Annotated in this window: 428 protein-coding genes, 2 tRNA genes, 1 rRNA gene, 3 pseudogenes, 4 riboswitches and 3 other annotated features; of the genes and pseudogenes, 342 read left to right on the top strand and 92 right to left on the bottom strand. The window is 44.0% G+C overall.

Translation table 11 applies throughout. The features are described 5' to 3' along the window. The first annotated feature begins 114 nt into the window (after nt 1-114). From EUAN_RS02145 to EUAN_RS02130, 4 genes and pseudogenes are all read left to right on the top strand, one after another. Nucleotides 115-915 (top strand): tyrosine-type recombinase/integrase, encoded by an 801-nt coding sequence (locus EUAN_RS02145; protein WP_071061145.1) that lies wholly within the window; start codon nt 115-117, stop codon nt 913-915. A gap of 428 nt (nt 916-1,343) precedes the next feature. After that, nucleotides 1,344-1,868: pseudogene (locus EUAN_RS02140) on the top strand (recombinase family protein); the annotation flags it as partial. 92 nt (nt 1,869-1,960) lie between these two features. Then, entirely contained in the window at nt 1,961-2,188 is a 228-nt protein-coding gene (locus EUAN_RS02135) for a DUF2164 domain-containing protein (RefSeq protein WP_071061143.1), read from the top strand. A 195-nt stretch (nt 2,189-2,383) separates the two neighbouring features. Next, nucleotides 2,384-3,382: an ornithine cyclodeaminase family protein gene (locus tag EUAN_RS02130; RefSeq protein WP_071061142.1), complete on the top strand. Its 999-nt coding sequence runs from the start codon at nt 2,384-2,386 to the stop codon at nt 3,380-3,382. A gap of 136 nt (nt 3,383-3,518) precedes the next feature. Here EUAN_RS02130 and EUAN_RS02125 read toward each other — a convergent pair whose 3' ends face one another. Together EUAN_RS02125 and EUAN_RS02120 are read right to left on the bottom strand one after the other, a co-directional pair. Continuing rightward, a complete protein-coding gene (locus EUAN_RS02125; RefSeq protein ID WP_169817315.1) occupies nt 3,519-6,023 on the bottom strand; it encodes a hemoblobin-interacting domain-containing protein in 2,505 nt (834 codons plus the stop codon). After that, a complete protein-coding gene (locus EUAN_RS02120; RefSeq protein WP_071061140.1) occupies nt 6,013-7,278 on the bottom strand; it encodes a hemoblobin-interacting domain-containing protein in 1,266 nt (421 codons plus the stop codon). Before EUAN_RS02120 ends, EUAN_RS02125 begins: the two co-directional genes overlap by 11 nt. Nucleotides 7,279-8,005: 727 nt before the next feature. Between EUAN_RS02120 and EUAN_RS02115 the strand changes: the two genes are divergently transcribed. The 4 genes from EUAN_RS02115 to EUAN_RS02100 all read left to right on the top strand — a co-directional run bounded on the left by EUAN_RS02115 (nt 8,006) and on the right by EUAN_RS02100 (nt 10,249). Further along, nucleotides 8,006-8,311, top strand: coding sequence for a CD3324 family protein (locus tag EUAN_RS02115; RefSeq protein ID WP_071061139.1), 306 nt, complete (start codon nt 8,006-8,008; stop codon nt 8,309-8,311). Nucleotides 8,312-8,373: 62 nt separating this feature from the next. After that, nucleotides 8,374-9,033, top strand: coding sequence for a FusB/FusC family EF-G-binding protein (locus tag EUAN_RS02110; protein WP_071061138.1), 660 nt, complete (start codon nt 8,374-8,376; stop codon nt 9,031-9,033). 257 nt (nt 9,034-9,290) lie between these two features. Then, nucleotides 9,291-9,914 carry a DUF3885 domain-containing protein gene (locus EUAN_RS02105; RefSeq protein WP_071061137.1) on the top strand — a complete coding sequence of 208 codons (624 nt, stop codon included), beginning with the start codon at nt 9,291-9,293 and terminating at the stop codon, nt 9,912-9,914. Between the two features lie 47 nt (nt 9,915-9,961). Continuing rightward, entirely contained in the window at nt 9,962-10,249 is a 288-nt protein-coding gene (locus EUAN_RS02100; protein ID WP_071061136.1) for a DUF5316 family protein, read from the top strand. A 150-nt stretch (nt 10,250-10,399) separates the two neighbouring features. On the opposite strand, the gene EUAN_RS02095 is transcribed toward EUAN_RS02100, so the two are convergent. Together EUAN_RS02095 and EUAN_RS02090 are read right to left on the bottom strand one after the other, a co-directional pair. Next, entirely contained in the window at nt 10,400-10,831 is a 432-nt protein-coding gene (locus EUAN_RS02095; protein ID WP_071061135.1) for a hypothetical protein, read from the bottom strand. Between the two features lie 227 nt (nt 10,832-11,058). After that, complete coding sequence (locus tag EUAN_RS02090) at nt 11,059-11,850, bottom strand: nuclease-related domain-containing protein (RefSeq protein WP_169817314.1); 792 nt, start codon at nt 11,848-11,850, stop codon at nt 11,059-11,061. 179 nt (nt 11,851-12,029) lie between these two features. On the opposite strand from EUAN_RS02090, the gene EUAN_RS12915 reads away from it, so the two are divergent. The 3 genes from EUAN_RS12915 (at nt 12,030) to EUAN_RS02080 (ending at nt 15,106) form a co-directional block, all read left to right on the top strand. Next, nucleotides 12,030-12,158 (top strand): hypothetical protein, encoded by a 129-nt coding sequence (locus EUAN_RS12915; RefSeq protein ID WP_281182069.1) that lies wholly within the window; start codon nt 12,030-12,032, stop codon nt 12,156-12,158. A 278-nt stretch (nt 12,159-12,436) separates the two neighbouring features. Continuing rightward, a complete protein-coding gene (locus EUAN_RS02085) occupies nt 12,437-13,222 on the top strand; it encodes a hypothetical protein (protein WP_084655658.1) in 786 nt (261 codons plus the stop codon). 717 nt (nt 13,223-13,939) lie between these two features. After that, entirely contained in the window at nt 13,940-15,106 is a 1,167-nt protein-coding gene (locus EUAN_RS02080) for an iron-containing alcohol dehydrogenase (protein WP_071061131.1), read from the top strand. Nucleotides 15,107-15,289: 183 nt separating this feature from the next. Here EUAN_RS02080 and EUAN_RS02075 read toward each other — a convergent pair whose 3' ends face one another. After that, a complete protein-coding gene (locus EUAN_RS02075) occupies nt 15,290-15,613 on the bottom strand; it encodes a hypothetical protein (RefSeq protein WP_071061129.1) in 324 nt (107 codons plus the stop codon). 234 nt (nt 15,614-15,847) lie between these two features. Here EUAN_RS02075 and EUAN_RS02070 point away from each other — a divergent pair, with 234 nt between their 5' ends. Continuing rightward, nucleotides 15,848-17,446 carry a methyl-accepting chemotaxis protein gene (locus EUAN_RS02070; RefSeq protein ID WP_169817313.1) on the top strand — a complete coding sequence of 533 codons (1,599 nt, stop codon included), beginning with the start codon at nt 15,848-15,850 and terminating at the stop codon, nt 17,444-17,446. 67 nt (nt 17,447-17,513) lie between these two features. Here EUAN_RS02070 and EUAN_RS02065 read toward each other — a convergent pair whose 3' ends face one another. Beyond that, a complete protein-coding gene (locus EUAN_RS02065) occupies nt 17,514-17,906 on the bottom strand; it encodes a nucleoside deaminase (RefSeq protein ID WP_071061125.1) in 393 nt (130 codons plus the stop codon). A 31-nt stretch (nt 17,907-17,937) separates the two neighbouring features. Continuing rightward, nucleotides 17,938-19,272 (bottom strand): MATE family efflux transporter, encoded by a 1,335-nt coding sequence (locus EUAN_RS02060; protein ID WP_071061123.1) that lies wholly within the window; start codon nt 19,270-19,272, stop codon nt 17,938-17,940. Nucleotides 19,273-19,407: 135 nt separating this feature from the next. Here EUAN_RS02060 and EUAN_RS02055 point away from each other — a divergent pair, with 135 nt between their 5' ends. From EUAN_RS02055 to EUAN_RS02040, 4 genes are read left to right on the top strand one after another with little or no spacing between them, the layout of a single operon-like run. Continuing rightward, nucleotides 19,408-20,286, top strand: a complete 879-nt coding sequence (locus EUAN_RS02055) for a LysR family transcriptional regulator (RefSeq protein ID WP_245674419.1) — start codon at nt 19,408-19,410, stop codon at nt 20,284-20,286. A 48-nt stretch (nt 20,287-20,334) separates the two neighbouring features. Beyond that, nucleotides 20,335-20,997 (top strand): DUF2953 domain-containing protein, encoded by a 663-nt coding sequence (locus EUAN_RS02050; protein ID WP_071061119.1) that lies wholly within the window; start codon nt 20,335-20,337, stop codon nt 20,995-20,997. 39 nt (nt 20,998-21,036) lie between these two features. Further along, entirely contained in the window at nt 21,037-21,423 is a 387-nt protein-coding gene (locus EUAN_RS02045; RefSeq protein WP_071061117.1) for a GerW family sporulation protein, read from the top strand. A 47-nt stretch (nt 21,424-21,470) separates the two neighbouring features. Continuing rightward, nucleotides 21,471-23,288: an adenine deaminase gene (locus tag EUAN_RS02040; RefSeq protein ID WP_071061238.1), complete on the top strand. Its 1,818-nt coding sequence runs from the start codon at nt 21,471-21,473 to the stop codon at nt 23,286-23,288. A gap of 69 nt (nt 23,289-23,357) precedes the next feature. On the opposite strand, the gene EUAN_RS02035 is transcribed toward EUAN_RS02040, so the two are convergent. Continuing rightward, nucleotides 23,358-24,662: an ATP-binding protein gene (locus tag EUAN_RS02035; protein WP_071061115.1), complete on the bottom strand. Its 1,305-nt coding sequence runs from the start codon at nt 24,660-24,662 to the stop codon at nt 23,358-23,360. 149 nt (nt 24,663-24,811) lie between these two features. On the opposite strand from EUAN_RS02035, the gene EUAN_RS02030 reads away from it, so the two are divergent. Further along, nucleotides 24,812-26,818: a methyl-accepting chemotaxis protein gene (locus EUAN_RS02030; protein ID WP_071061113.1), complete on the top strand. Its 2,007-nt coding sequence runs from the start codon at nt 24,812-24,814 to the stop codon at nt 26,816-26,818. A 52-nt stretch (nt 26,819-26,870) separates the two neighbouring features. On the opposite strand, the gene EUAN_RS02025 is transcribed toward EUAN_RS02030, so the two are convergent. Further along, nucleotides 26,871-27,395 (bottom strand): 3-isopropylmalate dehydratase small subunit, encoded by a 525-nt coding sequence (locus tag EUAN_RS02025; protein WP_071061111.1) that lies wholly within the window; start codon nt 27,393-27,395, stop codon nt 26,871-26,873. Between the two features lie 16 nt (nt 27,396-27,411). Continuing rightward, nucleotides 27,412-28,698, bottom strand: coding sequence for a 3-isopropylmalate dehydratase large subunit (locus tag EUAN_RS02020; RefSeq protein WP_071061109.1), 1,287 nt, complete (start codon nt 28,696-28,698; stop codon nt 27,412-27,414). Between the two features lie 181 nt (nt 28,699-28,879). Here EUAN_RS02020 and rbr point away from each other — a divergent pair, with 181 nt between their 5' ends. Further along, nucleotides 28,880-29,419: a rubrerythrin gene (gene rbr / locus EUAN_RS02015; protein ID WP_071061107.1), complete on the top strand. Its 540-nt coding sequence runs from the start codon at nt 28,880-28,882 to the stop codon at nt 29,417-29,419. Nucleotides 29,420-29,456: 37 nt separating this feature from the next. On the opposite strand, the gene EUAN_RS02010 is transcribed toward rbr, so the two are convergent. Together EUAN_RS02010 and EUAN_RS02005 are read right to left on the bottom strand one after the other, a co-directional pair. After that, entirely contained in the window at nt 29,457-30,014 is a 558-nt protein-coding gene (locus EUAN_RS02010) for a hemerythrin domain-containing protein (RefSeq protein ID WP_071061106.1), read from the bottom strand. A gap of 86 nt (nt 30,015-30,100) precedes the next feature. After that, nucleotides 30,101-31,225, bottom strand: a complete 1,125-nt coding sequence (locus tag EUAN_RS02005; RefSeq protein ID WP_071061104.1) for a DUF4317 domain-containing protein — start codon at nt 31,223-31,225, stop codon at nt 30,101-30,103. Nucleotides 31,226-31,375: 150 nt separating this feature from the next. Between EUAN_RS02005 and EUAN_RS02000 the strand changes: the two genes are divergently transcribed. From EUAN_RS02000 to EUAN_RS01970, 7 genes are all read left to right on the top strand, one after another. Continuing rightward, the gene (locus tag EUAN_RS02000) at nt 31,376-32,113 is read left to right on the top strand and encodes a polyphosphate polymerase domain-containing protein (RefSeq protein WP_071061102.1); all 738 of its coding nucleotides are present in this window, start codon (nt 31,376-31,378) and stop codon (nt 32,111-32,113) included. A gap of 5 nt (nt 32,114-32,118) precedes the next feature. After that, the gene (locus EUAN_RS01995; protein ID WP_211266247.1) at nt 32,119-32,790 is read left to right on the top strand and encodes a DUF4956 domain-containing protein; all 672 of its coding nucleotides are present in this window, start codon (nt 32,119-32,121) and stop codon (nt 32,788-32,790) included. Between the two features lie 25 nt (nt 32,791-32,815). After that, nucleotides 32,816-34,075, top strand: a complete 1,260-nt coding sequence (locus tag EUAN_RS01990; RefSeq protein WP_071061100.1) for a carbohydrate-binding domain-containing protein — start codon at nt 32,816-32,818, stop codon at nt 34,073-34,075. Nucleotides 34,076-34,165: 90 nt separating this feature from the next. Beyond that, on the top strand, nt 34,166-36,670 hold the full coding sequence (locus EUAN_RS01985; protein WP_071061098.1) for a PAS domain S-box protein: 2,505 nt from the start codon (nt 34,166-34,168) through the stop codon (nt 36,668-36,670). Between the two features lie 162 nt (nt 36,671-36,832). After that, complete coding sequence (locus tag EUAN_RS01980) at nt 36,833-38,272, top strand: extracellular solute-binding protein (RefSeq protein ID WP_071061234.1); 1,440 nt, start codon at nt 36,833-36,835, stop codon at nt 38,270-38,272. A 12-nt stretch (nt 38,273-38,284) separates the two neighbouring features. Next, the gene (locus EUAN_RS01975; protein WP_071061097.1) at nt 38,285-40,387 is read left to right on the top strand and encodes a diguanylate cyclase domain-containing protein; all 2,103 of its coding nucleotides are present in this window, start codon (nt 38,285-38,287) and stop codon (nt 40,385-40,387) included. Between the two features lie 75 nt (nt 40,388-40,462). After that, entirely contained in the window at nt 40,463-40,831 is a 369-nt protein-coding gene (locus EUAN_RS01970; RefSeq protein WP_071061095.1) for a winged helix-turn-helix transcriptional regulator, read from the top strand. A gap of 72 nt (nt 40,832-40,903) precedes the next feature. Here the strand turns inward: EUAN_RS01970 and EUAN_RS01965 are convergent, their stop codons facing one another. Both EUAN_RS01965 and EUAN_RS01960 read right to left on the bottom strand, forming a co-directional pair. Then, nucleotides 40,904-41,602, bottom strand: a complete 699-nt coding sequence (locus tag EUAN_RS01965; protein ID WP_071061092.1) for a lysoplasmalogenase family protein — start codon at nt 41,600-41,602, stop codon at nt 40,904-40,906. 20 nt (nt 41,603-41,622) lie between these two features. Then, the gene (locus EUAN_RS01960) at nt 41,623-42,852 is read right to left on the bottom strand and encodes a Fic family protein (RefSeq protein WP_071061090.1); all 1,230 of its coding nucleotides are present in this window, start codon (nt 42,850-42,852) and stop codon (nt 41,623-41,625) included. A gap of 817 nt (nt 42,853-43,669) precedes the next feature. On the opposite strand from EUAN_RS01960, the gene EUAN_RS01955 reads away from it, so the two are divergent. Beyond that, nucleotides 43,670-44,821: an HNH endonuclease domain-containing protein gene (locus EUAN_RS01955; protein ID WP_071061088.1), complete on the top strand. Its 1,152-nt coding sequence runs from the start codon at nt 43,670-43,672 to the stop codon at nt 44,819-44,821. A gap of 205 nt (nt 44,822-45,026) precedes the next feature. On the opposite strand, the gene EUAN_RS01950 is transcribed toward EUAN_RS01955, so the two are convergent. Both EUAN_RS01950 and EUAN_RS01945 read right to left on the bottom strand, forming a co-directional pair. Continuing rightward, nucleotides 45,027-45,428 carry a 23S rRNA (pseudouridine(1915)-N(3))-methyltransferase RlmH gene (locus tag EUAN_RS01950; RefSeq protein WP_071061086.1) on the bottom strand — a complete coding sequence of 134 codons (402 nt, stop codon included), beginning with the start codon at nt 45,426-45,428 and terminating at the stop codon, nt 45,027-45,029. Then, nucleotides 45,425-46,288, bottom strand: a complete 864-nt coding sequence (locus EUAN_RS01945) for a damage-control phosphatase ARMT1 family protein (RefSeq protein ID WP_071061084.1) — start codon at nt 46,286-46,288, stop codon at nt 45,425-45,427. The genes EUAN_RS01950 and EUAN_RS01945 overlap by 4 nt, the downstream gene beginning before the upstream one ends. 133 nt (nt 46,289-46,421) lie before the next feature. Here EUAN_RS01945 and EUAN_RS01940 point away from each other — a divergent pair, with 133 nt between their 5' ends. From EUAN_RS01940 to EUAN_RS01930, 3 genes are all read left to right on the top strand, one after another. Then, nucleotides 46,422-47,378 (top strand): methyl-accepting chemotaxis protein, encoded by a 957-nt coding sequence (locus EUAN_RS01940; RefSeq protein WP_071061082.1) that lies wholly within the window; start codon nt 46,422-46,424, stop codon nt 47,376-47,378. A gap of 24 nt (nt 47,379-47,402) precedes the next feature. Next, complete coding sequence (locus tag EUAN_RS01935) at nt 47,403-49,151, top strand: glycosyl hydrolase (protein WP_071061081.1); 1,749 nt, start codon at nt 47,403-47,405, stop codon at nt 49,149-49,151. Nucleotides 49,152-49,488: 337 nt separating this feature from the next. Next, nucleotides 49,489-50,856 (top strand): uracil-xanthine permease family protein, encoded by a 1,368-nt coding sequence (locus EUAN_RS01930; protein WP_071061079.1) that lies wholly within the window; start codon nt 49,489-49,491, stop codon nt 50,854-50,856. Nucleotides 50,857-50,894: 38 nt separating this feature from the next. On the opposite strand, the gene EUAN_RS01925 is transcribed toward EUAN_RS01930, so the two are convergent. Next, nucleotides 50,895-51,857: a helix-turn-helix transcriptional regulator gene (locus EUAN_RS01925; protein ID WP_071061077.1), complete on the bottom strand. Its 963-nt coding sequence runs from the start codon at nt 51,855-51,857 to the stop codon at nt 50,895-50,897. Nucleotides 51,858-52,042: 185 nt separating this feature from the next. Between EUAN_RS01925 and modA the strand changes: the two genes are divergently transcribed. The 3 genes from modA to EUAN_RS01910 are packed head-to-tail and all read left to right on the top strand — an operon-like array spanning nt 52,043 to nt 54,244. Then, complete coding sequence (modA, locus tag EUAN_RS01920; RefSeq protein WP_071061075.1) at nt 52,043-52,846, top strand: molybdate ABC transporter substrate-binding protein; 804 nt, start codon at nt 52,043-52,045, stop codon at nt 52,844-52,846. Nucleotides 52,847-52,856: 10 nt separating this feature from the next. After that, entirely contained in the window at nt 52,857-53,528 is a 672-nt protein-coding gene (gene modB / locus EUAN_RS01915; RefSeq protein WP_071061073.1) for a molybdate ABC transporter permease subunit, read from the top strand. A gap of 2 nt (nt 53,529-53,530) precedes the next feature. Continuing rightward, nucleotides 53,531-54,244, top strand: a complete 714-nt coding sequence (locus EUAN_RS01910) for an ATP-binding cassette domain-containing protein (protein WP_084655656.1) — start codon at nt 53,531-53,533, stop codon at nt 54,242-54,244. Here EUAN_RS01910 and EUAN_RS01905 read toward each other — a convergent pair. The 3 genes from EUAN_RS01905 to EUAN_RS01895 all read right to left on the bottom strand — a co-directional run bounded on the left by EUAN_RS01905 (nt 54,241) and on the right by EUAN_RS01895 (nt 58,241). Then, complete coding sequence (locus EUAN_RS01905) at nt 54,241-54,825, bottom strand: metal-dependent hydrolase (RefSeq protein WP_071061071.1); 585 nt, start codon at nt 54,823-54,825, stop codon at nt 54,241-54,243. The two genes, EUAN_RS01910 and EUAN_RS01905, sit on opposite strands and share 4 nt — an antisense overlap. A gap of 117 nt (nt 54,826-54,942) precedes the next feature. Continuing rightward, nucleotides 54,943-56,631, bottom strand: coding sequence for a methyl-accepting chemotaxis protein (locus EUAN_RS01900; protein WP_071061231.1), 1,689 nt, complete (start codon nt 56,629-56,631; stop codon nt 54,943-54,945). A 128-nt stretch (nt 56,632-56,759) separates the two neighbouring features. Beyond that, nucleotides 56,760-58,241 carry an FAD-binding oxidoreductase gene (locus EUAN_RS01895; protein ID WP_071061069.1) on the bottom strand — a complete coding sequence of 494 codons (1,482 nt, stop codon included), beginning with the start codon at nt 58,239-58,241 and terminating at the stop codon, nt 56,760-56,762. Nucleotides 58,242-58,360: 119 nt separating this feature from the next. Here EUAN_RS01895 and EUAN_RS01890 point away from each other — a divergent pair, with 119 nt between their 5' ends. Further along, the gene (locus tag EUAN_RS01890) at nt 58,361-59,230 is read left to right on the top strand and encodes a CPBP family intramembrane glutamic endopeptidase (protein ID WP_071061067.1); all 870 of its coding nucleotides are present in this window, start codon (nt 58,361-58,363) and stop codon (nt 59,228-59,230) included. 19 nt (nt 59,231-59,249) lie between these two features. Here the strand turns inward: EUAN_RS01890 and EUAN_RS01885 are convergent, their stop codons facing one another. Beyond that, nucleotides 59,250-60,776 (bottom strand): HD domain-containing phosphohydrolase, encoded by a 1,527-nt coding sequence (locus tag EUAN_RS01885; protein ID WP_169817312.1) that lies wholly within the window; start codon nt 60,774-60,776, stop codon nt 59,250-59,252. A 191-nt stretch (nt 60,777-60,967) separates the two neighbouring features. On the opposite strand from EUAN_RS01885, the gene EUAN_RS01880 reads away from it, so the two are divergent. Further along, nucleotides 60,968-63,124, top strand: coding sequence for a DNA topoisomerase III (locus EUAN_RS01880; RefSeq protein WP_071061063.1), 2,157 nt, complete (start codon nt 60,968-60,970; stop codon nt 63,122-63,124). A 38-nt stretch (nt 63,125-63,162) separates the two neighbouring features. Here EUAN_RS01880 and EUAN_RS01875 read toward each other — a convergent pair whose 3' ends face one another. Then, nucleotides 63,163-63,822 carry a hypothetical protein gene (locus tag EUAN_RS01875; RefSeq protein ID WP_071061061.1) on the bottom strand — a complete coding sequence of 220 codons (660 nt, stop codon included), beginning with the start codon at nt 63,820-63,822 and terminating at the stop codon, nt 63,163-63,165. Nucleotides 63,823-64,013: 191 nt separating this feature from the next. Here EUAN_RS01875 and panB point away from each other — a divergent pair, with 191 nt between their 5' ends. The 5 genes from panB to EUAN_RS01850 all read left to right on the top strand — a co-directional run bounded on the left by panB (nt 64,014) and on the right by EUAN_RS01850 (nt 68,610). Further along, the gene (gene panB, locus EUAN_RS01870; protein ID WP_245674418.1) at nt 64,014-64,862 is read left to right on the top strand and encodes a 3-methyl-2-oxobutanoate hydroxymethyltransferase; all 849 of its coding nucleotides are present in this window, start codon (nt 64,014-64,016) and stop codon (nt 64,860-64,862) included. Next, the gene (panC, locus tag EUAN_RS01865) at nt 64,862-65,713 is read left to right on the top strand and encodes a pantoate--beta-alanine ligase (RefSeq protein ID WP_071061059.1); all 852 of its coding nucleotides are present in this window, start codon (nt 64,862-64,864) and stop codon (nt 65,711-65,713) included. The genes panB and panC overlap by 1 nt, the downstream gene beginning before the upstream one ends. A 2-nt stretch (nt 65,714-65,715) precedes the next feature. Further along, complete coding sequence (gene panD, locus EUAN_RS01860) at nt 65,716-66,099, top strand: aspartate 1-decarboxylase (protein WP_071061057.1); 384 nt, start codon at nt 65,716-65,718, stop codon at nt 66,097-66,099. A 20-nt stretch (nt 66,100-66,119) separates the two neighbouring features. Beyond that, the gene (locus tag EUAN_RS01855; protein WP_071061056.1) at nt 66,120-67,301 is read left to right on the top strand and encodes a GTP-binding protein; all 1,182 of its coding nucleotides are present in this window, start codon (nt 66,120-66,122) and stop codon (nt 67,299-67,301) included. A 448-nt stretch (nt 67,302-67,749) separates the two neighbouring features. Continuing rightward, complete coding sequence (locus tag EUAN_RS01850; RefSeq protein WP_084655653.1) at nt 67,750-68,610, top strand: DMT family transporter; 861 nt, start codon at nt 67,750-67,752, stop codon at nt 68,608-68,610. A 42-nt stretch (nt 68,611-68,652) separates the two neighbouring features. Here the strand turns inward: EUAN_RS01850 and EUAN_RS01845 are convergent, their stop codons facing one another. Next, nucleotides 68,653-69,867, bottom strand: coding sequence for an MFS transporter (locus EUAN_RS01845; RefSeq protein WP_071061054.1), 1,215 nt, complete (start codon nt 69,865-69,867; stop codon nt 68,653-68,655). 89 nt (nt 69,868-69,956) lie between these two features. On the opposite strand from EUAN_RS01845, the gene EUAN_RS01840 reads away from it, so the two are divergent. The 3 genes from EUAN_RS01840 to EUAN_RS01830 are packed head-to-tail and all read left to right on the top strand — an operon-like array spanning nt 69,957 to nt 73,786. After that, on the top strand, nt 69,957-70,457 hold the full coding sequence (locus tag EUAN_RS01840; RefSeq protein ID WP_071061051.1) for an FUSC family protein: 501 nt from the start codon (nt 69,957-69,959) through the stop codon (nt 70,455-70,457). A gap of 12 nt (nt 70,458-70,469) precedes the next feature. After that, nucleotides 70,470-70,970 (top strand): flavodoxin domain-containing protein, encoded by a 501-nt coding sequence (locus EUAN_RS01835; RefSeq protein WP_071061049.1) that lies wholly within the window; start codon nt 70,470-70,472, stop codon nt 70,968-70,970. Further along, on the top strand, nt 70,967-73,786 hold the full coding sequence (locus EUAN_RS01830; protein ID WP_071061048.1) for a phosphodiester glycosidase family protein: 2,820 nt from the start codon (nt 70,967-70,969) through the stop codon (nt 73,784-73,786). The genes EUAN_RS01835 and EUAN_RS01830 overlap by 4 nt, the downstream gene beginning before the upstream one ends. Nucleotides 73,787-73,829: 43 nt before the next feature. Here the strand turns inward: EUAN_RS01830 and EUAN_RS01825 are convergent, their stop codons facing one another. The 4 genes from EUAN_RS01825 to EUAN_RS01810 form a co-directional block, all read right to left on the bottom strand. After that, on the bottom strand, nt 73,830-75,425 hold the full coding sequence (locus EUAN_RS01825; RefSeq protein ID WP_071061046.1) for a complex I subunit 5 family protein: 1,596 nt from the start codon (nt 75,423-75,425) through the stop codon (nt 73,830-73,832). 11 nt (nt 75,426-75,436) lie between these two features. Further along, entirely contained in the window at nt 75,437-76,267 is an 831-nt protein-coding gene (locus EUAN_RS01820; RefSeq protein WP_071061044.1) for a deoxyribonuclease IV, read from the bottom strand. Nucleotides 76,268-76,338: 71 nt separating this feature from the next. Next, the gene (gene ric / locus EUAN_RS01815; protein ID WP_071061042.1) at nt 76,339-77,058 is read right to left on the bottom strand and encodes an iron-sulfur cluster repair di-iron protein; all 720 of its coding nucleotides are present in this window, start codon (nt 77,056-77,058) and stop codon (nt 76,339-76,341) included. Nucleotides 77,059-77,106: 48 nt separating this feature from the next. Then, nucleotides 77,107-77,598, bottom strand: a complete 492-nt coding sequence (locus EUAN_RS01810) for a methylated-DNA--[protein]-cysteine S-methyltransferase (protein WP_071061040.1) — start codon at nt 77,596-77,598, stop codon at nt 77,107-77,109. Between the two features lie 139 nt (nt 77,599-77,737). Between EUAN_RS01810 and bioF the strand changes: the two genes are divergently transcribed. The 5 genes from bioF to bioA are packed head-to-tail and all read left to right on the top strand — an operon-like array spanning nt 77,738 to nt 82,428. After that, a complete protein-coding gene (gene bioF, locus EUAN_RS01805) occupies nt 77,738-78,922 on the top strand; it encodes an 8-amino-7-oxononanoate synthase (protein ID WP_071061037.1) in 1,185 nt (394 codons plus the stop codon). After that, nucleotides 78,915-79,655, top strand: a complete 741-nt coding sequence (locus EUAN_RS01800) for an alpha/beta fold hydrolase (RefSeq protein WP_071061035.1) — start codon at nt 78,915-78,917, stop codon at nt 79,653-79,655. The genes bioF and EUAN_RS01800 overlap by 8 nt, the downstream gene beginning before the upstream one ends. Continuing rightward, the gene (gene bioC, locus EUAN_RS01795) at nt 79,652-80,461 is read left to right on the top strand and encodes a malonyl-ACP O-methyltransferase BioC (RefSeq protein WP_071061033.1); all 810 of its coding nucleotides are present in this window, start codon (nt 79,652-79,654) and stop codon (nt 80,459-80,461) included. The genes EUAN_RS01800 and bioC overlap by 4 nt, the downstream gene beginning before the upstream one ends. Nucleotides 80,462-80,465: 4 nt before the next feature. Beyond that, nucleotides 80,466-81,080 (top strand): dethiobiotin synthase, encoded by a 615-nt coding sequence (gene bioD / locus EUAN_RS01790; RefSeq protein ID WP_071061031.1) that lies wholly within the window; start codon nt 80,466-80,468, stop codon nt 81,078-81,080. Continuing rightward, complete coding sequence (bioA, locus tag EUAN_RS01785; protein WP_245674417.1) at nt 81,055-82,428, top strand: adenosylmethionine--8-amino-7-oxononanoate transaminase; 1,374 nt, start codon at nt 81,055-81,057, stop codon at nt 82,426-82,428. The genes bioD and bioA overlap by 26 nt, the downstream gene beginning before the upstream one ends. A 36-nt stretch (nt 82,429-82,464) precedes the next feature. Here the strand turns inward: bioA and EUAN_RS01780 are convergent, their stop codons facing one another. Continuing rightward, the gene (locus EUAN_RS01780) at nt 82,465-83,487 is read right to left on the bottom strand and encodes a branched-chain amino acid aminotransferase (protein ID WP_071061029.1); all 1,023 of its coding nucleotides are present in this window, start codon (nt 83,485-83,487) and stop codon (nt 82,465-82,467) included. A 74-nt stretch (nt 83,488-83,561) separates the two neighbouring features. Next, entirely contained in the window at nt 83,562-84,632 is a 1,071-nt protein-coding gene (locus tag EUAN_RS01775; protein WP_071061027.1) for an XdhC family protein, read from the bottom strand. A 134-nt stretch (nt 84,633-84,766) separates the two neighbouring features. Here EUAN_RS01775 and gloA point away from each other — a divergent pair, with 134 nt between their 5' ends. The 11 genes from gloA to EUAN_RS01720 all read left to right on the top strand — a co-directional run bounded on the left by gloA (nt 84,767) and on the right by EUAN_RS01720 (nt 94,015). Next, nucleotides 84,767-85,156 carry a lactoylglutathione lyase gene (gene gloA / locus EUAN_RS01770; protein WP_071061025.1) on the top strand — a complete coding sequence of 130 codons (390 nt, stop codon included), beginning with the start codon at nt 84,767-84,769 and terminating at the stop codon, nt 85,154-85,156. A gap of 1 nt (nt 85,157) precedes the next feature. Then, a complete protein-coding gene (locus EUAN_RS01765) occupies nt 85,158-87,695 on the top strand; it encodes a RyR domain-containing protein (protein ID WP_071061023.1) in 2,538 nt (845 codons plus the stop codon). Nucleotides 87,696-87,751: 56 nt separating this feature from the next. Then, entirely contained in the window at nt 87,752-88,510 is a 759-nt protein-coding gene (locus EUAN_RS01760) for an exodeoxyribonuclease III (protein WP_071061021.1), read from the top strand. A 19-nt stretch (nt 88,511-88,529) separates the two neighbouring features. Further along, nucleotides 88,530-89,333, top strand: a complete 804-nt coding sequence (locus tag EUAN_RS01755) for a GNAT family N-acetyltransferase (protein WP_245674427.1) — start codon at nt 88,530-88,532, stop codon at nt 89,331-89,333. A gap of 28 nt (nt 89,334-89,361) precedes the next feature. Next, on the top strand, nt 89,362-90,039 hold the full coding sequence (locus EUAN_RS01750; RefSeq protein WP_071061018.1) for a uracil-DNA glycosylase: 678 nt from the start codon (nt 89,362-89,364) through the stop codon (nt 90,037-90,039). A gap of 10 nt (nt 90,040-90,049) precedes the next feature. Beyond that, a complete protein-coding gene (locus tag EUAN_RS01745; RefSeq protein ID WP_071061015.1) occupies nt 90,050-90,763 on the top strand; it encodes an MBL fold metallo-hydrolase in 714 nt (237 codons plus the stop codon). 180 nt (nt 90,764-90,943) lie between these two features. Continuing rightward, nucleotides 90,944-91,336 (top strand): OsmC family protein, encoded by a 393-nt coding sequence (locus tag EUAN_RS01740; protein ID WP_071061013.1) that lies wholly within the window; start codon nt 90,944-90,946, stop codon nt 91,334-91,336. A 50-nt stretch (nt 91,337-91,386) separates the two neighbouring features. Further along, nucleotides 91,387-91,731 (top strand): DUF1622 domain-containing protein, encoded by a 345-nt coding sequence (locus EUAN_RS01735; RefSeq protein ID WP_211266246.1) that lies wholly within the window; start codon nt 91,387-91,389, stop codon nt 91,729-91,731. Nucleotides 91,732-91,790: 59 nt separating this feature from the next. After that, nucleotides 91,791-92,384, top strand: a complete 594-nt coding sequence (locus tag EUAN_RS01730) for a hypothetical protein (RefSeq protein ID WP_071061010.1) — start codon at nt 91,791-91,793, stop codon at nt 92,382-92,384. A 36-nt stretch (nt 92,385-92,420) separates the two neighbouring features. Next, on the top strand, nt 92,421-93,086 hold the full coding sequence (locus EUAN_RS01725; RefSeq protein ID WP_143000696.1) for a hypothetical protein: 666 nt from the start codon (nt 92,421-92,423) through the stop codon (nt 93,084-93,086). 29 nt (nt 93,087-93,115) lie between these two features. Then, nucleotides 93,116-94,015, top strand: a complete 900-nt coding sequence (locus tag EUAN_RS01720) for a sigma-70 family RNA polymerase sigma factor (protein WP_169817311.1) — start codon at nt 93,116-93,118, stop codon at nt 94,013-94,015. Nucleotides 94,016-94,030: 15 nt separating this feature from the next. Here EUAN_RS01720 and EUAN_RS01715 read toward each other — a convergent pair whose 3' ends face one another. Then, on the bottom strand, nt 94,031-94,948 hold the full coding sequence (locus EUAN_RS01715) for a DsbA family protein (protein ID WP_071061004.1): 918 nt from the start codon (nt 94,946-94,948) through the stop codon (nt 94,031-94,033). 57 nt (nt 94,949-95,005) lie between these two features. Continuing rightward, complete coding sequence (locus tag EUAN_RS01710) at nt 95,006-96,592, bottom strand: ABC-F family ATP-binding cassette domain-containing protein (RefSeq protein WP_071061002.1); 1,587 nt, start codon at nt 96,590-96,592, stop codon at nt 95,006-95,008. A 181-nt stretch (nt 96,593-96,773) separates the two neighbouring features. Between EUAN_RS01710 and EUAN_RS01705 the strand changes: the two genes are divergently transcribed. Continuing rightward, a complete protein-coding gene (locus EUAN_RS01705; RefSeq protein WP_071060999.1) occupies nt 96,774-98,666 on the top strand; it encodes an ABC-F family ATP-binding cassette domain-containing protein in 1,893 nt (630 codons plus the stop codon). A gap of 24 nt (nt 98,667-98,690) precedes the next feature. Here the strand turns inward: EUAN_RS01705 and EUAN_RS01700 are convergent, their stop codons facing one another. Next, on the bottom strand, nt 98,691-99,359 hold the full coding sequence (locus EUAN_RS01700; protein ID WP_071060997.1) for a Crp/Fnr family transcriptional regulator: 669 nt from the start codon (nt 99,357-99,359) through the stop codon (nt 98,691-98,693). A gap of 100 nt (nt 99,360-99,459) precedes the next feature. Here EUAN_RS01700 and EUAN_RS01695 point away from each other — a divergent pair, with 100 nt between their 5' ends. From EUAN_RS01695 to EUAN_RS01675, 5 genes are all read left to right on the top strand, one after another. Next, entirely contained in the window at nt 99,460-99,942 is a 483-nt protein-coding gene (locus tag EUAN_RS01695; RefSeq protein WP_071060995.1) for a permease, read from the top strand. Next, nucleotides 99,942-100,463, top strand: a complete 522-nt coding sequence (locus tag EUAN_RS01690) for a permease (RefSeq protein WP_097678044.1) — start codon at nt 99,942-99,944, stop codon at nt 100,461-100,463. The genes EUAN_RS01695 and EUAN_RS01690 overlap by 1 nt, the downstream gene beginning before the upstream one ends. A gap of 130 nt (nt 100,464-100,593) precedes the next feature. Then, nucleotides 100,594-101,259, top strand: a complete 666-nt coding sequence (locus EUAN_RS01685; protein WP_245674416.1) for a PHP-associated domain-containing protein — start codon at nt 100,594-100,596, stop codon at nt 101,257-101,259. 97 nt (nt 101,260-101,356) lie between these two features. Beyond that, the gene (locus EUAN_RS01680; RefSeq protein WP_071060989.1) at nt 101,357-101,749 is read left to right on the top strand and encodes a hypothetical protein; all 393 of its coding nucleotides are present in this window, start codon (nt 101,357-101,359) and stop codon (nt 101,747-101,749) included. 2 nt (nt 101,750-101,751) lie between these two features. Then, entirely contained in the window at nt 101,752-102,108 is a 357-nt protein-coding gene (locus EUAN_RS01675; RefSeq protein ID WP_071060987.1) for a winged helix-turn-helix domain-containing protein, read from the top strand. Between the two features lie 4 nt (nt 102,109-102,112). Here the strand turns inward: EUAN_RS01675 and EUAN_RS01670 are convergent, their stop codons facing one another. Continuing rightward, nucleotides 102,113-102,562, bottom strand: coding sequence for a GNAT family N-acetyltransferase (locus EUAN_RS01670; protein ID WP_071060985.1), 450 nt, complete (start codon nt 102,560-102,562; stop codon nt 102,113-102,115). Between the two features lie 178 nt (nt 102,563-102,740). On the opposite strand from EUAN_RS01670, the gene EUAN_RS01665 reads away from it, so the two are divergent. Together EUAN_RS01665 and EUAN_RS01660 are read left to right on the top strand one after the other, a co-directional pair. Next, nucleotides 102,741-103,385, top strand: a complete 645-nt coding sequence (locus EUAN_RS01665; RefSeq protein WP_071060983.1) for a flagellar brake protein — start codon at nt 102,741-102,743, stop codon at nt 103,383-103,385. An 85-nt stretch (nt 103,386-103,470) separates the two neighbouring features. Continuing rightward, nucleotides 103,471-103,995, top strand: a complete 525-nt coding sequence (locus EUAN_RS01660; protein WP_143000695.1) for a LiaF transmembrane domain-containing protein — start codon at nt 103,471-103,473, stop codon at nt 103,993-103,995. A 20-nt stretch (nt 103,996-104,015) separates the two neighbouring features. Here the strand turns inward: EUAN_RS01660 and EUAN_RS01655 are convergent, their stop codons facing one another. Next, the gene (locus tag EUAN_RS01655; protein ID WP_071060979.1) at nt 104,016-106,352 is read right to left on the bottom strand and encodes an HAD-IC family P-type ATPase; all 2,337 of its coding nucleotides are present in this window, start codon (nt 106,350-106,352) and stop codon (nt 104,016-104,018) included. A 165-nt stretch (nt 106,353-106,517) separates the two neighbouring features. Between EUAN_RS01655 and EUAN_RS01650 the strand changes: the two genes are divergently transcribed. The 3 genes from EUAN_RS01650 to EUAN_RS01640 all read left to right on the top strand — a co-directional run bounded on the left by EUAN_RS01650 (nt 106,518) and on the right by EUAN_RS01640 (nt 110,195). Further along, nucleotides 106,518-106,844, top strand: a complete 327-nt coding sequence (locus tag EUAN_RS01650) for a hypothetical protein (protein ID WP_071060977.1) — start codon at nt 106,518-106,520, stop codon at nt 106,842-106,844. A gap of 88 nt (nt 106,845-106,932) precedes the next feature. Continuing rightward, entirely contained in the window at nt 106,933-109,335 is a 2,403-nt protein-coding gene (locus tag EUAN_RS01645; protein WP_245674415.1) for a Lon protease family protein, read from the top strand. A gap of 14 nt (nt 109,336-109,349) precedes the next feature. Next, nucleotides 109,350-110,195: a phytoene/squalene synthase family protein gene (locus tag EUAN_RS01640; protein ID WP_211266245.1), complete on the top strand. Its 846-nt coding sequence runs from the start codon at nt 109,350-109,352 to the stop codon at nt 110,193-110,195. Between the two features lie 8 nt (nt 110,196-110,203). Here the strand turns inward: EUAN_RS01640 and EUAN_RS12745 are convergent, their stop codons facing one another. Continuing rightward, nucleotides 110,204-111,346: a copper amine oxidase N-terminal domain-containing protein gene (locus EUAN_RS12745; RefSeq protein WP_211266244.1), complete on the bottom strand. Its 1,143-nt coding sequence runs from the start codon at nt 111,344-111,346 to the stop codon at nt 110,204-110,206. Between the two features lie 150 nt (nt 111,347-111,496). Between EUAN_RS12745 and EUAN_RS01630 the strand changes: the two genes are divergently transcribed. After that, nucleotides 111,497-112,399, top strand: a complete 903-nt coding sequence (locus EUAN_RS01630) for a tRNA 2-thiocytidine biosynthesis TtcA family protein (RefSeq protein WP_071060973.1) — start codon at nt 111,497-111,499, stop codon at nt 112,397-112,399. Here the strand turns inward: EUAN_RS01630 and EUAN_RS01625 are convergent. Next, nucleotides 112,396-113,109 carry an RluA family pseudouridine synthase gene (locus EUAN_RS01625; RefSeq protein ID WP_071060971.1) on the bottom strand — a complete coding sequence of 238 codons (714 nt, stop codon included), beginning with the start codon at nt 113,107-113,109 and terminating at the stop codon, nt 112,396-112,398. The two genes, EUAN_RS01630 and EUAN_RS01625, sit on opposite strands and share 4 nt — an antisense overlap. 376 nt (nt 113,110-113,485) lie before the next feature. Here EUAN_RS01625 and EUAN_RS01620 point away from each other — a divergent pair, with 376 nt between their 5' ends. Together EUAN_RS01620 and EUAN_RS01615 are read left to right on the top strand one after the other, a co-directional pair. Then, the gene (locus EUAN_RS01620; protein WP_071060969.1) at nt 113,486-114,823 is read left to right on the top strand and encodes an AAA family ATPase; all 1,338 of its coding nucleotides are present in this window, start codon (nt 113,486-113,488) and stop codon (nt 114,821-114,823) included. A 17-nt stretch (nt 114,824-114,840) separates the two neighbouring features. Further along, the gene (locus tag EUAN_RS01615; RefSeq protein ID WP_071060967.1) at nt 114,841-115,734 is read left to right on the top strand and encodes a hypothetical protein; all 894 of its coding nucleotides are present in this window, start codon (nt 114,841-114,843) and stop codon (nt 115,732-115,734) included. Here EUAN_RS01615 and EUAN_RS01610 read toward each other — a convergent pair whose 3' ends face one another. Next, on the bottom strand, nt 115,735-116,829 hold the full coding sequence (locus EUAN_RS01610) for a protein-glutamate methylesterase/protein-glutamine glutaminase (RefSeq protein ID WP_097678040.1): 1,095 nt from the start codon (nt 116,827-116,829) through the stop codon (nt 115,735-115,737). Nucleotides 116,830-117,026: 197 nt separating this feature from the next. Beyond that, nucleotides 117,027-117,133: riboswitch (SAM riboswitch) on the top strand. Nucleotides 117,134-117,210: 77 nt separating this feature from the next. Between EUAN_RS01610 and EUAN_RS01605 the strand changes: the two genes are divergently transcribed. The 27 genes from EUAN_RS01605 to hemL all read left to right on the top strand — a co-directional run bounded on the left by EUAN_RS01605 (nt 117,211) and on the right by hemL (nt 140,151). Beyond that, nucleotides 117,211-118,491, top strand: coding sequence for an O-acetylhomoserine aminocarboxypropyltransferase/cysteine synthase family protein (locus tag EUAN_RS01605; RefSeq protein WP_071060966.1), 1,281 nt, complete (start codon nt 117,211-117,213; stop codon nt 118,489-118,491). A gap of 16 nt (nt 118,492-118,507) precedes the next feature. Beyond that, entirely contained in the window at nt 118,508-119,647 is a 1,140-nt protein-coding gene (locus tag EUAN_RS01600) for a trans-sulfuration enzyme family protein (RefSeq protein ID WP_071060964.1), read from the top strand. Nucleotide 119,648: 1 nt separating this feature from the next. Further along, the gene (locus EUAN_RS01595; RefSeq protein WP_071060962.1) at nt 119,649-120,815 is read left to right on the top strand and encodes a MalY/PatB family protein; all 1,167 of its coding nucleotides are present in this window, start codon (nt 119,649-119,651) and stop codon (nt 120,813-120,815) included. Nucleotides 120,816-120,941: 126 nt separating this feature from the next. Next, entirely contained in the window at nt 120,942-121,976 is a 1,035-nt protein-coding gene (locus EUAN_RS01590) for an HD-GYP domain-containing protein (RefSeq protein WP_084655649.1), read from the top strand. A 78-nt stretch (nt 121,977-122,054) separates the two neighbouring features. After that, nucleotides 122,055-123,110 (top strand): HD-GYP domain-containing protein, encoded by a 1,056-nt coding sequence (locus EUAN_RS01585; protein ID WP_071060958.1) that lies wholly within the window; start codon nt 122,055-122,057, stop codon nt 123,108-123,110. A gap of 42 nt (nt 123,111-123,152) precedes the next feature. Further along, nucleotides 123,153-123,944, top strand: a complete 792-nt coding sequence (locus EUAN_RS01580; RefSeq protein ID WP_071060956.1) for a CHAD domain-containing protein — start codon at nt 123,153-123,155, stop codon at nt 123,942-123,944. 69 nt (nt 123,945-124,013) lie between these two features. Then, a complete protein-coding gene (locus tag EUAN_RS01575; protein WP_071060954.1) occupies nt 124,014-124,526 on the top strand; it encodes an adenine phosphoribosyltransferase in 513 nt (170 codons plus the stop codon). Nucleotides 124,527-124,570: 44 nt separating this feature from the next. Further along, nucleotides 124,571-124,760: riboswitch (cobalamin riboswitch) on the top strand. A gap of 104 nt (nt 124,761-124,864) precedes the next feature. Further along, nucleotides 124,865-125,602, top strand: a complete 738-nt coding sequence (locus EUAN_RS01570) for an energy-coupling factor ABC transporter permease (RefSeq protein ID WP_245674414.1) — start codon at nt 124,865-124,867, stop codon at nt 125,600-125,602. Further along, entirely contained in the window at nt 125,592-125,888 is a 297-nt protein-coding gene (locus EUAN_RS01565) for an energy-coupling factor ABC transporter substrate-binding protein (RefSeq protein ID WP_071060952.1), read from the top strand. Before EUAN_RS01570 ends, EUAN_RS01565 begins: the two co-directional genes overlap by 11 nt. Next, nucleotides 125,851-126,552, top strand: a complete 702-nt coding sequence (locus EUAN_RS01560; protein WP_071060950.1) for an energy-coupling factor transporter transmembrane component T family protein — start codon at nt 125,851-125,853, stop codon at nt 126,550-126,552. Before EUAN_RS01565 ends, EUAN_RS01560 begins: the two co-directional genes overlap by 38 nt. A 12-nt stretch (nt 126,553-126,564) precedes the next feature. Then, nucleotides 126,565-126,936, top strand: coding sequence for a sirohydrochlorin chelatase (locus EUAN_RS01555; RefSeq protein WP_071060948.1), 372 nt, complete (start codon nt 126,565-126,567; stop codon nt 126,934-126,936). Continuing rightward, nucleotides 126,927-127,550: a precorrin-8X methylmutase gene (locus EUAN_RS01550; RefSeq protein WP_071060946.1), complete on the top strand. Its 624-nt coding sequence runs from the start codon at nt 126,927-126,929 to the stop codon at nt 127,548-127,550. The genes EUAN_RS01555 and EUAN_RS01550 overlap by 10 nt, the downstream gene beginning before the upstream one ends. Then, a complete protein-coding gene (gene cbiD / locus EUAN_RS01545; protein WP_071060944.1) occupies nt 127,547-128,611 on the top strand; it encodes a cobalt-precorrin-5B (C(1))-methyltransferase CbiD in 1,065 nt (354 codons plus the stop codon). Before EUAN_RS01550 ends, cbiD begins: the two co-directional genes overlap by 4 nt. Then, the gene (gene cbiE / locus EUAN_RS01540) at nt 128,611-129,198 is read left to right on the top strand and encodes a precorrin-6y C5,15-methyltransferase (decarboxylating) subunit CbiE (protein ID WP_071060942.1); all 588 of its coding nucleotides are present in this window, start codon (nt 128,611-128,613) and stop codon (nt 129,196-129,198) included. Before cbiD ends, cbiE begins: the two co-directional genes overlap by 1 nt. Next, a complete protein-coding gene (gene cbiT / locus EUAN_RS01535) occupies nt 129,185-129,739 on the top strand; it encodes a precorrin-6Y C5,15-methyltransferase (decarboxylating) subunit CbiT (protein ID WP_071060941.1) in 555 nt (184 codons plus the stop codon). Before cbiE ends, cbiT begins: the two co-directional genes overlap by 14 nt. Continuing rightward, entirely contained in the window at nt 129,736-130,398 is a 663-nt protein-coding gene (cobI, locus tag EUAN_RS01530; RefSeq protein ID WP_071060939.1) for a precorrin-2 C(20)-methyltransferase, read from the top strand. The genes cbiT and cobI overlap by 4 nt, the downstream gene beginning before the upstream one ends. Beyond that, nucleotides 130,395-131,150, top strand: coding sequence for a precorrin-4 C(11)-methyltransferase (cobM, locus tag EUAN_RS01525; protein ID WP_071060937.1), 756 nt, complete (start codon nt 130,395-130,397; stop codon nt 131,148-131,150). Before cobI ends, cobM begins: the two co-directional genes overlap by 4 nt. Then, nucleotides 131,147-132,124: a cobalt-precorrin 5A hydrolase gene (locus tag EUAN_RS01520; RefSeq protein WP_071060935.1), complete on the top strand. Its 978-nt coding sequence runs from the start codon at nt 131,147-131,149 to the stop codon at nt 132,122-132,124. Before cobM ends, EUAN_RS01520 begins: the two co-directional genes overlap by 4 nt. Then, entirely contained in the window at nt 132,117-132,836 is a 720-nt protein-coding gene (gene cobJ, locus EUAN_RS01515; RefSeq protein ID WP_071060933.1) for a precorrin-3B C(17)-methyltransferase, read from the top strand. Before EUAN_RS01520 ends, cobJ begins: the two co-directional genes overlap by 8 nt. After that, a complete protein-coding gene (cobK, locus tag EUAN_RS01510) occupies nt 132,833-133,552 on the top strand; it encodes a precorrin-6A reductase (protein ID WP_071060931.1) in 720 nt (239 codons plus the stop codon). The genes cobJ and cobK overlap by 4 nt, the downstream gene beginning before the upstream one ends. Further along, on the top strand, nt 133,549-134,733 hold the full coding sequence (gene hemA, locus EUAN_RS01505; protein WP_071060929.1) for a glutamyl-tRNA reductase: 1,185 nt from the start codon (nt 133,549-133,551) through the stop codon (nt 134,731-134,733). The genes cobK and hemA overlap by 4 nt, the downstream gene beginning before the upstream one ends. After that, nucleotides 134,730-135,362: an NAD(P)-dependent oxidoreductase gene (locus EUAN_RS01500; protein WP_169817310.1), complete on the top strand. Its 633-nt coding sequence runs from the start codon at nt 134,730-134,732 to the stop codon at nt 135,360-135,362. Before hemA ends, EUAN_RS01500 begins: the two co-directional genes overlap by 4 nt. Continuing rightward, nucleotides 135,340-136,206: a hydroxymethylbilane synthase gene (hemC, locus tag EUAN_RS01495; protein WP_071060925.1), complete on the top strand. Its 867-nt coding sequence runs from the start codon at nt 135,340-135,342 to the stop codon at nt 136,204-136,206. Before EUAN_RS01500 ends, hemC begins: the two co-directional genes overlap by 23 nt. A 10-nt stretch (nt 136,207-136,216) precedes the next feature. Further along, entirely contained in the window at nt 136,217-137,680 is a 1,464-nt protein-coding gene (cobA, locus tag EUAN_RS01490; RefSeq protein ID WP_071060923.1) for a uroporphyrinogen-III C-methyltransferase, read from the top strand. 12 nt (nt 137,681-137,692) lie between these two features. Further along, complete coding sequence (locus EUAN_RS01485) at nt 137,693-137,896, top strand: hypothetical protein (protein ID WP_071060921.1); 204 nt, start codon at nt 137,693-137,695, stop codon at nt 137,894-137,896. 15 nt (nt 137,897-137,911) lie between these two features. Next, a complete protein-coding gene (hemB, locus tag EUAN_RS01480) occupies nt 137,912-138,886 on the top strand; it encodes a porphobilinogen synthase (RefSeq protein WP_071060919.1) in 975 nt (324 codons plus the stop codon). Further along, a complete protein-coding gene (hemL, locus tag EUAN_RS01475) occupies nt 138,883-140,151 on the top strand; it encodes a glutamate-1-semialdehyde 2,1-aminomutase (protein ID WP_097678039.1) in 1,269 nt (422 codons plus the stop codon). Before hemB ends, hemL begins: the two co-directional genes overlap by 4 nt. A 26-nt stretch (nt 140,152-140,177) precedes the next feature. Here hemL and EUAN_RS01470 read toward each other — a convergent pair whose 3' ends face one another. Beyond that, the gene (locus tag EUAN_RS01470; protein ID WP_211266243.1) at nt 140,178-140,729 is read right to left on the bottom strand and encodes a nitroreductase family protein; all 552 of its coding nucleotides are present in this window, start codon (nt 140,727-140,729) and stop codon (nt 140,178-140,180) included. A gap of 144 nt (nt 140,730-140,873) precedes the next feature. Here EUAN_RS01470 and EUAN_RS01465 point away from each other — a divergent pair, with 144 nt between their 5' ends. The 8 genes from EUAN_RS01465 to EUAN_RS01430 all read left to right on the top strand — a co-directional run bounded on the left by EUAN_RS01465 (nt 140,874) and on the right by EUAN_RS01430 (nt 152,616). Then, nucleotides 140,874-141,146 carry a hypothetical protein gene (locus EUAN_RS01465; protein ID WP_071060913.1) on the top strand — a complete coding sequence of 91 codons (273 nt, stop codon included), beginning with the start codon at nt 140,874-140,876 and terminating at the stop codon, nt 141,144-141,146. An 89-nt stretch (nt 141,147-141,235) separates the two neighbouring features. Then, entirely contained in the window at nt 141,236-142,564 is a 1,329-nt protein-coding gene (locus tag EUAN_RS01460; protein WP_245674413.1) for a glucose-6-phosphate isomerase, read from the top strand. A 23-nt stretch (nt 142,565-142,587) separates the two neighbouring features. Then, nucleotides 142,588-144,471: a 1,4-alpha-glucan branching protein GlgB gene (gene glgB, locus EUAN_RS01455; protein ID WP_245674412.1), complete on the top strand. Its 1,884-nt coding sequence runs from the start codon at nt 142,588-142,590 to the stop codon at nt 144,469-144,471. Between the two features lie 19 nt (nt 144,472-144,490). Beyond that, nucleotides 144,491-145,660, top strand: coding sequence for a glucose-1-phosphate adenylyltransferase (locus EUAN_RS01450; protein WP_071060909.1), 1,170 nt, complete (start codon nt 144,491-144,493; stop codon nt 145,658-145,660). Between the two features lie 31 nt (nt 145,661-145,691). Then, entirely contained in the window at nt 145,692-146,813 is a 1,122-nt protein-coding gene (glgD, locus tag EUAN_RS01445; protein ID WP_071060908.1) for a glucose-1-phosphate adenylyltransferase subunit GlgD, read from the top strand. Between the two features lie 13 nt (nt 146,814-146,826). Continuing rightward, entirely contained in the window at nt 146,827-148,260 is a 1,434-nt protein-coding gene (glgA, locus tag EUAN_RS01440; RefSeq protein ID WP_071060905.1) for a glycogen synthase GlgA, read from the top strand. Nucleotides 148,261-148,270: 10 nt separating this feature from the next. Then, a complete protein-coding gene (locus EUAN_RS01435; protein WP_071060903.1) occupies nt 148,271-150,700 on the top strand; it encodes a glycogen/starch/alpha-glucan phosphorylase in 2,430 nt (809 codons plus the stop codon). Further along, nucleotides 150,700-152,616 carry a glycoside hydrolase family 13 protein gene (locus EUAN_RS01430; protein WP_211266242.1) on the top strand — a complete coding sequence of 639 codons (1,917 nt, stop codon included), beginning with the start codon at nt 150,700-150,702 and terminating at the stop codon, nt 152,614-152,616. The genes EUAN_RS01435 and EUAN_RS01430 overlap by 1 nt, the downstream gene beginning before the upstream one ends. Nucleotides 152,617-152,649: 33 nt before the next feature. Here EUAN_RS01430 and metH read toward each other — a convergent pair whose 3' ends face one another. Next, complete coding sequence (gene metH, locus EUAN_RS01425) at nt 152,650-156,258, bottom strand: methionine synthase (RefSeq protein ID WP_211266241.1); 3,609 nt, start codon at nt 156,256-156,258, stop codon at nt 152,650-152,652. 376 nt (nt 156,259-156,634) lie between these two features. On the opposite strand from metH, the gene EUAN_RS01420 reads away from it, so the two are divergent. From EUAN_RS01420 to EUAN_RS01375, 10 genes are all read left to right on the top strand, one after another. Continuing rightward, a complete protein-coding gene (locus EUAN_RS01420; RefSeq protein WP_245674411.1) occupies nt 156,635-156,874 on the top strand; it encodes a FeoA family protein in 240 nt (79 codons plus the stop codon). Next, a complete protein-coding gene (gene feoB, locus EUAN_RS01415; protein WP_071060897.1) occupies nt 156,871-158,733 on the top strand; it encodes a ferrous iron transport protein B in 1,863 nt (620 codons plus the stop codon). The genes EUAN_RS01420 and feoB overlap by 4 nt, the downstream gene beginning before the upstream one ends. A 106-nt stretch (nt 158,734-158,839) precedes the next feature. Then, entirely contained in the window at nt 158,840-159,799 is a 960-nt protein-coding gene (locus EUAN_RS01410) for an ABC transporter ATP-binding protein (RefSeq protein ID WP_071060895.1), read from the top strand. Continuing rightward, entirely contained in the window at nt 159,783-160,973 is a 1,191-nt protein-coding gene (locus EUAN_RS01405; protein ID WP_071060893.1) for an ABC transporter permease, read from the top strand. Before EUAN_RS01410 ends, EUAN_RS01405 begins: the two co-directional genes overlap by 17 nt. A 100-nt stretch (nt 160,974-161,073) precedes the next feature. Next, nucleotides 161,074-162,426, top strand: a complete 1,353-nt coding sequence (locus tag EUAN_RS01400; RefSeq protein WP_071060891.1) for an 8-oxoguanine deaminase — start codon at nt 161,074-161,076, stop codon at nt 162,424-162,426. A 50-nt stretch (nt 162,427-162,476) separates the two neighbouring features. Continuing rightward, on the top strand, nt 162,477-163,226 hold the full coding sequence (locus EUAN_RS01395; RefSeq protein ID WP_071060889.1) for a GntR family transcriptional regulator: 750 nt from the start codon (nt 162,477-162,479) through the stop codon (nt 163,224-163,226). 249 nt (nt 163,227-163,475) lie between these two features. Then, nucleotides 163,476-165,113 (top strand): MBL fold metallo-hydrolase RNA specificity domain-containing protein, encoded by a 1,638-nt coding sequence (locus EUAN_RS01390; RefSeq protein WP_071060887.1) that lies wholly within the window; start codon nt 163,476-163,478, stop codon nt 165,111-165,113. Nucleotides 165,114-165,128: 15 nt separating this feature from the next. Then, entirely contained in the window at nt 165,129-168,647 is a 3,519-nt protein-coding gene (mgtA, locus tag EUAN_RS01385) for a magnesium-translocating P-type ATPase (protein ID WP_084655645.1), read from the top strand. A gap of 99 nt (nt 168,648-168,746) precedes the next feature. After that, nucleotides 168,747-170,099 (top strand): rhodanese-like domain-containing protein, encoded by a 1,353-nt coding sequence (locus EUAN_RS01380; protein ID WP_071060884.1) that lies wholly within the window; start codon nt 168,747-168,749, stop codon nt 170,097-170,099. 19 nt (nt 170,100-170,118) lie between these two features. After that, nucleotides 170,119-171,888 (top strand): aminopeptidase P family protein, encoded by a 1,770-nt coding sequence (locus tag EUAN_RS01375; RefSeq protein ID WP_245674425.1) that lies wholly within the window; start codon nt 170,119-170,121, stop codon nt 171,886-171,888. A gap of 53 nt (nt 171,889-171,941) precedes the next feature. Here EUAN_RS01375 and EUAN_RS01370 read toward each other — a convergent pair whose 3' ends face one another. Further along, nucleotides 171,942-172,310 (bottom strand): iron-sulfur cluster assembly scaffold protein, encoded by a 369-nt coding sequence (locus EUAN_RS01370; protein WP_071060882.1) that lies wholly within the window; start codon nt 172,308-172,310, stop codon nt 171,942-171,944. A 178-nt stretch (nt 172,311-172,488) separates the two neighbouring features. Here EUAN_RS01370 and EUAN_RS01365 point away from each other — a divergent pair, with 178 nt between their 5' ends. Genes EUAN_RS01365 through EUAN_RS01345 form a run of 5 tightly spaced genes read left to right on the top strand, consistent with a single transcriptional unit; the run spans nt 172,489 to nt 175,761 of the window. Then, the gene (locus EUAN_RS01365; protein WP_071060880.1) at nt 172,489-173,307 is read left to right on the top strand and encodes an Mrp/NBP35 family ATP-binding protein; all 819 of its coding nucleotides are present in this window, start codon (nt 172,489-172,491) and stop codon (nt 173,305-173,307) included. 11 nt (nt 173,308-173,318) lie between these two features. Beyond that, nucleotides 173,319-173,711 (top strand): NifB/NifX family molybdenum-iron cluster-binding protein, encoded by a 393-nt coding sequence (locus tag EUAN_RS01360; RefSeq protein ID WP_071060877.1) that lies wholly within the window; start codon nt 173,319-173,321, stop codon nt 173,709-173,711. Nucleotides 173,712-173,729: 18 nt separating this feature from the next. Then, nucleotides 173,730-174,545 (top strand): 4Fe-4S binding protein, encoded by an 816-nt coding sequence (locus EUAN_RS01355; RefSeq protein WP_071060875.1) that lies wholly within the window; start codon nt 173,730-173,732, stop codon nt 174,543-174,545. A 2-nt stretch (nt 174,546-174,547) separates the two neighbouring features. Continuing rightward, a complete protein-coding gene (locus EUAN_RS01350) occupies nt 174,548-175,399 on the top strand; it encodes an ATP-binding protein (RefSeq protein ID WP_071060873.1) in 852 nt (283 codons plus the stop codon). Nucleotides 175,400-175,401: 2 nt separating this feature from the next. Continuing rightward, nucleotides 175,402-175,761 (top strand): NifB/NifX family molybdenum-iron cluster-binding protein, encoded by a 360-nt coding sequence (locus tag EUAN_RS01345; RefSeq protein WP_071060871.1) that lies wholly within the window; start codon nt 175,402-175,404, stop codon nt 175,759-175,761. A gap of 57 nt (nt 175,762-175,818) precedes the next feature. On the opposite strand, the gene EUAN_RS01340 is transcribed toward EUAN_RS01345, so the two are convergent. The 4 genes from EUAN_RS01340 to EUAN_RS01325 all read right to left on the bottom strand — a co-directional run bounded on the left by EUAN_RS01340 (nt 175,819) and on the right by EUAN_RS01325 (nt 180,994). Further along, on the bottom strand, nt 175,819-176,604 hold the full coding sequence (locus EUAN_RS01340; RefSeq protein ID WP_245674410.1) for an acyl-CoA dehydratase activase: 786 nt from the start codon (nt 176,602-176,604) through the stop codon (nt 175,819-175,821). A gap of 4 nt (nt 176,605-176,608) precedes the next feature. Continuing rightward, nucleotides 176,609-177,760 carry a double-cubane-cluster-containing anaerobic reductase gene (locus EUAN_RS01335; protein ID WP_071060867.1) on the bottom strand — a complete coding sequence of 384 codons (1,152 nt, stop codon included), beginning with the start codon at nt 177,758-177,760 and terminating at the stop codon, nt 176,609-176,611. A gap of 125 nt (nt 177,761-177,885) precedes the next feature. Further along, a complete protein-coding gene (locus EUAN_RS01330; protein ID WP_071060865.1) occupies nt 177,886-179,034 on the bottom strand; it encodes a double-cubane-cluster-containing anaerobic reductase in 1,149 nt (382 codons plus the stop codon). Nucleotides 179,035-179,155: 121 nt separating this feature from the next. Continuing rightward, nucleotides 179,156-180,994, bottom strand: a complete 1,839-nt coding sequence (locus EUAN_RS01325; protein ID WP_281182068.1) for a molybdopterin-containing oxidoreductase family protein — start codon at nt 180,992-180,994, stop codon at nt 179,156-179,158. Nucleotides 180,995-181,333: 339 nt separating this feature from the next. On the opposite strand from EUAN_RS01325, the gene EUAN_RS01320 reads away from it, so the two are divergent. After that, nucleotides 181,334-182,191: a C39 family peptidase gene (locus tag EUAN_RS01320; RefSeq protein ID WP_211266240.1), complete on the top strand. Its 858-nt coding sequence runs from the start codon at nt 181,334-181,336 to the stop codon at nt 182,189-182,191. A gap of 51 nt (nt 182,192-182,242) precedes the next feature. Here the strand turns inward: EUAN_RS01320 and eam are convergent, their stop codons facing one another. Beyond that, nucleotides 182,243-183,514 carry a glutamate 2,3-aminomutase gene (eam, locus tag EUAN_RS01315; protein WP_071060860.1) on the bottom strand — a complete coding sequence of 424 codons (1,272 nt, stop codon included), beginning with the start codon at nt 183,512-183,514 and terminating at the stop codon, nt 182,243-182,245. 179 nt (nt 183,515-183,693) lie between these two features. Between eam and rlmD the strand changes: the two genes are divergently transcribed. From rlmD to EUAN_RS01270, 8 genes are all read left to right on the top strand, one after another. Continuing rightward, nucleotides 183,694-185,052, top strand: coding sequence for a 23S rRNA (uracil(1939)-C(5))-methyltransferase RlmD (gene rlmD / locus EUAN_RS01310; protein ID WP_071060858.1), 1,359 nt, complete (start codon nt 183,694-183,696; stop codon nt 185,050-185,052). Between the two features lie 257 nt (nt 185,053-185,309). Then, nucleotides 185,310-185,747: a BREX-3 system P-loop-containing protein BrxF gene (gene brxF / locus EUAN_RS01305; RefSeq protein ID WP_071060855.1), complete on the top strand. Its 438-nt coding sequence runs from the start codon at nt 185,310-185,312 to the stop codon at nt 185,745-185,747. Between the two features lie 22 nt (nt 185,748-185,769). After that, on the top strand, nt 185,770-189,447 hold the full coding sequence (locus tag EUAN_RS01300) for a DUF6079 family protein (RefSeq protein WP_071060853.1): 3,678 nt from the start codon (nt 185,770-185,772) through the stop codon (nt 189,445-189,447). Nucleotides 189,448-189,457: 10 nt separating this feature from the next. Further along, nucleotides 189,458-191,995 carry a DNA methyltransferase gene (locus tag EUAN_RS01295; RefSeq protein WP_071060850.1) on the top strand — a complete coding sequence of 846 codons (2,538 nt, stop codon included), beginning with the start codon at nt 189,458-189,460 and terminating at the stop codon, nt 191,993-191,995. A gap of 27 nt (nt 191,996-192,022) precedes the next feature. Then, nucleotides 192,023-194,698, top strand: a complete 2,676-nt coding sequence (locus EUAN_RS01290) for a DEAD/DEAH box helicase (RefSeq protein WP_071060848.1) — start codon at nt 192,023-192,025, stop codon at nt 194,696-194,698. A gap of 1 nt (nt 194,699) precedes the next feature. Further along, nucleotides 194,700-196,166 (top strand): PglZ domain-containing protein, encoded by a 1,467-nt coding sequence (locus EUAN_RS01285; protein ID WP_071060846.1) that lies wholly within the window; start codon nt 194,700-194,702, stop codon nt 196,164-196,166. Further along, nucleotides 196,159-196,866 (top strand): hypothetical protein, encoded by a 708-nt coding sequence (locus tag EUAN_RS12740; protein ID WP_211266239.1) that lies wholly within the window; start codon nt 196,159-196,161, stop codon nt 196,864-196,866. Before EUAN_RS01285 ends, EUAN_RS12740 begins: the two co-directional genes overlap by 8 nt. Before the next feature lie 204 nt (nt 196,867-197,070). Next, nucleotides 197,071-197,319: a hypothetical protein gene (locus tag EUAN_RS01270; RefSeq protein ID WP_071060844.1), complete on the top strand. Its 249-nt coding sequence runs from the start codon at nt 197,071-197,073 to the stop codon at nt 197,317-197,319. Between the two features lie 29 nt (nt 197,320-197,348). Here EUAN_RS01270 and EUAN_RS01265 read toward each other — a convergent pair whose 3' ends face one another. Both EUAN_RS01265 and EUAN_RS01260 read right to left on the bottom strand, forming a co-directional pair. After that, complete coding sequence (locus EUAN_RS01265; protein ID WP_281182070.1) at nt 197,349-198,287, bottom strand: IS3 family transposase; 939 nt, start codon at nt 198,285-198,287, stop codon at nt 197,349-197,351. A gap of 37 nt (nt 198,288-198,324) precedes the next feature. Next, nucleotides 198,325-198,657 (bottom strand): hypothetical protein, encoded by a 333-nt coding sequence (locus EUAN_RS01260; RefSeq protein WP_071060840.1) that lies wholly within the window; start codon nt 198,655-198,657, stop codon nt 198,325-198,327. Nucleotides 198,658-198,753: 96 nt separating this feature from the next. On the opposite strand from EUAN_RS01260, the pseudogene EUAN_RS01255 reads away from it, so the two are divergent. The 12 genes and pseudogenes from EUAN_RS01255 to EUAN_RS01205 all read left to right on the top strand — a co-directional run. Next, nucleotides 198,754-199,278: pseudogene (locus EUAN_RS01255) on the top strand (transposase); the annotation flags it as partial. A gap of 410 nt (nt 199,279-199,688) precedes the next feature. After that, the gene (locus EUAN_RS01250; protein ID WP_071060838.1) at nt 199,689-201,206 is read left to right on the top strand and encodes an ApeA N-terminal domain 1-containing protein; all 1,518 of its coding nucleotides are present in this window, start codon (nt 199,689-199,691) and stop codon (nt 201,204-201,206) included. 298 nt (nt 201,207-201,504) lie between these two features. Continuing rightward, nucleotides 201,505-201,702, top strand: coding sequence for a DUF2281 domain-containing protein (locus tag EUAN_RS01245; protein WP_071060836.1), 198 nt, complete (start codon nt 201,505-201,507; stop codon nt 201,700-201,702). Continuing rightward, nucleotides 201,692-202,036 (top strand): type II toxin-antitoxin system PemK/MazF family toxin, encoded by a 345-nt coding sequence (locus EUAN_RS01240; protein WP_245674409.1) that lies wholly within the window; start codon nt 201,692-201,694, stop codon nt 202,034-202,036. The genes EUAN_RS01245 and EUAN_RS01240 overlap by 11 nt, the downstream gene beginning before the upstream one ends. Nucleotides 202,037-202,218: 182 nt before the next feature. Next, nucleotides 202,219-202,374 carry a hypothetical protein gene (locus tag EUAN_RS12555; RefSeq protein WP_169817305.1) on the top strand — a complete coding sequence of 52 codons (156 nt, stop codon included), beginning with the start codon at nt 202,219-202,221 and terminating at the stop codon, nt 202,372-202,374. Between the two features lie 215 nt (nt 202,375-202,589). Next, nucleotides 202,590-204,050, top strand: coding sequence for a DUF262 domain-containing protein (locus EUAN_RS01235; protein WP_071060834.1), 1,461 nt, complete (start codon nt 202,590-202,592; stop codon nt 204,048-204,050). After that, complete coding sequence (locus EUAN_RS01230) at nt 204,040-206,064, top strand: DUF262 domain-containing protein (protein ID WP_071060832.1); 2,025 nt, start codon at nt 204,040-204,042, stop codon at nt 206,062-206,064. The genes EUAN_RS01235 and EUAN_RS01230 overlap by 11 nt, the downstream gene beginning before the upstream one ends. Before the next feature lie 200 nt (nt 206,065-206,264). Then, on the top strand, nt 206,265-207,182 hold the full coding sequence (locus EUAN_RS01225; protein WP_071060830.1) for a DUF5655 domain-containing protein: 918 nt from the start codon (nt 206,265-206,267) through the stop codon (nt 207,180-207,182). An 18-nt stretch (nt 207,183-207,200) separates the two neighbouring features. After that, on the top strand, nt 207,201-208,559 hold the full coding sequence (locus EUAN_RS01220; RefSeq protein WP_071060828.1) for a PD-(D/E)XK nuclease family protein: 1,359 nt from the start codon (nt 207,201-207,203) through the stop codon (nt 208,557-208,559). Between the two features lie 137 nt (nt 208,560-208,696). After that, complete coding sequence (locus tag EUAN_RS01215; RefSeq protein WP_071060826.1) at nt 208,697-209,035, top strand: winged helix-turn-helix transcriptional regulator; 339 nt, start codon at nt 208,697-208,699, stop codon at nt 209,033-209,035. Between the two features lie 150 nt (nt 209,036-209,185). Continuing rightward, on the top strand, nt 209,186-209,821 hold the full coding sequence (locus EUAN_RS01210; RefSeq protein WP_071060824.1) for a flavodoxin family protein: 636 nt from the start codon (nt 209,186-209,188) through the stop codon (nt 209,819-209,821). A gap of 106 nt (nt 209,822-209,927) precedes the next feature. Further along, nucleotides 209,928-210,434, top strand: coding sequence for a DUF1643 domain-containing protein (locus tag EUAN_RS01205; RefSeq protein WP_071060822.1), 507 nt, complete (start codon nt 209,928-209,930; stop codon nt 210,432-210,434). 84 nt (nt 210,435-210,518) lie between these two features. Here the strand turns inward: EUAN_RS01205 and EUAN_RS01200 are convergent, their stop codons facing one another. From EUAN_RS01200 to EUAN_RS01190, 3 genes are read right to left on the bottom strand one after another with little or no spacing between them, the layout of a single operon-like run. Continuing rightward, nucleotides 210,519-211,619, bottom strand: coding sequence for an HNH endonuclease domain-containing protein (locus tag EUAN_RS01200; RefSeq protein ID WP_084655641.1), 1,101 nt, complete (start codon nt 211,617-211,619; stop codon nt 210,519-210,521). Between the two features lie 40 nt (nt 211,620-211,659). Next, complete coding sequence (locus tag EUAN_RS01195) at nt 211,660-211,998, bottom strand: type II toxin-antitoxin system PemK/MazF family toxin (RefSeq protein ID WP_097678037.1); 339 nt, start codon at nt 211,996-211,998, stop codon at nt 211,660-211,662. After that, nucleotides 211,998-212,237 carry an AbrB/MazE/SpoVT family DNA-binding domain-containing protein gene (locus EUAN_RS01190; RefSeq protein ID WP_071060816.1) on the bottom strand — a complete coding sequence of 80 codons (240 nt, stop codon included), beginning with the start codon at nt 212,235-212,237 and terminating at the stop codon, nt 211,998-212,000. The genes EUAN_RS01195 and EUAN_RS01190 overlap by 1 nt, the downstream gene beginning before the upstream one ends. A gap of 238 nt (nt 212,238-212,475) precedes the next feature. On the opposite strand from EUAN_RS01190, the gene EUAN_RS12550 reads away from it, so the two are divergent. Both EUAN_RS12550 and EUAN_RS01185 read left to right on the top strand, forming a co-directional pair. Further along, nucleotides 212,476-212,649 (top strand): hypothetical protein, encoded by a 174-nt coding sequence (locus tag EUAN_RS12550; protein ID WP_169817304.1) that lies wholly within the window; start codon nt 212,476-212,478, stop codon nt 212,647-212,649. Between the two features lie 203 nt (nt 212,650-212,852). Continuing rightward, nucleotides 212,853-213,224 (top strand): hypothetical protein, encoded by a 372-nt coding sequence (locus EUAN_RS01185; RefSeq protein WP_211266237.1) that lies wholly within the window; start codon nt 212,853-212,855, stop codon nt 213,222-213,224. A 73-nt stretch (nt 213,225-213,297) separates the two neighbouring features. On the opposite strand, the gene EUAN_RS01180 is transcribed toward EUAN_RS01185, so the two are convergent. Then, complete coding sequence (locus tag EUAN_RS01180) at nt 213,298-215,037, bottom strand: ABC-F family ATP-binding cassette domain-containing protein (protein ID WP_071060812.1); 1,740 nt, start codon at nt 215,035-215,037, stop codon at nt 213,298-213,300. 333 nt (nt 215,038-215,370) lie between these two features. Between EUAN_RS01180 and ahpC the strand changes: the two genes are divergently transcribed. The 11 genes from ahpC (at nt 215,371) to EUAN_RS01125 (ending at nt 229,169) form a co-directional block, all read left to right on the top strand. After that, nucleotides 215,371-215,934 (top strand): alkyl hydroperoxide reductase subunit C, encoded by a 564-nt coding sequence (gene ahpC / locus EUAN_RS01175; RefSeq protein WP_071060810.1) that lies wholly within the window; start codon nt 215,371-215,373, stop codon nt 215,932-215,934. Between the two features lie 198 nt (nt 215,935-216,132). Next, nucleotides 216,133-217,146 (top strand): Wadjet anti-phage system protein JetD domain-containing protein, encoded by a 1,014-nt coding sequence (locus EUAN_RS01170; protein WP_071060808.1) that lies wholly within the window; start codon nt 216,133-216,135, stop codon nt 217,144-217,146. Then, nucleotides 217,137-218,651 (top strand): replicative DNA helicase, encoded by a 1,515-nt coding sequence (locus tag EUAN_RS01165; RefSeq protein WP_084655639.1) that lies wholly within the window; start codon nt 217,137-217,139, stop codon nt 218,649-218,651. The genes EUAN_RS01170 and EUAN_RS01165 overlap by 10 nt, the downstream gene beginning before the upstream one ends. Then, nucleotides 218,638-219,375, top strand: coding sequence for a DUF6063 family protein (locus tag EUAN_RS01160; RefSeq protein ID WP_071060804.1), 738 nt, complete (start codon nt 218,638-218,640; stop codon nt 219,373-219,375). The genes EUAN_RS01165 and EUAN_RS01160 overlap by 14 nt, the downstream gene beginning before the upstream one ends. Continuing rightward, the gene (locus tag EUAN_RS12140; RefSeq protein ID WP_084655638.1) at nt 219,375-223,814 is read left to right on the top strand and encodes a coiled-coil domain-containing protein; all 4,440 of its coding nucleotides are present in this window, start codon (nt 219,375-219,377) and stop codon (nt 223,812-223,814) included. Before EUAN_RS01160 ends, EUAN_RS12140 begins: the two co-directional genes overlap by 1 nt. Before the next feature lie 75 nt (nt 223,815-223,889). Then, a riboswitch (TPP riboswitch) is annotated at nt 223,890-223,995 on the top strand. A gap of 71 nt (nt 223,996-224,066) precedes the next feature. After that, on the top strand, nt 224,067-225,251 hold the full coding sequence (gene cytX / locus EUAN_RS01150; RefSeq protein WP_071060802.1) for a putative hydroxymethylpyrimidine transporter CytX: 1,185 nt from the start codon (nt 224,067-224,069) through the stop codon (nt 225,249-225,251). Beyond that, nucleotides 225,224-226,045 carry a hydroxyethylthiazole kinase gene (gene thiM / locus EUAN_RS01145; RefSeq protein ID WP_071060800.1) on the top strand — a complete coding sequence of 274 codons (822 nt, stop codon included), beginning with the start codon at nt 225,224-225,226 and terminating at the stop codon, nt 226,043-226,045. The genes cytX and thiM overlap by 28 nt, the downstream gene beginning before the upstream one ends. Continuing rightward, nucleotides 226,032-226,673 carry a thiamine phosphate synthase gene (gene thiE, locus EUAN_RS01140; protein WP_071060799.1) on the top strand — a complete coding sequence of 214 codons (642 nt, stop codon included), beginning with the start codon at nt 226,032-226,034 and terminating at the stop codon, nt 226,671-226,673. The genes thiM and thiE overlap by 14 nt, the downstream gene beginning before the upstream one ends. Then, nucleotides 226,628-227,320, top strand: coding sequence for an HAD family hydrolase (locus EUAN_RS01135; protein WP_211266236.1), 693 nt, complete (start codon nt 226,628-226,630; stop codon nt 227,318-227,320). Before thiE ends, EUAN_RS01135 begins: the two co-directional genes overlap by 46 nt. Beyond that, nucleotides 227,313-228,104 carry a bifunctional hydroxymethylpyrimidine kinase/phosphomethylpyrimidine kinase gene (gene thiD / locus EUAN_RS01130; RefSeq protein WP_084655637.1) on the top strand — a complete coding sequence of 264 codons (792 nt, stop codon included), beginning with the start codon at nt 227,313-227,315 and terminating at the stop codon, nt 228,102-228,104. The genes EUAN_RS01135 and thiD overlap by 8 nt, the downstream gene beginning before the upstream one ends. Before the next feature lie 93 nt (nt 228,105-228,197). Beyond that, nucleotides 228,198-229,169 (top strand): FUSC family protein, encoded by a 972-nt coding sequence (locus EUAN_RS01125; RefSeq protein ID WP_071060797.1) that lies wholly within the window; start codon nt 228,198-228,200, stop codon nt 229,167-229,169. Nucleotides 229,170-229,226: 57 nt separating this feature from the next. Here EUAN_RS01125 and EUAN_RS01120 read toward each other — a convergent pair whose 3' ends face one another. Continuing rightward, on the bottom strand, nt 229,227-230,153 hold the full coding sequence (locus EUAN_RS01120; RefSeq protein WP_071060795.1) for a stalk domain-containing protein: 927 nt from the start codon (nt 230,151-230,153) through the stop codon (nt 229,227-229,229). 200 nt (nt 230,154-230,353) lie between these two features. Here EUAN_RS01120 and EUAN_RS01115 point away from each other — a divergent pair, with 200 nt between their 5' ends. From EUAN_RS01115 to EUAN_RS01065, 11 genes are all read left to right on the top strand, one after another. Further along, a complete protein-coding gene (locus tag EUAN_RS01115; RefSeq protein ID WP_071060793.1) occupies nt 230,354-230,716 on the top strand; it encodes a response regulator transcription factor in 363 nt (120 codons plus the stop codon). 15 nt (nt 230,717-230,731) lie between these two features. Then, nucleotides 230,732-231,889 carry a HEAT repeat domain-containing protein gene (locus EUAN_RS01110; protein WP_071060791.1) on the top strand — a complete coding sequence of 386 codons (1,158 nt, stop codon included), beginning with the start codon at nt 230,732-230,734 and terminating at the stop codon, nt 231,887-231,889. Then, nucleotides 231,876-233,291 (top strand): glycosyltransferase family 2 protein, encoded by a 1,416-nt coding sequence (locus EUAN_RS01105; RefSeq protein ID WP_071060789.1) that lies wholly within the window; start codon nt 231,876-231,878, stop codon nt 233,289-233,291. The genes EUAN_RS01110 and EUAN_RS01105 overlap by 14 nt, the downstream gene beginning before the upstream one ends. Before the next feature lie 12 nt (nt 233,292-233,303). Further along, nucleotides 233,304-236,516 (top strand): hypothetical protein, encoded by a 3,213-nt coding sequence (locus EUAN_RS01100; RefSeq protein ID WP_071060787.1) that lies wholly within the window; start codon nt 233,304-233,306, stop codon nt 236,514-236,516. A 15-nt stretch (nt 236,517-236,531) separates the two neighbouring features. Beyond that, entirely contained in the window at nt 236,532-238,067 is a 1,536-nt protein-coding gene (locus tag EUAN_RS01095; protein ID WP_071060785.1) for a family 16 glycosylhydrolase, read from the top strand. A 96-nt stretch (nt 238,068-238,163) separates the two neighbouring features. Beyond that, nucleotides 238,164-239,996: an NAD(P)-binding protein gene (locus tag EUAN_RS01090; protein ID WP_071060783.1), complete on the top strand. Its 1,833-nt coding sequence runs from the start codon at nt 238,164-238,166 to the stop codon at nt 239,994-239,996. Beyond that, complete coding sequence (locus EUAN_RS01085) at nt 239,990-241,747, top strand: NADH-dependent [FeFe] hydrogenase, group A6 (RefSeq protein WP_071060781.1); 1,758 nt, start codon at nt 239,990-239,992, stop codon at nt 241,745-241,747. The genes EUAN_RS01090 and EUAN_RS01085 overlap by 7 nt, the downstream gene beginning before the upstream one ends. Continuing rightward, nucleotides 241,744-242,712: an ABC transporter substrate-binding protein gene (locus tag EUAN_RS01080; RefSeq protein WP_071060779.1), complete on the top strand. Its 969-nt coding sequence runs from the start codon at nt 241,744-241,746 to the stop codon at nt 242,710-242,712. Before EUAN_RS01085 ends, EUAN_RS01080 begins: the two co-directional genes overlap by 4 nt. Then, nucleotides 242,702-243,445, top strand: coding sequence for an ABC transporter permease (locus tag EUAN_RS01075; RefSeq protein ID WP_169817303.1), 744 nt, complete (start codon nt 242,702-242,704; stop codon nt 243,443-243,445). The genes EUAN_RS01080 and EUAN_RS01075 overlap by 11 nt, the downstream gene beginning before the upstream one ends. Nucleotides 243,446-243,449: 4 nt before the next feature. Further along, nucleotides 243,450-244,142, top strand: coding sequence for an ABC transporter ATP-binding protein (locus tag EUAN_RS01070; protein WP_071060775.1), 693 nt, complete (start codon nt 243,450-243,452; stop codon nt 244,140-244,142). Between the two features lie 113 nt (nt 244,143-244,255). Further along, nucleotides 244,256-245,971 carry a methyl-accepting chemotaxis protein gene (locus EUAN_RS01065; RefSeq protein ID WP_084655632.1) on the top strand — a complete coding sequence of 572 codons (1,716 nt, stop codon included), beginning with the start codon at nt 244,256-244,258 and terminating at the stop codon, nt 245,969-245,971. On the opposite strand, the gene EUAN_RS01060 is transcribed toward EUAN_RS01065, so the two are convergent. Further along, nucleotides 245,968-247,968 (bottom strand): HD domain-containing phosphohydrolase, encoded by a 2,001-nt coding sequence (locus tag EUAN_RS01060; RefSeq protein WP_071060771.1) that lies wholly within the window; start codon nt 247,966-247,968, stop codon nt 245,968-245,970. The two genes, EUAN_RS01065 and EUAN_RS01060, sit on opposite strands and share 4 nt — an antisense overlap. Nucleotides 247,969-248,151: 183 nt before the next feature. Here EUAN_RS01060 and EUAN_RS01055 point away from each other — a divergent pair, with 183 nt between their 5' ends. Continuing rightward, on the top strand, nt 248,152-249,210 hold the full coding sequence (locus tag EUAN_RS01055; protein WP_071060768.1) for an EAL domain-containing protein: 1,059 nt from the start codon (nt 248,152-248,154) through the stop codon (nt 249,208-249,210). Continuing rightward, nucleotides 249,207-250,097 (top strand): metallophosphoesterase family protein, encoded by an 891-nt coding sequence (locus EUAN_RS01050; protein ID WP_071060766.1) that lies wholly within the window; start codon nt 249,207-249,209, stop codon nt 250,095-250,097. Before EUAN_RS01055 ends, EUAN_RS01050 begins: the two co-directional genes overlap by 4 nt. Here EUAN_RS01050 and EUAN_RS01045 read toward each other — a convergent pair. Further along, nucleotides 250,094-250,306 (bottom strand): helix-turn-helix domain-containing protein, encoded by a 213-nt coding sequence (locus EUAN_RS01045; RefSeq protein ID WP_071060764.1) that lies wholly within the window; start codon nt 250,304-250,306, stop codon nt 250,094-250,096. The two genes, EUAN_RS01050 and EUAN_RS01045, sit on opposite strands and share 4 nt — an antisense overlap. Before the next feature lie 10 nt (nt 250,307-250,316). Further along, entirely contained in the window at nt 250,317-250,799 is a 483-nt protein-coding gene (locus EUAN_RS01040) for a DUF2975 domain-containing protein (protein WP_071060761.1), read from the bottom strand. A 204-nt stretch (nt 250,800-251,003) separates the two neighbouring features. Between EUAN_RS01040 and EUAN_RS01035 the strand changes: the two genes are divergently transcribed. From EUAN_RS01035 to EUAN_RS01020, 4 genes are all read left to right on the top strand, one after another. After that, nucleotides 251,004-253,016 carry a methyl-accepting chemotaxis protein gene (locus tag EUAN_RS01035; RefSeq protein WP_071060759.1) on the top strand — a complete coding sequence of 671 codons (2,013 nt, stop codon included), beginning with the start codon at nt 251,004-251,006 and terminating at the stop codon, nt 253,014-253,016. Between the two features lie 108 nt (nt 253,017-253,124). After that, complete coding sequence (locus EUAN_RS01030; RefSeq protein WP_071060758.1) at nt 253,125-254,057, top strand: ABC transporter ATP-binding protein; 933 nt, start codon at nt 253,125-253,127, stop codon at nt 254,055-254,057. 1 nt (nt 254,058) lies between these two features. Further along, on the top strand, nt 254,059-255,114 hold the full coding sequence (locus tag EUAN_RS01025; protein ID WP_071060756.1) for an ABC transporter permease: 1,056 nt from the start codon (nt 254,059-254,061) through the stop codon (nt 255,112-255,114). Beyond that, entirely contained in the window at nt 255,101-256,231 is a 1,131-nt protein-coding gene (locus EUAN_RS01020; protein WP_071060754.1) for an ABC transporter permease, read from the top strand. The genes EUAN_RS01025 and EUAN_RS01020 overlap by 14 nt, the downstream gene beginning before the upstream one ends. Before the next feature lie 71 nt (nt 256,232-256,302). Here the strand turns inward: EUAN_RS01020 and EUAN_RS01015 are convergent, their stop codons facing one another. Beyond that, nucleotides 256,303-258,474 carry a YhgE/Pip domain-containing protein gene (locus tag EUAN_RS01015; protein WP_071060752.1) on the bottom strand — a complete coding sequence of 724 codons (2,172 nt, stop codon included), beginning with the start codon at nt 258,472-258,474 and terminating at the stop codon, nt 256,303-256,305. After that, nucleotides 258,461-258,997 (bottom strand): Rrf2 family transcriptional regulator, encoded by a 537-nt coding sequence (locus EUAN_RS01010; RefSeq protein ID WP_071060750.1) that lies wholly within the window; start codon nt 258,995-258,997, stop codon nt 258,461-258,463. Before EUAN_RS01010 ends, EUAN_RS01015 begins: the two co-directional genes overlap by 14 nt. A 458-nt stretch (nt 258,998-259,455) precedes the next feature. On the opposite strand from EUAN_RS01010, the gene EUAN_RS01005 reads away from it, so the two are divergent. The 11 genes from EUAN_RS01005 to EUAN_RS00955 all read left to right on the top strand — a co-directional run bounded on the left by EUAN_RS01005 (nt 259,456) and on the right by EUAN_RS00955 (nt 270,535). Then, nucleotides 259,456-260,637, top strand: a complete 1,182-nt coding sequence (locus EUAN_RS01005) for a cation:proton antiporter (protein WP_071060748.1) — start codon at nt 259,456-259,458, stop codon at nt 260,635-260,637. Nucleotides 260,638-260,717: 80 nt separating this feature from the next. Beyond that, nucleotides 260,718-261,968, top strand: a complete 1,251-nt coding sequence (locus EUAN_RS01000) for a 4Fe-4S binding protein (RefSeq protein WP_071060747.1) — start codon at nt 260,718-260,720, stop codon at nt 261,966-261,968. A 41-nt stretch (nt 261,969-262,009) separates the two neighbouring features. Further along, nucleotides 262,010-262,121, top strand: a riboswitch (TPP riboswitch). Between the two features lie 96 nt (nt 262,122-262,217). Continuing rightward, entirely contained in the window at nt 262,218-262,514 is a 297-nt protein-coding gene (locus EUAN_RS00995) for a thiamine-binding protein (RefSeq protein ID WP_071060745.1), read from the top strand. Further along, entirely contained in the window at nt 262,483-263,256 is a 774-nt protein-coding gene (locus EUAN_RS00990; protein WP_071060743.1) for an ABC transporter permease, read from the top strand. Before EUAN_RS00995 ends, EUAN_RS00990 begins: the two co-directional genes overlap by 32 nt. Before the next feature lie 12 nt (nt 263,257-263,268). Then, nucleotides 263,269-264,258: an ABC transporter substrate-binding protein gene (locus tag EUAN_RS12415; RefSeq protein WP_071060741.1), complete on the top strand. Its 990-nt coding sequence runs from the start codon at nt 263,269-263,271 to the stop codon at nt 264,256-264,258. A gap of 21 nt (nt 264,259-264,279) precedes the next feature. Then, the gene (locus EUAN_RS12410; RefSeq protein ID WP_071060739.1) at nt 264,280-265,023 is read left to right on the top strand and encodes an ABC transporter ATP-binding protein; all 744 of its coding nucleotides are present in this window, start codon (nt 264,280-264,282) and stop codon (nt 265,021-265,023) included. A gap of 71 nt (nt 265,024-265,094) precedes the next feature. After that, nucleotides 265,095-265,700, top strand: coding sequence for a class I SAM-dependent methyltransferase (locus EUAN_RS00975; RefSeq protein WP_071060737.1), 606 nt, complete (start codon nt 265,095-265,097; stop codon nt 265,698-265,700). A 52-nt stretch (nt 265,701-265,752) separates the two neighbouring features. Beyond that, entirely contained in the window at nt 265,753-266,163 is a 411-nt protein-coding gene (locus EUAN_RS00970) for a molybdenum cofactor biosynthesis protein MoaE (protein WP_071060735.1), read from the top strand. A gap of 17 nt (nt 266,164-266,180) precedes the next feature. Then, nucleotides 266,181-267,026 carry a metallophosphoesterase gene (locus EUAN_RS00965; protein WP_211266235.1) on the top strand — a complete coding sequence of 282 codons (846 nt, stop codon included), beginning with the start codon at nt 266,181-266,183 and terminating at the stop codon, nt 267,024-267,026. Between the two features lie 178 nt (nt 267,027-267,204). Continuing rightward, nucleotides 267,205-267,975: a stalk domain-containing protein gene (locus EUAN_RS12840; protein WP_071060731.1), complete on the top strand. Its 771-nt coding sequence runs from the start codon at nt 267,205-267,207 to the stop codon at nt 267,973-267,975. 163 nt (nt 267,976-268,138) lie between these two features. Further along, nucleotides 268,139-270,535, top strand: a complete 2,397-nt coding sequence (locus tag EUAN_RS00955; RefSeq protein ID WP_071060729.1) for a sensor domain-containing protein — start codon at nt 268,139-268,141, stop codon at nt 270,533-270,535. A 41-nt stretch (nt 270,536-270,576) separates the two neighbouring features. Here the strand turns inward: EUAN_RS00955 and EUAN_RS00950 are convergent, their stop codons facing one another. Further along, the gene (locus EUAN_RS00950; RefSeq protein ID WP_071060727.1) at nt 270,577-271,014 is read right to left on the bottom strand and encodes a bis(5'-nucleosyl)-tetraphosphatase; all 438 of its coding nucleotides are present in this window, start codon (nt 271,012-271,014) and stop codon (nt 270,577-270,579) included. 119 nt (nt 271,015-271,133) lie between these two features. On the opposite strand from EUAN_RS00950, the gene EUAN_RS00945 reads away from it, so the two are divergent. From EUAN_RS00945 to EUAN_RS00885, 13 genes are all read left to right on the top strand, one after another. After that, nucleotides 271,134-271,532: a hypothetical protein gene (locus tag EUAN_RS00945; protein ID WP_071060725.1), complete on the top strand. Its 399-nt coding sequence runs from the start codon at nt 271,134-271,136 to the stop codon at nt 271,530-271,532. Nucleotides 271,533-271,621: 89 nt separating this feature from the next. After that, a complete protein-coding gene (locus EUAN_RS00940; protein ID WP_084655631.1) occupies nt 271,622-272,224 on the top strand; it encodes a helix-turn-helix domain-containing protein in 603 nt (200 codons plus the stop codon). A gap of 28 nt (nt 272,225-272,252) precedes the next feature. After that, nucleotides 272,253-273,020 (top strand): 4,5-DOPA-extradiol-dioxygenase, encoded by a 768-nt coding sequence (ygiD, locus tag EUAN_RS00935; RefSeq protein WP_071060723.1) that lies wholly within the window; start codon nt 272,253-272,255, stop codon nt 273,018-273,020. Nucleotides 273,021-273,143: 123 nt separating this feature from the next. Next, nucleotides 273,144-273,443 (top strand): ArsR/SmtB family transcription factor, encoded by a 300-nt coding sequence (locus EUAN_RS00930; RefSeq protein WP_071060721.1) that lies wholly within the window; start codon nt 273,144-273,146, stop codon nt 273,441-273,443. Between the two features lie 5 nt (nt 273,444-273,448). Next, complete coding sequence (locus tag EUAN_RS00925; RefSeq protein ID WP_071060719.1) at nt 273,449-274,453, top strand: permease; 1,005 nt, start codon at nt 273,449-273,451, stop codon at nt 274,451-274,453. Nucleotides 274,454-274,481: 28 nt separating this feature from the next. Next, entirely contained in the window at nt 274,482-274,715 is a 234-nt protein-coding gene (locus EUAN_RS00920; RefSeq protein WP_071060717.1) for a thioredoxin family protein, read from the top strand. 163 nt (nt 274,716-274,878) lie between these two features. Next, complete coding sequence (locus tag EUAN_RS00915) at nt 274,879-275,196, top strand: ArsR/SmtB family transcription factor (RefSeq protein WP_071060715.1); 318 nt, start codon at nt 274,879-274,881, stop codon at nt 275,194-275,196. 2 nt (nt 275,197-275,198) lie between these two features. Then, on the top strand, nt 275,199-275,531 hold the full coding sequence (arsD, locus tag EUAN_RS00910) for an arsenite efflux transporter metallochaperone ArsD (protein WP_071060713.1): 333 nt from the start codon (nt 275,199-275,201) through the stop codon (nt 275,529-275,531). A 19-nt stretch (nt 275,532-275,550) separates the two neighbouring features. Beyond that, a complete protein-coding gene (gene arsA / locus EUAN_RS00905) occupies nt 275,551-277,302 on the top strand; it encodes an arsenical pump-driving ATPase (protein WP_071060711.1) in 1,752 nt (583 codons plus the stop codon). Between the two features lie 99 nt (nt 277,303-277,401). Further along, nucleotides 277,402-278,478: an ACR3 family arsenite efflux transporter gene (arsB, locus tag EUAN_RS00900; protein WP_071060709.1), complete on the top strand. Its 1,077-nt coding sequence runs from the start codon at nt 277,402-277,404 to the stop codon at nt 278,476-278,478. After that, the gene (locus EUAN_RS00895) at nt 278,475-278,885 is read left to right on the top strand and encodes an arsenate reductase/protein-tyrosine-phosphatase family protein (protein WP_071060707.1); all 411 of its coding nucleotides are present in this window, start codon (nt 278,475-278,477) and stop codon (nt 278,883-278,885) included. Before arsB ends, EUAN_RS00895 begins: the two co-directional genes overlap by 4 nt. Nucleotides 278,886-278,986: 101 nt before the next feature. Further along, nucleotides 278,987-279,619, top strand: coding sequence for an ABC transporter ATP-binding protein (locus EUAN_RS00890; RefSeq protein WP_071060705.1), 633 nt, complete (start codon nt 278,987-278,989; stop codon nt 279,617-279,619). Nucleotide 279,620: 1 nt separating this feature from the next. Further along, on the top strand, nt 279,621-280,394 hold the full coding sequence (locus EUAN_RS00885) for an ABC transporter permease (RefSeq protein WP_071060704.1): 774 nt from the start codon (nt 279,621-279,623) through the stop codon (nt 280,392-280,394). On the opposite strand, the gene EUAN_RS00880 is transcribed toward EUAN_RS00885, so the two are convergent. Beyond that, nucleotides 280,389-281,297, bottom strand: coding sequence for a LysR substrate-binding domain-containing protein (locus tag EUAN_RS00880; RefSeq protein WP_071060702.1), 909 nt, complete (start codon nt 281,295-281,297; stop codon nt 280,389-280,391). The two genes, EUAN_RS00885 and EUAN_RS00880, sit on opposite strands and share 6 nt — an antisense overlap. Nucleotides 281,298-281,408: 111 nt before the next feature. Here EUAN_RS00880 and EUAN_RS00875 point away from each other — a divergent pair, with 111 nt between their 5' ends. Then, nucleotides 281,409-282,416 carry a YeiH family protein gene (locus EUAN_RS00875; RefSeq protein ID WP_071060700.1) on the top strand — a complete coding sequence of 336 codons (1,008 nt, stop codon included), beginning with the start codon at nt 281,409-281,411 and terminating at the stop codon, nt 282,414-282,416. Between the two features lie 109 nt (nt 282,417-282,525). On the opposite strand, the gene EUAN_RS00870 is transcribed toward EUAN_RS00875, so the two are convergent. Both EUAN_RS00870 and EUAN_RS00865 read right to left on the bottom strand, forming a co-directional pair. Further along, nucleotides 282,526-284,226, bottom strand: coding sequence for a methyl-accepting chemotaxis protein (locus EUAN_RS00870; protein ID WP_071060698.1), 1,701 nt, complete (start codon nt 284,224-284,226; stop codon nt 282,526-282,528). Nucleotides 284,227-284,313: 87 nt separating this feature from the next. Beyond that, a complete protein-coding gene (locus EUAN_RS00865; RefSeq protein ID WP_211266233.1) occupies nt 284,314-285,117 on the bottom strand; it encodes an ion transporter in 804 nt (267 codons plus the stop codon). 132 nt (nt 285,118-285,249) lie between these two features. Between EUAN_RS00865 and EUAN_RS00860 the strand changes: the two genes are divergently transcribed. The 14 genes and pseudogenes from EUAN_RS00860 (at nt 285,250) to EUAN_RS00805 (ending at nt 294,972) form a co-directional block, all read left to right on the top strand. Continuing rightward, nucleotides 285,250-285,684: a MarR family winged helix-turn-helix transcriptional regulator gene (locus tag EUAN_RS00860; protein ID WP_071060696.1), complete on the top strand. Its 435-nt coding sequence runs from the start codon at nt 285,250-285,252 to the stop codon at nt 285,682-285,684. 24 nt (nt 285,685-285,708) lie between these two features. After that, nucleotides 285,709-286,314, top strand: coding sequence for a nitroreductase family protein (locus EUAN_RS00855; RefSeq protein WP_071060694.1), 606 nt, complete (start codon nt 285,709-285,711; stop codon nt 286,312-286,314). 12 nt (nt 286,315-286,326) lie between these two features. After that, complete coding sequence (locus EUAN_RS00850; RefSeq protein WP_071060692.1) at nt 286,327-287,028, top strand: pirin family protein; 702 nt, start codon at nt 286,327-286,329, stop codon at nt 287,026-287,028. A gap of 149 nt (nt 287,029-287,177) precedes the next feature. Next, nucleotides 287,178-288,020: a nitroreductase family protein gene (locus tag EUAN_RS00845; protein ID WP_071060690.1), complete on the top strand. Its 843-nt coding sequence runs from the start codon at nt 287,178-287,180 to the stop codon at nt 288,018-288,020. Between the two features lies 1 nt (nt 288,021). Then, nucleotides 288,022-288,468, top strand: coding sequence for a MarR family winged helix-turn-helix transcriptional regulator (locus EUAN_RS00840; RefSeq protein ID WP_071060688.1), 447 nt, complete (start codon nt 288,022-288,024; stop codon nt 288,466-288,468). Between the two features lie 14 nt (nt 288,469-288,482). Continuing rightward, a complete protein-coding gene (locus EUAN_RS13110) occupies nt 288,483-288,614 on the top strand; it encodes a thioredoxin domain-containing protein (RefSeq protein WP_281182067.1) in 132 nt (43 codons plus the stop codon). Nucleotides 288,615-288,626: 12 nt separating this feature from the next. Beyond that, nucleotides 288,627-288,944, top strand: a pseudogene (locus EUAN_RS00835) (peroxiredoxin family protein); the annotation flags it as partial. Between the two features lie 97 nt (nt 288,945-289,041). Continuing rightward, nucleotides 289,042-289,599 carry a hypothetical protein gene (locus EUAN_RS12735; RefSeq protein WP_211266232.1) on the top strand — a complete coding sequence of 186 codons (558 nt, stop codon included), beginning with the start codon at nt 289,042-289,044 and terminating at the stop codon, nt 289,597-289,599. A gap of 33 nt (nt 289,600-289,632) precedes the next feature. After that, nucleotides 289,633-290,319, top strand: a complete 687-nt coding sequence (locus tag EUAN_RS12730; RefSeq protein WP_211266231.1) for a sensor histidine kinase — start codon at nt 289,633-289,635, stop codon at nt 290,317-290,319. Next, a complete protein-coding gene (locus EUAN_RS00825; protein WP_071060684.1) occupies nt 290,316-291,155 on the top strand; it encodes a response regulator in 840 nt (279 codons plus the stop codon). The genes EUAN_RS12730 and EUAN_RS00825 overlap by 4 nt, the downstream gene beginning before the upstream one ends. A 147-nt stretch (nt 291,156-291,302) precedes the next feature. Then, nucleotides 291,303-292,775 (top strand): alanine/glycine:cation symporter family protein, encoded by a 1,473-nt coding sequence (locus EUAN_RS00820; protein WP_071060682.1) that lies wholly within the window; start codon nt 291,303-291,305, stop codon nt 292,773-292,775. A 184-nt stretch (nt 292,776-292,959) separates the two neighbouring features. Next, on the top strand, nt 292,960-293,484 hold the full coding sequence (locus EUAN_RS00815; protein ID WP_071060680.1) for a CarD family transcriptional regulator: 525 nt from the start codon (nt 292,960-292,962) through the stop codon (nt 293,482-293,484). 135 nt (nt 293,485-293,619) lie between these two features. Then, on the top strand, nt 293,620-294,108 hold the full coding sequence (locus EUAN_RS00810) for a DUF2798 domain-containing protein (protein ID WP_071060678.1): 489 nt from the start codon (nt 293,620-293,622) through the stop codon (nt 294,106-294,108). 81 nt (nt 294,109-294,189) lie between these two features. Next, nucleotides 294,190-294,972, top strand: a complete 783-nt coding sequence (locus EUAN_RS00805; protein WP_071060676.1) for a hypothetical protein — start codon at nt 294,190-294,192, stop codon at nt 294,970-294,972. Between the two features lie 36 nt (nt 294,973-295,008). Here EUAN_RS00805 and EUAN_RS00800 read toward each other — a convergent pair whose 3' ends face one another. Beyond that, nucleotides 295,009-296,604, bottom strand: a complete 1,596-nt coding sequence (locus tag EUAN_RS00800; protein ID WP_211266230.1) for a potassium/proton antiporter — start codon at nt 296,602-296,604, stop codon at nt 295,009-295,011. A 168-nt stretch (nt 296,605-296,772) separates the two neighbouring features. Here EUAN_RS00800 and EUAN_RS00795 point away from each other — a divergent pair, with 168 nt between their 5' ends. From EUAN_RS00795 to EUAN_RS00775, 5 genes are all read left to right on the top strand, one after another. Then, entirely contained in the window at nt 296,773-297,867 is a 1,095-nt protein-coding gene (locus EUAN_RS00795; RefSeq protein WP_071060672.1) for a S1C family serine protease, read from the top strand. Nucleotides 297,868-298,047: 180 nt separating this feature from the next. Next, nucleotides 298,048-299,466: a DEAD/DEAH box helicase gene (locus EUAN_RS00790; protein ID WP_071060671.1), complete on the top strand. Its 1,419-nt coding sequence runs from the start codon at nt 298,048-298,050 to the stop codon at nt 299,464-299,466. A gap of 35 nt (nt 299,467-299,501) precedes the next feature. Then, nucleotides 299,502-300,248, top strand: a complete 747-nt coding sequence (locus EUAN_RS00785) for a GGDEF domain-containing protein (RefSeq protein WP_071060669.1) — start codon at nt 299,502-299,504, stop codon at nt 300,246-300,248. Nucleotides 300,249-300,273: 25 nt separating this feature from the next. After that, nucleotides 300,274-301,452 carry an iron-containing alcohol dehydrogenase gene (locus EUAN_RS00780; protein WP_071060667.1) on the top strand — a complete coding sequence of 393 codons (1,179 nt, stop codon included), beginning with the start codon at nt 300,274-300,276 and terminating at the stop codon, nt 301,450-301,452. A 12-nt stretch (nt 301,453-301,464) separates the two neighbouring features. Further along, nucleotides 301,465-301,932 (top strand): HD domain-containing protein, encoded by a 468-nt coding sequence (locus EUAN_RS00775; RefSeq protein WP_071060666.1) that lies wholly within the window; start codon nt 301,465-301,467, stop codon nt 301,930-301,932. A gap of 36 nt (nt 301,933-301,968) precedes the next feature. On the opposite strand, the gene EUAN_RS00770 is transcribed toward EUAN_RS00775, so the two are convergent. Next, a complete protein-coding gene (locus EUAN_RS00770) occupies nt 301,969-302,820 on the bottom strand; it encodes an undecaprenyl-diphosphate phosphatase (protein WP_071060664.1) in 852 nt (283 codons plus the stop codon). Between the two features lie 158 nt (nt 302,821-302,978). On the opposite strand from EUAN_RS00770, the gene EUAN_RS00765 reads away from it, so the two are divergent. The 7 genes from EUAN_RS00765 to EUAN_RS00735 all read left to right on the top strand — a co-directional run bounded on the left by EUAN_RS00765 (nt 302,979) and on the right by EUAN_RS00735 (nt 311,181). After that, complete coding sequence (locus EUAN_RS00765; RefSeq protein ID WP_071060662.1) at nt 302,979-303,470, top strand: hypothetical protein; 492 nt, start codon at nt 302,979-302,981, stop codon at nt 303,468-303,470. Between the two features lie 244 nt (nt 303,471-303,714). After that, nucleotides 303,715-305,058 carry a uracil-xanthine permease family protein gene (locus EUAN_RS00760; RefSeq protein WP_211266229.1) on the top strand — a complete coding sequence of 448 codons (1,344 nt, stop codon included), beginning with the start codon at nt 303,715-303,717 and terminating at the stop codon, nt 305,056-305,058. An 82-nt stretch (nt 305,059-305,140) separates the two neighbouring features. Then, nucleotides 305,141-308,221 (top strand): EAL domain-containing protein, encoded by a 3,081-nt coding sequence (locus tag EUAN_RS00755; protein ID WP_084655628.1) that lies wholly within the window; start codon nt 305,141-305,143, stop codon nt 308,219-308,221. Between the two features lie 99 nt (nt 308,222-308,320). Then, complete coding sequence (locus EUAN_RS00750; protein WP_071060660.1) at nt 308,321-308,737, top strand: MarR family winged helix-turn-helix transcriptional regulator; 417 nt, start codon at nt 308,321-308,323, stop codon at nt 308,735-308,737. 2 nt (nt 308,738-308,739) lie between these two features. Then, entirely contained in the window at nt 308,740-309,414 is a 675-nt protein-coding gene (locus EUAN_RS00745) for a YczE/YyaS/YitT family protein (RefSeq protein WP_071060658.1), read from the top strand. Nucleotides 309,415-309,484: 70 nt separating this feature from the next. Beyond that, nucleotides 309,485-310,537 (top strand): inorganic phosphate transporter, encoded by a 1,053-nt coding sequence (locus EUAN_RS00740; protein WP_071060657.1) that lies wholly within the window; start codon nt 309,485-309,487, stop codon nt 310,535-310,537. Nucleotides 310,538-310,551: 14 nt separating this feature from the next. Further along, nucleotides 310,552-311,181 (top strand): DUF47 domain-containing protein, encoded by a 630-nt coding sequence (locus EUAN_RS00735; protein ID WP_071060655.1) that lies wholly within the window; start codon nt 310,552-310,554, stop codon nt 311,179-311,181. Between the two features lie 20 nt (nt 311,182-311,201). On the opposite strand, the gene EUAN_RS00730 is transcribed toward EUAN_RS00735, so the two are convergent. Together EUAN_RS00730 and EUAN_RS00725 are read right to left on the bottom strand one after the other, a co-directional pair. Next, nucleotides 311,202-312,446, bottom strand: a complete 1,245-nt coding sequence (locus tag EUAN_RS00730; RefSeq protein ID WP_211266228.1) for an MFS transporter — start codon at nt 312,444-312,446, stop codon at nt 311,202-311,204. 30 nt (nt 312,447-312,476) lie between these two features. Beyond that, nucleotides 312,477-314,033, bottom strand: coding sequence for an ABC-F family ATP-binding cassette domain-containing protein (locus EUAN_RS00725; protein WP_071060652.1), 1,557 nt, complete (start codon nt 314,031-314,033; stop codon nt 312,477-312,479). 123 nt (nt 314,034-314,156) lie between these two features. Here EUAN_RS00725 and EUAN_RS00720 point away from each other — a divergent pair, with 123 nt between their 5' ends. The 10 genes from EUAN_RS00720 to EUAN_RS00675 all read left to right on the top strand — a co-directional run bounded on the left by EUAN_RS00720 (nt 314,157) and on the right by EUAN_RS00675 (nt 325,196). Then, complete coding sequence (locus EUAN_RS00720; RefSeq protein ID WP_071060649.1) at nt 314,157-314,762, top strand: TetR/AcrR family transcriptional regulator; 606 nt, start codon at nt 314,157-314,159, stop codon at nt 314,760-314,762. 82 nt (nt 314,763-314,844) lie between these two features. Next, complete coding sequence (locus EUAN_RS00715; RefSeq protein WP_211266227.1) at nt 314,845-315,546, top strand: ABC transporter ATP-binding protein; 702 nt, start codon at nt 314,845-314,847, stop codon at nt 315,544-315,546. 2 nt (nt 315,547-315,548) lie between these two features. Further along, nucleotides 315,549-318,152 carry an FtsX-like permease family protein gene (locus tag EUAN_RS00710; RefSeq protein WP_071060648.1) on the top strand — a complete coding sequence of 868 codons (2,604 nt, stop codon included), beginning with the start codon at nt 315,549-315,551 and terminating at the stop codon, nt 318,150-318,152. A gap of 18 nt (nt 318,153-318,170) precedes the next feature. After that, nucleotides 318,171-318,839 (top strand): M48 family metallopeptidase, encoded by a 669-nt coding sequence (locus EUAN_RS00705; protein WP_071060646.1) that lies wholly within the window; start codon nt 318,171-318,173, stop codon nt 318,837-318,839. A 1-nt stretch (nt 318,840) separates the two neighbouring features. Then, nucleotides 318,841-319,707: a DUF4349 domain-containing protein gene (locus EUAN_RS00700; RefSeq protein ID WP_071060644.1), complete on the top strand. Its 867-nt coding sequence runs from the start codon at nt 318,841-318,843 to the stop codon at nt 319,705-319,707. Between the two features lie 70 nt (nt 319,708-319,777). Next, on the top strand, nt 319,778-320,671 hold the full coding sequence (locus EUAN_RS00695; RefSeq protein WP_245674408.1) for an ABC transporter ATP-binding protein: 894 nt from the start codon (nt 319,778-319,780) through the stop codon (nt 320,669-320,671). Further along, nucleotides 320,652-321,767, top strand: coding sequence for an ABC transporter permease (locus EUAN_RS00690; protein WP_084655626.1), 1,116 nt, complete (start codon nt 320,652-320,654; stop codon nt 321,765-321,767). Before EUAN_RS00695 ends, EUAN_RS00690 begins: the two co-directional genes overlap by 20 nt. A gap of 12 nt (nt 321,768-321,779) precedes the next feature. Continuing rightward, nucleotides 321,780-322,784 carry an ABC transporter permease gene (locus EUAN_RS00685; RefSeq protein ID WP_071060643.1) on the top strand — a complete coding sequence of 335 codons (1,005 nt, stop codon included), beginning with the start codon at nt 321,780-321,782 and terminating at the stop codon, nt 322,782-322,784. Nucleotides 322,785-322,796: 12 nt separating this feature from the next. Further along, nucleotides 322,797-323,000 (top strand): hypothetical protein, encoded by a 204-nt coding sequence (locus EUAN_RS00680; protein WP_071060641.1) that lies wholly within the window; start codon nt 322,797-322,799, stop codon nt 322,998-323,000. Between the two features lie 15 nt (nt 323,001-323,015). Further along, complete coding sequence (locus EUAN_RS00675; RefSeq protein WP_211266226.1) at nt 323,016-325,196, top strand: family 10 glycosylhydrolase; 2,181 nt, start codon at nt 323,016-323,018, stop codon at nt 325,194-325,196. A gap of 39 nt (nt 325,197-325,235) precedes the next feature. Here the strand turns inward: EUAN_RS00675 and EUAN_RS00670 are convergent, their stop codons facing one another. The 3 genes from EUAN_RS00670 to EUAN_RS00660 all read right to left on the bottom strand — a co-directional run bounded on the left by EUAN_RS00670 (nt 325,236) and on the right by EUAN_RS00660 (nt 328,421). Beyond that, complete coding sequence (locus tag EUAN_RS00670) at nt 325,236-325,898, bottom strand: ATP-binding protein (protein ID WP_071060640.1); 663 nt, start codon at nt 325,896-325,898, stop codon at nt 325,236-325,238. Nucleotides 325,899-325,993: 95 nt separating this feature from the next. Then, a complete protein-coding gene (locus tag EUAN_RS00665) occupies nt 325,994-326,626 on the bottom strand; it encodes a GGDEF domain-containing protein (RefSeq protein WP_169817301.1) in 633 nt (210 codons plus the stop codon). A gap of 211 nt (nt 326,627-326,837) precedes the next feature. Next, nucleotides 326,838-328,421 (bottom strand): sensor domain-containing diguanylate cyclase, encoded by a 1,584-nt coding sequence (locus EUAN_RS00660; RefSeq protein WP_071060636.1) that lies wholly within the window; start codon nt 328,419-328,421, stop codon nt 326,838-326,840. Between the two features lie 118 nt (nt 328,422-328,539). On the opposite strand from EUAN_RS00660, the gene EUAN_RS00655 reads away from it, so the two are divergent. The 6 genes from EUAN_RS00655 (at nt 328,540) to EUAN_RS00630 (ending at nt 333,549) form a co-directional block, all read left to right on the top strand. Continuing rightward, nucleotides 328,540-329,112 (top strand): class I SAM-dependent methyltransferase, encoded by a 573-nt coding sequence (locus EUAN_RS00655; RefSeq protein ID WP_071060634.1) that lies wholly within the window; start codon nt 328,540-328,542, stop codon nt 329,110-329,112. Between the two features lie 24 nt (nt 329,113-329,136). Beyond that, the gene (locus EUAN_RS00650) at nt 329,137-329,700 is read left to right on the top strand and encodes a pyridoxamine 5'-phosphate oxidase family protein (RefSeq protein WP_071060632.1); all 564 of its coding nucleotides are present in this window, start codon (nt 329,137-329,139) and stop codon (nt 329,698-329,700) included. A 20-nt stretch (nt 329,701-329,720) separates the two neighbouring features. After that, nucleotides 329,721-330,842: a site-2 protease family protein gene (locus tag EUAN_RS00645; RefSeq protein ID WP_071060630.1), complete on the top strand. Its 1,122-nt coding sequence runs from the start codon at nt 329,721-329,723 to the stop codon at nt 330,840-330,842. Nucleotides 330,843-330,911: 69 nt separating this feature from the next. Continuing rightward, nucleotides 330,912-331,826, top strand: a complete 915-nt coding sequence (locus EUAN_RS00640; protein ID WP_071060628.1) for a nitroreductase family protein — start codon at nt 330,912-330,914, stop codon at nt 331,824-331,826. Between the two features lie 75 nt (nt 331,827-331,901). Beyond that, the gene (locus EUAN_RS00635) at nt 331,902-333,191 is read left to right on the top strand and encodes a stalk domain-containing protein (RefSeq protein WP_071060626.1); all 1,290 of its coding nucleotides are present in this window, start codon (nt 331,902-331,904) and stop codon (nt 333,189-333,191) included. A 34-nt stretch (nt 333,192-333,225) separates the two neighbouring features. Continuing rightward, nucleotides 333,226-333,549: a carboxymuconolactone decarboxylase family protein gene (locus EUAN_RS00630; RefSeq protein WP_071060624.1), complete on the top strand. Its 324-nt coding sequence runs from the start codon at nt 333,226-333,228 to the stop codon at nt 333,547-333,549. A 59-nt stretch (nt 333,550-333,608) separates the two neighbouring features. On the opposite strand, the gene EUAN_RS00625 is transcribed toward EUAN_RS00630, so the two are convergent. The 3 genes from EUAN_RS00625 to prxU all read right to left on the bottom strand — a co-directional run bounded on the left by EUAN_RS00625 (nt 333,609) and on the right by prxU (nt 335,811). Continuing rightward, a complete protein-coding gene (locus EUAN_RS00625; RefSeq protein WP_071060622.1) occupies nt 333,609-334,739 on the bottom strand; it encodes a DEAD/DEAH box helicase in 1,131 nt (376 codons plus the stop codon). A 137-nt stretch (nt 334,740-334,876) separates the two neighbouring features. Further along, a complete protein-coding gene (locus tag EUAN_RS00620; RefSeq protein WP_071060620.1) occupies nt 334,877-335,125 on the bottom strand; it encodes a GlsB/YeaQ/YmgE family stress response membrane protein in 249 nt (82 codons plus the stop codon). Nucleotides 335,126-335,199: 74 nt separating this feature from the next. Continuing rightward, nucleotides 335,200-335,811, bottom strand: coding sequence for a thioredoxin-dependent peroxiredoxin (prxU, locus tag EUAN_RS12540; RefSeq protein WP_245674422.1), 612 nt, complete (start codon nt 335,809-335,811; stop codon nt 335,200-335,202). 281 nt (nt 335,812-336,092) lie between these two features. Here prxU and EUAN_RS00605 point away from each other — a divergent pair, with 281 nt between their 5' ends. The 4 genes from EUAN_RS00605 to EUAN_RS00590 are packed head-to-tail and all read left to right on the top strand — an operon-like array spanning nt 336,093 to nt 343,654. Continuing rightward, nucleotides 336,093-336,665, top strand: coding sequence for a hypothetical protein (locus EUAN_RS00605; protein WP_071060616.1), 573 nt, complete (start codon nt 336,093-336,095; stop codon nt 336,663-336,665). A gap of 22 nt (nt 336,666-336,687) precedes the next feature. Next, entirely contained in the window at nt 336,688-337,146 is a 459-nt protein-coding gene (locus tag EUAN_RS00600) for a hypothetical protein (RefSeq protein WP_071060614.1), read from the top strand. Nucleotides 337,147-337,162: 16 nt separating this feature from the next. Next, on the top strand, nt 337,163-342,481 hold the full coding sequence (locus EUAN_RS12530; RefSeq protein ID WP_071060612.1) for a hypothetical protein: 5,319 nt from the start codon (nt 337,163-337,165) through the stop codon (nt 342,479-342,481). A gap of 45 nt (nt 342,482-342,526) precedes the next feature. Continuing rightward, nucleotides 342,527-343,654, top strand: a complete 1,128-nt coding sequence (locus tag EUAN_RS00590) for a zinc ribbon domain-containing protein (RefSeq protein WP_071060610.1) — start codon at nt 342,527-342,529, stop codon at nt 343,652-343,654. Nucleotides 343,655-343,730: 76 nt separating this feature from the next. Here EUAN_RS00590 and EUAN_RS00585 read toward each other — a convergent pair whose 3' ends face one another. Beyond that, entirely contained in the window at nt 343,731-345,455 is a 1,725-nt protein-coding gene (locus EUAN_RS00585; RefSeq protein WP_071060608.1) for a methyl-accepting chemotaxis protein, read from the bottom strand. 334 nt (nt 345,456-345,789) lie between these two features. Between EUAN_RS00585 and EUAN_RS00580 the strand changes: the two genes are divergently transcribed. From EUAN_RS00580 to EUAN_RS00540, 9 genes are all read left to right on the top strand, one after another. Then, nucleotides 345,790-347,154, top strand: a complete 1,365-nt coding sequence (locus tag EUAN_RS00580) for a glutamate synthase-related protein (RefSeq protein ID WP_071060606.1) — start codon at nt 345,790-345,792, stop codon at nt 347,152-347,154. Nucleotides 347,155-347,246: 92 nt separating this feature from the next. Beyond that, the gene (locus tag EUAN_RS00575; protein WP_071060604.1) at nt 347,247-347,639 is read left to right on the top strand and encodes a bacteriohemerythrin; all 393 of its coding nucleotides are present in this window, start codon (nt 347,247-347,249) and stop codon (nt 347,637-347,639) included. 173 nt (nt 347,640-347,812) lie between these two features. Further along, nucleotides 347,813-349,753, top strand: a complete 1,941-nt coding sequence (locus EUAN_RS00570; RefSeq protein WP_245674407.1) for a chemotaxis protein CheA — start codon at nt 347,813-347,815, stop codon at nt 349,751-349,753. An 11-nt stretch (nt 349,754-349,764) separates the two neighbouring features. After that, entirely contained in the window at nt 349,765-350,250 is a 486-nt protein-coding gene (locus EUAN_RS00565; RefSeq protein WP_071060600.1) for a chemotaxis protein CheW, read from the top strand. An 18-nt stretch (nt 350,251-350,268) separates the two neighbouring features. Next, entirely contained in the window at nt 350,269-351,948 is a 1,680-nt protein-coding gene (locus EUAN_RS00560; RefSeq protein ID WP_071060599.1) for a methyl-accepting chemotaxis protein, read from the top strand. Between the two features lie 30 nt (nt 351,949-351,978). After that, entirely contained in the window at nt 351,979-352,794 is an 816-nt protein-coding gene (locus tag EUAN_RS00555; RefSeq protein ID WP_071060597.1) for a CheR family methyltransferase, read from the top strand. A 4-nt stretch (nt 352,795-352,798) separates the two neighbouring features. Beyond that, nucleotides 352,799-353,833: a protein-glutamate methylesterase/protein-glutamine glutaminase gene (locus EUAN_RS00550; RefSeq protein ID WP_071060595.1), complete on the top strand. Its 1,035-nt coding sequence runs from the start codon at nt 352,799-352,801 to the stop codon at nt 353,831-353,833. A 74-nt stretch (nt 353,834-353,907) separates the two neighbouring features. Further along, complete coding sequence (locus EUAN_RS00545) at nt 353,908-356,817, top strand: sensor domain-containing protein (protein WP_071060593.1); 2,910 nt, start codon at nt 353,908-353,910, stop codon at nt 356,815-356,817. After that, nucleotides 356,807-357,493 (top strand): nitrite/sulfite reductase domain-containing protein, encoded by a 687-nt coding sequence (locus tag EUAN_RS00540; protein WP_245674406.1) that lies wholly within the window; start codon nt 356,807-356,809, stop codon nt 357,491-357,493. Before EUAN_RS00545 ends, EUAN_RS00540 begins: the two co-directional genes overlap by 11 nt. A 41-nt stretch (nt 357,494-357,534) precedes the next feature. Here the strand turns inward: EUAN_RS00540 and EUAN_RS00535 are convergent, their stop codons facing one another. The 8 genes from EUAN_RS00535 to EUAN_RS00500 all read right to left on the bottom strand — a co-directional run bounded on the left by EUAN_RS00535 (nt 357,535) and on the right by EUAN_RS00500 (nt 362,391). Beyond that, on the bottom strand, nt 357,535-359,025 hold the full coding sequence (locus tag EUAN_RS00535; protein WP_169817300.1) for a complex I subunit 5 family protein: 1,491 nt from the start codon (nt 359,023-359,025) through the stop codon (nt 357,535-357,537). 122 nt (nt 359,026-359,147) lie between these two features. Beyond that, a complete protein-coding gene (locus tag EUAN_RS00530; protein ID WP_211266225.1) occupies nt 359,148-359,501 on the bottom strand; it encodes a cation:proton antiporter subunit C in 354 nt (117 codons plus the stop codon). Next, nucleotides 359,494-360,177 carry a hydrogen gas-evolving membrane-bound hydrogenase subunit E gene (mbhE, locus tag EUAN_RS12125; RefSeq protein ID WP_084655623.1) on the bottom strand — a complete coding sequence of 228 codons (684 nt, stop codon included), beginning with the start codon at nt 360,175-360,177 and terminating at the stop codon, nt 359,494-359,496. Before mbhE ends, EUAN_RS00530 begins: the two co-directional genes overlap by 8 nt. Nucleotides 360,178-360,180: 3 nt before the next feature. Next, the gene (locus EUAN_RS00520) at nt 360,181-360,708 is read right to left on the bottom strand and encodes a Na(+)/H(+) antiporter subunit B (RefSeq protein WP_071060589.1); all 528 of its coding nucleotides are present in this window, start codon (nt 360,706-360,708) and stop codon (nt 360,181-360,183) included. Continuing rightward, nucleotides 360,689-360,997, bottom strand: a complete 309-nt coding sequence (locus EUAN_RS00515; RefSeq protein WP_071060587.1) for a cation:proton antiporter — start codon at nt 360,995-360,997, stop codon at nt 360,689-360,691. The genes EUAN_RS00520 and EUAN_RS00515 overlap by 20 nt, the downstream gene beginning before the upstream one ends. Next, nucleotides 360,997-361,260, bottom strand: coding sequence for a monovalent cation/H+ antiporter complex subunit F (locus EUAN_RS00510; RefSeq protein ID WP_211266224.1), 264 nt, complete (start codon nt 361,258-361,260; stop codon nt 360,997-360,999). The genes EUAN_RS00515 and EUAN_RS00510 overlap by 1 nt, the downstream gene beginning before the upstream one ends. Before the next feature lie 20 nt (nt 361,261-361,280). After that, nucleotides 361,281-361,763, bottom strand: a complete 483-nt coding sequence (locus EUAN_RS00505) for a Na+/H+ antiporter subunit E (protein ID WP_071060583.1) — start codon at nt 361,761-361,763, stop codon at nt 361,281-361,283. Between the two features lie 130 nt (nt 361,764-361,893). Next, the gene (locus tag EUAN_RS00500) at nt 361,894-362,391 is read right to left on the bottom strand and encodes a hypothetical protein (protein WP_071060581.1); all 498 of its coding nucleotides are present in this window, start codon (nt 362,389-362,391) and stop codon (nt 361,894-361,896) included. Nucleotides 362,392-362,591: 200 nt separating this feature from the next. Between EUAN_RS00500 and EUAN_RS00495 the strand changes: the two genes are divergently transcribed. Further along, entirely contained in the window at nt 362,592-363,176 is a 585-nt protein-coding gene (locus EUAN_RS00495) for a nitroreductase family protein (protein ID WP_084655621.1), read from the top strand. Here the strand turns inward: EUAN_RS00495 and EUAN_RS00490 are convergent. After that, complete coding sequence (locus tag EUAN_RS00490) at nt 363,153-363,455, bottom strand: DUF1294 domain-containing protein (protein WP_071060579.1); 303 nt, start codon at nt 363,453-363,455, stop codon at nt 363,153-363,155. The genes EUAN_RS00495 and EUAN_RS00490 overlap by 24 nt on opposite strands. A gap of 142 nt (nt 363,456-363,597) precedes the next feature. On the opposite strand from EUAN_RS00490, the gene EUAN_RS00485 reads away from it, so the two are divergent. The 11 genes from EUAN_RS00485 to EUAN_RS00435 all read left to right on the top strand — a co-directional run bounded on the left by EUAN_RS00485 (nt 363,598) and on the right by EUAN_RS00435 (nt 373,932). Continuing rightward, entirely contained in the window at nt 363,598-364,341 is a 744-nt protein-coding gene (locus EUAN_RS00485; RefSeq protein ID WP_071060576.1) for a peptidylprolyl isomerase, read from the top strand. A gap of 358 nt (nt 364,342-364,699) precedes the next feature. Continuing rightward, nucleotides 364,700-366,160, top strand: a complete 1,461-nt coding sequence (locus EUAN_RS00480; protein WP_071060574.1) for a uracil-xanthine permease family protein — start codon at nt 364,700-364,702, stop codon at nt 366,158-366,160. A gap of 88 nt (nt 366,161-366,248) precedes the next feature. Continuing rightward, complete coding sequence (locus tag EUAN_RS00475) at nt 366,249-367,409, top strand: metallophosphoesterase (RefSeq protein WP_071060572.1); 1,161 nt, start codon at nt 366,249-366,251, stop codon at nt 367,407-367,409. Continuing rightward, complete coding sequence (locus EUAN_RS00470) at nt 367,406-367,768, top strand: hypothetical protein (RefSeq protein WP_071060570.1); 363 nt, start codon at nt 367,406-367,408, stop codon at nt 367,766-367,768. The genes EUAN_RS00475 and EUAN_RS00470 overlap by 4 nt, the downstream gene beginning before the upstream one ends. 76 nt (nt 367,769-367,844) lie before the next feature. Beyond that, complete coding sequence (locus EUAN_RS00465; RefSeq protein WP_071060568.1) at nt 367,845-368,702, top strand: response regulator; 858 nt, start codon at nt 367,845-367,847, stop codon at nt 368,700-368,702. After that, nucleotides 368,702-369,154, top strand: coding sequence for a chemotaxis protein CheX (locus EUAN_RS00460; protein ID WP_071060566.1), 453 nt, complete (start codon nt 368,702-368,704; stop codon nt 369,152-369,154). Before EUAN_RS00465 ends, EUAN_RS00460 begins: the two co-directional genes overlap by 1 nt. 102 nt (nt 369,155-369,256) lie before the next feature. Next, the gene (locus EUAN_RS00455; protein WP_084655619.1) at nt 369,257-369,796 is read left to right on the top strand and encodes a TDE2712 family protein; all 540 of its coding nucleotides are present in this window, start codon (nt 369,257-369,259) and stop codon (nt 369,794-369,796) included. A gap of 109 nt (nt 369,797-369,905) precedes the next feature. Further along, nucleotides 369,906-370,742 (top strand): CvfB family protein, encoded by an 837-nt coding sequence (locus tag EUAN_RS00450; RefSeq protein WP_071060565.1) that lies wholly within the window; start codon nt 369,906-369,908, stop codon nt 370,740-370,742. A 13-nt stretch (nt 370,743-370,755) separates the two neighbouring features. Next, complete coding sequence (gene ilvA, locus EUAN_RS00445) at nt 370,756-371,979, top strand: threonine ammonia-lyase (protein ID WP_071060563.1); 1,224 nt, start codon at nt 370,756-370,758, stop codon at nt 371,977-371,979. An 11-nt stretch (nt 371,980-371,990) separates the two neighbouring features. After that, entirely contained in the window at nt 371,991-372,548 is a 558-nt protein-coding gene (locus EUAN_RS00440) for a DL-endopeptidase inhibitor IseA family protein (protein ID WP_071060561.1), read from the top strand. A 22-nt stretch (nt 372,549-372,570) separates the two neighbouring features. Further along, the gene (locus EUAN_RS00435; RefSeq protein WP_071060559.1) at nt 372,571-373,932 is read left to right on the top strand and encodes a GTP pyrophosphokinase; all 1,362 of its coding nucleotides are present in this window, start codon (nt 372,571-372,573) and stop codon (nt 373,930-373,932) included. A 15-nt stretch (nt 373,933-373,947) separates the two neighbouring features. Here the strand turns inward: EUAN_RS00435 and EUAN_RS00430 are convergent, their stop codons facing one another. Then, on the bottom strand, nt 373,948-374,259 hold the full coding sequence (locus tag EUAN_RS00430) for a DUF6506 family protein (protein ID WP_071060557.1): 312 nt from the start codon (nt 374,257-374,259) through the stop codon (nt 373,948-373,950). Between the two features lie 121 nt (nt 374,260-374,380). On the opposite strand from EUAN_RS00430, the gene EUAN_RS00425 reads away from it, so the two are divergent. From EUAN_RS00425 to trpB (EUAN_RS00355), 15 genes are all read left to right on the top strand, one after another. After that, the gene (locus EUAN_RS00425) at nt 374,381-375,025 is read left to right on the top strand and encodes a carbonic anhydrase (RefSeq protein WP_169817299.1); all 645 of its coding nucleotides are present in this window, start codon (nt 374,381-374,383) and stop codon (nt 375,023-375,025) included. After that, nucleotides 375,025-375,264: a GIY-YIG nuclease family protein gene (locus EUAN_RS00420; protein WP_071060556.1), complete on the top strand. Its 240-nt coding sequence runs from the start codon at nt 375,025-375,027 to the stop codon at nt 375,262-375,264. Before EUAN_RS00425 ends, EUAN_RS00420 begins: the two co-directional genes overlap by 1 nt. A gap of 75 nt (nt 375,265-375,339) precedes the next feature. After that, nucleotides 375,340-376,275, top strand: a complete 936-nt coding sequence (locus tag EUAN_RS00415; protein WP_211266223.1) for a 2-thiouracil desulfurase family protein — start codon at nt 375,340-375,342, stop codon at nt 376,273-376,275. Between the two features lie 80 nt (nt 376,276-376,355). Beyond that, a complete protein-coding gene (locus tag EUAN_RS00410; protein WP_071060554.1) occupies nt 376,356-377,060 on the top strand; it encodes a metallophosphoesterase in 705 nt (234 codons plus the stop codon). A 1-nt stretch (nt 377,061) separates the two neighbouring features. Further along, nucleotides 377,062-377,526, top strand: a complete 465-nt coding sequence (locus EUAN_RS00405) for an NfeD family protein (protein WP_071060553.1) — start codon at nt 377,062-377,064, stop codon at nt 377,524-377,526. A 2-nt stretch (nt 377,527-377,528) separates the two neighbouring features. Then, entirely contained in the window at nt 377,529-378,464 is a 936-nt protein-coding gene (locus EUAN_RS00400; RefSeq protein WP_071060551.1) for an SPFH domain-containing protein, read from the top strand. 67 nt (nt 378,465-378,531) lie between these two features. Further along, complete coding sequence (locus EUAN_RS00395; protein WP_071060549.1) at nt 378,532-379,248, top strand: lysophospholipid acyltransferase family protein; 717 nt, start codon at nt 378,532-378,534, stop codon at nt 379,246-379,248. Between the two features lie 72 nt (nt 379,249-379,320). Beyond that, nucleotides 379,321-379,695, top strand: coding sequence for a large-conductance mechanosensitive channel protein MscL (gene mscL, locus EUAN_RS00390; protein ID WP_071060547.1), 375 nt, complete (start codon nt 379,321-379,323; stop codon nt 379,693-379,695). 77 nt (nt 379,696-379,772) lie between these two features. Next, nucleotides 379,773-380,074: a binding site (T-box leader), on the top strand. A gap of 45 nt (nt 380,075-380,119) precedes the next feature. Next, nucleotides 380,120-381,556 carry an anthranilate synthase component I gene (gene trpE / locus EUAN_RS00385; RefSeq protein ID WP_071061163.1) on the top strand — a complete coding sequence of 479 codons (1,437 nt, stop codon included), beginning with the start codon at nt 380,120-380,122 and terminating at the stop codon, nt 381,554-381,556. After that, the gene (locus tag EUAN_RS00380; protein WP_071060545.1) at nt 381,557-382,123 is read left to right on the top strand and encodes an anthranilate synthase component II; all 567 of its coding nucleotides are present in this window, start codon (nt 381,557-381,559) and stop codon (nt 382,121-382,123) included. It abuts the gene before it with no gap. Nucleotide 382,124: 1 nt separating this feature from the next. Further along, nucleotides 382,125-383,138 carry an anthranilate phosphoribosyltransferase gene (trpD, locus tag EUAN_RS00375; RefSeq protein WP_071060544.1) on the top strand — a complete coding sequence of 338 codons (1,014 nt, stop codon included), beginning with the start codon at nt 382,125-382,127 and terminating at the stop codon, nt 383,136-383,138. Then, nucleotides 383,135-383,893 (top strand): indole-3-glycerol phosphate synthase TrpC, encoded by a 759-nt coding sequence (trpC, locus tag EUAN_RS00370; RefSeq protein ID WP_071060542.1) that lies wholly within the window; start codon nt 383,135-383,137, stop codon nt 383,891-383,893. The genes trpD and trpC overlap by 4 nt, the downstream gene beginning before the upstream one ends. Continuing rightward, on the top strand, nt 383,893-384,510 hold the full coding sequence (locus EUAN_RS00365) for a phosphoribosylanthranilate isomerase (protein ID WP_071060540.1): 618 nt from the start codon (nt 383,893-383,895) through the stop codon (nt 384,508-384,510). The genes trpC and EUAN_RS00365 overlap by 1 nt, the downstream gene beginning before the upstream one ends. 1 nt (nt 384,511) lies before the next feature. Then, complete coding sequence (gene trpB, locus EUAN_RS00360) at nt 384,512-385,699, top strand: tryptophan synthase subunit beta (protein WP_071060538.1); 1,188 nt, start codon at nt 384,512-384,514, stop codon at nt 385,697-385,699. A gap of 15 nt (nt 385,700-385,714) precedes the next feature. Further along, nucleotides 385,715-386,902, top strand: coding sequence for a tryptophan synthase subunit beta (gene trpB / locus EUAN_RS00355; RefSeq protein ID WP_071060536.1), 1,188 nt, complete (start codon nt 385,715-385,717; stop codon nt 386,900-386,902). 46 nt (nt 386,903-386,948) lie between these two features. Here the strand turns inward: trpB (EUAN_RS00355) and EUAN_RS00350 are convergent, their stop codons facing one another. Beyond that, nucleotides 386,949-388,865 (bottom strand): GGDEF domain-containing protein, encoded by a 1,917-nt coding sequence (locus tag EUAN_RS00350; protein ID WP_071060534.1) that lies wholly within the window; start codon nt 388,863-388,865, stop codon nt 386,949-386,951. Between the two features lie 122 nt (nt 388,866-388,987). Here EUAN_RS00350 and trpA point away from each other — a divergent pair, with 122 nt between their 5' ends. From trpA to EUAN_RS00325, 5 genes are read left to right on the top strand one after another with little or no spacing between them, the layout of a single operon-like run. Continuing rightward, the gene (gene trpA, locus EUAN_RS00345) at nt 388,988-389,779 is read left to right on the top strand and encodes a tryptophan synthase subunit alpha (RefSeq protein ID WP_071060532.1); all 792 of its coding nucleotides are present in this window, start codon (nt 388,988-388,990) and stop codon (nt 389,777-389,779) included. 11 nt (nt 389,780-389,790) lie between these two features. Continuing rightward, nucleotides 389,791-390,348, top strand: coding sequence for a class IV adenylate cyclase (locus tag EUAN_RS00340; protein ID WP_071060530.1), 558 nt, complete (start codon nt 389,791-389,793; stop codon nt 390,346-390,348). Nucleotide 390,349: 1 nt separating this feature from the next. Further along, entirely contained in the window at nt 390,350-391,741 is a 1,392-nt protein-coding gene (locus tag EUAN_RS00335; protein ID WP_071060528.1) for a TldD/PmbA family protein, read from the top strand. A gap of 1 nt (nt 391,742) precedes the next feature. Then, complete coding sequence (locus EUAN_RS00330; protein WP_071060526.1) at nt 391,743-393,086, top strand: TldD/PmbA family protein; 1,344 nt, start codon at nt 391,743-391,745, stop codon at nt 393,084-393,086. 1 nt (nt 393,087) lies between these two features. Further along, nucleotides 393,088-393,891, top strand: a complete 804-nt coding sequence (locus EUAN_RS00325; RefSeq protein ID WP_071060525.1) for a linear amide C-N hydrolase — start codon at nt 393,088-393,090, stop codon at nt 393,889-393,891. A gap of 37 nt (nt 393,892-393,928) precedes the next feature. On the opposite strand, the gene EUAN_RS00320 is transcribed toward EUAN_RS00325, so the two are convergent. After that, nucleotides 393,929-394,306 carry a LapA family protein gene (locus EUAN_RS00320; RefSeq protein WP_071060523.1) on the bottom strand — a complete coding sequence of 126 codons (378 nt, stop codon included), beginning with the start codon at nt 394,304-394,306 and terminating at the stop codon, nt 393,929-393,931. Nucleotides 394,307-394,563: 257 nt separating this feature from the next. Here EUAN_RS00320 and EUAN_RS00315 point away from each other — a divergent pair, with 257 nt between their 5' ends. The 8 genes from EUAN_RS00315 (at nt 394,564) to EUAN_RS00280 (ending at nt 408,235) form a co-directional block, all read left to right on the top strand. Then, nucleotides 394,564-395,766, top strand: a complete 1,203-nt coding sequence (locus tag EUAN_RS00315) for an argininosuccinate synthase (RefSeq protein ID WP_071060521.1) — start codon at nt 394,564-394,566, stop codon at nt 395,764-395,766. An 11-nt stretch (nt 395,767-395,777) separates the two neighbouring features. Further along, the gene (gene argH, locus EUAN_RS00310; protein ID WP_071060519.1) at nt 395,778-397,094 is read left to right on the top strand and encodes an argininosuccinate lyase; all 1,317 of its coding nucleotides are present in this window, start codon (nt 395,778-395,780) and stop codon (nt 397,092-397,094) included. 122 nt (nt 397,095-397,216) lie between these two features. Then, a complete protein-coding gene (locus EUAN_RS00305) occupies nt 397,217-397,945 on the top strand; it encodes a DUF881 domain-containing protein (protein WP_169817298.1) in 729 nt (242 codons plus the stop codon). Nucleotides 397,946-398,082: 137 nt separating this feature from the next. After that, nucleotides 398,083-400,443, top strand: a complete 2,361-nt coding sequence (gene ppsA / locus EUAN_RS00300) for a phosphoenolpyruvate synthase (RefSeq protein WP_071060517.1) — start codon at nt 398,083-398,085, stop codon at nt 400,441-400,443. A 122-nt stretch (nt 400,444-400,565) separates the two neighbouring features. Further along, nucleotides 400,566-403,355 carry a cation-translocating P-type ATPase gene (locus EUAN_RS00295; protein ID WP_071060515.1) on the top strand — a complete coding sequence of 930 codons (2,790 nt, stop codon included), beginning with the start codon at nt 400,566-400,568 and terminating at the stop codon, nt 403,353-403,355. A gap of 11 nt (nt 403,356-403,366) precedes the next feature. Next, on the top strand, nt 403,367-404,542 hold the full coding sequence (locus tag EUAN_RS00290; protein WP_071060514.1) for an exonuclease SbcCD subunit D: 1,176 nt from the start codon (nt 403,367-403,369) through the stop codon (nt 404,540-404,542). 1 nt (nt 404,543) lies between these two features. Beyond that, nucleotides 404,544-407,699, top strand: a complete 3,156-nt coding sequence (locus EUAN_RS00285; protein ID WP_071060512.1) for an AAA family ATPase — start codon at nt 404,544-404,546, stop codon at nt 407,697-407,699. A 17-nt stretch (nt 407,700-407,716) separates the two neighbouring features. Beyond that, on the top strand, nt 407,717-408,235 hold the full coding sequence (locus EUAN_RS00280; RefSeq protein ID WP_071060510.1) for a GNAT family N-acetyltransferase: 519 nt from the start codon (nt 407,717-407,719) through the stop codon (nt 408,233-408,235). 49 nt (nt 408,236-408,284) lie between these two features. On the opposite strand, the gene EUAN_RS00275 is transcribed toward EUAN_RS00280, so the two are convergent. Genes EUAN_RS00275 through EUAN_RS00265 form a run of 3 tightly spaced genes read right to left on the bottom strand, consistent with a single transcriptional unit; the run spans nt 408,285 to nt 410,768 of the window. Next, complete coding sequence (locus EUAN_RS00275) at nt 408,285-409,079, bottom strand: MetQ/NlpA family ABC transporter substrate-binding protein (RefSeq protein ID WP_071060508.1); 795 nt, start codon at nt 409,077-409,079, stop codon at nt 408,285-408,287. A 17-nt stretch (nt 409,080-409,096) separates the two neighbouring features. Next, complete coding sequence (locus tag EUAN_RS00270) at nt 409,097-409,759, bottom strand: methionine ABC transporter permease (RefSeq protein WP_071060505.1); 663 nt, start codon at nt 409,757-409,759, stop codon at nt 409,097-409,099. Further along, nucleotides 409,752-410,768, bottom strand: coding sequence for a methionine ABC transporter ATP-binding protein (locus tag EUAN_RS00265; RefSeq protein WP_071060503.1), 1,017 nt, complete (start codon nt 410,766-410,768; stop codon nt 409,752-409,754). The genes EUAN_RS00270 and EUAN_RS00265 overlap by 8 nt, the downstream gene beginning before the upstream one ends. A 358-nt stretch (nt 410,769-411,126) precedes the next feature. Here EUAN_RS00265 and pyrB point away from each other — a divergent pair, with 358 nt between their 5' ends. The 8 genes from pyrB (at nt 411,127) to EUAN_RS00225 (ending at nt 417,616) form a co-directional block, all read left to right on the top strand. Then, a complete protein-coding gene (pyrB, locus tag EUAN_RS00260; protein WP_071060501.1) occupies nt 411,127-412,050 on the top strand; it encodes an aspartate carbamoyltransferase in 924 nt (307 codons plus the stop codon). Further along, nucleotides 412,051-412,485 carry an aspartate carbamoyltransferase regulatory subunit gene (locus tag EUAN_RS00255; RefSeq protein WP_071060499.1) on the top strand — a complete coding sequence of 145 codons (435 nt, stop codon included), beginning with the start codon at nt 412,051-412,053 and terminating at the stop codon, nt 412,483-412,485. It begins immediately after the preceding gene. Between the two features lie 2 nt (nt 412,486-412,487). Next, nucleotides 412,488-413,693, top strand: coding sequence for a dihydroorotase (locus tag EUAN_RS00250; protein WP_071060497.1), 1,206 nt, complete (start codon nt 412,488-412,490; stop codon nt 413,691-413,693). Next, nucleotides 413,690-414,550, top strand: coding sequence for an orotidine-5'-phosphate decarboxylase (gene pyrF / locus EUAN_RS00245; RefSeq protein WP_071060495.1), 861 nt, complete (start codon nt 413,690-413,692; stop codon nt 414,548-414,550). The genes EUAN_RS00250 and pyrF overlap by 4 nt, the downstream gene beginning before the upstream one ends. After that, complete coding sequence (locus EUAN_RS00240) at nt 414,540-415,280, top strand: dihydroorotate dehydrogenase electron transfer subunit (RefSeq protein ID WP_071060493.1); 741 nt, start codon at nt 414,540-414,542, stop codon at nt 415,278-415,280. The genes pyrF and EUAN_RS00240 overlap by 11 nt, the downstream gene beginning before the upstream one ends. Then, complete coding sequence (locus tag EUAN_RS00235) at nt 415,273-416,181, top strand: dihydroorotate dehydrogenase (protein WP_071060491.1); 909 nt, start codon at nt 415,273-415,275, stop codon at nt 416,179-416,181. Before EUAN_RS00240 ends, EUAN_RS00235 begins: the two co-directional genes overlap by 8 nt. 5 nt (nt 416,182-416,186) lie before the next feature. Beyond that, nucleotides 416,187-416,768, top strand: a complete 582-nt coding sequence (pyrE, locus tag EUAN_RS00230; protein ID WP_071060489.1) for an orotate phosphoribosyltransferase — start codon at nt 416,187-416,189, stop codon at nt 416,766-416,768. Between the two features lie 101 nt (nt 416,769-416,869). Further along, nucleotides 416,870-417,616 carry a patatin-like phospholipase family protein gene (locus EUAN_RS00225; RefSeq protein WP_071060487.1) on the top strand — a complete coding sequence of 249 codons (747 nt, stop codon included), beginning with the start codon at nt 416,870-416,872 and terminating at the stop codon, nt 417,614-417,616. Nucleotides 417,617-417,619: 3 nt separating this feature from the next. Here EUAN_RS00225 and EUAN_RS00220 read toward each other — a convergent pair whose 3' ends face one another. Next, the gene (locus tag EUAN_RS00220) at nt 417,620-417,913 is read right to left on the bottom strand and encodes an ArsR/SmtB family transcription factor (RefSeq protein WP_071060485.1); all 294 of its coding nucleotides are present in this window, start codon (nt 417,911-417,913) and stop codon (nt 417,620-417,622) included. A gap of 98 nt (nt 417,914-418,011) precedes the next feature. On the opposite strand from EUAN_RS00220, the gene EUAN_RS00215 reads away from it, so the two are divergent. The 6 genes from EUAN_RS00215 to trhA all read left to right on the top strand — a co-directional run bounded on the left by EUAN_RS00215 (nt 418,012) and on the right by trhA (nt 423,621). Continuing rightward, nucleotides 418,012-418,800 (top strand): TraX family protein, encoded by a 789-nt coding sequence (locus EUAN_RS00215; RefSeq protein WP_084655613.1) that lies wholly within the window; start codon nt 418,012-418,014, stop codon nt 418,798-418,800. Between the two features lie 38 nt (nt 418,801-418,838). Further along, on the top strand, nt 418,839-420,104 hold the full coding sequence (locus tag EUAN_RS00210; RefSeq protein WP_071060483.1) for an O-acetylhomoserine aminocarboxypropyltransferase/cysteine synthase family protein: 1,266 nt from the start codon (nt 418,839-418,841) through the stop codon (nt 420,102-420,104). 70 nt (nt 420,105-420,174) lie between these two features. After that, complete coding sequence (locus EUAN_RS00205; RefSeq protein WP_071060481.1) at nt 420,175-420,594, top strand: DMT family transporter; 420 nt, start codon at nt 420,175-420,177, stop codon at nt 420,592-420,594. Nucleotides 420,595-420,606: 12 nt separating this feature from the next. Then, entirely contained in the window at nt 420,607-421,056 is a 450-nt protein-coding gene (locus EUAN_RS00200; protein WP_071060479.1) for a DMT family transporter, read from the top strand. A gap of 94 nt (nt 421,057-421,150) precedes the next feature. After that, the gene (locus EUAN_RS00195) at nt 421,151-422,932 is read left to right on the top strand and encodes a bifunctional homocysteine S-methyltransferase/methylenetetrahydrofolate reductase (protein WP_245674405.1); all 1,782 of its coding nucleotides are present in this window, start codon (nt 421,151-421,153) and stop codon (nt 422,930-422,932) included. A 47-nt stretch (nt 422,933-422,979) separates the two neighbouring features. Further along, nucleotides 422,980-423,621: a PAQR family membrane homeostasis protein TrhA gene (trhA, locus tag EUAN_RS00190; protein WP_245674404.1), complete on the top strand. Its 642-nt coding sequence runs from the start codon at nt 422,980-422,982 to the stop codon at nt 423,619-423,621. A 37-nt stretch (nt 423,622-423,658) separates the two neighbouring features. Here the strand turns inward: trhA and grxC are convergent, their stop codons facing one another. Then, nucleotides 423,659-423,931 carry a glutaredoxin 3 gene (gene grxC, locus EUAN_RS00185; protein WP_071060476.1) on the bottom strand — a complete coding sequence of 91 codons (273 nt, stop codon included), beginning with the start codon at nt 423,929-423,931 and terminating at the stop codon, nt 423,659-423,661. A gap of 194 nt (nt 423,932-424,125) precedes the next feature. Here grxC and trpS point away from each other — a divergent pair, with 194 nt between their 5' ends. From trpS to EUAN_RS00165, 5 genes are all read left to right on the top strand, one after another. Further along, complete coding sequence (gene trpS / locus EUAN_RS00180) at nt 424,126-425,127, top strand: tryptophan--tRNA ligase (protein ID WP_071060474.1); 1,002 nt, start codon at nt 424,126-424,128, stop codon at nt 425,125-425,127. A gap of 22 nt (nt 425,128-425,149) precedes the next feature. Further along, nucleotides 425,150-425,683, top strand: a complete 534-nt coding sequence (gene pgsA, locus EUAN_RS00175) for a CDP-diacylglycerol--glycerol-3-phosphate 3-phosphatidyltransferase (protein ID WP_071060472.1) — start codon at nt 425,150-425,152, stop codon at nt 425,681-425,683. Between the two features lie 51 nt (nt 425,684-425,734). Continuing rightward, nucleotides 425,735-425,938: a binding site (T-box leader), on the top strand. 44 nt (nt 425,939-425,982) lie between these two features. Further along, a complete protein-coding gene (locus EUAN_RS12525; RefSeq protein WP_169817297.1) occupies nt 425,983-426,150 on the top strand; it encodes a hypothetical protein in 168 nt (55 codons plus the stop codon). A gap of 17 nt (nt 426,151-426,167) precedes the next feature. Further along, nucleotides 426,168-428,798 (top strand): valine--tRNA ligase, encoded by a 2,631-nt coding sequence (locus tag EUAN_RS00170; protein WP_071060470.1) that lies wholly within the window; start codon nt 426,168-426,170, stop codon nt 428,796-428,798. 19 nt (nt 428,799-428,817) lie between these two features. Further along, on the top strand, nt 428,818-430,128 hold the full coding sequence (locus tag EUAN_RS00165) for a bifunctional folylpolyglutamate synthase/dihydrofolate synthase (protein ID WP_245674403.1): 1,311 nt from the start codon (nt 428,818-428,820) through the stop codon (nt 430,126-430,128). An 8-nt stretch (nt 430,129-430,136) separates the two neighbouring features. Here the strand turns inward: EUAN_RS00165 and EUAN_RS00160 are convergent, their stop codons facing one another. Further along, nucleotides 430,137-430,667, bottom strand: coding sequence for a DUF4364 family protein (locus EUAN_RS00160; RefSeq protein ID WP_071060468.1), 531 nt, complete (start codon nt 430,665-430,667; stop codon nt 430,137-430,139). Nucleotides 430,668-430,753: 86 nt separating this feature from the next. On the opposite strand from EUAN_RS00160, the gene EUAN_RS00155 reads away from it, so the two are divergent. Further along, nucleotides 430,754-431,440: a 4Fe-4S double cluster binding domain-containing protein gene (locus EUAN_RS00155; protein WP_071060466.1), complete on the top strand. Its 687-nt coding sequence runs from the start codon at nt 430,754-430,756 to the stop codon at nt 431,438-431,440. On the opposite strand, the gene EUAN_RS00150 is transcribed toward EUAN_RS00155, so the two are convergent. Next, nucleotides 431,441-432,337 carry a phosphatidylserine decarboxylase gene (locus EUAN_RS00150; protein WP_071060464.1) on the bottom strand — a complete coding sequence of 299 codons (897 nt, stop codon included), beginning with the start codon at nt 432,335-432,337 and terminating at the stop codon, nt 431,441-431,443. 119 nt (nt 432,338-432,456) lie between these two features. Between EUAN_RS00150 and EUAN_RS12520 the strand changes: the two genes are divergently transcribed. The 26 genes from EUAN_RS12520 to EUAN_RS00025 all read left to right on the top strand — a co-directional run bounded on the left by EUAN_RS12520 (nt 432,457) and on the right by EUAN_RS00025 (nt 457,667). Then, nucleotides 432,457-432,618: a hypothetical protein gene (locus tag EUAN_RS12520; RefSeq protein ID WP_169817296.1), complete on the top strand. Its 162-nt coding sequence runs from the start codon at nt 432,457-432,459 to the stop codon at nt 432,616-432,618. Nucleotides 432,619-432,717: 99 nt separating this feature from the next. Then, the gene (hpt, locus tag EUAN_RS00145) at nt 432,718-433,242 is read left to right on the top strand and encodes a hypoxanthine phosphoribosyltransferase (RefSeq protein WP_211266248.1); all 525 of its coding nucleotides are present in this window, start codon (nt 432,718-432,720) and stop codon (nt 433,240-433,242) included. Nucleotides 433,243-433,485: 243 nt separating this feature from the next. Further along, complete coding sequence (locus EUAN_RS00140; RefSeq protein WP_071060461.1) at nt 433,486-434,241, top strand: class I SAM-dependent DNA methyltransferase; 756 nt, start codon at nt 433,486-433,488, stop codon at nt 434,239-434,241. A 107-nt stretch (nt 434,242-434,348) separates the two neighbouring features. Beyond that, nucleotides 434,349-434,549, top strand: a complete 201-nt coding sequence (locus tag EUAN_RS00135; protein WP_071060459.1) for a cold-shock protein — start codon at nt 434,349-434,351, stop codon at nt 434,547-434,549. A gap of 154 nt (nt 434,550-434,703) precedes the next feature. Next, nucleotides 434,704-435,597: an Hsp33 family molecular chaperone HslO gene (gene hslO / locus EUAN_RS00130; RefSeq protein ID WP_071060457.1), complete on the top strand. Its 894-nt coding sequence runs from the start codon at nt 434,704-434,706 to the stop codon at nt 435,595-435,597. Nucleotides 435,598-435,638: 41 nt separating this feature from the next. Continuing rightward, nucleotides 435,639-435,714 (top strand) — tRNA-Phe (locus EUAN_RS00125). 12 nt (nt 435,715-435,726) lie between these two features. After that, a tRNA-Cys gene (locus EUAN_RS00120) sits at nt 435,727-435,801 on the top strand. Between the two features lie 393 nt (nt 435,802-436,194). After that, nucleotides 436,195-436,962, top strand: coding sequence for a DUF6873 family GME fold protein (locus EUAN_RS00115; protein WP_071060455.1), 768 nt, complete (start codon nt 436,195-436,197; stop codon nt 436,960-436,962). Continuing rightward, nucleotides 436,959-437,744 (top strand): sporulation protein YtxC, encoded by a 786-nt coding sequence (ytxC, locus tag EUAN_RS00110; protein WP_071060453.1) that lies wholly within the window; start codon nt 436,959-436,961, stop codon nt 437,742-437,744. Before EUAN_RS00115 ends, ytxC begins: the two co-directional genes overlap by 4 nt. 23 nt (nt 437,745-437,767) lie before the next feature. After that, complete coding sequence (locus tag EUAN_RS00105; RefSeq protein ID WP_071060451.1) at nt 437,768-439,117, top strand: glycerophosphodiester phosphodiesterase family protein; 1,350 nt, start codon at nt 437,768-437,770, stop codon at nt 439,115-439,117. Nucleotides 439,118-439,194: 77 nt separating this feature from the next. Then, nucleotides 439,195-439,794, top strand: coding sequence for a DUF445 domain-containing protein (locus EUAN_RS00100; protein ID WP_071060449.1), 600 nt, complete (start codon nt 439,195-439,197; stop codon nt 439,792-439,794). 221 nt (nt 439,795-440,015) lie between these two features. Then, on the top strand, nt 440,016-440,525 hold the full coding sequence (infC, locus tag EUAN_RS00095; protein WP_245674421.1) for a translation initiation factor IF-3: 510 nt from the start codon (nt 440,016-440,018) through the stop codon (nt 440,523-440,525). Nucleotides 440,526-440,548: 23 nt separating this feature from the next. Next, a complete protein-coding gene (rpmI, locus tag EUAN_RS00090) occupies nt 440,549-440,743 on the top strand; it encodes a 50S ribosomal protein L35 (RefSeq protein ID WP_071060447.1) in 195 nt (64 codons plus the stop codon). 25 nt (nt 440,744-440,768) lie between these two features. Further along, a complete protein-coding gene (gene rplT / locus EUAN_RS00085; protein ID WP_071060445.1) occupies nt 440,769-441,119 on the top strand; it encodes a 50S ribosomal protein L20 in 351 nt (116 codons plus the stop codon). 91 nt (nt 441,120-441,210) lie between these two features. Beyond that, on the top strand, nt 441,211-442,590 hold the full coding sequence (locus EUAN_RS00080) for a TrkH family potassium uptake protein (protein ID WP_245674402.1): 1,380 nt from the start codon (nt 441,211-441,213) through the stop codon (nt 442,588-442,590). Between the two features lie 22 nt (nt 442,591-442,612). Continuing rightward, complete coding sequence (locus EUAN_RS00075) at nt 442,613-443,263, top strand: potassium channel family protein (protein WP_071060443.1); 651 nt, start codon at nt 442,613-442,615, stop codon at nt 443,261-443,263. Continuing rightward, nucleotides 443,263-444,078, top strand: a complete 816-nt coding sequence (locus tag EUAN_RS00070; RefSeq protein WP_071060441.1) for a TrmH family RNA methyltransferase — start codon at nt 443,263-443,265, stop codon at nt 444,076-444,078. Before EUAN_RS00075 ends, EUAN_RS00070 begins: the two co-directional genes overlap by 1 nt. A gap of 34 nt (nt 444,079-444,112) precedes the next feature. Next, nucleotides 444,113-444,333 (top strand) — a binding site (T-box leader). 57 nt (nt 444,334-444,390) lie between these two features. After that, a complete protein-coding gene (gene pheS / locus EUAN_RS00065) occupies nt 444,391-445,413 on the top strand; it encodes a phenylalanine--tRNA ligase subunit alpha (RefSeq protein WP_071061148.1) in 1,023 nt (340 codons plus the stop codon). A gap of 16 nt (nt 445,414-445,429) precedes the next feature. Continuing rightward, nucleotides 445,430-447,835: a phenylalanine--tRNA ligase subunit beta gene (pheT, locus tag EUAN_RS00060; protein ID WP_071060439.1), complete on the top strand. Its 2,406-nt coding sequence runs from the start codon at nt 445,430-445,432 to the stop codon at nt 447,833-447,835. 105 nt (nt 447,836-447,940) lie between these two features. Beyond that, complete coding sequence (locus EUAN_RS00055) at nt 447,941-448,465, top strand: cell division protein ZapA (protein ID WP_071060437.1); 525 nt, start codon at nt 447,941-447,943, stop codon at nt 448,463-448,465. A 14-nt stretch (nt 448,466-448,479) separates the two neighbouring features. Then, nucleotides 448,480-450,921 (top strand): U32 family peptidase, encoded by a 2,442-nt coding sequence (locus EUAN_RS00050; protein WP_071060436.1) that lies wholly within the window; start codon nt 448,480-448,482, stop codon nt 450,919-450,921. A 14-nt stretch (nt 450,922-450,935) separates the two neighbouring features. After that, nucleotides 450,936-453,311 (top strand): endonuclease MutS2, encoded by a 2,376-nt coding sequence (locus tag EUAN_RS00045; RefSeq protein ID WP_071060434.1) that lies wholly within the window; start codon nt 450,936-450,938, stop codon nt 453,309-453,311. An 11-nt stretch (nt 453,312-453,322) separates the two neighbouring features. After that, nucleotides 453,323-453,775, top strand: coding sequence for a 2-thiouracil desulfurase family protein (locus EUAN_RS00040; protein WP_071060431.1), 453 nt, complete (start codon nt 453,323-453,325; stop codon nt 453,773-453,775). A 15-nt stretch (nt 453,776-453,790) separates the two neighbouring features. Next, on the top strand, nt 453,791-455,491 hold the full coding sequence (argS, locus tag EUAN_RS00035; protein WP_071060430.1) for an arginine--tRNA ligase: 1,701 nt from the start codon (nt 453,791-453,793) through the stop codon (nt 455,489-455,491). A 52-nt stretch (nt 455,492-455,543) separates the two neighbouring features. Beyond that, nucleotides 455,544-456,680: a DUF4097 family beta strand repeat-containing protein gene (locus EUAN_RS00030; protein ID WP_071060428.1), complete on the top strand. Its 1,137-nt coding sequence runs from the start codon at nt 455,544-455,546 to the stop codon at nt 456,678-456,680. 9 nt (nt 456,681-456,689) lie between these two features. Further along, complete coding sequence (locus EUAN_RS00025; RefSeq protein WP_071060427.1) at nt 456,690-457,667, top strand: hypothetical protein; 978 nt, start codon at nt 456,690-456,692, stop codon at nt 457,665-457,667. A gap of 13 nt (nt 457,668-457,680) precedes the next feature. Here EUAN_RS00025 and EUAN_RS00020 read toward each other — a convergent pair whose 3' ends face one another. Further along, on the bottom strand, nt 457,681-457,875 hold the full coding sequence (locus EUAN_RS00020) for a hypothetical protein (RefSeq protein ID WP_071060426.1): 195 nt from the start codon (nt 457,873-457,875) through the stop codon (nt 457,681-457,683). A gap of 108 nt (nt 457,876-457,983) precedes the next feature. On the opposite strand from EUAN_RS00020, the gene EUAN_RS00015 reads away from it, so the two are divergent. The 3 genes from EUAN_RS00015 to EUAN_RS00005 form a co-directional block, all read left to right on the top strand. After that, entirely contained in the window at nt 457,984-459,744 is a 1,761-nt protein-coding gene (locus EUAN_RS00015) for a B12-binding domain-containing radical SAM protein (protein WP_071060424.1), read from the top strand. After that, nucleotides 459,732-460,850, top strand: a complete 1,119-nt coding sequence (locus tag EUAN_RS00010; protein ID WP_071060423.1) for a tetratricopeptide repeat protein — start codon at nt 459,732-459,734, stop codon at nt 460,848-460,850. The genes EUAN_RS00015 and EUAN_RS00010 overlap by 13 nt, the downstream gene beginning before the upstream one ends. Before the next feature lie 407 nt (nt 460,851-461,257). Next, nucleotides 461,258-461,373, top strand: a 16S ribosomal RNA gene (locus tag EUAN_RS00005); the annotation flags it as partial.

The raw sequence follows: 461,373 nt of genomic DNA, 5'->3' as shown, positions 1-461,373 counted from the left end.
AAAAATATATAAAACACAAACACCATAATCTGAGATTGTGGTGCCGTTTGCCTAAATATAGTATATAATAGAGATATTTAGAACCTAATATTTCGATATATGGGAGCTGAAAAAATGGAAAACCTACGCGCTTACAGGGAAGAACTGCTGTGCAGGGAGCTCTCTGAAAGCACTATAAGGGAGTATCTAAAGGACGCCCAGGACTTTCTGGAGTTTGCAGACGGGGATGAAGTCTCTATGGAACTGCTTATCCAGTACAAAAGAGAGCTATTAGACAGTTTCAAGCTGTCCACGGTGAACAACAAAATCACTATAGTAAACAACTACCTGAAGTTTTGCGGCCTTAACCTTAAGCTGAAGCAGGAGAAGCAGCAACGGAAAACTTCGCTGGACAACGTGATCACGGAAAGGGAGTTTCAAAGACTTATAAGGGCTGCGGAGAATCTGAAAAAGACAAGACTAAAGTATATAATGCTGACCCTATATTATACCGGCATGAGGGTGTCGGAGCTGAAGTTTCTGACAGTGGAAACGTTTAAAAATGGCTATATGGAAGTCAAAAGCAAGGGGAAACACAGGGATATCCCGCTTTCTGAAAATCTTGTAGAAGAACTCGGTTATTATGTAAACTCGGAATGTATAGAATCAGGTACAATATTTCGGACTTCAAACGGACATCCACTAGATAGGTCCAATATATTCAGGCAGCTGAAGGAAATAGCCAAGTTCGCCGGAGTCAGCGAATGCAAGGTCTACCCTCATAGCTTCAGACACCTTTTCGCTAAGCAGTGGCTGCGTCACAACAACCAGAACGTGTTGGAACTTGCAAATATTCTTGGGCATAGCTCTCTTGAGACTACGAGGATCTACACTACGCTGTCGATTGAGGAGCAGAGGGAGACTATTAGGTTTTGATCCTATAGATAGAAATGATTAGATAGGGAGGTGCTGTAAATGAACAGTATTGACCATACAATTAATTATAGCAGATATGCCATGTGGCCGTGTGTCAAAACATAGTGTCGCAATATACAGTCTAAAATGTGGTGCAGATGCTCCTACAAGTGTTCAACAAAATAACTCTTTTCCTAGACACTTGGCCACACCTGTAAAACCAGAAACAAAATCCATCATCGAAGGCGCCGGATGATCAAAAATAAGCATCCCGTCGCCTTCTCTTTCGGCACATAGTGTCCATGAAATTCACTTAACCATTTCGCTTTCAGATGATAGAGTTAAACCACAGAAAGAGAGGGAGTAATCGGATGATAAGGGCTTATGTGAGATGCAGCACGAACGAGGATAGGCAGGATCTGGAAAGATAGGTCAGGGAACTCAGAAAGCAGCACAATATCGACAGGGTCTACAAGGAGTATATCTCTGGAAGCAATTTGAAGAGGGAGCAGTACAGTTTGATGCTAGATGAGCTACAAGAAGGCGACACAATACTGGCGACCGAGGTCTCGAGACTGTCGAGGAGCACCAAACAGTTTATAGAGCTGCTGGAGCTTGTGAAGGAAAAAGGACTGAGGCTGGTGGTGGGCTCCCTGACGATAGACTGCCGGACGAATGGCAAAATGGACATAATGACTGAGATGACACTCAAGATAATGAGCGTTTTCTCCGAACTCGAGAAGCAGATGATATCCGAGAGGGTCAAGTCCGGGATGGAGAACGCCAGGGCCAAGGGCAAGACGCTGGGCAGACCAGCCACAACAGCGGACGACATACCCTCTAAGTTTATGGAGACCTACAAACTGCACAGTGCGGGGAAGCTCAATGTGACTGACCTTTCCAGGCTGAACGGCATGAGCAGGACCACGGTATACAAGTATATAAGTCTTATAGAAGAACAGCTAAAAAATTAAAGAGATTAAACTTTTATTCTATACTTAAACTCAAGAGGTGAAAGTCGTTTAAATCATTAGGATTTAAAATCGGGCTTTAAAGGAGGGATTTCATGAAGAATAAGATCGAATTTTCAAAGGAAGTGAAGGCAGGTATGGTTTCAGCCATAAAGAAGTATTTTGCGGAAGAGAGAGACGAGGAGCTAGGCGACCTGGCCTCGGCTTTGATTCTGGATTTCATAACGGAGAAGCTGGGTCCGGAGTTCTACAACCAGGGCGTTTATGACTCTTACAATTATATGAGCGAGCGGTGCGAAGACCTCCTGTCCATCCAAAAATAGATGAACTCATCCTAATGGGGAAGATTTAAATATGTAGTGCAATAAGTGCTATTTTGAAGCGATTTATGCATTTTATGATATGGCTGGGGTGTTTTCCATCTAGCTATGGGGTTTTAGAAAGCTGTTCGGATCACCGGAATTGAAACTAGGAATGAGTAGAGCACTGCCACAAATATAGAAAGGAAGTGTGCATATATGAAGATTGTGATTTTGAAAGAAGAAGATATTCGAAAGGTATTTACCATAAAAGATGCCATTCAGGCAGATAAAGATGGCTTGGAACTTTATTCAAAGGGTGAAAGCGACATACCCCTTAGAATAAATATAGATATTCCAAAGGAGGAAGGACAAAGCCTGTATATGCCTGGATATGCAGCAGGAGCCAAGGCTCTAGGAGTTAAGATAGTGTCTGTATATCCAAACAATGTAGAAAAAGGTTTAGATTCTTTATCATCGACAATGGTTTTGATCAATGAAAGTACAGGAGAAGTATGCTCTATAATGGACGGATCTTATCTGACAAAGATAAGAACGGGAGCGGTTTCAGGTGCAGCCACTGATATATTGGCTAGAAAAGATTCAGAAATTTTTGCTCTCTTGGGAACAGGAGGGCAGGCCGAAAGTCAGCTTGAAGCTGTTCTTACAGTAAGAGACATTAAAGAAGTCAGGGTTTTCGATGCAAATAAAGAGAGATCTCAGGAATTTGCAAGTAGAATGGCTGATAAATTTGCGGATGTTTTTGGCGTTAAAATTATTGTAGCTGATAGCTCTAGTGAAGCGGTAGCCAATGCTGACATTATTACCAGTGTTACCACAGCAAAAAAACCAGTATTTGACGGGAAATTAATAAAAAAAGGTGCGCATATTAATGGAGTGGGATCATACACTCCTGAAATGCAAGAGATTGATGACTATATTCTATTAAATGCAGATAAGGTATATGTAGATACAAGAGATGGTGTTCTAAATGAAAGCGGTGACTTCATAGTACCTATGAGACAAAATAAATGTACAGAAGACATTGTAACTGGAGAACTTGGAGAGGTAATTATGGGAGAAGTTCCTTCTAGAGAGAGCGATCAAGAGATAACTTTCTTTAAGACAGTTGGGAGTAGTGTACTGGACATCGTGACCGCAAGAAGGATTTATGAGAAAGCAATGCAAAAAGGTGTAGGGCAAACTATAGAGTTTTAAAATGGATGGTATTCCATGTATAAATACAGAAAAAGTAGGGTAGCCCCTAGTATGGCCGCCCTATTTTAAGCGCGAATAAGGGCCTCTCAAGAGGCCCTTATTTTTACATTTATACTCAAATACTCTATTTATATCGCTATCTATTGACTAACTTAGATTCCACCAGTAGATTCTTAATCGCTTGTGCTGCCTCTGCATAAGTTAGGTTTGACTTCGGCGAAATTGTTGTAGGGGTAGTTCCATTAAGTACATTTGCTGAGAGCACCGCCTGCACATAAGTTTTTGCCCAACTCCCTACCTGATTGTAGTCTGAATAGCTTTTATATCTGTTTGTATCTGTTCCTTCAAGCTTTGTTATATTCATTGCCCTTTGATACATGGCCATTGCTTCTTCTCTTGTAATTATCGCATCTGGCCTGAAGGTTCCATCTGGATATCCTGCCACAATTTCGTATTCATTAGCAATCAGAATAGCAATTGTCCTATCTCCTTTTGCACTGACATCCTTGAACTCGTTTTCATGCTGAGAACCCTCTCTATAAATACCCAACGCTCTTACAATGTACTCTGCAAAGTCTGCTCTTGTAATTGCTTTATCTGGTTCAAATGTTTCTGGATTGAATATGACAAGTCGCGATGCCATATCGTTGACTACATCTTTTGACCAATGTTTCTCTACAGATTCTACAGTAATTGGATTCGAGATTACAGAGTAGTTCGAATTTGTCAGCGATTTCAGCTTTGCGTACCACTTACCTTCCTTTTGGAATATTTCCGTTGGGACATGGCTGTAGGTGCCGTCCTCATTAAATACAATACCTGTTGTGATCTTGCTTGGATCAACATCTGCAGGAATTTCCATTACCCTCTCTACGTAGTTAGAAAATTTACCTATATTCACATATTCAGTTTTTCCTTCTGAGTTTGTAGTCTTTGCTACTATCTCAAAAGCAGTTGGTGGAAATAATATTGTAGCCCCATTTTTCGTGGCTACTTTGTTGTACTTGGCCACAACTGAATCGTCAAGCTTTGCAATTTTCACTTCAATCTTAATGTCTCCTAATGATGTTTCTTCTATCCCAAGCTCTTTAGCTGCGTTTGAAATAGTTAGTTCTTTTGTAGGGATAGTGTATTCTAATCCATTATGTTTGATTGATACATCAAATGTATTAGTTTCGAGCTGTTTAACTATATCTCCTGTTAGTTCGAAGTTTACTATGTCTGATCTAGTGTCTGCAACCGGCACTTGGAATACATTTTGTTGTCCTGTTTTATTGTTTCTTACAGCCTCATCAATCTTACTTTGAATAACTTTGTTGTTTACTGTTACGTTTACTGCTAATTTGCCGTTTTCTGTTGAATGTAATTCTGTTCCTGCGCTTATAGTTTCTCCGTTTACCACTATATTCACAGATCCTGTAGGTGCTGTTGTTGATGAACCCCCGCCTCCACCTGAACCACTCGGAGGCGTAGTTGAAGGCAATGTCACTGTTGCGCTTGTTACCTTAGCTAGTCCTGTTGCGGTAAAGCCTATCTGTGCATTACTTACCCTAGTTGCATTAGTTGCTCCAAGGTCCGTAAACGTCGCTATACCACCTGTAACAGTAGCTGTAGCAGTCCCGGTCAATGTCCACGTTCCACCGTCTTCCTTAGCTGCTGTTACGACTGTCGTACTATCACTGGTACATATATTATCATAAGTATCCTTAAGCATTATAATTGGTTGTTGTACAAATTCTCCGCCATTGTTTGCAGGGGCTGTAATATTTTGATCCACAACCATTTTTGCGACTGCCCCGTGCTCGATAGTTTGAGATACTGTAGAGTTCCCATATCCTGATGCCGAGATCACAACATTTCCAGTACCCGGTGTTCTGAGGTATGTGTTGCCTGAAACACTTGGTTTCAAAGTCACTTTGCCGCTTGACACAGTGTACTGGCTAGCATCCAGTGCGTTCCCGTTATAGCTTACGCCTGTAATCGCACCTTCAAATGTCGCATCTGATGCAAAGGTGATTTCCAAGTCATTATCTACACTGTTTGATGTTGTATCAGCTGTAAGTACCTTTGCCGAGTTTTGTGGAATAGTGAATACCGAGCTGTCAATGGTCTTAATTCCACTCGTAAAGGTCACTTTTCCGTTTCCTGATGTTGTCAACGTACATGTAAGGTCACTAAATGTAGCTGTTCCAGCTATCGCAGCTTTGGTTGTAGTTCCTCCTATGCTCCAAGAGCCTGTACCGCTCTTTGCTGTTGCCACTACATTTGCTGTTGATGAAACTCCTGTCGTACAGTAGTTTCCATACTGGTCTTTTAATTTCACTATCGGCTGAGTTGAAAACGCATCTCCGCTTGACGTTCCTGGTACAGGTTGAGTTGTCACCTCAAGCGTTTCCACTGTTCCCGCTTGTATAGTTTGGGATACTGTAGAATTGCCATATCCCGATGCCGAAATCACAACGTTTGCAGTACCCGGCGTTCTGAGGTATTCATTTTCCTCAACACTTGGCTTCAAAGTCACTTTACCGCTTGACACAGTGTACTGGCTAGCAGTCAATGCATTGCCGTTATAGCTTACACCTGTAATCGCACCTTCAAATGTTGCATCTGGTGTAAAGGTGATTTCCAAGTCATTGTCCACGCTGTTTGATGTTATCAGCTGTAAGTACCTTTGCCGAGTTTTGTGGAATAGTGAATACCGAGCTGTCAATGGTCTTAATTCCACTCGTAAAGGTCACTTTCCCATTTCCTGATGTTGTCAACGTGCATGTCAGGTTGCTAAATGTTGCTGTTCCAGCTACTGCACTTTTAGTTGTAGTTCCTCCTATGCTCCAAGAGCCTGTACCACTCTTCGCTGTTGCCACTACATTTGCTGTTGATGAAACTCCAGTTGTACAGTAGTTTCCGTACTGATCTTTCAATTTCACTACCGGCTGAGTTGCGAACGCACCCCCGCTTAATGCTCCAGGTACTGGCTGGGTTGTCACCTCAAGCGTTTCCACCGTTCCCGCTTGTATAGTTTGGGATACTGTAGAGTTCCCGTATCCTGATGCCGAGATCACAACGTTTGCAGTCCCTGGTGTTCTGAGGTATGTGTTGCCTGAAACGCTTGGCTTCAAAGTCACTTTACCGCTTGACACAGTGTACTGGCTAGCAGTCAATGCATTGCCGTTATAGCTTACGCCTGTAATTTCACTTTCAAATGTTGCATCTGGTGCAAAGGTGATTTCCAAGTCATTATCAACGCTGTTTGATGTTGTATCAGCTGTCAACGCAACAGTTGACATAACCGGGTCAGCAATCTGAATTGCCCCTATACCTGCTGTTACATCTGTTGCACCTGGTGTATTTGAAGAAATTATTACTTGGTCTACATTTTGGAATATAGATTCTGTCAGTCCATTAAGTCGGTCAAACTGGCTCGGCATACCTCCATCATCTAGTGTTAGATTAACTGTGCCTTGAGGATATCCATCCCGAATTCCTTCAACATAAACCGCATCTTCCATCATATTGCAATTATTAATATATGCAGAATTAAAGCTAAAGTTGCTGCCGTCTCTACTCTTGATGACAATATAATTATATGTGTAAGTTGGAACATCAGAAGGTGTTATAACGTTCTGGAAGTCAAGGTAGATAAACTTACCAATAGGGTTGATTTTATCATTGGACCCAAAAATATCAATATCAATACCTGGAATATCTGATGCTGCAACATCCCCAGCTTGTCCATCGGTTATAACAGGTCCTGTTTCATATTCATCAATTCCTGTAAAGTTAATCGTTCCTGAAATAGCATATGAAAAGCTTGGAAAAATCATAGAGCTTGCCATAAAAATAGAGAGCAGATAGTTCAATACTTTGATTTTCTTAAAAAGAATACGTTTTCCCATAACTTACCTCCTTAAATAAAGTTTTATTTAATCCTAATATAACTCTTTAGAACCTCCTTACCTTAAAACAAAAACACGATACTGTTAAATATATGTATAACTAGAAGCTGTTCGGTAACATTTGTCCATTTTACTTGCCTGAAACCTGTATAAACCGCTCCTTCATATGTATAAGTATATAACAAAAAGCAGTTTTTATATAGAAAAATATATGCTTCAACACTTTCCTGATGATATAGCTTTATTGCTTATTCTAGAGTCTATGTAGATAAATTTCTACATTGTTACAGAGTGTTTGCGCTATTCTATTGATAGACTTTAATTTAAACTAAAAGCTCTATCAATAATTACCTAGAAATGTCTTTTTCTCCAGGTACCCTGTCAATACAATTCCGTCGCTGTCTTCTAACAGCTTTAGAGATTGGGGATAATATAGATAGTTATCAGTTGCTATTTCATATGTTTGCCATTTTCAAAACACCAAGAAGAAATCAAAATCTACTGATATCCCTCTGGTATAATATAATTGAAATTAAATATTGGGGGGTGTTTTTATGAATGTTCTATATAAATTCAAATTTAAATCGATTTGCTCCTGCAAAGATTACCATAAATCAGCTATGATTTGTTAGGAGCCTAGTCTTTTTAATTAGCTGTATATGGGCTTTTGACACATAGCTTTTATAATCTTTGCTTTAAGACTTCATTAAATCGGAGGAGCAAGGAAATGAAATATGTAAAAGCAAAAGATGTGCTGCCAAAAGACATACTCGAGATGGTGCAAAAGTATGTGGACGGAGAGTACTTATATATCCCGAGGAAAGATATGAATCGCAAAGCTTGGGGCGAAAAGAGCGGTGCCAAAAATATTCTACAAGTCAGAAATTTAGAAATCTATGAAAAATACTCTTCAGGGACTACTGTAGATGAGCTATCTCAGGAATACTATCTATCGAGAAAGAGTATATGGAGAATAATAAGCCAAGCAAAGCATCTATTCTCGAAAACAAAGCAGAACCGTTCTAGGGATTGAAATCCAGATCCACAAGGTGATATGATTTCAATTGAGCGAAAAGAAAAGAGAGGATAGATTAAATGAACAGTTTTATAGAAAAACACCGCTATAATTATATAAAAAAATGCCTACAAAATTTGAATAGTGCGTTCAGAACTTCTGTAGATGAAAATATCATCAATGTAACTAAGGCACATCTGAATGAAAAGATACTGTCTGCTTTCGAAAACTTGACTGAGGATGAAAAGGAGATTATTGATATAACAAAAATAAGTGATCCTCTGCATATCGATACGTACTTGTCTAGACTAGACAAGTACACATTCGGTATGAAAAGTGTGACAAAGTCCCAGCTTTTAAAGGTATTCAAAAAAGAGAAGAAACTCCATATCCCTGACTTAGAAACACTTGAAGCCAAGAAGGTATATCTAGGCTGGACCGATAATTCTACTAGAAAGATGTTTATAGCCTACGACATAGATGGAGTGCTTCTAGGCATGACTTGCCGTATAATAAGCCAAAAAAATACAAACTCTTATGTATGTGCACTCTGTAACTATGTGGGAAGAGATGGCGAAGTTATATCTGTCTCGCCTGTATGTAAAACTAGGGAGTCAGGAAGGGACACTTACAAATCCATTGGAATCAGTATATGTAAAAATAGTGATGAATGTAATTCGCGAATTTCATCTATTGAAAGACTTGAAGATATATTGAAAACAGTGAATGGCATTGAGTAGGAGTATCATTCATTTAGACATAAAAAAGACACCGAGAGGTGTCTTTTTTTACAGCTTAGAGCGAGAGTTAGCGCAGGCAAAATAGATCGACTGACTTTTAAGGTTTAGATGAGCCGAGGACCATACTGCTTTTAAATCCCCCTATTGCCTTTGTATGGAAAATACGTTATGGTGTAGTTAGCTTGCACAAATGCTTTTTATTAAGCGCGCAATGATTAAATAATGTGTATCAGTACATTAAAGGCGGTGACTTAAAGTTGATTAAAGAGCAAGTGACCAAAGAGCTAAATCTAATAGGATTGAAGTCGCTTAATCCCCCACTCTTTTATAATGCTGAATATGGTATTCGCTTTGAAATAGGAGTAGGCAATGTCTACGACAGCAATATGGAACCTAGAAAAGAATATATTGAAAATGCTTTAAATCGTGCCATGACCATATATCGTAGCGGATTGAAGTTTCCTTCGTTTCTGGTCTGGAAAGTTAATCCTCAAAATGAAGAGGAGAGCATCAACTTGAAAAATCTATTTTTTAGAAAAATTGCTCCAGTTTTACCCCACGAAGAGCTTTCAGAGTATGTCGAAGCTGGAAGTGACACCATGAACCAAACTCAATTTTACTGGGACTTGAATAAGAGTGAAATTCCTATTGATAAGGTCTTTTATGAAATAATTCTAGGTGATATTGGTGGTTCAGCAGATTTTGTTTCATCCATATATATAGTCGATGTTCAGAGTCACGTTATATTACAACTATATGATGATATGGGACTTGATATTGTTTCCTATGACAAAGATAGATTGCTCCCAGTTTACAAAGAACTGAAGTCATGGATACTCGATTATGACCGTAAAGAAATTGATGATAAGTTTGCCGACTAGAGACAACTCATAAACTTTAGATAATATGAATTAAGGGGGAGTGACACATGGTAAAGTTTTTTATAGCTGGGCTGATATCAATGATTTTTGTTCTAGTGGCTTCGTTTGTAATGAAGAGTGAGGCCGTATTTCTTTATGGGATGCAGATTTTAGGATTTGGAAGTATAGTGCTAGGAGGAATATTTTCTGGGTTAATGAGTGACAATATTTATAGAAGGACTGCTGTGGAAACAGAGAAAGAGAGTGATAGTAGAATAAACAGAGCATTTAAACTAGCTATGTTTGGCCTGCCTAGCATAGTAGTATTGATAATATATTATTTTTCACAAACTTAGTATATTGCGAGCCAGCAATTTGGAAGGGGACTAATATATCTTATATGTATGATATGTTAGTCCTCTTGTTTTTTAGGATTTATATTAAATTAGGTCTTGATAACTTTAGCTATGGGGAGTGTCAAGAGCGGCCTTGTTTTTATGTTTTCATTATCTGCCTTTCCTGAAAAGCCTGCCCCAGAAGCCCGCTTCTCCGACCTTGCTTTCCTTGTCCGATGCTATCTGCTTGTTCAGGAGCAAAATTTGACTGTTGTTGTTCAGCTCCAGCGCCTTTTCGAGATTGCTATTAAGGCTTTGAATTACACTGTGAAGTCTCTCAATCTCTGCATCTTTCTGATGCATTATATTCAGCAGTGTATCCGCATTAATCCCCCTGTAGTCAGCGTCCGACGATGTATCGCGGTAAGCATGGGACGATTGATTGATTTCTTCTTGGTTCGAATCCGACTCTTCATCAAGCGTATCTGGCCCAGCATCATATGTGGATTTTGCCTCGCTTTCATCGTGCTCTTGCCCGAATCGATAATGTTCGGTAGCTTTATTGGCTGTATGTTTTCTAACTAAATCGCTAATTGTGTACAAAACTTGAAAAACTCCTTTCATGTATCCATAATTATATTATAACTGTATATGGGGCATATTTTAATATATATTTACGACCTACTTTCGTGTGGGGAATAGGCGGATGTACGTTCGTACTTTATCCATAGGGTACTAAAGGACACCTTTAGGCCCCTGTATGGATGCACCTCAATTCTAGAGGCTTGCCTTTATGTTCGCAAAAAAAGAGACACTTTTTTTAAGTATCTCTATTGTCTCATCTGGCACTCATTCTCTTTCAGTCCCTCCACATAGTCGAGATGCTCCTCCTTTACGCTCTTAGGCACATTGTGTCCGCTCAGCTTTTCTAGTGTGCTGTATATATAATCGACTTCTCCCTCGCTCAGTAGCTTTGGAAGCTGGGCTATCTTTCTGTATATAGTGTTGAATTCCTTTAGTGTTCCGACCACGCTTTTCTCAGGATTGTAGGATACACTCTTCAGCTCACAGCTTTTACCGAATACTATGTAGGAGAAAGTTCTGTCTCTGTACCTTCCTTTGAAAAGACTGTCTATCGCCCCTATATGACCCCTGTTCTGCCTTATTGGATTGTAGAAGCGGTATTTTTTGTCTTTTCTCAAGAGCTGAGTCCACATCTTGTCTTTCTCGTTTCCAAATATCCAGCCACTGTAGTTCTTGGACTCGAATACATGTATTCCACTTCTGTTTATGGCTATCAAGTCTATTTCTGAGGGCTTTCCGTCAGCTTTTATATATGTGTTCATCAGTATCCTGGACTCTCCTTCATTCTTCAACAGTCTGAATATGTCACATTCCCCCTTGGCACCCTTTATATCGGCTTCACTGACATTCCTGTACGGTAATTCTGTATCATAGTATATATCTTCTTTATAGCCAGTGTTCAAAGGCCTAGTTCTAGTTTCCACAGGCTTTTTATCTTTTACAGCTTCTTCGGTTTTTTTGACTTGCTCCTCGTCTTCCAAGATCCTCTTTAATATAAACGACATGAGCATAAATGCCGCTATACTAAACAGTAGCACCTTTAAAATCATCTCTTTCATCCCCTTTACATATATTGACTTATGCCTTACAGATATAGTATACCCAGCTGGAAACTTATAACCAATTATTGTTCTCTGTCCACCTTAAAACCGTCTTTTGACCACAGAGGCCCTTTATAGTAAGATATTGTAATACGCTTAAAAAGGGGTTTTGGGAATTGAAAATAAAACTGGCTCTAGTCACAGCTTCTCTGATACTGTGCATCGGGACCATCGGAAATGCCTTCAGCGATGCCACAAGATCAAAGGTCGCTGAAATGATTGTTAAAGCGCTTGGAGTTGTTTGATATTTTGATTGAAAGGAGATGGCACTTTGAAAAAGAAAGTTACTTTAAATCGATTAGCTTTACTAGTAGTAGTCATATTGTCGATAATTTGATAAGTACTTAGTTTTCCTCGTTTATTATCAAAATATGTCTTAGCCTGAGTTTTGTCGGAAATGTTGGCGAGACACCAAATAAGATTAAGTGTAATCTTTTTCTAAAACAGGGCGATAGAGTTATTGAGAGATTTAGTAAAACAGCAATATAACTATCCAATACTTCAATAAAAAGGAGTGGCTCTATTGAAATTAAATGATAACTTTAAATTACTAATGAGCATAAACAATTATAATAATCTTACTGGTAACAAGTCTACGCACTCTAACACTAAGGCATTGAATAAACATTATAACAATCATTCGAAATCTAGCTATTTTCAAAATAAAAGAGACAGTGTTTTCATTTCGAATACGGCACAACAGCTCAGTCTTAATTATGAAAAAATCATCTCTATGAAAAGAGTGAATGATGAAGAAACAAATCTTTTAAAATCAAAAGATAATATTCTTGAGTTTAAAAAAGGTACATACTACAACTTCCAGAGCAGCAATGGAGAAAAAATGATTTTAACTACTGACGAATATGGTCATGTAACTATGCCTTTCATTGAGTTGGGAATTAGCTCAGACTCAATTGCTACATCACATCTAAAAGAAATTGATAGAATAGAAAAATTTTTCACTTATCTGTCAAGAGATAGTACCGCCCTATTAGTCAATTTAAGTTATAAAGAAAATGAAGCTAAGGACATACTTTCGCGTGTTGGCATCGAGCCAGGATTTTTTAAAATCAAAAATGGAAGCAAGACTAATGAATTTTACTTATTAGAAAACGGCAAGATATATTCAAAACATCAATCAGAAGGGCATAGGCACGCATTTAATACTAGCAACTTTTTTAAAGAGGGCTATACAAAAGACTCTCTATTTATAATAGACGGAAAAGAATTTAAACTAAATGATGATGGCTATTTAAATATTCCTGAGGGAACAGCTTGTCTGACGGAAACAATTAAGATTTTTAAGTAGGGTAGAGCCAGCATTTCCGACAAATTATACGCTAAGAAATTAAAACAAGCAAAATACGGACTTCTGGCGACTGGATATACTGGGTAGAAAATTGATAACCTTAAACTATCCCTAAAGGGTCGTTTTAGATATGGGATTTCACTAAAGTGTAAAAGCAGACTTTGAGAATGGCTATTTACTCTAGGACAAAGGGTAAGCCTTTTGTGATATTTGGCAATGGGAACATTTGGGTTTCCTCTGGAAATTGGCTATACTATGGGTAGTTCACAGTGGTTAGAAAATATGAATTTAAAAGAGAGGTGAGGACTAGTGGAAATAGGTATTATGCCATCGATACTCCCCTATATGCTATTAGTTATATATGTTGCATTATTAGGACTAGGCATCTATATAGCAGTATTAATTATAAAAGCATTGAGAATATATATTAAAAAGAATTCTTAGTCGTTAGATATTGCAAGTAATCTTTTTTATTCCATTTACTGTGATGTTTATTTGCCAGTAATATGTCGGTAGTGTGAACTGTACTCCTATTTCAAAAAACTTTTCAAAATATTTCAGCTCCAATACTAAATTCATACCTTTTGGGAACTGCCATACCGAAAAGTGCCTTCTTCACTATGTTTCAGCGAGCCCGTATAATAAGAATTGTCGAAGGACACATGCGATAAAAAACTTAAATTCAAATAAAATGAAACCATGAGGAGGAGATTTAAAATGGCAAGATTTACAGTACCAAGAGACGTATACTTTGGAGAGGGAGTTATATCGGAGCTTAAAAACCTGGAAGCTAAGAAGGCTGTTCTCGTTATAGGAGGAGGAGCTATAAGAACTACAGGAGTGCTTGAGAAGATAGAAAACAACCTCAAGGAAGCGGGAATAGAGACTAGAGTCATAGAAGGCGTTGAGTCTGATCCATCGGTAGAGACAGTTATGAAAGGTGTTGAAGTTCTGAACGAGTTCGGCCCTGACCTTATAGTTGGAATAGGAGGGGGATCTCCAATAGATGCCGCTAAGGCAATGTGGATATTCTACGAACACCCTAACTTCACTTTCGAAGAGGCGGCCAAGCCTTTCAACCTGCCAACACTGAGAACAAAGGCTAGATTTGTGGCTATACCAACTACAAGCGGGACAGGAACTGAGGTTACATCGTTCTCTGTCATCACAGACAACAAGACTGGAGTGAAATACCCTATAGCGGACTACAACATAACTCCGGACATGGCGATAGTGGACACAGACATGGCTCAGACTATGCCTGCAAGCCTTGTGGCTCATACTGGAATGGACGCACTTACACACTCATTCGAGGCATATGCGTCAACAGTTAGAAACGCTTTTACAGACGCACTCGCTATGAAGTCTATAGAGATGATAAAAGAGAACCTTATAGAGTCTTACAAAGGAGACAGGGACGCTAGAAGCGAAATGCATATAGCTCAGTGCCTTGCTGGAATGTCATTCTCGAATGCAATACTTGGAATAGTACACAGCATGGCTCACAAGACAGGAAAGATATTCAGCATACCTCATGGATGTGCCAATGCAATATACCTTCCTTACGTGATAGATTTCAACAGAAAAGAGGCGGGAGCAATATATGCTGACATAGCAAGAAGACTTGGACTTGCAGGAAGCAGTGAAGACGAGCTTGTTGACTCACTTGTAGAGATGGTACAAGACTTCAACAAAGAGATGAATATACCGTCAACACTTAAGGAGTTCGGAGTAAGCGAAGAGGACTTCAACAGCAGTCTCAACGAAATAGCTGCCGGAGCAGTGGGAGACCCTTGTACTGGCACAAATCCAAGGGAGATATCTGTAGAAGAGATGAAGCAGCTTTTCATCTGCACTTACAACGGAGAGAAAGTAAACTTCTAATCCAGAAAATATATTAATTGCACCTCCAGTGTTAGGTAAAACCTAATGCTTGGAGGTGCAATTTTTTATAATAAAGTCTTCCTTTGATTTATTAAATATTGCCTCCGTTAAAGTAATCTTATTACGCAAATATGCCAATAGCAAGCAAAAAAGCAACCCCATATGGGATTGCCTAGTCTATATCTATAGCACACTTTCTTTTACAACATAGTGGCTGTTATATACTTTGTCTTCAAGATCAGCCGGTGCCCTAGTATACTTTCGAATAATATCTATATCAAAAGAAAATTCACCGCCATCTTTAATTGAGATAGCAAAAGAAACAGGCTTAGTGTCGATTGTCTTGTCGAGTTCACTTAAAGTCTCTTTGTCGGTTTTAATTCTTAAAAAATAAGTATTGCTACTTGGATTTTCTTCAACTATGGCTAAAACCTGAATTTCTTTACCATCTAAGTAGCCAACTGGCTTACTTGAAAGATCTACTAATTTCGATAGTTTTTCTAACATATTTTGTCCCTCCAATATATATAATTTCGATATATATAGTATATATTAGATTGGATTTGCTGAAAAGCTTGTCATATATTTTATTTAGCGCAAAGTAAGCAGACCGACTCATCGAGAAATTACGACAGGCTTAATTTTTTCAGAATACTACATTTCGATGAAAAATAATAAGGTATATGTATGCGAATAGTATGATATAATTATCCGAAAAACAAACAGGGGGAGGTAATGGATTTGAAAATCAGTACGAAACTCAAGTTATTTTTAGCTGTACTCGCATTGACAACACTGTCCGGTACGGCGATGGTGTTTTATCAGCTAGAGAATATGTCTGGAGACGGAAGGGTTGTAAACCAGGCAGGAATTGTAAGAGGAGGCACGCAGAGAGCCATAAAGCTTGAGCTCGCTGGAGAGGACAACAGCAAGATAATAAGTGCAGTTGAAAAAAACATAGAAGGGCTGCTAAGCGGAAGCGAGGAGCTACAGCTTCCTGTTCCTCATGACGAAAACTTTATAGCCGATATGGAGGCGGTAAAGTCAGGATGGGAAGAGCTGAAGCAAGAGATAGATGCCAGCAGAGCCAGTGGAGATCAGAAAAAGCTGCTGGCAGACAGTGAGACGTTCTTCGAGCTTACAAACAAGGCTGTATCATCTGCAGAGTCTTATTCACAAAGAGCTGTGTCGATACTCAAGTCATTTCAGCTGGTGCTGCTCTTGGTGAACTTGGCAATACTTGGAGGGATTTTGCTCATAAGTTCTAGAGCCATATCTAGGCCACTAAAGTACCTGATAGGAGCTATAGAGGAGCTTGATCTGGAGGGAACTATCTCAAGTGACTTTACTGAGAGAAAAGATGAAATAGGCTCACTGTCTAAAGGAGTCAAGAGGATAATGGAGAGTATAAAAGAGCTGGTCAAGGATGTATCTCAGAATTCAAAGCAGCTTGCCAGTCTTTCGGAATCTCTAGCTGAAAGCAGCAGTCAAATGCACATGGCTTCAGAGGAAGTTTCAAAAGCTGTGGATGAAATGGCCGAGGGAGCGACTGAGCAAGCCAAGGAAATTGAGGAAGGCACTGCAAGCGTAAATATGCTTGGGGATATAATCGCCGAGGACCAAAGGCTTGTGGACGAACTGGATACTGCAGCTATAGAAGTGAGGAGCTTAAAAGACGAAGGTGTTGAGATCTTGAAGCATCTGGTCGAAAAGACAGATCAGAGCAGCAGGGCTTCCAAAGAAATATATGAAGTCATACTCGACACTAGCGAAAGGGTAAAGTCTGTATCGGAGGCAAGTCAAATGATAAGAAACATAGCCGACCAGACAAATCTACTGGCTTTAAATGCCGCCATAGAAGCTGCCAGAGCTGGAGAAGCTGGGAAGGGCTTTGCAGTTGTAGCCGACGAGATCAGGAAGCTCGCCGAGGATTCCACCAGCTTTACAGAAGAAATACTGAAGGTGATAGAGGAATTATCAATGAAAACTGAAAACTCTGTAAGCACTATAGGCGAAATGGAGAAGCTTGTTGAAGATCAGGTAGATCAAGTGGAAGAGACAAATGTCAAGTTTGCCGGAATATCTGAGTCGATAGACAAGGTTATGTCTATAATAGATTCACTGAGCAGATCAGGAGCCGATATGGTAAGCAAAAAAGAAGACTTGGTCGAGCTTATATCCAATCTATCGGCCATCTCCGAGGAAAATGCCGCAGGAACTGAGGAAGCAGCTGCCTCTGTAGAGCAGCAGACAGCCTCTATGGCCGAGCTGTCTAATACGTCTAGCACGCTCAAGCAGCTTTCACAGGATATGTACAAGAGCATTGAAAAATTCAGCTAAATTGAATACTACAAAGCGACAATCCAAAAAGCCCAGCAGTCGAACTGCTGGGCTTTTTCCACTTAGTTTATGGCAATCTGATCATTCGGACTGCTCTTTTGTCGTCGTCTAGCTTTAGCTCGCCGTATACATAATCTTGGCTTGAATTGCGAGGCTCTCTGTAGTACACGCTTCTGATATTCGAGTAGTATATCGCACCTAGACACATGGCGCAGGGATGTGCACTGGCATAAAGCTCATATCCCGAAAGATCAGGAGTATCCAGCTTTGCGCAGGCGCTTCTGATAGCCAGCATCTCCGCATGGGCAGTGGGGTCGCCAGTCTGTACGACTTCGTTTACACCCATTCCAACGATTTTGCCGTCTTTTACGACGACAGCCCCATAGGGCAATCCTCCATGCAACGACTCGTTCTCTGTTGCCAATTCGACAGCTTTTTCTATAAATTCTATTTGTGGCATATTATCTCCTCCTAATAAATAATCAGTTTAATTAAATAGTGCGCTCCCAGCGGCCACGCTTATAGGCTAGGAAACCTATTATATCTGCTAGAGCCCATCCAATAGGGATAGACCACCAGATTCCTTTCTCTCCGACAGACGGAATGGAAGACAGCGTATAGGCCATCAGAACTCTGGTTCCTAGCGATATGACGGTCAGTACGATAGACATATTCAAGCTGCCTGCACCTCTGAAAAATCCATAGAACATAAACAGAAATCCTATCAATGTGTAGAACAAGCCAACGATAGATATATACTGAGTTCCAAGCTCTATAACTTCGACCTCGCTGGGGTGAACGAACATCTTCATAAAATGCTCTGAAAGCCCGATTATAAGAACAGATGCGACTATGCAGAACACAATGATTATCTTCACCGCTGAGCGCACTCCTTCTCTCAAGCGCTCAACTTTTCCACCGCCCACGTTTTGGGCCACATAAGTGGAAAAGGCATTTCCAAAATCTTGGACAGGGAGGTATGCTAAGGCGTCGATCTTTACAGCAGCTGTAAAAGCGGCCATTACATTGGCCCCAAAGGTATTTACAAGCCCTTGGACAGCCACGATTCCTATTGCTACAATGGACTGCTGTATGGACGCTAACAAGCTGTACTTTGCTATAGTCGGGAATAGCTTTCTGCAAAAGACCATGTCCTCTGAATCCATCTTCAGCACCGGAACTTTTGAGAAGGCATACACCAGACTCAAAATTGAAGCGATCGCCTGTGATATTACAGTTGCAAATGCAACTCCAGACACACCCATGTTAAACTTTACGACGAATACTATATCGAGCACTATATTGACTACAGAAGCGACTACAAGAAAATATAGGGGTGTTACAGAGTCGCCGATAGCTCTCAAAACAGCTGAAGACAAGTTGTAAAGCGATATAAATATCAATCCGGCAAATACGATTCGAATGTAGTCCACAGAGTTCTTCAGTATTTCCGGAGGTGTTTTAATGAGCACTAGAAGTGGCTCTGAAAATACAAAGGCTCCGACTGACAGAGCTATGGATATCCCGAGTATGAACACAAAAGCTGTAGAAATAGATTTTTTCAGCGACCTATAGTCTTCAGCTCCGAGATACTGTGATATGACCACAGAACTCCCCATGCACAGCCCTATAATCACCAAAGTGGCAAAGTTGACAAGGGCAAAAGATGACCCAACGGCAGCAAGAGCATTTTTGCCTACGAACTTGCCGACTACAATAGAGTCTACCATGCTGTATATCTGTTGAAAAATATTGCCGACAAGCATGGGAAAAGTGAATTTAAGCATTAGCTTTGTGGAATTTCCAACTCTCATATCCATCGTCATTTTTTGATCCTCCTCGTCACTGAAATTATAAGCGCAAACTTGAGCTTTAACTTATGATAGCATATACTTATATATACTAAAAATATTGATTATATTGATAATCCATATGATTTACATATACATAGAGAGGTGAATATGATGGACATAAGGCAGCTAAAATACTTCATTGCCATCGCTGAAGAAAGGCAGATAACAGCGGCGGCCAAAAAGCTCAATATGACACAGCCTCCGCTGAGCCAGCAGTTGGGGCTTATGGAGTCTGAACTGGGAGTAAAGCTAGTCAGCAGAGAGGGAAAGTACCTTGAACTTACAGAGGCGGGAAAGGCCCTCTACGAAAATGCCTTGAAGATATCGGAGCTTATGGAGGAGTCAAGCGCCCAAGTGAAGGAAATAGGCGGTGGAATGAAAGGTAAGCTTCTTGTAGGAGTAAATACACTTTCATATCACAAGCTTTCAGGAGTACTTAGAGAGTTCCAGAAGCTCTATCCTGATGTGACGTACAAGATACAGCAAAATGAGTCTGGTCAGCTGTGCAAGTTGCTCAGGGAGCGTTCAATAGAGCTTGCAATCGTAAGGCTTCCAGTCGACTTGAGGGATTTTTCCATACTTCATTTCAAGCCTGAGAAATTCTATTTTTTAACGTCTGAAACAGAAGAGATATACTCTGAAAGAATTTCATACAGTGAGATAAAAGACTTCCCTCTGATGATCCCAAGCACAGAGGGGCTAGGGCTGTACAGCCGAATACTGGAGCAGTTTTCAAAACGCCATCTTGAAGCCAACATAATTTGCGAGTGCTCTGACATTGTATCTTTGCTGGAGCTAGTGTCTAGCGGATTTGGGAGCACCATAGTTCCAGAGTCTATACTGAAAGTTCACAGAGGACATGGCATTAAAGCTTTTGAGATTGACGACGACAGCTTTATTGCAACATCTGGGCTTGTATGGCTGAAGGACCGATACCTGTCAAAGGCCTCTAGAAACTTTATAGACTTGCTGAAAAAAAGAGCTTAGAGCCATGTGAGATAGGGGTGCATATGGGTATAACATAAACATATTCGCTTGAAAGAAGGTGATAGAGTGGTTGTCTTGACTAAAATCGCACTTGCACTGCTTTGGATTCTAGGTTTTTTTCTAGCGGCACTGATGCTGCTCTTGGTTGTACCTTTTTCATACAGAGGACGGATAGCTTTCAATGGGGATGGCCTCAGCGGAGATGGGAAGCTTGAATGGGCTTTTGGACTTCTAGGCATCGGCATCTCGATAAAAGAGGAAAAGCGTTATGAGCTTTTCTTGTTCAAAAGGACTGTATCGTCCGGGGTATTGGGAGATAAAGAGCTGGAGATAAAAGAGTCCAAGAGAAAGAAAAAGAAAGAAAAAAAGAATCTAGGAAAGAGAGACTTAGAGATAAGAGAGCTGATGAAAATCGGAAAAGATCTCCTGGCCAAACTGCACAAGGCGCTAGGGCCAGACTACATTGGAATCCACGGAAGATATGGATTCGAGGACCCGGCTATGACAGGCATGGTGTCTGGACTAGTGGCTATAGCAGAGTCAGTTTTCAAAAGTGCAGATATAAGGCTCTATCCTGAATTTACAGGCGAATCGGTGGATGTTCAAGCGGAGTTCTATGGCAGATTCAGCCTAGGAAGGCTGGCTTTGCTGGCCATATCGACTGTGTTGAAAAAGCCTGTCAGAAAGCTTGTATTCGCAAATGGGAAGTAGTTGGGAAATAGGAATTAATACACTGAGGAGGAATTCAAAATGGAAAGATCATCTATAGGACAGAATATGGAGACGCTTTTTACGCAGCTTGAAAAGTTTTTAAAGACCGAGACGGTTGTAGGAGAGCCTATGACTATCGGGGAAGTCACTATAGTGCCGCTTATAACTGTTTCATTTGGATGCGGAATGGGGGGAGGATCTGGAAAGGATCCGGAGAAGTCTGAAGAAGGATCAGGCTCAGGACTTGGAGCAGGAGCGAAGATCAGTCCAGACTCTGTGCTAGTCATAAACAAGGGAGAGGTGACCATGATGCCTGTAAAAGGTAAGGCCAACCTTGAGAAGCTGATGGAGAAGGTGCCGGACATATTGTCCCAGATAAATATAAAGAGTGAAAAAGAGTCAAAAGCTGAGTCTGAATCCGAGTAAACTTGAAAGTGAAGATAAAATATAAATTCATAGGTGGAGGAATAAAGATGATAGATACAAAAGAACTGAAGCTTGTAGCAGACAGACTTGGATGTGTAGATGCGCTTATGTCGGACAGGGTGTTTGCAGACAAGGTGCTCAAGGGAGGAAAAGTTGTAAACGTGATCACCAGAGAGATATACGAGGCCGATGTGGCCATATCAGGTGAGTATATACTTATGGTTGGGGACTGCTCGAAGCTGATAGGCGAGAGTACAGAGGTTGTAGACGTAAGCGGAAAACATATAACCCCGGGCTTTATAGACTCGCATATGCACTTCGAGTCGGCCATGCTTACAGCTACGGAGTTTACAAGGCTTTCGCTCCCTACGGGAACTACATGCCTTATTTCAGACCCGCACGAGGTTGGAAACGTGTTCGGAAAGACTGCCATAAAGGCTATGGCGGAGGAGTGCGCAACACTGCCGCACCACGTGTATCTGAGAGTGCCTGCACTGACGCCGGACTGCCCTGGGCTTGAGACAGCTGGAAGGAATCTGGACTCTAGGGATATACCGGAGATGCTGGAATACCCTAAGGTGACTGGGATAGGGGAGATACAGGGAGTTACAGGCATGAAGTTTGTATACGACAACAAGTACGACGTCGTGAAGGACACCATAGCTTCCACAGTCTATGCGAGATCTAAGGGCATGAAAGTGGATGGAAACGCGGCAGAGATATTCGGAGCGGAACTGGCTTCGCATATAATATGCGGCGGAACAGACATATCCTGCCATGAGACTACTTCTAAAGAGGAGTGCGTTGAAAAGCTGAGATATGGTGTTCACGTGCTGATGAGAGAGGGTTCCACCCAGAGCAATATGCCGGAGTGCATAAGGGCCATAACAGAAGAAAAGATGGACTCTAGAAGGGCGCTTCTTGCAACGGATGACATGCTGGCGGAGGACATCATAAAGAAAGGCCATATGAACGACATAATAAGAAGGACTATAGCCGAAGGGGTAGAGCCTGCTGAAGCTATACAGATGGCGACTATAAACGCCTCTACTTGGAACGGGCTAAGCGAGATAGGGATACTGGCTCCAGGAAAGTATGCCGACATAAACGTGATAAGCGGGGAGCTCTCAGATATGAACGTCACAAGCGTATACCTAAAGGGCGAGCATGTGGCTGAAAACGGAGAGCTGCTTATAGACCTGCAGTCTTACACTTACCCTGAAGAAGTAAAGCATACAGTTTTAAGAGACAAGATATCTCCAGACGACTTAAAGATAGCTTCAGACGAAGACGAGGTGATGGCGAACTGCGTTGGGCTTATAGTGCTTCAAAACCTGTCAGAGAAGTACAGAGTGAAGCTTCCTGTGGTGGACGGCTTTGTGCAGTCGAACGAGGAGGATCTACTTCCTGTCGCGGTGGTTGGAAGACATGGACAGGCTGACATAGGAAAGTCCTTCATAAAGGGATTCAATATAGAAGAGGGCGCTTTCGCAGAGACTGTTTCGCACGACACCCACAATCTGATAGTTATAGGAACAAACTACGAGGACATGGCCTTGGCTGTAAACCGTGTAATAGAGATGCAGGGTGGAGTTGCAGTAGCAAAAGGCGGAGAAGTTATAGCCGACATGCCGCTTAGGATATGCGGACTTATGACAGACGAGCTTACAGGTCCAGAGCTTGTAGACAAGACTATAGAGCTTCACGACATAGTCAAGAAAGAGCTTGGATGCGATGTGCCTGCGCCGTTTATGCATTTGGCGTTCCTGTCGCTTGCGACAAGCCCTAAGTGGAAGATAACAGACAAGGGAGTAGTAGATGTGGAAAACTACAGAGTGCTTCCCTCTGTAGAGCCAGTAAAGTAGACTTTAGAAGTCAAAAAGAGATGCCTCTTTAAAAGGCATCTCTTTTTTACGCATATATTTTTATGAAAATTATTCAGAAGCTTTCCCCAAGAGGTAGTTTATAAACTGCTGTGCAGTTCTTCCGGAGATCCCTCCATGCCAAAGCTCCCACTTATTGGCCTCGGCCGCAAGCTCGTCTTCAGACATGGCTATTTCAGGATGCTTTTCTGCAAGCTTTCTCACTATCTCGAGGTATTCAGATCGTGAAGGCTTGGAGTAGTTTATGGTGATTCCAAAGCGGTTCACAAGCGAAAGCTTCTCTTCCATGGAGTCGGACTGATGAAGGCCGCCTTGTGTGACCACGTCCTCCCTGTCTGACCAGTTTTCCTTTATAAGATGCCTTCTGTTGGAAGTGGCGTATATGAGTATGTTTTCAGGCGTTATCTCGAGCCCGCCTTCGATCACAGCTTTAAGGTATTTGTACTCTATCTCGAAGTCCTCGAAGGACAGATCATCCATGTAGATTATAAATCTGTAGTTTCTGTTCTTTACGCTGGCTATTATATTTGAAAGGTGTTTAAACTGGTGCTTGTAAATCTCTATGATTCTGAGCCCCTGGTCGTAGTACTCGTTCAGTATGGCCTTTATGCTAGTGGACTTACCTGTTCCGCTGTCCCCGAAAAGAAGCACATTGTTGGCCTTTCTGCCAGAGACAAAAGCCTCGGTATTCTCCACTAGAGTCTTCTTCTGGATTTCGTAGCCTATAAGGTCGTCAAGATAGACTTCCTGTGTATTGCTTATAGGCTCAAGCTCTGAGGAGCCCTCTTTCAGACGGAAAGCCTTGTTCAGTCCCAGGGTTCCCACGCCGTATTGCCTGTAGAACTCTGTGACAGCCAGAAAGATCTCGTCTTCATCACTAGCATCTCTTATGGCATCTCTCAGGTTTTTGACTTTTACGCTTACAGACTCGTTGTACTTCCTGCTGTCCTTTTTCACAGCTTTGTAGCTGCATATTGTGGAGAAGCAGTCTATGGAGAGCGCATACTCTATATCAGAGAAGTCGTAGTTGAAGAGCTTTTTAAAGAGCTTGAAGTCGTGCTTTGCAAGGCTGTTTACAGACCCTTCGCTTGCTCCGTTCAGCTCACAGACCATGCTGAAAGGCGTCTCGGTAGTTGCAATCATAAAGGCAAGGTAGCTCTGCCACAGGTTGTCGTCGAAGCCGTACTCTGTGGATATCTCAAGCAGTCTGTGAATCTGCGAGTATATATCCGAGACAAGCTGCTCGCTGTTGAAGTTCTTGCCCTCGAACTTTCTGAATATCTCTGAAAGCCCTGAAATGACGCTGTCGTTGCTTATATCCTTGTAGACTATTAGTTTTGAAATTTCACTGTACAAAAAATCACTCCCTTTTATTAATATACTACCACTTTGAGCGAGACAATGGAATCAGGTTATGAGCCATGGCTATTTACTAAATATTAAAAATTTGATAATATTGTGGTTGTGTTGACATTAAAATATAATTATTTGAGGGGGAGAATTTATTGAGAAAAAGATCAAAAAAGATTTCAATCAAGGCAAAACTCTTGGGGATAATGATACTTCTAGTGATCCTGCCGTCGCTAGCGCTTGGAATTATAGCAAGCAATTCCTCAGAAGACAGCCTGAACGGCCAGTATGAAAAGTTTGGCCTGGCGCTTGGGAACGAACTCACAAGGTCGCTAGATCAGTACCTGAGCTACTACGTAGAGAAGACAGAGGCGCTTTCAGAGATGCAGGCCATAAAGGACTACAACTTGGATGGAAGTCCAGAGCGAAGAGAGGCTGCCATATCAGGAATTAAGGGCTTTTTAAGCAGTTTCAAGACACAGAACGCAGTCTTGGCTGATCTGCAAGGCAATATGGACATCATAGAAAAAAGCGGCAAAGTGGGAAATGTAAATGTAAAAGACCAAGAGTGGTTTAAGAAGGTATTGTCGGAGAAAAAAACTTACATATCAGACTTATACGAAGGTTCAGGCAAACAGCTCTTAACAGTAGGAGTACCTATTATGAGAGGGGAAGAGTTAGTAGGTGTAGTTGGGGTTGATATACCTTTAGAGGACATAAACGCAGAGTTTTCAAGCATAAATATAGGGGACACAGGTTTCCCGATACTTGTAGACAGAAACGGAGTAATAGTCGGCACAAAGATGGAGCAGGAGTTCGGAACGGAGTTTGTAGGGAGAGAGAGCTTTATAGACATGGAAGAAGACTTCAAGGTGTTTAGAGATGTCTATGTAAATCCAGAGGGAGAGTCGCAGGAGCAGCTTAAGTTTATAACGAGACTAAAGGGTGCAGACTGGAAGCTTGTAACTATAATTCCAACAGGGGAGATAGCGCAGGATATAAACAAGATGGCAGTGACAATACTTGTGGCTGGTCTTGTGATAGCGGCACTTGGAGTGGTGATATCTATGCTGTTCTCAAACAGCTTTATAAGAATCATAAAGAAACTCTTGGCAGGTGTAAAGCAGATGGCCGAGGGTGATTTTACAGAGAAAATCGAGATAAAGAGCAACGACGAACTTGGAGAGTTGGCGGAGAGCTTCAACGTCATGACAGAAAAGCTGAGTGCGCTGATATCGGATATAAAGTCTGTTTCAAAGGAAGTCTCAAGCTCTTCGCATGCGCTGGCCAAGTCGGCAGAGGCTACAAACATATCTTCGGATGAGATCAGCAGGACGGTTGAGGAGATAGCGCATGGAGCTTCAGAGCAGGCCTCTGACACAGAGAGAGGAGTTTCTCTTGTAACGGAGCTGTCTATGAAACTAGAGGAGCTTCGCTCTAATTCCGAAAACACGCTTGCCTCTGTAGAGAGCATAAACAGCACAAATAGAGAGAGCACGGAAGTGGTCTCAGAGCTCAGAAAGAAGACAGAGCAGAACAACAGAAGCACAAATCAGATAGAAAACGAGATAATAGAGCTGGACTCTGACATAGCGAGGGTAGGGGATATCCTAGCGGCTATAGACTCGATTGCAGAGCAGACGAATCTGCTTGCGCTGAACGCTTCTATAGAGGCAGCCAGGGCAGGCGAGGCTGGGAAAGGATTTGCAGTCGTGGCAGAGGAGATAAGGAAGCTTGCAGAGGAGTCGAAGTCGTCTTCAAACGATATAAAAGACATCATCCTGGCGGTGCAGGGCAAGAGCGGCGAGACTGTAAAGGCTATGGAAGAGGTTAAAGCTATAAATGTCGAGCAAAACGGGGCCGTAGACAAGGTGGGTCATTCGTTTGACACTATTTCAGAACTGATAGAGGACATAAGCATAAAGCTAGAGGAGATGGGTCGATCTATAGAGGACATGAACAGAGACAAGGAAGCAGTTGTATCTGCAATGGAGAACATATCTTCAGTGTCCCAGGAGACAGCCGCAGCCTCTGAGGAAGTTACAGCTTCGGTAGAGCAGCAGTCGCTTGCAAACGACGAGGTGTCCAGGGCGGCAGATTCCCTGAACGAACTTTCAGAAAAGCTTATAGAAGAGATGGATATATTCAAGATAAGAGAGTAGAACGAAAAACCTCCCTGAAAATAAATCAGGGAGGTTTTTTATGTCTGAAATTTTAGTAATTCTTATCAGCGTAAAGTATCCATCCGCCTTCTTTGACAAGCGTCTTGTCGAAAGCGCCGATTTCAAACTTGATTGACTCAGATTTTTCAGCTGAAGACACAGTTAGAGTCTCGTTTTCCACATCTATGTCCACGGAAGTCTCTCCGCCAGAGTAGTCTGCGAAAAGAGAGTCTATAGTCTCTTTTGGAAGCTCTATTGCAAGCATTCCACAGTTGAACATATTCTGTCTGAAAATTCTCGCAAAGTTTTCAGCTATGACCACGTTTATTCCGTTCACCTCAAGAGCCCAAGGTGCGTGCTCTCTAGAAGATCCGCAGCCGAAGTTCTCTCTAGTGATTACAGCCACTTTATCCACGATGTCGTTTTTGTTGTCGAAGCCTGGAAGTGAAAGATCCTCAAGAAGGTACGGCTTAAGAGCTTCTTTTGTGATCTCTGTAAGGTATTTAGCCGGGATTATCTCGTCTGTGTTTATGTCGCTTCTATCTAAAAATAAAACTTTTCCACTAAAATTCTTCATCTCATTTCCCCCAATTCTAGCCTTTGTATAGTTCTGAATTAGTTATTTTTCCTGCAATAGCAGAGGCTGCAGCAGTCGCAGGACTCATAAGGTGAACCATTCCACCTTTACCCATTCTTCCGTTGAAGTTACGGTTTGTAGTAGAAGCGCAGACTTCGCCTTCTGCAAGTATACCGTTGCTCATTCCAAGACAAGCTCCACAAGTAGGGTTTGTAACGCAGAAGCCGGCCTCTTGGAATATCTCTATTATGCCTTCTTTTAGAGCTATAGAGTATATCTCAGGCGTAGCAGGACTCACTATTCCACGCACGCAGTCGCTTATCTTCTTGCCTTTAAGCACAGCCGCAGCAGCTCTAAGGTCTTCTATACGTCCGTTTGTACAGCTTCCTATATACACCTGGTCAACTCTTTCGCCTTCAAGTTCACGAACAGGCTTCACCTGGTCAGGCTTGAATCCGAAAGTCACCATAGGCTCAAGGTCAGATACGTTGTACTCACGCACTTCGTCGTAAGAAGCGTCTTCGTCTGATATCCACTTAGAGTACTCCGCTAGAGCTTCCTCTTTAGAGCTGAACTCGTCTTTTATGAAATCCCAAAGGTATTCCACAGTAGTCATGTCAGGATAGCAAACTCCGCTAGTTCCGCCGGCTTCTATAGCCATATTGCATAGAGTCATACGGGCTTCCATAGACATTTCGTCCACAACAGGTCCTGTAAACTCTATTACCTTGTTTGTAGCGCCGTTTACTGTGAGCTCTTTGATTATAAACAGGATTATGTCTTTTGCGAATACACCTGGCTTAGGCGTTCCGTTTAAAACTATCTTGATAGTCTTAGGAGCACGGAATGCGCATACTCCTTTAAGGATTCCAACTTCAAGGTCAGTAGTTCCGACACCTGCCGCGAAAGCTCCGAAAGCTCCGTGAGTACAAGTGTGGGAGTCGCCCATTATTATAGTGTATCCTGGTCTTACGAATCCTTTTTCAGGGAATATGGCGTGGCATACACCGTTTCTTCCGATGTCAAAGAAGTCTTTTATTCCGTGTCTTCTAGCCCAGTCACGAAGTATTTTTCCCTGCTCTGCAGTCTTAGAGTCCTTTGCAGGAGTTACGTGGTCTATAACGGCCTTTATCTTAGTAGGGTCGAATACCTTGTCCATCCCTCTAGACATAAGGTCTGTAATCGCTATAGGTGTAGTGATTTCATGACAGAAAACTCTGTCTAGTTTCAGTACATGCGTATCAGGAAAAGGCATATCTATCCTGTGCGCGTCAAATATTTTCTCAGCTAATGTTTTCCCCATGGTACATCTCCTTCTTTCTTTAGATTAAATATATTATACTCTATTATGGCAAACATATCGAGTATTTATGCAAACTTGGATTTTTGATTTTCGACCAGCTAAAAAGGGTATAATGATACCTATATATATGTAATCTTAAATTGATATCATGTAAAATTCAGAGTGAAAGGGAGTATAAAATATGGATCTAAAGGGAACTAAAACAGAAAAGAATCTACAGTCTGCATTCGCAGGGGAGTCACAGGCCAGGAATAAATATACCTACTTTGCATCGCAGGCCAGAAAAGAGGGCTACAACCAGATAGCGGACATATTCGAAGAGACTGCCAGAAACGAGAAGGAGCATGCCAAGATATGGTACAAGCTGCTGAACGACGGGGTGAGCTCCACTGAGGAGAACTTGAAGGAAGCCGCAGGCGGGGAGAACTACGAGTGGACCAGCATGTACGACGACTTTGCGAAAGAAGCAAGGGAAGAGGGCTTTGCAACGATTGCTTTTCTGTTTGAGAGCGTAGGCAGAATAGAGAAAGAGCACGAGCAGAGGTATCTAGAGCTTCTTGAAAATCTGAAGCAGAACAAGATATTTGAGAAGCAGGAGAGTGTAACATGGATATGCCAAAACTGCGGGCATACTTACGAGTCGAAAGAGGCGCTTGAGAGATGTCCTGTTTGCGACCATCCCCAAGCCTATTTTGAAGTTAAAAACTGTAGCTACAAGTAGCAGAAAACTCCGATGGATTCCATCGGAGTTTTAAATTTTAAGCCAGGTATTTGGACTCAAGGGCGTCTACAAGCCCCAGATACTTCTCTCTCTGAGCTATGCTCTCAGGGCTGCTTTCAATCTCCTCGAACTGGCTGTCCAGTTTTCCAAGGGTTTCTTTGGCGAGGTTCTTTTCAGCAAAAGTGTAGATGACATTGTCTTCTTTGTGTATATGTTTTGAAAGAAGGTTTGCATAGCCCATGGCATTTGCGATTATGTCCAGTATGCTTTCATAGTCTCCTTCGCTATGGGCTTTTAGGGCCGCTTCCAAGTCCATCATATAGCCTCTTCCAAAGTTATGCTCTATAAGCATGCCCTGTACAGGGCCTTCCCCGATCTTGTCTTTAAGCTCCGCATTCATATCTAAAAAGAGCATGTCCTCTTCCTTTGCATGGTGGTACTTGTCTGCGTAGTTTCGCACGAAGTCGATTATGCTGTACATGTCCTCGTAGGGAACTGAAGCCCCCTTGGTCAGATCAAGGCAGATGGCCCTTATCACAGCCAGCGCCTTCTTTATAACAACATGTTCCTGTTTAAGTATATCTATAGAGTTCATTCTCATCCCGTCCTTATCTAAATGTATTTTCCATAACACAATTATATAGGGAGACTCTAGATAGAGATATGATTGTAATCACAAAATCAAATTTTCACAGGAACTCCATTCACTTCGACTTCATCAGTGATAGGTATGACTATCGACTTTCTTCCGTCCACCAGCTTCGTCTCTAAGAGGTGAGTGGAGTCGGGGTCGACCTTTATAGAGATGCTAGGCGTGCTGACTTCAAAGCTTCTGGTGTTCACCAAATTAGACAGATGAAGCTCCCGCTTTGCAAGCTCTTGGTTCTCGCTGCACTTCTGGTCTAGAGACTCTATTTTTTCGCCAGATACGCCGCTCTCTACAAGCACGGATTTAAGCTCGGCTACATCTATAGTAGGAGGTCTGAGCTCTTCTTTGCTCTCCTCTACCATCTGCCCAAGCTTTTCATTTATACTCCTGACCGTTTCGTAGTCGCAGTCATCCCCTAGAGTCTCCGCTATTATGTCGGTGAATACGTCTTTCTGAAGCTCCGCAGTCAGAGGGGCTTCACATCCAAGCAGGTTTTCTATAAGCTCATCCTGAAGGACTTTCGGATTCTTAGAGTAGTAGAGAATGCTGTTTACATCGGCGCTTCGCTCGTTAAAGGCCGGGAATAGAAAGCCGTTGAGCGGCATGCCCACAACCCAGTCCTGCTTTCTGTGAGAAATTTTGTTTTCATCAGGCTGATAGCTTAAGCCAGCTTTCGAAAGCTCCACAGGGCATATAGAGCAGAGCACACATTTATAGACCTCGTCAGAGGCATCCTCAAGCGTTAGGTTGTCGTTGCTGATTCCAGGAACGTCATAGGCCATATACACCAGCAGCACAAGGTAGTTTCCGGCGTAGTTAAAGGACTTTATGACCTCCTCGTAAAGCCTCATATTCAGCTTGTCATCCCGCAGCTCGCTGTTTTTAAGTTGGATCAAAAAATCGTTTTGGCTGTTTTCAAAGCTGTCGTCCCTTGGGAAGTCTATGTCTAGCAGATTCTTGCCCACAGTCCCTGAGAGAGTCTTCTTGAATATCTCGAAGTACTTAAAGGTCTCTTCTTCCGGAAGCGTCAGAAACGAGTCTGTAAAGACCGTCTTTATACTCTTCTCGCCATCTATATAGCACCCACATATTCTAGAGATAGTGCATCTGTCATGATCAAACTGCTTTCTTATTTCATTTACTTCGCTTTTTTTCAAAATATCACCTTCCAGATACAATTATATATTTATTTCAAGAAATTTTCTAGGACAAGTCATACATATTCACAAAAGGTTCGCGCTACGTTCATACAGCCTACACATTCGAGGGCTAGAATGCATATATGTCAAAGAGAGAGGGGGATCAAGTTGGCGATACAGATATTCAAGCGAAGGGAGCGCAAGTACCTTCTAGAGGAAGCTGTGTTTGAGGAAATGAAAGAGAGGCTCTTGGAGCATATGTACCTGGACGGTCACTCTGGAAGCAAGCGTGGCTACTACATATACAATGTCTACTACGATACCGACCAAGACGAGCTGATAAGGCACTCGATATCGAGCCCATACTACAAGGAGAAGCTGAGGCTCAGAAGCTACTCTGAGATAAGTTCGAGCGATGAACACGTATATATGGAGATCAAGAAGAAAATAGGGGGCGTGGTGTCTAAGCGAAGGATTTCGCTAAAGCTAAGAGACGCAGAGCTGTTCATAGGCCAGGGGAAGCTTCCGAGAGCTGAAGGCTGCATGGACAGGCAGATAGTGGACGAGATAGCGTATCTTCTGAAGAGGCATAGCTTGAAGCCAAAGGTATTTATTGGCTATGAAAGAGTAGCCTACTTCGGAAGAGAGGACAGCAACTTGAGAGTGACATTCGACAGCAGGATAGCCACAAGGAGAAAAGATCTGGACCTGAGCACATCGGATTGTGACGAGCTTTTAATTCCTGACGGCAAGCGTCTTATGGAGGTCAAGTTTTCAGATTCAAGCCCGCTGTGGCTGTCTAAGATGCTTTCAGAGCTTGAAGTTTACAACACCAAGTTCTCCAAGTATGGGAATGAATTCAAGAGATACTGCAACAAGAGCACAAGAAATCTAGAGAGGATGTGATCAAATTGGAAGAACTGCTTTCAGCGTCGGTGGCTGACTCTTTTACGCTTTCAAGCGTGATGACAGTAGTCATATCGGGGCTTGTACTGGGCCTTGCAATAAGCTTGGTCTATATGAAGACATATAGAGATGGGGACTATTCAGGAAATTTTGCCGTCACTATGATAATGTTACCAGCCATAATAGCCATGATAATTCTGCTTGTGGGAAGCAATATAGCCAGGGCATTCAGCCTTGCAGGAGCATTCAGCCTTATAAGGTTTAGGAGCGCACCGGGAGACCCTAAGGATATAGCCTATGTGTTCTTTACACTGGGAGTCGGGCTGGCGTGCGGAATGGGATATATACTTTATGCGGCCATATTCGCCGCGATACTCTGCTTGATTATGGTGCTGCTTGGCATAACAGACTACGGAGCCCATAAAGACAGCTCCATGAAGCTCAAGATAACAGTGCCGGAGAACCTCAACTACAGGGGAGTGTTCGACGAGACATTAAACAAGTATACAGCTAAGTATGTGCTGAGCCAGACAAAGACAACTGAATTTGGAAATCTATTCGAGCTCACCTACATAGTGAATATGAAAGAAGAGTCGGACCAGAAGAATTTCATAGACGAGCTGAGGTGTCTGAATGGAAACCTAAGCATAGCCCTTACGCAGAGGGAATTCAGATAAAATCGAGAAAGAGAAGGTGAGAGAATTGAAAAGAAAATTTGTAAAAGCTGTGTCGCTTATGGCGCTTTCCATTTCACTGGCGTCATGCGCTCAAAACGGAGAATCCAAAGAGACTGAAAGCTCAAATGCAGCAGATGTAAGCTCTACAGATATAGATCTATCGGAGGGTCAGCCAACGGACATAGTAGATGGAGGCAGCTATACTGTAAGTGGGGATTTAAGCGACGGACAGCTTAAAGTGGACACAGATGAAGAGGTGTTTATAGAGCTAGATGGGGTGGATATAACAAACAGCGAAGGTCCTGCGATACAGGTGGACAGCGCAGCGAAGGTCACCATAAGCGCAAAAGCGGGAACCGAGAACAAGCTGTCAGATGGAGGAAGCAGTCAGCTGAATGCGACAGTTTTTTCAAACGACAGCTTGGTGTTTGAGGGCGATGGAAAGCTTGACATAGAAGGTGTCAGCGGAAATGGAATAGAAAGCGACGACGACGTAACGGTGAACAGCTCCAATATCAGCATTTCGGCTCTGAACAACGGAATAAAGGCGAACAGCACTCTCACTGTAAACGGAGGAAGCATAGACGTCTCAAAATCCGAGGAGGGGCTTGAGAGCAAAGCCTCTATAGAGATAAACGGAGGGAGCCTTAATGTATCAGCAAGCGATGACGGGATAAACGCCGCAGAAGACATAACTATAAACGGAGGAGAGGTATACTCTGCTGCCACCAACGGAGACGGCATAGACTCAAACGGGACTATAAACATAAACGGCGGGACAGTGGTGGCTACAGGGGCGGGTATGCCTGAGGCCGGAATAGATTCGGACCAGAATGAATTCAACATAAACGGCGGAACTGTGCTTGCTGCTGGAGGGGACAACAGTGTCCCAAGCGAGGCGACATCCGTGCAGAACTCCGTAATACTAGGGGGAATCAAGAAAAGCGAATTGCTTAGGCTTTCCTCCGAAGATGGCAAGGAAATACTCACTTTCAACAGTGACAAGGAGTACAGCAGCGTGCTGATAAGTACACCTAGCCTGGAGAAAGGATCGACTTACAATTTGTTCAGCACAGCTGAAGTTGCAGGTGGAGAGAGCTTCCACGAACTAAGCATAGGCGGAGAGATTGAGGGCGAAGTGATGGCGGAAAGCTTCACCTTGGAGAACACGGTTACAAATGTAGGGGATGTTCAACGGAAAATGGGTCCTGGAGGAGAGAGGCCTATGCCGGGAGAATTCCCAGGTGGCGAGATGCCGGACGGCAAGGTCATGGAAAACAGATAGGACTAAAGAACTGATTGTATGGATAAGAGGGCATATCCTGGGTATAAATCTAAAACTGGGCTATAATTAACTCTGATTGGGAGGAAAGGTATGGACGAACTGAGCTACAGAAAGATTATAGATGATATGCCAATAGGATATGCTCGCCATAGAATTATACTTGATGAAGAAAACAGGCCGATAGACTATCAGTATATTGAAGTAAACAGGTCATTTGAAGAGCAGACTGGACTAAAAAGGGAAGATATAATCGGGAAGAAGATAACCGAGATTCTGCCGGATATAATAAACTCCGATTTCAACTGGATAGAGTTCTATGGTGAAGTTGCCCTGTCGGGAAGGGCAAAAGAGGTGGAACAATATTCTAAGCCGCTTGGAAGGCACTATAGGGTGAAGACGGAATCGCCTAGGCATGGAGAGTTTATAACCTATATAACTGATATAACCAATGAGAAAAAAGAGGTAGAAGAAAAGCTAAGACTCCTTATGGCGTCAAGCGACATAGTCATCGAACTAGATGAAAACTATATATACACTGACGTATTGGTAGAAGACGAGAGGAGTTTATTTGCTACAAAGGGAAACATAATAGGCAAAAGGGTGGACGAACTTCTCGGGGATGAACTAGGCGAAAGTGTTTTAAATACACTGGAAAAAGCGAAATCAAGTGGAAAGAAGGAATCGCTTGTATATAAGTCGATAGTGGAAGGCGATGATAGATGGTTTTATGCGGAAATAAAGGGCATATCATATGACAAAGCCTTAAAATTTGTCATAAGCGTACACGACATAACCGAGGAAAAGAATCTGAGAGAAGATCTTTTGAAGTCTCAAGCTGAACTAGAGGGTTTTTTTGAAGTCAACTTAGATCTGCTCTGTATAGCGGACTTGGAAGGTCGATTTATAAAAGTCAACAGAGAGTGGGAGGAAATACTTGGATACTCAAGAGAGGAGATTGAGGGCAGTCTGTTCTTTGACTATATCCACCCAGAAGACCTAGAGGGGACTTTGAAAGCCACTGAAAAACTAAGCTACGGCAGCAGCATAAAGGGATTTGTGAACAGATACCGTTCGAAAGATGGATTGTATAGGTATATAGAGTGGCGGTCCAACTTTGAAAACGGATATATATATGCAGCGGCGAGGGATATAACCGATAGAATAAATCTAGAGACCAGGCTCGAAGCTGAGAAAGAGTTTTTGAGGAGAATGTTGCTTTCGATAGGAGATGGTGTGCTATCGATAGGGAGCGACAACAGGGTGAGGGTGATAAACAAGGTAGCAAAGCGCTTGCTTGGATGCGAAGGTTCAGGTGCAGAAGGCAAGCTGCTTGGCGATGTACTCGAGCTTTACAGCCTAGAGGAGAGTGACAGAATAGTAGACTTGAACTTATGTAGCCCCGAGGAGTTTGGAGAGCTGAGGGAAGGCTTACTGAAGTCGAAAAATGGCCGGGAATATGTGGTTGAATACAGGCTAAACAATATGCCCAAGACAGATAAGTGTGCAGAGGGGACTATCATAGTTTTCAGAGACATCTCCGCCCAAAAGGAGAAGCAAGAAAAGGTGGAGTACCTTAGCTACCACGATCAATTGACAGGACTCTACAATCGCCGCTTTTTTGAAGAAGAGCTAAAGCGACTAGATCACTCCAGGAATCTGCCTCTTAGCCTGATAATGATAGACGTAAATGGACTTAAGCTTACAAACGATGCCTTTGGACATAAAGCGGGAGACCAGCTTTTAAAAAGGATATCAGAGACTCTAAAGCGAGCCTGCAGAGCTGACGACATAATCTCTAGAGTTGGGGGAGACGAGTTTGCGGTGATACTCCCTAACACATATGAAAGGGAGGCTAAATCTTTTGTAGGAAGAATCTACATGGAAGCTAAAAAAGAGGACATAAACCATATAGTCGTGTCGCTTTCGGCCGGATGTGGAACTAAAACAAACATAAACGAGAATGTGGAAAAGGCACTTAAGCGGGCGGAAGACGGGATGTACAAGAGAAAGCTAAGTGAAAGTCCAGCTATGAGAAAAAAGACTTTAGGAAAAGTCATAGCCAAGTTTTTTGAGACCGATATAACTGGAAGGAAGCACTCAAAAGATGTGAGTGAGATCATGGGGAAGTTCGGAGAAGCTATGGGCTTTGACGCTGAAAAAGTGGAGCAGTTAAGGATGATAGGAAAAGTCCACGACATAGGGTTAATAGTCCTAGACTCCAGCACTTTGAATAAAAGCGACAGTTTAAGTGAAAGAGAAATAGAGGAAATCAGAAGACACCCAGAAGTGGGTTACCAGATACTGAGGTCTGTGACGCACCTAGCTCCTATAGCCGAATACGTTCTAAGTCATCACGAAAGAATAGATGGAAATGGTTACCCTAACAGACTGAAGGGAGAAAAAATACCGCTGGAGTCCAGAATGTTGACAATAGTGGATGCCTATAGCGCTATGACTAACGAGAGAGTTTACAAGCATAAGCTGAACAGACAAGAAGCCATAGACGAGCTAGAGAGGAATATGGGGACACAATTTGACTCTGAGCTGACAAGGGTATTTATAGACAAAGTGTTGAAAAAGCAGAGAGCAAAGTAGGGTTTTGAAAACAGAATAACTAAGTGGCTAGATTTCAGATGGGAATTGGATATATTTATATCCAATTCCCTTTTTGTTTTAGGTCCAAAGGACTATCTGAATGTATAAAAGAGAGTATAGGGGGTATAAACTATAAGATTACACTATGGAAGGATGGGAAAGATGAAGAAGCATAGATATTTTATAGGGGTAGCGCTGATTATAGCCACTGTACTGCTTATGGTCACGGGATGCTCTAGCACCGACAAAGAGGCTGATCTGCTAGACCCCGACAAGCCTATAACAGTAACTGTATGGCATTATTACAACGGGTATATAAAAGAGAAGTTTGATACAGCAGTTGCGGAGTTTAACGAGACTGTGGGAATGGAAAAGGGAATAGTTATAGATGCCAAGAGTCAAGCAGATGCAGAGCAGTTGGATATAGAGGTGCTCAATGCAGCAAATGGGTCTATGGGAGCATCTTTGATGCCGGACATATTTGCGGCATATCCAGAGAGCGCTTTTCAAGTCAAGAACGTAAAAGAGCTTGTAAGCCTTGACGAATATTTTAGCGAGGAAGAATTGTCAGAGTACAGAGAAGAGTTTTTAGAGGAGGGGAAGATTGCATCAGACGGCAAGGTCTATATAATGCCTGTCGCAAAGTCGACTGAAAACCTCTACGTAAACAAGACGTTGTGGGATGAATTTGCTGAAAAAAATGGATTTCAGCCGTCGGATCTGCAAACCTGGGAAGGCCTAGTTGAAGTAGCCGAAGCATACTACAAAGAAACTGGAGAAGGTTTTTTTGGAATAAATGAAAATGTGAACTATATGATTCAGTCGTCAGTCCAGCTTGGAGGAGAGATGTTCGACTACAGTGAAGACGGAACAGCAGAGTTTGCACTGTCCAAGGAGATAGCTAAAAAGATATGGCAAAACTACTATGTCCCATATATAAAGGGGCATTTCGTAAAGACTGGACGCTTTAGCTCAGACGATGTCAGGACGGGAACGTCGATAGCTTATACAGGCTCTACAGGAGGAGCATCTTATTTCCCAGAAGAGGTGACTCTTGATCAGGGGGATGTAGTGCCTATAGAACCTATGATACTTCCTTATCCTTATTTTGAAGATGGAAAAAAGTATGCAGTCCAAAGAGGTGCAGGAATGTGCATAGTTAAAAGCGACAGGGCTCATGAATATGCATCAGCAGAGTTTTTAAGGTGGTTTACGGATACAGAAAGAAATGTAAACTTTGCGATATCAACAGGGTATTTTCCTGTAAAAAATGAAGCGTTGAAAGAAGAGGTGTTGATAGAGGCACTGGAATCAGCAGAAATAGCTAGTCCGGCGGTAAAAGCTTCGATTATAACTACAAAAGAAATGTTAAAAGACTACAGCTTCTACAACTCCAAGCCGTTTGAAAAAAGCTATGAGGCCAAGACCATACTGGAATCTCACCTCATAGACAGGGTTAGGCGTGACTTGGAGTTGATTAAGGAGAGGGAAGCCGAAGGACAGCTGAGAGAGCAGATTATAGAGAGCTTGTCTAGTGACGAGAGCTTTGAAACGTGGTATAGTTCCTTAAGAGAACAGATAAACAAGACAATAAAAAAGTAAGGGTGTATAAAGATGAAAAAAATATTTAGGCACAAGAACTCTCTGCTGTTCAAGCTTACAACTTTTGGTGCTGGGATAGTTGTTATGCAGTCTACGCTGCTTATGGCTGTGCTTATACTTGGAGGAGTTCTAGAGGAGACGAGACTGAATGCCTATGAAAACTTCAACAATAGAGTTGAAGAGAGAAAGTCATATCTAGAGCTGGAGATGAAAAATCGCTGGACAAATATAGACCCTTTTATAAATCAAATATCACTTAAACTCTCAGAAGACTACAGTTCGGATCAAGAGCTGCTCAAAAGTGTATCCAAGGACATTGTAGATATGCTTCGGACTACACAGACTACGGGAGTCTACTTGATTTTGGCAGACGATATGAGCAAAGAAAGCTACCCAGCGCTTCACATCAGGGATTACGATCCTCAGACCAATAACTATTCATATAGCGACCTTTACATGGTAGTGGGGCCTTCAGAAGTGGCGAAGGAGCTTAAAGCCCCCTTGGACAGGACGTGGAGCTATGACTTTATGCTTACCGATACAAACAGGGATTTCTTTATGAAGCCGTACCAGATAGGATTTGGGCAGTCGGATATTTCATACGACTCAAAACTTATGGGGTATTGGAGCGAGCCGTTTAAGATGTCTGAAAAAGACCTGGAGGTCATGACATACAGCATGCCTATATTCGACTCGAAAAACAGCTTCAGAGGCGTCATAGGAGTAGAACTGACGCTTAACTACTTGGCCAATATGATACCTTCGACAGAGATACAGGAAAAAGATTCTCTAGGCTATATGATTCTAAACAGAGAAGAAAGCGACAGAGATATGGAACCAAAAGTTACAGTGGGGTCATTCCAGAAGAGGCTCATAGACAAAGAAGACGGGCTTTCGCTTATCGAAAAGAACGAACAGTTCGGTCTATACGAAGTGGATAGCTACAGTGGCAAAGAAGATATATATGCAAGTGTAGAAGAGTTTAAGCTTTACCAGCCAAACACCCCGTTTGAGTCAGAGCACTGGTATATAGCTGGATTTGCAAAGGAAGACAATCTGCTCTCCCATGTCCAGTATATCCAGAAACTGCTATGGTTTTCATTTGGGGTTGCGCTTGCACTGGGTACAGTAGGCGGAGCTTTTTTCAGCTATAGAGCTTCCAAGCCGATTCTTGAACTGTCGGAAGACTTCCGCTCGAGAAAGAGAGACGAAAAGTTGAAGCTTAGGGCTACAGGACTTTTTGAAGTGGATGAGCTTGCGAAAGCTATGGAGGAGTCGAACAATGAACGCATTGAGTCGGCCTCGAGGCTTTCAAGGATAATAGACCTTCTAGACATGCCTATAGGTGCATTTGAAATCAAGAGCAACTCTGGAACTGTCTTTGTGACCGAGAAGCTTCCGAGAATTCTTGGGCTGGACTCAACAGATAGAGAAGCGTTTCAGAATAAAATAAAAGAGATAATGGAGCACCCTGAAAAAGACGAGGAAGACGTCTACAGGATAGAGGGAATGCCCAGGAAGTGGGTCAAGCTAAATACGACAGAAACAGAGACAACTGTAATAGGCGTGGCTGAAGACGTTACAGAGGAGATGGAGGAGAAGCTGGAGATTCTAAAAGAAAGGGATATAGATCCTCTGACAAAACTGCTCAATAGAAAGGCTTTTAAAAGCTATATGGAAAGTATACTAGACAGTACAGATCTAAAGGCTACAGCGCTTGTTATGTTCGACCTGGACAATTTAAAATCTGTAAACGATACTTACGGACATAAATGGGGAGACTACTATATAGTAGAGGGAGTGAATCAGCTTAAAAATATAGCTGATAGAGACAAGATGCTTCTTGGAAGAAGGTCCGGAGATGAGTTCGTACTCCTCCTACATGGATTCGATAGTAAGCTTGAAGTCAGAGAGTGCATGGATATGTTCTACAGTCGGCTTAAAGACTTGCCACTTAAGTTTCCAGACGGAGCAATCCGTTCACTGGGCATCTCGGGGGGCCTAGTCTGGATTGAAAGCTGGCCAGGGAACTATGATGAATTGCTGCACAGGGCTGATGAGGCGCTGTATGAATCCAAGTCAAAGAGAAAAGGCTCTTGGACAGAGGATATGTAAAAGAAAAATAGATTATCTATGACGAGCAGAGAGGCTATGGAGTTTATAAATTTCATTAGACAAGGAGGTTGGACTATGCCAGAGGATAGATCAAACAAGGTCAGTTGCAGCAACTACAGATGCGAGATTGAGATCACGCTAGAAGTTCTAAGCGGGAAGTGGAAAGCCCTGATACTTTGGAATCTCAGCAATCATGAGCCGATTAGATTCAATGAGTTCAAGAAGCTGATACCGGAGATAACCCAGAAGATGCTCACTCAGCAGCTGAGGGACTTGACGAAGAACGGGCTTGTTGAAAAAACTATTTACCCTCAAGTTCCACCCATGGTCGAGTATTCGCTTACTCCAATGGGAAAAGAGCTAGTTCCAATACTGGAGGCTATGGACAACTGGGGTAAAAAGTTCGTGGACAAGTTCAAATATCGACGTGGACTTCCCAAATAGCATTGGGAATATTTAAAGGCTGAAGTAGACTTTTAAGTCAACTTCAGCCTTTTGAGCTTACATGAAAAAGTTTTACTTTGAATCTTCGTTTATAACCAAAGCCAGCAGAGTCCAGCCTGGAATATAGGCTGCCCAGACTATATTTTTAAGCCATGTCACATAGACAGAAGAGTAGTATGGATGGAAAAGGGAGTAGGCCACACCTATATCACATATATACATAAGAATCCCAGAAATAGCTATAAGATAGGATGTCTTTTGGGAAAAATAGCCCCGAAAGACTGTACATATGGCTGTCCAAGTCATGTAGCTAAGCATAGATCCAAACACAAGTGCCATGGGCGCCATGATACCTTCAAGATGCGGAAAAAGATCTAGGTATACGGCAGAGAATATCCCCACCACAGGCACGGCCGCCAAAAGCTCTTCTTTTCCAAGCTTGAAATTTCGCTGGTATGCCAAGATCAGGCAGACATATGCCAGCATAAAGCCAAGTATTCCGAACATAGACAAGTCCATATTTAGGCTGTCTATAGTGGTGGAGAAGACTAGGAAAAAATCGGCTATGACTAGAAAAAGAAATGAGAGAGACATGATTTTCTGTTCAGGCTTTCTTTTCTTGACTACAGCAGTAGAAAGAGCTAGAGAAACCATAAGTACATACCTGGTGTACTGTACAATTTCCGAATTTGGGAAAGCTCTGTCAAACAAAAGTATCAAAATTGTAAAAGGTATATAGATCGATAAGAGTATTCTTTGGCTATTGCTCAACATAAAGCCTCCTTTGTCTGTTATGAACCTAATATAGTTTCTAAGCATTCATCGCAAAGTCTATAAGTTTTAGGTTTTTTACGAATCACCTCAACGTAACCTTCATCTACCAAATAATCCATAGCTTTATTGACTATATGTCTAGATTTATTTGATATCTCCATTAAATCTTGAAGTGACAGAGTAGCCCCCTCTTTAAAGAAAACACTTAGACTGACCATCAAGTTCAGCATGATGCTTTCGTTGTTGTGATCCTTCCAGATGTCCTTTTTAAAGTAGGCTTCTATACGCTCAAGCTTTATTAGACTGAGTTCAAGGTCTTCTATGACTCCTGCCTGACCATCTGAGAGCAATTCTAGAACGCTGATAAGATAGAAGGTCATATCGCCACGGTTTAGCGGGAAGGCTATCTCCTCAAGGGATTTATAGTATTTTGATTTGTCCTTATTCACAGCATAGGAGAAGGTTATAGCTGAATACTTCTCCAGATATCTAGACAGATAGCTTCCCACAATCAGTCTCCCAGTTCGACCATTCCCGTCATAGAATGGATGTATATACTCATAGTAGTAGTGGGCTACCATGTATCGGTAGAGCTCAGGATGAGATATATCGCTTAGGTAATGCACAAGTGATCCCAGCGCTTCCACTATTTTTTCTTCTGAGCTTAAGCCTATATGAGTGGTGACATTACCGTTGTTTATCTCTACATATCCTTTCCTGAATAACTCTCCGTCCAGCGTATCGTCAGACTCTATTTCATCTGATACCAATTCATCATATAGCTTTCGGAAGTCCTCGACATTATCAAACGGCTTTATACGGTCTATATAGCTATAGGTCTTCATAAGCCCCACAAATCTCTTGTTTTTAGGGCTAGCTTTTTCCAGCTCACTAAGCGCTTCTTTCAGTTCTTTCTTAGTGCTTCTAACACCTTCGATTTCATTGCTGCTTTGAGCCTCGTTGACAATTAGCTTTTTAAAATATGAATCCACTACAAATGGAGGAAGCTGGCTTATAAGCGATGAGACCTTGGCGCTGTTAAGCAGCACTTCGCTATGCAGCATCATTAAATCGTGAGTATTTACATAGAATAGCTCAAATAAATCATCTGTGACATTTCCTTTCTTAAAACCCAGAATCTTCAGCGAAGTCAGATAGCTTCCATATCCGCACTTTCTTTTTTCGACTTCGTCTTTATAGGAGGAGTCTAATTTGTAATATAGCTTGGATAGCTTCTCATATTTCATAAAATCACCTCTTCTATTTTTAAAAAACTGGACTTTTTTAAATTATCACATAATTATATCATTATTTTAGAGCTTATATTATAAAAAATAAAGACTACTTTGGGAAAATGAAGTAATAATTTCGCACTATAAATTTGTGAAAGCGGGAGTTGAATATTTCTATGTATAGAACAAAACTCTTTTAGGAGTTTTGTCGAAAGGGTGCTGCACCGTCTCGATTTTTTAACTTTAAGGATTGTAAACGAAGAAGGCCTCAAAAAGGCCTCCGTTATTTGTGGTACGGTTCTCCGTACTGTGTCTATAGGAGGCTTTAAGTTAAAAAATAGAGCTTCAATTATTTTTTTTCGTGCATCACGTATAATGTGGCTTCAATTAACAACTCTTGTTCGTCGTATTTCATGCCATTATCAAGTACTATTTTTGGTTTTACTCACGCTTCTGTTTCTTTAAAGAGCATATCTTTTAAAGTGAGTTTTAGTTTAGAAATAAATCTTTCATGTAAATCCTTATTTCTACTGTCTCATAACTCAAACTCTAAGTACCTAATAGATGATTCAAGAATTGACTTTATATAGTCATTTAGGAGTTTTCTCATATTTTTAGTAAAGCTTTTTTATTAGGTATATATGCTATTTGACTCTATATAGTCGTGTAATGAATATATATTTGCAATATAAGGACTATATAAGCTAAAATCTAAGATATGGAAAACTGTTTTGGGAGAGAAATCTGCTTTGGCAATAAAATGTAATATTCCTATATTCAGCAATATCTGATAATGACACATAATGATTTATTAAAAGGGGTATGCATAAAAATGAATAATTTAAATAATATACCAAAATCACTTAAAGTAGACAGTAGATATCTTGAGCAGATGTTAGATATGAAGAACCTTACTAATAGCTATAAGATATTGTGGCTATATTCCATATATAAAGAAGTTATTAGAGATAAGAATGAAGCAACAGTTAAGAAACTTATATCAAGAATGGTAGGGCTTGCTTGGCACCCTGTTATATACTATAAGCTTAACTTGGGCGTTCAAGATAAAATAAGTGATATAGTATTGTATATAAACGATAGACTAAAAGTATCAAGAGAAGAAACTGAAGAATATGTGTATGATTTTGTTCTTAACAGTAAAGATAAAGAATTGAATAAAAAATTAAATAAAATAAGTCTATATGTTCCTTATAGGCTTGTACGCCCTTTTTATGATAAACATATAAAGAATAGGGAAAGCTTTATCGGCAGAAAATTAAACGACTATGAAATTAATGACTATATTACAGAGTTGCTAAATGCAGATAATAAACCATTCTATAGAATCGATAAAAAGGACAAGAAGATTATATTTGGGGAATGTTGGTCTGAATATATTAAAGATAATCAGGCAATTATTCAAGGGTGGTTAAACTATAAGCTTATTTACTATTTGCAAAGTAAAAATCCTAATACCCCATCAATACCTTTCAAGATATCCCCTCCAGCTAAGCGTGATTTAACCAAGGCTAAGAATTACTGGAAGATTATTAGAAGTGAGATTCAAATTATAGATATATATACAAATAAGCTACTAGACAAAACAAATTTTAATAATTACGGAGAGATAAGTATAGACCATTTTATACCATGGAGCTTTGTTTTACACGATGAATTATGGAATTTAATCCCTACATTTAAATGTGTTAATAGCTCTAAAGGGAATAATCTACCTGATTTGAAAGAGTACTATGATGAATTCTGTGAACTCCAATATAGAGCTTTTACTATAGCGAGGAATAGTAATAAAATATCCTCTAATCATTTAGAGGACTATTTCAATGTAAACAAAGAGCTTTATAATATGGATATAAGTGATAAAAATTCAAAAAAAATATTCATTGCCTCTTTAAAAGATACGATAACACCACTTCATAAAATTGCCAACAATCAAGGGTATAGCAGTTGGTCGTGTAAAGGTTAGGCTTAATACTGTCAAAACCGATGCTAATTAAGAAACGGGATTAACAGATTCCGTACATTTGTCCTAACTGTAAAAAAATACTTCCGAGAGATATACCTTTTAGTTAATTTGTGGTTAAGGCGATTTGTTACAAAGACGAAAAATAATGTAACCAATAAAAATCTGAAGTATGAGAAACACTATAAAGGAGGCCAATCGGCCTCCTTTATTTATGGTACGGTTCACCATTAATAATCCTATACCCCCTGTAGATCTGCTCGAACAGCACAGCGGCTTCCAGCCCGGGGTCCATATCCATAGGGCTTATGCAGAAACGCTCTTGGCATTCTAGCTCCACATCCCCAATTACGAGAGAGATATCTGAAACCGATGAAAGACCGTAACTCTCTATTTTCTCTGCAAGCGATTCGGAGGACAGCTTTTCTCTAGAGCTACTTATCTTCACCATATAGGATTTATCGCTCAGCTTTTTCAAGAGCGCGGACTCGTTCTTGACCTGTACAAGCTCTATCTTGCAGTATCTACCTAGTCGCTTTTCGTACTCGGCTACGGCTTCCAGGTAGAATTTCTCTATCTTCTTTGACACTACATACACTTTGAAGTTCATATCGATTTCCTCAAAAAGACCATGGAGTTGAATTTAAGCCCAGACACCAAGGCAACTTCCTCGCATTTTATCTTCAGAAGAAAGAATGTCTTTTGAGATATCCAGTCAATGCCTTCAAGGGACTCAAAATTGGCCTGACCTTTAGAGATTATGACGCTGGCATTTTCAAGCGCCTTTCTGAATTCGTCCGAGATATCGTCTATGGAAACTCCGAGGTGTCCAGAGCCGGTCTCTATAACTTTTGCCAAATCAGTCATTCCGACGTACTCGGCGTCTTCCATAGTGGCATCGTTTAGGATCGGGCTGGACTTGACCACATAAGTCACAGATTTTCCAAGCCTTCTAAGCTCTTCCACAAGCATTCTGTCGAACACTATTTCGCCGGCGTTGTCGCCTATTATAAGGACACTGTCTGTGCTGTCTAGCTCTGACTTGAACTGCTCAGAGCAGTCCGCAGAAAAGCCTTCGTCCATGACCTGGGAGATGGCTGAACCTATGTCGAAATCCCTGTATATTCCAAGGTCTATCACATTTCCAGCTACAGCTATCTTCAGCGCGTCTTTGAGTCTGTCTTGAGACCTTGAGAGTAGCTCTGAAAGTTCTGGATAGAAGGAGAGGGCAGCGTCATTCGACTCTCGCTTTGCCGATTTGTAAGGGTCGGCCACCCCTATCATTTCATAAGCACTTTTAAGTATCACACTTGAATTATAGGCTGGGGTATTTGAATTGTCTAAGCCCTTTATCTCTTCCATAAGTCTGTAGAGTATTTGATATTGAGTATCTTCATCTAAATCTGTTCTTTTCATAGTGGAAACCACTTGCTTTAAATAGCAGTGTACGCAGTCTAATTGTACTTTCAAAAAAACACCACCTAAATATGTCGTTAAGACAATATTATCACAATGGAATGAGATTTGTTCAAACAAACTAAACTATATATACATGTAAAAAGTGGTATAATATCAATACAAAACTATACCGGGAGGAATTGATATGTTTTTTAGAAAAGAAAAGGCTAGAGAAGAAGTTTCAAATAGGGATAGGCTGGAGCGAGAGCGTTCACTGGAAGCGGAGCTTAGAGAGGAGAACAGCTTTCTAAAGTCTTCTATGCAGGATATATACAGCAATATGGTGCAGATAATCCAAAACCATGGACTGGTGAATCAGCAGCATGGAGAGCTGGCAGGACTGGCGGAGGACATAAAGTCTATGATGGAGAAGGTGAAGAACATATCCAACGAGACTAGCGAGCTTTCAGAGCAGCTTTCAGACAAGAGCGAAAAGCTGAAATCGATATCGGTGGATTCGGTGGAGAAGTCTGTAGAAGGTGAAGAAGCTGTGGACAATCTGCTAGGGGTGATGTCTTCTCTAAAGACACAGGCTGAGGAGTCTTCAGAGTCCATGACCAAACTTGGAGAACGGTCGAAAGAGATAACCGATATAGTGGAGACTATAACGGACATAGCCAGCCAGACGAATCTGCTTGCGCTGAATGCGGCTATAGAGGCGGCCAGAGCTGGAGAGCACGGCAGAGGGTTTGCCATAGTGGCAGAAGAGGTCAGGAAGCTTGCCGAGAACACCACTGAGAGCACCAGCACCATAAAAGAGCTTGTGATGAACATACAGAACGAGGTGGAAACGGCATCAGAGAACAGCGACAGAAACAATGACGCCATAGAGAGAGGAATCGAGATGAGCCAAGTTGTGAAAGAGAAGATAAAGGACATAGTAAGGGGATTTGAAGAGGTTCAGGTGGAAGTGAAAGATGTGGTGGACACGATATCAACCCAGAAGGACTATATAAGGGATATACTTGAACAGACAAATGTGTCAGACGAGATTCTATCCGATATACATGACAAGCTTATAAACCACGTGGAGAGAGCCAGCAGAGTAGATGAGAGTCTGGATTCTGGTCTAGTAGAAATAAAGAAATTGATGGAAAAATAGGATGACTAAAAAGGGGGATGAAATATGAATAGAATCACTAAACTCCTGAGCGCATCTTTAATTGGGATTGTCATGCTTGGAGCGACAAGCTCTGCACTGGCCTCAGGAACAGATATCAGGGTCTATATGGAAAGGCCGTCAGCGGAAGCTGGGAACAAGCTATACAGGGGAGCCAAGTATGAACCGGTAGTGGGGTCGTACCTTGCGATGTTTGCAGAAGGGGACGAAGCTGTACATAACGCCTGGACAGGAAATCCATTCTACTTTGACGGGGTGCCAGCGCTTACAGGAAGGGCCCATGCGCTTTACATGGTCTACATACCTTATGGAAAGATGGAATTCAACCACTATGCGTCACACTACAAAAAGGCCAAAGAGACTAGTGCGGGCATGCAGATATGTTTGGAGCCTCTAGACGGGCTTGAAAGCGTGAAAGACGGAGAATACCTCCGCAAATTCGCAAGGCAGGCAAGGGATTCTGGAATTCCTGTATTCCTGAGATTTGCGAACGAGATGAACGATGGCAGTAACCCTTGGGGAAACAAAGATCCAAACCTGTACAAGGAGAAGTTCAGACTGGTTGCAAAGATAATGCATGAGGAAGCGCCTAATGTAGTTATGTGCTGGGCTCCGAACGACTGGCCAAAGAACTCTTCAGACAAGTACTACCCAGGGGACGACGCTGTGGATTGGGTTGGAATAAGCGCCTACCCTCCGTATGTCTCTAACACAAAGAGCAAGCACTCTATGAAGTTTACAGACAGGACTAAGGAGATTTACGACAAATACTCAAGCAGAAAGCCTGTATTTCTGTCGGAGGGGGCTCCTATCCAGAACATAGAGTTCCAGGACAGCACATCGGTATCCTACGTGGCTGCAAAGGAGACAAAGGAATTCTATGACGAAGTGGCTAGGAGGTACCCTGGAATAAAGGCTGTATTCTACTGGAACAACGACGAGACCCACGGGGCGAAGAGACAGTGTAAGCTTTCAGACAATCCAACGGTGCTTTCTGCGTACAAGCAGGCGATATCGTCACCTTTCTTCCTGTCGGCGGTGGGTCAGAAGAGCCCAGTCTACTTTGCAGACGTTCAGTGGAACGCGGTATCTCCAGAAAAGCAGAAGCTGAGCGCTTTTGTGGCTATAGACGGAAGACTGGACATAGGAAGAGTGGCATACAAGATAAACGGCAGATACGTGGGAGAAAAAACAGGATCTCCATACGAGATAAGCTACGACTTCTCGCAGTTTGCTGGGCAGAGTGTTGAAATCCAAGCGGATATCTATACGACTTCAAACGCTTATGTGACTAGCAAGAAGATAGCGGCTAAGGTTCAGAAGGGGCCTAACTTGAGCTCTGGCATAAAGGCGACACCATCAGTACACGCTGTAACTTTAAACGGAAAGACAGTCAAGATACTGGGGTACAGCATAAACGGACATAACTACTACATGCTGAGGGACGTAGCAGATGCCTTAAAGAATACAGGTGCAAAGTTTGACGTAGGATATGACCAAAAAAAGAACGAGGTCGTAATAGAGAGGGGAGTATCTTACAGCGGCGGAAACGACTCAAAAGGCTCTTTAGAAGACAATCCTAGAGTGAGCAAGAGCACACAATCTGTGTCTATAGATGGGTCAAAGACTGATAAGCTGGACGCATACCTAGTAAATCAGAACAACTACTTTAAGCTGGTGGATTTAGGCAAGACACTCGCCTTCAATGTGGAGTGGGATGGAGAAAACAAAACTGTCAGGATAAGTACGAACTAGATTGTGAAAAATATTTAACAATAGGTGGTGCAGACCTCTCTAATGAGGCCTACACCGGCTATTTGCATTTTGGGCTTAATATATTAACTTTTGTTAAAGGCTTTAGGGCTTTTCAAAAGCATAAAAAGGGTGTAAGGTCTTATTAACGATGAAAAGGTTTTCATGGAATATATAAGTCGAAATGACAGTTGGGAGTATGATATACTTATTTTTGAGAAAAATGTTATTCATATTCGTGAAAAAATCATCAATATTTAATTCGAAATCTGGCGCACGCAGAAATAGTCCTATGCATGCGCTTGATTATAAAAAATAAAAGCAAAAAGGAGGTTTTAACATGTCAAGCAACACGGTGGACACATTCAACTCCAGTCTGCTATATCAGATGGAGGACAAGCCAAGTCTAGGCGTATCTATTCTGCTAGCATTTCAGAATATAGTTACGGCACTAGGAGGAATCATAGCAGTACCACTTATTATAGGAGGAGTTGCAGGCGTAGGTGTCGAAGACACGGCGTTTTTGGTAAGTGCAACTCTATTGGCATCAGGCATTACAACTTGGATTCAGGCAGTTGGAATAGGACCTAAGAAGTTCAGAATAGGTGCTAGAATACCTATGATCATGGGTACGGACTTCACTTTCGTATCGCCAGGAATTGCAGTTATAGCTCAGATGGGTGGAGGACTACCAGCTTATTTCGGAGCTACTATAATGGGGTCTTTTATAGAGATGATACTCAGTAGATTCCTAAAAGTAATAATGAGATTTTTCCCTCCAGTTGTAACTGGAACAGTTGTAACACTTATAGGTACAACTCTTATACCAGTCGCAATAGACTGGGCAGCAGGTGGATTTGGATCAGAGGACTATGGAAGTTTAAGAAATGTTGGAATTTCTATGAGCGTGCTTCTTATAATTGTACTTCTCAACAGATATGCTAAAGGGATAGCTGGAAGCGCTTCTATACTTATAGGTATAGCTATAGGCTATATTGTTTGTATCCCGCTTGGAATGGTTGAGTTCTCAAAAGTAGGAGAGGCGGCTTGGTTCGAGCTTCCAAATATATTCAAGTACGGCGTGGACTTCAATCCTAAGTACGTGGTTCCTTTCATAGCGGCGTACCTTGTAACTACTATAGAGACAGTTGGAGTTATAAAGGCAGTTGGAGAGGCATCTGAAAGAGAGCTTTCAAACGACAGAGTAGCAGACGGAATACTTTGCGATGGAGTTGGAAGTTTCATATCAGGATTCCTTGGCGGAGGACCAAACACTTCTTTCAGCCAGAACGTTGGACTTATACCGCTTACTAGAGTTGCGAGCAGCTACGTAGCGGCTGTTGCCGGAGTGCTTCTTTTCGTTATAGGACTTCTTCCTAAGTTCAGTACGCTTATATCTATCATGCCTAACCCAGTGCTTGGTGGAGCAGGAATACTGATGTTTGGAGTTGTTGGAGCATCTGGAATACAGACACTAGGAAAGATCCATATGAACAACCGTAACCTTATAATAATTGCGGCTTCATTGGGAATAGGCCTTGGAGTTGCTTTCAGACCGGACTTCGTGGCTAATCTTCCATCAGCGCTTGGCTCGGTATTCTCTTCAGGAATATCGGCAGGAACTATTGTAGCTCTAGTATTGAACATAATACTAAAAGAAGAGACACCAGAAGAAGAGAAGAAAGAAATAAAGCTAGAGATGAACTAATAAAAGAAACCCTCTGTACAAAGCGTACAGAGGGTTTTTTACGTCTCGGCTACGATAGACCCCATCTCGGAGATGTCGTACCCTTCTATATTTCTGAATTCAGACTGGAACTCCTCGGAGTTTAATATCTCAATCATAGCCTGTATCGGGGCAGTGTGGAAGTCTTCTTTCTTTACAACCAGTTCGTATCTCTCTTTTTTGAGCGGTATAAAGTCCAGGTTGTTGAACTGAGCCGAAGTCTTCATATCGCCGACTGCGACATCGGCTTCCCCTCGGGCTACACTGCTTGCGACTGTAACATGAGACTGGTTTTCCCTGTAGTAGCCATTTATAGAGCTGCCGGGAATGCCTAGCTTTCTTATGTTCTCATCTAGCAAAACTCTTGAGCCAGCGCCTTTCTCTCTGTTTACAATACGTATATCTTTTCTGGCAAGGTCCTCCCACTCCAAGATGTTCTTGGGATTCCCTTTTTGGACATAAAACCCCTGCGTGCGCTTTGTAAGGTGTATTATGACAGCAGGTATTCCCGGCACAAGCCTTCTGACAAAGGGTATGTTGTAGGTGTCGCTGTCTCCGTCCCAGAGATGAGAAGAGGCAACTTGGACCTTTCCGTAGTAAAGAGAAGTCAGGCTGCTGTAGCTGCCTATATGCGCCCTGAGCGTTGGAACACCGCTTCTGTGGTTCTCTATATAGTTGGAGAGCACGTCTAGAATGAGGTCCTGACCGCATATGACAAAACCCTCTCCGTAGGAAGCGGGACTGAACTGAAAGCTGTCTCTGAAGCTCTCTTTGGACTTGCTTTTTTCAGATGTCTGGACTGGACCGCCAGACTGTATTCCGCCTGACGTATACTTCTCTACATCTTCAGGAGAAAATCTCAAGCTTCTGCCCACCTTGTAGGACTTTATTTCCCCACGCTTTGCAAGCTCGTATACAGTGTTTTTTGCAATTTTCAATATATCTGCAACTTCTTGGGCGGTAAGGGCCCTGTCTTTTCTCATATGGTCGATTCCTTTCTGATAGTTTCTAGTTGTTAATATGATACCATGTTTTATTTTCAGGGGCAATTCCAAAGGTGAGAGTACTATTGACAATGGAATGCTATATAAATATAATATACATAACGTTACGCAAATGGACAAAACGATGTGAAACGTGACAAAACAATATAAAGGGGAGTTACATAATGAAAAAGCTTAAGGTTAGAGGACTAGGACTTATGACGGCGGTTATCATATCTATAGGAGGGCTTGTGGGTTGCTCGGGATCTGATGCTCCAGAGGACACAGCCAAGAAATCGGAGCCTGTAGAGATAACTGTGAGCGCAGCAGCCAGCCTTACAGAAGCCCTAAACGAAATAGAGACACTGTACGAAGAGGAGAGCGGGAATGAAGTCAGTATGAACTACGGATCTTCTGGAGCGCTCCAAAAGCAGATAGAGGAAGGGGCTCCGACAGATCTTTTTATATCGGCTGGAAAGAAGCAGATGGATGCGCTCAGGGAAGCTGGACTTGTAAAATCAGACAGCATAAAAGATCTTTTAGGAAACAAGCTTGTGCTTATAGTTTCAGAGGAATACGCAGACAAGATAAAAACTGTAGAGGATCTTTTAAACACAGATGGAAAGATAGCTATTGGAGAAGTTGAGACGGTTCCAGTTGGACAGTACTCTCAGGAGAGTCTTGAGAACCTCAACGTATGGGGGTCTATACAGGACAAGATAGTGTTTGCAAAAGACGTAAAGGCAGTGATTTCCTACGTTGAGAGCGGGGAAGCAGTTGCAGGTATAGCCTACAAGTCGGACGCAGTTGGCATGAAGAGCGGAAAAGTGGCTGAGGAGATAGATCCTTCTACTCACAAGGAGATAGTCTACCCAGAGGGAATAGTGGAGAGCACAGAGCATGAAGAAGCGGTTAAAGGCTATATGGAGTTTTTAGACAAGGAAGAGTCTACTGATATATTCAAAAAATATGGATTTGAAGTAAAGTAAGGGAAATTATATGATTTTAGATCCCATACTGATATCGTTAAAAATAGCATCCATAGCTACAGTTTCAACGTTTCTATTGGGAACGTTCTTAGCCTACGTATTCAAGAGGTTTGAATTCAAGGGGAAAGACTTTTTAGAGGTTCTGGTTACGCTTCCGATGGTGCTTCCCCCTTCTGTGACCGGATATGGACTGCTTATACTCATAGGGAAGCGAGGGCTTTTAGGCGGATTCCTGCTTGACAAGTTCGGAGTGAGTCTTGTGTTCACCTGGGTGGCTGGTTGTATAGCGGCATCTGTGGTGTCGCTTCCGCTTATGTACCAGAGCGCAAAGTCGGCGCTTATGGGCGTCGACCAGTCATACGAGAATGCAGCGAGGACTCTCGGAGCGGGAGAGTGGAAGGTTTTCAGGAAAGTCACACTTCCGCTGGCCTGGCCAGGCATAATAAGCGGGATAGTGCTTTCTTTTGCCAGAGCGCTAGGGGAGTTTGGAGCTACGCTTATGGTGGCTGGAAATATCCCGGGAAAGACAGAGACGATACCACTTTCAATCTACTATGCTGTGGAGTCTGGCAATACGTCTAAGGCCAACACGCTTATGGCTATAGTGGTGGCATTTAGCTTTGTACTCATATTTTCGCTTAACAGATGGCTTAAAAAGAAAAAGTACAGCAGGAGAGATTAGAGATGATAGACAATATAGAGGTGAGCCTTTTTAAAAAATTGGAATTTTTCGATCTGGATATATCGTTCAGCCTTGAAAGAGAAGTGCTGGTCATACAGGGTAGATCTGGCTCGGGAAAGACCACTATACTAGACTGCTTGGCTGGGATAAAATCCCCAGATGACGGTGAGATAAGAGTGGGAGAAGAGACACTCTTTTCAACAGCTTCAAAGTTGAACAGACCTATAAAGAGCAGGGGTATAGGGTATGTATTCCAGAACTACGCCCTTTTTCCCAATATGACCGTAGACGAAAATATTCGATTTGGATTCGACAAGAAGAAAGATTCAGACGCATCCTACGTGGACCAGGTTATGGATTCCCTCAAGATATCACATTTAAAAAAGCGCTACCCACATGAGATATCCGGTGGGGAAAAGCAGAGGGTTGCGCTCGGAAGGGCGCTCAGCATACGGCCAAAGCTGCTGCTTCTGGACGAACCGTTTTCGGCGCTTGACACAGACACAAAAGACCATGTATATGGGGAGTTTCTAGAGTTCAAGAAAGAGTGGAACATAAGCACTATAATGATTACGCATAACGATGACGAAGCTAAGTTGCTTGGCGACAGGATAATACACATAAAAGACGGAAAGCTATTCGGCAAAAGGGCACTAGACATAGAGCAGGACCAGCATTCCACGGATATAGAGAGGGCGTGTTTTTATCCGGCTTAATTAGCCAGCAAGCTTATTGAGCCTAGCAGAGAGAGAAGCTCGCCACCTAGGCTTGTCCTGAAAATCAAGTAGAGTACAAAGAGAAAGAGCAGGAACTTGTGGAAAGTGGCCTCAGCCTTAGAGCCTGAGCGGATCCTCAGGAAACTGAACTTTCGCTGGGATATCGGCGCGAAAAGTCTCACTCCGTTTCCTATAAACATGTCCATAAGTATATGGGCAGAAGAGCCGAAAACCGTTCCGAAGGCGAAGTACCTGTAGGCCAGGTTATACTCGCTTGGGACGTACTTCTCGCCGAACATAAAGCATATATAGACTGAAATCACAAAGGCTATGGAATGGGTGAAGCCGCGGTGCGAGAAGAACCTGCTTATCATCCATCCTATGGCCTTTAATTTTTGGGCGATAAGACTCTTGTGGTGATCTATATCCGGAAGCCCAGAGCCCAAAGACAGCCCAAGTGCAAAAGAGCCCAACCCTAAGAGGCCTAGCTGAGTTAGATTAGCTAGGTTGCCTTCGTAGAGCCTGTCAATGGCGACTACACCTAGCAGCGCTCCTGACTTTAAATGATTTCTGTAGTCCATATCAATCCACCCTGACCCGAAACATATGTTCCATTTTGATAACTTTATTATACTATCTTTCGTTGAAAAAGACAAAAAAACAGGCAAACCTTGAGTTTAGGGCTTGCCTGAAGTTACTTAAACTTGAAATTGCTCCACAAGGGATTGTAGATTCTGGGAAAGATTCGACAGATTTACGCTGGAGCTTTCAAGCTTGCTTATTATCTCTGTTTGCTGATGTATAGACACTGAAGCCTCTTCGGTCCCAGCTGAGTTTTCCTCTGATATAGCTGAGAGCGTCTGTATAGTGTCTAGAACTTCTGAAGCTACTTGCTCAATTTTAAAGCTGGACTCGCTTATAGCTAAAATAGCTTGGTTAGAACTTTCAAGGGAATCTCTTATGTGTTTGTACTTGGATTCAGTCAGGTGGACATTTTCAATCTGCCTGCTGTATATCTCTTCCACTCTGTTCATAGTAGAGACTGCATTATTTGCGTTGAACTGAAGCTCGGCAACTATGTCATTGATTATCCTTGTAGAGTCGGCAGATTCAATAGACAGCTTCCTAATCTCTTCGGCCACAACTGAAAATCCCTTCCCGTGTTCGCCGGCTCTTGCGGCTTCAATCGCTGCGTTTAAAGCCAAAAGATTTGTCTGTTCAGAGACTGACATTATAAGATTGCTGGCTTCACCTATCTTCTGAGAGCTTTCGCTTGTCTTGACTATGTCGCCATGAACACTCTTGGTTGCAACGCTGCTTTCATCGGTAGTGTCAGAGAGATGGTTTATGACCTCAAGACCTTCGTCTACAAGCAAGTTCACTTGTTTGAAAGAGCTTGAGAGGTTCTGGGTCTGGTGCTTGCTCTCTTCAAGTGCGGAAACTAGCTCAGAGAGCTTTCTAGATCCGTACTCTGTTTGCTCCGCTTGACTAGAGGCACTTCTAGATATTTCCTCTATAGCATGGCTGGCCTCTTCAGAGGAGGCAGTTGAAATATGAGCTATAGACTTGAGTTCCTCGGAGGAGTCGACAACCTGAGAGGAAAGCTCCTTTATGGAAGAAACTATGCTGCTCACTGTATCGGCAAAAGTGTTGAAGTACGACGCCATGACGCTCAGCTCGTCTCCAGAGCTTACATCCACACGCTTAGTGAGGTCTCCATCCCCCTCTGCAATATCTCCAAGGATACCTGAAAGATTAGAGATACGCTTCATTATGACATTTCTGCTTACAAAAAAGGAGAATATGGATATCAGGAGTATCACGCTGAATGAAATTATGGCTCTTCTTATCAAAGTGCTTATGGATTGGCTTATTTTCGTATTTCCATTTTCAACTAGCGCATCGGCTTCTTCTAGAAGGACTTCGACACTTGACTCCATTTTCACGGCATAAGGATCGAACTCCTCCATGAACTTGTTGCCAGCGCCTGTTCCGCTAGATATGTAGGCATTTGCCATGTCCACTCCCATTTGATAGTACTCATCCAGGTCTTTAGAAATAGGATCCAGAATATCGTCCTCGATCCCGAGGGCTTTAAGGGAGTCAAGCTCACTCTTTGCTTCAGAGTAGTACTTTTCAGCTTCATCGAATCCATCGTCAAAGCCAGGGGCTCCACGTGTGGCAGATATATCGGTTAGCCACTGCTGAATCTGAACAACGTCTTTTTGAAGCGAGAGGGAACTTACTATTACAGGGGTATTTACGTTTTGCTGCTCATCGACTCTTTCGGAAATATCTCCTAGAACGGAAAGTGTCAGGAACATAAGCAAAGAAGTTGTTGCAATCATCCCGATGGTTATGGCATTAAATTTTGTGGATATTTTCACTCCAATCACCTCCAAGTATTCTATGTAGAACTTTATACCCATTTATTATATCATAGAATATAAAAAATACACCTTGAGGCTATACCATAAATAGCTTTCAAGGTGTGAGTCTGTGTTACAGCAAAACACTAAGCTGTCTCTACAAATATATCCTGCTCTGAAAGTCCGTTTTCCTTAAGGAGCTTTACAGTGTCATTTACCATGGCTTTAGATCCACAGATGTAGACTTTAGAGTCAGATACATCTAGATCTTTTATTACATCCATAACATATCCCTTTCTGCCATGGATCTCTTCTCTAGAAGCTATCTTATGGTAGTTGAACATGTCGGACTCTATGTCTTGCTTGCTGAAGAATTCATCATAGATAAGGTCTTCAGATTTTCTTATACCATATACCAAGTCGATTCTTTCAAGCGAATCGGGCCTGTTCAATATTGCGTCCTCTACAAGAGGGATGAAAGGTGTTATTCCGATTCCATTACCTATAAAGAGCAGCTTCTTGGCATTTTTATCAACTACAAGCTCGTCTCCAAGAGGGCCTTCAAGCTCCACCTTGGCTCCCAAAGTGTAGTCGTCAAATATCTTTTCAGTTCCATAACCATCAGCAACCTTCTTGATTATGACACCTACAGTGCTTCCCTTAGGGTCCCATCCAGATATAGAGTAGGCTCTGTAACTCTCTGGTTCAGCTTCTATCTTCAGAATCATAAACTGGCCAGGTTTGTAGGCCACTCGCTTAGGCGATTTAAACTGAAACTTGAACTCCCTTAAGTCTGGGCCTAGTTCGTTCACTTCAACCACTTCAGCTTCTATATGCTGTCTTCCAGGAACTTCATTTGCAAGAGACGCTCTCTTCTCGGCAGATATGGCCTTCAACTCAATAGCTTTTTCCTCTTTCTCTATTGAAAGTATCCCAGCAGGGCAGTTTACAACGCATGTAGAGCATTTTATACAGTTTGAGCTGTCGAACTGGTTGCTCTCGTTGAACTCTGTGTAGGGGCTTATCTGCATAGGGCAGACCCTGGCGCATTTGCCGCACTTATGGCAGGCGTCTTTGTCTGAAATAGTCACTTTCACATCTGTCTTTTTGTTGGCTTTTGTAATTTTCCCTAACTTGTAAGAGATTTTCTCCATCACACCCATGGGGCATACTTGGCACCAAGTTCTCCCGCTGTTCACCATGCTAAGGCCGCCACCAACTATTATAACCATGAGGTACGTTGTTACGAACACAAAGCCAAGTTTGTCTAGGAAGCTGTTCTCTCCCCAAAACTGTGCCGCACCCATTATCTTTCTGCTCAGATTGAATGCAAAGAAAGTCATAAATCCAATAGTCATGTACTTGGACTTCATAAACCTGTATATCTTGGCGTTTCTTCCGAAAGGAATAAAGAGAGAGTCAAAAAGGCTTCCATGCGCACAGAAGTTCCCGCACCAGTACCTTCCTCTGAAAAAGCCCATAACAGTAAGGGCAAGTATAACTGGAATTACAAGAAGCCCGAGTTTTGGTTCAAATAGCCCGCCTATTCCAACGAGCACTGTAAATAGCCATCCAAATTTTCTTATGATGCTAAATCTACGCTCGGTTTTTATATAGTAGTTTGCCATGTCGTTCCTCCTAAACTATATCGTATTATGTAAATATATTAATATATAGAAAGGTTTTTGTCTAGTCTTTTTTGGGGAATATATATCTATGTAGTAAACAAAGACAGGAGGTGATAAGGATGAAAGACTGGAAGTTATATGTGGTAATTACATTGGCAGCTTCCTGGATACTGGCAGGAGCATACTACTTTGGAGTTGTATTTAAGACCACAGCTTCATACACTGTGATGGCATCTGTGTATATGTGGATACCGGGAATACTAGCAATCATCTTTACGAAAAAAAGGGGAAGAAGCTTAAGTGAGATTGGACTGAAACTTAAATTCAACAGATGGTACGCTTTCGCCTGGCTTGTATTTCCGGTGATAATAGCGCTTGGGATATTTATAAACGTGCTCTTTCCAGGAGCCAGCTTTAGCCTCTATATGGAGGATTTCTTGTCTTCATACGGCCCCCTTCTAAAGGAGTCTGAAGAGTATGCGCAGATGTACGAGCTACTGCAGATCCAGCCAATAATACCGCTTCTGATGACAGTTGCAAGCGGAATGATTGCAGGAATCACAATAAATCTTGCGTTTGCAATAGGTGAAGAGATAGGATGGAGAGGATATCTTTATGGCGAACTAAAACACATGGGTTTTTGGAAGATGACGTTTACAACAGGCGCTATCTGGGGGATATGGCACGCCCCACTTGTGCTCCAAGGCCATAACTATCCGGAGTACCCTGTTCTGGGGGTATTTCTAATGACCATATGGTGTATTCTGCTCTCGCCTGTATTTTCACTTGTGAGGATCAAGTCCAAGTCGGTGCTGACGGCCGGAATAGCCCACGGTACTTTGAATGGGCTAGCCGGTGCTTCTATAATTTACATCGAAGGAGGTCACCCGCTTTTAAACGGAATAATAGGACTGAGTGGATTTATAGCACTTGTGATAGTGGACATCTTGATTTGGATGAAGATAGGAAAAGAACCAGCAGACTTTTAAAAAGTCGGCTGGTTCTTCTTTATTTCAGCTCTTCTCTAAGTATATCTACGAATACGTCCAGCACCTGGCTGTCAAATTGGGTTCCACGGTTGCGCTCAAGCTCGGCGATAGCTTCGCTTTGGCTCATAGGAGTCTCTCTGTAGGAGCGCTTTGAAGTCATGGCGTCGAAGGCGTCAGCTACGCAGACTATCTTGGAGAAAAGATGGATATCGTCACCTAAGAGTTTGTTTGGATAGCCGCTTCCGTCCACCCGCTCGTGGTGTTCGTGTATAATCCTCTTGGTCTCATGGTCAAGCTCGAGACTCTCTATTATGTTGAACCCTATCTTGGGGTGGTTCTTGATCATGTCGTACTCTTCGTCTGTAAGAGAGCCCTCCTTGTTGAGTATAGAGTCTGGAATTCCGATCTTCCCCACATCGTGCAGTATGCTTCCAAAGGAGAGTATCTCTTTTGAACCTTCATCTAGCCCCATACGCTCAGCCGTCTTCACAGAGTACTCCTTGACTCTCTGGCTATGGCCGCCAGTATACGGATCCTTTGCATCTAGTGCATGCACCAGAGATGACACAGTGTCGAAGAAGTTCTTCTTGTTCCTGGATATCAAACTCTCAAGCTCCTGATTCATAGAGTAGGCCTGCTCGTAGAGCGCCTCTATCTCATCGCGCTGATATGTTATCTCGAAGTTCTTTTCCTTTAGTTTTACCCTGCTCTGGTCGAAAAAGTCTATTGAAAAGAAGGTAAGGAAAAACACTATTAAAGAGAAAAGAAGTCCAAGTTTCAAGCTCATGTCGATAGTGCTGTACTTTTCGCTCCATCCTCCAAAAGGGATTACAGCCACTTTCCAAGATATGTAGTCATTTATCATAAAAAAGTTAAGAGGTCGCTTATCTAAAATAGACGCGTCTCCATAGAATGGAGCTTTAGGGTACTCGCTTGTCTTGAAGAACAGGACTTCAAGGCCGTGAAGCTTGGAAAGCCTGTCTATCTCTTGGAGGAACGAATCACCGGAGACTACAAGGCTTATCTGCCCTTGGTAGTCGCCAGACTTGCTTAAAGTTGGAACTCTAGCGACAAAGCCGCTCCCGCCCTGTACAAGTTCAACAGGACCCTGAAACACAGGCTTCAGACTCTGCTTTACTTTGAGAACAGGGTCTCTCTGGGACTCCAGTTCCGACAGATTGAGCCCTATAGCTGACTGGTTTCCGTCCAGAGGATAGATAAAACTTATTGTGGTGTCTTCAAGAGTGCTTATGTTTTTTATGTAAGAGTTGTTTTCGTCTACGAGATTCTCAAGGTAATTTACGGCAGACTCCTGAGAAGGCTTCTCTTCCATGGAGAGAAAGGCAGTGTACCCATTAAGTATGGTTATGTTGTCGCTTATCAGGCTCTCCACAGCCGACTGAAACCTCACATATCTCTCGGCAGTAGTCGAACGCTCCGCTTCATATAGTCGGTCTTTCTCTATCTCTATGTACTTCAGAACTAGCAGAAACAAGCCTAGAGCGATAGAGGCTGAAATGAGGAATATTATTAGTCTGTTTTTCAAGTTTCTTACTTTCAAGCCCATCACCCCTATAAGGTATTTAATAATTTAAGTTTAGGTTATAGTGTTGGCCTATGTCAATAAAAATAAGCTAGTAAAGACAAGTTGAAACTGATTTCACAATAAAGCGCCACCTCTTCATCTAAGATGCTATAATAATTGTTAATACAATATTGCTTTGAAAGGAAGATTAGATGTCAAAAAAATTAGTTTTAGCTGAAAAGCCGTCGGTTGGAAGGGATATAGCCAAGGCGCTTAAATGTGATAGAACGGGGAATGGATATATTGAGGGGAAGAACTATGTAGTCACTTGGGCTCTTGGACACCTTGTGACGCTTGCAGACCCAGAAACCTACAAGAAGGAGTACTCTGAGTGGAAGATAGAGCAGCTTCCCATAATACCGGGCAAGCTCAAGACGGTGGTTATAAAACAGAGCGGGAAGCAGTTCAACACTGTCAAGCATCAGATAAACAGAGACGATATCTCGGAGGTCATAATAGCTACAGATGCCGGAAGAGAAGGCGAGCTTGTGGCCAGGTGGATACTGGAGAAGGCCGGGAACAAGAAACCTGTAAAGAGACTGTGGATTTCCTCTGTCACGGAGAAGGCCATAGTAGAGGGATTCAAGAAGCTCAAAGACGGAAGAGAGTACGAGAATCTCTACAGAGCTGCAGTGGCAAGGTCTGAAGCGGACTGGTATGTCGGAATAAACGGGACAAGGGCGCTTACATGCAAGCACAACGCACAGCTTTCATGTGGAAGGGTGCAGACTCCTACGCTTGCCATGGTGCAGAGAAAAGAGGAGGAGATACAGAGCTTTAAAAGCCAGAAGTTCTATGGGCTGGAGACAGAGGTTTCAGGGCTCAAGTTCATCTGGTCGGACTCAAAGGGGAATACAAGGTCTTTTGATGAAGCTAAAATAGAGAGCATCCTCAAGCATTTAAACGGGAAAAAGGCCGTTGTGGAGGACGTGTCGAGCCAGACTAAAAAGACATACGCTCCAAAGCTGTACGACCTGACCGAACTTCAGAAAGAGGCCAACAGGATCTACGGATACTCCGGAAAAGAGACGCTTTCTGCGGTTCAGAGCCTTTACGAAAAGTATAAGGCGCTTACCTACCCTAGGACAGACTCATCCTATATAAGCAGCGACATGGTGGAAACTCTTTCAGACAGGGTAAAAGCATGTTCGATAGGAGGCTACTCTAAATTCGGAGCTAGAATAGTCAGGGGCGGGATAAAGGCCAACAGCTCTTTTGTGGACGACTCCAAGGTTTCGGACCACCACGCCATAGTTCCCACAGAGGAAAGGCCTGTTATGAGCGAACTGAGCGACAGAGAGAGAAAGATATACGAGATGGTGATAAAGAGATTCCTCGGTGTGCTTATGCCTCCACATGTGTATGAAGAGACTAAAGTGGAGCTTAGAATAGGCGACGAGCTCTTTAGGGCGAAGGGGAAACTGACTGTGTCGGAAGGCTACAGAGAGTTATACAGCGAGGATGAGGAAACTGTGGAAAAGAAGAAAGCTGAATTCAAGCGAGGGATGGAGATATCCACAGTGAGCCTTAAGAAGACTTCTGGAGAGACGAGCCCCCCTCCTAGGTTTACAGAGGGCACTCTGCTGGGAGCCATGGAAAACCCAAGAAAGTACATGGATACAGACGACAAGGAGCTTCTAAAGACCATAGGCGAGACTGGCGGAATAGGTACGGTTGCAACTAGGGCAGACATAGTGGACAAGCTCTTCAACAGCTATTTGCTCGAGAAAAGAGGAAACGAAGTCCACATAACTTCAAAAGGGAAACAGCTTCTAGCACTGGCCCCAGAGGATTTGAAGTCCCCGGTGCTTACAGCGGAATGGGAGCAGAAGCTTGAGAAGATATCCAAGGGCAAGCTCAGAAAAGACGAGTTCATAAAAGAGATGATAGAGTACACCAAGGCGATAGTATCGGAGATAAAGTCGAGCGAGGACAGTTTCAAGCACGACAATCTGACTAGAAGCAAGTGTCCAAGTTGCGGAAAGTACATGCTAGAGGTAAAAGGCAAAAAGGGCAAGATGCTTGTATGCCAGGACAGAGAGTGTGGAGAGAAGCAGTCTATTTCCAGAGTTACAAACGCCAGATGTCCCGAGTGCAAGAAGAAGATGGAGATGAGGGGTTCAGGCGACTCTAAGATGTTTATATGTAAATGTGGTTACAGGGAGAAACTCAGCGCTTTCAACAAGAGAAAGGGTGACCAGAAGTCCAAGCTCTCCAAAAAAGAAGTGAGAAATTACCTTAACAAGCAGGAAGACGACAACATAAATTCGGCGCTTGCAGATGCACTTGCAAAGCTGAATCTAAAGTAAAAAAACACTTGGAAGACGAAGAGTCTTCCAAGTGTTTTTTAGATTCCCAATAATCTGACCAATAAGACAATTAAAGCTACGATAGCTATAAAAGCAAGCACGACCTTAGTCAGAAATTTCACCCGGTTCATTCGGTTTGTTTTCAAGTTGTGGTTAAGTCTTTCCACAAGCTGCTCTGCAATCGCTTCTTGACCATTTGGAACAGGGACGTGAAGAGCTGCGCTTATGGTGTTCCCCTCCTGGGTTCTGGCTCTTATGAAAAAGAAGTTCATAGTAGTGCAGTCATAGCCAGGAAGCCTCCCCAGCTTTAGGTGCTCTAGCTTTGAAGAAGGGCTCCAGAAGGTGTGGACTCTGTTGTTGGCAGGGGAGTAGTAAATTCCCTCTTCAGAGATTATCGCCTCGGCAGAGCCATCTTCCAGCCATTCGTCTTCTTCACTGTTGTACGTCCAGTGCACTAGAGGGTCTTTCATGATTCTTTCTGTAGCATTTGCTTTTCCGTAGAAAAGAGCAGTACTTATGCCGAATAGAACTATAATAAGTCCAAGGCCTAGCAAGAACAGAAGGCTTACATTTTTCAGAACTCCTGTGCTTACAAAGTAGGTAAAGGCAATAGTTGCAGTCGTAATCGCTAAAGTAGCTGCCAAGGCTATATGTCCATTTCGCTTTTGAGCTTTAGCATAATCCATTGCGGATTTCATAGTCGTCTCCTCCTTAAAATATTCTCACTATATTATACCTTAAAATATATAATTATTTAACATAAGTTAAAAGAAGATAAACCCTTGTTTTATTTTGCACAAGAATATGTATACAGAATATGATAAAATATAGTTGTGATATCATCCTGAGTTTAGGAGATATACTCAACTACTTTTAAAATGAAATCGAGGTGGAAAGAGTGGAAGGTAAATTTACTATCACATCTTTTGCAGAGAAAAAGAAAACAGGCGAGAAGATATCGGTGCTCACAGCATATGACTATCCGACGGCAAAATTACTGGACGGGGAGGTAGACGTACTCTTAGTCGGAGACTCTCTTGGAATGGTCAAGCTGGGCTACGAGGACACGTTAGAGGTCACCGTAGACGACATGGTATACCATACGAGAAGTGTCAAGAGAGGGGCTAGTCGATCTTTCATAGTTACAGACATGCCATATCTTTCTTATCACATAAGCTTAGAGGAGTCTGTCAGAAATGCGGGCAGGATAATGATAGAAGGAAAGGCAAACGCCGTGAAGCTAGAGGGCGGAAGAGAAAGAGTTGAAGTTGTCAGAAAGCTGGTGGACTCGGAGATACCGGTTATGGGTCATCTTGGGCTGACACCGCAGTCGGTAAACGCCACTGGAGGATTTAAAGTCCAGGCGAGATCTGCTGATGCAGGCGAGAAGCTACTGCAAGATGCGCTTTCACTACAGGATGCCGGTGTATTCGCTATAGTGCTTGAGTGCATTCCTGAGGAGATAGCCAAGTACGTGACAGACAGTGTAAGCGTACCGACTATAGGTATTGGAGCCGGGAGGCACTGCGATGGACAGGTCTTGGTAGTGGACGACATGCTTGGAATAACCGAGGACATACATCCCAAGTTTGTAAAGCGTTACGGAAAGCTTGGAGAAGAGATAAGGGCCATGGCTAGAGAATACAATAATGAAGTTAAGTCTGGGGCATTTCCGGAGGAAGTTCACATTTTCAAGCTGGAAAAATCAGAACTAGAGAAGATAGAGAGGATTTACTGATGGAGAAAGTATTGGTTGTAAAGAGCATAGACGAGCTTAGAGCAAAGCTCAAAGAGTACAATGGGAAGACTGTGGGGCTTGTGCCTACGATGGGATACCTTCACAAAGGTCATGCCTCCCTTGTAGAAAAGGCCAGAGAGGAAAACGACATAGTGGTTGTGAGCGTATTTGTAAACCCGATCCAGTTCGGGCCTAACGAGGACTTGGAAACCTATCCAAGGGATTTAGACAGGGATATAGAGATAGTTTCATCTAGCGGAGGGGATATAGTGTTCGCTCCAAGCGTAGAGGAGATGTACCCTGAAAAGGCTGAGGTTTTTGTAGACCTGGAAAGTGAGATAGGTGAAAAACTGTGTGGAGAGTCGAGGCCAGGTCATTTCAGAGGGGTTATGACTGTAGTATCTAAGCTGTTCAATATAGTTGGAGCGGACAGAGCTTACTTTGGACAGAAAGACGCCCAGCAGGTGACTATAATAGAGAAGATGGTAAGAGAGCTGAATTTCCCGGTGAAGATAGTCAGATGTCCAATACTCAGGGAGAGCGATGGGCTTGCAATGAGCTCTAGAAATGTATACCTTTCAGCGCAGGAGAGAAGTGAAGCTACTGTACTGTACAAATCTATATTGAGAGTGCAGAGAGAGTTTGAAAGCGGGGAACACAGAGTGGAAAAGCTTAAAGAAATAGCTCTAGAGGAAATCGGAAAGAGCCCTATTGCAGAAGTAGAATACGTAGAGATACTAGACAGCAGAACTCTTGGGAATATAGAAAGAGTGAACGGCCCTGCTCTTATGGCAATGGCTGTGAGGTTTGGAAAGACTAGACTTATAGACAACTGCTTACTGGAGGTGTAGAGATGTACTTGACTATGTTTAAATCAAAACTGCACAGAGCTGTAGTCACAGAGGCCAACTTGAACTACGTTGGAAGCATTACGATAGATTCGGAACTACTGAAGTCGGCCAATATACTGCCGGGTGAAAAAGTTCAGGTCGTAAACAACAACAACGGGGAGAGATTTGAGACCTACACCATAGAGGGAGAGCCGAACAGCGGAGTCATATGCGTAAACGGTGCTGCTGCGAGGCTTGTGCAGCCAGGGGACAAGGTGATAATAATAGCCTACGCCATGATGACAAGAGAAGAGGCGGAGAGCTTCAAGCCGTCGATTCTATTCTTAGACGAGAAAAACAGGATAGCTGAAATAAAGGACAGAGAAGTTCACGGCGAGATAAAATAGCTTTTACTGGAGGCAACGGTATGAACAGAGAGACAGTGGGAAACAGGCTCAGTGTAGGTATATACGGAAAGCGAAGCTCGGGCAAGTCCAGACTTATGAACAATATAATAGGTCAAGATATATCAGTGGTTTCAAAAGTGAAGGGGACTACAACAGATCCTGTGAGCAAGTCTTTCGAGCTTGGGAATCTAGGCACTGTGGTGCTTACAGACACTGCGGGAATAGACGACTCTGGAGTTGTAGGGGTTCAGAGGGTTCAGAAGACGCTAGGGACGCTTGCCTATATGGATCTTGCGATATACGTAATGGACAGCGAGGATATAGATGAGAAGCAGTACTTGGAGCTGACAGAGAAGCTTGAGAGCTACAGTATTCCCCATATACTTGTATTCAACAAGGCCGACAAGGTGAATCCTGATACCTTGGAGACGTACAAGAAGAGATACCAAGAGGCTGCATTTATGTCTGCAAAAAACATGGACGATATAGATATGCTGAAGTTATTGATGGAGAAAGAGCTTTCAAAGGCGGTCAAGGCCGAAAATATGCTGGAGGGGTTGGCGAACTCTGGGGACAGAATATGCTTGCTATCCTCTAGAGAAGCTCTAGAAACAGGAGACAGAGATTCGCTTTATATCCAGATTCTAAAGGAAGCTCTGGCAGGCGGAGTAGCTCTTAGCTTCTCAGGTATATCTACATTTGAAAAAGAGATCGAGGATTCCGAGTTGCTTGTTATAGAAGACAGTGAAATAGAGAAAGTGGATATAGATGTTCTCGGGAAAAGGGCGATTGCAGTCTCGGCCATAAATTCCAAGGGCAATGGAAGCCTACGCTACTTTCTAGACTCTATAGATAAACTTGAAGGCATAGACCATGAGTCGAAATTTCTCTTCTGTAGCTCCGAAGAGGATTTAGATAGAGAAAAGGTTAAACTGCTTTATGGCAAAATTGAGCGATACACTGGAGTGAGTTTGGACTGGAATCTGTCAGCAGGGGATAAATCCTCTTCGGATATTCAAGGGCATGATTTCATAGTGGAATTTGACCATGGAAGCGATATGCGAAGTTCGCTTAGAAAGCTTAAGCAGGCCGAGGAATTGAAAATACCTATGGCAAGCGCAGAGCTCTTATCGCTTTTTATGGACGGGAAGCTGGAAAAACTTATAGGAAAAAATAAAAAAACTTTTTTAGAAACTGTTTAGAGCAAAAACTGCGGGGTATATAACTAATAACAAAGGAAGACAAGATATCCCGCAGCACATTTCCTTTTAGGATAGTTGAAATTGGAGTAGTGCATATCCAATAGGAGACTTTTCAGAAGATTATGGAGATGAGATAAGGATGTCGAAACGAAGTTTCCTTTGTGGAAAAGGCTTTAAAGTTTTATGGCAACAAGAAGTAAGAAGTAAGAAGTAAGAAGTAAGAAGTAAGAAGTAAGAAGTAAGAAGTAAGAAGTAAGAAGTAAGAAGTAAGAAGTAAGAAGTAAGAAGTAAGAAGTAAGAAGTAAGAAGTAAGAAGTAAGGAGATTTAATTGAATGAGTGAATCGAGAAGAGCATTGTTATAAGGGGCGGTTTTCATCACAACAAGATGACCCGTCCCTTATAATTTTTTGTAATAGATGGTATAATGTATACCGACGAGGTGATATTATGGACAGAAAAAAGGGAATAATAATGATGATGCTCTCGGCCTTCTTTTTTGCACTTATGGCGGCTACAGTGAAGTCACTAGGTGACTATCCTCTCACTGAGAAGATGTTTTTTAGGAACTTTTTAGGCTTTGTGTTCGCCTTTGCAATGGTAAAGAGGAACGGGGGAAGTCTTAGAGGTAATAACAGGAAGCTACTTGTGCTTAGAAGTGTATTTGGGATGCTCGGGGTTGCGGCCTATTTCTATTCAATCCAGTACTTGAACTTGGCGGATGCAGTCATAATAAACAAGTTTGCGCCTTTCTTTGTAGTGCTTCTATCTTGGCTTATGCTCAAAGAGAAGATAGGGAAGGGACAGATAATTGCGCTTTTTCTGGCAATAGTAGGAGCAGGACTGGTCACAAAGCCCACTTTCAACGTCAACATAGCACCGGCTATGATAGGGCTTATGGCCTCAATGTTCGCCGGAATGGCTTATGTCACAGTGAGCTACTTGAGAAAAAGCGACAGTCCAGAGACAATAGTCTTCTACTTCACGCTTATAACGAGCCTCTGTATGATTCCGTTTGCTTTTTCAGGAGGCTGGATAGTCCCAAGGGGACTTGATATACTCAAAGCCATTGGGCTTGGAGTCTTTTCCACGGCAGGTCAGATATTTATGACTTACGGATACAGGTATGCAGACGCTTCAGAGGTCTCAATATACTCCTACTCCGACATAATCTACTCTATGATAATAGGTGTAGTGCTGTTTTCAGAGATGCCAGACTATCTCACAGCGATAGGAGGAGTTGCAATACTTGCGGCCGGCTTTGTGAATTTCTACACCAAAAAGCTTTTAAAGCAGAATACAGCAAAATAAGAAGGGCCTGCGCTTTCAGCAGGCCCTTCTTTGTCATTCAGCTCAATATTCACTATCAGGGGCGTAATCTATTCTCCCTATTGTGAAGTGAGCTAAAAGCGCTATAGATACAAACACAAGTCCAGTTGCACAGACTCCGGTCCAGCCGAATTTGCTAAAAGTGAAGCTGCCAAGATATGAGCCCAAGGCACCTACAAAAAAGTAGATAGACATAAAGACAGAGTTGAATCTGCTCTGCCTTGGAGACTCTACTGAGTTTATCCTGGCCTGATTCGAGACCTGAGAGGAATTGGTCGCAAAGTCCAAAATCATCACACCAAGGGCGAGCCCGAATATGTTTTCTCCGAAAACAGTCATGATTAAAAAAGCTGAGAAAGCCAGTGCAGCTGACAGGCCTATGGCAAAGCGAGGAGTCCTCCTGTCGCTAAGCGTACCCATCATCGGTACAAGGAAGACTCCGGCTATACCGACAAGACCGAACCTTCCCGCTATTTCCGAGCTTGTACTTGAAAAGCCATATGCTGGAGACTCCAAGAAAAAGACTATGGAAGTCCAGAAAAGCTGGAACGAAGCGAAAAGGCATGGACCTATCATGGAAGAAGACCTGACGACAGGGTTGGTTCTGAGCACACCTGCCATTGACTTCAGTATTTCAAAGTAGCTTTCGTCAGAGCTTGGAGCGCTCCTGGGAAGATACTTCCTGAGCGTGAAAGCCAGCAGCGCTATAAAGACAGGGGAAATCATATAGACAGCCCTCCAGCCAAGGCGAGGTCCCACAAATCCGCTTACAAGCCTGGCGGCTATTATGCCTGTTATAAGTCCGCTTATCACAGTTCCGATGGCTTTTCCGCGCCTGCCGGGCTCCGAGAGAGACGCAGCAAGAGGAACGAGAAGCTGTGTTATTATAGAGGAAAACCCAACTAGAAAGCTGGCCCCCAGCAGCCAGTAGAAGTTCATGGAGAGGCTGAGTCCGGCAAGTGAAAACATGCACAAACAGAGAGTCCTGAGTATAAGCGACTTCCTCTCCACTATGTCTCCCATCGGGACTATGAATAGCATCCCGCAGCCATACCCTATCTGGGTGAAAGTGGACACAAGCCCTATGCTGCTCCTGGGTACAGAAAAGCTTGAAGCCATGTACTCCAGAAGTGGCTGATTATATGTTACGCCTGCTATTGAAACTCCGGAAGTCAGCGCCATAAGAAGCAGAAGGCTTCTTGTAAGCTTTAGATCCTGAGTTGAACTTGATTTATCCATACAAAAACTCCTTTCTCGCACAGTCAAAGACAAACCCATTCTAGCTCATATAAACTTGTCTGTCTAGACTGTAAAGGGGTATAATAGATATGGAATGCCAGTTTAAAGGAGGTGTTGGTAAAGTGAGAAGCCTGCCGCCGATAGGTATGAGGATTATAAAGTCAGCCATAGCAGTCGCAATATCGGCAGTCTTTATGGAATACGTAGTTAGGGACACGCCATTTTTCGCCTGCATAGGAGCGGTTGTATCTATGGAGAGGACTATGGAGAAGTCCTTTGAAGCTGCGTTGATGAGGAACTTAGGCACATTTATAGGAGGGGTATTTGGGATGCTGGTTTCCTTTCTTACAGAAAATGTAGCCATTCAAGCCTTGGGAGTTATCCCTGTTATATACATAATAAATCTGCTGAAGAAGCATCCATCGATAATTCCGGGCTGTATAGTTTTTTTTGCAGTTGTCTATTTGAACGATGCAAACACGGGCTGGATATATGGATTGAGAAGAATAACGGAGACTTTTATGGGCTCTATTATAGGGCTTGGAGTCAACAATCTAATCAAAAGCCCAAGAGAAGATATGGAGATATAGAGGAGGAAAAAGATGAAAACAGGAATATTCTACACATCAGAGCATGGAACTGCTGAAAAAGCGGCAACAGAGCTCAAAAAGAAGATAGGCGGAGAAGTGGACTTGATAGACTTAAAGAGGGAGCGGGGGTATGTAGAGAACTATGACAATATAATACTGGGCTCGGGAATCTATGCAGGGAAAGTTTCAAAAGAGCTTAAGTCCTTCATTGAGAAAAACCTAGAGGAGATAATGAAGAGAAACCATGGAGTCTATATCTGCTCAAGAGAAGAAGGAGACAACTCTAAAAAATATTTTACAGCCAACTTTAGATTCGACCTTTTACAGACCAGTTTCTGCACAGCACATCTAGGTCATGGGATAGATCTACAGAAGCTTGGGTTTATAAAAAAGCTCTTGTTCAAAAAAGTTTTTCAGATAAAAGAAGACTATACAACTCTTAACGAGAAAGAAATAGATATATTTGCAAAAAAATTGAAGGCGAAAATAAACGGAGAGGATGTGGAGAGTTGAGCTTTAGAATAAAGATTAAAAGAGGTATTGCGGTAGCTCTTTCAGCGGCAATTATGCTTGGAAGTGCAGGAAATATAGCTGTTTTACAGGAGGTGGCGTTTGCTTCCGGAGAGTCACTTTCGATTGGGAGAGTGGTGGACGAGAGCACTAAGACAATAGGCCCCGATATGCATCAGACTATATACGAGGTGGAAGGAAGCTCTGGAGTCCAGAAAGTGTACAAGCTGGAGATGGACCCTTACAACGAGTACTTCAAGGTGGCGACTAGCCTTTCAAACGGGAAGCTCGCAGGCCATCAGACTACTACAGGAATGGCAAACACGTTCTACACTGGCGGAAACCCAGTTGTAGGAGCTATAAATGGAGACTTTTACGATATCCCGTCAGGCATACCTATAGGCATGATGATAATGGACGGCGAGATAGTGGCCACTTCATCTAACTGGCATGCTATAGGCTTCAACAAAAGCGACTATACAGTCATAGGCACGCCTGAGTTTGACATAAGCTTTTCGGCAGACAGCATGGCGACAGAGAAGGTAAAGATAAACCATGTGAACAAAAATAGAAGCGTCTCAGACTTGATACTCTACACTCCTAAATACGCTGAGAACACGAGGACAAATGAATACGGAACAGAAGTGGTGCTTAAAGTCTTATCTGGCAGACCAGAAGCTGGAAAGACTATGACGGCCGAGGTAGTGGAGATAATAGACGAGAAAGGAAGTGCCGCGCTTAGAGATGGATTTGTGGTGCTGTCTGGGCATGGAGAAAAGAGAGACAAGCTCAGAAAACTGAAGGTAGGCGAAACAGTCAGCATGGACTTCAAGGTAGATGGACAGTGGGCCAACACGGTTGAAGCCATTGGAGGAAGGGATATACTTCTGAAAAATGGAGTAGTCCAAGAAGGGCTGGACAATACGAAAAATCCTAGAACGGCAATAGGTGTAAAGTCAGACGGCAAGATAGTTGCACTGGCTGTAGATGGAAGGCAAGCAGGATTCAGCGAGGGCATATCGCTTAGAGATCTGGCAGTCATGATGAAGGAGATGGGAGTTGTAAACGCCCTGAACCTTGACGGAGGAGGATCTACAACTTTTGCCACCAGACAGCCTGGTGAAGAAGGTGTATCGCTTGTAAACAGGCCTTCCGACGGAAAAGAGAGAGCGAACGCAAATGGGCTTTTATTTATAAGCACAGCTCCTAGCGGCGCGCTTGAGAAACTTGTCATATCGCCTTCCAAGCTCAGAGTATTCGCGGGAAGTGAATACAGCTTGAGCGTGAAAGGTGCGGATAAGTACTACAATCCAGCCCAGATAAGCGACACTGTGTTCTGGGCTACAGAAGGCGGAGTAGGAGAGATAAGCAGTACGGGTAGATTTAAGGCTTCAAGCTCAGGTGCAAGCGGAAAGATAAAAGCGCTAAGTGGCGGAGCGGCCGGAGAGATACCTGTAGAGGTAGTTTCAAAGGTAGACGAGATAAAGCTGTCTCACAGCTCTGTATCTGTAGACCCTGGAAAGAAAATAGACTTGAATGCAGAGGCCTATGTTGACGGCAAAAAAGTGGTTGTAAGCGACAGCTCCTTTACCTGGACTGTCGAAGGCGATATAGGCACAGTGGATGGAAACGGAGTTTTTACGGCCAAAGACAAATCGGGATTAAATGGGAAGGTAGTCGCGACGATTGGAGGCGTCAAAACAGAAGTTAAGGTGAGCGTTGGAAAGCTGCCGGTTTCGCTGGAGGGGTTTGAAAGCGGAGTCGACAAGTGGATAAAAGCCGGCGCAGAGTACAACAGCATAGACTTATCACTTGCGTCTAAAGCTTCAGGAGCGCCGGTGAGAAGTGGAAACAGCTCGATGAAAATATCCTACGACTTCACGGGCAAGCCGGGGACTTCAGGCGTTTACGCCAAGGCCAAAAGCTATATAGATATACCTGAATACCCAACTAAAGTCGGCATGTGGGTATATGGGGACGGAAAAGGACATTGGCTTCGATCTCAATTTAGAGACGGCAACAACGAACCATTTACAGTGGACTTTACAACTTCAAGTCCAGGAGTCGACTGGACAGGCTGGAAGTACGTGGAGGCAAAGATTCCTGAAGGCAAGGTGGCTCCTATAAAACTAGACTTAATCGTGAGGTATATGGAGACGAGCACCAGCAAAAAGGGAGCAGGCGCAATCTATATAGACGATATAACTGCAATCTACGGAAACATTGTAGTCGACCCAGGAGAAGAACCAGAAAAACCTGTGGAAGACAAATCTGTCTTCAAGGATTTGAAGGGTAACTGGAGTGAAGAGTACGTCATGAAGCTCTATGAGATGGGAGTTGTAAGCGGCTCGATAGACGGAAGCGGAGCTCGCAGATATTATCCTGAAAGCAATATAACTAGACAGGAGTTCGCAAAGCTGATAGTGGCTTCGCAGAACATAGACATAGTTTCAAACAGCAGCTTTAAGTTTGCAGACGACAGCTATATAGACGAATGGGCTAAGCCATATGTATATGCGGCCTACGAGGCAGGCATAATAGAAGGATATGTAGACGAAGATGGAAACAAGAGATTTAATCCAAAGGCCAACATAAGCAGGGCCGAGATAGTAACCATAATAGGACGAAGCTTAAAGCAGGATTCTAGCTACCCGGTGGACTTTGCTGACAAAGACAGCATACCGGAGTGGGCAGCTCCATATGTGGCGCTTTCTGTGGAGAAGGGAATAGTAAACGGGTATGACGACAAGACTTTCAGACCGGGGAACAGCGCTCAAAGGTCGGAAGTTGCAAAGATGATTTACTTTTCAATTAAATAGCTAAGAGCATGTAAAAAATCCAGCTTGCATTGAGCTGGATTTTTTATATTGTAAAGTATGCCGAACCTAGAATTACAAAAAACAGTATCACTATTGAAAGTGAGATATTGTTAAAAGAAAGGTCTATTCTTGGGGATTCCTCAAAAAATGGTCTCTTGTGCACAAATAAAGAGTATACTATCAAGCTAATCACTATTAGAACTATCCATAGGGCGACTTTCTCTAGATAAGAGTAGATATCCACTTCTACATGTATGTCTAGAAAATAGCTAGAGATAAACGACGCCCCAAGTCCTGTTAAGAGGCAAGCCATCCCAAGCAGCCCCAGCGCAAGCTCTCTGTAAGGGTTTTCGCTTTCAGTGGTATTGCAGATTGGCTTTGGTATCAGCATAGTTCCAAATTTCACAAAGTAGAGCATTGTCCCGAAGTTTATGAACACCATAAAAGACTCTATCCAAGCGCCTTTTATGCCGGACTGTATAAAGTACTTAGAGAGACTTCCGTTTAGAAGCGGGGCACCGGTCACTCCAAGTATCCCAAATATCATGGCGAAGCTGGTGATAGGAAGCTTTCTGAAGACACCGCGTATCTTGTTTATATTCCGTGTCTTGTACTGATAGGCTATCATCCCAGAGGCCATAAAGAGCAGCGACTTGAACATGGCATGGTTCATTATGTGAAGAAGACCTCCAGCCTTGGTGTAGCTGTCGCTTATAGATACGGCCACAAGTATAAGCCCCATTTGGGATATGGTGGAGTAAGCCAGTATCAGCTTCATGTCGACCTGCATAAGTGCGAATACAATTCCCAGCACAGAAGTCAGCAGTCCGACTAGAATAAAGAACTCGTCCATATCCACGGCCGGAAGAAACATGTCCCTCAGCTTTATGTAGATATATAGTCCGCTTTTTATATAAACTCCAGAGAGCATAGCGGACACTACAGGCGGAGCTCCAGGAGTTCCATGTGCTTTTGGAAGCCAGCTGAACACAGGCATAAAAGCGCATTTGACAGAAATCCCTGTCATTATAAGCGAGTATGGAATCAAAACTGCTCGCGGAGAAACACCGTACATAAGCTTCTTTATCTCGAATATGTCTAAAACTCCGAAAGTCTTGTAGAGCATTGCGACTCCCAGGAGGAAGAACAGGGCTCCCACTGTATTGGTCATCAGAAAAATCATTCCGTCATACATGGAGCGCCGCTCTCGCTTTAGAGTTATGAGAAGCGCGGCGAGTATGGTCGAAATTTCGATTGCCAAAAAAACATTAAAAAGGTCCAAAGAAAGGAAAGTCAGTATTATCATGCTTTCGACTGAGAAAAAGAGAAAGAGGAACATCTCGTTTTCAAGCAAGCTGTCGTAGAGGTATATGCTGAATATCAAGAACAGCGCTGTTATAAGTATGACAAATACTGACGAGACAAGGTCGCTTTGAAGGGCTATCCCAAGCACACTGTCATCCCCTAGACTAGCTGTAATAGGAGATCCAGACATCTTTATGGAAAAGAAGTTCCCGAAAGCTACCCAGAGCATAATTGACTGCACCAAGATAGTGGCATTCTGTAGCTTTCTAAGAGGGTGGACATACATAAAAAGGCCTAGGAAGATAGGGGCCATTATCAGAAAATAGAGTCTCATATTATCCGTCCCTAGCGATATACGCTTCTAAGCGCACGTATTTCGTCGGCGTATCCAGGTATCTCATTTGGGGTTTCAAGGAAAAACGGCAGATCGCGAAGAGCAGAGTGGTTCACAATTCTCTCTATTGCTTCAAAGCCTATATGGCCTTCTCCTATCTTTTCGTGGCGGTCTTTATGGCTCTTGAACGGGTTCTTGCTGTCATTTAGGTGAATGGCTTTAAGTTTTTCAAGCCCTATGATGCTGTCGAACTCAGCTAGAACTCCATCTAGGTCGTTCACTATGTCGTAGCCGGCATCGTAGACATGGCAGGTGTCTAAGCAGACTCCCATCTTGTCTGAGAGCTTTACACCGTCTATAATCCTCTTGAGCTCTTCAAAAGTCTTTCCGACTTCTGTACCCTTTCCCGACATGGTCTCCAGCAGTACGGTCGTCCTGTGCTCGGGCTTAAGCACGCTGTTCAGCGTCTCAACTATAAGCTCTATGCCCAGATCTACACCTTGCTTCACATGGCTTCCAGGGTGAAAATTGTAGAGGTTTCCAGGAAGGTACTCCATACGGCGAAGGTCGTCTTCCATGACCTGAAGCGCAAACTCCCTTGTGCTTTCAGAGTTGGAGCAGGGGTTTAGCGTATACGGTGCGTGAGCCAGCAGAGATGCAAACTCATGCTCTGAGACTATCTCAAGCAGAGACTCTACATCGGATTCGTCTATGGCCTTTGCCTTACCTCCTCTTGGGTTTCTGGTGAAAAACTGAAACGTGTTTGCGTCTATGTTGAGCGCCTGAACTCCCATGGCTTTAAAGCCTTTGGAAGTGGACAGGTGGCATCCTATTTTCAACAAAAAATCTCCTCCTTTAGAAAAATTGAAAACAAGAAAGCCGGACATAGAGCTTTGTCTCTATGTCTGGCTTTCTAAAACATCTTGAAAAGCACGCTGTTTTCGAGATGTATATGTGTAAAGATATCTTTTTCCAAGTCATCAAGAGTCATATAAGCCCTCTTGAAAGTGGTGCAGGTTCCATCAGGTGGAGTGAAGTCTCTTGTCACCTCTTCAAGCTCCTTTAGAATATCCCCTGCAGCGTCATGCTCTGACTCGGTTTCAGAGATGAACTTTCTTATATCTGAGAGCAGAGACTCGTCGCTGCTGCTTTCATAGCTCAAGATCATTGGGAAAAGCTGTTCTTCTTCTTTTATGAGATGAGCTTCAAGTTCTGTCTTCAGAGAACCGAAGAGAGAGTGAACCACTAGAAGTTCTTCGCTATAATCCTTGAAGTGAACCTTCAAGATCTTTAAAACCATGTCGTCGAGCTCTTGCAACGTCTTTTTTGTATATACGTGGTGTGTGTTCAGTATATGCTCTATAAGGCCCGATGGAGTTTCACTTCTCCAGTCTCTTATCTCTTCTTTCTTTTCAAGAAAAGCGCTGTACTTTCTGTTTAGCTCTTCAAGCAGCTTATCTGTGTCCACGCCTTCGCCCTTCAAATCCTCGAAAGCTTCCGAAAGCTTCTGGTCACCTCCGCAGCAGTAGTCCAGCTTGTACATGTTGAATAGCTCTACAGAATCCGGAAAACTCAGCACTATCTCTCCAAGGGAAAGAGAGGTGTCTATACTCGTTCTGTTTTCTTCACTCATGATTATCCCCTCCATATCAATATAGATACATTATATTACTAAATATACCTATACTATGTGACTTGAATCAAAACTTTGAGAAATTCTTTTTTCAAGTTCCAGGAGCTTCTCTTTTAAAGCCACTCCTGCCGCATACCCTGAAGTGGCTCCAGATGAGCTCACTACACGGTGGCAAGGGACCACCAAGAGAATGGGGTTTTTAGAGCAAGCAGAGCCTACAGCTCTTTGAGAACGTGGATTCCCAACAGCTGAAGCTATTTCGCTGTAGCTTTTCGTCTCGCCGTATGGAATGGATAGGAGAGCGTCCCACACAGCTTTCTGGAAGTCGGTTCCCTCAAGCTTTATTGGTAAGCTGAATTCCCTCCTGTCGCCTCGCAGGTATTCTTGTACCTGGTTGAAGGCTTTTTTCAAGAGAGGGGTTTCGGAATAGACTGCGTCTGGGGGAATGTCGTTTCCGAAAAAGATAGATGTTACAGAGCTGCCGTCTTCCACAATCACCACATCACCTGCGCAAGTAGAATAGCTAAAAGCATAATTCATTCCAAGCACCTCCGATATAATTGATAAGTACATTATATCAAAAATGATTGTCAACTTAAATAATAAAATAGGTTGACAATGACTGGTTTTTAAAATAGACTTATTTTATTCTAACTACATAGCTGTTTTGGAGGAAAAGATGGATTCGATAGGGCAGAAGATTGAAAATATAAAGCGAAGCGGAGGATATCGGGAGCTAAGGTATATAAATTCGGCGCAAGGCTCCAGTGCAGTAATAGACGGGAGAAGAGTGCTACTGCTTTCGTCTAACAACTACCTGGGGCTGTGCAATGACGAGCGGCTGAAAGAAGCTGCAATAGAGGCCGTAAAAACGTACGGTGTAGGGAGTGGAGGGTCCAGGCTGACCACGGGAAGCATGGCACTCCACAGGGAGCTTGAGGAGAGGATAGCAAGCTTCAAAAAAAGAGAGTGTGGCATGGTCTACAACACCGGATATATGGCGAATCTAGGGACTATATCTGGCCTTACAGACGAGAGCTGGACAGTGTTCTCGGATCGCCTGAACCACGCAAGCATAGTGGACGGGTGCAGGCTGAGCAAAGCTAAATTCGTGGTCTACAAACACTGCGACATAAAGGACCTGGAGAAAAAACTGAAACGGTACAAGGGCAAAAACAACCTTGTGGTCACAGACGGAGTTTTCAGCATGGATGGGAACATAGCCCCTCTTAAAGACATACTGCGCATAGCCAAGCGTCACGGGGCTATGACTATGGTTGACGACGCCCACGCCACAGGTGTCATAGGAAAGCATGGAAGAGGCACAGAGGAGTATTTGGGGCTGGAAGGAGAAGTGGACATTCAGATGGGGACGCTCAGCAAGGCGCTGGGGGGAGAAGGGGGATTTATAGCTTCCAGAAAAGAGATAGTGGAATACCTGAGGCATAGGGCCAAGAGCTTCGTCTACTCTACAGCGCTGTCCCCTGCCACATTGGCTACAGCGCTAGCATCCATATCTATAGTGGAAAGCGAAAGCTTTTCAAGAGAGAAGCTAAGGATAGACAGCGCATGGTTCAGGGCTGAACTTCAGGCTATGGGCTTTTCAGTTCCAGATGGAGTTACACCTATAATACCCATACTGGTGGGAGATTCAGACCTGGGGATGGAGTTCAGCCGGAGGCTTATGGAGAGCAGAATCTACATACCGTGCATTAGACCGCCTACGGTTCCTAAAAACACAAGCAGACTGAGGGTGACAATAATGGCGACCCACAAGAGAGAAGAACTGGAGTGGGCGCTGGAGGTTTTGAAAGATTTAGGAGCAGAGCTTGGAATAACAAGAGGAGTTGGTGCAGATGGATAAGCCGTATCTGATAATGCTTCCGGGGTGGAGCATGGACAAGAATATCTGGGGGAGTTTCTCGGATTCGCTTTCAGGTCGATTTCAAATAGAGCATCTGGACTGGGAGGGCATTTGCTCTACAGAATCCTTCAAAGACAGGGTGAGTGAACATATCTCAAAAGCAGGAGCTAGAAGTGTAAGTCTACTGGGGTGGTCGCTAGGTGCGATTGTGGCCCTTGAACTTGCGGCAGAGCTATATAAGCCCTTGGACCGGCTGATACTGATATCACCCACCTCTAGGTTTACCCAAGACAAAGAGAGTGGGTACAGGGCGGGATGGGGAGCCAAGGTTCTGGACAGGATGATAAGGAATCTGGACTTGAGAGGCGAGGAGACAGTGAGCTCGTTCAGATCCAGTCTTTTCTCTGAAAGCGAAATAGAGAGAAACTTGGACAAGTCAGGGCTAGATAACTTGAAGGCTCAAGATATAGAGCAGCTTAAACTGGGGCTCGAATACCTCAAAAAAACAGACTTGAGGGAGATCGTTCAGGGTTTAAGCGTCCCTACGCTGATGGTGCACGGTGAAGCGGATATGATAGTGCCAGTAGAGGCGTCAAAGTACATGGCGGAGAGAAATATGAACAGCTTTGAGTTAAAGACTATAGAGAGATGTGGGCATGTCCCTTTCTTGACTGAAGAGGAGCTTTGCTTTAAGTATATAGAGGAGTTTATGGATAGGGGAGATGACGCATGATAGACAAAAATTCTCTGCGCAGGCGGTTCAGCGCAAGCGCATCCAGCTATGACAGCTACGCTCTTGTGCAGAAGAAGATGTCTCAGAAGCTGATCGGGGAAGTGAAAGCTGCTGCAAAAAAACAGAGCAACTTGGATGTACTGGAGATAGGCTGCGGCACAGGGTATCTGACAGGACTCCTCTTGCGAGAGCTTGAAAATCCTAAGTTACACGCTCTAGACATAGCCCCGGGGATGATAGAAGAGTCAAGCAAGAAGTTTGGCAAGATAGTCGAGTTTCGCTGTGAAGATGTAGAGAGTGCCAACTTTGAATGCGAATACGACTTGATCGTTTCAAACGCCACATTTCAGTGGTTAAATGAAATAGAGTCCACGTTCTCCAAGCTGACTGGATGCTTGAAGACAGGAGGGCTCATGACGTTTTCGACTTTTGGGGAAAAGAACTTCTGGGAGCTAAACGAAGCTTTCAAGAAGGCAAGACTAGAAAAAAACTCGTTCGACGGAGCGAGACTGGGACAGAGCTTTTACAGTTTGCCAGAACTTAAACTGATGCTTGAGCGCAGCGCCAAGTCAATCGGGCTTAAATGCAAAATAAAATTAGAAGAGAAGATGGAGTACGAGTACTTTGATTCGTCGAAAGAATTTCTCCACTCCATAAAGAAGATAGGCGCCAACAGCAAAAGCGACATGCTTACAAACAGCCCTGGAATTATAAAGCGCACAATGGAGATATACGATCAAAGCTACAGGGAAAAAGAAAAGATAAGAGCCAGTTACCACTGCATTTACGTAACTGTGGAGAGGTGAGGAATTGAAGAAGTCTATATTTATAACGGGAACAGATACAGACATAGGAAAGACTGTAGTCTCTAGAGCTATCTCAGAGAAGCTAGTAGAATCAGGAAAGCACGCCGTATACTACAAGCCTGTGCAGAGTGGAGGATACGGAGACACAGACGAATTGTCAGGCTGCGGGATCAGAGTGGCCAACAGCTACACCATGAAGGAGCCCTGCTCTCCGCATCTGTCTTCTGAGCTGGAAAGAGTCGAGATATCGAGAGCAAAGATACTTGACGACTACAACCATATGGCGGAAAATGCCGACTACATAATTGTAGAGGGCGCTGGAGGCATTGTGGTTCCGATCGTAAGGGGAGAGTACTACATGTGGCAGATGATGCTTGAGCTGGGAGTCCCGGTGCTACTCGTGACCGAGCTGAGGGTAGGTGGAATAAACCACACGCTGCTGTCTTATGAATTCCTGAAGTCAAAGGGAATAGAGGTAAGGTCAATATTTGCGAATAGATATGCAGGCAGCGAGTTTGAGCAAGACAACAAGAGAGTCGTAGAGGCGTACACTGGACTAGAGGTCATAACTGAATTCAAGGGGGTGGAAGACGTTGAAAAACTGTTTTTACAGCGATGAAATGAAATCGCTTCAGCAGAGGGACTTGAAACATATATGGCATCCTTGCTCGCAGATGAAGGACTACGAGGACTTCCCTCCGATAGTGCTGGCGAGAGGGGAGGGGGCCTATCTCTACGACGTGGACGGGAAAAGCTATCTAGACGCTGTGTCCTCATGGTGGGTGAATCTGTTTGGACATTCGAACAAGAGGATAAACGAGGCGCTGAAAGCTCAGGTGGACAAGCTGGAGCATGCGATATTCGCCAATTTTTCGCACAGCCCCGCAATAGAGCTGTCTGAGATGGTGGTTGAGCTATTGCCGGACGGGCTTTCCAAGGTCTTCTTCAGCGACAACGGCTCTTCTGCTGTGGAGATCGCGCTCAAGATGAGCTTTCAATACCATATGCAGACTGGCCAGAGCGGAAAGACAAAGTTTCTGTCTCTGGAGGGGGCCTACCATGGCGAGACTATAGGGGCGCTGTCTGTAAGCGGAGTGGGTCTCTACAGCGACATATACAGCCCCATGCTTTTAGACGTGAAAAGAGTGGAAGGGCCGGACTGCTACAGGTGCAGATACGGGCTTAGAAGAGAGAGCTGTGAGGCCGAGTGCTTTGAGCTTATGGAAGAGAGGGTTTCAAGAGAGCATAAGGATATAAGCGGGATAATAGTGGAACCCATGGTGCAGTGTGCAAGGGGAATAAATATATACTCCCCTAAATACCTTGAAAAGCTGCGGAAGCTGTGCACTTGCTACGGAATAAACCTTATAGCAGATGAGATAGCGGTGGGCTTTGGAAGGACAGGGAAGATGTTTGGAATAGACCATGCCAAAATAGTGCCTGATATAGTCTGCCTGTCGAAAGGGCTTACGGCAGGGTACCTTCCCATGGCCTTGACAGTCACCACAGACGAGATATACAGAGCTTTCTACGATGACTACGACAAGATGAAGTCGTTTCTACACTCCCACAGCTACACGGGAAATCCGCTTTCGTGTGCAGTTGGGGTGGAGTCGCTTAATATATTCAAGGACGAATTCATACTAGATAAAAACCGGGAAAAGTCCAAGGCTATGTACGATATGGTGACCCAGAAGATAAAAAACATAGAGCAGGTAGGCGAATACCGCCAGCTAGGGATGATAGGGGCCATAGAGCTTGTATCAGACAGGGCGAACAAGCTAGGGTTCGACCCCAATCTGAGAGTGGGGTACGAGATATACAAGAGAGCAGTCACGAAAGGCGTGCTGCTTAGGCCGCTGGGAAATATAATATACTTTATGCCCCCGTATGTTGTGGATCAAGATGACATGGACTTTATGACAGACGTGGCAGCAAATTCGATAAAAGAGCACTTCGGAGCATAAAAAAGACGGACCCCATCAGGGTCCGTCTTTTGAATTCTAAACCTCGAATATCCAGCCTTCAGGAGCTTCGATATCTCCAAACTGAATTCCGCAAAGCGTCTCGTATAGCTTCTTTGTAACAGGCCCAACTTCCTCTTCACTGTAGAACACGTGGAAGTCGTCACCGTGCTTTATTCCACCTATAGGAGTGATAACTGCCGCAGTGCCGCAAGCTCCAGCCTCCTTGAAGTCTGAAAGGCTGGTTATAGGCACGTCGCGCTCTTCAACTTCCAGCTTCAGATAGTCGCGGGCTATATCCATAAGGGATATCCTAGTGATGCTTCTGAGTATGGACGGAGAAGCAGGCGTTATAAACCTGTCGTCTTTTGTTATTCCAAAGAAATTGGCAGATCCAACTTCCTCTATTTTAGTATGCGTAGCAGGGTCTAGGTAGATGCAGTCTGCAAAACCAGCTTCCTTCGCTTTCAAAAGAGGATAAAGGCTGGCCGCGTAGTTTCCGCCTGCCTTGGCCGCCCCAGTTCCGTAAGGAGCAGCTCTGTCGTAGTCTGAAACAAGGAAGTTTACAGGAGTCATTCCGCCCTTGAAATAAGGGCCAACTGGCACGCAGAACACAGAGAAAATATACTCCGGAGCCGCTTTGACCCCTATATTGTCTCCAACACCTATAAGGAAAGGTCTGAGGTATAGAGTCCCTCCAGTTCCGTATGGCGGAACATATCCCTCGTTTGCCTTTACAACCTGTTTGCAGGCATCTATGAACTTCTCAACAGGAACCTCCGGCATCAGAAGCCTTTCAGCGCTTCTGTTCATTCTCTTGGCATTTTCGTCAGGTCTGAAGAGCTGTACTTTTCCGTCGCTTCTTCTATAGGCCTTGAGACCTTCGAAACACTGTTGTCCGTAGTGAAGTGCAGTGGAGGCCTCGCTTATGTGAAGCGTATTGTCTGTTGTAAGAGTTCCTTCGTCCCACTTTCCATCTTTCCAGACAGATATATAGCGATACTCTGTTTTGATGTAGTCAAATCCAAGTTTATCCCAGTCGATGTTTACCGTATTGCTCATAGAAATCACTCCAATATATTGAATTAAGTTTTTGTAATTAATATTATATCACAGAATGTCTTTGTCGGATTAAATTATGACTCTATCAATACGTCCATAACTCCGCCACAGACCATGCCCAGCTCTTCGGCCACTTCACCGGTCATATCTACAGATGATATGCAGTAGCCCTTGTCTCTTATTATATCCCTTGCAAGAGTTATTACACCGGCTTCGCTGCAGCCACCTCCTATGCTTCCAAGCAGTCTTCCATCGAGGTAGACTACCATCTTGGCTCCGGCCTTTCTAGGCACAGAGCCTTTAGACGAGATTATGGTCACAAGCGCTCTGTTTTTATCTGGAGCACACATGGTCTCAAGCACCTCTCTATCAAACTCGGGCCAGTTGAACTTCTTGTTTCTGGCACTGTCTCTTCCACCGTTTCGGAGCCGTCTGTACTCTATGACCTCCGCGATTATAGACACAGCTATCTCAAAAGGGGTTACAGCGCCGATATCAAGCCCAATAGGAGAAGAAACAGATGTAAGCCTTTCCTCGGAGTAGCCTTCTTCTCTCAGTGTGTCCATCATGCCCTTGACCCTTCGCTTAGAGCCGATCATGCCGAGATATGATAGCTCGTGGTTTAGAGCTTCTCTTATGCAGATTCCGTCGTGCACATGGCCCCTAGTGACTATCACCACAAAGTCCGAGCTTCTGAGCTTTAGCTCGTCGAAAGCGTTTTCAAAGCTCTTACAGATCACATTTTGGGCTTCTGGAAATCGGCCGCTGTTGGCAAACATAGGCCTGTCGTCTACAACTGTGACGTCGAACTCCGACTTAGCTGCAAGCTCTGAAAGGGGCTTTGCTATATGGCCACCTCCAAAGACTATAAGCCTTGGCTTAGGGAAATAAGGCTCTACCATTATAAATCTTCCATCTATATTTCTGGACTGAGGAACACCTGTGTTGAAGCTTTCATATATAAGCTCTGCTTCAGGGGATAGTCCCGACTCACCTGGTCCGTTTTTTAACTGGGCACGGGAGACTAGCTTCTTGCCTACGATAGAGCCTGAATTTGGACTTTCAGGGTTCATATAGCTTACCAGTGCGACTTCTTCGCCATGGCTTAGAGCTTCTAGAAGTTCAGAATACAAGTTTTCAAACATGAAAAACACCACCTATAAATCTTCTTTTAGACATTATACAATAAAATGAGGAGTAATTTCTCCCGATAGACCAATATAATTTTATTGAGAGGGTATAATATTGAGTAAGTAAGAATTAAAGGAGATGAACAGATATGAAAGTTAAGATGCTGCACGTATGCATAAGAGTTATGGATTTAGAGAAATCACTTGAGTTTTACAAAAACGCCATAGGGCTAGTGGAGACCAGGAGAAAGGATTTCCCCGAACATGGATTTACACTGGTGTACTTGAGCGACGAAGACAGAAAGTACGAGCTGGAGCTTACCTACAACTACGATCAGAAAGAGCCGTACATCATAGGAAATGGATACAGCCATGTAGCAGTGGAAGTTGAAGACCTTGAAGGCGCGAGAGAGAAGCATGAAAAGATGGGATACAGTGTTACAAACTTAAGCGGGCTTCCGGGAACTCCGCCGACATTCTACTTTGTGACAGATCCTGACGGCTACAGAGTGGAGATGATAAGGGCAGAGGAAGATTAAGATGGAGCGAAACTACGGCAATTTCAACATAGTGGTTTCAGGTGACATAAGCATAAATAGAACGCAGTGGATCACAAAGCCCAAGGAGATACACGGGCATAACTGGGAAGGCTACTCGCATGTCCACAGCGTTTCTAGGCCTGGAGAGTCGTTGCTGCTTGCAAAGTTTGTGGGCATATCCACCGGGGCAAACGTGGTTTCGCCCAAACTCGACGAAATAGACTTTGACAGCCTTGGGGAGTTCCTGAGCTCTACGGCGGAGCTGGAGCAGTACCCAAAGCACCCCAAGACGCCCAAGAAAAAAGTCTACAGAGTGAAGCGATTTCTAGGGTTCTCCGAGCCCTTCGGCGGCAGGCCAAAGCTCTTGAAGATAGAGCAGGATGACCCGGATTCAAAGCTGATAATAATAGACGACGAGAACAACGGATTCAACGAGTCGCCGGAGTACTGGCCAGAGGGCATAGTCACAGAGGGGAAGCGTCCTACCATAATATACAAGATGAACAACCCCATAGACTCGAATCCCCTCTGGAAGCACTTGGAGAAGAACCATCTGGAAAATACGGTCATAGTCATAAACAGCGACGACTTGAGACTGAAAGGCGTCAACATAAGCAAGAGTCTGTCTTGGGAGAAGACTTCACAGGACTTCGTATGGCAGCTGAACAACAACCCCAGACTTTCTTTTTTGCTGAACTGCAAACACCTTGTAGTTCCATTTGGGCTTGAAGGGGCCATATACTACAGGAATGAGAGCGTCGTGGAGTACAAGCTCTACTTCCTGCCTTACGCCTTTGAAGGCGAGACTATAAGGGAAGAGAGAGGCAAAATCTACGGCTTGACTTCCTGTTTTGTCTCCGGACTCTCGAAGAGCATACTGGAGATGAACTACAACAAGGAGAGCTTGGACATGGCCATAGACGAGGGGATAAGGCTTGGGATGGTGGCCTCCAATAAATACTACGTAGAAGGCTTCGGAAGCATGTGCAAAGACTGCCCTTTTCCGAGCCCCGAGATATTCAGGAGCGCAAAGTCGGACTACGTGCTGAAAGAGCATGTTCAGGACGTGAGAATCCCAAACTACATGGACATGGATTCATACCTAGACTGGTATATATTGAAAGATAAGAGCTCTGCGAGCATAGCCCAGATAGCTCAGGATATAGTCAAATGCGGAGACAAGGATGTATTAAAGTTTGTACCTGTATCCAAGTTTGGGAATCTGAAATCTGTGGACAGGACAGAGATAGAGAGCTACAGAAGCATAAAGAACCTCATGGAGGAGTATATCTCCAGCAAGTCGGTGGCAAGGCCGCTCTCTATAGCGGTATTTGGAACACCTGGATCTGGAAAGTCTTTCGGGGTCACGGAGATAGCCAAGAGCATCGCCCCGAACAGGATAGAGAAGCTGAATTTTAATCTCTCGCAGTTCAGGGACATAGACAATCTGGCGGAAGCCTTTCATAAGGTGAGAGACTTGTCGCTTCAGCAGAAGATACCGCTGGTGTTCTTTGACGAATTCGACTCGGCTTTCGGAGGGAAGCTGGGATGGCTGAAATACCTGCTGGCTCCGATGCAGGACGGGGAGTTCAGGGATGGAGACTCGGTCCACCCTATAGGCAGAGCTATATTCGTGTTTGCAGGAGGGACAAGCAGCACATACGATGAATTCTGCGAGGAGGGTTCGGAGTTCAGGGACGCAAAAGGTCCTGACTTTGTGAGCAGGCTCAGGGGTTACGTAAACATACTCGGGCCTAACAAGGTGAGCGACTCATATGACCAGCTCTATATAATAAGAAGGGCTGTGATACTCAGAACGCTTATAGAGCTAAAAGCTCCACACCTGCTAGAGGAAAACGGAAAGGCCAAGATAGACAGCGGAGTGCTTAGAGCGCTCTTGAAGGTTTCGAGGTACAAGCACGAGTCCAGGTCGATAGAGGCCATACTTGACATGAGCATGCTGACTAACGCCAAGAAATGGGGACAGTCCCAGCTTCCTTCAAAAGAGCAGTTAAAGCTCCATGTGGACGAAGACCAGTTCCTCAGGCATCTGATGCACGACGCTTTCTACAGTGAAAAGCTGGAGAGGATAGCCATGGAGATACACGAGAGGTACAGGCTTATAAACAAGGACATAAACCCGGAGTTTCTAAAGCCATGGGACGAGTTGGACGAGGAGCTCAAGAATTCGAGCAGAGACCAGGCCAAGCATATCACAAATGCTCTGCTCACAGTCCACTACGACATATCCTATGTAAAGGAAAACCCTAGGCCGATAAAGTTCACTGAAAACGAGCTTGAAATACTGGCCGAGTACGAGCACAACAGATGGTACTACCACAAGAAAGAGACTGGATGGTCATATGGAGAGGTGAAAGACAGCGAGAAAAAGACAGATCCGGAACTGGTCCCTTGGGAGGAAATCTCTAGAGCTATAAAGGAGAAAGTCAAGGAGATGGTCAGGATTTGGCCGGAGATACTGGCTGAATGCAATTTTTCCATAGAAAGGCTTAAATTTTCCGCAAACGAATACCTCTAGTCCTGGAAAATCTGGTAGAATGAGAAGCAAAGCTAGAACGAAAGATGGAGGATGTTATGAAATTTGTATCTTGGAATGTAAACGGCCTGAGGGCGTGCGTTAAAAAAGGTTTTATGGACTACTTTGAAGCTGCGGATGCAGACGTATTCTGTATTCAGGAGACAAAGCTTCAAGAAGGTCAGATAGATCTGGAGTTGGACGGGTATTTTCAGTACTGGAACTATGCAGAGAAGAAGGGCTACTCTGGGACAGCTGTATTTACAAAAGCGGAGCCCTTGAGTGTAAGCTACGGAATTGGAGAAACAGAGAACGAGCTGGAGGGGAGAATAATAACGCTTGAATTCGAAGCGTTCTACCTTGTGAATGTATACACTCCGAACTCCCAGCGAGAGCTGGCAAGGCTGGACTACAGGATGGTATGGGAAGACATATTCAGGAAGCATGTGAAATCATATGACGAGATAAAGCCGGTTGTGATCTGCGGGGATTTAAACGTAGCCCACAACGAGATAGACCTGAAAAATCCGAAGAGCAACAGAAAAAACGCCGGATTTACAGACGACGAGAGGGGAAAGCTCACAGAGCTAATAGAGTCAGGATTCACCGACAGCTTTAGAAAGCTGTATCCTGAGCAAGAAGGAGCATACACTTGGTGGTCTTATATGAGAAAGGCCAGAGAGAACAACGCCGGGTGGAGAATCGATTACTTTTTGGTTTCAGATAGGCTGAAAGAGCATATAGCTTGTGCGGGAATAGACTCTGAAGTCATGGGAAGCGACCACTGTCCCGTCACACTGAAATTGGATATGAAATAGGGGGAAGTAGGGATTGAAAATGGAAAAAGAGAAGGTTTCAAAGAAAGCAGATGAAAACCTGATACAGGCCATAAAATCTAGGGCCGCGGTGCTGCCTGAAGGGGATGTGGTGGAGAATTCAAAATATGTACTATTCACCATAGGGAAAGACAGCGAGGACGGTCATTTAAACGGGGCTATTTGCCTGGACGACTCATATGCGGCGGAAACCATGAGGGCTGCGGAAAGCTACTTCAATTCGCTCGAGCGGAACTACGTGTTCTGGGTCAGTGGATCAGAAAACAAGAAGCTGGAGAATTTGCTTAAGCAGAGCGGATACGCTCCAAAGAGAGAGCCTGGCTCGGCGGCCATGGTCATAGACAGGAAGATAGAAGGTGTAGAGCTTAAATCAGGCTATTCCATAAAATCGGTGGAGTCGGATCTAGACAGGCTGGACTTTGCGAAGGTGGTTTCTGGTTCTTTTGAAAAAGACATCGAGCTTGCAGAGCATATGTTTGGAAAAATAGAGACTCTTAAGTCCCAGGACGTAAGCGCAAAGCTGATATACGAAGGCGAGAAGCCAGTGGCCTCGGCGCTCACAGTGCTCTCAGGAGACATGGCCGGGATATATTGGGTAGGCGTAGTCGAAGAGAAGCGAAGAGAGGGACTTGGAGCCTACATAGTCCAATCAGCCACAAACGAAGGATTTGACAGAGGGGCTAGTGCTGTAGTTCTACAGGCTTCAGAAGCAGGAGAGCATCTCTACAAAAAGCTAGGCTACACTACTTTTAAGCACTACAGATGGTACCCTGTAAAGGTGTTTACAGAGTCTCTGTCTTTCTAGAGAAGAAATAGTGAAAGAGAGTGATGAAATGGCAGTGAAATTGAAAAACGACTGGAACGAGATGCTGAGAGAGGAGTTTGAAAAAGACTACTATCTCCAGCTGAGGGAGTTCCTCAAATCAGAGTACAGAAATCATGTTGTATATCCAAGCATGTACGACATATTCAGCGCACTAGACTACACCTCTTACAGCGATACAAAGGTTCTAATACTTGGACAGGACCCTTACCACGGGGAAGGTCAGGCTCACGGGCTCAGCTTTTCAGTGAAGGAAGGGGTTGCAACTCCCCCTTCCCTCAAGAACATATACAAAGAGCTTGAAGACGATCTGGGCTGTTACGTTCCAAACAACGGATACCTCAAGAAGTGGGCAGATCAAGGTGTGTTACTGCTAAACGCCGTGCTCACCGTCAGGGCGGGAGAAGCCAACTCCCACCGCGGAAAAGGCTGGGAAATACTCACAGACAAGATTATAGAGCTTTTAAGCAAGAGAGAGGATCCCATGGTATTCATACTCTGGGGCAACAACGCCAGGGCCAAGAAGAGTCTAATAGACACAGCTAGACATCTAGTCATAGAGTCGGTACATCCAAGCCCTCTTTCAGCACACAGGGGGTTCTTTGGATCGAAGCCTTTTTCAAGGGCGAACAGCTTCTTGAAATCGGCCGGGAGAGACGAGATAGACTGGCAGATAGAGAATATTTAGGGGTGAAGTTATGAAATCATACAGCAGAAAAGTTCACTACATGGAGTACAGCGGCGCTAGACCAACTCTTGGACTTGTTGTAGGCGAGAAGTGCAGTCTTATGGTAGATGCAGGCAGCTCTGTAGATCACGCTGAGGAGTTTCTGGAATGTGCAAATTCTATGGGCGTCAAAAATATAAAGTATTTGGCGATAACGCATCACCACTGGGACCATATAAGTGGAATACCATATTTGAACTTGATCTCATTAGGATCTTGCAAAACACAGGAGCAAGCAGGTCTTGATATAGGCTTTGAAAAAAAGCTTAAGTTGGATCTAGGAGGAGTGAAATGCATCGTAGAGCATATAGGCGGAGATCACTCGGACGACTCGTCGCTTGTATATGTAGAGAATGAAAAGATAATGTTTCTTGGGGATGCTACATACAGAGGTTTCTGGGGTGAGAGAAGGTACCATTCGCTTGAGAACGTGCGCAGAATATCAGATCGAATCCTGAGCTATGACTGCGAATTATATGTGACTTCGCACAAGGACCCCTACAGCAGAGCCGAGATGGAAGACATGCTCTACAGAATGATAGAGCTTGGAGAGACTTCGGAAAAATACGGTTCGCTAGAAGAGCTTAAGTCGGAGTGCCAGCTTGAATTGACAACGGAGGATGAATTCTACCTAGAGGCTTTTTATGAAGGCATCTCAAAAAAAGGAGGAGAGAGAGCTGGATAGTTGGCTCTCCCTCTTAGGAGTATATATTCAAAATTTAGTCGTTAGCTTGTCTGTTAAAAAGAATATAACAGATTCAGATTAAGTTTATATTAAGAGAAAGTTAAATTCTAAATTCGGGTAAAAGCCATGGATTATGGGTATAGTATTATACAGATATAAAATTGAAATAGAGGTGATTATATGGCAATGGTAGAAGTTAGCTTCCCTGGAGGGAAGAAAGTGGATGCCCATACTAAGGGGTTTACAATCAATACAGATCAGCCTGTGGCTGGTGGAGGAGAGAACTCGGCTCCGTCGCCGTTTGACCTTTTCCTGGCTTCCATAGCGACTTGCGCAGGCATATACGCTGTGAGCTTTTGTCAAAGCAAGGAGCTGAGTACCGAAGGTCTTAAGCTTGAGCTAGACGGAGAAAGAGACTCCGAGACAGGACTAATAGGCAGCATGACACTTAGTCTGACTCTTCCAGAGGGATTCCCAGACAAGTATAAAAATGCAATACAGAAGTCTATGGAGCTTTGCACAGTCAAGAAGCATCTGGCCAATCCGCCAAGCTTTGAGATGAAACTACTATAGAAAATAAGTGCGAAAGCACTTATTTTTTCGCGTATATGGAGGGATAGGGCTTGATAGAGGTAGTTACTAGGCAGATTTTGACTCATATATCTGAAATAATAGGGGCGGCAGCTTCCATGATAATAATATGGGGAGTGGCAGTAGCGCTCACAGGATTTATAAAAAACGAGATAAAGCGAGATCTACACAGCGAAGCGTCCCAGACCAAGAGAAGGGATATAAGACAGAGGCTAGGGGGACATCTGCTTTTAGGGCTAGAGGTTCTGATAGCGGCAGATATAATAGAGACTATAGCGAACCCTACGTCTGAAGAGATGATAAGGCTTGCAAGCATAGTGGTAATAAGGACTTTTATATCCTATTTTCTAGACAAAGAGCTCAAAGAAAATATGTAAATTCACTGTTCATAGAGCAGTATTTGGGGTATATTTAACATATCGAGGAGGAGATGAATTTGAATAAACTTACAACAATATATATAAATGACTATGATGATGACATAAGAGAGAAGCTTATGAGGCTGAAAAGAGGTCTAGAGGAGAGGGACACTCTTCTAAAAGAGATTTCAAGCAGAAAGCATGATTTCCTTATGACAAAGAAAGACGTCATAAAGGAGTATCTAGACGAGAAAGAGTACTATCCAGCTCAGTCGTACGACAACGACAGGATGAACGAGACTTTCTACTGCGAGCTTAACTCACACCATATTCGGCTGTACATAGCTGACTATATACACTTTATAGTGACTTCAGGGGACCAGTGGATGAGCTTTAAGATAGACCTGATGGTAAACGACAGAGAAGACAAGTTTGAAAAAGTCAGTGCCATAGACTCTAGAGAGGGAAAAGTGGCTTTCTACGACATACAAGAAGATATAACGCCTGAGTTTTTAGATTCAGAGATAGAGAAGCTTGAAAACAATCTGGACATATTCAGGCACAGGGTGGAGACTTATGAAGACGAGATGCTGATATACAGATATGAAGACATAATGTGTCTAAGACTCAACGAGATGCTCAGCAAGGTGCTCAACGAGACCAAGATATAGTTGAGATTCAGAAGATATCTAGAAAGAGAGATAATTATGAGATATAGAAAAGCAGGCATTTCACTGGCGATTCTGGTGGCAGTAGTGTTTGTAGGGTCTTTTCTGTTTAGCTATAGGTTTTCCTCTAGAGGTTTCTTTGACTTCGGGCAGTACCTAGAAGATCTGAAGAAAGCTGGACAGAGTTTAAGTGCGGCGATTTCAACCGAAAAGGACGCAGAGGGCACGAAGGATCAAGATAGTGGGGAAAGCGAGAAGCTTGAGGAAAAAGAGCAGACTGGATCAGAAGCTGCCGACTCCGAAGAAGTCATAGCGTACCCCAACTTAAAGGGCTATTTAGGGAAAAATCCTTACAGTACAATTTTAAGAGACAGAGACATAGTCAGGAACATGAGGTATCTCTTAGGTGCTGAAGGTTATTCGTATTTTGTGAAGAGCATACCGAATGCCAAGAGAGTCGATTTAGACAACAGCAACAGTCTTCACTCCATAGAGGGAAACATATCTAACTTAAAGGGAAAGCTCGCAGGCATAATGCAGCTAAATGAAACCGGAGATATGTACGTTGCCTATATATACGAAGACAAGCTGCTCTACTACACCAATGACAGAGAACTTTCCGGAAAAATCATGAAGGGTTCTAGGATGGAGTCCTGGATAGAATCCAATATATCCGGCAGAGAAATAGTGTATATGAATAAATAGTCGCAGATATTCTGCGATTTATTTATTTTTTGGGAAAAATAAAAATAAAGGGTATATATACTAGAAGGCAGGTGATAGGAATGAGCTCAGATGCTTATATAAACAGAATGAGAGAGGCAGACTATGAAAACTATACTTTCAAGGATAATATAGATTTGATCAGAGAGTATAAGCGGACAGGGGACAAGGACATACTGGAGATAATAATAATAGTCAACTACAGTCTGCTAAAAAAGCAGGCTAGAAAGTATGCAAGGGTAATAGAGGGCTCTTGCCTTAGCGAGGACGACTTGATCCAGATGGGATATATAGGGCTTATGAGGGCTATAGAGAAGTTCGACATATCTAAGAACAACAGCTTTTCTACCTATGCGCTATACTGGATAAAACAGAGCATGACGAGGGAGATCTCAAACAAGAACAACTCAATAAGAATCCCTGTATACATGGTGGAACAGATGCTGAAGCTTAGAAAGTTCGAGGAAGATCTTGACGAGGACATAGGTGAAGAAGAGAAGGCGAACTTGATAGAAGAGAAGCTGGACATAGACAGAGACAGGTACAATGAGATAAAGGACTACGAGAAACTATTCGGGGGAAGGCTGACTTCTCTGGACATAGAGATCGGGGAAGAGGACAGCATATCGCTTTCGGATATAATATCGAGCGACGACTCTGAGGACATAGTGTTTGACGAGATAGCCATAAACCTGCTCAGAGAGAATATAATGCTCGGACTGAGGGCTCTGTCGGAGAGGGAGGCAGATATACTTAAACTCAGATACGGCATAGAAGACGGGAATGAAAGGACGCTTGAGGAGATAGGACAGAAGTACGGCCTGACTAGAGAGCGCATAAGGCAGATAGAGGCCAAGGCACTTTGGAAGCTCAGAAACAAGAAGAAGATAGCGGATCTGAAAGACTGGTAGAGAAAAACCTCCTCTTTAAGAGGAGGCTTTTTTCCAGTAAAAAGAAGAGTGGACCTTTACAGGCTCTATAGCCTTCCTGACGACTAGGTCGCCCAGCTCAGAAGTCACGCTCTGCATAGGCAGATCTGTAAGACACGAGATCTCCCTGAGAGAGAGAAGGTCGTACTTTTCAAACAGCTCAGAGAGAGAGTAGTTGAGCCGCCTCTTTTCAGGCAGATATCCCATAATCTCCTTGAGCAGGAATACATATGTTTCATAGGGGCGCACTCCACTTATAGAGTGGCTCCGGTCATCGTCACCTATGAATACAAGCGTGGGGAAGGTATTTATTCCCAAGGCCCTTGACTCGGCGATCTCTGAGTGCAGAGACTCTTTCGTCCTGGGGTTTCTGAAATCTGAAAGAAACCTGGATTCGTCCAGTCCCGAGAGCGAAGCTATTTCCAGCAAATTCTCCTCTAGGGATATGTTTACGTCGTATATGAAGAGAGATTCTCTCAACTTCCTAAAGAAGACGCGAGCCAGTGTTTCGCCTTGCTTTTTTGCGGCTATATAGGCCAGAGACGGCGGGTAAGAGGAGTGAAGTGGATCGTTTCTCCATACAGCACCGCTTATAGGCATCCCGTACATATCCCCCACCTCTTTCCAATGGGATTCCAGATCTTCAGGCTTTGAAAAATCTGAATCCGAAACACAGTTCCAGTCCTCTAAGAGCCCGCCCATCTTGAGCACGAGGTTGAAATGATTCCCGTACTCCTCTGTTAATTTTCTGAGCACCGGTTCCATGGCCCAGCAGGCGCAGCACATTGGATCGGTGTAGTACAGTATATTCACTTTGTATTTTTCGAGTCCTTTGAAAGAATCTTCGTAGAATACAGAATTCTCAAAATTAGAACACTCACATCCAGGCTGATAGTTAAATCTCTTGATAAACATAAAAATCGCCTCCTGTAGTCTTTATACCACTTGCGGAGGCGATTTAATTAAATTTTTCTATTTATATTTCTCTATAAACTCATCGTACTCCATCATCTTGTCAAGCACAGAGTCAGGGCGTATGTCGATTATCCTATTAGCTATAGTCTGTATAAACTGGTGGTCATGAGATGTAAATAGCAGCACGCTCTTGTAGTCTCTAAGCCCGTTGTTTACAGCAGTTATAGACTCAAGGTCCAAGTGGTTTGTAGGCTGGTCCAGCATAAGCACATTGGAGTTGGAAAGCATCATCTTAGACAGCATACATCTCACTTTCTCTCCTCCAGACAGCACGCTTACGTTTTTAAGTGCCTCTTCACCCGAGAAGAGCATTCTTCCCAAAAATCCTCTTAGGTAGCTTTCAGACTTCTCTTCAGAGTACTGTCTTAGCCAGTCTATGAGGTTGAGCTTGCTTCCTTCAAAGAAAGCTGAGTTGTCTTTAGGGAAGTAAGAAGTAGTTATAGTCACACCCCATTTGAAAGATCCGCTGTCAGGCTCAAGCTCCCCGGAAAGTATCTTTAAAAGAGTAGTGTTGGCAAGCTCGTTTTCCGAGACAAGCGCTATCTTGTCGTCTTTGTTCACTGTGAAGCTAAGGTCGTCAAGCACTTTGACCCCGTCTATAGTCTTGCAGAGCTTCTCTACGCTCAGTATCTCTTTTCCGACTTCTCTTTCGATATTGAAGCCCACGAAAGGATATCTTCTAGTTGAAGGCTGTAGGTCGTCTAGCGTTATCTTGTCTAGCAGTTTCTTACGCGAAGTGGCCTGCTTGGACTTAGAGGCATTGGCGCTGAATCTAGCTATGAACTCCTGAAGTTGCTTTACCTTTTCTTCCTTTTTCTTATTTTGGTCTTTCATCATCTGAAGCGCCAGCTGGCTCGACTCGTACCAGAAGTCGTAGTTTCCTACAAACAGCTTTATCTTTCCAAAGTCTATATCAGCTATATGAGTGCAGACCTGGTTTAGGAAGTGTCTGTCGTGCGATACGACTATTACAGTTCCCTCGAAGTTTATAAGGAATTCCTCAAGCCAGTTTATAGACTTTATGTCCAGGTGGTTAGTAGGCTCGTCCAGGATTAGTATGCCAGGCTTTCCGAAAAGAGCTTGGGCAATTAGCACTTTGACTTTTTCAGCTCCACTTAGATCGGCTACTTTCTTGTAATGGTCCTCTGTGCCGATTCCAAGACCTTGAAGAAGAGATGAAGCTTCCGATTCGGCTTCCCATCCATCTAGCTCTGCAAACTCGCACTCAAGCTCAGATGCCTTTATGCCGTCTTCGTCCGAGAAGTCAGGCTTTGCATAGAGCTCGTCTTTTTCCTTCATTATCTGGTATAGACGCTCATTTCCCATTATTACAGTCTCGAGCACCTCATTTTCGTCATATCTATAGTGGTCCTGTTTCAAGACCGACATCCTGCAATTCTTGGCTACACTTACCTCTCCTGTAGTAGGGTCGAGCTCTCCAGAGAGTATTCTGAGGAAAGTGGATTTTCCGGCTCCGTTGGCACCGATTATTCCGTAGCAGTTGCCAGGGTTGAATTTCAAGTTTACTTCGTCAAACAGCTTTTTATCGCTGAACTGAAGACTTACATTGTTTACATTTATCAAAAAAATTACCTCCATTCACGTTATCAGAACCATTATAACACAATTAAGAGAGGCCATATAGCATTTATAGGCTTATAGTGAGTTTAAAATAGTTTAGTCTTGCAATAGCCAGCGATATCGCAATATGATTGGATATAAGCTATAATTGTACTGAAGAAGATATTGAAAGAGAGGACAAAGTATGAACCTTGTGAGTTTAGAGAATATAGAGAAGAGCTATGTGGAGAAAAGGCTTTTAGACGACGTAAGCCTGGGGATAAATGAAGGCGACAAGATAGGAATTATAGGGATAAACGGAACGGGGAAGTCGACGCTGCTCAAAGTAATAGCAGGTGTTGAGGAGCCTAACGAGGGCAAGGTAATCAAGAAGAACGGGATAAGGATAGAGTATCTGTCGCAGAATACTGAGCTGGACCCTGACGGAAAGATAATAGAAGAAGTCTTCAGGGGGAGCTCTCCACAGATGCAGACTCTAAAAGCCTATATACATGCGGTGAAAGATGAAAATACGGATCCAGAGGAGATGACGGAGCTGCTTGGAAAGATGGAGGAGTACAGATGTTGGAGCTTAGAGAGCGAAGCCAAAGCTGTATTGAACAGACTCGGGATAGAGGACTTTGAAAGAGAGATAAAAACCCTTTCAGGCGGCCAGAAGAAGAGGGTGGCTCTCGCCTCAGCTCTTACAAACCCGTCGGACCTGCTTATACTAGACGAGCCCACTAACCATCTAGACAGCGAGACCATATCTTGGCTTGAGAACTACTTGAACGACAGGGATGGGGCCATAGTTATGATAACGCATGATAGGTATTTCCTGGACAAGGTGGCCAACAGGATAGTGGAGCTGGACGGAGGCAAGCTCTACGAGTACAGCGGAAACTACAGCTATTTTCTGGAGGCCAAGCTGGAGCGTGAAGAGATAGAGGCCTCCACCTACAAGAAGAAGAAGTCGTTGCTTAAGAAAGAGCTGGAGTGGATGAGAAAAGGCGCAAAGGCTAGAACTACCAAGCAGAAGGCCAGGATACAGAGGTATGAGTCGCTAGACGATGAAATGCAGGGCAAAACTGTGAAAGGCGAGATGGATATATCGGTAAACAGCACAAGGCTTGGAAACAAGATAATAGAGGCCGAGGCTGTGGAAAAGTCGATGGGTGGAGAGAAGCTCATAGACGGCTTCACCTATACAGCTGTAAAGGGCGACAGGATAGGTATCGTGGGAAAAAACGGAGCCGGAAAGTCCACACTTATAAAACTTTTAAGCGGAAGCGAGAAGATAGACGGCGGAAGACTCGAGATAGGCGAGACTGTCAACATAGGGGTGTTTTCACAGGAGACATACCATATGGTCGAGAGCCAGAGGATAATAGAGTATATAAAGGAGGGGGCGGAGTACGCCAAGAACAAGGAAGGCTACAGGCTGAGCGCCTCCCAGATGCTCGAGACTTTCCTGTTTCCGCCTCATGTCCAGGGGACTTTTATCTCCAAGCTCTCGGGAGGGGAGAAGAGAAGGCTCTACCTGCTCAGAGTGCTGCTTGAAGGCCCGAACGTACTGTTCTTAGACGAGCCTACAAACGATCTAGACATAGACACATTGAGCATACTAGAGGACTATCTAGACGAATTCGAAGGCGTTGTAATAACGGTTTCGCACGACAGGTACTTTTTAGACAGGGTGGTGTCTAGGATTTTTGCCTTTGAAGACGGGAAGATAAACGACTACCCTGGAAACTACTCAGACTACAGGAGCAGAGTGGAATCTAGAGGCGATACGGAGGAAGTTCAAGTCTCCAGAAAAGATACACAGAAAGAGTCGCAAAAACAGGAAAACAGAGACAGGAAGCTAAAGTTCTCCTACAACGAGAAGAGGGAGTACGAGACTATAGACGAAGATATAGCTAAGCTGGAGATTTCCATAGAGTCAGTGGAGCTGGAGATGGCCGATGTGGCCTCGGAGTACACCAAGCTTCAAGAGCTTATGGAGAAGAAGGCAGAGCTGGAGTCGGAGCTTGAGCACAAGATGGAGAGATGGATATACCTAAGCGAGATGGCCGAGGCCATAGAGAAAGAAAAGTAGGATTACAAGAAAAAGCTAGAGAACTCAAGTCCAGTTCTCTAGCTTTTTTAATGTGATGCTCTCTGCATCGAACTCGACAAGCCCTTCGGATCTGAGCTTTGCGAGCTCTCTAGAGAGAGAAGTTCGCTGCACACCAAACAGCTGTGCCAGATCCTTCTTTGAGGTTCTGAGCTTTACCTTAGAGCTTTTCTGTGCTGTGGACTCACGAGCTAGATATTCGAATATCTTTTCTCGAAGAGATTTGTGTGAAATCATCTTTATCTTGTCGGTTAGAATAAGGGCTTTCCCAGAGATGTCTTTAAGTAGCGCCAGAAGGAAGTCTTGATTTTCCGAGCAGAGAAAGAGTATAAAGTCTCTGTCAAGCTGAAGCACCTCTGAATCGACTGGACAGAAAGCATTCATGGGGTATATATTGCTGTCTCCAAACATAAGATTTTCGCCTAGAGAAGAGATAGGGAAAAAGCTGGCTATGGTCAGGAGGTTTCCGTTTTCATCTATCTTCTGTATCTCAAGCTCTCCAGTGAGCAGCACATCCATAAACTTGCATGGATCACCTTCAGAGTGCAAAAATGTACTTTTCCTACATAGATTAGGGTATATGCTGAATCTCTCAAGAACGTCAGATAAATATTCTTTTTCAAAGCAGGAGAACAGAGGGTACTGAATAAGTGTTGAAGCTATTGAACTGTACATATGTCACCTCGAAAAATAATGCTTGGAGTTACCTGGGTAACTCTCTTGAATCTATATTAGGGTTAAAATAAGACAAAGTCAAACAAAAGGAGGCGTTTATTTGGACATATTTACTGCTGCTATGTGGATTATATCTTTAGCCATGTTCGTATATTCCATGATCAAAGACAGTGCAAAGACGATCAAGTCTATGAAGATGGCTAAAAACATGATGAAGAACATGATGGGAGAGATATTGGGGATACTATTTATAGTGGGAATGTTTCTGACCTTTGTACCTGTAGAGAGCATAAAGGGGATAGTTGGACAGTTTGGACCTGCTGTAGAGACAGGCATATTTGCGATATTTGGAGGAATAACCCTTATCCCCGCCTTTGTAGCTTTTCCGCTTGCGGGAGCGCTACGTTCTGGAGGAGTCAACACAGTCTCAGTGGCGGCTTTTTTGACTACTCTAACCATGGTGGGGCTTGCGACATTTCCACTTGAGAAAAACACTTTTGGAGTTAAATTTGCGGTGTATAGGAATGTTCTAAGCTTTGGGTTTGCAATAGCTATATCGATTCTAATGGGGGTGCTGATTTGATGAAAACTTTAAAGAAAAACAAGCTGTTGATTGCAGTTGCGCTTGCATATATTGCAGTTGCGATTTTCAGCAGACAGATGGCGCTTGACTCCGTCAAAAGCAGTGGCTACTACATAAAGGAGATGCTCCTCGTGATGCCTGTTGTGTTTATGATGATAGTCTTCATTGAGACCTGGATTCCCAAAAAAAAGATAGCCGAGTACCTTGGAGAAGACTCCGGGATAAAAGGGACAGTGTTTTCATTTCTTCTTGGAAGTCTATCGGCAGGGCCTGTATACGCGGCTTTTCCGCTATGTAATATGCTGCTCAAAAAGGGAGCCAGCGTAAAGAACGTGGTGATAATAATAGGTGCATGGGCTGTAATAAAGATACCTATGTTGGCCAACGAGGGCAGATTCTTGGGGTTTGAGTTTATGATGATAAGGTGGGTAATGACTGTGCCCATGATATACATTATGGCATTTATAATGGGAAAAGCAGTAAAGAAAGGCGACATAGAAAAGCAACAAGATTTATTATAGAAAAAAACTATAGAAATATAAAATGGCATAAAAAAAGCATATCTATTAAATGGCATAGAACCACGACTACTGGGTATAAATGTGTTACAATTGAGTAAATGACTCGGGAATAACAAAAATAGATGAAAAAGTGTGGGAAGGAGAAGCCATGATAATAGACACTCATATACACGAAAGCAAATACTCATCAGACAGCCATATGAGCTTAGATGAGGTTATAGCAACGGCCAAAGATAGAAAGCTAGACGGTGTCTGCATAACAAACCATGACAACAACAGGCTTAGGCATGAGATAGGAGAGTCGGCTGTAATAGACGGACTCTTGGTCATAGTTGGTGCAGAGATACTTACAAAGCAGGGAGATATACTGGTATACGGACTAGACGATATACCAGACTACAGGATAGAGTCAGCTGACTTGGTCAGAAAAGTCAAGATGGCGGGGGGAGTCACTGCAAGTGCGCATCCCTTTAGGACTAACAACAGAGGTCTTAAAGACTATATAAAAGAGGTGAGCGGCGACCTTACAGCTGTAGAGTCTTTCAACGGCAGTACTCATCCGCACCACAATCTCTACGCCTATGCACTGGCTACAGAGTGCAATATGCCATCTATGGGGGCTAGTGACGCACATGTCACAAAGCAGATAGGTTGCTATGCAACTAAGTTCGACGGTACTATAAGGGACCACAAGGACTTTATAGAGGCAGTGAAACTTGGGGGATTCTGTCCTGTGAAAAGGGAAAGCGGAGTCTACAGAGAGATAAATGTTTACAGCGCTCAAAAAGGGGCGTAGCGACACTTAAGAGCATCCTTGCTGAAGATGGAGGCTCTTTTTATTTTGCTAAAAAACTGTGGTATAATGTACTAAACAAATAGAAAAAGGTGATGCTATGAGCTACAACAAGCTTCCAAAGGAAAAGCTCAAATCATTGCTTCTTTTTTGGCCGATTTTCTTGAGTGCAGTGCTTTGGATTTCAGGAGAACTAGACGTCAAGAGAGCGGCAATAGTTATGGCTGTGTATATACTCAGCGTGCTTTTAAACGTCAAGAATATGCAATTCATGGTAGATAGAATCAGGCTCTTTAGGATACTTATACTGAAGATAGGCCTAGACTTCAAGAAGAGGATGGTGTTCCTCCTGGCTGGCTTCTTACTGCTGCTTTTCTTAGACGGAAGAGTCAACTTTTTATACCAGATAGTCTATATAGCACTATTCGTATCTACAGATACATATATAGGGTATCTAGGTGAAAAATACAGACAGATGTTCGGAAAGGAGTAAATATGAGAGTAAAGGGACGTATTTGGATAGAAGACGAAAATGGAGACAAGCTCTTTGGAATAGGTGTTTATGAACTTCTCATGAAGGTGAAGTCTGGAGGCTCTCTCTCTGAGGCGGCCAAGAACATGAAGATGTCTTACAACAAGGCTCACAACTTGGTAAAGGCATTAGAGAGCAGAGTCGGATTCAAGGTGCTGGATACAAAAGTGGGAGGCTCTAGAGGGGGCGGATCCTCGCTTACAGAAAGAGGAGAAGACCTGCTTGCAAGGTATAGAAAGACTATGGATAAACTGAACAAAGACATGGAAGATACATACGAACTGTATTTTTCCGACTTTGAAATAAAAAAAGAAGATTAGGATCCTAATCTTCTTTTTTGTACAGCATTTCTATATGTGGAATCCAGTCCTCCTCATAGGGAGAGCCGACTGACTCGAATCCTAGACTAGAGTAAAAGTTCAAAAGGTATAGCTGCGCAGATATCCTGACGCGATTTTCGCAAAGAACCGTCTCGACAAATTCAAGGGCTTTCTTCACCATTCTAGACCCAAGCTTTTGCTCTCTGTAGCTGCTGTCTATCAAAATTCTCCCAAGCGAAATTTCATCGTAGGAAAGACCCTTCGGAAGTATCCTGAGGTATCCCACAAGTTTTTCGCCGTCTTTGTACAGCATGTGGTAGGATTCTAGGTCTTTTCCATCGCAGTCTGGATAAGGGCATTTCTGCTCGACTATGAAGACCTCTTCTCTTTTTTTAAGAATGTCGTACAATTCTCTAGTGCTGAGTTCATCAAATTTTTTTATAGATAGATACATAACGGCTCCTTTTAAAAATATTTTTGAAAGCTGATAAAAAGTGCAACAGTTACATTTTATCACAGCCCGTGTTTAATATCTAGGGAAAGAAAAGGCGAAGATAGGCAAAATAGAGGTGAGACTTGCAGGAGTTTGTAGTATAATATACCTATTCGCAATTTGAAAAGGGGAGAGTGAAATGGACTTAAGCATGTTCAAAGAGGGAGACAGAGTTATGCTCGAAACTGTGACTCTTATGGAGGAAAATGAATTCACAACTAGAATAGAAAAGATAGAATCAAATGTACTTACAGTGCTTTCGCCCATATGCAAAGGAGCTATACTGAGGATACCTACCAACAGCAGAGTTGTAATAATAGTGTTTACAGGAGACAAGGTCTATAAAGCAAGAGGTGTAGCTATAGACAATTTCAAGGAAGGCAATTTCCACTTGAGCAAGATAGAGATCAACTCTGAGGTGGAGAGGTTTGAGAGAAGGAATTACTTCAGGCTTTCGATAATGAAGCCTGTGAGGATAATGAAGGCTGACTCCGAAGACATAGTCGAGGGCAAGACTGTAGACTTAGGTGGGGGCGGAATGCAGGTGAAAAGTGAAGAAAAGTTCTACAAGGGCCAAAAGCTGCTTGTAGAGGTGGAAATAGACGGAGAGTTTTTAGAGCTAGACGGTGAAGTGGTGAGCATAATGCCAGGTATAAACCACCACGATGAAAAGTATGGAATTAAGTTTCTAGAGCTTGGAGATAAGGTAGTAGACAAAATAGTCAGCTACATATTCTCGGTGCAGAGAGAGAGAATAAGGAACGACAGAAAAGTCAAGAGCTAAACAGAGGGGGTGTGATACAGTGCACCCTCTTTGTTTTTTTAGCTTCAAAAGGGGTAAAAAGTCCATAAAGAGAGAGGTGATAGATATGAAACGAAAAACCGTTATGGGGATACTCTTTATCTTGGCCGGGATAGTCATATTTACAGTCAGGATAAACGAGTTCAACTTTTCCACTCTGCTTCACAGGTACTGGCCTGCAGTCATAATTTTGATAGGTATACTTATACTGTTTTCAGGAGAGGGCAAAGGAATAAAGATGAGTCACGACGATATTCAGAGCGACGACTACATCGACTACATGAACATATTCTCAAGCCTTACGACTTTGAACGAGTCGTCTAAGTTCAAAGGAGGAGCGGTGACAACAGTCTTTGGAGCTGCCGAAATAGACTTAAGGCCTGCCACGATAGACCCTGAGAGGTGCGAGCTGAGCTTGACAGCCATGTTTGGTGGTGTGGAGATAAGGCTGCCGGAGAACTGCAACGTGATAATAAGCGGAATTCCCATATTTGGTGGGTGGGAGAACAAGAAGCTACCCACAAAAGATCCAAGCTTGCCAGTAGTGAGAATAAAGTGCTTTGTGGCATTTGGAGGAATAGAGATAAGCTAAAAGCGTCCATTAGGACGCTTTTACTTGTTTGAAGCCGTATGGGGGAAGAGCTTTTTAAACGCCAGCACGCCCGCATCTATGACAAAGTAGGATGCGAATACTATTCCGCCGGCTATAGCCATATGCCTTAAGCTAGAGATCGTAAAGGAAAATAGAGCTCTCCCAAAGGGGAATACAAAGCTAAGTCCGAATACAGCACTCATAGCCGATACAAGCAAGAGCTTTGGAACGGTCAGAGGCCTTGCGACTTTCAGGAGGACAACTAAGCTTATGCCGCCTGAGATAAGCACACTGAGAGTCCTGGTTGAGTCTAGGTCCAAGCCCGAGAAGTGGGCAATGGCAAACATCAGGAAAGTGGAAAGCGCAACTGTGATCCCCTTTGGTACAGTTGTGGAAAGCACCCTGTAGAGAAACCCTCGGCTGACCTTTCTGTCGTTTGGCGAAAGTGCCAAGAAGAAAGAGGGTATTCCTATGGCCAATGACCCCATAAGCGTCAAGTGTATAGGTATAAATGGATAAGGCAGCGTCGTAAGCGAGAATATAAGGGCAAGGGCTATTGAGTATATCGTCTTGGTCAGATAAAGCGCTGCAACCCTCTCTAAGTTGTTTACTATTCTCCTGCCCTCTGAAACTACTTTAGGAAGGCTTGAGAAGTTAGAGTCCAAGAGCACAAGCTGGGCTACAGACTTGGTGGCCTCGCTTCCAGAAGCCAGAGCTATTCCACAATCCGACTCTTTCAGGGCCAGTATGTCGTTTACCCCATCGCCAGTCATGGCAACTGTCTTGCCTGTAGACTTGAGAGCCTTTACAAGGTCTCGCTTTTGGTGAGGAGTAACCCTTCCAAACACAGTGTACTCTTCTAGGAATGGAACTAGCTCCGACACATCTTCAGGGAGAGTACGCGCATCTATATATCTTTCGGCATGCTCTACACCGGCCTCGCTTGCAATTGCAGATACGGTGACAGGATTATCACCAGATATTATCTTTACTTCAACGCCCTGATCCTTGAAATAGGCAAGCGTTTCTGGAGCATCCGACCTCACTCTGTCTTCAAGCACCAAAATCGCTGCAGGGGAAAGTCCAGATTTGAAGGCTGCTTCCACAGTAGAGCCACTTCCAACTGCGAACAGGAGAACCCTCTTTCCGCTCGAGGCCAAGCTATCAGCTCCATAAGCATCTAAATTGTCTGCAAGCACCTCAGGAGCCCCTAGAGCAAGCACCTTTCCGTCTGAGAGCCTTACTGCACTCCACTTTTTCTCAGATGAAAACGGGACTTTCTCGGAAACAGAAAGGCCTGGATCTACAGGGAATCTGGAAACTATGGCCTTTTTAGTCGGATTCGAAGATGCAAAAGCGTGAACAGTGGCCGCAATCTCTCGCTCTATACAGCTGCTGCTCTTGGTCTTGTCTGTGAAGATTATATCCGACAGTACTAGATTCCCCTCTGTCAAGGTTCCTGTCTTGTCGAGGCATATGGTGTCCACCCTTGCCAAGACCTCAGTGGCAGGAAGTTCCTGCACAAGTGTATTCCACTTTGAAAGCCTTATGACACCAACCAAGAAAGACACAGTAGTCAAAAGCACAAGCCCTTCTGGAACCATACCTACTATTCCGGCTATGGAGCTTAAAACGGCTTCATTCCAGGATTTGTCGCTGAAAAGAATCTGGCTGGCCATAAGAAGAGATCCCAAGGGAAGCAGTATCCATATTATGCCCTTTACTATTCTATCTATAGAGCTTCTAAGCTCCGAGTTTATCTTCTTGAACTTCTTAGCCTCATCTGAAAGCTTTGAAATATAAGTTTTCTCACCTACATCTGTGATTTTCAAAAGCCCGCCGCCTGAGACCACAAAGCTTCCGGAAAGAATTTGGGCTCCGCTCGACTTCAAGACAGGGTCAGATTCTCCTGTAAGAGATGACTCGTCTACTTCAAGCAGCTCCTCGGACAGCAGAATTCCGTCTGCTGCGATTTGATCCCCTGGGCTCAAAGCCACAACATCATCCAAGACTATCTCTTCTCCAGGGATACTCACTAGATCGCCATCTCTAAGCACTTCTACAGAGTTCTGGTTCAGAAGCGACAGCTTCTCTATTGTGGACTTGGCTTTCAGCTCCTGAAAAATACCCATAGCGGTATTTGTGAGTATGACACCTGCAAAGAGAGCGTTTTTAGGAGAGCCTGCCAAAAGCACAAGCGAAGCCAACACAAGGTTCAAGCCGTTAAAGAGCGTGAAGACATTGGACCTTATGATCTGTCCAACAGTCCTGGCGGGAAGAGCCGGCCTGGTGTTTATAAGTCCTTTAGATATTCTTTCATTTACCTCTAGTGAATTAAGTCCTCTAATATTTTTCATAGGATATCTCCTTTTCGAAAACACGTCATATACATATAATACCACGAAATCAACAAAAAACACATAAATATAGTTAATGTAAAGCTCAAAATCCAAAAAGAGATTAAAGAAAAATAGAGTGTGTAGTATACTGTGAGTATATGAAAAATAGGGAGGAGACTTGATATGCAAAAAACAAACGGAGGATTCAGCAATATGGATGTAGACACTGTGAGCCCTAAGGAGATGCTAGACAACTTCAAGCTTATAGAAAAAAACATACCTATAATGAAAGACAGGCTTTCAAAAAAGCTCAGAGAGAAGGACGGAGTGCTTAAGTCGGTGGACATAGAGGAGCTTATAGAGAGTTCGCTAGACGAAAGCGGGCTAGCTCCAGCGGGAAGGAGAATACTAGAGGGCTTCTATGAAATCTGGATGAGCATATTTATGATGGTTGGAAATGACAAGGAATCTCTTATAATAGCGCTTAGAACTATAGGGATAGAAATATAGAGATCAAAATAGCATTAAATCCTCGATTAAATCCACAGTAAATGAGTATATATTACTTATAGGGCTTAAACACGAGGAGATGATTTTTTTGTTGGATAAAGATCGCATAGAAAAGTACAGAGTTGATATAGACAATCTGGAAAATGGATGCAACAAGATAGAGCTGGATTTTGGGACTACAGAAGAGCTGGAGACTAGCAACGAGATAATAGGCCAGGAAAGGGCGGCCAAGGCCATAGACTTCGGGCTTGGAGTGAGAAAGAAAGGCTACAACATATTTGTGATGGGGCATAGCGGGACGGGCAGGAACAGCTATGTGAAGTTTATAACTGGAGAGAAAGCCAAAGGGGAACACAAGCCGTCGGACTGGGTATACGTATACAACTTCAAGACACCGCATATGCCTATTGCGCTTGAGCTGGAGCCTGGAACTGGAAAAAAATTCGGCAAGCAAGTGGAGAATATAATAAACATACTGAAAAAAGAGCTAGGGAGCATATTCCTGAGCAAGGACTACGAAAATGACAGAAACAATCTGATTCACGACTATGAAGAAGAATATGACAAGGTGGTCAACACCATAAACGAAATAGCTGAAAAGTATGGATTTAAGTTTGACAGGCTAGAGGATGACAGGGTCGTGAGCATTCCAGTAAAGAATGGAAGGCCGATGAACGAAGCCCAGATAAAGAGACTGAGGCAGGAGGAGCTAGACGAGCTGAAGGAGAACAACAACCAGCTGAGTTTAGAGACTGTGGAGCTTTTCAACAAGCTGAGGCTGCTGAGAGAGGAGCTTCAAGAGAAGCTGGACAGGCTAGATAAGTCGACGGCGAACAAGCTTGTGAAGTTTCATATAGAGAAAGTGAAGCAAAAATACAAGAGTGAGAATGTACAGAAATACCTGACTTCTCTGGAAGAGGATATATCCGAGAACGTGGGAAACATAAAGAAAGCCATGGAATCTGGAAAAGGGAATATATTCGAGATGATGCAGTCTAGAATAGACGAGACTTTTTTTAAGAGGTATGAAGTAAACCATTTTCTAGAAGACAGAGAGGGAAGCGGTTCGCCAGTTGTGTTCGAGTCGAATCCGACTTACTACAACCTCATAGGGTCAATAGAGTATACGAATGAGATGGGCGTTATGAAGACTGATTTCACCCAGATAAAGCCTGGCGCAATACATATGGCCAACGGGGGCTATCTAATACTTCAGGCCAAAGAGCTGCTTTCCAATCCGTTTGCTTGGCAGGCGCTCAAGAGGTCGCTTTTGACAGACGAGATAAACATAGAGTCTCTGGAGAGGCAGTACGGCTATGTAGTGACTTCGACGCTCAAGCCGCAGCCCATACCTCTCGATCTTAAAGTCATAATAATAGGAGATGCATATACCTACTACCTTCTATACACATATGACGAGGATTTCAAGAAGCTCTTTAAAGTGCTTGCTGAGTTTGACGTTGAGATGAGCAGAGACCCTGAGAATATAGAGAAGATGGGCAAGTTTATAGCGACTCACTGCCAGAGGGAGAAGCTCAAGCACTTCGAGAAGCCAGCAGTTTGCAAGATAATAGAGTACAGCTCAAGGCTTGCAGAAGGCCAGAAGAAACTAAGTTCGAGATTTAACCAGATAGTGGAATTGATACATGAAGCCGACTACTGGGCAGAGAAGAGCGGAGCGCCTTTCGTCAGCGAGGACCATGTCATAAAAGCCCTCGAAGAAAAAGTTTTTAGAAACAATCTCTATGAGGAGAAGATACTAGAGATGTTTGAAGACGAGGACTATGTACTAGATGTATACGGAGAGAAAGTAGGGGAGATAAACGGGCTAGCTGTTACAGGCACAGGCGAGTACAGCTTCGGAAAGCCGAGCAAGATAACTGTATCCACCTATGTCGGAAAGTCTGGAATCGTAAATATAGAGAGAGAAGCCAAAACAAGCGGAAAGATACATGACAAGGGAGTCATGATAATAAGCGGATACCTTGGGGAGAAGTATGCCCACGACAAGCCGCTCGCTCTGAACGCAAACGTGGTGTTCGAGCAGCTTTACTCTGGGGTAGAAGGCGACAGTGCCTCAAGCACCGAGCTATATGCAATACTCTCTAGCATCTCAGGAGTTCCTATAAAGCAGTATATAGCCGTTACAGGCTCAGTGAACCAGAGAGGGCAGATACAGCCTATAGGAGGAGTGAACGAGAAGATAGAGGGATTCTACAAGGTCTGCAAGCTGAAAGGGCTTACAGGACAGCAGGGTGTCATGATTCCACATCAGAACGTAAAGAACCTTATGCTAGACGATGAAGTGAAAGCGGCTATAAACAGGGGAGAGTTCAGCATATACTCCGTAAAGACTATAGACGAGGGGATAGAGATACTGATGGGCATGGAGGCAGAAGATGTCCACAGCCTTGTAAACAAGAAGCTAGAAGACACTCTCAAAAAACTAAAGAGCTTGAATTCAGACTCCAGTGAAAAGTCAGAAAAATAAAGAAAGCTAAAGAGGTGAAAGATTTGACACTAGAGGCCGACTACGAGTACTGCAGAAATATAATAATGGAAAACTCAAAAACTTTCTACAAGGCTTTTTCCAAGCTGCCTGAGAGAAAGAGAAATGCCATATACTCAGTATATGCATACTGCAGAACCAGCGATGACATAATAGACGAAGAAAACGACTTAGACAAGCTTATGGAGTACAGAGAAGAGCTTAGACTGTTCCAAGAGGGAAAAGAGAAGGACAGCCCCATCTGGAGGACGCTTAGAGATGTGTTTCAAAACTACGAGATGAGCATAGAGCCTTTTTACGACATGCTTGAGGGGCAGTATCGAGATGCGCACTTCAAGAACATAGAGACAGAGTCAGAGCTGGACAGCTACTGCTACTATGTAGCTGGAACAGTAGGGCTCATGGTGATACCTATACTCTCAGAAAAACACCACGCTGAGCTTAGAGAAACGGCCGTAATGCTTGGGAAAGCCATGCAGATAACCAATATACTCAGAGACGTAGGAGAGGACAACAGAAAGGGTAGGATATACCTCTCCAAGGAGAAGCTAGATAAGCACGGCTACTCGGAGGAAGAGCTGAAGTCCGGGATTATAGACAGCAGGTTTATAGCTCTTTGGGAGGACTACGCAGGAGAGGCGGAGAATCTATATGAAGCTGTAAAGTCAAAATACCACCTCTTTGACTCAGACAGCTTGAGGCCCGTAAAGCTGGCATCTGAATACTACAGAGCTATACTCGACGGGGTGAGGAAAAACAAATACGACTGCTTCAGCAAGAGGGCTTATGTAAGTGACTTCAGGAAGCTGAGAATGGCACTAAAAATAGCGATAGGAAGATAATCCTATCGCTATTTCTTTATAACTACTTCATATTTGACTTCATCCCAAGTGACCTCCGCACCCAGGGCCTCTGACACAAACCTCACGGGGACCATAGTCCTCTCGTCAACTGCAATAGGAGGAACATCTAGTTCAAAGCGAGTGTTGTTTATATACGCTGTCTTCTCGTCAAGCTTGACCTTCACAGACACGCCATTCTTATAGGCCGAAACCGTGCTTGTATTTTGGTCCCAGGAGATATCGGCTCCTAGAGCTTCAAATATGGCTCTCATCGGGACAAGAGTTCTGTTGCTCACCACTACAGGCTCTGAGTCGAAGAAGAGGTATCTGTCGTTTAGCTTTACATTTATGCTGTAGTTAAGAGGGATGGCCGTAATGGATGTCGGAATCCACTTGTTATTTTTCCAAGTATATGTAGTCTGAAGAGACAGTATCTCCTCTCCAATATGAGACTTAAGCTTGGAAAACTCCAGAAGAGCTGAACCTGACCGCACAAGTTCGACTTCAGAGAGATACGGGTAACTCATGTAGACTAGGTTGCCGTCTATAAGGCTGCCGTCGCTGTTGTAAAACTTATCGTACATATGTCTGTTTTGCTTTGAAAGCACTGTGTTGACGTTCAGACTTGAAATTGGGGACTTTAGAGAAATTCCATACTTGTCTTTAACCGCGAGACTTATGTACTTTGTGGAGTCCAGTCCGTTGTGCCCGAGCTCTCCGTTAAAGAGCTCGGAAAGCATATTGTCTTTGAAAGACAGCACCTTGTGGTCTATGTTAGGGTAGTCTGGATCGTGAAAAGTAAAGAGGATGTCCTTAGAGCCATTGTTGTCGAAGTCGGCGAGAACCAGCTTCTCGAACAATCCTTGAGGAACGGCCATAGAGTGGAGAATGACTCCCCTGTAGTCTTCTATAAAAAGCCTTGTATTTACAAACTCCAAAAATTCATATTCGAAAGAATCGTAGCTATCTATATCGTACTTGTTTCTATCTATCTCTCCAGCCAGCCTTACAGTTTCAGACCTGCCGTCGCCATTTACGTCACCGCTTACCAACGATATATCTCTGTATACGAAGTCAGGCTCTGCATTCGAGCCACTTGAACATATAGTTAAAATCGATGTGATTAAAGTTAAGACTAGAAATTTGTTCATCGTACTACCTCCCTTGAATATATAGTTTATACCACAGTTTGGGGAAATCAAAATAGAAGCACTGCATTTTGCAAAAATAGTTCAGATGAACTAGGCAGTCTATATGATATAATCAACTGTATATTAAAAAGAATCAGAGAGGTGTAAACTTTGGATAACGAAAATCAAAACGGGGTTTCAGGCAGCGGGTGCGAAATACTAATCCCTTTCAACGAGAGAAAGCCTATAAGAGAGATAGAGAGAAACCTTATAAAGAAGTACAGAAAGAAGATATGGTCTAAGTTCATAAAGGCCATAAAAGACTATGAGCTGATATCGCCAGGAGATAAGATAGGGGTGGCCATATCGGGGGGCAAAGACAGTTTGCTTATGGCGAAGCTGTTCCAGGAGCTGAAGAGACATGGACAGATTGAATTCGAGCTGGAGTTTATAGCGCTGGACCCTGGATACCACGAAGATATAAGAAAGCTGCTGGTGGAGAACTGCGAATACTTGGAGATACCTGTAAAGATATTCGATGCCGGGATATTCCAGGTGGCCGACAAGATAGCAAGCGACTACCCATGCTATATGTGTGCAAGGATGAGGCGGGGAGCGCTCTACTCTAGAGCTCAGGAGCTTGGGTGCAATAAGATTTCGCTTGGACATCACTTTAACGATGTAATAGAGACAACTATGCTGAACGTGCTGTATTCGGGAAACTTCAAGACGATGCTTCCAAAGCTGAAGGCCAGCAACTTCGAGAACATGGAGCTTATAAGGCCCATGTACTACATTGAAGAGACGGACATACAGAAGTTTATACAGAGCAGCGGGATATGGCCACTCAACTGCGCCTGTATGGTGGCTGCCAAAAAGATAGGAAACAAGAGGTTTGAAATAAAGGACCTGATAGAGGACTTTAAGCAGAATTTCAAGAATGTGGATAAGTCCATATTCAGGGCCGCGCAGAATGTAAATATGGACGGGATACTTGGCTTTGAAAAGAGTGGAGAGAAGTATTCGTTTCTGGACTTCTACGACGAAGGTCTGGAGATACCTAAGAGGGACTAATGAAGTCCCTCTTTTAGCATTTCAAGGGTTGATTCAAAAAAACTCCAGGGGCTCTTTTCAGGAGGAAAAGAGTATAAGAGCAGGTTCTTTCTCTTTATGGGGTGTACAAATTCCAACTTATAAGCCCAAAGCGATATATCCACCCACTCTTTGGCGTTCTTGAACAGGGGGTTATACTTTGTATCTCCCCACACAGGTGTTCCGTAGTTGGAAAGCTGAAGCCTTATCTGATGGTGCCTTCCTGTCTTGAGCCTTATATTCAAAAGGCTGAGTGCCCCCTCTTCGGCTTGGACGCTTTCAAGCAGCTTGAAAGAAAGCCTGGCTTCCTTTGCGTCGTGATCATCGGGAGAGGCTATAACAGACATGTTTACGGACTTAAGCTTGACCATGTAGTCTGTAAGGCTTGCAATCTCCTCGCCTGGAGCCCCATTTACTACAGCGAGGTAGTCTTTTTTTATATTTCTGCCTACCAAGTCTTTTGAAATCCGCTTGGTGGCTTCAGCTGTTTTTCCAAACAGCACGAGTCCCCCGACAGGTCGGTCCAGCCTGTTTATGAGGTTGAGCACAGGCTTTTCAGAGCTCTTAAGCAGGTATTCGTACACAAGAGATTGAAGGTCCGGATCTCCTGTGGGGTCCTTTTGGCATGGCATGCCCTGAGGCTTCTCCACCACTATGAGGTTCTTGTCTTCGAAAACTACTTTAAACTGCATTTCAACACTTCCTTTCAAGAAGATTATACACTGTTTAGAAAAAAATAAAAAACTTTTGCTAAAAGTGTTGACTTTTATACTGATAACGATTATCATTATAAACATAGTAAGAAAACCTCAATTACTCACTGAGCTGAAAAGCTCGTAGATATGTTTCTGTCATACGAAATCATAAGCTAGCCTCTTATGTAAAGAAACGCCTCAAGAAACCTCAAAATTAGAATGCCTCTAATAAGAGTATGGCAGAAAATATCCCCTAACAATTAAAATATTTTGTGATAAAACAACTCTAGGACAGGAGTTGTTTTATTTTTTTTGCCCGCTATGGGTATAATAGACTTAAAGACATAGGAACAGGAAGGAAGGCTGCAAACTTATGATAAATTCAATAGAGTTAAAAAATTTCAAAGCTTTCAGGAAGTCTGGCTCTGTAAGCTTGAAAAAGATAAACCTCTTCGTCGGGCCCAACAGCTCCGGAAAGTCTAGCTTTATAGAGTCGCTTGTGCTTCTCAAGAGATGCATAGAGTGTTTAGACAGTAAGGCCGTAATAGGCGCAAGCAGTGGAAACGACAGCTATAAAAACATAATCTACGACAACGACACCAGGAACAAGCTGGCATACAGGCTTACTTTCAACAAGCTAAAAGACGACAGAGATTTTCTGAAAGACGAAGAATTATCTAGCTTGAATGAAATCTACTTCAGCTCAGAGGAAGAAAAAGGTGATTTCACAGTTGACGAGATAGAGTTTTCCATAGTGCTCTCAGGGGACAGACCAGTTGTGGACGATTTCTTTATAGAGTATGGAGACAAGAAGTCATGCCATATATACTTAGAAGAAGGCCGATACTGCGTAAAGCTCGAGAACGTTGTTCTAGACTGCGGAAAGTATATAACTCCGCATAAGTTCTATTTCAAGCTGGAGGAGAGCGTGTTTAAAGAACTCTCGGGAGACAGCCTAAGGGCGGCGATAATAGTTAAGCTTCTCTTCACAGACCTTGAGGAAAAAGTGGACGAGTTCTCAAGAAGGCTTATATATATAGAGTCTCTCAGGACAAAGATAGAGAGGGCCCAGAGCATAAGCGACATAGACCTGGAGAGCTCCGTAGGTAGCCGTGGAGAGAACATAGTCAAGGCTCTGCTGGGAATAGACAGGCTTGGAGACAAGGAGATACAGAAGAGCATAAAGAGAAAGATAAACCACTGGCTAGAGGAGTTCGACCTAGGAGACAAGCTGGATCTGGAGAAGGTGAACGGCGAGACCTATTCGGTCTTCATAAGAAACAAGAACCTCGGGATATACAGCAACTTGCTGGAGGTGGGATTTGGAACTAGGCAGCTGCTGCCCATAATAATAGAGTCTATAAACTCTCCAAAGCACAGCACCATAATAGTGGAAGAGCCGGAAACACATATACATCCAAAGGCGCAGTCGAAGCTTGCGGATCTCTTTGTGGAGAGCGCTATAGAGGGTGAGCGAAACTTCATAATAGAGACGCACAGCATTTTCCTGGTTACGGAGATACAGATACTTGTGGCAGAGGGCAAAATAAGCGCAGACGATGTGGGCGTTTACTACTTTACACAGGACAGCGAGGGCTCTAGAGCTATAAATATGAAATTAAGAGACAATGGCCAGTTTGAAGAAGAATGGCCGAGTGGTTTTTTTGACGTGCACTATCTGCTTGGGAAAAAACTATTCGATCTCTTATAGAGAGTGTAGGTGAGCGTATGAAGCTAGAAATAACTCTATCAAAGAGCATACTAAGAAAGAAATTCGACCAAAGAGACAAGTACAACAAGCTACGAGAGCGAATAGACAGGCACAAGCTGGCGCTAAGCAACGAGCTGTTTGAAATATGGGAAAAAGACGCCAAGGAAAACGGATACGACAAGTACTTCATGGACTGGTACTTCTCTATAATAGGTTCAGGGAAGAAGCTCCGCAAGTTCAATATAGAGAAAATAAAAAAGACGAGAGGGGCCAGAAGTGGGGAAGACGAAATTCTGTTGAAGACTGCACTAGCTTCAAACGACAAAATAGTGGTCGGGAATGTGAACCAGGACATGGCAAAGAGAAACAAGAAGGTGTCATTCATAACAGAGGAGATTTTCTCGAGAGAGAATATGCAGACAGTTACGACTACAGATGTGGCCAATGTGCTTACACATAGAGACAACAGCGCCATATTTGACATATATGAGACTCCTACAAGGCTGTTGGTGGAACTGGGGAGCGACTCAGAGCTGCTTGGCCGGTATCTATCCAAGTTTATATCAGGCACCAAGAAGCTCATAATAAAGGACAAGTATATAACCCAGTCCGAGAACGAGAGGAATATAAATGAGTATGTGCTTAAATACCTGAATAAGAAGGAGACGAAGCTTGTATTCGTGTTCCCCGAGGAGAGAAGAGACAGCAAGGGGATTTCGAGGTTTCAAAACTATCAAGGGTTCAAGACTTCTTTCAGATATCTAGACAGCAAACTGATGCACCACTCCTCTCTTGAAACAGACAGATATGTAATAGACTTAGGGTACAGGCTCAGAGTTTTTGGAGGAGACGATACAGGGAAGACTGAGCAGGAGATAATAAATATAACAAAAAAACAAGGAGGAAGATAGTTATCTTCCTCCGAGCAATTCCACGACTTTGTCTGCTATATATGAGTTGTCAAGTATAAAGTCAGCATCTCCATTTTCTACAACTGCCTTGGGCATTCCGTAGACCACACAGCTCTCGGGAGACTCCACTATAGAGGCGCCACCTTTAGACTTTATAAGCCTGACTCCATCTGCACCGTCTTTACCCATTCCTGTCAGCACTACGGAGACTATGTTGGAGCCGTAGATATCCACAGCGGACTTGAAGGTGAAGTCTGCAGCTGGCCTGACACCGTTTATCCTGTCAGAGCTGTCAAGGTAGATCCTGATCTCGCTTCCAGACTTCTTAAGGCCTAAGTGGTAATTTCCAGGGACTATATATAGTGTGTCTTTTTTCAGAACATCTCCATCTTTGGCCTCCACCACTGTGAGTGCGGACGCTCTGTTCAGCCTTTCAGCCAGCGACTTGGTGAACCCGGGTGGCATATGCTGCACGATTATGCCGGGACATCCAATGCTCGCCGGAAGAAGTGGAACCACGTTTTCAAGAGACCGAGGACCTCCAGTAGAAGAGGCTATCAAGAGCAGTTTGTTTGATCCAGACTGCCTTACGCTTGACAGTGTTCGCTTGGCGGCAGGCGGTGTCGTCTTTTCAACAGGTTCTTTAGAAGCGAGCGCCGGTTTTCTAGCTGGCCTTGCAACAAGTCGATCTACATTTATACTGGGAGCAGACCGAATTTTTTCCAGCAGGTCGTCTTCGACTTTCGAGAAGTCAAGCGAGATGCTGCCGGAAGGCTTCTGTATGAAGTCCACAGCTCCTAGGGTAAGGCATTCCATAGTGGTCTCGGCGTTTGCCGCCGTAAGGGAACTCACCATTATAACCTTTGTAGGAGTTTTCTTCATGATTTCCTTTAGCGCCTCTAGGCCGTTCATCCTGGGCATCTCCACGTCAAGCGTCACCACATTTGGCCTTAGTGACTTGATCTTCTCAAGCGCATCTATTCCGTCTCGGGCCGTGCCGACCACAGTCATATCGTTTTGGGAATCTATAGCATCCTTTATAATCTTCCTCATAAAAGCAGAATCATCTACTACTAGGACTTTTATTCTGTTCATAATGAATCTCCTTTCCAAAAACATTCCTATTAGGTATTATACCCTCTAAGCCGTCTAGAATTCAAAATAAAATAGTACAGCAAGTAGAATAATAGCATAGAAGACAGGTAAAAGAAATAGATTTTGACCCTAAATAAAATCTGTTGACATATACATAGTAAATTGATAGAATTACATAAGATAAAATTGAATAGTATTTCTTATCTAGAGCGGTGGAGGGACTGGCCCTTTGAAGCCCGGCAACCACAGGTTTTGTGAAACCTGAAGGTGCTAAATCCAGCAGGCATAGCCTGAGAGATGAGAGAAGATAATTGAAGGTCTTTCTGTAATCTCAGAGAGACCTTTTTTCGTTGCAACGATAAATTTCAGGAGGGGATATAAATGAACAAAAAAGAACTTAGATTTGAAACAGTACAGCTTCACGGGGGACAGACGGTAGACAGAGACACAAAGTCTAGGGCGGTGCCTATATACCAGACTACTTCCTATGTGTTCGACGACACTCAGGATGCGGCGGATCTGTTCGGGCTAAACAAGCTTGGAAACATATACACCAGAATCACAAACCCTACAAACGGCACTTTCGAGGAGAGGGTAAACCAGCTAGAGGGTGGAGTTGGAGCAGTTTCAACTGCCTCTGGAATGGCTGCAATCACATACTCTATACTGAACGTAGCCAAGGCAGGGGACAATATAGTTTCAGCGTCTACTATCTACGGAGGAACTTACACGCTTTTCAAGCACACGCTTAAGAACTTTGGAGTAAACGTGAAGTTTGTAGACCCTGGCAAGCTGGATGAGATAGCGAGCACCATAGACGAAGGCACAAAAGCTGTGTTCACCGAAACTATAGGAAATCCAGAGGGGAATATAGCCGACATAGAGGCTATAGCCAAGATAGCCCACGAAAACGGGATACCTCTCATAGTGGACAACACATTTGCGACTCCTTACCTATGCAGGCCGATAGAGCATGGGGCCGACGTAGTTGTGCACTCTGCGACCAAGTTCATAGGAGGCCACGGTACAAGTATCGGAGGCGTGATAGTGGACGGAGGAAGCTTCGACTGGAGCAGCGGCAAGTTCCCAGGGTTCACAGAGCCGGATGAATCGTACCATGGGCTTCGTTTCTGGGACGCTTTCCAAAATGCGGCCTATATATTCAAAGTCAGGACGACTCTATTAAGGGATACTGGGGCGTGCCTTTCACCTTTCAACGCGTTTTTGCTGCTTCAGGGGCTAGAGACTCTTTCGCTGAGAGTGGAGAGACATGTTTCAAATGCAGAAAAGCTGGCAGAGTTCCTGGAGAGTCACCCTAAAGTGGAGTGGGTGAGCTATTCGGGGCTTGCATCTAGCAAGTATAAATCACTTAAAGACAAATACCTTCCAAAAGGTGCAGGAGCTGTTTTCACTTTTGGAGTTAAAGGCGGCTATGAAGCGGGTAAGAAGCTGATAGAGAGCGTTGAGATATTCTCGCACCTTGCAAACGTAGGGGATGCCAAGTCGCTTATAATACATCCAGCATCAACTACACATCAGCAGCTTAGCGAAGAGGAACAGATAGGTGCTGGAGTGAAGCCAGAGACTGTAAGGGTCTCTGTGGGGATAGAGAATATAGAAGATATAATAGAAGATATAGAGCAGGCGCTTTCGCAGATATAGATATAGGGGGATTGGAATGAGAAAGGAAACAGAAGTAGTTAGAGGATACAGATGCATAGATGAGAAAACAGGGGCGATAAGCTTCCCGATATACCAGTCTGCTACGTTCAGACATCCGGGTCTAAACGAGTCTACAGGGTATGACTACTCCAGGACTCAGAACCCGACTAGGGAGGAGCTAGAGAAGACAATAGCCAAGCTGGAAGGCGGCGCTGAAGGGCTGGCTTTCTCCACCGGAATGGCAGCCATATCGGCAGTGATATCCATATTCAAGCCTGGCGACCACATAGTGGTTTCGGACGACCTGTACGGGGGGACTTACAGGATATTCGAGGAGATATACGGCAAGTACGGCATAAAGGCCACTTACGTTGACACCCAAGACTTAGAGAACATAAAGTCGGCTGTCAACGAAAACACAGTGGCTCTTTTTATAGAGACTCCTTCAAACCCGATCATGAAGGTGACTGACATCGGAGCTGTTTCAGCTTACGCCAAGGAAAAAGGCCTGCTGACTATAGTGGACAACACTTTCTTGACGCCTTACTACCAAAAACCCATAGCACTTGGGGCGGACATAGTGGTTCACTCTGCTACAAAGTACTTGGGAGGGCATAACGATACGCTGGCAGGGCTTGTCGTTACAGCTGGAGCGGAACTTGGAGAGCAGATCAGATTTATACAGAACTCGGTCGGAGCGGTGCTGGCCCCTTTCGACAGCTGGCTTATACTAAGGGGAATAAAGACGCTTGGGGTTAGGCTTGACAGACAGGAGCAGAACGCAATCGAGGTTGCAAACTGGCTGAAATCTCACGAGAAAGTAGATCAGGTCTACTACGTGGGACTTCCAGATCACCCTGGATACGAGCTGTCCAAAGAGCAGACAAGCGGATTCGGCTCTATGATATCTTTTACTGTAGTGGACGAGTCGATTGTATCGGAAGTGCTTGGAAGACTAAAGCTCATATTCTTTGCAGAGAGTCTTGGCGGAGTGGAGAGCCTTATGACCTATCCGCTTACTCAGACTCATGCCGACATACCTGAGGAGATAAGAGAGAGGCTTGGAGTCAACAGCAGACTACTCAGACTTTCAGTGGGAATTGAATCATCAGAGGACATAATAGAGGATCTTCAGAGAGCACTTGGAGGTGAGTAAATTGGGAAGATATAATTTCGACGAAAAGGTAGACAGGAAAAATACGAACTCCTTGAAATACGACTTTCACAGAGAAAGGCATAAGCCCGAGGATCTCTTTCCGCTGTGGGTGGCGGATATGGACTTCAGGCTGCCGCCAGAGGTCACGGACCCGATGGTGAAGAGATGTCAGCACGGCATATTTGGATATTCGGAGCCCAAGAGCTCTTACTTTGAGAGTGTTAAGTCTTGGTACAGAGACGTGCACTCTCTAGAGCTTGAAGACGAATGGTTCAAAGTGGCTCCTGGGATAGTTTTCACTATAAACGCAGTTATAAGGGGACTCACTTCGCCAGGCGACTCGGTGATGGTTCAGAAGCCCGTATACTACCCTTTCTTCAAGAGCATAGAGAACAACGGCAGAAAAGTCGTAAACAGCCCACTACTGCAAATTGACGGCGTGTACCAGATGGACTTCGAAGACCTGGAGCAGAAGATAGTCGAGGAAAATGTGAAGCTGTTTATACTCTGCTCTCCTCACAATCCAGTGGGAAGAGTTTGGACAGAAGAGGAGCTACTCAGAGTGGGGAGCATATGCAAAAGGCATGGAGTCGTGGTGATTTCAGACGAAGCCCATTCAGACTTCGCCTACACCAGGAAACATATCCCGTTCTGGAATGTAGACGAGAGCTTCAAGGAGTTCAGTTTGATATGCACTTCTCCCGGAAAGACTTTCAACCAGGCGGGGCTTCAAAACGCCAATATATTTGTAGCGAATAATAGGCTTAGAGAGATTGTGAACAGGGAGATAGAGATAAGCGGGTACAGCAACCTGAATGTGTTCGGCATCATAGCTTGCGAGGAAGCTTATAGACACGGAAGGGAATGGTACTGGGAGCTTAGAGATTACCTGCTTGAAAATATAGAGTTCGTGAGAAATTATCTTTCAGCTCATCTTCCGAAGGTGAAGTTGGTAGAGCCTGAGTCTACCTATTTGCTGTGGCTTGACTTCAGCGAGTACGGACTTTCCCAAGAAGAGCTAGACAGAATTATAGTAGAGCAGTCCAAGCTTTGGCTGAACAGCGGAACTATATTTGGAAGCGAAGGGGAAGGGTTTCAAAGGCTCAATATAGCCACTAGAAGAGAAAATCTGGAGTACGCTATGAACCAACTTAAAAAGTCATTTTAATACAAAAGGCCCGACGGCAGAGAAATCTGTTGCTGGGCCTTTTGTACTTAAATAGAAAATAAAGATATTTGTACCGGTGTCTTTAGGGTATAATCAGATTAATACATATGTTTTGGGGTGAGGAATTTGAAAATTAGAAAGCACTTAAAAGATTGCAAAAATGGAGATGTAATAGCTGAAGACATATATATCCCTGGCAGGAACATACCTATAGCCGTAGAGGGCAACGTCATAGACAACAAGCTGATGGACAGGCTTATAGAGGGAAGGGTTTTCCGAGTGCTTGTGGAGGACTTCAGCCTGAACGTAGTTCCTGAAAAAACAAGGAAGCTTATGGTGCAGTACACGCATGACCTAAAGCGCTACAAGCAACTGTTTCAAGATATAGCCTCCGGCAAAAAGGTAGACTTAGAAGAGATTGCAGACATGTCGAAAGGGCTGCTGGAAAACTCAGAGGATATATTCAGAGTTGTGGAGTCTATAAAGAGTCTAAGAGGTTCGGACGAATACACGTACACACATTCTATAAATGTGGCGCTCTACTCCATGATGATAGCCAAGTGGATGGGACTTGATGAAAGAAGTATAGAGGACGTTATGAAAGCGGGGCTTCTGCACGACATAGGTAAGGCGAAGGTTCCGAAGTGGATACTTGACAAAAAAGGACCTCTTACAGAGGCCGAATTTGACAAGATAAAAGAGCACCCCCTCATAGGATATGAGCTCTGCGGGGGAATAGACTCGATAAGGAGCGATGTGAAAGAAGCGGTTCTTCTTCACCATGAGAAGATGGATGGCACAGGATATCCTCAGGAGCTAGGCGCAGCCGACATAGGGCTTTATGCCAAGATAGTTGCAGTGGCAGATGTTTACGACGCCATGACCTCAGAAAGACCTTACAAGGCCAGAAAGACTCCTTTTGAAGTGTTTAAAGAGCTAAAGGAAAGCGAGTATGGAAAGCTGGACATAGAGGTCAAGAATGTATTTTTGCAAAATATAGCCTTCTTCTATGTGGGAGCGAAGGTGAAGTTGAACACAGGTGAAGTTGGAGAAGTTGCATTTGTATATCCGCACAAGCTCGACAAGCCGATAGTCAAGCTGGAAAATGGACTTGTAGATATATCGAAAACAGAGAGCTACGAAATAAAAGAGCTGATTTAGTAAAATAGGCTCTTTTATTTTGTTACAAATGAAATTAAAGGGTATAAATTCACCACATAATCAAGAGAGGTGGAGCATATGAATACAAGAAAACATTTAAAGGATTGCGTGGCAGGAGATGTCTTAGCTGAAGACATATACATAAGCGGCAGAAATATACCACTTGCAGTTAGAGGAAACGAAGTCGACAGAAAGCTCATAGAGAAGCTGATAGACAACAAGGTGTTTAAGATTCTAGTGGACTCTTCAGCTGAAGGCTATGGGTTAAAAGGTTCCTTTGAACCTAAGTCTAAAACTGAGAAATTTGTAAAGCAGTACTCTAAAGATGTGTCTGAAATAAAGTCCATATTCCAAGATATAGCCTCTGGGAAGAAGCCGAATCTAGAAGCTATATCTGAGATGTCAAAAGAGCTGCTGGCAAACTCAGAGGATATTTTCAGAGTTGTAGACTCCATAAACAGCGTAAGGGGCATAGACGAATACACCTACACCCACTCCGTGAACGTGGCGCTTTACTCTATGCTCATAGCCAAGTGGATGGGGATGGAGGAAGACGAGATAAACGACATAATAAAGGCTGGGCTTTTGCATGACATAGGGAAGTCAAGAGTCCCAAACAGCATACTCAACAAGAGAGGTCCTCTGGACAATTACGAATTCGAGGTTATGAAGCAGCACCCTTCACTTGGGTATGAAATATGCAAGAATATGCCCGGAATAAAGGATGAGATAAAGGAGGCTGTGCTCTACCACCATGAAAAAATAGACGGAAGCGGCTATCCTACAGGGCTAAAAGATGTAGAGATAGGGACGTATGCCAAGATAGTCAGTATAGCCGACATATACGACGCCATAACCTCCGAGAGAGTATACAAGAAGAAACAGACTCCTTTCGAGACTTTTCTAGAGATAAAGGAGATAGCGTATGGGAAGCTGGATATAAAAATTTCAGACGTGTTTTTAAACAATATAGCGTCTTTCTATCTAGGCACAAAAGTGAAGCTGAATACAGGGGAGATAGGAGAGGTTGCCTTTATATACCCTCATAAGATAGACAGGCCAATAGTGAAGATAGACGGCAAGCTGGTGGATACTTCGAAAGAGGAGAGCTACCGTATAGAGGAGCTACTATAGTCAGAGGATTTTGAATGTGCTTTTAAACTGAGGAGTGATTTTATGGAAGCAGCCTATTTGCTGGAACTTATCGATGAAAGCTTCGCAAGAGTAGAAAGCCATTATAGGTGTCTTCTGTCAGAGCTCGAGGAAGCAGAGATACATGACTTCAGGGTCGCCATAAGAAAGGTCATGCCTATAATAGAGCTGGCTATGGATATTGAAGAAGAGAGTCGCGGAGAAATCAGGCTACGAGAAAACTATTCAAGGCTAAAAAGCTATTTCAAAGACTTCAGTGACTTAAGAGATATTCAAGTTCAGATTATAAGTGTTTCTGCATACAAAGGTTTAGAAGGATATGCAGAGGAGCTCAAGCTAGAAGAAGAAAAGCTTAAAGACTCCATCGGACAGAAGATAGAGCTATGGAGTGTCGAGGAAGTTCGCTCCAGCCTGGAATCTGCGCTGAAATCTACTTTTGAAGGCATGGACAGCCCAGAACTAGTAAGGCACTATATGAGACGAGCCAAAGTGCTGAGAAAGAAGTTTTTAAAGCGTATAAAAGAGTTGAACGAGGACTATAGTTCGTACCACAAGCTGAGGCTGGCTCTAAAAAAATACAGATACCATATGGAGATGGCTGGATCAGACGGATTAGACGAGGTACTTAAAAGATATCAGGACGAATTAGGCCATATTCAGGATTTAACGGTGCTGCTCGAGGACATAAGGCGTAGAGGTCGAGTTAAAGAGAAAGCCTTGAGAGGGATAGAGAAGGAAAGAGCAAGGGCGGCTGAAAAATTCAGAAAGAGATATTTGAAAAATCTGAAAGCAAGACTGAAGATAGAAGGGCATTAAAAAACTGTTGACGAAACTCTCCTAGTAAAAGATAATTTCTATAGACACTATTTACGAGGAGAGAAAAAGATGAATTTAAAGAGCAAGATAAGAAGTGTACTGGATTTTCCTATAGAGGGAATAGACTTCAAAGATATAACAACTGTACTGAAAGACAAGGAAGCGCTTAGAGAGACTATAAAGCAGATGGCAGAGAAAGTATCGAACAGAGAAGTGGATTTGGTAGTTGGAATGGAGGCAAGAGGTTTTCTGCTTGGGACTCCGCTGGCGTATGAAATCGGAGCGGGCTTTGTGCCTGTCAGAAAGCCAGGAAAGCTTCCAGCAGAGACTATAAGCTACGAATACGAGCTAGAGTACGGCACAGACAAGCTCGAGATGCACAGAGACGCCATATTCAAAGGCCAGAGAGTGCTTATAGTTGACGACTTGCTGGCTACAGGAGGAACAGCTGTGGCCACTGCCAAGATGATAGAAGAGCTGGGTGGAGACATAGTCGGGGCGCTTTTCTTTATAGAGCTAGACGAGCTGAAAGGCAGAGAAAAGCTGTCAGGATACAGCGTCGAGTCCATAGTCCAGTATTAAGACTGTTTTTTAAAAGAGATAGATGTTATAATTAGATCACAAGTGAACAAAATGTGATTTCAGGTACTCGGATTACAAAGACAATCTGGGTTTAAAAGGGAAAGCGGTGAAAATCCGCTGCAGCCCCCGCTACTGTAAGCGAATACGAATCTCAAAAGTCCACTGGCGAAAGCTGGGAAGGAGAGAGGAGAGTGAAGCGCAAGCCAGGAGACCTGCCTTAAATCAGATGCTAGACTTCGGAGGGAGGTAGTGGCAAGGTTGAAACTCAGGTATGACTATGCTTTCAAGCCCTTACTCTACGTAAGGGCTTTTTTGTGTTTGTTTTTGGAGGTGTGAAATTGAAAAAGAGATATTCGAAACTGATGGCTGCAATTATATTTGTTTCAATAATGCAGTCAAATGGGTTTGCCATGCATATAGCCGAGGGATTCTTGCCCCCTCTATATGCTGGGATTTACGGACTGATATCTATACCTTTTGTGCTCTACGGAGTGAAGGTTATAAGAGAAAAGTCAGAGAAAATCCCGAATATAAAAATGTTTATAGCACTTGCCGGAGCATACTGCTTTATGCTTTCGGCGCTAAAGCTTCCATCTGTAACAGGGAGCAGCTCACATCCTACAGGAGTCGGATTTGGAGCCATACTGCTTGGGCCTTTTGCAATGAGTGTGATAGGGCTGCTGGTGCTTGTATTTCAGGCCCTTTTCTTGGCTCACGGAGGGTTCACCACGCTTGGAGCCAACACTTTCTCGATGGGAATTGTGGGGCCATTTGTAGCTTATGGTGTATATAGAGCTCTTTCAAAATTCAATAGAAAGTGGGCTATATTTGGAGCTGCGGCATTGGGGAATCTCTCCACCTATGTGGTGACGTCGATCCAGCTTGGAGTGGCGTTCCCGTCTGCCAGTGGAGGTGTCCTGGAGTCGGTCGCTAAATTCGGGACTGTATTCGCATTGACCCAGATACCGCTTGCCTTGGCAGAGGGCATAATGACCGTGATAATGTTCAACGTAGTTGAAAAGCACTCATCAGAGGAATTGCACAGTTTTATGGAGGTGGAGTCTTATGAAAGCTAAGAATAGGTGGCTGGCAGTTTTGCTCTTCATCACTGTAGCGCTGTCGCTCTACATGGGAAGCAGAGTTGGAGAGCTAGAAGGGGCTGACGCCATAGCTGAAGAGGTTATAATGGAGGTAAGTCCGAATTACGAGCCCTGGGCTGAGAGCATATGGGAGCCTCCTTCAGGAGAGATAGAGAGTGCAATCTTTGCTATGCAAGCAGCAGCCGGGGGGATGTTTATAGGTTACTTTATAGGTTCAAAGAAGATTGCTAAGAGAAATAGCGCTACTGTCGAAAAACAGTAGGATATCAGGCTGGAGCGCAGTATACAAGCTGGCCGTCTTCTTGACCACCCCCGTAATACTGTCATTTGACAGAGATGGACTGGCATCGTCACTTGTGAATTTTGGAGTTGTAATTTTGACTATGAGGAGCTTGAAAGTCCCTTTAGAGAGCTATATCAGGTTTACAAAGGGGCTTTTGCTCTTTCTGATTCTGGGCTCGGTGTCTGTGAGCTTGGAATCGGGCATTTACCCAGGGCTTGTGCTTGTGGCAAGAGGCATATCCTCAGGCGCTTCTATATACCTTTTTTCGGCGACTACGCCTATAGATGACTTGTTCTGGGAGCTGTCCAAGAAACAGAGCGTCCGCGAGATAGCGGAGGTAGGAAGCAGCATGCTCAGGCTTTCATTTATGTTTGAAGATGAGTTTAAACAGACAAAGCTGGCGCTGGAGTCTAGATGCGGCTTTACCACATTAAGAGGCAGAGTCTTGAACACAGGAAAGCTTACAGGGGCCGTCCTGAGGGGAGCGCTGAGAAACTGGAGAGAGATGGAGCATAGCTTGAAAAGCAGAGGCTACAGGGGCAGAATATCATTTAAAGACAGAGAGTACATAAGGCCAAAGGCTTTTCTGATCTTTGGAACACTGTACAATTTGGCTATAGCATTTATTGCAAATAAAACTTAAGGAGTGTTTAATATGAAAGGATTGCTTGTAATAGGACACGGAAGCAGGGCGGCTGGAGCCAAGGAAGTGTTTGAAGAGGTGGTTTCAGGGCTAGGAGATAGATTCGGAGACAGAGCTGTGGAAGGCTGCTTTATGGAGATTTCGAATCCGCAGATCCCGGAGACAGTGGAGCTGCTCTACAGCAGAGGCGTGAGAGAGCTTGTAGTTTTGCCGTATTTTCTGTTTCCAGGAGTCCATATACTGAGCGACATACCGGAGATACTGAGAGAGTGCGCAGATTCACACAGCGGACTTAAGATTGAAATGGCCAAGCCTATAGGATATCATAGTAAGTTGATAGACATATTAAAAGAGAGGGCGGAAGGTGAGACAGAGTGTATATAAAAAACCCGGAAGAGATAGAGAAGAAGAGCTTTGAGATAATAAAGGGAAATATGAAATCTCCTGAAAGCTTCACTGAAGACGAGCTGAGCGTTGTGATGAGGACTATACACACCACTGGAGACTATGACTATGAAAATATAGTCAGAATTCAAAACGGAGCCATAGAAGTGGCCAAAAGGCTTATAGAGAGCGGATGCAGAATTGTGACAGACACCAAGATGGCTCTCTCGGGCATAAACAAGAGGACGCTTGAACACCTTGGCTGCAGAGTGGAAAACTTTATAGACAGGCCCGAAGTCTATGAAAAGGCATCTCTTCAGAACACGACCAGGTCTATGGCAGCCATGGACATGGCAATAGAGGACGGGGTGGACATATTCGTCATAGGAAACGCCCCTACTGCGCTCTACAGGATAGGCGAGCATATAGAGAGTGGTCGAACATCGCCGGGTCTTGTAATTGGAGTTCCTGTGGGGTTTGTGGGAGCGGCGGAGTCAAAGGAGTATATAAGGCAGTTTGAGACTCCGACCATAACAACAGAGGGCAACAAGGGCGGGAGCAATGTGGCCGCAGCCATTCTGAACGCCCTTATGTATATGGTGTACAGGGCGTGAAAAAGCTTGAGGAGTATGTCATAAAAGACGGAAAGCAACTGAGGTGCGGCTACACTACGGGCAGCTGCGCCACAGCTGCCACAGCTGGAGCTACGAGGGCTTTGCTAGGCATGGAATGCGAAGACACGGTGGAGATAGATACGCCGAAAGGCATAAAGCTGGAGATAGAGCTGGAGAGCTTGAGGCTAGAAGGCGGAGCGGCCATATGCTCTGTGAAAAAGGACTCAGGGGACGACCCTGACGTTACAAATGGCATAGAGATATACTCCAAAGTCAGCTTAAGGGAAGACGTAGAGCTGAATATATACGGAGGGGTCGGAATCGGAAGGATAACTGTAGACGGCTTCTGGGGAAAGGCCGGAAGCTGGGCCATAAACCAGACTCCGAGAAATATGATAGAGCGAGAAATCAGGAAGCTGACAGACAGGGGGCTTGACATAGAGATATACGCCCCGGAAGGCGTGGAGATGGCCGCCAAGACATACAACAGGAATATAGGGATAGAAGGCGGAATCTCAATAATAGGCACAAGCGGCATAGTGGAGCCTATGAGCGAAGATGCGCTGAAAAAGAGCATATACCTGGAGCTGGAGTCGATTAGGTCAAGAGGCGGAGACGCAGTTGCACTCTACCCGGGAAACTACGGAGAGCGCATAGCCCGAAAGCTGTACCCGGACACGCCGGGAGTCAAGATTTCAAACTACATAGGGGATTCTCTGCTCTACGCCTACAGCCTGGGCTTTAGGGCGTTTCGCCTGGTGGGGCATATAGGCAAGTTTTCCAAGCTAGCGCTGGGGGCCTTCAACACGCATAGCAAAGTCTGCGACATGAGGATAGAGTCCTTTGCATACTACCTTGCGCTGAGAGGGGAGCTTGAGACAATAGAGAGAATAAGTAGCTTTATAGCCACTGAGCAGGCAGTTGCTGAGCTTGTGGGAAGTTGCCCGGAGCTGTTTAGGGATATGGAGCAGGGCTGCATAGAGCGGGTGAAGCGCTATTTAAAAGACAGCGACATAGACTTGGAAGTCAAAATATATTCAATGGAATATGGGGTGTTGTAATGGCAACAGTTGTAGGGGCAGGGCCTGGAAGCATGAGGTGCTTGACGGCGGAGGCCCTTGAAAGGATAAGGGATGAAAGAGACGTAGTCTCTTTCGGAAGGATAGGAGAGCTTGTAAAGCAGATAAACCCTGAGGCGAGAACAGTGGGGACTGTGTCGGAGCTTCTGGACGTGGTTTCAAAAGACACGGTGGTGGTGGCATCCGGAGACCCTGGATTCTACGGAATCACCTGCTATCTGGAGAGAAACGGAGTGAAGATAGATGAGGTCATACCCGGCATCTCTTCGCTCCAGTACATGATGGCCAAGCTGAAGAGGAGCTATCAAGACGTGGAGACTGTCAGCTTTCACGGCAAGTCGATGGACGTTTCAATGTTTGAAGGCGGAAAGACGTACTTTGCGCTTACAGACAGCAAGAACAGCCCAGACGCCATATCGAAAGAGCTTTTCAGATGTGGGCGCAGGGGCAGGATAGTGCTTGGAGAAAACCTTTCGTACGAAGACGAGAGATTGGAGAGCAGAAAAATAGGGGACAGCTTTGGTGAGTACGGGCTGTCTGTGGTGGTGATAGAGCTTGAAATGGATTAAAGACGAGGAATTTATACGGGGTGAGATCCCTATGACCAAGTACGAAATCAGGATCATGATAATGGCGCTGCTTGAAATAGAGCAGAATGACATCTGCCTTGACATAGGGGCGGGAACAGGGTCTGTATCTGTAGAGGCGGCGGCCCAAGGCGCCAAAGTCTATGCAGTTGAAAGGCGTGCAGAAGGCGTAAGCCTCATATCCCAAAATGCAGAGAAGTTCGGCGTGGAAGTGGAAGTACTGCACGGGAACGCACCGGAGGACATAGACGAGACTTTAGAGTTTGACAAAGTCTTTGTAGGAGGCACCGGGAAGTCGCTTGAGGAGATAGTGGACTGGAGCTTTGAGCATATGAAAGATGACGGCATAATAGCGGGCTCCTTTGTGACGCTGCACAACTTGGTGGACTTTCAGAGAGCACTCAAGAGGGCCGGATTTTCAGATGTAGATACGAGGCTGATTTCAGCTTCCAGGGTAGAGGGCAGGGCAGAGCTTCTAAAGGCCCAGAACCCTATTTTCATAGTGAGGGGTGTAAAGAGATGAGGAAATTTTACGGAATAGGAGTGGGGCCAGGCGACCCGGAGCTTGTGACGGTGAAGGGAGCCAGGCTTATAAGAGAAGCCGACTGCATATTCATTCCAAAGAGCAAGGGCAGGAATATTTCAAAAGAGATAGCTTCTGACTATATAGCAGGTTCGAGAGTTGTGGAGCTGGACTTCCCGATGGGAGAGGACAACAGCGAGAGGTACAGAAAGAGCGCAGCTGTGGTGGACAGCTCGCTTTCAGAGGGTGAAACAGGGGTTTTTCTGACCATAGGGGACCCTATGACCTACAGCACTTATATATACCTGCTAGAATCGCTTGGGGACTACAAGCTCGAGGTGGAGACGGTTCCGGGGATAAGCTCTTTTGTGACTGCGGCCAGCAGGCTGAACATGCCTCTTGCTAAAAAGGGGGAGTCCATATATGTGGTGGACGGAGAGATAGACAGAAAAGTGCTAGGAAAAGTAGATACAGTATGCGTGCTCAAGGTGAACAAGAGAAAACAGGAGATACTGGACGCTCTTGAGTCTGAAGGATTTTCTTTCAGCTATGTAAGGCGGATAGGTCAGGCTGAAGAGCAGATACTTGAAGACAGAGAGGAAATAATGCGTCAAGACGACTACATGTCACTCTTGATTGGAAGGAGGCAAAGACGATGATACACTTTGTAGGGGCCGGGCCAGGCGACCCGGAGCTTATAACGCTGAAAGGCAGGTCGCTTCTAGAGCAGGCGGACATCGTGATATACGCAGGGTCGCTTGTGTCTAAGGCGCACCTGGACTACTGCAAGCAGTCCTGTGAGAGATACGACAGCGCCGGCATGACGCTAGAGGAAGTTATGGAGGTGGCCATAAGAGGAGATCGGGAAGGGAAGTCCGTGGTCAGGCTTCACACTGGGGACCCAACCATATACGGGGCGATAAGAGAGCAGATGGACTTTCTAAAGCAAAACAGAGTAGAGTACACGGTAGTTCCGGGCGTCAGTTCTTTTACTGCAAGTTGCGCAGCTATAAAGAGAGAGTTCACAGTTCCAGATGTAAGCCAGACAGTGATAATAACGAGGCTTGAAGGTAGGACACCTGTTCCAGAGCTTGAGAGCTTAGAAAAGCTGGCTTCGCACAGGGCATCTATGGCTATATTCCTGTCTGTAGGCGATATAGAGAGAGTTGTAGAGAAGCTCGCAGAGGGATACGGAAGCAGAGATGTGCCGGTGGCAGTCGTATACAAGGCCACTTGGTCAGAGCAGAAGATAATCTCAGGGACGCTAGAGGATATAGCCCAAAAGGTGAGAGACGCAAAGATAGACAGGTTCGCCCAGATACTAGTGGGGTATTTCATAGAGGGAGAATACGGCAGAAGTCTTCTCTATCATCCGGAGTTCACCCACGGGTACAGGCAGGGGACAGAATGAAACTCGCGGTAATCTCATTTACAGGCAGCGGAAGAGCATTGGCAGAGAAGCTGGAGTCACAGCTCAGCCATGAGGTGGAGCTGTACGACAAAAGCTCTTTCGGCGGAGAACTGAGGTTGAACATGTCCAAGCTCTTCGTGGACTACGACGGAATCGTATTTGTATCGGCTGTCGGGATAGCCGTGAGATACATAGCTCCCCATGTGAAAGACAAGACAGAAGACCCAGCTGTAGTGGTCTTAGACGACTTGGGCAGGTATTCAATATCGCTTCTCTCGGGGCATATCGGGGGCGGAAATGACCTGGCAGGAGAAGTAGGCGAGAGTATAGGGGCCGAGGTTGTAGTCACTACGGCCTCAGACGGACGTGGAATCGACTCGATAGACGAATTTGCAAAGAGGTACGATCTGCACATAGAGTCCATGGAGGATGCTAAGACTTTAACGGCTCTTATGGTCGAAAACAGACCTATATCGCTTCGGGCTTCAAGCCTGTACAAGCTCAAGTACGGCAATATATCCGAGAAAGACCATGAAGGCGTGATATGCGTAGACTACAAGACTGATACAGAATTTGACTTGCCTCACTGTATATTAAGGCCTAAAGTGATATACTTAGGTATAGGATGCAGGAGGGGCAAGAGCTTTGAGGAGCTTCAGCGCTACATAGATGACACGCTCAGTGAGCAACACATATCGATGCACTCAGTTGCGGCTATAGGAAGCATAGATATAAAGTGCGACGAAGAGGGCCTTTTGAAGCTTGCAGAATCGCTTGAATGCGAATTCAGGCTTTTTTCAAAAGCGGAGCTCAACTCTGTAGAGACAGAGCAAAATGAGTTTGTGATGTCCAAAGTAGGCGCCAACTCGGTAGCCGAAGCCAGTGCAGCGATTATGGGAGATGAGATTATCATGAAAAAGAAGGCGAGAGACGGGATGACTCTTGCTATTTCGAGGAGGATTGAAAATGGCTAAGCTTTACGTAGTGGGAATAGGGCCAGGAGGAAGAGAGAATATGACGCTGAAAGCTCTAAAGGCCATAGAGGAGTCAGAAGTGCTAGTGGGCTACAGCTTTTACATAGAGCTTTTAGGGGATCTGGTGAAAGCGAAAGAGGTGATAAAGACAGGCATGCGCGGAGAGCTAGAGAGGTGCAAGGCCGCAATAGAGTCAGCCAGAGCTGGAAAGACCACTGCGATCGTCAGTACAGGCGATTCAGGGCTTTACGGAATGGCCGGGCCGATACACGAGATGGCGGAGGGAGTCGAGATAGAAGTCGTTCCGGGGATAAGCTCGGCTTTTTCGGCGGCCGCAGAGCTAGGGGCCCCTATAATGCATGACTTCTGTACAATAAGTTTGTCCGACCTTCTGACTCCTTGGGAAACGATAGAGTCTAGGCTTGAGATGGCTTCAAAGGCCGACTTTGTAATAGCGCTCTACAACCCCAAGAGCAAGACAAGGACAACGCAGATAGAGCGCGCCTTTGAAATAATAAGAGAGCACAAGGCTGATTCAACGCCTGTGGGTATAGTGAAAAACTCGGGAAGGTTCGGGAAAGCCGTGTCGACCTCTACACTGGGAGATACGGACTTTGAAGATATAGACATGATGACAGTTGTGATAGTCGGAAACAAGGAGACCTACTTCAAGGATGGCAATATAGTCACGCCTAGGGGGTACAGCATTTGATATGGATATTGGGCGGCACCTCTGAGGCGGTGGAGCTTGCAAGGGCCATAAAGCGAGACGACTATGTGGTCACTGTTACGACGTATGCAGGGCTTGAGCAGCTGAAAGGGTGCAACGGCATAGTCTCCAAGATGGGGCTAGAGGAGATGGTAGTATTCATAGAGGAGAACTCGGTGGAGACAGTGGTGGACATGAGTCATCCCTTTGCCTATGAGGCTACAGAGAACTCCACGGAGGCCAGCCGAAGGTCAGGCGTGAAGCATATAAGGTATGTAAGGGAGTCCTCTAAAGAGCAGTTCGGAAAGCAGTTCAGTTCGCTAGAGGAGCTCAAGCGCTATATCTCGACAGTGAGCGGGAATGTATTCTTCACCACGGGTATAAACACCATAGAGGAGTTTGAAAGCGTGAAGAGATACAATCGGTTTATATACAGAGTGCTTCCGACTGTATTTAGCTTGGAGAAATGCGTATCGAGCGGAGTGAAGATAGAGGACATAGTCGCCGCCATGGGACCGTATACGGTGGAGTTCAACATGGCAATGTTTCGAAACTACGGAGCTGATTTTGTAGTCATGAAAGACAGCGGAAGCAGAGGAGGTACATCCGAGAAGATAGAGGCCTGCAGGCGACTTGGTATAGAGGCCCTTATACTTTCAAGGAGAGATCAGGAAGTCGGGATATCAGATATAGGCGAGATTTTGGAGATGATAGATTGATAGGAGTAGTTGGAGTGGACCACAGCGTTCCAGTGGTCATAAGGGAGAAGTTTTCGGTTTCAAAGAAAAAGACAAGACGCAAGCTTAACGAGCTCAAGGAGATATTCGAGGAAGCAGTGATACTCAGCACATGCAACAGGACAGAAGTCTACTTTAAGCCCAAGATCCAGAAGAAGAGCGTTACAGAGGAGCTTTTCAGAGTAATGGGCTGGGACGAGAGGCTTTCAAAGTATGTGTACAGCCTTGAAGGACGAGAGGCTGTGGAACATCTGATGCACCTTTCGTCCGGATTTCTCTCTGTGGTGCTAGGGGAAGAACAAATACTGTCCCAGATAAAGTCGGCCTATGGGGATGCACTAGAGGAGAAGAGCGTGGGCAAGGAGTTTTCATCGCTTTTTCGGAAGTCCATAAGATGCGGGAAGACCTTTAGGGCTGAGTCTAAGCTGCACGAAATTCCAGTCTCCTCGTCCTCTATAGCTGTAAGCGAATCAAGAAGAAGGTATGCCAGTCACTACATGATAATAGGGTATGGAGATGTCGGGAAGCTGACGCTTAAATATCTGCTGTCTTCGCAGGCCGAAAAAGTGTATCTGGTGGTTCGGGACAGCAACGGTGTCCAAGTCATGGACTCGCGCGTGGAAGTGATAGAGTATTCCGAGAGAAGCCGCTACTACGGCGAAGTGGACTGTATAATTTCCTCCACTTCAGCACCCCACGTGGTGGTTGAGCATGAAGATGCGCTCAAGGGAAAGCTTATCTTCGACCTGGCGGTCCCAAGGGACGTATCGGAGTCGGTCTACTCAGACCCAGAGATAGAGGTCTACAATATAGACATGCTCAGAAGGATAGACGATGAAAACCAGAAAAAGAGGGCTGCACTTATGGAGAGTAAGCGGGGGATAATAGAGAGCTATATAGAGGAGTTCTACCATTGGAAAGCCACTTCGGAGCTTGCTGAAACAATAGCGGAGATGCAGAGAAAGTCCTCGGAGATAGTGGAGTCTAGGCACAGGACTTTCCGTAACAAGAGAGAGAGTAGAGATGTGGATGAGCTGGCAAGGCAGATGATAGAGAGCGCTTCAAGCGCATACCTAAACAGGGCCATAGAGGTTATGAAATCCGAGACGCTGAAGGGAAGAGGAGAAGAGTGTTTGAAGATAATAGAGAAGATATTTTGTTGAACTCAAAGGCAATAGACTTGCTTTCGAGCTCCAGAGTGCTTATAGTGGGGGGCGGAAGAGCAGGATATATAAAGCTCGCTTCGTTTGCATCTAGAGGCTTCAGTGTAGACGTGCTGTCAGAGGAGTTTGCAGAGGGCATAAGGAGCATATCCCTTGAGAACCCCAAAGTCAGGCTGCTTAGCTCCATCTACAGCAGAGATATGCTGCAGGATTACGAGCTGGTAATAGTAGGAACGTCCGACCAGAGACTGAACAGCAGAATAGCTGAGGAATGCAGGTCTTTGGGCAAGCTCTACATATACCTTCCAGACTACAGAGAGGGAAGGGCATCTGTGATGGCGGAATTTGAGACAGAGAATATAAAGGTAGCCATCGGAACGAGATATGGAAGCCCCAAGACATCTGTTTTTCTGGGGCAGAAGCTGAAGTCTCTCATAGAGGAGTACGACGACTTTGTGGAGTACGTCGGCTCACTGAGAAGCAGAATAAAAGACTCAGAGCGCAAGAGAGAAGTCATGGCGTTTGTGAACACAGAGGAATTCTACGAGCTCTACAGAGCGGGCAAGGGCGACAGTACGATTCAGACTTTATACGGAGGTGATTTAATTGACAATAGTACTTGCGACTAGAAGGTCACTTTTGGCCCAAGCTCAGGCCGACAGGGTAGGAGATTTGGTGCAGGAAAAGCTGGGCTTAAAGAGCGAGAAATTGCTGATAGAGACGCTTGGCGACAAGAGGCTGGACGTCACTATAGACAAGATAGGCGGCAAAGGTGTCTTTGTAAAAGACGTGGAAGATGCTCTTGTGGACGGCAGAGCCCACGGGGCGGTACATAGCATGAAAGACGTTCCATACGAGATGATGGACCTCTTCACCATATCCGCTATCCCAGAGAGAGAGGACGAGCGAGATGCGTTTATAGGGCGAGCGCCTTTTGCAGACTTGAAACATGGTGCGAAAATAGGGACTTCCAGCCTGAGGAGGAAGGCCCAGATAAAAGCCATAAGGCCTGATATAGAGGTCGTGCCTGTCAGGGGGAATATACAGACTAGAATCTCCAAGATAGAGGGCGAAAATCTGGACGGGATAATGCTTGCAGCTGCTGGACTCAAGAGAATGGAGCTTGAGCATCTCGTAACAGACTACTTCGACCCTACCGAGTTTGTGCCTGCTGTGGGGCAGGGAGCCATAGGTGTTGAGACTCTTAGAGATTCCGAATCAGACAGCATCTTTAGGCAGCTGGATATATACGAAGAGAGAGTCAGGATAGAGGCCGAGAGGAGCTTTATGAGAGAGATGAACGGAGACTGCCATACCCCAATAGGGGCATACTCCAAGCTTGAAAGAGACAAGCTGTACATGGTCGGTATATTCGAGCTGGAAGGTGTGCTTGTAAAGAAAGATGTCTACGGACATGCAGAGGACTATATTGCACTGGGCAGGAAACTGGCAGAGCTTGTAAAGAGAGGATAGGAGGGAGAATATGAGTGTCGGAAAAGTCTATTTGATAGGTGCAGGGCCGGGGGACGAAGAACTGGTGACTTTGAAGGCAACTAGAGTTATGTCGAAATGTGACGTAATCCTATACGACAGGCTTTCAAGCGACAGCATACTCAAGTATGCAAAGCCAGGCTGTAAGGTGTACTACTGCGGCAAGAAGCCTGGAAGCCACTACAAGACGCAGGACGAGATAAACGAGATGCTCGTCAGCTATGCAAAGCAAGGCCATACGGTAGGAAGGGTCAAGGGCGGAGACCCCTATGTGTTTGGAAGAGGTGGAGAAGAAGCGCTCAGGTTGCTTGAGGAAGGCATAGAGTTCGAGGTGGTGCCGGGTATAACCTCATCTATAGCTGTGCTGGAGTACGCGGGAATACCTATGACTCAAAGGGGCATGGCCCAGAGCTTCCACGTGTTCACGGGAAAGACAGCCAAGCATTTAGACATAGACTGGAAGACAGTGTCAAAGCTGAAGGGAACGCTTATATTTATGATGGGGCTTGGGAATCTGGACACAATAAGAGAAGGGCTGATCTCAAACGGACTAGACGCTCAGACGCCTGCGGCGGTTGTAATGAAGGGAACGACTTCCAAGCAGGTATCTGTAGTCGGAACTCTCTGTGATATAGCGGAGAAAGTGGAGCAGGCCGGACTCGAGTCGCCTTGCATAATAGCAGTTGGACAGGTAGTGTCTTTAAGCGAAAAGCTGGACTGGTATTCCCAAAAGCCTCTCTTCGGAAAAAACATATGTATTACACGCTCCAAAGAGCAGGCCAGAGAGATGAGAGAGATGCTGCTAGACCTCGGGGCTGAGGTCACGGAGATAAACTCCATAGAGACAGAAGTGATTCCAGATGCCTTGAATTCACACAGCGAGAAGCTCTCGGAATATGACTATATAGTGCTTAGCTCTGTAAATGCCGTCAACTATTTTTTTGACAGCCTGGTGGAAATGGAATATGATATCAGAAAGCTCAAGGCCAAGTTTCCGGCCATAGGGCCAAAGACTGCGGAAGCTTTAAAAGCCAGGGGGATAGTGCCGGAATTCACGGCAGACCACTTTGTGATGGAGAGCTTGGCGGAAGGTCTCAAAGAGAGGATAGCTAGGGGTGAGAGAGTGCTGCATCCCAAGTCTGAACTTTCAAGGGATGTACTGAAAAAATGTCTTTTAGCTCAAGACGTCTCGATAGATGAAGTTGTGCTTTACAGGGTGAAGACAGGGCAGACTAGGGGCTATGAATCCCTTGAGGATGTGGACATAGTGCTCTTCACCTCTCCATCTACAGTCAAGAAGATGGTGGAGCTATTTGGCGCTGAAAGCTTGAGAGAGAAGAAGCTGGTGGCCATAGGTCCCATCACGGAGCAGGAGATAAAGTCGCAGGGGCTTGAATGCGAAGTCAGCGAAACACACACGATGGAGAGCATGGTGAAAATTTTAGAGAAAATCTAGGGAGTGGTTGAGATGAGCTGCGGAGACGGATGCGGAAAAAAAGGGCTTATATATCCAGAAGAGGCGGTCAAGTCGGGGATAGGTTTTGGAAGTGCTCTGGCCATAGTCGTGTCATACACGGCCAACGGCTCTATAGGCTGGGCTATAATACACGGGCTACTGGGATGGATATATGTAGTCTACTACTGGATAAAGTATGCGGAGAGCTTTTTTTAGAAGGGAGCGAAATATATGTACAAAAGACACAGAAGGCTTAGGGCGAACGGAGCCATAAGGGATATGGTCAGGGAGACCAGGATTTCAAGAGAGGACTTTATATACCCTGTATTCGTGGTGGAAGGAGAAGGGATAAAGTCTGAGATAGATGGGCTTGAAGGCAACTACCACTACTCTGTGGACAGACTAAATGAGTTTGTGGACAGTGTCCACTTTGCGGGCATAAAGGGCGTGCTGGTGTTCGGCATACCTGAAACAAAGGACGAGACTGGGAAGAGCGCATGGGAGGGCAGCGGAGTGGTCCAAAGGGCTGTCTCCAAGCTAAAGGAGCTAGATCCGGAGCTCTACGTCATAACAGATGTGTGCATGTGCCAGTACACAGACCACGGACACTGCGGTATACTGGATGGGGATGTGGTGGACAACGACAAGACTGTGGAGTATCTCTCCAGAATAGCTCTTTCCCACGCTAAGGCCGGCGCAGACATGGTTGCGCCTTCCGACATGATGGACGGAAGAGTGCTGGCTATAAGGGAGACACTTGACAAATATGGGTACTCTGGAGTGGGAATACTCTCATACAGTGCGAAATACGCATCTTCTTTCTACGGCCCGTTCAGGTCGGCAGCAGGCTCTAAGCCCCAGTTTGGGGACAGAAAGACTTACCAGATGGACATAGGGAGCGTCAGGGAGGCCATGGACGAAATAGCCGAGGATGTGGCACAGGGTGCAGATATGGTGATGGTCAAGCCTGCGCTTTCATATCTGGATATAATAAGCAAGGCGAGGGATAGGTTCGACGTTCCGATAGTGGCCTACAACGTAAGTGGAGAATACGCCATGATAAAGGCTGCCGGAAAAAGCGGCATGATAGACGAGAAGCGGCTCGCGATGGAAGTGCTGACTTCTATAAAGAGAGCTGGGGCAGACCTTATAATAACTTACTTTGCCCTTGAAGCTTCAAAATGGATAGAGGAGGGGATAATTTGAGAAACGCAGATATATTCGAAGAGTCAAAAAAATACATGCCCGGAGGGGTGAACAGCCCTGTAAGAGCGTACAAGGGACTGGACATAGATCCGCCTGTCATAGCGAGAGGAGAAGGCGCATATCTCACAGATGAAGACGGAAAAGTCTACACCGACTACGTGGGAGCATGGGGCCCTATGATACTTGGCCATGCAGACAGAGATGTAGTCGAGGCCATGATAGAGACCACCAAAAAGGGCATAGCTTTCGGAAGCCCTACAGAGCTTGAACTCAGACTTTCAAGGCATATATGCCAGACAGTGGACAACGTAGACATGATAAGAATGGTCAACTCGGGAACAGAGGCCACCATGAGCGCTTCAAGGCTTGCAAGAGGTTATACTGGAAGAAGCAAGATAGTCAAGTTCGGAGGGTGCTACCACGGACATTTTGACGGATTTCTGATAAGTGCAGGCTCTGGGGTTATGACCGAAGGCATACCGGGATCGGAAGGTGTTCCAGAGGAGATAATAAGAAACACTCTGCTTGCCGACTACAACGACATAGAGAGCGTAAAGTCGCTGTTTGAAAAGCACGGAGAGGATATAGCGGGAGTTATAATAGAGCCTGTGGCAGGCAATATGGGAGTGGTCCCAGCTAAACCGGAGTTCCTAGAGGAGCTGGACAAACTCTGCAAGAGACACGGAGCGCTGCATATATTCGACGAGGTTATGACAGGGTTCAGGGTTGCGTACAAAGGTGCACAGAGTCTGTACGGGATAGCGCCAGACATAACCACGTTTGCAAAGGTGATGGGAGGAGGACTTCCTTCAGGAGCCTACGGAGGCAGAAGAGATATAATGGAGAAGCTGTCTCCGCTTGGAGGAGTTTATCAGGCTGGAACTATGTCGGGAAATCCAATAGTGATGGCGGCCGGATATGCCACGCTTAAAAAGCTCCATGAAAACCCCAATATATACGATCACATAGAGCGTCTTGCGGAAAAGATGGAGAGCGGAGTGCTGGAAATCGCAAAAGAAAAGGGACTTCCTGTAGTCGTAAACCGTTTCAAGTCCATGATGACTATATTCTACAACCAAGGTGGAAAGGTGGAGAGCTACGAAGATGCAAAAGCTTCAGACACAGAGCTCTACTCGAAAGTCTTCAAGCATATGACCGCAAGCGGAGTGTATATGTCGCCTTCGCAGTTTGAAGCCATGTTTTTCTCTGCAGCCCATACAGAGAGCGATATAGATAGGTTCTTAGAGGCCTTAAGACAATTTTAGCGAGCAGGATATCCCTGCTCGCTTTACTATTCATACCATTTGCTGACTTCGCTGTAGTGAACCTTAGGTCTGCCTTTCGGGTTTTCGTCTGGAAACCCTATTAATATCCCGGACACCAGCTGGTCCGACTCACCTAGCCACTCGGCTACTTCATCTCCAAGCTCTATAAAGTCAGATACAAGCAGTGAGCCAAGCTTGAAAGTCTCGGATACAAGCAGTATGTTCTGGATTGCCGAACCTATGGAAAGCGAATCCATAATCAACTTGTTCTCGCTGTAATCGTCTTCTGTCCTAGACAGTCTGTTGAACACAAATATAACGGCAGAAGCGTTTTCAACGCAGGTTAAATCTATGTCCAAATCTTTCGGACTGGACTCCACAAGATCTTTAAGCTCTAAAATCATATCGCCTTGAACTATTGCGAACTTCCAAGGCTGCCTGTTCTTGCACGAAGGCGCCTTTGTGGCCAAGTCCAGTATATTCTCTATTATGACCTTAGGCAGCGACTGGTCATGAAACTTCTTAATTCCTTTTCTCTCTGAAATAGCGGTTATAGCATCCATTTTGATATCCCCCATAATCATTCATGAATTTTAAAATCAAGCTTCTCTATATCAAAACTATACCCCATATCAAAGATCTATTCAATAAAAGAATGACATAATAGATACTCTTTGGGTATATATAACCTAAATACATAAATTATAAAGAAGGGGATTAGATTGGTTGAGAAGTTCATAATGTCGATTTCGATGCTGACTTCGTTCACTGTATTCAAGAACACGGTTTTCAGAAGTACAGCTAAAAGCAGGTATTTCAATAAAAACAAGAAGATACTTCTGTCCGAGGCCATAAGCATAGTGGCTTTTATAACAGTGAGCTTTTTTATGGAGAGTTCTTCAGACATTTCAGACTCTATACAGTCTGGGGTTGAGGGGCTTTTCATGGGGTGGATGGCTTCTCTAGCTGGGACACTTGGAAGAAAAAACTCATAGTAAGGAAATTGCGATGTTGAAGAAAGTCGCTCTTTGGGTATATATAGATCAAGATTTGAAAGTCAATAAAAACAAAAGGGGTGCTAGACTTGGGGAACAACATAGTCTTTAACGATAAAAACAGTTTACTGAGAGACCATGAGATAGAGGGGATGAAGAGTCAGCTGGAGCTTGTGCACAACGAGCTTCACAGCAAGACAGGAAAGGGAAACGATTTTCTTGGCTGGCTTGACTATCCCTCTAGCTTTGACAGACAGGAGTTTGAGAGAGTTAAATCAGCCGCAAAAAAGATAAGAAAAGACTCGGAGATACTTGTAGTGGCTGGGATAGGAGGCTCATACCTGGGAGCAAGAGCTGTAATCGAGTCGCTTAAGCACTCTTTTTCGGAGCTGCTCCCTAGAGAAAAGAGAAACTCCCCTCACATTCTATATGTGGGGAACAACTTGAGCAGCAACTATATAATGGAGCTACTAGAGGTAATAAGGGGAAGAGAGATAAGCCTTAATGTGATATCCAAGTCGGGAAAGACCATAGAGACGTCTATATCCTTCCGAATACTCAGGGAGTATATGGAAAAAACCTACGGGGAAAGAGCGAGAGACAGGATATACGTAACTACAGACAGGCACAACAGCGCCATAGGGGATTTGGCTAAGCTAGAAGGCTACCAGACTTTCACCATACCGGGAGATATAGGGGGAAGGTACTCTGTATTCACTTCGGTTGGGATGCTTCCAGTAGCTGTGGCAGGTTTTGATGTGGACGAGATAATGAGAGGGGCAAGCGACGCCCAGATTGAATACTCTGAGCCGGACATCGAGAAAAACCCATGCTATAGATACGCTGTAGAGAGAAATGCGCTCAACAGACGCGGAAAAGACGTGGAGATACTCACTATATACGATCCATCACTACAGTACTTGGCTGAATGGTGGAAGCAGCTCTTTGGAGAGAGCGAAGGCAAGGACGGAAAGGGGATACTCCCGATGTCCCTCTGCTTTACGACAGATCTGCATTCTATGGGACAGTATATACAGGACGGGAAGAAGAACTTGTTTGAAACAGTGATAAATGTGGAAAAGCCCAAGAAGGACTTCTACATGTTTGCAGACAACGAGAACTTAGATGGACTCAACTATTTGAGCGGAAAGACAGTTGACTTTATAAACAAGAAGGCCATGGAGGGGACTATGAAAGCTCATGTTGACGGGGGAGTTTCAAACCTTATGATTACAATACCTGAGCTCAACGAGTACTACATTGGGAAGCTTCTCTATTTCTTCCAGAAAGCCTGCGCAATCAGCGGTTACATGCTTGGGGTAAATCCTTTCGACCAGCCTGGAGTCGAAGACTACAAGCGAAACACTATAGAGCTTCTAAAGGCAGATGAAAAGAAGATGAACCTGAACATAATATAGGAATAAAAAGGGGATTGGGAAAATTGCAAAGCAAAATAGACTTGGAAGATATAAGGAAAAAGCTGAACTTCAAGAAATACAGGAGCATGGGGGCGCATATAAAGGAAGTGAACGGGACTAGAGGAGTCAATTTTTCTGTATGGGCTCCAAATGCAAGTTCAGTTTCAGTTGTGGGAGATTTCAACAGCTGGGATGGTGTTGGTCATGCTATGGAAAGAGACTACGACACTGGGGTATGGTCTCTCTTTGTGCCGAACTTGAAAGAGGGGGACTTATACAAGTACAGCATAGTCGGAGTTAACGGAGAGGTCGCACTGAAGTCCGACCCTTATGGGTTCTACCACGAAGTCAGACCGAACACTGCTTCTGTAGTTTACGAGCTGTCGGGATATGAATGGAACGACTTAGGCTACAGAAGAGGCAAGAGGCAGCACAAGCTCTACAACGGCCCGGTGAACATATATGAAGTGCACCTAGGCTCTTGGAAGCAGAAAGAGGACGGAACTTTTTTAAGCTACAGAGAGCTGGCAGACCATCTCATAGAGTATGTGCTGGAGATGGGGTATACACATGTGGAGATAATGCCGCTTATAGAACATCCCTTGGATGCATCTTGGGGATACCAAGGAGTGGGATACTTCTCTGTGACAAGCAGATATGGCGAGCCTAAAGACTTCATGTACTTCGTAGACAGATGCCATCAGAATGGGATAGGGGTCATACTGGACTGGATACCGGCTCACTTTTGCAAGGATGCACATGGGTTAGCCAAATTTGACGGAAGCTGTCTATACGAGTACAGCGATCCGCTCAGAGCCGAAAACTACCAGTGGGGAACGCTCAACTTCGACCTTGGAAGGTATGAAGTCATGGAATACCTCATATCCTCGGCGATATTCTTTTTAGACGTCTTCCATATAGACGGTCTTAGAGTAGATGCAGTCACAAGCATGCTCTATCTGGACTTCGGGAAAGACGAGTGGAGGCCTAATGAGTACGGTGGCAGAGAGAATATAGAGGCCATAAACTTTATGAGGATTCTGAACGAAGAGGTGTTCAGCAAATACAAAAGCGCCCTTATGATTGCAGAGGAGTCTACATCCTGGCCGCTTGTGAGCAGTCCGACCTACCTTGGAGGGCTTGGATACAACTATAAATGGAATATGGGCTGGATGAACGACATGCTCGAGTATATGGAAAAAGAGCCGATTCACAGAAAGCACCACCACAACCTCATAACTTTTTCCTTTATGTACACCTACTCCGAGAACTTCATACTGCCGCTTTCGCATGACGAAGTTGTGCACGGAAAGAAATCGCTTTTAGACAAGATGCCGGGAGACTACTGGCAGAAATTTGCGAACTTAAGGCTTCTCTACGGCTACAAGATGACTCACCCGGGCAAGAAATTGCTCTTTATGGGAGGGGAGTTTGGACAGTTTATAGAGTGGAGATGCGACGAGAGTCTGGAGTGGTTTCTGCTAAGGTACGATATGCACGAGAAGCTACATAAGTACACCAAGGCTTTAAATCATATATACAGAGAAGAGAGAGCCCTCTGGGAGCTAGACCACGACATAACGGGGTTCAAGTGGATAGAGCCCAACAACAACGAGCAGAGCATAGTGAGCTTTGTGAGAAGGGGTAAAAAGGAAGGCGAAGTTATGATAGTAGTCTGTAACTTCACGCCGCAGGTCTACTGCGACTACAGAGTAGGTGTACCGCTTAAAGCAGAGTACGAGGAGATACTGAACAGCGACGATGAAGCTTTCGGAGGCTCTGGGTTTATAAACGGGACAAATATATTGGCCGAGGAAGAGGTATGGAATCAGCAGAAGTACTCTATAGCGCTGAAGATACCTCCGCTTGGAGCAGTTTACCTGAAGGCTCGGAAGATATTAGACTAAAAATAGGGGGATTGAAAAGATGAAGAAGAAAAATACAGAGTGCGTGGCCATGATACTGGCAGGAGGTCAGGGAAGCAGACTGGGCATATTGACCAAGAACCTGGCAAAGCCAGCAGTTCCTTTCGGGGGGAAATACAGGATAATAGACTTTACGCTGAGCAACTGCGCAAACTCCAATATGCATACAGTAGGAGTACTTACCCAGTATCAGCCGCTTATACTCAACACACATATAGGCATAGGAAGGCCTTGGGACTTGGACAGAGGAGGCGAGGGAGTTACGCTTCTGTCTCCATATGTAGACGTAAAGGGAGGAGTTTGGTACAAGGGTACGGCCAACGCCATATACCAGAACATGTTCTATATAGACCAAGCCAACCCGGAGTACGTGATGATACTATCTGGTGACCATATATACAAGATGAACTACTCGGAAATGCTGGAGTACCATAAAGAGCAGGATGCAGACGTGACCATAAGCGTAATAGAGGTTCCAGCGGAAGAGGCGAGCAGATTCGGGATAATGAACACAAGCGAAGGCGACAGAATATATGAGTTTGAAGAGAAGCCAGAGAATCCAAAGAGCAATTTGGCTTCCATGGGGATATATATATTCAAATGGGCGGAGCTCAGAAAATACCTGATAGAAGATGAGAACAAAGAAGAGTCGTCAAACGACTTTGGAAAAGACATAATACCGGCCATGCTCAAGGACAACAAGCAGATGTACGCCTATAGATTCGACGGCTACTGGAAAGACGTGGGGACTATAGAGAGCCTTTGGCAGGCAAATATGGATCTGCTTTCAGAGCAGCCTGAGCTGGATCTATACGACAGCGGATGGAAGATATACTCCGAGAACACGAACCATCCTCCACACTATGTATGCGAAAACGCCAAGATATCCAGGACACTTATAAACGAAGGGTGCGAAATCTGCGGTGAAATAGAGCACTCCATATTATTTCAGGGAGTGACGGTAAAAGAAGGCGCTGTGATAAAGGACAGCTTGATATTTCCGAACGTGACAATAGAAGAAGGAGTAGTCATAGAGAAGGCTATAATTGGAGAGAACAGCTATATAAAGAGCGGTACTGTAATAAAGAAAGGGACTGATAGCGATCTTGGGGACAACTACGGTGTCTCTGAAAGCGGGATAATAGTCATAGGAGAAAACAGCGTGCTTTAGCTGGAATATACAACAAGGGGGAGGAAATAAAGTGAACGATGTACTAGGGATTATAAACAATACGAGAGAAGCTAAGAATTTAAATGCACTTATAAAGAAAAGGTCGCTGGCGACGCTTCCTTTCGGAGGAAGATACAGGCTGGTAGACTTCCACTTGTCCAATATGGTCAACTCAGGGATATACAACATAGGCATAGCTGTAAAGCAGAACTACAGGTCGCTTATGGGGCATATAAGGTCCCCGAAGGAATGGGGTCTGGACCTGAAAAAAGACGGCATATTCGTGCTTCCACCAGACAGCTCCGACAGCGAGTGGGGAAATCTGAGGGGAGACCTGGAGATACTGAAGGGAAATATAGACTACTTCAGAAGAAGTACTCAAAAATACGCACTGATAACCCATCCGAATATAATCTGCAATATAGACTACAGAAGTGCACTTAAGCACCACAAAGAGTCTGGAAACGACATAACCGTGGTATACAAGAGCGTCAGCGAAGAAGACATACGGGACATAGGTTCATTCACTCAGCTAAAGTTGGATGAAGATGGAAAGGTCATGAACATAGAGACAAGCAGCAACAAGATGAAGAGCGACAAGATATCCATGGAGATGTACATCATGGAGAAGTCACTGCTAGAGGACATGATCTACTCCTGCATAGGCAAGGGAGAGTACGACCTTCTGAGAGACGGGATCATAAACAAGTTCTACAAGTACAAAATGGGTGGATACAGATTCGAGGGTGAGTTTATGAATATAGACTCTGTGGAATCATACTACAAGAACAGCATGAGGCTTTTGGAAAAAGACATAAGGGATGATCTCTTCCTGAGCAGGGGGGAGATATACACGAGCGTAAAAGACTTGGCGCCTGTGAAATACGGGCAGAACGCCAACTTGAGGAACTCCCTTGTCGCCAATGGGTCTGTGGTAGACGGCGAAGTAGAGGGAAGCATAATATTCAGGGGAGTCAGGATAGGCAAGAATGTGAGCGTTAAAAACTCCATAATAATGCAGGGCACTGTCCTCGAAGAGGGTGTCACGCTAGAGAACGTGATAGTGGATAAAGACTGCATAATAGGCAAGCAAAACAGGCTGATAGGCAGTCCTAACTACCCTGTAATAGTTGAAAAGAAGTCAAAGGTCTAGAGGGGGAGATATTTTGAATGTACTATTTGTAGCTTCAGAGTCGGTTCCGTTTATAAAAACAGGCGGGCTTGGAGACGTAATAGGGTCTCTTCCAAAGGCCCTCAAGCATAAAAAAATAAATGTAAAGGTGGTACTGCCACTTTACAGGTCGGTGCTGGAGAAGTATGCAGAGGAGATGAACTATATCTCAGATATTACAGTGGAGCTCTCATGGAGAAAGCTCTACTGTGGCATATTCGAGATGGAGCATGAGGGTGTGGAGTTCTACTTCATAGACAATCGTCAGTATTTCGATAGAGACGGCACTTACGGCTACGATGACGACCTAGAGCGCTTTGCGTTTTTTAGCAAGGCGGCGCTTGCCATACTTCCGAAAATCGGATTCAAGCCCGATGTAATCCATGCCCATGACTGGCATACAGGACTTTTGCCACTGTTTTTAAAGGCGTTTTACAGCAGCGACAGCTTCTACAGCGGAATAAAGACTGTTTTCACTATACACAACCTTCACTACCAGGGCGTTTTCGGCAGAGAAAAACTTGGGGATGTACTGGGACTTGACGAAAGCTACTTCAACTCCGACTCCCTAGAGTACCACGGAGATATAAACTGCATGAAAGCCGGGATAGTCTATTCAGACAAGCTTACGACCGTGAGCAAAACATACAGCGAAGAGATAAAGCAGCCCTATTTCGGGGAAGGGTTAGACGGAATACTGAGAGCTAGGGAAGAGGATCTCACGGGGATAGTCAACGGACTAGACTATGAGCTATACAACCCAGAAAAAGACAAGAACATACCTGTGCACTACAGCGCAAAAACGCTGTCTAAGAAGTCTGAGAATAAGCTCAAGCTTCAAAAAGAGCTGGGGCTTGAGGAAAACCCGAAAGTTCCTGTGTTGGGCCTTGTCTCCAGGCTTGTAGACGCCAAGGGGATAGACCTGATACTCCACATAATGGAGGAGCTTCTGCACACTTCAGACGTGCAGATGGTGCTCTTGGGAACAGGAGACAAGAGGTATGAAGACAGCTTCAGGTACATGGAGAGCAAGTATAGAGGGAGAGTTGTCTCCTATATAGGTTTTAGAGTGGACCTTTCGCACAGAATATATGCAGGCGCAGATATGCTGATGATGCCTTCGAGGTTCGAGCCTTGTGGACTTAGCCAGCTTATAGCTTTGAGGTACGGAACGATACCAATAGTCAGAGAGACTGGAGGGCTCAACGACACAGTCAGTCCTTACAGCGACAAGACAAAAGGTGGAAACGGATTCACCTTCAGACACTTCAACGCTCACGATATGATGCATGTTATAAAAGAAGCTCTAGAGTATTACGGCAATGAAAAAGTCTGGAAGCATATAGTGAAAAATGCAATGAAGAGCGACTACAGCTGGGACAAGTCTGCAAAAGATTATATAGCTCTTTACAGGGGACTAAAAAGATAGGAGTGAAGAGATGTTAATACAGAATAAAGAAGATGTAAAAAAGCTTTTCAAAGATAGAATAGAGACCATGTACGGGATAACTTTTGAAAATGCGAGTCCTGTTGAGTCATACACTGCGCTTGCAGGAGTTGTCAGGGATTATATATACAGGAACTGGGCGAAGACAAACAGGTCCTACGACGAGACTAGTCAGAAACAGGCCTACTACTTTTCAATAGAGTTTCTTTCAGGAAAGCAGCTCTGTACAAATCTTCTAAACTTGGGGCTTAGAGATACTTTCAAGGAAGGGCTCGAGGAGCTTGGAGTAGACCTTGCAGAGGTTGAAAGGGTGGAGCATGACTTGGGGCTAGGAAACGGAGGGCTTGGAAGGCTAGGCTCTTGCTTCCTGGAGTCGCTGGCATCCCAGCAGTTTCCCGCGCATGGATGTACAATAAGATACAAGTATGGGCTGTTCAAGCAGAAGATAATAGACAACCAGCAGGTGGAGATACTAGACGATTGGCTGGAATATGGGAACACATGGGAGGTCAGAAGGCCGAACAGAGCGGTTGAAGTCAAATTCTACGGATATGTAGACATAGACGACATTGGCAGCACCACTATTTTCAAGCACAGGAACTACCAGCCTGTGATGGCGGTGCCACATGACATGCCGGTTGTAGGATATGGGAATGACACGGTCAACACGCTAAGGCTCTTCAGCGCAGAGCCTAAAAGAGAGATAGACTACACTCTTTTAAGCGGAGAAGAGATGCAGAAGGCAATAAACTATGAAAGGTCTGTGGAGAGCATAACAGAGATACTCTACCCAGACGACTCACAAAAGGAAGGGAAGGAGCTCAGGCTGAAGCAGCAGTACTTCCTTGTGTCTGCTGGTATACAGACCATAGTGAACAGGTACAAGCGAAAAGGCGGAGACCTAAGTGAGCTTGGAAAGAAAGTAGCGATACACATAAATGACACTCACCCAGCTCTGTCTATACCGGAGATGATGAGAGTCCTTATGGACGAAGATAACTTTGGATGGGACGAAGCTTGGAGCATCACAAGAGAAGTTATGTCCTATACAAACCACACTATCCTGCCGGAGGCGTTTGAAAAATGGGATATAGAGTCCTTCAGATGGCTGCTCCCTAGAATCTACATGATAGTGGAGGAGATAGACAGAAGGCACAAGGAAGAGCTAAGGTGCAAGTACGGACAGGATTCCTGGAAAGTTTGGGAGATGGCCATAATAAGAGACAACAGCATAAACATGGCACATATGGCCATAGTGGGAAGCCACAGCGTAAACGGAGTCGCAAAGGTCCACACAGAGATACTGAAAAACTCAGTTATGAAGAACTTCTACGAGTACTATCCTGACAAGTTCAACAACAAGACAAATGGGATAACCCATAGATCGTGGCTTTTAAAGTCAAACAGCCCTCTTTCGAAGGCAGTTACAGAGACGATAGGGGATTCCTGGATAAAAGACCCTATGCAGCTTGAGGAGCTTGTGAAGTTCAAAGGTGACAGCTCATTCAAGGAGAAAGTGAGAGCTGCAAAGCGAGAGAATAAAGAGCGACTGGCCAAGATAATTCTTGAGAACAACGGCATAAGCGTGGACATAGACTCTATATTCGACGTTCAAGTCAAGCGTATCCACGAGTACAAGAGACAGACTCTGAATATATTCCATATACTAGACCTTTACTACAGGCTTAAAGACAATCCGAATATGGACATGGTGCCTAGGACTTTTATATTCGGAGGCAAGGCGGCTCCAGGTTACTACATGGCTAAGCGCATAATAAACCTTATGATGTCTGTTGCAGAGATGATAAACAACGACAAGTCGATAGGTGGAAAGATAAAAGTAGTGGGACTTGAGAACTACAGGGTTTCACTCGCCGAGAGGATTTTCCCTGCCACAGACATAAGTGAGCAGATATCCACGGCCAGCAAGGAGGCTTCAGGAACTGGGAACATGAAGTTCATGCTGAACGGAGCGCTCACTGTTGGAACGCTGGACGGCGCGAATATAGAGATAAGGGAAGCGGTGGGAGACGAAAACTTCTTCAAGTTCGGTCTCACGGTGGATGAGGTCATGAAGTACTATGAAAGCGGAGGATATGCTGCATTCGACGTGTACAACAAGGATTTCAGAATCAAGAGGGTTATGAACAGCCTTGTGGACAACAGCATACCGGGACAAGGTGAGAGCTACAAGCGCATATACGAGACTATACTCTACAACAATGACCAGTACTTTGTGCTCAAAGATTTCGACAGCTATATAAAGGCTCAAGATAGGGCTGAAAAGGCATACAGAGACCAAGACAGATGGACGGAGATGAGCATAGTGAATACGGCTAAATCGGGTATATTCTCAAGCGACAGGACAGTCAGGGAATATGCTGACGAGATATGGGGCATAAAGGCGAGTGTGCTGAAATGATGGAGATAGCACATGACTCTCACAGCTTGGACTACAGAAGTCCCTTTGGGGCGGTGAAGTCTGGAGATTCAGTCGAGCTAAAGCTCAGACTTACGACAGACAGGCAGATGAAAGCTGCGTATATTGTCATAAATAGAGACAGAGAAGCTGAGAAGCTAGAGAAGATGAGCAAGATTTCAGCTGAAGGAATAGAGGAGGTATACGGCTATGAGCTGTATACCTCCAACTTTAGAGGGCTTGTGTGGTACTACTTTGAAGTGCATACCGACGAGGGCGTCTACTACTACGGGAACAGCAACGATGGGCTTGGAGGGGTGGGTTCCATGTATATACACTCCCCTAAGTCATACCAGATAACTGTATACAGTCCAGATGGAACTGTCCCATGCTGGTATCGGGAGGGAGTGATATATCAGATATTTCCCGACAGATTCTACAACGGGAATCCAGGCGGGAAGGTGAACAGGCCGAACAGGGATATGCTGCTGAGAGCCGACTGGAGTGAAGACCCGTCATACATTAAAGACGAAAGTGGACGAGTAGTATATTACGACTACTTTGGCGGAAATCTCTTGGGGGTTATAGAAAAGCTTGACTATCTAGAGGATTTAGGAGTGAGTATAATATACTTGAACCCTATATTTGAGGCTTCAAGCAACCACAAGTACGACACAGGGGACTATATGAAGATAGACAAGATGTTCGGTGACGAGGAGAAATTCAAGACTCTCTGCGAAAAGGCCAGAGAGAGGGGAATCTATATAGTGCTGGACGGGGTATTCAGCCATACAGGAAGCGACAGCATCTACTTCAACAAATACGGGAACTACAATTCAACAGGGGCATACCAGTCGAAAGACTCGAAGTACTACAGCTGGTATAGGTTTAAGACACACCCTGACGAATACGAGTCTTGGTGGGGAATAGATGTGTTACCGAATGTAGAGGAAGAAAACAGCTCGTACAAGGAGTTCATACTCGGAGATGGTGGCGTGATAGAAAAATGGACCAAGCTAGGAGCGAAGGGCTGGCGCCTTGATGTGGCCGACGAGCTTCCAGACAGCTTTATAAAGAGCTTGAGAAAAAAGCTGAAAGAAGTGGACGAAGACTCCGTGCTCATAGGGGAGGTCTGGGAGGACTCTTCAAACAAGATAAGCTATGGCGAGCGGAGGGAATACCTCCTAGGGGAAGAGCTCGACTCGACCATGAATTATCCGTTTAGGGACAATTTCGAGCGATATATAATGGGGGAGATAAATTCATACGAGGTACACAGAAACATAATGAGCCTCTACGAAAACTACCCCAAAGAGTATTTCTACTCTGCTATGAACCTGATAGGAACCCATGACTCAGAGAGGGCTATATACGCATTTGGAAGGGTCCCAGATCCTAACCATATGACTGAAGCCGAGCGCAAGGAGTTCAGGATGACTCCAGAGAGCAGAAAGGACGCAATAGATCATCTCAAGATGGCTTCGCTTGTGCAGATGACTTTTCCAGGTGTCCCGTCTATATACTACGGAGATGAAGTAGGAGTTGAGGGATATGCAGATCCACACAACAGGAGGACATATCCTTGGGGCAGAGAAGACGAGGAACTGCTGTCATGGTACAAGAAAGTGATAGCGATAAGAAAAAGCCACTCTGTTTTCAGATGGGGCGACTTCAAATCCATCCCGGTCAACAGACATGTATATGGGTATATGAGAAAAAACTCCAGCTTGGGGCTTGTGCTTTTGAACAGATGTGAGAGAAGCCAGCAGGTGGAGTTGGATCTTTCGGAGTATGGAATAGAGAGACTTAAAGACTTAATAGAAGAAAAAGAGTACAGCCTTGAAGACGGGGTTCTAAAGATAGAGATATGCCCCAGAGGCCGACTGGTGCTCTTAAACGAAAAGCAAGCCCATGCTTAAAGCTGGGCTTGCTTTTAATTTTACATCTTAAAACTAGGACTGCCTTATATTGTTGGCTATCATTTTGGCAGTTGACTCTACGCTCCAGCCTTTTCTCAGGCTGTATGATTCAAGCTGGTCTGAATCTATATTCCCTACATCCACATATTTTGCAAAGTCACTAGGTATATAGAGACCGCATACGCTTCCGACTGGCATCATCATATAGTTATCTGTGAGGCTTACTTCAGTATTCGACTCCGCATCGAGAATACTGAACAGCGTCTCTTTCTCTGAATGGTCGGGAAGAGAAGGATATCCGTAAGCCGGCCTTATGCCGAGCGTATTTCTAAAGCTCCACTCTGACTCGGAAAGCGAGTGGTTCAAGGCTGAAGAAGCCGCTTCAGCAAGCCTGTCACCCAGTATCTTTACAAGCATGGCGCTGTAGTCGTCTCCGTTTTCCTTATACTCGTAGTAGAGTTCGTCTATTCTTTTACCCGAAGTAGCTATAAATCCGCCTATAAAGTCATGGGTTCCAGAGGACTTAGGCCTGATGAAGTCTGCAAGAGAGAGGTAGTAGCTCTCGGACTTTACAGCTTGCTGTCTCAGCATATGGAGCACCCCTATAGTCTCTCCGCCTTCACCGTATATCTCTATATCATCATGTACGGAATTGGCCTTGAAAAGACCGTAAACTGCATGTGGCACAAGCTTTTCGTCAGCTGAAAGTGCGTCTAGCATGTCGTTGGCGTCCTCAAGAAGCTTCGCTGCCTCTTCCCCGTACTCAGGATGCTCAAGTATGGCTGGATACCTTTCCTTGAAGCCCCACTGCACGAAAAAGTAAGTCCAGTCTATGGAGTCTCTAAGCGAATCTACATTGTAGTCGACTTTCTTAGGGCCGAAAGACTTAGGCATTGTGCTGTCTACATCATCCCAGTCTATGTCCAGGCCGTACTCCAGCACCTCTTCGTAAGGCAGGTACTCCTCGGAGTGACCGAAGTAAACATCCCTGAGCTTCGAATACTCTGAATTTATATCTGATATTACCTTTTCGCGTTTCTCTGCGCTGCACAGGTTCTTGGCCATCTCCACCGCCTTAGAGGCGTCTGTAGTGTAGACTACGGCTCCGTTGTACTCAGGTGCTATCTTCACAGCTGTATGGACCTTGGAAGTAGTGGCCCCGCCTATCATTATAGGTATGTCCAGCCCTTCGTCGTTCATCATCTGGGCCACAGTCACCATCTCGTCAAGCGAAGGCGTTATAAGTCCGCTAAGCCCTATTATGTCCGGCTTCTCCTCTAGCGCCTTCTGAACGATGGTTTCAGGTGGAACCATTATACCCAGATCTATCACTTCAAAGTTGTTGCACGAAAGCACAACTCCCACTATGTTCTTTCCTATGTCGTGCACATCGCCCTTTACAGTGGCCATAAGCACTTTGCCTGCGCTGCTAGAGCCGGAAGTTTTCTCTTCCTCGATAAATGGAAGCAGTACCGACACTGCCTTCTTCATAACCCTTGCGCTCTTCACAACTTGAGGCAGGAACATCTTGCCCTCACCAAACAGCTCTCCGACCACGTTCATGCCGTCCATAAGAGGATTCTCTATTATATCTAGAGCCCTGCTGTAGCTGATTCTGGCCTCCATAATATCTTCCTCTATAAAGTCTGTAAGGCCTTTCACCATGGCATGCTTAAGCCTTTCCTCTACAGAGCCTTCTCTCCACTTGAGAGCAGTGCCCTCGGATTTTTCGCTAGTACCCTTGAACTGCTCGGCGAACTCTATAAGCTCCTCCGCGGCTTCAGGGTGAGTGTTCATGACTACGGCCTCAACCTTAGGTAGAAGCTCAGGGTCTATCTCATCGTATATCTGCACCATACCTGGGTTCAGTATGGCCATGTCCATTCCAGCCTCTATTGCATGGTAGAGGAATACAGAGTGCATAGCTTCACGTATTACGTTGTTTCCCCTGAAAGAGAAAGACAGGTTTGAAAGTCCTCCTGATATCTTGGCTCCAGGCAAGTTAGCCTTTATCCATCTAGCTGTCTCTATAAAGTCCACCGCGTAGTTGTCGTGCTCCTCCATGCCTGTGGCTATGGCAAGTATATTTGGGTCGAAGACTATGTTCTCAGCAGGGAAGTTCACCTTTTCCACAAGTATCTTGTAGGCTCTACCGCATATCTCGACTCTTCTGTCGTAGCTGTCGGCCTGTCCTTTTTCGTCGAAAGCCATTACAACCACTGCAGCTCCGAATCTGTTTATAGTTTTGGCCTGCTCTATGAACTCCTCTTCACCGTTTTTAAGGCTTATGGAGTTTACAAGCGGCTTGCCCTGTATGGCCTTAAGCCCTGCAAGTATCACAGAGAATTTGGAGGAGTCTATTACAACAGGCACTTTAGAGATTTCGGGCTCCGAAGCCAACAGCTTCAGGAATACGTCCATCTCTTCCTCCGAGTCGAGCATTCCGTCGTCGAAGTTGATATCTATGGCCTGGCCGCCATTTTCAACCTGGTCGCGAGCTATGGAAAGGGCTTCTTCATACTGCTTCTCAGCTATAAGCCTTGCGAACTTTCTAGAGCCGGCCACATTTGTTCGCTCGCCTATGTTCAGGAAGTTGTTTTCTTTAGAGACAACTACAGTTTCAAGTCCCGCAAGCGTAGTCTCTTCCGCTATTTCAGGTATTTGTCTAGGAGTGGCGCCGTCTACAAGCTCAGAAATTGCCTTTATATGCGCGAACGTTGTTCCACAGCATCCTCCCACCATATTTACGAAACCACCGTCTACAAGTTCGCGTAGATAGCCCACCGTAGTCTCAGGAGACTCGTCGTACTCCCCAAGCTCGTTTGGAAGCCCGGCGTTTGGATATACGCTGACATAGTAGTTTGTCTTTTTGGAGATGGTCTTTATAAAAGGTATAAGGTCCTTGGCCCCGAACGCGCAGTTAAGCCCCACAGATATGATGTACTGGTTCTTCATGGAAGCTAGGAAAGCCTCAAGCGTCTGGCCTGAAAGCGTCCTTCCGCTCTTGTCTGTAAGCGTTCCAGATATCATTATAGGTACCTCTGTATTTCTCTCCTCGTTTAGCAGGTCCACGGCGTATATCGCGGCTCTTGCATTTAGAGTATCGAAGATGGTCTCTATGAGTATGCAGTCCACTCCGCCGTCCATAAGCCCGCTGATCTGCTCGTAGTAGTCCTTCATAAGAGAGTCAAAGTCGATAGCCCTGTAGCCTGGATTTTCAACATCTGGAGACATTGAAAGCGTCTTGTTTGTAGGTCCTATCGATCCCGCTACAAACCTAGGCTTGTCAGGCGTGAGCGCAGTGTATTTGTCTGCAATGCGCCTTGCAAGCTCGGCCGAAGTCTTGTTCATCTCGTATACATAATCCTGAAGCCCGTAGTCCTCCTGAGACACAGCGGTGGAGTTGAAAGTGTTGGTCTCTATTATATCCGCCCCTGATTTCAGGTAGTTTTCGTGTATCTCCTCTATTATATGAGGCGCTGTAAGGCTCAATATGTCGTTGTTGCCCTTTTGCTGAAAAGAGAAGTCTGCGAATCGCTCGCCCCTGTAGTCCTCTTCGACCAGTTTGTAATTCTGTATAGCTGTCCCCATGGCGCCGTCCAGCACCAGTATCTTTTTCCCAAATAAGCTCTTTAAATTCAAATGAATCCCACCTTCAAAATGTAGTAAAAACCTGTTAATTCAATAATACTACATTATCGTCATAATTCAATTATAAATATAAGAGGAAACTCATATAAATTAGAAGAACCAAGCTTGCTTCCAGCTTGACAATACAATAGTGGAGGATTAAGATATTAATATTGATAATAGGTATCAAAGAGCCTAAAAACCGGGAGATGATATAAATGAAGGAGATAGTGAGCAATATAGTTGCGTTTCTGATACTGGCAGTCGTGCTTTACTTTAGCTTCAAGAGAGTGATAAACAGCTTGAAAAGCGGTGGCTGAGGCGGTTGCGGAGGCGACAGTGGCTGTGGCGGAGAAGAAAAAGAAGACGAGAAAGGCAGGAAGAGCTAATGATGACATTAGACCAGGCCGAAAAGGGTCAGAGGATAGAGATAGTTAAAATACCCGATGAAAAGATAAGAGTGCAGGCCATAAGGCTTGGAATATTCGAGGGATCCAAGTTGCTTTGCTCGGAAAAATTGCCTGGAGGGCCCGTAATACTTCAAAACAGAATGCAGGAGATAGCGATAGGCAGAAATTTGGCCAGATCGATAGAAGTGAAGCCAGCAGAGAGGGGCGAGAAGATATGAGCATGAACCACAATCCAGTAGAGGGGATGCATATACCGGAGGGCGCCAAGAAGATAGTGCTTGCCGGAAATCCAAATGTGGGTAAGTCCGTGTTCTTCAACTACCTCACGGGCATGTACGTGGATGTATCCAACTTTCCAGGCACCACAGTCGACATAAGCACGGGAAAGCTAGGAGAAGACGTAGTCATGGACACTCCTGGAGTCTACGGGGTGTCATCTTTCAACGACGAGGAGAGCGTAGCTAGAGATATAATCCTGTATGCGGACGTGATAGTGAACGTAGTGGACGCTGTGCATATGGAGAGGGATCTCTTCCTCACGCAGCAGATAATAGACATGGGAAAACCGGTAGTCGTAGCACTGAATATGATGGACGACGTAGTGCGAAATGGACTTGAGATAGATGTGAAAAAGCTTTCAGAGGAGCTAGGCGTTGAAATAATACCTACTACAGCCACAAGAGGCGAAGGGCTTTTGGAAGTAAAGGAGGCCATTTCAAGGGCGAAGCCTGGAAACAGGATAGCAGAGGTGAAGGAGCTTATAGATTCGGTAATCGGACAGGTAGACACGGAGTCCGAGGCGCTGCTTCTGCTAGAAGAAGACGAGAACATAATAGAGCGTCACAATATCTTGGAATCAAAGCAGAAAAGGGAGCATATATACAAGCTCAGGCGGACAAGGGTCGATGGCATAGTGGAAAGATGCGTATCTCAGAAGAATAGCGGGGCTACGCTGAGAAGCAAGATAGGAAAATTGACTCTAAATCCCCTTACGGGAATACCGATACTCATAGGAGCACTTTATATTATGTACCTCGTAATAGGGGTATTTGTAGCTCAGACAGTTGTAGGAATTACCGAAGAAGTCATAATGGGAGGATACTACAACGACTTTATAATGAACACACTCGGAACACTCCTCAGCCAGGAGAGCTTTATAGGCAAGGTGATGGTCGGAGAGTTCGGACTCTTCACTATGGTTCCAATATATATACTCGGGCTTCTGCTTCCGCTTGTGGTAGGCTTCTACTTTATACTATCTGTGCTGGAGGATTCAGGATACCTTCCCAGGATAGCCGCATTGGTGGACAGAGTTCTGATGTTCTTTGGACTGAACGGAAGGGCCATAATACCGATTATACTTGGATTCGGATGCGTGACGGTCGCAGTCATAACTACAAGGCTGCTTGGCTCGAAACGTGAGCGATTTATAGCCACTATGCTCTTGGGGCTTGCAATACCATGCTCTGCCCAGCTTGGAGTCATAATGGGAATAATAGCGCCTCTGGGGCTTGGATATCTGATGCTCTACACAGGAGTCATATTCCTTGTGTTCGCGGTTACGGGGACTGTGCTGAACAAGATACTTCCCGGAAAGTCTACAGATCTATTGATAGACCTTCCGCCACTTAGGATTCCAAGAGTGGGGAATGTGCTTAAAAAGACATACAATAAGTCTGTGATGTTTTTGAAAGAGGCGACACCGCTCTTTATAATAGGAGCGCTTCTGATAACGGTTATGCAGTACACTGGAGCGCTGGAATCAATTTCAGACGGAATAGCTCCATTTACAACAGGATTCCTCAAACTCCCTGCGGAGACTTCCCAGGCCTTTATAATGGGAATAGTCAGAAGGGATTTCGGCGCGGCTGGACTAAACGACCTTGTAAGCCGTGGGCTTATGAGTAGTAGTCAGATAATAGTGGCGCTTGTGGCCATAACGCTTTTCGTGCCATGCATAGCTTCCATAATGGTCATATTCAAGGAGAGAAGCATAAAAGAGTCGATAATGATATGGCTAAGCAGCTTTGTGTTGGCCTTCTTGGTGGCAGGAGTGTTGGCTCAGATAATAGTTTAAGAGATATTATAATAAAGACCTACAAGTTCGATACGGATTTTGCAGGTCTTTTATTAAATTTTCGCCATATATAGTGTAGCATTCAGTACTTGGGGTAAGAGCCTATATGGGAACAAATACAAATTCAAGGGGCGATGTAGTCGTGAATGAAGTTTTAAGAGTGGAGAATGTGAGCAAGACTTTTGGCGAAGCGAAAGTGGTTGACGACGTCTCATTCAGCGTGATGGAAGGCGATATAATGGGAACGCTCGGCCCGAACGGGGCAGGAAAGTCGACGCTTATAAGAAGCATAATGGGTATGATATATCCAGATTCGGGAGAGATATCTTTCAATATGGACGGAGAGCGAGGACGTCTCTTTCGTTCCAAAATAGGCTATCTTCCAGAGGAAAGGGGACTTTACAAGGATGTCACTATACAGGACATAATACTCTACATAGCTGAGCTAAAGGATTATCCCAAGGACAAGGCGAAAAAGCGACTCTCTGAATACTTGGAAAAACTGGATCTAGGAGGATTGGAGAGAAAGAAGGTAGAGGAACTCTCTAAAGGCATGGCACAGAAGGTCCAGTTCATAGGGGCCATAATCAACGAACCCAAGTTCCTTATATTGGATGAGCCTTTTTCAGGGCTTGACCCTCTGGGACAGGATATTTTGATGGAAGAGATAAAGACGCTTTCCAGGGAAGGGGCCACCATACTGCTTTCGTCGCATCAGATGAACCTGGTTGAAGCTCTCTGCAACAGGATATTCCTCATAAACAAAGGAAAGAAAGTCGTATACGGTGGGCTGGAGGAGATAAAAGAACAGTTCTCTAATTTCAAATGCACTATAGTGGGAAAAAACAGCGTGCATGACCTAGAGAAGATACCAGGAGTGGAGAGAATTGTTGAAAGCGGGGATAGGAACACTCTCTACATATCAAAGGATATGGATTCAAATAGCTTTTTAAGAGCTGTTCCAGAAAGTCTAAATATAAAGGAGCTTCATATGGACAGGATCTCTCTCCATGACATATTTGTCAACATAGCGAAAGGAGGGGCTGAACATGAGAAAGACAATTAAGGTGGCTAAGTGGGAGATAAAGAAGAATCTGAAGAACAAGACATTCCTGATATCTATACTTCTCACGCCTCTTATAATGCTTATATTTGGAGGGCTCCCGACGCTGCTTCAGGACATGGACAGCGGAAGCGTTCAGAACATATACCTGGTAGACCAAATCGGACTAGGGGGAATAGAGGACGAGCTAGATGGATCTGGCTACAAAGTTTCTGAATATAGCGGAGATATAGAAGCTCTTAAGTACAAGGTTGTAGAGGAAGGGGACTCCAGCTATATAGTATTAGACCAAGATAGTCTAAGCAGTGGAAGCTTTACGGTCAATCATGGAGACGATGTGTCTATAGATACTTCCCAGATTCAAGCTGCTATAAACAGAGCGATACAGGGCTCTAGGCTGGAGGAGCTTGGAATAGACAGGGACAAGACTGACTATGTGACAGAGAGTTTTTCAGTCGGTCAGAGATATCTCTTGGAAGAAGAGACCGATACGATGAGCAAAGTTGTGCCGGCCGTGTTTGCGGGACTTATACTTTTCTCTGTATTTATGTCCGGGATGATGACTTTTCAAAGTGCCACCCAGGAAAAACGGGACAAGATGACAGAAGTTCTGCTTTCCTCAGTAGAGCCTAGAGATATAATGCAGGGCAAGATAATAGGTTATTTTCTGCTGGGACTTATACAGGTGTCGGTATGGGGAGCAGTTGCAGGGATTGTGGCAACTTACAGATTTGAAATACCGGTTCTGGACTACCTGCTGGTGAAGGAATTCCCGCTTATGCTTCTATACGCACTTTTAGGCTACTTGCTTTTCTCGTCGCTGTTTGTAAGTTTGGGCGCGACTATAAACGACATATACTCAGCTGGAAACTTTCAGAGCGTTATAATGCTGCTGCCTATGCTGCCTATTTTCTTTGTAGGACCAGTTACGAGCAATCCCCATGGAATAGTGGCAAAGGTGGGATCATACTTCCCGTTTTCAACTTCCGGGGTGATGCTCATCAGATTCGTAACAGCCTCAAAAGTTCCAGCAGCTGAGATAGTTATAACGCTTGTGATACTTCTAGTGTCGATAGTTATAGCTATGAAAGTTGCCGGGAAGGTGTTCAAGACTGCGCTGCTTATGTACGGAAAAAACGCAACGCCTGCAGAGATAATAAAGTGGATAAGACAGTAGAAATATAAAAGAGTTTACAAAGTCATCTGATGATTATACAATAAACATATCATCAGATGACTTTATTATTTTTGGAATAAAATAAATGGAGGTAATATATATGTCGCTTTTTATAAAAAACATAAAGACGCTTGTGACTTGCGACGACAAGGACAGCGTAAAAGAGAACGTAAATATCTTTATAGATAATGGAGTCATAGTGAATATAGGGAGCGAGATTTTCGAAGCAGATGAAGTTATAGACGCTAAGGGCATGATAGTCTACCCAGGGCTTGTAAATACGCATCATCACCTATATCAGACTTTTACAAGAAATCTGCCACAGGTTCAAAATATGGAGCTTTTCGACTGGCTTAAAACACTATACGAAATATGGAAAGGGCTGAGTCCGGACTCCATAAAGTACAGTTCTTTTGTCGGCATGGGAGAGCTTATGAAGCACGGGTGCACCACTTGCTTTGACCACCACTATGTATTTCCTAGAGATACAAGCGGGGAGCTTATAGACATTCAGTTTGAGGCTGCAAAAGAGCTTGGAATCAGGATGCATGCGTCAAGAGGGAGTATGTCGCTTAGCAAGAAAGACGGAGGACTTCCGCCGGACTCGGTAGTACAGACTGTAGACGAGATACTGGCAGATTCAGAGAGACTTATAAAGAAATACCACGATTCAAGCCGAAACTCTATGACTCAGATTGCCCTTGCACCATGCTCTCCTTTTAGTGTTACAGGGGATCTTATGAAAGAGTCCGCAGTGCTTGCCAGAAAATACGGTGTAAGGCTACACACTCATCTCGCAGAGACATTGGATGAAGAATCTTTTACTGTTGAAAAATTTGGAATGAGACCACTAGACTATATGGAAAGCTTGGGGTGGATAGGTGAAGACGTCTGGTTTGCACATGGAATTCACTTCAACGACGAAGAGCTCAAGAGGCTTGCCAAGACCAAGACAGGAGTGGCCCACTGTCCTATATCCAATATGAAGCTTTCATCGGGGATAGCCAGGATTTCAGAGATGATAGATATGGACATACCTGTAGGGCTGGCTGTAGATGGAAGCGCAAGCAACGACGGATCAAATATGCTGGAGGAAATAAGGGTTGCGTACCTCCTTCACAGACTTAGTTCGAGCGACAAGGCTCCGACTGGATACGATATACTGAAGCTCGCCACAAGAGGAGGAGCTAGAGTTCTTGGAAGAAACGATATAGGCATTTTAGAAGAGGGGAAAGCGGGAGATCTGTTTATGATAGACTCCAACAAGCTTAGTCATGTCGGAACTCAGTACGATCCAAAGTCACTCCTAGGAACTGTTGGAATTACTGGGGAGGTTGACTGCACTGTTGTAAACGGCAGAATAGTTGTAAAAGATGGAAAGCTGGTTGGAGTTGACGAAGAGCTTGTTGTAGCCAAGGCAAATGAAGAAGTTGAGAAGTTGATAAGTCGTTAAAATTTTGTGAGATAAGCATATAGAAGCAAATAAGCTTAAGGGAGAAGGAAATGAGCAAAGTGGGTATTAAAAAGGTAAGCAAAATGACTACAGTCCAAAAGATACTTGAAAGTCTGAGGGACTATATAAACAGTACAGAGAGGCCCGTGCTGCCCAATGAAGATGAGCTTGCAAAGCAGCTGGGAGTGAGCAGGCTCACTGTAAGAGAGGCTATAACAGTGCTTGAAAGAGAGGGTTCGGTTTCGAGGGTTCAGGGAAAAGGAACGCTTGTGAACTCATTTGTGACAAAGCTGGAAAACAGAGTGGACCTTGGAAGCGATATAGAAGGCGTGCTGAGAAACCACGGATATGATGTGAAGTTTGAAGTGGCAGATTTTGAATTTAGAGTGGCAGATGATGCTGAGGTTTCAAAGCTGAACCTTGAAGAGGGAGATGAAATCTTAGTTGTAAAGAAGCTTCTCTACGCAAACGACATAGTTGCAGCTGTGTATATAGATAGGGTTCCTGAAAAACTGCTAAATACAAAGGATATAGATAAAAAGAGGTTCGAGCCAAGCATCTTCCCTGTGGTGGAAGAGCTCTGCGGTTGCAGCATAACACACGACGTTTTGGAAATATCCCCTGCAGTGGCGGACAAGGAACTTTCAAATCTATTCAAGGTTTCTGAGAATACACCATTGCTTGCCTTTGACGTATTGGAGTATACAAAAGATAGCGTTGCACTTATGTACAACACAGAGTACTATACTGCGGAGTTCATATCATTTACACTCTGTAGGAACGTGGCCTATAAGGCCTAAGAGAAGGAAAATTCAAATGCAATATAAAGCCAGGCTATTCCCATACCGTGCTAATAAGTTCGTATGGAAAACTGCCTGGCTTAGTTTTTTTATATGATGTAAAAATATGTATTGGAATGTATTTTATCGGCAAGCTGTGTCCTTCTAATATAAATAGGGTATCTATATCCTAATGTATTTCGAGGTTATATGTACGTTAAAATCAAAGTTTATTATAAGCTTAATTCACATATTTAAGGAGCGATAGCTATGAAAATTAAATTTTTAGGTGCAGCAATGTCTGTTACAGGATCGTGTCATCTAGTTACCACTGATAAATACAAGTTTCTATTGGACTGTGGCCAGTTTCAAGGTGATAAAATACTAGAGCAGTTGAATTTTAAAGATCTTGAGTTTGATCCAGCAGAACTTGACTTTATGGTTTTAAGCCATGCTCATGTTGACCACTGCGGAAGGATACCTCTACTGACAAACTTGGGATTTAAGGGGAAGATATACTGCACTCATGCCACTTCAGATTTAACAGAGATCATGCTTAAAGACAGCGGACATATTCACGAGGTGGAAGCTGAGTGGGCCAATAAAAAGGCAATGCGACAAGGAAGAAACACTGTAGTACCGCTTTTTACAGTGGAAGATGCAATCAGGTCACTTCAACACCTATCCCCAATCGGGTATGACAAGAGTATAGATATAAACCAGGACATAACCATAAGACTTCAGGATGCGGGGCATATACTAGGGTCATCTATAGTGGAGCTGTGGGTCAAAGAGGGTGAAAAGAGCTCTAAACTTGTATTTTCAGGTGACTTGGGAACCAAAGACAAGCCAATACTAAGAGATCCTGTGAAAATAGAAGAAGCTGACTACTTAATTATGGAAACAACATATGGAAACAGAGTCCACGAACCAAGCAAGCAAAGCTTGGATAAGCTTATAAAGATTATACTCAAGACAATAAGAAGAGGCGGAACTGTTGTAATTCCTTCCTTTGCTGTAGGAAGAACACAGGAGCTGGTATACCATCTAAACAGATACTACGATCAAGATGAGGAATGCAAGCGTGTATTGAGAGATGTAATGGTTTATGTTGACAGCCCAATGGCCACCAATGCCACTGAAGTGTTCAGGAAACACGCAGAGGTATTTGATGAGGAGACTAAGAATTTAATCTTGTCAGGCGACAATCCTCTTGATTTCAAGAATCTTAGGTTTACAAGGTCGAGTGAAGAATCTAGGCAACTCAATTATACAAAAGAACCGAAGATAATTATATCAGCAAGCGGGATGTGCGATGAAGGCAGGATAAAGCATCATTTGAAGCATAACCTCTGGAATCCTAAGTCAAGCATAATAATCATAGGGTACCAGGCGGAAGGTACACTTGGAAAATTTATTTTAGATGGAAATAAAGATGTCCGAATATTTGGAGAAAACATACACATAAAAGCCGAAATTCACAACTTGGAAGGTTTCTCTGGCCATGCAGATAGAGACGATTTGCTGGAGTGGCTTTCGGGCTTCAAATCCATGCCTAAGAAGGTTTTTCTTTTGCACGGGGAAGAGGAAGCAAAACACGCATTTGCGGATACTGTCAAACAAGCTCTTTTGTACGAATGCACAGTTGTGGAAGATGTATCGGAATATGATCTTGAGTCGGATGTCAGACTGAGCATCAAAGATACAAGAAGTAAAGCTTCTATTGGTTCTCAGATAATTAAGGCCAAGGACAAGCTCTATAGTATCCACAATGACTTTGAAGACATAATTAATCTTGCTACAGAAAAAACAATGAATGATGAGAAGATGAACGAGGCTTCAAATATGATTTTAAGAATTGAAGAGATGGTATTAAAGCTTAAATCACTTATGGGCGAAGGGGATTAGTAGCTAAGCAAGGCAATGCATGCAGCTACAACTGGAGGAATTACTTCTATGTCAAAGAAACTTAAGAATAATTTGAAGTTTATATTCATAACAATCACCATAGGAATTGTCCTATATGAAGGACGGATGGAGCTGGCTTCAATAAGGGCAGCAGAAATTGGTTCAGTATTAAAGTCCTTGCCTATGAAGAAAATAATTTTTTTCATGGCAGGGGGACTTTTGACTGTGGCCATTTCATACATACGAGAGATTATTATCTCAAGAGAGCTTAGTATAGAGCTTAAAGGGATTAAAGTTTTCAAAATAGCCTTTATTTCGAATGCCATAAACAATATTTCAGGTGGATTTTCTAGCGCTGGCGTAAGAATGCTGTTCTACTCTAAAGAAGGAGTTCCAGCAAAGGAAGCTGCTTATTACAACATATTGGCCGTAGCTTCTTTTTCAACGGGACTATCTGCATTGATTTGGACAGCCTTATTAAATCTGAAGAATATACGACTTATTTTTGAAAGGTATGAGTATGTTCTAATTGCTGTAGCAGTGCTGATTCTATATACGCCTCTTTTTTTTATGATAAATAAATTTAAATGGCTTAAGAAAAAACTGCTCGGGAAAATTGGCGATGAAGAAATAGACTACAGTCTTTTGAAAAATCTATTTATGTCTTCGATACTTGAATGGACAGTATCAGCGATGTTCTTTTCAGCTATATCATTATATTTTAGTCCGCATTCAAGTTTTATGGATATATTCAGTATTTTCATAGTTTCTTCAGCGGTAGGAGTGGCAAGTCTTGTGCCGGGAGCGATTGGAACTTTTGACGTAACTCTTTTGCTGGGGATGTCGTTGATAAATGTGGATACCCACAACGCCATCGTTTCTCTTATTATGTTTAGACTGTTTTATCACATAATACCCGTGGCAGTAGCTTTAGTTTTGACAGGCTCACTTTTCTTGGAAAGGCTTAAAAGTAAGCGTCGTACATTGTCTATAGGAGGAATTACAATGACGGATAAAGATAGTATTAAATACTGGAGTATACCTTTGGAAAAAGTTTTGAAATATCTTGGTTCGCATGAGAGTGGACTAACATCTGAGGAGGCTAAAATCCGACTAGAAAAGGATGGCTATAACTCTCTGGAAAAGCAAAACAAGACTTCTCAGCTTATGCTGTTTACAAGCCAATTTAAAAATCCTATTATAGTGATTCTGCTTATTGCCACAGTCATTTCATGGGTTACAGGGGAGTGGATAGATGCTCTTATTATTTTGCTGATAGTCTTGGCAAGCTCTATAATGAGCTTTTTGCAGGAGTATAGCGCCAGCAATGCAATAGAAGAGTTGCGAGCAAAAGTTCAAGCTACTTCGATAGTAGTTCGTGACAAAAAACCTCTTAGCATACCTTCAAGTGAAGTTGTTTCTGGGGACATAGTAAATCTTTCGACAGGAAGCCTCATACCAGCAGATGGCATTCTGTTGAAAAGCGATGACTTCTTTGTAAACCAGTCAATATTGACAGGGGAGTCGCTCCCAGTCAGAAAGCAAGAAGGAACAGCAGTTGAAGTCTCAAGCATTGAAGAACGTAAAAACTGTGTTTTCATGGGTACAAACGTTCAAAGTGGAAATGCAGTTATGCTGGTCGTAAAGACTGGGCAGGATACTGAGTTTGGACAGATAGCTAAAAAGCTTTCGCTGCGCTCACCGGAAACTGAATTTGAAAAAGGAGTGCGTCATTTCGGCTATTTGCTGACGCAGATAATGCTTATTCTGACCTTGAGCGTTTTTGCCATAAACGTAATCTTCAAAAGGCCTGCCATTGAGTCGTTGCTGTTTTCAGTAGCCCTGGCAGTGGGAATAACGCCTCAGCTTTTGCCGGCTATAATCAGCATAACTCTATCTAAGGGATCTAGAACTATGGCAAAGGAAGGAGTTATAGTCCGCAGGTTGGCTGCAATCGAAAACTTTGGCAGCATGGATGTGCTGTGTACAGATAAAACAGGGACATTGACAGAAGGCGTAATAAAGCTAGATGACACGGTAGATATCAGCGGGAATCACTCTGAAGCTGTATTCAGACTGGCCTATATAAACGCTGCAATGCAATCAGGCATGGTAAATTCTCTCGATAGCACTATTACAAGCTCTCGAGCCATGGACATAGGCAATATAAAGAAAATTGGGGAGATCCCTTTCGACTTCACCCGTGAAAGACTCAGTGTAATTGTAGGTGAAGAAGACGAGTGTACTATGATTGTGAAAGGTGCATTCAGTAAAGTTTTGGAGATATGCAGTCACTTTGAGATTGAAGGCGTCCAGAGAAAAATGGATGACTCGACGCTAAAAGAGATTCACAGCCTTTACTCAGATTGGAGCAACAGTGGAATCCGTGTTCTGGGAGTAGCAAAAAAGCCTGTTTCAATTAAGACAGACTATGTAGTAGAAGATGAAAAAGATATGATCTTTAAAGGATTTATACTTCTAATAGACCATCCAAAGCCCGATGTGGCAAATACGATTGAAGACCTCCAGTCGAAAGGAGTCAGCCTGAGAGTGATCACTGGCGACAACAAGCTTATTGCTATGCATACAGCCGAATCAGTTGGATTGAAAATCACAGGAGTTATAACGGGGTCAGAGCTGATATCATTAAGTGACGAGGCTCTTTGGAGCAAGGTTGAGAGTGTAAATCTGTTTGCAGAAGTTGATCCTAATCAAAAAGAGCGTATTATTCTGGCTTTAAAGAAAAACAGTCATGTAGTCGGATATATGGGAGACGGTATAAACGACGTTCCAGCGCTCCATGCAGCCGATGTAAGCATCTCTGTCGACAATGCCGTAGATGTCGCAAAAGAGTCTGCAGATTTTGTACTTATGGAAAATAGCTTAAAGGTGTTAAAACGCGGAATAGAGCTTGGACGGACAACATTTACTAATACTTTAAAGTATATTTTGGTTACGACGAGTGCCAACTTTGGAAACATGTTCAGTATGGCGGGGCTGTCGCTTTTCTTGCCATTTCTTCCGCTTCTTCCAAAACAAATACTTATGATAAATTTTTTAAGTGATTTTCCGGCAATTATGATTGCAAATGATTCTGTTGATCGTGATATGTTGGACAAGCCTAGAAAATGGGATATAAGGTTTATTCGAAGCTTCATGTTTACTTTCGGGATAATCAGCTCTATATTTGACTACCTGACATTTGCGGTTTTGTTTATTGGCTTCAAAGCCCAACAAGAAGTCTTTCAGAGCAGCTGGTTTGTACTTTCGATTTTAACTGAGCTATTGATACTTATAGTCATGAGGACACAAAAGCCATTTTTCAAAAGCAAGCCGGCTCCATCACTGCTCTACGCATCAATTATTGTAGGGGCTATTTCAATAGCTTTGCCTTACACCCCGATAGGAGGACTTCTAAGCTTAAGTCCTATCAGTCCGACAATACTTGCTTCACTGATTGTAATAGCATTTCTCTACATCTTAGTTACTGAAATTGCAAAGCGCTATTTTTATAGAATACACAATAAAGATTAAAGACAGTTGTAAACTCCAAGGACTCTTTTGGGGATAAAAGCATTGAAATCAACAAAAAATGAGTCAAAACTAAAAATATAGAGAAGAGGTGACTAGAATATGTACTTCAAGAGAATTTTCACACCAGGACTTTCACACTACTCCTATATGGTGGGAGATGGAGGCGAAATCGCAGTCATAGATCCCATGAGAGATGTGGGAGTTTATATAGAAGAGGCCAGAAAGGCCAACAAGAAAATAACTCATATATTTGAAACGCACAGAAACGAAGACTATATATCCGGCTCTATGGAGCTTTCGGAAAAAACAGGAGCCGAGATATACATATCTAAATACGAAGATCTAGGACACGTATATGGGGAGAAAATCGGTGAAGATGACGAGTTCAGAATAGGCAAGCTGAGGATAGCGCCAATCCATACACCAGGTCACACACTGGGACATCTGTCCTATGTGCTGTACATGGGAGATGTGCCTTATATGGCGTTTGTGGGAGACACCCTCTTCTGGGGAGACCTAGGCAGGACAGACTTCTACGGGGAAGACAGGCTGGTAGAGATGACTGCTCATCTTTACGACAGTATATTTGAGAAGCTGTTTTCACTTGGAGACCATGTGCTTATGATGCCAGCCCATGGAGCTGGATCTGCCTGCGGAGGGGCGATAGAGGAAAGAGATTGCTCCACTTTAGGCTATGAGAGAAAGGAAAACCCGGCGCTTCAGGTTGATTCAAAAGAGGAGTTTGTAGAGAAGCACAGCTATATGAGGCTTAAAGCCCCTTATTTTGAGAAGATGGAATTGTGCAATGTAGAGGGTGCTGCATATTTACCTGGAGAAGTGATTTCAAACGTTTTAAGTCTTGAGGATATACAGCGAGAAGACTATACTGTAGTGGATATAAGAAGCAGAGAAGCCTATTCCGGAAAACATATAGAGAGAAGCATATTTACAAGTACGAAGATACTCAGCGCATACCTTGGATGGATTGTAGATACAGAGGATCCTATAGTGCTTCTTGTAGATGGGCTGAAAGATGAAGAATTGAAAACGGCCTACTGGACAGCCAGAAGAATGGGGTATGACAATATAGTGGGAATACTTGGTGAAGGCACTGTTAAAAGCTTGGAGATAGAAGATACAGGGCTTAAATCGACAAAGGAAATTGGAGCCAAGGAGTACCTTGAAATGCACAGAGAGATGCTGGTGCTTGACGTAAGACGAGAAGAGGAAGTCGAAGAGGATTACCCTTATATGAATAGATTGAATATACCGCTTCAGCTGCTTAAAGAGAGAGTGGGCGAACTGAGCAGCGAGAAGGAAATAGCAGTTATATGTGGATCGGGAGAGCGCGCGACAGTGGCATGTTCTATAATGGAGAGAGCTGGAATAGACGGAACAGTCGTGGCTGGAGGTGTGAAGGGCATAGCTTCGCAGCTTAAAGACAGAGATTGAAGGGGAGATAAGATTGAGAGTGTCAGAAAAATTAGAGATTTTGAGAACTGAGATGAAAAAATATGGAGTGGACGCCTATATAGCGCCCACTTCAGACCCGCATCAGAGCGAGTATCTGCCGGAGCACTGGAAGATAAGGGAATGGCTTTCAGGCTTTACAGGCTCGGCTGGGAATCTGGTCGTGACATCTAAAAGTGCAGGACTCTGGACAGATGGCAGGTACTTCATACAGGCTGAGAGAGAGCTTGAAGGGAGTGGAATAGAGCTTTTCAGATCAGGAGAGCCGAGGGTTCCGGCTATGTTCGACTGGATTGCCGAAACACTTGAAAACGGAAGCACACTCGGGATTGACGGAAGGCTTTTTTCAGCAAAGCAAGTTGCCGGGATAAGTCGGAAGATGAATGGAAGAGGGATAAAACTCAAGCTGGACTGTGAACTGGTGGACGGATTGTGGACAGGCCGGCCAGAGCTTCCTAGCCGAAAGGCTTTTATACACAGCTTGGAATATTCGGGTGAGAGCCGTGAATCCAAGCTTGAAAGAGTGCGGGGCGAGATGGCCAAAGTGGGGGCAGACACCTACATAATATCTTCACTGGACGACATAGCCTGGCTCTACAATATAAGGGGAAGGGATATAGAGTGCAACCCCGTAGTCCTGTCTTATGCTTCTGTGGAAAGAGAGAATGCACTGCTATTTGTGGATAGCTCCAAGCTGGAAGAGGACGCAAGGCTTGAGCTTGAAGACTCGGGAGTTGAGATAAGAGACTACCAAGACATAGAGCATTACGTTTCGTCACTGGGAGATTCTAAAGTGTATCTGGACAGCTCCAAGCTAAACAGTCGAATATACAATTTCATACCGGAATGTGTAAGAAAGCTTGAAGGAGACGATATAGTGGAGAGGCTTAAGGCCGTGAAAAACCCTGTGCAGCTTAAGAACTACAAGGACTGCCAGGAGCGGGATGGCGTTGCCATGGTGAAGTTCCTCTGCTGGCTTGAAGGGGCTCTTTACGAGGAACGAGTCACAGAGATAAATGTTGCAGAGAAGATAGAGGAGTACAGACGAATGTCGGGGTTTTACATAGAGCCGAGCTTTGAGACTATAGCAGGCTACAAGGACCATGGGGCCATAGTCCACTACAAGGCTACGGAGGATTCTGCCTACGAGCTGAAGAGAGAGGGACTTCTGCTTGTGGACACAGGCGGACAGTATCTAGACGGGACAACGGATATAACCAGGACGATTTCACTCGGAAATCCGACAGCGGACGAGAAACGGGACTATACGCTTGTGTTGAAAGGTCATATAGCTCTTTCGGAGGCCGTTTTTCCGCATGGAACTACTGGCTCTAAATTGGACTCTATAGCTAGGCTTCCGCTCTGGAAAGACGGCAAAGACTACAGACACGGTACAGGCCATGGCGTGGGATATCTGCTGAGCGTCCACGAAGGACCACAGCGAATCTCACCGCTGCACAACGAGGTGGTGCTGGAGGAGGGTATGCTGATTACAAATGAGCCTGGATACTACAAGGAAGGGCATTACGGCATAAGGATAGAGAATATACTGGCCGTGAAGCTTGAAAGAGAGACAGAGTACGGAAAGTACTTCAGGTTCAAGGTGATGACCCACTGCCCTCTTGAGCTTGACTTGGTGGAGACAAGCCTTCTAGACGGGAAAGAGCGAAGCTGGATAAACCACTACCACAGGGAGGTCTACAGAAAGATATCGCCTTATTTGGAAGATGGGGAGAGATTCTGGCTTAGGAGAAAGACGAGAGAAATTTAAATAGGTTTAAAAAATGAAAAATGCTCTCCATAGATTATAGTGGCGAGCATTTTTCAGCGATTTTTCTCCCTGTAGTTTCTGATGGCTGCATGAACAGCCTGAATTCCAAGATTGGAGCAGTGCTCTTTGTCCTCAGGAAGTCCTCCAAGGGCTTCGACCACGTCATGGTCCGTAAGCTTCAGCACATCTTCTATAGACTTGCCCACTATCATAGTTGAGGCCATACTGCTTGTAGCTATAGAGCCGGCGCATCCGAACACAAGGTATTTCACGTCGGTTATGATTTCGTCAGCTACTTTTATAAACATCATAAGAGTGTCGCCGCAGCTTGGGTCACCCACCATTCCTATAGAGTCGGCATCGTCCATCTTTCCTACATTCCGAGGGTTTTTAAAATGTTCTAGCGTTATTTCTGAATACATTTGAGCACCTCTTTCGAACTATTTATTTTCAAGATAATTTTATTCCTATAGAGTGAGATTGTCAAATGCCAAAAATAAAAAACAAAAAAGAGTTATTGGCGTTTGACAATAACTCTTGATTTGTTTTATAATCAGATTAGAAATTATCATATGCTAATTACAGATAGGGAGTGGTATCGTGTCAGAATGTCAATCATGTTCATCTAATGGAAACTGCGACGGAGTGGAATCTTGCACTATGGTCAAAAATACAGACAGCAATATAGGAAAGATAATAGGAGTTATGAGTGGAAAAGGAGGAGTTGGAAAGTCAACTGTATCTGCACTGCTTGCAAAAGAGCTTAGCAGCCAAGGATACAGAGTTGGAGTGCTAGATGCCGACATAACAGGTCCTAGCATACCTAGACTTCTTGGAATAAGTGGAGAGAGGGTCTACACCAGAGACGAGAAGTTGATCCCGGGCGAGACGGCTGAAGGGATAAAGGTTATGTCCCTGAACCTGATGGTCAAGGAGGAGAGCGACCCTGTGATATGGAGAGGACCTATGATAGGGGAGATGGTGAAGCAGTTCTATACGGATGTACATTGGGGAGAGCTAGACTACCTTGTTATGGACATGCCTCCTGGAACAGGAGACGTGGCGCTTACAACTATGCAGTCCATACCGCTTAGTGGTGTAGTTATGGTTTCCATACCTCAGGACCTTGTGTCTATGATAGTGGCCAAGGCCGTTAACATGGCCAGAAAGATGAATGTAGAGGTGCTGGGGCTTGTGCAGAACATGAGCTACATACTTTGCCCAGATTGTAGCACAGAGATAAGGATGTTCGAGAGCGAAGAAGCCGATGAGTTTCTAGAGTCGATGGACTTGAAGCTCCTAGGAGAGCTTCCTATGACAAGAGACTTAAACAGGATAAGTGATGGAAAACTAAGCGAAAAGATAGGCGAGACTGTAACAGGGTTGACTAAATCTGTGCTGTCTCAGCTAGAAAAATAGGAGGAATAGAGATGAAAATAGCCGTATCGTCATTTGGAGTAGACAGCAAAGAAAAGATGGATCCTAGGTTTGGAAGATGTGAATACTTCCAGATATACGACACTGAATCAGGAGAATATACTGCAGTTGAGAACGCAGCGAAAGACTCGCCTCAGGGAGCGGGGATCGCCGCATCTCAGGACATTATAGACAGAGGGGTAGATGTACTCGTGACAGGTAAGCTTGGACCGAACGCATATGAGCTTCTGAACGAATCAGATATAAGACTCTATACTTCGGAGAGCGTATCTGTAGAGGAAGTCGTATCTCTATATACAGACGGAAAGCTTGGAGTGATATCCAGTCCAGGAGTCGGACATGCAGGTTTAAAATCCTCAGGAAGCGGTAGAAATAGATATAGATAGAAACTGAGGAGGGATTATATGAATATAGGAGTCTTAAGCGGAAAGGGCGGTACAGGAAAGACTCTGATCTCTACAAATATGGCGGTTGTAATGGCGGGAAACTACATCGACTGTGATGTTGAGGAGCCGAATGGATTTATATTTCTTCAACCTGAAGAGGTAGTGACCGAAGAGGTTTCGGTCAAGAACCCAGTGGTGGATACAGACAAATGCACTCTCTGTGGGAAATGCGTGGAAGCTTGCAATTTCAACGCCTTAGCCAAGACCAAGAAGATAGTACTCTTTGAAAAACTATGCCATAGCTGCGGGGCCTGCAAGCTTGTATGCCCAGAAGGAGCCATAAGCTATGAAAAGCGTGCCATAGGGATCATAGATAGAGGCAGAAGTGAGGGGATAAACTGTGTACAAGGCAAGCTGAACGTAGGAGAGGCCATGGCCGTGCCTGTGATAAAGGCTGTGCTAAAATCTCTTCCAAAGGAGCTAAACATAGTGGACTGCGCACCTGGAACTTCATGCAACGTGGTGAATACGCTTGAACATATGGACAAGGCTGTGCTTGTGACAGAGCCGACCAAGTTCGGGCTTCATGACCTGGAAAGAGCAGTGGAGCTCTGCAGAAGAGAGGATATACCATACGGGATAGTCATAAACAGGGTAGTGGAGAAGGAAAACCTGATAGAGAGCTACTGCAAGGAGAATTCCATAGTGGTGCTTGGTAGAATACCCTATGAGAGGGAGATAGCCGAGATCTACTCTAGGGGGGAGCTTTTGATAAAGCACGAAAAATACAGAAAGCTGCTTGAAGGCATAGAAGCAGAGATAGGGAGGCTGTAGCCATGGAGATAGTTGTTTTAAGCGGAAAAGGCGGAACAGGTAAAACCACTGTAGCTATAGCACTCTCGGAGCTTATGGACAAAGTTACAAGAGTGGACTGCGATGTGGATGCAGCCAATATGTACATGTACTACGAAGGAAAGCTTGTAGAAAAAAAGCCCTATATGGGAAATCTAGTCGCCTTTGTGGACTACGACAAATGCAATAGATGCGGGCTCTGCACCGGGTACTGTGAATTCGACAGCATCGAAATAGGGGATGTGGACAAGATGACTTGCGAGGGCTGCGGCGTATGCGCCATAGTGTGCCCACAGAAGGCCATAGAGCTGAAGCCCATAAAGACAGCAGAGATGACCGTGAGGGAAGTACACAATGGGAAGATAGTCAGCGCAGAGATGCATATAGGGAGCGAAGGTTCAGGTAAGCTTATAGCCAAGCTGAAAAAGCTGGCCAAGGAGCACACCAAAGAGGGTGAAGACATAATTATAGACGGCTCTCCCGGAATAGGATGCCCCGTAATATCCTCCGTGACAGGAAGCGACCTTGCGCTTATGGTGGTGGAGCCCACAAAGTCGGGACTTAGCGATTACCTGAGGGTGCAGGACCTCTGCGACCACTTCGACATTCAGACTATGGTCTGCATAAATAAATACGACATAAATCTGGAAATTTCAAATGAGATAGAGGCTTTCTGCAAGAGAAACGATATAGCGCTAGTGGGCAAGATACCGTTTGATGACACAGTGCTTAAGTCGATAGAGGAGCTTAAGCCACTTGTGCAATACCCGGAAAGTTCTGCCGCCAAAGCGGTGGTGGAGATGTGGGAGAATATAAAGAGAAAACTGGAGGAATAAAGATGAAAATAGCAATAGCTTGTGATGGAAACAATGTAAGTGGACATTTCGGACACTGCGAGGGCTTTACTGTATATGACATATTCGACGGAAAAGTGAAAGAAGCCTCTTTCCTTGAAAACCCAGGGCATAAGCCAGGATTTTTACCTGTGTTTCTGGGGGAAAAAGGAATAAACGCCATAATAGCAGGTGGAATGGGCGAGATGGCTCAGACGCTGTTTGGACAGAACAACATAGAGGTTGTAGTCGGAGCAAGCGGAGATATAGACGATGTAATAGCTTCTTACCTGAGTGGAAGCCTTGTATCAGCTGGCGGAGTATGCGAAGGGCATGAGCACGCAGGAAGCTGCGGAGGACACTAGAAAAAAATCAGAACAATACAAAGAAAGGGTCTGAACCAATCCGGTTCAGACCTTTTGCTATTTGCTCTTTTTGTTTGCGAAATGCTGTCCAAGCACAGCGGCGCCTATGGCTCCATTTAGCTGTGAGTAGCTGTTGGTGACAACTTCTCTTCCAAGCTTCTGCTCTATTATCCTTGTGAGCTCTGAACTCTTTGCAAGTCCGCCTGTAAACATCACCTTGTTCTCGATTCCTACCCTAGATGCCAGAGTCGATATCTTACCAGCTATAGAGTGGAGTATCCCGGAAGCGACCGCTTCTTTAGAAGACCCTCCAGCCAGCATGCTGACAACCTCGGACTCGGCAAACACAGTGCACATGCTGTTTATCTTCTCAGGCTCGGCTCCTCTTGTCAGAGAGTCCAGATCCTCTATATCAGCTCCGAGCAAGCTCACCATCACCTGAAGGAACCTTCCGGTCCCGGCCGCGCATTTGTCGTTCATAATGAAGTCGGCTATATTCCCGTCACGGTCGAGCTTTATCACCTTGCTGTCTTGACCGCCGATGTCCAGAATAGTTCTGACGTCGCTGTCAAGGTAGTGCGCGCCCTTGCCGTGGCAGGTTATCTCAGTCAGTGTCTTGTCTGCAAAGTCAGTGGCGACACGTCCATAACCTGTAGCCACTACATAGACGTCATCTGCATTCAAGCTGTTTCTAGCCAGCAGAGACTCGAACACCTCACTGCAGGCGTTCTTAGGGCTCCAGCCGGTGGGGATAAGAACTGTGTCCATTATCCTATCCTTGAAGAGCACGGCCTTTGTAGCCACAGACCCTGAATCTATTCCTATAGAGTACAATTTGTCCACCTTCTTAAAGCATCTCTATAAATGCAGCGACTCTAGTTTTGATCTGACCTACGTCAGACTGAGAGTAGTCTGTTTCTATGCTTATATAAGGAGTTTCGTTCACTCCGTTTACAACTTTTTTCATAGTGTGAGTTTCAACGCCGTAAGTATGGCAGGCTTGAAGCACCATATCTACAACACCATCTATCTTGTATTCCTTTATAAGTCTCTCTAGCATTTCGCCTCTCTTATTGTTAGGAGTCATAACAGAACAAGGTATGTTCAGATATTTCTCTGTAAGAGCGTCGAAAGGATCTTTGCTTTCGTCCACAGGGTCTTCTACAGATTTTATGCCTATGCAGTTTTCAAAGCAAACCACAGTTCCGCCGTTCTCCTCTATAGCGGCAACCAGCTTTTGAGTAGCGCCTGCAAGAGGACATCCAGTTATAAGGATTCTCTTCTTGTCTTCTGAAACTTTTCTGTTTCCAGCTTCGTAGTCTTTTAAAGTATTTTCTCTTATCTCTTCAAGAGAGCTTGTTATAGCCTCAGAAGTGAACTTGAATCCAGCTCCGTAAAGTACACTCAGCAGCTCTGAACCAGTGAAAGGTGGCGGAACCATCTTTCCAAGCTCATAGAAAGCTTTAAGAGCTTTTCTCTCGTTGTTTCTCTCCACTATGGCAGACTTAACATCTTCGTCTGAGATACTTACGTTGAAGTCGTTTTCAAGTCTCTCCTTGAATCTAACTATCTCGCTCTTCCATAGGTTGAAAGACTGCTCTCCTTCAGAAGTCTGAGGAAGTTGCATTACATGCACAGGCTTTATGTCGTCCATAAGCTCGTACATCTTCTTTTTCCCGTCACAAGTAGTCTCTCCAAGTATAAGGTCTGAGAAGTAGAAATAAGGACAAGTGTCTGTAAGCGCAAATCCGTAGCTGGCCTTTATAAGCGGACATAGGTTTCTAGGAAGGTGCTTTTCAGCTTCCTCTATAGGCTCGTCGCTCATGGCGCAAAGTCCAACTGGGACAGCTCCCGCCGCCTTTATTATCTCTGTAGGGCTGTAAGTGCAGAAAGTCCCCACAACTTTTTTTCCCGACTCTTTAAGCTCTTTCATAGCTATAAAGGAATTCTGTCTAGCCTCGTCAAAATCCTTAAATGCCTTTGGTAAATCAAAACTCATGTTTATCACCTAACCCTTTCGTAAGTTTGCCTCTGATAGTTATTTTATAGTCAAATGTCACAAGATGCTAATAGAGAAAAACTATAGAAAAAATAAAACAAATAGAAAAAAGCTATAGGCATAACCTATAGCATCTCTAGAAAAGCGGAAATCCTGGTTTGTAGTTGGCCCGAGTCCACAGAGGAGTAGTCGGTCTCCAAGTGAAGGTAGGGAACTTCTTTTTCAGACTCAACGAATCGCTTCACGCTGTAGGACTCTATATTGTAGGTGTGGCAGGACTGCAGCACGACCTCTATGACGCCGTCCACGCTGTAGTCGTCCACAAGCTCGTCTAGGAGCTCAAATCTCTTCTTGTTGTTGTGCATGCAAGAGCAGGGTATGCCCAGGTACTTTTCCGCCAGAGCATCCACAGGGTGGATATCCTCCCGCACATTTTCATACACGCTCTTTATGCCACCGCATGTCTCGAAGCAGACAACCGTTCCACCGAACTCTTCTATAGTAGAGATTATCTTCTCTGTAGCCCCTCCTATAGGGGAGCCTGTGATGAGAATCCGCTTTCTGTCGGCTGGAATAGAGCTGAGCCCCATATCGTACTCGTCCAAAATATGTTCCTTGAACCGCTCTATATTGCGAGCCTGCGCCAGCTTGTCGGGGCTGAACCCAGCACCGTTTAGGACCTGAAGCATCTCGTATCCAGATATAGGTGGAGGGATAAGTCTTCCAAGCTCGTGGAAGGACTTGAGGGAGTCTCTGAACTTGTTTCTAGCGTAAATAGCACGCCTGAGGTCGTCATCAGTTATAGAGACATCCAGCTTCGCTTCTATAAAATCCACAAGGCTGTCAAGCTCGGACTTCCAGAGCTCAAGAGAAGCAGCGCTTTCATAGTCATTTGGAAGCTGCATCACATGTGTAGTCTTGATCTTCCCAAGCAGCTCGTACATCTTCTTCTTGCCGTCGCATGTAGTCTCGCCTATTATAAGGTCTGAAAAATAGAAGTAAGGACAGCTGTCGTCAAGTGCGTGGCCGTAGCTTGACTTGACGAGAGGACAGAGGTTTCTAGGCAGATGGGCCTCGGCTGAAGGTATGGGAGCTTCGTCAGTTCCACAGAGACTTACAGATATGGCTCCCACGGCGTCCATTACCTCTACAGGAGTGTAGGCGCAGAAGATGCCGACTATGCTGTGGCCGGAGTCCTTAAGATTCTTTATATCTATGAAAGATTGTTTTTTGTTTTCTGAAAATTCCTCAAAGTTGGCAGGAAGCTTTGTCAATTTAAATCACCTCATTATAAAAGTCTATAGACAATCTTAAATCAACAGGGGGAATAATGATAATAGAAAAAAGCTATTTAAAAAAAAGGAACGATAGGAAAAGAAAAAGCGCCAGCAAGAGCTAGCGCACAGTTTCTGATATATCTACGAGCAGAGACTTGGCTCCAGGGTATCCTGAAATAGGGTCTAGTGATGTGTCGCTCGAAAGAAGAGCCATGTAAGACGGGCAGTTTTGGATATACAGGGTGTTTGGACATATATCCTCGGACTCGTGAAGTATGGCCTTGAAATTGCCCCTGTCTGTAGAGATATCTACAAGCTCTCTGTCATGAAAATGGTATTTTTTGAATACAGCTGAGTGTGCAAACACCACAGGAAGTCCGTCTTCTGTGATAGGCTCTTCAAGCTCTGAATTTCCAAAAGTGGTCGTGAAGATATGGACGCTGTTTGGAGGGTTTGTAAGCATGCTCTCCTCCACCTCCATATAAGCGGGAATAGAGTCATATCCATGAGAAGAGAGTATGTCAGACTTGAACTCCACTTTTCCCGAAGGTGTGTCAAAGCCCTTTGAGATATAGCTCTTCTCGCTCCAGCTGCCATAGCAGTATCCGTTCGGCATAGCGCTTAGCTTGTTGCAGTCTAAATCTAGAGCTGAAAGCCTGTAGTCAAGAGCTTCTATCCCAGAACTCCAAGGGAAGTCCGAGGAAAGCCCCATCTCCTTGGCGAGCTTCAGCAGAAACTCAAGCTCATTAAGACTAGGTCCGTCGCTTGAAAGCTTTGGAGAGAAGAGCAGTTTAGACTTATCGCCAGAAAGTACTTCTACAAGCTCGTCTCTTTCTTCTGGGAGCGAAAGCGGAAGCACTATGTCTGCAAAAGAAGATGTAAGCGTTACGGAGCTGTCGAAGGCCACCAGAAAGTCCAGCTCTTGAAGAGCTTGGTAGGTCCTGCTGGAGTTCGGCCAGCTAGAGAGCGCATCGTTTCCAAGCACCATCATGGCCTTTATGGAATTTGGCTCGCCACTTAAGATAGATGAGGCAAAAAGATTGCTTTGAGCTTCCCCGGAAAAGCCGCAGAAGACAGGAAATCTTTCACAGCCGATAGGCTTAAGAGAATTATCTTTTCCGAGAGAAAGCGATTTAAGTTCAGGTTTCGCTACAAACTTAACACCGCCATCAACGTCCAGGTTGCCCAAAATCGTCTCAAGAGAGGCTATAGCCCTCAGCGTCTGGATGCCGTTTGTCTGAAGCTCAAGGGATTTTCCTGTAAGCGTGCAGACTCTAGAAGAGCTCCTGTATATCTCAGCCAGCTTCACCACATCTTCCGAGGGAACCCAGGTTATCATCTCCACTCTTTCAGGGCTGAAAGCTGAAACGTACTCCCTGAAATCCTCGAAACCTTTAGTGAAAATATCCACAAATTCTCTGTCGTAGTCCCCGCTCTGTATAATGGAGTTTAGAATCCCAAGCGCCAGAGCACCATCCGAGCCAGGCCTTATCTGTACGTATAGATCAGACTCTTTTGCAAAAGAGTTTTTAAACGGATCCACCACTACAAGCTTCTTGCCTTCTAAAGCCGAACTGTCCAGCTTGAAAGAGTCCGGGCTGGCACCCCAGAGAACTACTGTGTCGCTGTTTTCAAAGTCCAATACAGGACGACTCTGGCCGTACACAAGCTTGCGGGCAAGTTCTGAAGCATAGCCGCTATAGCTTTTGTAGCTTGAAAAGTTGGGCGTGCCTAGAGACTCGCAAAACCTCTTGTAGAATTCAGAAGTCTGGCTGTCTACATCAGAGCCTATGTGAACTGCTATAGACTCAGCTCCGAAAGAGGAGATTACACTTCCAAGCTTGTCCTTTATTTCGGATACAGCCTGGCTCCAAGATATCTCTGAAAATTTGCCGTTGTCATTCTTTTTCATAGGGGAAATAAGTCTGTCGAATTTCTCTTCTTTCAAAACAATCACTCCTTAAATTAGCATATGCTATATTATACAGCAAAATGTCTCTGAAAAAACAGCAAAAAAAACACCTGATGAGAAAAGGGGATTAACTCATCAGGCTCCCATCAAAATCTAAAAGGGGTATTTCAATGGGATAAAGATACAAAGAGATTTTGAGACATGAGCGGATTCCAGATCCACTCATAGCTATTTATATCCACTCTGGAAAGTTTAAATCACAAAGTGGACAAAAGTTTCAACTTGAGTGCATTAATATGTTAGGATATACTAAATAGAAAAAGTAGGGGAGATAATAGATGGCGAAAAAAAGGGGCTGTGGCTCTTTTCTTGATAGCGCTATTTTTGGCTTTAGGGATATTTGCAGGAAAGTATATAGAGGGGACTTTCTTCAGAAAGCCTATGGTGGAGTTCAAGTCTGAAAAGGGGCTGCAGTATCTAGAATACGAGACACCAGTATTTCAGGACAAGAGCTATAAAAGCAGCATAGTCGGAACTATATCGCCTCGTGAGGTGGACGTGTTGGAGACTTACAAAGGCTGGCGGATGGTGGAGAGCGAGCACGGAGTCTACTGGATACCTCCTACGGGGATAGTGTACAACTTCGGAAGCGCTGTAATGCTGGACGTGCCTGCCAGAAACCAGTTTCCGGAGCTGAAAAACGGATGTGAAGCTGTAGCTGCGCAGATGATGCTTGAAAAATACGGAATAACTCTAGACAAGCTGGAGTTTGCAGGTGAAATTCCAAAAGACGACACCCAAATGCAGAAGGCTGGAGAAGACATAACAGTCTGGGGAGATCCTGAAAAGGGATTTGTAGGCGACATAACAGGCCAAAGCTACGGCTACTCTATTTACCCCAAACCGCTTAGCAAGTTTTTGAGAAATTACGTGGAAAACCCGGTGGACCTTACAGGCGTGGAGCCTCAGACGCTTGAAAAGTATATAAGAGGGGGGAATCCTGTTGTAGCTTGGGTGACGGTGAACTTCAAAGATAGGGATTCAAACGAGATATGGATGACGCCATCTGGCAAGATGGTCAAGGGCTCTTTCAACACCCATGCCATGACCATGGTGGGGTTCGATGAAAACCACTATTACTTCAACGACCCCTATACAGGGGCTAAAAACTACAAAGTGACAAAGCAGAGGTTTTACGAAGTCTGGAGCGCGATGGGCAAAAAGGCAATTTCAATAGAATAGAGAATAGAAGAAAATAGAAGAAAAATAAACTGGGAAAAACAATGTCCCAGTCTATTTTTTGCAGAGCAGATCTGATATATCCACTGTAGGATGGCTTGGGTAGTCCATTACCCTTCCTTCCCAAGTTCTGATCTTTATGGTGTGCTTGCCCCTAGAGACAAGGTACTGAGGCATTATAGGGGTTTTCCCGTATCCTCCTGGAGCGTTTACAATGTACTGCGGTATGGCCATTCCAGAAGTATACCCTCTTAGATACTCCATGATCTCGATGCCATCGTCTATCGAGGTGTTGAAGTGCATAGTGCCTTTCACCTTCTTGGCATGGAAGATGTAGTATGGTCTAACTCTGCATTTCAATAGCTCATGGTTCAAAAGGCGCATCACAAATTTGTCGTTGTTGATGCCGTTTAGCAGCACAGCCTGGTTTCCAAGAGGAACTCCGGCTTCGGCAAGCTTGTCACAGGCCCTTTTAGACTCCTCCGTTATCTCAGAAGGGTGGTTGAAATGGGTGTTTATATAGATCGGCGCATGCTTTTTAAGTATAGATATCAAGCTGTCTGTAACCCTCTGCGGAACCGTCACAAGCATCCTGCTTCCAAGACGGATATAGTCCACAGTCGGAATGCTGGAGAGTTCTCCAAGCAGCCAGTCCAGCTCTTCATCAGGGAGTGCCAGTGCATCGCCACCTGTCACAAGCACATCTCTTATCTCGGGGTTGTTTCTGATATACTCTATGCTTTCCATAAGCACTTCTCTTGAAGTGTGTTTGTCCTGTCCGCCGATATGTCTTCTTCGCTGGCAGTGCCTGCAGTACATGGCGCACTCGTTCGTAGCATAGATTATAAGCCTGTCAGGATACCTTCTGGTGATGCTTCCAGCAGGGTTTGTGAACTCCTCACCCATTGGGTCAAGCTTTCCTTCTTCTGAAAGTTCAAGATGTGTAGGAACACACTGAAGCTTTATAGGGTCGAATCTGTCTGAGTCGTCTATAAGCGACAGATAATACGGTGAAACCGCCCATCTGTACTTGGACCCTACCTTTCTGATATCTTCAATTTCCTCTGAATCAAGATTTAGAAGATCTGAAAGCGTGTCTGCATCTGAAATCCTGCACTCAAGCTGCCACTCCCAATCGTTCCAGTCGTCCTCGGTCGCACCGAAGTACTCAAGTATTCGAGTTTTTCTGGCCTTAAACCTGGCCTTGGACACTTCATCCATGCCTCTAGGTATGCTCTCCCTAGCATCTAAATAGTCTGAAATTTTAGATTTAAGCTCAGCGGCTCGCTCAAGCGATATTTCTCTTTTACTCATAGTTTCTCTCATACGTCGTAACCTCCTTTTGGTTTGGTATACTCTTCTGATAGCTCTATTTCTTTAAGAGAATAGTATAATGGCACTAAATGCCTAAAATAATTATAACATAAAATCAGAATATGTAGTTTTCAGACAGGGGAGAAGTCTGATAAGATAGTCAGTATGGAAACGATAGGAGGAGAGCGAATTTGGTAAAGAAAAATCAGGAAGTAGAGCTGTATATAGATAAGACGGAATTCCCGAACAAGGGGAAGGCAGTCTGCGAAGGCAAGACTGTCACAGTAAAAGGTGGGCTTGAAGGGCAGACAGTGCTTGCAAAGGTAATAAAGAACAGGAGAAACAAAGTCGAGGCTAGAATAATAGAAGTGCTGGAAAAATCACCGCTTGAGACCGAGCCAAAGTGCACGCATTTCGGGATATGCGGAGGATGTAGCTACCAGAACGTGCCTTACGAGAACCAGCTTGCGCTCAAGAAAAAGCAGGTTAAGGAAATAATAGACAAGGCGGACATAGGCGAGTACGAATACCTGGACATAGTTTCAAGCCCTGTGACTGAAGGGTATAGAAATAAGATGGAATACTCCTTCGGGGATACAGAAAAGGACGGCCCGCTGGCCCTGGGACTTCACCAGAAGGGCAGGTTCTACGAGATAGAGATAACGGAGAACTGCAATATAGTGGACTCGGATTTCAGGGAAGTGCTTATGGCAACTCTTAACTACTTCAGAGAGAAGAAGACTCCTTACTACAACAAGAGACAGCATGCAGGAGTGCTTCGCCACCTTGTGGTCAGAAAGGCCATAAACGGGGGCGAGATGCTGGTGAATCTTGTTACAAGCTCGCAAGGCGAGATAAACTCACAGGAATTTGTGGAACTGTTGACAAGTCTAGAGCTTAAAGCAGAGCTTAAGGGAATAATCCACACTGTAAACGACTCGCTTGCAGACGTGGTTCAAAGCGACGAGACCAGAATGCTCTATGGAAGCGACATAATAACGGAGGAGCTGCTGGGGCTTAAGTTCAACATATCGCCGTTCTCGTTCTTCCAGACAAACACAAAGGGCGCCGAAGTGCTCTACTCCAAGGTAAGGGAGTTTATAGGGGAGACTGACGACAAAACTATATTCGACCTTTACTGTGGAACAGGCACTATAGCTCAGATACTGGCGCCAGTGGCAAAGAAGGTTTACGGAATAGAGATAGTGGAGGAAGCGGTTGAAGCGGCAAAAGAGAATGCGGTTATAAATGGGCTTGAAAATTGCGAGTTTATAGCTGGGGACGTTATGGAGAAGGTGAACGAGCTATCCGACAAGCCGGATATAATAGTGCTGGACCCTCCAAGGGACGGAATACACCCTAAGGCCATACACAAGATAATAGACTTCAAGCCTGAGACTTTTGTATACGTTTCATGCAAGCCTAGTTCTCTTGAGCGTGACCTTCCAGTGTTCAAAGAGAGAGGCTACAAGGCGGAGAAAGTGCAGTGCGTGGACATGTTCCCAATGACACCGCATGTTGAGACTGTGGTAAAGCTATATAAGGCTTAAGTGATTGGAAAGACTGAAGTTGAAGAGATAAGGACTATGTTCCCTGAGACAGCGAAGTAGGGAGAGGGCTGTTTAGGGGAAAATGAAAAGAGGATATATTGGTATGATAAAGGGCATCTGCTGAGAGGTAGGTGTCTTTTGTTATGCTTGGATATTGGATAATATTGACTACATAGCTTTACAAGCAAATACTATAGGTATATAGTTGTATAATAGGTGCTTTAAGCATTAAATCAATATACATAAGGAGATTGCAAATGGGCTATGTACATAAACTTTCGTCTTTAAATTCAAAAGACATAGGGAAAATGATGTTTCCGGTCTTTTTTTGTTTGGAGAAAACCAAGGTAGAGGATTTTCTAGAGTGTTATGAAGAAGTTAGCTTGAATAGAGTTTTATCAGAGCGATTGCTTGCTTTTGAAAAAGAAAAAAGGGCAATACACATATTAAATGAGATTGAAGAAATTTTCAATAATTCAGGGGAGTTAATATTTATAACGGATTTTGAAATGCTATTTAATCCTGATTATAAAATTGATATTTTGAAGCTCTTTATAAAATTGAGCAGAAAAAAGAAGGTTATGGTATTGTGGCCAGGTGTTTATGAGAATGAAGCGTTGAAATTTGCAGAATTGGGATATCAAGATTATAAATCATATAGAATCAAAGACTATGATATAACGTGTATAAATTAAGGAGTAAAGGGGAGAATTTAGATTGAAATATTCAGACTTAATTAATTTTAGTCCTATAGACAGTATAATTCAGATAAATGAAGCAGATGATAAAGAGAAGGCGATTAGCCTTACAAAGAGCTATGTGATGTCGGACGATATGGCTGAAAAGCTCGAAAAAAGCATTATTAGCGAACTTCAACTTGAGGAAGTAGTGGACAACAAGGGAGTTCTTCTAGTAGGTAACTACGGTACAGGTAAGTCACACTTAATGTCTGTAATATCTGCTATTGCTTCAGACAGTGAGTATTTGAAGTATGTACAGAATGAGAAGTTTGCAAAAGATATGGAGTGCGTTGCTGGAAAGTTTGAAGTGCTTAGAATCGAGATAGGATCTACGACTATGTCTCTGAGAAATATAATACTCAGCAAGGTCGAGCAGGATTTTGCCAAAAGAGGACTGTCTTTTTCATTTCCTAAAGAGGAAGAGATTATAAACAACAAAGACGTATTAGAGGAAATGATGGAGATATTCTCGTCGAAATATTTTGACAAAGGATATCTTATAGTTGTAGATGAGTTTCTCGACTATCTAGGTGGAAGAAAAGAGCAGGAGATAAAGCTGGACTTGGGCTTTATGAGAGAGCTTGGAGAGATGGTAAAGAGGTCTAGGCTTAGGGTAATATTTGGAATGCAAGAAAAGCTGTTCGAAAACCCTAATTTTTCGTTTGTGTCAGAGACACTTAATAGGGTAAAGGATAGATTTGAACAGGCGATAATCAGAAAAGAAGATACAGCATATGTAGTATCGGAACGTATACTGAAGAAAACTCCGGAGCAGAAAGCAAAAATCAGAGAGCATCTTCAGCAGTTCTGCAATCTATACACTAATATGTCAGAGCAACTTGAAAACTATGTAGAGCTGTTTCCAATACATCCGGCTTATATAGACGTATTCAATAAAATATACATCATAGAGAACAGACATATCCTAAAAAACATATCTGAAATAATAGAAAACATAATGGATGAGCCTGTTACGGATGAAGCGCCAGGTATTGTTTCTTTTGACAGCTACTGGACTTTCATTAAAGAAAACTACAGCTACAGAACAGATGTAAACATAAAGGAAGTCGTGGAGAAAAGCGAAATTCTAGAAGACATAATAAAGCGATCTTTTCCCAAGAAGCAATACAAGGATGTAGCTCTCCAGATGATATATGCGCTTAGCGTGCATAGGCTTACTACTGGAGATATAAGCATAAGATCCGGACTGACTTCAGAAAATCTTAGAGACGATCTATGTATTTATCTTAAAGGGATGCCAGAACTGGATTCCGAATTTCTACAGAATATAGTTCAAAGAGTTCTTAAAGACACAATGACGACAGTAAGCGGTCAATTTATAGAATATAACGAAGAGAATGGACAGTACTTCCTAGACCTTACTAAAAATATAGACTTCGATGAAAAGATAACTCAGAAAGCAGCAATGCTGGATGATGATACTTTGAATCGCAGCTTTTTTGATGTAGTCTATAGCTGCTTGCACTGGGATCAAACTGAGCATGTTACAAACTTTAAAATATATGAGCATACACTGAATTGGGAGAGTCGTAACATTTTCAGAAGAGGATATCTATTTATGGGTATACCGGAAAATCGTTCAACAGCCCAGCCACCCGAGGACTACTATCTATATGTACTGCCTCCATATGGAGACATAGAGTATAAGGAAGAAAAGAAAGTAGATGAAGTGTTTTTTGAGTTCAAGCAGGATGAAGAATTCAATAACAATCTTAGACTTTACGCGGCATCCATCTCTATGAAAGAGCTTGCCGAAGAGAAAAATAAAAAAGCATATCAGGACAAGGCAAATAGCTACAAAAAGAAATTGACCAATTATTTAGGTGAGAATAGGAATACTTGCTTCGAAGTAATATACAAAGGATCAAAAAAGCAGCTTATAGAAGTCTTAAAAGGAAAATACAATAGAGATTTTGAATTTAAAGAAACTATAGATACAGCTGCGTCCATATGCTTGGAAGACTACTTCACTGGCAAATATCCGAACATGCCGGCATTCAAGACTAAAATAACAGTAAACAACCAGGCGGCTATAATTAGAGCTGGGATAGATCACTTTGCAGGAAGAAAGAACCAGCAGTCTAAAGCATTGCTTGAAAGCTTTGGTCTTTTAGACGGAGATAAGATAAGTACGAAGAACTCGAAATACGCTTCTTATTTTGCGAATAAGCTTTCGAAACTAGCTCAAAAATCGGTCATAAACTTCAGCGATATATATGAACCAAAGTTCGCAGACTACTTAGACAGTGAATTTAAAATCAATTACGAGTTGCTTTCAATAGTGCTTCTGGCGTTAATCCACACAGGGGACACCGTTATGGAACTGAAAAATGGCAAAACTCTTACAGCTTCAAACTTGGATGAACTGCCTAAGACAAATGCAATGGATATATATGAATTCAAGTATATTTCAAAGCCAAAAGATATGGCTCTTAAGGAACTGATAAGACTGTTTGAAGTGCTGGAACTTCCTGCTGGACTTATAAACAACCCTAATGAAAGAGAAAAAGGTATAGAGAAGCTAATTGAAGTTACATCGGATTATGCTTCTAAAGCGGTTAAGGCTTCTTCCAAACTGAATGACGAGTTCAGGCTTTGGGGAGAAGAGCTTATAGCAGAGCATGTAGTGAAGGACTATAAAAGCTCCATAAGAAATATAGTGGACGAATTCAGCAACTTTGGAAGCAAGTATAATACTGTGGCAAAGCTCAACAACTTTAATCTTTCGATGGAACAGGTAGAGGCGCTGGGAAAAGATATTGAGATACTCAAAATAGTAGACGGATACGAAGTGTTTAGAAGAGAATGTGCAGACAGTATAGGATATATAATGAATTTGGAGTTGATAGAGCTTGGAGAAGACTTCAAATCTAAACTTGAAGACTTCAAACTGCTGTTTAGAAAAGTACGAGATGAAATACCAGCTGTAAAAGATGGAGAAGCTTCAGCGACTAAGGTAAATAAAGAAGCTTCAAAGCTAAAGAGTGAATATATAGACATATACTTTGAAGAGCACCAGAAGAGAAGACTTGGCATAAGCGAAGAAAAGCAAAGGTGGGAGATTATAAATTCACCTAAAATGTCCAAGTTAAACAGATTAAAGTCAATAAGTATTTTATCTAAGACAAAGTTTGATTTGATAGAGAAGGTACTGAGTGGCTTAAAAGTATGCTATGAACTGACATCAGCCGATTTGAAGTCGACTCATGTCTGTCCGCATTGTAAGTTTATGCTTGGAGAGAAAAGCAAGGCAGTATCTGGACAACTTGATAATATAGAGAGCAATATAGATGCACTGCTTGGAGAGTGGACGAATACACTTTTAAATACGATTTCAGACCCACTGGTACTGGAAAACAAGGAATATCTAGATGAAGCCCAACAAAAAGTCATAGAGAAGTTCTTAGAAGACAAGCAGCTTCCAAATACAGTAGATAGCTTTTTTATAAACAGCATAGTGGCATTGCTAGAAGGGTTTGACCCGGTGGAAATAGATACGGACGATCTGATGCATAAAATAGATGAAATCGGACCTTGCGATGTAGATACTTTCAATAAAAAGCTTATAGATATTATTTCAGAATACACAGCTGGAAAAGACAAAGAGAGACTTAGAATAGTTGTAAAACGATAGGGGAGATAAGATGAAACTGACAAAAGAAGACCTGGACAAGGTAAGGCATATAGAAGGATTCCCAATCGGGGAAGATGAGGACATTATAGCGCTTTCAAATCCTCCTCACTATACAGCCTGTCCGAATCCTTTTATAGAAGAATTTATAAAAGAGCATGGCAAGCTATATGACGAAGAGACGGATGACTACCATAGAGAGCCGTTTGCGGCGGATGTAAGTGAGGGGAAAAATGATCCTATTTACAGGGCACATACCTATCATACAAAGGTGCCTTACAAAGCGATAATGCGCTATATTTTACACTATACAAAAGTGGGAGATATTGTTTTTGACGGTTTTTGTGGTACTGGAATGACAGGTGTTGCTGCACAAATGTGCGGTAATCCTGACTCTGACTTGGAATTTAAACTTAGGCTTGAGCAGGAAATGCCGGATTTAAATTGGGGAGAAAGAAAAGCAATAATGAGTGACTTAGCTCCTATGGCTCAATATATTGCATATAATTACAACAGTAAGCTGCAAATCATATCATTTTTAGAAGAAGGCAATAGAATTTTAGCTGAGGTTGAAAAAGAGTGTGGTTGGATGTATGAAACAAATCATACAGACAAGTCAGGAAATAGTTTTTTAGGGACATTGAAAGAAAAAGGACGAATTAATTATACGGTTTGGTCAGATGTTTTTATTTGTCCTCACTGTGGCGAAGATATTGTATATTGGAATTCTGCAGTTGACCCTAAAACAAAAGCTGTAGCAAGTTCTTTTATATGTAAAAATTGTGGAATGAAATTAAGCAAACGTAGCTGCAAGAATGCTATGACTACTTATTACGACCAAAATCTACAAACAGTACAAAGTATTAGTAAGCAAGTCCCTGTATTGATTTCCTATTTTTATGGTGGGAAGCGTTTTGAGAAAACACCTGATGAAGATGATATAAGACTTGTGGAGAAGATAGACTCTTTAAACATTCCGTATTGGTACCCAACGGATAGAATGTGTGAAGGCTCTGAAAGTCGCAGAAATGATAAATATGGTATAACACACACTCACCATTTTTATACAAAGAGGAACCTATATATTCTTTCAAGCTTATATGAAAAAGCAAAGCACTCAAGATTTAAGATAGTATTACAGTCAGTAAATCCAACACTTATATCAAAATTGGTGAGATATAACATGGGAAAGCGAGGCAATGGTGTTTTGAGTGGAACTCTATACCTTCCATCGTTAAGTGCAGAAGGTGATATCGTGAAAATCGTGCGCGGAAAGCTAGATGATTTTGCTAAGGTTTTTTCTTCTATATCATCTTTCGATAGTTGTATACTTAACAATGCATCTTCCACGGACTTAAGCAATATTCTGGATAATTCTGTAGATTATATTTTCACCGATCCCCCTTTTGGAGACAATTTAAACTATTCTGAATTAAGTTATATTTGGGAATGCTGGTTAAAGATAAAAACAAATACCACTACAGAAGCAATAGTAAATGCTGTTCAGAAAAAGGGTATTGCTGAATATCAGTCTCTTATGACGACTTGCTTTACAGAGTTTTTTAGAATATTAAAGCCTAATAGATGGATGACTGTTGAATTTCATAATTCAAAAAACTCGGTTTGGAACGCAATACAGGAATCATTAAGTAGAGCAGGATTTATAATTGCTGATGTCAGAACACTTGATAAAAAGCAAGGTAGCTTTAAGCAGGTTACGACGACATCTGCCGTGAAACAGGACCTTGTAATATCAGCATATAAACCAAAAGAAAGCTTTAAGCGGGAGTTTCTTTCGCATGCCGGAAGTGAAGAGACAGCATGGGATTTTGTACGCCAGCACCTAGAGAATCTGCCTGTTGTAGTCAAAAAAGGCGACTGGATAGAAAGTGTTGCAGAACGCCAGGCATTCCTTCTATTTGACCGAATGGTGGCTTACCATATAATGAACGGCATAGCTATACCGCTTGATGCTTCAGATTTTTATAAAGGGCTTGACGCAAAGTTCCTAAAGCGAGATGGAATGTACTTCCTTCATGACCAGGTGAACGAGTACGATACAGCAAGAATAACAACAGATATAGAGAATGTTCAGATGGAGATGTTTGTATCCGATGAAAAATCAGCCATAGCTTGGCTATATAATCAACTGGAAACTCCGCAGACTTATGCTGAAATTCAGCCTAAGTTTATGAAGGAAGTCAGGTCGCTGGAGAAACATGAGAAGCTTCCTGAACTGTCAGTACTGCTGGAGGAGAACTTCCTTCAAGACGAGGCTGGAAAATGGTTTATTCCAGATGTAACAAAGTCGGGGGATATTATAAAGCTTCGTGAGAAGAGACTTGTAAAAGAGTTCGAGGAATATTTGGACAGCAAAGGCAAGCTGAAGCAGTTTAGGACAGAGGCTGTACGTGCTGGATTTGCTAAGCTTTGGAAAGAGAAAAAATATGATCTAATAGTAAAAACTGCGGAAAGACTTCCGGAGAAGGTAATTCAGGAAGACGACAAGCTGCTTATGTACTATGATGTCAGCTTGGATAGAATAGAGTAATTGCAATAAGGGGAAGGGGACTGAAAAGTGTACAATATAGGGGAAACTGTTTATGATACGATAAAGAATGAAAAAGTTCAGATACTGGACAAGCTAGAGGCTTGGGGATTTATTTCATACAAGGTATACAATCCATCTGAAGATTCGGTGTACAAGCTATCGTCAGATCAAATAAGCGCTGAAGATAGAGACGTGGATAATATAAATGTGGACTATATAAAGTATATTTCGCTACTTTCAAAAATAAAGAACGAGCTTTCTAGCGGGCTTCTTTCGAGTCTTTCAAACGGAATAATCCCCCTTCCTCATCAGTTGCATGTGCTGAATCGGGCTGTCTCGAACAACAATATAAGATATATATTGGCTGATGAAGTTGGACTAGGAAAGACTATAGAGGCTGGCCTTATAATAAAGGAACTCAAGGCCAGAGGACTTATAAAGAGAGTGCTTGTAGTTTGTCCAAAGGGACTGGTGACGCAGTGGAAGTTGGAGATGGAAGAGAAATTTGACGAAAAGTTTCATATAATACTTCCAGAAGACTTTGGAACTATAAAGAAAATAAGCGAAAGCGACGATGTATACGGTCAATTCGACCAAGTCATATCTCCGATGGACTCGATAAAGCCACTGGAAAAGAGGGCGGGATGGACTGAAGAGAAAATAGCTGAGTACAATGAAGACAGGATATACTCCATAATAAACAGCGGATGGGATCTTGTAATAATAGACGAGGCTCATCGTGTTGCTGGAAGCTCCGGAGAAGTTGCGAGATACAAGCTCGGAAATTTGCTGGCATCTTCAAGTCCATATCTGCTTCTGCTTACAGCTACTCCACACAATGGAAAGACTGAGCCATTTCTAAGACTTATAAGGCTTATAGATGAAAAGGCGTTTCCAAACTTCAAGGCCATAGTAAAGGAGCAAGTCGCTCCGTACATAATAAGAACAGAAAAACGAGATGCAATAGACAACAACGGAAATAAACTATTCAAAGACAGGGTAACCCAAGTTGTAGAAGTGACTTGGGACGATCGCCATACAATGCAGAGAGAACTTTACGAACTCACCTCAAAATACGTGTCAAAAGGCTACAATAGGGCAATGAGGGCAAGGGGAAAGAATATGTGGGTAATATTTCTGCTCATAATGATGCAAAGGCTGGTGACCAGTAGTACAAGTGCTATCCGCAAGAGTCTTGAGAAACGTATAGAAGTACTAAAAGAGCAGAATTTCAGAATAAACAACTTAACACAAGAGGAATTTGCTGAAATGGAACTTGAGGAGAATATGGAGGAGGCATTGAGCGCTATTTCATTCGACATGGAAGATGAGCTTAAAGAGCTTTCGGCAATCGTTAACGTAGCAAAGCAGGCGGAATTTCAGTACTTGGATGCTAAAATAGAGCCATTCATAGATATAGTAGAGAGCTTGTTTGCAGAGGATAGGAACCGTAAAATTATAGTATTTACTGAATTTGTGGCAACACAAGACTATTTGAGCACCTTGCTTATAAAGAGAGGTTATACGACATCGCTACTCAACGGGTCTATGAGCATAGAAGAAAGAAACATACTTCTGGAGGAGTTCAAGACAAAAACAAATATCTTGATATCTACAGATGCAGGAGGAGAGGGGCTTAATCTCCAATTTTCAAATGTAGTAATAAACTTTGATTTGCCATGGAATCCAATGAAGATAGAGCAGAGAATAGGTAGGGTCGACCGTATAGGGCAGCAGAGAGATGTGCATATATATAATTTCATACTGGCGGAGACTGTTGAAAAAAGAGTCAAGGATGTGCTGGAGGAAAAGCTGTCTTTAATACTGAAAGAAATAGGGGTAGACAAGTATTCAGATGTTTTGGACAGTGAATTTTCAGAAATGAGCTTTACAGATGCCTATATGAACTCTGTAAGAAACCCAAAAGAAGTAGAGCATTATATAAGCCCGATAGAAGAAGATCTTAGGGTGCAAGTAAAAAATGCCAATAAATTTAGGGAGATAATGCATGAAGAGAAAAATCTTGCAGACTTCATAGGAGCAGAAACCAGCTTTGATGTGGAGTCAGCACTTAAGCATATGGTGACATACTATGAAAATTACAAGGGTAATCCATATTTCCCGCTTGAAAGCTTGAGCATAAATGACAGCCAAATAATAAAGCATTTAAATAAAGAGATAGAGTTCAGTGCAAAAGATGGAGTCATGGCGATTGAAATCAAAGACTTTCCTAATGAGAGTGGATATTTTGGACTTTGGGAAATATCATTGTCTGAAGATATACACTCTAAAAAGATAATTCCTATTTTTATAAATGACAAGTTCATTCTAAGGCCAATGGCAGGCAAGAAGATACTAGATGAAATAGTAAAAAAGAGCTCTCTATTGAACTATAGAAGCATGATTGATTTAGAAGAGGCTGAATATGATCGAATAAAGGATATGACCAAAGAGTTTGTTTATGACACGTTTTTAGATATGAAGTCTGAATTTGAAAAGAAAAATGAAGAAAATTATCGGAAATATCTATATGCAATAGAGTTAAGGATAGAAGCGGCCAAGAACATAGGTATAGAGAACATAAAGCAGCATAAGCTAAAAAATCTTTTCAGGGAAAGAGAAATGGTAGAAGCAGAGTATAAGATGGGGAAAGCGGTCTGTCCAGAATTCAGACCTATACTGATGGTTTATTTGGAGGAGTAGAATGTTTAAAGATCATATGATTAAAATGCTATCCATAGATTATGAGAGTAGAATACTCGTATTTGACTATGATGATATGGAGAGTAAATATGGATATAATGAGATTCTAGTGGAAAATGGCTTTAGAATCATAAAATATGAGGATCCCACTGAATTTAGATTTATATATGAGAGCGAAATAAAGCACAGCGATGAAAAGTTTGCAGTTATAGTTAAGACAGAGGGTTATGTTCCATACGATATAATAAAAAGCTTTTACTCTGTAGAGTTAAGATTGGAAGATATATTTCCGAGGCTAAATAAAGATGCGCTCATAGGTGAAAGTGACATAGACATCGATCTAGTATACGAAGCCTATGGTGATTCATACGAGGATATGACCACTTATGAAAAAACCAGTAGATATATAGATGAAAAAGTATATGGAAAAGAGAATATAGCGAAGTATGTGGAAGACATAAAGAACGATATACTGTCTAGTTTTTCACAAGATATAAGAGACTATAAAGAATGGATTCAGATTGCCAAGAAAAAAGGAAAGGCAGAGTATCTAGCTGCCATGAAGAATATTAGTGTAGATTTTTCATTTATAGACGATAGATTTAAAGAATTTATATTCAGGGAATATAAGATGCTTTCGGGAAATGTAAATAAAAAGAGTCCAATTATGGTAAACAGGGTTATGGACTTTATAACCAAAGAAAAAAGCAAAGTGGCCCTTATAGTTCTGGACGGTATGTCTATATTTGATTTCAATATAATTTCATCAGAGTTCAAAAACATAGAATATGAGGAAGACTATATATATGCTATGATTCCGACGATGACTTCAATATCGAGACAAAGCTTATTGTCCGGAAAACTTCCCAAAATGTTGGAGAATCCATTTAAACTGACAGACGAGCAGAAAGAGTTTAAGTCGAAAGCAAAGTCGGAAGGGTATTTAGAGAATCAAATACTATATGCGCGGGGATATGATTTTGATATTGGACATAGCGTGAAATGCGTAGCTGTTATTTTGAATGACATAGACGACCTTGTACATGCTCAGCTTCAGGGAAGAACGGGTATGTACAATGATATCAGCTACTTGGCAAAGTCAAAAAGAATACAGAAACTAATTCATAGATTAAGTGAAACTGGATTTGATATATATATAACTTCTGACCACGGAAATACTCTTTGTAGAGGGTTAGGAAGAAAGCGAACTGGAGTTGAAGTGGAGACTAAGTCCAAGCGGATGATTGTAATGAAGGACTTTGCAGAAAAAGAGGCTGAAGAATTCTTGGAAAACTATGGAATGATAAAATATCCCGGATACTATATGAGTGACGAATACACTTATCTAGTGTGTGATACAGGGACTTCGTTCGATGATTTAAATTCGATGGTTATGACTCATGGTGGGGTTTCGATAGAAGAGATTATAGTTCCATTTATAAAAGTAAAGGCGGTGCATCATGGCTAAAATGATAGGAATGTCGAGAGGGATTAAACTAGAGTGGCTCGACAAGACAGTTGACTTGATTATAGAAGGTAAAAATGAAGAAGATATAAAGAGTGAATTGAATGAATACTTGTCTTTTGAAATAAAGAGCGCTACCAATCTTCGTAAGTCTAGAGAAATACTTATGAATATATGGGTAAGAACAGCAGACGATGTAGAAGAAATAAAGGAGTTTGCAATAGAATTATGCAAGCGTGAATGCTCCAGTAGAAGAGTTGCACATTGGTGCATGATGCTAATAACCTATCCTGTTTTTTCAGATGTATGTAGTTTGATAGGAAAAATAACAGATATGCAGGAAAAGTTTAAAACAGGCTGGTTGAAGCAAAAATTGTTTGATTTTTGGGGAGAAAGTTCAACACTGCTACACTCTACAGATAAGATACTTCAGACACTAAAACAGTTTGGAGCTATTGAGAGCTTGGAAAAGGGAGAATATAAAGCGAAGACTTATGAAGTAAAAAGCGAGGCAGAAGAGAGTCTAATAGCGATGACTATAATAGCTTTAAATGATAAAGCATATTATGAAGTGTCAGAACTATCAAGCATACCACAGATGTTCCCTTTCAGATACAGCATATCGCATGAGATGCTCCATAATTCTGAGCTATTTGCATTAAATAATTTTGGAGGGAAAGTTGTCGTGACTGGGAAAGATTAAGATACAGCTTTGTTTAATATAAATAAACGGAGAAAACCTAAATCCCCAACCGGAGATTTACAGAAAAACAGAAACGGAATTCAGGGCATTAGATATAACTCATATCTAGTGCCTTTGCTTTAGTGTCATAGGACTTCGCTCCGCTTGTCCTATGCCCTTTTCTTGAAGGTTCTACATACTCAAAAATAAAAAGGGGGAGAGCTCATGAGTGGAATCAGGAATATAGAAGTATTAAAGCTTACACAGAAGAATTTAAGTGATGGAAAGGTAGTGGATATAACGGACAACAATATTACAGAGGTCAGCAGCTATAGCTTCTTGGTCAAGATGCTAGAAGCTTACAACAAACGAGCGTTCAAGCCAAACGAGAGAATTGCAGAGTACATAAAGCTGAACCTGTCTTTAGACGAAGAAAAGGCCAAGTCTCAGTGGTTTGACGGAGCGTTCAGTTAGTCAATAAATGTCGCAAATTTTATGCTTAATTATCCGACATTATATAGCCTTCTTTTTTCATAAGTAGCTTTCTTGATAGCCAATCTTATTTCAAGAATCAGGATATCTCTACCCGTATGCTTGTCTTGTGGCGAGACCATTCCTATGCCTGTATGGTAGTGCTCATAATTGTACCAGTTGAAAAATTCCTCAAAGTAGCTTTCAGCCTCGCTTAGACTGCTGAAACGCTCCGGATAGCCCGGTGCATACTTGACAGTGCTGAACAAAGCTTCAATCTTGGGATTGTCATTTGGCGTTCTAGGCCTTGAAAACAGCTGCTTTACTCCCAAAGAAGTCATAAACAGCTTAGTGCTGACTGAACGCATTTGTGTTCCCCTGTCACTCAAAGAGCGAGGTTTTTCGCTGTTTAAAAGACCTTCAGCTAGTATTCCTTTGTCCCAAAGGGTCAAAGCTTCCTCGCTGGCCAAAGACTCACTCAGATGCCAAGATATCACTTTGCGGCTGAACCAATCTTGAAGCACATAAAGGTAGTAGTGACTGTATCTTGTAGTTGTCTTCACGTGCGTGATATCCCAGCTCCAGAGCTTATTGGGCTCTTGTACATCACCTATGTCCGGTTTTGTATGCTTGTTCCTTCGATTTGCATAGATGCCCCTTGGACCGTTGATTCCTTTGGACTTCATATACTCCCAGAACGTGACATGGGATATGTATATGCCGAATTCTTCTAGCGCTTTAATGCTAAGCACCCGACAGCTGTCATTGGCATATTTCTTGTCTCCAATCATTTTCTGAACAAGCTCTAGTTCATCTGGAGTCAGCGCATTGTATGGACGACTTTTGCGTTCTGATTGCTTTCTCTCGAGAGTTTCGCTGTTCTGCCAACGCTGTATGCGCTTTCTACAAATCTGAAGAAGCTGACAGATTCTGACCAGAGGCATACCTTGTGATTGGCCCCACGAAACAATGTCTAGAAGCTGTTGACGTTCAATGCCATATACATGCTTATTCTTGAACGAACCTTTGAAGCCTACTTGTCGTTTTTTTTAGAATCAAATATTCCACAGTCAAGTCTGCAAGTGCTTTCTCCTTGCGGTCCAGCTCTTTGGCTAGCTCCTGGTATTCCTCAAAAGAAACTTCTTCAAGGACCTTTGTCTTGACACTTTTTGTCTTCAGACGATCTACAGCCCCTGCTTCTACAAGTTCTTCAATCTCCCTAAGGTCACTTAGGTGAATTCCGTATTCGCGCAGAACTTCCCCTACGTTGCTTTCATCTCTAGTCTTGATGTAGATTTCAAATTTGGTTTTCGTAGTCAGTCTTCTTCTCTTTGTTGTCATCGTGATCACTCTCCATTTTTCTATTTTAATCATATCACGTTTGCCAACATTTATTGCTAGTGACTGCAACATTTTCTAGCTTAACATATCGGATTTGAGATACAGATGCTGCTTGAGGACTATGAGTGCAAGTCAAATCAGTACAATGAAGTAATGGAATTGATAGAAGAACTGTGTAGCGAGATACCGGAAGTCAAAGAACTCTTGGAAATCAAGGGAGTGGGACTGGCTACAGTGTCTGGATTTCTGGCAGAGGTAGGGGACATAAGACGCTTCAAGTCGCCTAAGCAGATACAGAAACTGGCGGGATTGGCACTTAGGGAAAACAGCTCAGGAAAGCATAAAGGACAAACTCGGATAAGCAAGCGAGGAAGAGGGGGCTTGAGGGCGACGTTGTTCCAAGGGGTGATGCCACTGGTGTCAAGAAACGCTGAATTCAGAGAGATACACAGATACTATACAACGAGAAGTGAAAATCCGTTGAGGAAGAAGCAGTCGCTGATAGCGATAAGCTGTAAGCTGATACGGGTGTTCTACGCGATACTGACTAAGGGGATAAAGTATGACGGGACAAAGCTGATGTCTGACATCAAGCGCCCATCAGAACCATTGGCAGCGTAAAAGCAATAACGACGAACTCAGGAAAGCGTCCGCTGAAACTAGCGCTGAGGTAGTCAAATACAGATATTCAAAGGACAAGAAGAGCCGGTAGTCAGCAGAAATTATTACCGTTAGAGCAGGAATGACTCGGAAAAGGAGCTGAGCTGACACCCAGCTTATGGACAGTCAGAACGAAGGAATTTAGGGCATAGGACCCTGTTAGACATGGGAGGTTTGAAGCCATAAGGAAATTGGGGAAATTGCAGGCCAAAAAAAGGAAACAACTAAGACGTTTTCTTTGGCGTACCCAAAAACCTTGTAGCTAGGCACTAGATGCGAACTCCGTCCAGCATTGCTCTTCTTAGGACTTTGAATAACTGAGAAAAAAAGAGCATTAAAGAGAAATATTAAGATTAGATAGGGAGGTTTATATGGAAAGACACGTTGGAACATGGTTTAAAGAGAAAGAACCTGAAAAAAAAGAAGTTGCGGAATTGCTTATTGATGGTAATAGTATAGAATTTTATAGCCGATTTCATGGTGAAGTATTTCCTACTACATTTATAGGTAGTGACGGTGAGTATAGATATAAAGTATTTGTAAATGGATCTACGAAACCGAGTAGTAATCGCTTGCTCGATTATACATCTTCACATCGAGTTTTTTATGTGTTAATGCAAAATTTTAGTTTTTCAAAGGGTATTGATATATCTGGCATTGTTGAGTTTTCATTTTCGATTCCGGAACTTATCGATTGGATAGGCATAAGCACTGTATTTTATGGAAGTACTGATATGGATAAGATGGCAGCAGGTGAGATGCATTTAGAACCAATTATTATCCATTCTGAGAATCCATATGTAGAATTGTACTTCGAATCTAAAAGCTTTAACAGCAGCATACGGGGTGACGACAGAACAGAAATAATTATTAAAAATGAACCGAGAATTAAAGTACAATATACGCAAGAACAGGATATTCAACGTGTCATGGATGATATCGAATGCATAATGCAGTTTTTTGGATTACTGATAGGAACGGTAAGTGTTGCACAGGATATCAGACTGACTATTAAAGATCAGGACTTAAAAAGCTGGTTATACTTCAACAGAGATTTTTCTTATAATACAACAATTAGAGATGTACTAAATAGACCGAGAACATATTGTTATGTTATTGCAGAACATTTACAAAGATATTATTCCAACTGGAGAAAGTTTTATTTTGATGATTCATATTCATTGCTGAGAAGGATATTTTTTTCTGTAAACGGAAAGAAGGATATTTTTGCTGAAGATATTTTTGTTGAATATATGAGAATTCTAGATGGATACCATACTCGCATTTCTGGTGATGAAGTGATAAAGGGAAAAATAAAGGCTACATTAAAAGCGTCAACAAAAGAAATTAAAAAATTAATATTTACGGATGAAGGCAGACCACTATTTGAAGATACAATACAGTCAGTCATTCCTGAATGGAAATATACGTCTAAACATATGGAAGACATTGCGGGGTGGATTGCAGCAGGATTTCTTGCAAAAACATCATTGTCTCATCGTATGCAAGAACTTGACGATCAGCACTTACAGATAATAAGAAAAAATGCTGCCCATATAGAAAAGTTAAGAAGAGATGATTCTATTATAGGAGCAAAGCAAGATGAAGAATTAATACAACTTTATTTTAAGGAATTGGGGGATACTAGGAATTATTATTCCCATTATAAGCTGGATAAAACAGGTGTTTTGGAAAGCGTGCAAATGTCAGATACAATAAATGTATTAAAAGCAACGATTATATCTATATTCATGAGTCATATGGATATTGAAACGGATTTGATTCGAAAAATACTTGAATTTGATAGTGAACTTCATTTTCAGACCATGTGTTTGAGGGAAAAAGACGATCGTCCCTTCGAGCATCCAAATAAAGTTAAAAGTAAGTAATCTGATGATTACAAACTACCATGCAAGAATGGATGATAGTTATGTACTTAAGAGAGAATCATGGTGGAAGGAAACATTGTGTTCGAGAGAACATGGATATAACTCTAATTGATATTGGAGCAGTTGTTCGCACAGGAAACAAGCGAAAAACATAAAATGACATAGTGGATAAAGTGTTCGTACCTAGACGTACTTACTATCACCTCGAGCCATGTTGAAACCGTAGTAAAGCTATATAAGGCGTAATTTGTCACAGAGAAGAAAATTGGGGTATAATCTGATTATAGGGGTGATTGTGATGAATACAGCAAAAGAAATCCTCTTAAAGCTTATAGAGGATATACCTGAAAATCAGATACCTGAAGTGATAGACTTTTTGGGGTATCTCAAAATGAAAAACGAAAAAGAACTGTACAAAGATTTGGAACAGGCGAGCCAGAGCAGCATGGACTTTTGGGACAATGATATAGATGACGAGGTATGGAATGATGTATAGACAGGGAGATATACTGCTTATACCTGTTCCGTTTACTGATTTATCTTCTAGCAAGCGAAGGCCGGTGCTTGTAATATCGAACAATCTATATAACTCTCCATCGGATGATATGGTTGTGGTAGCCATAACTTCTAACTTGGCTTCAAAAAGCCATAGCATATTGATAAAAAGCGATAGTTTGCTGGAAGGCGTCTTGAAAGTGGATTCAAATATAAGAACTGATAAGATATATACTCTTTCTCAGAATATAGTGATGAAAAAATTTGGAACGGTTAAAGAGGATGTTCTATATGATGTTATAGTGGAAATTGGGAAACTGATAAAGAGAGGATAAGAGAAATATTGCAAAAGGCATCTACCTACGGCTGAGACTGTGGTAGTGCTATATAGAGCGTAAGGGATTGGAATATCTGCTTAAATTATGATATAATCAATTCAACAGAACCCGACACGCCTCTTAACAATGCGGACCACGTCGGGTCATTTGATAGCTCTCAACCGTAGGAGGTATTTTCAATGGGAGATAAGGATTTGTTGAAGGCGATTTCGGACATGCTGGACTCTAAGTTGGAGCCAATAAACAGAAGATTGGACAGCATAGACGATAAATTGGGCGGATATAGCGAGACTAAAGGCAAAGTAAATAGGAGTATTGTTGAGGCATCTACCTAAGAGGGTAGGTGCTTTTGTTTTGAATGAAAGCACATTAACTTCCCTGGAAAACTTGAAAGCAAGGGAAATAAAGAATATAATGATAGGGAATATTTAACACTAGGAGAACTGATTAATAAAGTATGAGAATTTTTACACCAAACTTTGTTTTGAACAAAGAAATATGAAGAGCATTAAAGAGAATTATTAAGATTATATAGGGAGGGACCAACAATATGAGCACTTTTTTAAAGCTCGCAATAACTAAAATCGGAGATTTATTGCTGCGAGATAAGATTACAATGGATAAAGACGGTAATCCGATTGCTGGCATCAAATTGGCGATACCAAGTTATCAGCGTCCCTATAAATGGACAGCAAAAAATGCGATTCAACTGCTGGATGACATTATCGATGCCAAAAATGAAAATAAAGAGACATACCGAGTAGGAACACTAATACTCCATCAAGAGGAAGAACACACATACAGCATAGTAGACGGGCAGCAGCGAACTATTACGTTCTCCTTGCTGCTCAAGGCTCTCGGAGCTGAGTCAATAAGCTTTCTAGATCAGCCCCTAGCAGACAATCCTCATAACACTCGCAATATACCTAATAATTTTCGGACACTGGAAAGACGTGCAAATAATATTATCGACGAAAGGGATAGAGTAGCGCTGCTGGATTACGTTGAAAACAACTGCGAGCTTATCGTTGTAATTACAGAGAATATATCTGAAGCATTTCAGTTCTTTGATTCACAAAACGCTCGTGGCAAAAAGCTCTACCCCCATGATCTGCTGAAGGCATATCACCTTCGCGAGATGAACGACTTAGATGCAGCTGAAATTGAGGGAGTTGTTAAAAGTTGGGAGAACTTAGAGCAAAAAGAGCTCGCATCACTGTTCAGTGACTATCTATATCGCTTGAAAGAATGGACAAAAGGGAATAAGGCTTGGGAGCTTAACGAACATAATATACATAAATTCAAGGGCATTACTTGGCAGGACAATTTCCCTTACGCTCAATACTATAAAGGGGCGTTTGCCTATGCCGACACGGTCAATCATTCCACAACACCGTTCGTTTCAGGTATGCGAAAGCTCAAACCGTTTCAGTTGGACACTCCTATTATAGCGGGCAAGCCATTCTTTGATTATGCAAAACATTACTTTAAAATACTTAAAGACATTCAGAACAACGATAAATATGAGGGATATTTTATAAATGATAACGATATTGTAAAAACGCTTGACCTTAGAACATACAAAAATGGTGTCGGCAACAGGATTACCAGACTTCTGTTTGACACTGCTATTTTACTCTATGTCGACAGGTTCTGTCCTGAAAGACCTGAAAAAGTGGACTTGGAAATGCTAGATCAATTTGTGGTATTTGCTTTTGTCTGGGCATATTCGCTTAGGGCGCAGTATCAAAATGTGGGCTGGCTATCGGCGCAAAATTACATTATCGGGAACGACGTTACGAATTCCTTCAACATATATAAAATGATAACTGAATCAGATTCACCGGTGTCGCTTTTAAGCGTGCTTTCCGACAATATAATCCCGCTGTCAATCGGCTCTGTAGTGGCGAAAAAAGATAATCTGGATGATCAGGACGAAGAAGGAATTTATCAAAACTATCTTCACTATTTCAAAACAAACAAATATTTGGAGGATAAAAATGAAAAATAAAGCTTTGCCACTCAAGGAACTGTCCATAGCCCAAATTTATAATGGCGAAAAAGCAACTTATGAAGTTCCTATATACCAGAGAAATTATGCCTGGGAAAAAGATGAGATTTCTGCGCTGATTCAGGATGTCCATGATGCGTACACTGCAAAGAAGCAGACATACTTTATCGGGACGCTTGTATCTTTTCATAAAGGGGACCAGGTATACGAAGTGATTGACGGGCAGCAGCGACTGACGACAATTAATCTTATTCTGAGTGCGTTAGAAGCTCCTCTTCAAAACAAATTGACTTATCGAGCACGAAAAAAATCGAACGATACTATCCAAAGCATTCCTTTTTTTGAAACTGAGGAAAAAGATTACGGAATTATAAATGGATTCAAATATGTTAAGGAAACAATTGACGAGATAGTTCCAAAAGACAGCCAAGACGGGTTCAAATCCTACTTTCAGCATAGTGTCCACTTGATACACTACCAAGTGCCAAAAGACATAGACTTAAATCACTACTTTGAAATAATGAATTCCAGAGGAGAGCAGCTGGAAAAACATGAAATTATTAAGGCTCGTCTTATCGAAAAACTGGGAGATGCTGATAAGGCGAAATTTAATCGCCTGTGGGAATACTGTAGCGAGATGAATGTATATATTCAGCAAAAGTACAGTAGCGACAAAAAAAGTGCAATCCATATTTTCGGGAGATCTCTCTGCGATTTTGACTTTGAAAATATTACGGACTTTGATGCTCTGCCAGATGTCGAAGATAACACAAATACGCTTAAAATCAGCGACCTTATAGACTATAGAGGGGCATGCGCCACGAAGGAGGAAGAGAATAAAGCTGATACTTTCCAGCCGATTATTGACTTTTCAAACTTTCTTCTTATTGTGCTTAAGCTCACTCGCATGAAAGAAAGCGAATTTGATCCTGCGAGCTTTAATCTCGACGACAAAGAATTGATTAATGAATTTGACAAGGTTCAGGTTGACAACGAATTTGTAAAAAATTTTGGTTTCAACTTGCTTATGGCAAAATATTTGCTGGACAATTATATAGTGCACCATTCGAATGAGGATGACACTATTGAGAGCAATCCGTGGAAGCTCCAATACTGGCAAAAAGAAAACAATAAAGGGTATCTGAAAAATCTTGACGACGAAAATTATATACAGAATAAACTTGTTCATCTGCTCTCAATGTTCGAGGTATCATTTACACCGAGACAAAGGAAAAACTATCTTTTTTACTGTCTGTTTTACCTGTTCAATAATGAATACTTGGACAATGTAGAGTACTGTGGCTTTTTATCGGGACTAGCTGATAAATACTTCAAAGATATCTATCTAATGGCGGATAATCTTAATGAAATCAATACACCGAAGCCCGGTAGCTTTGATAGTGTAATTCTTCGAAACAACTCACTTGATATTAAGTCTCACAATAGCGGTTTTGACTTTGCCGGAATATATGGGGACGGCACTACAATATCGAAGGGAATTCCTCTGTTCATTTTCAACTATCTTGACTATAAACTTTGGGAGAAATACTTTGATGAATTTCGTGGCAAGAAAACAAAAGAAGGCGACAAAGAAAGGAATAAATTTTTTGATATACTTGGCTGCTCTGATTTTGGGCTGAGAGTATTTGATCAGTTTTATTTTTCCAGAACTCGCAGGAGCTTGGAACATTACTACCCTCAAGCTAATGTAAAAGTCGAAAATAGTGAGATGAACAGAGATCAAATAAACTGTTTTGGAAACTACGCTATGATCGGCAGTGAGATAAATAGCTCTGGCTCGAATTGGACTCCTAAAATAAAGCTAGATCATTACTTGGATGTTTCAGGAAAGATTAAGCAGGTAAGTGTGGCATCAATCAAGTTTATGATAATGATGCAAATGTGCAAAGACAACCAGAACACCCGTACAGCCGGGCAAGAATGGAATTACGATGACATAAAAGACCATCAAGAAAAAATGTTGGGAATACTGTCTAGTGGATTGAACGCTTAAAGAAAAAATACAGAACCCGCTTACAAAGCATGCACGAATTTTAAGAGACGATGACGTAAGAATTGCATGGGGAACTGTAAACGGTATGATTAAAGCTTTTGAGCGACTTGCTGAATTAAAAGAAAAGTATTAGGCTAAGGAAATTTCCTAAAAATAAAAAACAACGAGAAAATATCAAATACAAAATCAGGAGGGAAAATATGCAGCTGTTTTTTCTAAACAAAGATAAATTAGAATTTATAGACGACCACCCGTTTAAATTAGAGAAAGATATTCAGAATCTATGTGAAAAAAATCTAAAAGAAGTGTTTGACCTTGAGTTTGTATCATCTGAATTTTCTATAGGAAACTTTAGGATTGATACGCTCGCTTTTGATAGGGCCAGCAAGTCTTTTGTAATTATAGAGTACAAGCGCGACAAGAAGTTTAGTGTAATAGACCAAGGGTATGCTTACCTATCTGTGATGCTTAACAATAAAGCTGACTTCATATTGGAATATAATGAAAATCGCAGAGATAGTTTAGGCAGAGAAGATGTAGACTGGTCACAGTCAAAGACGATATTTATATCACCTTCTTTCACTGCATACCAGATGGAAGCTACAAATTTTAAAGACTTGCCTATAGAGCTTTGGGAGGTAAAACGCTATTCCAATAAAACGGTGAGTTTCAACTTTATATCAACATCTGGAGTCAAGGAATCTATAAAAACAATATCTCGGGGAAATAAAGAAATAGAAAACGTGAACAAGCAAATAAAGGTATATACAGAGGATGAACACTTATCTAATATGCCTGATGAAATTTTAGAGTTATACGAAAAATTCAAAAGTGCAATACTAAATATATCAGAGGAAATAAAAATAAAACCTGTCAAAAGATACATATCGTTTAAAGTGAAGAGAAATGTAGTGGATGTATGTATCCAAAAAAAAGCCATTAAAATGTGGATAAACCTGAAGAAAAATAATCTAGACGATCCAAAAGGATTGTTCAGAGATGTATCTAGTACAGGACATTGGGGAAATGGTGACTATGAAGTTCAGGTTAGCGATGATGAAAACCTAGAGTACATAATAAGCTTGATAAAACAGAGTTACAAACAGAACAGGCTATAAATAGCAGGGGGAATCTTTATGTTTAATAACAATAGACATCTGAATATATTTGAACATTATACTCAAAAAGGCTCGTTGCCGGTAGAAAATAATTTATCCAGAGGACTGGCAATACTACTTAATCAGAACAATTTAGTATTAGATAGATTCATTGATTATGTTAATGCGAAATGCTTCGAGAAAAAATCTCCATCTATAGTTTCTAAGCCACAAAGAAGCAACGACAAACAAATTGGCATTCAGCAGAAAATTACAAAGACTGTTCAGAGTTACCCAGATCCTCAAAGTATAATAGGCATAACTCTGACAACTTCATCTCCTATCAACATGATAGAGAATGAATATGATGATAATAATAGTCTGATAACAGATATAGTTATAAGATGTAAAGACACTCTAGTTGTCATTGAAGTAAAAAGAAACGCTGCTGATGCGAGGCTTCAACTTAAACAGCAGGTAAAAAGCATTGAAGAAGAGGTTGTCAGGCAGGGCGGAAATCGTCCAAGCACCGAACTTCTTGATGGAACATGGGAGGAAGTAATTTCAATACTACAGGATGTTTACAATATCTCCGGAAGCAATGAAGACAGTATTTTAGGACATTATTTAAATCATTTAGAAAATTATTATCAGGAATGGTTCCCAATATCTTTGCTTAATGACATACCTATTCAGTACGAAAATGAGCCAGCGATTGACAAGAGAATATTGAGTCTCATTAAAAATTGCTGTGAAAATGAAAGTGATTCCGAGAAATACTCAGGCAGGTATATAGTTCCGTTAGATTATGATTTTTGTAATCAAGCTCAGATTAGTATGGACTACGGATCCAAAAGGCTTATGATTACAGTTTGGAGTGGTGATACAAAGTGGCAAAGCCACTGTCTGCTTAATAAAACAGCGAATGACCTATCCTGGGTTTATGAAGATAATTTAACTGTAGATGGATTTGAACTTGAGTTATTGACAGAGCCTTATCTCCGTCTAGCTCACTTTCAATCGACAATAATAGCTGAATATTTTGATAAGAGATATTATCAAAATAATTTTGGAGCTTCTAAGGATAAATGCAAAGAGCTGTATAATGATATAACTAGGGAATGGAAAAGAACTGATTGGTCTGAACTAAGGGCTTTTTTGAAAGGTAAATATAATGGCTTGATTGATATGAATAGCTTTGATTCAGACTTTAAAAACAGCTTTGAAAACTCTAATAGAAGTTACGCTCATGTTTCATTTGGATATGAAACGACTGCTTATATTTCGATGGATGTTGTAAGTGAATATGAGAAAAACAATTCAACTTTGAGAGGCAGTGATAAGCTAGCTAGCTTCATATCAAAGACTATTGATCAGCTTATGAATAAAATAGCATAGATAAGTTAAATGAAATTAGGTTGGGAATATTCTACAGCTGAGACTGTGGTGGTGCTATATAAGGCTTAAGTAGTTGAAAGACTGAGGTAGAAGGTATAAGGGTTATATTCCCTAAGACAGTGAAGTAGGTGAAATTTATGATTGATTATAATGAGAAAAAATTCGTATGTCCACTAGATTTGGGTTTTGAAATTATAAGAGGAAAATGGAAAGCTGTTATATTATGTCACCTTGGAGATGGCGAGAAAAGGTTTTTAGAGCTTCAAAGAATAACATGTGGCATAAGTCAGAAAGTACTGAATGAACAGCTGAAGAGTTTAGAGCAAGATGGCTTAATAGAAAAGGTGATTTATCCAGAAGTACCACCAAAGGTAGAGTACTTTCTTACAGAGAAAGGAAAAGGGCTATATCCGGCGTTAAAAATGATAGAAGAATGGGCTAGTAAACACTATAAATTAAATGATAATCAATGCTAGTGAAATAAAATAATATATATCTACTAAAGCAAATCTCCTATTTCAAACTTTTCGGTAAGGTATCTTACAAAAAAGTGGGTACTTGTTTGATAGTTCAGTATACTGTATGGTTTGAGTATGTTACAAAAGGATTTAAAGGAGGAAAAGTAAATGAAAGTTTTGGCGTTTAATGGAAGTCCTAGGAAAGAAGGGAATACTTATCATGGGATAAAAATAGTTGCAGATGAACTTGAAAAAGAAGGATTAGAAACAGAAATAATCCATGTTGGGAATAAAACAATTAAAGGGTGTATGGCATGTGGCTATTGCTCTAAACAAAAGAATGAAAAGTGTGCAATCAAGGATGATGAGGTTAACGATTGGATTCAGAGAATGAAAGAATCAGATGGAATTATTCTAGGTTCGCCAGTACACTATTCAGCAATAGGAGGAACTATGAAAGCGTTTTTAGATAGGACATTTTTAGTTGCAAGTGTTAATGACGGTATGCTAAGACACAAAGTAGGAGCATCAGTAGTTGCTGTACGACGTTCGGGCGGAATTCCAACATTTGACCAACTAAATAATTACATTAATTATTCAGAAATGATAATACCTACTTCAAACTATTGGAATGTTATTCATGGCACTGCTCCTGGTGAAGCATTAAAAGATGAAGAAGGGACTCAAATCATGAGAGTGCTTGGGAAAAATATGGCATGGATTATGAAGGTAATTGAAAATAGTAAGGATAAAGTAAAAGAGCCAGAAAGAGAAGGTAAAATATTTACTAATTTTATTCGATAGAGTTAAATTGAATAATACTGGTTAATATTTAGACTTATATAAAAAAGGCAAGGAAGAAACTGGTCGCTGGAATATAGATTTAACATGAAATAAGGGAGAGACTTTAATGGAATGGATTTATGAAAACAGCGAAGACAATAAATGCAGATATGTTTTGGGAATAGAGGGCAAAAATCCACTTCTATGCTTTGGTGTAAATCCCAGCACAGCAGAAGCGGGGGTTTTAGACAACACCATGAAGTCTGTAGACAGAATAGCTAAAAACAGCGGATATGACAGTTGGATAATGCTAAACCTCTATCCACAGAGAGCTACTAATCCGAATGATATGGACTTAAATATGAATGAGAAGATATTTGAAGAGAATCTCAAATGGATAAGGAAGACAATATGCAATGGAAAATTCGACATTTGGGCTGCATGGGGAACTTTAATAGAAAAAAGAGGATATCTTTGGGACAGCTTGAGAGCGATAGTGGAGATTGTGGAATCAAATAACTGTAGGTGGATATCATTTGGGAAAAAGACAAAATACGGCCATCCACATCATCCGTTATTTTTGAGAGCAGACGAAAAATATGAAGAGTTCGACATTTATAAATACGTAAAATAAAAAATTGAATTAAGGTCGTCCAGAAAAATATAGAACCCGACACGCCTCTTAACAATGCGGACCATGTCGGGTCGTTTGATTTTATCAATCAGTATTCCAGATCCCATAGCCCTGGTTGTATGCAATTTGAAACAACGGGGTGACGGCGGACTTTATGGAATTTGAAAAATCCTGCCTGTTGATGCCCTTGGACAGGTCGATGCTTCTGGACAGGTGGATGTAGTTTTCAAGCTGTTTTTTCATCTTGCTATTTCCGAGTATAAATCGGTATGTCTCGTACTGAATTTTGCAGAAGTTGTCTAAGTATCTGTCAAGTACAGGCAATTTGTTGTTTTTTGAGCTATTTACAGTTGCAAATGTCGGAGTTAGATTCCACAGTTCGTCGTGCATCACAAAGCTCCAGGGAATGAAGTGGTCTATGCTTAAGTTTCCGTACTTGCCGTAGTTTTCAGGATTAAGCTCTGCGCCGGTGTATATGTCGCATAAAGGCGACTGCTGGCTCATAGACTGCCAGAGCTTTCTGGCGGCGCTCAGGTCTCTTTTAATCGGAGCGCTCAGCTTGTATGGTATAGCCGGCACATTCGGATTTCTGCTTTGCAGGAAATATATCAGCTTGTACTTTATCCATCCGTAGACTATATTCTGGTTGGCTCTAAGGTATTCGAACCATTGCTCGTTTACACTTATGGTATTGTTTTTAGAATCAATCCTATAAAGAACATCGCTATTTGACTGGCTAAGGGATTCAATCAGGAAGTTTTTCTTGTAGTCCTTAAGCCCAGCAAGCGCTTCGGCGAAGAACGGCGATACAAGCCTGTAGGGAACCATCTTGTACAGGTCTGAAATGCATTTTTCCACTTCAGGATCTTCAAGGTTTTCCAGAAACTCGAGAAAGCCACTTTCCCTCACGCTACTTTCTATTTTATACTTCCTATGTATAAGCATTACCAGGTCGTATAGCTTGTCCACAACTCCGAAGTTTAAATGGTACTCCACAAGCGGATACCATGAGTCAGAAATCATTCGGCACACGACTCTTCTAAATGGAATCACTTTTTCGCCAGATACAACTTCTTTGAACACACCCAGAAACCAGAAAAGCTTGTAGCTTGTGGTCAGGCCGTCTGTCAGCATTCTCTCCAAGACGTTTGAATTTATATCGGGACACTTTGGAAGAGCTATCATAATTCTATTCACCTCCTCGCAGCCTGTCAAAACCGACAGGCTAGACTTCGATAAAACCTATTAAAATATCTATAACCTCTTCTAATATGTCTTGGGGAATTTGCTCTTTGAATGAAATATTCCTAGCTGATATATCTAGCGACTTTACTTGATCGCATAATATCACTCCGGTAGTTTTAGTTCTTTCATCCAGCTTGACTTGAAAAGGAAGACCCCTATCAGTGTTAGTTATAGGACATAATATAGCTGCTTTTCTGGTGAACTGGTTAAAGGCATCTTTGCTGACAACTAGAGCGGGTCTGGTTCTGGCTTGTTCATGTCCAGCTTGAGGATTGAAGTTTAGATAGACTATATCACCCTGCTTAGGTATATAAGCCACTAGAACACCTCCTCGCCGACAGGTTCGCCAGTATCCCATTCTTCATATTCATATTCTCCGGTGAATCCAGCTATTCTCTCTTCAAAGGTCTTATGTTTTTTCAAAGGCATTATTATAATATTACCTTCTTTGACCACTATCTCTACTTTGTCGTTCTCTTTAAGATGAACTGTTTCTAATGCAGATTTTGGAATTCTTATCCCATTACTGTTACCCCACTTTTGGATTTTAGCTAGCATTTTAAAGACCTCCTTTCATTTAGTATATACTATGTATAAACAAAAAATCAATAGTAGTAGGGTGTACTGTGGACGATTTCAAGATATACAGCGACCAAGTTAATTCGATAGGAAGAGTTATCATAAGTATATTCATCTCCAGTTAAATTTTAAAATTAGCATACATATGCTATAATTACTTATATGAAGCGTCTAGGTTATCGTTATTAAATATTACATTTAGGAGAGGAGGATCAGTATGGCAACTTCATCATTTGACAAGAAGTTTACCCTTGATACAGAAAAAGCTGTAGATTCATTTGTAGATATTTTCAATAATCCTGTGAACAGCATAAAGATAGATAGATCTTTAGCTTCAGCAGAAAAGAGCGAGGGAGGTACCGAAAGATTAAAAAAAATATTGTCTCTTTAAAAACTCTGCTGGAAATAGGAGAAGAATCATATATACAAAAGATTCTATCAGATTTTGTTTGTAAGAAAGACGAAGACATTGAAAGTTTCCTGAAAAGCAAAGCTATTCTGTTTGAAAAGCTAGGAAAAAGCAGAACGTTTTTAATCTATAGTGATTTTGAAGACAAATTTCACATATTAGCCTACTTCACTATAGCTATTCAGATGTTGCAGATTCCAAGCAATTTATCTAATAGAAAAATTAAAGACTTTGACGGGTTTAGTGCCAAAATAAATGGAGAAGTTATAACTGAAATTCCAGCTATATTGATTGGACAAATTGGTAAAAATGATAGCTATAGAAGCGAGATATCTGGAAAAGATCTCATGCAGTACTGTATGAATATGGTTTTGAACGGGCAGACTTATCTAGGTGGAAGAGTGGTTATGCTGGAGTGTAAGGAAGTGCCCTTTCTTATAGAACTTTATGAAAGTTTTGGATTTGTGAAGATAGAAAAGGATTACAAGAAAGATGAGTTATTGCAATTCATAAGGATACTTAAGGAAGATGAGTTATTTGAAAAAGAAAGTATTTAAAAGTAAGCGTCCTGCCTATGATTATTGTCTCATAGACAGGACGTTTTTATATGTGTTGCTAAAAGCCTTTAGACTAAAAAATCTTAATCAGCGGCTCCAGCTCTTCGCACACAGTCCTCGCAAGCTCGAAGTCATTGTCTTTCAAAGCCAGTGCAACTCTTGTCTCGAGCTCTTTTTTCTTTTGTTCAAGCTCTAAGTAATTTTTGTCAAAGTGATTGTCATATATCATCTTTCTGAACTTTCTCATGCTCATCTTTCTGATATTCTTGTCTTCAATGATCAAAACATAGTCCATGCAGTTTATTATGGAATAGAAGTCGTGAGAAACCATCAGAACAGCTCCATTGTAGTTCGATATAGCTTCTTCCAAAGCGATCTGCGAATAGGTGTCTAAGTGGCTGGTCGGCTCGTCAAGCAGCAGCATATTTGCATTGCTTGAAGAGAGCTTGGCCAGCTGAATCATATTTTTCTCTCCGCCTGACAGAGAGCTTATCTTTTGAGATACCAGCTCCTCCTCAAGGGCATGCTCGGATAAGCACGAGATTATATCTTCAGAGCTTTTGAATCCAAAGTCAAAGAATTCCTCCATAACTGTATTGGACTCAATTAGAGTTTCGTTTTTAAGCTGTGAAAGACAGGCTGTTTCGATGTTTTCACCGAATGAAATAGAGTCACAGCTGTTTTCAAATATATCTCTGAGCAAAGTCGTCTTTCCAGTGCCGTTCGCTCCGATAAGGGCTACTTTATCCCCAGAGTTAATCTCAAAGCTTATGTTATCCAGTAGTGTCTCGTCGAATGCGACGCTGTGGTTTTCGACTTTCAGTGCAACAGTTTCCTCGACTTTGTTGTCTGTGTTCAAGCGAATATTCGGCTGCTTTATATATACGAACGGCGCTTTTATCCTTCGAGCTTCCAATCGCTCGTGAAGCCTGACTCTCGCTTTCAAGGTCCTGCCTCTGGAAGCGTCGATAATCTCTGTAGCTTCGGTTCTCAGTCTGTCGATTAAAGCCTCGTTTCTAGCAAGCTCTTCAGTATCGCCATGGGCCAGCTCCTGCAGTTCGATTTTGTTTTCAAGAAGGGAAAAATTATAGTCTATATACCTTCCGTCAAATTCCTGAAGCTCCATATTTTCAAGGTGAAGAATTTTATTGAAGCAATGGTTTAGCAGATACCTGTTATGCGTGATAACCAGCAGGGCTCCTTTGTGGGAGTTTATCAGATTTTTGAGGGAATTCAGGTTTTCGAAGTCTAAAAATACATCCGGCTCGTCCATAATCATCAAGTCGGGACTGTTCAGCATCTCTTTTATAACTTGGACAAGTTTGAACTCGCCACCGCTGAGCTCTGAAATTTTCAGGTTTCTATGTTTAGTAAGATTTGCCGTATTGAGTTTCTTTTCTATAATGCTCTCGAAACTGTCGCCGCCGATTGCGTCAAATGCGTCCAGTGTCTCTTGATACTTTTCCAGCAGAGGCTCTATATCTGAAGATGTCTCCATTTCAGAGCAGATTGACGACAGCTCACTTTGCAGTTTGATGCATTCATCGCCGATATATTGAAATACAGTCATCTCATCTGCGCTGTCTATCTGAGCAAACTGACTTACATAGCCGATTCTGCAATGAGGGTCTATATCCAATTTTCCATCGAACATATAACTCTCGGGGTCCATAAATATATCTGCGAGGGTACTTTTTCCACTGCCGCTGACCCCTATGAAGGCGCAGTGCTGACCTTCTTCTATTGTGAATGAAATTTTATTGTACAGATTTTTTTGTGGAAATGAGTAGGATAGTTTATCAACTTTTATCATATTATCACCTTTCTTTGTGAACGAAAAAGAGCCTATAGAAATAAGCTCTTCGACATATTGCACTTATTTGCGCAACAACCATATTTTCTTGATTTCAGTTGACAGTATAACATTTTTGAAGGCTGCACACAAATGGTTTCGTGCATGCGTGGCATAATTGTAATTACAGAGAAAAAATACACTGGATAGCGATTGAGGTATTTGGACATTTAAAAAAACGATAACCGGGCATTTGTCCATAAAGGAATCCTATAGTGATATATGTTTGCAGGGGTAATAATATCATATAGCTACTAAGACGGCTGTATAATTATATTACTAGGGGGAATGAAAATGTCATTGATAAATAAAAGTGTTCCGGATTTCAAAGTTCAAGCGTATCACAACGGTGAGTTCACTGAAGTTTCGTTAGACTCTATAAAGGGAAGCTGGTCTGTATTTGTGTTCTATCCAGCGGACTTTACATTTGTCTGTCCAACAGAGCTAGGTGAGTTGGCTGATAAGTACGAGAAATTTAAAGAGATAGGCTGTGAAATATATTCGATTTCCACAGACACTCACTTTGTCCACAAGGCATGGGCAGACGCTTCCGAGACTATAGGCAAAATCAAGTACCCTATGCTTGGAGATCCGACAGGAAAACTGTCTAGAGACTTTGAAGTTATGATTGAAGAAGAGGGATTGTCCCTAAGAGGCTCTTTCGTAATAAATCCTGAGGGGCAGATAAAAGCCTACGAGATTCATGACAACGGAATTGGAAGAAATGCAAATGAGCTGCTGAGAAAAGTTCAAGCTGCTCAATTTGTGGCAAAGCACGGAGATAAAGTATGTCCTGCAAGCTGGGGACCTGGAGAGGATACTTTGACGCCGGATATAGATTTAGTAGGAAAATTATAGTTTGTATTTAAACAGCTGGACGATGTCTGGCTGTTTTATTTTGTAAAGAAATATGATTTGTGCTATATACCGATATCGATATATAATTTCCTTTATGAATTACCATCCATTTGTAAAATTGGTGTCAGAGCTTTTGATAGAGTCGGAAAAGCTTTGGCTATCAGTATTAGAGTAAAGTAAATTGGAAAGGTGGTAGCGATGTACGAATATTTGATTTCATGCCTGAGAAAGCATAGGAAAAAGACAATAAGCCTGGAAGAGCTGGAGAGTTTGGTGACGGGAGAAACTTCCTACAGGGAGTTTTCTGAATCTGTAAGTCGGCTGGTGGATGATGGTGTACTTTTGGAAAAAAGTCCAGAAAAGAACAACGGCAAGGAAATTCCCCTATGCTACAGATATGGCATAGATAGACATGCGCTTTTGAAAGATCACAGGGAAGGCATATTGGAGTGCAGACTTGGTTTGGAATCGGATATCAGTCTGGAAGCTTACTATGGCTTGAGTGAAAGCACTTGGAAGAGAGATATTCCACATATAGAGAAGATAGATGGGTATATATCTAAAATGGGGTTTCCACAGGTTACTGCGACATCTCAAGAGAGGTCATTTCAGCTGGTGGGGGATGAAAAGTGGATAGACGAAAAAGGTGGAAAAGCGGTGCTGGAAAGGCTGGGTATTTGGGAAAAGCTTAAGATAGAGTGCAGTCCGGATCCGCTTATGATAGGCGTAAATGCAGATGTATTTTCAAAAGATATAAATCTCCACTTGGTGGTTGAGAACAAGGCCACCTTTATGGCCCTTCTTGATGGACTTAGAGACACAGGCTACGCGTCGCTTATATTCGGCGCAGGCTGGAAGATAGTCTCCAACATAGATATGCTGAGTATTCAGCTTGGGACTGGGGGAATAGATCGTATATACTACTTTGGAGACCTTGACAGTGAGGGCATCTCTATATGGAGCGCCTTAAGTGAAAAAGCGGATGTAGAGCTTGGGACGGACTTTTACAGGGCGCTTTTAAACAAGTCGTCCAGCATTGGAAAAGAAAACCAGAAAAGAAATCCCGAGGCTATAGAGAGGTTTGTAGAATGTTTTAGCGAGCAGGAGAGCGAAGAGATACTTAGAATACTGGATAGTGGAAGATATATTCCGCAAGAGGCTCTCTCTAAAGATGAACTTTTGGAAATATGGAGGGATTCAAATTGGAAATAAGCATACGCAGTGTGACGGAAAACTACAGAGAGAGAATGCAGCGGATTTCGCTATTCGACCCTTTATATGAGTTGGGGAATAAGCGAAAATTGGACAGAAGCGGAAAACGGATAGACTACTTTGATCTGGGATTTTTGACCCTTCTCTTTTTCTTTGAGAACATGGTCATAAGAAATAGAAAAGTGGGGGCAAAGGAGCTGGCGGAGTTTTTATTCAGACTGAACAGCGACGAAGTGGACCTAGACTATGAAGGGTTTGAGGATGTAGCTAGAACGATTATAGAGGTATTCAGGCCGTCTTCTGGAAAGAGAAAGACGAGGGAATTCTACAACTGGGAGACTAGAAAGTATGAAAATATACAGTACTCTATACTGAAAGGGAACAGGTCTGACCATGACACCAAAGCCCAGTACTACACGCTTGACGAACAGGGGCTTGAGCTTATATTTGCGACCAAAGAGTACTTCAACGAGTTTCAGCTATCCATAAACCAGCTTGTACTTAGAAAGCAGCTTGAAAAAGGGGAGTTCACGGGAGCGCTCAGGCAGATAGACGAAATGAGTCTCGATGTGAAAAACCTCAAGTGCAGAGTGGAGAAAATAAGCCATGAAGTGAGCAGAAATATAGTTTCGGACGAGATATTTCAAAGGTACAAGAAAATGGTAGAGGACATAAACACAAGGCTTGGGCATGAAGATGAAGAGTTCCGCGAGCTACAGTCTTTTGTGAAAGAGACAAGAGAGAGAATAGGAAATGAGCTTTCAAGTGAAAAAGAGAGAAAGACATACGAGCTGGTACTTCGCATAGAGAGGGAGCTTGAAGAGGTGCACTACGAGCACAGGATGCTTCTGGATAGAAGCCTTGAACTTAAGACTACGGCGCTTACAGCTGTCTACGATTCCCTCTACTACGCGGGGATAGAGTCCTTTAATTTTGACCAGGAGGTAGTGGGGAGGATATTCTCTTCTCCTCTTCCGGTATCTTCTGCGAGAAGCCTTGTAAAGCCGCTTCTTTTTCTGGAGAAAAGCAGTGTCTGGTCTCCGCTGTCTGTATTCTTCAACCAGAGAATAGAGGGGGGAGCCAGAAAAGAGGAGCAACATGATTTCTACGATTTGGCAGAGCAAGAGGAGCTAGATCAGGACGTAAAGGCAAACCAAGAAAACTTCAGATATATGGCCAGAATAGTTTTAGAATCTTTAGACAGCGAGGGAGAAGTCGAATTGAATCAGATAGTGAAGTGTGTAGAGTACAGCGAATACAAGGACATATTGGACAACAAGAGCTTCTACTACTTCTGGATAATACTTCATCAGAGGTCCCCGATAGAGCTGAATAAAATAGACGTGGACGAGGAGAAGTTGCTCGGGAAAGCCTTCGAGATGCTGGGGGCTGTAGCTGATACGGTCCACGTAAGTGAAAGTGAAGAAATCATAGGGTGGAGAGGCAGGTTCGAGATAAAAAATATGAAGATAAAATTGGAGGGCTATAGAGATGCTTCTTTATAATAATGAGCAGATTATGGAATCTTTCAGGATTTACTCTACGCTTTCGGCAAACGGGGCAGGTGAGTGCGAGGATATGAGGTCGTATATGGCTGACGACAAGGTCAGGGCTCTTGTAGACCAGTTTTCAAGGCAAGTGGACTGCACTGTATTCACTTCGGGAGAAAAAATATACATGGTCCCGATAGCGAAGAGCTCTCCGTTCCACATCTCAAATGAATCCTTGAAGAGAGAGCACTTTCTCAGTAGGTGGGAGAATTCAGACCTGTACACCATGTATCTCTCTGTGATAGTTCTCTTTGGCTGCTTTTACGACAGCTACCAGACTATAGAGCCTACAAGGGATTTTATAAATATGGCGGAGTGGATGGACACGCTAAGCGAAAGGATAGAGTCTCTAGAAGAACATGGAGAGGAGCGACTGGCGGAGATGGACAGAGAGCTTGAGTATAACTGGTCTTCCATAGTGAAGAAGTGGGCAGATATGGACGAGATAAAAGAGACTGTAAAGACTCAGAAGGGGCAGACCATAAGCAAGATGTCTTTTCTGAACAGTGTAAGGAGATTTCTAGAGAGGCAGGATCTTGTAAAAGACATAGGGAATGACGAGATAGAGCTCACAGAGAAGTCCAAGGTCATAGTCCAGAGATACTATATGGAATATGACTACAACAGGGGCATACTGGACTTTATTTATGAGGTTGAAAAAAAGAGAGGAGAGATATAATGCCTTCTATTTCTAAAATCCGATTTTCAAATGTGATCTATGAAAACGGCCAAAAGCGCTACAACGATGAAATATTCAGATTCGATGGGCACAATGGAGTTGTAATACTTGAAAACGGAGGCGGAAAGACGGTTGCAATCCAGGTCGCAATCCAGGCTGTGCTTCCGCACCAGAGCCTTGCAGAGCGTAAAATAAGAGATACTCTTATGCTTGAAAATACCACTTCACATATAGCTGTGGAGTGGATAATTTCGGACAAGCCCAGGAGATATGCGCTGACTTCGGTGAATCTATTTATAGACAAGAGCGGAGTGAACTCACTTAAGTACGCATACGAGTACGGGGAAGGAGACGAGGGTTCGATTGAAAACCTGCCGTTTGTAAAAGAGAGCGAAAGTGGCAGAAAAAGGCCTGCCACAAAGGAGGAGATGGGCGAATATTATCAGGATATGGTTAAGAGAAAAATGAACGCCCATAGCTTCATCACTATAAAAGAGTACCAAAGCTATCTAGAGGAGAATTTCAAGATAATATCTTCGGAGTGGAGAAAGATAGTTACCATAAACGGCACAGAAGGGGGAGTAGAAGCCTTCTTCGACTCATGCAAGACGACGGGGCAGCTTGTGGACAATTTGCTTATACCTACAGTGGAAGATGCTATTCTTGGGGAAGGTGCGAAGGGCTTTGCAGATACATTTGAAAAGCAGAGAGGCCACTTCAAGAAGTACAGGCTGCTCAGGGACAGGATAGAGGAAAGCCAGAAAGTGGAGAAGCGCATAGGTGTATATGTGGATAGCTACAGGGACTACGACCAGGCTAATTCTAGGACGAAACTCCTGAAGTCGGATGTGAAGGCTCTATACAAATTCGCTCTGGAAGAGGAAGAAAAGAACGGCGGAGAGATAGAAAAGAGCGAAGCTCTGAAAGAGAGTCTGAAGCTTGAGGAGTTGGAGCTGGAAAGGGAAAGAGCATCTTGTCGACTAGGAGTGCTGAAAGAGAATATGGACTCTCTGAAGCAGAGCTGCAGGGAATCAGAAGCTTTAAAAAATCAGAAAGAGGGGGAATTGGATCTCAAGCAGATCAGGCACGACCAGCTGAATGTATCAAAATACAGGCGCTATATAAGGCTGGAAGAGGAGAAGCTGGAGTCTTTGAGAAGTCAGATAGAAAAGTTGAACCAGGACAGGGAGACGGAGAGCATAAGGGCCGAGCTTGAAGAAAATGGAATGGCTATAAGGGGATATTTCCTCGACATGGAGGATCAGCTTAAAAGAGATATAGAGCTAAGTCGGAAAAGGATTGAGGAATTGGAGAGCAAGCTTGAAAAGTACAGAAAAGAGCTTGAAATTTCAGAAAGCTCCAGACAAGAGATGGCGAGTGAAAGGAGCAAGTTGCAAGGGGCTGTGGACGAGATAGAGAAAAACATGCATACCATGGCGGGCGATATTCTATTCAAGCCTGACAAGGAAAGTGTGGAGGACTTTATTCCAGAGTGGAAAGGCAAGCTGACTTCGCTTGAATCCGAGATGTTCGAAAGTGAAAGTTATGCAAGAAAATTGAACGAGGAAAAATCGGAACAAGAGGAGCAGCTGGAGAAATACAGGCTGGAAGCGAGATTCTTGGCAGACCAGGAGTCAGAGCTTTCAGGAGAGCTTAAAGTTCAGAGCGAAGCCCATGAAAGACTTCTAAGGAGAGTGAAGGAATTCAGGACTAGCTGGTTCAACATGGAATCTCTCTACTTGAAGCAGGAAAGTGTAGCTGCTCAGCTTCTGAACAGATCGGAAAGGCTGAGAGAGGAAAAAGAGAGCTTGCTTCTTCAGGAAAGAATAGCCAGCAGATGGGAGGACGACTACAGCGAGAGCGACTACTATACTGCTGACCCTTCTATCGAGGTATGGATAAGTAGTTGGAAGAGACAGTTTAACTATATTGAGTCGGGGAGCGAATACGTCCATAGGGCGTCTTTAAGCCTAGGTAAATCAGAGGTAGAGCTGTATGAAGCATATCCTAGATGGGCTTCTACAATAGTAGTCGGAGAGCTTGAGCTTGAGAGGCTTTCAGAAAAAATAAGAGAGCGGAGCGATGAAATTTCCCAGCCTGTCTTCGTGCTTACAGAGCTTGAAGCCAGAAATTGGATAGATGGCAGAAGCGTATGCTCAGAGAAAAATGTATTCTATCCAAATTGCTGGAGGGATAATATAGCAGCAGAGAAGTTTGAAGACTGGAAAAGAAAGGTGTCTTTTAAGGCGTCGGAGTCTAGGAATCTGAGAAAAAGCAAGGAGAGGGAACTTGGATTAGCTGAAGAGCTTTCAAGGGATGTAATGAAGTTTTTTGAGAACTATCCATACAAAGAGAATCTAGAGCTTCGCAATCAGCTCGAGAAGATACAGGATTCCAGAGACTCGAAGGCGAGCGCCATAGAAGAGAGCCAGTCCAGGTTAAAAGGTATAGACGAGAAAGTGGCGAGGATCCGGGAACGCTCGTCAGAGATTGTTCAAGAGAAATCTATGATAGAGGGCAAGTTGCAAAAGGCAATCGAATATGTCAAAAAGAAAAAAGAGAAAAAAGAGAAAGAGTTCGAGATGCTGAGAATTGGAAAGGAGATAGACCAACTTGCAGAACGTGAGCGTGCTTCGAAGGAGAATATAGAATACTGCAAAGATAAAGCAGAAAGCCTGAGAAATGGATTGAACGAGATGGAAACTGCTGTTGCAGTGCTTAGGGGAAAGGAGCTCTACAGAGAGACTAGTGGCTATAGTCCTAAGAGCACTGAAATGGCAATAGAGACACTGGAGTCAGAGAGAAAGACTATAAAAGCAGCTTTGGAAGACAAGCAGAGAGATAGAAGCAGTCTTGAAGAAAGTGAAAGGGAAGCTTTGAGTGTGCTAGAGAGACTAAAGGCAGATCTGCTTAACTTCCAGAAACAGATGAATTACGAGCTGGAGGAAGAGGTGGAATTCCCTCCATACGGGGAAGATGAACTGGCAAGAATTATAGACGAGTTGAATAAGCTGAGAAGTGAGTGTGAAAATCTGACAAAAGCCTATTTGGAAGTTAAGTCTGAAAAGGAAAAGGCAGAGAACACATATGAATTGCGTCTAAAGGATTTCTACAAAGAGTTCAAAGAAGTTGTGGAGTTCGAGATCCCTCTTGAGCAGGCAGAGGAGAGAATAGAGGAGGACGCCAGAGAGCTTGCGAAGAAAGTGGCATACAATTTAAATTGGCTGAGCGAGCTCTACAGGCAGCGAAAGGATATAGAGAATGCAGTAAACGAAATAAAGAACAAAAACTACAAGTGCCAATATCTCACAGAGGAGATAGAGGAAGTGGAAATCAAAGAGGACTTGAGAAATGAATTTCCGTACAATAGGCAAAAAGTGCTGAAAAGTGCTATAGGAGCAGTTGAGGAAAGCACACAAATTATGGAGAAAAAGCTGTATCAACTCGAACTGGAGAAGCAGAAGTTTGTGGAATTCTGCAATGAAAATATATTGGACGTGAAATTCAAGGACAGGGCTCTTAGCGGTATACGCAAGAAAGACTCTCTTTTGGAAGTGCTAGATTGGCAGAGCAAGATGGAGCATATAATAAAAAGGGCTATAGAGCTGGCTGAAAACGACATAAGGGATCACGACAGGGAAGTGCAGCAGTTTATAGGCCACCTGTATTTGCACCTAGAGACAGTAGCTAAAGAGATAAGACAGATACCTAGGAATACAAGGGTAAAGGTAGAAGATAGCTGGAAAGACATATTCACCATAAACGTGCCAGAGTGGAATGAAAAGGAGACAAAAGAGGAGCTGTCTAGATATATAGACTGGATGATGAAGCAGCTTGAGGGGGAGGGGTTCAAGGACGAGAATGGCTACGAGATAGAGGAAAAAGTCAGAAAGTCGATAGAGGTGTGGCTACAGTCCAAGCAGCTTTTGGAAATTGCGCTCAGGAGCAATCCTATAAAGGTCAAGTGCCGCAAGGTTACAAATGACAAGAAGATAAGCAGTTTGCCGTACTCTTGGGAGACCTCCAACTCATGGTCTGGAGGGGAGAAGTGGAGCAAGAACATGACGCTTTTCCTTGGAATACTGAACTATCTTGCAGAGAAGAAAGCAGGTCCTAGCAGAGGGCCAAGCAGAACTGTTGTAGTGGACAATCCGTTTGGAAAAGCGTCTAGCGACCATATACTGGATCCTGTATTCTTCATAGCCAAGCAGCTTGGGTTTCAGATAATAGCCTTTACAGCGCATGCAGAGGGAAAATACATCAGGTCGTATTTCCCGATAGTGTACAGCTGCAGACTTAGAGACGCTGAAAGCGGGGACACTCAAATAATGACCAAAGAACAGGAGATAAGAAGTGCATTTTTTATAGACAAGGACCCTCTGACTATGACAAGGCTCGGGCAGGTGGAGCAAACCGAGATATTTGATTTGGAAAAATAAAGTATAGGTAGTTATAGAACTTTGCTATTTGACAAAGAACTGCCTTAAGCATATAATGTGGAGGAAAATAGAATAACGTTTGAACAGGGGAGCTTGTATGCAGGCTGAGAGGAAGTGATCAACTTCGACCCTTTAACCTGATTTGGATAATGCCAACGTAGGAAGTTACTTTCATAGCTTTTACAGCTCTTATGGGAAACATCGTCAGGTGTTTCCCTTTTTTGTTCAAACGAAAAGAAAAGGAGTTTATAAATGGAAAAAACAAGCATTTTATCGAACGGACTTATCTGGTTCGGGGCTGCGGTGTCAATCGCAGAGATTATGACGGGGGCGTTGATTGCTCCGCTGGGATTTGAAAGAGGGATTTTGGCGATCGTATTGGGGCATGTAATCGGCTGTGTGCTTCTTTACGGTGCGGGGCTGATTGGGGCAAAAACTGAAAAAAGTGCTATGGAGACGGTCAAGCGTTCATTCGGGGAGAAGGGATCTCTGATTTTTTCAAGCTTAAACGTGCTTCAACTTGTGGGCTGGACAGCCATCATGATTATTTCAGGAGCGGCGGCTGCACAGACCACTTTCCCGCTTTCAGGCCAATGGGCTTGGAGCCTTATAATAGGCGGCTTGATTGTGCTCTGGATTCTGCTAGGCTTTAAAAACCTGGGAAAAGTCAATGTGCTCGCCATGGGTGGATTGTTTGTCCTCACAATTATAATGAGCGCCGTGGTCTTTCGTGGTGATGCTTCAGCGCCGGTGAGCGACGCCATTTCTTTTGGCGTAGCTGTCGAGCTGTCCGCAGCAATGCCGCTTTCCTGGCTCCCTTTGATATCGGACTACACAAGTAGTGCAAAAAAAGGGTCTACACTTGTCAGTAGTCTGTCTTATTTCACTGTCAGCTGCTGGATGTATATAATCGGGCTAGGAGCTGCGCTCTTTACGGGTGAGAGCGACGTTGCAACTATTATGATGTCTGCCGGTTTTGGAATGATTGGACTCCTTATAGTCGTACTGTCCACTGTCACCACTACGTTTCTCGACGCCTATTCAGCGGGGATCAGTGCAACTAGCATATGCGGTAAAGTAAATGGGAAAGTTGCAGGCGTTGTGGTCACGATAGTAGGCACAGTGCTTGCGATATTTGCGCCTATGTCGCAGTTCGAAGGGTTCCTCTACTTGATAGGATCGGTCTTTGCACCGATGATCGCCATTCTGATCACCGACTTCTTTGTACTTAAAAAGGACAGCAGCGGCTCAAGTGTAAACACAAGAAACATCGTCATATGGTGCGCAGGGTTTGCTCTTTACCGAATTTCCATGACTTTGGACACACCTATAGGGAACACACTTCCTATAATGGTCATAGTGTCCATGATTACTGTTGCTACAGATATAGCGCTAGGAGGAGAGAAAGAATGCTTAAAAGATGCTTTGAAAATGTAAAAAACAAGTCGCCGCTTATTCACAACATAACCAACTATGTAACCGTTAACGATTGCGCCAATATACTGCTCGCCTGTGGAGGATCCCCTATTATGGCGGATTACAGCGGTGAAATTGAGGAGATTGCATCCATTTGCAACGGGCTGAACATCAACATCGGTACGCTCAATGAAGGCACAATGCTTTCAATGATCCTAGCGGGTAAGAAGTCAAATAAGTGCAATAACCCTGTACTTCTCGACCCGGTAGGAGCAGGCGCATCCGCCTTGCGTACAGAGACAGCACACAGACTACTGGAAGAAGTCAAGTTTTCGGTAATTCGTGGAAATATTTCCGAGATTAAGACACTTATAGACGGTACAGGATCTACTTCAGGCGTAGACGCGAGCATTGACGACGTGGTTACAGAGGAAAATCTTGACGAAACTGTTTCATTTGCAAAAAGCTTTTCAGCAAAAACAGGTGCCGTCATTGTAATTACAGGGGCCATAGATATTGTCGCGGACAGTGAAAAAGCTTACGTAATAAGAAACGGTCATCCCATGATGAGCAAAATTACAGGCACGGGATGCATGCTGAGCGCCATGACAACTGCTTTCATAGCGGCAAATCCTGAAAATATAATAGAAGCTACTAAAGCTTCTGTTGCAGCGATGGGGCTTTGCGGAGAGCTTGCTTTTGAGAGGCTTTCGGAAAGGGACGGAAACTCAACTTACCACAACTATCTGATTGACGAGGTGTACAATCTGACGGCCGAAAAGCTGGAAAGTGGTGCTAGATATGAAGTTCGATAAGGAGTCTATGAGACTTTATGCAGTTACAGACAGGTCCTGGCTTAACGGTAGGACTTTAGCGATGCAGGTGGAGGAGGCCTTGAGGGGCGGAGCTACATGCGTGCAGCTTAGGGAGAAAAAACTGTGCGAAGAAGATTTTCTAAGGGAAGCCTTTGAGATTAGAGAGATTTGCAGAAAATACAGCGCTCCATTTTTCATAAATGACAATATAGATATAGCTATAGCCTGCGAGTCGGACGGAATTCACGTTGGTCAAGGAGATATGGACGCTGGGGAAGTTCGAAAACTTGTAGGCGACAATGTGATCTTAGGCGTTTCAGTGCAGACCGTGGAACAGGCGGTTGAGGCTGAAAAAAACGGCGCAGATTACGTTGGAGTCGGAGCAGTATTCAACACCTATACAAAATCGGATGCGGATCTAGTATCACACGACACTTTAAAGGCCATATGCAGAGCGATTTCTGTACCGGTAGTTGCCATTGGAGGTATCTACAAGCACAATATCATGGAGCTGAAAGGCAGTGGCATTGACGGAGTTGCTCTTGTCTCAGCTATATTTTCAAAAGAGGATATTGAAAAAGAGTGCAGAGAGCTGAAGAAGCTGTCCGAGAAAGCATTTGGGCAGTGAAGCTGTTGGGGGCGATTTTCGACCTTGACGGTACAATCCTAGACTCCATGTTCATATGGGACAGAATTGGCGAGGATTATTTGCTGAGAAGAGGGATTGCTCCGGAAAAAGGCTTGAGTGAAAAGCTAAAAGCCATGAGTCTTTTAGATTCTGCGAACTATTACAGGGAGAACTACGGGATTCTAGACGATGTAGAGACTATTGCAGAGGACATAAACGACATGCTTTTTCACTTCTATGCCTTTGAAGCTGAATTGAAAAGTGGTGTATTCCAGATGCTTGAGCATCTCAGATCAGCTGGGGTCAAGATGTGTATTGCAACGGCAACCGATCGAGCATTGGTGGAAGTGGCTCTTAGAAGGATAGGGATATCGCATTACTTCGGGAAGATACTCACCTGCACCGAAGTTGGTTTCGGAAAAAGCAGTCCAGAAATCTACAATTCGGCACTGGAATATCTCGACTTGGACATAGAGGAAGTACTGGTCTTCGAAGACGCTATTCATGCTGTTGAAACTGCTAAGAACTCGGGCTTTAAGGTGGTAGGAGTATACGACGAATCTTCGATAGACGATCAGGAAGAAATCAAAAGGCTGTCGGACTATTACTTAAAATCTTTTACAGAAAGGAGTTTTCAGTATGATTAAGAAAGTTTTGACTATAGCAGGCTCTGACTGTAGTGGCGGTGCCGGCATTCAAGCGGATATAAAGACGATAACTGTGCACAAGATGTACGCCATGAGTGTCATAACTGCTTTGACTGCCCAAAATACCACTGGTGTATACGACATTGCGGAAGTGACACCTGAGTTTGTAGCGAAGCAAATGGACTGTATACTCACCGATATTGCTCCAGATGCTGTGAAAATCGGCATGGTTGCAAACAGTGAAATAATCAAGGTGATTGCAGAGAAGCTAAGCCAGTATGGTGCAAGAAATATCGTTGTGGATCCTGTAATGGTTTCCACAAGCGGACACAGGCTTATAGATGAAGAGGCCGAAGCGGCGTTACTCGAATACCTGCTGCCAATCGGGTCAGTTATCACCCCGAATATCCCAGAGGCGGAGGTCTTGTCTGAAACATCGATAAAAAATCAAGATGATATGGTCGAGGCGTCGAAAATAATAAGCAGAAAAGTAAATACGACTGTTCTAGTGAAAGGCGGACATCTAGTGAGCGATGCTTCTGACTTGTTTTTTGAAGATGGCAGATTCAGCTGGTACACTTCCGAAAGAATCGACAATCCCAACACGCATGGTACAGGATGCACACTGTCCGCTGCAATTGCTTGCAATTTGGCGAGCGGAAAATCGCTTGGCGAAAGCATAAAACAAGCGAAAGCGTATCTTACAGGGGCGCTGCGATCTAACCTGGATCTGGGAAGTGGCAGAGGGCCTCTAGAGCACACATATAGACTCACTGTATTATAGGAAAGAAGTCCGAAACGCAGTTCTGTATTGTATATTCAGACAGGTTGTGATAAAATTTCTCACTACTTTAGAATTTAAAGAGGAGAGATATATATGTTGAAAAAAATCACAGTCAATACAGCGATGTTCGGAGGCATTATAGCTTTCGTGAACATATTCACAGCTGTATTCGGATCAAAGAACAGCATAGAGGGTGTTACTGTCTTGGTGTCGATTCTTGTGTTGATGCAGAAGGATCTTTCGAGGAATCCAGTCAGGAACTTGATAAAGCTTGTATCCTTGAATCTAGGACTTGGAGCGGCGGCCCATGTTGCCGGACTTAGCCTATGGTCAGGCTTAGTCATAAACTTCACTGCAATGGCTGGGCTCGGATACTTCTTGAGCTCTGACCTTGAGAAGACAGCGGTAGTTCCTTTTGGTCTTCAGTACCTTTTTATGCTCTATGCTCCTGTAGGAGGAGAGGATCTTGTGAAGCGATTTGCAGGGCTTGCACTTGGAGCTGTTCTAGTTATGCTGGTTCAGATCGCTTTTCGAAAAAAAGAAGGAGCTATTTATTCGGAGAACTCAGAAGGTGAAAATTCAGACAAGGTAAGGTGGGCATATGCAATCAGGATAGGGATTCTAACTGCAATCTCAGCTTTTATAGTGGAATTTTTGAACCTAAGTCAAGGAAGGTGGATTGTGTACTCTGTTTTTGCCATAACGGAGCTTTACTCTGAATGTTGCAGGCAGAGGTCGCTTGAGCGACTTCAGGGCACGGCCATAGGAGCGACAGTTGCACTGCTGCTTTTTACAATTATAGAGAGTGACACGGCCAGAACTTTTATTATGCTGTTTATGGGCTATATGGACATGTACACAAGAAGATACAGAGACAAGATAATCTGCGTAACTGTTTCGGTTCTGGCTTCTGCATCTCTCTCAGGAGATGTAGGATTGGCCTCGATAGAGCGACTTTTCTACGTGGCTATGGGGGTTGGAATGGCACTACTGGCCAATAAATTCATATTTGAGAGTAAATCCTCCGAGTGCGGAAGCGGAGGATTTGAAAGTGTTTCGGTCTAGAGAGCGAAACGATTACTGACAGCGGAAGTAGTGAAATCATCTTTAAAGATGATTTCACTACTTTTTAGGTTCTCCATTTACAAATACACCGTTGTGGAGCACTCTTCCTTTGCAGTCGTAAAGAATACCTTGACCATGTCTCAAGCCTTGTGAAAAGCTACCTTTGTAGACTATACTGTTTGAATTGCCATACTGAATCCCAAATCCATGGAAATTGTCATTCTGGAAATCTCCTGAATAAGCTAAGGACTTATCTGCAAAATAAAGCTTTCCGTTTCCATGAAGCTTGTCGTTTTGGAGTCCACCGGTATAGGCCATAACTCCGCCTGGATAGTAAAGAGTTCCATTTCCATGCATCATATTTTCTTTGAAATCCCCAATGTAAAGAATGTGATTAGATGAGCTCTGACTGTAATACAGCGTTCCGCTGCCATCAGCTATTCCATTTTTAGCCTCACCATCATAAAGGATTGATCCCTGGACGAAGTAAGACCCGACAAAAGGAAATTTGCGATGAAAAATATCAGAAAAAGGCATTTCAACTACATTTCCGTACTTCTCTTCTGTTTTTATTAAAACAGCTTTGACACTTTGATTCCACTCCACACCTGCGCCAAATGTTTCTGAAACAAATCGCACAGGTACCAGCGTTCTGCCGTTTACAGCTGCAACAGACTGATCTAGAAGCTTTGGCTCACCGTTTACCTCAGCTATATCAGAGTTCAAGGTGAGCTTTATGGATATATCTCCTCTTTGAGCTGTGACAGTTTTGTCTTTTTGATTCCAGATAGGTTCAATGCCAAACTTTTCGAATATAGCCCTTACAGGAACTATAGTTCTTCCATTCATAACTACAGGTGGTACATCAGATCGAACTTCTGCACCATTGAAAGTGATCTTTATGCTTTGTTCTGCTGAAGCGAATGAAGAAACTAAAAACAATGAGAATAGAGACAATAAAATAGAGACTCTAAGCTTTTTCATAAAAAAACCTCCCCTTGTATATTTGCTTGGATTTATCTCAATCATACCCTTTAGAAAAAAATACAAACAAAAATGCCGATTTTCACGTTCCTAAGTTTCTAACAAATTGAGATTAAGTCTACAAGTTTAATTTTCTATGCCTCCTAGACATAAATAAGGGTATAATTGAAAAAAAGAGAAATTATACAGGAGAGATGGAAATGAAGAAGATACTTGTTGTAGACGACTCTACACTTATTGTAAATGTGCTAAAGGCCAGCCTTGAGTATTTGGGTTATGCGGTGGAGTCGGCCAGGGATGGAAGAGAGGCTATTGAGAAGCTTGCAGACCACAAGCCTGACATGATGATACTGGATCTTATGCTGCCCAAGATGGGAGGACTGGAGGTCATAAAAAAGATGCATTCGCTTGACTATGAGTACAAAAGAGTTCCGATAATAGCCATGTCTACAAATGACTCAGACGGATACAAGAAAAAGAGCTTGAGTCTGGGCGCAAAAGACTTCATAAAAAAGCCTATAGACCTTCAGGAAGTAGAGGCTAAAATATTGGAGCATATTTAAGGGGGAGTCGGAGCTGTGATTTTAAAAGAATACGTAAAAAACCTTTTCTTCATCATGCTTGCAGTCAATGTCATCATGTTCACTTTTCTGCTTGCAAGAAAGATATTGTATAAGGAAATAGAGCGCAGGAGAAATGAAATAAAACTGGTCTATGAACCAAAAATTCTCAGCTATATAGCTACAGGAGACAGGAGCGGTCTTTCAGGAGATCTGGGATTTCTGGAGAAAAGAGTGTTGAAAGATATGATACTACAGTACAGCAAAGTCCTGAAAAACGGGAAGAAGGACGACCTCATAGCGCTTCTAGACAGGGACAAGATAGTCAGGTCCATAAGAAAAAAACTGGAGAGCAGAGACAAGTGGAAGAGAAAGATAGGTGCATACGAGGCTGGGGAGCTGAATATATCCGAAGTCGCAAGGACGCTTATAGACCTGGTGGACGGAGATGAAAGAGAGCAAGTGTATGTAGCATCCAACGCCCTTTTGAAGGTAGGAGGCCCCTCGTACATATGCAGGGTCTTGAACAGGTGTCTTGACGAGGCGATAATGGAGAAGAGCAATATGATGTACCTTATAGAGACTATAGACGAAGACATAGAGGATATACTGCTCAACTTGATGAGATGGGACAACCTATACTTAAGGACTATAGCCCTCGAGGCCTGTGGCAGAAGGCAGTACAGGGGGATACTGGAGTGGATATTTAAAGGGTTTGAAGACTCGAACAAGGAGATAAGGATATCCTCTCTGAAAGGAGCTTTGAGCTTCAAAGAATTCCCCTATATGGAGCACTTCGAATCGCTCACAAGGCTTGTGGACGATGAAGCCTGGGAAGTCAGGCATTTCCTGGCAAAGAACCTGAAGAAAGTGGACGATCCCAGGGTGATTATCATGCTGAAGTCCCTTATGAAGGACGAAAACTGGTCTGTCAGAAGCAGTTCAGGGCAGTCGCTTCTCCAAAAGGGAGATGTAGGCATAGAGGCTTTAGTGGAGATGCTGGACTCCGAAGACAGGTTTGCAAGGGAGAAGGCCAGGGAGATAGTGCAGCGAGAGATGCTTCAGAACGGGCTTATAGGAACTATCCGCTCGGAGAATCTCGACCTGGCTGTAAGACTTACTGAAAAAATGAATATAACTATTCTAGAGGAGTTTGAAGAATATGAGCAGAACTGAGATTGTACCTTTGATCGTGCTTTGGTTTAACTACCTTATAGTATTCTACATAGGGTTTATAAACATAGTCTATACGCTACTGCTGCTGGGCTCTACAAAGGAGATGTATATATATCACAAGAAGATAAAGTACTGGTCTGACCAAGAGATGATAGACTCAAACTACACTCCGCCTCTATCCATACTCGTTCCTTGCCACAATGAAGAGGACACAATAGTGGACAACGTAAAGGCGCTTATGAACCTGGAGTACAGGGAATATGAGATAGTCATAGTGAACGATGGATCTACTGACAATACACTTAAAGTGCTCAGAGAGAATTTCGATTTCAAGCTGAGCGACATCCCCTACAGAAGGCAGATAGAGACCGAAAGAGTCAAGTCGATATATATATCTACCATATACGACAACATAGTGCTGGTGAACAAAGAGAACGGGGGAAAGGCAGATGCCTTGAACGCAGGTATAAACATATGCAAATACCCTCTTTTCACGGCCATAGACGCGGACTCCATAATAGAGAGGTCTTCACTTATAAAGGTCATAAGGCCGTTTATAGAGGACCCGGAGGTCATAGCTTCAGGAGGGATAGTCAGGCCTATAAACGATTCAGAAGTTGACAACGGATTTCTGCAGAGCATAAGGCTTCCGAAAAGCAGCTTGGCCAGATTCCAGGTTGTAGAATATTTAAGGGCGTTTCTGTTCGGAAGGATAAGCTGGAGCGCCGTGAACTCACTGCTTATAGTGTCTGGTGCTTTCGGTGTTTTTCAGAAGAGAGTCACAATATCTGCTGGAGGGTATACAAAGGACACTATAGGGGAAGACATGGAGCTTGTGACCAAGATCCACAGGATCATGAAGGAGCGAGGGGAGAATTACAAGATAGTCTTCGTTCCAGACCCAGTGTGCTGGACACAGGTTCCAGAGGACATGAAGACTCTGAAGTCCCAGCGCCAGAGATGGCATAAAGGGCTGATAGACACGGTGCTAAACCACAAGAAAATGATATTCAACGCAAACTACGGAACAGTTGGGCTGTTGGGAATGCCATACTACTTACTTATAGAGATAGTTGGTGTCTTAGTTGAGGTCTTCGGATATGCATTCGCCATAATATCCTTTATATACGGCATAGTAGACCTAGAGTTTGCGATAGTGTTTCTAGGTGTTTCAGTTTTGTACGGTATATTCCTCTCGCTGGGAGCGGTTTTCCTGGAGGAGTACAACTTCAAGAAGTACGACAAGATATCGGATTATCTGCTTCTTGTGCTGTACGGAATTCTTGAAAACTTCGGATACAGACAGATTGTGACTGTATGGAGGTTTACAGCCTTTTTCAAGTACAGGAGAAATCACAAGGTATGGGGAGATATGAAGAGAAAGAAATTCACTCAAAGCTAGGAGCTGGTAATTATGGGTAAATGCAAAAATATTTTAATTCTAACACTGGGAGGACTGGCAATTTTTATGCTGGTCTTTCCCTATATTGCTTGGAGAAACTCTGAATCGAAAAGTCTCGAGGTGCAGATAGTGGATAAGACAGTCCCGGACAGCTCTTATCGTGAGCACAGAAGACTAGTCTATGCTCTAAACCACTACAAATATACGAATAGAGATTCGGGAGAGTACAGTCTGGAAGAGGATTACTCTGGCTTCAAGCCGATCGAAAACGAAAAGTATGAAATCATGGATGTGGCCAATAGCCTTGAAGAGAAAAAAGACCTTGTATATATAGCGGATACATACGGGGTGTATGAAGAGGAGTTTTTTAAAGATAGCAAGGCAGGAGAGAGGTCTGAGATAATATACGGTGGGCTCCAGCCTGAAGAGCTTTCTATGGTAAAGCAGCAGGTATACGATTTTCAGACTCCAGTTGTAGCCGAGTTCAACACTTTTGGAAGCCCTACTGAACCGGGTGCGCAGAAAGAGATGGCGAGCCTTCTAGGCGTGAAGTGGACTGGATGGATAGGCAGGTACTTTGAAAGCCTTGACTACAAGAGCAACAACGAGCTGCCAAAGTGGGTTGTTGAAAGCTATGAAAAATCTCAGGGGAAAGAGTGGAGCTTCGACGGACCTGGGTTTGTCCTAGCGAGCAACAAAGACGAGGTATTAGTGCTGGAGGAAGGTGTTCACTTCAAAGGAAAGGGGATAGACCTCAAGTTTACAGAAAGAGGAACAGAATTTTTCGGAATAGACAGGACTATAAGCTACGGGTACTGGTTTGACATAGTCGAGACAGAGACGGCTGAGTCATACGCAGACTACGAGTGGAATCTGACCGAAAAAGGAAAGACAAAGTTAGAAGCAGAGGGCATTCCGCAGAGCTTCCCGGCCATAACAAAGAGAATTGTCAGCAAGGCTCCGCTCTACTACTTTGCTGGGGATTTTGCGGACTCTGACGGGACGGGAAGCTTCTACAAGTACAAATGGTTGAGCGATATAATGGCAAAGCTCCACATATTAGGCAAAAATGGCGAGAGCATTTTTCAGTGGGGAGTTTATTTTCCTGTAATGGAAGCCATATTTGAAGAGGCCCACAGCCTGAAAGGTGCCAAAACATCGGGAGAGAATGCTATATTTGAGGAAGACGGGCTTAAGTATATATCCAAGGTAGAGGAAAAGGACTTTCTCTTGTATGAAGGTGGAAAGTGGAAGAAGAAATTTTTGAAAGGAGTGAACATAGGGGCAGGAAAGCCTGGTCACTTCCCAGGCGACTTGGCTATAACAAAGCAGGAGTATCTGAAGTGGTTCAAGCAGATATCCGATATGAATGCAGATGTGATAAGGGTCTACACTACGCTTAAGCCGGAGTTCTACGACGCGCTGCTTGAGCACAATCTAGGCTCCGAGAAGCCACTTTACCTGATACAGGGTGTGTGGATAAAGGAAGAGGACAAGCTGGAGCTTATGGATGCCTACGGGGACAACGGCAGGATAAAGAAAAGCTTTATAAAGGACTCGAAAGACCTAGTGGACATAATACACGGAGACGCAGTGCTCCCAGAACGACCAGGCTTTGCAAGCGGAGAGTATGTAAGCGATGTGTCGGAGTATGTCATAGGTTGGATTATGGGTATAGAGTGGGACCCTAACTTTGTGGCCGGGACGAACGAAAACAACGGTGACAAGACCTCTTACAGAGGGGAGTACCTGAGCACAGAGGGATCTCCGGCTTTTGAAGTCTTTATGTGTGAATCAGGCGACGAAGTCCTAAAGTACGAAGCTGAGAAATATGGCATGACAAGAGCTATGAGTTTCTCAAACTGGCCAACTACCGATATGTTGGACCATCCAAACGAGCCTTACGAGGAAGAGGACATGGTGGAGTTCAATATGGAGCGCATAAAGACAGGGGAGAGAAACAAGTCAGGGCTTTTTGCATCGTATCACATATATCCTTACTATCCTGAGTTTATGAACTACCAGAAAGACTACAGAAACTTCGAGGACGAAAGCGGCAAGAAGAACGCCTACAAGGCATACCTAAGAGACTTGATAAGCCATCACACAATGCCTGTAATGGTGGCGGAGTTTGGAGTTCCATCTTCAAGAGGAAAAACTCACAACAACCCAGTTATGGGATTTGATCAAGGACAGAATAGCGAAAGTGAGCAGGGAGAGATGATAGCGAGCCTTCTTGGGGATATATACGATGAGGGCTACTGCGGAGCCCTTGTGTTCACATGGCAGGACGAGTGGTTTAAGAGGACTTGGAACACTATGGACTTGAACGTGGCAGACAGGAGGCCTTTCTGGTCCGACATACAGACGAGCGAGCAGAACTTTGGGCTTATGACATTCGAGCCTGGAGATAAAAAGAGCGTATGCTATGTAGACGGGGACAAGAGAGAGTGGACGGAATCTGATGTGCTGACAAAAAACGAAGACATTTCGCTGTCTGTAAAGTCCGATGAAAAATACCTTTATCTTATGGTAGAGTCCGACAAGCTAGACATCGAGAAAGACAGCATATACATCCCTATAGACTCGATACAGAGCCAAGGCAACAGCAAGTACGGTGAAGGTGGCTTGAGTTTCCAGCGTCCGGCCGACTTCCTAGTCTCTATAGACGGGAAAGACAACTCCAGGATATATGTGGATTCATACTATGACTCTCACTACTACATCTACGGAGAGAAGCTTGGAATGATAGCGAAGAATCAGAGCTACAGCGAGAAAGACAGCGGAATTTTCAACAAGGTAAAGCTCTGTCTTTCAAAAGAGATATATCTTCCGGAGGACAAGAGGACGATACCTTTCACTGACTACGAGACAGGAAAGTTAAGATATGGAAACGGAAACCCGGACAGCAAGAGCTACGACTCTCTGGCAGACTTTTCAGCTGGGAAGAACATGGTGGAGATAAGACTGCCGTGGCAGCTTCTGAACGTGATGGACCCTTCCACCAAGACTGTGATGGGGGACTTCTACAAAAAAGATGGTATAGAGCCTGAAAGCCTAGATGGGCTTCATCTTGGAGTTTCTTTGAGTAGAGAAGGTGTAGGCAAAGGCTATGAGGTTCCTATGGACTTTTACACTTGGGACAACTGGGAGGAGCCTTCTTACCACGAACGGCTCAAGCAGTCGTACTATGTATTGAAGGACGCTTTCAAGGATTTAAAATAAGACGGGGGTGATCGGATGAAGCTATTTGGAGTAGGCTGGATAGCCGCGGCTATGGTCTTCTATATGACAAGAGTCGCTATTGCGAGCCCTAGCGGATGGGCGGAGATTGAAGTGAAGCAGGCCATAGAAGCTGGGCTTGTAGCAGACAGTATTTCAGGAATGTACCAAAAGGATATAACGAGGGAGGAGTTTGCAGAGCTTGCAGTAAGCCTCTACAGCGATCTTTCCGACGAAAAGCCTGATTTTTCAGTCGGTTCGCCTTTTCAGGATACGTCTAGCGAAGCAGTAGCTTTGGCAAGCCAGCTCGGCATAGTGCAAGGAGTAGGCGGAGGGCTTTTTAACCCAGAGGGAACGTTGACTAGAGAGCAGCTGGCCACTATGGTACACAGGACTTTGAAAGCGCTGAACCCGGAGCTGGATGAGAGCGGGTACAGTCTGGATTTCAAGGACAGCGGAGAGATATCCAGCTGGGCCAGAGAATCGGTCTCTTTTATGGCCGAAAATGGCCTTGTAAAGGGGACTGACGAAAAGAAATTTATGCCGGAAGCCACTACAACTAGAGAGCAGGCAATAGTTATAGTTTTCAGGACAAGCATAAGTCCTGATATAGAGGACATGGTGCTTCCGGAAATAAGGATAGAGAGTCTCAGCTACGAACGAGAGACATACTACAGAGGGGAAGAGTTCGAAGTCGATGTAGAGATTCTGAACAGAACCGACGAAGAAAAAGAGCTCTGGCTTGGTTGCAGCTTTCTGGATCCCAATGGGAAATGGATAGACATGGAAGCTGTAAGCTTTAAAGCGCCAGCTGGGAAGGTTGTGCAGCCTAGCATACCTGTTGTGGTTGGAGACTGGGTTACAGGCGAGCATGGCGTCCGAGTGGCGCTTTGGGACAAGAATCCAGCCCTGGTGGAGGAAGATCCGGCCAAGCTTGACCAGATCGACTCAGAAGACAGTATTTGGATATACAGGTACAAGGACAGCTTCAAGACGTGGAACGGCGACTTCTGGGCCAAAGACGCAGGAACACTTGGCCGTACTGAGCTAAACCCAGAGAACATATCGATAGGCCCTGACGGACTTATGATAAAGATGCCTGCCAGAAAGCTCGAAGGCGGGGAGATACTGACTAGAAAAAACCAGAGCTTCGGGTCTTATGAAATCCGAATGAAGCTGGCGAACGCTCCATCCTCCATAACAGGGTTTTTCCTCTACAGGGCTCCGGACCTCTACAATGAGATAGACATAGAGGTGTTCAATCGGTCTGACGATTCAGAGCTCTGGCTTACGACATATGAAAATGGGAAGATCAGAAACGAGTACAAGGAGCCCCTGGGCTTCGACCCTACAGCGGGATACCATGACTACAGGATAGACTACTATCAAGACAGGGTGTCATTCTATATAGACGGGAATCATATAGAGACGTGGAAAGATGGCTTTTCAAAGAGACCCATGAAGCTCATGCTGAACTCTTGGTATCCAAATTGGCTTGACGGAAAAACTCCTAAAAGCGACAAATACACTTATGTGGAGTGGATAAAGTACTAAGCAAAATCAATTGTTTTATAACTTAGTTATTAAGCTTGGACATCTAGGGTATCATTTAAAGAAAATAAATCAGAGCAGCTGAAAGGAGACGTTTAGATGAGCAGGCTAAGAATTATAACTAAGGACAGGGCTCAGGCCACAGTCGAAGATATGTACAAGGACATTGAGAGAAGAATTGCATCATCGCCGCCGGGGCTCTGTCCAATCGACCTGTCTATTTCATTTCTCAAGATGGCTCACGCCCAGACTTGCGGGAAATGTGTCCCGTGCCGTGTGGGGCTTGGTCAGCTTATGGAGCTTATGGAGTCGGTACTTGACGGAGAGGCCTCTCTTGAAACCATAGACCTCATAGAGAAGACAGCAAGGGCGATCTACAATTCGTCGGACTGCGCCATAGGATATGAAGCTGCTAGGATGGTTCTCAAAGGGCTTGAAGGGTTCAGAGATGAGTACGTCGAGCATATCCTCAGAGGGCGATGCAATTTTAGCCTGTTCCAGTCAGTTCCATGCGTCAGCCTCTGTCCTGCTGGAGTAGATGTCCCTGGATATATAGCCCTTATAGCAAAGGAGAGATATAAGGACGCCGTGAGGCTTATAAGGAAAGACAATCCCATGCCTCTCGTATGTGGATATGTCTGCGAGCACCCATGCGAGACGAGGTGTAGAAGAAAAATGATAGACGACTCAATAAATATAAGAGGGCTGAAGCGGTATGCTGTGGACAATGCAGGAGAGGTTCCGATTCCGGCCCCAGCGGAATATACAGGAAAGCGGGTTGCGGTAGTCGGCGGAGGGCCAAGCGGACTTTCGGCGGCCTACTTCTTGAGCCTTATGGGGCACAAAGTGGAGATATACGAAAGCAAGAGCAAGTTAGGCGGAATGCTCCGCTACGGAATACCAAGCTACAGGCTGCCTAGGAATCTGCTTCAAGGGGAGATAGACATAATGCTTTCAAATGGAGTGGACATCCACACCGGCGTTACAGTAGGTCATGACATATCTGTGATGGAGCTTAGGGAGAAGTTTGACAGCGTATATATAGCGATAGGAGCCCATATAGACAAGAAGACGGGAATAGAAGGTGAGGACGCGAAAGGAGTCTATTCAGCAGTGGATATACTCCGAAGCATAGGCGACGATATTTACCCTGACTTCGCAGGAAAGAAGGTGCTTGTGCTGGGAGGCGGAAACGTAGCGATAGACGTTGCGAGATCGGCTGTAAGGCTCGGAGCTGAGGAGTCGAGCATAATCTACAGGAGAAGGAAAGACGATATGCCGGCCATGGAGGAGGAAGTTGAAGGGGCAGTGGCGGAGGGCTGCGCTCTTTACGACCTTATAAAGCCTATAAAAATTGAAACAGACGGAGATGAAAATGCAGTCGCACTCTGGGTGCAGCCTCAGATAGTCGGGACGATAGAGTCTGGAAGGCCATGCACCTCGGACGCCAAGGAGAAGCCTATTAGGATTCCGTGCGACATAATAGTCATTGCAATCGGGCAGGGGATTGAGACCAGGGACTTCGAGAAGGAAGGGATTCCTGTGAAGCGAGGGCTTATAGATGCCCTCAGCACAGCAGACGTAAAGGATATTCCAGGGGTGTTTGCCGGAGGCGACTGCATTTCAGGGCCTGCAACTGTCATACAGGCCATAGCGGCCGGTAAAGTCGCTGCAGCCAACATAGACAGCTATCTGGGATTCAACCACGAGATAGAGTCAGGGGTGGTGATTCCCGAGCCTGACCTGTCGGACAGGGTGTCCACAGGTAGGGTGAATATGTCGGGAAGAAATGTGTGCGATAGAATAAAGGACTTCGAACTTGTAGAGGAGCCTATGACGTGCAAGGAAGCCAAGCAGGAGTCAGAAAGGTGCTTGAGATGCGATCACTTTGGATTCGGAGTGTTCAAGGGAGGAAGGGTTGAAAGATGGTAAATATAAATATAGACAAGTACAGTATTGAAGTACCTGAGGGAACTACTATAATGGATGCTGCAAAGAAATGCCATATTTCAATTCCGAAACTCTGCTACATGGAGGGGCTTAACGAAATAGGGGCCTGCAGAGTGTGCGTAGTCGAGATAGAGGGTCGAGAGAGGCTAGTGACTTCCTGCAACAACGTGGTAGAGGAGGGCATGGTGATATACACAAACAGCCCTAAAGTCAGGGAGGCCAGAAAGGTGAACGTAGAGCTGATCCTCTCCCAGCACGACTCCAACTGCGCTACATGTGTCAGAAGTAGAAACTGTCTTCTTCAGACTATTTCAAACGACCTTGGCATAATAGACTTGCCGTACAAGAAGAAGCTTTCAAAGGAGAAGTGGACGGAGGGGTTTCCGCTTGTAAGGGACTACGAAAAGTGCATAAAGTGCATGAGGTGTATACAGGTGTGCGACAAGATACAGGACCTTCACATATGGGACGTGGCCGGGACTGGGTCTAGAACAGATGTGGACGTGTCGGGAAATATAAGGATAGAGGAGTCGAACTGTTCGCTCTGCGGACAGTGCATCACGCACTGCCCTACAGGGGCTCTCAGGGAGAGAGACGACATAGACCAGGTGATGCAGGCTCTTGCAGATCCAGAGAAGACCGTGCTAGTCCAGATAGCTCCGGCCGTGAGAACGTCTTGGGGAGAGTATTTCGGGCTCAAGCGTGAACAGGCGACTGTAAAGAGGCTTGCAGCCGCACTCAGAAGAGTGGGCTTTGACTACATTTTCGACACAAGTTTCACCGCCGACCTGACAATAATGGAAGAGGGAAGCGAATTTATAAAGAGGCTTAAAAACAAAGAAAACGAGAAGTTCCCGATTTTCACTTCATGCTGCCCAGGCTGGATCAGGTTTGTAAAAAGCCAGCACCCTGACATGGTGAAGCAGCTGTCTACAGCCAAGTCGCCCCAGCAGATGTTTGGAGCCATAGCGAAGACGTACTATGCAAAGCTGCTCAACATCGATCCAAGCAAGATATTCTCTGTATCCATAATGCCATGCGTCGCAAAGAAATACGAGGCGGAGGTTCCGGCTGTAAATTCAGCTGGCTCTGGAAGAGACGTGGATGTGGTACTTACGACAAGGGAGGTCGAAAGGCTTATAAGGTCTGAGAACATACAGGTCGAGCATCTTCCTGAGGAGGAGCTGGACACCCCGTTTGGGATTGCATCAGGAGCTGCCGTCATATTCGGGGCTACAGGAGGGGTTATGGAGGCCGCCTTGAGGAGTGCATACTACCTTGTAACAGGTAAGAATCCAGACCCAGACGCGTTCAAGGACGTAAGAGGTATGGACGGATGGAAAGAATCTGTATTCAACATAGACGGAATAGAAATAAAGGTAGCAATAGCCAGCGGACTTGGAAACGCCAGAAAGCTGATTGAAGCCATAAGAAGTGGAGAGGTGGAGTATGACTTTGTGGAGATAATGGCCTGTCCAGGCGGCTGCGCAGGAGGCGGAGGCCAGCCTATATGCGAAGGCCAAGAGCTTGCATGCGAAAGATCAGAGGTACTCTACGGGCTTGACAAGCTAAACGAGATAAGGTTCTCGCACGAGAACCCTTCGATTATAAAGTGCTATGAGGATTACCTTGGAGAGCCGCTTTCAGAGAAGTCGCACGAACTGCTTCATACAGACAAAAGCGAATGGGAGCTGAATCCGAAGTGCTGCGAAAAGAAGGTGGAGAAGCGATGAAAAAGACTGTAATGACGATACTGGTCCTAATGATCGCTGCATTTGCCACAGGATGCTCTGAAAAAGCTTCAGAAAAGCCAGCGGAGCCTGTTGTATTTAAGTTTATGGAAGGTGTCACTGCCATTACGGCAGGGAGTATGATCTCGGAGAAGCCTGAAATGGGAAGAGACGTGGAGTATGAGATCATATCTTCTCCAGACCTTCTAGCATCAAGCATAATACAGGGAGAGGCCGATATGGCCATCGTTCCGACGAACCTGGCCGCACAGGCGAGAGCAAAAGGTGCTGACTATGTGATAGCCGGCACAGCTACATGGGGGAACCTATATATTGTGGGGACCGAGGCTATGGAGTCTCTTGACGGTCTGAAGGGCAAGACGGTGCAGACATTCGGAAAAGGGCTGACTCCGGAACTTGTGCTAAACATGGTCCTTGCAGAAGAGGGGATAGACCCGGAGGTGGATATGGATTTAGAGTATATGAACTCTGCGGCCGAAGTGGCTCCACTCCTTGTATCAGGCAAGACTTCGATTGGTCTGCTTCCGGAGCCTGCCCTGTCATCTGCTCTTGCGAAGAACAAGGACCTGAAAGTTCTGTTCGACATAAACAAGCTGTGGGCGGAGGCCAACAAAGTGGAAAAAGGCTATCCACAGTCATGCCTGGTGGTAAAGAAAGAGCTTGTGGAAGAGGACCCTGAGTTCGTGGAGAAATTTCTTGAAGAGTACAGCAAGAGCATAGAGTGGGCACTGGAGAATCCGGAAGAGCTTGGAACTATATCGGAGGAGCATTCTCTTGGACCAGACAGCGAATCAATTGTAAACGGCATAGGCAGAATGAACATAGGGCAGTTTTCTGTAGGAGAGTCTTTAAGTGAATACAGAGCTTACTACAAATCTGTTATGGATTTTGACCCTGAGTTTATTGGAGGATCGATTCCAGATGAAGAAATATACTATGAAAGATAGGGAACTGAAGGTTCTATCAGTCTTGGGCATGGTTGTGATCTGGAATGTCGTATCTGTTGCAGTGAACAGAGAAGTGCTCGTCCCATCGCCAGTGGCCACGATAAGGAGCCTTTTGGAGATCGCGTCTGAGTCGGGATTCTATATAGCGGTGCTATGCACAGCAGGGAGGAGTGTTGCAGGGGTCATTGCTGCAGCACTTTTCGCTTTTGTCTGTGGTATTCTTTCGAAGTATATCAAGGCATGTCGTATTGCCTTGGGGCTTGCTGTGGACTTTCTTGGTGCTGTCCCCGTCATTGCAGTCATAATCCTCGCCATCATATGGCTTCAGAACTCGCTTGTTCCCGTTTTTGTAGGGCTCCTGGTGTCGTTTCCTGTGCTATACGACAACGTGATGGCTTCCATTGATGGAGTGGACAAGGAGATAGTCGAGATGGCAGAGGTGTACAAAGTCAGAAAGCTGGTTGTGTTCAGGGAGATATACGCTCCATCTATAGCAAGAGGGATTTTCGATATATCCTCCACCACTGTCTCGATTACGCTCAAGATGGTGGTGGCAGGTGAAGTGCTTTCGCAGCCCGAGTTTTCGGTAGGAGCGAATCTTCAAGTGGAGAGGGCATATCTTAACACTCCCGGGGTATTTGCCTGGGTAGTGATTATACTGGCGCTATCCAAATCTCTGAACATGATAGTGGATATGGTTAAACGGAGATTTGACTCTAGGGAATGGATGTGATTGTATGTACAAAATTGAAGACGTATCAAAAAGCTACGGGGACCTGAAGGTCCTGGATAACATCTCTGTGGAATTTGCGGCTGGAAAAACGACTTGCCTTCTGGGTCCTTCAGGGTGTGGCAAGACCACAGTGTTAAAAATTCTCGCAGGTATTGAAGTGGCAGACTCGGGAACAGTAGAAGGCTTCTCTGGGGAAGACATATCGTTTGTGTTTCAGGAGGACAGGCTTATACCGTGGAGGACGGTTGCAGAAAACCTAGAGTTTGTACTGGGTAAGGCAGCGGAAGGGAAAGAAAACGGAATAGACCAGCTTTTAGAAAGAGCAGGTCTGATGAAGTACAGGGAATACTACCCTAAGAAGCTGAGCGGAGGAATCCGAAAGAGGGTAGGAATCCTGAGGGCGCTTATATACTCATCTTCGATTATGCTTATGGATGAGCCGCTCTCCTCTGTGGATGCGGCCAACAAGAAGGTGATGATGGACTTGATAAAAGAAGTTGCGGCTTCTGAGAACAGGACCTGCATATTCGTAACTCACGACATAGATGAGGCTATAGAGATTTCAAATAGAATCGTGATACTGAGCGACAAGCCTGCCAATATAAAAGCAGTTCTAGAAAACAGCTACATAGGGAATCCTAGTGTAGAGGGAATGCTGGAAATGAGGAAAAAGATAGAGGAGCAGATTGTCAGGTAGCTTTAACTTTACTGTAGTCAGGATCAAGGCTGAGTGCTATAATCAGAATGAATGCCGAGTAAAATATACTGATATAATTTGGCATTAAGTCTTAAAAAATCAGGGGGTATATAGTGCTAAGTAATTTACAGGTGAAGTTTAAAGTTTTTGGATTGTCTGCAATAATGATTTTTTTCATAGGTGTTATGGCGTTTCTGGGGATAAGGAGCTTTCAAGTAGCCAATGGAAACTTTGAGTCTCTTTACAACAAGAATTTAAAGGTACTAGAGGCAGGTGGGGACCTCAGGACTCATACAAGGGCGAACAGTGCCAATTTATATGCGCTCATAATAGACGAGTCGGATGGATTTGAAAAGGAGATAATTTCGGACATAGAGAGCAGAAAAGAAAAGGCTAACAAGAACATGGAAGAGTTAAAGCGTCTTTCTGTAGATCAGAAGCAGAAAGAGCTTTACGCTGATCTGGAGTCAGGCTTGGTCAAGTGGAGAGAAACTATAGATAAGACACTGGATTTGCTGAGTTCAGAGGATCATAAAGGGGCTTACAAGTATTTTGTTGAAAACAAAGGCACGCTAGAGGATTATCAGTCGGCTGTGAGGGCTTTTAACGACTACAACTCAGAGCAGGCCGAAACCATGCGCAGTGAGAACAGTAGAATCTACAGCAGCACTATAATTTTTCTAACTATAGTGATAGTTCTTGTGCTTGTGGTAGCTGTTCTTGTAACGTCGGTGGTCTCAAGAAACATAGTTATACCTCTAGGAAAGACAGTGGATATGCTGGAGCTTATAGGACAGGGGGATTTGTCAAACAGTGTTTCAGACAAGTATCTGTCTAGAAAAGACGAAATAGGAAAGCTTGCAAGGGCCACTGAAAAGATGAAGCAAGCCATGGCTGAGCTTATAGGGAATGTAAAGCTAGAGGCTGCTTCGGTTGAATCGACTGTTTTATCGATGGAGAAGAATATTTCAGAGCTAAGTCAGGAGATGGAGGGGATGTCTGCAACTACCGAAGAGCTTTCGGCAGGAACAGAAGAAACTGCGGCTTCCTCGGAGGAGATGGCCACAACTGCACAGGAGATGGAGAAGGCAGTGCTTTCTATTGCTGAAAAGGCCCAAGACGGGGCGATAAACGCTGAGAGAATAGCTGGGAGAGCTGTGGAAACAAAGAAGAACGTAGTAGATGCACAGCAGAAGGCTATGACAATTTTCAACGAGACAAAGTTTGAGCTTGAGAAGTCCATAGAGGAATCTAAAGTTGTAGAGCAGATAAATTTGCTTTCAGACGCAATAATGCAGATTACAGAGCAGACGAACTTGCTTGCGTTAAACGCGGCCATAGAGGCCTCAAGGGCTGGAGAAGCTGGAAGGGGATTCGCTGTTGTAGCGGATGAGATCAGGAAGCTAGCAGAGCAGTCCAAGGACACAGTTACACAGATACAGAACATAACTGGGAAAGTTACAGACACTGTAAAGAGCCTTGCGAGCAATTCTGGCAGCCTTTTAAGCTTTATGTCCACAGATGTTCAGGAGGATTACAGCACTCTTATCGAAGTTGCTGACAGATACGATGAAGACGCAAAATTTGTAGATGGACTTGTATCAGACTTCAGCTCGACTTCCGAGGAACTGCTGGCCTCTATACATGAAATAGTTCAGACGATAGAGGCAGTCACAGTTGCATCTGGAGAGGGGGCAGAGGGGACTACTGATATTGCAGGACGGACAAACTCAGCCGCACATAGCCTAAGTGAAATTCTCGCACTTGCAGAAAATACAAACGCAAGCGCTGAGAAATTGAAGGCTGAAATATCCAAGTTCACTCTCTAGTTGAGACATGGAACCTCAGCTTTAGACATATCCTCAGACAGGCTTGAATTTTCTTCACTGAGGATTTTCTCAAAAACTCTTGAAAAGACTTCGACAACTTCAGGGTCGAATTGCTTTCCAGAGTTTTTTTTGATTTCAGCCATGGCGTACTCTGGATTCATTGCGTTTCTATAGGATCTTTTACTTGTCATGGCATCATAGGTGTCGGCTACCGCTATTATTCTGGCATGAAGCGGAATCTCTTTGCCTGAAAGCTTTCTAGGATAGCCTTCACCGTCCCATCTTTCATGGTGGGACAGAGCCACATCGGCAAGCGGCCCGTAGTCGTTCACAGAACTCAGTATGTTGTAGCTTATTTCAGGATGCTTTCTCATTTCAGTCCACTCTCGATCGTCAAGAGGGCCTTTTTTGTCAAGTATGCTGTTTCCTACAGCTATTTTCCCGATGTCATGAAGAAGTCCAGCTGTATTCAGCATATTGGCTTCAATGGGGTTCATGCCCATTTCGTTGGCAATCTCCTTGCAAAGCTCGCTTACACGTTCAGAGTGGGCTTCCTCTCTAGGCGTCTTTTCAAACAGTGTTTTCATGATTATGTTTATAGAGTTATACCTTATGCTCTTCTTCTCCGAAGTTTTACTGTGGTACATATTGTCTTCGGCTTTTCGGAATACTTCTGACATATCCTCATCGACCTGTATCTTAGTGCTGTACCCAGCCGAGGCAGTGATCGGTATTGACTCCACGGAATTACAAGAAAGAGTCCGGCATATGTTTTCAGAAAGTTCCTTGGCTTTGTGAGAGTCGGTGTTCGGAAGGAGCACTGTGAACTCGTCACCGCCTATTCTGCACACGATGCCATCAGGTCCACACTCTGACTTTAGAGAGTCAGAAACTTTTTTAAGCAGCAGATCGCCCTTCTTGTGCCCAAAAGCATCATTTATGAGCTTAAGGCCGTTCACGTCTATCAATATCAAGCTAAGTGGAAGAGAGCTGGCATTGCTCAGCCTCTCGACTTCTTTCTCAAAGAAATATCGGCTGTAGAGACCAGTGAGCTGGTCGTGAAAGCTAAGGTACTCTATCTGCTTCTGTTTAGCCTTGCTTTTTTTCAGCTGAACCAAGAGCACAAACCCACAGGCAGTTGTGATGATGGCCACTATAGACGATGCGTATATTCCCATCCTCAACTTGTAGTTGCTTATTTGCTCTTTAGTCTGGAATATGGTTTTCTCAGGCTCCCAGCTGTCTAGAATAAGCTGGTAGGTACCGTCTTCTTTTAACTTGCTTAGAGACTTGTCTATGGCTGAAAGGAGAGCTGTATCTCCCTTTTTTACGGCTATATGAGAGGTTTGCTTTGCTATAGGATTCCCAGTTATCCAAATACCTTCTATTCCTCGAGTGGCCAGCACATGAGACCCCGCCCATTTGTCCGCAATGAACACATCTATAGCTCCGCTTTTCAGTGAATCGAAGCCGTCGTTTAAGCTGGAGACTTGTACAAGCGACAGATTGTGGTTGGACTTTAAAAAGGACTCTGCGAACCCTCCGTCCTCCACCCCTACGTTGAGTCCAGATAGCGCATCGACACCGGATATCTCTATTCCGGAGTTGTTTGTAAAGATAGAAATTTCGGACTCGAGTATTGGATCTGAAAATTCAAAGTCCTTCATGCGTTCAGGCGTCTTGTTTATATGTAGGAGGGCGTCAGCTTCTCCATTTCGTAGCATTTCTTGAGCTTCAGACCATCCCTTGGTCTCGACTTTTACAGAAACACCTATGTAATTTTCCAGCTCTTTTGCAATTTCAACTGCAAGTCCAACCGACTTTCCCTTATCTTCGTACACGATGGGTGCCAAGTTTTCATTTCCCAGGATAAGTATAGAGTCGTCTTTGTTAGCAACTTTGCCACTGGAAGCACTTCCACCGACTAAAAAGAAGAGCGCGAGCGATGTAACAGCGAATTTTAAACTCAGTTTTTTTCTAAACTGCAACGGTATCATAGCAACCTCCTGTTTTGTGTAATGTCTATAAATGCTATTATACCCGAGATTTACATTGCGGGGACATCAAATATTTTCAAATCTTAATAAATTTAAACTTATTCAGAGAAAACGTAGTTTACAAAAGTCTGATGAGGGGGTAAGATGGGTATAATTTGAAGAGATAAGAGAGGAGTTAACTATATGAGTTGTGGAAGATGCGAAAAACTGCCTGAAATAGATTTCAATGTCACGGATGCATACGTAGATATTCCCACTGAGCATCATGGGGAGATATTCGAGAATGTACTCAAGGCCAATAAATACGACTATAGGGAAGTAGACAGAGGCTATTTTATTAAAAGACTAAACTTTGAGGACTTCATATCGTTTTTAAGCAATATGGTATTCAACACTGTAGAGCAAAAAGATGTAAAAGTCCTGCCGATTAAAGCTGGGGAGTCATTGAAGTTCTCTTCACTCAGGCAGTATAAAGCGCTTGTAGAGTGGAAAAGCCTGTATCAGGGGAAAGAGGTGGCCTCCATAATAGGGGAGTCTAGAATAAAGACGCTTTTTCAGCCCATAGTAGAAGCTAAGACTGGGGAGATATATGGATACGAAGCACTGAGCAGAGGAATGATGAAGAATGGCAAAATAATGAATCCAGAAGAGTTGTTTTCAAGGGCCAAAGAAATGGATCTAATGTTTTATCTGGACCGAGTCTGCAGGGAGTCTTCCATAAGAGCCGCCTCAAAGCAAGGCATAAAGAAGAGGCTGTTTGTCAATTTTATCCCGACTGCCATATACGAGCCATCGCTATGCCTTCAATCTACGGCAAAAGTGCTGAGGGAAGAGAGTATAGACCCAGAGCAAATGGTTTTCGAAGTGGTAGAGACTGAAAAAGTGGAAGACTTTGGACATTTGAACAGGATACTGGACTACTACAGAGACAAGGGGTACTCCACAGCTTTAGACGATATAGGGAGTGGATATTCCAATATAAGCTCGCTTATGCAGCTTAAGCCTGACTATATGAAGATCGAAATGAACATAATACGAGAGATACATTTAGACAGCAAGAAGCAAGAGTTGCTGGACGAGTTTATATGCAGCGGAAAAAAAGTAGGCGCAACTATTTTGGCAGAAGGCATAGAGACAGTAGAGGAGTACAACTACCTAAAAGGAAAAGATGTGGACCTTATGCAGGGGTATCTTTTCGGGAAGCCAGAGGAAGTGCCAATAAAAGAGGTAGAGCTAAGATGAGAACATTTCAAAGGTTGACCAAGGCGTATGAGAATGCGAGGGTGGAGTACTTTGACGAAAGCTCTAAGTACGTATTTTTCAGCGACTGCCATAGAGGAGACGGAAGTCTGTCTGACGAATTTACTAAAAATGAAAACACCTACCTTTCCGCGTTGAAATACTACTATGAGAGCGGCTTTACATATGTGGAGCTTGGAGACGGAGACGAGCTTTGGGAGCATTCGGACTTCAAACACATAAAGAACGCGCACTCGGATGTATTTAGCTTGCTGGCTAAGTTTTTTCACCAGGACCGATTTATACTGATATACGGAAACCACAACGCTTTTTTGAAAAACCCCAGATATGTAGAGGAAAATTACTACATAAATTACGATGAGTACACAGAGGAGTTCAACGACTTTTTGAAGGGGATACAGCCAGAAGAGGCAATTGTACTTAGACACAGCAGTACAGGGCAGGAGATACTGGCTGTACATGGGCATCAAGGCGACGTTCCAAACGACCAGCTTTGGAGACTTACAATGCTCTCTATAAAGTACTTCTGGAGATTTCTGCATGCATTTGGCATCAAGAACCCAGCGAGCCCGGTCAAAAACATCCACAAGAGGCATAAGATAGAGAAGAACTACTCTAAGTGGATAAAAGAGAAAAAGAAGATGCTCATATGCGGACATACCCATAGGTTCAAATACCCTAAGACGAGAGACCTTCCGTACTTCAACACAGGCTGCTGTATCTATCCAACCATAATAACCGCAATAGAGATTGTAGGTGGGAACATACAGCTTGTCCGCTGGGAAGTAAGGGCCAACAGCGATGGACTGCTCAAAGTGAGAAGAGACATCATGAGAGGCCCTGATCCGGTTGGGAAGTTTGATATTTAGGGTCCTTCTTCTCTGTACTCCAATATATCTCCAGGCTGGCAGTCTAGAGCTTTGCATATGGCTTCCAGAGTTGAAAACCTGACAGCCTTGGCCTTGCCGTTTTTCAGTATCGAAAGATTGGCCATAGTGAGCCCGACTGAATTTGAAAGCTCGGTCAGGCTCATCTTTCTCTTGGCAAGCATCACATCTAAATTCACTACAATAGCCATAGTTTTCACCTCATATTGTAAAATCGTGTTCTGACTTAAGATAGACGGCTTCTTCCAGAAGTCTCTGCAGCACAGCTGCAAAAACTGCCACTACAGCAGAGGCAAACGTCAGAGTCATGCCCATAAGTATAACTCCAGGAGCGTCGTCTAGCTCTCCTAAAATATAAAAGAAAGGCATAGATACAAAGTACAGTCCGCTTATCACTGCTGCACAGAGCTTTATGCTTTTTAGGGCATCTACTGAGAGCTTTGAGAAAGCTAGATCTCTGTCTATATAGTTTAAGAGTCGGAAAGCCTTGAAAAGCGCTATAAAGAATGGAACTGCTGATATAAGCATAGATCCGAGTATCGGGTAAAGGTAGTACTCAGGACCTGAACCGGAATTTGCCACTTGCTTTGCTATCCAGAATATCAGAAATATACAGAGGGCAAAGACTGGAGCGCCGATAGATACCACAGCTAGCTTTAGAAAAAGAGTAGACTTTAGTTTCATGGATTTCACCTCGTAAATATATTGTTAACTAAATGTTATCAAATTATTTATCGTTTATCAATAAAAATTTATCGTTAAAATAAACTAAGAACATGTTCTCATTGTCTCAATACTGTACTTATAATATAATGGGAACTGTGGCATTTTTGGAAAGCATTTCTATTTCATTGAATATTGCCAAAATCTAATGAGGAGGTATAGCATTTGAGAAAAGTCAAACTAAACATAGGAGCAAAAGTAATAGCAATAACTCTAGTACTTATAATCATTCCGATGATTCTGCTGGGCGTGGGAACGTACAATATTTCTCATAAAATAATGGACGAGCAGTATGAAAGTCTTGGAAAAGCCATCGGAAGCGAAGTTACAACTATAGTGGACAGGCATGTAGAAGAGATTGAAAGAAATATGAACAATTTGTCCACTATTCCGGCGCTTGCCAATGTGCTGGAAGATCCCAAGCAGGCAGAGAACATATACGACATATTCGGCAGAATGCTTGAAAGCTACGATATACAGAACCTTTACTTTGCAACATCGAAAGGAGACCTCTATCTAAGCTCCATAGTGGAGGGTGTCAACACCGGAACTGTAAGCGTAGAGGGAATCGCTGAAAAAGAGTGGTACAAGAGTGCAGTGGAAAGCGAGGACATGGCTTGGAGCGACGCATACGAGGACGAAGCCACTGGCGATTTGGTAGTTACAGTGAGCAAGTCGATAGTCAGAGACGGAGCTGTCTTAGGCGTGGTCGGTATGGACATCTCGCTCAAGACTATAAACGAAATAGTTGTAAGCGCTGGAGCTTCCGGCGAGGTATACCCAATCATCGTAGATGGCGAGGGGACCATAATAGCGGAGCAGAACACAGATGCCATCGGAAACAAGTTTGAAGCAGCAAACGAGCTAGAGGACATGGACACAGAGGTGAAGACGCTTAAGTACAAGTTTGAAGACAAAAAAAGTGGCACAGTGCAGAATCAGCTTATAATACTGAAAAACGTGGACAAGATAAACTGGAAAGTGGCCACTATACTTTCGACAGACCCGATAACAGAAGCCAAGAACAGCATAGTAAAGACGACTCTGACTATAGGTTTAATTGCGGGACTTGTGGCGACTGTGATATCAGTTATATTTGGAAAGAGCATATCCAGATCCATAAGGAAAGTAGTGGACATATTGAAGAAGATGGAGAGCGGAGACCTAACAGAGAGACTCGACATAAAGAGCGAGGACGAGTTTGGAGAAGTCAGGGATATTTTCAACAGCACAGTGGAGTCGCTAAGAAATTTAGTAGGCAATATAAAGGAGGCTTCTCACAGCGTCGGAGAACAGTCAGGCAATCTAGCTGCGCTTTCAGAGGAAGTGAATGCATCTTCGCTTGAGATATCCAGCACATCTGAGGAGATAGCAAAGGGAGCTTCCGAACAGGCCATGGATGCAGAGAGAGGTGCAAATATAGTAGAGCAGCTTTCTAGCCAGCTGTTGGAGCTAGAAGATATATCTAGAGAGATGCAAGGTCTTGTAGAGGGCATGAGAGAGACAAATGCAGAGAGCACCGAGGTTATAGGCGAGCTTCAGAGCAAGACAGAAGTCAACAACGAGAGCACAGACAAGGTGGAAGAAGAGATAATGAGGCTTGACGAGAAGATCAGCAGCATATCAGACATACTTGCCACAATAAACGACATAGCTGAGCAGACTAATTTGCTTGCACTGAACGCATCGATAGAAGCGGCCAGAGCTGGAGAGCATGGAAAGGGCTTTGCAGTAGTTGCAGATGAGATAAGAAAGCTTGCCCAAGACTCGAAAGGTTCGTCAGATAGCATAAGATCTATTATAGACAGCGTGCAGTCGGAGAGCAGGCATACCGTGGAAGTTGTAAAAGGAGTAAAAGCTGTGAACGGAGAGCAGACAGAGGCTGTTTTCAAAGTTGGAGAAGCTTTCAAGGCTATAGAAGACCTGCTTCAGGATGTGGCAGAAAAAATATCTGTTATAGGGAAGCATTCAGGCAAAATGAATGAGAGCAGGGCAGACATAGTCAACGTCATAAACAATATATCGGCAGTTTGCGAGGAGACAGCGGCATCGTCTGAGGAAGTCACAGCTTCCATACAGCAGCAGACAGCTGCCACAGAGGATGTGGCCGATTCAGCTACAAGCTTGAACGAGCTGTCGAACAAGCTAAACTATGAGATAGGCAAGTTTAAAATATAGAATAAAGTGAGGCATCTGGCTTAGGTCAGGTGCTTTTTTATTATCATCGTGAAACAAGGGTATATAGTAATCAGAAAATAGATATATGGCAATCGGGAGGTGTGTTAAATGATAGTGGAAGTGAAAAACCTGGTAAAGCGCTATAAGGACAAAACTGCGCTTGACGGATTCAACATGGAAGTAGAGAAAGGAGAGATACTAGGACTTCTAGGGCCTAACGGCTGTGGGAAGACCACGGCCATAAACTGCATATTGTCTCTTCTGAAGTTCGACAAGGGAGACATAAAACTATTTGGACAGGTCATAGAGCCAGAAAGCTACGAGATAAAGCGCAAGATAGGTATAGTGCCTCAGGAGGTGGCTGTATTTGAGAATCTCACTGTGAAAGAGAATATAGACTACTTCTGCGGCCTGTATGTAGATGACGGAGAACAGAGAAAGCGATATGTAGACGAGGCCATAGACTTTGTAGACCTTAGGGGGTACGAGAAGTTCTATCCGAAGAAGCTGAGCGGAGGGCTGAAGAGGAGGCTGAATATAGCATGCGGGATAGCCCATAAGCCAGAGCTGATATTCCTAGACGAGCCTACAGTTGCAGTAGACGCCCAGAGCAGGAATTTTATACTCAATGGGATAAAGAAGCTGAATGAAAGCGGAAGCACGGTAATATACACCACACATTATTTAGACGAGGCCGAGATGCTCTGCACCAGGATAGTCATAATGGACAACAATAAAGACCTTGTGTCGGGGACTGTGGACGAGTTAAAGAGCATGATAGGCATAAAGGAAAAGATAGTGGTGGAGTTTTCACATATAGATGAGGACACCGTGGAAAAGCTTAAAGACATAAGGAATGTCATAGATATAGAGAAGAGTCAAAACGAGTACATCATAAAGCTGCAAAGTGGGGTAAACAATTTAAGCTATCTGCTGGACTTCATAAGAGAGCACGAACTGGAGTATACTAAGCTCTACAGCAGACTTCCTTCGCTTAACGACGTGTTTTTAGAGCTTACAGGTAAGGAGCTGAGAGACTGAGATGAAAAATCTAATCAGAAACTGCATCTACCAGGCAAAGCACAACTTCAGGGATAAGGGATTTTTGTTCTGGAGCCTTCTCTACCCGATACTTATGATGACATTTTTCCATATAGCCTTCAGTGGAGTTATGGACTTCAAGCTAGAGGGTGTCAAAGTCGGGATAGAGAGAGAGAACCCTGTAAAAGACACGCTTGCGTCGATAGAGTTTATAGACACAGTCGAGACCACGGAAAAAGCTGCCGAAGAACTGCTTGAAAAAGAGGAGATAGACGGCTTTATAGACAGCAAGCTGAATCTCGCGGTTTCAGAGTCCGGGATAAACCAGACCATAATAAAGGAAGTGGTGGACGAGATAAGGCAGATAGGAGCACTTGGGATGCCGTATGAAAGCTACGACTTTACGGTAGACTATATTTCAGACAGGGACCAGCGCTCGAACTCGCTTGTGGTCATGTTCTATTCGCTCATAGCCATGGTAGCCGCCTATAGCGTGTACCCGGGACTGGAATCTGTAAACTTGATACAGGCCAATTTAAGCGATATAGGCGCAAGAGTGAGCATTTCACCTCTGAAAAAGCAGAGTTTCCTTGTAGCGGGAGCTATAGTGGCCATGGGACTGAATATCATGTCGAATGCGATGCTCTTGCTTTTTACAAAGTACTTTTTAAGGATAGAGCTGTTCTACAGCCTGAAGTACAGCCTTCTGCTTATACTGATGGGGAATGTATTTGGGGTTTCTCTTGGGATGTTCATAGGGGCTTCAAACAGAAAGAGCCTCAACTTCAAGACGGCCGTATGCATAGCCACCACGCTTTTTCTAGCGGCACTTTCAGGGCTCTTTGGCCCTTGGATCAAGCTGGCGGTGGACACCAGATTCGGAACTCTCTCCAGGATTAATCCGATATCAATAGTCTCGAACAATCTCTACAGGGTGAATTTTCTGGGAAACACAGACGGGCTTATAGAGGGAGTGGTTCTGCTTGGAGCTTACTCCGCACTGCTGATACTTCTGTCTTTTGTGTTTTTAAGGAGGCGAAGATATGACAGTATATAGGTACTTTTTAAAAGTGGCCTTCAAGAACAAGTCCATAATCCTTATGTACACTGGGATATTCTTTTTGCTTACATTGATTACAGGCTCGGGAGGCCAGACAGATGAAAGCCGTTTTGTATCCACCAAGCTGACTCTTGGGATAGTGGATAAAAGCGGCACAGCCCTTTCTAAAGGGCTTTCAAGCTATCTCTCAGAAAGGAATTACACTGAAGATATTTCGGAAGCAGCAGACGAAAAGGGCTTAAAGGAGAATATATTTCTAGAGAAGATAGACGCCGCAGTTGTAATTCCAGAGGACTTTGAAGAGACGGTGCTTAGAAAGCAAGAGGCCGTAATGATATACAGCGACCAGAGAAAACCTGAGACTGTGCAGGTGAAGAACCAGATAAGCAAGTACCTTGTGTTTGCCAACGCCACTTACCAGGATGGAGGCTTTGACTTAGAGCGAGTTTCGGGGGCGCTTAGGGAAGAGTCGGAGGTCAAGCTTATAGGCGGTGGCTCCAAGAACGGTGGAGCGGATGCATGGTTTAACCAGTACTTCAACTTTATGAGCTATGTGATAACGGCGATATATATAGCCACTATAGGGTATGTTATGAGCGACTTCAGGGAGGAGCGCATAGAGGACAGGCGAAAAATATCATCCGTGAAGCTCTCCAAGTTCAATACAGAGGTATACCTAGGACAGCTTACAGTGGCAGTCGCAATCACTTCCATCTTTATACTGGGAGCGGTGGTTTTAAGGGGCGGAGATATAGCGAAAGTGGATTTCTCAAAATACATGATAAATACAGTGGTTTTCTCGTTCTCTATACTCTGCTTTACCTATTTGGTAAACAATATGACCAGAAACAGGTTTATAAAGAACGGAATAAGCAATGTATTCTCGCTGGGTATGGCCTTTATATCGGGGGTGTTTATCTCGCAGGAGTTTTTGGGAAAAGGAGTGCTTGCAGTGGCAAAGTTCTTCCCTACTTACTACTTTATAAGGCTGAACAACAGAGATGCAAGCTCGATTGGGGACATGGGATATGAGCTGGCTGCACAGCTGGCATTTGCGGTGCTTTTCCTGACTATAGGGCTGATGCTCTCTAGAAGAAACTCAAGGGCCAATTGAATTAAAGATATGCAAATAAAAAACCACTGTCGCAAGTGAATTGTGCGACAGTGGTTTTTTAATTCGTGCTACTACGATTCAGTGCAAGCTTTGCCAGGGGAGTCTCCGCCAAAGAGCTTTTTCATAACAAAGAAAAGCACAGTGGCAAAGAGCAGGAATATCCCCAGCAGGACTTCGACGCTTGTGTAGAACGAGCTTGCTCCGATACCGCCAGTTATAGCCTCCCTGAGTCCGTAGATTGAATAGCTCATAGGAAGGTAAGGGTGTATCGTCTGGAAGAATCTGTTTGTAAGCTCTATAGGAAAAGTGCCGCCAGACCCTCCAAGCTGAACTATCAAGAGTAGCATGGACAGAAACCTTCCAGGGTTGTCGAGCGCCATGGAAAGCGTCATAACTATTGACATATAGCAGATGGCCGTGAGCACAAGCATTGAAAAGAACTTCAGCGTGCTGTCTACTTCAAGTCCCAAGGCTATCATCAAGCCACCCTCTATAAGCGCCATAAAAGTGGCTATCGTAAGCCCGACTCCGAATCGTCCAAGATACCATGAAGAGCTTGTGCGAGCCGACTCTGGCATGCTTCGTATAGGAAAGATGGAGTTGAACACAAGACATCCTATGAAAAGGGCAAGCGACATAACATAAGGCGCCAGTGCATGCCCGTAGTTCGGAACATGGCTGTACTCCAGCTCGGATATATGGGCAGGGGAGGATATCTGGTCGACCGTCTGCTCGCCTAGCTTGACTGAGTTTAGTTCTGAAGAACCTTCCTTGAGCTTTTCAGACAGCTCACCCGTTCCAGACTTAAGCTCCGAAAGTGCAGAGTCCAAGGCCACTGAGCCGTTTGAAAGCTCTGAAGATCCAGACTTAAGCTGATCTGCTCCGCCTAAAAGCTTGTTAGACCCAGCTTTCAGCTCCGAGCCTTTAGAGTCAAGTGTTTGGGTACCGCTTGAAAGCGATTGTGCACCAGACAGAAGCTCGTCAGACCCAGACTTCAGGGCGTCTATCCCTGAGAGAAGCTCCGGCATGCTCTGCTCTAGCTTTGAGGTGCCATCTGAAAGGCCTTGGGCGCCTGAAGCTAGAACAGCCATATTCGAGTCGAGAGAAGACATTCCTTCGCTTGCTCTTGAAGCTCCCTCAGACAGTTTTGGAACTGCGCTTTTTATCTCACCTAGACTTGAAACTGCCGAATAAGAGGCTTTCAGCACAGCAGCCTGCTCCTCGGAGGACAGCGATGCGAACAGAGCTGGGTTCTGACTCAGATTTTCAAGCAAAGGCTGAATCTGTTCAAGTCCTGATGAAGACTGTAGTCTGCTGTCTAAAGTCTTGAGGCTTTGGTCCAGCTCCGAAAGCCCATATGAAAGCTTTGAAGTGGCGGACTTTGCGCTGACTAGTCCTGACGCAAGCTGAGATGAGCCGTCACTTAGCTTTTTGGCCCCTTGAGGTATGGCAGCAACTTGAGACTTAAGAGTTCCAAGTCCATCGGAAAGGCTCTGAGCTCCAACACTCAGCTTTGCTGCTCCGTCATTTGCTTGAGAAACACCTTGAACATACATGGCTAGCCCGCTGTCAAAGCTGTCAGCCCCGTCTTTAAAAGTAAGAGTACCCTCTGAAAGCTTCTCTATTCCAGACTTGAGCTTCTTTTCTCCATCGACGATTTTAGAAGTACCTGAGTCAAGCGTACTAGCTCCGTCTGCCGCCGCTTCAAGGCTGTCTCCGATCTCAGCAAACTGATCTACGAGCGCATCTGCATATGCGGAGGTGACCTTTTTAGAGACCTCCGACTTAAGCTCCTTTGCGGCGGACTGCCCCATAAGCCTGCCTATAAAGTTGAGAGACCCGTTTGTCTCATAGCTGATTTCCATCTGCTTTGGAGATTCGTCCAGTATGGAAGTTGCGTTTCTGGAGAAGTCTGAAGGGATCGTTACAATCATGTAGTAGTCGTTTTTCTCAAGCCCAGACTTGGCCGTCTTTGAGTCCACAAATGACCAGTTCATGCTCTTGCTTTCTTTAAGGTTTTCCACAACCGAGTTCCCCACATCTACAGATTTTCCTCTGAACTTCACAGGCTTGTCCTCATTCACCACTGCCACTGGGAGGTTTTCGGTATGTCCGTACGGATCCCAGACCGACTTTAGGAAAAAAGAGGAGTAAAGCAACGGTATAAAGGCTATGGCTATACAAGTTGCAAGCATCAGCTTGTTTTTGAATATGTTCTTCCACTCGTTTTTAAATGTTCCCATTTATTCTATTCAACACCTTTCTGATCAAGAGTTCGCCTTCTGTATCTGTTTCGTTCCAGTCTACAATTGGAATATAGTCGAGTCCAAGCGCTGTCTGTATCAAGCTCTTTACGCTTTTCTGCTCCAAGGCGCTCAGCCAGAGCTTGTCTGCCTCCAGAAAAGCCTCCTTAAGCACCAAATCGCCAGGCTTCGGAAGCAAGTTGGCGCCAGACTGCATATTCTTAAAGACCTTGTCTGCAAGTCCAGTGTCTGGATAGGTGCTTATAGGGCCCTCCAGAGACTCTACAACTTGGCGCAGAGATATTTCCTCGGGACTTTTAGACAGAGTGAAGCCTCCGTTGTTTCCAGGAACAGACTTCACAAGATCCGCCACAACTAGCTTTCTGAATATCTTCCTGAGATATGTAGGCGAGGCCTCCAGCATCTTATTTATCACCTGCGAAGACACAGGTATACTCACATCTTGAGTGGCCAGAAGTGCTATTATGCATACAGCCTGCTCGAATCCATTTTTAAGTTTCATACACAAACCTCCTTTGAATATAGATAATAAATATCTATGATGGATAAACTATATCTATATTCTAAACTTTTCGAGAAAAAAATCAAGCTTTTTTGTATAATATATAAAATAAAAAAGGACCCTGAGGGCCCTTGCTGCACTTATTCATGATTTTAAGTTATGTAGAGCATCTAGATTTCTCTGGCTGATAGACCGTATTGTCTCGGCGTGTCCGTTTATCGCGGAGCACAGCTCCATGCAAACAGCTATTCTTGCGCTAACGTCATCTTTTATTTTGGAGATATCCCTGTTCCTGTGTGTTTTCACTTTTAACCCCCCCTTGATTCTATTTCATGTGTTTAGACTACTGTTTTTTAGCTCGGAAAAAAAGTATGAAACGGTTAGGCTTTTGTAAAATAATGTTATGGGATTGTATATTATGGGTAAAGTTATAGAAAAGGCTTCAAGGAGGCGCTACTATGAACAGCTCCAGATTTTTGCTTGACTTATCGTTTATACTTATAAGCACGAAGGCCCTTGGGCTTCTTTCCAGGAAGGTACATATGCCACAGGTGGTAGGAGCGCTGATTGCAGGGCTAATTCTAGGTCCTTCAGTGCTGGACGCCGTCATGGACACAGACTTCATAAAGCAGACGGCAGAACTTGGCGTCATACTGATTCTGTTCGCAGCAGGGCTGAAGGTGGACTTGTACAAAATAAAAAGTAGCGGAAAAACCGCGCTTTTAGTGGCTATGCTGGGAGTACTGTTTCCGATGGTTATGGGATTTATTGTATCGTATGTGTTTATGCTCGGATTGGACAGTGCTTCGATTATGAGGAATATATTCATAGGAACCATTCTGACAGCCACTTCGGTATCGATATCGGTAGAGACGCTGAAGGAAATGGGGAAACTTAAAAGCGAAGTTGGGACTGCCATAGTGACCGCCGCACTCATAGACGATGTGATAAGTATAGTGCTGCTTGCAGCTATATCTGGGTTTGCATCGGGCTCTAGCTCGTCAGGTCTTTGGAGTCTTATGGCCGGAGTTCTGGTCAAGATAGTGGCCTTCTTCGTTTTCTCCGGAATTGTAGGACTGGCCTTCCACAAGGTGTTTCAGACCTACTCGGACGGACTTTCCAAGAAGAGAAGATTCCCCATAATAGCGCTTTCATTCTGCTTTATGATGGCATTCATATCGGAGCATTTCTTCGGCATCGCTGATATAACGGGAGCTTTTATAGCTGGGGTTGTGTTCTTCAACACAGACCAGTCTGAATATATATACGAAAGAGTGGATGAGCTTTCATATCTATATCTTACTCCGGTCTTCTTTGCAAGCATAGGAATATCGAGCAACCTGAAGTCGATAGACTCGAAGATGATATACTTCGGGCTGATGCTTCTATTGATAGCAATCGTATCGAAGGTGATAGGGTGCGGACTGGGAGCGAAGATAAGCGGATTTTCAAATTCCGACTCTCTTAAAGTGGGAGTCGGTATGTCCGCCAGGAGCGAAGTGGCCCTTATAGTTGCCAACAGTGGCGTCATGCTAGGAGCCATAAGTTCTGATATATTTCCTGTGATAATACTCTTAGTTATAGCCAGCTCTATTATAACCCCGGTGTTACTGAAGTTATCTTACAACAGTAAAGACTGACAGGAGATTCCGTCATATGTTCACTTAAAATTCACAATTCTGATGTAGTATAAAAGTGAACATGATTGGAGGGGGAGAAAATGAAAAGTCTATCAAAAACAGAGCTTGCAAGAAAGATAGTTCAGCTGGCGTTCTTTGCAGCTTTTCCAGGGATATTCGTGGCGGTTTACTCGGGGATAAAGAGTCTTTATATGGGGATATTTCATCAGACGGCGGATATTTCGGAGTTTTTTCCAGAAGTTGCGCTGGCTGTGATGGTGGTCTTGGCCACAGTTTTTCTGGGAAGGTTTTTCTGCGGATGGATGTGCGCATTTGGGGCGCTACAGGACTGGATTTTCGAGTTGGCAGGGATGTTTAGAAAGAGAAAGACGAAAGTTCCAGCGGGGGTAGATGCTGCGCTGAAAAAGCTTAAGTATGCAGTTCTTCTGCTTGCCGTGATATTTATATGGACGATTGAGATGAGTCCGGCACTGGGATATAATCCGATAGATGCTTTCGGGGTTATTTCATCTGACCCAGGGATCGAAAGCCTGAAGCTTCTATTTGAAAGCTTTCTACCAGGAACTGTAATCATGATTATAATTCTGCTGACATCGGCATTTATAGAGAGGTTTTTCTGCCGATACCTCTGTCCAACGGGGGCTATATTTGCACTGGGCTCAAGGCTCAGGATGATATTTATAAGGAAAAATAGGGAAGAGTGCAGCTCAAGCTCTTGCAAGCTGTGCACAAATAACTGCAGCATGGGGATAGATATGAGCAAGCACGATGAAATACACTCTGGAGAGTGCATAGACTGCTTGAAGTGCATAGATGCTTGCAGAAAGTCAAACACAAGGCTGACAGTTCTCGGCAAGGAAGCAAATCACCTTGCGGTGGTTCTTGTTTCAGTGGCTCTGATTTCAGGGGTGATATTAGGAGGCAACTCCATCCTGAAAAAAAGCCTTGAGACGAAAAACGCCGAGACAGATACCCCTATAGGGACTTCAGAAAAAGAGACTTCAGAAAGCTCCGGTTACAGCGAGGACAGCGAAGTTAAAGAGGAGCCTGCTGAAACAGCTGAGCCTGAAGGAATCTACAAGGATGGAATTTATGAAGGCACCGGAATCGGGTTCAGAGGAGAGACAAGAGTATCTGTCGTAGTAGAAAACGGTCTTATAACCGACATAGAAGTTTTAGACAGCCAGGACGACGAGAAATTTCTGGTGAGGGCGGAAAGTGGGGTTGTGGGATCTATAATAGATACGCAGTCTTTGGAAGTGGATGCTGTTTCAGGAGCTACCTACAGCAGCGATGGCATAATGGAAGCTGTAAAAGATGCCGTTGAGTAGAGTTTATATCCTTGACAAATAATTAGTCATAGGATATTGTTAATATACATTACGGGTGCCTGCGAAGCAGGCTGAGAGGAAAGATAGAGATCTTTCTAACCGTCTAACCTGATCTGGGTAATTCTAGCGTAGGGATTATATTGGTGAATTGTATTCTGTGGCGGCAGCTACAGGATTGGTACGCTTATTTTTAATCCCCTCCGGATATTCCCGGAGGGGATTTTATAATTTAGAGAGGAGAGATTGAATATGAATGCAAGCATAGCGATACAGGTACTTCCGAAGGTGGAGACAGACAGCGAGGTGTGCAGAATAGTAGACCAGGTGATAGCACATATAGAGCAGACTGGTCTAAGCTACTATGTTGGATCGTTCGAGACGACAGTGGAGGGAGAGTTCGAGGAGCTTATGGAGCTGATTAAGGAGTGCCAGTACATAGCTGTAAAATCAGGATGTCCGTCTGTTATGTCCTACGTGAAGATAAGCTTCAAGCCGGAGGGAGGCATCCTGACAATTGACCAGAAAGTTTCAAAGCATCATAGATAGCGCTTCAAAGTACATTGCAATAGCACTGCTATTGGCGGTGTGGCAAGTACTGTCATACACAGGGACTGTGCCTGAACACATGCTTCCATCTCCAGGAGATGTGATTTCGGCCTTTATATCGGAGCTTCCGCTTCTTGTGGAAAACTCCAGGATAACTCTGCTAGAGGCCTTTTACGGCCTAGGGGTTGGGGTGGCGCTTGGATTCGCTGTGGCCGTACTTATGGACAGGTACAGAGCTTTTTATAAGGCATTCTATCCTGTACTGGTTATAACACAGACGGTACCGACAGTGGCTATTGCGCCTCTTCTAGTGCTCTGGATGGGATACGGAATGGCTCCGAAGGTGGCGCTGGTGGTCATAGTTACGTTTTTCCCTATAACCGTGGGACTTCTAGACGGTCTTAAGTCGGCTGATTCAGACGCCATAGAGCTGCTAAAGGCCATGAACGCCACAGACTGGCAGATGTTCAGGCATATAAAGCTTCCGAGCTCCATCCCATACTTTTTTGCAGGACTTAGAATAGCCGTGTCCTACTCTGTGGTTGGAGCTGTAATATCTGAATGGCTTGGAGGATTTGAGGGGCTGGGAGTCTATATGATAAGGGTGAAGAAGTCCTATTCTTTTGACAAGATGTTCGCGGTAATACTGCTTGTGTCGTGTATAAGTCTTCTGCTGATGAAGCTTGTGTCTGTGCTTAAAAAAGCCTGTATGCCTTGGGCAAAAGAAGAAAATAAACTGTAGAGGAGAGAAAATATGAAAAAGATAATTTCAGCATTTTTAGCAATCGCCATGACGATTTCGATGTCGGCTTGCGGAAGCGAGAAAGAGAAGAGTGGAGAGTTGGAGAAGGTAAGTCTGGTGCTTGACTGGACTCCGAACACAAACCATACAGGGCTCTACGTAGCCCAGGAAAAGGGATATTTTGAAGAGCAGGGGATAGAAGTAGAGATAGTGCAGCCGCCTGAAGGAGGCGCAGACAGCCTTGTGGCCTCAGGGAAGTCCCAGTTCGGGATATCGTTTCAGGACACCATAGCGCCGGCATTTGCCTCAGACAGTCCGCTTCCTGTCACTGCAATAGCGGCGATACTTCAACACAACACCTCGGGCATAATATCGCTTAAGGGAAATGGAATGGATACGCCGTCTGGAATGGGCGGAAAGACATACGCGACATGGGATGTGCCGGTCGAGAAGGCCATAATAAAGTCGGTTGTGGAGTCGGACGGAGGAGACTACGAATCTATAGAGATGGTCCCTAGCACTGTGACAGATGTGGTGACAGCTCTTAAGTCGGATATAGACGCTGTATGGGTTTACTATGCCTGGGATGGAATAGCTTCCAAGGTCAAAGGCGTGGAGACTGATTTCTTCGCATTCAAGGATATAGACCCCGTGCTGGACTACTACAGCCCTATCATAATAGGAAACAACAGCTATATGGAGAGCAATGAAGCTGAGACAAAGTCGTTTCTAGAGGCTGTTTCCAAGGGATATGAATATGCTGCAGAAAACCCTGAAGAGGCTGCGGAGATACTCCTAAAGGCCAGCCCTGAGCTAGACAGAGAGCTTGTGATGGAAAGTCAGAAGTGGATTGCCAAAGAGTATAAATCGGATGCTGAAAAATGGGGAGTAATAGACAAGAGCAGATGGGACGGATTTTACAAATGGCTTTGGGATGGAGAGCTTGTGGAAAAAGAGATATCGCCTGGATTTGGATTCACCAATGAATACCTTCCAGAATAAACTTTCAAAGGGGAGTGCTCTATGTTAAAGCTTGCTGTAGAGAATGTATCGAAAAGCTACGGGAAGGAAGATGTCATAAAGGATATATCGATCAAACTGGAGAAGGGGGAGATAGTCTCTGTTCTAGGGCCTAGCGGCGTAGGAAAGACAACTCTCTTCAACGTGATATCGGGGCTTCTTGCTCCAGACTCCGGCAGAGTGGTATTGGACGGTGAGGATATATCTGGAGTGTGCGGAAGAGTGAGCTATATGCTCCAGAAGGACCTTCTGCTTCAGCACAAGACTGTACTGGAAAATGCGGTGCTTCCCCTTCTGATAAAGGGGGAGAAGAAGTCTGAGGCCTTAAGAAAGGCAGATAGCTATTTCGGTGTTTTCAACATAGAGGGAAGCCAGAGCAAGTATCCAGATCAGCTGTCTGGAGGCATGCGCCAGAGGGTTGCGCTTCTCCGAACTTACCTTTTCTCTAAGGAAGTTGCACTTCTAGACGAGCCTTTCAGCGCTCTGGACGCTATAACCAAGGTGAATATGCACAGCTGGTATATGGAAGTCATGAAGGAGATTAAGCTTACGACTCTATTTATAACACATGATATAGACGAAGCTTTAATGCTTTCAGACAGAATATATATCATGACAGGGAAGCCTGGACGGATTGAGGAAGAGCTAATTATAGATGTTGAAAAACCTAGACATGAAGATTTTCTCTGGAGCGATGAATTTGCACTGTACAAGAAACATATAATGAAACTACTTAAAGTAGACTAGAAATACCTCGAAAAGCTTTAAATATGCTAATATTTCTATATAGGCTATTTCGAAGAAAAGGTGTGAGGAAAATGGAGTATACAGGAGAGAGGGTAATACCCAAAAAGATGGATCCCCAGAATGGACTGCTCTTGGAGCATATAGCCAGGTACGAGTTCGCCAGGCAGTTTGCAAAGGGAAGAGTGCTGGATATAGCATGTGGTTCCGGATATGGATTGGAACTGCTCCGCACAGGAAATGACGGGCTGGAGGAGATAGTGGGGATAGACATATCTGAGGAGTCGATAGAGTACGCCAAGGAGCACTACAGCTACAGCAATACAAGCTATTATGTAGACGATGCGCTGAACAGGAATCTGCATAGAGTATACGGGCAGTTCGACACTGTAATAAGCTTTGAGACTATAGAGCATTTTGAAGGCGACAAGATTTTTGTGGATAACATTTATAACCTGCTGAAGCCAGGAGGAAAATTCATAGTCTCGACACCGTTCGGAAGGGGAAAAGGAGAGCCTTGTACCTGTCCGTTCCATGTATACCAGTACCGGGAAGAGGAATTTCTAGAGGTGCTCAGTCCCTTTAAATCGCTTGAGATGTACAATCAGTCAAGCGAAGCCATAGAGATTCCAAAAGCGGACAAGAAGTACTACATTATGATAGCTGTGTGTGTGAAGTAACAAGCCCTCGAAAGTGATATAATATATGATACTGATCAATGGAGGTGATAGTATGACAGATAAAATTGTAAAAAAGCCCTCTCCTTCTATGGACAAGTGGATAAGAGAGGCGAAGTCTGACCATAGGGCTTCAGAGGTGGGAATGTACTTGTTCCACAATGGAACTGTCAGGGAGACTCCTAAGGCGAAAGTGAGAAACGGGGTAGACGACGGATCATCTGTAGTGGGAATGGAGTTCTCCTTCGACGCTGAGAAAGTCGAAAGAGCTGTAGAGGAGACAAAGCAGAGAGCTGGAATACTCTATGTGAGAGCCTGGCTCAACGAGGGGACTTTAGACGTGGGAGACGATATAATGTACGTTCTAATCGGAGGAGATATAAGGCCCAACGTAGTAGACGGGCTTCAGTTTCTAGTTGAAAAGCTTAAGACGGAATGCGTTACAGAGATAGAGCAGAAAGATTAGTGGACAGCAAATTGCAGTTGAAAACTAAAAGGCGGAAGCAATTAGTCGCTGTTGGCATAGTAGCTGTAATTGCTACAGTTTTTTTCACATGGCAAAATAACAGCATAGTTATCTCGGATTACAGCTACAAGAGCGAGCTGGTCTCCGAATCACTTAAAGGGTTTAAGGTGCTTCAGGTATCTGACCTTCACAACAAGGAATTTGGACAGAAACAGTCCCATATAATTGAAAAAATAAGAGCTATTTCACCTGATATAATCGTAGTTACTGGGGATGTAATAGACAGAAGAAGGTATGACCTTGAAACAGCGGTGGATTTTGCTTCTCAGGCAGTCCAGATAGCCCCAGTCTACTATGTGTCCGGAAACCATGAAGCCTGGTCTGGTAGTTACAGCCAAATTAAAAAAGCTCTAAAAGAAAAAGGCGTTGTAGTTCTGGACAATGAATCGGCGGTCTATAAAAAGGGTGAACAAGAATTGACTATAGTTGGAGTTATGGATCCTGCGTTTGATATGGAGAGTTACTTGGAGGAAGCCAATGTAAAAGACATGGGATCATACTTGTCTGAAACGCTGGAAGAAGAAAAGCTTGAGATTTTGCTTTCACATAGACCTGAACTTATGGAGTTCTACAGTGAACAAGGAGTGGACTTGGTTTTTTCAGGCCACGCACATGGTGGACAGATACGGTTACCACTTGTAGGAGGGTTAATCGCACCTAACCAAGGTCTGTTTCCTGAGTACGACGTTGGAACGTATTCAGAGGGCGGTACAACCATGGTCGTAAGCAGAGGGCTTGGAAACAGCGCTTTTCCTCTGAGGATATTCAACAGGCCTGAACTCGTAGTTTTGACTTTGGAATAGAAAGTGAAAAAATATAGAAAACCTCAGCTGGCATGAAAACTTGCCTGCCGAGGTTTTTTTATGCTTATTTATGACGAAAAAATGACACAAAAGCTAATATAGTTTGACAAAGTGGTGAAAATTTTATAAAATGCAGTAGTGGAAAACAATCAGGTTAAACTATGTTAGGAGAGTTGAGATGAAAAAACTTAGAGTAATAGTGTTGACATTTTTATCTATGCTTGCGTTGAGTTCTTTTTCTTTGGCAAGCGGAGATATATCTATAGTTGTAAATGATGCAGAGATAAGCACGGATGTGGCTCCAGCCGTTATGAACGGTAGAACACTGGTGCCAGCGAGAGCTGTGTTTGAAAATATGGGGGCAGAGGTGGGCTGGAACAGCCAGACAAAATCTGTAACTGTAAAGCTGAATCAGGCAGAGGTTAAGCTCACTTTAGGATCTAGAGTTGCAAAAGTGAACGGAACGAATATATGCTTAGATCAGCCAGCTATGGCTGTAAACGGTAGGACACTGGTGCCTGTGAGGTTTATATCAGAAAGCCTTGGGGCCAAGGTCGGATGGAATGGAGATACAAGCACAGTCACAATAGAGACTAACGAAAATCTTGGGCTTGGAAAGCCTAAGTCCAGTTCTGGAGCTGCCGTGCTTGGACAAGAGGTGGTCATGAGGGCTACAGCTTACGGAGACTCGGCTGCAGAAAACGGCGGATGGGCAGGACTCACGTCGCTCGGGACAAAGCTTAGGCCGGGAGTTGTAGCGGTGGATAGAAACGTCATACCGCTTGGAACAAAGCTCTATATAGAGTACGCAGACGGAACTCCATACGGATTTGTAGTGGCAGAGGACACAGGGGGAGCTATAAAGGGAAACAAGATAGACATATTTATGGACTCTTCGCTTGTGAGAAGCTTCGGAGTCAAGTCGATGAAGGTATATGTAGTTAAATAGAAGCAGAGTTGATTGAAAAAGTTCTAATCGAGTTTATCTCGACTAGAACTTTTTTGATTTCTAGAGCTTCTAGATTGAGCTAGTAGTAGCTTGGAAATATGATATAATTGTTATTCACGAATATGTACATAAGTATACTTGGTTTGAAAGGGTGGCTTCTAAAATGAGTTCAAATTACAAACTCAATCAAGCAGGCTTGGTTGAATTTATACATAAACTTCCCACGCCAGCGATATTGGTGTCGAAAAACTTTGAAAATAGTTTTGAAATTCTGAGTCTCAACACAGCATTTGAAAAAAGTTTTAAGTGTCTAGAGCGTGAACTTTTGGGAGAGAATCCTGTGGATCTATTTGACGCTTGTTTTGAAAATAGATTGAATGAAGGTTTTGTAGACATTGAATGTATGGCCAAGCTGAAAGATGGAGAGGAAGTTCCTACGTATGTAAAGATATCAAAAATAGATACAGAAAGTGAAGAGGGGTTAAAGCTGATTTTAGTTCAAGATGCCTCTAGAGAATATGAGCTTGAGCGAGAATTAGAAAGGCTTCATACTCAAAGTGAATCTATCTTTGAACACAGACCGGACTTCAACTACACAATAAACAGAGAAGGGTATATGACAAGCGTAAACCTCGTAGGTGAAAAGCTTTTAAAGTATTCAAAGTCAGAGATGCTGAGAATGCACTATACAGAGTTTATACACGAAGCTGATATTTATACTACACAGCAGAAGTTTAAAAAAGTTCTGGAAAGCAAAGTGGTTCAGTTCGAAATCAAACTTTGCACTAAATATGGCGAGAAGATCATAGTATATATAACTGCAATTCCAATTCTAGACGGTGGGGAAGTGGTTGGAGTATACGGAAATGCACGAGATATTACAAAAGACAGGGAGATTGAAAATCAGCTCCAAGAAAGCGAACAGCGATACAGATCTCTCTTTGAAAACAATGTGGACGCAGTTGTGACGTTTGATCTGGATGGGAATTTTGCTTTTATGAACAGCGCCACTGAAAAGCTGATGGGATATTCATCTGAAGAGCTATTGGGGAGACCATTTTTGCCACACATTGTATCCGAATACAAGGAATTTACTTTAAACGAGTTTAGCAAGGCATTGAAGGGAAAAGCCATACAGTACGAGACGGCGATGTACAACAAGAAAAAAGAGATAGTTGACCTCCACATAACTGTAATCCCTATAATACTGGATAGCCAAGTTGTTGGGATACACTGCATTGGAAAGGATATAACTATGCAGAAAAATATAGAGAAAAGGCTGAGTGATATGGCCTACCGTGACTATCTGACAGGGCTTCCAAATCAATATGCATTTCAAGGTCATGTAGAGGCGCTAGTGAAGGGAGATCGTTCGTTTGCAATACTGATGATAGACTTGGACAGGTTTAAGTCTGTAAATGACAGCTGGGGTCATGAAGTAGGTGACCAGTTGCTAAAAGCTGTTTCAGAGAGGCTTCTCAAGTACATTCCGCATAATGCCGACCTCTTTAGATATGGGGGAGACGAATATATTATATCGTTTGAATCTAAAAGCAAAGGCGAGATACATCACTTTGTGACGATGATTCAGAACTTGTTTAAAAACTCCTTTATAGTGAACGGAATTGAAATATCCATATCCTCAAGCATAGGTGTAAGCCTATGTCCAGAGGATGGAAGCGACATAGACACATTGCTTAAAAAGTCTGACAATGCGCTTTATTTTTCCAAGCGTCACGGTAGAAATCACTTCACCCTCTACCAGGATGTAGCGGACGAGATTGACAACCAGCTCTTAAAGACAGAGCTTTTGCTGAAAAATGCATTACAGAAAGAAGAGCTTTTCTTGGCTTATCAGCCTCAGATAGATATCAGCGACTACAGTGTATACGGGGTGGAAGCTCTCCTGAGGTGGGAAAATGAAGAAATTGGACTTGTACCGCCAAGTCACTTCATCCCCATAGCAGAGGACAGCGGACTTATAATTGAGATTGGGAAATGGGTCATAGAGACAGCCTGTAGACAGCTTGCAGACTGGAAAGACTTGAGAGTCAGAGATGTGAAAATGTCAGTTAACGTGTCGACATACCAATTCTACCACATAGATTTTATACCGCATCTTCAGGAGACTATAAGGACTACGGGAATCGACCCGAGCCAGCTTGTACTTGAGATAACAGAGTCTATTGCCTCCAATGCCGGAACTGTAATCGACCAGCTGAAAAAGCTCAAAGAGATGAAAGTGAAAGTTTCTATAGACGACTTTGGCACGGGATACAGCTCGCTTAAATATCTAAAGGACTTTCCTATAGATCATCTTAAAATAGATAAATCCTTTGTCCAGGAGATAGGGGAAGACGAAAAAAGCGAGGACATAGTCTCATCTATAATCACACTGGCTCGCAATCTAGGTTTTCAGACTATAGCTGAAGGCGCAGAAACTGAGCAGCATATACAGTTTTTGAAAAATCAAAAATGCGACCTTGTTCAAGGATACTACTTCAGCAAGCCTCTTTACTCGAAAACGTTCAAGTGTTGGCTGTCAAATTGGAATATTTAAAAAAGCCTCCCGGCCTAAAACGGGAGGCTTTTTGTACTCAACTATTTTGGAAATGAGCAATAGTGCTCCAATGCCTCAAGGTACAGCTCGTAGTCACCTGGAAAAGTGACCAGGCTTTCTACGGCGAATGCGTCGAACCACTTTGCGTCGGATACTTCGCTCAGCTGTGGAACAGGAGGGCTATTCGGAGACTTAGGTTCTCCTACAAAGAAGACATTCCACTTCAACCTTCCGCCTCTATTTTTGTAGTTTGTAACTTTGCGAAAAGAGGTGTCCAGAACGACGTCCAAGCCTGTCTCCTCTTTTATCTCCCTGAGGGCTGTATCTTCATCTGATTCAGAGCCCTCGACATGGCCTTTTGGAAAGCCCCAGTGGTGCTGGCCATATCTGACCAATAGAACTTCAAGCTTTTCGCTGTATACTTTCTTGCTTTCTAAACATCTGAACACTATAGCTCCGCAGGACTTTAAACTTTCCATATAGACAACTCCCTCCGAATTTCAATAATTTTATTATACGTGAAACCGTGGATTTAGAATAGAGATATGGCAAACTAAAATGGGTATAACTAAGAATAATAAGATGGGGAGGGATTCATATGAATTTCAAAGAAAAGCTGGATAGCTTAGTAAAAGTTATGGTGGAGTTTTCGGACCCGGACAGGATAAATATAGAGTGGTACGAGAGTGTGAAATACTGGCAGGAATATCAATGGTCCATGGTCATGAATCACACCTTCAAAGAGGGTGAAGAGGTGTATATAGAGAAAGACGTGGAGACGCTTAAGGCCAGTGTGATCGACCTTAGCGATCCGAAGTCACTGGAGAGATTTAGAGCTGCGGGAAGCAATCCCACTTACCACAACATAGGACTCTGGAGGCTGAAGGAGTTTATAGACGGCGGAAACTATACTCATATATTTGTATATGGCATAGGAGAACTTGACAGCCGTCAAATGGAAGAATTCAAGGAGTGGCTGGAAGAGAAGGCAAAGTGAACTCTACGGAGCGTAGATTGATTTTAGTCGAGTGCAGATATAGAATTGTAGTTGAAACGAGTTTGAGTTCAGATTTTGGAGGTGATTTTTTGAGCTTGAAAAGAGCTGGAGAGCTTTTGTGCTCTTTGAGGAAGGAAAAGAATATGACGCAGAGAGAGCTAGCCGAGATTATGAATATAAGCGACAAGACGGTTTCCAAGTGGGAGAGAGGCCTGGGGCTTCCAGATGTGTCGCTCCTGAATGAGCTTTCAAACGCTCTAGGGGTAAATATAGACAGGTTGCTAGATGGAGATTTAGGCGAGAGCGAGATAAAAGGAGGAAATATGAAGCGACTGAAATTTTACACATGTACAAAATGCGATAACTTGATGACAAGCACGGGAGTTGCAGAGCTGTCGTGCTGCGGGAGGAAGATGGAGCCGTTGGAGCCGAAAGCAGGAGACGAGCTACACGGAATTTCGGTAGAGGAAATGGAAAGCGACTACTACGTAGCTATGAACCACGATATGAAAAAGTCTCACTACATCTCCTTTATGGCCCTTGTGTCTTACGACAAGGTGATTTTGGCGAAGCTGTACCCTGAACAGAATGCAGAGGTCAGAATTCCCAGAATGAGCGGAAGCAAGCTCTACACACATTGCAGTGAACATGGGCTGTTTGAGTACAATCTCAAGAAGGAACTGAAGAGATAGCTTTACAATATTCTTAGGGGGGATAGACATGGGAAAAATGCCTGTGGTTTTTGTAGGACACGGATCTCCAATGAACGCCATAGAGAAAAACGAGTTCAACGCGGGATGGAGGGAAATCGCCGAAAGCATACCTAGGCCGAAAGCGATTCTGTCGATATCGGCGCATTGGTACACCAAGGATACGAAGATAAACGACGAAGAGTCTCCAAGGGCCGTGTACGACATGTACGGATTTCCAAAGGAGCTTTATGAGCTAAAATACGGCGCCAAGGGATCGCCGGAATTGGCAAACCGCGTGAAGAACTTAAAGGATATGAAGGTGGAAGTAGACAATAGCTGGGGGATAGACCACGGCACCTGGTCTGTGCTTGTCCATATGTATCCTTCGGCAGATATTCCTGTAGTTCAGCTCAGCATAGATATGAAAAAGGACAGCAGATCGCACTATGAACTGGGAAGGATATTGAAACCCCTTAGAGAAGAAGGCGTTTTGATATTTGGGAGCGGGAATATTGTGCACGATCTCTCGAAGGTAAACTGGAGCATGCAAAGTGGCTATGACTGGGCCTACGATTTCGACAACTATATAAAAGAGAGCATAGTCGCTGGAGACCATGAAAAAGTTATAAGCTACGAGAGTGCAGGCGACTCGGCAAGACTTGCTTTCAAGACGCCGGAGCATTACTACCCTCTGCTATATGCACTAGGAGCTTCAGAAAAAGATGAAAAAGTGGAAGTATACAATGATAAATGCCTTATGGGCTCCATATCCATGACGTCTTATGTTTGGAGATAGTACAGAAAAGTTTAGGCCGTCTGAAGAGGCGGTCTTTTTTACTAAAAAACATATAGACAAATATCAATATGAAGAATATAATATACATAGATAATTATCTATGTATTATAAGGAGTTGACTTCATGGAAAAAAACTTTGAAACATACGCTAAACTCATGAAAGCATTGTCGGACGAAACAAGAGTGAAGATATTCAGCATGCTCTCCAAAGGGGAACTGTGCGCCTGTAAGCTCTTGGAAGAGTTTCACATAACACAGCCGACGCTTTCATACCATATGAAAGCTTTGATAGAAAGTGGTCTAGTCAATGGAAGGAAGGACGGAAAGTGGATGAGATATACCATAGACTCTGAAGCTTTCGGACTATTGAAGTCGTTCTTCGGAGATATAGATGCAGACCTGAAATCCAGTTTTAAGGAGTGATTGAAATGGAAATATTCAGCTGGCTAAACGAAACACTCTTAAAGATGACTTGGCTCAGCGACCTTGTAAGGCTACTCGTTGAAAATGTATTCGGCCTTGATGTGGACAGCAGGCTTGGGGGAAGTATCCACTTCTTTATATACGACGTGGCCAAGATATTCATACTGCTGTCGGTACTTATATTCACAATATCGTATATACAGAGCTACTTTCCGCCTGAAAAGACTAAGCGGATTCTGGGGAGATTCAACGGAATTACTGCGAATACACTGGCTGCACTTCTGGGAACAGTGACGCCGTTCTGCTCATGCTCCTCGATTCCGCTCTTTATAGGTTTCACAAACGCAGGACTCCCTATAGGGGTGACTTTTTCATTTCTTATATCTTCGCCGCTTGTGGACTTGGCATCGGTCATACTGCTTGCGAGCATATTCAACTGGAAAATAGCCATAGCATACGTTATAGTTGGACTCATACTTGCTGTTATAGGCGGAGGGCTTATAAGCAAACTGAAGCTCGAGAGGTATGTCGAATCCTTTGTGTATCAAGGCAAGACAGCGGAACTTCCACAGGAGGAGCTCACTAAGCGTGACAGACTTAGCTTTGCCAAAGAGCAGGTCGTCTTTATCATCAATAAGGCTTGGCTCTATATTCTGATAGGTGTGGGGATAGGGGCCGCAATACACAACTATATTCCAGAGCCTGTAGTAACGGCGATACTTGGAGAAGACAAATGGTGGTCAGTATTGGTTGCCACAATCGTAGGGATACCAATGTATGCAGATATATTTGGAACGCTACCTATAGCTGAGGCTCTTGTAGGGAAGGGAGTCGGGATTGGTACGGCGCTTTCGTTTATGATGGGGGTTACGGCTCTTTCGCTTCCATCTATGATAATGCTCAACAGGGTCGTAAAGAGAAAGTTGCTATTCATATTCATAGGAATAGTGGCCTTTGGAATAGTAGTTATAGGTTATGCTTTCAATGTTTTTGGGTATCTATTTATATAAAAAATTCGGTATGAGGGAGAGGTTGAAGATGATAATAAAAGTACTGGGACCAGGATGCAAGAAATGTGGACTACTGCTGGAACATGTAAACGAAGCAATCGAGAAGACCGGTGTCGAGGCTGAAGTAGTGAAAGTCGAGGACATGGGAGAGATAGTCGGATACGGCGTGATGTCTACTCCTGCTCTAGTCATAGACGAGAAAGTGGTATCTACTGGAAAAATACTTATGACAAAGGATATAGTGAAACTTATTCAGAAATAAATCTAGATTAGAATCAAGGCCGTCTTTTAGGACGGCCTTTTTGTATGCTAAAAAATACAAACAATCACATTGACAACTTTCGATATGGTTGATATCATATAGACAATAAATCGAAACTTATCGATATGATTTAAACTTATGAATATGTAGGGAGGTGGACAAAATGGACAAAGCGTATTCAAAACATATAGCTGTGTTTAAGGCTATTTCAGATGAAACTAGGCTTAAGATACTGGACATATTGTCCTGCGGAGAGATGTGTGCTTGCGACATACTTGAGGAGTTCAGCATATCCCAGTCGACGCTTAGCTACCACATGAAAATACTTTCGGAGTGTGGGCTTGTAAATGCCACAAGGGACGGAGCTTGGATGAGGTACACACTTAACAGAGAAACTATAGACGACACCATGTCTTTTCTGAAAGCAACGACAAGCGACAAGGAAGACTGCGTCTGCAAAAAGTACAGAGGAGGATGCTAAATATGAAAAAGATGATAATTTTTGAACCGGCAATGTGCTGTCCGACTGGGATATGCGGTCCATCGGTAGACCCAGAGCTACTCAGGATGTCTACAGTAATAAACAACCTTAGAAAGAACGGGGTGAGGGTTTCTAGGTACAACCTTTCAGGGAATCCAGACAAGTTTGTAGTCCATGAGGAGATAAACGAGATAATAAACGAAAAAGGAGTGGAGTCACTTCCAGTCACAACGGTGGATGGCGAGATAGTGAAGATAGGGAGCTATCCTAGCAACAAAGAGATCTGTTCTTTTCTAGAAATAGATGAAGACTTGCTGAAATCTGAAAAATCTTAGCCAAAAGGGGGCGTTCAACTTGAAAAACTTCAATATAGACAATATAGTTCCAACTAAATACTTGTTTTTTACAGGGAAAGGAGGCGTGGGAAAGACTTCGACTGCATGCGCTGTAGCCGTGAACCTTGCTGACAGCGGAAAGCGAGTGTTGCTTGTAAGCACCGATCCCGCTTCAAACCTCCAGGACGTATTCGAGAAAGAGCTAGATGGAAAAGGTGTGGCAATCGAGGATGTGCCAGGGCTTGTAGTTGCAAACTTGAACCCAGAAGAGGCCGCCAGAGAGTACAGGGAGTCTGTGATAGCACCTTATAGGGGAAAGCTTCCAGACATCGCGATAGCCAATATGGAAGAGCAGCTTTCAGGATCTTGCACTGTGGAGATAGCGGCTTTTGATCAGTTTTCAAGCTTCATAACCGACAAGAAGGTGGAGTCTGAATACGACCATATAATATTCGACACTGCACCTACAGGGCACACACTCAGGATGCTGGAGCTGCCTTCGGCGTGGACTAGCTTTATAGACGAGAGCACTCATGGAGCTTCGTGCTTGGGCCAGCTTGCAGGACTTGAGGACAAGAGGGATATGTACAAGAATGCGGTGGACAACCTTGCAGATAAAAGCAAGACGACTCTTGTCTTGGTGTCTAGGCCGGAGTCGACACCTCTTGCAGAAGCGGAGCGTTCAAGTACAGAGCTAAGCGAGCTTGGCATAGACAATCAAATTCTGATAGTGAACGGTGTTCTGAAGGAAGTATCGGACGATATATCCCGAAAGATTTTCGACAATCAGCAAGATGCAATAGAGAGCATGCCTCCTAGGCTCAAAAAGCTTGAGCAGTTTGAAATAGCGCTTAGATCTTACAATATACTGGGAATAGAGAGCTTGAGGGCTTTTTTCAGAAGCGACGACTACAGCGGAGCCAGTGAATTCAAGAAGCTAACGGATATCAAACGGATAGATGCACTTGTGGACGACCTGTATCAAACAGGGAAAAAGGTCATATTCACCATGGGCAAAGGCGGAGTGGGAAAGACTACAGCGGCGGCAGCTATAGCACTCTCTCTTGCAGATAAAGGTGTAAAAGTGACACTGACTTCTACAGACCCTGCATACCACCTCAAGTACGTGATAGAGAATGCGGAGAATGTAAAGCTGGTAGAGATAGATGAAGAGCAGGAGCTGAAGCATTACAGAGACGAAGTGCTCCAAAAGGCCAGAGACAATATGGCCAGCGAGGAAGATATAGAGTATATAGAGGAAGACCTCCGTTCGCCGTGCACCCAGGAAATAGCTCTTTTCAGGGCGTTTGCAGAGATTGTGGACAAGGCAGAAAGTGAAGTTGTGGTAATAGACACAGCCCCTACAGGACATACTCTTTTGCTTTTAGACTCTACAGAAAGCTACCATAAAGAGGTGCAGAGAACAAGAGGGGAGACTCCTGTTTCAATACAGAGGCTGCTTCCAAGACTTAGGGATGAAAACCAGACGGAGGTCGTAATTGTGACTCTACCGGAAGCGACACCTTTCTTTGAAGCCAAAAGACTTCGCGAAGATCTAGAGCGAGCCGGAATAAACAACAAGTGGTGGATTGTGAACCAGTGCCTGTCTATGACAGATACAGAGAGCCCTATGCTTATGTCCAGGGCGAAGGCTGAGAAGCAGTGGATAGAGGAAGTGGGGAGTTTAAGCGAAGGAAACTTCATAGGGATACCTTGGCTTGAAGAACCTTCGGTTGAAAACGTGGCTAATATTACAAAAATAGGAGAGTAGCTATGGGGAATGACACTGAAAAAATTATGCTCTGCCTAAAAATCTAGAAGTTTTTTGTGGAATCGAAAGCAACAAAAAAATAAATAAGAGGTGATAAAAATGGGAAAAGAAAAATTACAGGGCATCAGCTTCTTCGAGAAGTACCTGAGCATATGGGTGCTCCTGTGCATGGCTGCGGGGATCCTTTTAGGAAGATATGCCCCGGAAGTGCCTGCATTCCTCGAGAAGTTCGAGTATGCACAGGTATCTATGCCAATAGCAATTTTAATTTGGATCATGATCTACCCTATGATGATGAAGATTGACTTCCAGTCGATAAAGAATGTGCGTAAAAATCCAATGGGACTAATTATCTCTAGCGGGACAAGTTGGCTTATAAAGCCGTTTCTCATGTTTGGACTGGCTTCATTCTTCTTCTACGTGGTGTTCAAATCATTTATTCCACTAGAGCTTGGGAGACAGTATGTAGCGGGCGCAGTCCTTCTGGGTGCAGCTCCTTGTACCGCCATGGTATTTGTATGGAGTAACTTGACCAAGGGAGACCCAGCATATACACTTGTTCAAGTGACAGTGAACGACTTGATCATACTTGTGCTGTTCGCTCCAATAGTTTCATTCCTGCTGGGGATAACAAAGATTCAAGTGCCTTGGGACACTCTTTTTCTTTCAATAGTACTTTTTGTAGTTATCCCGCTAGTCGCAGGAGCGCTTACGAGATTTTTCATGATAAGAAACAAGGGCATAGAGTACTTCAACAAGAATTTTGTCCCTAAGTTTGACAGCATAACAATAGTCGGGCTACTTTCTACGCTTGTAATCATATTTTCATTCCAAGGAGACGCAATCCTGAGCAAGCCTTTCTATGTGCTTATGATTGCAGTTCCTCTGATACTGCAGAATGTGATTACAGCGGCATTTGCATACGCCATGTGCAAGTTCACAAAGCAGCCACATAGGATAGCGGCACCGTCTGCTCTGATTGGAGCCTCTGATTTCTTTGAGCTCTCTGTAGCAGTTGCAATCACGCTTTTCGGAACAGATTCTCCGGTTGTACTTGTCACTACTGTAGGGGTACTTACCGAGGTTCCTGTAATGCTTATGCTGGTGAAGTTCGTGAACAAGACGAGACATTGGTTCCCTGAAGACGGGTCTGATGTAGAGGCGGTGAAAATATGAAGGCAAAAGTAGGATTTATATGCGTGCACAACTCGTGCAGGTCCCAGATGGCCGAGGCCATAGCAAAACTGGTGGCAAGCGAAAACATAGAGCCGTACTCAGGTGGAACTGCCATAAAAGACGAGATAAACCAGGACGCAGTCAGGACCATATCTGAGCTATACGGAGTGGATATGAACGAGACACAGCACTCGAAGCTGATAACGGAACTCCCAGAGCTGGACATAGTGGTGACCATGGGCTGCAACGTAGTCTGCCCTTTTCTACCTTCAAAGTATACAGAGGATTGGGGGCTTGAGGATCCGTCTGGAAAAGATGACAAGGAATTTGCAAAGACAGCCAAGTCTATAGAAGAGAAAGTGCTTGATCTAGCAAAGAGGATAAAAAACGGACAGATAGATATATAGAATATAGAAAAAGACAAGAGATTCGCTTTATGGAGTCCTAGAAAGCTAGGGCTCTTTTTTTGATATAATATTGAAAGGATGTAGAAAGGAGCGTGAAATACATGTTCTCACTTAGAGACGTAAGGTATAAAGACATCTTGGAAATAGACGAGCTGGAAATAGAGGACGGTAAAGTCACATCTATAGTTGGAGAGAGTGGAAGTGGAAAGACTACTCTCCTAAGGCTTCTGAACAAGCTTATAAGCTGCGACAGCGGGGAAGTGAAATACAGGGGCGAAAATATAGAGAATATTGACTCTGTAGAGCTCAGAAGGAATGTGGTGATGCTTCCTCAGATTCCGTCCATATTTTCAGGCACGGTAAGAGACAATCTCCAGATAGGGCTTAAGTTTTCGGAAAAGCCGGAGGCAGACGACAGCGTGCTTTTAAGCGTACTGGAGCTAGTGGGCCTTAAAAAAAGCTTGGACGAATCGAGCGAAAACCTTTCAGGCGGTGAAAAGCAGAGGCTGGCGCTTGGGAGAGTTATACTTCTAGAGCCCGAGGTGCTTTTGCTGGACGAGCCATCCTCGGCGCTAGATGAAGAAACTGAGAGAATTATAATCGGAAAGCTGGTGGAGTATACAAAAGAGCAAAAGAAAACCCTTGTGATGGTAACTCACTCGAAAAAAATAGCGAAGAACTACTCGGACAATATAATTGAAATCAGAAATGGAAGAATAGCGGAGGAGGGATAATATGAACGGCGTAATAGATCTTCAGATTTGGCAGATGGTAGCTGCATATGTATTCGTCTTGATTCTGATGGTGATAGTAAAGCTCAGGGGAATTCCGAGAGAGAAAGAGATAATGATCTCTTCTGTCAGAATGACGCTTCAGCTGATTATCACAGGATATGTGCTGGTCTATATATTTGAGACTCCATCTCCAGTCTACACTGTCCTGATTCTAGTGGCTATGCAGCTTTTCTCTATATACAATATAATAAGGAGAAGCAAGTCGAACATCTCATACAAGCTCAAGAAAATAATCGCATTTTCAATGGTTACAGGGACAGTGTCGTGTCTGCTCTACTTCCTGTTTGTGGTGGTTCGAATATCTCCCTGGTACGACCCACAGTACTTTATCCCTATAGCTGGAATGCTGATAGGAAACTCCATGACGGGCATTTCACTAGGGGTCGATCGCCTAGTCGATGGAATGCAGTCGCAGAAGCATTTAGTGGAAGGGGCACTGATGCTCGGAGCTACACCTAAGATGGCGGCGAAGCAGATAGTGGACAGCGCTTTTGACTCTGCCATTCTTCCGACTATAAACTCCATGGTGGGGATGGGTATAGTCTTTCTTCCAGGCATGATGACGGGGCAGATACTTTCAGGTACATCCCCGGTGCAGGCAATAGAGTATCAGATTGCGATTATGCTTGGAATACTGGGAAGTGTAGCTCTGACCGTAGTGCTGTTTGTACAGCTTGGCTACAAGACTTTCTTCAACGAGCAGAGCCAGCTATAATATCGGTCTTTTTTTGTCTTGGGAATACTCTTTCAGCATTTCTATAAAAACAGAGGCAAGTTTGGAAGGTCTGCTGTTTTTAGGTAGCACATAGGAAAAACTGCGGGTGTAGCTGTCAGGAGTCGGTATCGCTACGATTTCTCCTGATTGCAGCTCACTTTCAAGCACAAGAGAAGATATGAAAGTGATGCCTAGGTTGTGTTTAACAGCTTCTTTTATGGCGAAATTGCTTTCAAAAACTATGATTTTTTTAGGAACTATTTTATTCGAGCTCAGAAAGAAGTCGAAATGCTCTTTGGTTCCAGAACCGCTCTCCCTTCCAATCCACATCTGCTCCTCAAAACAGCGCTTGCAGCCATCGAAGCTCATGCTGGATAGGGTATTCTTTTTAGATACCGCAAGTGTCAAACTGTCCTCGTAAAAGTCATAGCAGTCGAGCTTTTCCCTTTCCACAGTTCCCTCCACAAGCCCTAAGTCTATCTCGTAGCTCTCTACTTTTTTGCATATGCTAGAAGTATTACCTATGGATATATGCAGCTCTACGTCAGGATATTTTTCACGGAATATCCCCAGAAAATGAGGCACAAAATACTCTCCAATTGTAAAGCTACAGCCTAAGTGAAGCGATCCTGAAACTTGATTTTCATAAGCGTTTAGCTCTTCCTCTGCTTCCGACAGCAAATTGAATATGCTCTTGGCTTTTTCGTAAAGCATCTTGCCTTGCGGCGTTATATTGATACTTTTCTGCTTCACAGATCTCTGTACAAGCACAGTTTCAAAGTGATGTTCAAGGTGTTTTATATGAAGACTTACACTTGGCTGAGAGAGTCCTATGCTCTCCCCAGCCCTTGTAAAGCTCTGTAGCTCTACCACCGCTATAAGTGTTTTTAGCTCCTCAAGCATTTCGATGACCTCCTAAAGAACAATCATTATAAATACTAATGATTAATATCTAATATATATATTTTACTTATGATTATATCACTAATATACTGGGAGTAGGAGGCGACATATATGGAATTAGAAGCTCGCACAAGTATACTTCCAGGGATTGGGGCTTGCATGGCAACAGCGTACGTTGGGAATGCAATAGGAGAGCATGTTCCAAGTTTAGGCGGTGGATTCATATCTATAATACTGGGAATTGTGCTTGGAAATACAGTACTGAGAGGAGAGGTTTTCGAAAGGGGCAAGAGCTTTTCAGAGTCAAACCTGCTGTCTTACAGCATAGTGCTTTTGGGAGGAACTATGAGTTTTCAAGCTGTTATGGATATAGGCCCGAGTGGGGTTCTGTTTATAGCAGTTCAGATGACAGCGACGATACTGGCGGCCTTTTTCATAGGAAGAAAGCTTGGCTTTTCAGAGAACTTCAGCCTGCTTATGGCAAGCGGAAATGCAGTATGCGGCTCGTCTGCCATAGGAGCCACAGCTCCAGTTATAGACGCAGACGACGAAGATAAGAGCAACAGCATAACAGTAGTGAATATAACAGGAACTGTACTTATGCTTATACTTCCGCTTTTGGCAGAAAGTCTTTTTTCACTTGAGACATACAGGACATCCTCTCTTATAGGAGGCGTGCTTCAGTCGGTGGGACAGGTAATAGCCAGTGGAAGCATGGTAAACGAAGAAGTTAAAAGCCTCTCTACGATATTCAAGATAGTCAGAATCATTTTTCTTGTATTTGTGGTCATTGGCTACAGTGCGTTTAAATCAAGGGGCAAGGGCGAAGAGAAGCTTCAGGGCAGTGGGTTTGGCTTTTCGAATATAAAGCTGCCTTGGTATATAGTGGGGTTCTTTATTACGTGTTCTATGTTCACTGCGGGGATTATTTCAGAGGAAGTTTCGGAGACATTAAGCTTCATAAGTGGAAAGCTAGAAGTAGTTGCACTAGCAGGCATAGGCATGAAAGTCAACCTGAATTCCCTTTTAAGCCAAGGAGGAAAGATATCTGTCTATGCCGCAAGTGTTGGGGTATTTCAGGTTTTGCTTGCCGCAGTTCTTATATTTATTCTTTTTTAGTTAACGGACTTGGAAGCGGCAGAAAAGAGCCAGAAATTTTCGTATAAAGGCCAGCCCTATTTTAAAATAAGGGCTGGCCTTTGTAGTATAAAAAGAGTAATTGTCTAGATTAAGAAAGTTTGAAATTGTCTATTTTGGTGAAGAGGTTTTCTATACTTTTCTTGGATTTCTCTATCTGATCAACCATGTTTTTAGACATTCCAAGCATCTCGGTAGAGCCTGTCGCTATATCCGTGATACCTGTAGCAGAGTCGTTTGTGGCATTTGTGACCTCTCCTATTGAACGAATCATCGTGTGGATAGAAGCCAGAAGCTCCTCGCTAGTTGCGCTTAATTCGTTCACCAGAGTTTCCACCATCTCGGCATCTCCGCTGTATTTGTTGCCTGTTTCAACTAGCATTTCATAGTCGGATACCACCTGGCTGTTTATGAACTCCAGTATTTCCTGTGAGCTGTTGGCCAGATTTTGGACAGACGACACTACAGTTCCGATTATATTCTGTATCTCCAGGGCTGTGTTCTTGGAGTCGTCAGCCAGTTTTTTTATCTCTCCGGCAACTACAGCGAATCCCTTGCCGGCTTCTCCAGCTCTGGCAGCCTCTATGGCGGAGTTTAGAGCAAGCAGATTTGTCTGTTCTGTGATATCCATTATCGCCTCTGAAAGTTCTCCGATTTTATCTACAGACTTTGACTGCTCTATTGCAGACAAGAGATCTGCTCTTGTGTTTTGATATATCTCTGTAGCCTTTCTCTGAGACGATATGGCTGTGGATTTAAGGGAGTCAGCACGGTCCCTAATCTCCCCGGCGGATACAGCACCTTCCTGGGCCTTAGTGGCTATGGCCTCTACAGCTGACTCTATCTCCTCTGAAGTGGCGTTCATCTCTTCCGAGGCTGCTGCTGTTTCTTCCATACCGGCAGAGATTTCCTCTGTTGTAGCGGATATTTCTTCTATACTGACGTCAAGAGACTCCATACCTCCAGATAGAGAGACAGAAGCCTGGAGCACTTGTTCGGACTCATCTCTTATAGATATCAACATGCCTTGAAGGCTTTCAAGCACCTTGTTAAAAGACTGGCTGATGCTTCCTATCTCGTCTTTCCCGCTGAAATCGACTCTTGCAGTCAAATCTCCACCGCTGCTTTCAAGCTCTTTAAGGATTTTACCGACTTCATTAAGACTGCCGACCTTTTTTGTGATAAAAACAAATACACCTAGGACCAATATGGCCAAAATCACTATAAGCGCTACCATAAAGACTATAGATAAAAATACGGCATCTTCAGCGGCTTTAAGCTCTGATAAAGCCCTTTCGTTCAACTTGGATTTGAAATCTTCTATGGGCTTATCTATGATTGCCTTATCTGATTCGTAAGTTTCGCTGAATATAAGGCTTCTAGCCAGCTCTAGGTCTCCCTTGGCAACGGCTTCCATTGCTTTCTCCTCTGTGACTACAAGAGCATCTGAATTTTCAACAGACTCCTCTACAAGTGCAAGCTCTTCTTTAAGCGCACCAAGCTCAGTAAGCTTTGTAATAGCTTTCTCCATTGTCTTTGTTTCATTTAACTCTTTCCAGTAGTTATCGTAATGCGACTTATCTCCGGTTTCAACATAGCTTTTTATCTTGTCGGTAAGATAGTCCGAAGAATCGGTTATCTGTTGGCCTAGAGTTAGAAAATCAACTTGTCTTTGGCTTGAAGCTTTAAGCTCGTCAAAAGACTGGTTCATAAGATACAGATTGACTCCAAGCATCAAGAGAAGTGCCATAAAAACACTTCCGGCTAGCTTTAAAAACGATGAAATTTTCAAATAGAAATCCTCCTTTGTATGCAAACACTTAAAAAATTAAATTCGCTAGATTAAGTATAATTGCATGTCCTGTATCGGTCAATCGTTCTACTCAAGCTTTTTTCCACAGTAAGGGCAAAAATATTTCTTGTCTCTATCTTCTGACTTTTGAATCTCGGTCATCTGCTCCACAAATCCAGCTGAAAGTATACCTGTGGGAATTGCAACCATACCTACACCTAGAAAGGCTATGATTATCCCCAGGACTCTGCCAGCATAGGTCAGCGGATAGATATCCCCGTAGCCTATTGTCAGAAGTGTGGAAGTCGCCCACCAAAATCCTGAAAAGGCATCTGTGAAAACATCAGGCTGGGCTTTATGCTCTACATCGTACATGATTAGGGACGAAGCCACCATAAGTATGAATATTATAAACACGGATGAAAGCAGCTGCATCTTCTTCTTCCTAAGTACTTCTGATATCACATTCAAAGAGTCATAGTATTGATTTACTCTGAAAAGCCTGAGAATTCTAACTACTCTGAATATTCTGAATGCAACTACACCATGAGGGAACAAGAACGGCAGGTAGAACGGGAAAAACGACAGGAAGTCTATAATTCCAGAGAATGAAAGCATGTACTTCAATGCTGCGTTCAAGCGTGATTTTTCAGGATAGAGATAGTCTGAAGTCCAAACCCTCAGCACATATTCAAAAGTGAACAAGAGAACTGTTAAGAACTCGACAACATATATGTAGGTCTTGTATTTTTGAGATATGTCAAAAGTCAAAAAAACGGCCAAGATTAAATTAATTAGGATAGCTGCAAGTATAGCGAAAGTGAAAAAATTGCTCTTTGAATCGCTTCTTTTGCTAGATTGTATTATCTCGAATATACGCTTCTTTTTCAAATAAACCCCTCCAATTAGAAACATTCTATAGTAGAAAGAAGACTTTTTCAAGAATTCTAGATTTATCTTGAATTCAAGATAAATCTGTTGTATAATTATCTTAACATCAAGATAAATTTATGGAGGCTGAAAATGGATCGTAACAACTTGAAGCTAGTAATTGCATTGTCTAGATCGTACAATGCGTTATTTGGAAAAATAGAGAAGAGATTAAGGACATACAATCTTTCTTTAAGTGAATTTGGGGTACTGGAGTTTTTATACCATAAAGGAAAACAGCCTGTTCAGCAGATTGCAGAAAAGATTCTGGTCACAAGCGGAACTATAACATATATACTAGACAAGCTAAGCCAGAAGAGGCTGGTGACCAGGGAAAAGTGCAGTGAAGATGCCAGGAAATACTATGTGGAGCTGACTGAAGACGGCAAAAGTTTGATATCTGAAATATTTCCCAAGCATGAGCTTCACCTAGAGAAAATGTTTAGTGAGGTAGACGAAAAAACAAAAGAGAAATTAATAGAAGAGCTTTTCATGCTGAAAGACTCTATAGAAAAAAGCGAAAAATAAAGGGAATATGAGGAGGAATAAAAAATGGAAAACAAATACTACGAGGCTATGAAAAAGAGAAGAAGCATATATGCACTTTCAAAGGAGTCCACAATAAGTGACGAGCAGATCAGGAAAATAGTGGAATACTCGCTTGACTATACACCGTCAGCGTTCAACTCGCAGAGTTCAAGAGTAGTAATACTCTTGGGAGAAGAGCATGACAAGCTCTGGAATATTACAGAAAAGTCTCTAAGGCAAATAGTGCCTGAAGATCAGTTCGGGCCTACAAAAGATAAGCTGGATTCGTTTGGAAATGCCTATGGGACGCTTCTATTCTTTGAAGACTACGAGATTATTGAAGACCTTCAGAGCAGCTTTGAAACGTACAAAGACAATTTCCCTATATGGTCGCATCAATCATCTGGAATGCTTCAATACAACATATGGACTTCACTTGCTGTGGAAGGGCTCGGGGCTTCGCTACAGCATTACAATGAACTTATAGAACAAGAAGTCAAAAAAGAGTGGAGCATACCTTCAAAGTGGAAGATAATTGGGCAGATGCCTTTCGGAAAGCCTATAGAAGGAGCTGGAGACAAGGAGATATTAGGAGCGGATAAGAAGCTCAAGGTGTTTGGCTCTAAATAAGGAGGGAGTGTAATGCTTAGAAAAATTCAAAGCAAAAATATGGGTAAAAGCGATTTAGGATGGCTGAAGAGCATATTCCACTTTTCGTTCGCGGGATACTCTAATCCAGACAATATGAACTTCGGAGTGCTGAGAGTACTGAACGATGACCTGGTCAAGCCAGGTACGGGGTTCGACACTCATCCGCACAGGGATATGGAAATAATATCTTACGTTGTAGACTCCAAGCTTACCCATGAGGACAGCATGGGGAATGAAAGAGAGCTGAAACGGGGTCATGTCCAGTATATGAGTGCTGGGACAGGCGTCTATCATAGTGAACACAACTACAGCGACTCTATGCTTAGGTTCTTGCAGATATGGATACTGCCAGACGAGAGGGGCCATGCACCGCAGTATGGAGACTATGAATTCCCCTGGGAAGATAGGGACGACAGATGGCTGCAATTGGTTTCAAGTCATGATGGACCAGGGCCTATAAAGATAAATCAGGATGCAAATATATATGTAACAGAGGTCAGCAAAGGCAAGGAAATTGAATTCAGAGTAGAAAAGGACCGTCAGGCCTATATGGTGCTTGTAGAGGGAGAATCTGAAATAAACGGACTAAAGTTAGAAGCTAGAGATGCCCTTGAAATAGTGGAAGAGAGTGTAAAAATAAAGGCTAAAGAGAAATCACATATAATAGCGATTGAAATGAAAAAAGAAATTTAGGTATTCAAAAAAAAGACACTGAGGCTCTAAAATTGAGGGGAGGTGTCTTTTTTGCTTAGAAAAATATTTCTATTTGACAAACCAACAATAATTGAATAAAATATAATTTAGAACAATTGATTTAAAATTGCGCGAGGAGATGAAAGAATATGAATATAGATTTTTCGGTAGAAGAAGCAGTTTCAAAGAGGTATAGCGTAAGAAACTACAAGGAAGAAGAGATAAGTGAAGCTGAGAAGCGGAGCATAGAGAGTTTCATAAAATCTCTGAGTAATCCATTTGGAAGCAAGGTCGACTTTCACTACCTAGACAAGCAGGACATGGAAGATGAAGAGAAATTGGGGACTTATGGAGTTATAAAAGGAGCAAAGCAGTATATAGGAACGACAATAAAACTTGAATCGATGGCACTAGAGTCACTAGGATATGAGTTTGAATCACTTGTGCTGTATCTTGCACATCTTGGAATAGGAACTTGCTGGCTAGGAGGGACTTTTGACAGAGAGGGCTTTGCAGAAGCCATGAAAGTTGGAGATGGAGAAATCTTTCCGATAATAACTCCTTATGGCTATGCAGCTGACCATAAGCATGAAATGGAGATAGAGATGAGAAAGATGATCCAGGCAGACCATAGGAAAAGCTGGAACGAGCTATTCTACAAGGACGATTTTAGTACGGCGCTTTCTAAGGAAACCGCAGGAGACTTAGCTTTTGCACTTGAGATGGTTAGACTTGGCCCTTCAGCATCTAACAAGCAGCCGTGGAGAGTGGTTATCAAGGACGGAGCACTTCACTTCTATGAAGATAAGGAGCCGGGCTACAGTGATAGGTTTGAGTATGATATACAGAGGATAGACATGGGAATAGCTGCGGCGCATTTCGACATTTCAGTTAACGAGAAGGGAATAGTTGGTCACTTTGAAATCGATATGGATCCAGGTATAGATAGTCCAGAAAATTTGGAATACGTATTCTCATGGGTGAGGGATTAAAATGGATAAATATGATGTGCTGAAACTGGAAAATCAGCTTTGTTTTTCACTTTATGCACTTTCAAGGGAAGTTATAAAGATGTACAAGCCTCTTTTAGATCCATTTGATCTGACTTATACACAGTATGTAACTATGATGGTCATGTGGGAGCAAGAGCAGATTACATTCAAGGAGCTAGGGAATAGGCTATACCTTGATTCTGGAACGCTCACACCTGTATTGAAAAAGCTTGAGTCCAAAGGGATTGTGAGAAAGTATAGGAGCAAAGAAGACGACAGGGTTGTAATTGTGGAAATCACAGACTCTGGAAGAGAGCTTAAGGATAAGATAATAGAGGTGCCGGAAAATATACTCTGTAGATTTAGCGGAGAAGAAGAGAATCTTCTGAGTTTGAAGATGCAATTAGATGAACTGCTTAGAAAAGGCTTAAACAAAGACTGTACTTAAAGGAGATGATTCAGATGCCAAGTGTGGAAGTCAATAGAGAAGCCCCAGATTTCGAGATAGCGGACTATAGAGGTGAAATTTTCAAGCTCTCCAGCTTCAAAGGCAAGAGCAATGTGCTTATAGTGCTGAATAGAGGGTTTGTTTGACCTTTTTGCAGAAAGCATATGATGCAGTTGCATCAGGACTACGATAAGTTTGTGGAGTCAGATACAGAGATAGTGGCAATAGGGCCTGAAAACGCGAAGAGCTTCAAATCATACTGGGAAGAAAACGAGCTCAAGTTTCACGGCATTCCAGACGAAACTCATTCCGTACTCAAGCTTTACGGCCAGAAGGTGAATATATTCAAGCTAGGCAGAATGCCGGCCCAGATGATTGTAGACAAGGAAGGCATACTTAGATACATTCACTATGGGCACTCCATGAAAGACATACCTGAAAGCGCAGAAATGCTGGAGTTGATAAAAAAACTATAGAGAACTACTCCAAAAAGCCTCTCTCGAGCAAAGAGAGGCTTTTTTCTTTTTCAAGTGAAGTGATATACTTAAGAGCATAAGGAAAGGAGCGCTTGAATTGAAAAAGCTAAAAAACATGCTGTTTGTGGCGATGTTTGTAGCGCTGTCGTCACAAGTCAACATTGGGATAAACAGCACCGACTTCAGAGTCTCAGCAGGTATAATATTCTTTGGAATTTTTCTGTTTTACAATGATGAACTAAGGCCAGTCCAAGCTGCTATACTCTCTGGACTTATGGTCACATTTCTCAGAATAGCATCTTACTTTCTGACAAATGGCAGCTTAGACGATGTGTTCTTATCCTATCAAATAGAGACTATTTTCTACGCTTTCTATGGGGTTATATACATGCTTTTGACCAAAAAATATGGGAAGAAGAGCGTTAACTCCATGTTTTTTATCATGGCCACAAGCGACCTAGGAGCCAACTTGGTAGAGCTGCTTATAAGGACCAATATGGGGTCTGCCTCATTTACAATAGAGATTTTCTCGACACTACTGTTGGTGGCTATAGTGAGGGCGAGTATTTCGTGGATAGTTTTGATTTTGACAAAGCACTACGGTATGCTGCTTGTGAAAGAAGAGCATGAAGAGCGATACAAGAGACTGCTTTGACTTACTTCACAGCTCAAGACAGAGATGTACTGGATGGAGAAGAACACAGAGAATATAGAGAAGATAATGTCTAAGTCTTATAATCTGTTTGAGATAATCAACGATAAAAAGGACTCTGATAGCTGGGGTGATAGGGCGCTTGACATTGCAAGGGACATACATGAGATAAAAAAAGAGAACAGTCTGGCCATTCGGGGTATAAAGGAGATTACAAGAAGCGAGCTTAAAGACGAAGGAATGAAGCTGAAGGAAATTGTGAACATACTGTTTGAGGCCATGAAAAGGGAGATAAAGGAATCTAAAAAAGACATAAGGCTCTTCTTTAGCACTGAATGCAATTTCTACACTTCCAAACACTACTATCTTATGTCCATGTTTAGAAACCTGATTATGAACAGCATAGATGCGATTCCGGAATCTAAGCAAGGTGGACATATTAGCATAGACCACAGTATGGACAGAGAAAAGCATGTCTTTGAGATTTCGGACAATGGAGAAGGTCTGGACGAGGACGGACTTAATCATGTGTTTTCACCGGGGTTTTCGACCAAGATAAACTACGATACAGGAGAGGTGAACAGAGGGCTTGGGCTCTCTATAGTCAAGAAGATAGTGGAGGAGGAATTTGGTGGAGAAGTTAGCGTAAGCTCAGTCTATGGCGAAGGAACTGTTTTTCGCATAGTTATTCCAAAAGCCTATATAGAGGGGGATAAACTGTGAAAATATTCATAGTAGAAGATGATGAGAATATAATAAGAATACTGGAAAAGATAATAATGGACAGAAAGCTAGGGGACGTTGTAGGAAGATCCACAGAAAGCACTAGCATAGTAGAGGATATAAAGATACTGAGGCCAGATATTGTGCTTGTAGACCTGCTTATGCCGGCCAAAGACGGAATAAGTCTGATCAAAGAGGCGAAATCAGTATACCCAAATATTCACTACATTATGATATCCCAGGTTTCGTCTAAAGATATGATAGCCAAAGCCTATGAAAGTGGAATAGAGTACTATGTGTCGAAGCCTCTGAACGCAGTCGAGATAGAGAATGTGATAAAAAAGGTTGAAGAGAAAATAGATATGAAGAAGAAGCTTGTGCAAATTCAAAGCCTGTTTTCTGAAGACAAAAAAGATGAAGGCTTTAAATCGAAGAATGAAAGCAGCGTAGAGGGAGTCAAGCGTGTTATGCAGAGGATCGGCATTATAGGAGAGTCGGGAAGTCAGGACATCATAAACTTAGCTAGCTATTTGATGGAGAGTGGAGAGAGCATGGCGGACTATACTGTAAATGAGCTCTGCACAAAGTTCAGCGACAGTCCAAGGACAATGGAGCAGAGAATAAGGAGAACGGCTACTACTGGACTGATCAACTTGGCCAATATAGGAATAGAGGACTATATGAACGAGATATTTACAGAGTATTCAAGCGGGCTCTACAGCTTTGAGCAGCTTAAAGTAGAGATGGACTATATTCGTGGGAAGTCAGACAGAAGAGGCAAGGTGAACATAAAAAAGTTTATTGATGGGTTGATATACTCAGGCAGGACTGAATGAATAGGAGGCTAGATAGCAGTGAAATGCTTATCTAGCCTCTTATGTTTTTAAAAAGGAACATAATTTTGTTACTTTGCGAAACATGGAGTAGTAATTCGAAGGACGAAAATTATAATTACGTAACAACAAAAAGAAAGGATGATAATTATGGACATGTTTGAGAGGTCAGTCGATTTTCTAAACACTATTTTATGGGACTATTTGTTGATATTTGGGCTTATAGGAGTTGGGATATTTATGACCATAAGGCTTAAGTTTCTCCAATTCACAAGAGTTTTTCCGGCACTAAAGAAGATGGTAGTAGACATAGTAAAGAAGAAACCAGTTGAGGAGGGAAAGATGTCACCTTTTCAGGCCCTTTCAACTGCGGTGGCGGCTCAGGTTGGTACAGGAAACATAGTGGGGGTTGCAACGGCAATAGCAGCAGGAGGACCAGGAGCAGCATTTTGGATGATAGTATCTGCATTCTTTGGAATGGCGACGATATTCAGCGAATCTGTCTTATCACAGAAGTACAGAGAGACGAAAGATGGAGAAGTCACCGGAGGCCCTGCTTACTACATAAAAAATGGTCTCAAGTCCAAGAATTTGGCAATGTTTTTTGCGGTGACGTGTATAATATCACTCGGTATAGTTGGAGTTATGGTTCAGTCTAACTCGGTGGCTGGGTCTGTCAGCAGCGCATTTGGAGTTCCTGTAGTGGCGACTACAGCAGTGCTTGCAGTGACAGTGGCTTTCGTCTTAATGGGTGGAATGGAGAGGATAGCATCTTTTTCAGAAAAAGTTATACCTGTTATGGCTGGACTATATATAGCTGGAAGTGCGGCTATAGTGGTTATGAATATCGGGAATCTGATACCGGCAATTGAGAGCATTTTTCTTGGAGCTTTTTCACCTGAAGCAATAGGAGGAGGAGTGCTAGGAGTCACTGTTCAGCAGACTATTAGATTTGGACTTGCCAGAGGGCTTTTTTCAAACGAAGCTGGGATGGGATCCACACCTCACTCTCATGCTGTTGCAGATGTTCCACATCCGGCGGAACAAGGGTTCACAGCAATGATAGGGGTGCTTATATCGACTTTTATCATCTGTCTTTCAACTGTTATGGTGAATATGACATCCGGTTCTTACGACGTTGGAATGTCAGCAGCAGAGATGACTAAGAACGCAACCGTTATGACTCAAAACGGCTTTGCAACAGGATTTGGATCGTTTGGAGGTATGTTTCTTTCTATATGCCTGTCGTTCTTTTCACTTACCACAATAGTAGGATGGTACTTCTTTGCGGAATCGAACGTGAAGTTTGTATTTAACTCAAAAGCCAAGACTCTAAACACATTCAAAGCGCTGGCACTCACAGCACTTGTAATTGGAACTATGATAGACGCTACTTTTGTGTGGAAATTGGCAGATCTGTTTATGGGCTTGATGGCAATACCTAATATAATAGCTGTATTCATGCTGTCGAGGGAAACAAGAGCGATACTAGACGACTATGACAACTGTGTGAAAGAAGGAAACGTACATTGGGACTACGAATATCAGGATCTGGCAGAGGAAGAGCAAACGAGCAGAAAGCCGGTGCTGAGAAAGGGAATAGGCACTACTATGATAAAGTAGACAAAATATTTTTTTAAGCTGAAAAGACAACGTTTTCATAGAAAGTCTATGCTATATTTGCATAGGCTTTTTGGTTTGCTAAAAAAGAATTGCTTACATGAAAATTTTTTTTTAGATAGAATAGTAGTACGGGGAATTTTCTATTGTGTGTTAGATTTTTTCAGAAAGAGGGGTAGATTTCGATATGTTTGAAGTAGGCGATTACGTTATTTACGGCGGAGAGGGGGTGTGTGAAGTTGAAGATATATGCACTCTAGACTTCAAGGACTTGGACAAGAACACGCTTTACTATGTCCTCACACCTATATACAGGAAGAAGACTGTAATTTACGCTAAAGCAGAAGGTGCAAAGACTTTTATGAGGCGTGTGATTACAAAAGACGAAGCGGAGAATCTCATAAATGGTATAACATCTATCGATACGCTGTCTATAAGCGAAGGGGAAAACAGGAAGGAAATCTATAAGGATGTGCTCCACTCATACAAGTGCCAGGAATGGATAAGGCTTATAAAGACGCTCTACTTGAGAAATAAAGAGAGGCTAGATCAGGGCAAAGATAAGTTGAAGCTGGAAGAAGATTACCTTAAATTATCAGAAGAATACCTTCATGGAGAGTTATCTGTAGCGCTTGACATGAAAAAAGAGGATATAAGAGGCTATATATTGAGAAAAGTAAATAGCATGGAAAAACAGGTTGTGCAGAAATGAGGAGGCTGGACAAAAAGACCATAGAAGACTGCGACTGCCGCTACTGCAAATACTACAGGAAGTCTAGCTGTGAACTAGAAGTGTGTTTTATGGATGTAGATATTATATTAAAGAGTGACAGGAGGATTTAATTATATGCCAAGAAATGCAAAAGAGGGTTTTTTATTTGGAATAAGTTTCTGTACTATCATGGCCTTTTCGATGGGGCTTATAAATATATCGATAGGAATGGGTGGACTGAGTAAAGCGTCGTTTATTACAAGTGTAAAAGCGTTCCCGATTACATTTCTGATTGCTTTTGCAGTTGAAAATCTGATTGTGGGTCCGACGAACAAGAAGTTCTTGAAAAAGTTTGTAGCTGAAACCGACAGTGTTAATGCCAAGATATTATTCAACTGTGTCTTCATAGTCACCATGATGTCGATTATAATGACTTATGCAGGTAGCATGTTAGGCGGAGAAAGTATAAAAGGGATCAGTTCCAAGTTTTTCACTGTATGGCCTAGGAACTTCTGGGCGGCTTTCTTTGTAAACATAGTGCTGGCGGGGCCAATCAGCAGAGTTGTTTTGAGATTTATCCAGAGAAATGAGATGGCAGTCGGCGATGAACTAAGCGAAGCTTAAGTAGGCAGTGGATATTCACTTCGGTATATGCTAGAATTAGACTAGGAAAACTAAACTGTTATTGAAAGGAAGAATGAAATAGTGCAAAGTAATATAGAGAAAATAGTCGAAGCGGTTACATATATCGAAAACGAGGGGCTTAAGCTCAGAGATGAGGCCAAGGCAGCCAGAAAAACGCCAGAGCTTTACAGAGAGCTGTCCGAAAAGAAGCAGGAGATATACTCTTTAAAGGAAAGCTTCTTAGAAGTAGCCTCTAAGCAGAAGCTTTTAGTCACAACAGGGTATATGGCGCAGAAAGTAGGCAAGTTCAAGGCGAAACTGTATCAGAATAAAGTCATAGGAGATTCAAGCGAGACGCTGATTACAAGCTTCAAGCCTTGCAAAGCTTCAAAAGACTGTAGAAACAACAAGCTTGGAGACATAGGGCTTATGTCTTACAGAGAGCTTGAAACGGATCTTGACTTTGAAACGGCTATGGAGATAGTAAGAGGGTATGTCGAGGAAAACAAGTCTTTGATATCTAAAGCAAAGACAGCTAAGAGCGCTCTTAAGACCGAAAAAAAGAAGTACGATATAAAGGAAACCAAGTCTGTAAGCCTTGAAAAGCTAAGGGTTGTAAAAGACATTCACGTGGAGTCATCTCTGAATAGAGAGAAATACGCTGAAAAGAAGTCGGAGCTGGAAAGGCTTATATCAGAGAACAAGGGTAAATACCCTAAGTCTGAAGCCATAGTGGTGAAAAAGACGAAAGATCCTGAAGACAGAAGAAGAGTTGTATACGAAATAGAAGACGGATTCAGGCGATTTGTAATCTCGAAAGAGCTCGGACTTGCAGAGGTGCAGGTTGGAATAATAGAAGAATAGTTTTGAAAATAAGAGAACCGCCCGAAAGGGCGGCTCTTATATTTTTTGGGTGACTACGAGTATATCGTCTTCCTGGACCAAAGTGTTGCCATCTGGGATGACTACGTTTTCGCCCCGCTTTACAAGGACGACTATGGTGTCGTCGTAGAATTTTATTTCAGAGAGCGTCTTTCCAGGCCAATGCTCCCTGTCATATGCATGTATCTCCTTAAGCTCAACGCCGCTTGCAGACTTAAAGCTTCTGGCAGTCAAGACTACACTGTCCCCGTCTTGAAGCACAGTGTCTCCTTTCGGTATTATGACTTCCTCACCTCGAAGCACTGTAGCCACTACTGTATCAGGCGGTAGGCTTATCTCCTTGAGGGATTTTCCGGACCATTCGTGATTTTCTTTGACCTCTACACTTATGAACATGATCTCGTCTTCGTCTATATAGTCGTTGAAAGTACGAAGGACATTTTCGCTGTCGTCTATCATATCCAGTTTTCTTGAGATATAGGGAAGAAGCGATCCTTGAAGCCCCATAGACAAGAGCACAATGCAAAAGACTATGTGAAATATGTCGTTTTCAACGGGCACACCGCTTACAACCACCAGTACAGAGAAAACTATAGATGCTGCGCCTCTTAGGCCCGACAGAGAGACAAGCATCTTTTGGGGATGATGCGATTTTCCAAAAGACAGCAGCCCAAATACAGACAGGGGTCTTGCTATGAAGGTCAAAAAGAAGGCTATAGCCAAGGAAATAGGGAGTATTTCTGGAAGCTTAGATGGAAAGGACAGAAGTCCCAGCAGGAAAAATATCATCATCTGCATCAGGCTCGTAAGCCCGTCAAAGAAGTTTACAAGTGGAGCTTTGTTCTCTATAGAACTGTTTCCAAGAAAGAGCCCTACTACATAGACACTCAAGAATCCATTCCCGCCTACGAAAACTGGAAGCGCATAGGCTAGAAGAGCCACAGCCAGCACAAATGCAGTGTCGAATCCAGGTGTCAGCTTTTTATGCTTTAAAATCCAGCAAGACAGGTATGACACTACAGCCCCAAATAGGATTCCGAAAAATGGTTGGGCGAAGATCAAGTATGGAATGGAGTTAAAGCTGGACTCAAGCCCCATTACGCTCAGAAGAATTATGGTCATCATATAGGCGAAGGGGTCGTTTGCACCGCTTTCAAGCTCCAGCATGGAGGCAGTACGGTACTTCAAGTTGAGTTTCTTGGACCTGAGTATAGAGAAGACAGATGCGGCATCTGTAGAGCTTAGTACAGCTCCAATCAGAAGACTCTCCAAGATGCCTATGCCCAGCACAAAATGGCAGAGCAACCCAGTTATAAAGGCCGTGGAGATTACACCGGCAGACGCCAGCAGTATGGATTTAAAGGCAACTGGCTTGGCTTCGGACCACTTTGTACCGAATCCACCGTAGAACATGATAAATATCAGGCCTATAGTACACAGGACTTCTGCCAGCTTGAAATTGTCGAAGGGAATTTTGACAATTCCATCAGATCCAAAGAGCATTCCAAGCAGAATAAACGCCAAAAGCACTGGGACACCCACCTTGTTCGAAAGTTTATTTGCAAATACGCACAGTAGAACTACTACGGCGCTTATCAAAAAATTGAGTTCCAAAGAACCACTCCTTTCATAAAGATATACCATAATTATAACAGATTTTCACAAGCAAATTTTTTCAAAAAAAGACCAGTATTTTGTTCAAAAATTCAGATTTGTTCAAATAGAATTCACATAAATGATTTATCCTGTATATATGAAAAAAATAAAGAGAGGAGAATATATATGATCAAAAAAAGCGGAATAGCTCTTATATGTGCAGGTACTGTATTTATGTCAGGTGCGTTCGGGTTTGGAGGAGCCTATATTGCCAATATGATAGATGAAGAGTCATCTAGGCAAGCTTCTTCCGAGAATGCGGGGAACTCGGCAAATGTGGAAAACACCTCTGCAAAGAGCGGAAGCCAGAGCATCTCAATATCTGAAATATACGAGAAAAACTCAGACAGCGTCGTGGAGATAAGCACAGAGACAAAGCAGTTCGACAGGATGATGGGGCAGTATGTTTCCTCGGGAGCGGGAAGTGGTGTGATAATCTCTGGAGACGGACATATAGTTACAAACAACCATGTCATAGACGGTGCAAGCAAGATAACTGTGAGGCTAAAAGATGGAAGCGAACTCGAGGCCAAGCTTGTGGGCAAAGACAGCAGAACAGATATAGCGGTGCTCAAGGTGGAGTCAGATGGACTTAAGTCGGCGTCATTCGGGGACTCGGAGTCGCTGGCTGTGGGAGAGCAGGTGGTGGCCATAGGGAATCCGCTAGGAGAGCTTGGAGGAACTGTGACTGAAGGGATAATATCGGCGCTTGACAGGGATATAGTCATAGACGGCGAGAGCATGACTCTGCTTCAGACTTCAGCTGCCGTAAACCCAGGAAACTCAGGAGGAGGCCTTTTCAACTCCAAGGGAGAGCTTGTCGGGATAGTGAACGCCAAGTCGAGCGGGTCGGATATAGAGGGACTGGGCTTTGCAATTCCAGCCAAGACTGCGAAAGAAGTTGTAGAGCAGATAATCTCGAATGGATACGTGCCGGGAAGGCCAGAGCTTGGAGTAAGCCTTCTAGAAATACTGGACGAGAACACAGCTGCATCCTACAGGGTCCAGGAGCTTGGGGTGTATGTAGGCGAAGTGAGCAGGCAGAATGGACTCCAGCCTGGAGACAGGATAATAAGCGTGGATGGAAAAGAGATAGAGAAAGCCTCTGATATAAAGGAGATAATAGATGTTCAGTCTGCTGGAGACAAGCTGAAGATAGTGGTTTCTAGAGACGGACAGCAAGTGAGCGTCGTATCGGAGCTTGTGGAATCCATGAGGTAGTTTAAAAATATTCAAGAAATCGGGTCTGTGTTTAGCTTTTTGACGCAGACCCGATTTTATTTAGACTAACTTGGGGTATATAGACAGAAAGGATTTGGCGGGGACTGCATGATATCTTCAGATTAAAACTGTGATATAATGTATGTTCACGATAAATGTATTTGAAAAGAGAGGTTTTTTATGAAAGAAAAAAAGCGATTTAAAGATTATCAGCTAGACAATCAGATAAAGAGGGCTCTAAGCGAGCTGGGATTTCAGAGCCCATTAGAAGTCCAGGAAGAGACTATACCTAGAATACTAGAGGGCAGAGACCTTGTGGTAAAGTCGCAGACGGGAAGCGGAAAGACAGCATCTTTCGCCATACCGCTTTGCGAGAAAGTGGACCTGGAAGTCGAGGCGCCACAAGTGCTGGTGCTCGCTCCGACTAGAGAGCTTGTAGACCAGGTCAAAGAGGATTTTGAGGATATAGGAAGGTACAAAGGCGTGAGCTGCTGTGCACTCTACGGAAAGCAGCCTATAGAGAAGCAGAGAAGAGAGCTTAAGACAAACCCGCATGTCATAGTGGCTACACCTGGAAGGATGCTTGACCATCTGAAAAACAGGAATGTAAAGCTTGATCATGTGAAGTACCTCGTGATAGACGAGGCGGACGAGATGCTCATAATGGGCTTCAAAGAGCAGATAGACTATATAGTTTCAAAGTTATCGCCTGAAAGGACAACTCTCCTCTTCTCGGCCACTATTCCAGAAGAAGTTGAGTCGCTAAGCAGGCTCTACATGAGAGATCCAGAGAATATAGCAGTGAAGTCGGAAGTCCAGACTATAGACAAGATAGAGCAGCTTTACTATGCAGTAGAGGGTCTTAAAAAAGTGGACTTTATAAAGAAAGTCATAAGGCACGAACAGCCTAGAAAGTGCATAATCTTCTGCAACACCCAGGAGCAGGTGAATACACTGTTCGAAATATTCGCTAAATGGGACAGAGGGACTTGTGCAGTGCATGGAGGAATGGACCAGGGTCTCAGAACGGAGAAATTGAAGGAGTTCAAGAGAGGCAAGTACAGGATTCTGATAGCTACAGATGTGGCAGCTAGAGGGCTCCATATACCTGGAATAACACATGTAATAAACTACAGCGTGCCTTTCGACAATGAGAACTACGTCCACAGGATAGGAAGGACAGGCCGTGTGGATGAAGACGGAGTTGCCATAACCATGGTGATGCCTAGCGAGATGGAGAGGTTTAAAGAGCTTGAGAAGTTCCTGGGCTACGAGATTCCCTGCAAGGGAGGATATGTGGACAGGAGGCCTAGAAGTGCGGGCAAGCACAGAAGAGGTGCGGAGAAGTTCAAAGACGACAAGCGAAAGGGAAGAGGCGCTAAAGTGCAGATAGCTGCAGGATTCAGCAACAGCAGCTTGAAGACAAAAGACATACTCTATGCCATACGCAAGATTCCGGGTGTCAGCACAGAGGACATAGGAAAAGTGGACATACTGGACAAGGTTACGAATATAAATATATACAACGGAAAAGAGAAGGAAGTCTCAAGAGAGCTTAAAAAGAGGGGCATCAGGGGCAAGATTTACAAAGTTAAATAGCCTCCAGACTAAAAACTATTTTAGAGGTGTTGGGTGTGAAGAGCAAATACCGTAGAATTGGACTAATAGCAGTGATGGAGTTTTTTGTAGTTGTAATTTCCTTTTACATGGGGTCAGTCTACCATATGATCAAGGCAGAAGGAGCAGACAGCTTGAACGGGCCTTTGGCTTCGGAATTCGTTCCGCTGCTTCTGGGCATACTTATAGGCCTTATAGGGCTTGGATATATGGCGCTGGTGCTAGTGGAAAACAGGGTACATTTGCACAAGAAGAGCGTCTTGGATTCGCAGGTCAGCGTAGACAGTCTGACAAGTGCCTACACTAAAAGCGCAGGAATAAAGGATTTAGGAAATTCATTTGAGCTGTTTAAGTCTGGAGAGGGAAGTCCAGCCGTAATATCCATAGACCTAGACAATTTCAAGAATGTAAACGACACATACGGACATGACGTCGGGGACAAAGTCTTGAAAAGCGTCGCGGAAAAGATAAAGTCGAATGTGCGGGGAACTGACAAGCTCTACCGATGGGGCGGAGACGAGTTCATATTAGTATGCGGCGGAATGAAAAGGGAAAGCGTGATGTCTTTTTGCAAAGGGCTTATTTTGCATATATCAGAGCTGGAGGAAGAGCTGGGAGCTCACTTCAGTGGAGTTACAATATCGGCAGGAGTTTCCTACTTCTCGGAAGAGGACAGGAGCTATGAGGACGCTATCAAGCGGGCAGACGAGGCCATGTGCGATTCAAAGAGCAAAGGAAAGAATCAGGCTATAGCAAAAATATAGACTAAATAGAGAGGAAGATGAGAGGATGGAGAACTTCACATATTACAGCCCCACAAGATTTCTATTTGGAAGAGGAAAAGAGCAAGACACGGGAAGATGCATAGGCGATTTTGGAGGCAAGAAAGTGCTATTGCACTACGGAGGAGGTTCGGTAGTTGAATCCGGACTTCTGGAGAGAGTGAGAGAGTCGATAAAAGCTGAAGGCATAGAGTGCGTGGAGCTAGGAGGAGTCAAGCCCAATCCAAGGAGCGGTCTGGTGTATGAGGGTATTGAACTTTGCAGAAGGGAAAAGATAGACTTTATACTTGCGCTAGGAGGCGGAAGCGTCATAGACTCTGCCAAGGCTATAGCAGCGGGCGCCATGTATGAAGGGGATTTCTGGGACTTCTACTCGGGTAAGTCCGTGGTGGAGAAGGCTATTCCGCTAGGGACAGTTCTGACTATAGCAGCGGCAGGCAGTGAGTCCTCGTCGGCCAGTGTAATAAGCTTGGAGACAGGAGAAGGAATGGTAAAGCGGTCTACTATGTCTGACGCTTTGAGGCCCAAGTTCTCGATTATGAATCCGGAGCTTACTTTTACGCTTCCGCCATACCAGACTGCCTCAGGAATTGTGGACATGATGGCGCATGTCATGGAGAGGTACTTTACAAACACAAGAGGAGTCGGAGTTACAGACAGACTCTGCGAAGGCACCATGATATCTATAATAGAGGAAGCGCCTAAGGTCATGGAAAACCCGAGAGACTACGAAGCAAGGGCCAATATAATGTGGGCAGGGACGATGGCCCACAACAACATCTGCGGAGTTGGAAGACAGCAGGACTGGGCAAGCCATGGGCTAGAGCACGAGCTGTCAGCCCTTTACGACTGCGCTCATGGCGCAGGGCTTTCGGTCATATTTCCCGCTTGGATGGAGCACGTTATGTCTCACGATGTAATGAGATTCGCCCAGTTTGCAAATAGGATATTCGGATGTGAGATGGACTTTGAAAACCCCGAGGTCACAGCCAAGAGGGGAATAGAGTCGCTTAAGAGCTTCTGGAAGTCCATAGGGATGCCTATCAGCTTTGAGGAGATAGGAGCAAAGTCGGAAGATATACCGCTGCTGCTGGATATGCTTGACCTTGAGAACAGAAACCTAGGAGTCTTTGTAGAGCTTACGAGAGAAGACTGCGAAGCTATATACAGGATTGCATCTAGATAGGAAGAGAGACTTATGAAACTTAAAGACAGAGAAGAGAAAGAATTTCTATGCCATATAGAGGACATAATGAGCCACAGTGAAGTCAAAAAGATGAAGCAGTTTATGCAGCATGGGACCACAGATACTTTGACTCACAGCTATACCGTGGCCTACTATAGCTGCTGGGTATGTTACAGGCTGGGCATAAAGTTGGATATAAGGAGCATAGCCAGAGGAGCAATGCTTCACGACTTCTACCTATACGACTGGCATATTCCAGACAAGAGTCATAGGCTTCACGGGTTCTTCCACCCTGCCAAGTCGCTTAAAAATGCGGAGAATCATTTTGAGTTGGGGGATCTGGAAAAAGATATAATAGAGACACATATGTGGCCCCTTACAATCAGGAAGATCCCCAAAAGCAGAGAGGCCTTGATAGTCTGTTTTGTGGACAAAATATGCTCTTTGGTAGAGATATTTACAAATAAAAAACTGGACTAAAAAAGCAAAAAAACCGGAACCTCCGGTTTTTTTGCTTTAGAACAATCCGAATACCGATGCAGCTATCAAGAGTATCACAGAAAACACCATACGGTAAACTGCGAATATCCTCATAGGCTTCTTCTTCAGGAAAGATATGAACTTGTCTATAACCACAACTGCGACTATAAAAGAGACCACAAATCCGATAAAAAGGCTTATAATCTCTGAGCCAGTTAGGAGACCTAATCCTCCAAGCTTTACTATCTTAAGAGTGCTCATGCCTATCATCACCGGTATGGCCAGAAAAAACGAGAACTCTGCTGCGACTACAGTGGATAGACCTGCGACCCATCCGCCTATTATAGTGGATGCAGACCTAGACATGCCAGGTATTATGGCAAGGCATTGGAAGCATCCGACTACAAGCGCCTGTTTTACAGTCAAGTTTATCTCGGTTGTCTTTCTGGTCTTTCGTCCAGTCAACTTGTTTTCTGCAATTATCATCAGGACAGCTCCCACAAAGAGCGTTACGGACACAGAAACTGGGTTGAAAAGATACTTTTCCGCTATGTCGTCAAGTAGTATGCCCAGAACTCCTCCAGGGATGCAGGCTATAACTACTATAAGCCAGAATCTGAAGCCAGATTTCTCGTAGCCTACGCTCTTCGGAAAGAAGTTCTTAAGCGTATCTAATATCTTGTCCCTGTAGAGCACAATTACTGCGAGTATTGCCCCCAGCTGTATTACATAGGTGTACATCTCCACGTAGTTTGGTGTTTTTGAAGTGAAGTTCAGTAGGTTTTGGAATATTATAAGGTGTCCCGTGGAGGAGACCGGAAGAAACTCCGTTGCACCTTCGACTATTCCAAGTACTATTGACTTTAATGCTAAAATTACAGTTTCCATAGAATCTCCTTTCTAAAGTTGTCTCTAAATATTATAGATTAAAAATCAGAATACTTAAAGAGCGGTGAAGAAAGAGTTCAAAATAAGATTTAAACAGATATTATTTGGTATCTATATAGTAATACACGAATATACATAGTTTGAAAGGTGGAATTTACATGACAGGGACAGGCAATAGATATACTGAAGAAGAGATAAACGAAATAGTATATAGAAACGAAGATGCAATAATAGAGGAAATAAGGGAGTATATAGTGGACAATATAAGTCTAGAAGGAGTAGGAGATATTGAGTATGACGGAAGGGACTTCTTTGAAAACACGGACACCAAGTTCCTGTTCAACTTAGACAGCGAAGAGCTGTACGAGTATATAGATGGCACGGATATGGGAGATTATTTCAGAGGCCTTGTGCAGTCCGGCAAGATAGTCTCTGTGTACGACTTGAATATGAAAGAACTTGCCGCCTATATAGAGAACGAGATAATATGGCAGGACGAGGAGAACAGAGGATTTATGGAAAAGTACAGGAATAGAGAGCTCACAAAAGAAGAGTACTTTGGAGAGATTGAAATGCTGATATACGACAGGTATATAGAAGAGTATATCTCGGGGGCCAGGCTGACTGTAGAAGAGATTAACATAGTTTAAAGTAACCTGACCGTCTGGAGGCGGTCAGGTTTTTATATGTCCAGATGAGAGCTGAGAAAATAGAACTATTGACATATTCAAAAAAATTAATTACAATGATTAGGGTCTAGTAGCGAATGCCAATATAGAGGCTGCTGGTCGAAAGGAAGGAATTTACTCTTAAAAAGAGAGGGAAAAGCCTTATCTCAACTTCGAAAATACATGTATCTCGATATCGACTAAACAGAAGATAGGAGAATGTAAAGTGGAAACAAATGTAAACGAATACAAGGATGTATTTGGCGAAAAGCTGAGTCCTGTGAAGACAGTAGTAATGGGATTACAGCATGTATTGACCATGTGTCCGGGATCGCTTGCACTTATAATAATACTTGGAACTGCTCTTAACTTGGATGCAAAGACAATAGGTTATCTCGTGTCTGCAAACCTTCTCACAAGTGGAATAGCTATACTGATACAGGTATACGGACTGGGAAGCAAGATAGGTTCTAAGCTGCCCCTTATACTGGGGTCTTCATATGCTCCCCTTGGGGCTATGATAGCTATAGGAAAGGCTTACGATGCACAGGTTCTCTTTGGAGCTATAATAGGCTCTGCAGTTGTGCTGATAGCGCTTTCTTTTGTGCTTGACAAGATACTGAAGCTATTTCCGCCAGTTGTAGTAGGATCTTTTGTAACTCTAATAGGAATAAGCCTTGCACATGTGTCTATGGAGAACATGGCAGGCGGAGCCGGTGCATCCGACTTCGGAAATCCTAGGTACCTTCTGCTTGGATGCTTTGTGGCCGCAGTAGTGGTGTTGGTGGGAAGATTCGGTGGAAAGATATTTCACTCGCTTTCGCTCCTAGCTGGAATGACGCTTGGAACGGCAGTTGCATGGGCCATGGGCATAGTAGATGTGACGCCTGTAATGGAGGCTGACTGGTTTAGAATAGTAATACCTTTCAAGCTTGGTCTTCCAGAGTTCAAGCTAGTGCCTATAGTAGTTATGACTGTGTTCTGCCTTGTAAACCTTATACAGTGCATAGGGGTTTTCTCTGTGCTGGATGAAGTTGCAGGTTGCGAAACTTGCGAGCAGGACAAGATAAAAGGGCTTAGAGGCCAGGCTGTAGCTCAGGCTATAAGCGGAATATTCTGTTCGGTTCCAGGAGCTATGTTTGCTGAAAACGTTGGTCTTATGAATCTGACAGGAGCCAAGGGAAAAGGAGTTATAAAATCTGCTGGATTTATACTTATACTGCTAGGAATAATACCTAAGTTTTCATCGGTGATAACGGTGATACCAAAGCCGGTACTTGGCGGTGCGACACTTGTGTTATTCGGGATAATAACAGCATCTGGAATATCCATACTTACAAAACTGAAATTCACAGAGGACAATAACTCGACTATAGTTGGAACGAGCATGATACTCGGTGTAGCCGCGACTTTCGTAAGCGAAATGTTCCCGACTCTTCCACCGACTGCTAAGATGCTTTTTGGAAGTCCGCTATTTGTGGTGAGCATTTCAGCTATAATGTTAAACTTAATCTTGAATATAAACACTGGACTTGTAAGAGTCAAGTTGAAAAGTGAGCAAGGGGCCTAGCCCCTTGTTTTTTTATTGCCTGTTAATATTGGCTCAAGCTGGGTAAAAAAGACTAAAGAAAAGTGATGCGAGGGGGGATAAAATGACAAGCACATCGACAGCTCTTTCTATGGCTTTTTTTGCAACTTTCGCCATATATATGTTCTTTGGGATATACATACTTTCGCTCAACCCGAGGGAGAAGCTGAATAGAATTTTCTTTGGCGTATGCATGACTCTTTGCATATGGTCGTTTGCGTTTTCGATAGCCAACTCCGCTCCAGTCCACAGCGAAGCTCTTTTGTGGAGAAAAATATCGGCAATAGGATGGGGAACGATGTACAGCTTTTTGCTTCACTTCATATTCGTCTTGACAGAGAAGAAAGAGACTTTAGGCAAAAAGAGAACTTACTTTGCGATATACACCCCGGCTATTATAAACGTATACGCTTTCAGCCTTTACGGGAAAATTGCAACAGAGCGCTATAAGCTTATCAGCACTTCTTTTGGATGGGTCAATACATCACTAGATAGCGGATGGGATTGGTATTTCAACTTCTACTACATGGGCTTTATGATACTCGGCATATTCACTGTGTGGAGCTGGGGGAGAAATGCCTGGGATGAAAGCAAAGCTGGACAGTCCAAGCTGTTGGCAATGTCTTTTATGGTTGCGCTTGTTCTAGGCACAATAACAGAGCAGATATTCAACAAGCGCATACCTGTCTACACACCTCAGATTGCGCCTCTTATAATCCTGATACCTATATCCACAATAGCCTACTCCATAAAGAGACACGGGCTTATGAGGCCGGTGCTGGATCAAAAGCCGATAGGGGAGGAGCGCATACTAAGCGAAAGCATCAGAAAGAGGATATACTACTCCATGGGTGCAATCTACGTGTGCGGAGGTTTTCTTAGCTTTTCGACAAGGTATTTTGTGCATGGATACCCGCTTTACGACGAGTTAAAGTTCAGCGCAGTCTGCCTTCTCATGGGGGCTTCTGTGGTTGGGATAAAAAAACTGAATTTGAAAGCCGATGTACAGGACATGGTATTCATAGCTTTCATCTCAATTTCACTCTTCAGGATAACTTCTAGATATGCTGACAATAGCGCCACGGTTTGGGCAGTGCCCTTTATGTGCATAATTCTCTCGGTACTCTTCAACAAGAGGGGGACTATAGTCTTGCTCGGCTTTTCAACTTTGCTTATTCAGGTCTGGACGTTTCTGAGCGTATCAGAGTCGTATGTCCGCATAGGCTTCTATGACTATGTAGCCAGACTTGCAATAACAGCTGGAGCGCTGGCTATAGCCTTTTTTGTGAACAGAGTCTATGTGGAGAGGTTGAAAGAAAACAAGGAGCAGATAGAGTTTCAGAAAATGCTCTCTGAAATATCCACAGACTTTATAGCCATATCTGAGGACAGCTTTGATGAAAAAGTCATGGACATGCTTCGACTTAGCGGAGAGCACTACGGAGTAGACAGGGTATACCTCTTTATGTGTCCAGGAGACAAGGAGAAGATGCTCTACACGCACGAGTGGTGCGGAGAAGATGTAGAGCTTGTGAGAAAATGGAACCAGGAAATAGAGTTAAAGGAATCTGACTGGTGGACAGCCCAGCTAAAAGACATGGATGTAGTTGACATAGCGGATATAGACGAGTTGCCGGACGAAGCCAGAGACAAGAAGAAGCAGCTCAAGAGTCTAGGAGTCAAATCTACAATAGCTATATCCATAAAAGACAAAGAGAATGTGATAGGCATACTTGGATTTGATTCTGTTAAAAAGAGAAAGAAGTGGAGAAAAGAACATCAAGATGCCCTCAAGATTCTGGCAAACATGCTTTCAGATGCCATTGTGAAAGTAGGCACTGAGAGAGAGATGAACTACATGGCATACTACGACTCTCTTACAGGGCTGCCCAACTTCACGCTGTACAGGAAAAAGCTGAAGAGGGCTATCGAGACAGCCAGAGAAAAGGAAACACTGCTCTGCATGGCACTTATAGACCTTGACTCGTTTAAGTCGGTAAACGATATGATGGGGCATGAGTCTGGGGACGAGATACTTAAGAGGGTTTCACGTAGGCTTTTAGAATGTGTTGGCGAGCACGGAATGGTGGCCAGATTTGGAGGAGATGAATTTCTGCTGATGCTGGACAGCGTTTCCAGCTGCCGAGAGATGGAGAGCGTGCTGGAGTGTGTAATGGACTCATTTGTAGAGCCAATCTCTATTGGAAGTCAAGAGTTCCACATCACGGCGAGTGTAGGAGTGGCGAGATATCCAGATGATGGACATTCGGCTGACGAGCTGATCAAAAACTCGGATATGGCCATGTACTCATCTAAAGACAATGGGAAAAACAGATTTACATTCTGCTCGCTTGAGATGAAGCATGAAACACTTGAGAAAGTCAAGCTGACCAACAGCCTCTACAGGGCATTGGAGCGAGATGAGCTGGCGCTTCACTATCAGCCACAGATAGACATAAGAAGCGGAAAGCTGGTAGGACTAGAAGCTCTAATCAGATGGACTCATCCAGAACACGGGATAGTATCACCTGGGGTTTTCATACCTCTAGCTGAACAGACAGGTCTGATAAATGCAATAGGTGAATGGGTAATAGCGACTGCATGCAGACAGGGGGCGTACTGGCATAAGAGAGGCCTAGAGGGAGTCAGGATGGCAGTCAACCTGTCTGTGGAGCAGTTTAAGTCAAGCAGTTTCTCAGACAGGATAGAGTCCATATTGCTTGACACCGGGATGTCTCCAGAGCTGCTAGAGCTAGAGGTGACGGAGAGCATAGCACTAGACGACAGCTATGATGTCGTAAACACGCTGGAGAAGCTAAGAGAGTCAAATATAATGGTCGCCATAGACGACTTTGGGACAGAGTACTCGTCGCTGAGCAGGATCAAGCTGCTTCCGGCTGACAGGATAAAGATAGACAGACAGTTTGTAGAGAGCTTGGCTGTAGACAAGAGGGACAGAGCCGTGGTCAGAGCCATAATTGAACTGGCCAGAAATCTGGACTTCAAGGTGATTGCAGAGGGAGTAGAGACTGAAGAGCAGGTGGAGTTTCTGAAAAGCCAGAACTGCGACGAGATACAGGGATACTACTACTGTAGGCCACTGCCTCCAGAGGAGTTGGAAAAGAGTGAGATATTCAATCATTAGACGAGGGGCCATGCCCCTTGTTTTTTTTGAAAAAGCATGAGAAGCATGATATAATTAGCTAGGTAAATAATTAATGCGACTGAAATGGAGGATGAATATATGAATTTATACGGACACAAGGTAAACCAGCTTGGAAGGTATTTCAGCAAGGCGCTGAACGAGGGGATAACAGAGCATGGTATCTACTCTTCGCAGTGGGTTGTAGCGCTCTACATCCATATGAACGGAGAGTGCACCCAGTCCGAGCTGGCGGACTATCTCTATGTGGAGGCTCCCACTATAACAAGGACACTTTCAAGAATGGAGAAAGCCGGCTTTATAGAAAAGCGAATAGGGACAGACAAGAGGGAGAAGATAATAAACTTGACTGAAAAAGCCATGGAAGCCTATCCAAAGTGGGAGGCCGTATCAGACAGTTTAGAGAACAAGGCCATAGAGGGGATAGACAGAGCAGAGCTGGAAATCTTTGAAAAGGTAGTGGCCAAGATGATGTGCAATCTGAAGGGGGACATTTAAATATGGAAGGCGACAGCAAGGAGATAGAGAACTTTAAAGTTGGATTAAATAAGGGCTATATCATAAGGCTGGCTGTATTCGCAGCAGGGCTTTTCACGCTTGCACTTGGAGCGGCGATAGTCATAACTGCAGATGTCGGAGTGGCCACATGGGATGTGCTTCATATAGGTTTGTCTGATATCACAGGGCTTACAGTGGGAAGATGGGTCCAGATAGTGGGAGTTGGAATGGTGGCTATTACGGCTTTTTTTGAAAAAAAGAGGATAGCCGTTGGAAGCGTCTTGAACATAGTTCTTATAGGCTTCTTCCTAAATGCCATACTCGGCACAGGGCTTCTTCCAGAGTTCAGGGGGCTTGCTCCAAGAATCATCATGTTGCTTATAGGGATAGTTTTTATGGGAAGCGGATCTGGTATGTATGTGGCATCTGGAATAGGGGCAGGGCCTAGAGACGGGATGACGCTTCTTATAGCCAGGCGCTTTTCCATATCTGTAAGGCTTGCCAGAACGCTGCTTGAAATGGCGGCGCTGACATGCGGATGGCTTGTAGGAGGTCCTGTGGCGCTGGGAACATTTGTAACGGTTCCGCTCTTAGGACCTATAATGCAGTCGTCTCTAAAGTTTTCAAACAGGCAGCTGGAAAAACTGTACAAAGACGACATGGATGGAGAAGCTTAAGTGTTTTTAGTTGAAAGTGGTTTTAAATGGGTATCAAACTACTAGATTATTTGGGATAGGAGGCGTTCAAATGACAATAATTCTTACTGACTTTATAGGGCAACTCTTGGAATACCCTGTGCTTTTGATAACCACTATCCTGACGCTTAGCGTTATAATGGTGAACGGGTGGACAGACGCGCCTAACGCAGTCGCAACATGTGTCGGCACAAGGTCGCTTTCCCCGGGAAAGGCCATAATCATGGCGGCTTTCTGCAACTTTTTAGGAGTTTTGGTCATGACTTTAATAAACTCATCAGTCGTGCAGACTATATACAATATAGCCGATTTCAGGGGAGATACAAAGTCTTCGCTCGTGGCTCTTTGTGCTGCCATGGTGGCTATAGTGCTCTGGGCGAGTGCCGCATGGGTATTTGGAATTCCCACAAGTGAAGGACATGCGCTAGTAGCTGGCATATCCGGTGCGGCCATAGCGCTTCAAGGAGGGCTTTCGGGAATAAATCCAGACGAGTGGACAAAGGTAGTATATGGCCTATTTATATCCACTCTTATGGGCTTTGCATTCGGGTTTGGAGCCACAAGAGCTGTTGAGACGATTTCTAGGAACTTTGACAGGAGAAAGGCGACACCGTTTTTCAAGAAGGCCCAAATAGGCGGTGCGGCCGCCATGGCTTTTATGCACGGTGCCCAGGACGGACAGAAATTCATGGGGATATTTATGCTTGGGATTTTTCTAGTCAACGGCGAGGCTGAAGCGTCGAACTTTATCATCCCCATATGGCTTATGGTACTTTGCTCTGCTGTAATGGCACTTGGGACTTCAATAGGCGGGTACAGAATAATAAAGACGGTAGGAATGAACATGGTGAAGCTGGAGCCGCACCAGGGCTTTTCGGCGGATATAGCGGCTGCCACAAGCCTTTTGTTTTCTTCGATATGGGGACTGCCTGTAAGCACTACACATACAAAGACGACAGCCATAATGGGGGTAGGAGTATCCAGGCGGGTTTCGTCGGTAAACTGGAGTATAGCCAAGGATATGGCACTTGCCTGGGTGCTGACATTTCCAGGATGTGGACTTGTGGGATATTTTATGGCCCATGTTTTTTTGAGAATATTTTAAAGGGAGGGAGCGTCTTGAAATTCAGAAAAAGCAAAACATACGACTATTTAAGCGAGTTTTCAGAGCTGTCTAAGTTTGCAGTTCAAGCAGCAGACTTTCTGAAGTCTACACTCAAAGAATACCAGGATATAGATGTCACGGAGATGAGAGCTGAAATACATGAAATCGAACATGCGGCCGATGATGCAAAGCATGGAATGATGAGAAGGCTGATGAGCGAATTTCTACCTCCCATAGACAGAGAGGATATAATAGGACTTTCCCACAACATAGACGGGGTGACAGACGCCATAGAAGACGTGCTGATTTGCTACGACATGTTCGGGGTCAGCACTGTCTACAGAGATGTCCTTGAATTTGCAGACCTGATACTAGAATGTTGCGTACATATGAACGCAGCGCTTCTAGAGATGAAGAACTATAGAAAGTCAGAGAGCATATTCGACGAGATAGACAAAGTGAATAGGCTCAAGTCAAGAGGTGAAGCCCTATATGTGGATTCCCTCAGAAAGCTCTACCAGGCTTCTGAAGATCCGATTCACATAATGGCATATACGGAGATATACAAGCGGCTCCAGAAGTGCTGCGAAAAGTGTAAGACGGTCACAAACAAGATTGAGAGCATAGTGCTCAAGAACATATAGGTGAGCAGGAAAAAGGAGGTCTAGACTGATTGTCTAGACCTCCTTTTTTCGTATGAAGACGCATAAAGGAATACAGCGCCTCCAACTACGAAGAGTATGAGTATGCTTAAGACTCCATACTGGGACTTGCCTGTAATCTGGCTAAAAAGTCCATAAAGGGCCGGTCCCATTATGGCCGCAAATTTCCCCAGGATATCATAGAATCCGAAGAACTCGTTGGAGCTCTCCTTTGGGATCATCTTTCCAAAGTACGATCTGGAAAGGGCCTGAAGCCCGCCCTGAGATGTTCCAACAAGAACTGTTATAACCCAGAAATCGAAGTCAGTCTGAAGATTGTAGGCCAGTATGCACACAACTATATAGACTGCTATGCCGGACAGAATTATCCTGTCGCTTCCAAATCGCTTTGCCAGAACTCCAGATATCAAAGTGCACGGTATAGTCACTACCTGGGTTACGAGAAGCGCACCGATGAGAGTCAGATTGCTTATCCCCATAGTAGTGCCGTATATAATGGCCATATGGATTATGGTATTAACCCCGTCTATATAGAAAAAGTAAGCTACAAGAAACAGAAAAACGGATCTGTAGCTAGAGATATTCTTTATTGTCCTGTAGAGTGTTCCGAAGCTACTCCTTACAAGATGTGGCTCTTTCTCCTTGGAGTAAACCTGTCTCACATTTTTAAGCATTGGAATCGTGAACACAAACCACCATGCCGATGTTGCAAGAAAAGAGATTTTTATAGCTGGATTGAGGTCTGAACTGAAATCATCTCCCCGTAAAAGAAACAGTATCACGGCCGCAAGGGGGAGTAGGCTGCCTCCTAGGTAGCCTACGGCGTATCCATAAGTGGAGACCTTGTCCATTCTGTCGGAGCTGGACACATCGACTATAAGCGCATCATAGAAAAGATTGGCTCCTAGGTAGCCTACAAGGCTTATCATATAGAAGACAATTATATACCTCCAGCTTGAGGAGAAAAAGAGCATCCCTGTAGCGAAGACGCCCAGATAGAAGAACGTTTTGAAAATCTTCATCTTCATATTGCTGTAGTCTCCCAAGGCTCCTAGAAGCGGAGCGAACAGAGAGATCAGGAGAGTGGCCGCTGACGTGGCATATCCCCAGTAGGAATCAGCTACACTGTTGCTTAGCCCGTAGTCCGCTGTCACAGACTTGAAGAATATGGGGAGAAGCGTAGTCATGACGACCGCTACATAGATGGAATTAGCCCAGTCGTAGAGCATCCAACTTTTCTCCTGCAAAGAGAAGTTCTTAAGCATAAAATCAGTCCTTTAGAATAGTTTTGTGGTCCAAGACTCGCAGTTCCATACGTCTGTAGCTACATCCCTGTAGAATTCAGGCTCATGCGATATGAGGATGATGCTCCCCTTGTAAGCTTTCAGCGCCCTTTTAAGTTCTTCCTTGGCGTCTACGTCGAGGTGGTTTGTAGGCTCGTCCAGCACCAGCAGGTTGGATTCTTTGTTTATCAGTTTGCATAGCCTTACTTTAGCCTGCTCTCCACCGCTTAGCACATACACCTTGCTCTCTATATGCTCTGTAGTCAGTCCGCATTTAGCAAGGGCTGCCCTGACTTCGTACTGGCTCAGTGAAGGGAACTCGTTCCATATCTCCTCTATGCAGGTGTTGTAGTTGGCTTCCTTTATCTCCTGCTCGAAATACCCTATCTGAAGAGACTCACCAAGCTGAACTGATCCCGACAGAGGCACAAGTTCCCCTATAATGCTCTTTAGAAGAGTGGTCTTTCCGATTCCGTTTGCGCCTGTAAGGGCTACTTTCTGGCCTCTCTCCATCCTGAGGTTGAGCGGGCTTGAAAGCGGAGAGTCATAGCCTATCACAAGGTCTACTGCCTCGAATATAAGCTTTCCGGAAGTCTTGCCGTACTTGAAGTTGAACTCCGGCTTCGGCTTTTCACGGGCAAGCTCTATCACGTCCATCTTGTCTAGCTTCTTCTGCCTCGACATGGCCATGTTCCTAGTAGAGACACGTGCCTTGTTTCTGGCCACGAAGTCCTTGAGCTCCGAGATCTCCTGCTGCTGCTTCTTGTAGGCCGATTCGAGCTGCTGCTTTTTCACCTCGTAGACTTTCAGGAAGTCGTCGTAGTCTCCCACGTAGCGGTTCAGTTCCTGGTTCTCCATATGGTAGACCAGGTTTATCACGCTGTTTAGGAACGGTATGTCGTGGGATATGAGTATAAAGGCGTTCTCATAATTCTGAAGATAGTGCTTCAGCCATTCTATATGCACTTCGTCCAGATAGTTTGTGGGTTCGTCTAGGAGCAGTATGTCGGGCTTTTCAAGCAGCAGTTTCGCAAGCAATACCTTGGTCCTCTGCCCGCCACTTAAGTCCTGCACATCTCGCTCGAGTCCCACATCGTCAAGCCCCAGGCCTCTGGCTATCTCGTCGACTTTGGCGTCTATGGTGTAGAAGCCGTTGTTCGAGAGCATGTCCTGAAGTGTCCCGACTTCCTCCATCAGCTTGTCCAGCTCCTCAGGCGAAACTTCTCCCATCTTTCCGTATATCTCGTTTATCTCGTCCTCAAGGTCGAAAAGATATTTGAAAGCGCCCTTAAGCACGTCTCTTACAGTCATACCTTCACTTAGCGCTGTATGCTGGTCTAGATACCCGACCCTTACACGCTTTGACCATTCGACATTTCCCTCGTCGGGCTCTAGCTTTCTGGTGATTATATTCATAAAAGTGGACTTTCCTTCGCCGTTCGCCCCCACAAGGCCGATATGCTCTCCGTTTAGGAGCCTGAAGGACACGTCGTTGAAGATTGCACGGCTTCCAAAGCCGTGGCTAAGGTTTTTTACAGTTAAAATACTCATTTTTCATTTCCTCTCTTTCGCATAGTACATAAGAATTATATATGAGAAAAAGGGGATTGTGAATAGAATATTGACATAGAGAGATTATAGGAGTAAAATTTAAAAGAGAACGGGGGTTTTCTAATGCAGTATTTAAAGGATGAAGTCAGAAACAGTATAGCCCAAGGGGCTTTAAAGGAGTTTATGGAAAAAGGCTACGAAGGGGCTTCTGTCAGGAGCATAGCCAAAGCGTCGGGTACTTCTGTAGGCAATATATATAAATATTTTAAGTCGAAAGAGGATATCTATGAAAACATAATAGGCTCTGTATATGACAAACTAGTTAACTACATCGGCCAGTTTGACGAGGTGGAGCTGAACGAGAAGGCCGAAGCCGTGTTCAACCAGCTGATAGAGAAGCTGATGAAGATCTTCGACGAAAGTAGCCATGAGATATCCACGCTTTTAAATCAAAGCGTGGGCTCGAAATATGAGAACTGCAAGGAGCTCTTTGTGGACTTTATAACCAGGATTGTCACAGAGTCTATGGAGTACGAGCTTTCCAAAAGAGGGAAGAAGCTTGCGGACAACTTCAACATATACCTTGTGTCCCGCAGTTTGGTGGACAGCATCTCCATAATAGTAAGGGAAAAAGAAGACGGCACAGAGGTCAGAAAGCTGGTTCTGAACATGATAGATATATACTACACTGGCTTGGCGGACAAGCTGGAGTGCAAAGACTTGAATTGAAATGTCTCTAAGAGCAGAGACATATTTTTAGAGTCAAAAGTGAACAATGGTTCACAAAGACAAATAGACGGGAGTGAGTATATTGAGCTTTGTAGAATTTAAAAACGTGAAGAAAGACTATAATATGGGTGAAGTGGTGATAAATGCGGTCAAGGACGTCTCTTTTTCCATAGAGAGAGGAGAGTTTGTGATAGTGCTTGGAGCTAGCGGCGCTGGGAAGACCACTATTCTAAATCTGCTAGGCGGGATGGACAGCTTGACTAGCGGGGAGATACTTGTAGACGGAAACAACATAGGCGCATACGACAAGAGGAAGCTCACAAGCTACAGAAGGGACGATATAGGGTTTGTATTCCAGTTCTACAACTTGATCCAGAATCTGAACGCCATCGAGAATGTGGAGCTTGCAGTCGAGATATGCAAGAATCCCATGAAGCCGGAGGAAGTGCTGAAAAGCGTAGGGCTTGGAGATAGACTCTACAATTTCCCTTCTCAGCTGTCGGGGGGAGAGCAGCAAAGGACATCTATAGCAAGGGCCATAGCCAAGAACCCCAAGCTGCTACTGTGCGACGAGCCTACAGGGGCGCTTGACTACAACACAGGCAAGTCGATACTCAAGCTGCTCTCCGATACGGCCAAGGAGTACAATATGACAGTTGTAGTGATCACCCACAACTCTGCAATAGCCCCTATAGCAGACAAGATAATAACTGTGAAAAGCGGTCAGATAGAGAGTGTCCAGAGAAATGAAAGTCCAATAGATATAGAAAGCATAGAGTGGTAATCATGAAGAAGACGTATTTCAAGAACCTTTTCAGGGATATAAAGAAGAGCATTTCAAGATTTCTGTCTATTGTGGTGATAATAGCTGTAGGTGTTGCGTTTTACGTGGGAGTCAGGGCGACTAGCCCCGACATGAAGATGTCGGCGGACAACTACTTTGAGAAAAGCGGCTTTATGGACTTTAAAATCGTATCTACACTTGGGCTGACTGAGGACGATTTGGCAGAAATTCGGAGTGTGAAAGGCGTGTCCAGAGCTGAAGGGTCGTATTCGCTGGACGCTGTGACAGAGAAGGGCGACAGCCAGATGGTTTTAAATATAAATTCGATTCCGGAAAAAGACGGAATAAACGACATAGTCATAACAAGCGGAAGAAGGGCGGAGAGCCCTGACGAAGCTGTTATAGAGGAGAAGTTTGCAAAAGAGAACGGTTTGAAGCTAAACGACATGCTGAAAATCAAGTCGGGAGGCGACAAAGACCTAGGGGAAAGCCTCGAGAACACGGAGTTTAAAATTGTGGGCACTGCCAAGTCTCCGCTCTATATCTCAACCCAAAGGCAGCTGAGCTCTGTGGGGAACGGCATTGTAAGGGGCTTTGTATATGTAATTCCAGAGGTCTTTAAAAGCGAGGTATATACGGAAGTGTACGCAAAGGCCGAAAGTGCGAAATCGGACTTGAGCATGCTTGAAAGCGAGGAGTACTCGAGATACATCGGCGGAATAGAGAAAGAGCTTGAAAGTCTGGGCAAGTCGAGAAGCGAGACCAGGTACAATGAAATCGTGGAAGAGGCAGATGCGCAGATAAAGGAAGCCGAAGAAAAGCTAGATCAGGCCAGAGTATACGCCGATATGGGGTCAGAGGAAGCAGCTGCTGAAGTCAAGCGCGGGGAAGAAGAGATAGCGAAAAGCAGAGAAGCGATAGACGAGATAAAGAAGCCGGAGTGGTATTTGCTGGGAAGAGCCCAGAACCTGGGCTATGAAACTTACAGACAGGACAGCGACAGAATAGACAATATAGGGAAGGTATTCCCGCTGATTTTCTTTTTGGTTGCCGCACTTGTAAGCCTTACAACCATGACCAGGATGGTGCAGGAGAACAGGACTGAAATAGGCACGTTCAAGGCGCTTGGGTACTCCACGGAGTCCATAGTTGCCCACTACTTTATATACTCTCTGCTGGCCAGCTTGACAGGCAGCATACTTGGCGTGGCCATTGGGTTTAGGCTTTTTCCACCGCTAATAATGAATGCCTACGGGTCGCTTTACCAGATTCCGGAGATGCTTACGCCTTTCAACATGGGGTTTGCGCTTCAAGCCTCGCTGATAGCTGTGCTTTCAACCTGCATAGCTGTAATAGCGGCTACGCTTGACGAGCTGAAGGAAGTTCCGGCCTCGCTTATGAGGCCGAAGCCCCCTAAGTCAGGCAAGAAGATACTCCTGGAAAGAGTAGGCTTTATATGGAAGCGACTTAAGTTCACGAGAAAGGTGACTGCAAGAAATATATTCAGGTACAAGCAGAGGCTCTTTATGACGGTGATAGGCATAGCGGCCTGCACAGGGCTTATGATAACAGGCTTCGGGCTGAAAGACGGAATAATCGGGGCTACAGAGGTCCAGTTCAATGAAATCTACAAGTACGATATGACCGGCAGCCTAAAGAAAGACATAAGCAGAGAAGAAAAAGACAAGATGAAGCTGAAAGCGCTAGAGGACAAGAACATAGAGTCGATTATGTACGCAGACATCAGAAACGGAGAAGTAGAGACGCCGAAGTCCCGAAGCGAGGATGTGTTTGTAGTGGTCCCGGAGGACAAGCAGGCATTGAACAGCTATATAAAGCTGTACCTAGAGGATGAAGGCTTAAGCCTTGACGATAAGGGTGTTGTTATAACTGAAAAACTCTCGAGACTGATAGATAAAAGTGTCGGAGACTCGATAGAGATTGTGATGGAAGACAAGGCCATAGAGGTGAAGATAGCTGCCATAACGGAGCAGTACGTACAGCACTATATATACATGAGCCCGGACTACTATGCGGAAGTGTCAGAGGAAGACCTAAGCTACAACAGCTTCTACGGGTTGCTGAAAGACAGCTCCGATGAAACAGAGGAAAATACGCTAAACAAGCTGAAATCCATAGGCGATGTGAACTCTGTAAGTTTCAAGAGCAACGCAAAAGTGGACTACGACCAAAGTATGGACAGCATAGACTCCGTGGTGATGATACTGATAGCTTCGGCAGGGGTGCTGGCCTTTGTGGTGATATACAATCTCACAAACATAAATATCTCTGAAAGAAGAAGAGAGCTTGCCACGATAAAGCTATTAGGATTTTACAACAAAGAGCTGGCGTCTTATATATACAGGGAGAATATGATACTGACTGTGCTGGGGAGCCTTGCAGGTATACTGGTAGGCATGTTTTTAAACAGGTTTGTGCTCTCCACGGCGGAGACCAATATCATAAAGTTTTTGGGCGAGATCAGCCCGGTGCACATACTCTACTCTGTGTTGCTCACTATACTGTTCTCGGCTGTTGTAAATATAGCCATGTACAGAAGATTCGATAGCATAGATATGATAGAGTCGCTTAAGAGCGCAGAATAGACTGAAAAGGGGATTTATATGGATCTAAATATAAACGGAAATACAATAAGATATGAAGTTCAGTACAACGCAAAGCGAAAGAAATTCGCCATAAGCATGGATCCTTCGGGGCTTGTGACTGTGAAGTCTCCGAAAAATGTGCCAATAGACGCAATAGAAAAACTGATTGCAGAGAATATATCCTGGGTAGAAGGGAAACACGGAGAGATGGAACAGAGAAAGGAAGCTCTTAAGCTCACAGAAGAGCTTGGAGTCTCGAAATACCTCTACATGGGAAGGCCACACTCAGCAGAGGAGCTTCTAGGCACCAGCGGACTAGGTGAGGAAGAGCTGAAAGACACCCTCAAGAAGTTCTACATCTCAAGCGCCAAGAGCCTAATAGGGGAAAGGCTTAAGCACTACCAGCGGGAGATGGGGGTGAAGTTCAAGTCCATGAAGATCATGGAGTCGAAGGCGAAGTGGGGGACCTGCAGCTCCGACAAAGAGCTGACATTCAACTACAGGCTTGTAATGGCGCCTGTAAAGGTTGTAGACTACGTGGTAGTACATGAGCTCTGCCATCTAGACCATATGAATCACGACAGGTCCTTTTGGCGAAAAGTTGGGAGCATTATGCCGGACTACAAGGAGCAGCAGGAGTTTCTCTCAAAATACGGCCAGTTTATGAGTCTGGAAAGGTGGGGATGATGTGTTTAAAAAGTGGAAAAGTGTAATAGCATTTGTGTTGATAGCGATTCTGTCCACAGCGCTTGTACAGTGCACAAGCAAAAGCCAGGAGCAGTCGGACATAGGACCGGGAGTCACAGAGGAATCTGTTCCGGACTACGCGGAGGACTCTGAAAACAGCAAGTCTGGAGCTGAGGGCGAAGACAGCAAGGTGGTCACAAACGTCTATATGGCCATAGAGACACTGGAGTTTGACAGCTCTGTAGAGAAGCTAGAAGCGTCTGTGGAAAAGCAGAGTGGATATGTGGAGTATTCCAACATAGGCTATAATAACTACATCGGCAGGGAAGTCTATAAATCGGGCAATTTTACGGTCAGGGTTCCAAGTGAAAAAGAAGCTGTTTTCAAAAAAGAGATAGCTAAGCTTGGGAATGTGACGTCGGAGAGCACATCTAAGTCGGACATCACCAAGACCTACAGAGACACGGAGACAAAGCTGAAGGTGCTGGAAACCAAAGAGCAGAGGATACTCGCGCTGATGGAGAAGGCTACGGCTATAGAGGATATAATAAAGCTAGAGGAAAGCTTAAATGAAACAATCTACGAAAAAGAGCAGCTGAAGAGCGAGATAAGCAGCATGGACACTCAGGTGTCTTTCAGTACAGTGGAGGTAAATCTCTTGGAAGTCGAAAGGTATTCGACAGGGGACACTCCTGACACAGGATTTTGGAAGAAGGTATCGGAAGCTTTCAAGAATTCCTTCTACGTATTTGGAGTAGTGCTGGAGAGGCTTGTGATAATTGCAATCTATATGATTCCATTTGCGATACTAGGAGTTGCAATCTACATTGTGATAAGAAAATACATCTTAAAGCGCAGAAATAAATAGCCCGGGGGAAACCCTGGGCTTATTTATTTGTGGAGCAGAGGGGTTTTAAGGGTATAAAAGAGAGAAGGAATTGAGAAGGGGAGTGAGAGGCTTGATAAATGTAAAGAATCTATATCATTCATACAACAAAGACGACAAATACGCCTTGAAAGACGTAAGCTTCGAAGTAAAGGAAGGTGAGGTGTTCGGATGTCTGGGGCCATCGGGGGCCGGAAAGTCCACCATAATGGGGATACTGACGGGGCTGCTCCAGCTTCAGCAGGGAGAGGTATCTGTAGTGGGATACAACGTGAAAAAGATAAAAAGCAAGATGTTTAACGACATAGGGGTATCCTTTGAGCAGTCGAATGTCTACAGCAAGATGACGGCAAAGGAGAATCTGGACTTTTACGGCAAGCTTTTCGACGTAGAGACAGCGGACTCTAAAGCGCTACTGGAGATGGTCGGGCTAGGAGACAAGGCCGATGTGAAGGCTGGAGAGTTCTCCAAAGGCATGAAGCACAGGCTGACTTTTATAAGGTCCATGATAAACCATCCCAAGATGTGGTTTCTGGACGAGCCTACCACGGGGCTTGACCCTGCCATAGCGGCGGATATAAAGGACATAATAAAAGAGCAGCAGAGAAAAGGCGTCACGGTCTTTCTGACAACTCACAATATGTATATAGCCGACGAGCTGTGCGACAGAGTGGCCTTTATAGTGGACGGGGAGATAAGGCTTATAGACTCGCCCAAGAACCTAAAGCTGAAGTACGGGGAAAAGCTGGTGGACGTGGAGTACAGAGCGGACGGAGAGACGTTCAAGGAAAAGCTCTCCACAACAGAGAAGAAGGACAAGCAGAGGCTAGTGGAGATAGTGGAGAATCACGAGATAGTCACAATGCACACAAAAGAGGCCACACTTGAGGAGATATTCATAAAGGTGACGGGAAAGGGGCTGAGTCATGATGAAGCTGTTTCATAGTTTCAAAAAAGAGCTGGTACTTTCCTCTAAAAGCTACTACTTCTACATAGAGCTCTTTATGGCGCTTATATTGCTTCTGATACTGCTGTTCGTGGTGCCAGAAAACTTTAATACCAGCACAGAGGAGTACGTCTACCTAGATCTCCCAGCGGAAGCAAGAGAGAGCTACTACAGAGAGATTCAAGAGGAATCTCCGGGCATCGAGTTTGAGAACATGGAGCTTGAGATAGAGGACGGAATTTCAAATGCCAGGTACTACAAGACTGAGGACTCGGAGGTCTACTTTGTAGATAGCGAAGAGGCTGTGAAGTACTTTGCAGAGCAGGAGGGGAAGTTCGGAGCTACTGTCTTTCTGGCTTCAGACGGCAAGCTGTCCTACAGGTACTATATGCAGGGCTACGAGTCGGAGAAACTTAAAAACATCTACAAGGTGATTCACAGCGGAGAATTAGAGCTTGAATCGCTTGCAGCTCAGGCGGAGTCGCAGAGGGTAAAGAAGATAGGCGAATACGAGCAGCTGAGCGATAGGGAGAATATGATACCGGTGTTCCTGACTGTGAACGGAAGTCTTATGGGACTCTTTATAATAGCCTCGTATATATTTCTAGACCGCCAGGAGGGGATAATACAGGCGTACGCCGTGACTCCCGCTCCTGTCTGGATGTACCTTATGAGCAAGGTGGGGGTAATAATCACAAGCTCTTTAGCTTTCAGCCTTATACTGCTACTGCCCACAGTTGGCACGGGGGTGAACTACGGGCTGCTCTTTGTTTTGCTTGTATGTTCAGGGTTGTTTGCGACTTCGATAGGGCTTATAATCACAAGCTACTACAGGGACATGATGAAGTCCTTCGGCACTCTGTACGTGATTATAATGCTGATGATGATTCCGAGCATAGCCTATTTTATCCCGAACTGGGAACCGGCGTGGGTTAGATTTATTCCCACTTACTACATGATAGAGAGCTTCAAGGAGCTGCTGCTTAAGAGCGGGGACAGCATGTATGTGCTGTACACTTCGGCTGGATTCTTGGCTTCGGGAGTGCTGCTCTTCGCTTTTGCAAACTACAGATTTAAGAAGACGCTTCTAGTCTAAAGGGGTGATGATATGATTTCGAAAGTTTTGACTGTTTTTTCTAGGGATTTAAAGGTGAGCCTCAGAAACTTTGTGGCGCTCTATATAATAGTCTTCCCGGTTGTGCTGGGCGTTGCAGTAAACCTTTTTGTGCCGGGGGTGAACGAGAGCACCGTGAGCTTGGCCATGATAAAGGGGGAGAATGTAAGGCAGATACAGTATCTAAAGGACTACGCCGAGATAGAGATACTCGGCAGCGCAGAGGACGTGGAGGCCAGAGTGCTAGAGCGTGACGACATTCTAGGGATTCTTCCCGAGGGCGAAAAAAGCTACTATATACTCTCACAGGGAGACGAGCCAGAGTACATGCTGGAGTTTGCAAAGATGCTCCAGGTGTTTTACGAAAACAAGGTGACAGCCGAGGACTCCAGGGCGGAGATAGTGGAGCTTGGAAGGACGGTGCCTCCTATGAAAAAGACGCTTGTAAGCGGGGCCATAATGCTATACTCTGTAATGGGGGGCATGCTTATAGCCCTGAATATAGTGGAGGAAAAAGCCGACAACACCATAAGCGCCATAAACGTGACGCCGCTGTCCAGGCTGGGATATATAGCCGGGAAAAGCCTTATGGGGGTGCTGTTTCCGCTTGTGGGGACAGCTATAATGCTTGTTATAACAGGGTTTAGAGATATAAACTTCGGGCAGGCCTTGACTATGGTACTGGTGTCCTCTATGGTGAGTGTGCTTGTGGGATTTATAGAGGGAGTGAACAACGACGACGTAATAAATGCGGCTGGAAATATGAAATTGCTTTTTCTGCCGCTTGCAGGCTCTATCGCAGCCATAGAGCTTCTTTCCGACCGCTGGCAGAAGTTTTTCTACTGGAGCCCTTTTTACTGGACTTACAAGGGAAACGAACTTGTGCTTTCAAAAAGCGGCAGCTGGGACGAGATACTGCTCTATGCCGGGATAGTGCTTGCCATAAGCGCAGTTGTATTTGCGGTTTTAGCCCCGAGAATTAGAAGAGGGCTTGAATAGGAGGTGGATGATTTGAATGTAAGGGCGTTTATAGGAGTGCTGCTCTTGTTCTATGGAGCGTTGGTTGTATTTCTGACTTTGAACAAGCCTAAAGTCATATGGAATATGAAGAAGATAAAGCTGTTTGAAAAGCTTTTAGGAGAGAGGGGAACTGTTGTTTTCTTCTATGTATTTGCGGCGGTATCCATAGCGGCAGGAATATGGCTTTTAAGCTAGAGAGAGGTGGAGAACTTGAAAAGAAAAGAGATTTTATTTAGAAAATTTGCAAGCGGACTTTTGGCGTTTGCGCTGATGGCAGGGGTGCTTCCTACAAACGGCTTTTCGGCGGAGATGTGGGAGAGTTACTCACAGTACATTCCTCAGAGCACTCCTGTGCAGAAAAGGCATCTCAGGGGAGCTTGGATATCTTCAGTTATAAATCTGGACTGGCCTACAAAGCAGACAAGCCTTATAGCCAACAGCGAAGAGCGGATAGCCAAGAGCAAGCAGGAGCTTGTGGCCATAATGGACAGAGCCGAGGATATGAACATGAATGCGCTTTACTTCCAGGTTAGCCCCGAAGGGGATGCGCTTTACAGCTCAGACATAGTGCCTTGGTCGAGATACCTTACTGGCACTTTCGGGAAAGGCCCAGGTTTCGACCCATTGCAGTTTGCGGTAGAGGAGGCGCATAAGCGAAATATAGAGCTTCACGCTTGGCTGAACCCCTACAGGGTGGCTATGTCTACAGACGACGCTATGAGGGCTACGCTTAACGTGGAGAAGAGCGTGTACAAAGACCATCCAGACTGGATAAGGGCTGCCTCGAACAGGCTCATAGTCGACCCCGGCATACCGGAGGCCAAGTCATGGGTAGTCTCTAGGGTGATGGAAGTGGTGCAGAAGTACGACGTGGACGGCATCCACTTTGACGACTACTTCTACCTGAGCGGTGTAGACGACCAAAGCACTTTCGAGAAGTACAACGCCGGTGAGTTCTCCAGTATAGGAGACTGGAGGCGCAACAACACATATGAGCTTGTGAAGGAGATTTCGGAGAAGATAGAGAGCGAAAAGCCGTGGGTGAAGTTCGGCATAAGCCCCTCTGGGGTATGGGCCAACAAGAAGGATGGATATCCAGACGGCTCCAATACAAGCGCCAGCCTTACGCATTACGACAAGAGCTATGCAGATACCAAGAAGTGGATAACAGAGGAGATAATAGACTATATAGCGCCCCAGGTGTACTGGAGTTTTGAAAACAAGGCGGCTCCATACGGAGAGCTTGGGACTTGGTGGTCGGAAGTGGTCAAGGGGAAAGATGTACATCTCTACATGGGGCAGGCGCTTTACAAGGCGAATGACGACACAGACCCAGCCTTCCAAGGCACAAGAGCTGTGGACGAGTTCAAGCGACAGCTCAAGTTCAACGCCATGAAACCGGAGATATCGGGGAGCATTATGTTCAGGTTCAGAAATGTATATGACGCTGGAAAGCAGGATGTGGTAAAGGCGATAGAAAATGACCTTTGGGCCAAAAAAGCCTTGGTACCTGTGATGGGATGGAAAGGCGGAAAAGCACCTAAGAGCCCTGAAAGCGGAAATGTGGAGCTTTCAAGCGAAGGTGTCAAGCTGAGTTTTTTGGACAAAGACACCAGCACAGCTTACTACGCAGTATACAGGGTAGACAAGAGCGTGGGGCTTGACGTAAATACAGATCAAAGCGCAAACTACCTTGTAGGAACTGTGAGAAAGAGCGGGCAAACTGCCAGCTTTACGGACAGAGGAAACTACGACAAAAACACAGTCTACGCAGTGACTTCGCTGGACAGGCTACACAACGAGAGCAGCCCAAGAGTAGTTGGAGCGAACAACTCCAAGTACTTCTATGATGTGGGAGCTGGAAGTGGATGGGCCATAGCGGCGGTGGATGGCCTATACGAAAGAGAAGTCGTAAAGGGGATAGGAAACGGGCTTTTCGCTCCTGGAAGCAGCGTCAGAAGGGCAGATTTTCTGATCATGGTCATGAACTCCTACGGCATAGAGGTAGAAGAGAATCTGACGGACAATTTCTCGGACGCAGGCTCAACCTATTACACAGACTACCTTGCAACTGCTAAGAAGCACGGTATAGTGCAGGGTGTAGGAGACGGAAAGTTCAACCCAGAGGGCAGCATATCCAGACAGGACATGTTTGTGATACTGCACAGAGCCCTCAAGTCGATAGGACAGCTTCCGACTGCAGGCGAGCCTGTGAGAAAGCTTGAAGACTATGCAGACAGAGGGGAAATAGCAGACTATGCGCTAGAGGCCATGAAGCTCTTTGTAGAGACAGGAGTGGTCCAGGGAGACGGAGGGTATCTAAGACCTCTAAACAGCTCTTCTAGGGCAGAGGCGTCGCAGGTTATGTACAACCTCATTTCAGATATATAGAAATAGCCAGGACTCATGAGGGTCCTGGCTATTTTCAATCTATATCACTTCAAGTTCTCCTGTCTTGGAGATCTTGGCTTTCACTATTGGAACGTCTTTTCCTGAGTCTGAAACGGCTTTTTCCACAGCGGTCAGAAGGCTTGCGCAGCATGGGGCGTCTATATATCCCACCATCACGGCTGGGATGTCGTTTAACCTAAGCATTGCAGTCAGCTTTTGGATATACGAATCCAAGTCGTCCCATTTAGGACACCCCACAACCACAGACCTGCCTTTCAAAAGGTCTCTGTGGAAGTTTCCGTAGGCCACAGGAGCACAGTCGGCAGCTACAAGCAGCTCTCTACCTGAAAGATAAGGAGCATCTTCAGAGACGATTCTAAGCAGTACAGGCCACTGTGTAAGCTCCGACTCCACAGGGCTTTGACTTTCAGAAGATACAGTTCTATCTATAGTCAACTCAGCACTTCCAGAGCATTTTCTTACGGCCTCTTCGTCAAAGTCATCTGCCTCTCTCTCGATAAGTAGAAGGGCATCTTTAGGGCAGTGTCCAAGACAGTGGCCTATTCCGTCGCAGAGATTGTCCGCCAAAAGTACAGCCTTTCCGTTCACTATCTTTATTGCGCCTTCACCGCATCCTGGTATGCAGATCCCGCACCCATCGCATTTTTCCTCATCTATTTGAATTATCTTTCTTAAAGACATTTTATCACTCCCTCGTCGTAGTCTAGACCATTGTAAGTCAAGGGTGAAAAAACTTATGTGAGCGGACGCAAAAATAGATGTGATCTAAATCACATCTAGCTATAAGTACAAGTATCGCATTCGCCGCAGAGCGTCTTAGGGGAGACTGTGACTCTGTTTCTCCCTTCAAGCTTAGATCTATATAGAGCCTTGTCTACTTGGGCTATAGTTCCGGTCAAGTTGTGGCACTCTGTAAGCTCTGAAAGTCCAATGCTCACAGTTAAATGGCCAACCTGCTTGAATTCATAATTCTCAACTAGAAGCCTCAGCCTCTCTGAGATCTTGTAGGCGGAGTAGGAATCTGAGTCGGGAAGCATGAGTATAAACTCCTCGCCACCCCATCTTGCAAATATGTCGCTTTTTCTGACGTTTTTAGATATGAGCTTTGAGAGCTCCTTCAGTGCCAGATCGCCGGCATTGTGGCCGTAGTCGTCGTTGACTTTTTTGAAGTTGTCTATGTCTATCATCACGAAGCTCAGAGGGGTTTCGCAGCGTATATGCCTGTCGAGTTCATCCTGCGCAATTTCAAGGAACCTGTATCTGTTGTATGTTTCGGTTAAATTGTCTGTAAAGGAAATAGACTCCAGCTCTTTTACGTCTTTTATGTAGAGTGAAACAAAGAGAGATAGAAGAGCAAGCATGGATGCTACATAGGCCAGACTCTGCACATCTCCTGATAGAATATTCAAGAAAAGATTCTCCCTGCCGAAGCAGGAAACCAGAAAGATAAGAAAAGCTATGGACAAGATTTTAGGTTTTGTGTAGATGTAATTCATGACGGACCACCCCCTGACTATAGTACAATATACCCAGGAAAAGAGGGGGTATAACATCTGGGAATTAAAAAATAGCCGAGACAGTTTGTCGTTCTGCCACGGCTATTTAAAGCAAGTGTTAAATTTAAGATTCAGAACCTTCATCTTTAGAGCATTCAGAACATTCAAGACATTTTCCAGGACTTGCAACAGTGGTTCTGTTTCGGCCGTTCTGCTTAGACTCATAGAGAGCTTTGTCGGCTAAATCTATGGAGGCTAGGAGATTTTTGCAGTTGTAAACAGTGGAAACTCCCAGGCTTATGGTGAGTTTTTTGACTTTTCCAAACTGCTGACACTCTACAGCTTGCCTGATCTTTTCAGCTGTTGTATACGCATTCTCCAGGCTGGTCTCCGGAAGCAGCACTATGAACTCTTCACCGCCCCAACGGGCGAAGATATCTGTTTTTCTCAGGTTAGCGGATACTATCTTCGCAACTTTTCTAAGGACCAAGTCTCCCTCGTTATGGCCATATGTGTCGTTTACTTTCTTGAAGTGGTCAAGGTCGAAGAGTATAAAGCTTAAGTCGGAGCCATATCTTATGGAACGGCTCAGTTCGCTCTCAGCGAGCTCTAGGAATTTATGCCTGTTGTATATCTTGGTCAAATTGTCTACATAGGAAATTGTCTCAAGCTGTGAGATATTTCTTATGTGCATTACGAAGACAAAGAATAGAAGCAGTATTATGACGTTTATATGCACAGTTCGCTGTATATACTCCGTCTTTATGTGGAACAGGTCGGTATCGCCGCTGAGAGATATAAAGTATGCCACAACTTTCCCAGAGATGTTTTCAATAGGCAGAAAGTTCAGTATATAGTCTTGTCCGCCGTATTCTGAAAGCACCCCAAATTTCTCTCCCTGCTCCAGCTCGTAGGAAATATCACCACTCTCATCCATTATCATTTCGACGGTCTTAAGTGCCAGAACTTTGGACTCTGACTCAAGCAAGCCTAAGTCGAAGAGGTAGTCTTCCGAGAAGAAGCTCTCAGTGTAGTTCTCAAGTTCTTCCTTGAAAAGGGTATTTGTGACTACATCTTTTTTTACGGCAAAGAAATAGTCTCTGTCGTAGAGTTCCGAAAGCACAGAGGCAAGAGCGTCGAAGGAGATAGATACCTCCACACTGCCCACATGCTGCCCATTGTAGGAAAGTGGATAGATAAACCTATACCCGTTGTATATCTTGCCCTCCTCGAATCCTTTTACATATCTCTTCTCTTCGTTTACAATCCTTATGGACTCTCGGACTTCACCAAGGTTGTCGCCGTATTTTTCAGGCTCATGCATTCTAAGGAAGCTGGTAGTATCTGGGAAGTGGAAGTGAAGCTGTCTGAAATCGTACTCTGTAGAAAAGACATAGTCTTTCTGCAAGTAGCCGTAGAGCTCTTTTCTGAGTCGATCTCTTGTGGCTTCGTCTGAGCTGTAGGCTTCAGACATAAGCTCTTTTATGTAATCATTGTCTATAAGCGATTTAAAGACATAGTTAGAGAATTGCTCCCGGCTGAGCAGCAGCGCATTTATTTGAGACTCGAGCTGATTGTTTTGATTTGATATATAGGTATATTTTTGATTGCTGTAGCCTAGAAAGAGGTAGTAATTAGATATAGCCACTACAACTAAAAGTCCTGCAAAAAGGACTATGAATTTTTTTCTGAGGTTGTAATTCAACATCGCACTTCCCTTCGCAAAAAGATAAAAGCAAATACCCAGATTAAAGTATAGTTTATTTTAAGCGGAAAATAAAGAGAGAATTGAGTATAATATATGAAAAGAGAGAGGACGTGGTACAATGGCACATAAATTCAATCCAGAAAAAAAGGAAAAGCTGGACAACAGCTGGAGGAGAGAGGTACTCCCACCGAAAGAGACGCTTCTAGAGATGGGGTTAAAATCAGGAGATATAATGGCGGACATAGGCTGTGGCATAGGCTACTTCACTACAGAAGCGGCCAAAATAGTCGGGGAGAGCGGGAGAGTATACGGGCTGGACATACTGGACGAAATGCTCAGAGAGACAGAGGAAAAGGCAAAAAGGGAGAGCATATCCAATATAGAGACTTTAAAGACAGAGGAGTACGACTTAAAGCTAGATGACGAGTCGGTAACTTACGCCTTCACTGTAAACGTGGTACACGAGGTGGAGGACAAAGAGTTGTTTCTAAGAGAAATCTCTAGAGTTTTAAAAGCAGGAGGAAAGCTTGCCGTGATAGACTTTGAAAAGCGGGAGATGGATATGGGGCCACCGCTAGGGCATAGGATATCAATAGAGGAGATGGAGGCTTGTCTTGAAGCTGTTGGATTCAAGGTTGTGAAAAAATACAGTTTTTCAGATGTGTTTTACGGTTTGCTGTCCGAAAAATAGATTTGCAGAAAGTAGGTAGATAGAATGAGAAGAGCAGACAGAGAGATGGACAGGGAATTTGCATACTATGTAGTGGACAAGTCCGAGTTTGGAGTCATAGCTACAGTTGGTATAGACGGCCTTCCGTATGCTGTACCTGTTTCGGTAGCTAGAGACGGAGATGTGCTTTATATACATGGGGCCTGTGAAGGCAGAAAGATAGGCAATATAAGGGAAAGTTCCAATGTGAGCATAGCCTTTGTGGAAGATGTAGAAGTACCTCCACCTATAGAAGAGTCCGAATTTGAAATAGCCAAAGATGCTAAAGTTAGTTTGGGCAAGCTAGTCAGCAAGAAGTTCACAACGGAGTTTGAGTCAGCCGTGGTGTTTGGAAAAGCATATGAGGTAGAAGACGAGAAAACCAAGATACACGGGCTAAGGCTTATATCGGAAAAGTATACCCCTGAGAATATGCCATATTTTGACTCGGCGATAGAGGTGAGCCTTGAGAGGACATGTGTTGTCAGAGTAGAGATAGAGAGAATAACGGGGAAGAGAAAAAAATACGACAGTGCAGGAGAAGAGATGAAGTGGGGGAGACTGGAATAAAATAGGAAGAGGGGTTGAAGATGAAAAATTCAATAACCATAGGAAAAGTAAAAGGTATAGATATAGAGATAAACATAAGCTGGCTGGTGGTATTTGGACTGGTGACTTTCACGCTGGCTATGAGCTTCTTTCCAGCAAACTACCCGGAGTGGTCGTCTTTTGCTAGATGGAGCTTGGCGGCAATAATGGCCATAGCGCTGTTTGGCTCTGTGCTGCTACACGAGCTCTCGCATTCTGTTGTATCCATAGGGCTGGGCATAGATGTGAAGAAGATAACATTGTTTATATTCGGAGGAGTTGCGCAGATAGAGAGAGAGCCTGATGACCCTGTAAAAGAACTCAAGATTGCTATAGCGGGTCCCATGATGAGCCTCGCTATAGCGATTACAACACTTGTCGCCTCTAGGCTGCTGTCACTTGTCGAGGCTCCGGAGTTTGTCACAGTTCCCATAACTTATATAGCCAATGTGAACTTGATACTGGCGTTCTTCAACATGATACCGGCATTTCCACTGGACGGCGGAAGGGTTCTGAGGGCCGCCATCTGGAAGGCCAAGGGCGATATTGAGGTAGCCACAAGGATAGCCTCAGCGGCAGGAGGAGTTTTTGGATATCTTATAATATTTCTAGGGATATTCCTGGCACTGACAGGGAATATAGTGAACGGAATCTGGTTCGTATTCATAGGCTGGTTTATAAACCAGGCATCACAGTCTAGCTATCAAAACCTGATTGTAAACGACATATTCGGAAAGATAAAGGTGAGGAAATTCATGAGCGAAAATCCCGTGACGGTGAACTCTTCCATAAGCATAAAAGACATGGTAGAAGACTACATCTACAAGTACAAGTACTCAAGCTTTCCGGTGAAGAGTAGAGACAGAGTCATAGGGATAGTCAATATAGAGCGAATAAAGAGCACTCAAAGAGATTCGTGGGAGTATACAGATGTGGAGGCTGTGACGGAAAAGCTAAACGAAAGCCTTGTAGTCTCTCCGGAAGACAGCGTAGCGGAGGCTATGAACAAGATTTTCAGGAACGAGATAGGCAGGGTCTTGGTTATGGACGGGGATACGCTGGTCGGAATAGTCTCTAGGACAGATATACTAAACCATATCAGGATATATAACCAGCTTCACTAGATAAAAGCTGATTAAATCCACGTAGTATATGGTATATATTACATTAGATACAGTAGAGGAGGAATTATTATGTTGATGGCAAATTTTTTAAGAAACAGAAAATCATCTAGAGAGTTCAGGAATAAAGATCTAAGGGAAAACACCTTGAAAGATATAAAGAAGAGCATGGAAAGCGTACTTGATGAAGCTTCAGACGTAAACCTTGGATTTGTCCTGTATGAAGACGGGGACAGAATAGCTAGAGAGCTCGACGGCATAGGCGGATACGCAGGCGTCATGGTAAAGAGCCCTCACTATATAGGTATAGAGTTTAAGGATAGTGAAGACAAGACAGAGATATACGGGGCTTACTACACAGAAAAGCTGCTTTCACTTATAAACGACATGGGAGTTGATGGATGCTGGCTGACTATGACTCATGTAGATGTGGAGAAGAGAAAAGAGGTGCTTGGAGAAAGTGGAGGGCAGATAGGCTATCTGCTGGCCATAGGTTACCCGCCACTGAGAAATCCCTTTGAACTACTTTCAGAGAAGATAACAGGACATGAAGGGGGAGACACATATCTCTCGGCTATGGGCAAGCCTGAAGTCAAGAAAGAGGCATCTAGGTTCGCATCGACTTCGGGAAGTAGACTTGGAATAGAGAAGATAGTTTTCAAAGACAGTGTAGAGAACCCTGCTACAGTAGAAGATCTAGACGACATGGGACTATACGACCTGTTCTACTATGTCAGATTCGCTCCTTCCAACAGGAACTTGCAGCCGTGGAGATTCCTAGTTGAAAAGAACAAGGTCAAGCTGCTTATGGCGCACTCTGAAGAGGCGGGGTACTCGCTGGTAGACGCAGGTGTCATAATGTACTACTTCGAGTCCATGATGAAGACAGGCCACTACCTGGGGTCTAAAAGCACTTGGGAGCTGATAGACGGCGAGGTAGAGGGAAGCGAGACAAAGTACAGGTATATAGCTGAGTACAATATATAGACTTTAAAAGAGGATGCTAGACATTCTCTTTTTTTAGAATGAGGGGTTCTAGCTTTAGGTGCTAGGGGGGATAAAATGAAATCAGAACTGTTTTTTTCAATTAAAAGCACTAGGAAGTATGCGCTGGTGTTGCTGGTATTTTCACTACTGGCTTTCCAGTTTGGCTGCGAAAGGAATGAAGGAAGAGACAAGATAAGCGTTGTGATCAACGAAGAGAGGCTTGTATCCGATGTGGACCCTGTAGTGGTAAATGAAAGGACCATGCTCCCGATGAGGGCAGTACTGGAAGGCATCGGCGCCAAAGTGGAGTGGGACAACGAGACTCAGACTGCTATTGCTGTAAAAGGCGAGACAGAGGCGAGGCTAAGAGAAGGCAGCGAGTACGCCACTGTCAACGGAGAGGAAATCTGGCTTGACGCTCCCGTAGTTTCAATCTCGGGCAGGATGTTCGTGCCTGTCAGGTTTGTAGCAGAGACGTTCGGCATGGAAGTTTCATGGGACAACGAGAGCAGAATAGTCACAATAGAAGACAAGAACTACGAGATGGTAAAGAGCGGAAGAGTTAACGTGGGGAACGACTCTTTCTATATAGGCCAGAGCGAGGACGAGCTTGTGAGTAGAATGGGCAGTCCAGACAGGAAGGATAGAAGCGAGAAGGGGTTCCTATGGTATATATACAGCTCAGACTACAGCAGATATGTCCAGATAGGAGTGGAAGAGGGAAAGGTAGTGGCTATATACACCAACTCTAATGACCTGGAGTACGACGGCAGAGTGCGCTTTGGCATGATGAGCCCAAATGTAGAGGCGGAATTCCCGGATGGAAGAAGCTTTTTCGACGGCAAGTACGACATATATGTAGAAGACCAGGTGCTCACCCTGTTTGTAGACGTGCACGAGTCCAACACTGTGACATCGCTGCTGCTTATGGACAAAGATGTGTACTCAAGGAACGACTCCAAGTACAGCTTGGACATAAAAAAGGCGAATGAAAAACAGCTTCTAGATCTTTCAAACGGAGTGCGAAGCCGATACGGCCTCAACTACTTCGTCTGGAGTGAAGAGATGTCAGAGGTAGCTGTAGGTCATAGCGAGGACATGTCGGAGAGAAACTACTTTTCGCACGAAAACCCTGACGGCGAATCTCCTTTTGACAGAATAGAGAACAGCGGAATCCTCTACATGAGTGCAGCAGAGAACATAGCAGCAGGCTACCCAAATGCGATATATGCACATGAAGCGTGGATGAATTCAGGGTCTCACAGGGAAGCAATACTTTCGGAAATAGAGCGTTTTGGGGCTGGAATAGCCCAGAACAACGAAGGGTATATATACTTCACGGAGAATTTCTACACACCTAGATAGTGCTTAAAACAATAATTTTCAGGGAGGGATTGAAATGGACGCGATAGAGAAGAATTTGACTCATTTTAAGGAAAAACACAAGGGGATATACGAGGCGTATCAGGATTTCGGTCGCAAGCTACACGAAGAAGGTGGACCGCTTGATGAAAAGTCAAGATGGCTTATAAAAGTAGCGGTGTCAGCTTCCGGACAGCACAGCCTTTCGCTTAAGACGCATATCAGAAAAGCCAGAAAGGCCGGATGCAGTTGGGAAGAGATAGAGCACGCTATTCTGCTGGTAGCTCCTACTTCCGGGTTTCCCACAATGATGGAAGCCTTGTTGGCCCTGGTTGAGGAAGAGGACGAAGAGTCTAAATAGCAGCGGTTATAGGATGAAAAAAGAGCCACATGCTCTCGGATTTTAGAGAGTGTGGCTCTTTATTTTTTGTCTTTGGTACTGCGGCTGTACTCTGAGCTAGGTATTTTCAAACCTATCTTTTTTTCGATTTCAGATACCATGGCTTCATCCTTAGGCGCTACGAAAGTTATGGCAACCCCATCGTCGCCCATTCTGCCTGTACGTCCTATCCTGTGGATATAAGTCTCTGATTCCTCTGGAACATCGAAATTGTATATATGGGAAACACCAGAGATGTCAAGACCTCTAGCCGCTACGTCAGTGGCCACAAGGTACTGTATCCTAGCTTCCCTGAACGACTTCATGACTTTCTGTCTGGCGCTTTGCGTCATTCCGCCGTGAAGCTTGTTGCAGAGGTATTTTTTCTGGCTCATGGCTTCCTCTAGCTTGTCCACCCTTCGCTTGGTCCTGCAGAAGATTATGGCCAGAAATGGGTTGGTGCTGTCGAGTTCCGCGAAGAGGGCTTCCTGCTTCCATCTGTCGGAGACTCTCACTATTCGCTGTTCTATGGTGTCAAGTGTGACATTCTGGCTAGGGGCTCTCATCTCTAGAGGGTCTTTCATAAACTTGTAGGCCAGCTTCTTCACCTTGGAGTCAAGTGTCGCCGAGAAGCAGAGAGTCTGCTTGTCTTTGTTCGTGCTCTTGAGTATCATCTCGACTTCGTTTCGGAAGCCTATATAGAGCATCTGGTCAGCTTCGTCTAGCACAAGCGTGCTCAAATGACTTATGTCGACCGTCTCTCTTCTGATATGGTCTAGAAGCCTTCCAGGCGTTGCCACCACTATGTCCACTTTTCCGTTCAGTTTTTTAAGCTGTGCGTTTATATCCTGGCCTCCAAACACCGGCAGAATAGTTATGTCTGTATTTGCAGCCAGCTTCTTGGCTTCAGAGGTTATTTGGATTGCAAGCTCCCTTGTCGGTGTGACTATAAGGGCCTGGACATGTGGAGACTCAGAGTCTAGGTTTTGAAAAATAGGGAGCAGAAAGGCGAGCGTCTTTCCGGTTCCCGTCTGCGCTTCGGCTAAAACGTCAGAGCCCTCCATTATTATGGGGATGGTCATGTCCTGTATCGGTGTAGGCTTGTCTATGCCTTGAGATTTCAAGTTTTCTACTAAAAACTGCTTTAAATTAAAGTCTTGGAATTTATTCATATTTGTCCTCTTGTCTTTCTATAAAAATAAAGTGAAAATGCAGCATCTCGCTGCTAATTAAGTATAACACTTAGCCTAGACATAGTATAGAGCTTAAGTGTCTTCAGCACAAAAAAGTAGAGAAGCCTCTGGCCTCTCTACTTTTTTATCATCTTTAAAATTGTAAGCAGTACAACTGCTCCGAAAGTTGCGACTGCAAAGCTATAGAGGTTGAAACCTGTTACACCGCTTCCGCCTATGAATGAAACTATCCATCCGCCGAGAAGCCCTCCGATTATTCCAACTACGATATTGGCCATAAGACCCATGCTGGCATCTTTTCCGGTGAATTTACTCGCCACCCATCCGGCTAGCCCTCCTACAATAATCCAGCTCAGTACGCCCATTTCACTCACTCCTTTTCTAGAATATAAAATGCGTCATATCCTAGATATACCCAGAGATACTGTTTGAAAACTTTTTAGTCTTCAAAAGCTTCGCTTACGCTCCACTCTTTCCATACGTTCCCTACTAGATCTGGGCCTGGCTTAAGGACTTTCTTTCCTGGCTTCCAGCCTGAAGGAGTAACTTCAGCTCCGCCTGTGGCTCTGACGTGCTGGAACGCCTGTATCTGCCTTATAGACTCGGACACATTTCTTCCAACTGGAGGAGTGAGCACCTCGAATGCCTGCACAACTCCGTCTGGATCTATTATGAATCGCCCTCTTGTCTCAACGCCGGCATTTTCGTCATATATTCCGTACATCTTTCCGATGCTTCCGTCTTGGTCTGAAAGCATTGGGAAAGGCATGTCACTTCCTATCATCTTTGAAAGCTCATGGTCGTTCCAAATTTTGTGAACAAATGGAGAGTCGACGCTTACAGAGAGCACTTGCACATCTAGGTCTTGGAACTCCGAGTTCTTTTCAGCAACTGCTGAAACTTCAGTCGCTCAGACAAAAGTGAAGTCTCCTGGATAGAAACATAGAAGAACCCACTTCCCACTGTAGTCTTCTAGATTCACATTTACAAACTTTCCTTTGTAGTACGCTGGTGCGCTAAAATTTGGGGCCGGTCTTCCTACTTTTAACATCTGCTGCTCCTCCTTTACTGTTTCAACAACAGCCTTAGCTGCTTTTTCGGCTACTTTGTTTTTGAGTTCAGGCCTTGTACAGCCTGCTTTGATTTCCTCTGGCATATTGCACCTCCTGATAAGCATTACCTATAGATAAAATCTTACTCATAGGTACTATCTATAGAGTTACTACCCATAAAAAAACTGGAGCAAACAAAAAAACTCAAAAAATACTTACAAGTTACAGTGGATTAAAACTGGGGTATAATAAATAAGATAAATAGCGAGGAGGGATAGAGATGCAGAGCAGAGTTGAAGCGCTGAAAAAGAGCGGATTTAAGTCTATATTTATGATAATGGTAAACCCCGGAGGGTTTCTTAAAAACCATCTAAAGCAGTTCCACTGGGCTGTGGGACTCACTATTTCAGCACTTGCCTTTATGCTTTTCTTTTTGCAGACAGGGCTTGATATGAACAGAGCTGGAAAGCTAAGTACAGGTGGACTGCTGATATTTATGGCTCTAGGGCTTCTATACGGAACGGGAGGTATAGCGTTGCTTTCACTGCTGGCAAATGCCATATCAAAGTCCTACGGAGGAGATAAGGACTACGCATGGACTGTAAAGGCCTTCGGGCTTGGCTACACTCCAACTCTTGTATATGTAATACTGGGTATAGCGTTCAACCTTCTAGCGGGATGGAATACATCTATAGCTTTCGGGGTTACAGGAGTGCTCTGGGCGCTAAACCCGATGATACACAGCATAAAGGAGCTTACAAGCGGGAATTTGACAGTCAGCCTTATGCTTACAACAGCGCTTGGAAGCATCACGCTTCTGGGATGGGGTCTGCTGAGTTTGTTTGGAAGCTAGAAAACGGAGAGGAGGTTTTAATGTGAAATGGACACTGGTCATCTTGAGCTTTGTGGTATTTGGAGTGCTTGGAGTAAATTCAGCGGTCCCCAATTCGAAAGCTAGTCATATCGCAATTGGAGCAGCAGTTTCACTTGTGATGGCAGGGATTTCTTTAGGAAGCAGTATATCGCTTTTCGGGGCTTTGAACCCTGAAGTCAGGAGAAAGCATGGAGTTTCTGGAATAGCTGAAGGTGTGCTGGACGGCTACATGTACATGCTGCCTTTTCTAGCGCTGGCTACACTATCTACGCTGCTTTTCAAATGGCAGGCAGCTATGTCTTTTGCTTCGGCCGCTGTCATGATAGGAGGAGCTACGGCCGGTACGGAGATGATGAAGAGAGGCGCAAGGGGCATGAAGAACATGCTGATTCCATCAGCTATAGGATTTCTGGTTACTATGCTTTGGATGGGCCTCATAGGGTCTATATCCAAGCTTTAGAAAAGGAGGTGACAATATGGCAGGTAGGTATTTCAAGTCAAGACAGCGTTTTTTTTCAACAGCACTATCTTTGGCGCTGGCAATCATATATTCACTTGCGATTGCGCCTTCTGTATATGCAGAAGGCGAGGCGGATGCGGCCCTCAAGGTGCAGTCGGAGATTCCAGGCGGAGAGCTTATGGACTTTGAAGGAGAAGCTGGAGGGCTTTCCTTCCCGGTTAATGGAGTCATGTGGGAGAGCGACACCCAGATGATGGTCCACAACATAGCTGGGCCATTCAACGAGTCGGAGAGGGACACTATAAAAGCCGACTTTGTAGAGTTTGCAGAGACACTGGGTGAAAACGTGTCTATAGGAAGCACAAATTCTTTTCAAGGCTACAAGGTCACAGAGTACGTAGAGGTGACAAACGGACAGGAATCCATGATAGGTTGGCTTATAGAGTATGAAAACCATATCCTCTACAATGCCGTTGCAGTCCCGCCTGGAACAGCACCTACAGAGAACTTGAGAAGCAAGATTGAAAATCTCAGCAGTATATCTCTGAAGGCCATGGCCGAGCAGGGCTACGTCCCTTCTGAAAAGTCCGGGGAGGAAGGTGATCTGGATCTAGAGGGCATAGCAGGTGGCGAGAGCGAGGCTGAGGAAGCTCCAAAGCAGGATGCTCAGAGAGGCATTATACCGGGAACAACTACTACTGGCTCGAAGTACGAGCCCAACTCCTCAGGAGATGTATTTGAAGGAGGGGTTTGGAACTCATCGCAAGGGGAGAGCGACTATCTTGAGAGGCGATTTGATTCTCCTACGCTGATATCCGAGATAAGGATAGCGAGGGCAGGAACAGACGTTACAACTGACAACAGTTCGCTGACTATGAAGATTCAGACTCCAGACGGAAACTGGATAACCGTGGACAGCCTTCAAAATACAAATATAAATATAACTTCTCTTACCGGGGGAGAGGAGGCCAATTCGATCCCAAGCTACAGCAAGGTGCTGGACGAACCTGTAGAGGCAATAGCTTTCAGGCTTGAGATGACTGGGCACGGATGGTTTTCAGCGGAGTCTATAGAGCTATTAAGCGAAAGTGCTGGATCTGTAGTTCCGGCTCCAGGGGGAATAGGAAGTGTCGGGAATATTCCTGGACCTGAAAGCACTACCGAAGCTGTTGCGGGAGTGGTTATACCGGGAGTGTTGGTGACTGTGCTTGGAAATATAATAGGAATGGCTGGAACTGGAGGCTTTAGCCCTAGTGGAGCTTCTGAGATATTTGTAGATGGAATTGAGGAAGAACTATCACCTGTAGCTGATGAAAATATTTACTACAGCGAGGACAATTCCGAGGAAGTTTTCTTAGGTGAAATGCGAGAGAAGAGCTTAGATGGAGAACGGGCAGGACCTGAAGAGGAGCTTGAGAACGAAATATACGAGGAGAATGAAATTGACTCCGAAGGGTATGACAGAGAAGGCTACGACAAAAATGGTTACGACAGAGAAGGATATGACGAGTATGGTTATGATGAATTTGGCTACGATAGAGACGGGTTTGACCAAGAGGGATACAGTCAAAACGGCTATGACAGGGATGGCTACGACCGGAACGGATTAGACTCTGATGGCTATGACAGATATGGATATGATTCCAATGGCTATGACAAGAGCGGCTACGACAGAGGTGGATACAACTCAGAGGGATATGATTCTGAAGGCTACAATGTCGAAGGTTACGACTCGGAAGGGTATGACAAGGAAGGGTATAGCATAGCAGGGCACCATAGAGACGGTTACGATAAAAGTGGCTATGACATTTATGGCTACGACAGGGACGGCTACGACCGAGAGGGCTATGATGTCGAAGGTTACAGTTCGGAAGGCTACAGCCAAGAGGGATATGATCGGGAAGGCTACAACTCAGAAGGTTACGACTCAGAAGGCTATGATTCAGCTGGGTATAACAAGAGTGGCTATGACAGGGATGGATACAGTCAAGAAGGCTATGATCAGAATGGTTATGACCGAGATGGCTATAATGCTGACGGCTATAACACGGATGGCTACAATAGGGATGGTTATGATTCAGAAGGTTATGACCAAGAAGGCTATAATGCAGATGGCTATGACCGAGATGGTGTAAGAAAGGATGGCTATGATTCAGAAGGTTATGACAGTGAAGGTTACAATTCTGACGGTTACGATCGAGATGGCTATGACCGAGATGGTTACAACAAGGAAGGCTATGACTCAGACGGTTACAACAAAGAAGGCTATGACCGAGATGGCTATAGCCGAAGTGGCTATGACAAGTTCGGGGTTCATAGAGACTACAAGAAGAAACCTCAAAAAGAGACAGAGCAGACAGTACAAGAGGAGAAAGGTCTAGAGGAAGAAGGTCCAAAGCCAGAGTCAGAACCTCCATCCGAGCCGGGAGGATCTCTTCCAGGCAGATGGGAGTACAGGAATGTGGGTATAAAAGTAAAAATCGGGCCTATAGGTCCCGAAAATCCACAGGGAACTTTGGAAGCCCATCCCGTAGGTCTTGAGTCGACAAATCCATTCAAGGAAAGCTATGAATGGGTTTGGGTTCCAGGCGAAAAACCTAAATCAGGAGAAACACCAGAAATGCCCGAACCTGAAGTGCCTGAGTCGGAAATACCAGAGACAGAAACTCCCGAGCCTGAAGCGCCTGAACCTAAAGCACCGGAGTCAGATAGTGGTATTATAGGGCCGGAAGATCCTATGAACACTCTGAAAAACCATGACTTGGGAGAAAAGGAATCTGAAATTCCAGATCAACCTGGGACTTCAACAACAGCCGACAATACATCTCTACCGGAAGAACCTGAGTCCATGGTCATAACGACTTCAGTACATGGAGCCCAAAAGCTGATTGTAAAGGACCCAGAAACGGGGCAGTGGACAGACCCTGAGACTGGATCGGTGATAGATCTTGAGAAGCACCAAGAGAATTTAGAGCAGCAGGTAAAGGACTACCAAGACTATATAAAGCGCAACGATGAGCTTGAAAAAACTGGCCAAACTTCTATGCAGCAAGCGCTTGAAAAAATCCAGAAAGACGCAAAAGAAGAGATAGACGCCATACAGAAGGAAATAGACAAGAGAAAAATGGAACAGCTCAAATGGGAGCAGGACAATCTAGAGTGGGAACGAGAGCAGGCAGAAAAAGGCAATAGCTGGGGGCGTATAATTGCAAACACCATGGCAAATGCAGGTGGAGATATAGTTCAAGCTGGAAAGGACATAAAAGATGGTGCTGGATACATTGTAGATAAGACAGTGGAATTTGGAGAAGAGGCTGTAGCTATAGGCGAGGAGATATGGAACGACCCGTCTATTATAACTACAACACTTCAGGGGACTATCCAGGATATACAAAAAGGCGTAGACGACGCTGAAAAAGCTGTGAATGAGACTATAGACTATATTGCCAGCAACCCAGGAGAAGCTTGGAAAAACACTAGTGAAGCGAGCATAAAGGCAGGGAAAACTGTGCTAACTGTGGGTAAAGGGATTGTAAAAGGAGTATATGAGACTGTGACCGATCCGAAAAAAGCCTGGGATTACGTCAAGAATGAGGTTGGAATAGAAAACTTTGAAAACTCACTAGATCCAAATAGGTCGCTTGTGAGCAGGATTGGACAGGTGTTCATAGGAACTGGGAAAGTAGGACTGACTATACTTTCAGCTGGAGAATATGGGGCAATAAAGAAAGGAGTCAGCAAGCTAGCCGGAATTACAGATGACCTGGCAGAGGCTGGGGCTAAAAAACTGGCCACAAAGACCGCTAAAAAGACTACAAAGGAAGCCGCAGAATCACTGGCAACTGGAAAAGTTTCTAAAAAAGCTGAATCATTGGTTGAAAAGGCGCAGAGACAGGCCAGATACAAGGCTGAAAGTGCAAAGATGAACGTAAAAGCCAACAAAGCCAGTGAGAGAGCAGACAATATAATCGAAGATTTCAAGAAGCACAAGAAGGAAAACATGCAGAAGGTCGACGAGATCAGAGACGAGGCCTTCTGGAAGGGAAGAGAAGTTGGGGGACAGAAAGTTGACGAGCTTAAAAAGGCGCAGCTAAAGCTCATGGAAAATCCAGACTCTGAAGAAGCTGTAAAAGCTTACGAAAAAGCTATGGAAGCAGTACAGAAAGACAAGCATGCCATGCATAAGCTGAATGATCTAGACAGCAAGAGGCAGAGAGGCGACAAGCTAGATGAGGCAAGGAGCAAATTCTCTCAAAATCCTAAGTCCAAGGAAGCCGAAAAGGCTTACAAGGACAGCTTGAAGGACGTGAGAAAAGACCAGCTAAGCCCAGATGACCTAGAAGACGGCGACGAAGTCAGAAAGATGTTCAACACCAAGATGAAACAGAAAGCGGAAGTGGCAGACAAGAGAGCTAGGGACAGAGTTGCAAAAGAATACGGTGTGGCTGACAATGAAGTAAAGACTGTAGGAGCTACAAACACAATGGATACGAGCGGTGCACCAGACCCTAGAGGGTATGCCCAAAAACCTAAAAATGTGAGTGGGCAGCCTTCGGTGGACAGTGTGGATGACTTTAAAGCAGCCGACGTAGACGTAAGCAAGGTGAAAGGAGACAAGGTAAGCTACGACATAGACAAGACTTACCGTGTTAAAGTTGGAGAAAGGGTAGATCCTGTGACAGGTAAAGTGACCCCAATTTACAAAGATGTAAAGGCGGAAGACACCAAGAGGATATTCGGAGAAGAGTACTACAAGGAATTCCATGATGGAAAACTGCCGACAAAGCTAGATGTAAATGGCAAAGAAGTCGTGGACTATGATGCAGTAAACAAGTTCTCCAAGGATATGGACGTTTCAGCAGTTGACCACCGTTCAGCAGAAGCATACGGCGCAGGCGACCGAGACTTGAAAGAAATGATAAAGAAAGATGGAAGTGTAAAAGACCTAGATGACTTAGAAGCTTCAACTAAGACTATGGAGTACAAAGCCCATGAATGGGAAAACCAAGCTGACGAAATTAGAAAAGAGTTTGGGGATCTTTCAAAAGCTGAAAGCTGGAGCGAGGAGTCAATGCGTCAAACTACTAAGCAGTTCAACAACCAGATATGCGAGCAAGTAAAAGCTAAAAATCTTGAGAATCTGGCAAAGGGAAAAGAAGCACTGGAAATACCGGAGGATCTTTTCACAGCAGTTAAAATAATGGAAAAAGTAGGGGATGGCGGAATAAGCCCTGTAGAAGCGGAAAAGATACTGAAAGGGATGGGACTTAGTCCTAAAAAGGTATCAGAACAAATGACTTCAATTTTTGAGAGCATACAGAAAGCCAAGAAGTAAGTTGGTATAAAAACTGGCACAGTGATGCAGAAGGGAGAGCTATAGATGAAGAGTCGCAACGAGACTGTAATTTTTGAAGTAGAGTTAAGAGATGTCGGAAGCCTCTTGCTTGATGTATTGGGAATAGAGCCTAACAGGGGTTCGGCTTTCTACGAGGCTGGACTTGCAGGCATAGAGCCAATTGAAGACTTGAGGGAAAAATACAGAGAGCTTCTAGAGGACGAAGATTTTATAAAGGCAATTCGAATAGCATCCGAGCCAGATGTGTACGCCATAAACAGAATAGGTGGAGGGTGTATGGATTTAAACGAGGTGAGGCTCCATGGAAAGGCTAGCGAGGGGAAGTGCCTCGCTGCCACTGCCAGAGCAGCTGATGGAACGTATCAAATTCAGCTCTATAAAGACTACAAAGAGTATTTGGATTGGTGGACAGATAGCTTTGCCGGAAAGAGCGAAGAGGCTGTAGATGGCTATATACCTAGAAGACTCAGCATGGAGCAGCTTTTGTTTGTACTTCATGTCATCGACTCTTTCAGAATTGTCTCCTACAAGAATCTCTTGAATCACATATATGTGGAAAAGGCATATATATCATACAGTGAATTTGCAGAGACAATGGCCGACTCGGTTAGGAGCAGAGATATTCGTTGGCTGCTGCCCACTTTTATGGCTGTACTACCTGGGTTCGAGAAGTACAGCCTCAAAATGGCCCCAGAAGATGCCGCTTTTTTAGTAGAGCAGGGCATTATGGAAAATGCGAAGCTTTCAAAAGACGATGAGCCGGTTATGGTGTTCGGAGAAAGTGGACATAGATTAGGGGTGGAGTTTTTCCGTTTCTGGATGCTGTCGTCAGGTTTTGAAATCAGAAAGTTAGGAGCTGAAGGGTTTGAGACAAAGGAGAGGTTTTTTGTAGCACCTACAGCTGTGGCAAACCATTTTATGGACATAAAGGGAAAGGCTACAGTTGAATGCAGTTCCTACACGAGAGAGCAGCTTGTTTCAAAGCTTGAAAAGCTATTTGGCGATTCGTTTAAAGTAGAAGATGTTATCAGAGCTCATGACACCTTGAAAATGCCTAGATCAGAAACAGAGATGATCTACTGTAGAGCCTGCGGCAAGCAGATATCTTCAAGCTCTAAATTCTGCAAGTACTGCGGAGCAAAACTGAGGTAAGAAAAGACTTAAGTCAAATGAATATACGCAAAACAAACCTAGGGTACATACCCTAGGTTTGTCTTGTGTTGCGAGATTATTCAAAGTTGAACCTTGTCACTTCGGACCTGAGCTCATCTGAAACATGTCCCAGCTTGTCGGCGCAGCTCAGAATCTCCTTTATTATGCTGGTCTGCTCAGACGTGGAGGCTGAAACCTCCTGCGAAGCGGCCCCGGACTCTGCAGCTATTCCTGCTAGAGACTCTATGGACACAAGTATGCTGTGGTTTTTCTCCTTGGCATGCAGAAGATTTTCCTGCATACTCAGGGCTTCAAGCTCGGTGCGCTTCACTCTTTCCACGATTTCAGAGAAAGACTCACCGCTTGACTGGACAGACTCTATTTCCGATATCATAGAGTCCAGATTGCTTTCCATAGACTGAACAGTCCTATCTATGTCGCACTGGATATCCCCAATCAGGCTGTCGATCTGCTCCACCTGTGACTTGGTCTGCTCGGCCAGTTTTCTGACTTCTTCAGCTACAACTGCGAATCCCTTGCCGGCTTCTCCAGCTCTGGCGGCCTCTATGGCGGCGTTTAGCGCTATCAGATTTGTCTGCTCAGAGATCTTGGATATTACATTTATGACTTCGCCTATCTCGCCAGATCGCTTTCCAAGCTCCTGTATAGAGCGAGTTGCAGACGATACAGTTTCGCTGACGTGTTCAAGCCTAGCTGTAGAGGTCTTGAGGTGAGACACGCCGTCTGAGGCTACAAGATACGCCTCGGAGGCCTCGTTCAGTAGGCTTTTCGACTCGTCCTCTATAGCGCTTAAGAACTCCATGTTTTCAGTCATGGCGTTTAGAAGCAGGTTGGCTTCTTGAGACAGTTCAGAGCCTCCGTTTGCCACCTCTGTCATGGCCATGTCTATCTGCTGTGTCACTTCGCTAGTGGTGTTGGACTTGGACTTAAGAGTCTCTGATGCATCGGACAGCCTGTCGGAAGTTGAGTGTATCTTCGACATGGCTAGTCTCAGATCTTCGACCATACACTGGAAAGTCGAGGCCAGTACCCCTATCTCATCGCTGCCGCTGGTGTCTATCTCTACAGAGAGATCACCCTCTCTGACTCTGGAGATGCTGCTTGTGAGCTTTTTTATTGGCTTTGTCAAAATGCTTGAAATCAAAAGGGATACCACAAAGAGCACAGCCATTATGCCGGCTATTATGAGGACCAATTGCAACTTGTTGGAGTCCAGAAAAGCCTGGACTTTTGAGGCGTCCATGTCAACTCCCAGTATGCCGATGATCTCCCCAGAGCTGTCTTTTATAGGCGCATAAGATGTGATAAGAGCTCCGTATTCTTCGCTCTTGCTAAACTCTCCAAGCTGAGCCTCCCCTGTTTCGAATGACTCTATCATCTTGGGAAAGTCTGTAGCCAAAGGCTCAGGGTCACCTAGCCCAGATGCACTTTCATCGTCTAAAGGGGCTCCATCTACCATGTAGAAATACTCGTATTCGTCCCCGACAGCTCTTCTCCCCATTGTGTATATGTAAGTTAGATTGTTGAACTCTCTTATATCGTTTAAACTGTTTCTGAGTTCCAGATAGTATTCGTTTTCGCCTGATTCCGGAGAAATGCTTTTGTACTTGTTTAGATCTATTGCAGCTGCAGAATTTTCAGCTATGGTCTTGGCGTATTCCCCTATGGATACCGTGATCATCTTGTAGGAGTTCTGGTATATAACAGCGCCTATGACTATGCTTGCAATTAGAACTATGCTTAAAAAAGAAATGGAAATCTTGCTCTGTATGCTTTTCATAAAAATCCCTCCATCATAATAGAAACCTTGCAATAAAACTTCCTATAGATATATACCGGTTTTACGAAGTTTGAAACATGAAAGAAAAAACAAATTAATGAAATTTAACATTTTTTTAACTTTGAGTAAAGTCTTATTATGTAGAATTGACCATGACAACCTATATGACTTTATAACAGTGGCAAGAAACGGGCTATACCATGGCATTGTAACTGTAAAAGACCTGCTTGAAAAAACAATAGACGACACTCGCTGAAGAAGACAAGTTTTAGACTTGCATCTCTTTTTTTGGGGTATAAAGTGACTACAATAGAGATGAAAAGGGGGAGTATGTATGTCACTGTATAAATGTAGCGTCTGCGGTTACAAGTACGATGAATCAGAGGAGGAGAAGCTCTGGAAGGAGCTGAAGTCGGATTGGAGATGTCCAGTCTGCGGATCTCCGAAGGAGAAGTTCAAGAGGGTTGAAGGTGAGCTTGAATACTCAAGCGAAAAAGCCAGGGGTCACGATTCGGTAGAAGAGCATATGGATATAATCCACAGAATGGCCTCTACGGGAGAGATGGTGATAGAGCCGATGAGGACGAGGCTTCCAGTTGTGTCCTGGGAGGAGATACTCGTAAAGGGGGCTCAGCTGGGGAAATTCCCTCTGGATGAAGACGCTGAAGTCAGCACTAAAACTGTGATCGGGAAGAATGCCGTGAAGCCCATGGTGCTGGAGACTCCGATAATAGTCACACATATGTCGTTTGGGGCATTGTCCAAGGAGCTTAAGATATCCTTGGCCAAAGGCTCTGCCAGAAACGGAGGGGCAATAGGAAGCGGAGAAGGCGGCATACTTGCAGAGGAGATGGACTCGGCACACAAGTATATATTCGAGTATGTGCCGAACAGGTACAGCGTAAGCGACGAAAACCTGAAAAACGCAGATGCCATAGAGATAAAAGTTGGACAGGGGACTAAGCCTGGAATGGGAGGATTGCTTCCCGGCGAAAAGGTCACAGTCGAGATAGCCAAAGTTAGAGGTAAAAAGAAGGGAGAAGACATAGTGAGCCCTTCTAGATTCAAGGATGTAAACTCTCCAGAGGACTTGAAGGCTCTGATAGAGGAGCTCAGGAGAAGGTCGGGCGGAAGGCCGATAGGAGTGAAGATAGCGGCTGGCAATGTAGAAAAAGATCTGGAGTTCATACTTAAAGCAAGCCCTGACTTTGTCACAATAGACGGCAGAGGAGGGGGAACAGCCGCGAGCCATAAGATAGTAAAAGACGCTACAAGTGTTCCGACAATATACGCTCTTTCAAGGGCTAGAAAATATCTAGATGAAGCCGGGAGCGACGTTCAGCTCATAATAACAGGAGGACTCAGGATATCCTCGGATTTTGCCAAGGCCATAGCCATGGGGGCGGATGCGGTGGCAATAGGAACGGCTGCTATGATGGCGGCAGGATGTCAGCAGTACAGGGTATGCAATTCAGGGAATTGCCCTACAGGCTGCACCACACATGATAAAGAGCTTAGAAAGAACATAGTAGTTGACAAAAGCGCTGAAAGAGTCTACAACTTCATAAAGCTCAGCACAGAGGAGCTCAAGATATTCTCTAGAATATGTGGATACCAAGATGTCCATGAGCTTAAGATAGAGGACTTATGCACAGTGAGTTCGGAGATATCGAGCCATACCGATATCGAGCACGCTTGATTCCGGATCACCAGAAAAAAATATGGCTATCTCGTGATTCCTGTAATATAATGAAATACAAAAAACAATGAGTCGAGAACAGGAGGAATAACATGTTAGTTTGGAAAGAGGAGTACGGTATAGGTGTTGATTTGATAGACGAGCAGCATAAGCATCTCTTTGAAATTGGGAACAGGGCCTACAGCATACTGAAAGACAAGCTCTGCATAGACAAGTACGATAAAGTGGCAGAGGTGCTGGAAGACCTGAGAGATTACACAAAGTACCATTTCAAGACAGAAGAGGACTACATGCTGGACATAGGGTACAGCAATTACTTTGCTCAGAAAGTGGCCCACAAAGACTTCGTAGACAAGTTGGACTCGTACGACTTGAACAGCATAGATGAGCTTACAAATAAAGAGATAGAGGAGATACTTTCATTTATATTCAAGTGGGTGTTAGAGCATATTTTAAAAGAAGACAAGAAGATAGTGAATTCTTAAAAGATAGATTTATCCACACTTTCTGCACTAAAAGCCAAAAGCGCCAGCTTTTGGCTTTTTTAAAATTTGATTGAAGACATAAATTAGGGGAATAATATAGACTAAGTCAAACTGTTTGAGGAGATTTAAAAAACACTGGGGGTGAAGTTATGTCGCAAGACCCGATACTGGATATGTACATATTCGAAACAAGCCAGCTGTTAGAACAGCTAGAGGCTATACTTCTGGAAAGTGAAGAGGACGGAGACATGTCTGTCGAAAGCGTAAACGAAGTATTCAGAATAATGCACACCATAAAAGGATCATCAGCTATGATGACTTTCAACGAGATATCAAGCGTTTCACACAGGATAGAGGACTTGTTTTTTTACATAAGAGAAGGCGGAAGGGAAAGGGTGGACTTCAGAAAGGTGTGCGATCTGGTTCTGCTGGCGCTTGACTTTGTGCGTGCCGAAGTAGAGAAGATAGAGCAAGACCAGGAGCCGGACGGAGACGGAAGTAAAATACTGGATGAGATAAATAGGTATATACAAGAAGTGAAAGGTGAAGAGCGCGAGGAGAAGCAGGAAGAAGAGTACCACGGGTACACCGCCAAAGTGGTCTTTGAAGCAGGATGCGGCATGGAGAATATAAGGGCCTTCACAATACTGGGAAATATAAAGTCTCAATGCAAGCAGATGTACCATGAACCGGACGAGCTTCTAGACAACGGGGAAGAGGCGAGCAAAGAGATAGCTGAGAATGGATTCATGCTCCACTTCACCACAAGCTTGAAGTACGAAAGAGTCAAAGAGATAATAGAGGGCTCTCTCTTTGTAGAAAAACTCGAGCTAGAGTGTACCGACAAAGATGAGGTAGAGAGCAAGGAAGAGGAGCTGACTCCAAGGCACAATATAAAGAAAGACAGGCCTGAGGAAAAGCCTAAAGAAGGAAAACGATCTCAGAGTATAATAAATGTCAACACAGACAAGCTCGACAAGCTGCTAGACCTTGTAGGCGAGATAGTCATAACAGAGACCATGGTCATAAAGAACCCAGATCTTTTAGGTCAGGAGCTTGAAAACTTTCAAAAGGCCGCAAGACAGCTCAAGAAGCTTACAGACGAACTTCAAGACGTGGCAATGGGGCTTAGAATGATTCCCATAGGCCCTACATTCCAGAAGATGCACAGGATAGTCAGAGACATGTCTAAGAAAATAGGAAAAGAGGTCGAACTTGTCATAGTGGGAGATGAAACCGAGGTGGACAAAAATGTGATAGACAACCTTGGGGATCCTCTGATGCACCTCATAAGGAATGCCATGGACCACGGGATAGAGAGCGCTGACGAGAGGGAGTACCTTGGAAAGTCAAAAAAGGGACGCATATACCTAGAGGCCATGAACACCGGAGGGGACATAATAATAAAGATATCCGACGATGGAAAAGGGCTGGACCGAGACGTACTCATAGAGAAGGCCAGAGAGAAGAATTTGATATCGAAGTCGAACTCAGAAATAGGCGACAAGGAGGCTTATTCCCTCATATTGCTGCCTGGATTTTCTACGAAAGAAGCTGTCACGGAGTTTTCAGGGCGTGGAGTTGGGATGGACGTGGTCAGGAAAAACATAGAGAAGATAGGCGGGAGCATAGGCATAGACAGCGCCAAGGGAAAAGGCACAAGTCTCACCATAAAGATACCGCTGACGCTTGCGATAATAGACGGGATGCAGGTTTGCACAGGGAACTCTATGTACACTATCCCGATAAGCGCTATAAAAGAGTCTTTCAGGCCAGTCAAGAAAGACGTAGTAAAGGACACTGACGGAAACGAAATGATAATGATAAGGGGGAGCTGCCATCCTGTCATAAGGCTACATGAGCATTTCAGTTTAAACCCTACAACTGAAAATCTAACAGAGGGGATAATAGTTGTGGTAGAAGGTGGGGAAAAGACGGCATGTCTTTTCGTGGACGAGCTGATTGGGGAACAGCAGGTTGTGATAAAGCCGCTTCCAAACTATTTGAATAAATACAGGCTAAAAGAGTACGGCATAGGGGGGTGCAATATACTAGGCGATGGGAAAATAAGTCTGATAATCAACGTGGAGGATTTGATAAGCATGAACGTATAGGGGGGAGTAGAATGAGCGAAATACTAGATGAGCTGGAGGAAGACACTCAGAAAGACAAGTACCTCACTTTCGGTCTAGATGAAGAAGAGTTCGGGATAGAGATAGAGTATGTGAGGGAAATCATAGGGATCCAGCCTATATCGGAAATACCGGAGATACCCAGCTTTATAAGGGGGATAATAAACCTCAGAGGGCAGATAATACCTGTTATAGACATAAGGGCCAGGTTTAAAAAAGAAGTGCTGGATTACAACGACAGAACGTGCATAATCGTAGTGGATATAAAAGACATAGCCATAGGGCTTATAGTGGACAAAGTCCTGGAAGTCTTAAATATCCCGGAGGAAAACCTTGTGCCGCCTCCAGACTACAAGACGGGAATACAGAATGGCTACATAAAGATGATAGGAAAGTCAGGGGATGGGGTCAAGCTGATAATAGACTGTGAACAGCTGCTTGGAGAGGCAGAGATTGAATTGATTGAGGATTTGGACTAGGAAGGGAGAGCGGAAAACATGAAAGGGTATAAAGACTTTAAAGTTGGAACCAAGATTATAGTTGGTTTTTTGATAATGGCAGTTGTCTCAGGAATAATAGGTGCAGTTGGGATAGTGAATATTTGGAAGATAGACGCTCTGGACACCAAGCTATATGAGACCATGACAGCGCCTACTGGGGAGCTTGTGACCATAACAGACACTTACCAGCAGAACAGGATAAAGCTAAGAGACATAATTCTGACAGAGGATACGGCCAAGATATCTGAGTACGAAGGAAAGATTGCAGAGGCGAACGAGGAGTTCACCAAGACTCTAGACAGCTACTCCAAGACTCTCTTCACTGAAGAGGGAAAGGAGCTCACAGAGAGGATAAAGACCGAAAAAGCCAGATACGACCAGATAACAAATCAGATAATAGGCTATGTAAAGGCTGGGAACAAGCCAGCGGCCATAAGCCTACTGAACGGGGAAGGCGCTTCAATCGGAGCGAGCATAGACAGCGCCGTGGTGAGCATGAAAGAGACCAAGATTTCGGCTGCCAAGGATTTATCTGCAAGCAACACAGCTACAGCTAAGACGGCCACAGTGCAGGCGATCTCGATACTGGTTGCAGGGGTAGCAATAGCTATAGGGCTTGGAGTTTTCATAGCCAGGACGATAAGGAGACCTGTAAACAAGCTTCTTGTAGCTTCAAGGGAGATCGCAAAAGGAGACTTGAGCGTAGAGATAGACGTGGACAGTAAAGATGAAATAGGCCAGCTTGCCAAGGCCTTTGATGAAATGGCTAGAAGCGTAAACGCAGTTATGACAGATATAAACTCATCTTCAGAGCAGGTCTCTGTCGGATCGACTCAAGTGGCGCAGTCAAGCCAGGAGCTTTCACAGGGAGCTACAGAGCAGGCCAGTTCTGTAGAGCAGATAACAGCCTCAATACAGCAGCTTTCAGCCCAGACGACTCAGAATGCTGGAAATGCCAACGAGGCAAGCGAGATAGCTTACAAGGCCCAGAGAGATGCAGAAGAGGGAAATGCAAAGATGCAGGAGATGCTTAAGTCTATGGAAGAGATAAACGAGTCTTCAGAGAAGATCTCCAAGATAATAAAGGTAATAGATGAAATAGCGTTCCAGACGAATATACTTGCCCTCAATGCCGCTGTAGAGGCTGCCAGAGCGGGACAGCACGGAAAAGGCTTTGCCGTTGTGGCAGAAGAGGTCAGAAACCTTGCCGCTAGAAGTGCAAACGCCGCAAAAGAGACTACAGAGATGATAGAAGGGTCTATAAACAAGACAGAGAATGGGACTGCAATCGCAAGGGATACGGCCAAAGCGCTTTCAGACATAATAGAGGAAGTGGAAAAAGTGGCCAAGTATGTAGCGGAGATAGCAGAAGCCTCAAACGAGCAGTCGATAGGCATAGAGCAGGTGAACCAGGCTGTGCTACAGGTTTCAGATGTGATCCAGAACAACTCCGCAACTTCAGAACAAGTGGCGGCTGCAAGCCAGGAGCTATCAGGACAGGCAAATATGCTTAAAGAGGCGGTAAGCACTTTCAAGCTCAGAAAGTTCAAGTCCTCGAAAGGCAGCTTCGACAGCATAGGCTCGGAAATACTCAACATGATGGACGAGGAAGAGGAGAGTTCAGGAAAGGGAAGCATAAGGATAAATCTGAGTGAAAGAGAGTTTGGAAGGTACTAGGTAGCTAAGTAGTTAAGGGAGGCGATTGAATTGGCTGAAATAAGCGACTTGGAATTCGACTTGCTCAGGAGATATATAAAAAAGAGCTTTGGAATCAGCCTAGGCGACGAGAAGAAGAGCCTGGTAACAGGCAGGCTTGGAAACAGGATAGCAGAGCTTGGATTCGACAACTTCACAGACTACTACAGATATCTAGAATCTGAAACAGATGAGGATGGTATAGTGGACCTGGTCAACAGGATAACCACTAACCATACCTTCTTTATGAGAGAGCCAGACCACTTCGAGTTCTTTGGGAAAGTGGCGTTGCCTTGGATAGAGAAGACTGCAAAGGACTTCGAGCTTAGGGTTTGGAGCGCTGGATGCTCCAGCGGACAGGAGCCGTATACACTGGCCATGATAGTAGATCAGTATTTCAGCGGCAGGAAGTACAGGTGGAAGACAGACATACTTGCCACTGACATATCTACCAAAGTCCTGAGACAGGCGGCAGCTGGGGCCTACTCGGAAAAGGAGGTAGAAGATTTTCCAAAGCGATGGAAAGATACATATATGAAGAAGACTGGACTGCGCGAATACACCATGTCGGACAAGATCAGAAAAGAGCTTGTGATAAGGCGGTTCAATCTGATGGAGAGCAAGTTTCCGTTCAAGAAAAAGTTTCATGTCATATTCTGCAAGAATGTGATGATATACTTTGACGACATCACAAGGACGGAGCTGGTAAGAAAGTTCTACGACAGCTTGGAACCGGGCGGGTATCTCTTTATAGGTCGGACAGAGTCCTTAAGCGGAATTGAGAGCAGGTTTAAAATTGTAGAGCCGGCAATATACAGAAAGGAATAGGTTTATGAATAGGAATAGGAAGGTGAAGGTCTTGGTCGTAGACGACTCCAGACTTTCTAGAGAGATCATATCAAGGGGAATATCGAGAGATGAAAACATAGTGGTGGTTGGGCAGGCGTCAGACCCTTTCGAGGCAAGAGACAGAATAGAAGAGCTCAACCCCGACGTCATAACTCTAGACATAAATATGCCCAAGATGAACGGCATAGAGTTCTTAAGAAAGCTTATGAGCCAGCATCCCATACCGACAGTGGTCATAAGTGGAATGAAGGAGAAGCTTATGGAATCTCTTGAGGCCGGAGCCGTGGACTTTGTGTCCAAGCCGGATGTAAAGACGAAAAAGGACTTGGAGGGGTTCCTGAAGGAGCTCGAGTACAAGGTGAAGACTGCTTCTACAGCTAAGCTGGTAAAATTAAAGAATGAAGACTCTAAGTCGAGAGACGTCGAAGCGGAACCAAAGCGCGACTTGAACAAACGAATAAAGGTCATAGCCGTGGGCGCTTCTACAGGGGGAACAGAGGCGTTTTTTAAGTTGATAAAACAGCTGCCCACCAATATCCCGGGGATGGTCGTGGTACAGCATATGCCATCGTCGTTCACAAAGATGTATGCAGACAGGCTGAACAGCCAGACAGGGTTCGAGGTCATAGAGGCCAAGAGCGGGGATGAGGTGAAGCCTGGAAGAATCATAATAGCGCCTGGAGACTTCCATATGCAAGTCAGGCCAGAGAATGGGAAATTAACTGTAAGATGCTACGAGGGGGAGAAAGTAAGCGGTCACTGCCCTTCGGTAGACGTGCTGTTTGAATCGGTTGCAGAGCATGTAGGGAAAAAGGCGCTAGGTGTAATACTCACAGGCATGGGCAGAGATGGGGCCAAGGGACTTCTGAGCATGAAACAGAGAGGCGCGTATACCATAGGTCAGGACAGGGATACAAGCGTAGTCTATGGAATGCCCATGGTATCGTACAATATAGGGGCTGTGGAAAAACAGGTCCCTATAGACAAAATGGGAAAGGCCATAGTAGAGTATTTATAGCTAAAAAGGTATGGCGTAGCCATGCCTTTAAAGTATATACTATACTTAGATATTCTAAACTAAGGAGCATTGAGATGTGGAAGAGCAGATACAGCAGAGAAAAGATAGTAGACAAATACAAACTAATATACATACCGCTTATTATAAGCATCGTGGCCATAATGCTGATGAGCATTCTAGGCTACTACATATCGAAGAGCATGCTCATAGACCAAGTCAAGAGCAGTGGGATTAAGCTGGCAGATCAAGTCTCTAGACAGGTGAAAGGGAACAACGCGTCTTTAAGAGCCATGGAAAGCGCACTAGATGAAAAGATAGAGATATCCTCTCAGATAGTGATAGCTGAGAGGGAGAATCTAAGCGAAGAAAAGCTGCTTGAGATTCAGGAACAGCTGGGCTTAGATGAAATCCACTGGATAAGGCGAAACGGTGAAACTATCTACAGCACCCATGACGGATACAAGGACTGGACAGTGCCGGAGAACCATCCGCTCGACCTTTTTTCCAAGAGCGAAGAGCGTTTCATGGTGGAAAAAATAAGGCCAGACGCTGAATATGGAATACTGACCAAGTATGGCGCGATGAAAGACGAGGACGGAAATTACGTGCAGATAGGCATAAGAGCTGAAAGCATAAGAGAGCTTACAAATAAATTTGACTACCAGAGGATACTGACCGACCTAGAGCGAGAGGACAGCATAGAGTACGCTTATATTTTAGACGAGAGCTTCAAAGTGCTGGCGGATACAGATGCAGAAGCTGTAGGGACTGGATACAGTGGTGAAAAAGCTGTGCTGGAGAAGCAGGAGAAGAGTGCAGTTTCAGGTGCTGTCTTAAATGAAAAAACGCTGGCCAGCACAGGCGAAAAAATTATGGAGATAGTGTACCCTATAGAGTTTGACGACGGATACAAGGAGCATATAGTGCTTGGAATCTCCATGGAGGAGGTATACAGGTCCATAGAGAGGATGCTTCAGTACTCTGTGATGGTGACTGCTGTGATGGTCGGACTCATCCTGTGGACACAGAACAAGAACATAATAGTCCCGGTAAAGAACCTCCACGACAATATTCACAGAATAGACCTAGAGAGCGATCTGAGCTATAGACTGCCAGTTACAGAAGGCGATACTTTCCAAGGTATAACCCACTCGATAAACGCCATACTTGAAGAGTCGTCAGATTATTTCTCAGAGCTAGAAGACAGCAAAAGAGAGATAAGCGAGTCCAAGGAGATAATCTCCTCGGCGTACCAGCAGCTGAGCGCATCAGAAGAAGAGCTGAGGGCCCAGTACGATGAGATACAGGACTATACAGAGAAGCTCGAAGAGCTGAAGCGTAAGTACGAAATAGCCATAGAGGGGACAAACTCAGCTGTATGGGAGATAGACATGGAAGACGAGACTATCTACTTTTCAAAGGAATTCTCGAATATAGTTGGGAAGAGAGTAGAAAAGAAAGAGAGCCTAGAGGAAACTATAGACGACATATTTGGAGAAAGCGCCAGAAAACAATTTATGCAGGAATACGAGCTCTACAAGAGTACAGGAATTGGAGAGCTATACGTCCAGCTTGACTACGAGGATCTTGAGAAAAAGAAGCTCCTGCTTCAAGGGAAGGGCCTCTACAAAGACGAGATGCTCAAGTCCATAAGCGGTATAGTAATAGACGTGACAAAGCTAAAAGAGCAGGAAGAGTATATAGAGTACCTTGCATACCACGACTTCTTGACAGGACTTCCAAACAGAAGGTCGCTTATGAAGGAGCTGGACTACGAGCTTGGATATGGAAAGAGAGGCGCACTTATTCTGCTGGACTTGGACAACTTCAAAGAGATAAACGACACTATGGGTCATATCTACGGCGACAAGATCCTGAGGAAGATAGCCGAAAAGCTTGCTGAACTCAACATAGAAAACTCCACTATATCCAGGTTTGGAGGAGACGAATTCTTGGTGATGATATCCGAGGAGACGGACATAGGAAGGATCTCTGAGTATGCAGACGGGATCATAGATATTTTGAAGAGGGAAATAGCGGTTTCAGGTGAAGCGGAGTTCATATCTTGCAGCATGGGCATAACGCTCTATCCTATAGACGGAGACGACTCTGGACAGCTGATAATGAATGCGGACATGGCCATGTACAGCGTGAAGAACAACGGCAAGAGCAACTACGCTTTCTTTGACAAGGACATGGTGGCGCAAGTTCAGGAGAAAGTGGATATAGAAAAGCAGCTGAGGGACTCGGTGGAGAATGACGGATTCAAGCTGCTTTACCAGCCGCAGGTAGACGTGGAAAGCGGGGAGATATCGGGGTTCGAAGCGCTTATAAGGCTGAAGGACAGGTTCATATCTCCAGGGGTGTTTATACCTATAGCAGAGGAGACGGATCTCATACACGAGCTTGGAAGGTTTGTGACAGAAGAGGCAATAAGGCAGCTTCAGGAATGGAAGTCTAGAGGCTTAGAGGGAAAGACTGTAGCCATAAACTTTTCGGCTAAGCAGCTCAAAGACGAAGGGTATTTGGAGTTTTTAAAAGACAGGCTGGAACACTATGGGGTGGCGCCAAGCGAGCTGGAGATAGAGATAACCGAGAGTGTATTCTTGGAAAAGAAAGATCAGCCGCTCAAGTTCCTAGAGGAAGTGAGATCTATGGGAGTGCGAATAGCGCTTGACGACTTCGGCACAGGGTACTCTTCTCTGAGCTACCTGACGTTTTTGCCTGTGAACAAGATAAAGCTGGACAAGTCGCTGAGCGACAGGTTCTTGGAGCTCGAAAACATAGGGGTAATGGACAGTCTTATATCTTTGGCTCACAGCTTGAACTTGGAGGTAATAGCAGAAGGCGTAGAGTATATGGAGCAGTACAAGAAGCTCAAGGTAGGAAAGTGCGATAGAATACAGGGATACCTGTTTAGCAAGCCGCTAGAAAAAGAGGACGCGGAGCTTATATACAATAAAAGTTTCTTGAATGAGAACTAGGAGAGTGCAGGACATGGGAAAGCATTTTGGAAATATGCAGAAGATAAGAAATGGAAAGAGAACATACGGCATAACACCTCATATAAGGGGAGGCTTCATTAGGCCCGAAGACCTGGAGAAGATAGCTGTAGTGGCTAAAAAATACAACGCCGCCCTGAAGATAACTTCTGGGCAGAGGATACTCTTAAGCAATTTGAAGGAAGAGGATCTAAATGACATATGGGAAGAGCTTGGCATGGAGCCGGCTGTGGAGGTGCAGAACTCTGTAAAAAACGTGGAGATATGCCCTGCTGGGCTGTGCAAGAGAGTGAAGTACAACACAATAGGGCTTGGAATGAAGCTCTCTAGAAAGTACCAGAAGATGAAGATGCCATGTAGAACCAAGATTGGCGTTGCAGGATGCAGAAATGCATGTGGAAGTGTCTACAGCAAGGATATAGGCGTGATAGCCGATGTGAACGGACTGATGATGGTCACTGCTGGAGGCTCGGCAGGCTTTCACCCAAGATTAGCGGATATACTTGTAAGGGACTTAAACGAGGAAGAGGTGCTTGTCTATATAGACAGCCTTGTAAGGCACTACCAGGAGATTGCAGAAGAAGGGGAAAAACTGGGGCATTTGATAGACAGGATAGGCCTTTCAGAATTTCAGGCTGGTTTAGAGAAAGTTAAATAAGATTAAGAAAAGCGTGCAGATTCTAGAATCTGCACGCTTTTCTATGCCACTGGAACCATGAAATGATAGACTCCAAGTATTATAAAGAAGAATACAAGCAGTATAACAGATATATTGTTGAACGAAAGCTCAAGTCCGTAGCCTTTCTTGAAGAATTTAGATCTGGAAATTCCGAATTTGTAGATCAGTATGCTCAGAACTATAAAACCTATCCAGATAAAGCCCTTCTCTATATAGCCTGAAAGCTTTATTTTAACATCAAGGCCAAGCAGATTCTTGGAGATAGTAGTGGCTCCAAGGCCCGTGAAAAGGCATCCCAAAGACAGCAGTATCATGGATATGGACTTGGGTTTGCTTTCTTTCAGCGTGATCCTCTCAACAGGGTTTGGAATGAGTATGCTTCCCAGCTTTATAAACGAAAGCGTAGTGCCGAGGTTTATAAATATGATGAACCACTCTATCCAGGCTCCCTTAACTCCAGACTGTATAAAGTACTTGGACACACTTCCGTTGAAGAAAGGAGCTCCTGTTATACCTAGAATGCCTATGAGTATTGCAAGCCCCGTGAAAGGCATCCGCCTGAACACTCCCCTTATCTCATATATATTTCTAGTCTTGTACTGGTAGATTATAACTCCAGCTGCCAGTATGAGAAGAGACTTGAAAAGGGCGTGGTTCATGATGTGAAGAAGCCCACCTGCTTTTGTATAGGTGTCGTTTATGGACACAGCTATCAGTATGAGGCCCATTTGGGATATGGTGTGGTACTCAAGTATCATCTTTATGTCTTTCTGCATAAGCGCAAAGAGGATTCCAACTATAGAAGTCAGTATTCCTATGACTATAAAGAAGTTGTCCATATCCACCATAGGAGAGAACATATCCCTCATCCTGATGTACATGTAAATACCAGTCTTGATGTATACACCAGAAAGAAGGGCTGAGATAAGGGGAGGTGCCCCCGGAGTTCCATATGCCTTAGGAAGCCAGCTAAAGACTGGAACAAAGGCACATTTCAGAGATACACCAGCCATTATCAGTGCATAAGGCACTATCAACGCCCGCACATTGGCCATTGTCATCATGTTCTTAAGGGCAGATATGTCCAAGACACCGAATATCTTGTAGAGCATAGCTGTCCCGAGCAAGAAAAAGAGCATCCCCACGGTGCTTATCATGAGGTAGAAAAGGCCATCGTATATGGAACGGCTGTCCCTTTTGTACATTATGAGTATGGAACATATTATGGTTGAAGCTTCTACAGCCACAAATATGTTAAAAAGGTCTCGCGACAGGAAGAGAAGGAATATAAGCCCCTCAAGCGAGATGAACAGAAACTGGAAGAGCTTGTCCTTTAGGTAGTCCTCGAAAGAGTAGACGCTGAAGACAAAGAAGAGCAAGCTTATAAGCACTACAAAGACAGATGCTATCAAGTCGCTGTAGAGGCTTATTCCCAGGATGTCATTGGCGCTTATAGCTGCTGTAATGGGAATTCCCGAGGACTTCACACTCAGCAGGTTGCTTACGGACATCACTATCAGAGAAAAGTGGAGCGTCAACGATATGAAGGATCGAAAGGCTCCTTTTAGGGGCAGAATATACATAAGTAAGCTTATGAATATGGGTGCCATTACTAGAAAGTATAGTCTCATATTTAATCATCCTTTAGTCTATTTTGTTTTGCCACTTCCCAGCTCATAGTTCCATACCTGTGGTACATGGCTATGAACATAGAGAGAGACACAGCTGTAACTGCAACTCCGATCACGATAGTTGTTATCATTAGGGCTTGGGGAAGTGGGTCAGCTGGAACACCGCGTGTTAGATCGCCTATAGGAGGGACCTGACCTACCTCGAAGTTTATTCCCAGAAAGTACAGTATTATGCCTATTTCCATTATGCTTATTGATAAAATAGACTTCACTATGTTTTTTCGGGCTGTTATACCGTATATTCCGATAAAAAATAGCACAAGTCCTGTAAGTTCTACCATGCTGAAGTTATCCACGACGATTCTCCTCCTCGAAGTATATAAATCTCAAGAATATGGCTGTAAGTCCAAATGCAACTTTCGCGCCTATAAGTGTGTTGGCCACCAGTATATATGTCCTGCTGGAGATGAAATTCAGGTTTCCGGTTATAAAGAGAGAAAGCGTTATCAGAATCAAGAGATAGAAGATCTTCTCCAACAAGTACGGAATCTGATAGTCGTATTTCTCTGTCGGAACTATGAGATACCTGGACATTATTATGGCCGCAAGTATTGCTCCACCTTGGAAGCCTCCACCAGGAGAGTCGGCACCGTTTGCGATTACATATACACCTAGTATCACAAAGAGAGGATAAATAATGCTTACCAGGTACCTTTGGATTTCAGACTGGGAGTAGTCCACAGAGTCTACACTGACCCACTCCTGTATATTTTGCTCAAAGACCTCCAGCTGTATAAACTGGAAGATAGCCACGACAGATGTAAGCAGCAGCAATGCCTCTAACAGAGTATCGAAGACCCTGTAGTCCAGGTATACCGCAGTGACCACGTTCATAACACCTGTTCTAGACTGTGCCTGCTCTATATACAGGTTTCTCAGCACAGGCGTGAAGGACTCTATAGTGGAAAAGTAGAGCATAAGAAAGATAGATCCTAGAGCTATAATGGCTAGAGCCAGTACTTTTCTTCTCATATTCTAGTCCTCCTTCATATTGTATATGTCTTTTATTATTATATTCTCAGCTCCGACCTCGTCTTCGATGCTCTCGAGAACTTCGCAGAATACCGAGTTGCTTTTTTCACCGTATATCTCCACCTTGTCGTCCACTTCTCTTACGAGCATCTCGAAGTCATGGTGTTCTTTTACGTACATCTTGTCTTTGTTAGTGCATATGAACTGCGGATCGAGCTCTTTGGTGAGAAGGTTTTTCTCTATGGCCTTGAAAATCTCGTCTCTGACAGTATCTCTTGTCTTTACGTAGTATACAGTAAAAAGCCTTGACTTCTTTATACCTACAAGCAGTATTATTGTGGAAATAGTGCTTCCTATAACGGCTTCCGCCAAGGCTACATCAGGGGCAGCCAAGAGCATGTAGGCGAAAGCCGCTCCGATAGACAATACGCCAGAGAGAATCACAGCTCTTCTTACAGTTCCAGTGGCCACTATGGCTATGGATATAACTATGAGGAGCAGCAGGTTTATGTTAAGAATTAGTTCCATCATCGCAGACATCCTCCTTGTACCCAGATTTCCAAGCAGAGAGAGCTATTATATGAGTTGTTATGGGATTTATGATAAGCCCTATCCCGAGCAAAAGGGCTATCTTAAGCGAGAAATAGGAAGCTCCTTTTAGAATCAGAACGCCTACAAGCACTGTGACAAAGCCAGCAGAGTCTATAAGCGAAGAAGCCAGAACCCTCTTAAAGAATGAGTTGAACTTAAACATTCCCAGCAGTCCAAATAGTATGAACACAAATCCAAGACCTATGAGTGTGTATCCTAAAATTTCCATCAAATATCACCTCTTGTATAGATAAATACAGCTGTGAACAGAGTACCTACAAAGCCTAGCAGCCCAAAAGTTATGGCTATATCTATAAACATTGTACTGTCTGTAAAAGCTGCGTAAAGGACAATCCCCAAAACGATCAGAGTTGCAGAAAGGCTCATTCCCAAAATACTGTCCCATATATTATGATGCTTGATTACATATATGGCCAGAAAGAGAATCAAGACAGATACGAGAATTAAAAAAAGCTCCAACAATTGAAACACCTACCTTTCAATGGATATATTTAGCTTCCAGATAGATTCTGATAGCTTGACTCTATGTCAGCTACAAGCTCTTCAAGAGACTTGGAATCTGGATTTAGCAAGAGGATGTGAGCTTTCTTTTTGTTTTTCTCTAGACTCAGCGTACCTGGAGTCAGCGTTATGGAGTTGCATACCAATGCATTTACGAAACCTAAATCTGAAGGGAGTTCGACTTCCACTATGGAGACGTCAAACTTGTTTAGAAAAATACCTTTCATCACTTTGAAGGCGGAAACATAGACAGAAGCTATGGTTTTAAAAGAGTATCCTATCATTTTTATAAAGTACTCTAGCCGTATTGCAGGCATCTTGGAGTCGGATATAAAGTCCTGGGTGAAAGCCAGCACGAAAGTGGCGAGTATAAAGCCAAGTCCAACAGAAGAAAGACTCAGATTTTCTGAGAGTATAGTCCAGGACAGCACCGAAGTTACATACAAGATCAGTATAAAGCTGTATTTTCTCATTTTTTACCTCCTTAAAAACAGTTTATAATATTATACAATAAAAAGCGCCCTTAAAGTACCGAGATTTTCACACGAAATTATGTATACTAAATACCAAAAAAAGAGTTCCTTTTCAGGAACTCTTTTAAAGCTAAGCGTTTAAGTCTTTCTTAGAGAGCTTTCCACTTTCGTCAAAAGTCATAGTAGTTATCTTTACGAGCTTTTTCTCGTCATTTATTTTGGCGCACTCTAGAACCTGGAAAGTCTTAGAGCTGTCGTCTGTGGCTTTGTAGAAAGCTTTAAGCACTTTCATTATAGAGTAGGCATGTTCAGGGTCTTTGATAGTTATAGTAGCAGTTTCAGGCTTGGAGATTGAATCCACAACCAGCTTCTCAAAATCATCGATTTTCAAATCGCCTATTATGTAGTAGTCGGCGCTGTCTGAAAGATCTTCCTCTTTTTTGACCTGCTTGATTGAAAACTTTGACTTTGCAGCGGCACTTACACCGGCCATAAGTGGGAGTATACCCCATCCCTTATGTCCTGAAATTATAAAGCTGTCCTTGTTTTCCAGTGCGTTTTCAATGTACTCACCGAAAGACTCTGGCATAACGCCTTGATCGACAAGTCTCTGTAGCATTTTATCCATAAAATCACTCCTCATTTTGCCTAGAGGCATATTTTTTTACTATGGTTAAATTGTAACACTTAAACAGGAACAAGCTCTAATTGAAAAAATCTATCCAAAAGCACTTATCTATAGATTTGAATCTGAAAATAGTGCTGTTTTCACTTGGGAGCTTACGGGTAATAAAGAAATATGCAAAACACAGCGAAAGGATGATGAAAATGGATCAACATAGAGATTATAAATACGACATACTGAAAGAGATAAAGGAGAGGTGGTCTCCTAGGGCGTTCAGCGAAGAAAAGCTTTCAGCCGAGGACATTGAAGCTGTATTCGATGCGGCAAGATTTGCCCAGTCCTGCTTTAACGAGCAGCCATGGAGATACCTCGTGGCGACAGAAGAAGACGAGTTGGAATTGCTCAGAGGGGTATTGAATGAGAAAAACAGGCTATGGGCCAAAAAAGCGCCAGTGCTCTTTTTAGTGCTTGCCCACAAGAAGTTCGCCTACAACGGCAAGCCAAATCCGTACAACAAATTTGACGCAGGCACAAGCTGGGGGTTTCTTTCGCTAGAGGCTACAAAGAGAGGGCTTGTGACTCATGGGATGGCGGGATTTGACAAGGAAGCGGCGAGACAGAAGCTAGACATACCGGAGGATTATGACATAATAGCAGCGGTTGCAATGGGCAAGCTTGGGTGCAAAGACGACCTTCCGCTAGAGGAGTTCAAAGAGAAAGAACACCCAGACAGCAGAAAGCCGTTGGAAGAAATAAAATTGAGATTAGGCCACTTTAAAAAATCCTGATACGTCTATTCCGTTCAGCTGGAGACAGATCAGCAAGAAAAGAGCGAAGTGAAGGACCATTATGGCAGGAAGCCCGTATTTGAACTTGGGGTGCTTTGTCTTGTGGCGAAATAGGTTCATGCCCATAAAAGCGCCTAGACTACCTCCAAATATAGCCACAGTCATAAGTTTAGACTCAGGTATTCTTCGCCTAGAGCTTTTGGCGTAGTATTTATCCATATACATCATGGTCAAAGACAGTGCATTTATTATTATAAAGAAAACAGCTAATTTCCACATTTGAAATCTCCTTTTCAGTCTATATACTATTACAATAGATATTATACCAAAAAAGCGAGGGCATTAGGTCCTGGATTTGACAGCTGGACAGGTATATGTTAAGTTCAGATGTAATAAAAAATGTCAAAGGAGAGCTGAAAATATGGAGAATAAAGTATATGCAGTAGTTGGAGAAAGTGAAATAACACAGGAGAAAGTCAATGAGTTTCTTCAGAGCATAGGGCCTCAAAACGCTATGCAACTTCAAAACGAAGAGGGTACAAAGAGAATAGTGGATGAGCTTGTAAGCCATGAACTACTTTATCTAGATGCGCTAGAAAATGGATTTCAGGAAGAAGACGGGTTCAAAGCTGAGCTTGAAAAGGTTAAGTCGAATCTGCTGAAGCAATACTCTATACAGAAGATACTTTCACAGGCAGTTGTGTCAGACGAAGAGATAGCAGACTACTACGACAGGAACAAAGCCATGTTTGTAGAAGGCGAAAAAGTCAGAGCAAGCCACATACTAGTGGACAGCGAAGAGCAGGCAAAGGAAATAGCTGAAAAAATAAAGTCAGGTTCAGAATTTGAAAGTCAAGCACAGGAGTTTTCATCATGTCCTTCAAAAGACAGAGGCGGAGATCTTGGTGAATTCCAGAGAGGGAGCATGGTGCCGGAATTTGAAGAGGCAGCTTTTGGAATGGAGATAGGGGAAGTTTCAGAGCCTGTTAAGACACAGTTTGGATACCACATCATAAAGCTTGTAGACAAGAAAGCATCAGAGGAAAAGTCTCTTGAAGAAGTACAAGACAGCATAAAAAATCAGCTTCTAGGACTTAGACAGCAGGAAGTCTACTATACAAAAATAGATGATTTAAAGAAAAAGTATACTGTAGAGTTTAAATAGGAAAACTAGGGGTAAATAGAAAAGGAGACTTAAATGGGTCTCCTCTTTTTATTGAAAGTTTTAAGTACAACCCGGGGAATTAAAATTTTCAGTAAAAAGAAAAGAAAACGTTGTCATTTAAAAGACAGGGTGTTATAATACTAATTAAATTAAGCGTAATCTCTCTGTCTTGTTATGCAGGTTGGAAATCTCTGAATCTGAGATAGTTCAATTTGAAGGGTAGAAGAGACCAAGAAAAACTGTATAGAATATCTGGCAATAGTTTATGAGAATGTAAAGTTCGGCATAAACAGGTCTATTTTAGTTAGAAGAACACAAAGTGATCTTGGGCTAAATAAACTATTGGAGGGGATATTTTATGAGTACAAAGTCAACTTCCGTATTTGATTTTTACGGAAAACCAAGTTTTGCTACTGCACTGCCGTTGTCGCTTCAGCATCTGCTCGCGATGATAATAGGTAACATCACACCAGCACTTATAGTTTCAGGAGTTGTAAACGGACTTGCCACTAGAACAGGAGATGCATCGCTAGGTGCAGATGCCGCCGTTCTTGTACAGAGTGCCATGTTTATCGCAGCTATAGGAACTCTTATCCAGCTTTTTCCTATTGCTATAGTAGGATCTAAGCTACCAGTTATAATGGGAGTTAGTTTCGCTTATATTCCAACACTTTCAGCTATAGGAGCTGAATATGGACTACCAGGTATACTTGGAGCCCAAATAGTTGGAGCCGTAGTCGGAATGGTAGTTGGTATATTTATAAAGCCACTTAGAAAATTCTTCCCGCCTATCGTGGCAGGAACAGTTGTTCTAAGTATAGGTCTTTCGCTTTACACTACAGCTGTAAAGTATATAGGTGGTGGAGCAGGACTTATAACTGCTGCAAACAACCTTAAGAACCCAGAATCTGCACCTGCAGTTATAGAGGCTGCACAGAAGACTCTAGCAGGAGGACAGTTCGGAGATCCTAAATTCCTTATAGTTGGATTTGTAACACTTTTAACAGTTCTATTCGTAGGACAGTTTGGTAAGGGAATGATAAAGCTATCTTCTATACTGATAGGTATAATAGTTGGTTACGTAGTTGCTTTCGCAATGGGAATGGTAAGCTTCGACGCTGTAGCTGCTAAGGGATGGTTTGCACTTCCTGCATTTGGAAAGTACAACATAGCTTTCGAAGGACCAGCTATGATGTCTATGGCAATCATATTCATAGTTAACTCGGTACAGGCTGTTGGAGACCTTTCAGCTACTACAATGGGTGGAATGAACAGAGAAGTTACTGACGAAGAGCTTCAAGGTGGAATCATAGGAAGTAACCTTGGATCGCTAGTTGGAGCGCTTTTCGGAGGACTACCACTAGCTACTTACAGCCAGAACGTTGGTATAGTTGCTACTACTAAAGTTGTAAGTAGATTTGTATTTATGATAACTGCCATATTCGTGCTTATAGCAGGATTCATACCTAAGTTTGGAGCTCTTATGACTACTATACCTCAAGCGGTTATAGGTGGAGCTACAATAGGAGTTTTCGCTAGTATCACAATGTCAGGAATCAAGCTTATAATACAAGATGAGCTTTCAAACAGAAACACTGGTATAGTTGGACTTGCTCTAGCGCTTGGAATGGGAGTTACTTCAGTTCCAGAGCTACTAGCTAACTACAGCCCTACTATCAAGATGGTTTTCGGAAGTTCACCAGTTACTATAGCTACAATAGTTGCTTTCGTGCTTAACATAATCATACCTAAGAAAACTCTTGCTCAAGAGCAACAAGAGAGAGATGAAATGGAAGCAAAAAAGGCAGTTAAAAAATAATAAGAAGCTTAGAATTCAAGCTACATATCCCCGGGTATGTAGCTTTTTTTATGTTTTTATAGTAAATTTAGAATCGGGAGGTGAATACATGAACTACGGACTGTTTATAGCTATAGTGCTTTTCTTTGCACTCTATCTTCTCATAAACATATATATAGGAAAGAACCTGAAAAACTACTTAAGGATTATGGGTGTTAAAATAAAGAATGATAAAATATACTGGGCAGCTTTTATGGCGGTAGCCTTTAGCTATATCTTGGCTAGGGCTCTTAACCCCTTTATGCCAGAAGGGGTGGATGTACTTCTCACAAATACAGGGGCATACTACCTAGCTGTCATGGCCTATGCTTTAATCGTCATATCCGCGCTTAAAATGCTCTATATTCTGTTTAAGAGGAGGATTTCAAGCTGTAGAGCGAGAATAAAAGCTGCCAAGGTATTTGGAACTATAGGCATAGTGGTGGTATTTGCATCTGTGGTCTACGGGTCGGTGAATGCGAGAAGAGTTGAGACGACAGAGTACAGCTTAAAGATGGACAAGCCCGGTCCGAAAGGTGGGCTTAAAGTAGTATTTGCAAGCGATATACACTTGGGAAATATAGTTGGAAACAGCAGGCTCGAAGAACTTATACAAGTCATAAACAAAGAGAAGCCCGATATAGTTCTCTTAGGCGGAGATATAGTCGACGAGGACGTGGAGTACTTTATAGACGAGAAGATGGCGGACCGGCTTGAAAAAATAGACTCCAAGTACGGGGTATACGGAGTGCTTGGAAACCACGAGTATATAGGTGGCAGCGAAGAGGAGTTTGAAGCGATACTCTCAAAGAGCCAAGTCAAAATACTTAAAGACGAGCACGAGGAAGCAGGCGGAGTAGTGCTGGTTGGAAGAGACGATCTCTCGGGAGAGCGTTTTAGCGGAGTACCTAGGGCGGAGCTTGAAGAATTGCTAAGAGATGTTGACACAGAGAAGCCTGTGATCATGATGGACCATCAGCCTATGAAGAGCGGAGAAGCCAAAAACTTAGGAGTGGACCTGCTGCTTTCAGGTCATACCCACAGAGGACAGCTTTTTCCAGGCTCTATAATAACGAGCGCAATATACGATATAGACTGGGGAATAAAGTCCTATGGCGATATGGAGGCGATAGTCTCATCTGGATACGGAACTTGGGGGCCGCCAATAAAGATAGGAAGCAATTCTGAAGTAGTTGTTATAAATGTAGAATTCAAGGAGGAGATAGAATGATAGATATAGCTAAGCTTAAAAAAGGAGATGTGTTTTTCAGGGCGCATACAAATGGAGTTATGGAGTGCACTATGGAGGACGACGAGATACAGAAGTACGGAAGCTTTACAGTCAGCATAGCAGAACGAGGCGGAAAGATAGGTATAATGTCAAAAGAGGACTACGAACATATGTACTACACTAGAGAGGAGGCAGAAGAGGCTAGAAAGTCGCTTCCAAACGGAGAGCTGGAGACACTGCTAGACGGGGACAAATGGCTTGAAATGCTTTTCTACGTCTACAAGACATATATGACGGACAGCTATGTAGAGCCTATGAGGAAGGCTATAGAGACAAAGACTGGACTCAAACTTGACTAGTATAGTTAAAAAATAGTTATTTAAAGCTACAATCTGGGTATAATAGCTTTAGAAACATTGGAATGGAGATGAAGCTATGGATGGAAAAAAGAGAGTGCTTATAGTTGACGACTCGAGGTTCTCTATAAGCATAATAACTGAGATGCTTGAAAGAAATGGATACGAGGTAGTTGGAGAGGCCATGAACAAAGAAGAGGTCGAGCAGAAGGCCAGCGAGTTAAAGCCGGATGTAGTGACTATGGACATGACACTTCCAGGCACAGACGGGTTCGAGTGCACAGAGATAGTCAAGAAAGTAAGCCCAGAGTCTTCAGTTGTGATAGTGAGTTCGCTTATGGACGAAGAGCTGCTAGAAAAGGCGAAAAAACTTAAGGTTTCAGGATATATACAGAAGCCTGTGGAAGAGAGTCAGCTGCTTGCAGAGCTAGAGAGGGCCAGCAATTACAAGGACATATTCAACACGCTAGAGGGCATCTATTTTGATGTGTTCAAAGAATCTTTTGCCGACAATATGAACAAGATGACTAGGACACTTGTGAATTTCAAAGACGAGCAAAAGAAGAACAATGTGGAGAGATCTAAGGGGATATCCATAGTCATAGGAATAATAGGAGCTTTCTCAGGGAAAATGGTTGTGGACCTTTCAAACGAGACGGCTGGGAATATGGCTTCAGAGATACTGAAAAAAGAAGAGGTGGACATGGACACCATACTCAACTTGCTCTCTGAGTGGGCCAATATAATAGCTGGGAATGCGTGCTCTATGCTGAACATGAAAGACAGGAGCTACGGCCTCAAGATTGCACCGCCTACTATATTCTATGGAGAGGCGATAAACATATCTCAAGTGAACCTTGAAGTCATGTCTGTAGACATTGAGACATCGTTTGGAGAAGTGACTATGAGTGTGGGCTTTAAGAGAGGTGAGAAATAGTGGATGTAAAGTATATAAATCCATTTATAAAGGCTTTCGACAACGTAATGCCCCAGCTCGGGTTTGAAGTTAAAAAAGGCGGAGTCGCCCTGAAAGACACAATAGTTGGAAGTGGCATAACCATTACGCTAGGGCTTATAGGGGACATAAAGGGAAATATAATATACATCATAGGTGAGGAAGATGGCAAGAAGATCGCGTCCAAGATGATGATGGGGATGCAGGTGGACGAGCTAAACGAGATGGCTCAAAGCGCAATTTCGGAACTCACAAATATGCTTACAGCGAATGCCAGTACAAACTACTCGGAAGATGGGATAATAGTTGATATCTCGACTCCGGTGCTTATGACAGGAGAGAGTATAAACATAAAGGTAAACTCCAAGAGCATCTTGGACCTCGACATGATAGTGGACGAGATGACTATAAAACTGAATGTGGCGCTAGAATAAAATACCAATAAAATGGTATTTTATTTTTTTGTTTTATTTGAGATTAGTGATATAATTATCTTGTGCAGTATAGAATATATAAATGCAAAGGGAGGGTTTGATTTGATAAAGACTATAAAATTAAAGCTAGACGCTATAGAGGGAATGCTCTACTACTGGCAGGCAACAAGCGAAAAAGAGAAAGTAGGAGAGAGCTATCTGGTGAACATAACTGAGTTTTCGGGCATGGACAGACTCTACGGAGATGACTTTACACCTGAATCAGCTAGAAAGGTGCTCAGCGCAATCTCAAACAGAGAGATGCTAAACGATTCATCCAAGACAGAGAGAAAGTTTTGGAACAACAATATGTGGATGCTAGAAGACCTAGAGTATACTAACACTATGGTTGCTCCGCTAAAAGTACTTAATTTAGACGACCTTGTAGAGAAGATAAACAGCTCGGTTTCGGATTCGAAATATGAAGACGTAGAGGTTATATTTATACCAGGGCATAAAGAGGAGAGCTATATAGACGGAAACAAGGTCGTAATAAACTTCTTCAGAGTTATGCCGGATATCTACGGTGGAGACAGCGTCAAGATAGGCGAAAAAGAGCTTAAGAGCTATATAGAGGAAAAAATCATTGAAGCTGTAAGCTAATTTGACAATAAAAACACAAAAAAGAGAATGCATTCGCATTCTCTTTATATTTTTGTGGTAGAATAGTTATAATCGAAAAGATGAAAACAAGAAAAGAGGATGAAAATAGATGATAGAATTAGGAAGAAAGCAGTTTTTGACGGTAAAAAGAGAGGTTTCAATAGGACTATACCTTGGAACAGAAGGAGTGGAAGGAGAGGCGATACTGCTCCCGAAATCGCAGATAATAAAGCCGCTTAAGCCTGGAGACAGCGTAGAGGTTTTTGTATATAAGGATTCAGAGGACAGAATGGTTGCGACTATGAAGCAGCCAAAGCTTCAAGTCGGAGAGATAGGTATGCTACAAGTGGCCGACGTTGCCAAGATAGGCGCTTTTCTGGACTGGGGACTCGAGAAAGACCTATTCCTACCTTTCAAGGAGCAGCTTGGAAAAGTGAAAAAAGAGGCCTGGATAATGGTAGGACTATATATAGACAAGAGCAGCAGAATCTGTGCGACTATGAAGATATACGATCTTTTGAGCATGAATTCACCTTACAATGAAAACGACAAGGTAAAGGGGATCGTGTACGAGGTGAAGCCGGGACTAGGCGCGCTTATAGCTGTAGACGGGAAATACCATGGGCTTGTGCACGAAAATGAGCTCTACGAGGAGCTGAAAATAGGAAACAGCATAGAGGCCAGAGTTGTCAAAAAGAGGGCAGACGGAAAGCTGGACCTGAGCATAAGAAAGAAAGCCTACAGACAGATGGACAAGGACGCCAAGATGATAATAGACGAGCTGAAGAAAAAAGGCGGAACACTTCACCTCTGCGACAAGAGCAGCCCGGAAGAGATAGAGAGCACGCTTAACATGAGCAAAAACGCCTTCAAAAGAGCCGTTGGAAAGCTTTACAAGCTCAGAAAAGTGGAGATAAAGGCCGATAGAATAGAACTTAAAAAGTAGAAAGGCAGTAGATATGAAGAGAGAAGAATACGAGAGAAAAATAAGAGGTATAGACTTCTTTGAAGCCAGAGAGAGACTGTATGGAGTGGCTCAAAACACTGGACTTATATACAGCAATGTATTCAGCAAAGAGTCGGGAAACCAGGTTTATATAAAGCCTGAAAACCTTCAGAACACAGGTTCATTCAAGATAAGAGGGGCCTACAACAAGATAAGCAAGCTTCCAGAGGAGGAGCGCTCGAACGGCCTTATAGCCTCTTCGGCTGGAAACCACGCCCAAGGCGTTGCCTATGCGGCAAACAGGCTTGGAGTCAAGTCGACTATAGTTATGCCCGCAGGAACGCCACTTATAAAGGTGGAGGCCACAAAGAGCTACGGAGCTGAAGTAGTGCTCTACGGAGACTTCTACGACGATGCCTACAGAGAGGCTAGGAGACTTGGAGATGAGAATGGATATGTATTCATACATCCATTCAACGACCGGGACGTAATAGAGGGGCAGGGTACTATAGCCTTAGAGCTACTAGAGGAGATCCCAGATTTAGAGTGCATTGTGGTGCCTGTGGGCGGTGGTGGCCTTATAAGCGGTGTCGCCCTTGCGGCAAAGCAGATAAAGCCCGACATAATGGTCATAGGGGTTGAGCCTGAAGGGGCGAAGACTCTCAGGACCTCACTGGACATGGGTTGCGTCACATGCCTTGAAAAAGTAAGGACAATAGCTGACGGAGTCGCAGTCAAAGAGGCTGGAGACCTGACTTTTGAAGTCGTGAAAAACATGGTAGACGACATAGTTGTGGTCTCTGAGTTTGAAATAATGGAAGCGTTCCTGATACTGCTCGACAAGCACAAGCTGGTCGGGGAAAACGCAGGAGTGCTTGCGCTTGCAGGGACTAAAAAGCTGGGGTTCAAAGACAAGAAAGTGGCCGCAATAGTCAGCGGAGGAAATATAGATGTGCTCACCATGTCATCTATGATAAGCAGAGGGCTTATCAGCAGAGGGCGTATATTCAGCTTCAAGGTGGACCTTCAGGACAAGCCAGGAGAGCTTCTAAAGATATCCAAAATACTATCAGAGCAGAACGGAAATGTGATAAAGCTAGAGCACAACCAGCTCAAGAGCATAGATAGATTTATGGAAGTGGAGCTTGAAGTCACAGTTGAGACAAACGGACATGGTCATATAGAGAGAATAGTCAAGGCTCTTTCAGAAGAGGGCTATAGCGTAGACAGGATTTAGAGGGGGATGCTATGAAGAAGCTTCTTTTAATTTTGGCGCTCCTGGCTTCACTTGCACTAGGGGCATTTGGATGCCAGAAATCTGAGCAAGAGAAGATGGACAAACTCAGAGAAGAGAACGATATATCGCTTATTTCAGACGAGCAGTTGAGAGACAAGATAGTAGCGGGCAAGCAGGCCTTTATGGACATATTCCAGGGAATTGAAGAAGAAGAGCTTTTAGACGAGTTTGAAATGGTATACAGCCCATTTACCGAGGAGTACAATAGCCCTGAGAAGATAGCGAAGAAACTTGAAGCCCACTACTCTAAAGAGTACACAGAGCGTTTGATGAGCATGATTCCAGCTGTAGAGGTGCAGGGCAGATACGCCCTTCCGCTTGGAGATATGGGCATGATGCCGGACTACAGCAGTCTTCAGATTTCAGGCAGAGAGGACATAGACGAGAAAAGCATAAACGTAAGCTACAAGATGGAAGAGGGGTCTTCGGAGGTATACAAGGTGTATTTTGAGTATATAGAGGGCGAATGGAAGATAACAGACGAAATAAGAGAGTTCGAGAAAGAGTAAAGGTCTCTTAGGAGGTGAAAGCTTGAAATTAGAGATATTTGATTTTATAGAGGAAGCTACAGGGCATCTGTGTGAGCTAGAGGACCAGCTTGAAGAAGCTTCCGACGAACTGGAAAAATTCTTTGAGTTTGAAATGGAAGACTTTGAAGGCTTCCTGAACATAAATACAAGAGTCAAGACCAAGATGAGCTTGAAGGAGAAGATACTCAGAAACAACTACTACAGCAGGTACGAAAATGCTGAGGAGATGATCTACGACCTCTCCGATCTGATCGGGATTAGAATTGAGTGCAGGTTTATAGAAGATGAAAACAAGCTCTACAGAAAGCTGCTCAAAGTGTTCGACGTAACAGAGGACGGAAAGTACTTTTCCACAGAGTCCAACCCAGACGTGAAGCTGAAGCTAGACGACAAGCAGCCGCAGCGCCAGAAGAACGGATTCAAGATATTCAGGATAGATGGAAAGTACAGGCTGGGGGAAAACGAGATAACATTCGAGCTTCAGATAAAGTCGCTTGTAAACATGTTCTGGGGCGAGATAGAGCACAAGATACTCTACAAGAACTTCAACTACGTCATGATAGAGGACTTCTTCAGAGACATAATGGGGTCTATAAAGGAAAACCTGAGCATGATCGACAGGCAGCTGATGATTCTGCATGACCACATAAACGAAATGGATGAAGACAACGACGAGGTCAGGAAAAACCAGTTCCAGAAGCTGTTGTCCAAGATGATACACAATATGTACTCCCACAAGATAAAAGGGGATATAGGTTTTGTAGTGGACTTCAGAAAGCCTTGCGACATAATAGTGAAGTATATATTTGAAAAGTCGAAAGTCTACGATGTTTCAAGCTACAGCATAACTTTTCTAGGTATACTTGGAAGGCTTAAAGATGTGAGCCAAAACGAGATATCCTTTATAGAGTATATAGAGTTCGAGAGGTATATAAAGTTCGAGGATGAATATGAAAAGAGGCTTGGAGAGCCGATACTCGGTTCGCTCAACCAGGATTTCATGTGGAACTTGCTCTTCAGGATACTGTTTGACATAGAGATAGGCACAGACACAGAGGACTTCGAAGGTTTTATAGCCTTTATAAAAGATGAGTTTCTGGAAAACTTGAAGTCAAACGGAAAGCTCAACTCCAGATTTGAAGACTGGCAGAGAAACGACATAGTAGACAAGGTGATGAACGCCATAGCCGATGTGTTCCAAGAGAACACGTGCATAGAGTTTGTAAACTACGACAATATAGAGCGGATAAACTCGAAGATCACTACAAGGGTGAACAGGGTCAAGAACTTCGAGGACTGGAGAGACCAGGCTTTCGAAGTTGTGGAAAACATAAAGCAGGATATAAGAGACATACTTGAGTAAGAGCCAGGGGTATCCCTAGCTCCACTCAGACTCTATTATTTCGCTCACAAGCTTAGTGCTTCTTCCATCCCCACGAGCTACGTTTACAGATACATTCTCTCCGAGTGCACCGGCTATCTTTCCTATACCCACGTTTGTAAATCCAGGACAGAGTACAAAGGCGTGTATACTCTCAGTCTCGACTAGAGAGAGGGCTTCGCTTAGCGCTTCTTCTTCGTCGTTTACAAGTACGGTCAAGCACTTGTAGTTGTCTTTCAGTATTTCAGATCTGTCAACGCTCGGGTCTACACCTGGAACTAAGATAAGGTATGCTTCATTTAAAGACATTTCATCAACTCCTTTTAAGAGAAGTTTAGCATTTAGAACCAAGAGTTGCAAATAAAAAGCTTGAAAAGGCAGTTGAAAAACAATATAATTTTTAGAAATAAAAGATACAGAGGTGATATGCTTGAGAAGAGATGATGCGTCGAATTTAGGCAAGTACTTGAATATTATAGATACAAGCAATAGAACATACTTAGCTCTTGAAGAACTGAAGAAGGGAAACGAGCGATTCTATCAAGGAAATCAGAGGAACAGAAATATAAATATAGACAAGGCGAGACATCTATACGGGAAGTCTCAAAAGCCAAAGGCTATATTGCTTGCCTGTTCAGACTCTAGAGTCCCTCCTGAGCTTATATTCGACCAGGGGCTGGGAAGCTTGTTTGTGATCAGAAATGCAGGGAATGTGGTTGATGACCACGTGCTTGGAGGCATAGAGTATGCAGCCGAGTACCTGAACACTCCTCTTGTATTTGTGCTTGCGCATAATATGTGTGGAGCAATACAGGCGACTGTGGATGGTGGACCGCTTACAGAGAATGTGGACAAGATAAGGACTCATATAGAGGAGAGCATAGGTCTTGATACCATAAGCAAGTACGACAAGAGAGAGGCCACTACACTTCTGGAAGATGCAAATCTGATACAGTCAATAAACGACATAATGGAGAACAAAGTGGTACAAGAGAGAGTTGCGAAGGGTCTGCTTAAAGTCACAGGTGGAAAGTACGACCTTGGGACTGGAAAGGTAACTTTTCTAGAGGACTGATGAACTACACTTATGTGGTAGAGTGTGCAGATGGAAGCCTCTATACAGGATGGACTACAGATATAGAGCGAAGATTGAGCGCACACAACAGCGGGAAAGGTGCAAAGTACACAAGAGCAAGATTGCCGGTGAAACTGGTCTACTTCGAGAGCTATTCCGAGAAATCGGCGGCCATGAAGAGAGAAGCCGAGATAAAAAGCTATAGCAGGGCGAAAAAGCTGGAACTAATAGGGAGGTAGAACCTCTCTTTTTTTGTTGCTTAAAAAGTCTAAAAATGGAGATAAATGAAGTATAAAAGACAAGGGGTGATTTGTTTGAAAAAGCTAGATACTGTTGTGGATGAAAAGATTTCTATAGGTATAAGTGGCTGCTGCTATGGCTCTAAAGTCAGGTACAACAACAAGGGGTGGGACTTCTTGGAGTTTCTGGGCAGGGAGAAGGGCGACTACATATGGCACCCTGTCTGCCCTGAGTGTATGGCTGGGCTTGGAGTTCCTAGAAACAGCATCAGAATAGCTGGAGGAACAGGGGACACAGTGTGGAGCGGCGAAGGAAAGGTCATGCAGCAGGGAAAGGGAGATGTGACAGAAGGCTTAAAACAAGGCTCGCTTGCCTGCATGGAGACATTGAAGAGAGGAGAGACAGAGGTCTTTATCTACATGGACGGCAGCCCTTCCTGCGGAGTCTACAGGACAAACCTCAAAAAGCAGAAGAGAGGAAATCCGCCTGGAGTATTTGGGTCACTGCTGCTAGAGCAGGGCTATTTCCTGATACCGGCACTTGAGATGCAGAGCCCTATAAAATGGTGGGACTGGAGAAGGCGTATGCTGGCCTTTGTATGGCTCAAGAAACAGGAGATAGAGACAGCAGAGGACATATATGCGGTGTGGCATGTGCTTAAGTTTCTATGCCAGGAGATAGACAACGAAAAGTCCAGGGAGATAGGGAGGCGAATAGCTTCAGGCCAGTTTGAAGATATAGCCAGCGAGGCGGAGAGCTTTAGAGCAGAGATACTCGAGATGCTCAGAAAGCCGTCCACTGTAAACAAGATAAAGCAGAGCCTTTGGAAGAACTACACCTACTACAAGAAGCACATGGGACTAGAGGTTGAAGAGATAATGGAGCCTACCGACCTCAGGAATATGACTACAATAGCGTCTGAGCTTGTGCTTATGGAGAGAAAGAGCTTTGAGGAGGGGTTCTCCTTTGGGACTTCGCCTGTAATCTACAGAGATAGGCGAAGAAGATAGCTCCATAAATCAGGGGACATAGCTCGGAATATATGTTAGAATATCTACTAGAGATGCAATAGAAAAGGCGGTAAAGATATATGAATATATACGCTATGTCCGATCTTCACCTAGACAGCACAGGAGAAAAGTCTATGGATGTATTCGGAGAAGTATGGGAGAATTATCAGGAAGAAATATTTAAGAACATAGAAGACACAGTTTCAGAAGGCGATATGCTGCTTGTGCCGGGCGATATATCTTGGGCGCTTAAGCCTGAGGAGGCATATCTTGATCTTAAAAAGCTGGACGCACTTCCCGGCAAGAAGCTGCTTGGGAAGGGAAACCACGACTACTGGTGGGGAACCAAGGCAAAGTTGAAAGGGATGGAGCTTGAGACTATCGATTTCGTACAGACAAACAGCTTTAAAATCGGGGATGTAGGCGTATTTGGAACTAGAGGATGGTCTTCAAAAGAGGGAGAGGAGTATTCGGAACAGGACGAAAAGATATTCGAACGAGAGTTGAACAGGCTTGAGATATCCCTTGAGACGTTGAAAGACGAAAAGCTGAGCAAGCGAATAGTTATGCTCCACTACCCCCCTTTCAGGTTTTCAGACTCAAGTCCAAATGAATTTGTGGATATAATGAAGCGATATGGGGTAGATATATGCATATACGGTCACCTTCATGCGGAAGGCCATAAATTCGCAGTGGAGGGAAGTGTAGAAGGCATAGAGTTTCATCTGGTCTCTTGCGACTATTTGAAGCTGAAACCTAAATTCATAGCCATAGGAGGTGAATAGAATGACGCTTTTTCCCAGTCTTCCAATAGATGACGTGACATTTTGGATAATAGTTGCAGTCGTATGCGGGATTGTAGAAGCTGTTTCGCTTGGGATAACCAGCATCTGGTTCGTGATAGGGGCCATAGTTGCGCTTGTGCTTGCAAGCTTTGAAGTTCCGTTTATAGTTCAGATAGTCGTATTCTTGGTGGTATCGATAGTCCTTCTGATATACACTAGGCCTATAGCCACAAAGTATCTAAAGCTTGGAAAAGAGAAGACAAATGTGGACGCCATAGCAGGTCAGAATGGAATTGTCATAGAGAAAATAGACAATATGCTGGGCAAAGGACAGGTCAAGATAGGTGGACAGATTTGGTCTGCCAAGTCTGAAAACGGCGAGGACATCCCGAGGGATACAGAGGTTATGGTCTTGGATGTCCGAGGTGTAAGAGTTGTAGTTAAAAGAGTAGAAGAGGAGGAATAAAAATGGCTCAATTTATAGTTTTTTTAGTAATAGTATTCTTTGTACTTATACTGATAGTCAGAAATATAAAAGTAGTGCCACAGGCGAATGCCTATGTAGTTGAAAGGCTGGGTGCTTATCAGACAACTTGGAGTGTCGGGCTTCACATGAAAGTGCCTTTTATAGACAGAATAGCTAAGAAAGTCTCTATAAAAGAGCAGGTGGTGGACTTCCCACCACAGCCTGTAATCACAAAAGACAATGTAACTATGAAGATAGACACTGTTATATACTACCAGGTTACAGATCCTAAATTCTATGTATACGGCGTGGAGAATCCGCTGAATGCGATAGAGAATTTGACTGCAACAACACTTAGAAACATAGTGGGAGACTTGGAACTAGATCAAACTCTTACGTCGAGGGACACTATAAACACCAGAATGAGAAGCATACTGGATGAAGCTACTGACCCTTGGGGAATCAAGATAAACAGGGTGGAGCTTAAGAACATAATACCTCCAGCAGAGATACAGGACGCTATGGAGAAGCAGATGAAGGCTGAGAGGGGCAGAAGAGAGTCCATACTCAGAGCTGAAGGAGAAAAGAAATCGGCCATACTTGTGGCTGAAGGTAAAAAAGAGTCTACTATACTTATAGCTGAGGCCAAGAAGGAAGCCGCTATAAGAGAGGCGGAAGGACAGGCAGAGGCAATACTTAAAGTCCAAGAAGCTACGGCTGAAGGTATAAGAATGATAAACGAGTCAAGACCGTCACAAGCTGTAATCTCGCTTAAAGGGCTTGAGGCCTTCGGAAAAGCCGCAGACGGAAGGGCTACCAAGATAATAATACCTTCTGAGATACAGGGACTTGCAGGACTTACGACTGCAATCACAGAGCTCATAAAGAAAGATGAGTTTCCAGAATACGTAGAAGATGTGACAAAGCAAGACGAATAGAAACAAGCAGGCTATCCAGAGACCTATCGGTCCTGGATAGCCTTTCTGGTGAAAAGGGGAGAATGATATGTTTAGGACTTTAAAGTGGTTTATAGGATTTTGGGCAAGCCTTATAATGCTTATCCCGAAATCCAGAAAGACAAGAGTGCTTGAAGAATCAGGAGATTTTGAAAAGAGAGACGAGATGGTTGCAGAAGTTGTGCCTAATTGGGCGAGAAAGCTTATAGAGCTGAGCGGAAGTGAAGTGGAAGTTGTGGGGGAAGAGAATCTGCCGAAAGACGAGACTGTGCTGTTCGTATCCAACCATCAGGGCAACTTCGACATACCGCTGCTGCTTGGATATATAGACAAGCCAAAGGCCTTTATGGCTAAGAAAGAGATGGAGAAGATGCCCATGGTCAGCACTTGGATGAAGTATATGCAGTGCGTGTTTATGGACAGAGACAACCCTAGGGAGTCGCTTAAGGCCATAAAGCAGGGGTCTGAAAAGCTGAAAGAGGGATACTCTATGGTGATATTTCCAGAAGGTACGAGAAGCGAAGACGGACAGCTAAAAGATTTCAAGCAAGGGGCTTTCAAGCTTGCCACCAAGTCTAAAGTTCCGATTGTGCCTGTGACCATTTCAGGCTCCAACAGGATAATGGAGAAGGGAAGCATCAAGATCAATCCCGCAAAGGTGAAGCTGGTTATAGCAGAGCCGGTGTACATGACAGAGGAGTATGAAAAAGACACCAAGCTGCTGTCTGAAAAGATAAAATCTGTAATAGAGGGAAATTTATCTTGATCTGCATTTAAAGTTGGAATTAAGGGGTATATAGTCAACAACAGAAAAATAAGTACAAAAGGAGGGGTTCATATGCTACAGGAATTCAAGAAGTTTATGCTCAGAGGGAATGTGCTCGATCTGGCAGTTGCCGTTGTAATCGGAGGGGCTTTCAATAAGATAGTGACTTCGCTCGTAGAGAACATAATAATGCCGCTTGTTGGAATCATACTCGGGGGAAGAAGCTTTGAAAACCTTGCACTGGAAGTTGGAGAGGCCTCTGTGAAGTATGGTGCTTTTATACAGAGCATAGTTGACTTTGTGATAATAGGGGCATCGCTGTTTGTGATAGTCAAGAGCTTTGAGAAGTTCCAGAAGAAAAAAGAGGAAGCACCTGCACCAGCGCCAGCTCCTTCTAACGAAGAAGTGATCCTAGCCGAGATAAGGGATATTCTCAAGCAGAAGTAGTGACAGTTAAAAAATATTAAAAGCTTGACAACTGAGAAATGCGTGAGTATAATTTAATTAATAAATAAGTCGAAAACGTAAAATCTACGAGCGGAAAGAGTAGGTCTAGACGACGGTCCAAGAGAGTCCAGGGTGGTGAGAGCTGGATACCTTAGTTTAAACTGAATGGGTCCGTGAGATGACGCTGTGAAATAGAGTAGCAACGTACGGGGGTCTACCGTTAAAAGGACAGGGTATCGAATTATCTGTACCCTAGAGAGAAATTGCTTAGGTGGCATAGCGAAATACAGACATTTCGTCCTAATACAGGATGAGATGTCTTTTTGTATATCTGGGCGGTTTAAAAATGGGTGGCACCACGAGTCACTTCGTCCCATATACAGACGAAGTGGCTTTTTTTGTACTTAAATTTGGGGGGATAGAAATGGCAAATATGGATAAAGCAAGATTTGAAGAACTAAAGAAGATGGGGAAGAACTTTCCGCTTTCAGTGGAGTATATGGCAGACCAGATAACGCCGACTAATATGTACTACAATCTAGACGGAGACTACAAGTTTCTGCTAGAGAGCGCGATGATAGGGGGAAGCAGCGGTAGGTACACTTTTCTTGGAGAAAATCCGATTAAAAAGATAAAGAGCAGCGGAAGAAACATAACTATCGAAAGCCAAGGAGAGAGCGTAGAGCTTGAGGGGAATTTAATAGATGTGCTTCAAGAACATATGAAAGTGGACTACGAGGAAGAGGGTCTGGACATTCCGTTTAGCGGAGGGGCCATAGGATACCTTGGGTACGACATAATAAGGCATATAGAGGATATACCGGCAAGCAACAATGCAGAGATAGACATTCCAGAGTCATACATGATGTTTTACAAGAAGATAGTCTGCTACGACCATCTCAAGAAGACTCTTTCGCTTATATACAATGTGGAGCCAGGCGACAAAAGCTACGAGGAGATATTGGACGAGATAGACGATATGCACAGAAAGCTCTCCAAGATGCCTGAAATAGTCAATATGGAGGAGAAAAGGCCAGGCGAGGGCGCCCAGATAGAGGACAACCCTGAAACAGAAAAAGATTTTTGCAAGAAAGTTGAAAAGGCCAAAGAGCATATAATGGCGGGAGATATATTCCAGATAGTGCTTTCGCACAGATTCGAGATAGCTACAGAGGACGACCCTTTCGAGATATACAGAAGGCTCAGAAGAAAGAACCCTTCGCCTTACCTCTACTTTATAGACTACGGGGATTTCCAGGTCATAGGGTCTTCGCCTGAGAGCCTTGTAAAGTCGATAGGAGGGGTGGTTGAGACTCACCCGATAGCCGGCACAAGGCCTAGAGGGAAAAACAAGGCGGAAGACGAGGAGATAGCGGCGGAGCTTCTGCAAGACGAAAAAGAGATAGCCGAGCATATGATGCTTGTGGACCTTGGAAGAAACGACATAGGCAAGATAAGCAAGAAGAAGACTGTGAACGTGGAGAGGTTCAAAGAAGTGGACTACTACTCGCATGTGATGCACATAGTTTCAAAGGTGGTGGGAGAGCTTAGAGACGACATGACATGCTTCGACGCGCTAAAAGCCTGCTTCCCGGCCGGGACTGTGTCGGGGGCGCCTAAGATAAGGGCCATGGAGCTGATAGACGAGATAGAGGACGTAAAGCGAGAGCTGTACTCTGGAACTGTGGGCTACTTCAGCTACAACGGGGATATGGACGTCTGCATAGCCATAAGGACTATAGTTTTGAAATCACAGAAAGCCTATATACAGGCCGGTGCTGGAGTTGTTTACGACTCGGTGCCTGAGAAAGAGTACAGGGAAATTGTCAACAAGGCGAAAGCACTTCTGGAGGTGGTATAGATGATAGTACTAATAGACAACTACGATTCGTTTACCTACAATTTATATCAGTATCTGATAGAGTTCGAGGACGACGTGAGAATATACAGAAACGACAAGATAGACGTAAAAGAGCTTGAAGCGCTTAAGCCGGACAAGATAGTAATATCGCCTGGGCCTGGAAGGCCGGAGGAAGCCGGAAACACGCTTGATATAATAGACTACTTCAAGGACAAGCTTCCCATACTTGGGATATGCCTTGGGCATCAGAGCATGGGGCAGGTATACGGAGCAGAGATAGTCAGGGCAGGCGAGATAGTACACGGAAAGACAGCGCTTGTGAAGACAAAGGCGAATCCGCTCTTCAAGGGGCTTCCAGAGAGCTTCAAAGTCATGAGATACCACTCGCTTATAATAGACAGAGAGACACTTTCGGATGAATTTGATATAATAGCAGAGACGGAAGATGGGCTTATAATGGGAATAGCCCACAAAAGATACCCTATCTACGGGCTGCAATTTCATCCAGAGTCGATACTGACAGAGCATGGCAAGGAAATGATAGCTAATTTCGTAGAGGTGATTTAAGATGTTCAAGAAGATACTCAGTGGAATACTAGACGGACACAAGCTTTCGACAGAGGAAGCCAAGGCCCTTATGAACTACATGATGAAGGGGGAGCTTACAGAGTCCCAGATCTCGGCCATACTGATAGCTCTGAAGATGAGGGGGGAGACTCCAGAGGAGATATCGGGCTTTGTGCTTGCAATGAGAGAGCATGCGGTTAGAGTCGCGGTGGACTCATATGCTATAGACACATGCGGCACAGGCGGAGACGGCAAGAACACATTCAATATCTCCACTCTTGTGGCCATAATAGCTTCGGCAGGGGGAGTACCTGTACTAAAGCACGGAAACAAGTCGGTGTCCAGCAAGAGCGGAAGCGCAGACGTGCTGAGGGAGATAGGCTTCGACATAGAGATGACTAGAGAAGAGGCGGAGGAGTGCTTCAAGCAAAACGACATGGCGTTTCTCTTCGCCCCGAACTACCACAAGTCTATGAAAAACGTGGCTGGAGTTAGAGGCGAGCTTGGAATAAGGACGGTCTTCAACATACTGGGGCCGCTTATAAATCCAGCAGAGGTGAAAGGCCAGGTGCTTGGGGTGTTCGATCCAAAGCTCACAGGAATTATGGCCGATGTGCTAAAGCGAACTGGAACTGAGAGAGCCATGATAGTCCACGGTTCGGACGGGCTAGACGAGATAACCATAACAGGAAAGACAATCGTGTCAGAGCTGAAAGACGGTGAGATAATAAACTACGAGATAGACCCTAGAGACTACGGTATAGCGTTTTCGCCTATAGAGTCTGTAGTCGGAGGAGAGGCCGCCGAAAACGCCGGAATAATGAGGAGCGTGCTCTCGGGAGAGCAGGGCCCTAAAAGAGACATAGTGCTTTTAAACAGCGCCGCCGCCCTATATATAGGAAAGGCCGCAAAGGACTTCGGAGAGGGAATAGAGTTTGCCAGAGAGATAATAGACTCTGGAGCGGCTATGGAAAAGCTTGAAAAACTAATAAAGTACAGCGGAGGGTTGAGATGAACATCTTAGACAAAATAGTTGAAAAAAAGATAGAGCAGATAGCGGAAGAGAAAAGACAGGTCTCTATAGAGGAGATGATAAAGAGGGCTGAAGGCAAAATAATTAGAGACTTCACCTCGGCCATCAGAGATGCAGAGGGGCTTGCCATAATCTCCGAGATAAAGAAGGCATCACCTTCTCAGGGGATAATAAAAGAGGATTTCGACCCTGTGGCTACAGCCAAGATATACGAAGAGCAAGGCTTCGATGCATTCTCCGTGCTGACAGAAAAGCATTTCTTTTTAGGAGACGACTCCTACATAGAGATGGTAAAGGCCGTGAGCTCCAAGCCGATACTGAGAAAGGACTTTATAGTCGACGAGTATCAGATATACCAGACAAAGGCCATAGGCGGAGATGCCATACTCCTGATAGCCTCTGTACTGAAAGAGAAGCTTCCGGAGTACTACAGGAAATCGGTGGAGCTTGGCCTGCACCCTCTAGTGGAGATACACTCAGAAAAGGAAGTGGCCTATATAGAGAAGGCGGACCCTATGATTATAGGCATAAACAACAGGGACCTAGAGACTTTTACCACAGATGTGCGTCACACAGAGAAGATTCTAAAGTATCTTCCGAAAGACAGGCTTGTGATCTCGGAGAGCGGAATAAAAGGGGCTGAAGACCTTAAGTACTTGAAGTCGCTCGGCGTGAGCGGGGCGCTTATAGGGGAGAGCCTTATGAGGAATTTGAAAGACATAAAGAAGGTATTCTAATGGTAGCGGTAAAAGTATGCGGGCTTAGAAGGCTTGAAGACGTGGAATACGTAAACAGCTGCAAGCCCGAGTACGTGGGGTTCATATTTGCAAAGAGCAGGCGGGAGATAGACGGCGAGAAGGCCAGAGAGCTCTCGGATGCGCTAGACGACAGTATAGAGAAAGTAGGCGTATTTGTAAACAGAGAGCTGGACGAGCTACTTGAAATAGCGGAGCAGGCGGAGCTAGACGTAGTGCAGCTTCACGGAGAAGAAGACGAGGAGTATATATCCAAGATACCGACTAAATACAGAGTCTGGAAGGCCATAAGGGTTAGAGACAAAGGCGACATAGAGCTTGGAAAGAGATACGACAGCTTAGAGAGAGTCGATGGGATACTGCTGGATGCCTACCACGAAACTGAATACGGAGGGTCTGGGCAGTCCTTTGACTGGGAGCTTGTGAGAAACGGAGATTTCAAGAAGCTTATACTTGCCGGAGGGCTTGACCCCGAGAATATAAGCGACGCAGTAGAGAAGTCGAATCCAGACGTGGTAGACGTGTCTAGTGGAGTCGAGACTGACGGCTACAAGGATTTTGAAAAGATAAAAAAATTTATAGAGAAGGCGAGGAATTAATATGAATGGAAACTTTGGAGAATTTGGAGGACAGTACGTACCGGAAGCCGTTTCAAAGGTGCTAAACGACTTGGAGGTGGCTTTTAAAGAGGCTATGGCTGACCCGAGCTTTAAGGAAGAGCTGGACTACTACCTTAAAGACTACGTGGGAAGAGAGAGCCCGCTCTACTACGCAGAGAACCTTACAAAGCACTACGGCGGCGGGAAGATCTATCTAAAGAGAGAGGACCTTAACCACACAGGAGCCCACAAGATAAACAACGTGCTAGGGCAGGTGCTACTAGCCAAGAGAATGGGCAAGAATAGAGTTATAGCTGAGACAGGTGCAGGACAGCACGGAGTTGCAACGGCCACTGCGGCGGCGCTTTTCGGGATGGAGTGCGATATATACATGGGAGAAGAGGACACAAAGAGACAGGCTCTGAACGTGTTCAAGATGGAGGCGCTTGGAGCTAGAGTTGTAGCTGTGTCTAGCGGTACAAAGACGCTTACAGACGCTGTAGACGAGGCGCTTAAAAACTGGATAGAGAGGATAGACGACACTTTCTACGTGCTTGGGTCTGCAGTCGGTCCGCATCCTTATCCTACAATAGTGAAGGAGTTCCAGAGCGTAATAGGAAAAGAGGCCAAAAAGCAGATACTGGAGAAAGAGGGAAGGCTTCCAGACTACGTAATGGCATGTGTAGGCGGAGGAAGCAACGCGATAGGGCTTTTCGCAGACTTCATAGAGGAAAGTGGAGTAAAGCTTGTGGGAATTGAGCCTGCAGGGCTTGGAGTGGATACAGACAAGCATGCGGCCACACTTACAAAGGGAAGCATAGGTGTTATACACGGAATGAAGACTTATGTGATACAGGACGAAAAAGGAGAGGTGCTGCCTGTACACTCTATATCAGCAGGGCTAGACTACCCTGGAGTCGGACCGGAGCACTCGTACCTCAGAGACAGCAAGAGGGCTGAGTACCATTCAGTGACAGACCAAGAGGCAGTGGACGCCTTTATGCTGCTGACAGAGAAAGAGGGAATAATACCAGCTATAGAGAGCGCGCACGCACTTGCTTACCTAGAGACACTGGCTATAAACACAGGTAAAGACGAGATAATAATAGTCAACCTCTCGGGAAGAGGAGACAAGGACATAGCGAGAATTGCAAGGCTGAAAGGCGTAGACGTAACAGAGGAAGACTAGAAAGGGGATATACAGATGAAGGGTAAATTCGGTAAATTCGGAGGGCAGTATGTGGCAGAGACAGCTATGAATGCCCTTGCAGAGCTTGAAACTGCTTTTGAAGAGGCCATGTCTGACAAAAGCTTCAGAGATGAGCTAAACTACTATCTTAAAGACTATGTGGGAAGAGAGAGCCCTCTCTACTATGCAGAGAACCTCACAAAGCACTACGGCGGCGGAAAGATATATCTAAAGAGAGAGGACCTTAACCACACAGGGTCCCACAAGATAAACAACGCCATAGGGCAGGTGCTACTTGCAAGGAGAATGGGCAAGAAGAGAGTCATAGCTGAGACAGGTGCAGGACAGCACGGAGTTGCAACAGCCACTGCGGCGGCGCTTTTCGGAATGGAATGCGATATATACATGGGAGAAGAGGATACAAAGAGACAGGCTCTAAATGTGTTCAAGATGGAGGCTCATGGAGCCAAAGTAATTCCGGTGACTACAGGCACAAAGACGCTCAAGGATGCAGTGAACGAGGCGCTTAAAAACTGGATAGAGAGGATAGATGACACTTTCTACGTACTTGGGTCTGTTATGGGGCCACATCCTTATCCTACTATAGTTCGGGACTTCCAGAAGATAATAGGTGAAGAGGCCAAAAGACAGATACTGGAGAAAGAGGGCAGGCTTCCGGACTACGTAGTGGCATGCATAGGCGGGGGAAGCAACGCCATGGGAATATTTACAGACTTCATAAAAGACGAGTCTGTAAAGCTAATAGGAGTTGAAGCTGGCGGGCTTGGAGTGGATACAGACAAGCATGCGGCCACACTTGCCAAGGGAACTGTGGGAATACTTCACGGCATGAAGACATATGTGCTTCAGGACGAAGACGGCCAGATAATGCCAGTACACTCCATATCGGCAGGACTGGACTACCCAGGAGTAGGTCCGGAGCACTCTTTCCTAAGGGACAGCAACAGGGCAGAGTATCACTCTGTGACAGACGACGAATCTGTAGAGGCATTTATGCTGCTTACGAAAAAAGAGGGAATAATACCGGCAATAGAGAGCGCCCATGCCATAGCATATCTAGAGACGCTTGCCAGAAATACAGGAAAAGACGAGATAATAATAGTCAACCTCTCGGGAAGAGGAGACAAGGACATAGCCAGAATAGCAAGGCTTAAAGGTGTAGATGTAACAGAGGAAGACTAATAGAGAAAGCCAGCTTTTCAATTGAAAAGCTGGCTTTAAAATAATCCTATATAGTTATGGTGTAGAGCCGAGAGCTATGCTTTTTCGACTCATACATGGCACGGTCGGCTTTGGCTATCAAGGACTCTATAGAGTCGCCGTCTTCAGGGTATAGTGCTATGCCTATGCTCACTCCCAGATTCACGCTTTCTTCAAACTGTGACTCTAGCGAGGAGACGGCATATTTAAATCTCCTTGAAAGCTCTAGCAGCTGGTCCGGAGCTCTCAGCTCAGAGTCCAGGACTATAAACTCATCTCCACCGAATCGGTAGAGCTTCATATTGTGCTCAAGCGACTCCAGCAGTGAATTGCCCACATCTTTGAGCAGCTCATCGCCTCTTTCGTGACCTAAAGTGTCATTTACAGACTTGAATCCGTTTAAGTCCAGGAAATAAACCATAGCAGGAGTTTTCTTGGCTATTATGTCCTGCATGTCCTGCATAAGCATGTTCCTATTTGGAAGCATGGTCAAGCTGTCATGGCATGCCATATACCTGCTCTGCTCTCTCTCCTCTATATAGGAGGAGACATCTATTCCAGTCACCATTACTTCAGACACTTCGCACGGACCAGAGTATACAGGGCTTGTAGAGAAAGAGTATATCTTGTCCGAGAGCTTGAACTCAAGCTGAGACCGTATGCCCTTGAAGCCCAGAAGGATCTGCTTTCTAAGAGAGGACACAAACTCCTCCGGGTAGTAGTCTGAAATAGGCACAGGGTCCGATCCGAAAGGCAGGTAGTTTTCAGACTCGATTGCACTTCCCTCGTTGAACACCAGCGTAATCTCTTCGTCATCTAGACGGCACTTAAACACATAGTCCGGAATAGATGACAGGACTTTACTCAGATCAAGAGCGACTGCACTTCGCTTGGACTCAAGGGTTAGCAGCTTTTGAAACTGAAGATTGTGCTTTTTTATGAGTACCGATACAAAGTAGATTGCAAGCGAAAAAATCAAGATCAAGATAGCCAAGGTAGAGATAATACCTCCGAAGTTGTTGTTTCCAGACATTATAGTGACTATGTAGTATTCGTCCGAAATCTTGTTCAATATGAAGTCGTAGATTCTGCCCTCAGACTTTATGGAGTGCGTCCCTGTGAGATCCTCTCCAGATTGCTTTATCTCCTGGCTTACAAGAGGGAAAAGCTTTAAGCGGTCGGATCCGAAAACTATAAAAGGCTCTTTGTCGGCAGCGTTGTTTTTAAGCCTGCTGAGATCCACTATATATACAGACTCTATAAAGTCGATATCAGACTCATACCTGCTCAATAGGTCGTTTAGATCGTATTCCTCCACTATGTAGTTCTGCTCGCTGACTATGGCAGAGACCATATATTCCTGGCCGGGATTTTTTATGTACGCATATTTGTAGAAGGAGCTCTGCCCTTTGGCTTCTTTTTCGACATAAGAGTATGTCTTTGGACCGATCCAAAAGTTTTCGATGGAGAACCCTTTGTCCACAGTCACCTCTTCGCCGTTGAAGAGCTCGACTATAGCTGTGTTCCAAAAACCCCAGTCTTCTGTAGTCATCCCCTGCTCGCCTGGAACAGTCGAAGTCTCTATAGTTGCAAACTCACCGCTGTCTTTCAGTATGCAGAGTCCAGTTACATCGTATTTTTTAGATATCAGCTTCAGCAGCTCAGGGTCTATGTTCTCGACAGACAGGCCTCCAAGTTCGGAAGAGATTGAGTTCATAAGAGAATAGGCTTTCTTGTCGAAAAGCTCTTCGCTGTTCTCAGAGATTTCAATTTTTCTATCTATAGACTCTTTTATAATGGTATTATAATAATATACAGACTCTTCCTTGAATTTGTTGAACTGCCTGCTAAGCATAAATATGGACAGTGCAAAAGTGAAGAGTATGGTCAATACTATTAGTATTGGTATTCTAGCGTTGTAAATTCGTTTCTTTAGAACAGACATAGCGCTACCCCCAAAATTGGAAAGATTTATTTCCTGCTTTTTCACAATTATATAATTAAGTAGGGCTTAATACAAGGATTTGTAGGACAATTAGACTAAAAACTGACGAAAAGAGGGATAATGTGAATAGAATAGATAAGAAGTTTCAAGAATTAAAGGAAAAAAATGAAAAAGCGCTTATAGTGTTTATAACTCCGGGCTGTCCCAATCTGGAAATAACGGAGGAGCTAGTGCTCTCCATGGAGAAGAGCGGAGCTGATATAGTGGAGCTGGGAGTTCCGTACTCGGACCCTATAGCCGACGGAAAAGTCATAGAGTCGTCTTCGCAGCTTGCAAGGGAAAACGGAGTAAAGACAAGAACTGTGATGGAGATGGCAAGTGGCATAAGATCTAAGTCGGAAGTTCCGCTTGTGCTACTTGTCTACTTCAACTCTATATTCGCCTTCGGCTCGGAAAAATTCCTAAAACTGGCTTCGGAGTCGGGAGTGGACGGCATAATAATCCCTGACCTGCCTCTAGAGGAGAGGGAAGACATAATAGAGGAGTGCAACGAGTACGGAGTCAATTTCATACCTCTTGTTACACCTACTTCCAAGGACAGGATAAAAGAGATAGCAAGCGGCGGAGGTGGATTCATATACTGCGTGTCTGTAGCCGGGGTCACAGGAGAGAGAAAGGAATTCAGCGCAGATATAACAGACTATATGAAGTCCGTAGCCGAGGTGACTGAAGTGCCTAGGGCGATAGGGTTCGGAATCTCTAGCCCGGAGATGGCATCAAAGTACAAGGAGCTTTCAGAGGGGATAATAGTCGGAAGCGCCATAGTCAGAAGGACGCTCGAGGACAAGAGTAACGACGAGATAATAGAGGACGTGTCGAGCTTTGTAAAGAGTTTAAAGGACGCCATAAGGTAAGAGGTGAGAGCATGGGAAGAGAGCTGGAAGTGAAAGTCTTGAACATAGACAAGAGCGAGATAGAGCGAAAGCTAGTGGAAATAGGTGCTGAGCTTGTAAAAAGAGAGCTTCAGGTAAATAGCGTATATGACTACCCGGACGGCTCGTTCGAGCGCGAGAGGCGGGGATATATCAGGATAAGGGAGATAAAGGACCTGAGTACGGGAGCTGTAGAGTACGAGTTTACAATAAAGAAAATAATCTCAAACGATGGAATAAAGGAGTACGAGGAGATAGAGACGAAAGTCGAGGACAAGGAGTCGCTTGGCAGGATGCTTCTAGAGCTTGGACTTTCTAAAAAGCACGAGGGCTACAAAGAGAGGATAAGGTACAGGCTGGAAAACATAGTCTACGATATAGATACTTGGGACGAGGCGACAGTGCCATATCCATACCTTGAGATAGAGGTGGAGTCAAAAGAGGATTTGAAGAGGGCGGTAGAGCTTATAGGAGCTTCGGAAAGCGACATAAGCCTAAAGACCATAAGAGAGCTGAAGGCGGAAGCCGAAGCAGAGAAGCAGGAGGGATAAAATGCTAGACAGAAAAATAGTGGAGGAAATGATAGCGGAATCGATTTCCACAGGCGGAGACTTTGCAGAGGTGTTTGTGGAGGACAAGTACAACTCTTCGCTCTTCCTGATAGGCGGAAAGATAGACAGCGCCATGACTGGAAGGGACTTCGGAGTCGGCTTAAGGATATTCAACGGACACAACAGCATCTACCTATATACAAACAAGTCGGACAGAGAGAGCCTTATGAAGCTGGCAAGCCAGGGCTCCAAGGCTGTAATAGGAAGAGAGAGAAAAGAAATATCTATAGACCTTATAGACTATAGGGTGAAAAACATTCACAACATAGAGGTGTTGCCGGACACAGTGGAGAAGGCCAGGAAGATAGAGCTTATGAAGAGGGCCTACAGCTCTGCGAAAGAGTACGACAGCGTAATCTCGCAGGTCTCGGTGAGCTACGGCGACAGCATACAGAACGTGATGATAGCCAACTCGGAAGGACTTTTCACAGAGGACAGAAGGGTCAGGACCAGAATGGGAATATCCTCTGTAGCACAGAGCGAGGGAGAGATGCAGACGGGCTTTTTCGGACCAGGCGCCCAGATGGGATTCGAGTTTTACTCGGACCTTGATATAGAAGGCTACGGCAGAGAGGCTTCAAGAGTCGCCAAGACTATGATAGAGGCCGATGTATGTCCTAGCGGCAAGATGCCTGTCATAATAGACAACGGCTTCGGAGGAGTTATATTCCACGAGGCCTGCGGACACGGGCTGGAGGCTTCGTCTGTGGCCAAGAAGCTGTCTGTTTTCACGGACAAGCTTGGCGAGCAGGTGGCATCTCCTCTTGTGACTGCAATAGACGACGGGACTATTCCAAACGGATGGGGGTCTCTCAACATAGACGACGAGGGAACTCCTACAAGGAAGAACGTGCTTATAGAAAACGGAATACTGAAGGGCTATATGGTGGACAAGCTGAATGGACAGAGAATGGGAGTCGAGTCTACAGGCTCTTCCAGAAGGCAGTCCTACAAATACGCCCCGACTTCTAGGATGACAAACACCTATATAGCAGCAGGCAAGTCCAAGAAGCAGGAGATAATAGAGAGCACAGAGTACGGGCTCTACGCCAGAAACATGGGCGGAGGCTCTGTGAACACGGTGACAGGCGAGTTCAACTTCGCCGTGATGGAAGGCTATATAGTCAGAAACGGAAAGATTTGCGAGCCTGTAAGGGGGGCAACTCTCATAGGCAGCGGACTTGAGGTACTTCAGAAGATAGACATGGTTGGAGACAACCTAGAGCATGGACAGGGAGTCTGCGGAGCTTCAAGCGGGTCGATACCGGCCAATGTAGGCCAGCCGACTATAAGGGTCGAGTCCATGACTGTAGGCGGAAGGAGTGTTGAGTAGTATGGAGAACAAAGCGTTGATAGAGGAACTGCTGGAAAAGGGAAAACAGGCCGGCTTCGAGGACATGGAGGTATATATCCAGGGAAGCTCTAGCATGGATATAAAGGTGTTTAAAGGAGAACTTGACAAATACACTATAGCGGACGGCGAGGGCATGTCTTTCAGAGGGGTTTACAATGGAAATATGGGCTACGCCTACTCGGAAAAGGTGGACAGCTCTTCGGTGGACATGCTTATAGAGGGCGCTAAGCAAAACGCCTCTGTGATAGAGGACGAGGACAAGGAGTTCATATTCGGCGGGTCCGAAAGCTACAGAAAAGTGGAGAGCTACAACCCGGAGCTTGAGAAAGTGGACACGTCTAAGAAGATAGACTTCGCCATGGAGCTAGAGCGAGTGGCGCTTAGTTTGGACGAAAGGGTGGAGTCGGTGAGCACCTGCCTATACGGAGAGTCAAGTGGCTACAGCGTGCTAGTAAACAGCAAAGGCCTTGTGCTGGAGGACAGATCCAATATGGCTTACGGCTATATCTCTGTAAAAGTGAAAGACGGGGACGACATAAAGACGGCCGACAGATACGTGCTTTCAAACGATTTCTCTAAGTTTGACATATCTCAGCTTGCAAAAGAGGCTGTGGACGAGGCGATATCCATGATAGGGGCCAAGAGCGTAGAGTCTGGAGACTACGAGATAGTGCTTAGAAATGATGTGGCTGCGAGTCTTGTAGATTCATTTGAAGGAATTTTTTCGGCAGAGGCTGTGCAGAAAGATCTCTCGCTGTTGAAGGGCAAGCTAGGAGAGCAGATAGCTGTGCCGGAGCTTACAATAGTTGACGACCCTTTCCTGGAGAACGGGATGGGCTCTACAGGCTTCGACAGCGAGGGCGTTGCTACAGTGTACAAGAAGCTGATCGAAAACGGGGTGCTTAAGACATACCTTCACAGCCTAAAGACGGCCAAGAAAGACGGAGTGGAACCTACAGGAAATGGATTTAAGGGCTACAAGTCCTCGATATCCATAGCGCCTACCAACTTCTATGTGGAAAACGGATCTCACAGCTTTGAGGATATAATAAAGTCCGTAAAGAGAGGTATACTTGTCATAGACCTTCAGGGGCTTCACTCTGGTCTTAACTCTGTATCGGGTGATTTCTCGCTTTCGGCCTATGGATACCTTGTTGAAAATGGGGAAATTTCAAGGCCTGTAAACCAGATAACTGTGGCGGGCAATTTCTACAAGCTGATAAAAGAGATAGAGATGATAGGAAACGACCTAGAATTCATACTTCCTGGAAACATAGGCTCTCCTTCCATAAAGATAAAGAGCCTTTCGGTGGCAGGGGAGTAGCATGTGCACCGTGTTTGGAAGAGTTGAGAGCGGAAAGACACTAGTCGGAAGGAGCTTTGACTGGGTGCAGTACGGCGGAAATATCTGCTTTGTGCCGCCCTATAGGAGCTACGGCATAAGCACTATAGGTTGCGCATTTATAGAGCAGATGGGCGAAGACAGGGCATATGAAGGCATAAACACAGAGGGACTCTTTGTGGCTGTGGTGGCGCTTCCAACATATGGAGGTGAGGAGCGGAAAGAGTCCCCACTTGTGATAAACAGCCTCAGCATGGTGAGGTTTCTGCTGGAGAGGGCCAGGACTTCCGCCGAAGCGCTTGAGATAGTCAAGAGCTTCGCCATAGACTACAAGATAAAGTACGGGCTTCCCAAGGTGCAGTATTTTTTCGCAGACAGACAAAACACAGTTGGGATATACGAAGAAAATGTATTTGAAGAGCTTGTAGAGCTAGACGCTGAAACATACAGAGTTCTGACGAACAAGTCTGCAACCAGTAAGAACAGCTGTAAGCGCGAGCTGAAAGTCAAGAAAAGCTATGAGTTTGAAAGCAACCTGGATGGTGTAGGCTATAGGGAGATGGTTTCAAATGTCTACCAAGAGGGACTTACTGCCTGGAGCAGCGTATACGACCTAGAGAAGAGGAGCTTCAGCCTCTGGATAGAGGGGAACTTCGAGGACGAGTACAAGTTCAAGCTAGAGGACTGCCTTAAGGGCGGCAGGTTCTCTGTGGACTTCGCAGAGCTGAAGCTAAACACAAAGGTGACAAGCCGAAAGAGAAACAGCGGCTACAGCAAAATATTCTAGGGCAGACCATTTGGTCTGCCCTTTGGATTTAAAAACTTTAGTCTTCCTTGTGCTCAAGGTTTGAAGATTCAGGCGATTTACCCGGCATGCTCTCTAAAGCTAGATGAGGAGTCCCGGTAGCGTTAAGCGACTCACTTAGCGCTCTGTTCTCATCACGAAGAGATGCGATTTCAGACTCAAGGTTTTGTATGCGCTTGGACTTTTCCCTTATGGACTTCTTTAGCGAAAACTGCTTTAAAAGCCCAAGGAATATGGCCACAACCGCTCCAAGCGAGGCGGAGATAAGTATTACAAGTGCCTGTGAAATATTGGCGCCAGCCACTAGAAACTTTATATCCACAGGGTCTGAATTCTGTATGGCAAACACGGCCACTAGAAGCGCCGAAACTAGAGATACTACAAACTTCCACTGCATAGCGATACCCCCTTTAAATGAATGCTTTCCTATTAAGATACCCATTTAAGAGCTTCATCAGACTCAAAAATTTTAAAAAACGCCTATATTGTTGACATAGTGAATATCAGCAGTTATAATTATAAATAAATATAAGTTAATATAAATAAATATGCAGAGACTGATTAATTTCCGGATATATTGCTTTAAGCCTTGTTAAGATGATATTATATTGGGAAAGAGTCATTAAAATAATGAAATAGAGAGGGGTTTTAAATATGAGCAAAGAAAAAGTTGTACTGGCGTATTCTGGAGGACTTGACACTTCGATAGTTATACCTTGGCTAAAAGAGAACTACAATATGGAGATAATAGCTGCTTGTGTAAATGTCGGACAAGACGACGATATGGAGGAAGTTAGAAAGAAGGCCATAGCTTCTGGAGCGTCAAAGATATACATAGAAGACGTAAAAGAGGAGTTTGTAAAGGACTACGTATTCAAGGCAGTGAAGGCAAATGCGGTTTACGAGGACAAATACCTTATGGGAACAGCAGTTGCAAGACCGCTTATAGCTAAGAAGCTAGTTGAAGTAGCGCATAAAGAGGGAGCTAAGTACATCTGTCACGGATGCACTGGAAAAGGAAACGATCAGGTGAGATTCGAGGCTGGAATAGCTGCGATAGACCCTAGCATACAGATAATAGCGCCTTGGAGAATATGGGACATAAGTTCTAGAGAAGACGCCATAGACTATGCAAACGAAAAGGGAATACCTGTGCCTGTAACTAAGGAGAAGATCTACTCAAGAGATATGAACCTTATGCATATAAGCCACGAGGGTGGACATCTTGAGGATCCTAAGAACGAGCACAGAGCGGAAGAGCTTTACCTTATGACTAAGACTCTAGAGGCTGCAAAAGATGAGCCTACTTATATTGAGCTGGAGTTCGAAAAAGGAGAACCTACAAAATTAAACGGTGTAGAGATGTCACCAGCGGAGCTGCTTTCAGAGCTTAACAAGATAGGTGGAGAGAACGGAGTAGGCGTAGTGGACATACTTGAGAACAGACTTGTGGGAATGAAGTCTAGAGGAGTCTACGAAAGCCCTGGAGCTACTATACTTATGGAAGCTCACAAAGACCTTGAGAAGCTGACTATAGACAGAGCGACTTACCACTTCAAGCAGACTGTAGCTATAAGATACGCAGAGCTTGTATATGACGGACTTTGGTTTACACAGCTTAAAGAGGCGCTAGACGCATTTGTGAACTCGACTCAAGAGACAGTTACAGGATGGGTTAAGCTGAAGCTTTACAAGGGGAACGTGGTTATAGCTGGAATGGACTCTCCATATGCGCTTTACGACGAGGAGATATCTTCTTTCGGAGCGAGCGAGCTTTACAACCATGAAGACGCGGATGGATTTATAAAGCTGTTTACACTACCACTTAAGATAAGAGGAATGGCTAAAAACAAATAGGCGGTGAGCAAATGAAACTTTGGGGTGGAAGATTTCAAAAGGACGAAAACAAGCTGATGGAGGACTTCAATAGCTCTCTTCCTTTTGACAAGAGACTTTACAAACAGGATATAATCGGGAGCTTGGCCCATGTAGAGATGCTGAACAAGTCGGGAATACTTACAGACGAGGAGAAGTCCCAGATAATAGGGGGCCTAAGCTCTATACTAGAGGACATAGAAGCTGGAAAGCTGCTGATAGAAGGCAATTACGAGGATATACACTCCTTTATGGAGGTAAACTTGATAGAGAGAATAGGCGAAGTCGGAAAGAAGCTGCACACTTCTAGGAGCAGAAACGACCAGGTCGCAGTAGACATGAGGCTTTTCGCAAAGGAAAACGGACAGATGCTTGCAGAGATGATGGGCGAGCTTATGGAGACGACAAAGACACTTGCAGACAATAACTGCCATATAATGCCAGGGTATACGCACCTTCAAAGGGCTCAGGTTGTGACTTTCAAGCAACATATGATGGCGTACTACAGTATGTTCAGAAGAGACAAGCAGAGGCTTGAAAACGCAGTAGAGCTTATGGACGAGTCGCCCCTAGGATGCGGAGCGCTTGCCGGGACGACTCACTCCATAGATAGAAGCTACACGGCTGAGAAGCTGGGCTTTAAAAAGCCTGTGGACAACTTCATGGACGGGGTGAGCGACAGGGACTACCTTCTAGAGATGCTTTCAGCATTCTCTATAATCATGATGCACCTGAGCAGGCTGAGTGAAGAGCTTATAATCTGGAGCAGTCAGGAGTTCAGATTTGTACAGATAGACGATGCATACGCAACAGGAAGCAGCATAATGCCGCAGAAGAAAAACCCAGATGCGGCAGAGCTTATAAGAGGGAAGACAGGAAGAGTTTACGGAGCGCTTATGGGTATGCTGACCGTTATGAAGGGAATACCGCTTGCCTACAACAAGGACATGCAGGAGGACAAGCAACAGTACTTCGATGCGCTAGACACTGTGATATCTTGCATAAGCATAATGAACGAGATGCTGAAGACTCTGAAAGTCAACGCAGACGTGCTTAGAGGAGCTGTGAAGGCAGGATTCCTGAATGCAACTGAAGTTGCAGACTACCTAGTTACAAAGGGAGTGGCTTTCAGGGATGCCCACAAGATAGTGGGAGAGATAGTGCTGCTCTGTGAAAGCAAAGGAGTTGCGATAGAGGACCTAAGCTTAGAAGAGCTGAACGGAGTAAGCCCTAATTTCACGGACGACATATATGACTTCATAGAGTATGAAAAGGTATTTGAAAAGGGAATAAAAAAAGAGCTGCTTTAGAACTCAGGGCTCTGTGACGAAAGTCGCCAATCTAGACTGATTGGTGGCTTTTGTTTTTTTGTAATCTGAAACAAATGATATATATGCTATAATCTAAGGACATGGATTTGGGTGGTGATTTTTTGAAGGCAGCAAAGTCAAAATTGGCGTTTATGGCTGTATGTGCCGTATTCGGTGTGATGATTTCAATTCAGTTTAAAACAGCGATAAGCGTAGTCGGCTTCAACGTGTTTCCAAATCAGAAGCTAAAGGAACTTTCAAAAGAATACGAGATTATAAAGGCCAAGAAAGAGAGTTCAAAGCAGTATATAGAGGAACTCGACTCTCAGATAAGGCAGTATGAAACGGAGGAAGCCAAGGATAGCGAAGAGGTTCAGGGGAAGTATAACGAGCTTGAGAGGTACAGGATATTTGCTGGATACGAAGACGTGAGTGGCCCAGGTGTTGCGGTGGAGATAAGAGATCCAGAGCTGAAAGTCGAAGCTGGGGAAAACATAAGCTTTATAGTGGAAAACTACAGTTTTATACTTCAGATTATAACTATACTGAATGACAATGGCGCCGAGGCTATATCCATAAACAACCAGCGGTATACAAACTTCACGGAGCTAGTGCCTAAAGGCGACAGCTTGCTTGTAAACGACGTAAATGTAAAGCCTCCAATAGTCATAAAGGCCATAGGGAGTCCCGATGCGCTGGAGCGAGGGCTTAAGATAAGAGGGAATGTAGTCTGGGACATGGAGAACACACTGCAATACGGAATAAGCATAAAGCGAATGGACGAAGTCGAGATCTCGAAGTATGGAAAAAAAGAAGAGCATAAATACGCAAAACCTGTTAATTTAAATTAAAAAGTGTGGGTAAATATATAATATCCATGCTTTTTCTTTTATAGAGTCTATGCTCAGATAAAAGTACATAAAAAAGTATGGCACATTGAAATGATTATGTTATAATATATTTAGAAAAAACGATGAAAGGAAGTTGGATGATGAGCTATAAATATATCAAGTGGTTTAATGAAATCGACAAAGAGGACATACCTCTAGTAGGAGGAAAAGGAGCTAATCTAGGAGAGCTTACTATAAAGGGAGTAGACGTTCCACCTGGATTCTGTGTAACTGCAACAGCTTATTCTGATTTTATAGAGAAGTCAGATCTTCAGAAAGAAATAATAGAGGTTCTAGATGGCTTGGACGTAGAGGATTCAGTTCAACTTCAAGAGAGAAGTGCGGCTATAAGAGCGCTTATAATCAGAAAAGACATGCCTTCAGATATAGAGCAGGAGATTATAGAGGCATATGAAGAGTTCAACAAGAGAGTTAAGACTCCAGATGCACAGGTTGCAATCAGATCTTCAGCTACAGCAGAGGACCTTCCAGAGGCTTCTTTCGCAGGACAGCAGGACACTTACCTTCATATAAGCGGAATAGATGAAGTTAAGTCGCATATAAAGAGATGTTGGGCATCGCTTTGGACTGCAAGAGCTATTTACTACAGAGAGCACCAGAACTTCGTACACACAGAGGTAGCGCTTAGCGTCGTAGTGCAGAAGATGGTAAACAGCAAGATAGCCGGAGTTATGTTCACTGCAAACCCTATGAACAGCAGCTCTAACGAGATAATGATAAACGCCAGCTGGGGACTTGGAGAGGCTGTAGTTTCAGGAATAGTTACACCAGACGACTTTATAATAGACAAGACTACAAAAGCTATAATAGAGAAGACTATAGCTGACAAAAACACTATAGTTGTGAAGAACACTGACGGAGTTGGAACTAAGGAGATGGAAGTGGCCGAAGTTCTAGGAGCAGAGTATGTCACAAAGCAATGTCTAAACGACCTTGAAATCTCTAAGCTTGCAAACTACGGAATGAAAATAGAGGAGCTTTACAAGTCGCCTCAGGACATAGAGTGGGCACTTGACAGCGACACTGAGGAGCTTTACATCCTTCAGTCTAGACCTATAACTACACTTACGGAGGAAATAAAGATGGAAATAGGACAGGGAAGCCAAGAGCTTAAGATGATAGCCAAAGGACTTGGAGCATCTCCAGGAATCGGATCTGGAAAAGTTAAAAATATAAAAGACATAACAGAGATGGACCAAGTAAAAGAGGGCGACATACTTGTAACTGTTATGACAAATCCAGATATGGTTCCAGCTATGAAAAAGGCCGCAGCTGTTGTAACTGACGAAGGTGGAAGAACTTGCCATGCTGCCATAGTTTCAAGAGAGCTTGGAATACCTTGTATAGTTGGAGCTAAGGACGCTTCAAAAGTCCTTACAGAGGGAAGAGAAGTTACAGTAGATGCGACTAGAGGAGTAGTGTACGAGGGAACTGTGCTTCAAGAGAAGAAAGAGGAAAAGCAAGCTTCAGCTCAAGGAGTTGGAGTTAGCGAAGAGCTTCTTCAGCAGCTTACAGCGCCTATCACTGGAACAAAGATATACATGAACCTAGGAGAGCCAGACCTTATAGGAAAGTACAAAAACCTTCCAATGGATGGTATAGGCCTTATGAGAACAGAGCTAATATTCACAAATGCAGTTGGAGCTCACCCTATGTACCTTCTAAAGATAGGCGAAGAGGATATGTTTATAGACAAGCTTTCAGAGGCTGTGACTTCTGTTGCACAGGAGCTTTATCCTAAGCCGCTTGTAGTTAGACTAAGCGACTTCAGAACTAACGAGTTCAGAGGACTTAAGGGTGGAGACGAAGTTGAGCCTATAGAGGCAAACCCTATGATAGGATGGAGAGGAGTTTCTAGATATATCTCTCCAGAGTATATAGAAGGATTCAGACTAGAGTGCAAGGCTATAAGAAGAGTGAGAGAAGATTTCGGACTTACAAACGTATACGTAATGCTTCCTTTCGTAAGAACTACTTGGGAGCTTAAGAAAGTAAAAGAGATAATGGCAGAAGAAGGGCTTGTTCAAAACCAGGACTTTAAGATCTGGATAATGGCGGAAGTTCCATCTGTTATATTCGAAGCAGAGGAATTCGCTCAATTGGTTGACGGATTCAGCATAGGAAGTAACGACCTGACTCAGCTTATAATGGGAGCGGACAGAGATTCAGGAATCCTGAACGACATGGGATACTTTGACGAGAGAAACCCTGCTGTAAAGAGAGCTATAAAGACTCTTATAGCTGCGGCTCACAAATACGGAAAGACAGTTTCAATCTGCGGACAGGGACCATCGACTTACCCAGAGTTTGCAGAGTTCCTAGTTGAGTGCGGAATAGACAGCATGAGCGTAAACCCAGATACAGTTGCCTACACTAGAAGGCTTGTAGCTGGAGTGGAGCAGAGAATGATTCTGAAGAAATTAAGAGGCGAAAATTAATATAGCTGGCATATAAAGCAGCAAATGAAACAGAGCGGGGAGACCTGCTCTGTTTTTAGTTGTATAAAGCATCTTTAGGGGTAAATATGAGGTAGAAAGCTATAATTCGAGGGGGGATAGATATGCCACAAAACAGAATAGGGGGAAAAATAAGCGCAAACAGGATAGCGGAGCTTGAAGCTCAGGGCGTGCTTGACTGTATGGACACAAGACCAGAGGGGCTTTCAGAGGAAGAGGCAAATGCAAGGATGGCCATATACGGCGAAAACAGAATAGAGAGCAAGAGCAGCTTCAATCCGATCAAGAGCTTTGCCAAGCAGATGGTGAACCTCATGGCTATAATGCTCTGGGTTGCAAGCATACTTGCCATAGTGTCAGGGACACCACTGCTGAGCTACGTTATCTGGATGGTCATACTCATAAACGGCATATTCTCATTTATACAGGAGAACAAGGCCGACAAAGCGCTACAGGCGCTGGCCAAGATGATACCGAATAATGTCAAGGTTTACAGGGATGGGGAAATGAAAGTCACTACAGCAGACAAGCTGGTGCCTGGAGATATTGTATCGCTCAAAGCTGGAGACAAAGTGCCGGCAGACATAAGAATCACAGAGTCTACAGGACTGCTCGTGGACAATTCGATGCTGACAGGAGAGTCGCTAGCCGTGGAGAGGGATGAAGCTCCACACGCACTGGAGGAAGGGGACAGCACAACCAGCAGGAACCTTGTGTTCGCGGGAACCTCTATAAGCGGAGGAGAAGCCAAGGGGGTAGTGTATGCCACTGGAGACGAATCTCAGATAGGTAACATAACCCAGACCTCTGCCGGCATAGTCAGAAAAAAGAGTACGCTTGAGCTTCAGATACAGAAAATAACCAAGACACTCATAGTGATCTCTTTTGTGGTGGGGGCGCTTGCCTTTTTGATCTCTACGGTGGCGACAGGCATACCTGTGAATGCGGCCCTTATATTTGCAATAGGCATAATAGTGGCCGATATTCCAGAAGGGCTTATGCCCACAGTAAGCCTTTCGCTGGCGGTTGGAGTGCAGAGGATGGCCAAGAAGAATGCGTTGGTGAGGAAGCAGTCGGCTGTTGAGACACTTGGGAGCACTACAGTTATATGCACAGACAAGACTGGGACGCTTACGCAAAATGCCATGTTCGCGAAAAAGATATGGACATCTGACGGAGTAGTTGAGATAAGCGGAGAGGGCTATGAAAAAAAAGGAGAGATAACTGGCTTCAACGATAGAAGCTTAAAAGCGGTCAAGAAGCTGCTCGAGGCCTCTGTACTTTGCTCTGACACATTGCTTCAGACGGACAGAGAGAATCCGGAAAGCTGGAAAATAATCGGAGACCCTACAGAGGCAGCCATACTTATAGCGGCTGAAAAGGCTGGCTTTGAAACAGGGTCATTTAGAGATCATTTCGAGCAGCTGAGTGTAGTCCCTTTCAACTCAGACTCCAAGACCATGTCTGTGACAGTAAGGGACGGCAACGGAGATGTAGTGCAGTATACAAAGGGAGATCCAGGCAAGCTAATAGAGCACTGTAATTATATTTTCAAAGAAGGAAAAGCGGAAGCCATGGGGCCTGAGGACAGGGAAAGTATAATGGACATCAATGACAGGTTGGCGAGTGAGGGGTTCAGGTTGCTTGCCGTCGCATACTCAGACGATCCAGAGGGCGAAATCGCACAGGACGGCTTGACTCTTCTCGGGCTTGTAGCCATGTACGACCCTCCGAGGGAAGGCGTGGCGGAAGCCATAGCGGATTGCTACAGGGCGGGAATAAAGGTGTCTGTAGTGACTGGAGACTACAGTTTGACGGCAGCTGCAATTGCAAGGCAGATTGGGATCATATGCGATCACGACTACGTCACTATAACTGGGGCGGAAGTAGAGAGCATGAGCCAGGAAGAGCTTGCAGAGAAAATAGATACAGAGGTACCTGTAATATTTGCAAGGACTACGCCGAATGAAAAACTTAAGATAGTGGAGACTTATCAAAGTCTAGGCCATGTGGTGGCCTCGACTGGAGACGGCATAAACGACGTACTTGCACTTAGAAAGGCAGACATAGGCATTTCAATGGGAAAAAACGGCTCTGACGCGGCTATAGAGTCTTCGGACATAGTGCTTCTAGACGACCACTTTGCAACTATAGTCGAGGCCGTAAAAGAGGGCAGAGCCATATACGACAACATCAGGAAGTTCATCACTTATATACTGGCATCGAACATACCGGAGGTGCTTCCGTTCCTGGCCATGGGGATACTGAACATACCTCCATCGCTCACAATACTGCTGATACTGGCCATAGACCTTGGCACGGACTTGATTCCGGCGATATCGCTGGGAGGGGAGCATCCAGACGAGTCGATACTGGACGAACCTCCAAGAGCCCTTGACGAGAATATACTGAACAAAAAAGTGCTTCTGCGCTCGTATGGATTTCTTGGTATGATAGAGGCAGGGATGGCTTTTGCTATCTACTTGTTTGCATGGAGGTACTTTGGATATTCATTCGAGGAGATGCGCTCTTTCAATGTGGCTATAGCAAATGGCACGGCAAGTGAAGCCATTATGCAGGTATACAGCTACGCCATAACGCTATCGTTTGGTGCAGTGGTGGCAGGACAGATTGGGAACGTGCTGGAGTGCCGCTCGTCGAGGCTGCCATTTACTGCTACGCTCAAGAAGAAAAACTCCATGATGATATGGGGCATAGTGCTGGAGATAGCTCTGTTTCTTGCGATAGCGTATGTTCCGTTTTTCAATATGCTCTTTGGAACAAGTGCGCCAAAGCTTGAGCATCTGGCGATGTTGATTGCATGTCCGGTGGTGCTGATAGCGTTGGAAGAGACGAGAAAGTGGATAGTCAGAAGGCGATTTAAGATACAGTAGGAGGTTAAGAGTTGAAGATATACCATACAGGAGATTGGCATATAGGGAAGGTGTTTTTGCACAAAAGCTTTATAGATGAACAGAGAGAAGTGATAGGTAAATTTCTGGAGAAAGTGGAGTCGGACATGCCTGACCTTGTGATAATAGCGGGCGACATATACGACAAGTCCATACCTACAGTAGAGGCGGTGGGGCTTTTGAACGAGACTCTTTCCAAGCTCGTGATGGAGCACAAGCGAAAAGTCGTGATCATATCTGGAAACCACGACAGCGCAGATAGGCTCTCTTTCGGGTCCGAGATGCTAGAGGACAAAGGGCTCCACATAGTCACAGATGTAGTGAAATCGATTAGCCCAATAGAGCTAGAAGATGAGCACGGGAAGGTCAATGTATACGCCGTGCCGTATATATCGCCTATGAAGGCCAGAGCTGTTTTTCCCGGGGAGGAAATAAAGGACCATGATGATGTGGCGAGAGTTGTCATAGGCAAGATATGCGAAAAGCTGGACAAGAGCGAGAGGAACATATGCATATATCACGGCTTTGTCACGAACTCCGGAGAGAGATTGCAGGAGAGCGAGTCGGAAAGGCCTCTTTCAATAGGCGGAAGCGACGAAGTAAGCGCTGAATACTTCAAGGACTTTGACTACGTGGCGCTTGGGCATCTCCACGGTCCGCAGAAAGTGAAGACAGAGCGTATAAGGTACTCAGGTTCCCTTATGAAGTACTCTTTCTCGGAGCAGAACCATAGAAAGGGCATAACGAGTGTCTGTTTGGGCGAAAAGCAGGTCGGAAGTGCGGAGATGAGCTGCAATATAGAGGAGATATACCCGTCTAGAGACATGAGAATCATAGAGGGGAGTCTTGAAGAGTTGCTCGCAGAAGATTTAAGCGAGGCTGAGAGAGAGGACTATATAATGGCTAGGATAGTGGCAGACGGAGAGCTCTACTCGCCTAAAGACAAGCTGGACAAAGTCTACAAGAACATACTCAGAATAGAGATAAAGAGAGACGCTACTCGACTTGAAGGCGAAAAGGCTGAGTTTTCAAGGGCCAACTTCAGGGAAAAAAGCGTGCTAGAGCTGTTTAGAGACTTCTATGCTGAAGTTACAGATATGGAGCTTGAAGGTTCGAAAGAGGAAAAGCTTGCTTCGCTGCTTGAAAATATGGATATGGAGGAGTTTTAATATGAGACCTACTAGACTTGTCATGACGGCCTTCGGGCCATACAGCGGGACAGAGACTGTGGACTTTACCAAGCTTAAGGAGCGGAATCTATTTCTCATAACAGGCCCTACAGGAGCTGGAAAGACAACTATATTCGACGCCATAACATATGCGCTCTACGGGAGCGGAAACGGAGACGAGAGAAAGCCCCAAAACTTCAGAAGCGACTTTGCAGGCAAGGATGTGCTGACAGAGGTGGAGCTGGAGTTCAGAGTCGGAGCTAAAAGCTACAGCATATACAGGTCGCCTGCGCAGCTTGTGAAAAAGAAGCGTGGAGAGGGATATAGGGAGGAGAGCGAGAAAGTATGCCTCGTGTGCAAAGGCGAGAGCGGCGATCCCGTTGTCTATGACAAGATAAAAGAGGCGGGGGAAGAAGTGGAGCGGATACTCAAGCTGAATGTAAACCAGTTCAGGCAGATCATGATGATTCCCCAGGGTCAGTTCAGGGAGGTCATAAGCTCTGATACCTCAGAGCGAGAGAAGATACTCAGGGCCCTTTTCGACACCTCAAAGTACTCGAAAATTCAGGAAAAGCTGAAAGAGAGAAAAAAGGAGCTAGAGGCTTCAATCAAAAGCTCGATGGATCATATCTCGGAAGCCTTTAAAAAAATAGGGCATGACGGCGAGGACGGAACCACGTCCCAGAAGATGGCGAAGGTGGAAGTTGAAATAGAGGAGATAGAGAAAGCTAGAGTCGGGAAAGAGAAGGAAATTTCAGAGCTAGAGCTAAGCATTTCAAGAGTGTCCCAGGAAATAGCGAAGGGAGAGCAGGTAAACAAGATACTTGAAAATATAGAGAAAAACAGCGAAAAGCTAAGCCAGCTTGAAGCGAAAGGTTCGGAGTACCTGGAGAAAAAAGAAGCTGTATCCAAGATGGAAAAAGCCATAAGACTCCAGGGAGACGAGCGGAGTATCGTGGACATGTTAAAGAGAGCCAGGGAGGTTGAAGCTTCTATTCTAAAAGAGCGAGAGTCTCTTTCGAGTCTTGAAATTCAGCTTGAGCGGAAAAAGTCTGAGCTAGAGAGGGAAGCTAAAAGAGAAGGAGAGCGTCAGGAACAAAGCAAGAAGCTTTTGACGCTAAAAGAGCGGGAGTCGGATTTCAAAGAGCTAGAAGAGAGAGAGATTACTCTAAAGCTGAAAGCAGAAAAACACAGAGATTCGGAGCAAAGGGAAAAAAGCTTGGAGGCTAAGCTTGCAAATTACTCAAGCGAAATCCTTCTGCTAGAGAAAGAACTTGAAAGCGGTGAAAATCTAGAGCTGGAGATTGAAAAGCTTGAATCCAAGCGAAAATCTGACATGGAAAAAAAGCAGCAGCTGCTTGAGCTCTTTGAAGAAGACAAAGCTATAAAGGGCGACATAGAGTTGCTCAAAGAGCTCCAGTCAAAACTTAGCTCTAAGTCTGAAGCTGTAAAGGTGCTTGAGATCAGCTTGAAAAAGGAAGCAGAGGAGTATGAAAATTTAAATGAGACGCTTTTATCAGAGCAGGCCTCTTATATAGCGCTTTCGCTGTGCAAGGACTCTCCTTGCCCGGTCTGCGGGTCGTTAGAGCATCCAAACCCAGCAAAGCCGGTCAAGTCAGAGGTAAGCCAGGAATCGCTAAAGCAGAAAAGGCAGTATGTAGAAAAACTCAGACAAGAGCTAGAGGTGGAAAAGGGGCTCTTGGGAGAGCTTAAAGTTGAATCAGGGAAGCTTAAAGCCACTGTAGAGTCGAAACAGAGCTCTCTAGACTCAAGACTGCACAAACTTGGGGTGGAGAGCGGCGATATATACAAGGTAAAGACTGAGCTAAGGGAAAGGATCAAGGAGTATACTGAAAATATACTGTCTATGGAAGCTTCTCGCGCAGAGCAGTCCAGAAAGAAGACCAACCTTAAAGCGCTTAAGATAAAGCAAGCAGAGCTTCAGGAGAAGCACAGAGCAGAGAGCGAGCTGGAGAGAGAGCTGTCTGACGAAATAAAGGACTTGAGCGGAAAGCTGAAAGTCCAGAAGTCTTCACTTGAGAAGCTGCTTTCGAGGCCTGAGATAAGCTTTGAATCATACAAAGAGGTTCTAGCTGAGACAGAGTGCAAGTACGAAGAGTTGGAGAGAAGCTACAGGCTTGCCAAGGAAAGCTTTGAAAACATGGAGAGAGATCGTATAGCGCTGGCTTCAGGGCTAGAGGCTAGATGTGGTGAGCTGGCTAGGTTAAACGAGAGCGCTGAAGATAGAAAGGCTGAGTTCAAGGAAAAAGTCTCTAAAGCCGGATTTAAAGATGTGGAAGACTACAGAAAGTACAGAGCGAGCGAAAGCGAGCTGGATAAAGCCATAGAAGAAGTGAACAGATACTATGACAGCATAAAAGAACTTAAATCGCTGCTGAAGAGAGACAGGGAGTCTACAGAGGGTCTTGATATTGTGGATATAGAAGCGCTTAGAGGTATAGAAAAAGACCTGAACGCTAAAAAGTCTGAGATATCCGATGCCAGAACAGAGTTGCTTATAGAGAAAGACAGGTACAGAGAGTGTCTGGAAGCTGTAAAGAGCAGAGCTGAGTCCATAGCGAAAGAGGAGTCTGAGTACAGCGTAGTTGGAGAGCTAGCAGCTGTGGCGAATGCAGAGAAGGGGAGTATAAACAGCAAGAACATGAGTTTCGAGAGATATGTGCTGTCGTCTTTTCTAGAGGACATACTCTTAGCTACAAACGCCAGGCTAAGCGGGATGACAGACGGAAGGTTTCGGATAGCCAGAAAAGAAAGCCTAGACCACAGGGGCAAGGCAGGCGGACTAGACCTAGAGGTGATGGACTACTACACAGGGCGAAAGCGGGATATAAGCACGCTCTCGGGAGGAGAGGGCTTCAAGGCGTCGCTCTCTATGGCGCTTGGACTTTCGGATGTGGTCAGGGCGTATGCCGGAGGCATAGAGCTAGACACCATATTCATAGACGAGGGCTTTGGAACACTTGACTCGGACTCGCTTGAATCTGCGATAGATACACTGGTGGAGTTGCAAAACAACGGCAGGCTAGTAGGGCTTATATCCCATGTAGACGAGCTGAAGGAGAGGATAGACGCTAAGATAGAGATAGAGTCTGGAAGCCAGGGAAGCCATATAGTTGACTTTGAATTTGAAGGATAGTACGAGAGGTGGATACAATGATATACAGAAGACTTGACTTTAGCAACAGAGAGGAGTTTGAGGCGGCTTGGCGCATATACGAGGAGAACTTCCCGCAGTATGAGAGAAGAAGGCTGGACACCCAGCTGAGAGCTGGAAAAGATGAATTCTACAGGCCCATGATATTGCTTGAAAGAGAAGAGATAATAGGTATAATGTTCTACTGGGCATTTGAAGAGTTCACTTTCTTAGAGCATTTTGCCGTGGATGAAAAGCACAGAGGCTCAGGACTTGGATCGAAAATTCTAAGGGAGTTCTGCGAAAAAGAGAGTGATGTGGTGCTGGAGATAGACCCGCTAGAGAGCGAGATAGCCGTGAGGAGAAAGCAGTTTTACGAGAGACTGGGCTTTTGCCTGAACGACTATGACTACACCCATCCTGGGTACGAAACAGATTACCCAGAACATAGACTTATGATAATGAGCCTTGGGAAAAAGCTAGATGAAAGCGAATACAAGAGGTTCGTAGAGCGTAGAGACAACCATACGCTGGTTTAAACAAGGGAAATAAAAAAGCCGAGGACAATGTCCTCGGCTTTTTGCTGTGCTAGAAAGCAGGAATTACTCCGCCTTCGTAGTTGTCTTCTATGAAATTCTTGACTTCATCTGACTGAAGCGCCTTTATAAGGGCTTGAACTTTCTCGTCATTTTCATTTCCGCTTTTGACTGTGATTATATTGGCGTAAGGAGAGTCCTTGGCCTCTATGAGTATTGCGTCGGTAGTCGGGTTGAGTCCGGCTTCTAGCGCATAGTTTCCGTTTATAACAGAAGCGTCGAAGTCCTGAAGCGTTCTAGGAAGCTGCGCCGCCTCTAGAGCTTGAACTTGAAGGTTCTTAGGGTTTTCAACTATGTCTTTTTCTGTAGCGTTGAATCCAGCGTTTTCGTCAAGCACTATAAGTCCCTTTTCCTCTAGGAGCAGAAGTGCCCTAGCTCCGTTTGTAGGGTCATTGGGAATGGCTATCTTGGCTCCGTCAGCAAGCTCATCTATAGACTTTATGCTCTCAGAGTAAAGTCCCATAGGCTCTATGTGTATCTTGGCTACAGAGACCAGGTCAACACCTCTTTCTGCCACAAAGTTCTCAAGGTAAGGCTCGTGCTGCATGAAGTTTGCATCTATCTCCCCGTCGTTAAGGGCCAAGTTAGGCTGTACGTAGTCGCTGTAGTCCACTATTTCAAGCTGGATTCCCTCAGACTCCAAATCATCCTTTACGAGCTCAAGTATCTTTCCGTGAGGCTCTGGTGTAGCCCCGACTTTGATAGAAGAAGAATTTTCGCCAGAACCGCTGCATCCGGCTACGAACATAGTAGTTGCAAGTGAAAGTGCTAAAAGTATTTTTTTCATTTTATTTCCTCCGATTTTTATTTTCTCTTGTTGTTTATGCCTATCGAAATGCTGTTTCCAAGCATCTGTATTACCTGAACCAACAGGATTATGACAACTACAGATATTATCATTATGCCTACTTCATATCTGTGGTATCCGTATCTTATGGCAAGGTCTCCAAGACCTCCTCCACCTATGGCTCCGGCCATGGCCGAATAACCTATGAGGTTTATGATTGTAAGAGTTATTCCGCTTACAATTGACGGCAGAGACTCTGGAATAAGTACTTTTGAGATTATATTGAAAGTAGTGGCTCCCATGGACTGCGCCGCCTCTACAAGGCCATGGTCTACCTCCCTAAGAGCGCTCTCTACAACTCTGGCCACAAACGGGATAGCAGAGATTGTAAGAGGCACGACAGTCGCCATAGTGCCTGTGCTTGTTCCGACTAGTAGTCTTGTAAAAGGTATTATGACTATCATGAGTATGAGGAATGGGAAAGACCTCATTATATTTACTACTGTGCCTAAGACTGCGCTTAAATTAGGCTTTTCCCAAAGCCCGCCTTTTTCTGTAAGCAGCAGAACCACCCCTACAGGAAGCCCTATGGCGAGGGACATGACTGTCGAGAGAAACACCATCAAAAGGGTCTCACCTATTGCCGGCAAGAGCAGGTCAAGCGACAAGAAATCAGCCATTCCAGATCACCTCCGTAGCTATATTTTGACGTTTCAGAGATTCGAGCGCAGCGTCTATATTGGCCTTTTCTCCAAGCAGCTGGATGGTAAGATGCCCTACAGACATGCTCATCAGCTGGTCTATCTCTCCAGAGATTATATTCACGTCTAAGCTGTGATCCTTTATGAGCTTAGAGACTATGGGCTGCTTGGCGCTATCCCCGAGATATGAAATCTTTAAAACTACAGAGCCAGGCAATTTGGGAAACAGATCATCTATCTCTGTCTCAGGCTTTATGCCGAACACGAAGTTCTTGGCGGTGTCTGTCTTGGGATTGGAGAAGACTTCGTGAACCGCTCCAAGCTCTATTATCTTTCCGCCCTCTATTATGGCCACCCTGTCGCATATCTCCCTTATTACCTCCATCTGATGCGTTATAAGTACTATGGTTATACCGAGGTTCTTTCGTATATCCTTGAGCAGATCCAGTATGGAACTAGTAGTCTTTGGATCAAGTGCTGAAGTAGCTTCATCACAGAGCAGTATCTTGGGGTTGTTGGCCAAGGCCCTTGCTATTGCTACCCTCTGCTTTTGCCCGCCTGAAAGCTGTGAAGGATAGCTCTCCTTCTTGTCGGAAAGCCCTACAAGCTCCAAGAGCTCGTCTATCCTCTTGTCGGCATCATTTTTGTCCACGCCGGCTATCTCAAGAGGGAAGGCTATGTTCTTGGCAACAGTTCTAGAGGAGAGCAAGTTGAAATGCTGAAAGATCATGCCTATGCCTTTTCTGCTCTTTCTGAGCTCTGACTCGCCAAGGGCTGTTATGTCGAGGCCGTCTATTATGACTTTCCCAGAAGAAGGGTCTTCCAGCCTATTTATGGTGCGGATCAAAGTAGACTTTCCGGCACCACTCATACCTATTATGCCGAAGATCTCGCCATCCTGTATTTCGAGGCTGACATCATCTAGAGCAATTACTTCGCTTTTGTTTTTAAGCTTGAAAACCTTGCACAAAGAATCTATAACTATCAAATAATCACCACCTTGTATGTATTTACTCTAAATGATATATTATATACTTTTTGAAGAAAAATCAATACATGAAGCTACGGCGTTTGAATAAGATTATTATACACTATTCCGATTGGTATTTCAAGGATTGAAAAGGCTTTAAATATTATTGATTTTTTGGGGATATAGTGATACTATTTTTATAGAACCTTTAATCTAATCCAGAGAGGTTAGGAAGGAGCGAAAATAGTATAGACATGTCCATATTTGCAATAATACTGTGGGTATATGAAATATGACTATTGGCCTTCCTATTGTATGGAAGGCTTTTTTTGTACCTTTTAAGACGGTCCGGAGAGGCTAAAAAGGAGGAATATATATGTTAGAAGGAAGACATCTTATAGAACCAATGGATTTTACAAACGAAGAGTTGGACGGAATATTCGAACTAGCTGACAGCATAATAGAAGATGAAAAGTCTTATATGGATAAATGCAGAGGAAAGATACTCGCATCGCTGTTTTACGAGCCAAGCACCAGAACGAGATTCAGCTTTGAAGCTGCTATGTACAGGTTAGGCGGTCAAGTAATCGGATTTTCAGAGCCCAGCTCTTCTTCTGTGTCTAAGGGAGAGAGCATAGCAGACACGATAAAGACGGTTTCGTGCTACGCAGACATAGCAGTTATGAGACATCCGAAGGAGGGAGCTCCTAAAGTGGCATCTATGTACTCCGACATACCTGTGATAAACGCAGGAGACGGAGGCCACCAGCATCCCACTCAGACGCTTACAGACCTGTTGACTATCAGAAGGACAAAAGGTGAAATTGGGAATATAACTATAGGCTGCTGCGGAGACCTTAAGTTTGGAAGGACAGTGCACTCGCTGATAAAGGCGCTTTCAAGGTATGAAAACGTGAAGTTTGTGCTTATATCGCCAAGCGAGCTTAAGATTCCAGACTATATAAAGAGGGAAGTGCTGGAGAAAAACGGGATAGAGTACGTAGAGGCAGAGAAGCTTGAGGAGAACATGGGAAGTTTGGACATACTCTATATGACAAGGGTTCAGAAAGAGAGGTTCTTCAACGAAGAGGACTATATAAGGCTAAAAGACAGCTATATACTTACGCCGGACAAGATGGAATACGCTAAAAAAGACATGATGGTGCTTCATCCACTGCCTAGAGTGAACGAGATATCGCCTGAGATAGACAGCGACCCTAGGGCGCTTTACTTCAAGCAGGCCAAGTATGGAATGTATGTAAGGATGGCACTTATAGCTAAACTACTGGGGGTGTGCTAGATGACGGTGAGCATAAACAGCATAAAAAAGGGAATTGTGATAGACCATATAAAGGCCGGACATGGAATAAAGGTCTACAACTACCTTGGGCTTGACAAGGTGGACTTCACGGTGGCGCTTATAAAAAACGCTCCCAGCAACAAGCAGAATAAGAAGGACATAATAAAGATAGAGAACGCCATGAACATAGATTTTACCGTACTTGGGCTTATAGACCCGACTATGACTATAAACATAATAGAGAATGAGAGCATAAAGGAAAAGATAAAGCTGAGTATACCGAAAAAAGTGGAAGACGTCATAAAATGCAAAAATCCTAGATGTGTGACTTCTGTAGAGAAGAACATACCGCATATATTCTTGCTGTTTGACGAAGAGAAGCTGGAGTACAGATGCCAGTACTGTGACGAAGTATATACTTTCTCGGAGGTGTAAAGATGGAACTGCTTATAAAAAACGCTAGAATCGTGGATGTTTCACAGGACTTTGCGGGGGATATATATATAGTGAATGGAAAGATAGCGGCTATGGGAGAATCGCTTGCGATAAAGTGCGAAACAATAGACGCAGCTGGAAAGGTGGTCATGCCTTCTTTTATAGATATGCACGTGCACTTCAGAGAGCCAGGCTACGAGTATAAGGAAGACATTGAAAGCGGAAGCAGATCGGCCGTGAGAGGCGGCTACACCATGGTCAACCTTATGGGGAATACGGACCCTGTGTGCAGTTCTATGGACGTTGTGAATAAAGTGCTTTCGAGAGTGGAGCAGGTTGGACTTGTAGACGCTCATCAATGTGTGTCCATAACTAGAGACTTCTCTGGAAGCGATATAAGCCATCTAGAGGAAGTGGACGAGAAGGTGGTCACTATAATCACGGACGACGGCAAAGGAGTTCAGAGCAACAAGGTGATGCTAGACGCCATGCTGAAAGCCGTGGAGAAGGACATGGTTGTAATGGCTCACGGAGAGGACGAGGACATAACGCCTTTCAGCTTCAGGCTTTCAGAGAATATAGAGACTATAAGGGACATAGAGCTTGCAAAGTACACTGGGGCGAAGCTGCACATGGCCCATGTAAGCACCAAAGAAGCCATGGAGTACATACTTCAGGCCAAGGTTCAGGGCTACGATAACATAACATGCGAAGTGGCTCCACACCATATATACCTGAGCTCAGACGAGTCAAACTACAGGGTGAACCCTCCTATAAGGGAGATGGAAGACGTAGAGGCCATGCTTTGGGCCGTGGAAGAGGGATATGTGGACATGATAGCCACAGACCATGCGCCTCACACTGTAGAGGACAAGCAAAACGGAGCCCCAGGGATGGTAGGGCTAGAGACGGCTTTTCCAGTGTCCTATACGGCGCTTGTGAAGTCAGGCAGGATAAGCCTTAGCAAGCTTACGGAGCTTATGAGCAGAAACCCTGCCAAGCTGCTTGGAGTCAAAAAAGGAGAGCTCAAGATAGGCTATGATGGGGACGTGGTCATAGTAGACCTTGACACTCTAAAGGCTGTGGACAGCTCGGAATTCCACTCAAAAGGCAAGAACACTCCGTTTGAGGGCATGGAGTTCTACGGAGAAGTGCTTAAGACGATCAGAAAAGGTGTAGTTGTGTATTCAAAGGAGGAATCTCAATGATAATAGATAGACTTTATGAAGCGGTGGAGAGCAAGGGACATGTATGTGTAGGACTTGACACAGACTTGTCTTATATTCCAGAGTTTCTGCTTAAAAAGCACACAAATATCTCGGATGTCATATTCGAGTTCAACAAGACAATAGTGGACAGCACAGCAGACTATGCATCTTGCTTCAAGGTTCAGATTGCATACTACGAGGCGTACGGCCTAGAGGGGCTTCTGGCCTACAAGAAGACGCTAGATTACCTCAGAGAGAAAAAAGAGATAATAATAGCTGACATAAAGAGAGGGGACATCTCAAAGACTGCCGAGATGTACGCGAAAGGTCACTTCGAGGGAGACTTCGAATCCGACTTTATAACGCTAAGCCCTTATATGGGACTAGACAGCATAGAGCCTTATCTTGACTATGTAAAGAACAAGGAGAAGGGACTTTTCGTGCTTGTCAGGACTTCGAACGAAGGCGCCAAGGACATACAGTTTATAGACACGGCAGAAGGCGAGAAGATATACACTACAGTTGGAAAGAAGATACAGACACTCGGAGAAAACTACCTTGGAAAGTGCGGCTACAGCTCTATAGGTGGAGTGGTTGGATGCACTCACGCAGACGAGGGCAGAGAGATGAGAAAGACACACGACAAGACTTTCTTCCTCATACCTGGATACGGAGCTCAGGGTGGAGGAGCTGACGACGTGGCGCCTCTTCTGAGAGACGGAAACGGCGGAGTTGTAAACTCATCTAGGGGAATACTTCTGGCCTACAAGAAAGCTGACGGAAAGCCTGAGGAGTTCGGAGCTTATGCAAGAGAGGAAGCTAAAAAGATGAAGGAGGCTATCGGAAATGTCATCTAAATACCTAAAAGCCAAAGTGGCTTCAAACGAGAAGATAGCAGAGGGAATCTACAGAATGGTAGTGGAGGGAGATTACTCTGCAAACCCTGGACAGTTCTACATGCTTAGAGCCTGGGGCGTGGAGCCTTTCCTTTCAAGGCCTATAAGCATACACGGAATTACAGATGCGGGAATAGAGTTTCTCTACGAGGTAAGAGGCACAGGCACAGAGATTTTCTCAAAGCTTAAAGCCGGAGACGAGCTGGAGCTCTTAGGGCCTGTAGGAAATGGATTCGACCTAGAGACTATAAAGGGCAAAGTGGCTGTAGTAGTGGGCGGAATAGGTATAGCCCCTATGTACGAAGTGATGAAGCATATAAAAGACTCTACAGTGGACTTCTACGCTGGATTCAGAGACGAGGTATACTCTGTGGATTATATGAAGGAGTATGCGGACAACGTCATAATATCTACAGAGTCTGGAAGTGTAGGTCACAAGGGCTATGTAGTAGAGCAGCTTGACGCTTCAAAATACGACTACATTCTGTCTTGCGGACCTACACCTATGATGAAAGTGGTAAAGGAAATGGGCGAGAAGGTAGGAACTCCTGTGTACGTATCGCTTGAGAGCCATATGGCCTGCGGAGTTGGAGCTTGCCTTGGATGCACCTGCAATACCAAGAAGGGAAAAGAGAGAGTCTGCAAAGAAGGGCCAGTATTCCTAGGAGAGGATGTGTCTTTAGATGACTAGTTTAAAGGTGAATATAAACGGAGTGGATTTCAAGAACCCTGTGATAGCGGCTTCAGGGACTTTCGGATTCGGAGAGGAGTACAGCGAATACTTCGACGTATCCAGAATCGGAGGCATCAGCAGCAAGGGTCTGACTATAAACCCCAAAGCGGGAAATGAAGGCAGAAGGCTTCATGAAGTTACAGGAGGGCTTATAAACAGCATAGGGCTTCAAAACCCTGGGATAGACGAGTTTATAGAGCTGGAAATACCCAAGATGAGAAGTTTGAACACTGTAATACTTGCAAACATGGGCGGAGGAACTATGGATGACTATCTTGCTGGAGCTTCAAAGCTAGACAAGGCAGATGTAGACATAATAGAGCTGAACATCTCCTGCCCTAACGTAAAGTCTGGAGGTATGGCTTTCGGAATAAAGTCATGCGTTGCGCACGAGGTGGTTTCAGAGGTCAGAAAAGTGACTAAGAAGCCGCTTATGGTGAAGCTCTCTCCAAATGCAGAGGACATAGTGGAGATGGCTGTAAAGTGCAGAGAGGCTGGCGCTGACTCGCTTTCGCTTGTAAACACTTTCAAGGCTATGGCCATAGATATAAATAAAAGAAAGCCAGTCTTTAGAAACATATTTGCAGGGCTTTCAGGAGCTTGTATAAAGCCTATGGCACTTAGGATGACTTACGAAGTCGCAGGAGCCGTGGACATACCTGTAATAGGGATGGGCGGAATCATGAATGCAGAGGACGCAATTGAGTTTATAATGGCTGGTGCCACAGCTGTCCAGGTTGGAAGCGCCAACTTTGTAAAGCCAGATATAATGCTGGACATAATAGACGGCATGGAAGCTTTTATGAAGCGTGAAGGAATAAAGTCGATAGACGAAATAAGAGGAATCGCAAGGGGGTAATTAAAATGGCAAACACAGATCAAATGGTAATAGACACACTTAAAGAGGTAGAAGCACTACTAGAGGGACATTTCCTGCTTTCATCGGGAAGACACAGCAACAGATACGTGCAGTGCGCAAAGCTGCTTCAGTATCCAGACAAGGCTGCAAAAGTGCTTCAAGTTGCAGCAGACAAGCTTAAAGAGCTGGACTTCGACATAGTGGTAGGACCTGCTATGGGTGGAATAGTGGCTGCATACGAGATGGGAAGACTGCTTGGAAAGCCAGCTATATTCACTGAGAGAGTCGACGGAGTTATGACTCTTAGAAGAGGATTCGAGATAGCAGAGGGACAGAAGATAATCATAATGGAGGACGTTGTAACTACTGGAAAGTCTTCTATAGAGACTGCCAAAGTGCTAGAAGAGCACGGCGGGAAAGTTATAGGGATAGGGTGCATAGTAGACAGAAAGAGCTCTGACATAGACCTTCCAATCTACAGCTGTATAGAACTAAACATAGAGAGCTTTGACAAGGAAGAATGTCCAATATGTGAAGAGGGCAAGATACCTGTTATAAAGCCAGGAAGCAGAAATATAAAAGCATAGCGGAATTCAGACATGGTCAACTTGGCCATGTCTTTTTTTACTAAAATCCAAAAGAGTGGTAGAATGGTATTACAGAGAAAATAAAACAGGAGATGATTGTGGTGAGAGCATTTTATCTGCAAGGTGGAGGAGCAAAAGGTGCATTTCAGGGAGGAGCTATAAAGGCGCTTTACGAAAAGGGAATAGAGCCGGACATAGTGTCGGGCACATCCATAGGAGCCATAAACTCGTACTTTCTGATAAAGGGGAATGTAGACGAGCTTGAAGCCATGTGGAACTCCATAGAGGAGGAGGACTTCAAAAGCCCGGACCCAGGGGAAAAAGTGGTGGAAAACGAAAAGCTTATAGAGGTGCTTGAGCATGTGGAGAAGAGAGAGAGCAGAGTCTCGGAGGTGTACATAAACTATGTGAAAGTAGAAGACTCCAGCTTATCTGAAGTGGTAGAGGAAATCTGCTCTAGCAGCTCTAAAATCGCGCTTTCCAGCATAAAGTACAGCTCGCTGCTGCCCTATGTGGAAGGTGCTGAAGGGGGAACGGCTGATATGATGGAAGCCTTCAAAGAGAAGCTTGAAGCCGGGGAGTACGACGGATACAAGCTTGACGGGGGTATGCTCAACAACAGATTTACAGAGCCTCTCTTAAGGGACGACATAGAGGAGCTATACCTTATGCCTTTAAGTAATAGCTACAAAGTGGATAAAGAGCTGAAGGAGATGTACAGAGACAAGAAGCTGGTTGTAATAAGGCCTGATGTGGAATTCAACCCGGAAGACACGCTGAGGTTCGAAGGAGAATTCTGCAAAGAGCTTTTCAGAAGAGGGTACGAGACTGCAAAAAGACTCCTCTAAAGTCTAGCGCTTTAGAGGAGTCTTGAAGAGAAAGTTGATAAGGTCTATGATTTCCTGATCGATCACATGGTAGTAGACTTCGAGGCCGTCTCGCCTTGCCTCGACTATCCCAGAGGCCTTTAGTTTCTGAAGATGCTGGGATATAGTGGACTGCGGAGTGTTCAAGCAGTTTTTCATATAGGAGACATTGCACTCCCCTTTTTCGAGCAACCCTGTGAGTATGCAAAGCCTTACGGGGTGGGCAATCAGTTTCAGTTTTTCAGAAATATCTATAAAATGGCTTGGATTCGCATTCAAATTATCATCTCCCAGATTATATTGCAGTTATCGATATCTATATATTACAATGAGGGGATAGACAAGTCAATCAAATACAGGAAGGGAGGAGTGGAAAATTGAATACATTTCAACTCAAGATAATAGGACTTATACTTATGACGCTAGACCATATGTACCAGTACTTTAAGCTAGCTGGCGTGCCTATATGGTTCAACTGGCTGGGAAGAGTAGTGGCCCCCATTTTTGCATTTACAGCAGTAGAGGGATACTACCATACCAGAGACAGGTTTAAGTATATGAGAAGGCTCTACGTGTCGTCTTTACTTATGAGTATTGGGAATATAATTGTTCCAATGATCATATCTAGGCCGGACGGGATGACAGTGCCTAACAACATATTTTCAACCCTGTTTCTGATAACCGTATACATAAAAGCCATAGAGCTTTTAGCTGAGGGAAGATACAGCGGGGATAGAAAAAAACTTTATCGAGGTCTTGTGCTTGGGGTAGTTCCTATAGCTTCAGGGTTTATAGCTTCAGCTGGATATCAGCTTGGGGGAGAATGGGCATACAAGGCGATATCGGCGGTATTGCCAAATCCATTCACTACGGAGGGAGGCCCTGTATTCATAATGATAGGGCTCATAATGTACTTTTTAAGGCAGGACAGAGTCAAGATGGTGGCTATATACAGCTTTATATCGCTCTCGATGCTGGTTTCAGGAGAGCTGACTGTGCAGAGGATATTCTTCGAGAACTACCAATGGATGATGGTGTTTTCCGCGGTGTTCTTTCTGCTCTACAACGGCCAAAAGGGCAGAGGGGTGAAGTATCTCTTCTACGCATACTACCCTGGCCATATATATTTTTTCTATGTATTATCGGCTATTCTGATGTTAAAATAGAGTTAGCATTTTAAAATGAATATTTGGAGGGGAAACAATTGGAATCATGGAAAGTAGAAACTAAATGCATACAAGACGGATATAGACCAGGCAATGGGGAGCCTAGAGTAGTTCCCATAACTCAAAGCACGACTTTTAAGTACGACTCCACAGAGCATGTGGCGAAGCTCTTCGACCTTGAAGCGCCGGGTCATTTCTACACAAGGCTCAGCAATCCAACAGTGGAAGCGCTAGAGAACAAGGTGGCTTCACTTGAAGGTGGAGTAGGAGCGCTCTGCACTGCTTCTGGACAGTCGGCCAGCATGAACGCCATACTGAATATATGCGAATCAGGTGACCATATAGTGTCTTCAAACAGCATATACGGCGGGACTTTCAACCTGTTCGCCATAACGCTCAAGAAGATGGGGATAGAGGTGAGCTTTGTAGACCCTGAAGCATCTGAAGCAGAGATAGAGAGCGCTTTCAGGCCGAATACAAAGGCGCTTTTCGGCGAGACTATAGCCAACCCTAAGCTAAATGTACTTGACATAGAGAAGATGGCCGATATAGCTCATAAAAATGGAGTTCCTCTTATAGTGGACAATACATTTGCCACACCGTACCTATGCAACCCGTTTGAGTTCGGAGCTGACATAATCATACACTCTACTACAAAGTATATAGACGGCCATGCCACAAGTGTGGGCGGAATAATAGTGGACTCTGGAAACTTCGACTGGAACAACGGCAAGTTCCCAGGGCTTGTAGAGCCGGACCCGTCTTACCACGGACTTTCATACACAGAGAACTTTAAAAACGCCGCCTATATAGTTAAGGCTAGAGTGCAGTATATAAGGGACATAGGAAACTGCATGAGCCCTATGAACGCATTTCTTACAAACCTTGGGCTTGAGACGCTACACCTCAGGATGGAGAGGCACTGCTCAAACGCACTGAAAGTGGCGGAGTACCTTGAGTCTTCTGAAGAAGTGCTTTCGGTGACTTATCCGGGGCTCAAGAGCAGCCCGTACAAATCGCTTGCAGACAAATACCTTCCTAAGGGAACTAGCGGAGTCATCTCTTTCAGAATAAAGGGAGGAAAGGAAAGGGCCATAGAGTTTATGGACAAGCTGAAGCTTGCAAACATAGTGGTTCATGTCGCAGACATAAGAACGGCAGTTCTTCACCCGGCAAGCTCGACTCACAGGCAGCTTACTGACGAGCAGCTTGCAGAGGCTGGGATAGACCCTGATATGATAAGGCTTTCTGTCGGGATAGAAAATGTGGAAGACATAATAGCAGATATAGAACAAGCATTTTAATCGATTCCAACACCTGAGGGTGTTGGAATCTTATGTTTTTTCGGATTTTTCAGAAAGGAAAGGGATCTCTATGTACAAGACAGGATCAGTGGTAATAGGGGTATTGATCACGATTATGCTCACTTTCAACGGAGTGCTCTCTAGAACGCTTGGAGACTATTTCTCTGTGCTGGTGATACATTTAGTTGGAATACTGTTTGTAGTGGCGCTTTTAGCGGCCAGAAAAACTAGACCTAGACTGGCTAAGGCCCCGTGGTATTTCTATTCTGCCGGGGCCATAGGCATCTTTGTGGTTATTTTCAACAACATCTCGTTCAACAGGCTGGGAGCTTCCGTGACGACGGCGCTGGGGCTTATGGGACAGCTTATTATGTCCTCGGCCATAGACTCTCTTGGGCTTTTCGGGATGGAGAAGCATGAGTTCCAGAAAAAAAAGCTTGTAGGTATGGGGATTATGTTTGCGGGAATAGTCATTATGATTGCATATTAGGAGGGGAAGAAGATGATCTATATAGCGATCGCACTTGTGACAGGCTCTATGGTTGTGCTCTCTATGGTCATAAACTCAAAGCTTGCAGGCAGAGTAGGCGTGATTTCAGGTACGCTTGTAAACTATATGGTAGGCCTTTTGGGGATAACTGTATTTTTGCTCTTGAAAGACAGAGGAATGGCTGTGGAGCTTTCGGGATTCAAAGAGATTCCGATATGGGCATACTTTGGTGGAGCTGTCGGGGTGCTTGTGGTCTCGCTTTCAAACGTAGTGATCCCGAAGATACCTACAATATACTCCAGCATACTGATCTTCATAGGTCAGATCTCCATGGGAATGATCATAGACTATTTTCTGCTGGACATAATCTCGATAGGGAAGCTTGTGGGATCAGGACTTATACTCCTGGGGCTACTCTACAACTTCAACCTAGACAGGATTGAGAGCTTGAAGAGCCAGTAGGCATTGCAGTAAATCATAAAAACAGATACAATAGATTCAAGAATCACTCTCAAAAGAGTGGAACAAGCATGAAAGTCTTGAAAGGGGGATTGAATTGAATATAAGAGAGTATTTAAAGGAAAACACACTGCTTGCTGACGGGGCTATGGGGACTTACTACAGCGAGCTTACAGGAGACAAGATATCTTTCTGTGAATTTGCAAGCCTAGAGAAGCCAGAGGTGATATCCAGGATACACAGAGAGTATATAGAGGCTGGAGCGAAACTTATAAGGACAAATACTTTTTCCGCGAACACAGTTACACTGGAGGCCTCTAGAGAGACGGTAGGACGGATAATAGACGAAGCCTACAGCATAGCAAAAGAAGCAGTAGAAGGCAAAGAGGTGTTTATAGGATGCAGTATAGGGCCTATACACGAGTCGAGGATGGGAGTCGAAGCTGTAGACGTGCTCGAAGAGTACAGATACGTAGCAGACAGATTCCTGAAAAATGGAGCCGAGGTCTTTGTGTTTGAAACTTTCGGAACGCTTGAGTATTTAGAGGAGATCACTTCATACATAAAGGGAAAAAATCCTGAAGTGTTCATATTGACTCAGTTTGCTGTCACCATGGACGGATTCACCAGAAAGGGCATAAGCATCAAGAATCTGGTTGAGGCTGTAAAGCAAATAGATGGAATAGACATGTACGGATTCAACTGCGGATCTGGGCCGGCCCATCTATACAAGGTGCTTAAAAACGCCGATGTATTTGAGGACCCGATTTCAGTGCTCCCAAACGCAAGCTATCCTGAGATAGAAAACGGCAGGATGGTCTATGTGAACAATCCAGACTACTTTGCAGACATAGTCTACAACATATCTGAGCTAGGGGCCAAGATAGTGGGAGGATGCTGCGGCACTACACCGGAGCATATAAGGTCTATAAATAGAAAGCTTCAAAGCGGACTGCCTCAAGCTGAAAAGCCCGAGACAAGTGCAAAGATCGTGGAAGTGAGTGAAAAAAAAAGCGTAAACAGCTTTAAAGAGAAGCTCGAGCAGGGGAAGTTTGTGCTGGCTGTGGAGCTGGACCCTCCGTTCGACACAGATATAGAGAAGCTGATGGAGAGCGCCAGAGTGTGCAAGCTAGAGGGTATAGACCTGGTCACGGTCGCCGACTCACCTAGGGCTATTGCAAGGGTGGACTCCATGATGGTGGCATCTAAGATAATGAGGGAAGTCGGAATAGAGACAATACCGCATCTCTGCTGCAGGGATAAGAACTTAAACGCCATAAAGTCAGGCGTGCTGGGAGCCCATATAGATGGAATCAGAAATATACTGGCCATCACGGGAGATCCTATACTGGACATAGACAAGCTTTCGACCAAGAGCGTATTCAATCTGAATTCGTATGAACTTATAAACCTGATTTCAGAGATGAACCACGAGATATTCAAGCAGGATTCTATGCTTATAAGCGGCGCGCTAAACCTGAATGTAAAGAACAAAGACGCCCAGATGGGAAGGCTCAAGAGGAAAGTTGAAAAAGGCGCAGAAATTTTCTTTACACAGCCTATATTCGAAGAAAGCGTCATAGAGTATATAGAAAACATGGAGCGAGAGCCGAATGTCAAGATAATGGCGGGAATAATGCCAATAGTGAGCTACAAGAATGCGCTATTCCTGAACAACGAGGTCCCTGGAATTCACATCCCGGACAAGTATGTAGATATGTTCAGGGAAACTGTGGATAAGGCTGAATCTGAAGCCATAGGAATAGATATAGCTGTGGATATGGTCAGAAGAATAAGAGACAAGGTGGACGGACTTTACTTTATAACGCCTTTTGGAAGGATAGAGATAATACAGAGTATACTTGAGAAGATAAGATGATATTCTCCGAAAAAGGGTATATAATTATGTAAAGGGAGATGATTGCTTTGAAAGAAAAGAGAGAGCTGACTAGGTCGGAGGAAGTCATGAATGCTGTATCGCACGGCATCGGCGTGTTGCTGGGCATAACAGCACTTGTGGTGCTCCTTGTATCGGCCAGTCAAAGTGGAAATGCATGGCATATGGTGAGCTACAGCATATACGGGGCCACGCTTATTTTTCTGTACTTAGCGTCTACGCTTTATCACAGCATGCCCAAAGGGAGAGTCAAGGACGTATTCAAGATAATAGACCACTCTGCGATATTTCTGCTCATAGCTGGTTGCTACACGCCTATAACGCTTATAGCGCTGAGAGGAGCGCTTGGGTGGACAATATTCGGAATAGTTTGGGCCATAGCCATAGCTGGGATAGTCTTCAAGATATTCTGCATACAGAAGTTCAAGATGCTTTCAACTGTTATGTACGTGGCTATGGGCTGGATAATAGTGTTTGCGATAAAGCCGCTTGCAGAGCTGCTCAGCATGAAGAGTATGGTGTTTCTGGTGGCTGGTGGGCTTATATACACTATAGGAGCGGTTTTCTACAGCCTGAAAGGACTCAAGTACAACCATGCCATATGGCATATGTTTGTGCTGGGCGGAAGTGCATGCCACTTCTTCACTATGTTCTACATGCTTCCTCATTAAAAAAGAGCCGAGAATTTTTTCTCGGCTCTTTTGCATCTTAGCAGTAGCCTTGGCAAGGAACGCCAAGTATGTCGTCTAGCTCTTTTTTGTCGTCTAGGTCTTTCATGTCGTCAAAGCCCCCTATAAACTTCCCGTTTACGAAGAGCTGCGGAACTGTCTTGCAGTTTGAAATCGCTATGGCCTTGTCAAGCTCAGCCTGGTCATTTGTGACGTCAAGCTCCGTAAATTCAACGCCTTTCTCTTCAAGCAGCGCAGCTGCGCTCTTGCAGTAAGGACAGTAGTCTTTAGTGTACAGTGTTATTTTTTTCATCTAAAATCACTCCCAGATCGTATTTGTATCTATTATACCCACTTAAAAACAACTATATCCAAAAATAAAGATTTACTTTCAAAAACTATTTCAGCTAAAGAGCAGACAAGTGAAATGGGAATATATTTGAACTATCCGGGAAATAAATATATAATATAAGCTATGAATACAGAGAAGTACAAAGGAGAATAACTATGGAAGATAAGAAAACTATATTCAGCGGAGTGCAGCCGTCTGGAGCCCTCACTATAGGGAACTACCTTGGAGCCATAAAGAACTGGGTTCAGCTTCAAGAGGAGTACGACTGCTACTACTGCGTAGTGGATATGCACGCTATAACGGTTCCACAGGAGCCTAAAGACCTCAGGAAAAACACGCTAGAGATACTGGCGCTATACCTTGCCTGCGGACTTGACCCTGAGAAGAACACGCTCTTTATACAGTCGCATGTGAGCGCCCATGCCGAGCTTGGATGGGTGCTGAACACCATGACCTACATGGGGCAGCTAAACAGGATGACACAGTACAAGGAGAAGTCTCAAAAAAGCGAGCAAAATCTAAATGCAGGGCTTTTCACATATCCAGTGCTTATGGCGGCAGATATACTGCTCTACGATGCCGACGTAGTTCCTGTAGGAGAGGACCAGAAGCAGCATCTAGAGCTTGCGAGAGACTTGGCCGAGAGGTTCAACAACAGATACAGCGAGACTTTCACTGTGCCGGAGCCATTCATATCTGAATTCGGAGCCAAGATAATGAGTCTTCAAGAGCCAGGAAAGAAGATGTCCAAGTCTGACGAGGATCCTAACGCATATATACTCCTGCTAGACGACGAGGCCACCATAAAGAGAAAGATAAAGAGGGCTGTGACAGACTCTCTAGGAGTGGTGAAGTACAGCGATGAACAGCCTGGAATAAAGAACTTGCTTACAATCTACTCTAAGTTCACTGGAGAGAAGATAGAGGAGATAGAGAGAAAGTACGACGGAAAGGGATATGGAGATTTCAAAGAGGATTTGGCCTGCATAGTGGCAGACGGGCTTAAGCCTATAAGGGAAAAGGTGAACTACTACATGTCCAACAAGTCAGAACTGGAGGCCATATACGCTGAAGGAGCTAGAAAGGCCGAGAGAAAAGCTGCAAAGATGCTCAGAAAGGTTTACAAGAAGATAGGATTCATTCCAAAGAGTTTTTAGATCAAGCTAAGGAGACTAAAATATGAATATACCTAATATGCTCACCACGGCCCGATTTTTTCTGATACCGGTATATATATGGGTGTTTTTTTCCCCGAATATAGAGAAGAATCTGCTCTTGTCCACGCTGGTCTTTATAGTTGCTGGAATCACGGATCTTTTAGACGGACATATAGCCAGAAAGTACGACATGGTGACAGAGTGGGGGACTGTACTCGACCCGCTGGCAGACAAGCTTATGCAGATAACAGTTGTGGTATGCCTTACAATAGGAGGATATATACCTGTATGGCTTCCGGCTGTAGTCATTGTAAAAGAAGGACTTATGATACTTGGAGGTCTCGTTCTCTACTTCAGAGGCGAGAAAGTGGTTGTACCTGCCAACAGGTACGGAAAACTGGCCACAGTCGTATTCTACCTGGGGATTTTTCTGATTTCGCTTGAGCTGGGCAGAGGGGTGAACTTGTTTGCTGCAACGACCATAATAGTCTTTATGACTATGGCATTCCTGAACTACTACAGGATGTTTAGGGAAATTCACAGAGAAATAAAGTAGAGTATTGACAAAACAACCATGGTATAATAATTTATAGTTGTAGAATTGAATACGATAGCTAGGAAAGAGAGGGAGTAAATCACTATCCTTTACAGAGAGTGGATTGAGGCTGAGAAATCCGCAGGGCAATGGGATTGAAAGTAGCTCTGGAGCACCTCTGCTGAACGGAGTAGGCGGAGGCGGGTGATTGCGTTAAAGATCGTGAGTGCCGGAACTTCCGGAAATAGGGTGGTAACGCGAACCTTCGTCCTTATAATTGGACGGGGGTTTTTTTATGTTTAAAAGGAAAAGGTGAGAAAATGTATATTTTAGGAATAGTGCTTTTCATCGCTTCAACTGCCATTCTCTTTGGCAGCGACATAATGTTGAAAAAAGGCAAGATAAAAGACACGAAACAGCTCTTAAAGGTCAAATCTATAGGGCTTGGATTGCTGTTTCTGAGTGTTATATTTATGCTTTTAAAATAAGAAACTGGAGGTAGAAAATGGATAATATAGCTAAGACGTACAGTCCTAAGGACTTTGAAGACAAGATATATAAGCAGTGGGAAGACGGGGACTACTTTGTGGCAAACCCTAAGAGTGGCAAAAAGCCGTACACCATAATGATGCCGCCGCCGAATGTGACAGGAAACCTTCACATGGGTCATGCGCTCAACAACACAATGCAGGACATACTTATAAGATGGAAGAGGATGTCTGGGTATGAAGTGCTTTGGCTTCCGGGAACGGACCATGCGAGCATCTCCACAGAGGCCAAAGTTGTAGGCAAGCTTGAGAGCGAGGGCAAGACCAAGTACGAGATAGGAAGGGAAGCCTTTTTAGACGAAGCTTGGGCTTGGACAAAGGAGTACGGCGGAAATATCAGAAACCAGCTTAAGAAGCTTGGGATATCATGCGACTGGTCTAGAGAGAGGTTCACGCTGGATGAGGGCTTAAGCAAGGCTGTTGAAGAGGTATTTATAAAGCTGTACGAGAAAGGTCTTGTGTACAGAGGAGACAGGATAATAAACTGGTGTCCAAGCTGTCAGACGGCTATCTCTGACGCAGAGGTGGAGCATGAGGAGTCGCAGGGCAAGTTTTGGCATATAAAATACCCTGTGAAAGACAGCGATGAATCGCTTATAATAGCGACTACAAGGCCAGAGACTATGCTTGGAGACCTCGCTGTTGCAGTGAACCCTGAAGACGAGAGGTACAGCCATCTTGTGGGCAAGACGCTGATACTTCCACTGGTGGACAGAGAGATACCTGTTATAGCGGACAACTATGTAGAGAAGGACTTCGGAAGCGGAGCTGTTAAGATAACTCCTTCACACGACCCTAACGACTTTGAGGTTGGAGAGAGACATGACCTTGGACAGCTCAAGGTGATGAACGACGACGGAAGCATAAACGACAACGGTGGAGCATACGCCGGAATGGGCAGATACGAGGCCAGAAAGGCAATAGTGGCGGATCTTGAAGCAGGCGGATACCTTGTAAAGATAGAAGATCACCTTCACAACGTAGGCCACTGTGAGAGATGTAAGACTGTAGTGGAGCCACTGATTTCAAAGCAGTGGTTTGTATCCATGAAAGAGCTTGCAGCCCCTGCACTAGAGGCTTACAAGAGTAAAGAAGTCAACTTCGTGCCGGAGAGGTTCGGAAAGACTTACTCGCACTGGCTAGAGGATATCAGGGACTGGTGTGTATCTAGACAGCTTTGGTGGGGACATAGACTGCCTGTTTACTACTGCGACTGCGGAGAGGTAATAGTCTCTTCAGAAGAGCCTAAGTCATGCCCTAAATGTGCAGGCTCTAGCATAAAGAGAGATCCTGACACGCTTGATACTTGGTTCTCTTCAGCGCTATGGCCGTTCTCTACGCTTGGCTGGCCGGAAGAGACTGAAGATCTAAGCTACTTCTACCCTACAGACGTGCTTGTAACAGGATACGACATAATCTTCTTCTGGGTAGTCAGAATGGTTTTCTCAGGGATAGAGCATATGGGAGAAGTCCCATTCAAAGACGTGCTTATAAACGGGCTTGTAAGGGACTCGCAGGGAAGAAAGATGAGCAAGTCGCTTGGAAACGGAATAGATCCGCTGGAGCTTATAGACGAGTACGGGGCAGATGCGCTTAGATTTATGCTTGTGACTGGAAACACGCCTGGAAACGACATGAGATTCCACATAGAGAGAGTGGAGTCGAGCAGGAACTTTGCAAACAAGCTCTGGAACGCATCTAGATTTGTGATGATGAACCTAGAGGGAGACCATGCACTCGACAGAAATGCACTTAGAGAGGAAGACAAGTGGATAATCTCAAGGCTAAACGGAGTGGTAGCAGAGATAGACGAAAACCTCTCCAAGTATGAGCTTGGGATAGCTGCAGGCAAGATATACGACTTCACTTGGAACGAGTACTGCGACTGGTATATAGAGCTTGTAAAACCTAGGCTCTACGGGGAAGATGAGGAGACCAAGTCTGTTGCAAAAGGTGTGCTGCTTCATGTGCTAAAGCAGATACTGAAGCTGCTTCATCCTTTCATGCCTTATATAACAGAGGAGATATGGAGCTCGCTTCCAGGAGTAGAGGATGTGCTTATAACTGCTGAATGGCCTCAATGCTCCCAAGAAAACAGCTACAAGGAGTCTGAAGAGGGACTTGAGTATGTGATGGACTGTATAAAGCACATCAGAAACATAAGGGCAGAGATGAATGTAGTGCCTTCGAGAAAGGCCAAGACAATATTCGTGACTGAAGACGAGAGCGTGGCTAAACTGCTTGAAAACTCGGAGATATACTTCAAGACTCTAGCTTCAGCTTCAGAGATAGAGGTGAAGAGCGACAAGTCTGGAATAGGCGACGACGCTGTTTCCGCAGTAGTTTCAAAGACTGAGATATTCCTTCCACTAGAAGAGCTTGTAGACATGGAGAAGGAAATAGAGAGGCTTGAAAAAGAGAAGTCCAAATTGGAAGGCGAGATCAAGAGAGTAAACGGAAAGCTTTCAAATGAGGGCTTTGTGAGCAAGGCACCTCAGTCTGTAATAGACGAGGAAAAAGAGAAAAAAGCCAAGTACGAGAGCATGATGGAAAAAGTGATTGAGAGACTTGAGAGCCTTAAAAAATAAGATTCGGGAGTGAAAAAAGATGACAGTGAGTATAAACGAAGCATTAGACTATATCCACAGCACCAACAAGTTCGGAATAGTGCTTGGGATGGACAATATAGTGAAGTTGCTTGAGCTTATGGGGAATCCACAGGAGAAGCTCAAGTACATCCACGTTGCAGGGACCAATGGAAAGGGGTCTACATCTTCTTATATAACTAAAGTGCTAGAGAAGGCCGGATACAGAGTCGGCCTCTTCACCTCTCCTTACCTAGAGCTCTTCAACGAGAGGATCAGGATAAACGACGAGTACATCTCGAATGAAGACCTAAGCGAGATAACTTTCTACGTAAAAGAGAAAGTGGAACAGATGCTGGAGGAGGGATTCGACCATCCTACGGAGTTTGAGATAGTTACGGCTATCGCTATAGAGTACTACCTCAGAAAGCAGGTGGACATAGTTCTGCTGGAAGTTGGAATGGGAGGGCGATACGACGCCACAAACGCCATATCCAAGCCGGAAGTTGCGGTTATAACTCCAATAGGGATGGATCACATAGGCATACTTGGAGACACACTTGGAAAGATAGCTTACGAAAAAGCTGGAATAATAAAGCCAGACGGCACTGTTGTGATATACCCTCAAGAGCCGGAGGCTCAGGAAGTAGTAGAAAACGTGGCCAAAGATCAGAACAACGAGATAGTCAACGTGCCTGTTGAGAATCTCAAGATAGAGAGAATAGGCGACTTTGGAAGCGTATTTGACTTCAAGTTCAGAGACTACGAGCTCAAAGGCTTGGAGATAGAGCTTATAGGAAAGCATCAGGCTTCAAACGCCACTACTGCAATCACTACGCTTTTGACACTGAAGGACAAAGGCGTTGTGGAGATAGATGAGAGCCATATAAGAGAAGGGCTTAAAGCTACAAGATGGATGGGAAGACTTGAGATGATAGGCAAGAGCCCAAGGTTCCTGATAGACGGAGCACACAATATGCAGGGTATAACTGCCCTTAAAAAGGCGCTTAGCGAGCTTTTCGAGTACGACAAGCTTATACTTGGAATAGGCATACTTGCCGACAAGGATGTAGACGATATGGTGGCTGAGATGGCTCCAGTTGGAGACAAGATAATAGTCACAACTCCAAACATACACAGAGCCATGAGTGCAGAGGAGCTGGGACCTAAATTCAAGGCCTACAAAGACGATGTAATAGTGGAAGGAGATATCTCGAAGGCCATAGACAAGGCCATAGAAGCGGCTGGAGAAAACGACCTAATAGTATTTTCGGGATCGCTCTACCTTATAGGGGATGTCAGGAGAATTGCAAATAAAAAAATAAACGGGTAGGGGCTTCCCTACTCGTTTATCAATAATTCCAGTATGTTTTTGTAGACGTCGTTGGAACGTTCTTTCCAGTTTCGGCATATGAGCTTGGCCTGTTCTTTTGACGGCACATTGAGCGAAAGGCTAAACAGCACTATGTCTTTCTCTATGACCTTGAGTATTATTATGTACTCGGCTTCGTTTTTTTTGAAATAGTTGGCGATTATCTGGCTTTCCTTTATCATGTCGCTTTTCTTTTTCTCGTAGCTTTCGTCTACATTTGCCTTTATCTCTTCGGGAATTCTGTCGTTGAAAAACTCCAGCGTCGCCTTTCCGGCACTGGACAGATGGTAGTACTCATTTCCGTCTTTTGTAGAGAACTCTATGAACTTTGCGTTTACAAGTTCGCTTAAAAACTGCTGCACCATAAAGTAGTTCATATAGTTGTTCTCCAGGATGAACTGAGTCACCTCACTGTTTGTAAGTGGATTCTCGACTTTGTCAAGTATATATAGTATCAAGAGCTTTGATTGAACGACTTCATTTGGACTTTCTTCGAACATGGACTCACCTTCTCTAAGATATTTAAATCAATTATATCATTAATGTTTTCAAAATATAAGATAGAATATAGCAAAGGCGGAAAAGCATGAGAGAAAAAATCGAGAAAATAGCAAAGGAAATGGGAGCTTCACTTGTAGGGGTGGGGAGTATAGAGAGACTATTGTCTCCGGAGCATTCACATCTAAAGACCGGGATTTCAATAGCTGTGAGGCTTTCTGATCAGATAATGAACGATGTGGTGGACAGCCCAACTCACACATACTACCATCACTACAGAACGGTGAACTTCCTTATAGACCAGATATGCCTCAGGATCTCAATGGAGATACAAAACAGAGGCTATTTGGCCATGGGGGTGGCAGCTTCCCAGACTGTCAAAAGCGAGAGCGAGAACTACAAGGGCCTGATATCACACAAGATGGTAGCTACAAGGGCCGGGATAGGGTGGATAGGCAAGAGCGCATGTCTCGTGACACCAGAGTATGGACCTAGGGTAAGGCTTGGGACGGTAGTCACAGATATGGAGATGGAGTACGACAAGCCCAGAGATATATCCGAGTGCGGCGACTGCACAATCTGCATGGTGAACTGCCCGTCGCTTGCCATAAGGGGCGTGAACTGGGAAGTCGGAAAATCGAGAGAAGAAATATACGACGCATATGCATGTAGCCGCCATATGAGCGAAGAATACAGAGACATAGGTAGAGGCTCGGTGTGCGGCATATGCGTGTCATGCTGTCCATACGGAAAAAGGTTGCAGAACAGGACTTAGCTAGTCTATTCTGCAACCTATTTTTTCGCCCATACGGACTGATGTCTCAAAGCCTAGGGCTGTATTTCTCAGTATATCGGAGTCAATCTCCACTGAACGCTCCTTAAGCAGCAGGAGCACGGTAGATCCTCCAAACTTGAAGTAGCCTTTTTCATCGCCTCTTTTCTGGCCTGAGTTTCGCTTGAAAGTCTGTACTATAGAACCTACAAAGGTGGCTCCCACTTCCAGATAAAGGACCTTGCCGAAATTATGCGTATCTAGAACTGAGAGTTCACGCTTGTTTCGACAGAATACCTTTTCTATGGACTTTAAAGAGATGGGATTTACCGAGTAGAAGTCCCCGTCGATATTTGAATGAGAAGCGACTGTGCAGTCGTCTACAAAGTGGAACCTGTGGTAGTCAGAAGGAGCGAGCCTTACTATCAGAAAAGTGCCCTTTCTGTATTCCTCTGCAAGCTCTGCGCTTCCAAGCAGCTCTGAGAGTGAGAAAGTAGAGCCCTTTATCTGGTAGAGAGAGTCTATGTCTATATCCTGGTAGGCTAGCATTTTCCCGTCGGATGGAGAGATAAGAGAATCGGCAGAACTGTCTACAGTTCTGGCATCTGGCTTTAGCTTTCTGGTGAAAAAGTCGTTGAAGCTGCGATATTCTTTGGAGTGCTCCCTGCTTGACTCGCTTAAGTCTATTTTAAATTCAGACACAAACTTGTCTATCTTCCTCCTGCTTAAATAAGTGTTTTGAAAGCTCCCGTAGAGAGAGGAAATGAGCTTCTTTTTCACTATTGCCTCTAGGAAAAACATGCCTGGCCTGGACTCGAAAGTCCAGCGCATGAGTTTTTCGCCGGCTACCAGCTCTTTCTTTTTCTCGCCACTCGATCTGTCTATGTAGTAAATATCCATTAAATCATTCCCTTTTATGTAATTTTGATAATAAGGATACATTAGACTATTTGTGAGAGAAAATCAAGCAAAAATATGTTAGAATGAGTATGTGAAAAGACTTTCAAGGGGGCGGTGTTTTGAACTTAGAAGTCATACTTACCATAGTGTTCTTTGTGGTCTTGATAAGCATACAGTACACTTTGAACAAGATACTGTCGGAGATAAAGGGCATAAGAGTGGCGATCGAAAAAAATACAGAGCTTGGATTTGAAAATGAAAAGCTAAAAAAGAAGATATAGTCATATATAGCTGTATCAATTGACAAACTGTTTTCACTAAAATAGAATTATTTTCGGCTATTGAAGAAAACTAAACAGAGGAGTTGGAGTTTCAGGATGATGAAAGAGAGAAAGATAGTGATACCCGAAGAAGAGATACAGAAGAGAGTAAAAGAGCTAGGCGAGGAGATATCTAGAGACTACGGAGATGAGGATGTAATTCTAGTTTCGCTTTTAAAGGGAAGCTTTGTGTTTACGGCTGACTTGGCGAGGAGCCTTAAGATAAAGAACAGAGTTGAATTCATGACCACTTCTAGCTATGAGGACAAAGAAGAATCGAGTGGAAAGGTGAAGATAGTTACAGACCTCAAAGCTGACATAGATGGAAAGCATGTGCTTGTAGTGGATGACATACTTGACACTGGGAATACAATGAGTGAGATAGTAAAGCATCTCCAGAAGAAAAACCCTAAGACCATAAAGACATGTGTTTTCTTAGACAAGCCGGAGAGAAGACTCGTTGAAATAGAAGCGGACTACGTTGGGGTGACTATACCGGACCTGTTCATAGTGGGCTACGGGCTTGACTACGGAGATTATTACAGAGGAGTGCCGTATATATTCAGCTTTGTAGATGAAGAATAGCAATTAAAAAAGCACCCTTCCGAGGGTGCTTTTTAAGGTATTAAATATAGTCTTGTAATGAGGGACTATTTTTTGGGGGATATAGTCCACTATAGATGTTAAACCAGAATACTATCTTAAAAAAGGGGATTGGGAAAGTAGTATTCTCACTAACAATTACAGTCTATCACTGAGAAATGACAAAATCAAGGTGATAAGTTTTAAGTTTTCTTAACAAGATGTAGAGAAGGGAAGTGTGGAGAATTGGAGAGCTATATTGAATTTGCAAGTTACTACGACTCACTTATGTACGACGTGGACTACAGAAGCTGGTACGGCTTTTTAAAGGAGATACTGGAGAAGGAGGGTATAAGCTACAGCTCGGTGTTGGAGATGGGCTGCGGAACAGGCAATATAACAGAGCAGATATGCCGCGATGAAAAGGTGAAGTCCGTGACATGCTTTGATTTGTCAGAGGAGATGCTTGTAATAGCCAAGCAAAAGCTTAAGGGGATACCCAATCTGGAGATTCTAAGGCAGGACATGACCCAGATGAGCATAAAAAAGCATTACGACTTGGTGCTTTCCTGCTGCGACAGCATAAACTATATAACAGACGAGGAGAGCTTGAAAAAAGTCTTCGAGAGCACCTACAGCCTCTTGAACGATGGTGGAACATTTCTCTTTGATATAAACAGCTACTACAAGCTGAGCGAGATAATAGGAGACAATACCTTTACAGAGGACAGGGACGGTATTTTCTATGTCTGGGAAAATGAATACGAGAGCGACAGCGAGCAATGCAATTTCTACCTGACTTTCTTTATAGAAGACGAGCAGAGTGGAAAGTATTCCAGATTTGATGAACACCACGTAGAGAGAGCTTACAGGAGTGAAAAAATATTGGAACTGCTAAAGGAATCTGGGTTTGAAGACGTGAGAATTTACTGCGACTTTGACTTTTCAAAAGACTGCAAAGACAGGGCGGAGAGGATATTCTTCCTCTGTAAAAAAGAGTAGATTTACAATTGACAATGGGAAGAGGCTTGTGATATCATTTACGCAATGGAAGCGTTTCCATTGTAAGTGAGACTTCACTAATTTACTTAATGGAGGAATGTTTTAAGATGGTTAAGGGAACAGTTAAATGGTTTAATGCAACTAAGGGTTATGGATTTATCTCTGGAGAAAACGGAGAAGATGTTTTTGTACACTACTCAGCTATAAATGTTGACGGATACAAGACATTAGAGGAAGGCCAAGAGGTTGAATTCGAAATATCAGAAGGACAAAAAGGACCTCAAGCTACTGACGTTACACTAGTGTAATGGCTCTAATCCAAGTTGAAACAATCGTTACATAGATTTTTTCTATACGATCTTGACTTGCAAAACTAAAGAATTTTGAAACCCCGAAGCTTTTCGGGGTTTTCTATGTATATAGCTAAATACAGAGAGGAGTGAGTGGCCGAAGGCCAAACATATGGGTGATTATATAATAAGAGGAATAGAAGAAGGCGGGAACTTCCGTTTTTTCATAGCCACAACTACAGAGCTTGTAGAAGGGCTCAGGAAGATACACAATGCAACGCCTACTTCTATAGCGGCATTGGGGAGAACGGCGACAGCTACTGCCATCATGGGTTATATGCTTAAAAACGAGAAAGACAAGATATCCCTTCAGATAAAAGGCGAAAACGAGATAAAGACTATAATAGCTATATCGAACAGCGAATGCGAGGTCAAGGGCTATATATCTAACCCAGCGGTGGACATCCCTCTGAGGGAAGATGGAAAGCTGGACGTAGGAGGAGCAGTAGGACCTGGTATGATGATACTTGTAAGGGATATGGGACTTAAAGAGCCATATATAGGCCAGTCTGAGCTTGTGACAAGTGAAATAGGAGAGGATCTGGCCAATTACTTTGTAAGATCTGAGCAGCAGCCGTCGGCAGTAGCCCTTGGAGTGCTAGTAGATAGAGACTACAGCATAAAAGGTGCTGGGGGTTATATAATACAGGTAATGCCAGATGCAGAAGAGGAAGCTATTTCAAAGCTAGAGCAAAATCTCTCTAAGGTAGACCCTATATCTAAGATGATTTCAGAAGGACTTGCTCCTGAAGACATAATGAACAAGGTGTTCGAAGGGTTTGAAACAAAGATAATGGACAGAAAAGATGTGAGTCTGAAGTGCGACTGCTCTAGGGAAAAGATGGAGAGCATAATGATAAGTCTTGGCGAAGAGGAACTTAAGTCTATGCTAGATGAAAAGGAAGTAGAGATAGTGTGTCACTTCTGCAATGAGAAGTATGTCTTTGAAAAGCCAGAACTCAATTCCATGATTGATGAAATAGGAAGACAAAAAAGTGTTGACTAAATAAAGAATATGAGGTAAGATGTTATATGTTATAGAGATTAGCCCAGATAGCTCAGTCGGTAGAGCAGGGGACTGAAAATCCCCGTGTCGGTGGTTCGATTCCGCCTCTGGGCACCATAACATATATAGGGCGACATAGCCAAGTGGTAAGGCAGAGGTCTGCAAAACCTTTACTCCCCAGTTCAAATCTGGGTGTCGCCTCCAATACATATTGAAAAAACTCTGTTTTCGGACAGAGTTTTTTAGAACCTAGGACTTGCAAAAAATTCATACTATGCAAAATATGCATACGTAGATTGAGCTGTTTTCCAAGGTGAAATAAAACTAGATTAAATACAAGAGCCCTGAGCGAGCAAAATACAGCTTGAAATATTTTTTTACTACAATGCAAAGTTGGCACGAAACTTGCACTATATATTGGCGGGGAAGCTTAGATATGAATTTGGAATTCTAATAATCTTTTATACATAAAGATTTTCAGATATGAGATCAAACCAGTGGGGAAATGAGCGGAAAATTAATCATATCTAAGCTAAAGTGCCAAGGACAATCTGTCCTTGGCACTTTTAATTTTGACATTTAGAAAGGAGACGCTCTATGAAAGCTAGAAATCCGTTTATTCCAAGTGAAAGAGGAGATATAGCGGTTGTGGATGGGAGGATTTCTCCTAAGATAGAGGAGAACCTGAGAGAAATGGGAGTCTTGGTCATAAAGACTGTTCGGTGTGAAAGTACCTATGAAGCAGTTTCATATCATCCAGACATAGTTATGCATCCGGTGAATGAAAGAGATATAGTCGTAGCGCCGAGTGTAGCTGAATACTACAAGGACAGACTGGAATCACATGGACTTAAGGTTATAGCCGGAGAGTCAGAAATTGGGATGGATTACCCATATAATATAGGGTACAATGTAGGGAGAGTAGGAAATTTCGCATTGCACAATCTAAAATATACTGACCCTGTTTTGAAGTATTATCTGGATAAAGAGAATGTGGAGTGGGTATATGTCAAGCAGGGATACTCCAAATGCTCTCTGCTTCCAATTGGGGACAGCCATGTCTTGACTTCAGACAAAGGGATTGCAAGAGTTTTGTCTGGAAGCTGTGGCGTAGAGGTCTGTGTGATAGAGCCTGGTGGAATAGTGCTGGATGGCATGGAGTATGGATTTATAGGCGGATCTGGGGGTATGATATCTAAAGGTGAGCTGGTGCTTTCAGGAAGCTATAGAAACCACAAGAGTAAAAGAAGAATAGATGAGTTCGTGAAATCTTGTGGTGTAAAAGTCACTTTGGCATCGAACTCAAGCATAGTGGACTTGGGCAGTATTATTTTCTTAAAGAGCAGGAAAGGAGTGAAGTTGTGAAAAAGGTATTTGTTTTAAAAAAATATCTGGAGTTTGAGAAAAGTTTAGAGCGTCGCGGGTTTAAGGTGTCGACATCCAGCTACAAGAGCTACAGAACTGTGACTGTGGATTTAGAAAAGTCTGAAATGATGAAGCTTTCGACTGATGTGTTCGACACGGTGAAGTTTGAATACGAAAAAAGACAGATAGAAAAATACATAAAAAGACAGGGATATGGACTGAGGGACCTGGATTTGCTTTCAAGTAAAGTTAGGGAATACATATCGAATGAAAAAAACATAGGAACAGATATAACTACTGAAAAAAAAGCTTTAGAGATGATTTCAAACTACATAGAGAAAAATGAGGTTTTGGATTTAGATGGATTTATAAAGTTCAGGATGAAGTTCTACAAAGATGCGATTTTAGATTTTGCGGAGATGAGCATATATGATTCAAAACTTGAAACTGACTACCGTGAATTTATGTCGTCGTTTAGATACTATATGGGAAGGCAGAGGCCTAGACAGAAGTTGGTCAGTCTTGTTATAGGGGAGAAAGGATATGCTATAATAGATAAAGACAGCAAAATGATAGATCAGTCTGAGGTCAAGAATATAGGAAGCGAGATAAGTGAAACTGGGCTGAGCAAAGAGGAGATGGTCATGGGGACACTTATAAGCACTGCGCCTGAGATCATACATATATACAGGGAGAAGGCTTGTAGCGAGGAACTTGTAGCCGAAATAGAGGAAGTTTTCAAAGGCAAGGTAAAGCATATATTCAAGGACAAAACAGTATAAAGCTAACAAGGGGGAGTTTTGAAATGAAATCAGCTATTGCTGTATTTTCAGCGCTAGGAATACTGCTAAGCACTGCTGCTTTTGCAGAGGAGAACTTAGAGCCAGACTCAAGTGAAGAAGCTGTAGTTGTAGAGTTGGATAGCTCTGATCAGGCTACGGCTGTGGAGTTTGAAAACTCAAGGCTGGAAGAATCGCAGGAATCTCAAGAGTTAGAACTGGAAGAAAAAAATCAGAAAAGCCCGGATGACCAGCTGTACAGAGTCTACCAAGGGGACATACACTTAGCCAACTGGAGCTTTTCAAGCAAGGAAGCGGCTATATTGGAGGCGCTTAAATGGGGGAATTCGCATATACTACATAGCGGGGAGAAGGTGTGGAGCTACGGAGACCAGCTGTACAGGGTCTACCAGGGGAGTACGCATCTGGCTGAATGGAGCTTTGCGAGCAAAGAGGCGGCCATACAAGAGGCACTGAAGTGGAGAAACTCCCATATAGTACAGAATCGAGAGCGTGTGTGGAGCTATGGAGACCAGATGTACAAGGTCTACCAGGGGAATACGCATCTGGATAACTGGACATTTAAAAGCAGAGAAGAGGCTATTGCTGAAGCACTGAAGTGGAAAAACTCCCATGTGTTGAGAAACGGAACGATCATATGGAGAGAGGTAGACTCTAAAAACGAGAGCAAGCCCGTCTATATAGCTCACGGAGGAGGAGAGTACGAAGGTTTTAAGATAAGTAACTCCAAGGAGGCAATACTCAGCTCTCTTTCCAAAGGAGTAGAGCATATAGAGATAGACTTTGTGCTTACAGATGACAATGAGTATGTGCTTTTGCATGACTGGGGCAATTTTCAAGCTTGGACCGGAACGACTCTGAAGTATAAGACAAAAGAGGAGTTCAAAAAAGCCTCGGAAAAAGCAGGTTTTACGGCACTGGACTTAGATGAGCTTGTGGAGCTTATGAGAGAATATCCGCAGTTTAAAGTTGTGACCGATATAAAGTCTGGCAACAAGGAGTTCTTGTCTGAGCTTAAGCGCAAGTACCCGGATCTGTCGAACAGGTTTATTCCGCAGATATATGAAGAAGAGCAGTACTCTTGGGCCAGAAAACTTGGCTTTGGAGATATAATATACTCGCTTTATCAGGTATGGCGATCTGACTCGGAAGTGATAGAGTTTGCAAAAGAGAACAATCTCTTTGCGGTTACAATGGCTAAGGAGAGGACGTTCTCAGGTCTTCCAAAGCATCTCTCGAAGCTTGGAATAATGACTTACTGCCACACTATAAACACAATAGAAGAGATGGAGTCCTGTAGGGAAAACGGCATAGCGGGGATCTATACCGACTCGCTGCTGGGTTTGAAGAGATAGATTATTGAGATAGAGATATTGTTGACAAAATATGATATAATTATGTTAACGAAATTATTGGCGATGGAGGTATGTGGATGAGTGACTTCGTAAAGATAATTATGCTGGCTGCTATAGGTGCAGGGATAGGGTGGATTACAAACTATATAGCTATAAAGCTTATGTTTAGGCCGCTTAACCCTGTGTCGATCGGGGGAATAAAACTACAGGGACTTATTCCTAAGCGAAAAGCCGAGATTGCAAAGAGTATAGGACAAGTGGTGGAGCAAGAACTGCTGTCTATGGATGATCTTGTGGGCAAACTCATGCAGGAAGAAAATATAGCTCCGGTGAAAAACGGAATGAGATTTAAAATAAGAGAGGTAGTCGAAAACAAGCTTCCAAGCATTATTCCGGCGAGTATAAAGAACATGATAGTTTCCTATATAGACAATATAGTCGAGGAAGATGGAGATAGAATCATACAGGAGTTTATAGAAAACCTGTCCAAGGAAGAGGGCGGAAAGATAAACTTCTCTGAGATAGTGGAGGAGAAGATAAATTCCTTTGAGCTAGATAAAATAGAACAGATAGTTGTAGATATAGCCAACAAAGAGCTTAAGCATATAGAAGCTATAGGGGCATTCCTTGGGCTTGTGATAGGTCTAGTACAGGGGGCAGTTGTGGTGTTTGCCTAAACAATATAAAAGAAACTGCTTGACAGAGCTTCTTTATGGCTGTATAATACACAGAGTAAGATTTAAATGAGACGAAGAAGAAGTTATCCGCTTCTCACCTTGTAGCCTGGGCTCTCAAGGTAAATATGCTTGAAATTTTAAGTGTGGCTTTTATTATAAGAAGGCGGATAGTTTTTTGCTATCCGCTTTTTGGTGTAAAAAAATATAGGAGGTGTTCCGCTATTAAAGAACTTCAAATCAACGAAGAGATAAGAGATAGGGAAATAAGGCTTATAAGTGAAGCTGGAGAGCAGCTTGGTGTTGTGCCGTGTAAAGAAGCACAGAAAATGGCAGAAGAAAAAGAGCTTGACCTAGTTAAGATATCGCCTAATGCAAAACCACCGGTTTGCAAGATAATGGACTATGGAAAGTACAAGTACGAGCTAGCTAAGAAAGAAAAAGAAGCTAAGAAAAAGCAGAAGATCATAAGCATAAAAGAAATAAGACTTACCCCTAATATAGAGGAAAATGACCTGCAGACAAAGGCCAAGAAAGCCAATGGATTCCTGAAAGATGAAGACAAAGTCAAAGTCAGCGTCAGATTCAGAGGAAGAGAGCTGGGTAATACAGCCGCAGGAAGAGAAGTACTAGAGAGATTTGCAGAGCTAACTTCTGAAAATGGAGTAATAGATAAAAAACCTAAGCTTGAAGGTAGAAATATGGTGATGTTCTTGTCACCTAAAAGCTCGTAGTTTTAAAAAAGGAGGAAACAATAATGCCAAAGATGAAGACTCATAGAGGAGCAGCTAAGAGATTTAAGAAGACTGGATCAGGAAAATTAAAGAGATTTAAAGCATATAAAAGTCACTTAACAGCTAAGAAAAGCGCTAAAAGAGTTAGAAACTTAAGAAAAGCTACTACAGTTAGCAGTGGAGATGCAAAGAGAATAAGCCCACTACTACCATATTAATAGAGATTGAAGGAGGAAGAGTTAGATGGCAAGAGTAAAAAAATCTACAAATGCTAGAAAAAAGCATAGAAAAATACTAAAGCTCGCTAAAGGATACTACGGAGCTAAGAGTAAATTATATAGACCAGCAAACCAAGCTGTTATGAAGTCGCTAGACTACGCTTACGTTGGACGTAAACTTAGAAAGAGAGATTTCAGAAAGCTTTGGATAGCTAGAATAAACGCAGCTGCTAGAATAAATGGAATATCTTACAGCAAGTTTATAAGCGGACTTAAGAAAGCTGGAGTTGAAGTGAACAGAAAAATGCTTTCTGAAATGGGTATATACGATCCACAAGGATTTGCTAAACTAGTTGAAATAGCGAAAAACGCTTAGTAAATAGCAGGTGAAACGAGAAGCTCTTAAGGAGCTTCTTTTCTTTATATTAAAAGTATTTGACAAATAGAGCTAAAGTTATAGAATAGGATTGAGAGACGACTTGGAGGTGGTAGAAATAGACTTTAAAAGTGGAATAAAAAGTTTAAAGCTGAAGCCGGCGAGGGTGCTTGTGCTGGGAATAGCTGGAATAATCCTCTTGGGGGGACTTCTTTTAAACCTTCCAATAGCTTCGAAGGATGGAGCTAGCGTAGGTTTTCTGAACGCGCTTTTCACTGCCACATCGGCTGTGAGTGTGACAGGGCTTGTAGTAGTGAATACGGCAGAGCATTGGACTGTATTTGGTAAATTGGTGATAATAGTGCTGATTCAGGCGGGTGGACTTGGATTTATGACACTTGCGACCCTTATCGCCTTGATACTTGGGAAGCGAATAGGGCTTAGAGACAGGCTTATAATACAGGAGCAGCTGAATCAATTCAATCTATCGGGAGTAGTGAACTTGGCCAGATATGTGATACTTTCGACTTTTGCGATAGAACTTGCAGGGGCCATGCTGCTCTCGACCAGTTTTATACCTAAGTATGGAATTTTCAAAGGGATAGCTTATTCTCTATTTCACTCCATATCTGCTTTCTGTAATGCCGGATTTGACATAATAGGAAACAGTATGGAGGATTTTGTAGGAGACCCTGTGGTTATACTCACAATAAGCGGACTGATAATACTTGGAGGGCTCGGGTACACTGTTTTTATGGAGATTACAAGGAACAGGACATATATACTTAAGAAGGCATCGCTCCATACCAAGATGGTGTTTAAGGTCAATGCACTTCTTCTAGTCTCAGGGTTTGTGTTTGTAATGCTTGTGGAGTACAATAATCCAAGTACGCTAAAAATACTGGATTTCAACGAGAAAGTGCTGGCATCTATATTTCAGACTGTAATAACTAGAACAGCAGGATTTAACAGTGTAAACCTTGGCGGACTTAGGCCGGCCACGGTGCTTTTCTTTGTAATACTTATGTTCATAGGAGGTTCTCCAAGTTCCACAGCTGGAGGTATAAAGACCACCACGTTTGGAGTTATAATGGGAACTCTTGCATCTATAGTAAAGGGCAAGGATGATGTGGAAATAATGGAGAGAAGAATTCCGCTTCACCTTGTGTTTAGAGCTTTTGCGATTGCGATAATCAGTATGACTGTGATTATAACTATGACAATGATACTTACGTTTACTGAAGACCAGGTATTTCTAGACCTTCTATTCGAGGTGACCTCGGCTTTTGCGACTGTAGGTGTTACTAGGGGAATCACTCCGGAACTATCTGGGATAGGGAAAGTCGTTATAATTACAACCATGTTTATAGGCAAGGTGGGGCCTCTTACACTGGCTTTTGCACTTGCTAAGAGACACAGGCAGTACGATGGAAAGTATAGATATCCTGAAGATAAGCTTATGATAGGATAAGAACGCAAGAGGAGTGAAGAAAATGAAAGACTTTGTAGTTATAGGATGTGGAAGGTTTGGGCAAAGTGTAGCAAAGAGTCTCTATGCAAAAGGACATGATGTGATGGCTGTGGATATAGATCCGGAGAAAGTCCAAAACATCTCGGACTACGTAACCCATGCCATAGAGGTTGATGCCATGGACGAAGCCGCGCTTAAGGCCATAGGCGTTAGAAACTTCGACGTGGCTGTTGTAAGCATAGGGTCTGATATACAGGCATCTATACTCACTACGCTTATAGTGAAAGAGCTAGGGGTAAAATATGTCGTAGCCAAGGCGCTGAACGATATACAGGCGAAAGTGCTATACAAGATAGGAGCTGACAGAGTTATATTCCCGGAGCGCGACATGGGAATTAGGCTTGCGCACAGCCTTGTCAAGAACAACGTGCTAGACTATATAGAGCTAGATCCAAACTACTCGGTGATGGAGATAACTGCCCTTAAAGACTGGGAAGGAAAGACTCTAAAAGAGCTCCAACTCCCTACAGAGTATGGCGTCAACATAATGGCCATAAAATGTGGAGATGACGTAAATGTATCGCCTTACGCTGAGGATGTTATAAAGCGAGGAGACATACTCATAGTGATAGGGAACACTGAGAATATAAATAAGCTAGGAGAAGATGACTAGTGAAACATGGTCTAGAGATAGATAGTCACTCTAATCCAAGGTTTAAATGGCTGAAATCTCTTTTGAAAAAGAGGAGTAGATGGAAAGAGTCTGCATTCATAATCGAAGGAGTCAGGAGCGTAGAGCAAGCACTAGACAGCGAGCATGAAGTCGAGTGCATAGCCTACTCTGACTTGATTAGAAAGACAGATAGAGGCTCTAACCTGCTAGAGAGAATACAGCGCTCAAACACAAAGAATTTTTGTTTGGACGAAAAGCTCTTCAGGGAGATATCAGACACTGAGGAGCCACAGTGGATAATGGCGGTTGTGAAGTTTGGGTTTAAAAGTCTGGAGGAATCCCTGAAAACAGAGGGAAACTTCTTCGTGCTCCTAGACAGAGTTCAGGACCCTGGAAATATGGGGACTATAATCAGGACTGGTGAGGCCTTTGGGGCGAACGGAATAATAGTCACAGATGGGTGCGTAGATGTATATAATTCCAAGACAGTCAGGTCTACTATGGGGGCGCTGCTCGACATATCGCTTATATACTACGAAGACATAGAGGAAGCCATCTCTGAGCTAAAGTCTAGGGGTATAAAGATAGTCTCGAGTTCTTTAAACACCGAGAACATGCTCTACGATATAGACCTCAGAGAAGATATGGCGCTTGTGGTCGGAAATGAAGGCTCTGGAATATCTGAAAGAGTTGTAGAGCTCTCAGACGAGCTGGCCAAGATTCCAATGGTAGGGAAAGCTGAGTCTCTTAACGCCGGTGTGGCTTCGGGGGTATTTATGTACGAGGTGCTGAGGCAGAGGATTGAACAAAAGTAGTGACTGTGATATAATTCAACTGAAAAGAGCATACACAAAAGTTACGATGGAGATAAGTACAAGGAGATGGACCAGATCAGAGAAAGTGCAACTAGGCTGGAATTGCGCTTAAAGACTTCTTGGAAATTTCACTCCTGAACTGCCGGGCTGAAAAGGGAGTAGGCCTGTGCCGGCAAAGCCGTTAAACGAAGAGAGACTTACTTAAGATATATCAAGAGTAATTAGGGTGGTACCGCGGAAGACTTCGTCCCTTTTAGGAGACGAGGTTTTTTTGTGCTTATATTTATCTATAAAGAGAAAGGAGCGAAAAAAATGAAACAACAGTTAAAAGAGATACAGGATATTGCACTTGAAAAGCTGGCCAAAGTTTGCGACTTAAACGAGCTAGACCAGATAAGAGTACAGTACCTTGGAAAAAAAGGAGAGCTTACAGGGGTCTTAAGAGGCATGGGAGCTCTATCTAAAGAGGAGAGACCTGTTATAGGTCAGGTAGCCAACGAGGTCAGAGAGGCCATAGAGAACAGGATAGAGGAACTGAAAGAGGAACTTAAGCAGAGAGTGAGAGAGGCCCAGTTCAAGGCCGAGAAGATAGACATCACAATGCCTGGCAAGAAAGTTGCAAGCGGGAAGAAACACCCTCTTTTAAAGAGCATAGAGGAGCTTGAAAACATATTTATGACTATGGGATTCGACATAGTGGACGGGCCTGAGATAGAGACTGTCTACAACAACTTCGACGCTCTGAACTCCCCTGAAGACCATCCTTCAAGAGACGAGAGCGACACTTTCTATATAACTGACAACATACTGCTCAGAACGCATACATCTTCGGTGCAGATAAGGGCTATGGAGAACAGAAAGCCTCCTATCAGGATAGTTTCGACTGGAAGGACTTTCAGATTCGACGCAGTCGACGACACTCACTCGCCTATGTTCCATCAGCTAGAGGGGCTTGTGGTGGACAAGCACGTGAATGTAGCCAACTTAAAGCACACTATAGACCTCTTTATAAGAGAGATATTTGGAAATCAGCTGGAGACGAGGTTCAGACCACATTACTTCCCGTTTACAGAGCCAAGCGTAGAGGTGGACGTGGCTTGCTTTAAATGCCTTGGAAAGGGCTGCGAATCTTGCGGAGGAACAGGATGGAGCATGGAGCTTCTAGGCTGTGGAATGGTTCACCCTAAAGTGCTTAGAAACTGTGGGATAGACCCTGAAGAGTACAGCGGATTTGCATTCGGACTTGGACTAGACAGAATAGCCATGGTCAAGTACGGAATAAACAACATAAGACTGCTATTCGAAAACGACAAGAGATTCTTGCAGCAGTTCTAGAAGAGGAGGAATAGGAATGTTAGTACCTGTTAAATGGATGAAGGACTATGTAGACATAGACGGCATAGATATAAGGGAGTTGGCGGACAAGCTGAACTCTTCTGGCTCTCACGTAGAGGCCATAGAGAAAGTGGACAAGGGAGTAGAGAAGGTAGTAGTTGGAAAAATACTCGAGATAGAAAAACACCCAGACGCAGACAAGCTAGTTGTAACCAAGATAGATGTAGGTGAGGACGAGGCTGTACAGATAGTCACTGGGGCGAGCAATGTAAGCGAAGGAGACTACGTGCCGGTGGCGCTTGTAGGAGCGAAACTGCCTGACGGACTCAAGATAAAGAAGGGAAAGCTTAGAGGGATAGCTTCTTACGGGATGCTCTGCTCGGCAGACGAGCTTGGAATCGACGACAGCGTAGTTCCAAAAGAGCAGAAAGACGGAATATTTATACTGGACCAGGCTTACGAGCTAGGACTCGACATAAGAGAGGTCATGAACCTTTCAGAGGAAGTGATAGAGTTCGAGATCACGCCTAACAGACCTGACTGCTTCAGCATAGTTGGAATGGCGAGAGAGACTGGAGCTTCTATAGGCAGAAACATCACTATGCCTTCAGCAGAGCTTAAAAGCGAAGAGGGAAGCATAGAGGACTACTTCGGTGGAGTGGAAGTCGAGGATTCGGAGAACTGCAAGAGATACTACGCCAAAGTGATAAAAGACGTAAAGATAGGGCCATCTCCTATGTGGATGCAGACAAGGCTTATGGAGGCCGGAATAAGGCCTACAAACAACATAGTGGACATAACCAACTATGTGATGGTGGAGCTTGGACAGCCACTTCACGCCTTCGACCTAAACAGCTTGCGTGGAAACAAGATAGTGGTCAAGAGAGCTGAGGACGGAACGGTGTTCAAGACTCTAGACGGAGTTGAGAGAAAGTTGGACAGCTCTATGTTGCTTATAAACGACGGTGAAGGGCCTGTTGCTATAGCCGGAATTATGGGCGGGCTTGACAGTGAGGTCACTCCTGAGACGACTTCTATACTGGTGGAGTCGGCGAGCTTCGACTCTAAGAACATAAGGCTGACTTCTAAGAAGATAGGCCTTAGAACAGAAGCTTCTTCGAAGTTCGAGAAAGGTCTTGACCCTAATATCTCAAAGCTTGCGTGCGAGAGGGTATGCCATCTTGTAGAGGAGATAGGAGCTGGAACTGTTGTGGCCGGAGCTTACGACCAAGGCGGAGAGCTTCCTTCAGAGAGAGAGATAAGAGTGTCTGTAGAGAAGATAAACGGACTGCTTGGAAAGGAACTGTCTGAGGAGAGGATAGTGGAGATACTGAATTACCTCGAGATAGAGTCAAGTGTTGAATCAGGAGATGTATTGTCTAAGATACCTACTTTCAGAGGCGATATAGCCATAGATGTGGACATAGTAGAGGAAATAGCCAGAGTATACGGCTTTGAAAATATAGAGTCCAAGCCTCTAGAGGGAGTGCTGAGCAGAGGTAAGAAGACATGCAAGAGAAGCTTTGAAGGAGATGTAAAAGACCTGCTTGTGGGCATGGGACTTTACGAGATAATGACTTACTCTTTTATAAGCCCTAAAGTCTACGACAAGCTTAGAATATCTGAGCACAGCATAATGAGAAACTACGTAACGCTTAGAAACCCTCTAGGAGAGGACTACAGCGTGATGAGAACTACGCTTATGGGAAATGCACTAGACGTGCTTTCGAGAAACTACAAGCGTGGAGTGGAGAGCATGATGACCTGCGAAATAGGAAACACTTTCGTACCAAACGAAATTCCTGTAGTGACACTGCCTAAAGAGAAGAAGATACTCTCTATAGGGATGTACGGTGACGATGCGGACTTCTTTACGCTCAAGGGCATAGTTGAAAACATACTCGAGTACATGGGCATAAATCACGCCGAAATAGTGAGAGAGGAGAACAACCCTAGCTTCCACCCTGGAAGAACTGCCTGCATAGTGTGCGAGGAGTATCTGCTTGGAACTATGGGAGAGGTTCATCCGGAAGTGCTTGAAAACTACGAGATGAAGGAGAGAGCCTATATTGCAGAGCTAGACTTTGACAGGCTTTTCTATCTATCAGACAGAAGCAAGAAGTACAAGCCGCTTCCAAAATACCCTTCTATAAGCAGGGATATAGCGCTGCTGGCTGACGAGGACCTTGCTGTTGGGGATATAGAGAGAGTTATAAATGAAAACGGAGGAGCACTCGTGGAGGAAGTCAAGCTTTTCGACGTATATACAGGAGACCAGATAGAAAGCGGCAAGAAGAGCATAGCCTACTCTATAGTCTACAGGTCGGAAGAGAAGACGCTTACAGACGAGGAGATACTGCCTGTTCACGAAAAGATACTCTCTGAACTGGAGTCAAAACTGAATATAAGCCTTAGAAAATAAATAAGACGATCTTCGGATCGTCTTTTAGCTTAACTTTTGGGCCTTTAAAAGCTATAATAGATATATAACGATATGCGAGAGCACATGAAAATGAGGAGAGATACTATGGCCGACAAGAAAAGAGTTCTAGTTAAGATAAACGACCAGGAATTTACTGTGGTCAGTACAGAAGCTGAAGAATATGTGGTGGAATTAGCGAGATACGTAGATGAGAACATAGGTGAGATACTCGCCAAAAACACAAAGTTAAGCAGGAATATGGCGTACATACTTGCGGCGTTCAATATAGCTGACAATTTTTATAAAGAGAAGGAAGCGCTGGAGCAGTTTAGAAGTGAGTCCAAGGAGCCTATAGAGAACTGTGAAAAATACAGAGCCGAACTTTTGGAGATAAACGAACTGTACGCCAAGTTGAAAGCGGATACAGATGGAATGAAAGACGAGCTAATACACTCCAAAAGAGAGGTTGAGAAGCTATCTAAAAAAGTCGCAGAGTATGAGCAGACAGTGAGCATAAAGAGCAGTGAGGTTGAAAGCAGCGAGAGCAGAATAAAAGAGCTGCAGGACAAGCTGTTCAAAGAGCAGATGGAGAAGGAAAAGCTCAAGAAAGAGCTTAAGGAAAGGCAATAGTGAGGAGAGATAGAATGGTAAATAAAGTGGAGTTACTGGCACCGGCGGGAAGTATGGATGCGCTTAAGGCCGCAGTTGAAAACGGTGCAGATGCCGTGTATTTGGGAGGAAGATGCTTCAATGCAAGACAGTACGCTTCCAATTTTGGTGAAGAAGAGCTTGAGGAGGCAGTCAGGTACGCCCATAAGAGAGGTGTCAGAATCTACGTAACCATGAACATATCTCTAAAGCAGGAAGAGCTTAAAGACGTGGACGACTATTTAAAGTCCCTCTACGAAATGGGGATAGATGCAATTATAGTCCAGGATCTGGGGCTTTTGAAGCTTGTGAAAGAGAGATACCCGGACTTTCCGGTGCATGCAAGCACCCAGATGACTGTGCACAACAGCTACGGCGTGGCCAATCTTAAAAGTGCTGGATGCTCTAGAGTAGTTCTGGCAAGAGAGCTCTCTTATAACGAGATATCGGAGATAGCGGAGAAGACCGACTTGGAGCTAGAGGTATTTGTGCACGGTGCGCTATGCGTATCCTACTCAGGACAGTGCCTTATGAGCAGCATGATAGGGGGCAGAAGCGGGAACAGGGGTACTTGCGCCCAGACTTGCAGGATGCCTTTTTCAATTGAGAGAAGCCGGGATGGAAAGCATCTAGAGGCGAGCGGAGAATATCTGCTGAGCCCCAAGGATTTGAATACGCTAGAAGACATAGGCAGGCTTATAGATATTGGAGTAAAGTCGTTTAAAATCGAAGGCAGGATGAAAAAGCCGGAGTATGTGGCGATAGTTGTATCCAAGTACAGAAAGGCGATAGACTCATATATAGCTGGAAACGGCGAGACTGCAAGTGCAGAGGACAATCATGAACTGGCCCAGATGTTCAACAGGGGATTTACAAAAGGGCTTCTAGGAGGAGACTTCGGAGAGAGTTTCATATCGATAGAGAAGCCCAGCAACAGAGGGATTTACCTTGGGGAGGCGCTGTCGGTGCAGGGGCGGAATGTCACTGTAAAGCTTGAGACAGACGTGGCCCTTCAGGATGGACTTGGCATAGACAACGGATCAGGAGAGAGCAAGTCCGCAACTGTGGACAGGATATACATGAAGAGAAAGGCCATAGAGAGCGCGTCAAAGGGCGAGATTGTGGCGCTAGACCTCTATGCAAAGGTGTCGTCTGGAGACAAGCTCTACAAGATATACGACAAGAAGCTCGCAGACAGGGCCAAGGAGACTTTCCAGGATATAGAGCAGGAGAAGCTGGGGCTGGACCTGGAGCTTGAAATAGCCATAGGAGAAAGACCAGTGCTAAAGACTGTATACGGTGGAGAGCTAGTGACTGTAGAAGCTGACAGATTGGCAGAGCTAGGTGTGAAGAGCAGCCTTACAAAAGAGAAGGTCACAGAGCAGATAGGGAAGTTCGGAAACAGCGACTACGAGATGAAGAGCTTAGAGCTTTCGCTCCAAGATGGCTCTTTCCTTCCGCTGAGCGTGCTAAACGAGCTCAGAAGAAAGCTTTCAGAGGAGCTGGACAGCAGAAGAATCAAGCTTGAGAATAGGCAAAGGGATGCTGTAAATCCTTTTGACGGATACGAATTCAAAGAACACAGCTACTCTGGCACAAAGCTGTCTGCAAAGCTTGGAAAGCTGTCTCAGGCCAAGTATCTTGACTGCGAAAAGCTCTCGAGGGTTTACTTACCCATAGAGGAAGGCACGGAGTCGGTGGCCAAAGAGCTGAAGTCGGAAGGCGTGGAGGTCTATGTCTACACGGACAGAATAGTCAGAGATTCGGAATTTAAATCTCTTAAACAGAATTTATCGAAGCTAGGTGAAAGTATAGATGGCGTTATGTGCGGAAACATAGGCGCTCTTGAGTTTGTAAGCTCTGAAATGCCTGGCATGGGACTCTGCACCGACCTTGGGCTTAACGTGTTCAACTCCGAGTCTGCAAAGTACCTTGAGCGCTTCGGGGCTTCTGGCGTGACGATATCTCCAGAGCTCAACTTCAAGGAGATAGAAGAGCTCACAGAGAGCTACGGGTTTGAGTACGAGGCCATAGTCTACGGCTATCTTCCGCTTATGACCATGGTGCACTGCCCTATGTCGCTTGTGAAGAAATGCGGAAGCAACAGGGACTGCGAGAGATGCGAGTTCAAATCAGGCTATGAGCTTTCGGACAGAAAAAACATGAAGTTCAAGATTCAGAGAGTGAAAGACATAACCACAATATACAACGGACAGAGGCTCTTCATACCGGAGCATATAGGAAAGCTCGAAAGTGCAGAGATAAGCTATGCAAGGCTTGACTTTACAGACGAGAGAGAAGAAATCTCGGAGATACTGGATATCTACCACAGCGCATTGGAAGGCGTGGCTGACAGACAGAGTGTAGAGAGGTACAAGGAGGAGCTAGGGGACAAGGCCGCATTCACAAAAGGCCATTACTTTAGAGGAACGATTTAGTTAAGGAGAATTTTATGAGAGAAAAGACGCTTAGAGTACTTGAGTACTACAAGATAATAGAGAAGCTGTCCCAGAAGGCGGAGTCTTCACTGGGAAAAGATATAATAGCCAAGATGGCGCCACAAACTGAACTGGATTCGGTGGAGAAGCTTCAAAGGGAGACGGACGAAGCAGTAAAAGTGCTTGTAAAGAGAGGATCGCCTCCTATGGGCGGGATAAGCGATGTAAGCGCAGAGCTAAACCTTGCAGAAAAAGGAGGGGTGCTTTCTCCAAGAGGACTTATGAGAGTCGGCGGAACACTCAGAGCCTCTAGAAATATAAGAAACTTTCTCTTCAAAGACGGCATGGAGGAAGTGGAGATAGACTACGTGAAGGCGCTTGTATCCGAGCTTGCCATATACAGAGACTTGGAGTCGGAGATAGAGAACGCCATAGTGGGAGAAGAGGAGATATCGGACAGCGCAAGCCCTCTTCTGAAGAATATAAGAAGGCAGATAAAGGCCAAGAACGACGGGATCAGGTCAAAGCTGAACTCTATAGTCAACTCGCAACACCACAGAAAATACCTTCAAGATGCGATCATAACAATAAGAGAGGGCAGGTATGTTGTGCCTGTAAAGCAGGAGTACAGGTCCGAGTTCAAGGGGATAATCCACGACCAGTCTTCAAGCGGGGCTACGCTATTTATAGAGCCTATGGAGATAGTGAATTTGAACAACGAGCTGAAAGAGCAAAAGCTGAAAGAGCAGGCCGAGATAGAGAGGATACTCACCGAGCTCTCTGCAAGTGTCGGAGAGGTAGCGTTCGACCTCAAGTCCAACCTCAAGATACTGGCCCAGGTAGACTTCGTGTTCGCAAAGGGAAAGCTCTCGCTTGACATGAGAGGTGTAAGGCCTCTTGTCAACGCGGAAGGTTTTATAGAACTGAAGGAGGCGAGGCATCCGCTTCTGAGCGACAAAGAGGTCGTGCCTACCAACTTCCACATAGGGAACGGACTAAGCACGGTTGTCATAACCGGTCCTAACACCGGTGGAAAGACGGTCACGCTTAAGACTGTAGGGCTTCTGACGCTGATGGTGCAGTCGGGGCTTCAGATACCTGCAAACCACGGAAGCACCGTGGGTATATTCAAGAACGTGTTTGCAGACATAGGAGACGAGCAGAGTATAGAGCAGAGCCTCAGTACTTTCTCCTCACATATGACCAATATAGTCGATATGCTGGACAATCTAGAGTACAACTCGCTTGTGCTATTTGACGAGCTGGGAGCCGGAACGGACCCGACAGAGGGGGCCGCTCTTGCCATATCGATACTTGAGCACCTCCGCCAAAGAGGGATAAGGACGCTGGCGACTACACACTACAGCGAGCTAAAACTCTACGCTCTCTCGACTGAAGGTGTGGAAAACGCCTCGGTCGAATTCGACGTGGAGACTCTTAGGCCTACTTACAGGCTGCTTATAGGGGTTCCTGGAAAGTCAAATGCCTTCGAGATATCCAGAAGGCTTGGACTTGGAGACTATATAATAGACAAGGCCAAGGAGCTTATATCCAAAGAGGACATAGAGTTTGAGGATATACTCTCGAATCTGGAGCATGACAGAAGGGAAGCTGAAAAAGCCAAAGAAGAGAGTACGAAGCAGAGAGAAGAAGTGGAGAAGCTGAAGAGAGAGCTCGCTGAGCAGAAGCAAAAACTGGAGAGCTCTAGGGATGCGATTCTAATAGAGGCCAAGAGAGAGGCCAAGAGGATACTTTCAAATGCGAAGTCTCAGTCAGACACCGCCTTAAAGGATATAAGAGAAGTCTGGGATGAGATAGAGCAGGAGAAGAGAAACAAGCTTGAAAACGCCAAAGAGAAGCTGAAATCTGGGCTGAACAAGATAGACTCAGGTATAACAGAGAAGATAATCTCCAAAGTCTCCGCCAAGCCGCTTAAAGAGGTGAAGGTCGGAGAGGAAGTCAGAGTGCTTTCGTTCAATCAGGACGGGACTGTCCTGTCGGGAGTTGACAGCGATGGAAACGTGCAGGTTCAAATCGGGGTTATGAAGATAACTGTGCCCCTAAACACGATAGAGAGATCTAGTAAAAAGACTAAGACAGAGACGAGCAACTACGCCAAGAGCATGATAAAGAACAAGTCTAGGGATCTCAAGCCTGAGATAGACATAAGAGGGCAGAACATAGAAGAGGCCAGCATAGAGGTGGACAAGTATCTAGACGACGCATATATGTCTGGACTCAAGGAAGTGACCATAATACACGGAAAAGGCACAGGTGCCCTTAGAACCGGAATAGAGAAGATGCTCAAGAAGCACAGGCATGTGAGAAGCCAGAGGATGGGAGCTTATGGAGAAGGCGGAATGGGAGTCACTGTAGTTGAACTTAAATAGGGAGTGATTTTATGTATCTTATAAGCGCTTGCTTGCTAGGTAAAAAATGCAAGTACAACGGGGAGAGCAATTACGACTCCAACACAGTGGAGTTCAGCAAGCGTGTGGACTACGTGGAAGCATGCCCGGAGGAGCTGGGCGGATTGCCTACACCGAGAGTCCCATGCGAGATAGTGGGCTCCAGAGTGGTTTCAAAAGACGGAACAGACTGCACAGAGGAGTTCCTGTTGGGCGCCAAGAATACTCTGGAAATAGCCAAAGAGCGTGGCGTAACAAAGGCCATACTCAAGAGCAAAAGCCCTTCCTGCGGCATATACGAGATATATGATGGAACTTTCAGCGGAGTGCTGAAGATAGGGCGAGGCATTACGGCCGATATACTAGAGCAAAACGGGATAGACCTTTACAGCGAAAGGGACATGGAGCTTCTGAGCAAGAACTTCAAAAGTCGAAGCTACATTTAAGAGGAGGAAGATATTTTGATAGATTTTAAAAAAGCCATAGTTGAGATGATAAGCGAAAAAGTGGAAGGTGTGGAGCCTTCGGATATAGAGAGCAGCATAGAGGTGCCACCTAACTACGACCTGGGAGACTACGCACTGCCTTGCTTTAGGTTTGCAAAGGCTATGAGAAAGTCACCTAACATAATAGCCGAGGAGCTGGCCAAAGAGCTTGGGGAGTCTGACTACTTCGGGAAAGTCGAAAACGTGGGAGGCTATATCAATTTCTTTGTAAACAGAGAGCTTCTGGCTGAGACTGTACTGAAGGAAGTGCACGACAAAAAAGATAGTTTTGGAAAGAGCGAGATGGGCTCTGGAAAGAACATAGTCATAGACTATTCATCGCCTAATATAGCCAAGTCGTTCCACGTAGGACATCTAAGGTCTACAGTCATAGGAAACTCGCTCTACAGGATATACAAGCATTTGGGATACAACGCCATAGGAATAAACCACCTAGGGGACTGGGGAACTCAGTTTGGAAAGATGATCTGCGCCTACAAGAAGTGGGGAGACGACGAGGCCATAAAGAAAGAGCCTATAAAAGCGCTTCAGGCGCTGTACGTCAAGTTCCACGACGAGTGCGAAAAGACTCCGGAGCTTGAAGATGAGGGCAGAGCCTGGTTCAAGAAACTCGAAGACGGAGACGAGGAGGCCAAGCGAATCTGGAAGTGGTTTGTGGACATGAGCCTTGAGGAATTCGAGAGAATCTACAAGCTTCTAGACGTGAAGTTCGACTACTACACAGGCGAAAGCTTCTACGAAGACAAGATGGAAGCGGCCATAGAACTTATGAAGGAAAAGGGAGTCGCAAAGGAGAGCGAAGGTGCGCTTGTGGTGGATCTAGAGGAGTACAATATGCCGCCTTGCCTTATAGTCAAGAGCGACGGAACTACTATATATGCCACTAGAGACATAACGGCGGCGCTCTACAGAAAAGAGACTTTCGACTTTGAAAAGGCCATCTATATAACAGACTACGCCCAGAACCTCCACTTCCAGCAGTGGTTCAAGGTTATAGAGCTTATGGGATACGAATGGGCTGATAAGCTTATACACACACCTTTTGGAAGGGTCAGTACAGAGGAAGGCAAGCTCCAGACGAGAAAGGGAAATGTAATACTCCTAGACGAGCTGCTGAGCAAGTCCATAGAGAAGGTAAGAGAGCTTATAACAGAGAAGAACCCTGAGCTAGAGAACCAGGAGGAGACAGCTAGGCAGATAGGCATAGGGGCTGTGATATTCAACGATTTAAGCAACGGCAAGATAAAAGACGTGGTTTTCAACTGGGACAGGATGCTGAGCTTTGAAGGCGAGACAGGTCCTTACGTTCAGTACACACATGTAAGGGCCAAGAGCGTGCTTAGAAAGGCCGGCGCGGAGATAAGCCAGGATGTAGACTACTCTAAAATAGCCGACAACGACTCAGCAGACGTGATCAGGATGCTTCAAAGCTTCCCAGAGACAGTTGTAGCAGCCATGGAGAAGAACGAGCCTTCTTTCATAGCTAGGCATATAGTGGACCTTGCTCAGAGCTTCAACAAGTTCTACCATGAGTGCCCTATACTTTCGGCGGATGAAGAGACAAAGGCTGCAAGGCTTCTAGTGGTGGATTCAGTGGCGTCTGTACTCAAGACTGGACTGTATTTGCTTGGAATAGAGGCTCCAGAAAAAATGTAAAAAGGGGTGGTGGCATTTGCCTCCACCTTTAAACATAATGGGGGTGAGCACTTTGAATACTAAGAAAGTTGGAAAGATAACTCTGGCACTTACACTTATATTTCTAGGGGTGGTGCTGCTATTTAGGACAAGAATAGATGTGCTTGAGATACTGGAGGTCTATATACCGGCTGCCCTTATAGTGCTTGGGCTTGAGATACTGGTGTCTAAAGCTTACTACGAGAAGAAGGGTTATCAAGTGAAGGCTGACATAGGGAGCATAGTCTTGACTGTGATGATAGCGCTTGTAGTCGGAGGAGTCCTCTTTACGTTCAGGATATTTGAAGGCAATATGATGAACATAGATATGCCCAATTTAAACATAATAAACGAAGCCAGGTACAGATACGGAAGAGAAGTAGACGGAAGCATAGAGTCGGAAGTGGGAAGCAAGCTGAAACTGGACACTGCATACTCTGACGTGGAAGTGCTAAGAGCTGACGGAGAAACGGTTAAGATAGAGGGCAGAGTTAACTACAGATACAACGACGAAGGAAGCTCAAACCTGAAGCTTGAGGACTTTGTATCTGTCAGAAAAAATGGAGATACACTCGAGATATCTTACAACAAGAGGGAAATAGAGAAGCTCCAAGAAATAGGGATAGAGGATATAAGCTACAGAGTCTACGTTCCGGAAGGAGTGGAAGCTATTTCTACAGATGTTTCTTACTCGAGCCTCAGCTTGCGAGACTTGAAGCTCAAAAGCTCCGAGACAAAGGCTAACTACGGAGAACTGTATATTTCAAACTTAGACGGAGACTACAGTGTGAGCGGAAACTACACAGATATAAGCATAGACGGAGTTCAGGGAAATGTAGAGGCCAATTCCAACTACGGGGATATGGAAGTCAAAAATGTAAGCGGCAAGATAGTTTCAAAGGTCACATACTCTGACCTTGATATATACAACTCCAAGGCGACGCAAGCTGGATTAAAGGTAGATGGAAGCTACTCGGATATATCCATAGACCTACCTTCAAGCCAGACAGGGAAATTCGATGTAAAAGTCAAATTTGGCGAACTGGATATGGGCAAGTTCAAGGGAGTTCCTGGACTGAACATATCCGGAGAAAGAGCAGAAGGAAGAGTTGGAAACACGGAGATACCTATAGAGGTGAATATGGAGATGGGCGATATAAATTTTGAATAGAGGCGGTAGATGATGAAAGAAGAAGAGCTGAAACAAATCATTTCTAGAGGGTTTAAAAGAGGAAAGATGGATTCAGGCTTCTGGTCTTATGAAGTAGAGCTTTTTCTCGTAGTATTAAAGTCTATGGTCCCCGACCGTGAAAGCGGAACGAACAAAGTGGACTATGTTAGATTTCAAAAAGAGCTTGAGCTATGGAGAGACTATAGGCATGGCGGAAATCGGGCTGTTATGGATGCAATCAAAGGCGATTATGAAAGCTACTGGAAGGCGGAAGACGAGAGCATAGCTTTCAGAGTTTTGGCCATAGCTTTAGCCAACGAATCGGTGGAAGGCATAGTGGAAGAGTCGCTTAAAAACACGGCTTATTTCACAGGAAACAGCGAACAGATAGTTCAATCATCATATATGGGCGCGTTTCTAGGTCATCTGTTCAACTCGGAAAGTCCTGACCGTATTAAAGAGTTTTCAAGAGAGGCCGTAGTGAAGCTTTCTCTGAAAGAGGATATACTGGATGCAAAACTACTTAAACTGGAACTGAACGAATCTAGGACAAGGTATGTAGTCGAGTTTGAGAGAAGCAGGATTGAACTACTCGGCAAGCTCTCTGGGAACAGCACAGAGAAATATCCTTACGTGGACACTCTGCACGGACTGCTAGAAGGAGAAGTAGATGAAGAGGAAACTATATTTGAAGCTTTTACAGCTATCAAGCACGGAAAAGACGATGCTGACACAGATAGATTTTCTGAGATCATGGCCAGATATATCTGGAAGCTTAGAAAGGGTTGGATAGATCCCGAGCAGATAGAGATAAAAGAATATATAGAACCGGATATATTCAGCATGGAGTTAGGGGAAAAGAGCTACCACAGCTTGCTGAACAGGATAGAGTTGATATCTGTAGAGATGCAGGATAGCTTTGAAATAAGACATATTGGGACAAAGACAGGAGTATACAGGTTCTTTAAAAGAAAAAACGGCAGATAGATCTCTGCCGTTTTTACCCTCTTAAGTATTCTATAAATTCATTTTCAGATGACTCAGCAAGCTCGCTGAGTTCTTTTATTATATTATTCCTAAGCTGAAGAAAATCATCTTCCTTGCTGTTGATACCAGTATATTCAAGCGCTTCTAATATCATAAGCATATCGTTTTTGGATATTTCAGATATAGTTATTTTTTCGAACTCCTGCAAAATACACCCTCCCTTTTTGATCGTTACAATATATTATAGCATTAGTTTGAAAAAAATGTAGAAGTCGATTAAAATTAAAACTATAAATTTAAAGAGAAGAGGATTGATATGAAGGTACTGCTTTCTACACTGAATTCAAAATATATACACACGGCGCTCTCACTGAGATACTTGAAGGCTTTCGCTGAAAAAGAGACAGACGTTGAAATAGAGATAGCCGAATACACCATAAACCAAAATATAAACCATATAATAGGGGAGATATACAGAAAGATGCCGGACGTGCTGGCGTTTTCGGTCTATATATGGAATGTCTCAGAGATACTCAGCATCTCGGAGGCCATAAAGATGCTGCTTCCAGATGTGAAAATAGTACTTGGGGGACCTGAAGTCTCTTTTGAGACGGAAAGTCTGATAGCCGAAAACAGCGCTGTAGACATAGTGATATCTGGGGAAGGCGAGATAAGCTTTGCTGAGGTCCTAGTCGCCTTGAGGGGCGAAAAGCCTTTGAGCACAGTCTTGGGAATAACTTACAGAGACGGGGACTGTGCAGTCGTAAATCCGTCTCGTACAGAGCTTGCAGATCTTTCAGAGATTCCAGACGTGTACAGCGGAGACCTAGAGGAATACGAGAACAAGATAATATACTACGAAAGTTCCAGGGGTTGCCCTTTCAACTGCAAGTTCTGTCTTTCGTCCACTATAAAAGGTGTCAGATTTTTCGACATAGAGAGAGTGAAACGAGATTTAAAGAGGTTTTTAGACGCCAAAGTCAAGCAGGTCAAGTTTATAGACAGGACTTTCAACGCCAAGAAAGCGCATGCTATGGAAGTGCTTAGGTATATACTGGAAAATGATAACGGGTATACGAACTTCCACTTTGAAATAACAGCACATCTCCTAGATGATGAGATGATGGAACTGCTGTCTACACTTCCGCCTGGACTTGTCCAGTTCGAGATAGGAGTTCAGTCTACAAACAGCGAGACGATAGATGCCATAAACAGGACTACAGACTTTGAGAGGCTTTCAAAGTCTGTAGCGAAGCTGAGGAGCTTGCAGAATATACATCTGCATCTCGACTTGATAGCGGGGCTTCCGCACGAGGACTATAGAAGCTTTGAAAAGTCTTTCAACGATGTCTACAGTCTTAAGCCAGAGAAACTTCAGCTCGGCTTTCTGAAGCTGCTAAAGGGTTCGAGCCTCAGGGCTGAAAGGGAGCTCCATGGATTCAAGTTTATAGACAGAGCTCCTTATGAAGTGCTGGAAAACAGATATATGCCTTACAGTGATATGCTCAGGATAAAGGACATAGAGGAGCTGGTGGAAGTCTACGGAAACGAGAAGGACTTTGAAAAGACGGTTTCCTATATGATTGAAAATATATACCGCTCGCCTTTTAGGTTTTACGAAGCGCTGTCTGAATACTGGAGAGAGAATGGGCACTATGAAAGCCCACACAGCAAAGTGGTGCAGTACAAGCTTTTGAAGGAGTTTGCCGAAAAAAAGCATGGAAGCGACATAGACATGATGACAGAGCTGCTTAGGTTTGACTTTGTAAGGAATACAAGGTCGCCTAATGTCCCGGAGTTTCTTGGAGGGAAGTCTGGCGAGCTGTCAAAAGAAGAGAAGTACCTGCTCTTAAGAGACGAGGAGATGAGGAACAGGTACTTTGGAGATGTAGATGAGCGAGACTACAATAAGCTCCATAAAAAGCTTCACTTTGAAAAGTTTAAATACAGCATGGATGGAGAACCATTGGAGTCTGTATATATGTTCGACTACAGTGTAAGCGAAAGAGAGCTTCAAAAATCGAGAGTTTTGGATATAAAAGATGAGCTGGAAAGGGTGATGAGATGTCTAGGATAGAGGAGTATTTCAAGAAAAAGACGAGCGAGCTTTCGTTTATAGAGCTGAAAGAGGGGAGTTCTATAGATGTAAACGGATACAGGATTTACAGCGAGACGCCGCTTCCGATACTTACAGAGAGCTTGATAGAGGAAGTAAAAAGCGGAAATCCTGAGGAGGAAGTCAGGTTTTCGAATATGATAGATGGCATGATATATACGATAGGGGTGGATCCTGAGTTCGTGCACGCAGAGGAGTACAAGAAGGCACTTTACAGCTACGACAGCAAGATAGAGGAGTATATAAAGTACCTTGGAGTAGAGAACTTGAAGAAGAGTCGGATAGACGATGCGATCATCTGCTTTAGGGCCAATATAGAGCTAAACCCTGAAGATGACGATGCCAGATACAGCTACGCTGTGGCTATGGAGGAGAGGGCGAAGAGAGCCTATGAGCTTGGAGACAAAAAACTTGGGAGCGAGTTTCTAAAGGCTGCACTTTTCCAGATGCAGAAGATAGCGTCGAAAAACAGGCCCATAACATACTACAAGCTGGGCTACTACTACAAGCACTTCAGTGAGTTCAGAAAGAGCAAGATATACTGGGAGAAGTTCCTTCATTTCGGGCGCGAGAAGGAACTATTGGACGAGGTGAGAGATCAGCTTGAATCGACAGAGGACGACGTGATATACGAAGAGGGATACAGCAAGATACTTGAAGGCAGGGCAGTAGAGGGAATAGAGACACTGCTTCCGCTTGTGCAGAGACACGAAGGATGGTGGAATCTTAGCTTTATGCTGGGACTGGGCTACAGGCAGATAGGGGAAGTAGACGAAGCTATAGAGTACTTTAAAGAAGTGCTGGAGTTGAACCCTGGACAGATAGACAGCCTGAATGAGCTTGGGCTTTGTTATGCCTCTAAGTATGAGTTTGAAAAGGCCATAGAGATGTTCAGTGAGGCCATAAAGATAGAGCCTAGAAATCATGAGGTAATATGCAATAGAGGTATGGCGAAATTTCAGATAGGACAGTTAGAGGAAGCGAAGGCGGATATAGAAAGGGCTTACAGAATAGACCCTGAAGACGAGATAGTTATAGCTTGCAAAAAGGCTGTAGAATTGTCTTAGAGCTATACTGCAAAGAGATCAGGCGCAGAGCGGAACATTCAGACAGTGAAGTATTCTGCTCTGCAAATAAAAAAAGAACGAGAAAACTATTGACATGCATGCTAGATAGTGTTAAGATAAGCAAGTTGTCTCTGAGAGATGGCGAAAGAGAAACAAGTTGAGTTAAGACAGCATTAAAGAAACGTTAAAAAGATTTAAAAAAGCTATTGACACCATGAACTGGTTGTGATATAGTAGATAAAGTAGTCAGCGGGGAACAAACGCCGACTGCGATGAACTTTGAAAGTTGAACAGTAAAAAGCAAGTTAATTCCTTAAGATCGACCGCAAGGGAGATCAAATTAACGGATGATCAGACATCCAAAAAAACTGAAAAAACAGTCAGCAAGACTGACCAAGATAAACTTTTTAAATGAGAGTTTGATCCTGGCTCAGGATGAACGCTGGCGGCGTGCTTAACACATGCAAGTCGAGCGAGAGAACTCGAAGGAAAACTTCGGTCGGAATTCGAATGATCTAGCGGC

Source organism: Andreesenia angusta, assembly GCF_001855385.1.
GTDB lineage: Bacteria > Bacillota > Clostridia > Tissierellales > Gottschalkiaceae > Andreesenia > Andreesenia angusta.
The sequence above is the reverse complement of the archived record's forward strand: the minus strand, read 5'-3'. Positions and strand labels throughout refer to the sequence as shown.

Excerpts from the sequence above, each read along its gene's own strand:
- EUAN_RS01015 (WP_071060752.1), bottom strand. The coding sequence starts at position 258,474 with ATGGGAACATTTAAAAACGAGTGGAAGAACATATTCAAAAACAAGCTG.
- EUAN_RS00955 (WP_071060729.1), top strand. The coding sequence starts at position 268,139 with ATGAGTTCAAATTACAAACTCAATCAAGCAGGCTTGGTTGAATTTATA.
- EUAN_RS02145 (WP_071061145.1), top strand. The coding sequence starts at position 115 with ATGGAAAACCTACGCGCTTACAGGGAAGAACTGCTGTGCAGGGAGCTC.
- EUAN_RS01740 (WP_071061013.1), top strand. The coding sequence starts at position 90,944 with ATGGCAATGGTAGAAGTTAGCTTCCCTGGAGGGAAGAAAGTGGATGCC.
- EUAN_RS00840 (WP_071060688.1), top strand. The coding sequence starts at position 288,022 with ATGGATAAATATGATGTGCTGAAACTGGAAAATCAGCTTTGTTTTTCA.
- EUAN_RS00560 (WP_071060599.1), top strand. The coding sequence starts at position 350,269 with ATGAAAGGGTATAAAGACTTTAAAGTTGGAACCAAGATTATAGTTGGT.
- EUAN_RS01715 (WP_071061004.1), bottom strand. The coding sequence starts at position 94,948 with ATGTTTATCAAGAGATTTAACTATCAGCCTGGATGTGAGTGTTCTAAT.
- pyrF (WP_071060495.1), top strand. The coding sequence starts at position 413,690 with ATGATAATAGATAGACTTTATGAAGCGGTGGAGAGCAAGGGACATGTA.
- EUAN_RS01345 (WP_071060871.1), top strand. The coding sequence starts at position 175,402 with ATGAAAATAGCAATAGCTTGTGATGGAAACAATGTAAGTGGACATTTC.
- EUAN_RS01040 (WP_071060761.1), bottom strand. The coding sequence starts at position 250,799 with ATGAAACTAAAGTCTACTCTTTTTCTAAAGCTAGCTGTGGTATCTATC.
- EUAN_RS01060 (WP_071060771.1), bottom strand. The coding sequence starts at position 247,968 with ATGATACCGTTGCAGTTTAGAAAAAAACTGAGTTTAAAATTCGCTGTT.
- EUAN_RS00550 (WP_071060595.1), top strand. The coding sequence starts at position 352,799 with ATGAATAGGAATAGGAAGGTGAAGGTCTTGGTCGTAGACGACTCCAGA.
- EUAN_RS01615 (WP_071060967.1), top strand. The coding sequence starts at position 114,841 with ATGAAGCTAGAAATAACTCTATCAAAGAGCATACTAAGAAAGAAATTC.
- EUAN_RS00685 (WP_071060643.1), top strand. The coding sequence starts at position 321,780 with ATGATTTCGAAAGTTTTGACTGTTTTTTCTAGGGATTTAAAGGTGAGC.
- ric (WP_071061042.1), bottom strand. The coding sequence starts at position 77,058 with ATGAGTGAAGAAAACAGAACGAGTATAGACACCTCTCTTTCCCTTGGA.
- EUAN_RS00780 (WP_071060667.1), top strand. The coding sequence starts at position 300,274 with ATGGAGAACTTCACATATTACAGCCCCACAAGATTTCTATTTGGAAGA.
- arsD (WP_071060713.1), top strand. The coding sequence starts at position 275,199 with ATGAAAAAGATGATAATTTTTGAACCGGCAATGTGCTGTCCGACTGGG.
- cobM (WP_071060937.1), top strand. The coding sequence starts at position 130,395 with ATGATACACTTTGTAGGGGCCGGGCCAGGCGACCCGGAGCTTATAACG.
- trpE (WP_071061163.1), top strand. The coding sequence starts at position 380,120 with ATGGCAAATATGGATAAAGCAAGATTTGAAGAACTAAAGAAGATGGGG.
- EUAN_RS01370 (WP_071060882.1), bottom strand. The coding sequence starts at position 172,310 with ATGTATTCAGAAATAACGCTAGAACATTTTAAAAACCCTCGGAATGTA.
- EUAN_RS01420 (WP_245674411.1), top strand. The coding sequence starts at position 156,635 with ATGATGACATTAGACCAGGCCGAAAAGGGTCAGAGGATAGAGATAGTT.
- EUAN_RS01395 (WP_071060889.1), top strand. The coding sequence starts at position 162,477 with ATGAGCAAAGTGGGTATTAAAAAGGTAAGCAAAATGACTACAGTCCAA.
- EUAN_RS00790 (WP_071060671.1), top strand. The coding sequence starts at position 298,048 with ATGAAAGAAAAAAAGCGATTTAAAGATTATCAGCTAGACAATCAGATA.
- EUAN_RS02020 (WP_071061109.1), bottom strand. The coding sequence starts at position 28,698 with ATGGGGAAAACATTAGCTGAGAAAATATTTGACGCGCACAGGATAGAT.
- EUAN_RS01240 (WP_245674409.1), top strand. The coding sequence starts at position 201,692 with ATGATGTATAGACAGGGAGATATACTGCTTATACCTGTTCCGTTTACT.
- EUAN_RS01250 (WP_071060838.1), top strand. The coding sequence starts at position 199,689 with ATGGAAAGACACGTTGGAACATGGTTTAAAGAGAAAGAACCTGAAAAA.
- rbr (WP_071061107.1), top strand. The coding sequence starts at position 28,880 with ATGGATCTAAAGGGAACTAAAACAGAAAAGAATCTACAGTCTGCATTC.
- EUAN_RS01075 (WP_169817303.1), top strand. The coding sequence starts at position 242,702 with ATGAAAGATAGGGAACTGAAGGTTCTATCAGTCTTGGGCATGGTTGTG.
- EUAN_RS01210 (WP_071060824.1), top strand. The coding sequence starts at position 209,186 with ATGAAAGTTTTGGCGTTTAATGGAAGTCCTAGGAAAGAAGGGAATACT.
- EUAN_RS01170 (WP_071060808.1), top strand. The coding sequence starts at position 216,133 with ATGTACGAATATTTGATTTCATGCCTGAGAAAGCATAGGAAAAAGACA.
- EUAN_RS00995 (WP_071060745.1), top strand. The coding sequence starts at position 262,218 with ATGAATGCAAGCATAGCGATACAGGTACTTCCGAAGGTGGAGACAGAC.
- panC (WP_071061059.1), top strand. The coding sequence starts at position 64,862 with ATGGAGAAAGTATTGGTTGTAAAGAGCATAGACGAGCTTAGAGCAAAG.
- EUAN_RS02135 (WP_071061143.1), top strand. The coding sequence starts at position 1,961 with ATGAAGAATAAGATCGAATTTTCAAAGGAAGTGAAGGCAGGTATGGTT.
- rplT (WP_071060445.1), top strand. The coding sequence starts at position 440,769 with ATGGCAAGAGTAAAAAAATCTACAAATGCTAGAAAAAAGCATAGAAAA.
- cobJ (WP_071060933.1), top strand. The coding sequence starts at position 132,117 with ATGGCTAAGCTTTACGTAGTGGGAATAGGGCCAGGAGGAAGAGAGAAT.
- EUAN_RS00335 (WP_071060528.1), top strand. The coding sequence starts at position 390,350 with ATGCTAGACAGAAAAATAGTGGAGGAAATGATAGCGGAATCGATTTCC.
- EUAN_RS01285 (WP_071060846.1), top strand. The coding sequence starts at position 194,700 with ATGTTTAAAGATCATATGATTAAAATGCTATCCATAGATTATGAGAGT.
- EUAN_RS01690 (WP_097678044.1), top strand. The coding sequence starts at position 99,942 with ATGAAAACTTTAAAGAAAAACAAGCTGTTGATTGCAGTTGCGCTTGCA.
- trpD (WP_071060544.1), top strand. The coding sequence starts at position 382,125 with ATGTTCAAGAAGATACTCAGTGGAATACTAGACGGACACAAGCTTTCG.
- EUAN_RS00745 (WP_071060658.1), top strand. The coding sequence starts at position 308,740 with ATGGAAGGCGACAGCAAGGAGATAGAGAACTTTAAAGTTGGATTAAAT.
- thiD (WP_084655637.1), top strand. The coding sequence starts at position 227,313 with ATGATTAAGAAAGTTTTGACTATAGCAGGCTCTGACTGTAGTGGCGGT.
- EUAN_RS00270 (WP_071060505.1), bottom strand. The coding sequence starts at position 409,759 with ATGGCTGATTTCTTGTCGCTTGACCTGCTCTTGCCGGCAATAGGTGAG.
- EUAN_RS01610 (WP_097678040.1), bottom strand. The coding sequence starts at position 116,829 with ATGAACAGAATAAAAGTCCTAGTAGTAGATGATTCTGCTTTTATGAGG.
- EUAN_RS00820 (WP_071060682.1), top strand. The coding sequence starts at position 291,303 with ATGGACATGTTTGAGAGGTCAGTCGATTTTCTAAACACTATTTTATGG.
- EUAN_RS00970 (WP_071060735.1), top strand. The coding sequence starts at position 265,753 with ATGACAGATAAAATTGTAAAAAAGCCCTCTCCTTCTATGGACAAGTGG.
- trpC (WP_071060542.1), top strand. The coding sequence starts at position 383,135 with ATGAACATCTTAGACAAAATAGTTGAAAAAAAGATAGAGCAGATAGCG.
- pheS (WP_071061148.1), top strand. The coding sequence starts at position 444,391 with ATGAAACAACAGTTAAAAGAGATACAGGATATTGCACTTGAAAAGCTG.
- EUAN_RS01225 (WP_071060830.1), top strand. The coding sequence starts at position 206,265 with ATGCAGCTGTTTTTTCTAAACAAAGATAAATTAGAATTTATAGACGAC.
- EUAN_RS00295 (WP_071060515.1), top strand. The coding sequence starts at position 400,566 with ATGCCACAAAACAGAATAGGGGGAAAAATAAGCGCAAACAGGATAGCG.
- EUAN_RS01350 (WP_071060873.1), top strand. The coding sequence starts at position 174,548 with ATGGAGATAGTTGTTTTAAGCGGAAAAGGCGGAACAGGTAAAACCACT.
- EUAN_RS01405 (WP_071060893.1), top strand. The coding sequence starts at position 159,783 with ATGAGAAAGACAATTAAGGTGGCTAAGTGGGAGATAAAGAAGAATCTG.
- EUAN_RS01650 (WP_071060977.1), top strand. The coding sequence starts at position 106,518 with ATGCAAAAAACAAACGGAGGATTCAGCAATATGGATGTAGACACTGTG.
- EUAN_RS00570 (WP_245674407.1), top strand. The coding sequence starts at position 347,813 with ATGTACATATTCGAAACAAGCCAGCTGTTAGAACAGCTAGAGGCTATA.
- cobI (WP_071060939.1), top strand. The coding sequence starts at position 129,736 with ATGAGGAAATTTTACGGAATAGGAGTGGGGCCAGGCGACCCGGAGCTT.
- EUAN_RS00155 (WP_071060466.1), top strand. The coding sequence starts at position 430,754 with ATGAGAGAAAAAATCGAGAAAATAGCAAAGGAAATGGGAGCTTCACTT.
- EUAN_RS01850 (WP_084655653.1), top strand. The coding sequence starts at position 67,750 with ATGGACAGAAAAAAGGGAATAATAATGATGATGCTCTCGGCCTTCTTT.
- EUAN_RS00945 (WP_071060725.1), top strand. The coding sequence starts at position 271,134 with ATGAATTTCAAAGAAAAGCTGGATAGCTTAGTAAAAGTTATGGTGGAG.
- EUAN_RS01245 (WP_071060836.1), top strand. The coding sequence starts at position 201,505 with ATGAATACAGCAAAAGAAATCCTCTTAAAGCTTATAGAGGATATACCT.
- EUAN_RS01660 (WP_143000695.1), top strand. The coding sequence starts at position 103,471 with ATGAAACGAAAAACCGTTATGGGGATACTCTTTATCTTGGCCGGGATA.
- EUAN_RS12740 (WP_211266239.1), top strand. The coding sequence starts at position 196,159 with ATGGCTAAAATGATAGGAATGTCGAGAGGGATTAAACTAGAGTGGCTC.
- EUAN_RS01675 (WP_071060987.1), top strand. The coding sequence starts at position 101,752 with ATGAGAGTAAAGGGACGTATTTGGATAGAAGACGAAAATGGAGACAAG.
- EUAN_RS00690 (WP_084655626.1), top strand. The coding sequence starts at position 320,652 with ATGATGAAGCTGTTTCATAGTTTCAAAAAAGAGCTGGTACTTTCCTCT.
- EUAN_RS00205 (WP_071060481.1), top strand. The coding sequence starts at position 420,175 with ATGTACAAGACAGGATCAGTGGTAATAGGGGTATTGATCACGATTATG.
- EUAN_RS00050 (WP_071060436.1), top strand. The coding sequence starts at position 448,480 with ATGGTAAATAAAGTGGAGTTACTGGCACCGGCGGGAAGTATGGATGCG.
- EUAN_RS00890 (WP_071060705.1), top strand. The coding sequence starts at position 278,987 with ATGTTCTCACTTAGAGACGTAAGGTATAAAGACATCTTGGAAATAGAC.
- EUAN_RS01185 (WP_211266237.1), top strand. The coding sequence starts at position 212,853 with ATGTTGCAGATTCCAAGCAATTTATCTAATAGAAAAATTAAAGACTTT.
- EUAN_RS01005 (WP_071060748.1), top strand. The coding sequence starts at position 259,456 with ATGAACAGCTCCAGATTTTTGCTTGACTTATCGTTTATACTTATAAGC.
- EUAN_RS01120 (WP_071060795.1), bottom strand. The coding sequence starts at position 230,153 with ATGAAAAAGCTTAGAGTCTCTATTTTATTGTCTCTATTCTCATTGTTT.
- EUAN_RS00850 (WP_071060692.1), top strand. The coding sequence starts at position 286,327 with ATGCTTAGAAAAATTCAAAGCAAAAATATGGGTAAAAGCGATTTAGGA.
- EUAN_RS00915 (WP_071060715.1), top strand. The coding sequence starts at position 274,879 with ATGGACAAAGCGTATTCAAAACATATAGCTGTGTTTAAGGCTATTTCA.
- EUAN_RS00765 (WP_071060662.1), top strand. The coding sequence starts at position 302,979 with ATGACAGGGACAGGCAATAGATATACTGAAGAAGAGATAAACGAAATA.
- EUAN_RS01050 (WP_071060766.1), top strand. The coding sequence starts at position 249,207 with ATGAGAACATTTCAAAGGTTGACCAAGGCGTATGAGAATGCGAGGGTG.
- EUAN_RS00750 (WP_071060660.1), top strand. The coding sequence starts at position 308,321 with ATGAATTTATACGGACACAAGGTAAACCAGCTTGGAAGGTATTTCAGC.
- EUAN_RS00655 (WP_071060634.1), top strand. The coding sequence starts at position 328,540 with ATGGCACATAAATTCAATCCAGAAAAAAAGGAAAAGCTGGACAACAGC.
- brxF (WP_071060855.1), top strand. The coding sequence starts at position 185,310 with ATGGGCTATGTACATAAACTTTCGTCTTTAAATTCAAAAGACATAGGG.
- EUAN_RS00605 (WP_071060616.1), top strand. The coding sequence starts at position 336,093 with ATGCAGAGCAGAGTTGAAGCGCTGAAAAAGAGCGGATTTAAGTCTATA.
- EUAN_RS00585 (WP_071060608.1), bottom strand. The coding sequence starts at position 345,455 with ATGAAAAGCATACAGAGCAAGATTTCCATTTCTTTTTTAAGCATAGTT.
- EUAN_RS00285 (WP_071060512.1), top strand. The coding sequence starts at position 404,544 with ATGAGACCTACTAGACTTGTCATGACGGCCTTCGGGCCATACAGCGGG.
- EUAN_RS01020 (WP_071060754.1), top strand. The coding sequence starts at position 255,101 with ATGACAGTATATAGGTACTTTTTAAAAGTGGCCTTCAAGAACAAGTCC.
- EUAN_RS00875 (WP_071060700.1), top strand. The coding sequence starts at position 281,409 with ATGGAATTAGAAGCTCGCACAAGTATACTTCCAGGGATTGGGGCTTGC.
- EUAN_RS01985 (WP_071061098.1), top strand. The coding sequence starts at position 34,166 with ATGGACGAACTGAGCTACAGAAAGATTATAGATGATATGCCAATAGGA.
- EUAN_RS01100 (WP_071060787.1), top strand. The coding sequence starts at position 233,304 with ATGGGTAAATGCAAAAATATTTTAATTCTAACACTGGGAGGACTGGCA.
- EUAN_RS00420 (WP_071060556.1), top strand. The coding sequence starts at position 375,025 with ATGAACTACACTTATGTGGTAGAGTGTGCAGATGGAAGCCTCTATACA.
- EUAN_RS01355 (WP_071060875.1), top strand. The coding sequence starts at position 173,730 with ATGAATATAGGAGTCTTAAGCGGAAAGGGCGGTACAGGAAAGACTCTG.
- EUAN_RS12530 (WP_071060612.1), top strand. The coding sequence starts at position 337,163 with ATGGCAGGTAGGTATTTCAAGTCAAGACAGCGTTTTTTTTCAACAGCA.
- EUAN_RS00045 (WP_071060434.1), top strand. The coding sequence starts at position 450,936 with ATGAGAGAAAAGACGCTTAGAGTACTTGAGTACTACAAGATAATAGAG.
- argH (WP_071060519.1), top strand. The coding sequence starts at position 395,778 with ATGAAACTTTGGGGTGGAAGATTTCAAAAGGACGAAAACAAGCTGATG.
- EUAN_RS01700 (WP_071060997.1), bottom strand. The coding sequence starts at position 99,359 with ATGTACAGTTCAATAGCTTCAACACTTATTCAGTACCCTCTGTTCTCC.
- EUAN_RS01555 (WP_071060948.1), top strand. The coding sequence starts at position 126,565 with ATGAAAGGATTGCTTGTAATAGGACACGGAAGCAGGGCGGCTGGAGCC.
- EUAN_RS00770 (WP_071060664.1), bottom strand. The coding sequence starts at position 302,820 with ATGGAAACTGTAATTTTAGCATTAAAGTCAATAGTACTTGGAATAGTC.
- EUAN_RS01070 (WP_071060775.1), top strand. The coding sequence starts at position 243,450 with ATGTACAAAATTGAAGACGTATCAAAAAGCTACGGGGACCTGAAGGTC.
- arsB (WP_071060709.1), top strand. The coding sequence starts at position 277,402 with ATGGGAAAAGAAAAATTACAGGGCATCAGCTTCTTCGAGAAGTACCTG.
- EUAN_RS00590 (WP_071060610.1), top strand. The coding sequence starts at position 342,527 with ATGAAGAGTCGCAACGAGACTGTAATTTTTGAAGTAGAGTTAAGAGAT.
- EUAN_RS00075 (WP_071060443.1), top strand. The coding sequence starts at position 442,613 with ATGAAAGACTTTGTAGTTATAGGATGTGGAAGGTTTGGGCAAAGTGTA.
- EUAN_RS00440 (WP_071060561.1), top strand. The coding sequence starts at position 371,991 with ATGAAGAAGCTTCTTTTAATTTTGGCGCTCCTGGCTTCACTTGCACTA.
- EUAN_RS01840 (WP_071061051.1), top strand. The coding sequence starts at position 69,957 with ATGGAATGCCAGTTTAAAGGAGGTGTTGGTAAAGTGAGAAGCCTGCCG.
- EUAN_RS00495 (WP_084655621.1), top strand. The coding sequence starts at position 362,592 with ATGGATCAACATAGAGATTATAAATACGACATACTGAAAGAGATAAAG.
- EUAN_RS00720 (WP_071060649.1), top strand. The coding sequence starts at position 314,157 with ATGCAGTATTTAAAGGATGAAGTCAGAAACAGTATAGCCCAAGGGGCT.
- EUAN_RS00620 (WP_071060620.1), bottom strand. The coding sequence starts at position 335,125 with ATGGGCGTACTGAGCTGGATTATTGTAGGAGGGCTAGCCGGATGGGTG.
- EUAN_RS00450 (WP_071060565.1), top strand. The coding sequence starts at position 369,906 with ATGATAGAATTAGGAAGAAAGCAGTTTTTGACGGTAAAAAGAGAGGTT.
- EUAN_RS01105 (WP_071060789.1), top strand. The coding sequence starts at position 231,876 with ATGAGCAGAACTGAGATTGTACCTTTGATCGTGCTTTGGTTTAACTAC.
- EUAN_RS01260 (WP_071060840.1), bottom strand. The coding sequence starts at position 198,657 with ATGACAACAAAGAGAAGAAGACTGACTACGAAAACCAAATTTGAAATC.
- EUAN_RS00930 (WP_071060721.1), top strand. The coding sequence starts at position 273,144 with ATGGAAAAAAACTTTGAAACATACGCTAAACTCATGAAAGCATTGTCG.
- ygiD (WP_071060723.1), top strand. The coding sequence starts at position 272,253 with ATGGGAAAAATGCCTGTGGTTTTTGTAGGACACGGATCTCCAATGAAC.
- EUAN_RS00040 (WP_071060431.1), top strand. The coding sequence starts at position 453,323 with ATGTATCTTATAAGCGCTTGCTTGCTAGGTAAAAAATGCAAGTACAAC.
- EUAN_RS00255 (WP_071060499.1), top strand. The coding sequence starts at position 412,051 with ATGACGGTGAGCATAAACAGCATAAAAAAGGGAATTGTGATAGACCAT.
- panD (WP_071061057.1), top strand. The coding sequence starts at position 65,716 with ATGTACTTGACTATGTTTAAATCAAAACTGCACAGAGCTGTAGTCACA.
- EUAN_RS01930 (WP_071061079.1), top strand. The coding sequence starts at position 49,489 with ATGTCAAGCAACACGGTGGACACATTCAACTCCAGTCTGCTATATCAG.
- hemB (WP_071060919.1), top strand. The coding sequence starts at position 137,912 with ATGTACAAAAGACACAGAAGGCTTAGGGCGAACGGAGCCATAAGGGAT.
- ppsA (WP_071060517.1), top strand. The coding sequence starts at position 398,083 with ATGATGAGCTATAAATATATCAAGTGGTTTAATGAAATCGACAAAGAG.
- EUAN_RS00430 (WP_071060557.1), bottom strand. The coding sequence starts at position 374,259 with ATGTCTTTAAATGAAGCATACCTTATCTTAGTTCCAGGTGTAGACCCG.
- EUAN_RS01605 (WP_071060966.1), top strand. The coding sequence starts at position 117,211 with ATGAACAAAAAAGAACTTAGATTTGAAACAGTACAGCTTCACGGGGGA.
- trpS (WP_071060474.1), top strand. The coding sequence starts at position 424,126 with ATGGAAGATAAGAAAACTATATTCAGCGGAGTGCAGCCGTCTGGAGCC.
- EUAN_RS01625 (WP_071060971.1), bottom strand. The coding sequence starts at position 113,109 with ATGCAGTTTAAAGTAGTTTTCGAAGACAAGAACCTCATAGTGGTGGAG.
- EUAN_RS00710 (WP_071060648.1), top strand. The coding sequence starts at position 315,549 with ATGAAGAAGACGTATTTCAAGAACCTTTTCAGGGATATAAAGAAGAGC.
- EUAN_RS01485 (WP_071060921.1), top strand. The coding sequence starts at position 137,693 with ATGAGCTGCGGAGACGGATGCGGAAAAAAAGGGCTTATATATCCAGAA.
- trpB (WP_071060538.1), top strand. The coding sequence starts at position 384,512 with ATGAATGGAAACTTTGGAGAATTTGGAGGACAGTACGTACCGGAAGCC.
- EUAN_RS01705 (WP_071060999.1), top strand. The coding sequence starts at position 96,774 with ATGAACCTTGTGAGTTTAGAGAATATAGAGAAGAGCTATGTGGAGAAA.
- EUAN_RS02110 (WP_071061138.1), top strand. The coding sequence starts at position 8,374 with ATGAACAGTTTTATAGAAAAACACCGCTATAATTATATAAAAAAATGC.
- EUAN_RS00160 (WP_071060468.1), bottom strand. The coding sequence starts at position 430,667 with ATGTTCGAAGAAAGTCCAAATGAAGTCGTTCAATCAAAGCTCTTGATA.
- ilvA (WP_071060563.1), top strand. The coding sequence starts at position 370,756 with ATGAAGAGAGAAGAATACGAGAGAAAAATAAGAGGTATAGACTTCTTT.
- EUAN_RS00475 (WP_071060572.1), top strand. The coding sequence starts at position 366,249 with ATGAACTACGGACTGTTTATAGCTATAGTGCTTTTCTTTGCACTCTAT.
- EUAN_RS01980 (WP_071061234.1), top strand. The coding sequence starts at position 36,833 with ATGAAGAAGCATAGATATTTTATAGGGGTAGCGCTGATTATAGCCACT.
- hpt (WP_211266248.1), top strand. The coding sequence starts at position 432,718 with ATGAAAGAGAGAAAGATAGTGATACCCGAAGAAGAGATACAGAAGAGA.
- EUAN_RS01745 (WP_071061015.1), top strand. The coding sequence starts at position 90,050 with ATGAAATCATACAGCAGAAAAGTTCACTACATGGAGTACAGCGGCGCT.
- EUAN_RS00575 (WP_071060604.1), top strand. The coding sequence starts at position 347,247 with ATGTTAGTTTGGAAAGAGGAGTACGGTATAGGTGTTGATTTGATAGAC.
- EUAN_RS00490 (WP_071060579.1), bottom strand. The coding sequence starts at position 363,455 with ATGTGGAAATTAGCTGTTTTCTTTATAATAATAAATGCACTGTCTTTG.
- EUAN_RS01095 (WP_071060785.1), top strand. The coding sequence starts at position 236,532 with ATGAAGCTATTTGGAGTAGGCTGGATAGCCGCGGCTATGGTCTTCTAT.
- cbiE (WP_071060942.1), top strand. The coding sequence starts at position 128,611 with ATGGCAACAGTTGTAGGGGCAGGGCCTGGAAGCATGAGGTGCTTGACG.
- EUAN_RS00545 (WP_071060593.1), top strand. The coding sequence starts at position 353,908 with ATGTGGAAGAGCAGATACAGCAGAGAAAAGATAGTAGACAAATACAAA.
- EUAN_RS00855 (WP_071060694.1), top strand. The coding sequence starts at position 285,709 with ATGGAAAACAAATACTACGAGGCTATGAAAAAGAGAAGAAGCATATAT.
- EUAN_RS00365 (WP_071060540.1), top strand. The coding sequence starts at position 383,893 with ATGGTAGCGGTAAAAGTATGCGGGCTTAGAAGGCTTGAAGACGTGGAA.
- EUAN_RS01390 (WP_071060887.1), top strand. The coding sequence starts at position 163,476 with ATGAAAATTAAATTTTTAGGTGCAGCAATGTCTGTTACAGGATCGTGT.
- EUAN_RS01760 (WP_071061021.1), top strand. The coding sequence starts at position 87,752 with ATGAAATTTGTATCTTGGAATGTAAACGGCCTGAGGGCGTGCGTTAAA.
- EUAN_RS01400 (WP_071060891.1), top strand. The coding sequence starts at position 161,074 with ATGTCGCTTTTTATAAAAAACATAAAGACGCTTGTGACTTGCGACGAC.
- EUAN_RS00520 (WP_071060589.1), bottom strand. The coding sequence starts at position 360,708 with ATGATGGAACTAATTCTTAACATAAACCTGCTGCTCCTCATAGTTATA.
- EUAN_RS02040 (WP_071061238.1), top strand. The coding sequence starts at position 21,471 with ATGATAGATACAAAAGAACTGAAGCTTGTAGCAGACAGACTTGGATGT.
- EUAN_RS01975 (WP_071061097.1), top strand. The coding sequence starts at position 38,285 with ATGAAAAAAATATTTAGGCACAAGAACTCTCTGCTGTTCAAGCTTACA.
- EUAN_RS01235 (WP_071060834.1), top strand. The coding sequence starts at position 202,590 with ATGAGCACTTTTTTAAAGCTCGCAATAACTAAAATCGGAGATTTATTG.
- EUAN_RS02100 (WP_071061136.1), top strand. The coding sequence starts at position 9,962 with ATGGTAAAGTTTTTTATAGCTGGGCTGATATCAATGATTTTTGTTCTA.
- EUAN_RS01055 (WP_071060768.1), top strand. The coding sequence starts at position 248,152 with ATGAGTTGTGGAAGATGCGAAAAACTGCCTGAAATAGATTTCAATGTC.
- EUAN_RS01080 (WP_071060779.1), top strand. The coding sequence starts at position 241,744 with ATGAAAAAGACTGTAATGACGATACTGGTCCTAATGATCGCTGCATTT.
- EUAN_RS01160 (WP_071060804.1), top strand. The coding sequence starts at position 218,638 with ATGCTTCTTTATAATAATGAGCAGATTATGGAATCTTTCAGGATTTAC.
- pgsA (WP_071060472.1), top strand. The coding sequence starts at position 425,150 with ATGAATATACCTAATATGCTCACCACGGCCCGATTTTTTCTGATACCG.
- EUAN_RS00275 (WP_071060508.1), bottom strand. The coding sequence starts at position 409,079 with ATGAAAAAAATACTTTTAGCACTTTCACTTGCAACTACTATGTTCGTA.
- EUAN_RS00010 (WP_071060423.1), top strand. The coding sequence starts at position 459,732 with ATGTCTAGGATAGAGGAGTATTTCAAGAAAAAGACGAGCGAGCTTTCG.
- rpmI (WP_071060447.1), top strand. The coding sequence starts at position 440,549 with ATGCCAAAGATGAAGACTCATAGAGGAGCAGCTAAGAGATTTAAGAAG.
- EUAN_RS01810 (WP_071061040.1), bottom strand. The coding sequence starts at position 77,598 with ATGAATTATGCTTTTAGCTATTCTACTTGCGCAGGTGATGTGGTGATT.
- EUAN_RS12550 (WP_169817304.1), top strand. The coding sequence starts at position 212,476 with ATGGCAACTTCATCATTTGACAAGAAGTTTACCCTTGATACAGAAAAA.
- EUAN_RS00055 (WP_071060437.1), top strand. The coding sequence starts at position 447,941 with ATGGCCGACAAGAAAAGAGTTCTAGTTAAGATAAACGACCAGGAATTT.
- EUAN_RS01205 (WP_071060822.1), top strand. The coding sequence starts at position 209,928 with ATGGAATGGATTTATGAAAACAGCGAAGACAATAAATGCAGATATGTT.
- EUAN_RS00975 (WP_071060737.1), top strand. The coding sequence starts at position 265,095 with ATGGAGTATACAGGAGAGAGGGTAATACCCAAAAAGATGGATCCCCAG.
- EUAN_RS00950 (WP_071060727.1), bottom strand. The coding sequence starts at position 271,014 with ATGGAAAGTTTAAAGTCCTGCGGAGCTATAGTGTTCAGATGTTTAGAA.
- EUAN_RS01090 (WP_071060783.1), top strand. The coding sequence starts at position 238,164 with ATGAGCAGGCTAAGAATTATAACTAAGGACAGGGCTCAGGCCACAGTC.
- EUAN_RS00100 (WP_071060449.1), top strand. The coding sequence starts at position 439,195 with ATGAGTGACTTCGTAAAGATAATTATGCTGGCTGCTATAGGTGCAGGG.
- EUAN_RS01970 (WP_071061095.1), top strand. The coding sequence starts at position 40,463 with ATGCCAGAGGATAGATCAAACAAGGTCAGTTGCAGCAACTACAGATGC.
- EUAN_RS01380 (WP_071060884.1), top strand. The coding sequence starts at position 168,747 with ATGTACTTCAAGAGAATTTTCACACCAGGACTTTCACACTACTCCTAT.
- EUAN_RS00630 (WP_071060624.1), top strand. The coding sequence starts at position 333,226 with ATGGACGCGATAGAGAAGAATTTGACTCATTTTAAGGAAAAACACAAG.
- EUAN_RS00740 (WP_071060657.1), top strand. The coding sequence starts at position 309,485 with ATGACAATAATTCTTACTGACTTTATAGGGCAACTCTTGGAATACCCT.
- EUAN_RS01025 (WP_071060756.1), top strand. The coding sequence starts at position 254,059 with ATGAAAAATCTAATCAGAAACTGCATCTACCAGGCAAAGCACAACTTC.
- EUAN_RS00200 (WP_071060479.1), top strand. The coding sequence starts at position 420,607 with ATGATCTATATAGCGATCGCACTTGTGACAGGCTCTATGGTTGTGCTC.
- gloA (WP_071061025.1), top strand. The coding sequence starts at position 84,767 with ATGAAAGTTAAGATGCTGCACGTATGCATAAGAGTTATGGATTTAGAG.
- EUAN_RS01950 (WP_071061086.1), bottom strand. The coding sequence starts at position 45,428 with ATGAACTTCAAAGTGTATGTAGTGTCAAAGAAGATAGAGAAATTCTAC.
- EUAN_RS00330 (WP_071060526.1), top strand. The coding sequence starts at position 391,743 with ATGGAGAACAAAGCGTTGATAGAGGAACTGCTGGAAAAGGGAAAACAG.
- EUAN_RS01435 (WP_071060903.1), top strand. The coding sequence starts at position 148,271 with ATGTTAATACAGAATAAAGAAGATGTAAAAAAGCTTTTCAAAGATAGA.
- EUAN_RS00795 (WP_071060672.1), top strand. The coding sequence starts at position 296,773 with ATGATCAAAAAAAGCGGAATAGCTCTTATATGTGCAGGTACTGTATTT.
- EUAN_RS01215 (WP_071060826.1), top strand. The coding sequence starts at position 208,697 with ATGATTGATTATAATGAGAAAAAATTCGTATGTCCACTAGATTTGGGT.
- EUAN_RS01430 (WP_211266242.1), top strand. The coding sequence starts at position 150,700 with ATGGAGATAGCACATGACTCTCACAGCTTGGACTACAGAAGTCCCTTT.
- EUAN_RS00705 (WP_071060646.1), top strand. The coding sequence starts at position 318,171 with ATGGATCTAAATATAAACGGAAATACAATAAGATATGAAGTTCAGTAC.
- EUAN_RS00515 (WP_071060587.1), bottom strand. The coding sequence starts at position 360,997 with ATGGAAATTTTAGGATACACACTCATAGGTCTTGGATTTGTGTTCATA.
- EUAN_RS02065 (WP_071061125.1), bottom strand. The coding sequence starts at position 17,906 with ATGCCACAAATAGAATTTATAGAAAAAGCTGTCGAATTGGCAACAGAG.
- EUAN_RS01655 (WP_071060979.1), bottom strand. The coding sequence starts at position 106,352 with ATGAAAAATATTAGAGGACTTAATTCACTAGAGGTAAATGAAAGAATA.
- EUAN_RS01665 (WP_071060983.1), top strand. The coding sequence starts at position 102,741 with ATGGACTTAAGCATGTTCAAAGAGGGAGACAGAGTTATGCTCGAAACT.
- pyrB (WP_071060501.1), top strand. The coding sequence starts at position 411,127 with ATGTTAGAAGGAAGACATCTTATAGAACCAATGGATTTTACAAACGAA.
- EUAN_RS01620 (WP_071060969.1), top strand. The coding sequence starts at position 113,486 with ATGATAAATTCAATAGAGTTAAAAAATTTCAAAGCTTTCAGGAAGTCT.
- EUAN_RS01030 (WP_071060758.1), top strand. The coding sequence starts at position 253,125 with ATGATAGTGGAAGTGAAAAACCTGGTAAAGCGCTATAAGGACAAAACT.
- EUAN_RS01800 (WP_071061035.1), top strand. The coding sequence starts at position 78,915 with ATGGATAAGCCGTATCTGATAATGCTTCCGGGGTGGAGCATGGACAAG.
- EUAN_RS01905 (WP_071061071.1), bottom strand. The coding sequence starts at position 54,825 with ATGGACTACAGAAATCATTTAAAGTCAGGAGCGCTGCTAGGTGTAGTC.
- EUAN_RS01585 (WP_071060958.1), top strand. The coding sequence starts at position 122,055 with ATGAATACAAGAAAACATTTAAAGGATTGCGTGGCAGGAGATGTCTTA.
- EUAN_RS00755 (WP_084655628.1), top strand. The coding sequence starts at position 305,141 with ATGACAAGCACATCGACAGCTCTTTCTATGGCTTTTTTTGCAACTTTC.
- EUAN_RS02120 (WP_071061140.1), bottom strand. The coding sequence starts at position 7,278 with ATGGGAAAACGTATTCTTTTTAAGAAAATCAAAGTATTGAACTATCTG.
- EUAN_RS00315 (WP_071060521.1), top strand. The coding sequence starts at position 394,564 with ATGAGCAAAGAAAAAGTTGTACTGGCGTATTCTGGAGGACTTGACACT.
- EUAN_RS01360 (WP_071060877.1), top strand. The coding sequence starts at position 173,319 with ATGAAAATAGCCGTATCGTCATTTGGAGTAGACAGCAAAGAAAAGATG.
- EUAN_RS00535 (WP_169817300.1), bottom strand. The coding sequence starts at position 359,025 with ATGTCCGTAAGCAACCTGCTGAGTGTGAAGTCCTCGGGAATTCCCATT.
- EUAN_RS02080 (WP_071061131.1), top strand. The coding sequence starts at position 13,940 with ATGGCAAGATTTACAGTACCAAGAGACGTATACTTTGGAGAGGGAGTT.
- EUAN_RS00625 (WP_071060622.1), bottom strand. The coding sequence starts at position 334,739 with ATGAATAAATTCCAAGACTTTAATTTAAAGCAGTTTTTAGTAGAAAAC.
- EUAN_RS00015 (WP_071060424.1), top strand. The coding sequence starts at position 457,984 with ATGAAGGTACTGCTTTCTACACTGAATTCAAAATATATACACACGGCG.
- EUAN_RS00565 (WP_071060600.1), top strand. The coding sequence starts at position 349,765 with ATGAGCGAAATACTAGATGAGCTGGAGGAAGACACTCAGAAAGACAAG.
- EUAN_RS12415 (WP_071060741.1), top strand. The coding sequence starts at position 263,269 with ATGAAAAAGATAATTTCAGCATTTTTAGCAATCGCCATGACGATTTCG.
- EUAN_RS01575 (WP_071060954.1), top strand. The coding sequence starts at position 124,014 with ATGAATTTAAAGAGCAAGATAAGAAGTGTACTGGATTTTCCTATAGAG.
- EUAN_RS00505 (WP_071060583.1), bottom strand. The coding sequence starts at position 361,763 with ATGAGAAAATACAGCTTTATACTGATCTTGTATGTAACTTCGGTGCTG.
- EUAN_RS01335 (WP_071060867.1), bottom strand. The coding sequence starts at position 177,760 with ATGAGTTTTGATTTACCAAAGGCATTTAAGGATTTTGACGAGGCTAGA.
- EUAN_RS00635 (WP_071060626.1), top strand. The coding sequence starts at position 331,902 with ATGAAATCAGAACTGTTTTTTTCAATTAAAAGCACTAGGAAGTATGCG.
- EUAN_RS02055 (WP_245674419.1), top strand. The coding sequence starts at position 19,408 with ATGATGGACATAAGGCAGCTAAAATACTTCATTGCCATCGCTGAAGAA.
- modA (WP_071061075.1), top strand. The coding sequence starts at position 52,043 with ATGAAAAAGCTTAAGGTTAGAGGACTAGGACTTATGACGGCGGTTATC.
- EUAN_RS01270 (WP_071060844.1), top strand. The coding sequence starts at position 197,071 with ATGAGTGGAATCAGGAATATAGAAGTATTAAAGCTTACACAGAAGAAT.
- bioF (WP_071061037.1), top strand. The coding sequence starts at position 77,738 with ATGGATTCGATAGGGCAGAAGATTGAAAATATAAAGCGAAGCGGAGGA.
- EUAN_RS01295 (WP_071060850.1), top strand. The coding sequence starts at position 189,458 with ATGAAACTGACAAAAGAAGACCTGGACAAGGTAAGGCATATAGAAGGA.
- EUAN_RS00670 (WP_071060640.1), bottom strand. The coding sequence starts at position 325,898 with ATGTCTTTAAGAAAGATAATTCAAATAGATGAGGAAAAATGCGATGGG.
- EUAN_RS00025 (WP_071060427.1), top strand. The coding sequence starts at position 456,690 with ATGATGAAAGAAGAAGAGCTGAAACAAATCATTTCTAGAGGGTTTAAA.
- EUAN_RS00325 (WP_071060525.1), top strand. The coding sequence starts at position 393,088 with ATGTGCACCGTGTTTGGAAGAGTTGAGAGCGGAAAGACACTAGTCGGA.
- EUAN_RS01825 (WP_071061046.1), bottom strand. The coding sequence starts at position 75,425 with ATGAGACTCTATTTTCTGATAATGGCCCCTATCTTCCTAGGCCTTTTT.
- EUAN_RS01895 (WP_071061069.1), bottom strand. The coding sequence starts at position 58,241 with ATGGCAAACTACTATATAAAAACCGAGCGTAGATTTAGCATCATAAGA.
- EUAN_RS01200 (WP_084655641.1), bottom strand. The coding sequence starts at position 211,619 with ATGATAGCTCTTCCAAAGTGTCCCGATATAAATTCAAACGTCTTGGAG.
- EUAN_RS00405 (WP_071060553.1), top strand. The coding sequence starts at position 377,062 with ATGACGCTTTTTCCCAGTCTTCCAATAGATGACGTGACATTTTGGATA.
- EUAN_RS00350 (WP_071060534.1), bottom strand. The coding sequence starts at position 388,865 with ATGTCTGTTCTAAAGAAACGAATTTACAACGCTAGAATACCAATACTA.
- EUAN_RS01725 (WP_143000696.1), top strand. The coding sequence starts at position 92,421 with ATGAGATATAGAAAAGCAGGCATTTCACTGGCGATTCTGGTGGCAGTA.
- EUAN_RS01115 (WP_071060793.1), top strand. The coding sequence starts at position 230,354 with ATGAAGAAGATACTTGTTGTAGACGACTCTACACTTATTGTAAATGTG.
- pheT (WP_071060439.1), top strand. The coding sequence starts at position 445,430 with ATGTTAGTACCTGTTAAATGGATGAAGGACTATGTAGACATAGACGGC.
- EUAN_RS02115 (WP_071061139.1), top strand. The coding sequence starts at position 8,006 with ATGAAATATGTAAAAGCAAAAGATGTGCTGCCAAAAGACATACTCGAG.
- EUAN_RS00845 (WP_071060690.1), top strand. The coding sequence starts at position 287,178 with ATGAATATAGATTTTTCGGTAGAAGAAGCAGTTTCAAAGAGGTATAGC.
- EUAN_RS00860 (WP_071060696.1), top strand. The coding sequence starts at position 285,250 with ATGGATCGTAACAACTTGAAGCTAGTAATTGCATTGTCTAGATCGTAC.
- EUAN_RS00235 (WP_071060491.1), top strand. The coding sequence starts at position 415,273 with ATGACTAGTTTAAAGGTGAATATAAACGGAGTGGATTTCAAGAACCCT.
- EUAN_RS00240 (WP_071060493.1), top strand. The coding sequence starts at position 414,540 with ATGTCATCTAAATACCTAAAAGCCAAAGTGGCTTCAAACGAGAAGATA.
- EUAN_RS01085 (WP_071060781.1), top strand. The coding sequence starts at position 239,990 with ATGGTAAATATAAATATAGACAAGTACAGTATTGAAGTACCTGAGGGA.
- EUAN_RS12555 (WP_169817305.1), top strand. The coding sequence starts at position 202,219 with ATGGGAGATAAGGATTTGTTGAAGGCGATTTCGGACATGCTGGACTCT.
- EUAN_RS00250 (WP_071060497.1), top strand. The coding sequence starts at position 412,488 with ATGGAACTGCTTATAAAAAACGCTAGAATCGTGGATGTTTCACAGGAC.
- EUAN_RS02025 (WP_071061111.1), bottom strand. The coding sequence starts at position 27,395 with ATGAAGAATTTTAGTGGAAAAGTTTTATTTTTAGATAGAAGCGACATA.
- EUAN_RS02045 (WP_071061117.1), top strand. The coding sequence starts at position 21,037 with ATGGAAAGATCATCTATAGGACAGAATATGGAGACGCTTTTTACGCAG.
- EUAN_RS00320 (WP_071060523.1), bottom strand. The coding sequence starts at position 394,306 with ATGCAGTGGAAGTTTGTAGTATCTCTAGTTTCGGCGCTTCTAGTGGCC.
- pyrE (WP_071060489.1), top strand. The coding sequence starts at position 416,187 with ATGGCAAACACAGATCAAATGGTAATAGACACACTTAAAGAGGTAGAA.
- EUAN_RS00400 (WP_071060551.1), top strand. The coding sequence starts at position 377,529 with ATGGCTCAATTTATAGTTTTTTTAGTAATAGTATTCTTTGTACTTATA.
- EUAN_RS00165 (WP_245674403.1), top strand. The coding sequence starts at position 428,818 with ATGACAGTGAGTATAAACGAAGCATTAGACTATATCCACAGCACCAAC.
- EUAN_RS01190 (WP_071060816.1), bottom strand. The coding sequence starts at position 212,237 with ATGCTAGCTAAAATCCAAAAGTGGGGTAACAGTAATGGGATAAGAATT.
- EUAN_RS01940 (WP_071061082.1), top strand. The coding sequence starts at position 46,422 with ATGTTTTTTAGAAAAGAAAAGGCTAGAGAAGAAGTTTCAAATAGGGAT.
- EUAN_RS01845 (WP_071061054.1), bottom strand. The coding sequence starts at position 69,867 with ATGGATAAATCAAGTTCAACTCAGGATCTAAAGCTTACAAGAAGCCTT.
- EUAN_RS01125 (WP_071060797.1), top strand. The coding sequence starts at position 228,198 with ATGTTGAAAAAAATCACAGTCAATACAGCGATGTTCGGAGGCATTATA.
- EUAN_RS01680 (WP_071060989.1), top strand. The coding sequence starts at position 101,357 with ATGAGCTACAACAAGCTTCCAAAGGAAAAGCTCAAATCATTGCTTCTT.
- EUAN_RS01750 (WP_071061018.1), top strand. The coding sequence starts at position 89,362 with ATGGCAGTGAAATTGAAAAACGACTGGAACGAGATGCTGAGAGAGGAG.
- EUAN_RS01875 (WP_071061061.1), bottom strand. The coding sequence starts at position 63,822 with ATGAAATCCGCAATGGATTATGCTAAAGCTCAAAAGCGAAATGGACAT.
- EUAN_RS12730 (WP_211266231.1), top strand. The coding sequence starts at position 289,633 with ATGGAGAAGAACACAGAGAATATAGAGAAGATAATGTCTAAGTCTTAT.
- EUAN_RS00500 (WP_071060581.1), bottom strand. The coding sequence starts at position 362,391 with ATGGATAAAATGCTACAGAGACTTGTCGATCAAGGCGTTATGCCAGAG.
- EUAN_RS00480 (WP_071060574.1), top strand. The coding sequence starts at position 364,700 with ATGAGTACAAAGTCAACTTCCGTATTTGATTTTTACGGAAAACCAAGT.
- cobA (WP_071060923.1), top strand. The coding sequence starts at position 136,217 with ATGAGTGTCGGAAAAGTCTATTTGATAGGTGCAGGGCCGGGGGACGAA.
- modB (WP_071061073.1), top strand. The coding sequence starts at position 52,857 with ATGATTTTAGATCCCATACTGATATCGTTAAAAATAGCATCCATAGCT.
- EUAN_RS01410 (WP_071060895.1), top strand. The coding sequence starts at position 158,840 with ATGGGAACAAATACAAATTCAAGGGGCGATGTAGTCGTGAATGAAGTT.
- EUAN_RS01010 (WP_071060750.1), bottom strand. The coding sequence starts at position 258,997 with ATGAAACTTAAAAATGGATTCGAGCAGGCTGTATGCATAATAGCACTT.
- EUAN_RS01600 (WP_071060964.1), top strand. The coding sequence starts at position 118,508 with ATGAGAAAGGAAACAGAAGTAGTTAGAGGATACAGATGCATAGATGAG.
- EUAN_RS00660 (WP_071060636.1), bottom strand. The coding sequence starts at position 328,421 with ATGTTGAATTACAACCTCAGAAAAAAATTCATAGTCCTTTTTGCAGGA.
- EUAN_RS00410 (WP_071060554.1), top strand. The coding sequence starts at position 376,356 with ATGAATATATACGCTATGTCCGATCTTCACCTAGACAGCACAGGAGAA.
- EUAN_RS01960 (WP_071061090.1), bottom strand. The coding sequence starts at position 42,852 with ATGAAATATGAGAAGCTATCCAAGCTATATTACAAATTAGACTCCTCC.
- EUAN_RS12140 (WP_084655638.1), top strand. The coding sequence starts at position 219,375 with ATGCCTTCTATTTCTAAAATCCGATTTTCAAATGTGATCTATGAAAAC.
- EUAN_RS00920 (WP_071060717.1), top strand. The coding sequence starts at position 274,482 with ATGATAATAAAAGTACTGGGACCAGGATGCAAGAAATGTGGACTACTG.
- EUAN_RS12840 (WP_071060731.1), top strand. The coding sequence starts at position 267,205 with ATGAAAAAACTTAGAGTAATAGTGTTGACATTTTTATCTATGCTTGCG.
- EUAN_RS00105 (WP_071060451.1), top strand. The coding sequence starts at position 437,768 with ATGAAATCAGCTATTGCTGTATTTTCAGCGCTAGGAATACTGCTAAGC.
- trpB (WP_071060536.1), top strand. The coding sequence starts at position 385,715 with ATGAAGGGTAAATTCGGTAAATTCGGAGGGCAGTATGTGGCAGAGACA.
- EUAN_RS02010 (WP_071061106.1), bottom strand. The coding sequence starts at position 30,014 with ATGAACTCTATAGATATACTTAAACAGGAACATGTTGTTATAAAGAAG.
- bioC (WP_071061033.1), top strand. The coding sequence starts at position 79,652 with ATGATAGACAAAAATTCTCTGCGCAGGCGGTTCAGCGCAAGCGCATCC.
- EUAN_RS00650 (WP_071060632.1), top strand. The coding sequence starts at position 329,137 with ATGAGAAGAGCAGACAGAGAGATGGACAGGGAATTTGCATACTATGTA.
- EUAN_RS00170 (WP_071060470.1), top strand. The coding sequence starts at position 426,168 with ATGGATAATATAGCTAAGACGTACAGTCCTAAGGACTTTGAAGACAAG.
- EUAN_RS01220 (WP_071060828.1), top strand. The coding sequence starts at position 207,201 with ATGTTTAATAACAATAGACATCTGAATATATTTGAACATTATACTCAA.
- mgtA (WP_084655645.1), top strand. The coding sequence starts at position 165,129 with ATGCATGCAGCTACAACTGGAGGAATTACTTCTATGTCAAAGAAACTT.
- EUAN_RS01670 (WP_071060985.1), bottom strand. The coding sequence starts at position 102,562 with ATGTATCTATCTATAAAAAAATTTGATGAACTCAGCACTAGAGAATTG.
- EUAN_RS01230 (WP_071060832.1), top strand. The coding sequence starts at position 204,040 with ATGAAAAATAAAGCTTTGCCACTCAAGGAACTGTCCATAGCCCAAATT.
- EUAN_RS00150 (WP_071060464.1), bottom strand. The coding sequence starts at position 432,337 with ATGGATATTTACTACATAGACAGATCGAGTGGCGAGAAAAAGAAAGAG.
- EUAN_RS01890 (WP_071061067.1), top strand. The coding sequence starts at position 58,361 with ATGAAAGACTGGAAGTTATATGTGGTAATTACATTGGCAGCTTCCTGG.
- EUAN_RS00640 (WP_071060628.1), top strand. The coding sequence starts at position 330,912 with ATGTTGATGGCAAATTTTTTAAGAAACAGAAAATCATCTAGAGAGTTC.
- EUAN_RS13110 (WP_281182067.1), top strand. The coding sequence starts at position 288,483 with ATGCCAAGTGTGGAAGTCAATAGAGAAGCCCCAGATTTCGAGATAGCG.
- EUAN_RS00470 (WP_071060570.1), top strand. The coding sequence starts at position 367,406 with ATGATAGATATAGCTAAGCTTAAAAAAGGAGATGTGTTTTTCAGGGCG.
- EUAN_RS01045 (WP_071060764.1), bottom strand. The coding sequence starts at position 250,306 with ATGGCTATTGTAGTGAATTTAGATGTGATGCTTGCCAAGAGAAAGATG.
- EUAN_RS01580 (WP_071060956.1), top strand. The coding sequence starts at position 123,153 with ATGGAAGCAGCCTATTTGCTGGAACTTATCGATGAAAGCTTCGCAAGA.
- mbhE (WP_084655623.1), bottom strand. The coding sequence starts at position 360,177 with ATGAGAAGAAAAGTACTGGCTCTAGCCATTATAGCTCTAGGATCTATC.
- EUAN_RS00895 (WP_071060707.1), top strand. The coding sequence starts at position 278,475 with ATGAAGGCAAAAGTAGGATTTATATGCGTGCACAACTCGTGCAGGTCC.
- EUAN_RS01755 (WP_245674427.1), top strand. The coding sequence starts at position 88,530 with ATGGAAAAAGAGAAGGTTTCAAAGAAAGCAGATGAAAACCTGATACAG.
- EUAN_RS12410 (WP_071060739.1), top strand. The coding sequence starts at position 264,280 with ATGTTAAAGCTTGCTGTAGAGAATGTATCGAAAAGCTACGGGAAGGAA.
- EUAN_RS01955 (WP_071061088.1), top strand. The coding sequence starts at position 43,670 with ATGAATAATTTAAATAATATACCAAAATCACTTAAAGTAGACAGTAGA.
- cytX (WP_071060802.1), top strand. The coding sequence starts at position 224,067 with ATGGAAAAAACAAGCATTTTATCGAACGGACTTATCTGGTTCGGGGCT.
- EUAN_RS01925 (WP_071061077.1), bottom strand. The coding sequence starts at position 51,857 with ATGAGAAAAGACAGGGCCCTTACCGCCCAAGAAGTTGCAGATATATTG.
- EUAN_RS00485 (WP_071060576.1), top strand. The coding sequence starts at position 363,598 with ATGGAGAATAAAGTATATGCAGTAGTTGGAGAAAGTGAAATAACACAG.
- eam (WP_071060860.1), bottom strand. The coding sequence starts at position 183,514 with ATGAGAGAAACTATGAGTAAAAGAGAAATATCGCTTGAGCGAGCCGCT.
- mscL (WP_071060547.1), top strand. The coding sequence starts at position 379,321 with ATGCTACAGGAATTCAAGAAGTTTATGCTCAGAGGGAATGTGCTCGAT.
- EUAN_RS01565 (WP_071060952.1), top strand. The coding sequence starts at position 125,592 with ATGAAAGCTAAGAATAGGTGGCTGGCAGTTTTGCTCTTCATCACTGTA.
- EUAN_RS00280 (WP_071060510.1), top strand. The coding sequence starts at position 407,717 with ATGATATACAGAAGACTTGACTTTAGCAACAGAGAGGAGTTTGAGGCG.
- EUAN_RS00880 (WP_071060702.1), bottom strand. The coding sequence starts at position 281,297 with ATGCTTGAGGAGCTAAAAACACTTATAGCGGTGGTAGAGCTACAGAGC.
- EUAN_RS01000 (WP_071060747.1), top strand. The coding sequence starts at position 260,718 with ATGAAAAGTCTATCAAAAACAGAGCTTGCAAGAAAGATAGTTCAGCTG.
- grxC (WP_071060476.1), bottom strand. The coding sequence starts at position 423,931 with ATGAAAAAAATAACACTGTACACTAAAGACTACTGTCCTTACTGCAAG.
- EUAN_RS01855 (WP_071061056.1), top strand. The coding sequence starts at position 66,120 with ATGAACAGAGAGACAGTGGGAAACAGGCTCAGTGTAGGTATATACGGA.
- EUAN_RS00395 (WP_071060549.1), top strand. The coding sequence starts at position 378,532 with ATGTTTAGGACTTTAAAGTGGTTTATAGGATTTTGGGCAAGCCTTATA.
- EUAN_RS02130 (WP_071061142.1), top strand. The coding sequence starts at position 2,384 with ATGAAGATTGTGATTTTGAAAGAAGAAGATATTCGAAAGGTATTTACC.
- EUAN_RS01910 (WP_084655656.1), top strand. The coding sequence starts at position 53,531 with ATGATAGACAATATAGAGGTGAGCCTTTTTAAAAAATTGGAATTTTTC.
- EUAN_RS00815 (WP_071060680.1), top strand. The coding sequence starts at position 292,960 with ATGTTTGAAGTAGGCGATTACGTTATTTACGGCGGAGAGGGGGTGTGT.
- EUAN_RS00810 (WP_071060678.1), top strand. The coding sequence starts at position 293,620 with ATGCCAAGAAATGCAAAAGAGGGTTTTTTATTTGGAATAAGTTTCTGT.
- EUAN_RS00540 (WP_245674406.1), top strand. The coding sequence starts at position 356,807 with ATGAGAACTAGGAGAGTGCAGGACATGGGAAAGCATTTTGGAAATATG.
- EUAN_RS01180 (WP_071060812.1), bottom strand. The coding sequence starts at position 215,037 with ATGATAAAAGTTGATAAACTATCCTACTCATTTCCACAAAAAAATCTG.
- EUAN_RS00580 (WP_071060606.1), top strand. The coding sequence starts at position 345,790 with ATGTCACTGTATAAATGTAGCGTCTGCGGTTACAAGTACGATGAATCA.
- EUAN_RS00775 (WP_071060666.1), top strand. The coding sequence starts at position 301,465 with ATGAAACTTAAAGACAGAGAAGAGAAAGAATTTCTATGCCATATAGAG.
- EUAN_RS12525 (WP_169817297.1), top strand. The coding sequence starts at position 425,983 with ATGTATATTTTAGGAATAGTGCTTTTCATCGCTTCAACTGCCATTCTC.
- EUAN_RS00135 (WP_071060459.1), top strand. The coding sequence starts at position 434,349 with ATGGTTAAGGGAACAGTTAAATGGTTTAATGCAACTAAGGGTTATGGA.
- hslO (WP_071060457.1), top strand. The coding sequence starts at position 434,704 with ATGGGTGATTATATAATAAGAGGAATAGAAGAAGGCGGGAACTTCCGT.
- EUAN_RS00725 (WP_071060652.1), bottom strand. The coding sequence starts at position 314,033 with ATGAGTATTTTAACTGTAAAAAACCTTAGCCACGGCTTTGGAAGCCGT.
- ahpC (WP_071060810.1), top strand. The coding sequence starts at position 215,371 with ATGTCATTGATAAATAAAAGTGTTCCGGATTTCAAAGTTCAAGCGTAT.
- EUAN_RS01775 (WP_071061027.1), bottom strand. The coding sequence starts at position 84,632 with ATGTTTGAAAACTTGTATTCTGAACTTCTAGAAGCTCTAAGCCATGGC.
- EUAN_RS00885 (WP_071060704.1), top strand. The coding sequence starts at position 279,621 with ATGAACGGCGTAATAGATCTTCAGATTTGGCAGATGGTAGCTGCATAT.
- EUAN_RS00925 (WP_071060719.1), top strand. The coding sequence starts at position 273,449 with ATGGAAATATTCAGCTGGCTAAACGAAACACTCTTAAAGATGACTTGG.
- EUAN_RS01470 (WP_211266243.1), bottom strand. The coding sequence starts at position 140,729 with ATGGGGGATATCAAAATGGATGCTATAACCGCTATTTCAGAGAGAAAA.
- EUAN_RS12745 (WP_211266244.1), bottom strand. The coding sequence starts at position 111,346 with ATGAACAAATTTCTAGTCTTAACTTTAATCACATCGATTTTAACTATA.
- EUAN_RS02060 (WP_071061123.1), bottom strand. The coding sequence starts at position 19,272 with ATGACGATGGATATGAGAGTTGGAAATTCCACAAAGCTAATGCTTAAA.
- EUAN_RS00380 (WP_071060545.1), top strand. The coding sequence starts at position 381,557 with ATGATAGTACTAATAGACAACTACGATTCGTTTACCTACAATTTATAT.
- EUAN_RS01450 (WP_071060909.1), top strand. The coding sequence starts at position 144,491 with ATGAAGAAGAAAAATACAGAGTGCGTGGCCATGATACTGGCAGGAGGT.
- EUAN_RS00340 (WP_071060530.1), top strand. The coding sequence starts at position 389,791 with ATGGGAAGAGAGCTGGAAGTGAAAGTCTTGAACATAGACAAGAGCGAG.
- EUAN_RS00645 (WP_071060630.1), top strand. The coding sequence starts at position 329,721 with ATGAAAAATTCAATAACCATAGGAAAAGTAAAAGGTATAGATATAGAG.
- thiE (WP_071060799.1), top strand. The coding sequence starts at position 226,032 with ATGAAGTTCGATAAGGAGTCTATGAGACTTTATGCAGTTACAGACAGG.
- EUAN_RS01520 (WP_071060935.1), top strand. The coding sequence starts at position 131,147 with ATGAAACTCGCGGTAATCTCATTTACAGGCAGCGGAAGAGCATTGGCA.
- thiM (WP_071060800.1), top strand. The coding sequence starts at position 225,224 with ATGCTTAAAAGATGCTTTGAAAATGTAAAAAACAAGTCGCCGCTTATT.
- EUAN_RS01880 (WP_071061063.1), top strand. The coding sequence starts at position 60,968 with ATGTCAAAAAAATTAGTTTTAGCTGAAAAGCCGTCGGTTGGAAGGGAT.
- EUAN_RS01835 (WP_071061049.1), top strand. The coding sequence starts at position 70,470 with ATGAAAACAGGAATATTCTACACATCAGAGCATGGAACTGCTGAAAAA.
- EUAN_RS01765 (WP_071061023.1), top strand. The coding sequence starts at position 85,158 with ATGGAGCGAAACTACGGCAATTTCAACATAGTGGTTTCAGGTGACATA.
- EUAN_RS00115 (WP_071060455.1), top strand. The coding sequence starts at position 436,195 with ATGAAAGCTAGAAATCCGTTTATTCCAAGTGAAAGAGGAGATATAGCG.
- feoB (WP_071060897.1), top strand. The coding sequence starts at position 156,871 with ATGAGCATGAACCACAATCCAGTAGAGGGGATGCATATACCGGAGGGC.
- EUAN_RS01935 (WP_071061081.1), top strand. The coding sequence starts at position 47,403 with ATGAATAGAATCACTAAACTCCTGAGCGCATCTTTAATTGGGATTGTC.
- EUAN_RS02075 (WP_071061129.1), bottom strand. The coding sequence starts at position 15,613 with ATGTTAGAAAAACTATCGAAATTAGTAGATCTTTCAAGTAAGCCAGTT.
- EUAN_RS01780 (WP_071061029.1), bottom strand. The coding sequence starts at position 83,487 with ATGAGCAATACGGTAAACATCGACTGGGATAAACTTGGATTTGACTAC.
- EUAN_RS00465 (WP_071060568.1), top strand. The coding sequence starts at position 367,845 with ATGGATGGAAAAAAGAGAGTGCTTATAGTTGACGACTCGAGGTTCTCT.